We start from the raw sequence: 346,429 nt of genomic DNA, 5'->3' as shown, positions 1-346,429 counted from the left end.
ACGCGCTCTGCGGCGACGGCGACCTGATGGAAGGCGTCTCGTCCGAGGCGGCGTCGCTGGCCGGCCGGCTGAAGCTCGGCCGCCTGATCGTCCTCTATGACTCGAACCAGATATCGCTGGACGGGAAGCTGGCTATGTCGTTTACGGAGCACGTCCGTCCGCGCTTTGATGCCTACGGCTGGCAGACGCTGCTCGTCGGGGACGGCAATGAGGTGGAGGCGGTGAAACAGGCGCTCGATGCGGCGGTCGTCGAGGAGAACCGGCCGACGCTGATCGAAGTGCGGACGACGATCGGCTACGGGGCGCCGCACGTTGCCGGCACGAACCAGGTGCACGGCAGTCCGCTCGGAGNCGAGGAGAACCGGCCGACGCTGATCGAGGTGCGGACGACGATCGGCTACGGGGCGCCGCACGTTGCCGGCACGAACCAGGTGCACGGCAGTCCGCTCGGAGCCGAAGAGGCGCAGGCGGCCAAAGAGGCGTACGGCTGGCACCATGAGCCGTTCTTTGTCCCGGAGGCCGTCCGGACCCACTTCCAGACGCTGGCGGCCGCGGGGCAGCAGGAAGAGGCGGCCTGGAATGCCCGGCTGGCGGCGTATGCCCAGGCGTATCCGGCGCTCGCGGCGCAGCTGAAAGCGGCCATTGAAGGCCAGCTGGCCGCGGATTATGCCGAAAAGCTGCCGGTCTATGCGCCGGGAACGAAGCAGGCGACGCGGGCGTCCTCGGGCGAGGTAATCAACGGGCTCGCCCGGACGGTGCCGGCGCTGTTCGGCGGCGCAGCCGATCTGGCGTCGTCGACGAAAACCGCGATCCGGGCCGGGGGCGATTTTCTGCCGGGTACGTATGCCGGGCGGAACATCTGGTTCGGCGTCCGGGAATTTGCGATGGCGGCGGCGGTCAACGGGCTGGCGCTGCACGGCGGGGTGATTCCGTTCGGGGCGACGTTCTTTGTCTTCTCGGATTATGCGAAGCCGGCGATCCGGCTGGCTGCGCTGATGGGGATTCCGTCGATCTTCGTCTTCACGCATGACTCGATCGCCGTCGGCGAGGACGGGCCGACGCATGAACCGGTCGAGCAGCTGGCCGGGCTGCGGGCGATTCCGAACCTGACGGTGCTGCGTCCGGCGGACGGCAACGAAGTGCGCGAGGCGTGGAAGCTGGCGGTGGAAAGCCGGAACCGTCCGACCCTGATCGTACTGACCCGCCAGGGCGTCGAAACACTGCCGGGCGAGGCGGAGCATGCCGCTGAAGGGGTGCGCCGGGGCGGCTATGTGGTCTCGGAAGCGGCCGGCGGCCGACCGGAAGGGATTCTGATCGCGACCGGGTCGGAGGTGGCGCTGGCCGCCGAAGCGCAGGCGCTTCTGGAGCGGGACGGCCATCCGGTGCGGGTGGTCAGCCTGCCGTCGTGGGAGCTGTTCCGGCGGCAGCCGCAGGCGTACCGGGACCGGGTGCTGCCGCCGGACGTCCGGGCGCGGGTCGGCATCGAGATGGCGTCGCCGCTCGGCTGGCGCGAGTTTGTCGGGACGTCCGGGGCGCTGGTGACGATCGGCCGCTTCGGCGCGTCGGCGCCGGGCAGCCGTGTGACGGCGGAGTACGGCTTCACGCCGGAACATGTCGCGGAAACTTATCTGGCATTAGGCAAGCGGCCGTCGACTAAAGGACTGAATTGAGAAAAAAGCGGCCGGTAGAACGGTGGATTTGGCCGGAAGGAAGCCCAAATCGGCCGATAGAGCAGCAAATTTGGCCGGAAGAGGGCCTGAATCGGCCGGTAGAACCGCGAATCTGGCCGGAAGGAGGCTCAAACTGGCCGATAGAACGGTGAGTTTGGCCGGAAGGGGGTCTGAATTGGCCGATAGAACGGCGAATTTGGCCGGAAGAGGGCCTGAATCGGCCGATAGAGCCGCAAATTTGGCCGGAAGGGAGCCTGAATTGGCCGATAGAACGGTGAATCTGGCCGGAAGAGGGCCTGAATTGGCTGATAAAACACTGAATCCGCGTGAGCGGGAGAATATCTGGCCGGGATAAGACCGTTCGTATTTTTGGAAACTTAATGGGCCGGAAGGATGATTCCTTTGCTGGGGGAATCATCTTTTTTAGTGCCTAGCAACATGTTTTAAAGGCCGATTGTCGCAAAATGTATACATATTATCTACTAATCTCAGTTGACATATTGGAATTATATATATAGAATTTAGATTAATTTATTAGAAAAGAAGGAACAGAATTAAAAACACTCAACCGTTTATTTGCAGTAAAATAGGCTTGTCTATACATATAAGAAAGTAAAAGTGCGTTTTTTACTAAAGACTGCGTGAGGCAGTGCCGATTTTTAATTTATCGAAAAAGTGAACGGTGAGCGAGTTTTTGATCATTTGAGAATTCGATTCCAAGGCTGCCTGAAGAACTCCTGCTTTATTTTCCGTATGCACGAGATAAAGTTGTGGATACAGCGATTGCAGCAATCACTGAAAAAGATGGCGGATGTTATTTTTCACAATTGTAGAATCAGTAACAAAAACGGGATGGCAGGAATGGACATGGGGAAAAAAGAAATATATGTTGACTTGATTAAGTACATTCAGGCTTTGTTTTACCACGAATTTGACCTAGTCGCTAACATGAGCAATATGGTGTCTCTTATTTATGAAAAGGTGCCTAACTTAAATGGCACAACGTTTTATCGCTGGAAGAATGATGAATTAATATTGGGCCCGTTTCAGGGAAGGGTGGCCTGCATGCACATTCCTCTCAAAAAAGGCGTTTGCGGCAAGGTTGCATTTACGAAGAAAACGGAAATTGTTGCGGATGTTCATAAATTTTCCGGGCATATTGCCTGTGATTCACGCTCAAACTCAGAAATTGTCGTACCTGTGTTTTGGCCTGGCCATCATCGCTTTTTTGGCGTTTTGGATTTGGACAGTCCGTTATTTAATAATTTTGATTCAACGGATGCGGTTTACTTGGAACAGCTGGCACCGTTGGTATTCGGTATAAGTAAGAATTAGAGCCCCGTTCGTTTTGTATGGAAGAAAAGAAGGAGGAAGTACTATTGGTTTATTTTCAGCCTTCTGAACGTGTAAAGCAACTTCCTGTTAACTTTTTCGATCAGTTGGACAACAAATTAGCCGAATCGGAGGATGCAGGCAAGCCGTTTATCAATCTTTCGAAGGGAAATCCGGATCTTCCGACTCCCTCCCACATTGTTGAATCATTGAAGACAGCAGTTGACAAACCGGAAAATCAAGCCTATCCTCCCTTTCTTGGAAAGGAAAACGTTCGATTGGCGATTGCCGATTTCTATAAAAAAGAGTACGGGGTGACGCTGGATCCGTTAAACGAGGTCGCCGTCTTCCATGGGGCTCATATCGGCATCACGGGAATTCCCCAGGTTCTGCTGAATCCCGGAGACTATATGCTCATTACGGATCCTTGCTACCCCATCTATTATTCTTCAGCCATTCTATCGCAAGCCAGGACTTACTCAATGCCGCTGACCGAGTCGAATCAATTTCTCCCGGATTACAGCCGCATTTCTGCTGACGTTTTAAAAAAGGTGCGATTGCTGCTGCTGAATTATCCAAATAATCCGACCGGAGCACTGGCCACAGAAGCATTCTATCAGGAAACCATTGAGTTTGCAAAAGCGCACAATATTCCCGTGCTCAATGATTTTGCTTATGCTTCGCTTGGTTTTGATCACAATAAACCGCTGAGCCTGTTGCAGACTAAGGATGCCAAGAGCGTCGGTGTCGAAGTCTATACAATGTCGAAGACTTATGATATGGCAGGCTGGCGATTTGGATTTGCTGTGGGCAATGCTTCAATTATTCAGGCCCTGAACCATTTTCATATGCACGCTTACAGCACAGTATTCGGTGCGGTTCAGGATGCTGCAGCCTGTGCGTTGCAGTCGTCTCAAAAATGCGCAGCCGACATTGTTGCCGTCTATCAGCGCAGGCGTCATGTATTGATCGACGGCCTGCGGCGTATCGGCTGGAATGTTGTGCCGCCATCGGGTACATTCTTTGCCTGGTTAAAGGTACCCGATGGCTATGATAGCCAGTCCCTTTCTGACCTGCTGTTTGACCGGGCCCATATTGTCGTTGCCCCCGGGATAGGCTTTGGGAAGAACGGCCGCCGTTTTGTCAGAATCAGTCTGGTGAGCAGTGAAGAAGTCTTAGCAGAGGCAGTTGATAGAATCGAAGAGCTCCACTTATTTGAGTGATAGCCCTTCTAAGTCAGGAGATTGAAATTGACAAATGATAACAATTGATTTGACAGGCAAAAATGTTCTTATCACAGGCGGAAATTCCGGAATCGGAAAGGGAATCGCCGATTTATTTCTTGAAGCGGGTGCTGGGGTGGCCATTGCTGATATAGCATTTGAGAGGAAATATACGAGGATATCGGAACGGCTTATTCATCTCAAACTGGATGTAACGGATAGAACAAGCGTTAGTGAAGCGGTAAGGACAGCGGCTGAATCCTTGGGACCGATCACTATTCTGGTAAACAGCGCGGGTATTTCGACAATGGACTATGCCGTTGATATCAAAGAAGAAGATTGGGACCGAGTGATGGCTGTCAATGCCAAGGGAACTTATCTTGTTTCGCAGGCAGTTGCCCATCAAATGATTGACGGTAAAATTGAAGGCAGGATCATTAACATTGCGTCGCAGGCGGGGAAAAATGGATACCGCTGTATGGGCAATTATTGTTCTTCAAAACACGCCGTTCTTGGATTTACTAAGGTCATGGCGATAGAATTGGCCGCCAAACGCATTCTGGTTAATGCGATCTGTCCCGGCATCGTTGAAACGGGCATGAAGCACCGCGAACGCATCGACGGAGCAAAATTGAGGAAAATGACACCGGAACAAATTTATGAGGAGGACTGTTCACAAGTACCGCTCGGCCGGACGGCTAACCCATCCGATGTCGCCAATGTCGCACTTTTTTTGGCCAGTCCGTTGTCTTCCTACATGACGGGCCAGGCGATCAATGTAACGGGAGGAATGACGATGAATTAATTAACTGGCCGCCGTTCTTTGATTGCGTGTTCTTAACATTTTGCACAGTAAAGGAGTTCCTTGTTTATGTCTTTTCACTTGGTTTCCAGGATTGCACCGCAACAATATATATCGGAAAAGGGTGCATACGATTATCTGGCGGGAATTCTTAAGAAACTTTCTGTCAGGCGTGTTCTTTTTCTGCACGGTATAAAATCACTACATAAAGCCGCTCCCTATCTTCCCGATCTGGCCCAGGCCGGGATTGAAACTTTTGGCATGAGCTTTGGGGGCGAATGTTCTCCGCAAGAAATCGACAGGGTGATTCAGGCCATAAAAACCCACGATGCTGATCTGATCATCGGGCTGGGCGGGGGAAAGGTTATGGATACGGCAAAAGCCGCGGCGTATAAAGCAGGCAGGCTTCCGCTCGTTCTGATGCCGACCATGGCAAGTAACTGTGCGGCGTGGTCCGCACTCAGTGTGTTTTATAAAGATAACGGCGAATCGATCGGATTTCAGACTTTTCCCAATCAGTCGGCCCTTGTTCTTGTAGAGCCCCGAGTGATTCTCGATTCTCCGATTGAGTATTTTATTGCCGGCATCGCCGATACGCTGGCTAAGTGGTATGAGTCGAACGGTTTATTGGCAAAGGTTGATCAGAATCATCTTGCTATTCTGTATGCCCGTGAATCTGCTAAACTATGCCACGATATACCGCTCGAATATGCCGTTCAGGCCGTAGATGACATGAGGCAGGGAATTTTATCCAATGCCTGGAATACCGTGATGGAAACGAATATCATGGCCAGCGGTCTGGTCGGCGGTTTTGCAGACCAATATGGAAGTGCTACAGCGGCGCATTCTGTACATGATGCACTGACTTTTTTCCCTGAGACAAAGCCTATCCTGCATGGCGTCAAAGTCGCATACGGCATCATGGTTCAGCTGGCCCTTGAGGGAAAATGGGATGAAATTCGGCGCCTTCAGCCATTTTATCAAAAATTGAATCTGCCGATGAATCTGACCGATCTGCATCTTGGCACACGCCCTGAAAGCGACATTCGCCAGCTCGCTGCACGGGCAGTGAGCCCGGACAAAACGATCCATTTATTGCCGTATGAAGTGACTGCGGAGTCCGTCTTTTCTGCGATCAATCAGCTGGAAACGTTATCCGCACACAGGAAAGAGGGCAAAGCATAAGGGTTTCGTTAAAAAATTCACTGTAAATGCCGAAAACGAAATGAATGATTTCTTATCCAGAGTGGCGGAGGGACTGGCCCTGTGAAGCCCGACAACCAGCAAGTTTACTGTATGGTGTCAATTCCATGAACACGTAATGTGTCCAAAAGATAAGAAGAAGCAGGACAAGTCTTCTTTATCTTTAGACTTGTCCTTTTTATATCATTTCATGATGTCAGAAAGGCATAAAATGCCCTGCTCCGCAGCCATGAGAAGAAGGGGATGAATACAATGTCGGAAATAATACGTACGGAGAATATGGCCAAAGTCTTTACGGACGGTAAAAAGGCACACACGGTGTTAAGGGATGTCAATCTCTCGATAGAAAAAGGAGATATTTTTGGAATCATCGGGTACAGCGGGGCCGGGAAATCAACTCTTGTCAGGTGTTTCAATGGTATCGAAAAACCGACAAGGGGAAATGTATTTTTTGAGGACAGAAGCATCGTTGGGTTAAAAGCGAGTGAACTAAGAACGATTAGAAGAAAAATCGGCATGATCTTTCAGCAGTTCAATCTGATGCCGTCAAGAACTGTTTTCGATAATATAGCCCTCCCTTTGAAACACAGCGGCCTGACAAAGAAAGAGACGAGTAAGAGAATTAAAGAATTGCTGCAGCTTGTCTCATTGCCGGATAAAGAGGATTCCTATCCGGCTCAGCTGTCCGGCGGCCAAAAGCAGCGCGTCGCGATCGCCCGAGCGCTGGTTAATCAACCTAAAGTCCTTCTGTGCGACGAAGCAACCAGTGCATTAGATCCGAAAACAACAAAATCAATCCTTTATTTATTGAAGAAATTAAATGAAGAACTGGGATTGACTATCGTTGTCATTACTCATGAAATGTCGGTGGTTAGAGAAATATGCCATAAGGTCGCCGTTCTTGATAAGGGAAAGATATTGGAAGAAGGAGATGTATACACTGTCTTTTCGAACCCGCAGGAAAAGCTGACTCAGTCGTTTATTGAGACGACCTCGACTCTGGGAAACGTGAAGGAGTTAATTAAAGCGAATTCCCCCGTTGTAAAATTGCAGCCGGGACAGTTGCTGCTTAAAATCAGTTATTCTGCAGACAGTGTTTCTGAACCCTTAATTTCATATATTTCAAGGCAGTATAACGTTGATGCGGATATTATTGCCGGAGATGTCCAGATCCTGAGCGATCATCCATTGGGAGGATTGATCATCATCTTAAGCGGTCAAAAAACGGATATCGATCATGCTACTCACTATCTGGAGAAAAAGCATGTAGCGATTGAGGTGCTTAATCATGGATAAAATCGTGCAATTTCTATTGCCTAATGTATCTCAGGTGCTTGATGAATTTTATCTCTCGATCGTGCAAACGCTGCAGATGATTCTCCTATCGGGAGGAATATCCTTTGTGCTCAGTCTGTTCATAGGTATTGTTCTCGTATCCACAAAAAAAGACGGAATTTTGGAGAATACGTTTGTTTTTAACGTTTTTGATAAGTTGATTAATCTTTTTCGTTCCATTCCGTTTATTATTTTGATTGCTGCTTTAATACCGGTTACTCGATTGATTTCCGGGACCGCCGTTGGCGTGCAGGGCACTATTTTTCCGCTGATTGTCGGTATCACTCCCTTTTTCTCAAGGCAGATTGAATCGGCCTTAAGCGAAGTGGATGAGGGGCTGATTGAATCAGGTATAGCTATGGGATTATCGCCAGTTCAAATCATTTTTTCGATCTATTTAAAAGAAGGAATTTCGTCTATTGCCAGAGTAACGACGATTACAATCATTAGTCTGGTTGGATTAACGGCAATTGTCGGTGTTGTCGGAGGAGGCGGTATCGGTGATTTTGCCATTCGCTACGGATATCAGCAAAATCAATTAGATGCAACGTATGTATCCATCATTGTCCTGCTTATTATTGTGAGCATCATTCAAATCATAGGCACACTGATTGCTAAAAAAACATCGCATTAGGGGGAAACTTATCATGAAAAAAATTGCAAAAATCAGCGGCATTCTTCTATCATTGGTTCTTTTACTGGGCCTTGCGGCGTGCAGCGGAACCGCTTCGGGCAGCAGCTCCAAAATAAAAGAGGTTAAAGTCGGCGTAGTCGGCGACAGCGATGACCCGATCTGGAAACAAGTCAATAAAAACTTGAAAAAGGAAAATATCGAAGTAAAATTGGTCAAGTTCAGCGACGGAATCATTGCCAATCAGTCTCTGGCCAGCAAAGAATTAGACTTAACGGCCTTTCAGCACTATGCTTTTCTCCATCAAGAAGAAAAAGAAAAAGGCTATAAATTTACGGTTATCGGACAGTCCTATCTTGTTCCGCTGAATGTGTATTCGGCTAAGATCAAAAGCATTAAACAGATCAAAGCAGGGGATAAGATTGCCATTCCGAACAACGTTACAAATGCAGGGAGGGCGCTGAAAGTTTTGGAGAGTGCCGGGCTGATCAAAGTAAACCCAAGCAAAGGCTATTTACCGGATGTTAAGGATATTACTGAAAATAAACTGCATCTGAAAATTGTACAAGTTGATCCGGCTAAGATTCCCAGCCTGCTTCCGGACTTTGCTGCAGGCATCACCAATAGTAATTTCGCCATTGATAACAAGATCGATCCTATAAAGGATTCAATCTATAGTATTGAGCCGAATCTCAATGATCCGAACAACAAACCATGGATCAATGTCATTGTTTCGCGCACTGAAGATAAGAACAACAGTACCTACAAGAAAGTCGTAGAAGCCTATCAGACTCAATCCGTTGCCCAGACGATCAAGAAAATCTATAACGGCGTCTATGTACCCGCATTTAAATACTGAAAATGATAGGCACCGGTGCAGCTTATTTCTAATTCATTCTATACCGCTCCTTACTGTTTCGATATATTTCTAAAGAGATGATGCTTATGGATAATCTGGATATAGAACGAGAAATTGAACAAGTAAAGGATGAATTAATCAGCTGGCGAAGATATCTCCATCAAAATCCTGAGTTATCTTTTAAGGAATATAACACGACGCGTTTTATTTGCAATCTGCTAGAATCTTTTCATTGTGGCTTTATCTTGGAGAAACCGACAAAAACGGGAGTTGTTGCCCGTTTAAAAGGGGATGATCCTGGGAAAACAGTGCTTTATCGAGCGGATATTGATGCCCTGCCGATTCATGAGAAAAATCGTCTAAGTTATACATCACAAAATGACGGTGTCATGCATGCCTGCGGTCACGATGGACACACGGCGATCCTGCTCGCCGTTGCCAAGATTCTCGGCCGACATCGGGAGAGTCTTAAGGGTGAGGTAAGATTTGTTTTTCAACCGGCTGAAGAAGTCGGCGGCGCAAGAAGTATTCTGAATACAGGCATCCTTAGCGGAGTGGATCAGGCGTTCGCGCTTCATCTGTGGTCTCCTCTTGAAACAGGGAAATACGGGATTGTCTACGGACCTGCCATGGCGGCGGGGGAAGCTTTTGATATTGAAATTGACGGAAAGGGAGGTCATGCCGGAAAAGTCAATGAAACGATTGATCCTGTCAATATAGCTGTATCCGTTATCAGCACAGTCAATCAATTCATAAACAGGTGTGTCGACCCGATTGCACCGAGGGCTCTTTCTGTCACCTATTTCCATGGGGGATCCAGTCATAATGTTATTCCGGACTTCGTGAAATTTGGGGGGACGATCCGTGCTCTGGATAGGGATACACTGGAAAAAATAAAAAGCGGACTGGTTGAGGTGCTGGACAATATCGATCACTTGTATCATTCAACCTATACGCTCCATTTTGAGACGGACGGGCTGCCGGATGGGGAACTGCCATCGCTTCCGGTGGTTAATGACAGAAAGGCCACTGCCCTGGTTGAACAGGCGATCGAAAAGTATCTCGGAAGCGACAAAATTGTTCATTTAAAGCCGACGTTAGCCGGTGAGGATTTTGCTTTCTGTTCTCACTATGTACCGGCCGGTTTTATCTTTGTTGGTACAAAAAATGTCCGAAAAGGAACGGATTATCCGCATCACAGCCCGTTTTTTAACCTTGATGAAGACTCTTTGGCAGAAGGAGTTGCACTATTTCTAAGCATCAGCAAAGAAATCGTTTGAATGTCTGAAGGGTTTTCTGCAGAGAGGCAGAAACTTCAGGAGATAAGCTTTCTGTTGTATAATGAAACTCGGCAGGACCTTTTAGTTGAAGATCAGGAAAACAGTGCATTGAGGGCCGGAAAAGCACGCCCCGATTTTTCATCGCACTTCGCAAACAAAAATATAAACGATGTGAGGAGATCTTAATCATGGCGAAAGTTGAGAGTTTTACCCTTGATCATACGAAAGTCAAAGCCCCTTATGTTCGATTAATTGCCACGCAGAACGGGCCCAAGGGCGATATCATCCAGAATTATGATTTGCGTTTGGTTCAGCCCAATGAAAATGCGATCCCGACAGCCGGACTGCACACGATCGAACACATGCTGGCCAGTCTGCTGCGGGACCGGCTTGACGGTGTCATCGACTGCTCACCGTTTGGCTGCCGGACCGGTTTTCATTTAATTCTATGGGGCGAACACGATCCGGTGAATGTTGCCAAAGCGCTGAAGGGTTCCCTGGAATTTATCGCCGGACCGGCGACATGGAATGATGTTCAGGGAACAACGATTGAAAGCTGCGGTAATTATCGCGACCATTCACTCTTTTCCGCGAAAGAATGGGCAAAGAAAATTGTGGCGGAAGGGATCAGCTCGGATCCTTTTGAACGGAAAGTCGTGACGGAATCCCTGTGATTTTGAAATTTGTCCAGTGCAGGGTGGGATTATGTTCAGATCCTGTCGATGACCGGATCGCTTCCGTGCGACCGGACGGGTGCTTTATCTCTTTCCGGAGGGCCTTGTCTTTCTCTTTCACCCGGACGGATTGAATCCGCTGTGAATGACCTTATAGCGGAGATGGATAAACGAATCCGAATGCTCATCGGTAATCTCCGTGTTGAGATCATCCAGCGGCACTGTTTCGGACCAAACGCATTCTCGGACAATCCGGGGATGCGTTTTTTGAGCAGATGATTTGAAAATTATTTTCTCTATGTTTATGATAAAAGGCGATATTATTTTTAGATGGAGTGATTCTTATGTTAAGTTTCGGATTATTGATTATTCGCCTGATTCTGGGCCTATCCTTTATCGGCCACGGTGCCCAGAAATTATTCGGCTGGTTCGGCGGTCCCGGGCTGAAACAAACGTCCGGATTTTTTCAGTCGATTGGCGTTAAGCCCGGCTTCCCGATGGCAGTGCTTTCCGGCTTAGCCGAACTCCTCGGCGGTGCACTACTGACCGTTGGATTGCTGACGCCGCTGGCCGGACTGATCATCGCAGTTACGATGGTGGTTGCGGTCGTGACGGTCCACGGAAAGAACGGTTATTGGGCCACTAAAAACGGCTACGAATATAACCTGCTGATTATAGCAGCGGCCGTCGGACTCGCTTTGACCGGTGCCGGATCGTATTCCGTCGACGCACTCCTTTTCGGTTAACACCCTGTTCCCCGGCACATAAGGCCGGGGATTTTTTATCATTTGAAAAAAGCCATCGGGACGGTTTATCCGGTTATTAACCTGAAGGAAGAATTTAGAAAAAATAATCGGCTATGACAAGACGGCACACAGATTTTGAATAAACAGGCCTGAATGCTTTTTCTAAAATGCGCAGCCAGAACGGGCTGTCTCTGAGACAGATTTTTCATAGCGGTGATTCTAATGAGAAATGCAGAATCGACGAATATAAGACGCATATAAAATGAAATACGATGAAGATGAAACAGAAACAGTTCAAAAAAGGACTACCCGTGAAGGATAGCCCAATGACGCCTGTTTATATAAAATTGTGTTACTTTTCTCCTGCTTTAACATTCTTTTCGAAATCTATTGCATCATTATTTTCAATATCGCTTATTTCATCGATGCGGCGCTGATGGCGGCCGCCTTCAAACTTTGCATCTAACCACGATTTTACAATCATTTTTGCCAATTCGCTGCCCACAACTCGTGATCCGAAAGCCAAAATATTTGTGTTGTTATGCCGCCTGGACAACTCTGCGGAGTATGGATCGCTGCATGCGACGGCCCTGATGCCCTTAACTTTATTAGCAGAGATTGAAATACCGATTCCGGTGCCGCAAATTAAGATACCAAGATCATAATTTCCAGAGGCGACTTCTTCGGCAACTTTTTTCCCATAAATCGGATAATCTGTTCTTTTTTGATCATAAGCACCGAAATCATGGACGTCATAGCCCAGTTCTTTTAAATAATCAACAATGGCCGGTTTTAAAATATAGCCGACATGATCCGATCCAATCGCGATTTTAGTCATGGGTCATTGCTCCTTTTTGTGTAAGCTATTTAATATGGACCGATATGAATCCGGTTTATTAAATAGTGCTGAAGTACCAAGCACAAAGCCGTCAACACCGAGTCCATGTAAATATGTCATTTTATCAGGCGTAATTGCTCCATCAACAACAATTTGATAATGATATGAGTTTCTTAGTTCAATTAAACGGATGATCTTCTTATCGACATAATTTAAATATTTTTGACCGGAAAATCCGGGATTAACCGTCATGACCAAAACGTAGTCGGTTAGATCCAGCAGAGACTTAATAACTTCAATTGAAATATCAGGGTTTATTGCTATTCCGGCTTTAATATCAAGATTGTGTATTGAATCTATTGTCCGTGCGGGATGCTTATCACTGTCAGGATGAATATAAATAATATTGGCCCCTAATTCATGAAAATAATTGATGTAATTTGAAGGCTCTTGGATCATTAAGTGAGCATCCATTGTCTTTTTGGTAGCGCTTCTGATGACAGCATAATCTTCCGGACTAATGCCGAAATTCGGAACATAATGGCCGTCCATTATATCCATGTGAAATCCATCTGCTCCTGCAGCGTCCAGTTCTTTAACTTCTCTATTTAATGATGAAAAATCGGCACACATCATAGAAGGCAGGAGTATTTTTTTCATAATAATAGCCTCCCTTTGAGTAATTGTTTACCCATGCGAATAAATGATCATAATTGTATTGTCAGCCATAAGCAGATAAATCTAAAATTAAATTGAGAAAACGATTACCCTTTACGAAATATATTATAACTATGGCCGATCACAAATGTCAACACCTGGTTTAGTTAAATACCTGTTGTTGATCCTCTCTTAATTAATGTCACTGGAATTTCTTGTCTTACCGGAGTAATAGTGTCAGGGCTTTTAATGCTATTGATCAAAGTCTCACATGCCTTTTTAGCTATTTGTTTGTAGTCTTGTTTAATGGTGCTTAACCCGGGTGTAATGATACTTGCTTCCGGTATATTATCGAAACCAATAACCTTTAAATCAAGGGGAACATTTATTCCGAGTGTCTTTGCTTCTTTTAAGATTGTAATGCCTATGGAATCATTAATAGCAAATATCCCATTAATACTCTTGCTGAGAACACAATTATTTTGTAAAAAATTTCTTATATAAATAACTTCTTCTTCTTTGTTCATTTTAGGAATTTTGACGATGTTATTATCGCTTATGGGGATGCGCCGCTGTTTAAAAACGCTTACAAAGCCATTTAAACGAGCCTCTTGTGACGAAGACGTTAAGGCGTGCATCATGATAATTATTTTTGTTGCTCCGGCGTTAATGAGTTCTGTGGTAGCCAGCTTGGCGCCTTCCAAATGGTCGGATTCGATAAAAGCTGTATTATCAGTATCTTTAGGCTTTCTATCGATACAAACGAGAGGAATCTGTTTTGACATATTTTCGATCCCGAATTCTCTTAATCCCGAAATAACGATAAGGCCGTCGATCATTTTACTTTCCAGCATTCTTAAATAAGCCGTTTCTTTGTCTATATTTCTGGCCGTGTTGCAAATAATTGTCGAATATCCCTGCTCGAACATGATTCTTTCGATTTCCTGAACAATGCTGGAAAAGAAGAAATTACTAATATCCGGCACCATGATGCCGATCGTATTAGATTTTTTCATGCGTAAACTTTTAGCTATAACGTTGGTGCTGTAATTATTTTCTTCAATTATTTTGAGGATTTTCTTGCGTGTTTCTTCGGAAAATCTCCCGTTATTGTTAATCACACGAGACACTGTAGCGACTGAAACTCCGCTCAGCTTGGCAATTTCTTTAATTGAAATGTTTTTCTTATTCATAGCGCTCACCTAATCTATTTTAGACAGTATTTGTTAATATGATAATATAAGTCATAAATATGTACAAATATTTGTTTGTTAAAACTATCTGCTTCTTCTGAGATCCTGTTTTTTTAAGCATAGCGATGAGGAAATAATTTACAACTGTATGTAAATAGATGAAACCGCTTTACAACAAAAAAATCTTATGTTATATTAAGGCTGTGCCATGAGAAAACGATTACCCTATATATTATTTTTTTGCCGTTTATGAGAAAACGTTTTCCTAGCTTACGCCTGAAAACTTAATGATCCATAAGGAGAGGGGCAGCAGACTAATCAAGAAAACTTGCTCTATTGATGTGCATTTCTATACGGATTCTTATAAAATCGTACACATCGTCTATCAAATGAATTTGTCAGCTTCTGTACAGAAATAATTTTTATAGAAAGAGATGATAAAAATGTCGGAAAGTTTGGGAAAGAAAATACTAGGTTTAGTCGGCGGTGAGAACAATATCAACACAATCACACATTGTGCGACACGCCTTAGAATGACCCTGAAAGACAACAACAAAGTTAAAAGGAACGTTTTGGAAAATACGTCCGGCATTCTAAGTATCGTTGAAAAAGGCGGTCAGTTTCAGGTTGTCATTGGTCCCAGTGTACCTAGTGTTTATGATGATTTAATCTCAGAAACACATCTTGGCGAAGGGTCAAACAGTACCTCCTATAAAAGCAACGGGAATATTTTAACTAAAGTTTTCGACACAATAGCAGGGATTTTCACACCTTTGCTTCCATTGCTTGCCGGTTCAGGTGTTCTGCGCGGTTTAGTCCTGTTATTTACACAAATTGGCTGGCTGTCAGATACGTCCGGAACCTATCACATTCTGACAGCGGCTTCGACTTCTGTTTTCTATTTTCTTCCGATTTTGCTTGCGTTTACAACGGCGAAAAAATTTGGTGCGAACTTATACGTTTCTGCAGCCATTATGGGCGCACTGATTATGCCTGAGTTTACAAACATTATGGGGTCTCACGGGAATGGTGTGATCACGCATTTCTTTGGTCTTCCCATTGTTACTATGACCTACACATCAACTGTCATTCCCGCGATTCTAGCTATCTGGTGTCAGTCATATCTTGAAAAGTTTCTTAAGAAACATATTTATGAGAACCTACAGCTTTTATTTGTTCCTTTAATCTCGCTGTTTCTTATGGTCCCTGTAACTGCAGGATTATTCGGCCCGTTTGGCGTCTATACGGGCGAAGGAATCGCTAATGTCATCAACTGGCTCATTCAATCGAACGGGTGGATTGCCGGTATGTTAATCGGCGGAATCTGGAATGTATTTGTAATCTTCGGTCTCCAATGGGCAGTCAATCCAATAATGATTACTGATATTAGCACACTCGGGTTTGATAAAATTGTTCCGTTAACAGCAGCAGCCAATTTCGGAATGGCCGGTGCGACGCTCGGTACTTTCCTTAAGACCAAAAATAAAAAGACGAAATCATATACAATGTCCGCTTTGCTGTCTATTTTCTTTGCGGGGATTACAGAACCGGCAATTTATGGAGTAGCCGTGAGATATAAACGGCCTTTGATCGGTGCCATCATTGGCGGTGCGGCAGGCGGTGCCTTTATAGGCGGTATGCAGACCAAGGCATTTGCCTTTGTCTTTGGGGGCTTAACGACATTACCCGCTTTTGTCGGATCCACGTTTGTTTACTATGTCATTGGTTTGGCCATTTGTTTTGTCGTGGGGGCTATTGCCACAATGATACTTGGCTTTGACGAAAATTCCGGCGAGACTGCCGATAAAAATGCGAAAATGGTAGAGAGTACCCCATTAGCTATTAAACAGCAATTCATTGAAGCGCCTGTTTCCGGAAAAATATCGAAACTATCGGCGAGTCCCGATCCTGCCTTTGCGGATGGAAGTATGGGCTCAGGATTCGTGATTAACCCTTCTGATGGAAATGTGTATGCACCCGTCAGCGGCGTTGTCAAGATGTTATTTCCGACGCGTCATGCGATTGGTATACAATCCGACAACGGCACCGAAATTATGATTCACATAGGAATTAATACAATGGAATTAAACGGAAAATATTTTGAGAGTCATGTGACACAAGGTGCCAGGGTTCAAAAAGGGCAGTTATTGATAACGTTTGATTTAGATTCAATTAAAAAAGCAGGATACGATATAAGTACCCCGGTGATTGTGACCAACACGCAAGATTATAAAGACGTCCAACTGCTTAAGACAGGTATCCAATCACATGGAACCACTGTCATGGAAGCATTAGTGGAATGAGTTGTCCTTTCGGAATACGTTTTCAGCAGGCATTATTGAAAGAAGGGACTATTTTTGGGAACAGCATTTAAAAGGAATTTTCTCTGGGGCAGTTCGACAAACGCACAGCAATTTGAAGGAGGGTGGGACAAAGGAGGAAAAGGATTATCAATTGCCGATGTTCGAAAAGTTTCCGGTATGTCCGCTAACTCCGATTTTCCCGGATTTAAAAGGGCATCCGATCACTATACACATTATCAGCAAGATATAGCTCTTTATGGTGAAATCGGATTTCAAATTTATCGATTTTCCATGGCATGGACACGTATTTTCCCGAATGGCGATGATCCGGAAGCGAGCAAAGAAGGATTGGCTTTCTATGATCGTATACTAAGCGAACTGGAAAAATATAAAATTCAACCGGTTGTTACGTTATATGCGTATGATCTCCCGCTTGCTTTATTAAAAAAATATAACGGATGGATGAATCGTGAATGCATCAAGGCCTATACGCGCTATGTTGAAACAGTTGTCCATTATTATAAAGGCAGAGTGAAGTACTGGATCCCTTTTAACGAACAGAACTTCTTGTCATTGGACTCAGAATATATGACGGGCTACAGAGCAAAAAGCAGGGAAGAGGTCTTTCGACTGGAGCATCATTTTAATTTAGCCTATGCCGCGGCAACAAAGATTGTCCATCAAGTGGATCCGGAAGCAAAAGCCGGAGGAAATATCGGTAATATTTGTGTATACCCTAAGACCTGCAATCCAAAAGATGTCGAGGCCTGCGACGAATTTATGAAACGAATCGGCTATGCGCCCGGGGATGTGTATTTCAGGGGAAAATATCCAGCCTATCTGCTGAAACAATATGAAGGCATTAATTTTGATCAAATCATACACGATGGCGATTTGGAACAGATTAAGTCCGTTGAACCTGATTTTATGTCTTTAACTTACTATATGTCTTCAGCGGTCGGTGCGGAAGATCTGATCGAAAAGGATTCCCAGCAGATGAACGGTATTAAAATAACAAATCCGTTTGTCAAACAAACGGAGTGGGGATGGAATATTGATCCGTATGGTTTTAAACATTACCTGGAAGATTTCTACCATCGTTATCAATTGCCCATTCTTATTTTAGAGAACGGACTGGGTCATCGTGACAAAATCGAGAACGATGCCGTCCACGATGATTATCGTATTCAATATTTAGCTGCCCATATTGAACGAATGAAGGAGGCTGAAGCAGACGGTGTGGATCTGATAGGCTATCTCACATGGTCGGCAACCGATCTTTATTCAACAAGAGAAGGGTTTGAGAAAAGATATGGTTTCGTCTATGTGGATAAGGCCACTTTAAAACGAACAAAGAAAGACAGTCTTTACTGGTATAAAAAGGTCATTGAGACCAATGGAGCCGACCTCAGCAACAAATAAGGAATATCGGCGGATTGAATGGATGATCAGGCGTTCAGGGGAATAATTGATTTCTCCAAGCGCTGACCAGAGAGGCAGAAACGTCAGGGATAAAGACATAAACATCATAAATATAAGAAGTACGCCTCAAAGGGGGCGTACTTCTTTAATAAAATGATTTGTTTTCATATTTTCTGATGAAGCTAAATTAACTAATGTAATGTCTTATATCGCGTTGTTTGTGTACATATGCTCTATCCGGATGCCATTAATTAGGAAGCTTTTTTAATGTAAATCGTTTTATCTTTTATTTTAGATGTGAATGCTGATACAATTGCTGAGGAGCGGCTCTCGGGCTTTTGCCATTTAATGAGCTGCAAGCCCTTTGGATACTGTGGGAGCAATAATAGTAAATAATACTGCCCGTGTTGCGGAATGGCAGCTTTTTCTTCATACTGCATCTTTCTTTGATTATGTTTAATGGAATGAAACATCTTGTCTTAAAAAAACGATAAACGGGGGAATGCTTGTGTATAAAAGATTTATAGAAGCCTATGACAATATCCATTGGCCGCTGCTATTTTTGATGATTTTCCTCGCAGTTGTCGTTATATTTAAACTTGATGTTAGGATCGCTCTGTTGTTATACATGCTAATTTCCTTAGTCGATTTTTTGTGCTGCTTTCCAAAAAAGAGAAGGACAAAAAAGGGATGGTGATTGACCTTTTAGCTATCCCTGTTTTACTATTATTGGTGTGAATGGTTGTCTTTTTTTTATATTAGTTGTCTTTTTTTGCAAAGTCTGTCGGAGTATGTTAATTAATTAAAAAATTAAACATTCAGAAAAGAAGCCGTCCTTCTGATCTGAACCCCAAAAGTTGGACATAGTTTTTGCTACTTGCTCGGTAGTCGAAATCCGGTAGTCAATCGGACTTAGGCCACCGAGCTTTTCTTTGATCCTGGATTTATTATAGTACTTAATCCATTCACGCATGGCCCTTTCCAGTTCTTCCTGAGTCTGATAATCATGAGCACTTACTGTCTCAGCCTTCATGATGTGAAAGAAACTTTCCATCTGGGCATTGTCTAAACAGGTGGCCTTACGGGACATACTCTGACAGACCCGATGCGATTTAAGTTCCTTACGCCAGGCATAACTCTGATATTGGAACCCTTGATCTGTATGGACATAGGTACGATAGTGATGCTCGGGAAGACCCTCCAGTGCCTCATGAAGAGGCTTGAGCGCAAAAGCTACAGTTGAAATGGCCACTGATCGCAAAGGATAGAATTTCATCGGAATAAAGATCCATCACAGGTTCCGGCCGATTGCGCTGAAAGCGCCGGCGGCCTTGAAAGCGGGGATCACGTCCAGCACGCCGAAGACGCCCTCTGTGACCCGCTCTTCCGTGCTCAGCTTCCGCCCGGAGATCAGGTTCGTCCCGGTGGCCGCATCGGTCAGCTGCATCGCCCCGTAGGCGGCACCCGCCGTAATCCCGGCCGGGCAGGCAATCGTCAGAATGACAATCGCCGCTCCGATGCCGAGGTTCACCCAGAACTCCTGGTCCATCTGCTTGTCTTTGATCGACCGGTAGTCGAAGCCGCGGCTGTACTGGATGCCCTCTTTGTACTGATCGAAAGTCACGCCGCCGGCCTGTTTCCCGGCCGCGGCCCGGTAGGCTTCGTATTCCTTTTTCAGCGAGGCAGCCATCAGGCTGCTGCTGTTAAAGAGATCGTCGAATGTGATCGACTGTTTGGTCACTGGCTCATAGGCGGCGACGGAGGCGAGCGGGCTGGCTGCTTGGTATTCCTTGACGTTCAGCGTGTTTGGGGTGTGGTACTGGCTGATTGAAACCTGCGCCATTTCCGCGGCAAAGGCATCCATCTGTTTGTAAAAGGGATCGTCGATGTGGCGGCTGACCGCATTGCCGGCCTCACCCGTAAAGGTGCCCAGTTTCCGGTAGTCCTGGCCCAGTTTGTCGAGCGCCCCGGCCTGGCTTTTGTACGAAAACCAGAGGCGCCGGTCCTCGTCCAGATCGTCAATCGCCTTCTGGATCTGCTGAAGGGTCCGGTCCATCCGCTGCATGCGCTCCAGCGCGCCGCCCCAGGATGAAATTTGAGCGATCGCCCGGCCCATGTCGTCCCATGAACCGCTCCGGTAAGAAACATCCTCTCCCATGCTTCCGTTACCGCCTTTCATTGATTGAGGCGGCAAGCGTCAACCGTTGATTATTCATCGCCCCTTTATTTTGGGTACTTCGTTCGTTCCGGGAAAATGGTTCTATCATTTCGCAGAGACGATTTCATTTCACCTGAAAAAAAAAACCGAAACTCTGCCGAGAGCTTCGATTTCTGATTTCTCCTCATGCATTCCTTTGTATTATAGAAAAGTGTGACAAAATATTGAACAGGGAAAAGTTCCTGGATTTTCATCTCTTTTCACGCTATTCAAACCTGATTCGACAGGTTCCGACAGAAAACTATAGGCCTTTTGAACCCTTGCTTTTTAAATGATCTGCCGGCATTTCCTGTCGATTGGGCAGCGGTCCGCCGCCGCTGACGGTCAGATGAATTTCCGCGTACATTCCTCGGGGGCAGCGAATCTATGGAACAGGAACGGCATCAAAACAGAATCAGAAAATGATAACAGGGCCTTAGTCCATTTACAGCAGAATGGGATCAGCTGGAACGATACCCTTCCGGTGATTTTTATCCGCTCTTTTTTGGCCGGAATAGGGGATATCACAAAATCCCATGTCAGGGGTATCCTTTTGTTGAATTTTTCATTCTCCGGTTATTTAGAAGCGACCTCAACACAGTACCCGGTATGCCCGCATTTGGGGCACTTTAACTTTCGTGTCCTGGGTGTGTGCTTGGAAAATAGAAATTGACCCAGTGTCGGCTTAAACTGTGTGTTGCATGCCACGCAGATATAATCTGTGTTTTTGCTGTACATCCAGGTCATCCAGACTCCCAGCAAAATGACGAGCGGCATTCCGATTGCAAAAGGCTGCCAGATGCCCCTTATGATCCAAAGAATCAGTGCCACGATTTGAATAGCATCCATGATAAGGCCGAGGATAAGCATGATCGCGTGCGTTTTTTTCAGTTTCTTTTGGCTATTCATCATACGCTCTACGTCGCTTATGGAATTCACCGGAATTCTGTTTGTATTGCGGATGCTTTCCTTGATCATCTTAATCGAATCCAACTGTTTCTGTTTGTCTTTAATGTCGCCGCCGATCTGTTTCGCCTGCTCATCAAGCAGTAATAGCAAGAATTTGGCGGGGCTGTCGCTGTCCAATATGCCTTTAATCGATCCGAGCGTCAGTCCCAGAGCTTTCAGCATACAAATCAAGCGCAGTTTGCTCATGTCATTGTCCGAATACAGACGTCGGCCGCCTTCCGTACGCTCCGATGGTTTCAGCAGGTCTTTAGCATCATAAAACTGTACCGTTCGAACAGAAACGTTGCACAGTTTAGCCAGTTCTCCGGTTGTGTACTGCGACATAGAACTCACCTCCTTGCCCTTAGCCTATCTTATCACGCAGCGTCACGAGCAAGAGATGACGTAAGATGATTTTTTATCAAATAGATTTCTGCTGATGCTATGTTAAAAGTATATCCGTTAATCGATGGTTGGCATAAGCATAAAATGAAATCTAAAAAATGATGCAGGTAAAATAAGCCAGATTCAGGTGTGATGTCCGGATTGCTCTGTCGTTATAAATGTTGATTTTTTTGAATCGCTTTTTAAAAAAGAAAAGAAAAAAAGGAATGATGATTGGCCTTTTAGCGATCATGATTTTGATGCTTTTAGATGACGGATTCGCACTTCCGCCCGTCCGGATATGTGAGCCGAGGGGATTTTGGTAATTATAGTGTGAGTAATCGTCTTTCTTCACGGCGGGAGTCCGGACAATCGGTATTTAAAGGATGCCTTTATTGACAAAATTGCTTTTTCAATATAATGTTAACCGTAAGCACATTAAACATATTTAATTACTTGGAATTAAAGGAGCGAGCATGAGAAAACGAAAATTGTCACTTAATGAGCTGGTCCAAAAAAACATATCGAACATTTGGCAGGATGAAGACGCATTGAGTAATATTGATTCCGTGCTTGATCGAAAGCTGACTCAAAATACCGGTCAGGGAAAAAATAAAACCAGACGCAGGGGTTTCAAGGAGATCTGAACCAGGGAAGAACGGGATTTAGTCTGTGTTATTATAGCTGAGAGACGCGGTTGGAGAAGGCTCTGTAAAAAGCAAGCCGTCGCTTGATTGGAGGTATTAGAGATATCGCATGAAGAAAGCGGGAATAGTCGGCGGATTAGGCGCCGAATCGACATTGGAATATTACAGACAGATTGTTTACAGATATCACGAAGAAGCAGGCTGTTTTCCTCAGATCGTGATCGACAGTGTAGATCTTGACCGTTCAACGGCATTATTAACGCGCCGGGCCTTCGACGAGTATGTCGGATTCTTGCTGAGAGCTGTCCGCAACGTGGCAAAGGCGGGTGCCGATTTTGGGGTCATTGCTTCGAATACGCCGCATATTGTTTTTGAACCTTTAAAAGATCAATCGCCGATTCCCCTTATCAGCATCGTTGAGGAAACATTAAAGGCCGTCCGCTTATCCGGGCAAAGGAAAGTCGGATTGCTTGGGACAAAGTTTACGATGGATGCCGATTTTTATAAAAATCTCTTTAAAAAAGATCAGATCGAAATTATAGTACCGGATGAAGTCGACCGGCAGTTTATTCAGAAAAAAATATTTGAAGAGCTGGAGTATGGAATTGTCAGGGCCGAAACCAAAGAACGCTTCCTGGCCATCATCAATAAAATGGAAGAAAACGATCACGTTCAGGCAGTTATCCTCGGGTGTACGGAGCTGCCCTTGATTATTAAAAAAGACGATACCGAGCTCCCATTATTCGATACGGCAAAAATCCATATTGACAGCATTTTGAAAAAAATGGAATCCTAACCGGCTCATCCGTTCAAAAAAGATAATAGGGTGACCGGCGGCTCAAGGCGCTGGTCAACACTTTGTCCAGGCCTTGCCTCTTTTGCTTCCCCATATCATTCCGGAGTTTTCATATAGCCATGTCTCCCATTTTTCGATCAGGTTCAGATCGAGTGGCGGCTCACCCTTGCTTGCGCATCCTTTAACGGGCCCACGAAACGAGAGGACAGAAAGGCAATCATCTAAAATGGACCGAAGCCTCCAATCTATCAGGCCTTTCCTCGCTGGCGGAATTTTAATTCCTGACTTCAGCCAATGCCATATGATGCGGCAATTCTGCATCTCTGAATGGGGGCATCAATCCATTGAAAACCGCCTGCAGAATTCCGGCAATATCATCCGGATTTACTTTAACGCCTCCCGGTATAACATTGACCCAATGAAAAAAGCAAAATCCGGTTTTAAAAGTCGACCAACCCCAGAAGCCTATTTTTGCCCGCCCGCCGGTTTCATACAGGCAATGCAAGCTCTCCATGGGCTATTGTCTCCCGGATGTATGATCGGAATGCCGGCAAAAGTGAACGGACGGCAGGAAAATTTAATCGCTGCGGAAAGCTGCCCGCACAGGAGTACCGGCGGAACGGCGGCCGACCGCAGCCGGGCTGGCGGCTATATCTAACGTTATACGTGCTCAGCCGGCTAAAATCATAAATTAAAACTGCCGGTTCTGACCGGCAGCGGGTTATTTCATTTGTTTCAGCCTTTTGATCTCGTCTTTCATTTCAGGAATCTTGTTCTTTTCCAATGATCCGCAATGAGTACTCCTCTGTATTTCAGTTAGTGAGGCCGGCTGTTCCGTTGTTCAGCAGGTTCAAAATGTCGCCGGGTGCATTGAAATAGTATGTCGCCCGGATAGGGCGCACGGAATGGCGGCCCCACAGAACCAGTCCGCAATTAACGCCCGCGTCCGAAGCACACTGCATGTCATAGACACTGTCGCCGATAAACAGAACCTCTTTTTCCGATGCGCCTGTTGCCTGCAGATATTTTTTCATCGGTTCGGGATCGGGTTTGTGGCGGACCGTGTCTTCAGCGCAGATGACCGTCTCAAAGAATCCCTCCAGGCCGAAATGCAGAAAGCCCTGCTTGTATTCCTGTCTCCCCTCCGACGTTATGATACCTAGTTTATACCGTCTCTTTCTTAATTCTTCCAGCAGCTCGCGAATTCCTTTAAAGACGCTGACCGTGGATAAATGCAATTTGAAATGATCCTGCCATACCTGCATGCCGTGCCCGATGTCCGAAACGCCCAGCTGCTTCAGTGCCTCTTTGTCCGGGATAAACATCGCAAACCCTAATTCGGATAATGCGAGGGTCCGATGCTGCAATTCCCGAATTGTATCCTGCAGCGAATGAAGGGTAGCATGTTCCGTGTCAAGTAGTGTGCCGTCGATATCAAAGATGATATGTTTGTAATTCATGCCGGCCTCCCAATGTGCTTGCGAGTCTTTTCATTACATGTGCAGCATTATTCTATCATTTTTTTCATGCACCGTCTCCATACACTATAAAAATGAGCAGCCTTTTGACTCATCTGCGCCCGGTTCGCGGCGCGGTCGCTTTATCCGTTCTTCTGAAAAGCGGCCTAACCGGCGGAGGGGCGTTAAATCCCGGAAATGTCCGCTATTTCTCTTCGTTTTGCCGCATACAAACCACGTTTATCCTGACAGCGGTAAAATAAAAAAAACGGGACCCCGGCATTTGCCGAGATCGCGGGCCTTTTGCGAAAGAAGTCCTGAATAGGCTGGATCCGATCCGGCTTCTTGCTAAATAATCGTCATCAAAATGGGGATTTCAATCAGACTGAAGAGTGTCGTTTCTGTAACCATGACGGCCGCATAATCGGAGTCGGCATGATAAAGTTCGGAAACGACGGGCGTATTGGTCATAACCGGCATGGCCGACTGCAGAATAAAAACCTCTTTCATGAGAGCAGGCATCGGCGCCGGCAAGACAAGCAGCGTCATGAGAGCGGGCGCCGCAATGAATCGGCCGATCAAAATACCGAGATTATCTCTATTCAGGCGAATCTTGCCCAGTCCCGCCTGATGAATCGCAATGCCGATAAAGAGCATCGACAGAGGAATGGTCAGATCGCCGATGTAGTTGAAATCGGACATCAGGAACGTCGGCAGCTTTATGTGCAGAAGGACCAGAATAACGCCGACGATAAATCCTAACAGCGGTGCGGAAAAGATTTTTTCCAGCATTGATTTCAGGCTGATCTTTGTATGGGTATCGCCGTCTGTTTGAATCAGATAAACTCCCAATGTCCAGAAAAAGGTCGTATTGGCCATATAATAGACGAGTACGTACGGCAGGCTTTGACTGCCGAACAGCGCCATATTTACCGGCAGACCGATAAATATCGTGTTTGAATTGCAGAACATCGATTTAAACAGTCCGCTGTGGTTGCGCGGAACGGCGAATATTTTAACAGCCAGGAATGAAATGCCGAACAGAATAATCATTGAGAGAACCGGAAAACGGAGATTAGGCAGGAGATCAATCAATTCTTTGCCGTTAAAATCAGACGTGATGGTGCTGATCATATACGCCGGCAGTCCGATTTGTGTGACCAGTTTTGCAATTAACTTGCTGGTTCTTTTATCAAACCAGCCGCGGAGAGCCAGTACATAGCCTACGCCTATCATAATGAGGATCACTAAAACACCCTCTGTGCCCTGAATAAACGTTCCCAATATAAATGCCTCCATGATTGATCGGGCTCAGCGGAATTGACGAGCGATCTTCAGATAAAGCTGAGCGGCTAACGGATTATTTTGCAATGCCATTAATAATACTTATTTCCGGATACCAACGAGCATACATCTATGCTAGAATCATAGTCAAATATTCAAAGGGTCATAAAAAATATTTATAACGGGGACGGGCGGAAATGAACATCCAGGACTTAAAATATTTTTATCGATTAGTAGAGGATCAGAATTTCACAAAAGTTGCCGGATATTTTAAAGTCAGCCAGCCGACGATTACGCTGGCGGTGAAGAGGATGGAGAACGAATTTCAAACAAAGCTGGTTGAGCGCAATCATGCTCATAATGAGCTGCGGATTACCGACAGCGGCAAACAGCTGTATCATCATGTCGGCCCCATTTTGAATGAATGGCGGCTGGCGCATCAGGAAATCAATGCCATGAATCAGCAGAAAATCCGCTTCGGCATGTCGCCGACAATCAGCAGCTATTTTTTCCCCAGTGTCGCAAACCAGCTGTTAAAAACAGGTTTATTGAATCACTTATATACCTATGAAGCCGGCTCGCGTGAAGTGCTGCGATCCATCGTGGGCGGCGATGTTGATATTGGGCTGGTCGGAAGCGTGGTGCCGCTGATTCATGACCAATTAGTGACGGAACGTCTTAAGATCGTCCGTTTTAAGATTGTCGTCAGCCCGTCCAGCCCGCTGGCAAAGCGGAAGTCCGTCAGTTTTCAGGAGGTAAGCGCCTTTCCGTTCGTCGTGCTGAATCGTCATTTCGCCAATCCGGTCGCTTTTGAACAGATTGCCCGCCATGCCGGAGTCGCCCCGAACATTATCTATCGCAGCAGCAATATCGATACACTGAAAAGGATTGTATCCCGCGGAACGGCGATCAGTTTCATTGCCGATTTATCGATCCTGCCCGGCGATCCGATTGTCGCCATTCCGCTGTCGGATCGGGAACAGCCGCTTTTAACGGTGATGCTCGTCTACCGGAAGACGCTGGAATTGTCGGAGCGTATCCGTCAATTTATCGAAATCGTCCGTGAGTATAAACAGACCGGCAGAACGGAGTAACAACCGTCTGTAACTGAAGTGAATCATATGAGCCAAAACGGTCGTTGAGCTCTCACCGAGACTGTAAAGCGGATCTGCAGGGAGCCATGAACAAATGTCGAAAAAGCGATTGTGAAGCCCGGACCGGCAATCCTCCCGTCGGTTTCAGGCGGCCGGGAATCCTCGCTTCGGCATGGCCTATCCGCTTCGGCACGAAAGCGGAACCTTAAAAGAATGATAAAAATCAGATCCCGGATGCACGTCAAGGATCTGATTGATTATAAAATAGTTGGACTTTTTAAAGCTTCTTTCTCGGCATCGGCTCGAAACCCGGATTCCTTCTGTCGGCTTAAGGCCGGTAAGAAAAAGCGGTTCATTAAACGATCAAATTACCAGTGAAACCCGCGTGCGGGCGGACACGGACACCCGGGATCAACAACAACGTTTTGAAAAGATTGCGGGAAAAAATGTCTGGGTACATTAACTATGTTTTGTCTGTTGATGTGAACGATCGGGTGGACGACAGGCACTGTCCTCGGGAAAAAGGTATCGCGTACGACATATTGAGGATCGCAATATATGGGCCGGCAGGATCCGAACATCGTGATCACCTCCATTCCCTGTATAAAATGCCGTTAAATAGACAATGGGAACGGCGTACGCATATGACCCGGCCGTTTAAGAAAAATAATTAACCGGAATCTTATCCGACTATGAATTTTTAAGTACAGCCGGCGGAAAACCTTTTTATATTCAAAAAATGGAAACAGAACGCCGGCCATGGCCCTTGCGGCGATTGATGTTTTTGCGCCGCCCTGCCTGTAAGCCGTTCACAGGATCGACCGGCGGCATTCATTTCGTCAATCCGTCTGAAAAGATGCTGATCATGAGAAAAGGCTGAACACGCTCATATAGAGCCCGAAAGCCATCACAATTCCCGACAGGCTCCAGACCAGGTATTTATGAAACCCCTTCATACGCTGTTCCTTTGGCAGCGCTTTTGCCTCAAGTGCGAGCAGAAAGCCAAGGACAATCGGAAGCAGCATCGCATTCATGACTTCGACATCCAGTGTAATTTTAACCAGATTGACGCTGCAAATGACTAAGACGGCCCCGCCTACGTGCGCCAGAGTATAGATGAAGTAAAACGCCTTTGCATCTTTTACCTTATGGTTCAGGCTTTTGTTAAAACCGAATACCTCTCCGATGCCCCAGGCACCGGCAACGGAGACGACTAATGAAGCAATAATGGCGGCTCCGACAATGCCGAGGCTGAACGCCAGTTTCGCCCCGAAAAATCCCAGAAACGGCTCCAGTGCATCGGATATTTGCTTCACATCGTTTAATGTGCGGCCGGGGCTTGCTTTACCGATGGTTGCCGCACAGGTTACGAGCACGGCAATCATAATCAATTGGGTAATGACTGAACCGCTCAATGTATCCCAGCGGGTGGCCTTCAGATCGCGTACCGTCAGCTTTTTATCGAGGACCGCCCCCTGCTGATAGAAGATCATCCAGGGCATGATGACGGCTCCGACGTTTGCTGCCAGTAAGTACACGTAGTTTTTGGAAGCGAGCGGAACAGATGTCAGACCCTGTACTATGTCTGCCGGATTAGGGTGAGACAGATAGGCGGCGACTAAGAAGAAGACTTCAAATAATCCGACAGCGATCCCAATCCGTTCAAATCGTTTATAGCTTCCCGTCAGTCCGATTGCGACGAGGATGATCGTGGCGATGCTGACGCTGAGCCAGGAAGGGATGCCGAATAACTCGCCGGCACCCGCAATGCCGGCAAATTCAGTGACCAGTGCCCCGACAGATGCCAAAAACAAAGTGCCGACAGATAGTAAAGCCCATTTCATTCCGAATCTTTCGCGAATCAGTTCGCCGTGTCCCTTGCCTGTTATAATGCCCAAACGAACGGTGACTTCCTGAATCAGATAGAGGATGGGGATTAATAGGAGCTGCGGCAGGATCATTCTATAGCCCCATTGAGCACCCGATTGAGCGGCTGTGACGATACTCCCGGCATCCGTATCGGCCAGCATAACCATCAATCCGGGTCCGAATGTTGCTGTAATCAAAGCTATGCGCCGTTTCCAATTATAGGATTGCGAAACGGTCAGAGTCGGTTTATCCATCTGAAATACCTCTTTCATTGCTCTTACGGAAATGATAATCATTATCACAACATGAATATCTTATTTGATTAATAATCGCAGGTCAATGCTTATTATGAAGGTTATTATTACAAATTGACAAAAATCTCTCTTTTCATACAGCCCCGGCCGGAGTGATGGCAGCGGGACAATCATTTGCCTCATTTCACAGCCAAATACAATCATTCGGGGAAAATTGTCTGATTGTGATCGGCCATTCATACAGCGGCGCGGGCTTTTAAATAGTGATTTAGATTAACGGCGGCATGCAGGGCGTCCTTATCGGCTAAAACTTCGCCTTTCTTATCGCCCTTGCCGATAATATAACTGCCGAATTTCATTTGTAAAAAGTCGCAGATGAATTGTGTCTGCTGGATCATCGGCAGGGCTTTGATGTAAGGTTGATCGCCGCCGACGGTGATTAAATGAACTTCCTTTGCTTTCATTTTTTCCCTGAAATCCGGCAGTGACGGATCTCTCAATGATTCAGACCAGCGATCAATGTACAGTTTTAACAGACTGGACATGCCGTACCAGTAGACCGGTGTGACCAGTAACAGGATATCCGCAGGAATCTGTTTTTGAATCAGTGTCCGGTAATCGTCATCCGCTGAATGGAACGGATCTTTTTTTGCTGAACGGCTCAGATCGGATATCGGATCAATATGATAATCTTTCAAAAAAATTTTTGTAGCATCCAAATCTTGAAGGGCGATATCGGCGAGCTGTTCCGAGTTTCCTTTATCTCTGATGGAGCCGTAAATAGCCATGATCTTCATGGGCATGCTCTCCTTTTTTTGATTACTCTTATCATACAATGTATGTACCGATCGGTTAAAGACGAATATAGCGATTCTATCCATCGGTTTCTTCAATGCCTGGCAGTAGCCGTTTCTCTCGTAATCCTTATCAAAATAGCGGGGAGAGAAAGAGCGATGAAAAAATTCGCAAGTATCATACGCCGGAAACAGAAGGAGCCAGAGCGGTGTATGCATTGGCTCTAAACACATGAAGCAGGCCATGAAGTTAAATTGATTTTTGATGGAGCGAGGACAGCCTGGATCAGAAAATTTGAAGATGAAAAGCATCCGCATCATCCGCTCTATAAAGCCGTTAAAAAACTGGGTGTGATTGCCGGGGCTTGCCGGTTTTTTGCCGGTACATTCATAAAAAAATCCTCTATTATGGAGGATAGATGTTTCCTATCCAAATCCAAATAAAGGATTCAGCTATGGGTAAGAATACATGATTTTCATCATTGGTTAAACTCAATTAATGTCAGGCACCATAAACAGAAACCGAAAGAGACACAGGCGGATAAATACATGAAAAAGCAGCTCTTTATTAAGAACAATGTAAAAGCTAAATCTTTTGAAGCGCTGCGAATCTCAGTCAAATTGAAATCCACAACTTTTTAACAAATCGTTGAATTGAGAAGCATTCCAACCCTTCTTCTTGAATATACAAAATTAATTGTTCAGTTTATTCCTTGCAAGTAATAAGCTTCCGATAATTCCGGAATCATCACCGAGTTTAGTAGGAACAATATAATCATTCAGTTCAGGGAATTGAACATAGTTATTTACCAACTTTTTTAAATTGCTACGGATTAAAGGAAACAGTTGCCTTTGTTTCATAACCCCTCCACCTAAGATTATTAAATCTGGAGAAAATGTCAATGAATAATCCATACACGTTTGGGCTAGATAATAGGCTTCTATGTTCCATACTGGATCATCTTGTTTTAAAAGCCGCCCTTCCTTGCCAGTACGTTTTTCTAATGCCGGACCCGAAACCAATCCTTCAATGCAATCATTGTGGTAAGGACAAACCCCTTCAAAATCATCATTTTTTCTCTTATGAAGGAACAAGTGTCCTGCTTCTGGATGGTTATATCCCTTATATAAGATATCGTGATGTACATATCCTACCCCTACACCTGTACCTATCGTCACATATAAAACGTTTCGATAACCTTTTCCTGCACCTAAAGAATATTCCCCATAGGCAGCAATATTAACATCTGTTGTCCAAACAAACGGGACCTTATAGCGTTGTTTCATAGCCCCTAAAAAATTAAATCTTTTCCAGGAAAGTTTAGGTGTATTAGTAACATATCCATAAGTAGAAGAAGCCTTATCAATATCAATTGGTCCAAATGAACCTATACACATTGAACTTATTTGATATGTGTCAAAAAAATCAAATATCTTAGGAAGTGTTTCCTCAGGTGATAAAGTAAGAAACTTTGTACGAGCAATTATATTTTTCTCATTGTCGCCTACTGCACAGACAAATTTTGTGCCTCCGCCTTCGATGCCCCCGACTAAAGTAGACATTTAATTCACCTTACTTTTATGAAAATAGAGTTTATGATAATTACATTAAATGGTCCAAAGTCATAGGACTATGGACCATTTAATGATCAATGCATTATAAACATTATAGATACTGTGCTCTCCATGGTTCAATGTCTTTATACAGCTCAGCTTTATTTACGGCATTAAACAATTCATTCTTGTGATGAACGATCTTTTTAGCTGCTTCGATGCATGAAGGGAACAGGTTATTTGGATCCCATCCATCATCTTCAGCCAATACCTTCCGTGCTTGCTTGAAGAATGCGAATTTATAGTCAGAAGAAATGTTTACTTTAGCTATTCCTGTTTTTACAGCTTCAGCAATCTGGTCATCGGGATTAGATGAGCCTCCATGTAATACCAATGGGATATGGACCACTTTCAAAATCTCTTCCAGAATATCAATTCTAATTTTAGGCTTAACGTCAGACGGATAAATACCATGAGCCGTGCCAATGCCAACAGCTAATGTATCTACACCTGTTTCTTCAACAAATTTTTTAGCGTCTTCAGGTCTAGCGTAGATTCCATTTTGCAAATGTTCTTTGATATGATTTCCTGTTTGACCAATGGTTCCAAGTTCTCCTTCAACAGTCACACCTACTAAATGGCACATATCTACTGTTTTTTTTGTAATGGCTATATTTTCTTTCCAAGGCTTCAATGATCCATCAATCATAACTGAACTAAATCCATCATGGATAGCCCGTGCTACATTAGTGATAGTATCGCCATGATCTAAATGTAAAGCAAATGGCACTTTGCTATTCTTAATCCTTTGCAGTACATATGCAAAGAAATCATCTTTTGCATATGCAAGTTCTGTCGGATGAACAGCAATGATTCCTGGAGCATTATCGGCCTCACATTGTTCTAACGATGCTTTTAGCAATTCTGAGTTTGAAACGTTATAAGCCCCTACTGCAAAATGGTTTTTCTTGGCTACTAGTAACAATTGGTTCATATTTACTAACATAAATTTTTCCTCCTTTTTTTCTACTTAAACCGTCTGACTGAGGATATCCTTATTTCTAGATCCAACAATGTTTATATAATATTTCACCATCTCCTTAGCTGGTTCTATCGTTCCCTCAACCATTTCTACAAAATCTTTATTGCGGTTTTCCTGTATCTGTTTATAAAGAGCATCTAATTGCGCTTTCATAACATCAGAGCCAACATTAACCTTATTGATTCCACATTCGACAGCCTTACGGATGTTATCCGCACCACAACCAGACCCACCGTGCAATACTAAAGGCTTGCTAGTTGCCTTTTTTATTTTTTTTACAATTTCAAAGTCGAATTTTGGAATATACCCTTTCGGCATGATTCCATGTGATGAACCGAAGGAGATAGCTAATGCTGTTACATCAGTTGCTTTAATAAACTCGATTGCTTCTTCTGGGTTTGTATACATATCAGTATTAGTAAAATTTTCATTGGCTACAGCCCCCATTCCACCCACTTCAGCCTCTACTGATACTTCCTTCCTTTTAGCAAATCTGATCATTTTCTGAGTTTCCTTGACATTCTCTTCAAAGCTTTTTTCAGAAGCATCTATCATGACACTCGAAAATCCAGCATTAATTGCTTCCTTCACATAATCTTCAGATTTTCCATGATCAAGATTGATTGCAACCTGTACTTTTGCCTCTCTTGCAAGGCCAATGACTGCAGGTAAAACTACTTTAAGTCCTAAATGTTTTTTCAAATGCTCCATTAAAAGATCAATAATGATTGGAGAATTCATTTCTTCAGCCGCATGGATGGTGGCAAAGGCACTTTCCAAATTAAAACAATTGATTGCCATTACCCCATAATTTTCACGATTGGCTTTATCCAACAATACTCCCATTGAAACATACATAGAAAGATCTCCTTTCAGCTTTCTTTGATACTTCCTAAATCCAATTCTTCTTCAGATTCGTTATCCTCATTCTCTTCTTCAGTTTTTTCAACAGGAGCTTTTTTCCAAACAAGTAACATTACTGCCGTAATTAAACTTCCTATTAAAAGATCTACAGTAAATATGAGAGGGTGATTCATAGCAGGTACAATAAACATTCCTCCCGAAGGCACGGGACTTGCTACTCCAAAAGTCATATTCAATGCACCACCTATGGCCGCCCCAACCGTGCAAGAAGCAATGACCCTTACAAGATCTTCCATGGCTATAGGAATGCAACCTTCTGTAATCATACAGATTCCCATTGGAAAAGCTATTTTAATATTGTCCTTTTCTTTTTGCGTATAAATAGGATGTCTAAATATTATTGAGAAAATATAGGATAGTGTAATTCCAAACGGAGGCACCATGGATGCTAAAATTTTAACAGCCTCAGGTTGTTTGATTCCTTGAATTAAAAGGCCATCGCAGAATAAGGACGCAACTTTATTAACCGGTCCTCCAAAATCAAAAGCAGCCATACCACCTAAAATCCCTCCAAATATGAATCTTGCTGATCCTCGCATACCTTGAAGAAAGTTTGTTAGCAAGTCTGTAAGCCATACTATAGGTTGTCCAAGAATATAGAACATCAGAAATAAGTCAATAGCACCAGCCAATAATGGAATAATTAACATAGGCCTTAAACCTTCAGCCCAATTAGGAACCTTGATGTATTTAACTAAACCTAAAACAATCCAACCTGTTACATATCCGCCAATCATACCACCCAAAAAACCGGCTCCAATATAATAGGCAATGAATCCGCTTAACAATCCTGGCGCAATTCCTGGTCTATCAGCAATGGAATAAGCAATAGATGCAGCAATTACTGGAGCAAGCAATTGAAATCCCCAAACACCTAACGTGGTAAAAGCATTGGGAATGGACATGCCTGCTTTTATTTGTGCCACATTAGTTATATCTGTACCTCCGAAAAGATTACCTATTGCCATAAGTAGTCCTGCCGAAACGACCAGAGGTAACATATATGAAATACCAGTCATTGCATGTTTCTTTAGCTGTAATTTTCTAAACATCAAGCATCACTTCCTTTCTTCTTCAACTTTTTGTACTAAAGTCTCAACCAACTTAGTGGATGCTTTTATAACGGTATTTGTTGGGACTTCAAATACTTTCTTTCCTTTAAATCTTTCTTTGCTAATTTTGATATCTACTGCCAGTAATACGAAATCAGCGTTTTTGATTTGCTGCGATGTTAATTCGTTTTCTGTACCTATGGTGCCTTGGGTTTCGATATGGACCTCATGGCCCAATTTAGTTGCCGCTTGAATAATCTTTTCACGCGCAATATACGTATGTGCAATACCAGAGGTACATGCTGCTACACCGACAATTTTCATTCTTTTCACCCTCCAGTTGTTGATTTAGTTGCTTATCAATTAGAACTAAGTAAACTTATAAGTTCTTCTTTTGAATCCACTTTATGAATAGCCTTCACGAAATCTTCGTTTGCAAGCAAAATAGCGATACCTTGCAATAATGTCAGATGAAGAGTATTCGCATCTTCATTACGGACAGCAAATAAAATTATTACATTGACCGGTCCTCCATCTAAACTTTCCCATTCAATATAATGTTTGCTTATTCCAATAGCGATAGATGTCGTGTTTACAAACCAAGATTTCCCATGTGGTATTGCAATTCCTTGTCCTAATCCTGTTACACCTTCTGATTCACGAAAAAGTACATCTTTGACAAAACCATCTTTGTCATTAACGTTTCCATTCTTTACTAGCAAATCTGTTAGTTCTTCTATTGCTTCTTTTTTGGTATTTGCTTTGAGATCTAACGTGACTAAATTTTCATTTACAACTTGAGAAAGCTTGACCATTTCCAATTTAACCATCTCCAAATGATGTTCTATTTTAAAAAATATGTTTAACTTTGTTCACGAACATATTGTAATCGCTTTATAAATATAAGTCAACATTATATCTAAAAAATAATAATATTGATTTATAAACATATTTATAGACAAATGCATATAAATAGAGTTAAAATATTAAAGAACATTGTCGAACATTTTTAAAATAGGATAATATGTGGAATAATTTTTATTACCTGAGGTGAAATATAATGAAAAGAACACGCCAAGATTGTATATTATCTTTACTTGCAGATTCAAAAAATAAATCAATGTCTACTATCGAACTTGCAAATAGGCTGAAGGTAGCTCCAATGACAATTCGTCGTGATCTTAATGAACTGGCAAAAAAGAAAATGTTGTCTAGAACCTATGGGGGAGCATCATTAATAGTTGAACGGTCAACTGAAGAAAAAAATAAAATACAGCACAAAGCAAAATTAGAAATTGGTCGAGAGATAGCTAATCTTATTCCCGAAAGATCTACAGTCTATTTAGGTGCCGGCACAACAATTTTTGCGGCAGCACAATTTTTGTCATTAAACAAAGGAATACAGTACGTTACAAATTCTGACTTAATATTTCGCTACCTAATTAAGAAAAACAATAATGTAATTCTCGCTGGTGGATATTACAATAAGTCATCAAATCAACTGTTAGGCACGCTAGCTGTCCAATGCCTTGAAAACTATTACTTTGATATCTCTTTTGTGGGGACAAATGGAATTTTTAAAGGGCAAGCGACGACTTCAAGCTTCGATGATGCAAATATCAAAAAGGTAGCATTACAGCATGCTAAGAAAAAATATATTGTAGTTGATTCATCAAAGATAGGAAAGGCAGATCCATATTTATTTTCTGATATTGAGAACGCTGACGGAGTTATAGTGGATTCTAAAATAAAAACAAGTAGCCAGGATCAAATCAAACGTTACACTGATTTAATCATTAGCAAGCCAATAGATTTTAAAAAATTAAATAGATCTTGAAAAACGGTGGAGAAAAAATATTTTTTTGGCATATGCAGCAAGTATGTCGGATCCATGGTTGCCGACCTATCTAATTAAGGTCACAAAGGCCTAAGAATGTTTTTATCAGTCGCAGTTCGCCTATTTCTGCCTCCGTGCAACAAAATGGTTGTTTGATCCGTCTCGAAATGAGTCTGTTTCTGTGGTATTGTGTGTCAATAGGGAGATAGGCATCAAGATGGATGTTTTGAAAGGTTTATGCCAACAATTTAATCTGAAATTCCGACATGCCGTACCAGTAAACCGGTATGACCAGTAACAGGATATCTGCAGGAATCTGTTTTTGAATCAGCGCCCGGTAATCGTCATCCGCTGAATGGATCAGATGCAGGCAATCACTTGAGGCGCTCTGCAAAACAATAATAGAGCCATTTGTATTGACTGTGTACCTAGGTACAGGGTTTATACTCTGAATGAGGTGAAAAAGATGCACTATCGCATGGGCGAACTCGCGAAAAAATGTAATCTGAGTAAAGAAACGATTCGTTATTATGAACGGATCGGCATCCTGCCGGCACCTCCCCGTTTAGACTCGGGATATCGTATTTACACGGAGCGGACTGTTGACCGGCTGAGCTTTATTATACGTATGCAGGGACTGGGATTCAAACTGAAAGAAATTGATCAATTACTGGGCGTTGTTGATCGCGACGAAGCAAAGTGCTGCGATATCTACAACTTTACCGTTGAAAAGTTAGCAGACATACGCCGCAAGATTAAAGATCTGAAAAAAGTGGAACAAATGCTGATTGATCTCAAAGAGCGCTGTCCGGAAGATAAAGATATTTATGGGTGCCCGATTATTGAAACATTGATGAAAAAATAAGAGAGGAACAGGGTGAGGCAATGCGTAAAAAAGCAGTGGTTTGTCTATTAGCCCGGGAGAGCAGGGGGCTCATAGCCGGCTCAAAGGCTGAAATGCGATCCAAAATTCCATATAGAATTTCGTAAAAATCAGGGAGGAATAAAATTGGAAACCTGCCGGATGACAATTCAGGGGATGACTTGCCCAGACTGTGAAGATCGCGTGATCCGCGCAATGAACAGCGTTGGCGCTGAAAATGTATCAGCAAGCTATCGAAAGGGGAAAGCCGTTTTCCAGGTTGCGAAAAAAGACGCTATTGAAAGCGTAAAAGCGGCTGTCGGGGATACCGGCTGCAAACCCGGAAATATCGAGATTATTTCCGGTGAAAGCCGGATAAAAATGGACCGGACCGGTGACTATGATTTACTGATTATCGGTTCCGGCGCTTCCGCTTTTTCAGCAGCAATTGAAGCTGTCGGACTGGGAGCTAAAGTAGCGATGGTTGAGCGCGGGACTGTCGGCGGAACGTGCGTCAATATTGGATGTGTCCCATCCAAAACATTGCTTCGTGCCGGAGAAATCAACCGTTTGGCCCGCATGAATCCCTTTGCCGGTCTTGACGTTTCGGCAGGACCCGCGGACTTAATGGCTTTAGTCGATCAAAAGAACGAGCTTGTCGGCAAAATGCGTCAGGATAAATATGTTCGTCTGATCGATGAATACGGCTTTGAGCTGATTCACGGGGAAGCGAAATTTCTCGATGGGAATAGTGTGGAAGTTGATGGCCGCAGGATGACGGCGAAAAACTTTTTAATTTCAACCGGTGCCGCGTCGGCGCTGCCGGACATTGAAGGTCTAAAAAAAGTCGATTATTTAACGAGTACGACGGCTCTTGAACTGAAAGAAATTCCGAAACGCCTCGCTGTTATCGGTTCCGGATATGTCGCGATGGAACTCGGCCAGTTATTCCACAACTTAGGGTCGGAAGTCACATTCATCCAGCGAAGTGCCCGAATTTTAAAAACATATGATCCTGAAATTTCTGAAGCCGCCGCTAAAGCGTTGACGGGACAGGGGATGAATCTAATCACGGGCGCGCTGGTTGAGCGGGTCGACCAAGTCGGCGCTATCAAACGTATTCACATAGCGGTGAATGGCGAGAAACGGATCATTGAAGCGGAGCAGCTCCTTGTTGCCGCCGGCCGAAAGCCGAACACGGCGGACCTTCATCCGGATGCTGCCGGCGTTAAACTCGGATCTCAGGAAGAAATCCTCGTTGATGATTTTCTCAGGACAAGCAATCCGGACATTTATGCCGCGGGGGATGTAACCATGGGGCCGCAATTTGTCTATGTAGCAGCCTATGAAGGCAGGGCAGCTGCAAGAGTTGCCTTGGGGTTTTCAAAACAAAAAATTGATTTGCGCTTTGTTCCCGGAGTCGTATTTACGAATCCTTCGATAGCGACTGTCGGGTTGACAGAAAAGGAGGCGAGGAAGGAGGGATATGAGGTCAGAACTTCCGTCTTGCCTTTAGATGCTGTTCCGCGCGCGATTGTGAACAGGGAAACGACGGGCGTTTTTAAGCTGGTCGCAGATGCGAAAACATGGAAAGTGCTCGGCGTTCATCTCGTTGCCGAAAATGGCGGAGATGTGATTTATGCAGGAACATTGGCGGTTAAGTACGGATTAACCGTCCGCGATCTTCAGGAAAGCCTGGCCCCCTATTTAACCATGGCCGAAGGGTTGAAGTTAGCAGCCCTTACATTTGATAAAAATGTTTCAAAATTATCCTGTTGTGCAGGATAACGGCATTGCCGGTCTCGAGTTGACAGATCATAGCGAAGAGAAGCAAAAACCGCAGAGCACAGGCTCCGCGGCTGTCGGCCTCATGTTGACAGATCATAGCCCGGATACGCGGAGACATAACCCGGATATGCGGAGATTGGCGGAAAACTTTTGACTTTGATACTTCGGAGCGGTCCCGGTATGACAGGGGCGCATTTTGGATTATAAAACAACTTTTGCCCCTGATATTTTGGGAGCGGCTCCCGGCATGGGCTCCCCTCATCCGGATGGCGGCGGTTCTCCGCTGAACGGATATTTTTCAATCAGAACGGAGCCCGTCTCTTGCTTTTTCAGTGAATTTTTTCTTAATCAGGTAAAGAAGCAAAATGAAACCGACGATCACGAGAGTAAAAATGAGACTGATCCGCTGCTGCCTGTCGAAAACGGAGCCGGTGATACCCAAAACGATGATACAGATACCCAATAGCCCCGAATAGGGCTGGAAGGGGATCGTTCTGTGCCTGCCGGAGTATATTCGCCGGTTTTTCATATCAGAAAGGATGATATTCAGCCAGTTTAAAAGAAGCATCGTACCGGAGGCGGTTGCCAGATATTCATAAACGGATTTAGGAAGAAAATAGGAAAGAACATCGACGAGAATCAGCAGCGCCAGGGTCAGAAACAGTCCGTAGAGCGGGACATCCTTTTGGGTGCGTCTGTTAAACAGCCGCGGTGCATCATGATCTGCGGCGAGGGCGGCCAATATGGTTGTCATCGAGTACAGGGCGCCGATCATTGTTGAAAACGCTGCGGACAAAATCACAAGGTTGAAAATTCCGCCGATGAAAGAGATGCGGGCCGCGGCGAGAGCGGTTACGAACGGACTCTCTGCTGTGCCGATCGTTTTCCAATCCGCAATCATTAAAACAGATACGACCGAGAAAAAATAGATCATCGTCAATGTAATAACGAGGGCGTAGCCCGCTTTGGAAACATCATCTTTGCTCCGGCAGCGATCCGCCGTCAGGCCGACGATTTCGATGCCGCCGAACGAAAGCAGCACAAAAATCATGCTTCCCCAGAAACCGAGAAATCCGTTTGGAAACAGGCCCTCTTGAAAAGGACTATGGACGGATAATGGAAAAGAGCCGAATCGGCCGCCTATAAAAAGCAGAAATGCGAACACGATAAAAGCGAGCAGCGCCGAGAGTTTAAGCACGGCGAGGTAGGATTCGATCGTTCCGAAATCTTTGATGCCCAGCATGATCACACCGATGCCCAGACAGGCGTATCCGCTAAAGAAAATCCATAACGGGATCTCCGGCAGCCAGTAACGGGTAAATGTAGACAAGGCTGTAATTTCACTGGAGACAATCATGAGTCCGGCGAACCAATAGATCCACCCGAAGACAAACGCATAGGCATCGCCGTAGGCCTTTTTGGCGTAGGTCCGAAAAGAACCGCTTTCCGGGTCGTTGACTGTCATTTCCGCCAATGCCGAAAATACGATCAGGGCCGACACGCCGGCAATCAGATAGCTGATTAATACAGAGGCACCGGCAGCACGGATCGATAACCCCGATCCGAGAAAAAAACCGGCACCGATGACCGAGCTGATACCGATCAGGCTGAGCTGCCACCACGAGAGGTACGCTCCCTTTCCGGACCGGATATTCTTCTTTTCCTGACGTGCGGCCATGGTTTGAATAGGGTGATCGAACTTTTTCACGGTTTTTGTGGATTCCTCCGTTCAGATATTTTTTATTCTGAACAACTCGGCAAAATTCATACACCGCGCCGCATTGTTTGAAACGGGTGGGGGCAAGCAATTTAACATCTAATTCACTGATTGCAGGCCGGCCACGTGAGATTTCTATGGGAGACGGGCCGGCCTGGTGAAAAAAGGCGGCTTCTTCTTCGCCCGGCGGTTTTTGAATCCGTTTCGCGGACCTATCAGCAGTCTTTTTTTCTCCAAATTTTAAAAAGCAGGTATCCTCTCAACTCATGTATCCAGCCGGTCTGCGGTGCGAAGGCGCCGGCGGTTCTTTCGAAAGCGATCGGTTGGCACAAGCGGCGGTCTATGGCTTTGAATTTTCACGCAAACGTTTTGGAGCGATAAACTCCTGACGGGGCGATACTCCGCCGGAATAGGGCGAATGGCGATCCTTTTCGGGCGATAGTCCGCTGCTTTAGGGCGATTCATTCTTTTTTCGGGGCGATAAACTCCTGACGGGGCGATACTCTGCCGGAATAGGGCGAATGGCGATCCTTTTCGGGCGATAGTCCGCTGCTTTAGGGCGATTCATTCTCTTTCCGGGGCGATAAACTCCTGACGGGGCGATACTCCGCCGGAATAGGGCGAATGGCGATCCTTTTCGGGCGATCGGTTCGCTCCTACCGGCCGAATTTAAGGTTCTATCGGCCGAATCGAGCCTTCTACCGGCCGAATTTAAGGTTCCACTGGCCGATTTCGGACCTCTTCCGGCCAAATCCAGGGTTCTATCGGCCGAATCGAGCCTCCTACCGGCCTAATTTAAGGTTCTATCGGCCGATTTCGGACCTCTTCCGGCCAAATCCAGGGTTCTATCGGCCGAATCATGCCTTCTACCGGCCAAATCCAGGGGTCTATCGGCCGATTTCGGGCTTCTTCCGGCAGAAGTTTATTGATCGTGGAAACGCTCTGCCTTTCAAGAGACGTTTTCAGGAAGAGTCGATCATTGATTGACGGCAGGCGCGGCAGGACAATGAACTAAAGACTCATATAATAGAAAAAAAGAGGGAAAAGAGCAGTGCACCGCCGGATCAACATCGGTAAGGCGCACAGAATCGACAGTAATCGTCCGATAATCATCAGTAATCGCAGTTATGCGTAAGGAATCATCAGCAACAGCTGAGGAATCAACCGACCTGAAATATCTAAGCGCGAATAATCGGCACTTAATACGGATCTCTTACTTAACAAGGACGGCTCAATTGTAGCGGGAGCGGATAATCTGTGCCTGGGCCGCTGAGACGTTATCGAATTCTTCAGGACAGAGCCCTGTATTGCATGCTATTGGATGCCGCCCGGATTGTATTGCGGTTTTAACGGGGCCTGGTATTGACTGAGCATATTTACCATCTGTACAAGCCTGTTGCCCGCGCCGCATTCATGAAATAAAGAACCTCTCAGCGACGGAGGGAACATTGCCGCGCCGGGAGGCAGATACACTTCAGAATTGTTTTTGGATGGGCTTACGCTGCGAAGGTCTGATAGAGAAGAAACACGTTCAGACAGATTACCACTCCGGCTACGGCCCATGCCATAAGTGTCGTTATCCTGTGATTGACAAGCTGTCCCATAATTCTTTTGCTGCTTGTAAAGATGACAAGCGGAATGATTGCGAGCGCAATGCCGAAGGAGAGGACAACCTGGCTCATCACCAGTGCGCCGGTCGCATTCGCACCTGTGATGATAATGACCAGCGGCGGAATCATCGAGCAGATACGTCTGATGAAAACAGGGATCCGTTTGTGAATGAAACCTTGCATCATAATATCTCCGGCCAATGTCCCGACACATGAACTGGACAGCCCCGCAGCCAGCAGGCCGATACCGAACAGAAGCGAGGCACTCGGGGCGATAAAGGCACCGAATTGTTTAAAAGCCACGTTCAGGTCTGAAATCACGATGTGCCCGTGGAAGGTCGAGGCCGAGACAGCCAGCATCACCGTGTTGACGATCCCGGCAAGGCTCATGGCAATCAGAATGTCGATGAACTCGAAACGGAAAATCTTTTTCCTTTCTTCCGGCGTTTGGCCAATAACTCTTCTGCACGTCAGACCTGAGTGCATGTAAATGGCGTGGGGCATGACGGTTGCCCCCAAAATGCCGGCAGCAAGCAAAATACTGTCCGCTCCCTGGAAGTGCGGTACGAATCCGGCCATGAACGGTCCGAACTGAGGCAGTGAAAAAGCGATTTCGCAGCTAAACGCGATCACAACAATGAAAACCATGGTCGCGATTGCCATCTCAAGCGGGCGGAAACCCCTGATCTGGAAAAAGAGGATGATCAGCACACTGATCGCCGTTAAAATAGCCGCCGGGATCATCGGCAGGCCGAAGACAAGATGAAAGCCGAGCGCGGCACCGATAAATTCGGCCAGGTCGGTCGCCATGACCATGACCTCACCCTGGATCCAGTAGAAAAATGCCACACCCGGCTTCCATTCATCACGCAGGATCTCCGGCAGATTACGCGAGGTGGCAATGCCGAGCTTCGACGATAAAGTCTGAATCAGAATTGCCATCAGGTTCGAAACAATGACGACCCAGAGCAGCAAATAGCCGTATTGGGAACCGCTTTGGATGTTGGTTGCATAGTTGCCGGGGTCAATATAAGCTACGCATGCGATAAAAGCCGGCCCGAGAAACGGCAGGGCCTGTTTCCAGCCTTTTTTCTTTCCGACGGCTGTCTGAAACGATTCGGGGTGCTCTCTTCTGTTAAGGCCCGGAAGCGTGCTCACTGCAGCTCCGCTGCTAGCTGCCGACAGAATCGGCTGTCCGTCTTCTTTGTAAGCCATTGAAAGCGCCTCCTTTGTTGATTCGATGAATAAAAGTTTCTTTAAAGAAACTTTTATTCTCAACTACAATTTACGTCAATTATAGCAAAATTGCAACCCCTGAATGAAAATTATTTTTAAAACGTTTTCACGATATTGTGCAGTTTTTCCTTCCATTTGCAACAACGTTGCTGCAAACTGAAAATCAAACGGCAGGCATCCGACCTGTTGAGTCAGAAATGCCTGCCGTTTGGACTATTCCGTTCATGATACCCGGCAAAAACTGTTTCGCCGGGCGCTCCGTTCAGAATCGGTTATCCGATCGATGCCGAGCCGGATACCGTGAAGAAAATGGATTTGCTTCTGTGATAGACGCTCAATGCCAAACCGACCGCAATATAGTTGGCGATCAGCGAGCTGCCGCCGTAACTGATAAAAGGAAGCGTGATTCCCGTTGCCGGACTCAGATAAATATCCATGCCGACGTTCTCAAAAATCTGGAAAGCGAACATGCCGATAATCCCGGTAACCAGATAGGTGCCGAATGGATCGAGAGACATGGCGGCGATTTGCATGAGCCGTTGAATAAGGATTAGGAACACAAGAACGAGCAATGCCGATCCGATAAAGCCGAATTGTTCCGCGATCGCCGTAAAAATAAAATCCGTCGTCTGATTAGGGATCATGCCCGCACGTGTTTCCACCCCTTTAAGGAATCCGTCTCCGAAGACTTCGCTTGAGCCTACGGCTATCTGAGCCTGCTGGACGTTATAGCCGGCCCCTGAAGGATCGTAGCTCGGATTCAGCCAGGTCACAACCCGGTCTGCCTGAAATGATTGCAGCAGATTATGCTTGACCAGCACATTTTCAATAAAATTGGTCGACTGCTGCGGGAAGTCGAGAGCCAGAACCGTAAATCCGAAAACAACGAGAAGAAACCCCAATGTGAGCAGGGTAAAATGTGAACGCCGGGCGAAAATGATAGACATCGCATATACGATGGCGAACAGGACAAGCGCCTGGCCTAAAGCCGGTTCCTTCAGTGTCAGCAGAAACGGGACGATGAACAGGGCGGAAATGGCGGCCATCTGTTTGAAACCGCGGCTTCGGATTTCCGATTCATCTATATTGGCCATGTAACCTGCGACAGCAATAATCAGTGTCAGTTTGGCAAACTCCGACGGCTGAAACGCAAAGATTCCAAGCGGAATCCAGCTGTGCGCGCCGAACTGCCTCGGCATGACAAATACGACGAGAAGCAGGAAAATCGAGATGCCGTACAGCCACTTGCTGTTCTTGCGGAGCGCGCCGTAATCGAATTTTGCCGTCACGATCATTGCAATAAAGCCCAGTATCTCGAATAAAATCTGTTTCGGAATAATCTGGGCCGGAACAGTCGGATTGAACTTGCCGTACGTAGAGGAGAACAATGCCACTGTACTGAAGACGGCCAATAAGAGCAATGAAATGATAATCGCCCAATCCAAATGCTTTAACCACTGTTTAATATAATAATCCACTGTAAGCCTCCATAAAGAATCTGCAGCCGGATTGCAGAACATGTCTCATGACGGGATAGATTGCACGGCTGTTTCCGAAGTCATGAAAAACGCTAAAGATGCATCACGTACAATAATTCGCAGGGTCGCACGGCCGTTTTGTCGATGTTCATGCAAAAATTCAAAAGAACGGTCCGAATTTATGTAATGAACCGGGCAGATTTCCATCTACTGATTATACAGCAAGTTGATGCCGGCATCAGCCCAAACTGACAAATCGGGTAAAAAAGCGCGGCGCCGCTTTTTCGACGGCGGGAAACGGTCCCCGACGATTGCCTGCCTGCAGTCCTCTAAAGAAGCGGCAGCGGTTCATGCTCTGTAAAAAAGGGCTGTCCCATAGTCGAAAAGCCGATTATGGGACAGCCCTGGGCTCCCCGATTCATATGCTCGGTTCAGGAGCTTTTGAGACACCTTTTTTCTAAGGAAAATGCGATCTCCCTTAGCGGATGATTGTGTTTTCGGTTTCCGGTTTTCTTAATCTGCGTTCGTTCTCGAAATACCGGACAGTGCCTTTTCCGCCTCGTCCTTAAGCTGGTTTTCTGTCGCCAGATCGCCCAGCGAGACAATGCCGACCACACGATCGTTTTCGACGACCGGCAGCCGGCGGATCTGTTTTTCAGACATCAGCCGGGCAGCTTCGTGGACATCCATGTCGGGCCTCCCGGAAATCAAATTATTGCTGGTCATACAGTCGGCAACGGCCACCTTGTCGTCGTCTTTTCCGCGGGCCGCCGAGCGCAGTGTGATGTCCCGGTCTGTAATAATCCCCTCAAGTTTTCCGTTATTTATGACCGGAATCGAACCGATGTTATGGCGGCTCATCAGTTCGGCCGCTTCTTTCAGCGTCTGATTCGGCGAACAGCAGACAATGTCGCTTGTCATGACCTGCCTCAGTGTTTGAACCATGATTGAAATCCCCCTTTCGCTTTTAAGTTGCCCCAATCCATGCCGTTCATAAAAACAAATTTAAGGAAAAATATTTGATCCGAAAAAATGGATCGGTTTTCCACAGCGGTAGTGAAAAAATCCGGCGTTGAGCAGATAAAATGACAGGTCTCTCGCGGCTTGTTACAATAGGTTCGGTTGTTAAGAAGCAGGAGGAGGCATAACGGATGACGGATGATAAAAAGGTGCTTATGATTACCAAAATCGGCTGCCCTTACTGTGAACGGGCCAAAGTCGTTCTGAACGAAGCGCTGGGCGGGAAGTACAATGATCAGATTGAACTTTTCGTCAGAGAAAGCGATGAGCAGCGTTTTGCGGAACTTAAAGAAAAATATCGTTTCCTGACCGTCCCGACATTCATTGATAAAAAAACCGGCGCCGTTTTGAGCGATTCACAAAAAGAAACCATCACTGAATTCATGAAAGAAGCGACGGGTTTCTAAGCAGAAGGCGGGTCCTCGAGGAAAATGATCCATCATTTGTACGGTTTTCTGAAAAGCAAAAGCGCGGACAGCTGAAATAATATTTTCAGCTGCCCGGCGCTTTTTTGTGCTATAAAAAGAGCATAAATTTCTTAAGGACGGCAGGATAAGCGGCCGGACATCAGCGCTTGCCGCGGCCTGTTCGCATGAATCGTTCCGGTTCCCGCAGCAAAGGCTCCATGCGCCAAAGACGTTTTCTACTGAGGACGGGCGATGAAGAAACGGAGGGATCGCCCGCCTTTTCAGTTTTCTTTCAGAAAAAGAAGATAAACTGAACCAAGACTGGGATCATGATTGGGGTTTATTATTGATCCGATTTCCGGTAGGATAAAACACGAAGAATGCTCATAAATAAGACAGTCGGGGGAGACGTAGACATGAATGCTTTATCATGGATCATCAATGTTTTTTTACATATTGACCGGTTGCTTCTGACCATCGTCAATCAATACGGAGGATGGACGTACGGAATTATTTTTGTGATCATATTCATTGAGACGGGCCTGGTGATCTGTCCCTTTCTTCCCGGGGATTCTCTGCTGTTCGCTGCGGGTGCGATTGCCGCGCACAGCAGTTCAGGACTCAATCTTTTGCTGCTGATTCTTTTGATTATTTTCGCCGCCGTGCTTGGCGACACCGTCAATTATTGGATCGGACGCGAACTCGGTCTGACGCTGGAGAAACACCATCTTTTCCGTAAATTGATTAATCAGGACAAAATGGATAAAGCCGAGCGTTTTTTTAATAAATACGGCGGCTTTGCCGTATTCCTCGGCCGGTTTATCCCTTTCATCCGTACATTCATTCCCTTTATCGCCGGAGGCAGCAGAATGAATTATCCGTTCTTCTTCTTTTATAATGTGCTGGGCGGCGCTGCCTGGACGCTGCTGGGGCTGCTGGCGGGCTTCTTTTTCGGGCAGATCCCGTTTATCAAGGCTCATTTTTCGATCATTGTGCTGCTGATTGTCTTCGTCTCTTTAATCCCGATTATACTGGTCTGGCTTAAAAGCTTTTTCAGCAGAAAGAGTGAAATTTAAGAAAGTACCTCAGCCGAAAGGAAAAGAAGCTGTCCGGAATGTTTTGAATGATCCATACTGCAGAGCGGGGCGCCCGTGTCATCGAAAACATCGATTGACGGGGCTGCCCCGCTTTTGTTTCTGTCCGGTCCCGCGAAAGGAGCGCCTGCGATGGCGCCCTTGTCCGGATCAGGCCTTTCCGGGGACCGGAGCCGGCTGCTGCAGACGTGATTAAACAGTCTTCTCCTGCGCATCCTGCGTTCGCGGACGGCCTATGGACAGGAAGAAGGCGGACAGCCGTGTATCTTCGGCTGCCCGCCTTGGTCTTGAGTCCGGAAAAAGCAGTATTTTGCCGCTCCCGGTTTAGGGGGAGCGCAGCGTTTATTTGCAGGAAGGTCCGGATTTACAGACCCAGGAACCCTTTTGCGAAGAGAGCGGCACAGGCCGCCCCCAGAAACGGGGCAAGGCCCGGAACAAGGATGCCGTACTGCCAGTCGTTGTCCGCTTTGCCTCCGGGGATCGGAAGGATCGCGTGAGCAATGCGGGGTCCCATATCCCTGGCAAGATTCATTGCAAATCCTGTCGGTCCGCCCATACCCATGCCGATTGCCCAAACGAGCAGGCCGACGGCGATCGGGACGATACCCGGTGTCTGCACTTTGGCGATGGCCAGAATAGCAGTAATAAAAATAAACGTGTCGATAAATTCAACGAAAAAATTGCGCGGCAGATTGCGCACGTTCGGATTGGTGGAGAATATGTTGCGGATTTTAACTCTGTCTATGTCGACGGATGCCTTGAACTGATCGGCATAGGCAATATACACGGCAATTGATCCGGCGACTCCGCCGAGCACTTCCGCAACGCTGTATGGAATGACATTGCTCCAGGATATATTTCCCAGGATGGCCTGTGCGAGGACCATGGCCGGATTAATGCTGACATTGCCGAAGATAAACAGGGAAATGGTGATGCCGAAGCCCCATGTAGTGATGGCGAAAATATGGCCCGATCCCTGGTATTTGGAAGTGTTCAGCACTTCACAGCAGTGGACGCCGACCCCGAAAATAATCATTAGGGCCGTCCCCAGAAATTCCGCGACGAGTTGATGCATTTTTAATGTTTCCCCCTGAAGATTTTATAAATAGTGCGATAACAGGAAGAGTATAATGGCAACATTTTTCGATTTCTTTTCCATTTTTTTGATTGATTTTGTTCGTATTTATGAGAATGCGGTTGCAAAGTGCATATTTATTGACGTCTGTTCCTTTAAATCATGATTTTGGAAACCGGCCGCCCGCCGGACCGCCGCACATTAACAGCATCGTCACAACCCCGTCATATTTTTTTTGATATACTCCTCATATGCGGGGAAGCCGGAAAGGCCGCTTTCTGCACGGGCAGATAAAGCCCGCCGCAAACGAAACCTGTCCCCGTCATACTCGGCCGGGCGCGGGGCCTGAGAAACACTGTAAAAAGGAGCAGACCGATCTCAATGGAAAAGTTATATTACTACTTTACGTCGCTTGCTGCAGAACGCCGCTACCGCTGCACCACGCATTTCAAGCTGATGATGCCGATCCACGGAACGGTCACGCTGATAACGGCGGGCGGCCGCAGGACGGTTTCCGACTCCGAGATGTGCTTACTGCCTTTCCGGGAGATGTACGCGGCCTCTTCACAGGTGTCTAATGAAAGCCTGGTGATTGCAATACCGGAAGAAGATGCCGCCTTTTATTTCAAAGATGTCCCGGACAAACGGGAAAGCCTGCACTGGCCGATCGATGCCGCCTGGCGGCCGATTAAAGAACTGGTGCTCGCCGAAGCGGCGAACGGCAATAAAGAGGACGTCGCTCTTTTATTAAATTACGTGCTGCGGAAAATTGCCGATCAGCCTGTCAGCGCGTCGATCCGCTTCATCAACAAACATTACACGGAAAGAATCGGGATTCAGTCACTGGCGGCGATGGAGCACTATACGCCTTCCTATTATTGCGGCTGGTTCAAGAAAAAAATGAATATGACGCCGATAGAATATATCCATTTCCTGCGCATTCGCCGTGCAAAAGAACTTCTGCGCGATTCAGAACTAAGCGTTTTAGCGATCTCATACCAGGTTGGCTATGAATACAACGCTTCCTTCACAAAAATGTTTAAAAAATATGAACAGCTGTCCCCCTATGAGTATAGGGCGGAATCGGGCCGCTGAGGCTGTCCGGCATAACGCCATGCCCCGCAGGACCGATCGGTCTGTTTTTTATAAAATAAGGAATACCTTTCGCCCCATCAGACGGGTTTTCTTTAGAATGATGGAGTCATGACTGCCAGGTCGGCCGGCATTGCCGGTTATGCTGTGAGCGGCACGGATCGCGGCCGACTATAAAAAAGGCGCCTCAAAGTCGAAAAATCGACGGATGAGACGCTCTTTGTGTTTGCGGGTTTGCATCAAAGTACCGGAGAGAGAAGCCGTGAGATCGATTCTTTAAACCGGATGATAGGAGGCCGCTTCTTATAACCCTCCATCGTCAGTTCTTTGGACTGCTTCATATCTTTCTTGAATATTTCGGCGAGCTGCCGGGCCGTTTTCTGGTGATAAATAAAGGCATTGACTTCGAAATTGAGCATAAAACTGCGAAAGTCGAGATTGGATGTGCCTACGGTCGCCAGCCGGTCATCAACGACGATCGTCTTTGCGTGCAGAAACCCGTTCTGATAAAGAAAGACGCGGACGCCGGCCTCAAGCAGGATGCCGACATTCGAATACGTCGCCCAATAAACAAACGGATGGTCCGGTTTATTCGGGATCATGATCCGCACATCGACGTGGGAGAGGGAGGCGATGCATATGGCGTTCATCAGGCTTTCATCAGGGATCAGGTAAGGTGTCTGTATGTAGACGCTTTTTCTGGCTGATAAAATCATCTTGATAAATGCGTTTTTAATTTGTTCCCATTTTTTATCCGGACCGCTGGAAACGATCTGGATACCGACCTCCCCGTATTTTGTAGTCTGGTCGGTATTGTAGTAGGACTGAAAGGGAACCATTTCCCTGGACGCCTGATTCCAGTCAAGCAGAAAGCGGGACTGGATGCTGTTGACCGCTTCGCCTTTGATGCGCAGGTGCGTATCGCGCCAGAAGCCGAATCTGCTGCTGAGCCCGAGATATTCATCGCCGACGTTAAATCCGCCGATATAGCCGATCTGGCCGTCGACAATTACCAGTTTGCGGTGATTCCGGTAATTGATCCGCATATTAAGAATCGGCAGATGGCCCGGGAAAAAGGTCTGGAATTTCCCGCCGGCCTGTGTCAGCCGGCGCACCAGTTTCTTCGAAAGCTTCCGCGATCCCTCATCGTCGACAAGCAGACGGACAACGACCCCCTCCCTGACCTTCTGGATTAAAGCATCAATCACTTCGTTGCCGAGAAAATCGCTCCGGAAAATATAATATTCAATGTGGATGTGATGCTTCGCCGAACGAATATCCTGAAGCAGCTGCCGGAATTTGCTCTCTCCGTCCGTATAAACGGTCAGGCTGTTATTTAGTGTAAGCGGCGCCTCATCATTATTGAGATTCATATAAATCAGTTCGTGATAATCTTTAAGAAGAGGCTGGGTAAACGGGTATTCCCGGTCGACGATCGCTTTCATCTGCCGCCGGACCATTTCCTTTGTGCGTTTGTGAACCGTGTGGTCCCATTTAAATATCTTGCGGCGGCTGAGATTCTGGCCGAAAATAAGATACAAAATAAAACCGAGGACCGGAATAAAGTTGAGAATCATCAGCCATGCCCAGGTTGAGCTGACACTCTTTCGTTCAAGAAAAATAACCGCAGCCCCGAGAAAAAAATTTAAAATGAGAATAATTGCCAATAGAATTGAGAGAATAGTCATCCGTCCACGTCCTTTTTCTCAAGTCCGCATTCTCATTATTATAACCCTAAAATACGGCTGCCCGCCAGCCTCAGCTACTTCATTCTGCGCGGCCGGAACCGTCCGGGGCTGTTTTGCCGGGTTTTTCCGCATGTGTTACGAGAGACGGCTATTCATTGATTCTGAGGACGGTTGACCGCTATAATAAAAAAAGAGGGCGAATCTGAAGAGCAGAGTTTTCCCCCATCCGCTCCTGAAGGTGTGATGATCCGACGTGATGAAAAAACATTCAAAGCTGATTTTCTGGACGCTGGAACTCCTGGCCCTGGCCCTGTTCATTTTTATCCTCACCAAAATTTCGTTCATCTTTGTCCCGCTCGCAGCATTGATTTCGACACTTTTTTTCCCGATCGTTGTAGCCGGATTTTTGTTTTTCCTGCTCAGCCCGTTTGTTAAACTGCTTCAGCGCATCAAGGTCCCGAAGACGCTGGGCATCCTGATTATCTATGTCGTGCTGACCGGCCTGATCGTTCTGCTTGTCGTCAATGTCGGGCCGCCTCTCGGCAATCAGGTCAGCGCTTTGTTCAGCCAGCTGCCGGATTACATCGGCAGCTGGAGTCGCAGTTTTGACCGGCTTGCCGGGACGCGGGGATTTCAGTGGCTGATTAATCAAAACTATTATTCGATTGATAAGCTTCAGAGGGATGTGCTGAACGGGGTAAATAATTTTATGAATCAGGCAAGTTCGGGGCTGTCGCTGTTTTTCAATGTGGTTACTAATGTGGCGCTGACGGTCGTCACGGTCCCTTTTATCCTCTTTTATATGCTGAAAGACGGGAACAAACTGCCGGGAGCCGTTTCCCGCTTTTTTCCCAAGCAGTATCATCGGGAAGTGGACCAGATTCTGAATGACCTGAGTACCACACTGTCTTCCTATATACACGGCCTGATTATTGTCGCTTCGTTTGTCGGCGTCAATTCCAGTATTGGATTCGCACTGATCGGACTGCCGTACAGTCTTCTTCTCGGCCTGATTGTCGGGGTTACCAATATTATCCCGTATCTCGGACCGATTCTCGGCGCCGTCCCGGCCGTCGTTGTCGCACTGATGGATTCGCCGACAAAGGCGCTGCTTGTCCTTGCGGTGATAATCGTCGTTCAGCAGCTCGACGGGCACCTGATTTCACCGCTCGTCATGGGCAGACGGCTGAACACGCATCCGCTGACCATCATCGTTCTTCTCCTCGTTTCCGGAAAATGGATCGGGCCGATCGGCATGATTCTTGCCGTTCCGGCCTATGCGATGGCGAAAACCTGTATTCTCCACATCATCCGGCTGATCCGGCTGAGGCGCAAGAGCAAGGACGACGGCCTGATCGAGTAGCCGTTCAGTCGCCGGCGCTGCGCACCCGCCGGGTTACGGTGACAAACTGTTTCAAAGCCGGATTTGTGTTCTTTTTCAGATACGCCATGGAGAGTATCGCCTTGAGCGGGAATCCGTCGATTTCCCGGTAAACCACCTCCAGATTAAAAAGCTTTTCTGCGGTGGCCGGGACGACGCCGATGCCGATGCCGGCGGAAACAAGTCCGACGACCATTTGATATTCGGTGGCTTCCTGAACAATTTTCGGGGTAAAATCAACATTCTGAAACAATGAGAGAAATTCATCATAAAGGCCCGGCCAGATATCGCGCGAGACGACGATAAAAGGCATATCGCGAAGATCCTCAATTCGGATCTTCGCTTTTTTGGCAAGAGGGTGGTTTTTCGGGAGAGAAAGGGCGCAAAAACCGCTTTTGACCGGTTCTGCTTCAATGAGCGAACCGTTGACGGGGGGATGCAGCAGTCCGACATCGATCCGTCCTCCGATCAGCGCATTCAATTGATCGGGCGTTGATAATTCGTGGAGAACGACAGCGACCTGAGGAAATTTCCGGCGGTACTCTCTGATAATCTCGGGAAGAATATCATAGGTCGCCGATCCGACAAACCCGATCACAAGCCTTCCGAATTCGCCGCGCTGCGCTCTCTGAACCGTATCGACAGCCTGTCTCATCTGGACAAGAATCCGTCTGGCCTCCGGCAGAAAGATGGCGCCTGCCGTCGTCAGTTCAACGTGCCTTTTCGTCCGCTTGAACAGCGTAACGCCTATTTCTTCTTCGAGCTGCCGGATCTGTTTGCTCAGCGGCGGCTGGGTCATTTGCAGACGCGCAGCCGCCCGGCCGAAATGAAGCTCTTCTGCAACCGTAATAAAGTACAGTAAATGTCGGAATTCCATCCTGCGTCTATCTCCTCTTCGATTGAAACTAGCTTCATTATAAATGTCTGCGCTTTCAAAATCAATTGATTCTTTTTGTGTATTATATACTAGAGAATAATATATTTCACATACGTAAAGACGCGATGTAAAATATTTGTTGAGAAAAAACACAGCTATGTCAATACTTTTTACGCGAATAAATTCGCTGTTTTGATAAAAAATTTAATTGAAGCAAACGGTTCGGAGAAAGGAAATCCGATTGGGTACACGGATACAAATACGTGAAGGAGTGAAAAAAAGTGAGCCGAATTGAGAAAGAAAATGAAACGCTGCTTGCTACCGGATCGGAACTGGTTGTCGATTGTCTGATAAAACAGGGAGTGAAGTATATTTTCGGCATCCCGGGCGCAAAAATCGATACGATTTACGATGTGCTTAAGGATCGGGGGCCTGAGCTGATCGTCTGCCGTCATGAACAGAATGCGGCTTTTATGGCGGCTGCCGTCGGAAGGATCACCTGCAAGCCCGGCGTCTGCCTCGTCACGTCGGGGCCGGGTGCTTCGAATCTGGCGACAGGGATCGCTACTGCCAATGTGGAAAATGACCCGGTTGTCGCGCTGGTCGGTGCCGTCCCCCGTGCTGACCGGCTGAAGCGGACGCATCAGTCGATGGATAATGCCGCTTTGTTCCAGCCGATTACAAAGTTCAGCGCAGAAGTTGTCGATCCGAAAAATGTTCCCGAAGTGGTGACCAACGCCTTCAGGGCCGCCGAATCGACGCCGGCGGGGGCAAGTGTTGTCAGCTTTCCCCAGGATGTGATGAGCGCAAGAACAACGGTCGCTGCGCTCGGACCGCTGGAAAGCCCTAAACTGGGCACGGCGGCCGAAGAATCGATCGACGCGGCTGTCGAAGCGCTGAAAAATGCGAAAATGCCCGTCATTCTGGCCGGCATGCGGGCCAACCGCTTTTCGGTGGTTTCCGCCGTCCGGTCGCTGCTCAGAAAAATCTCTTTCCCGGTAGTAGAAACCTTTCAGGCGGCAGGGCTGATCCCGCGTGACATGGAGGAACATTTTTTCGGCCGTATCGGTCTTTTCCGCAATCAGCCGGGAGATCTTGTGCTTGAGAAAGCAGATGTCGTGCTGACGATCGGTTATGATGCGGTGGAGTATGATCCGAAGTTCTGGAACAACTCAGGCAAGCGGAAAATTATTCATTTGGATGAAGTCCGAGCCGATATCGATCACTTTTATCAGCCGTCCATTGAACTGGTCGGCGATATTCCGGGCACGGTCAATCGGATCAAAGAAAAAATGACGCATCTGCATATCACGGAAGCGAACATGAATGTCCTTGATGAAATGCGCACCAGGCTGAACGCGCGCGATGAGCCGCCGAAACGGGCCGACAGCCGTCTTGTCCACCCGCTCAGTCTGATTCACACGCTTCGCCAGCTGATCAGCGACGACACGACCGTCACCTGCGACGTCGGGTCCCATTACATCTGGATGGCGCGCCATTTCCGTTCGTATGAACCGAAGACGCTCCTGTTCAGCAACGGGATGCAGACGCTCGGCGTCGCACTTCCGTGGGCGATGGCGGCCTCCCTGATTCACGGCCGCGCCAAAACCGTATCGCTCTCCGGAGACGGCGGTTTTCTATTCTCGGCCATGGAACTGGAAACGGCAGTCCGACTGAAACTGCCGATTGTTCATATCGTCTGGCGCGACGGGACGTACGACATGGTCGCCTTCCAGCAGCAGATCAAGTACCATCGTACGTCCGGCGTCGACTTCGGCAATATTGATATTGTCAAATATGCCGAATCATTCGGAGCGAAAGGCCTGCGCGTGAACGCACCGGAAGAACTGGAAACCGTCCTCCGGGAAGGGCTGGCCGTTCAGGACGGCCCCGTTGTCATTGATGTTCCGGTCGATTATCGTGACAATATCGCGCTCGGCAAGAGCCTGATTCCGAACCAGCTGAACTGATTTCCGGATCAGGGATCCTTTTAAATAATAAGAAAGGGGCAATATCATGGCAATGGCTGCAGAAATAAGCGGAAAGGATTTTGGCGCCATTTTTCAGCTTTCAACGATGACCTCATTGCTGGACGGTGTTTTTGAAGGAGCGATGACTTATGAACAGATCAAGGAACACGGCGATTTCGGCATCGGTACCTTCGCTCACCTGGACGGCGAGATGATCGGTTTCGACGATCAATTTTACCGCCTGCGCGGCGACGGTACAGCAACACCGCTGAAGAGCGGGGATATGACGCCTTTTTGCTCGCTCACCTATTTTCGTCCGCAGATAACAAAAGAAATCGTTTCTCCTCTTGATAAAGCTGCTTTTGAAGAAGAGATACATCGGCTCATTCCGAGCGACAATCTGTTCTATGCATTGCGGATCGACGGTGTGTTCAGGGAGGTTCATACACGCACGGTTGCATATCAGGAAAAACCGGTGCCGATGACTGAGGCTGTAAAGTCGCAGCCGGTCTTTCATTTTGGAAATACGAAGGGGACGATTGTCGGTTTCTGGACGCCGGCGTATGCGCAGGGCATTGCTGTATCCGGGTTTCATTTCCACTTCATCGATCAGGAAAGAAGAGGCGGCGGTCATGTTCTCGATTACGTCCTTGACCGCGGGACGGTACAGATTGACAAGAAAACGCATCAGACTCTGTATACTCCGGAAACCGACTCGTTCCTGAAGGCCAATCTTTCAAGAAGCAATCTTGAAAGCGAGATTAAAGTGACCGAAGGCTGAGAAAACGAAGAAAAGAATTGGCTTTTGTATTGCTGTGAATTTTCTCTGCATAAAATATAATCCTAAGGCACTGCAGCGCGGTTCTGCAGCGCCTTTTTTGTCGAAAAGAAACGATTGGAAGCGGGACCAGTTTATGAAAATATTTACTGGACAGAGAGAAATAGTTATTTCCCGGCTTTTATTCCCCGACAAGTTACTCTAAAATAAAAATGTGAAAATGAAAGCGGTTGCCTGTTCTTTCGCTGATGGATACGATTACATATGAGACGGGAAATGTTCTATTGACAATCAATCAAGAAATGTAGGTGGTCGAACAAATGAAGAACTGGAATTTCGGTCTGGCCAAGAAGATCGTGTTGGGAATGGTGGCTGTTGCCATTGTCACTTATGGAACGAGCGCTTTTTTTATCTTCATATTAGGTCCTCTTTTTTTCGGGTTCATACCTGCCTGGCTTTTTGACTTGCTGACACTGCTGCTCGGTGTAATCTGGTCGGGGATCCTCGGTTATTTTGCGGCACGCTGGCTGACCGGGACCCTTGAGGAAATCGGAGAAAAAATTCAGGAAGCCGCCGGAGGGCGCCTGGATATTGAAATTCCGACAAAACGGTCGCACGACGAGATTGAAACGCTCAGCGAAGGTCTGGGCAGAATGATCGGCTATCTGAAAAAAATTGTGAAACGCATTCAGTCGCACACGTACAGCACTTTTCAACGGATCGACAAACTGAATCAATCTTCCGCGGAGATTTCCGGCGCGGCAAAGAATGTCACCGTGCGTATGAACAAGATTAAGAAAGGAGCAGCAGATGAGGCTTCCGCATCGGACAATGTGCTGAATCTGGTGCAGGAGAGCCTTCGACTGTCCGGTTCAATCAGGGAGAGCGCCCATCATTCCCAGAGCCTGGCCAATCAGATGATCACCCGGCTGGATACCAGCTCGAAGTCGGTCCGCGATCTGATCGACGGCATCCATCGCGTCAATCATTCAAATGAAACGATGTCCGAGCAGACGGACGAGCTTGAAAAACATGCTCAGAGCATCGGAAAAATTGTCGGGAAAGTTTCCGATATTGCCGAACAGACGCAGATGCTTGCGTTGAATGCCAATATTGAAGCGGCCCGGGCCGGGGACGCAGGGCGCAGCTTTGCCGTTGTTGCGGCCCGGGTTCAGAAGCTTGCCTCGGAAAGTGCCCGGTCGGCTGCTGCCATTCAAAATGATATTCTGTCGATGCAGAAGGAAGTCAAAGAGACCCTGAACAAGAGCCGAAAACAATCGGAACTCGGCAGGGAGCAGGCCAAAAGAGCGGAGCAAACCGAGCAGCAGCTGACAGATATGAAGGCAGCGATCGACCGCGTTGTAGAAAGTATCTCATCGATTTTGCAGCTTGCGGAAAAGCAGCAGGCGGGCATGCACGCCATTTCGCAACAGGCGGAAAAGACTGCGGATATCTCGAAAGAGACTTTTGGTACGGTCAGAGAAGTGACCGACGGCGCCCATCTTCAGGAGGAACAGCTGACCCGTATCCTCGGATATATTCAGGAATTGCTGGATGACGCGGAGACACTGAGCGCTGAAGTCAGCGAATTGAAAGTGTAAACCCCGGCCGATAAGCGTCCGCCGTTTCCTACAGAATTGTCTGCTTGAAAGACGGTCCATCGTGATGGGCATTGCTGCGGCCGTCCGCCGTTTATTCGGCACGGGAGGAAAGCTTTTTTCATCAGAGAGAAATCCTGTCTAAAACTTCACATATTGTTCAAAATTAAAAAGCCGCATTCTAAAATAGAAGACAGCAACCCCTATTCATGAACGTCCGAAAAACGGACGTTTTTTTTTAGGACAAGGGTTGAGATCGGAGCAGGCATCGTTGCCTTTCTTTATCTGCTCCAGTATCCTTATAATTATGAAGGACGGGCTGTTTTTCTCAGACTGAGCAGGATTATTGTGCATCGGTATCGAAAACGAATAAAATAATCAGAGATGTTCGTCGTTCGCTGATCCTGCGGCGAATATCGGATTCGGAACGAAGCGGAGTTGTTTCAGAAATGGAAGATAAGGGAAGCCAGTCTATCAAAGATAAAGATCATACTCAGACCGGGAGATCGGGAAAGAAGAGTTATCAGCTTGTTTTCTGGCTTCTGGTTGCCAAAATCATTCTGATCCTGCTGCTGGTCGGACTTTCTGTATGGCTTATTTATTCTGTACGCTCTGCAGGAAGCGGCAACCGGCCGGCCGTATCTTTCGCCGGAGTATCGGGAAGCGGGTATACGGAAGACGGGAAGAAGTTATGGATCGCCTCATCTTCCGGAATCGTTTCTTATGAAAACGGGATCTGGAAAAAAGAATCATCGTCGCGGAATCCTGCCGGCAGCCGTTTTCTGCCCGTGAAAAATGGATACATACAGATTTCCCCGGACGGAACGGAAGGGCAGCAGAAGACGCTTGCCGGTCAAAAGGAAACGGCGTTTCGTATTTCCGGCGCAGGAAACGGGGGTGCCTGGGCGGCGGGCTATGCCACTTCCGCGCTTTACCGGCTGAAAGAGAATGGAAACCGGGTGATCCTGTCCTTTTCGGATGATGGCGGGAAAACCTGGATTCAGAGACGGCTGAACGGAATCCGGGGAAGTATTAATGCCGTCGCGGCGCACCCCCGCAACACGGCTGCGTTTGCCGTCGCAACGACCCGCGGGCTGTTCCTTACGGCAAACGGCGGGCGCAGTTTCCAGACCATTCTGGGAGGGCAGAACGTGAGCTGCGTCGCCTACGGATTTGGCGCAAAGGTTTCGCTTCTTGCCGGGACAATCGGACAGCAGACGGGATTATACAGCATTATTCCGAGTGCGGGCAAAGCCATTAATCTGGACATGGGGAGCGTAGAGAGCGACCGGCTCGTGTTAATTGTCGCGAGTCCTGTGCATGATCAGGAATCGGTTGTTCTGACGAACGGCGGGGATGCCTACTCAACGACAAACGGCGGACAAAACTGGGTCGTTATGGCTCAGAAAGGCCGTACGCTGTCGGGGAAATAGGCCCTGCCGCATATAAAAATAGCGAAGTTTGGTCGGATTGCCGCATGAATCCGTGCACGCTTTTGCGGCGATCGTTCAGAAAGCCTTAAGCATCAATCAAGCGGAGCAGGGCCATTACGGCGAAAAGGGAGCAGTGCCTTACGTGAAAAAAGTGAACAGAATTAACCAATAAACCGTGCAATGAAATGTTTAACATTTTCAAAAAAGCTTTAAAATGTTTTTTTGTTCAATCGCTGCGGGGACTCTCTTCCGATTCGTGCGCAGCGGACGGCGAACAGGCCGCCTGCCAGCAGGTTCCGAAGTAAAGGGCATTTAAAAGCCTGAAAAAGGCGGACACACAAAGTGCGTCTTTTATGATACACTGAAAAAAATGACGAGGGGATCGGTGGAGTCATGATTAAGACGGTTTTGTTCGATGTGGACGGTGTTTTCCTTAGCGAGGAACGCTATTTTGATGCATCGGCCCTGACTGTATGGGAAGTACTGATGAGCGCAAACTATCTCGGCCTGAGCGGGGAAAAAACGTTCAGAACGGCATACGGCGATCAGGAAATCGCGGAAATCCGCGGCAAAGTTTTTGAAAACGACGCCGTGCTGACTTTTATGAAATCGCGCGGCATGAATGCAAACTGGGATATGATTTATATGACCCTGTCGGAACAGCTGATTCATCTGGCGGGACAACTGCCGGATGCGGTCCGCCGGGAAGCGGGGGCATTGCTGCAGAAACCGATCGGCCGGGAGACGCTCGCTATATTCAGGGAATGGTTCAAAGTTTATCCGGTCAGGCCGGATTTCGGGCGTTTCTTAGTTGATTTTTCCGAAACAGAGGCGACGAAACAGGGGCTGATCCTTTATCTTAATGAGATCGCCGAAAAAAGGCTGGGCATCCAAACAAATGCGTTCAGGCCGAAGAGCACCTTCTGGCATATCGGCGAGCATGCATCGCAGGAATGGTATGTCGGTGACGAGAACATTCTGACATCCACCGGAGCACCGTCTGTCCAGCCCGGGAAGAAAGGTTTTCTGAATGAAGAAGTGACCCTTGCGGAACCGGTTTTTGTCCGCGATATGTTCCTGAAGTTTAAAAGCAGCGGCCTTAAGGTCGGAATCGCAACCGGCCGTCCGCGCCTTGAGACCTATAAGCCGTTCGGCTATCTGCACTGGCTGGAAACGCTCGACGATAACCATATCGTGACGGCAGACGATGTACTCGCCGCCGAAAAAAAGTATGATGCCGCCCCTCTTGCCAAACCTCATCCGTTCACCTATCTGCTGTCGTATCATGGAAAAGACAGCAATGTCAAACGATGGACGGCGCGCGAGCCGGAAAAATTGCCGGGCGGCAGCGAAACATTGATCGTCGGCGACTCGATTGCCGATCTGCTTGCGGCTAAGCAGATCGGCTGCCGGTTTGCCGGCGTCCTGACAGGGCTCTCGGGAGAAAAGGCCCGCGGCGAACTGGAGGCTCACGGTGCGGATTTCATTCTCAGTTCTGTTGCAGAAGTCAGGGATCTGGTGCTGGGGCTGAAAGAAATGTGAACTGTCAGGCAAACGGATCGGCCGCGATCGGGCTGATCTTTTTTATATGGAAAGCAGAAACACCCGTCCTCTTCGTTTTTGTGAATAAGAGGACGGGTGTTCACTCGCCATTCAGTTCAGGCAGATCCCGGCAGCACGTTTCTGCCGTTCTTTAAGATCATTTGTCTTCGGGGACATTTAACTCGGCAAATTGTACATCGTGGAGAGCCGGCAGTGCAAGAATCTCTTTTCGCACTGGATCGGGCACGGGTTTGTCGACGGTCAGAATCATGATCGCGTCTCCGCCGATTGCCTGGCGGCCGACGTACATGCTGCCGATGTTGATATGATTTTTTCCAAGCAGAGAACCGACATTGCCGATCATGCCCGGCACGTCGATATGCCTGATATAGAGCAGATATTTTTCCGGTTCCATATCAAGCCTGTAGCCGTTGATTGACACGATCCGTCCGCCGAATCCCGGAAGATAGGTGCAGCCGATCGTCGCTTTTTCATCTCCATGGCCGACTTCCAGCTCGATAAAGTTGGTGAACCCTTTATGCGCCGCGTTTTTCTGGACACTGTATGAAAGGCTGTGTGCCTTCAATACCTGCATCACGTTGACGATGTTGATGGACGTGTCGAGGTAATAGGAGAGAAGCGCCTTGATTATCTGTCGTGTTAAAAGTCCGGTATCTTCGAGAAAGAGTTCGCCGAAATAGTTGATTTTGATCTTTTTGGGAGCCTTTTGGAAAATCTGCATCAAAAGTTCTGACATTTGTTCGCTTAAGACAAGGTACGGCTTGATCTTTTGCTGAACGGTTGCCGAAATATGCGGAAGATTAAGGGCATGCTGCACGGCACCCGTTGTAAGGATGCCCACAATTTCTTCGCTGACGGACTGAGCCACCTTTTCCTGTGCTTCTTCCGTCGAAGCGCCGAGATGGGGCGTGACAATAATATTCGGATGATGGGTCAGTTCCGTGTTTTCCGGCGGTTCATGTTCAAAAACGTCAATGGCCGCTCCGGCAACATGGCCGCTGTTTACTGCATCGACAAGCGCCTGTTCATCAATGATACCGCCGCGCGCACAGTTGATCAGCCGCACGCCTTTTTTTGTCTTCGCCAAATATTCGGCATTAATCAGTCCGCGCGTTTCAGCGGTTAAGGGCGTGTGCACGGTAATGAAGTCCGCCTTTTCGGCAATTTCGCCGAGTCCGGCTTTCATAATGCCGAGCTTCTTCGCACGATCTTCAGTTAGAAACGGATCGTAGCCGAGAATATTCATTTGAAAGCTCTTTGCCCGTTTGGCTACTTCGGTGCCGATGCGGCCCATGCCGACGATGCCCAGTGTCTTCTGGTAGAGTTCGACGCCCTTGAAACGCTTGCGCTCCCATTGTCCGGATGTGAGCGAGTCATAGGCCTGCGGGATGTTGCGGGCAAGCGCCAGCATCATCGCCAGTGTGTGCTCTGTCGCGGCGATCGTGTTTCCGGCCGGGGCGTTAATCACAATGATTCCTTTTTCCGTAGCGGCATCAATATTGATGTTATCGACGCCGACACCGGCGCGCGCGATGACTTTCAGGCGGTCGGCGGCCTGAATCAGCTCTGCGGTCACCTTTGTCCGGCTGCGGACGATTAATGCATCGTAGTCTTTTATCTGGTCGGTCAGTTCCTCCGCTGTCAGATCCGTCCGCTGTTTCACATCGAAATCCGGGTGGGCATGGAGCGCCCGAAGCCCCGTTTCACTGATCGGATCGCTGACAATGACTTTATACATGCTGTCTCCAGACCTCCTCGGCTTTTTTCACGGCGGCGCCAAGCCGCGGTTCTTGTCCGAATTTTGCGAGCGTTAATTCAAGGGCGGTCAGCACTTTGATGATATCAAACGGCGTGCAATAACCCATATGACCGATTCGGAGAATTTTCCCTTTCAGATCTTTTTGTCCGCCCGCGACGGTGATCGAAAAATCTTTCTTTAAAGCTTTCTGAATATCGGGAGCGGATAAGGTGTCGGGCTTAACGGCCGTTACGGTCGGGGAGGCATCCGCTTCGCTGGCTAAGAGCGGAAGGCCGAGCTCTCTGATTCCTGCCCGTATCATGTCTTTCAGCAGGCGATGGCGCTCAATCACGTTTTCCCAGCCTTCTTCTTCGATCATGGCGCACACTTCGCGGGCGCCGGCGATCAGAGAAATGGCTGGGGTGAACGGTGTTGATTTCTGCGCGTCATAGGCCTTGACATAGCGGTTCAGATCGAGATAAAAACGTTTGGCCGGACATTTTTTTATCGCCTGAAGGCCTTTATCACTGAAAGCAACGAAAGCGAGGCCGGGCGGAAGCATCAGGGCTTTCTGCGAACTGGTGACCAGAATATCGATGCGGTCGGCTTCCATGTCGACCGGGACGCCGCCGATGCAGCTGACCCCGTCGACAATGAAGAGTGCGTCCGTCAGGCGTCCGACCACCTCACCCAGCGCGCCGATCGGATTCAGAACGCCCGTGGACGTTTCATTAAAGGTCGCGAAAACCGCTTTGATCGGTGCGCCGGACAATCCGTTCAGAAATGTTTCCAGCTGCTCCGGCGAGCAGGACTTGCCCCATTCGATATTCAGACGTTCGACATCCACACCGTAGTTTTCGGCAATGGACGCCAGACGGTCGCCGAAGGATCCGGCGACGATGACGACGGCATGATCGCCTTCGGACACCGTATTAACGACTGCGGCTTCAAGAGCGGAAGTACCGCTGCTTGTCAGCACATAAACGGGATGTTTCGTCCCGAACACGGGTTTGAGCCGGGTTGCGACCTCTTCAATCAGCGCGGAAAAATCCGGGCTGCGATGTCCGATCATCGGCTGTGCCATCGCAGCGTTGACGCGATTCGGAATCGGTGTCGGCCCCGGAGTAAACAAATAAGTCTGATCCAGAAACAAATTGCTCATCCTCTCTGTTACTCTATATTTTAATAAAAAATAAAAACGTCCCCCGCAGTATGGTTCCATACTGCGAGGGACGTTGATATCCGCGGTGCCACCCTCATTCACTACCGGAGCGATTCTCCTGCTGCCGGCAGTCTCATCGTTTGATAACGGTTTATAAACCGGAAGGGCCTACTCTTATTCAGCCGCTCTGTTCCGAAGGGCTAAAACGGTGGAAACAGCACCGGCTCACAGCAACCGCCGGCTCTCTGCCTGTCTGTTTCCGTCGTCTCTTGTCTTCATCATGCCATTTTAAAAATAATGAAAAAGTAATTGTGAACAAATTGTAGCAGTTAAATGTTATTTTGTAAAGAAAAATATTTATTATTTTCTGAATGGTAAAAGAAGTACTGCCTGCGAGGTGCCGAGAACAGAATCAGATGCTCGGTTCGGTCGTTGTCCCGGACAATGCTGTCTCCAGAACGGCGAGCAATTCTTTCATATCTTCCATTTTGCCGATCGTGATCCGGACGCCGTCCTGAAACGGGTTAATCAGGAACCCTTTTTTCCTGCACTGTTCGGCAACGCTTTTAGGATCGTCCGCTTTAACATAAATAAAATTTGTCTGAGTCGGATAATAAGGGATTTTCCGCTGACCAAGAAAAGCGGCTGTCATCGCCAGCACTTCCCGGTTCTTGCGTACGCAGTCCTCCATGAAATCAATATCCTGCAAGGCGGCAAAAGCGGCAATCTGGCTGAGCCGCGGATTATTAAACGGCGGCCGGACTTTGTCGATTTCGTTAATCAGCTGCGTTTGGCCGATCGCATAACCGATCCGGAAAGAAGCGAGGCCGTATGATTTTGAGAAAGTTCTGAGCACAACGATATTCGGGTGCTTCTTGAGCAAATCAAGGGAACGGGGAAAGTCTTCGGCCGCAACAAAATCAATATAAGCTTCGTCAAGGACGATGACGGCATCATCCGCTGCCTTTTCGACAAAATCGGTCAGCTCGCGTTCATTGATATAAGTGCCCGTCGGATTGTTCGGATTGCAGATCCAGACAATCCTTGTCGCTTCGTCAGTGGCGGCCAGCATGGCGCCGAGGTCGTGCTTCCCGTTTGCGTCGCACGGAATTTTTCTTGTTTCTGCCCCTTCAATCTGCGCATGACAGTAATATTCATAAAAAGTCGGCCATGCCATGACGATATTATCGCCGGGAGCGAGAAAAGCCCGGCTGATCAGGACGATGATTTCGTCGAGCCCGCAGCCGAAAAGAAATTGTTCTTCCGGCACGCCCAGTTTCTGTGACAGTTCGCTGCGGACGTCCTGATCTTTGCAGTCCGGATAGAGGGCGGGAAGCAGCGCGGCCCGGGCAATGGCTTCGCCGACTTTCGGCGAAGCGCCGTATACGTTTTCATTGGAATCCAGCTTGACAAGACGTTTCAGTCCGTACGTGCGTTTTATCTCCTCAATGGAGGGGCCGGGGTTATAAGCTTTCAAATCCGCCAGATTTTCTTTAAACATCTAAAATTCTCCTTCCCTGAAAATAAATAATGATTATCAACGGCTGAAAAGCGGGCGGATTTCCGGCTATAAAAATAGCCCTGCCGAAGCAGGGACGTCTATGCGCGGTACCACCCAATTTGCGAAAACAGTCATTCGCCACTTTGCCGGGATAACGGCCGAACCCGTCTTTTTTTACTTGCGGCAAGTACCCGCGTTGGAAAAAGAAGCGTGAGAACGTATCAAAAATCATCGTACGGATTACCCGGCTCTGCCCGGATGATCCAGAAAGACAGCCGCTGCCGGCCGGATCTTCTTTTGAACCGTCTCAAAAAAGGAATGAAATTCAAGCGGTGCCCGCTGCCGGCTTCCACCATGCGCCGGCTCTCTTTGCGAAGCGGACAGAGCCCTACTGACAACCTTTTATCGCTTAACAGCACATCATTTTTATTATCTAAGTTTTATCACGTAATTTTATAAAAGTAAAGCCCAAATCAGCCGAAGATCAATTCTCCGATTTTTTGTCATGCAAAATTGTCTGAAGAAAAGCCGGCGGCTCCGGGGCGCGAGCAGGGAGCCGGCTGCGTATAGTAATAGAAAAACAAATACTTTCTGGATTAGAAAGCGCCGCTTTAGCGATTTCAAGCATAAATCCGTTGAATGGCTAAAATATAATCGTTGACTTTTTTCGTGAAATCGACTATCTTTTGTTATTAATCACTATTTTTAAGACCTTGATAAAAGAGAAAAGGATAACAGAAACCGGGAGGAGAAGAAATGACAAATTATCGTCTCGAAGAACTGCGCACGCAGATTGACAGGATCGACATGCAGCTGCTGGATCTGCTCAATCGCCGCGCTGCCATTGTCGAAGAAATCGGGAAAGAAAAGGATAAGCAGGGAACGATCAAATATGATCCCGTTCGTGAAAGGGAACTGCTGAACCGCGTTGCGGCCAATAATCAGGGACCCTTCTCGACCGAAACACTGCAGCATCTGTTTAAACAGATCTTCAAGATCAGTCTGAAGCTTCAGGAAAGCGACAACAGCGAAATGCTGCTCGTTTCGCGAAAGCGCCATCCGCAGGACACAATTGTCGATATTCGCGGACAGAAAATCGGCGATGGAAATAAATATTTTGTCGCAGGCCCGTGTTCTGTCGAAAGTGAGGAACAGGTGCGGGCGACAGCAGCAGAGATCAAAAAACACGGCCTGACGCTTTTGCGCGGAGGTGCGTTTAAACCGCGCACGTCGCCGTATGATTTCCAGGGCCTCGGGGAAGAGGGCCTGGAAATTCTGAGGAAAGTAGCCGACGAGTTCGGTTTATCCGTCATCAGCGAGATAATGGCACCCGAGGATGTCGAGATGAGTCTGAAATACGTCGACGTGATTCAGGTCGGCGCCCGCAACATGCAGAACTTTAATCTGCTGAAGGCGGTCGGACGGATCAAGAAACCGGTGCTCTTAAAGCGCGGGCTCTCGGCAACGATTGAGGAATTCAAATATGCCGCAGAATATATTCTGTCGCAGGGAAACGATCAGGTCATCCTGTGTGAGCGCGGCATCCGCACCTATGAACGGGCGACGCGCAACACGCTCGATATCACCGCCGTTCCGATTCTGAAGCAGGAAACCCATTTGCCCGTTGCTGTCGACGTGACGCATTCGACCGGCCGCCGCGACATCATGATTCCCGCGGCCAAAGCAGCCATCGCGATCGGCGCGGATATGGTTATGGCAGAGGTACACCCGGATCCGTCCGTCGCGCTTTCCGATTCACAGCAGCAGATGGATTTCCGCCAGTTCGATACCTTCATGGACGCCCTGAAACCGGTTGTCTTTTCCTGACTTCCGCGAAACGAAAAAAATAAAAAACGACGGAACGGCCTCAATGCTGTCCGCAGTTTAGACCATGTCGTGCGGCGCCGCCATCGCACGGCATTGTTTATTAAAAATATCATGCCATGAAAAGGGCGATTTGACGCCGTCTGCAGGATTGTTTTTGATCGCACGGCATTGTTGAATATCATGCTGTGAAAAAAGCCTATTGAATCCTGGATTCCCGGAAAATTATAACCAGACGGCCGAAAGTCCGTATCAGCAGGATTTTTAGCCTAGCACCCCTTTCTCATGGGTATAATTATACAAGTTAGATCCGGAAATATTTTAGAATTTTTATGCCCGGGCATAAAAATTCGAGAAGGCAGGTTGGATGTGCGAAGGGCAGGGTCTTGCCGGGTATCGTTGTCGGATTCGGCTTTTAGAAGTCGTCTTACGGGCCGTTGCCTGTCGGGCGGCTTTTATCCCGTTAGTCGAAATAATTCGCCGTTCCCGGAGAATATGGGGGGTTCATATCGTCCGACGGAATCTACTGACGGTCGCGCCGGAACCTCTCAACTGCCGCAGGAGTTTGCTGCATTTCGGCAAAGAGGCGCCATGGGTCTGAGGGATTTTTCAAAAATAACCCGGCTGATTTTTCTTCAAACCAAGGAAACGTTTACAGAAAATTATTTTCAAATGAAAACGTTTGATGTACAATAAAAACATAAGAAAGGGAGGGAACGAAAGTGACGGAACACCAATGCACGATACGTATTCAGTCGGCCTACCCGCATTTGAGCGAGAAGGAGAGAATTATTGCAGATTATATTTTAAATCATCCCGAGGAAACGATTCACAGCAGCATCAATCAGGTTTCGGCCAGGCTCAAGGTAGCCGATGCAACCGTTTTCCGTTTTTGCAAACGTTTGGAATTCAAGGGATTTCAGGAAATGAAAATCGTGCTGGCAGCGGATATCGCGCAGAATCAGCATCTTGAGCAAACGGCCAAAAAATATGCCGAAGACGAGACGATGAGCCTGGCGGAAAGTGTTTTTCAGGCTAATGTGCGCACCTTGCAGAATACGTTCCAGATATTGAACAGTGCCTCCTTCAAAAAGGCTGTCGATCTGATGAGCCGATCGGAAAAAATCGCTTTCTTCGGGAGCAGCGGTTCATCGATGATTGCCCAGGATGCCCATCATAAATTTGTACGGGCGGGCGTTCTGACATATGCGCCGAGCGACGGAGAGTTTCAGCTGCTGTCGGCTTCCCAGCTGACAGAGCGAGACGCAGCCGTATTCATTTCTTATTCGGCCGCCGACAAGCATCTTCTCCAGGTCGTCCGGGCGGTCAAGGCAAGGCGGTGCCCGACCATCGGACTAACCGGTTTTATGAAGTCCGCTCTTGCCGATAGTGTCGATGTGTCGCTCCATACGGTTTCGGTGGCGACCGACTTCAGATCGGAATCATTTGTCGCACGCGCGGCCCAGATGACGCTGATCGACGCTTTGTTCGTTAATGTGATGCATGAAAAGCAGCAAAAAAATACGGAATCGGACCGTCCAAGGGAAGATGCGCTCGTACAGGGCTGATTAATTAAGAGACACATTTTTTGTAATCGCTTGCAATAAACGGCCCGGCTTTTAAAACGTCTCAATGCAGGCGGGAGAGCCGGAAAAGCGATTACTGGGAGCGGATAAAAAGAAAGATCACATACAAAGCACCAAGAAGCACTGCGAAAAAGAAAATGAAACCCCAACCAATTTTTACTTTCACAAAAAAAGCCTCCTTTTTGCATTAGTTTAGGCAAAAAGCGAGGCTTTTATTGATATTTACGAATAAAAATGTTTGCCCGGAACGGCAGCCTTCCGTTAAAAAATAAGCGGTCATTCAAAAAAATGCTGGTTCATGATCCCATTCCATGATTGACGCACAGATTGCTGAAAAAATCTCTTATAATTGAAAACGAACGGCTGCGCGTTAAAAGGAACTTGTGCAACAGTCCGATCAAATGGAGAGAGCTCGCCGGGGAGCCGCCGCGAACCAGGCTGGAGGCGCACCGAATCGAGGGGAGGCCGCACCGAATCAGAGCGGTCGCAGCCAATTGGGCATGAGTCGCACCGAATGGGGCTGAAGTCGCACCAAATCGAGGGGAAGCCGCACCGAATCAGAGCGGTCGCACCCAATTGGGCATGAGTCGCACCGAATGGGGCTGAAGTCGCACCGAATCGAGGGGAAGCCGCACCGAATCAGAGCGGTCGCACCAAACCGGGCTGAACCCGCACCAAATCGAGGGGAACTCGCACCGAATGGGGCTGAACTCGCACCGAATCAAGGGGAAGCCGCACCGAACCAGAGGGGTCGCACCCAATTGGGCTAGAGTCGCACCAAATGGGGCTGAACTCGCACCGAATCGAGGGGAGGTCGCACCGAACCAGAGGGGTCGCACCCAATTGGTCATGAGTCGCACCGAACCAGGCTGAAGTCGCACCGAATCGAGGGGAAGCCGCACCGAATGGGGCTGAACTCGCACCGAATCAAGGGGAAGTCGCACCGAACCAGAGGGGTCGCACCCAATTGGGCATGAGTCGCACCGAATGGGGCTGAACCCGCACCCAATTGGTCATGAGTCGCACCGAATGGGGCTGAAGTCGCACCGAATCAGAGCGGTCGCACCCAATTGGGCATGAGTCGCACCGAATGGGGCTGAACCCGCACCCAATCGAGGGGAACTCGCACCGAATCAGAGCGGTCGCACCCAATTGGTCATGAGTCGCACCGAACCAGGCTGAAGTCGCACCGAATCGAGGGGAAGCCGCACCGAATGGGGCTGAACTCGCACCGAATCAAGGGGAAGTCGCACCGAACCAGAGGGGTCGCACCCAATTGGGCATGAGTCGCACCGAATGGGGCTGAAGCCGCACCCAATTGGTCATGAGTCGCACCGAACCAGGCTGAAGTCGCACCGAATCGAGGGGAAGCCGCACCGAATGGGGCTGAACTCGCACCGAATCAAGGGGAAGTCGCACCGAACCAGAGGGGTCGCACCCAATTGTAGATCCTCGTAACTAAGTTCGATCGGTCAAATGGGAAGTCGCACCGAACCAGAGGGGTCGCACCCAATTGGGCATGAGTCGCACCGAATGGGGCTGAACCCGCACCCAATCGAGGGGAACTCGCACCGAATCAGAGCGGTTCGCACCCAATTGGTTTGGAGCCGCACCGAACCGGGCTGAAGTCGCACCGAATCGAGGGGAAGCCGCACCGAATCACGAAAAAAATCAGCCGAAATTCAAATCGAATCCGGCTGAGTCGGCATGACAAAAAAATTCATCCATTTCATACTTTTCTAGATCTTTTTTTCCTATTGATTTTATACACTGGCCGACGCTGCCGTAGCATCATTCGCTCTCAGTAAGGGATTCTTTGCCTGGTAATCAACTTTTTTATAGATACAAGGAGCGGGATTCCTTCACTCGTGTAAAATACGGCGGGTTTCGGCGCCAGGTCAGCTCAGGGAGGAAACACGGACTTGTACGCCTTCTCTGACCGGGCTGAGAATCGTGCACTTGTCTTCCGGGAAAGCAGAGGACAGGCTGGCCCGAACGGCTGCGCTCTTTGTTTTAGGCGTGAGAGACATGAGCGCTGGGCCGGCTCCGCTGAGAAAGGTTCCGTAGGCGCCCGCTTCACGCGCCAGACACGAAATCTTCTCCAGATTGGGAATCAGGGGGGCTCTGTACGGCTGATGAAAGCGGTCTCTTTCCATCATTTTTCCGGCAAGCTCTCCGTTACCGGTAAGCAGAGCACAAATCAGCACGTTGGCAATGCTGCTGCCTTCTATGGCATCTCTGAAGGCGAGCGAGGACGGGAGCACGTTGCGGGCATCGCTTGTTTTCAGTTCATAGCTCGGTATGAGCGCTACGAAGTCGAACTCGGGGACAGAGAGTCTTGCACTGTGCACGCCGGTTTCCGATTGGGTCGATACGACCAGTCCGCCGAACAGAGAAGCTGTGACGTTATCGGGATGACCTTCGATCTTACAGGCAATCCAGGCCTTTTCTTCGATCGAAAGGCGGAGATCAAGAAGAAAATCGGCAAGCTCGATACCCGCTATAATGGCCGCGCCGCTGCTGCCCAGACCCCGCGCGATCGGAATGTCGCTGCGGACGTCGACCGAGTAGGGCGGCAATATGCCGCGGCGGCTTTCCGCAACCCGCTTCGCTGTCAGATAAATAAGGTTGTCGCTGAGCCGGGGCTGAAACTCCGGCTGAGCCAGGTAGTGAAACTGCCATTCGTCTGCCTGCCTTGCGTTCAGGACCAGAAATCTATTTAATGCGAGACCGATTGAATCGAAACCGGGGCCGAGATTGGCCGTGCTGCCGGGTACCCTGATCTGAAATGCAGAAGTATTCATTTGACCACCTGCTGAAGATGTGCAACAACTGCATTTTTTTCCGCACCGATCACTGTCGGTTCAATGGACAGCGTGTCCATTGCCGTTGATGGGTCTTTCAGGCCGTTTCCGGTCAGAATACAGACAATTTTCGATCCCCTTCGTATTTTCCCGGCCTTGATGTGTTTAATCAGGCCTGCGATCGAAGCACACGATGCAGGCTCGGCGAAGACTCCTTCTGTGCGCGCGATCAATTTATAAGCATCGAGAATCTGTTCGTCGGTTACATAATCGATTTCGCCGTGCGATTCTTTTTCCGCGGCAACAGCCAGTTTCCAGCTGGCCGGGTTGCCGATCCGGATGGCGGTAGCGATCGTTTCCGGATGCTCGATCACTTTGTTTTTAACAATTGCAGCCGCTCCCTCGGCTTCAAAGCCGTGAATTTCGGGCGGCGCAATCTGCCTGTTATCTCTCAGTTCCTTAAACCCTTTCCAGTAAGCAGAAATATTGCCGGCGTTTCCGACAGGGATGCAAAGCACGTCCGGAGCGGATCCGAGCTGTTCGACGATTTCGTAAGCACCTGTTTTCTGGCCTTCAAGCCGGTAAGGATTGATTGAATTGACAATGGTAAGGCCGGAATGGGCGCCTGTGTAGCGGACAATGTCCAGTGCCTGATCAAAGTTGCCGTTGACTTCAAAAATTTTTGCGCCGTACATAACGGACTGCGCCAGCTTTCCAAGCGCAATCTTTCCCTTCGGAATAACGATGATGCAGTCCATACCGGCCCGTGCGCTGTATGCAGCCGCCGATGCCGATGTATTGCCGGTCGACGCACAGATGACCCCCGTGCTGCCGTCTTCCTTTGCTTTGGCGACGGCAAGAAACATTCCTCGGTCTTTGAAGCTTCCGGTCGGATTCAATCCTTCAAATTTGACGCGGATGTCGCAGTCCAGCTGTCCGGAAAGCCGGTCCAGCGGAATCAGCGGAGTGTTCCCTTCGAGCAGAGTCAGATGCGGCGTTTGATCTGTGACAGGCAGTATGTCCCGATATTTTTCCATGAGTCCTTTCCAAACCATACGTTCAGCCCCTTTCAACACGAAAATATTTGGCATTCAGAACAACTTCAAATCTTTTAAGCATCTCAAACGACTTTTCAAAGAGAACTTTTTTAGTTCTGTGGGTGACGATTGAGATTTCAGCGATATCCTGTCCGAGCACCGGCTCCTGATAAAGTTTTTCAAGGTTAATATCCTGTTCTTTGAACAGGTCGGTCAGTTTGGAGAACGAGCCGGGCTTGTCCTTCATATGCAGCCGGACGAAAAACTGGCTCTCAATCAGGCTGTCTTTTCTGGGATGCATTTCTTTTTTCGGCACGAAAATGTGATGCCCTGTGACGCCGAGCGCCATATTCCGGATCACCGAAAGCAGGTCGGACACGACGGAGACCGCCGTCGGTCCTTCGCCTGCGCCAGGGCCGTAAAACATCGTTTCACCGACCGCCGATCCGTACACATAAATGGCGTTGTTTTCATTCTCAACAGCTGCCAGAGGATGCGCCGCCGGCAGCAGGGTCGGCTCCACCCGGACATCGATATCGCCGTTGCTGACCTCGGCAATGCCGACAAGCTTAATTGTGTAGCCAAGTTTCTGGGCATAAACGATGTCCTCACGGGTTACATTGGTGATGCCCTTGATTTTCACATCTTCCAGCCTGACGGGAATGGAGTAGGCAAGGCGGCTGAGAATCACCATTTTTCTTGCGGCGTCCAGTCCTTCGACATCCGAGGTGGGGTCGGCTTCCGCGAAGCCGAGCCTTTGGGCGGAGGCCAGGGATTTTTCGTATGACAGTCCCTCATGGCTCATTTTACTTAAAATATAGTTTGTTGTCCCATTGACGATCCCGATCATTTTCTGAATGCGGTCCGCCGCAAAGCTGTCCGTCAGAGCACGCAAAATCGGAATACCGCCGGCAACGCTTGCTTCGTAATAAAGATCGCAGCGGTTTTTCTTTGCTTCAAGCAAAAGTTCTTCGCCGTACTCCGCCATCAGATCCTTGTTTGCCGTAACCACATTTTTTTTATTTTTCAGTGCGCGAAGGATGTAACGATATGCCTGATCGATGCCTCCGATCAGTTCAATGACGATGTCGATTTCGGGATTGTCGAGGATCTCATAGACATCGGTTGTCAGTTTTCGGCTGTCGATCAGAACTTTTCTCGGCCGATTCTTGTTTCGGACGAGTATTTTTTCCAAATGAATGGTACAGCCGATCCGTTCTTCAAGCCTTTTTCTTTCTTTGGTCAGCAGGCGGACCACCCCTGTGCCGACCGTTCCGAAACCAAGCAAGCCGATGGACACCTTATCCAACGCGATCACTCTCCCGTCACTTTCCCAATGTGTTTATTGAATTTGCGGATCCCGCAGTTCCGGTAATACGGACAAAACGATCCGAAAATAAAAACCGTCCGCGGCATTTTCTTTTCATCCGTGCAAAAAATTCAAATATCTTTATGTAACTGACATTATAACCCGAAGAATAGGCGACAACAAGCAGATTTTTGTTTAAAGAACGGCCGGACCGGATCAAAGGGAGAGGACAGGCCGGTCCGGCCGGCCGTTCAAAATTTAAAAAGTCAAAAATATTGGGTAAAAGTCTTGACCACTGCCGGAAAATGCGTTACGATAACTTCCAACCTCTTCAAAAGGTGGAACAATGACACACTGAAAAAGTGATGACGGGGAATTGTAATGGCAGCGTTGGCTTGAAGAGAGCCGGGAATGATGGGAACCTGGCAGTCCGCACATTAACGAACCACCCCTGAGTGCCTGTCTGAATAAAGTAGGGCCGGCCAAGTGCCTGTCACTTGTTACAAAAAAGACTGTTCATCCCGTGATACAGCCGCAGAGCCGATGTTTGCGAGGACATCGGGAAGCCGGGTGGAACGTGAAAAGAGAACCTTTTCGCCCCTGCATGATTGCTGCTTTTTTTCAGCAGCGTGCAGGACGAAAAGGTTTTTTTGATGTGCCTGTGAAAATAACAGACAGCGAGGTGGAAATCGATGAGAAGCAGAATCCGTGCTCATTTTTCCAATTTGGCGACTTTATATGAGCGGCTGGCGTTGCTGCTTTCCGATCGGAAAATCAACGTGGAGAATGTGACGGTGACAGCTGCGGAAAAACACGGCGGTGCCGTTGCCGTCATTGAGGCGGATGCTGACCGATGCGGATCGGAACTTGCCCGGATCCGTTCCGGATATTTTGAGGGGGCCGCGGTTGAAGAGGAAAGGCCGGCCGCCGCTGAAAAGGAACTGGCCGTGATCAGGATCGCGGCAAGGCCGCTTTGGCTCTATGAAAGAAAAGCACCGGACGAAACGCTCCGCCTTTCACTGAGGGATGATGGATCAGGCGGGACGCTCATTACAGCCGAAGGCCGGCCGGACCGCATTGACGTTCTGATTGAGAAATTGTTCCAATACGGGATCAGGAGCATGTCGCGGACAAGGATCGACGGAGAAGAGAACGGGGAGCGGCGGATCGGGCCTTTTGCTCTTGCCGGCGGCGGAAACGGTGCTGCAGGCGGCAGACCGGCCGGCGGCTGACGGATGTCTCATGTCGTCCGGCCGCGCATCTCCCGCATTACCCGGGTGGCTATCCGGCTGACTTCTTTCTGCAGATCCGGACGCAGCTGAAGGCTGTCAACGTTAAATTCGGCAAAAGACGCAGCCTTCTCTTTTGAAAGTTTGCGGAAGAGCGCCAGCTTTCTGCCGTAATCCCGCTCGGCTTTCTCGGCGAGAAGCGACGGGGACTCCAGGTTCTTTTTATCAAGTTCGCTGATCCAGTAAACGATCGCAGCCGCGACATGGGCACAGGGCATCTTATCGGATCCACAGGTACAGCGCATGGCCAGGTTACCCGGGGGATCCGGGAGAAAGCATTCCGGGCCGACGGACTGATTCAATGCGTTGATCCAGGTGACGCCCACTTGAAAAAAGGCGAGCTGCCGGTCTTCAACGCTTGCATGAATACCTGTCGGTGTAGCGCGGTAATCCCAGACATGGCTGTTCCGGAAAAGTTCGATTCCGCGTTCGATTTCGTTCGGCCGGCCGTTCCCGGCAAAACGGCCGAACCATTCGGAGAGTGCCGAACTGTGCAGAGTCAATGATTGGGCCATGTTTAAACGACTCCCTCCCTCAATTTGATTAAGTCGAAAATCTCTTTGTCCGTCATTTCGGTCAGCCAGGCATCGCTTTGTCCGAGAATTTGTCTCTGCAGCTCTTTTTTACGTTCAATCAGCTGATCGATCCTTTCTTCGAGGGTGCCTTCGCAGATCAGCTTATAAACATGGACGTTTCTGTTTTGTCCGATTCTGTATGCCCGGTCTGTTGCCTGCTCCTCGACCGCCGGGTTCCACCAGCGGTCATAGTGGATGACATAGCCGGCTTCCGTCAGATTAATACCGACTCCGCCTGCTTTGAGCGACAGAATAAACAATGTTTTTTCACGCCTGCCTGACTGAAAACGCCGGATCATGTTTTCGCGCTGCTCGGCGCTCAGGCTGCCGTTAAGGAAGAGAACTGTGGCATCCGGATAACGGTTTTTGACCTTTTCAAGAAGCAATTTTCCCATCTGAACATACTGGGTGAATACGAGCACCTTTTCGTTGCTGCTGAAAAGCGGATCAAGCAAGTCGAAAAAGAGCTGCAGCTTGCCCGATTTTTTGCCGCCTGATTCCTGGTCAAGTACAAGCGCCGGATGGTCGCAAATCTGTTTGAGCTTTGTCAGTGTCGAAAGGATCAGCCCTTTTCGCCGGATGCCTTCCGCCGTTCCGACATTTCTGGCCAGACGGTTGACGAATGACTGATAAAGCGAAGCCTGATCTTTGCTTAAAAAACACGTTTTTTTAGTTTCGATTTTATCAGGAAGGTCACGGATGATTCTTTTATCGGTTTTCTCGCGCCGCAGCAGAAACGGCTGAATAATTTTGGTCAGCTGCCCGGCCTTCGAACCGTTGTTTTTTTTCTCAACGGGCCGGATAAACTGTCTGCGAAAATGCTCAAGTGAGCCGAGGTAGCCCGGATTAAGAAAATCCATGATTGACCAAAGTTCTTCGAGCCGGTTTTCAATCGGTGTACCGGTAAGGACAAGACGGTGGGCGGTCTGAATCGGCCGCAGCGCCTGTGTTTTCTGGGCGTGCGGATTCTTGATTGCCTGCGCTTCGTCGAGAATCACGCTCTTCCAGTAAACCTGTCTGAGTTGAGGGGCTTCCCTTGTAAAAATGGCATAACTCGTAATCATGACATCTGCCTGCTTCAACCGGCCGATAAGCGCGTCGCCGTGCAGCCGCGATCCGCCGTGATGAGCGTAAATGTTCAGAAGCGGGGCGAAAATACGGAATTCATGCTTCCAGTTGGAAACAAGCGATGTCGGGCAGACAATCAGCGAGGGCCCTTCAAAAGCGATATCGCCGGGAAGCGGATCGGCCGGCTGTGCTCTGCAGTAATCCAGGTAGGCGATCGCCTGAACGGTTTTGCCAAGTCCCATGTCGTCGGCCAGGCACCCGCCGACATGGCGGTGGCGCAGGCTGACGAGCCAGGCGTAGCCTTTTTCCTGATAGGGGCGCAGCCGTCCCCGGAATCCTTCGGGCAGCGCAATATTTTTGACCGGTTTCTTCAGAAGCCGGCTTAGATAATCATCCAATGAGGAGTCCAGATGAACGGTTATCTTTCTGTTCCGTTTCCGGAGGCGTGCGGCCTGGAGACGAAGAGCGCCGGCCACGCTTGGCTTCTTGTCGAAAAGATCGATCGTTTCGCCCATTTCTTCATAGGCTTTCATCATCTGTTTCATCGGCAGATGGATCCATTCGCTTCCGTGGCGGATAAAAGACTGGTTTTCTTTGACGAGGCGCATGAAATCGCCGGCACTGAGCCTGATATCCCCGATTGCGATCCTCCAGTCGTAATTAATCAGCGAAGCAAGGCTGAACAGGGAATCCTGATGACCGCTGTCCTGTCCGATCATCAGATCGACAGCAACGGACCGGGAGGCAGAACGGATATTCAGACCGTCCGGAAAAACCAGATCGATGGAAGCAGAAGCAAGCGCGTCTTTACACTGAAAGAGATCGGAAACTTCGGCCGAAGTCAAATATCCGCGGGCACCGAGGAGCTGAAGCACATCGGCCGGAATCCGCCCTTTTAAAGATTTCAGCTGATTGTCGAACCAGCTGCTGTTCTGCAAGGGCTGAATCGACTGTTCCAGGCTTCTGAGCGGCCGTTCGAGCTGCCGGCCGTTTTGCCAGCCCCGGATGGCGGGCTCGCAGTCCCATAGGGAGTCCGGTGAAAATAGCTGATCGGAATCGACGGGTTCGAGAAGAATCAGTGTCCTTTCAGGTGCAAAATATGTTTCCTGCTGCTTTTTCCTGTAGTCGAGAAGTGCCCTGTTCCATGCCTGTTCTGTTGCGGCGGGGCGTACCCAGCCGGCTGTCTCTTTCTCCAAAAGATCGAGTTCCTTTATTTGATCCGGATCGTCTGAAACAATCCACGGTTTTCCGAAATGGCTGAACGGAAACTCCGTCGCCAGCCGCTTTTCGAATGAAGAAGATTTCAGTGCGCCGGCGGCATTCGGAAAAAGGACGCCCGACGGCACAAGATCCGCAGATGCGTCGCGGATCAGCGTGTTTGTCCAGAAGATGACAATCAGGTACAGCCACTGCCGGACTTTCTCGTCCTGAAGATCGGCCAGTGACAGTGCAAGGCGGGGCAGGCGGCTGAGCCAGTCGGTGAACAGCCCGCTCTGAACGATCAGCTTCGCGTCCGGCATCCACTCACAGAAATAACATCGTTCGTGATTTCCTCGTTCGAGATGATAGAAATAGGGATAGAAGTGCCCCCTGTCTAATAAAATTTGAACGGCGTCGGAAATCTGGCTGAACCACTGGAACGTTTTTCCGGGAAGAATCTCTCCGGATCGGTCCTCAAGCCTGCCGTCCCTCATGATCTGAAACGCACTGCTCATCGTCATGATTATACCGGAGACGGCCGCCTTCTCGCTTCCTGTGATGAATCCGGCCTGAGAGGGGAAGAAGCGGTAAGGCGAACGGTCGCCCAGCCATGACGGTGCGTGGGATGCAAAGGGCAGAGGTTCTCCGTTTTTATCGGTCAGCCATAGATAGAAATTCCAGCCGTTTTCGATGTGCGGCACAAAAGTCATCTGAAGATAGCCATTCATCATACAGATCTCCTTTTTCAGAGAAAGGTAAAGATAAAAGATGGAATTCCGAACGGTTGGTGCAGGAGGACGGCTGCCCGTATCAGCAGCGGATAAGACAATTTAAGTCAGTATGAACCCCGTATCCATTAAAATTACCTATCTTATTAGTGTATCACAGCAGAAGCCCCGAAGAAAAGCATGCGGCGGTTATCAAAAATTTAATTATTGGCCCCGTCGGCCTGCTGAATTTTAATTAGAACGGACAAAACGATTGTGCCGGCCCGGCAGAACCGGATGGATAATCGAAAAGATTTTCCGAAGCGTCGAATCGGAAGTTTTTCTTAAGGAGGCTTCATGGTTACTTTTATTCGTAATTCTTGATATGATAAAGGTCGATATTAAATTAAATGAGTATCCCACAACTCATGATCCGGCCGTACCCGGGTCATCAACCGCGCCGTTTATCGGCCATCACAGGGAGTCTATCGGTCGTTGCGCGCCGTTTATCGGTCACCGCAGGGGAGTTATCGGTCGTTGCGCGCCGTTTATCGGTCATCGCAGGGAGTTATCGGTCGCTGCGTGCCGTTTATCGGTCACCGCAGGGGAGTTATCGGTCGTTGCGCGCCGTTTATCGGCCATCACAGGGAGTCTATCGGTCGTTGCGCGCCGTTTATCGGTCACCGCAGGGGAGTTATCGGTCGTTGCGCGCTGTTTATCGGCCATTACGCCCGGTTCCGCTGCACCTGATCTATCAAATTGTTAGAAAGTTTATTCATTGCAGAAAGGCTCATCTTCTTTCGAGTGAGTGACGGCCTCAGGAAAAGTTGATCATCATCTGACAGCACAGCAGGAAAATGAGCTAAGGGATACTCATATTAAATTATTCATAAAGCATGCCGGACTGGAAATGATTCCTCAGCAGGACCGGCGATAATATGAAAACGTTGCCATAATTACGGGTACAGGGAAGTGAGTTTTGGTGGTTAAGCAGTGGCTTTTTCTGGATTCAGGGCAGCATACGCCGGCATACAATATGGCCCTCGATGAGTATCTGCTTCAGCGGGAAGCAGAAGGACGGAAACAGCCGATTCTTCGTTTTTACGGGTGGGATCCTCCGGGCCTTTCGATCGGTTATTTTCAGAAAACAGCGGGGCGCATCGACCGAAACGCGATCCGCGCCCGCGGTTTCCGGCTGGTGCGGCGGCTGACGGGAGGATTGGCGGTTCTGCATCATGATGAGCTGACGTACAGCGTGATTTTACCGGAGGATTATCCGGGGATGCCCGGATCCGTCGTCGGCGCTTATCGTGTGCTCTCTGCAGGATTGCTTGAAGGATTCCGGGCGCTCGGCCTGACGGCTGAACTGGCCATTCCGAAACAAAGTCATAGAACGTCTCATTCGCCTGTCTGTTTTGAGGAGGCTTCCTGGTATGAATTGGTCGTTGAGGGCCGCAAAGCCGCCGGAAGCGCTCAGACGAGACAGAAAGGCATGATTCTCCAGCACGGTTCGATCCCGCTTACGGTGGACGAAGATGAATTATTCGACTGTTTTCAATATGAGAACGAACGGATAAAAGAACGCGCGAAACGGGCCTTCGGCGGCAAGGCTGTTACGCTGGAACGCCTGGCAGGCCGCAAGGTGACGCTTGAGGAGGCCAAGCAGGCTTTTTACCGTGGATTTGAGCAGGGGCTGGGTGTGGAGCTTATCCGGACGGAACTTGATAAGGATGAGGAAGGCAAAGTCCTGGCGCTGGCTCAGTCAAAGTATGAATCGGACGAATGGAATTATTCGCGCTGACAGGCGATCCGGCACAAAAAGGGAGGACCAGATATGGGAAAACAGGGAGAATATTTAAGGAAACCGGACTGGCTTAAGATCAGAATTAACACCAACCAGGATTTCCGCGGAATCAAGCACCTCATACGCGATGAAAGGCTGCATACGGTCTGCGAGGAGGCAAAATGTCCGAACATTCACGAATGCTGGGCGGCGAGGCGGACGGCCACGTTTATGATTCTCGGCAACATCTGCACGCGCGGCTGCCGGTTCTGCGCAGTCCAGACCGGCCGGCCGACGGAACTTGATCTCAGAGAACCTGAACGGGTCGCCGATTCGGTCAAAAAAATGCAGCTGCGGCATGTGGTCGTGACCGCGGTCGCCCGCGATGATCTGAAGGACGGCGGCGCTTATGTATTTGCCGAAACAATCCGGGCGATTCGCCGGAAAGCTCCGTACTGCACGATCGAAGTGCTTCCTTCCGATATGAAAGGGGACGACAGCAGCATCCTCACATTAATGGACGCAAAACCCGATATTTTCGATCATAATATTGAAACGGTGCGCAGGCTGACCAAAAGGGTCCGCGCAATCGCGACTTATGACCGTTCCCTCGGCGTTCTGCGGCGTGTGAAGGAACTGAGCCCGAATACGCCGACTAAGTCCAGCATTATGGTCGGCCTTGGCGAAACAAAAGAAGAAATTCTTCAGGTAATGGATGACCTTCTCGCAAGTCATGTCGACATTATGACGATCGGCCAGTATCTTCAGCCGACCCGCAAGCATCTTGACGTTGTCCGTTATTACCGGCCCGAAGAGTTCGCTGAACTTCGGGAAATCGCTTTAGCGAAAGGGTTCAGGCATTGCGAAGCGGGTCCGCTTGTCCGGTCGTCTTATCACGCGGATGAACAGGTCGGGCCCGATTCACGCCGGCGTCACGACGAACTGATCAGAATGGAAACCCGTGCCGATACGAATCAATAATCGGAATCAAACCGAAAAAGCCGCTTCGCTTCCTGCTTAAGGAAACGGTCGGCTTTTTTTAACGGTATCGGGATATATGAAGCGCCTCCTGAGGCCTGTCCGGATAAGGCCGTCCCGCCCCCGCAGCGAAGGTCCGGCCTGCGCCGCGGCCAGGTTTTTTCGGCCGGCATAGCATGGGCGGCAGAGAAAGTGACGCCGCGCGCCTTTATTGGCCGAATCGGTAGAGCCGGTCGTAGAATTTGTCAACGTATCCTGAAAAAAGCTGCTCGGAAGGAGCGAGATCCCGCTCCCGGGGCCTGAGAATGCCGACAGCGCGCGATACTTTCGGAGAATCGAGAGGAACGGTGACTACTTCCGCGGGCAGGTTGTACGCGGCTGCATTCTCCGGCAGCAGCGCGATGCCGAAATCCGAAGCAACAAGCTCTTTGATCGTGTCCATGTCTTCGCCTTCGAAAACAATATTCGGTTCAAATCCGGCCTGACGGCACGCATTGCGGAAGAGCTCCTGAAGAGACAGTTTGCTGCGGAATGTGATAAAACGTTCTCTTTTCAGTTTACTCAGCGATACCGGTTCTCTGCCTGCCAGACGATGGTTTTTGGGAAGCAGCAGCACCATTTCCTCAGTATAAAGAATGGTGCTGCCGACGATCTCATGCTGTTTAGGCACCGGAGAAGCAAAAGCAAGATCGATATTTCCCTGTTCAATTAAATGAATGAGATAAGGAACCGTCCCCTGATGCAGCTGAAAATCAATGCCCGGATGCAGCCGGTGGAAATTCTGGAGGATGATCGGCAGCGTGTGAACGGATAGGCTCGTCGAAATGCCCAGCCGGATCAGCCCGACTTCCGGATTCAGATGTTCCTTGATTTTCTGCTGGGCTTTTTCGAATTCCAGGAGTCCGCGTTCCGCATGTTCCTGAAAGATCTTCCCCATCGCCGTCAGTTTGATGTTCCGGCCCTTGCGCGAAAATAAAGAAACACCCAGTTCGTCTTCCAGAAGCGCAATCTGGCGGCTGATTGCCGACTGGGCCACATGCAAAGCTTCCGCCGCCTGCGTAATATGTTCTCTTTTTGCTGCTTCAATAAAATACTCTATTTGCCGCAATTCCATCTTTTCAGGCTCCATTCATCTCAAAACGAGATGTATATGTTCTTAATTATATATTGTAAAGATTGATAAAGAAAGTGTAAAATATAATTACCATACTTTTCGGAAAAAAGAAGAGAGACACATAAAAAATATTTTCTGAAAAGTTGAACAGTTGTGATGCGTGATTGCGAACAGAAGGAAGGATGAGGTTTATGATTAAGAATAGTCAAAAAAAAGATGAGGAGGCCGAGGGCCTTTACCGTCCGGAATTCGAACACGATTCATGCGGAATCGGCCTTTATGCGGATATTAAAGGCCGTGCATCGAACGAGATTGTCAGAACAGCTCTTGAAATGCTGGCGAGGCTGGATCACCGGGCCGGTAAGGCGGCGGACGGGAAAACCGGTGACGGCGCAGGGATACTGATGCAAGTACCGGATCGTTTTTTCCACTCGGTTTGTCCGTTTCCTCTGCCGCCTGCCGGCCACTACGGCGTCGGCATGTTTTTTCTCCCGCAGGACCGTTCCCGCAGGCTGGTTGCGATCGGTAAAATTAAAGCGTGTATTGCCGCCCGGAATCTGCGCCTTTACGGCGAACGCGATGTGCCGGTTGCCGAAAATGAAATCAGCCCGCTGGCACGCAGCAAGGCACCGTTCATGTATCAGATGTTTATCGGCACAGCCAATCAGGATTCGGACCGCAAACTGGATCTGAAACTTTATATGCTCAGGAAAGCGATTGAGGCAAAACTCAAGGATGAAATTTATGTTGCCAGCCTTTCGAGCCAGACTCTTGTATATAAAGGCATGCTCCGTGCAAAAGAGGTTTCTGCATTTTATACAGACCTTCAAGATGAGCGTTTTATTTCATCCGTCGCTTTAGTGCATTCCCGCTACAGTACAAATACGTTTCCCAGCTGGGAACGGGCGCATCCTAACCGTATGATTGTTCATAACGGTGAAATTAATACAATCCGCGGGAACATGAGCTGGTTTGATGCAAAAGCAAAGCGCCTCTCGGGCGGACGTCTGCCCCGCATTATCGATCCTGAAGGAAGCGATTCCGCTATTTTCGATAATGTTCTCGAATTCCTGACCTACCGCGGTTTCTCTTTGCCTCATGCCGTGATGATGATGGTTCCGGAGCCATGGGAAGACAATCCGGAAATGCCGGAATATCTGAAAGATTTTTATGAATTTCACAGCAGGCTGATGGAACCGTGGGACGGCCCGATGGCACTCGGTTTCTGCAACGGAAAACAGATCGGAGCGATTCTCGATCGAAACGGGCTGCGTCCGGCCCGCTACTATATTACGAATGACGATAAGGTCGTTTTTTCTTCGGAAGTCGGCGTTACCGATCTGGCCGCCGGGAACATCCGGGAAAGATGCCACCTTAAGCCCGGACAGTTGCTGTTGATCGATACGGAAAAAGGGAGAATCATTCCCAGTGATGAATTAAAGGAAGAAATTTGTCATTCCGTCGATTATCATGAGCTGCTGCGGAAAACCGTTATTGAACTGAAAGGGGGCGGGCCGGAAACAGGAAAAGTTCCGGATTCCGTCCGCCTTTATCAGCAAAAGGTGCACGGCTACACTTACGAAGATGTGACCAAAACGATTCAGCCGATGGCGGAGGCCGGGAAAGAGCCGACCGGGTCGATGGGGAACGACACGCCGCTGGCCGTGCTCTCCAATAAACCGCAGCTGCTGTTTGATTATTTCAAACAATGGTTTTCCCAGGTTACGAATCCGCCGATTGACGCCATTCGCGAGGCCTGGGTCATGTCAAAGGTGACCTGGCTCGGGCCGCAGGTCAGCCTGCTCGATCCGACGAAGCATGTTTCGCCGCAGATTCGGCTGAATCATCCGATCCTTGACGGAAGAACCTTTCATGAACTTCAGCACCAGGGGCTGAAAGCCGAAACGGTCGATATTCTGTTCCCGGCCGCAAAAGGTAAAAAAGGTCTTGCGGAGGCCGTTAATCAGCTGATTCTTCAAGTTGACCAGCTGATTTATGACGGCACTTTGCTGATCGTGCTTTCGGATCGGTCTATGGATGAAAACAGACTGCCGATTCCTTCGCTCCTTGCCGTGAGTGCGCTGCACCACCACCTGATCGATCAGGGGACGCGAACCCGTGTCAGTCTCATTGTGGATTCCGGCGAACCGCGGGACAGCCACCAGGTCGCCATGCTTCTCGGCTATGGAGCGGATGCCATTCACCCTTACCTGGCTCTGGAAACGGTCCGCGCGCTGAAGGCCGCCGGACACCTGAAGATTTCTGCGGAAAAAGCAGAAGAAAATTATATTAAAGCGCTTGTCGGAGGAATTGTTAAAGTGATGTCCAAAGTCGGCATTTCTTCTGTTCAGAGCTATCGCGGAGCCCAGACATTTGAAGCGCTCGGTATTTCCAATGAAGTGATCGACAAGTATTTTAAGGGGACGGTCTCGCAGATCGGCGGGATCGGGCTGGACGAGATTGCGGTCGAGACGATGGCGCGCCACGGCCGGGCGACAGAAGAGCTGCGGCAGGGGCATATGAAGCCGCTCGATGCCGGCAGTACGCTCCAGTGGCGCCAGGGGGGCGAGCAGCACAGGATTGAACCGCTGATCGTTCATATGCTTCAGCAGGCGACAAGACGGAATGATTACGGACTTTATAAGGAATATGCGGAGATGGCCGACAACGCCCCCTTTTCGACCATTCGCAGCCTGCTGACTTTTGAGCGGGACCGCGAGCCGATTCCGATTGAAGAAGTTGAGCCGGTGGAGAGCCTGTTCAAACGTTTTAAAACCGGGGCGATGTCATACGGCTCCATCAGCAAAGAAGCACATGAGGCGCTGGCAATCGCCATGAACCGGATCGGCGGCAAGAGCAACAGCGGAGAAGGCGGCGAAGATCCGGAACGATTTATCCGCGACGAGAACGGCGACTGGCGCAGAAGTGCGATCAAGCAGGTGGCATCGGCCAGATTCGGCGTCACAAGCTACTATCTTTCGGAAGCGGCCGAGCTGCAGATCAAGATGGCTCAGGGGGCTAAGCCCGGAGAAGGCGGGCAGCTCCCGGCCGGAAAAGTCTACCCGTGGATCGCTCATACGCGCCGTGCGACTACGGGTGTCGGCCTGATTTCACCGCCGCCGCATCACGATATTTATTCCATTGAGGATCTTGCCCAGCTGATCTATGATCTGAAGTCGAGCAATCCGAAGGCAAGAATCAGTGTAAAACTGGTGGCCAAGGGCGGCGTCGGTACGATCGCTGCAGGCGTTGCCAAGGGGAGAGCCGACGTTATTCTGATCAGCGGCCATGACGGCGGCACCGGGGCAGCCTCAAAGACGAGCATCAAGCATGCCGGACTGCCATGGGAAATCGGCCTGGCGGAGGCCCATCAGACGTTAATGAAAAACGGGCTTCGCGATCGTGTGAGGCTGGAAACAGACGGTAAGCTGATGACGGGCCGCGATGTGCTGATTGCTGCCTGTCTCGGCGCCGAAGAGTTCGGATTCGCAACCGCACCGCTTGTTGCGCTCGGCTGTCTGATGATGCGCGCCTGCCATCTCGATTCCTGTCCGGTCGGCATCGCGACGCAGAATCCGCAGCTTCGCAAGAATTTTTCGGGAAGTCCGGATTACATTGTTCATTTTATGACATTCATTGCCCAGGATATTCGGGAACATTTGGCCGATCTGGGGTATCGCTCACTCGATGAGGTGATCGGCGAAGCCCATCTTCTCCGGATTAAGAAGGGGGTGCACGGCCATTGGAAAGCGCGCCGCCTGGATCTGTCGGATTTGCTTTACCAGGCTGAAAGCGATGTATCGAAACGGCATTTTGCCCGCGCCCAGGCTCACCATATGGAGAAACGGTTCGATGAGCGGAAGCTGATCTCCGCCTGCCTGCCGACGATTGAAAACAAGCAGCCGGTTCACCTGTCTTATAAACTGAAAAACTCCGACCGCACCGTAGGGACAACGCTCGGATACGTGATTTCAAAATCGACGGGCGGACGCGGCCTGCCGGAGGACACGATCAATCTTTCATTCACGGGCAGCGCGGGGCAGAGCTTTGCCTCATTCGTTCCAAGGGGCGTGACCATGGTGCTCACCGGTGATGCAAACGACTATGTCGGCAAGGGCCTGTCCGGAGGCAAAGTCATTATTAAGTCGGAAGAAGTTGTCGGCGTATCGACTGACTCTCAGGCAATGATCGGTAATGTTGCTTTCTTCGGCGCGACGGAAGGCGAAGCCTATATCCGCGGTACGGCCGGCGGGCGTTTCGCCGTTCGCAACAGCGGCGCAAATGCCGTGGTGGAGGGAGTCGGAGAAAACGGCTGTGAATATATGACGGGAGGCAAAGTCGTTATTCTCGGCCCGGTCGGCAGAAATTTTGCGGCCGGTATGTCCGGGGGAATCGCCTATATCCTGCCCGATCAACAGCCGGACCGGATTTTGGCGCACATTAATAAAGAACTGGTCAACATTGAACAAGTGACCGACCGCCAGGAGCAGGACGAAGTCTATACATTGGTTCATCATCATCTGGATTATACGGGCAGTCCGAAAGCCAAGCAGGTACTCCTGAACTGGGAAGAGGCGCTTAAACGGCTGATCAAGATCATCCCTCGCGACTATGAAGCGATTATCGCGCAGATCGGACAGTCGGAAGCGGACGGTCTGACCGAAGAACAGGCTGAGGAACAGGCTTTTAATTTGAAGAAGCAGGGCAAACTGGTTGTTTCCAAATCGGTCTATCAGCCAGTATAATGTTTGGATCGGTCACAGGCCCGGATAAATGATGAAAGGATGAAATGAAGACAATGGGACAATTCATGGGTTTCCTGAATATAGAGAGAAAAAATCAGAAAGAACGCAGCCCTTTAGAACGGACAGACGACTGGAACGAATACAAAGAAGCCATGACGGAAAAAGAGATCGGCGAACAGGCGGCCCGCTGCATGGACTGCGGCACTCCTTATTGCCAGATCGGGATGATAGTGAATCGGGGGACGAGCGGCTGTCCGATCCATAACCTGATTCCCGAATGGAACGATCTGGTCTATCGCGGCCTGTGGAAAGAAGCGTACGAGCGGCTGTCGAAAACCAATAATTTTCCCGAATTCACGTCTAAGGCCTGCCCCGCACCGTGCGAAGGCTCCTGCACGGCCGGTTTCGTCAGCGATCCTGTTTCAATCAAGTCGATAGAACGAGCGATCATTGACCGCGCGTTTGAAGAAGGATGGGTCGTTCCCAGGCCGCCGCTGCGCCGCACGGGAAAAAAGGTAGCGGTGGTCGGTTCGGGCCCCGCCGGTCTTGCCTGTGCCGATCAGCTGAATAAGATCGGACACGAGGTGGCGGTGTTTGAACGTTCGGACCGCCCCGGCGGCCTTTTGATGTACGGCATTCCAAGCATGAAAATTGAAAAGGATGTGGTGGACCGCCGCGTTCATCTGCTCGAAGAAGAAGGTGTCGTGTTCAAAACGGGTGTGAATGTCGGAAGGGACGTGACAGCCGCCGAGCTGAAAAACGATTTTGACGCCGTCGTTCTCTGCACGGGTTCGGGAAAACGCCGGGAGCTTCCGATTGAAGGCCGGGATTTGAAAGGAATCGCCCCGGCGATGAACTACCTGACTGTGAGCAATCGTCATCTTCTGTACGGCGAACCGCTGCCGCCGGATCTCAATGCCCGCGGGAAACGTGTCATCGTTATCGGCGGCGGCGATACCGGAGAGGACTGCGTGGCCACGGCGATCCGTCAAGGGTGCAGAAGCGTCGTCCAGTTCGGAAAACACGGCCGCCTGCCCGACCGGCGCACGGCGGGCAATCCGTGGCCGGAGCATCCGAATGTTTTCTCCGTTGATTATGCATATGAAGAAGCGGAAGAACTCTTCGGCAGGGATCCGCGTGAATATTATGTAGAAACGGAACGATTTACGGGCAATGAAGCCGGTCATGTAACGGGACTCACGACAGGTTCGTTTAAAAAGAACAGAGACGGCAGGGAGCAGAAGAAGTGGGACGCGGATCTTGTCCTGATCGCAATCGGTTTTCGCGGAGCCGAAGATCGGCTCTTTGATGATTTTGAGATTCAACGGGACCCGTCCGGACGCGTCATTCTCGCCGACGAACACAACTATCAGACAAGCCGGGAAGGAATTTTTGCGGCAGGGGATGCGCGCAGGGGCGCGACATTGATTGTCTGGGCGATAGAAGAAGGAAGAAAAGCCGCGGCTGCCGTCGATCTTTATCTGGACGATAAACAATCTCTGCTTAAAAGCCTGTTTAAATAACATGAAGCACTTTGCAAAAACGAGCTGGGGAGGCGTGCGGCCGAATCTGTGAAGATGCACCGGCAAGAGTCTTGATCCCTGCGGCCCGGAGCGATAAACTTTGAGCGGAGGATGCTTTCTATGCCCGGAATATATATCTAGCGGACGGCAATAGGATTCGGCTGAGCGTTCATATAGTTTGCGGACAGTGATCAATCCGGCTGAGCAGAGAGATTTTTCAGAAGGACGATATTTTCTGCCGGCGCCGATATATTTCTATGAAATGAAATAATCTTCAGGTGAGGGGCATGATTGCTCCTTTTTTATTTTTAATATTATTTCCTGCACGATCGGCAGCCGGCGTTGTTCATCGGGGGTGAGGCCCTGCAGCAAAGGCCGCGGGCTGATGTCCGGCCTCTGCCGTGACCTGAATAATCCGGAAAACAAAACGCTCATCCGCGCCGGAACTCGAAAATGGGCCCGCCGCATCTGAGCGTGTACATACCGGTTATAAGACTTCCGTCTGAATGATTTAACGGCGCGTGATTGGTTCCCTTTCTCTGATTTTCAGATCATCTGTTATCGGATGGATTGACATTGACGAATGAAAATGTGTACGCGTAAAGGCACGAATCAGCAGTCTTTCATTAAAATAAGCAGTCATTCCATGACCGGTGCACAGATTTGATGAAAAAAGTCTCCTGTCATAAAAATGAGCTGCCACGCGATAAAAAGAATCTGCGCACCCATGCCGAAACGCCGGGCAGTCGCACCGAATCAGGCCAGAGTCGCACCGAATCACTGGAATGTCGCACCAAATCTTCAGTAAGTCGCACCGAATCAGGCCAGAGTTGCGCCGAATTTGGGCAGTCGCACCGAAATTCAAATTGAACCCGGCTGAAGTCAACACGACTAGAAATTCCTCCATTTTATATTCTTCCATCTCTTTATTTTATTCCTATCATTTTATTTTGATCGATTTGATGCACAGTCCGGTACTGTTGCGCATCAACATTCGCTCTCGGTAAAGGACTTGTTTGTTCAGTGATCAATTTTTTTGCAAACAAAAATTTATGTTGAAAAATGCTGTTTCTATAAACGAAAAGGGTTCGATCAGGCTTTTGTTAGTGACGGCAAATGAGTCAATCTGCTTCCGCCCAGACGTTCTTTGCGGTATCGACGACCAGCTTTAACTTGGCCCACTGCTGTGCTTCGGTTAATTGATTTCCCTCTTCAGTCGAGGCAAAACCGCATTGTGTCGACAGACAGAGATTGTCCAGCGGGACATATTTTGTTGCTTCCTTAATACGCTTTTTCAGCAGCGCCTCAGATTCAAGTTCCGGAAATTTTGAAGTGACGAGGCCCAGCACTATTTTCTTGCCCGATTTCCCGGCAAAAATTTCCCTGAGCGGTGAAAAGTCTCCGGAACGTTCATTATCGTATTCCAGAAAGTAACCGTCGACATGAAGCCGGGACAGATATTCTGCCACAGGACCGTAACCGCCCGAGAACAAGAAGGTCGAGCGGAAGTTGCCGCGGCAGATATGGGTGGTAATCGTCAGATCTTCCGGCCGGCCTTTCAGCGCCTCGTTGATCACGGTCACGGCGTCCTCTGACAATTGTTCATATTTCGCTTTCTCACCAGCATCTTTCGCACGGATGATCTGGTTGATCAGAAAAGCCCAGGTTGTGTCGTCAAGCTGTAAATAACGACAGCCCAAATCGTAAAAATGGCGGATTGTCTCCCGGTATGCGGCTGCCAGATCGTTCAGAAAGTCTGCGCGGGAATGATAAAAATTGACTGCCTCATCATCGCGATGATCGCGGAAATAGAGCGTCGGGCTGGGGATTGTCTGCTTTGCGAGGATTCCTTCCGGAACGATGCTTTTCAGAAAGCTGAAGGCGGCAAAAAACGGGTGATCGGGATTATATGAAACTTTGTCGATAAAACGGACATTGGTGTCGCGTGTTTTAGCGCCTTTAAACTTGTAGCTTTTGTTCTGTGAGTACGTCTCGACGCCGTTCAGTCCGGCAAGAAAATCCAGATGCCACCAGCTGCGGCGAAATTCGCCGTCCGTAACGGCTTTCAGTCCCAGATCGATTTGCCTGTTCACGATGTTTCTAATCTCTTCATTTTCTGTTTCGGTCAATGCTGCCCGATCAATCTCTCCTGACGCAAATTTTTCCCGTGCGGATTTTAATGCCGCCGGTCTTAGCAGGCTTCCTACCTGGTCGAATCTGAAAGGTGCTTTTTTGGCTGTGATAACGGTCATTTCTTTTCCCCCTAAAAGTGTTTTTCTATGAATGAAACATAGTTGCCAAGTTGATGATTTTTTCCACTGGCCGCTGCGGATCGGCGCCCGTGGCTCCGGATCCGAAAAAAAGCGGTTCGCTGCCGATTACCGGCTTTTCGGCGGATTTGGCAGGAAGCGATCAGGCGCGTCGGGGCCGTTGCGAAGGATCGCAGCGGCATCCGGCCGTCCCTACGCGCGGCTGCCCGCTTCTCCTGCTGTCCTGAAGGACCCGCGTCAGGTTTCGAAAAAACCGGCGCAGGCTCTGTACAAGCAGCACCCGCCTGAAAGTCCGCTGCCTGTACTACTGAATAAGCGCCATTTTGCCTGATTGCAAAATAAAAAGCCTTCTCCGGGAAGAAGAAGGCTGTATGCTCAGGTCTCTTCTTATCCCTCAGCCGCTTGGCTGCAGCTGCTGGGATTAGCACCTTGTCGCTTATATTACGACGGTTGCTGAAGTGTCATCGGGCCAGTCCCTCGACTTCTCTTGATAAGAAAATAAATGATCCATTTATTCGGTTGTTTATGAGTGTACGACAAACGGACGTTTTTTTCAAGCTTTTTTTTGAAGATTTAAAACATCCGATCTTACTTAATCGAGAAGCGCTGCAATTAAATGGCGTGGAGCCTTCCTCATTTCTCCTGCAGCCTGATATTTTTTCGGATGTTTATCAGAATATAGAATTAATCCGGCTTTCTATTTTGAAACGGATCGGCCCATGGCGATCCGTTTTTGGGATGACGGCAAATCTATATTATTACGATTATCGGCAAGGTTGGATCATCCGGGCAGGGGACTGGTCTTGGCCGGCGGTGAATCTTCAGGACCCCGATCGCGAAAGAAAATGGGTTTTTCAGAATCGTATTTTATCTCCTCGGCTGACTTTCTCAAAAATTTTAAATATGGCCTTCTGGCTTTGCTTTTTTATAGATTGCCGACTTTTTTCAGCATGGAAACGGCAAGATTAGCAAAAAATTTTGCGCTCGGGAGAATGGCTTTTTCATCAATGATCAGATCCGGATGATGGAGTCCGGAATTTCCGGACACGCCCATAAAGAAGAAGACGCCGGGGATTTTCCGGCGGTATTCGGCAAAGTCTTCACCGGCAAACGACGGGTCCGGTGTAATCACCTTCAATCCGGAAGCTTCTGCGATCGGGCGCGACCAGCCGGCGAGCTTCTCGTCGTTGACTGTAGCCGGTTCGATTCGTCTGTAATGGAGCGTGCCTTTCGCACCGAGACCGGAAGCGATGTTCTTAATTATATGTTCCATTTTCAGCGGAATCCGATCGCGGACAGGATCTTCGAATGTGCGGACGGTACCTTCAAACTGAGCGGCCGGCGGAACGACATTCCATGTTTTCCCCGCTTCAAGCCGGGTCACACTGATTACAACGCTGCTGAGCGGCGAGAGATTGCGGGAGACAATCGTCTGCAGTGCCGTGATGATGTGCGAAGCAACGACAATCGGGTCAATGCCATTCTGCGGTGCCGCAGCATGTGTGCCGACGCCTTCAATATCGACAGTGAAGCGGTCGACGGCTGCCATCAATGGACCGCCCTTTATACCGATTGTTCCGGTCGGCAGATCGGGCATGTCATGCATGCCAAAGACCGCCCGGGCGTCGTCCAGTACACCGGAGTCGACCACCTGCCGGCCGCCGCCGCCGTTTTCTTCCGCCGGCTGGAAAATGATCTTCACCGTACCTTCAAGATCCGCTTTATGTTCATTCAGCAGCAGTGCCGCACCAAGAATGGAGGCGGTGTGGAAATCGTGGCCGCATGCATGCATCTTGCCAGGAACCTTCGATGCAAACGGAAGACCGGTTGTCTCCTGAACCGGCAGAGCATCAATATCGGCACGCAGGCCGATGACCGGTCCCGGCTTATTGCCGCGGATGACGGCCAATACGCCGGTTTTCAGCGGGAGATCAAGCAGTTCAATCCCGGCATCGGTGAGCCATCTTTTCAGCTTTTTCGTTGTTTCATATTCCTCAAAAGAAAGTTCCGGATACTCGTGCAGTTCGCGCCGGTATGCAATAAGTTTTTGTCCGAGATCGGTATTTGAATAAGTTTGTGGCAAAACATACTCTCCTCCTGTGCGATATTAGTTGTTTCAGTCGGCTCTAAAAGGTATCCTTACATTAAATTGCCGTTCAAGAGTCAGCGGAAAACGGGACATATCAACTTAATGTCACGTCCGCCGATACGACATTTACTACTGATTCTGTTGTTCTTTTTTAAAGGCTGCCTTGACATCCGCTATAGAACGTGTGACGGGTACAAAGTTACCCTTATAACGTTTGGCGATATAGTCGGCGACGGCTTTGGAGTGATAGACCTCGTTCAATATTTGCAGCGCTTTTTTCTTTGATTTTGCTTTAGTTTCAGTCGTGGCGATCACATTGACATATTTGGTCTCTTGCTGATTTTCATGATAAAGAGATTGTTTCAGCGTGTAGCCCGCATTCAGGGCCGTCTGATTGATAATAGCAGCTATAGTCACGTCATCCAGCGATCTTGGCAGCATGGCACTTTCGGCTGTAATAATTTGATAGTGATGGGGGTTCGATGTGATATCCTGTACCAGAGGCGGGCGCTTTAAGTTGGTTTTAAGTTTGATTAAACCCGCATTTCCCAGCAAAATCAGAGAACGCGATAAGTTGGTACTGTCATTTGGAATCGCAATTTTATCCCCGTTTTTAAGTTCCTTTAAACTTTTAACTTTTTTTGAATAAAGACCAAGCGGAGCAATGATTGTTGTTCCTACCGGAATGATATTGGCATGATGGATCTGATTCCAGCTTGTTAAAAAAGCGATGTGCTGAAAAGAGTTGGCATCCACGTCGCCGTTTAAAAGCATGGAATTTAAATCGGCCTGGCCTGTAAGCAATTTGATCTGAAGTGTCACGCCTTTATGAGCGGCTTGTTTCTTGATGAATTGCCAGAGATCGGCCTGTGCCGGAGTCGTTCCGATGACTAAGGTCTGATTTGCCGCGCCGATGCTGTTACTTGAAGAACCTGAGGCTCTGCCGCATGCGGCCAGCAGTAAGAGTGACAATACGGTGATTATGATCGTCGCTTTTTTTAACATTTTTAGACTCCTATCATGACGGTTGATTTTATTTTTATGGCGACTTCTTGCTGTCGCCGGCAGCATCGGATTTTTGGCTGTCAGGAGAGTTTGGATGTCGATCCTTTTTTGGCAGCATTACCCGACCGGTACAAGCGATCAGAATGAGCACAAAAAGTCGGGCTTTGAATCCGGACAAGACACCGCAGCCCGGATTCGATCAGGCATTAAGATTATTGGACCTTCTGCTGCCTTCTCAATGTATAGCGGTTTTCTGCAAAGGGAAGTCCAAGATTTTCCCGTAATGTAGTCCCTTCGTACTCCGTCCGGAACAGTCCCCGCTTCTGAAGAATCGGTATGACTTGTTCAATAAAATCGTTTAGATCGTCCGGTAATACAGGGGGAATCAGGACGAATCCGTCAGCCGCTCTTTCTGTAAACCACTTTTCAATCGTATCGGCGATTTTCCCGGCGGTTCCCACAAAACTTTGGTCACTGGCTACATTGCTGACCCGTTCGTACAGTTCACCGACGGTCGGATCTTCTTCCCTGATGATCCTTTGGATCGTCTCAAAATCGCTTTGAATACTGTCGACGGTTTTCCAGGCAACTTCAGATGCCTTTGTCTCCAGCGAGTACTGCGTTAAATCAACATTGCCGACGTAGCCCGACAAAAATTTAAGTGCCTGTTTCTGAATCGTGTAGCGGTTGAGCTTCTTTATTTTTTCGTCCGCCTCTTCCTGAGTGCGTCCGATAATCGGCGAGATGCCCTCCAGTATCAGCAGATCACTTTCTTTTCTCCCAAAATCAGCAAGCTGTGACTTTAATGAATGATAGAATTTCTGTGCTTCTTCGAAGGACTTTTTGTGAGAGAATACAGCTTCTGCCACGCGTGCAGCAAGTTTCTGACCGGGTTTTGATGAACCTGCCTGGAAAATAACCGGATGGCCCTGCGGCGATCTGGCGATATTAAGCGGACCCTTGACTTGAAAATATTTTCCCCGGTAGTTGAGATCATGCACTTTCGATTGATCATAAAACTTGCCCGTCTCTTTATTGCGAATAAACGCATCGTCCTCCCATGAATCCCAGAGTCCCTCTGCAACATCGATAAATTCCTCGGCTATTTTATAGCGATCGTCGTGTCTGACATTGTGCTCACGGCTGAAATTGAGTGCCGTTTTCCCGGTCGCATCGGCGGTTGTTACCAAATTCCATCCGGCCCGCCCGCCGCTGATAATATCCACGGAGGCGAACTGACGGGCTAAATTGAAAGGTTGATTGTAAGTAGTTGAGGCCGTGGCGACGACTCCGATTTTTTTCGTTGCCTGAGCAATTGCCGTAATCAGTACAACCGGGTCGAAGCGGTTGAGAATCTGTGAATGAGATGTGTCGTCGATAGCAAGGCTGTCAGCGATAAATACTGTATCGATTTTTGCCCGTTCAGCAAGCTGAGCGATTTTCTGATAAAAGCCGATATCGATACTTGCGTTGGCCTGAGCCTGAGGCAAACGCCAGGAGCTAAGATGCATCCCTGTACCGACGACATAAAGTGCGAATTTAATCTTTCGCTGCTGTTCACCCATTTCATTCAGCCTCCTTGATTTCCGTTTTCAGCTTTCCCCGTATGTGCGCCAATTCCCTGATCATGTCAAGACGGCGCTGATGGTCCGCGACCGGCAGATGAAAGACGAAACCGTTGATCGGCAGGTCGCGGCAAATCTGAGCCAACCGTTCGGCTACCTGAATGCCTGTGCCGTAAATGATATTTTGATTGGCTGCGATATCCAGTCTCACAGGTTCATCCAGTTCCTGAATATAAGCTCTTGCATCGTCTTCATGAGAAATGACTAATTGTTTGCCGCCTTTAAAGTGAAGAGTCATAATTTTCACTTTTTCCGCTAATTCTTTTGCTCTTTGTTCCGTTTCAGCGATAATCACAGCCGGTGAATAGAGTACCTGATGTGCCGGATCGCAGCCTTTTTTATAGGCACGAATGACTTTTGCCGCCAGTTCTTTCTGATTATCGAAAAAGCTGGCAAATGCGTAATTAAGACGCTGCCGAACGGCTGTTCCGACGCTGGTTTCACTTGATCCGAGCAGGAACACCGGCAGTCGATTATCTGCCTGAGGGCAGGTGTGGATCTGCGGACCCGGCCGGCTGCTGCGCAGGTAGTGCAGCAGCTCGGCCAGCTGTCTTTCAAACGGCATCTGCTCCGCCTTGAATTTTTGCTGTAAAGCCTGTGTGAAAGGCGGAAGTCCGCCGGGGGACCTTCCAATTCCCAGTTCAATCCGGCCCGGCCCAAGCCCCGCAAGAACATGAAATACTTCGGCGATCTTATAAGGACTGTAGTGCTGCAGGAGAATGCCTCCTGAACCTACTTTGATTTTCTGCGTGCTCGCCAGCAGATAAGCAATCAATACTTCCGGTGCTTTCCCGGCCGTATAACGCGAGCCGTGGTGCTCAGAGACCCAGATGCGGTCAAAACCAAGCTTATCGGCCAGCTGTGCCAGCTCGACCGTGTGCTTTAATGCTTTCTCACTGCCGCCGGCTGTAATCGGGCTCTGGTCGAGCAGCCCGAATGATAACGCCATGTTTCCTTCACCTTCTTTGAAATTGAGCTGCAAGGAATTCTTGCAATCGCACCGGATCTGCTCAGTATGTGCCGGGTATTGGTCGTGATGATTTCCAGTGCCCTTTATGATTTTTCAATGCCTTCTGACGCGGCGGGCACAGAAATTACCGATGGATTGAATAAGCTGAACGAAGATAATGAGAATCACAACCGTTACAACCATGACAAATGTGTCAAATTGCTGATAACCGAACGTGATTGCTAAATCGCCGATTCCGCCGCCGCCGACAGCTCCTGCCATGGCCGTAGCCCCGATCAATCCGATCGTCGCTGTCGTAAAAGAGAGGATCAGCGAACCGAAAGCCTCCGGCAGAAGAAAATGCCGGATAACCTGAAAGGGGGCGGCCCCCATAGCATTTGCTGCTTCCAGAATTCCTTCATTCACCTCTAATAAAGAATTTTCAACTAATCGGGCGATATAAGGAGAAATAAATACGATCAAAGGGACGATGGCTGCCGGCGTTCCGATTGATGTATGTACAATAAAACGCGTAAACGGAATAATGGCAACAAGCAAAATAATAAAAGGCAGGGAACGAATGACGTTAATGACCGGATTCAGTATGCCGAATATCCATTTATTCTCTATGACGCCGCCCGGCCGGGTAATGACCAACAGGATACCAAGCGGCAGGCCGATCAATATGCCTAAGAGCAGTGAGACTGAAACCATGGTCAGCGTTTCTTCCAGTGCCTGGACAAATTGGCTGAAAGTAACCGTTGTTTGAATCATTGGCTGACCTCCTTTACTGTGGTTCCTTGTTCTGCTAAGAATGCGGCGGCTGCATCAACTTCTGAATCATTGCCATTGACCATGATGATCATGTGCCCTATTGTTTTTCCTTGGACTTCAGACATATTTGCAGACACAATGTTGACAGTTATGTCAAATTGCCGGATCAGATCGTTAATCAGAGGCCGGGTTGCAGAATCACTGATAAATTCAATTTTAAATGTCCGTACATGACTGCCCGATATGAGCTGCCGGCGGATCGAATCAGACAGATCACTGTGAATAATGGAACCGACAAAATCACGGGTTGTTTTCTGCCTTGGATGCCTGAACAGTTCAAACACGGATCCTTGTTCAATAATCTGTCCCTTCTCCATGACCGCGACATGATTGCATATTTTTTGGATGACACCCATTTCATGAGTAATCAGTAAAATAGTGATCTGATATTTTGTATTGATATTTTTCAGCAATTCAAGGATTTGTTCCGTCGTTTTCGGATCAAGTGCGCTTGTCGCTTCGTCACAGAGCAGAATTGAGGGATTAAGGGCTAACGCCCGGGCAATGCCGACCCGCTGTTTCTGCCCTCCGGAAAGCTCATCCGGATAGCTTCCGGCTTTATCGGCCAGTCCGACGAAATCAAGCAGTTTTACAACTCTTTCACGGATTTCTTTTCTGCTTCTTCGTTCAAGGACAAGCGGAATGCCGACATTGTTAAAAACGGTTTTGGATTCCAGCAGATTGAAGTGCTGAAAAATCATGCCGATCTTTCTTTTGAATTTTCTCAAGTCGCGGTGATTGAAGGCAGATACATCCGTTCCGTCAACGATGACTTTTCCGGATGTCGGGCGTTCGAGTGCGTTCACCATGCGGATCAGAGTGCTTTTCCCCGCACCGCTGTAGCCGATGACGCCGAAGATATCACCGTCGCTGACCTCAAGACTGATATCTTTCAATGCCTGGTTTTTGACACCGCTTCTTTCGAAGATTTTCGAAACATGCTGAATTTGGATCATCGTATTATCCTCCGGATCGATCGTATGGGTGGGTCATACGAATGCTGCTTTTTTAGCTAAACATACTGATTTTTTTTCAATGCTTTTTCTAAATCATCCACTTCAATACTTATAACCGCTTCGTACGCATGCGGCCGATCTATGCCGATTTCGGTCACGGGGACATGCCTTATTCCGTATTTGGTCTCCAGTACGTCACGCAGCTCGTCGTGGTCCGTGACGTCGACAGTCGAATAATTTAAATGATGTTCCTTTAAATATTTTTTTACCCTTTGACAATACGGACAGGCTTGTTTACTCCAGACAACAATAGATTTCTGATAAGTCATTTCACCGCTCCTTATGTTTTTATTGCATGACCCTCAATTTATATAAAACATATCGTATTACTGTGATATAAATCATAGCTCATTCAGGCCCGAATAGCTAATTAAAAAAATTATCGATTCAATTTAATAAATTTATATAAGCTGCAGCAATCAGTTTCATAATCAATCGAAAACATCGTATGATGAAGAAAAAGAAAATAGAGGGGTGGGGCAGATATGGAGATCAGGTGGATACGAACCTTTCATTTAGTAGCTAAATACGGAAGCTTTCAAAGTGCGGCAGCATTATTAAACTACTCGCAGCCTACGATTACCTTTCGAATAAAGCAGCTGGAAAAAGAACTGGGTACCCGGTTACTAAAACGTGATAAAAGCAGCAAATCAATTGAATTGACAAAAGCAGGAGCATTATTCTTCGAATACTCTGAAAAGCTTCTTCGTGATTATCAGGCATTTAGTGATGAAGTAGAACTGATAAAGTCGGGACAGGCACCGAAGATTCGGATAGGGATTTCCGAGCCGACGGCCAGTTTGAAGTTCCCCCGAATATTGGCTGGATTCTTAAATCAATATCCGGATGAAGAAGTAGAAATTTATGTTGAGGATGCCAATGTTTGCAGTGAATTGATCGAAAAGAACAGTATTGATTTTGCCGTATGCGGGGAACCGGAGATTAAACTGGAAAACGATTATCGCCCTTTTTATTATGATCGGCTCGTTTTGCTTGTCAGCGAGAAAAACCCGCTCTCCGAAAAGTCTGAAGTGTCATTATCCGATTTAAAAGATCAGCGTTTTATTTTTACACCTGCGAATTGTCCGATCCGCATTCAAGTGGAGCAGCAATTGCAGAGAAAAATCGGCAATACTTATCGCCAAATCATGCTGAGCAGCAGTTCGGCACATAAATATTATGTGCAGCAGAACCTCGGCATCTCGATCTTCACCCAAACTGCTAATCTTTCTCCGATTAAAAAAACAAAAGTGATTCCAATCACTGATATGAACATTCATCCGGCCATCGGAATACTGACCAGCCGAAAACAGTCTGAGCTTTCGATTCACGCAAAAGCACTGATTAAAGAGATAAAGGACGGGTTTTTGCAGTCCGCTGCTGCCGATCGTAGAGAGAATGTCTTCAAGCAGGCCGGCAGATCCATCCTTTAGGATACCCGGCCGGCTGCCGTTATCGGACGCGGAGCGCCTTGAGCAGCGTGTGCTGAAAGAAAAGAATCAATCGATGAAAGCCGAAACGGGTAACCCTTATGACCGGCTGCGCCGGTTTATTCAATAGCGGACTTCGGCAAAAAACTCCTGAACCCGGAAGGACTATGACCCCGGGTTCAGGAGTTTTTTGAATGGGCCGATCATGAATTTGTCAGAATCCATCACTTTGTGAAGGGTTCAATTTTTAATTGTCAGCGTGTGAAGCGGGTTCTGTTCCAGAGCTGCTGCAAATTGCTGCAGTGCCGGATCGAGGCGGCCGGCAGCCTCACGGTCGAGTGAAAATGAAGTTTCGTTTTTTGAAATCTGGCGATCCAGCACGTATACGCCGTGAATGATCCGCTGAGCACCCAGCTCGGACAGAACCGGCTGCAGTGCATAGTTCAGGACGAGCACATGTGCCGGAGATCCGCCGATGGCCAGCGGCAGTACAACTTTGTCAGCCAGTGCATGCTGTGGCAGCAGATCCAGATAAGTTTTTAAAATTCCCGAGTAGGCGGCTTTGAACGTTGGTGTCACGACAATGACACCGTCGCTTTCGGCTACCAGACAATTAGCCGCGGTAATTTCCGGATCATGGCTGTTTGCCGCGATCAGTGCTGCGGGCGGCAGTTGGTGCACATGAATGACAGAGACATGAAACGCCGGTTTCAGCGTGTGCACGGCATAGTCGACAAGTCCGTTCAATCGTGACAATAAACCATAGGATCCGGAGATAACCGTTATCATTTTCATCCGGAAAGCCCTCCTTTCTTAATAAACGATTCATCTTCCTGTCACGCCGTTTCGGCGGGCGATCAAAACCCGTCTGTGCGGCATGCTTGTTTTGCCGCTTATGAATTCACAGCTGTCCCGTTTCCGGCCTGTTCCCTTTCCAGAGCGTTTCCCAGAAATTTTGCGACTTCCAGCATCCCGTACTTGCCGGCCTCGGCTTCGGCCTCGGAATTGTAATTCGTATTGGTGTTAATGTCGTACGTGTAGAGCGTGCCGTCTGAGTCGCGGATGAACTCGATGCCGGCGACGGCGATTTGCTGATCTTTTAGAAAGGCCTCATAACGTGCAATGATCGGCTCGTCAAAGTTTTCAATAATCCGGAACTTCGGCTTTACCTCAGCTTCGGTGCCGACCGGGCAGAAAGCGTCGTTAATCTGGCAGCTGTCCGCAGGGCACAGTTCGAAACCTTCCGATGTGTCGACACGTACCGCATAGATGAATTTTCCGCCGACGAACTCGGCCCGTGTGATAAAGGATTCAGGGGGGCGGATGTACTCCTGAATCAGTGTTATGCCGTCTATCGGTTCTTCGTATCGCTCGCTGTACAGATAGTCTTTCAGCGAATTGATCGATTTGAACAGCTGCACGCCGAGCCCTTTGCCCGCGCGGTTATGCTTCGTAATAAAGGGAACGGGGCCGAGACGATGAGCGGCTGCGAGGATGTTCTGTTTCCCGACCGCACCGATCGTTTTCGGCGTCAGGAAACCGTGCGCCTGCAGGGCAGTATACTGATTGATCTTGCTTACTTCCAGCCGCAGCGCGCGGCTCCCGTTGAAAACCGTGCGTCCGTGATGCTCCAGCCAGGCAAATACACCTTCGGCAAGTTCCGGAGCAAAGCGGTGCCCCCGGGTATGCGATGAAGCGCTCATCCGGCTGTAAAAGATACCTTCCGGCGGTTCGGCTGTCAGATCGACGAGACCTTCCGACAGGAACCAGGATTCATAGGGCAGATGCAGTTCGTCAAGCCGTGCGGTCAAATGTCTCGTCCAGTCGTCATTTTCATGAATAAGATAAATCTTTCCCATAGGTGGACCCTCCTGTTTGGCCGTTCTTTTTAATTTATCCGGATACAAAGCGGCACGCTGCGATTATGCCTGCGGCGACACACGATTTTCAGCCCTTTTCTTTTCGACAAGCGGTATCACTTGTTCGGAAAAACGCTGCATTTCTTCCAGCTGCGGAGAAAACTGGAGCAGCAGCAGTTCGATGCCGATCCGTTCATAAGCCAGAATACGGTCGGCGATCTGTTCCGCTGTTCCGATAAAATTCGGCCTCAGGCCGCGGTTGGACACCGAATAATCTTGCAGCTGGATTTTTCGTTCAAGCTGCGATTCGGTGACGAAATCTTTGAAACCGGCATAACCGGCCGCCTCCCTGACGTCGGTTATGCGGGCCAGTTCCGCCTCTGCCTCGGCTTCCGTATCCCGGCAGATGACGAAAGCCGCCATCCCGAAAGAAGAGAAGGGTTTTTGGTTCAGCTTGCGGCGGCGCTCTTTCATCTCGCTGATTTTTCCGGCAATTTCATCGACTGATCCGCCGTGCATCACATATGCATCGCAGCTCTCTGCAATCGTCTGCCTCCCTTTTTCACTTTCTCCGCCGGCATATAACGGGATGCCTGGCTGTTGAACCGGTTTCGGACTGAGATACGTATCCTTCATATGGTAATATTTTCCTGAAAAACTGAAGGGCGTGTCGCGCCACAGGCCTTTGATGATAGTGACGAATTCTTTTGTCCGGTCGTACCGTTCATCATGGGCCGTGAATTCAGCTCCGTATTGTCTGGCTTCTTCTTTCCACCAGGCGGAGACGACATTAAGCAAAAAACGTCCGTGGCTGAGCCGGTCAATAGTTGCCGCAGTTTTTGCGGTGAGTGCCGGATTGTGGAAAACCGGCCTGACGGCCACCATAATCTCCAGCTTGCTGGTAACGGCGGCCAGTGCCGCCGCTGTCGACCAGGCTTCCAATGACGGAGATGCAATACCCTTTATGTCGTTGAGATTCAGTTCCGGAATCAGAGTCGTACTGAATCCATTTTGCTCCGCCGTCTGTGCCACCTTTTTAACGTAGTCGAATGTGGCGGGCATCTGTTCGTCTTTGACATTCCGCAGCCATCCGCCGAAAACCGGTGCCCAAAAACCGTATTTAATCATGTTTACCCCTCCAGTCAATAGACAATGACTTTAATCACGCATACGTCCAAGCAATCCAGGCATGAAAGAGACGTAATATGTGACGAAACATACATCATTTCACTAAAATCCTAGCACTTTACTAGACTATTAGCAATCAGAAAAATCTGAGTTTGTATATATACAAAAAAATATTGGTCAATTGCGTTCAGACCGCATGATAAAAGGGCCGGAGCCATTTGTACTGCAGCGGAATCCGATCGATTTTGAAGCTTGCAGGCCGGCAAGTGCCTGATAAATGGGTTCATAGAAAAACTAAATAATAGTTGACAGATGTGAATTGTCATGATTATACTGAATTCACTCTTCAATTTCGACAATTTTGTTTCAATTTAGCGTTTGGAAGATGAACGATGAAACGGAGAGACAGCTCGGCGGGCAACAAAAATTAAAAAAATATTGGGGGTTATGATGAAGATGGCTGGCAGGTCGGTTTCCTCGGTTTTTAAATGGCCGTTGATTTTGTCACTGTGCATTCTTCTGATCGCTATTTCAGGATGTTCGGTTCAAAAGCCGGGAACATCCGGTTCATCGGAGAAAGGAAATGTGGTTTATTTTAAATATCCGGATAATCCGACGTTCGATCTCGTTTACTTGGCACAAGACCTCGGTTATTTTAAAAATGCTCATATTCAGCCGAAGTATGTCGGCAAAATTGACGCGAACCAGGTCATTCCGCTGGTCGGCACGGGGGATATTGATTTTGGTACACGGATGGCCTCACTGACGGTATCGGCGGTCGCCGGAGGAGCGGATGTCAAAATCATTTCAGCCGGCAATGAAACCTTGCAGAATGCACCGCACATGAAATATTTTGTCCGCAAAGATTCGGGCATCAAAAATCTGAAAGATCTTGAAGGAAAGACGATCGCCATGAATGGGTTCGGTGCCTGTGCTGAATATGTAACCAAAAAATATTTGCGTGAAAATCATGTCGATCCCGCTAAAATTAAATGGGTCGCAATGCCGAACGAGCAGCTGGAACAGGCGCTGGATCAAAAAAGAATCGATCTGGCAATCATTCATCCGCCGCAGTCGGGTATTGCGCAGCAGAACAAGAATCTTAAGGATCTGTTCAGCGACTGGGACATTGATCACGGCTTAAGCGGCATGCAGCCGTACACAGTAAACGGCAAATTTCTGCGGGCGCATCCGGCGGAAGTTAAGGAATTCGTCGGCATCATTGCGAAAACGGCCAACTGGGTCGATGCTCATCCGACACAGGCACGGGAATATATCGCTAAACGGCTGCACATGAACGTCAGTCAGGTCGAGCGCTACGCTTACGTCAAGAACTTAGTGATTCAGCAGCAGCCGCTGCAGTACTGGATTAATACGCTGGAAAATGCCAACCAGATCCCTAAAGGCAAGATCAAAGCCTCTGCGATTGCTACCAATGGATATAATCCGTATGCCAAGAGCAGTTCCATTGCCTACGCGGGCAAGTAGGGGGGGAAATATGAATCAGGTCATTGTAGCCAAACATTTAAAACGGCAATTTGCAGTGAAAAATGAAGAAGGCAGGAACGAAACCCTGACCGTTCTTAATGATTTTAATCTGTCGGTCAATGAGGGCGAATTTCTGACCGTTTTAGGACCCAGCGGTTGCGGGAAGTCAACATTTCTGAATATACTGGCCGGCCTGGATAAACAAACCAGCGGGCAGATCAAAGTGGAGGGGGCACTCCTCAATGGCGTCAATAGAAATATCGGCGTTGTTTTTCAGGGCTATGCCCTTTTTCCCTGGCGGTCGGTTTTAGACAATGTCGCGGCCGGACTGGAAATACGCGGCGTAAAAAAGAAAAAGAGAAAGGAAATCGCAGAAAATTATTTAGACAGAGTCGGTCTAAAAAAATTCGCACTCCGTTATCCGCACGAACTCTCGGGAGGGATGAGGCAAAGGGTGGCGATTGCCCGGGCGCTGGCTTATAATCCGGCGATTCTGCTGATGGACGAGCCCTTTGCGGCACTGGATGCGCAAACGAGGGAAATGCTGCAGCTGGAATTATTGAGAATCTGGGAAGTGGAAAAGAAAACGGTTCTGTTTGTGACCCATTCGATCGACGAAGCGATCTTTCTCGGCGATCGTGTTGCGGTGATGACCAGCCGGCCGGCAAAGGTGAAGGAAATTGTCCCGATCACACTGCCCAGAAACCGTACGGTCGACATGCGAAATGCAAATGAATTCTCCGAGATAAGAAAATATCTGTGGAGCTTGATTAAGGATGAAGTGGTGAATTCCTTACAATGATCCGAAGAGGGAATGGTGGTTTTGAGAAGAAAATTCATGGTCATTTTTGATAAATCAATCGGCTGGATCTTACTTCTGCTGATCTGGCAAGCTGTGGTTTCTTTCGGTATCGTCGATAGAGCCTATTTGAGCTCACCTGTGCAGGTCGCAGCGGCCATTTACCAATTTTTCGCGTCGGGGGAGATATGGGGCAACCTGATCAGCAGCCTCCAGCGTTCACTGACCGGATTTCTTCTGGCCATTGTGATCGGGATAGCCCTGGGGGTCACGCTCGGATGGTTCAGACGGCTTGAAGCAATCGTCGATCCCGTGCTGCAGTTTTTCAGACAGATGTCGTCTTTCGCCCTGTTTCCCGTCTTTATCCTTTTCCTTGGAATCGGCGAATTGTCGAAGGACGCGATTATCTTCTGGTCGGCGTTTTGGCCGATTCTGCTGAATACGATCAACGGTGTGGAAAATGTCGAAAAGCTGCTGATTAACTCGGCAATTTCAATGGGCGCTTCTCAGTTTTATATCTTCAGAAAGGTCGTTGTTCCGGCATCGATACCGAGAATTCTGACAGGCATCCGGCTGGGAGGCGCCTATTCGATCACGGCGCTTGTCGCCGCCGAGATGATCGGAGCGCCTTCCGGACTCGGCATCTTTGTACTCACGGCTCAGCAGACTTTTCATATTCCCAGTATGTACGGAGGAATTGTCATTCTGGCACTATTAGGGCTGGCCATTAATTTTATTATTACTATAATTGAAAAGAGACTGACCGGATGGAAAAAAGGACTGTCCCATTAATAAAACACCCTGCGATGATCGCTGTGAGCAAGAGAATGCTCCGGTTCCTTTCACTTTTCTGCATCTGTTTCGGCCTTTTGCTCGCCGGCTGTTCCGGAGCCGGGGCCGAGCGTACAAAAATCATCAGGATCGGTTATATAAAAGACAGCACGCTGAACCTTGTTAAGGCAAATCAGAATTTGACGAAGCGCTTAAAGAAGGCAAAAACCGTCATCCAGTGGATTCAATACCCGGATGACAGCGCGATTTTTGCGGCAATGAATAAAGGCCGGGTCGATTTTGCCGCTGTCGGCGATGCGGTACCTGTTTTCCAGCACGCGGACAAGCCGAAAATAGACTATCTGGCTGCAGAGCCGCCCAATCCGAACGCTCAGGGAATCTTTGTCCGCAAGAATTCGCCGATTCATTCCCTGAAAGATTTACGGAAGAAAAAGATCGGCTATGAACGGTTTTCCAACCAGCATTTCTTTCTGGCCCAGATGCTGAAAACGGCTCATCTGTCCTTAACGGATATCCATTCTGTCTACATAACCCCTGAACAGGGACTGTATCAATTGAAAAGCGGTTCAATCGATGCACTGGCCGTAGGAGAGCCGTACCAGAGCAAAGCACTGAGTTCCGGATTCATGAAACTGGCTGCACAGTCGTCGTTTCAAAGCAATCGTGATGTTTATGTAGTGAATGATTCTATATATAGGAAAGATAAAACAGCGGTCGACAGAATCATGGCGGCGATTCAACAGGCGGACGGTACGATCCAGACGAATCCGCATACTGCGGCAGCATTGCTGAAGGAAAAAACAGATGTGTCACATCTGCAATGGCTGTCCGTTTTCGATGATAAGCTGTTCGGCACCTCATCCTTCTTCCCGGGAATGGTCCGCGAGCAGCAGCAGCGGGTGGACGATCTGGTCAGCCTTAAACTTATAAAAAAACGCTATAATATAGGAAACTATATCCTATCGTCTGCGCGGCAGCAATGATGCAGGCAATGATTGGGGCTTCATGGCAGCTGTAATCATTGCAGAGCGAGCAAGTGGGTGAGTGATGATGAAACAAAAGATCTGCGCGTGGATTGTTTTTTCTTTGTTTTTTTTATTGTCTGCCAATACTGCTTCGGCACATGCTTACATTATCCGCTCTGATCCTGCTGCGCAGCAGCAAGTCAGCGGCAACCTGAAACAAGTCAAAATACAGTTTGACGAGAAAATTCAGCCGACCTTCTTCTCTCTCGACGTGCTCGATCAATTCGGGCACCGCGTCGACACAAATCAGGTCCGTACCGATCCGCACAATCCGGCGATACTGGAAAACTATTTAAACAGGCGCCTGCCGACGGGTTACTACTGGATCAAGTGGAAAGTGATTTCAGCGGACGGCCATCCCGTTAACGGGATCATTGCCTTTCAGGTCGGCCATCCCGGCAGGATCCAATCCCCGCCGCCGGATACAGCGGCAGCCGGCAATCTTCCCCGTGCGGATAATCTGGCGATCAGGTGGATACTGTACAGCGGTTTATCATTTTATCTTGGATTGCTGTTCTTTTTAAAGTTCATTTATACGGCACATGATCTATTCCTGTTTAAACGAAGAACAATGAAAATTGCGCTCAATGCGGCGGCAGGGATCCTGCTCTTTGGGGTCATGCTTTCGCTGCCGCTGCAAGTGACACTGAATGCCGGCGTGAGCTGGCTTCAGTCGCTCAATGTTCAGTCACTGAAGGCGACGCTCTTTTCCACATCATTCGGAACCCTATGGTTTGTGCAGCTTGCCATTCTGATTCTATGCTTTCTGAGTCATTATTGGCTGTTCAGGTCACGATCAGACAGAACCGCTCATGTTCTCTGGACGGGCCTGATCTTCCTGATGCTGGTATTTGCCTTATCAAAGGCGTGGATCGGACATGCCGCCAGTGTCAACAGTATTCCAATCCGTATCCTGGCGGTGTCTGCCGATTTTCTGCATCTGTCGTCCGCGTCGGTCTGGCTCGGCTCGCTGATTTGCATCTTGTTCCTGCCGGGCTTAATAAAACAGGATCATCCGGCAGAACGGCAGAAAATGATTTACCGGCAGACGATCAACCGGTTTTCGCCTTTTGCTCTGACGTTTGTTGCGTTGATCTTACTGTCGGGGGTCATCGGCAGTGTGATTCATCTGCCGACGTTGCGCTCGCTATACACATCCTTATACGGATGGCTGCTGCTGATCAAGGCGGCCCTTCTCGGAGTGATGCTGCTGTTTGCCCTTTATTCCTTTCTGCGTGTCCGCCGCCGGCCTGCTCAGTTTCTAAAGAGGAGTGTGATCGGCGAACTGGCGGTCGGACTGGCCGTGCTGCTGGCGGCAGCGGCGCTGTCGAATAGCCCCCCTCCGATACCCGACCGGATTCTGAAATCGTCACAGGGAACGGCGGCGCTGCAGGCGTCGAATCAGTCCTCAGCCGAAGCCGGCGGTTATGATTTTAAGGTAAAAGTCACGCCCGGAAAAGTCGGCGGGAATACGATTTCACTGGCAGTGACCCGGAAAGGGAAACCGGCGGCGGATTTGCAGCAGGCGGTTCTGACAATCAAATCGCTGGAGATGGATATGGGCTCGACTAAGGTTCAGTATCCGTTAAAAGAACTGGGCAAGGGGAGCGTGCCCGTTAATGACACGTTTATTATGAGCGGCCGTTATTTGATCCGGATCCACGCTTTAACGAATTCGTTTCAGGATCTTGATAAGGACATCATTGTTAAAATTAATAATTAAGCAGGAGGAAGAGGGTACCTGAAAATGAGAAGCTTTTTTCAAACAATCATCGCTGCTTTTCTTGGCCTTGCTCTATTCTTTATTGTTCAAACCAGTGCTTCCGCACACGTGGCGGTGAAACCGGTCCAGTCTCAGGCGGGGGCTTATGAGACGTATACGGTTCAGGTACCGACGGAAAAGAACGTGCCGACAATTAAAGTAGCTTTGCGCGTCCCCGGTCAGGTTGAGTTTGTCGACTATCAGGCAGTGCCCGGCTGGTCCGTAACAACGGCGAAGGGAGCCGACGGCAATATTCAGACCGTCACCTGGTCGGCGAAGGGTCAGGGCATTGCTCCTGGCCAGTTTCAGCAATTCCAGTTTACGGCACTGAATCCTAAGAAAAATACCCAGTTAGCGTGGAATGCGTATCAGTACTATCAGGATGGAAGTATTGTTGAGTGGACACAAAAGGCGGGTGCTGAAACGCCTCATGCAATCACTCAGATCGTCAGCGGTCCAGCTGACGGTGCGAGTGCCGGTCAGCCGGCCGGCCGGAGCGCTTTCGTTCTTTCGATTATCGCCCTCCTTCTGTCCGTCATCTCAGCTGTTCTGGCAGTCGTCACTTTGGTTATTATTGCTAAAAAGCGCGGCAGCGGCGCAAAGTAATCGGCTGCATTCAGGCCGCACAGACTCCGGATCCTGATTAGCTGACAGCGGGTGCCCGGCAGAGGTATTTAAAATGGCCGCGGCTCCGGCCGCCCTTTACAGGGCAGGTTGCATAGCCCGTTGTTTCCTGGCTGGACCGGATGCGGATACTGCTTGCCGATGCAAAAGACACTTTATAGAGGGCCGTAATTAATCCTGTTGACATACGGACAGTATGAATTATAATTCAGCTGATGAGCGCCGTGCCAGCCTTGCGGAAGGCACCCGGATTGCCCGGACGACAACGTTTTGCAAGTTTTCTTATACTGAATAGCAAACCTTCTTATCAAGAGCGGCGGAGGGACTGGCCTAATGAAGCCCGACAACCAGCACAGAGTGTAATGGTGTCAATTCCAGCAGAAAGATCTGAGAGATAAGCGGGACGAAGCCGGTGTTTTTTTAAATCTTTTAAGAAAACATTTTTTATTATCCGCGTTTACCATTTCCCGTCTGCTAAGCGGTGCCCGCTTAAGTCTGTATCAAAGTTTCCTTCCGAAGCATGCAGAGAAACCTTGCCTGTCTCACCCGGATAATTCCGGGACTTTTATAAAAGAGCTGATCATATATGAACGCAATGGCAAGACATTTGTTCCAACTGATTCAGTTGCTGATCTGGGATCCTCTTTATCTGCCCTGGGATTCGGCAGCCTTTTGCGATGCGATTCTGCAGATGGAAGATCGGGAGTCATATTTCAATTAAATGAGATCATGTCAAATAAGAGATTTGCACGGGATCGTGTCGCTCTCTTTTTGAAAAAGCTGCGGATATCTGACTGACCGTTCGGCCGGGATATTTCCTGTGTGGGTTTGTGAATATTGTGTTAAAATGTAATAAACAGATAAAAATACTAAGAATTAAGATTGACTTGCAGCTGAATCAATTTTACAGTAAGAATATATCAATAATTTGGAAAAAATGGTGGGCAGGGATATGGATCGTCAATTTTTCGAAATAGAGAGATGAAAAGAGGAGCTGACAAAAATGGCGGATTACGGCGACACGGACTTCAGTACACGGTGTATTCACGTCGGCAACGATGTAGATAAAGAAACGGGTGCCATCCGGCGGCCGATTACAATGGCTAACTGTTACCGGCTGCCCGACGATGCCTCAGCGTTGAACTGGAGCGACCCGAACAATCTGTTTTACACGCGGACGACGTCGGCGAATCAGATCTACCTTCAGGAACGGCTCGCTTCGCTTGAAGGCGGTGAGGACTGTGTCGTCCTGGCAAGCGGCGTTGCGGCGTTGTCGGGTATCTTTTTCAGTTTTCTGGACAAGGATTCGCATGTGATTTGCTCCAAGGTTTCCTATATAGCTGTCTATCGGCTTCTGGGCCAGTATCTTCCGGAAAAGTACGGGATCAGTGTTTCGCTGGTAGACACTTCCAATCTGGATGAGGTGCGAAAAGCAGTTCGTCCGAATACGAAACTGATTCATGTGGAAACGCCCGGAAATCCGACGACCCGGGTCAGCGATATTCAGGAAATCGCGAAAATCGCGCATGATGCCGGCGCACTTCTCTCCGTCGACAGCACATTTGCTTCGCCTTATCTCCAGCGCCCGCTGGCGCTCGGCGCCGATCTCGTCGTCCAGAGCCTGACGAAGTACATCAACGGCCACGGCGACGCCATGGGCGGAGCAGTCATCGGGAAAACGGATCTGATTAATAAAATCAAAGCAGAAGCAATGGTCAATCTCGGCGGATGCATCAGTCCTTTTAATGCCTGGCTGATCATGAGAGGTGTCGTGACTCTTCCTCTGCGAATGGAGCGGCACAGCGAGAGTGCCCAGAAAATTGCCGAGTTTCTGGAATCTTATCCTGCCGTGACCTTTGCCCGCTATCCCGGACTTAAGAGCCATCCGCAGCACGAAATCGCCCGGAAACAGATGAGCCTGTATTCCGGGATGATCGCGTTCGGTATTGACGCCGATCCAGACACGATCAATCAATTTGTGAATTCACTGAAGATTATCATCTCGGCTGTATCGTTGGGCCATGATGAAAGCCTGATCGTGTTTATCGGCCCGGATGACGAACGCATTGATTTTTATCCCCCGGAGTTCAGGACGCATGGTTTTCTCAGATTCAGTGTCGGGCTTGAGAATGCGGACGATCTGATCGCCGATCTGAAACAGGCTTTCCGCACGGCGGGGCTGTGATCCGACAGCCGGCCGCGGATCGGGAAATAGGTTAAGGGGGTTCGAAATCCTGAAAGCTTCCGGGATTCCGGACCTTTTTTGTACCGTCGTGTCGTCGATGTACCTGTGTCGCCATTCTATTTTTTCTGTTAAGTATCCGGAGAAGATTTTTTCTGTCCGGAATATGCTTTATAATAAAATAGAGATATTGTTTATATGCACAGGAAACAGATAGATTCAGGCAGTGGGGTGAGCAATACGGGTAAACACAGACTCTTTGCTTCCATAACGATTGGTTTGCAAATGATTGTATTAAAGATTGCCGATATGATGAAATTGACTGTCGTAGAACATGTAAAAGCCGATGTGACGATAGGAGCCGACATTTATAATCAGCAGATGATTGCTTTTCAGACCGTCGAACAGGCGTGCCGGGCGCTTGCCGGATTTGTTCAGATTATGGACGATTACGGAGTAGAGGACTACCGGGCGGTTGCCGCCAGTTCGGTTCAGGAAGCGGCGAACGCGGAGTACGTAAAAGAACAGATCCGACTGAGGACGGGGCTTAATCTGGAGTGGCTGGCAAACGCGGAGGAACGTTACCTGCACAACCAGGCTGTTGCCTATAAAACGAAAGAATTCAACAAATTAATCCAAGAAGGCACGATGCTGATCGATATCGGTTCAGGGAGCATCCAGCTGACCGTTTATAATAACGGCCACTTTATTTTTTCGAGGAATATTAAGCTCGGCCCGCTCCGGATCCGTGAAATGCTGGGCGACCTGGAAGATCAGACGGGCGATGTCGTGGATATTATGGAAGATTATATCGTGAGCAAAATTTCGGGATATCAGCAGTTTGCGCCGGAAAACGTCCAGTACAAACATTTTGTCCTTGTCGGAACGGATCTGCTTGCCTTTAAACGGGCATTTATGAAGACAAGCAGCGATACAATCGACCGGGAACGATTTAATGAACTGTATCGCCACATTCTCGATCTTCCGGCTCAGGTACTGGCCAAAAAATACAGGGTGCCTTACGATTCGGCAACCCAGATTCTTCCTTCGGCGATGATTTTGAAAAAAATGCTTGAAATGACGGATGCGAAAAGCATTCTGCTTTCTGAGGCCGATCTTGCGGACGGAATACTGATACACGATGAGCTGGATAATCAGAGGCGTCCCGTTGAGCATTCTTTTGCCGAGGACATTATCGTGTCCGCCCGGAATATCGCCAAACGTTACAAGTGCGATCCGCGCCACATTGAAGTTGTCGAAAAATTTTCTTTGCATCTGTTTGACCGACTTAAGACGCTGCACGGCCTCGGAAAAAGAGAAAGGCTGCTTCTTCAGCTTGCTGCCATCCTGCAGGATTCAGGAAGCTACATTGATATGAATGCGCACTATATTCATTCTTATTACATCATTCAGTCGTCGGAAATTATCGGAATCTCGGATAACGAAAGGGACATCATTGCCAATGTCGCACGTTATCATAGTACGGGAACCCCGTCGAACGATTCGGCTTCGTTTCGCCGTCTTCCTTCCCGCAGCAGGCTGATCACGGCCAAGCTTGCCGCCATCCTGCGTGTGGCGGATGCTTTAGATGACAGCCACCAGCAGAAGGTAAAAAAAATCACCGTTTCTTTGAAACACGATCAAGTCGTGATTACAGCCCGTTCGGATGATGATTTGTCGCTTGAAAGGCTGACGTTTGAAGAAAAAGCGGCCTATTTTGAAGAGGTTTTCGGGTTGAAACCGATATTGAGAGGATGAGGGACCATGGGGGATTTTGATAAAAAAGAGTATTTCAGCAATCGCGAATTGAGCTGGCTGCTCTTTAACGAACGCGTCCTGGAAGAGGCGCGCGATAAAGATAATCCGCTGCTCGAAAGGGTCAAATTTCTGTCGATTACGGCCAGTAATCTTGATGAGTTTTTCATGGTGCGTGTAGCTTCTCTGATCGACATGGTCAATGTCAATTATGAAAAAACGGATCCCGCCGGTCTGAAACCGAGCCAGCAATTAACAAAGATCAGCGAAGCAGCGCATCGGATGATCGGCCAGCAGTATATGACGTACAATCGCATGCTGAGCCGGCTGATGAAGGAGCATGGCATTTATATTCTGGAAATTGCCGAGCTGACTTCAAAGCAGCTGGATTTTATCGATCATTACTTCAGCCGGGAAGTCTATCCTGTGCTGACACCGATGGCGGTTGACTCTTCGCGCCCGTTTCCTCTCATTCTTAACAAGAGCATTAATATTGCCGCACTGATTCATAAAAGGGGCTGCCGTTCAGATCAGAAAGAATTTGTCACGGTTCAGGTGCCGAACGTGCTTCCGCGGGTTGTGAAACTGCCTGATGAGTCGGGACATTACAGTTTTGTTCTGCTCGAAAATATTATCCGCCGCCATCTGAGGGAACTGTTTGTCGGCTATGAACTTGACGAGGCTTCCTGCTATCGGGTCATGCGCGACATGGATCTTGAAGTCGATGAGGAAGAGACGGCGGATCTGCTCAAAGAGATTGAGAAACAGCTGCGCCTGCGCGAGCGTGGGAATGTGATTCATCTTGATGTCGAGGCGGGAATCGGCGACCGGCTGATCCATAAGCTGATCAAAAGGCTGGATGTCGGTTCGGAAAATGTTTACCGTGTAAACGGTCCGATCGACCTGACCTTCCTGTCCAAGCTTGTAGGGGAACTGGACGGTTTCGGAGAATTGCTTTATTCGCCGCACCGCCCGTTCGTGCATTACGAACTGATGGAGCACTCCATTTTCGATACGCTGCGCGAACAGGATGTCTTCCTTCATCACCCGTACGACTCGTTTGATGCCGTCATTGAGCTGATCCGCCAGGCCTCGATCGATCAGAATGTGCTGGCAATCAAGATGACGCTTTATCGTGTGTCCGGCAATTCGCCGATTATCCGTTATCTTGAAAAAGCGGCGGAGAACGGGAAGCAGGTGACGGTGCTCGTAGAATTGAAGGCACGGTTTGATGAGGAGAATAACATTAACTGGGCGCAAAAACTGGAGAAAACGGGCTGCCATGTCATTTACGGCTTGGTCGGACTGAAAACTCACTGCAAAATGGCTTTGGTTGTCCGCAGGGAACAGACGGGAATCAAGCGCTATATGCACTTCGGTACCGGGAACTATAACGATATTACGGCCAAGTTTTACACCGATATGGGGCTGCTGACGAGCAATGAACAGATGGGCGTGGATGCGTCCAACGTTTTCAATATGCTGTCCGGTTATTCGGAACCGCCTTATTTTCATAAACTGGTTATGGCGCCGCTGTGGCTGCGCAATACGATGCTCGATCTTATTCAAGCGGAAATTGAAAATGCCCGCGCCGGGAAGCCCGCGTATATTCACGCTAAAATGAATTCTTTATCTGACGAGGACATGATTAAGGCATTATACCGGGCATCTGCGGCCGGAGTCACGATCAGGCTGCTTGTCCGGGGCATCTGCTGTCTGCGCACGGGAATTCCCGGAGTCAGCGATCACATCGAGGTGCACTCTATTGTCGGACGCTATCTTGAGCACAGCAGAATCTATATTTTCGGGAACGGCGGGGAGCCTAAGGCGTTCCTTTCCAGCGCCGATCTGATGACCCGCAATCTGAACAGGCGCGTTGAGCTGATGTTTCCGATTGATGATGATGAAATCCGGGAGACCATTATTCGATTATTCGATACGATGATGGCGGATAATGTCAAGACAAGGATCCTGGGCAACGACGGGCTGTACCGCAAACGGGACCGGCGCGGCAAGGAGTCCGTGAATGCACAGGAGTATTTTGCCTGCCTAGCCGAACAGCAGGCAATCAAGCGCCGTAAATCTTTAGATGAGAGGCGTACGTTCACACCGATCCGGGGCAGAGGGGAAGAGACCGGCCTGCAATGACAGTCCGACGGCGGGGTTGCCAGCGGCGCATCAAATAATTGAAACACAGCAAAAGATGAGAAAACCGGATCTTTGGACAGAAGAAGCCTTCGGTGCGGCGGTCAGGACGGCCCGTCTGAACCGGCCGCAGGGACGCTGTGCTAATGTCCGGCCGCCGATCCCGGTCCTATAATCCTTGAAAATTTGATATCTGTAATGTAAAAAGAAGCATTTTCCCGCGGTTCCGTCTGTTCCGGCCGGAGATCGGGAATTGCCTCTTTTTTTCGCAGGAATCTGCCTGTTGAATCATGTCGCCCGATGGCTTATGATAAACAGTGTTTTCATTTTGTCCGGGAAAAGTTCCTTGTGAAAAACAATATATTGTGGTAAATTAATAAACATAAACTATATATAGTATGTACAACCTGTTGTCAGACACTAAGACATGCAGCTTTTCTGATAAGAAAGGAGGACCGCTGATGCTGATTCTTTATGAGACAATGACCGGAAACGTCAGACGATTTCTGGCAAAGACGGGACTTCCGCATGAGCCGATCAGCAATCGTCCGGCAGTTGAGCAACCCTTTATACTGGTGACGAATACGATCGGGTTCGGCGACGCGCCGGAAAGCGTCAAGGCTTTTCTTGCAAAAAACGGACGGTTCCTGCGAGCGGTGGCAGCAAGCGGGAACCGCAACTGGGGCCGGAACTTTGCCCGTGCGGCCGATGTAATTTCCTCTGTGTACAGGGTGCCGGTTCTTTATAAGTTTGAATTAGGCGGGACGGCAGACGACGTGATTCAATTTCGGGAAAGGGTGAAGACATTTGCTGAACGAAGCGACCAAAACAAAGTCTTATATTGAACTGAATAATGAAGTACTGACGCGCGGGGAGGACGGTTTTTACCAGCTAGGGAAAGATCGGGAAGCGATCCGAGTCTACATAACCGAAGTCGAGCAGAAGATGCTTCATTTCCCCACCGTGCTGGACAGACTCCACTACCTGGTCGGCCATCATTATTATTATGATGTTTTCGCCGAATACGAAGAAGGAAATATCGAACAGCTTCATCAAATAGCCGGCAACTATGGGTTCGAATTCCAGTCTTACATGGCAGCAAGTAAATTCTATCGTGATTATGCGATGAAGACCAATGACAAATCTCACTACCTGGAGCATTATTTCGAACGCGTCTCCATCGTAGCCCTGTATTTAGCACACGGGAATTATGATAAAGCCGTCAGCTTCATGCGTGCGTTGATGGAACAGCGCTATCAGCCGGCGACGCCGACATTTCTCAATGCCGGAAAGGCCCGGCGCGGCGAAATGGTCTCCTGCTTCCTGATTGAAGCGGACGATTCGCTGAATTCGATCAATTATATTGAAAGCACGTCGCAGCAGCTGTCGAAAATCGGCGGCGGTGTGGCGCTTAACTTATCGAAGATCCGCGGCCGCGGCGAAGCGATCAAGGGCGTTGAGGGTGTGGCAAAGGGTGTCGTGCCGGTCGCCCGGAAGCTTCAGCTTGGATTTGTTTATGCCGATCAGCTGGGGCAGCGTCCCGGCGCGGGTGCTGCTTATCTGAATATTTTCCATTGGGACGCTCCTGAATTTCTGGATACAAAAAAGGAAAACGCCGATGAGGATATTCGCCTGTCGACGCTGTCCATCGGGCTGATCGTCCCCGGCAAGTTTTTCGAACTGGCCGAACAGGGCAGGCCGTTCTGCATGTTTGCACCGTACACGGTTTATAAGGCATACGGGCAGCACCTGGATGATATGGACATGGACAAGATGTACGATCAACTGGTTGCCAATCCGGCAGTCAAAAAGAAGAGCGCGGATGCCCGCGAGTTTCTCAATCGGATTGCCCAGATGCAGATGCAGTCCGGTTATCCTTACATTTTTTACAAGGATAATGCCAATAGAAACCATCCGCTGCACCGGCTCGGCAGCATCAAGATGTCGAACCTGTGCACGGAAATTTTTCAGATGCAGGAAACGTCAACGATTAACGATTATGATGTTCCCGATCAGATCCGCCGCGATGTCTCTTGCATTCTCGGATCGCTGAACATCGTTAATGTAATGGAAAGCGGCAAGATCCGGGACTCCGTTCACTGCGGTATTGAGGCACTGACACAGGTGAGCGACATGACGCATATCACGAACGCTCCGGGTGTCCGTCTGGCCAACCGCGAACTGCATTCGGTCGGCCTCGGCGCTATGAATCTGAACGGATATCTGGCGAAAAACCGTCTGTCTTATGAGTCGGCGGAAGCCAGGGACTTTGCGCGGACATTCTTCTCAATGGTCAATTATTATTCGATTGAGAAGTCGATGATGATTGCCAGAGAGCGCGGAACGACCTTTAAGGGGTTCGAGCTGACCGATTATGCCGACGGTTCTTATTTCAAAAAATATGAACAGGAATACTTCGGCCCGAAAACAGCCGGGGCGGCTGAACTGTTTAAGGGCATCCATATTCCGACAACCGCGGAATGGACAGAGCTTAAGAAACAGGTTGCAAAATACGGTCTGTACAATGCCTACCGTCTGGCCGTCGCGCCGACGCAATCGATCAGCTATGTGCAGAATGCGACGAGTTCGGTGATGCCGGTCGTGAATATTATCGAACGGAGAAAGTACGGCAACAGCGAAACGATTTATCCGATGCCGTTCCTCTCGCCTCAGACAATGTGGTATTACAAGTCGGCCTATCAGACGAATCAGTACCGCGTCATCGACATGATTGCGGAGATTCAGCAGCATGTCGATCAAGGCATCTCAACCATCCTTTATGTCGACAGCATGACGAGTACACGCCAGCTCGCGCGTCTCTATGTCTACGCACATAAAAAGGGACTGAAGTCGCTTTACTACACGAGAACGCAGCTTCTCTCCCCGGAGGAATGCACGGCCTGCTCCGTGTGACAGCAGGCGGCAGGAATCGCGCTGTCCCGCTGCGGCAGCCGCCGGAGCCGGGCAGCCCGTTGCTTCGCAGATTTTCGGAAAGAGGTCGGAAAATGAAAGCTATCAATTGGAACAACAGCGATAACCAGATCGCAAAAGTATACTGGAAACAGAACATCAATCAATTCTGGACAGAAGAGGCGTTCAAAGTTTCGCGGGACCTCTCGGACTGGGGCTCGATGTCTCAGGATGAGCAGGATACTTATGTAGAAGTTCTGTCCGGGCTGACGGGCCTGGACCGCGAGCAGGGCGACGTGGGCATGCCTCTCATCGCCATCCACCATGACAATATGCATGAACAGGCTGTATTCGCCTGGATGGGGATGATGGAGCACATCCACGCGAAATCCTATTCCCATATTTTTTCAACGCTGATTCCGTCGCCGAAAACGGATTTTTATCTGGGCAAATGGGTAAACGATCAATCCGAACTTCAGGAAAAATACAGGCTGATTGCCCGCTGGTATAACAATCTTTACGATAAAAGGGAAAATGTGACGCCGTTCAAGCGCTACATGGCGATGACCGCCTCGGTTTTTCTGGAAAGCTTCTCTTTCTACAGCGGATTTTTCTATCCTGTTTTCCTATCCGGACAGGGGCGGATGATTGCGAGCGGTGAGATTATCCGCAAAATTATACAGGATGAATCCATCCACGGCAGTTTTACGGGCATGGTCGCACAGCGCCTGTACCGTGAGAACCTGAACGAAGCAGAAAAAAAGACGGCAGACCGGGAGCTTTATCAGTTGCTGGACCGGCTGGTCGAAATCGAAAAAAAGTATACAGTGAAAATATATTCAAAGATAAGCCTCGTTAAAGAAGTCAACGACTACGTCCTGTACAATGCCAACCGGGCGCTGCAGAACCTGGGGCGTGAAGACCGCTACACGCATGATCCGGTCAGCCAGATTGTTTTGAACGGCATCGACACCGGTACAATCAATCATGATTTCTTTTCTACGAAGGGCGATTATGTGGTTCCGCTCAATATCGAGCCGCTCACGGATGAGGATTTTAAGTTCGACAATGTCTGAGCGATCCAACCTCCGTGCGATGCCGTCTGTTCCGGCCGTTTTTTCGTAAAATAAAACTGAAGAGGCCGTCATACTGCCCGAAAAATCAACGGGCAACGAATAGTCTGGTATAGATGTGCCCGTTTGATAAGCGGCCGGCCGGGCTGCCGTTGTGCCGATTTTCATTGATCGGCGCGGAAGCGGGGATGGAAGCGGATGATTCTCTTTTGGATAACCGATTCATAAGGAAACCGGGACGATCGCCGCTGATGCGAATGAAAGCGCGGACGGAGGAGATCGGAACGTGATTCCTGTTTTGCTGAAAAAATTTCTTGTTGCACTGGTTGCGGTATTAACGCTCGGGACCGTTGTCCCCAATCTGCCGGCCAGTCATGTCGATAAACAGCTTGATAAAGGCAGCCTTCAGGAAACAGAGACCCGGACACCGGCAATCGGTCCCTATTATAAGGAAGAAGACCAGGATGATCCGAAGGCAGAGGAAAGCCCCTGGAAAAAAGCGATCAGAGAAAATGGTTCAAAGGACCGGCTGATCGATGCTTTTTCCGTCTATGCCGCAAGCGAGGCAAAAGATCAGGGACTGTACAAATTCGGCAGCCGCGTGTCGGCACAGATCGGCGACCAGTACGTCAGGGAAATCGCACCTGCTTTTGCTGCTGCAATCAGGGACGTCAGCTGGCAGCACGATAAGAATTGGGTCAGGAGTCTTGCAGTGACCCATTCGCCGTCCGCGGGCAGGGGGGAGCGGATCCTGCATGTCTACCAGACAGATACCGGGCAGGATGTACTGAAGTTGCATGTGCGCCGGGATCATCCGCCGCTCGACGGTTATTGGTTCGACTTTCATTATCATACGGCGCTGGACGGATTTGAGAAACACCACGAATTGAAAAAAATATATTGGGGCAAGAACATACCGCCCAGGTGGCGCGCCTGAGTCCGGCCGGCAATAAAAACGTACGAACATGCGAAGGCAACCAACGGTCTGCGGGACAAGCAGGCAATCTGGGAAACCGGTGCAGAGAAATGATTTTATTTCTTGCGCCGGTTTTTAGTATGCCGCAATTGGCCGCAGGATGAAAACCGCATGTATTTATAAAAGGGGGCCCGGCGCTCTCTGGAAAGACGAAATCGCCGGGAAAATGATTCCGGATCAGGATTCCCGCGGGCGGCGGAATTCTTTCAGGCTCCCCGGCGGGCGACGGGGTCAAAACCGAGGCGGGCCGTTGTATCGGCCATTATTTTATAACCGAGGGGGTTGGGATGGGTATGGTCCATGGCCAGCAGAGAGGATTCACGGCCGTAGAAGGCATGATAAATATCGGCTACCCTGACCTCGGCAAAACGTTCCAGCGAAAGAAGCCTCTCATTGAAGGCTTCCAGCCATAGACGGGATTCAGGAATGTGGGGCATTGGGTTATATAGATTCAGGATCCGGATCATAAAGGATTCCGAATGGCCGGCATGCAAATGAATCATTGCGGCGATGATCCGTTCAATGTTTGTATGGCTTTCGCCCAGCGCACGGGAAAGCAAAGTCCGGTCTCTCATTCTGATCCATATTTTTCCTGCGCGGAGCAGATCGTTCCCGCCTCCCGTTAATGTAATGAATCTTGCAGAAGCAACGGTGCGAGCGACATCGGGACGATAAAGCGTTGCCAGAATGTCGCCTGTTGTTGCCCCGTTCTTGGCAAATTTTCGGCAAGCAACCGGCATCTGAAAATACGATTTAAGGTCGCGGTGAAAGCATTTGACAAAATTCGGCATGAACAGGGTCGATCCGACACCGACTGTCAAAGAGTCGCCAAGTGCCGTGTAAAGCGGATAATTGTTCAGAAAGCTCACCCCCGGAGTGTGCCGTGATCGTGTACTACTCTAGTTTATTCAGCGGCAGGCCGGCCTGCGACTCGGAAGAAACGAAAATAAAGGCGGCAAAACGGCGCCCCGTTGCTGAAGCATAATGGGACGCCGTTCTATTAGACTATTTAAATGAGATGACAGAATTTTATGAACCGATAAATTCCTGAGTCCAGTAACTGCCGTAGGATCCGCCCTGTACATAGCCGACGCCGATCGTGGTATAGTTGGCATTCAGAATGTTTGCACGGTGTCCCGGGCTGTTCATCCAGCCATTGACGACTTCTTCCGGTGTTTTTTGTCCGGCGGCGATATTTTCGCCGGCGGTTGAGAACTTGATGCCGTATTTTTGCATCATGTTAAACGGAGAGCCGTAGGTCGGCGACTGATGATCAAAGTAATTGTTGTTGCGCATGTCCGCCGCTTTGTCGCGCGCCATTTTCGAAAGGGCGCTGTTGTCGGTTTTCAGTGCTTTCAGCCCGGCCTTTGCCCTTTCCTGATTGGTCAGATCGACAACTTTCTTTTCGAAAGCATTCATCTGGCTGCTGGAATTATTCGACGCGGACGGCTTTGACGTGTTTGCGGCGGCAGGTTTCTGAGCCTGAGCGGTATTTGCCGACTGCCCCGTTTTTCCGGTTATATTCGAGCCGGACGGCTGAGCAGTCCGAGTGGCCGGGTTTGCTGCCGCAGGCTTGTTCTTTGCAGGGAAAAAGTTCAAAGGAATGCCGGATTTTTTGATCAGGGCGTTTAATTCTGAGATCTGATTGCTATTCAGATTCCAGGAATAAAGCGTGCCGGAAACAGTGACCGGGGTCGCGCCGGCTTGCGGCAGTGACGCCGCCTCGGCATGTCCCGTCGTCATGAACGGCAGAGTGAAAAAACCTGCAAGTGCAACTGCGAGAATCTTTTTCAACATGTTTGTAACTCCCTCCTTAGTCCATAGGTTTCGAGACTATGAGAATTGTGGAGGGGTTAAACAGGAATTACATGATGTTACCAATATAATGGAAGAAATTAACCGGGAAGCGGATTTTTCAATGAATATCAGGCTAAATGGCAAATCGATTCTCAAATTGATCGCGGGCCGCTTCTTCTTCCGATGATTCTGCTGGTTCATGAGCGGGCAGATGATCTGCACTGCTGTAGAACAGATAATGGGAGAAATTTTCCCGACTGTCTGAAGTACACGGAAGCAATCGCTCCACGGTGCGGACACCGTTCCGGAGCCGAAAATCCGGCTTCAATCAATAGTGCCCGGAGAATTGATGGGCAGATACAAGACTTTTATTTTTGGGGCAGAACGGCTTGCCTTGTTTCCCGGGAAATAAGGACTTTTTGAACAGGCAAGGAACCCCGCCCGGATCAATACCGGACGGGGTTCCTTACAGGCAGAATATCGGATTTATTTGGGGAACTGCTGCTGTGCATACTGGGTGAATTGTTGATACGTCTGCTGTATTTTCTGCGGTGCCTGAGACTCAACCTTGTACCATCCTTTATTAAACATCAGGTTGTACAGGTCGCGCTGGTGGTCGCACGTCTGATCGAAAACATTTTTGATGTCCTGAAAAAGCGACTGGTGACTGGCTTCCTGGAGCGCATGGACGTAAGAAACCGTCAGATACTTTTCTGTAAGAAGCAGGTCGTTCAAATAATCGCGATCGTTCATCTGCGGCGTTTTCGGAACCTGAGTCTCCGTATTCTGGATCGTTGTTGACTGAACCGGTTGCTTTTCCATCATTACAGAATCCCCCCGCTCGTATTCGCTGCTGCCTGGACGTGTTTGCCAAGATGATTAAGAATAGCCTGATACTGGCGGATGTGAAGCTGGTACGTACGGTTCATCGCCTGAGTCACATCCTGATCCTGGCACAACGACGAATAGGCATGCGCCTTCTTGATGACATCCAGATTCCAGGACAGCATGTCTTCAATATAGAGACAATCCTTTGTGGAAAGGATTGCCGGCGGCTGAGCAAAATTTATGGGTGCCTGCCCGCCCTGCTGCTGCATGTTCATGTTGATTCACACTCCTATGGATTGAATTGGTGACAGTACTCAGTTGTATTATGTCCCCCGCTGCTGAAAAAATCGGCCGGAGAAAGAAATTATAAGCAATTTTGAACCGTTTGCAGGATACGGACGGAGCCCGTCGGCGATGGAGAAAAATAAACCGCTTATTTTCCCGTTTTACGGTATAATTACGATATAATGGGTATGGCGTTCAATCCAATGGAATGATTTTTGTCTGGAATGATCGGGAAACTGAAACGGAGGCAGAAAAATGAATGTACCGAAAGATTTGCTTTATTCGAAAGATCATGAATGGGTAAAGAAGGAAGCAGACGGAAAAGTTCGTGTAGGGATTACGGAATTTGCCCAGAAAGAACTGGGCGATATCGTCTTTGTCGAACTGCCGGAGTCCGGCGAACAGTTGAAAAGCGGCGATTCCTTCGGCAGCGTCGAATCTGTAAAAACTGTTTCCGAACTCTATGCCCCGGTCAGCGGCCGGGTAGCGGAAACCAATGATTCGCTTGAAGATGCTCCCGAACTTGTCAATGAATCCCCTTATGAAAAAGCGTGGATGGTGGAACTGGAATCCGTGGAAGCCGCTGAATTTGACCGGCTGCTCGATGCCGATGCTTATGAAAAGTTAATCGGCGAAGACGCCTGATACTTAAAAACAAACAAATTAAATAAACGAAGAAAGCAGGGCATGCCGTGCGCAGAACGCAGACGGCCCGCTCATCACACTTAAGTAACAACCCTTGTCATCTTTTTGTTACCGGATTGTCGCTTTCATTATGACATGAAAGCATGGTATAAATGAGACAGGGGTTTTTCGATCCCTTCCGACAAAAAAAAGCAGAAGATCCTTACATTAACAAAAATTTTTGACAATACTCTTCTGAATGATTCGGACATGATATGCTTTGTTCAAGGTGAGGTTCACCAGATTAAAGCGAGAGGTGAGGCAGTGTGATGAGCACGAACCAGCTTGCAATGGGCGGAACATACAATTTTCCGCTTGAAAAGAACATCTTTAAGGTTCAGCAGGGCGACGAGCCTTTGCGCAATTTTATTATTGAATCCTACCAGCCTTTCATTAAAAAGGTTGTTTCAAAAGTGTGCAATCGATTTATCGACCAGTCAATGGACGAGTTCAGTGTCGGCATGGTCGCATTTAATGAAGCAATTAATCAGTATCAGAAAGGTCAGGGCAGCAAATTTCTGACTTTTGCCGACATGGTGATCCGCCGCCGCATCATCGATTTTATTCGCAAGGAATCCAGGCAGATGCGGAATATTTATCTTGATCAGACGGAGCCCGGCGATGAAAACGGGATGGAGGAAAGTTTTGTTGAGCAGCGGGCGGCCATTGATTACTATGAGGAAAAATGTCAGATCAATGAGCGGATGGAACAGATTGACAGTTATCAGCAGCTGCTGCTGAAATACGGAATCACGTTTGATGTGCTAAGCAAACATTGCCCGAAACACGCCGATGCACGTGAAAATGCGAAAATTGCCGCAAAGAAATTGGTAGAACACAAAGCACTCGTCCAATTTCTGAAGAAAAAGAAACAGCTGCCGATAAAAGATTTACTGCAATTTGTCTCTTGCAGCCGCAAAACCATAGAAAGAAATCGAAAGTATATAATAGCGTTGGCGCTGATTTATATCGGCGGTTTCAGCGCACTGAAATCGTACATTGAACCGGAGAAGGAAACGGTTTAGCGGCGAGCTGAAAGGTGGCGAGGGGACTGAAAAATCAGGGAATCCTTGTGTCCAGAAAGGGACGCCACGCCATTTTACTGACCAATGAAGGGGACTTCAGGCCGGTAAAACTTCGGCGGTCGGCTGATATTTCAATCGGACAGACGGTTTTATCCAAACATCTCTCCCACACTTTTAAGTTCTGCAGGTTTCTTTTGAAATCGGTAATTACGGTGTCCGTGTCGTTTCTATGTCTTTTGCCTTTTTCACAAAATACGCATGTCGCGGACCGGCCGGTTGCCGCATACCTTGATTTTGATCTGGTGCCGAGTATTGAAGCGGCCGTCGATCAGAGCCTTCATGTAATATCGGTTCAGCCGTTAAATGAGGATGCCAAAAAAGTTATTCCCGATCCGGATTTTTTCAGCGACATGTCGCTGAAAGAGTTCAGTTCAGTCTTGGCCGCACGGTTGGACGAAAAGGGCTATCTGAATAATGGATCGCTTTATCTGGTTACAACGGTCTTTACCGGCAGGGTCCCGCGCGCTCATCGGGATGCGTTTGACGCGGATCTGGTCCAGGAAGTGAAAAGCGCCTCGTCCCAGTCTATTCAGTCGAGCGGCGCGACATTCAAATGGATGCATGCAACCCCTGAAGGCCGTTCGGAAGCGATAAAAAATGGAATCCCTGTCGGAGAATATCTGCTTGGCAGGCAGACACGCTCTCAGGATGTCAATTGGCAGACAGGCGGGACCGTTCCCGATTCGACCCGTCTCTTGTTTACCAATCCTTGGAGCGGACTGATGAAGATGAATAAAAGTGATCATACTCAGGGTCCTGAAATCGGAAAGATTTTTTTCAGCCTGCCGGGGAGCGTGTCGCTTGATCCGGATTCATTTATAAACGGAACCGGAGCGGACAGCGGCGGCGTCATCTGTCTGCCGGGGAATCCGGCTGTACAGGCCCTGAAAGTGCCGATGATTATGCAGGCCTGACGCAGCCGTTTGTTTTTTCGATCAGTACAAGTGCGGCCGCTCAAACCTGTTTTCTTTTGCTGTACATAAAAAAATCCGCATCCGGTCTCAAGAAACCGGGTGTGTTTTTTTTGACCGCCGCCGAGAGATACTATAAAAACAAGCTGTCCGCAAAGAAGGACCGGGGACGGGAGATTAGGGACTGTCCGTGAAATTTGAATGAAAACAGCTTTCGCTTTTTATCTTTATCGAAAACAGCAGTATAATGATAATCAGACGGAGATAAAGATTCTCAGTCCTCTCTGAGATTTGTCGTGAGTAACTCTGGAATCATGGGTTGATATCTGTTTAGATCTGATATAAGATAATAATGATAATAGATTGAGAATTGATTTCCATGGTTTCGGCTGTATAGATATTCTGTATTGGAGGTCGTGAAATGACTGTATCGGAGTTGAAGATAAAGGATCTTCACGTATCCGTTGAAGGAAAGTCGATTGTCAAAGGGTTCGATCTGAACATTAAAGGCGGTGAAATCCATGCCCTGATGGGACCGAACGGTACGGGAAAATCGACGGTTGCCTCGGCGATCATGGGACATCCGAAGTATGAAGTAACACAGGGGACCGTGCAGCTTGACGGCAAGAATCTGCTGGATATGGCGGTTGACGAACGGGCACGCGCCGGAATCTTTCTGGCAATGCAGTATCCAAGCGAAGTCAGCGGAGTAACCAACGCCGATTTTCTGAGAACGGCGATCAACGGCCGGCGCGGTGAGGGCAATGAAATCCCGCTGATGAAATTTATTAAAACACTGGATAAAAAAATGCAGATGCTTGAGATGGATCAGGCGTTTGCAGAGCGTTATGTTAATGAAGGTTTTTCAGGCGGCGAGAAGAAACGCAATGAAATTCTGCAGCTGATGATGCTGGAACCGAAATTCGCCATTCTTGACGAGATTGATTCAGGGCTTGATATTGATGCCCTGAAGTGGGTGGCCAAAGGCGTCAATTCAATGCGCTCTGAAGAATTCGGCTGTCTGATTATTACGCATTATCAGCGGCTCCTCAATTACATTAAGCCGGATCAGGTGCATGTCATGATGAACGGCCGCATTGTTAAAACCGGGGGCCCGGAACTGGCGCTCCGGCTTGAAGAGGAAGGCTACGATGGCATGAAGGCGGAGCTCGGGATCAAGGACGACGAGACAGTAGAAGCTTAATGGAATGAAGTCGGGGACAGGAGGGACACTATGTCGACACAATTGCAGACTCTGCCGTTCGGTACGGATGACATCGCCCGTTTTTCTGCGGAACGAAACGAACCGGAATGGTTTGCAGCTATCAGATTGAAAGGGTTGGAGCTGGCGGAAAAATTACCGCTTCCCAAACCGGAAAAAACAAGAATTGACGATTGGAACTTTACGGATTTCAATTATCATTGCGGGCCTGAAGAGAATCAGACAGCATTGGTCCATGATCTTCCTGCTTCTGTCCGGCGCCTGATCGGCGAGGACGGGAAGGCGGAAAATATTCTTGTCCATAAGAACGGCCGGTCTGTGTACAGCAGTCTGGCGCAGAATCTTAAAGATAAGGGCGTCATTTTTACAGATCTGGCGACAGCGATTAAAGAACACGGAGAACTGGTTAAACGCTATTATTTTAAAACAGCTGAAATCAACAAGCATAAATTGACCGCACTGCATGCTGCACTGGTTAACGGCGGGGCTTTTCTTTATATCCCGAAAAATGTCGTTGTCGAAAAACCGGTGCAGGCCGTCTATTTTCAGGATATCCCTTCGTCCGGTCTCGTGGCTCATACAATCGTCGCTGCGGAAGCGGGAAGCGCGGTGACCTATGTTGAGAATTATCTTTCCGATGATTCCGTAGGTAACGGTGCTGCCAATTTGATCGGCGAAGTGACCGTCGGCGATAATGCACACGTCAGCTTCGGTGCCGTCGATCATTTTTCGGCGGGAGTCGTCACCTATGTCGGCAGGCGGGCCGAGGTTAAGAAGGACGGCAGCCTGCAGTGGGCGCTCGGCCAGATTAATGACGGAAATACAGTCTCGGAAAATTCAACGAATCTGGAAGGCGACGGTGCTTCTGCGGATACGAAGGCGGTCAGCATCGGGAGCGGGACGCAAAAACAGAATTTTGACAACTACATCCGGCACGTCGGAAAAGCAACGGTCAGCCGTCTGCTTGTCCGCGGCGTACAAAAGGATGCGTCCAATTCGATATTCAATGCCCGGACTAAAATCGAACACGGGGCGTCCCAGGCCGACGGCGAACAGACGCAGCGTGTGCTGATGCTCAGCGATCAGGCACGCGGCGATGCCAATCCGATTCTGCTGATTGACGAATACGATGTCATTGCCGGGCATGCGGCTTCGGTCGGACGAGTCGATCCGGAGCAGCTCTATTATCTGATGAGCCGCGGCATTAGCAAAGAAGCCGCTGAAAAGCTGATTGTTGAAGGCTTTCTTGAGCCTGTAGTCAATTTACTGCCCGTTGAAGGTGTCAAACGGCAACTGGCAGAATTAATCGAAAGGAAAGTCGGCTAATGGATACAACATCGATTCGAACGGATTTTCCGATTCTGGGTCAGAAAGTCAACGGGCACCCCTTGGTCTATCTGGACAATGCCGCGACTTCTCAGAAACCACAATCGGTGATTGATACACTTGTCACTTATTACGAAAACTATAATTCGAATGTTCACCGCGGTGTGCACACGCTGGGAACGATTGCGACGGAACGTTATGAAGAAGCGCGGGAAAAAATCCGAAAATTTATCAATGCGCGCAGCACGAAAGAAATTATCTATACGAAAGGAACCACCAATTCCCTGAACATGATTGCCACCGGTTATGGCAGGGCAAACTTAACGCAAGGGGATGAAATTGTCATATCGCCGATGGAGCACCATGCCAATCTGATTCCGTGGCAGCAGGCGGCTCAGGCGACAGGCGCATCATTGAAGTATTTTCCGATGAAAGCGGACGGCACGCTCGATCTGGAAGACGTGCGCCGGACGATCACGGATCATACAAAAATCGTGGCCTGCACGCAAGTTTCCAACGTGCTCGGGACGATCAATCCGGTGAAGGAAATCGCCGAAATCGCCCATGAAAAAGGAGCGGTCATGGTGGTGGACGGAGCCCAGAGTACGCCGCATATGGCGATCGACGTTCAGGATCTTGATGCCGACTTCTTCGCGTTTTCCGGCCACAAAATGCTTGGACCGACGGGAATCGGCATTTTATACGGAAAACAGGCGCTGCTCGATGCTATGGAACCGGTTGAAACAGGCGGGGAAATGATCGACGAGGTCGACTACTACCGTGCAACCTGGGCCGATCTTCCATGGAAAATGGAGGCCGGCACCCCGAATATTGCTGGAGCGATCGGGCTTGGTTCGGCGGTTGACTATCTGAATCAGATCGGCATGGATGCGATCAGCGAATATGAAACGGAGCTCGGCAGGGCCGCCTATGAGGCTGTTTCTGCAATCAGCGGGGTAACCGTTTACGGCCCGGAACAGCGGGCGGGAATGGTATCCTTTAATATTGAGGGCATCCATCCGCACGATGTCTCGACGGCGCTTGACGCCGAGGGAATTGCCGTGCGTGCCGGCCACCACTGCGCTCAGCCGCTGCATCGCCGGCTTGAATGCGCATCGACGGTCCGGGCCAGTTTTTATTTTTATAACACACAGGAAGAAATCGAAAAGCTGACCAGGGGAATCAAGGATGCAAAGGAGTATTTCGGACATGTCCTTTAATAATCTCGACCAATTATACCGTTCTGTCATTATGGATCATTATAAGCGTCCGCATAATCACGGAACACTGACCGATGAAGACAGTATTACTGTATCGATGAACAATCCGTCCTGCGGCGATAAGATTCAGGTTTCGCTTATTGTAAAGGACGGGAAAATCGCCGATATTAAATACAGCGGCAGCGGCTGTGCGATCAGCCAGTCGTCGGCTTCGATGATGACCGATGCCATTAAGGGACTGTCGATAAAAGAGGCCCATGAACTGGCCTTCGACTTTTCGGAATTGGTCCAGGGACGGGAACACGACGACGATCTCGAGCTGGGCGATGCAGAGGCGCTTCAGGGCGTTTCACAATATCCGGCCCGGATCAAATGTGCAACGCTTCCCTGGAAGGCGATGGAAAAAGGACTCCGTGAGGCGGCTGAAAAGCGGGCTCTAAAATAGTTTAACAATTTTGTGAATCATGATAAGATGAACTTATATCCGGCAAAAGATATGATTTTTAACGTTTGTCAATACGGTTTTTAGAAAAATCCTGTGTCAGGAGTGCCCTTCGGCACGGTCCTGTCATTTTCAAACCTTATACAAGGGGGGATCCTGTCATGGCCACACAGCAGCAAGTGCCTGAAATTGATGAATATAAATACGGGTTCAGGGAAAAAGACGTTTCAGTGTTCCGTACCAAACGGGGACTGACTGAAGAGATCGTCAAGGAAATTTCCAGGAAGAAGCATGAACCGCAGTGGATGCTCGACTATCGGCTGAAAGGGCTGCATCATTTTTACAAACGGCCGATGCCGCAGTGGGGTGCGGATCTCAGCGGTTTGAATTTTGACGATCTGACTTATTATGTCAAACCTGTACAGAACCAGGGACGATCATGGGATGAGGTTCCAAAAGAGATCAAGGATACGTTCGACAAGCTCGGGATTCCGGAAGCCGAACGAAAATATCTGGCCGGAGTATCGGCGCAATATGAATCTGAAGTTGTCTACCACAGCATGAAGAAAGATCTTGAAAAAGAAGGAATTATCTTCATGGATACGGATTCAGCGCTGCAGAAGCATGAAAAATTGTTTCGGGAATACTTCGGCAAGGTCATTTCTTTTGCCGACAATAAGTTTTCCGCATTAAATGCGGCCTGCTGGTCGGGCGGATCCTTTGTCTACGTGCCCAAAGGCGTCAAATGCAAAACGCCTCTCCAGGCATATTTCCGCATTAACTCGGAAAGCATGGGACAATTTGAGCGTACGCTGATCGTTGTCGATGAGGGTGCGTCCGTTCACTATGTCGAAGGCTGCACCGCTCCCGTCTATTCCAGCAGTTCGCTGCACAGCGGGATTGTTGAAATTTATGTACGGAAAAATGCATACTGCCGCTATACGACTATTCAGAACTGGGCGAACAACGTTTATAATCTTGTGACCCAACGTGCGATCTGTGAAGCGCATGCGACGATGGAATGGGTCGACGGCAATATCGGTTCCTGCGTCACAATGAAATATCCCTCTGTTATTCTGAAGGGCGAAGGGGCGCGCGGAAATACATTATCGATCGCGATCGGCGGCAGAGGGCAGAACCAGGATACAGGTTCGAAAATGATCCATCTCGCTCCGAATACGTCGTCGACGATCATTTCCAAATCGATTGCCAAAAACGGGGGAAATGTGACATATCGCGGAAAGGTCCACTTCAGCCCGAATGCGACCAATTCCCGGTCGCACGTTGAATGCGACACGCTGATCATGGACGACAAGTCGACATCCGATACGGTCCCCTATAATGAAGTGCTGAACAAGGATATTTCCCTGGAACACGAGGCAAAAGTGTCGAAAGTGTCCGAAGAACAGCTTTTCTATTTAATGAGCCGCGGACTTACGGAACAGGAAGCAACGGAAATGATTGTGATGGGCTTTATTGAGCCGTTCACCAAGGAGCTGCCGATGGAATACGCAGTTGAGATGAACCGGCTGATCAAGTACAACATGGAGGGTTCGATCGGCTGATCGATTGTCCTGCTTTAAGACAGATCAAGTCCCGTCAATCTTTCAGGAGGATTGATGGGGCTTTTTTCTGTCTGTTCAACCGGGAAAATATAATAGTACATGCAGGCCTAACAGATTGAAGGAAGTTCGGAAGAAGCGCTACAATAGAAAATGGGTCTGCGATTTTCCTGCTCCGCCCGGGGCGGAGACCTGCGGGTAATCCATTAATATTCTTACGGCTGAAGCCGACTGTCTGTTTTTTACAGAGAAGGAATACATTTGATCAGGGAGCAGCTTAATGGTGAATGATCGGGAGGTTTTGGATTGATATCGCTCCATTTTTTTCATACAAACGACTTGCACAGCCACTTTGGCCACTGGGGAAGTCTTGTCAGTTATCTGGATATTGAACGGCATCGGCTGAGGAAGGAGGGCGAGCCTTATCTGACACTGGATCTCGGGGATCACATGGACCGTGTAAATCCGATGACAGAGGGACTTCTCGGCAGAGGAAATGTCCGGCTGCTCAACGATGCGCATTACGATGCTGTGACGATCGGCAATAATGAGGGCATTACATTTACAAAAGATACATTGAATACGGTCTATGACGACCGGACTTTCGACATTGTGCTGGCCAACCTGTTCGAAGAAACAGGTGAGCGCCCGAACTGGTGCAGGCCGTACACGATCAAAAATATGGCGGGCGTGAAAGTGGGCCTGATCGGGCTGACGGCGGCTTTTTCCAAATTTTATCGGCAGCTCGGCTGGGACATCCGCGATCCCTTTTCCATCCTCAAACCGCTTCTTGAAAAAGTGCGCACGGAGGCCGATGTGGTCGTTCTGCTGTCGCATGTCGGCCTTCCTTTTGATGAACGGATTGCCGAAGAACTGGACGGAATTGACGTGATTATCGGTGCGCACACACATCATACGCTTGAACAGGGCCTGACGGTCGGCTCGACGCTGATCGCCCAGGCAGGCAAATTCGGCCGCTACGTGGGGCACATTGTGCTGGAATATGATGAAAAAATGCACCGGGTGACGCACATAGGAGCCGATCTGGTGACCTTAAGAGAGAAACCGGATCAAACGGCCGAAGCTGAAGTGAAGAGACTGACAGCGGAAGGCATGGCCCATATGCAGCAGGAAGTGACGCGGCTGGATCATGCACTGCCGATCAGCTGGTTTGAGGATACGGAACTGAGCCGGATTATGGCCGATGCCTTGCAAAAGTGGTGCCGCGCAGATATCGGACTTGTCAATGCCGGCGTCATTCTTGACGGACTCAAAGCCGGACCGGTCACAAGATTCGACGTTCATCATATCTGCCCTCATCCGATTAACCCGTGTAAAGTGCAGGTTACGGGCAGCGAGATTGTCCAGATGATACGAATCGGACTGAAAAAGAGATTCCAGACATATGAACTTAAAGGGTTCGGGTTTCGCGGCAAGGTGCTCGGCAAGCTTGTTTTCAGCAATCTGACGTACAGGACAAAGCCGGACGGCGATCTGCAGGAACCCTTTGATGTACGGATCGGCGGCCTTCCGATTCAGCCGGATGACCGGTACCGTGTCGGCACCATCGATGTTTTCACCTTCGGCACGCTCCTTCCCCCGATTGTCCGGGCCGATCAATCCTTTTTCCTTCCTGAGACGCTCCGCGACCTGCTGGCCTGGAGGCTGCATCAGCTGGGCTGAAAAGCCGGATAGTTGTCACTTTCCGCCCTTTTTTCCATAGAATGAAAAAGGAGAGGGGGCGGTAGATAAATGATTGAACTGGAACCGGTGATGATTGACGGCCTGCCTTTTCAGGGAATTACGGTCAAATTGCCGAAAACGACGCTGCTTGCGGTTGCCGGTCAGTCGGGTTACATTATGTGCGGCGCGCTCGATGTGCGGCTGCTTAATGATCAGCTCGCCGACCGGGGAATCATTGCCGGAAAAGCTGTCGGTGTACGGACGCTTGCAGAACTGCTGAACGCGCCGCTCGCCGAAGTGACGGCGGAAGCCGAAAATCGCGGCGTCAAAGCGGGAATGCCCGGGCGCGAGGCGCTGCTGAAAATGGGATGAGCAGCGCAAAGGCCTGGACATTCCGAAAACTGCATGAAAGGGTCCGCTTTTGAGTGTGTGAAAAGATCGCTTCTTCAGTCTGCATAAAAAAGACTTTTATCCCCCTTCCGCTCGGCATATAGATGAGGAGAAGGGGGTTTGTCATGTTTAAGCCCAGCAGACGGTACAGAAGAAGGACGATGCCGCTCAGACGAGTTTTTTTCCTCTCCCTGTTTATTTTTATTATGTGTACGTGGGCAGGAATCTGGATTGTGAACGATCAAATGAAACCGGCAGTGATGAACATTGCCGTTTCCCAGGCCGAACAACTGGGCAATTACGCGGTGAACTACGGTGTCGGAGAGAACGTGCTGGCCAATATCCGCAAAAATAACGATCCGAATCCGCTCCCGAATATGGATACGGATAAGTTAATTGTCACGCACCGGAATGCTCAGAACGAGATCAGCGACTATGAGCTCAATTCCGCAGAAGCGAGCCGGATCAAGGGCGTCATCTCCGACCGGATTTTATGGTTTCTCAGAATGGCCGAAAAAGGAAAAATTACCATGACCAACGGGCCGGCTCAGGATCTTCGGTACGTCCAGGACGGCGAAGGTACGGGCCTGATCGCCAATATTCCGCTTGGTCAGGTCTTAAACAACGCTCTGATCAGCAATTACGGACCGCGCATACCCGTTGAGATGGACATCGTCAGCAATGTGACGGCCGATCTTCAGTGGGATTACCGAAATGTCGGTATAAATAATATTATTTTCGTTATTTATCTGAATGTCAGTGTCAAAGTCAATGTCATTGTCCCGTTTGCGCTACAGGCGGCAACCATCAATCAGCACATTCCGATCGGCTCGAAAGTGCTCCCTCAGGGCGTCCCCTATTATTACAGTTCGGGAGGAAGCGGGTCGTCGCCGTCTTTATCGGTCAATCCGGTACCGGGTTCGGCGACGAAGGATCAGGCGACGAAAAATTGATCCGGCAAACGGGCCGCCGAAATCAGTGCATTCAATGTTTGCCTGCTCTGGCCTGCCTTTCCCATACGCGGAGGACCGGGTAAGGATCGAAGGAAAATTCCGTGCGTCCGTTATCGCGGTAGATGCCGTAGTGAAGGTGGGGAGGAAATTTGCCCTGCGTTCCCGGCGGGCCGTAGCCGGAACTGCCGACATAGCCGATCTCCTGTCCCGGCTTTGTAATCGTTCCCTTGTGAATATGCGGCGCGTAGCTGCTCAGGTGGGCAAAATAATGATAATTTCCCCGGATATCCCGGATGCCGAGGCGCCAGCCGCCGTACTTGTTCCAGCCGGTCATTTCGACAATCCCGTAAGCCGTCGCCCGGACGGGCGTTCCGTAATCGGCAAACAGATCCGTGCCTTCATGATGACGCAATCCGCCCCAGCCGCGCCGTTCGCCCCAAGTCGATTTATAATCGTAATTGGACCGGAGCGGAAGCGGGAAGGCATGGCCGTACAAATCCGTGGAATTGAAGGCCTCAAACAGGCGGGCGTAATCCTCGATCAGATCCACGGCTTTGCCCCTCCGGTAAATATTCCAGATGGCGATTCTGTAATTCTGTTCACCCGGTCCGAATTCGGCTATCCGCTCCGCAAAAGCAAACAGGCGGTCTTCCGGATCGTGCAGGCGGGCCCGGCCGTCGCCGTTCCCATCTTTTCCCGCGCCGCCGAACAGAGCAATCGTCTTCGGATCCTCATCGTTTTCGTCCGGATTGAGCAGGCCGACCCATGTTTTTTGACCGAAGTTCAGACCGACCAGCGGGCTGTCCGCCTTGCCGGATCGTGCAGACGGCACTGTATTGCGTGCGTACTGATCGCATCCGGCAATCACGCTCCAGGGGACTCCGGTCAGCGCAGATGTTTTAAGATAGAGGGATTTCCGTTCTGCCGAAACGGCCTTCTCACCGAGTGTTTTTGCCGATGCAAAGTCCGACGACAGAATAAAAAGCAGAACGACACAGCTTGCAATCCGTGAAAAATAAATCATGGTCGATGACTGTCCTTTCTTAATTAAATATGAGTAAAGCGGTTTTCCGGACGGCTGGGAGCTGTCATCTCCGGAATTTGCCGGATCTGTTATAATAAATCTGTGCAGATTGTTTTTTAGATCTCTGCCTGCGTTTGCCCTGAATGCGTCCGGACAGGGTACGTCCGAAAAAGATCGGAAAGGATCCGCACAGCTTCGTCGAGAGTAAGGAGGGTTATCCGTTGAGCAATGTGACTGTCGCCGTCGATCACCACCGTTACGAAGTCATTGAAAATGTACGCAATGGCTGGAATGAGGAGGCGTTCTGCAAGCGATACAGCGACATATTGAATAAATTCGACTATATCGTCGGAGACTGGGGCTACCAGCAGCTTCGGCTCAGAGGATTCTATGAAGATCAGAATCAAAAGTCGACATTTGACACGAAAATCAGTACGCTCGTCGATTATCTGGTTGAGTACTGCAGTTTCGGCTGCGCTTATTTTGTACTTAAAAAAAAGACAAACAGCCGGAACTGACTGGATGACTGCCGGGGCTGTTCCCCGTTATGCCGGCCGCGGCTATCCGAACGACCGTCGGCGCTGCCGGCTTTTCCGATACCGTAAGCGCCCTCGGGGAATTCTTCGGGTACGGATGGATTTCGTTTTCGTCCCGGACTGTGAACATCTGAACGCAGCGATTCTTGTGGACGGTCCATCACCCCCTTTCCCGGTATTCTGTGCAGAAAACGGTTAATTGATGAGCGGGTCCGAAAAGATCTGTAAAGTCCTGACATGCGGCGCTGTCCATAAGCTTTCGGTCTGGCCCGGGTAATTTTACTATGGATTAAAGAGGGGAATGTCATGTATTTTGTAGATCGGCGAAAAATCGGCGGAACATTGAACTATATGAACTCGCTTTTGGATCTTTTCGAGAGCGAAAATTGGGATTCTCCGGTCGGCCGCCTCGCACTGGAGCGGCTGGCGCAGATTTTGATCGAATCGATGATCGATGTCGGAAATCAAATGATTGACGGTTTTATCATGCGCGATCCGGGCGGATATGAAGATGTTATCGATATTCTGGAAGACGAATCGGTGCTGCCTGCGGACGACGCGTCAGCTGTCAAGGCGGTCGTGCATCTGCGCAAAATGCTTGTCCAGGAATACACGGCGGTCGATCATGAGCAAGTGCGCGGTGTGATAAAAGATCATCTGACTCCTCTGAAACAGTTTTCAACCCATATCACGGAATATCTGGAAAACGAGCTTGGGCCGGTGTCGGCTTTTTCGCCCGATACCGGACAGTAAAAGAGAATAGACAGGCTGGGGGTTTATTGATGGGTAGAAAGTCATACGATGGGTTTTTGCTTGATCTTGACGGTACGGTTTACCGTGGAAAAGAGAAAATTCCCGAAGCGGTGGAATTTGTCAAGGAACTTAAAAAAAGAGAGCATCCTTATTTATTTGTAACCAATAATTCGACGCGGACAAAAGAAACGGTAGCGGGGCAGCTTAACAGTTTCGGTATTCCGTGCACACCTGACAATGTACTGACGACGAGCATGGCAACGGCTCGCTACATAAAGAATGAGAAAGAGGACGCGACTGTTTACTATATCGGCGAGCGCGGACTGAAACAGGCGATGGAAGCAGAGGGCCTGCAATATGAGGAAAATGATCCCGATTACGTTGCATTCGGCATGGACCGGCAGATCACCTATGAAAAATATGCGAAGGCCTGCCTGGCCGTGCGCAAGGGAGCCAAATTTGTTTCAACGAATCCCGATGCCGCTCTGCCGACAGAATACGGCCTGTTTCCGGGCAATGGTTCCCTGACATCGGTGATCAGTGTCTCGACCGGCGTTCAGCCGGTTTTTATCGGCAAACCGGAACCGATCATTATCGATCAGGCACTTAAAAAACTGGGAACGGCGAAGGAGCGGGCCCTGATCATCGGCGATAACTACGATACCGACATCATGGCAGGAATCCGCGCTGACATGGATACGCTGATTGTACTGACCGGAGTGACGTCGCAGCAGAACCTGCAAACGCGGACCGTTCAGCCGACGTATGCACTTCGATCATTGAGCGAGTGGGTATTTTGAAGCTTCGCCGGTTTTCATTGCGCGGTCTGATGGTTCCTGTTCCTCCGTATCGTTGCCGGAAAAATGCTGCACGGCCCTGACCGGAGGAGATGAGCGCCGCGAAACGCGCAATATTCCGCCGGACTTGAGATACGGAATCATGCCCGCTTGGGTGAACAGATTGTTCTATTCGCATAAAAATTATAGAAAAATTTTGACGTTAAAAATTCCTTCTCGAGCAGAAGGCTTTTTTTATGCGGTCAGGCATCGGCACCGAGGGCTGCCTCCGCTGCAGACGGAACCGCGTTTTCCTGATACATTTTTTTATTTTGCGCAACCTAAGCGACGAGGTGATTTTATGCGCACAATGTGGAGAGGCAGCATTCAGTTCGGACTGGTCTACATCCCGATCAAACTCTACACGGCGACAGAAGACAAAGATATCAAACTGCGTATGCTCCATAAAGACTGTATGGCTCCAATCAATTATACACGGACTTGTTCGAAATGCGGCAAAAAAGTCGGATATGAAGAGATTGTCAAAGGGTATGAATATTCTCCCGAGCAGTTTGTAGCCGTCAGTGAGGAAGAACTGAACGATCTGCAGGGAGACATCGATAAAAGCATCGAAATCGTCAATTTTGTCAATCTCAGCGAAATCGATCCGATATTTTATGAAAAATCTTATTATATCGGTCCGGACGGCGGGAACGGCCTTAAAGCTTATTCGCTGCTCCGCCAGGCGATCGGCGACTCGGCCAAAATCGGGATTGCCAATATCATCATCCGGGCGAAGCAGCATCTCGCCGCGATCCGCAGCCACGGAAAAGGAATGATTCTTGAAACTTTATACTATCCCGATGAGGTCCGGAGTATGGACGAAGTTCCGGGAATGGCGAATGTTGCCGGAGAAAATGTGCAGAAAGAACTCGACATAGCCTCGCAGCTGATTAATCAGCTTGCAGCCGAATTCCAGCCGGAGAACTACAAGGATGAATACCGGCTGAAACTGGAAAACCTGATCCAGAGTAAAATCGCCGGGATCGAGCCCCGCAAGAAGGCAGGGGCTCCCCAGCCGAAAAACGTCGTTGATCTGCTCTCAGCCCTGGAGGCAAGCGTCAAAGAAACCCGCCCGAAAAAGAGAACGGCAAGACGGAAAAAGACGGTCTGACAGATGCGCAAACTGAATCCTGTCATTCCTTTTGAACCTGTTCCTGCCAAAACGATTCCGGACCGAGCGGAGTGGATCCATCAGATCAAGTGGGACGGCGTCCGGGTGCTCTGCTATTTCGGCGGAAGGGAAATCCGTCTTTTTAACAGAAAAAAGAACGAGCGGACAGCAGTTTTTCCGGAGCTTCAGGCCGTCACCAAGTGCACGGCTGCCGAATCGTTCATATTGGACGGCGAAGTCATCGCTCTGGATCAAAACGGCAGGCCCTCCTTTCACGATGTCATGAGGCGGGACGGAATCAGGCAGCCGGATCGGATCAAAGCGGCCATGAAAAATATTCCGATCTATTACATGATCTTTGATCTCATTTATTGCAACGGCCAGTGGCTGAACGATCGGCCGCTTCAGGAAAGGCTTGATCGGCTCGCCGCCATTGTTACGCCGTCCGAAAGGATTCAGCTGACACCGGTTCATCGCGACGGGCCGGCATTATTTCATACGGTGAAGAAAATGGGCCTGGAAGGAATCGTTTCCAAAGATAGCGGGAGCCGGTATATGATCGGCGGACAAAACGCGGACTGGAGAAAAATCAAAAATTACAAAGACCTGATCGCCGTGATCGGAGGTGTTGCTTACCACTCGGATATCGTTCGTTCCGTACTGCTGGGGCTCTATGATGAACAAGGCCGGCTGATTTATATCGGCCGTTGCGGAACGGGAAATCTGACGATGGCGGAGTGGCAGGCCTTCACGCAATTTATCGTTCCGCTGATCACGGACACCATGCCTTTTGCCGGCCGGCCGCCGGGCTCAAAGGGCGTCCGCTGGCTGGAACCGCGGATCACGGTAAGAGTGAAATATATCAACTGGGCCGGCCATGCTCTGAGACAGCCGAGCATCCAGGCCTTTGTCGGTCGGGATCCGGAAAAATGCAGGATAAAGGATGATCATCATGAAAATTTTAGATAAGCCTTTACAGGATGCCGAAATCACGCATCCGGATAAAATTGTCTGGAAACAGCCCCCAATTGACAAAGCACTGTTCATTTCTTATCTGGCCGAGGTTTCCCGCTTCATGCTTCCTTTTTTAGAAAACAGGGCTCTGACAGCGATCCGTTTTCCGCACGGCGTCCCCGGGGAATCGTTCTTTCAGAAGAACTGTCCGGACTATGCGCCCGAGTTCATTCAGACGGCGACCGTCGGCGATCATCGTTATATTATTTGCAACGATCTTGCAACACTGATCTGGCTCGGCAACCAAATGACCGTCGAATATCACGTCCCATTTCAAACCATTGGTTCAGACCGGCCGCTGGAAATCGTTTTTGATCTGGATCCGGCCGACCGCTCGGATTTTCCGCTGGCAGTCAAAGCCGCGCTGCAGATAAAGAAGATTCTCGACCGTCTGGAAATTACAGGTTATCCGAAACTTTCCGGGAGCAGGGGCCTTCAGATTCATATTCCAACGGCCGGAAGCGGGCTGACTTATCCGGACTCGCGAATCTTTACTTCATTCATTGCCCGCCTTCTCGTCGAAAATTTTCCGGCTGATTTTACGACTGAAAGGCTGAAGAAGAAGCGCGGAAACCGGCTTTATATCGATTACGTCCAGCATGCTCCGGGAAAAACGATCATTTGCCCCTATTCTCCGCGCGGAAAAGAGGGCGCGACGGTTGCCGTACCGCTTCGCTGGGAGGAAGTGAATGAAAGCCTCAGAATGGAACACTATACTATACCTTCTGTGCTCGGGCGGATTGCAAGGGGACCCTGTCCGATGCAGGACTTTTTTAGGCAGGAAAACCGATCCCTATCGACCGTTGTCGCTTCTCTTAAAAAACAGGTTCCCGTATTATCTTCTGCCGGCCGGCATTGAATCGGCGCCCGCCGCATAAATTGTAAGGAAATCGTGCGGGGAGGTGCTTGCATTTGGCGGGGGCAGACTGGCCGGCTGTTGCCGGCAGGAAGTACCGGCTGCAGAAGGAAGATACGGCTCATGCCCGCTTTTTTTTTCAGCCGCTGCACCATTTTTATCATCGCAATCTGGAAGTGCTGGCCGATATAGCGGACAATCTGGCGCTCGGGACGATTCCGGTCTGCAGAATGTTCAGAAACCGGGAAAACCAGTACGTCACGGAAGTGGACGGCGTTCCCTCAGTTCTGATGTCGCTGCCCGATGAAAACAGACATCCGTCTTTGCCCCTCGGGACTGCGCTCGCGGACTTTCATCGCCGCACCGCTCTGCAGGATACCCAGCGTTTTCCGGAATCGCCGGTCGCCGGCCGGACATCGGAGTGGGTCGGCCGGATCGATGCACTGGCGAAAAAATATACCGAGATTCAGACGAAGAAGCAGACCGATTTTTTTGAACAGCGCCTTCTGGCAAATTTTCCTTACTTCTCGGGGTGCGCGGAAAATGCGATCCAGCTCGGCGTTGATACCTTCATCGATCATTCATACGGGGAAACGGCGGTGATCGGACATTTTCGCTTTTCAGGCTCCGAATCGCTGTATCCGGAAAATCCGGCATTCTGGGTTGCCGACGACCGCTCGCGTGATCTGGCCGAATGGCTCCGTATGCTGGCGTGGACGAGGAGCGGGCCGGACCAGGAAGCGGCGGCCGAGAGTTTCCTGAACGATTATGAAGCCCGTTTCCCGCTGACGGATCCGCTGGCCGCCCATCTGTTCAGCAGACTGCTCTTCCCGCTTTCTTTCCTGGAATGCTGTGAACGGTATTTTTCCGGATCGGATCGGGAGGACCGGCAGCTGCTGGAGGAAACGATCCGGGCCAACGAGGAAAAGGCCGGGAACATCGAATCGATGCTTGCCTTTTTAACCAAACGATATGCGAATCGTTTTGAAGCGCCGGAATGGCTGGCTTCCGGCGGAACACGGTAAGTTCGATTCTGAGCGGACGGCGTTTTCATCAGCGGCGGGCGGGGGAAAAAATCGAACCATCTGCAATTCAACACCGATTTCACCATACAAAGCAGTCTATCGCCGCCCGCATTCCCCAAAATTAGCCGGAAGAGCGGCGGCGTCTTTGCGTGGTGTTCCGGCCAGAGGCAGGAGCCGGGGGAATATTCAGTGAGCAACAAAAAACCGCTTGCCGTCAAGGCAAAGCGGTGCGTCATTTTCTCAGTTGATTAAAAAACCTGTTCGAGTTCCCGCACTCCGGGGACGTTTTCAACCAGGGCACGTTCAATTCCGGCTTTCAACGTCAGCGTCGAACTTGGGCAATTGCCGCATGCCCCCATCAGCCGGACACGGACGATGCCGTCTTCCACTTCAAGCAATTCGACATCCCCGCCGTCACGCAGCAAAAAAGGACGAAGCTTCTCGAGAACCTCTTCGACTTGGTCGTACAAACGAAACACTCCTTCCTATTGCTCTATAGAGTCATTATATCTGTTTTATTAAAAAAAATCTATGATGAATGTCCGAAGCGTTCCTTACCGCGGAACGTAATTTTTATCTGCCTTCCCAATGAGAAAGCGTCGTTGTCTCCCGATCGATGACAGGAAGACGGACCCGTGTTATAGTATGGATAAAGCTTTGAACGACGGGGTGAAAATAAATTGGAGCTGACTGTTTATGGAACGGAGGCTCTCTGTGCGAGCTGCATTCAGGCCCCGTCCTCCAGGTCAACGGCCGAGTGGCTCGAAGCGGCGGTGACCCGCAAGTATGGAAATCCGGTGACCGTCCGTTATGTCGATCTGGAGCATCCGATAACTGAAAGTGACCGACTGTACTGTGAAAAGATTGTGGCGGATGAATATTTTTACCCGCTTGTAGTTTCGGATCATGTGGTGCTTGGCGACGGCTTTATATCGCTTAAACCGATTTTCCGTTTTCTTGATAATCACGGATTCAAGGACATAAACGAAAGCCGCAGGTACGACAGCCGGGGAGAATAAAATTGAGAAGGAAGGGAGCCTGATGCTTGATTTTCACCATAGCTGGCCGTACGAACGCGTCATGAGCGATATTTATTTTGAGGAATGCCCGTTCTGCCATCGGTCGCCGGTGATGATTCCGATCAGGAAAAAGGCGATCGAAGAGGCATTCGAGGGAATTAAAACACATATTATTATGCCGTGCTGTCATGAAAAAATTGTGATTGAAAGTATGGACGGCGATTATATCTGGACGACTCAGGCGCTCAGATAAAAGGAAGCGGAGAGTGAACGATGCGGGATAGAACTTTTGCTTTTACAAAAATGCACGGACTCGGCAATTGCTATATATATCTGGACGGGATCAGCCGCGAACTCGACATCCCTTCGCCTGCCGACCTTTCTATCCGGGTCTCGGATCCATATAAGGGGATCGGATCGGACGGCCTGATCCTGATTCTTCCCTCGAATCAGGCCGATGTCCGGATGAGAATATTCAATAAGGACGGATCGGAAGCGAAAAACTGCGGAAACGGGCTGCGATGCGTTGCAAAGTACGCTTATGAGCACGGTTTGGTGAATCGAAAACACTTTACGATCGAGACGCTGTCCGGAAATAAAGAGGCAGAAGTACACCTCCGCTTCGGACATGCGGACGAAGTAACGATCGACATGGGGGAGCCGATACTTGAGCGCGGCAGAATACCGCTGCAGGGCGGCGACCCCGGCAGCAAAGTCATCCGCGAACCTTTGACTGTCGATGGTGTGGATTACCGTTTTACCGCGGTGTCGATGGGCAATCCTCATGCCCTTTTCTTTGTGGAAGATGTTGATCGGGCCCCGATCCGTCGGCTTGGCTCGCTGCTTGCCGATACGTATCCCCTTTTTCCCGCAGGTGTCAATGTCGGCTTTGTTCATCCGCGCTCCGACCACGAGGCGGATTATCGGGTTTGGGAACGCGGTTCGGGTATCACTCAGGCCTGCGGAACGGGCGCCTGCGCTTCAGTCGTTGCCTCGGTCCTCGAATCGAGAATGGCCGGCGACCGGCCGGTGACGGTTCATCTTGCCGGCGGAGACCTGACGATTGAATGGCAGTCCCGCTCCAATCATGTATTCATGACCGGAGATGCCGAAACAATCTGCGAAGGCACTTTGTTTGTTCATGATGCGAATAAGGAACGATCATCGACTGTTTGATTGTGATCATAATCACGGCACGATATAATATACTTAAAATGCAAAGGAGTTGAAAAAGATGAAAATCACTCTGACAGAGGCAGCAAATCATCATGTGAAAGAAATGATGAATGAAGAACCCGGAGAAAACCTGTTTCTCCGCGTCGGCGTCGGCGGAGGCGGTTGCTCCGGCCTGTCGTACGGCATGGGTTTTGACGATAAGATGATCGATGGCGATCTGGCGTTTGAAAATGACGGATTAAAAGTCGTTGTCGACAGGAACAGCGCTCCGCTGCTTGACGGTGTGACCATTGACTTCAGACAGAATCTGTCAGGCGGCGGATTCACGATCGACAATCCGAACGCCATCTCAACATGCGGCTGCGGACACTCGTTTAAAACAGCCGACGATCAGGGCGAACCCGTTAAAGACTGCGGCTGCTGATGATTGCTTTATAGAAGGATCGACAATGGGATTAACAATTGAGGGTTGTAAATTTCAGATGAAAAATTAGAGATTTTTCATTGCTGATTATTCATGATTCAATCGGCAATGTCTCTAAAATAACTTGTTTTTTGAACCATCTTCTAGTGATGAATCAGAATTAGGAGGTGGTTTTTGTTTTGCCTAAAAATATCCGTCACAGTCGAATTACATCACGGAGCAACGCTAAGAACTATTCTAGACTAACTTTTGATCAGGCTTGCGACATGGTCATCAGTGGCAAAAAAATAGAAGGGTGTCGAGAGCGAACAATTCAAGATTATGTGAAAGATTGGGGCTATTTTAAAAAGTGGGTTAATGAAAATTATCCCAATGTTCAATATGTCGATGAAATTACTACTGAAATGATTCGCAATTACATTTCTTATTTGAAATACGATGCTAGACGTTATGCAGGCCATAAATACATCAATGATAAAAATCAGCGAATTGGATTAAAAGATACGACGATTAACATTCGTTTACGGACATACCGAGCGTTTTTTAATTATCTCGAACGTGAGGATTTACTGGAAGTTGCTCCAAGAATTCAACTTTTGAGGACTGACATTGATTTAACCAATTTCTTATCTGATGACGAAATTAAAGAGATTCTAAGGCAAATTGATCAACGTGACTATGTGGGATTTCGTGATTATGTCGGAATATTAACACTTCTAGATACGGGCATGAGGGGATCGGAGCTGTTGGGACTCCGTATTACCGATGTTGATTTTAAAACTCGTTTTATTACGTTGAATGGAGCCCAAACTAAGAACAGGCGACCTAGATTGATCCCTTTTTCAACATCAACATCAAAATTGTTGCTTGATTTGCACAACGAAAACCAACAGCACTTTAAGACAGACAGGCTCTTTCTTTCATGGAACGGTGATCCAATTGGATTAAATCATTTCGACAAGAGATTAAAATTCTACGCAGAGAAAGCAGGAATCAAAGATAAGAAAGTTACAAGTCATGTATACCGCCATACTTGGGCTAGGAATATGGTTCTTGATGGAGCAGATCCATTTACTATTTGCAAGATGGGCGGATGGTCAGATATTCGAACCATGCGAAGATACGTTCAGATTGATATAAAAGCCATGAGAGAAGTTCATGATTCAGCTTCGCCAATTAATAAATTTAGAAGTCCAAAAAATTCAAGGATAATTTAATCCAACAAATCAAAGGGGTCTTTCAAATGTCAGCAGCAAATGTAATCAAACCACTAACCGAAACACAGGAACAATGTTATCGCCTTTTTGTCGAAGCAAAACTTTACGGATATGTTGATACAAAATCATTGGACAGGGACTCCGCTATTGCTGATGTAACGGCTTTGAGAGATGTCTATACCAATTTGATTAGCACTGAAGGAAAGTCATTGAAAATGGATGTCGCTGATTGGGATATCGACGTAACAGGTACTGCCAGTCCTAAAAATGGAGAAATGGAGGAGGAACGCCTGATGACCTATCAAAAGGTTCAGGCAGCAGGTCTGCCTTTCAGAGCCAATCTCCCTCAATATATCATGGACGAACTGCAATCAGAACAGGACAAATTGTATTTTGCCGCTGAAGCACATCCAGACACACATTTTTATGAGACACGTCTTAACGGATTTGAGAGGGCACTTTTAATCTTGGGTATCCATCTTCCTTATCCAGAAAATAAGGACAAAGCCGTAGCCAGCAACCCGCTGATGAATTTAAAAAGAAAGGACTGACATTTCCTATGTCAAAAAAATTGAAACACGTTGAAAAGTATATGGAGTCCGGAGAACAGATTAAATTCTTGCTACGCGGCGTCTTCAAAGAATGGCTGATTGTGACGGACAAAAAGGTTTATATCGTTAAAAAAGGATTTTGGACAGGGAATATTTTTCAGACAAGCCTATTCAAAATTCAATTTAACCGACTGGATGCGGTTAACGCAACCACCGGAATCTTTTGGGGACACATTGAACTCGTAACGGCTGGCGTGCATGAAAAAGCAAACTGGCCTAACGCTGCTAAAAATTGCCTTGTTTTTCACAAGGGAAAAATGAAAATAAATATTAACCAGGCGATTCAATATATCAACAGTAAAATTTCAAAGCCTGAAGCACCTAGTTTTTCAATGAGTCCTGCTGATGAAATTCTCAAATTTAAGAAGCTGTTGGATGCAGGGGCTGTAACTCAAGAAGAATTTGAGAAACAGAAGGCAAAGCTATTGAAATAAATTTTGAAAGGAAAAGTCATGAACGCTGAACTAGATTCTTTGGAAAAATCTTATTCGTTTGACGACCGATCCATTTCAATTAATGAACTGGAAGACATGATTGAAAGGGTAGAAATGTTGCATCAAATTCTGTCTATTGCCCATTCTCTTGCAGCGGACGAGCATTACAGCAAGGATGACGCCGTAAACGATCTATTGAAACCGTTTAAGGAGCATACATTTTAAAATTTTATGCAGTGTTAAAGACAAAATGAAACTCATCTGCTCCAACAGATGAGTTTCGCGTACTTAAATATACGATTTATTAGATAAATCAAGTATACATTGTTCGGCTTTAAAAAACAAGCCTCAATGTGTCTGTTTAAGTGCGCCAAAATTTGATGAAGATGAGGCGTACCATCATGAAAACACGAACGAAACGGAGAACGATTATAGAACATAGTCAATTTAGACAAATGCTGTCATATAAACCATTTGTAACACTTCAATCAGATAAACAGACCGTCAAAAATGATTTAAAGCAAGATATCGTCAACTTATATCAAGATAAATGGTACAGACTCAAGGAAGGCACAAGGGCTGCTATAGACTTTCTCTGCTATTCTGCATGTGAGTTAGGATTTTCATATGCATCACAAGAATATCTTTCAAAATGGGGCGTTTCAGAGCGTACAATTAGACGAATCATGAATGATTTGCAAAAGACGGGTATTATCTTTATCGCTTTCCGGCGTAAAGGTGCATTTAATTGTTGTGGTAAACCCGTTTATTTCTTCACAAAACACCAATATTTCGCTTATTGGCGCTCTTTTTTAGGTATTGATGCCCAATCTAGTAACCTATTAGATAGCCAAGTTGAGACGCCAGAGATCCCTATTACTAAGCCAATTCTAACGGCTGATCCGTTTTCTAACTCTATCTTAACTTCTAATCTATCAAAAGAATCTGTAAAAGATCGTAGCAAAGATGAAGAAAGTCCCATAGGTTCAGATATTGATTATCTTCCGCACTATATTGATCGGACATTTGGAATCATTTACAAAGTACATTTCGGATTAAACATTGAACGTATAAACTCATTATGGTCGATTCTTAAACAACAGGCATATAAAGCCAATATTGAGCTGGAAAACGTATCACAAGCCGGAATCTGGAGCCTCAAGCAGCTAATAGGGCAGATGAAGATCAAGAAAATCAAGAATATCAACGCATATTTTACGCAGATCGTGAAAGAGAAATGCCATGAAATTTTCCTGAATGAGTGTGAAGATGAATATGGTGCTGACTTCAGCAAATTGGAGTTTGTAATACCCCATTGATTAATTTTGAATGCTCAGGATTAGCCACATTTAACGCAAATTGATTTTAGGTACAATCTATCGAAAATGAATTGGGATGCTTACAGAGACTCACAGAGGCTTATATAATGAAACTGTGAAATATCTGGCTAGATTTAATCTAGGTAGTCTATCTTAAATGTGCTTTTTTGAACATTTAACTTGTACCAACTTTACTTTTAGTAAGGATGAAGTTAAGGTCGCCCTCACCGACTTATTCACTGCCCAACTTTGGCGAGTCAGATTATATTGATCATACAAGATCGTTGTTATATCTCCAACGAGCGAGGGAATTACACATCAAAATAAGAATGATTTATAATAATCCCCTAATAAATTAATATAATATTGATAATGACATCATATTTGACTTAAATTAAACCAAAGATTATAATGGTATTTGTTGAGGGAGGAATACCTTTTGCAACATCCTATTGATTATCTTTGCAGTCAATATAAATTAAGCCTAAATGATCTCGCTGATTATCTAAAAATTAAACCACAGCAGATTTCAACGTGGAAAAACGGAAGGAGACCAATTCCTAAGAAGCATCTTAAAAAATTGTGCTATGTGTTTAATATTCCTGAAGATGAATCACAAATTTTCACTGAATCATTAGGTGTGGAAAATATTGTGAAAATTGATGTATATGCCGAGTATTCAGTTTGGAAAAGGCGGAAAATTAACGATGATATTAAGTTTCAAGCATACTTTCGGTATAAATTGGCGCAAATGAACCTTGAATATATCAATGCAAAAAAAGAACTTAACATATCTATGAATCATTTTATGGTTCATAACTCTAAAGAATCGATTTTAAAAGAAGTAGATAAAATCAAAAAACTGGCACAAGAAATAGAGAAGGACGCAAAAGAAAATCATGGATTATTAATTGAATATGAAAGTGATGAATGGAAGGAATAAATTATAAGGAGGCGATGTCTGGTATTTAGTGAAAGTTAATCTGTTGCAATGGCCGGTGAAAACAATGAAGAATATGAGGAGTGAAGATAGATGTTCGAAGTCAGGAAATGCGATATTTTATTTAATGATATTTATGATGCTCTGGTTGTCAATAATCATAAGAATGATGAATATGTTATTGATTTGAGAAAAAATGGGAAGAAGACAATTAAGAAATTAAAAGTAATTTTAAGAGAAGAAAATATAGAATATAGGGAAAATGGCTCGAAACTTATTTGCTTTCTTGATGAGCATAGTAAGCGGACTGCCCAAAATGTATATACGGCAGAAGTGAGAAAGCAGCTAGTCGAAGAACAACGAGAATTGGATAAGGAATTTATGAGAGATTTTATTTATGTTGTTAAATGATATTTAAAAAAAGAGGAGTGGTTCAAAATGACAGAATACGATGTTTTTGCTAACTTTAGCGGAATAGCACACATGAAAGTAAATGCGAGAAGTTATAAAGAGGCTGCTGAAAAAGCGGAAATGGAAGTAAACGGATATTTCGTTAATCCGAATGTAAACATACAGACAATGGACGGGAAAAATCACGGGCTGTATGTTGATGATGTTAATATTGAATATAGTAAAGATAATCCTAACGAATTTAATGAAGATTAGGAGGCATCCGCTCAATGAAACAATCACTCAAACAGCAATTTGAAATAGCACATGAACTTGAACACAACGATAACTATGTTGACTATCTCTATTCTTCTAAATCTGACAAGCTGATAGCAGCAATGGATAAAAAATACGGAAGGGTGATAGGCGAATGAGTAAGTCATTATATAAATTTTTAGAGGAGAAATCTAATCCAGTAATTAAATTCCCTAAAATTGGTGACAATGTAGAATCGTTTATAAGTTATTTTGGTAAACCAATTAAAGACAATAATGAAACATTAATTAGTTTTGACTTCGATGTAAAAGATTCAAGCTATTTTATTATAAAAAATCTTCATAGAATTGTTAATAATATTTCTTTCAGTCTGAATAAAAGCAATGATGAACTAAATGAAGAATTTGAGGTTTTTGGAAGAAATTTTTTACCTGATGATTGTAATTTTATTAAGAGGGTAGATGAGAAAGTTATTCCTATTGTAAATGGTGATGAACCGATTTCAATTTTTGAATACTATTCAAATCAACTAAAAGAAAGTAGCAGATATTTTAAACAATTTAATGACAATGGTTATGTGACCTTTTATTTATCAAAAGGAATAGGAATTCGTTTTGTAGTGGCACTTGGTAAGGAAGATGCGATTTAAAATAGTTATACTGAACGAAACTAGCCCCTTGATCGCAGATACGTGGGTTAATTGGAGTAAGATAAAACTTAGGATCTATTCCCCAAACAGAGCCATGATACGGAAGAAACTAGCATGAATCATAACACAAAATATGTCGGATTGGATGTTTCCAAAGAAAAAATCGCGGTCGCCAACTTATTTTTAATCCGCTATCGGCGAGGACGAAAGCGAAAGGCACTATGATGAATCTGAGGTTCTTTTAAAAAACAGCAGGGGAACGAAATTTAGTTCTTGTTATTCGTATAAATGAACCAGATGAGCGGTCTAAGTTCAACTTAGGCGTATTGAATAGTGTCAATTAAACTGACGTTGGTTTATTGTTCAATTTTGAACGGTGAAAATAAATACCCTCGATTTAATCTAGGGTAATGTCATATAACATGTCCTTAAAGTGAGGGTAGCTGATGCTGTCAGTGTCAATATCGATAAGGGGGGCCGAAAAATGAATGAACCAACGCTTAAAGAAGAATTGATAAAGAAAATTCTGGATATGAAAGACGATGAAGTGAAACGCTGGTTAGATGCAATCCAGGAAGCACAAATACCATATGAGGATGAACCATTGACTGCTGAAGAAAAACAGGCGTTAGAGGAATATAAGGCCGGAAAAATGGAATTTGAAGACTTCGATAAAATCAGGAGGGAGGAATGATACTGCTTCCTACGTATGAAATAATCGTTTTATATGAAAAAAAAATCTAAAGTAAGGATGAAGGGAAGAATTTGGGATTGGCAGATAAACATGTGTGTAAGTGCATATTTTGTAAAGAACTAAAAAAGCCAAGTGATGAACATGTGTTTCCTAAAGCTCTCGGAGGCCAGTTGCACATCTGTTCTGTATGTAAGGAATGTAATAATTATTTGGGAAAACAGGTTGACGCTCCGCTAATAGATAATTTATTAATGCAATTTATTAGAGTCAAATATAGGCTGAAAGGAAATTCTAGATCATTGCCAAATCCGTTTAAGCAAGGCATTTTGGAAGATAATCCCAAAATAAATGTTAATGTACTCACTGATAAAAATGGCAATGTTATTGGAATACACATGGTTCCTTTTAAAGAAACATCTGATGATGAAGACAGTGTATTATTCCAAGTGGACATGAAAGATAAAAAGATACTCCCAGTAATGGTTAATAAATTCCTAAAAAGAAGAAAAATACCTATAATGAGGTCAGAAGAGATATTAGAACAAGCTTTAACTAAAAAAGTTGAACCAAGGCTTAAATTTAAGAAAGAATTCCATTGGGACTTTGATAGGGAATTTCTAAAAATTGCTTATGAGATAGCATATTTGGTTTTAGGTACTCCGTATCTCAGTGATCCAATAGGAGATAAAATAAGGAAATGGGTTAGATATAATAAAGAATCAAAAATAGCTGGCAGTATTAATATTGTTGATAAGAGAAAAATTCGATCAAATAGGCTTGGCCAATTATATGGTAAAGATAATTGCATAATTTCAATGTTGGTACAATGTGGGAATAGATTGTGCTGTTATATTAACTTTTTTAATTCTCTTGAAGGCTTAATTGAAGTTAGTGAAAAAAATAGAATAAAAAACCATTTATATTTTGAAAATAACGTAGAGCAGAAAAGCATTGAGAAAGAAATATTAACCGATAAGATTGAAGAGTTGGTAAATTTATAAATCGCTCTACCGATTAGTTAGAAGAAACATCTGAGCCTTATGATCATTTTCGATCATTTAATTTTCCAACATAAAAAGAGACCGGCTATCCTGCCGATCTCTTAAACTATTGACTTATTCTTTCAAGTGAATAATAATAATTATGAGCTTAATTTCTCTAAATTAAGCAAACTCAAAACTAAGCAGTGTTTTCTTCTGCAAGTTCATAATATCATCTGGGAGGTGATGCGTCAACGCATATTTAGAAATTTTTTATATTAATTTATTTGTAACTGCTCTTGTCGGTGAAATAAATATTAAGAGGGATGATGCTTATAATGCCAGCAGCAGTAACAGAACTGAATAGAAAAAGGATTGAGAACAACGACCCACAGAATTATTTTAAGGGAAACCGCTACATACCCAAGCGTTTAGGTAAAGAGATCGTTAATACATATGAACATATATTCTTTGATGGCAAAAAATTATACATATATCGAAACGGAAAATATCTTAGCAAAGGTGAACTTGTACTCAAAAAGTTAATTCAGGATTTATTAGATGAAGAATCAAATACCAATCGCATTAAACAAACAATGGATTGGATTAAGAATGAGACACAGATTTTGGAAGATACCAAAATTAATCCTGATGATGGAATTATCAATGTAAACAATGGATTATTAAATTATCAAACCGGAGAATTAAAACCTCACTCACCTAAACGGTTATCAACGATTCAATTGCCAGTTAATTATGATCCCAATGCGGATGATCCTAAAATGATGGCTTTTATAAAATCAATTGTTCCAGATGATGCTGTGCCGGTATTGTTAGAGTTTTTGGGCTATTGTTTGATGCCAAATTGTCGTTATCAGAAGGCCTTACTCTGTACGGGTTCAGGGGCAAATGGAAAATCTACTTTCTTTAATCTTATTGAGAAAATAATTGGAAGAGAAAATATTTCATCAGTAAGCCTTCAGGACTTAGATAACAACCGTTTTAAAGTGGCTCAATTGTATGGTAAACTGATTAATATTTTTGCTGATATTCCAAAAACACCAATTAAAGAAGCCAGCAATTTCAAGACAATTGTAACTGGGGATTCTATTAATGCAGAGTTTAAGGGGATCGATTCATTTGACTTTAAGCCATTTACAAAATTAATCTTCTCAGCAAATGAGATTCCTGAAACGAGTGAGAAGAATGAAGGATTTTATAGGAGATGGATCATCATTCCATTTCCAAATCAATTTAAGGACAAGAATTGTGATCCATTAATCGAACAAAAGCTTTCAACTAATGAAGCATTGTCAACATTGTTCAATCTTGCAATTGCTGGATTAAACAGGCTTGAACATAACGAAGCTTTTTCACCATCTGATTCCATAGAAGATGCAATTAATGCATACAGGGGCATTAGAAATTCGATTGATGATTTTATTGAAGAAAAATGCTTACTTAGTGAAATACATACATATAGCACAGCTGATTTACATAATGAATACATAACATATTGCAACAACTTACAAATTAAACCGATCGGCACAAAAAAATTTAATGAGCGTTTAAAAAGTAAATATTCACTGTCAAAGGGTCGGAAACATGGACAGTCAGAACATTGGCAAGGAATCAAACTAAAATGATTTTTGTACAAATGGGAGTTTCTTGTACCATTCTTGTACGCCAAAATGCTTATGTATCAATGGTTTTTAGCGCCTTGTACAAGAATCTCTTAAAAAACTCCAACTCTTTATAGTAAGAGAATATATAAAAGTATTATAAGGAGTTAGCTGTTTTCTTAAGTTTCTTGTACGAACAGCCAATATATGGCTAGAAACATAGTGGTTTGAGCGTACAAGAATTGAAAAATTTGTACGAGAAACTATTGAGCGTCAATGATCGACATGCTAAAAAAGTCAGGTTTAAAGGCATTTGTTAAATATCGGTACCGTTTCTCTCTATATATTAGGGGAAAACTGCACCGATAAAAGATAATAATTACACAGACTTGGCTTTTGCGTAGCAAAAACAAGGATGTCAGCAAGCATTCTTTCGAGAACGTAGTGAACGAAAAATGCGCGGTAGGCATTTACATAATCAAAAAATAAAGGATGGAACATACATACATATGGAGAAAACAAAGAATAAGAATGAGAGTCTGTCGAAGCAGATCTATTTGTTGAGCGTCGATAGTGGGGCATTCTTCACAGATGAGGAAAAGAAGATTTTTAATGAGATGACAAAGGCCAATAGGATGATTGACAAAATCAACAACAAAAAAGATGCGTTTAAAAATAAAACAGAATTATTCAATAATAATACGGAAACATTTGAAAAACAAAAAGTAAATTTCCAAAAGATCAAGAAAGTGAACCAAAGAAATATTAAGAAAATGAATAGAATTAATGATGACTATGATAATTTGAAAAAGGAATACGATGTACTGAAAATTAACTATAAAAGATTTAAAGACATGATTAGTAAACCACTTATCTACATTGATGAAACGGCAAAGGAAAAATGGAAATTAAAAAATAATAAGATTACCATTAAGAAATTTCTCAGCAAAAAATCATCTGAATTTGATAAACAACTTAAATCAAAATTAGATAAATTTGAAGGTGTCCGCAAGATCAGGAAGGATAACATCTGTTACTTCAATAAAACGGATGGGACGAAAGGACATTATCATTTGCGCCAAAGTAAAGTTATCTCGATGTTTGACAGCATTTTAACTAGACTTATTGGATGCCGAGGAAAAGAAATCACAAAAGAATTAATCATCATCAAGAATTATTATTATCCAGTCATGCGAAATCTGATTGAAAATGGTTTCTGTTTTGGTAATATCCATTATATTTATTTATCAAGTTCCTCTGGACAAATCAAAGACCATAAAATGGTTTTCATTCGAGAGCGGACTTACAACAAAATTCAAAATACACTTATGTGTGGATTGACTAAAAAAAACATCAATTCTTATGCTGATAAAGATGGAAATCAAGGAGTCAATCCGAACAAATTTAATAGTTATCTTAGTTTGGTTTCCAGTGCGTCTGTTGAGTGGTCAGATTTTCCGATTGATAAGATTTTGATTGTCCCTGATCTAAAAACTCAAGTGACAGATAAATTTGATGTCCTAACAAGAGGAAAAGATGATAAGTATAAAATTACTGATCGAGGAGAAAAAGTCACTGTCCCTGTTGAGAGTTTCGATGGATTCGGCGTGATTGATAAAAGTTTAGCAAAGTCACCTTTTATTTTCCGTGCGCCGTGGTGCAAAGGGCTGCTCTGTCCTGTTCCGTTAAAAGAATTTATCAATGACAATAAGAATGACAGCGAATTGTGGATCAAGGACGCATGGAATAAACCTCATAATGTGGTTGAGGAACATACGAGAATAATTATGACAGCAAGCCAGATGAAAATGAACAAATATTACACAAGCCAGCAGGACTTTATAGATAAGTTTAAAGGTAACATCTGCAAAGCGGCTATTGTTACAAAAGATGATGTTCGTGAAAATGTTAATCTAAACTATCAATTTCTTCAGACACTTGATTTAAATGATGATGAAATTGCGGATCTCACTGATGAATGCATAAGTGAATTTAAGAAACTTGGTACCGATAAGGAAACAATGCTGAAATACATGGGAGCTGATGATAAGACACCAAGCAAGAATTATTTTTCTAAGGCATTATCCATGTATAACGAACTCTTAAACGATACATACAGTAGAGAATGCATTAAAGATAAGAAAGCATCCATGATTAAGGAATTTAAGAGCGGTAGATTTCCAATTGAAGGTTATCATAATATCTTTATTCTGCCTGATGTCTATAATTTCCTGAGTCGTCTGATCGGTGAAGATGAACATTTGCTGGATCAGAATGAAGTAAGTTGCAAACTGTTTGAAGATAACACTGAGTTAGACATTCTGAGAAGTCCACATCTTTACGTGGAACATGCTATTCAGACGAATAAGATTAATCAGAGTGAGAGGATGAAGGATTATTTTTGCACAGACGGACTTTACATCAGTAACAAGTCATCAATTACGTTGCTGATTATGGCAGATTTTGATGGGGATCATATTTCAGTGACAATGAATAAAACGCTCATCCAGGCAGCCAAGAGACAGAGAAAAAATTATGAAATTTATCCGCTTTATTATGAGATGTTCAGCAGTGAGCCAAAGGAACTGACAAGCACAGTGATTTATGAAAATCTCGTGAGTGCTTACACTCAGAATATCGGGATCATTAGCAATAATATCAGTAAGATTCTAAATAGCGGAAAACCGGATATGGATGCCGTGCGCTATCTCTGCTGCAAAAATAATTTTACGATTGATTATGCCAAGACTCTAAAACAAGTTGAATTTACAAAGGATGTTAATGAAAAATTAACACCATACACAAGTAATAAAACAAAAGTTCCGCATTTTTTTAAGTGGGCTAAAGATAAAAAAGAAAATCAGGTCGCTGATTGGTCTGACAGTACAGTCAATCGATTAGGAAAACTGATGGATGAGAATAAGTACAATTTGAATTTTAAAAAAGTCGCTGGACGGTTTGATTATACGATGCTTAGGAGTAAGAAAATCAATTATGGAAAAATAGCAAAACAGATTGTGGCACGATACAATGAACTTGCCGGAAAACTAAAAACTCTTATACCTGATGACAAAGATATTGATCAAAAAAGGAATCCTCAAACTTACGCTTATTATTATATCAGGAAGGAATTAAAGAAGATAAAGAAGGATGAACAGTACATTACTGATGTTCTTGTCGATTATTTATACGAAAACGAAAACAAATATAAGACAACATTGTGGCGCTGCTATGGTCGATATATCGTTAAGAACCTTGAAAATAATTTAAAGACATATGGTCATTGTGAAAAATGCGGTGCAAAGTTTAAGCGAGCAAAGGCAAAAAGATTCTGTGATGAATGTAAAGAAGCAAATAAAAAAGTGAGTAAACGGAAGAGCAGACAGAAAAAACAACTTGCGCTAGAAGCCTGAGAGGGCTTCTTTTTTTATGCGAAAAAATAAAAAATCAAAGATAGTCATTATTAATTGATAATAAGGATTTTTTCAACCATGTATAGTTTTTCGATTTTCGGAAGTTGAATAATCACTGATATAACAGTATTTACAGGACATTTGGAGAAAGGTTATAAGGGAAAGAAACAATTTATTTTAAATTAAACTTTTCAATTAACCGATTAATGAAGTCAATTAACTATATTGTAAATATAAAATTTTTAGGAAAGGACGGAGTGATGATGACTTATGATGAGATCGAAGAGTTAGCCAATACAAAGCGCCGGAAGAAGATAACGGGACGAAAATGTGCTAAATCAATTGGCATTTCCGAAGCTATGATTAGTTATTTTTTTAGCCATAAGGAAAGCATGACCATTGATAATCAGGAAAAATTGAAAAATTATATTGAAGACTATCCAGAATATATCTTATTTAAAGTGCCTGTTAAACGCTAATTTAACTTGTCAACTTGTACGTTAAATAATTATTCGTCCTGCGATTTTGAACTCCTCCAAGTTCAATTTTGTTTGGTCGGCAGACGGCTTAACTAACCTCGCTTGCGATCCTCCGACTGTAAATAAAAGGATTGCACTTCAACAATTCGAGAATTCTGTGTAATTCCCGTATGATAAACCTCCTTTATTTTTAGGCATGGGCTTCGGCCTGTGCTTATTATTTTAAATATTAATGTAAATGTTTATATAGATATATATGTAATTTGATAATGGATGAAAGGATGTGTGGAAGCACGAAAAAGATATTGAATATTAAGGATTTTAAAGAAAAGAAGCTAAATGATGCGATTGTAAATGTCATTGATAAAGAACCCGTTGTTGCTTTAGAAAGTGATGATGGAACTTGGATACACAGATTTTTGCCAATGAAGGAAGTTCTTTACTGTAAAAACGAGATTGAAGAAAATGGTGCCGTGGGATACACAGATAAAGAGGGCAACACCATTTCGCTGATCGATATTTATGTTGCTGTTGCTAATAGATTTATTAGTGTTATTAAAACAGGAAAGGACTGATTGATATATGTTTGAGGAAAGAGATAAAGATATCAGAAATTATCGTAAAGCCATTTATTATGATGGCATCCATAGATATGAAAATGGTGTGAAAAGGGATAAATCAGTTGGCGAATTAACTCCTAGAGAGATGGATCACGTTTGCTATGAAGCTAGCTTTTCAGCAAATAAACAATTATTGAATGTGATCATGCCCTATTTCAAAGAAATTAGTAATCAGAATAAAGGTCTGTTTAGCGTGGTGGACAATCTGCTGGAAGACAACAGAGACATTTATAAGCAACTTGAAAGCATTAAAACAAGGCTTACTGGTGAAATGGAGACGAGATAAGCATTAAAACAGAACTCACCACAGAAAAAATTAATGAATTGATAGGCGTAGATGATAGTTGGAAAGCTCCGGAAGCCCTCATGAAAATCCTCTTTAATCCACAAGAAAGAATCGAGCTATTTAAGAATTTCCTACATTGTGAAACTGATGTTTCTTACGATTGGTTTACTACATATTTCCAAGATGAAGCAGCGGACAGAAAGAAAAAGAAGCAAGATTTTACACCTCATTCTGTCGGAAAACTTTTATCAAAATTGGTTGACACCGAATACCTGGACGGAATCACATATGACTGCTGTGCCGGAACAGGAAGCCTACTAATTAGTAGATGGAATCAGGACAGATTAAACAGCAACATTTTTATTTATCATCCATCAGATTACTTTTACCAGGCTGAGGAAATTAGTGATCGGGCTATTCCTTTCTTACTATTCAATTTAATGATACGTGGAATAAATGCTGCGGTCGTTCATTGTGATGTGTTAAGCAGGAAATGCAAAGGTGTTTTCTTCATCCAAAATGAAAAGGATGACTTTTTGCGCTTTAGTAGCTTAAATGTGATGCCATATTCTGATGTAGTCTCTAGAGAATTTAACGTAAAATGGACGGACTTTAGGTATCCTGATCACATCGAGAATAAGGATTGGCCGGAATATTTGATTAATCCTCAGAAGCGAATTGATGAAGAAAAGAAATTGAAAGATAAGATTGAAGGATTTATGAAAGTTGTAAAAATTAAAGAAAAGGTGATTAATCATGGATGATGAAAAAGCAAAGTTGAAAGGTACAAATTCTAATGAACTGCATAATCCAGCAAAAGTTACGGATTTTCGGCTAAGATACTTGGATTCATTATTGGCATGTCAGGCAGAAAATATTGACGGTGTTTCTGTCGGGGACTCTATCGACAAATTAATCAAAAAGTTGAATAGTACTCTAATCAATGAAAAATGAGCTGCGGGGTTGTTGTCTCGCTGGAATTTAGAATTCATAAGGATGGCTATATTTTACCTGTCAAGATTGTTGATGATTTGGATAGGGTTATTCCAAATAAGATATCAATCCAAATGCTGGATATTTACAATATAAAGATAAAATTCAGAATTTATAAGGGCCAAAGTTTGGATGCAGTTTATCGAAGGATAGCAAAATGCTTGAAGCGACAAGGTATTGTGATTATTAATTAATCGAAAAGGATGATCAATGAATGAAAACATACACGTTAGAAAAACTCAGAAGAGACGGCTGGTTTCCGGTTTATTTAAATATATTTTCGAAAAATGGCCGGGAAATAATTAAGGCGTATTGGAAAGAAGAGCATGTCATAAAATATATTGAAAAATTATGCGATGATCTGGTTGTATATACAAAAATTGGCGATGAAATTAAAGAGTTATTTGATATTGCCGTAAAAACCGGAAAAAACGAAATTGTGAGCCTAAGAACTGTTGCTGAGCAATGCGAAGACGGACAATTTGAAAATACATTAGAAATTTTGTTGGATAACAGTTTGGAGTAAATATGGAGCAGATAATTCTATCCGAAGAGCAGCTTCAAAAAAAGTTGTCGTATTGGCAGAATCGGCTAAGGTTGAAAGATTGGGATATTACGGTGTCCATTAAAAGAATGAGTCAGTTTAGCAGCGATAACCTCCAAGGTGAGTGTGAATGGGTGTTGCAGTCAAAAGTTGCACGAATAAGGATTCTCGATCCAGATGATTTTACACACTCCATCCTGACAAATGACATGGAAGAATGTCTAGTCCATGAGTTATTGCATTTGCATTTTGCGCCATTTGACAACGAGAAAAATTACATGGTGCAGGAGCAGGCAATAGAAGCAATTGCTAAAGCTTTAGTCGAAACTGACAGATTAAATAGCAAAATCAAATGAATATGAAGCAAGACGGAATGAAAGGGGATCAAGCGGAAGCAATACATAATAGATGAAAAATAAGAATGAGGAGAATGGTAAATTTGATTTATAGAATAGATGAAAATGGATTTGTCTTTTCGCGGATAAGAAATGGATTTGGAATGGTTGGCATGTATAAAAGACGTAGTAAGGGATTATACGATTGGCAAAGGAAAATACAATTCAACTAAATACAGTAAAGCCTATTTCACATGGAACAATATGAATCGACGAACAAGTATAAATTCCGATTATAAAAACTGGCGAAGATATAAAGATTGTTCTGTTGTCGATGAATGGCACAACTTTCAGAACTTTGCTGAATGGTACAATAAAAATTATTATGAAATACCTGGACATAAAATGGAATTAGACAAAGATATCCTCGTTAAAGGCAACAAGATTTATTCCCCGCAAACATGCTGCTTTGTTACTCACGAATTAAATTCACTTTTTACAAGCAATTCGATTAACAGAGGATCATTACCAATTGGTGTTCAAAGATGCCATGATAAATTTAAGGCATATTGTAATGGAAACCTAGGTACATTCGATACACCCGAAGAAGCATTTCAGGCTTATAAAGAGGCAAAGGAAAAGCGGATTAGGAAAGTTGCTGAGGAATATAAGGGACTGATTGATGAGCGCGTTTATCAAGCTATGATTTGCTGGACAGTAGAAATTGGAGATTAAAAGAAAGAGGGATATATTCATGAAAAAGTAATTGTCGAAAATGGTAATATTATAGAATAATTATCCATGTTTTGTCATATAATATTAATAGTATGACAGACTTGGAGCTGATATGGTGGCAACTTCATCTAGAAAATTCGATTCAATAGATTTGAATCATCTCAAGATTTCTCCTTATTATATTGGCAAACTAACCGTAAATATAATTGATTTACTTCATCTAAAAACAAATGAGAAAGATATATTATTGTGGAAAGATCGAATTAGATATATTGATAAGCATAAGTCCGATTTTACATCTGATGAAGAATTTAAAAAGCATGTTGAAGCAATTCCCGATATTGTGCAGAACCCTGATTATGTAGGTATTCATCCAAAAGGAGAAAGTATTGAATTCATTAAAAAAATTGATAGATTAATGTTAGTTGCAGTTAGATTAAATCTTAAATCAGATGTCCTAAAATTTCGTTCAGCTTATCCCATTAAACAAAGCCAGCTTGAGAGTTATTTGAAAAATGGAAGAACGAAAAAAGTACAGTAAAATTTTTTACATGAAGACATAAAAGTGATATTATATGTATAGGATATAAAGGCAAGTTATTTAAGGATAGAACAGGCAGCTATCACGCCTCATGATGAGGTCTTACAAGAGATGCAGGATTGCCAACCTGCTAAATAACTTGTGTTGGGACTCCACATCAATTTGTGGGGTCTTTAATTATGAAAATTAGGCATCCTCTAATCAGGGTGCTTTTATTATGCCCTAAATTAAAGAAGGTGAATAAAATAACTAATGCTAGAATATGTAACCTTAAATTTTGACGGAAAGTCTTCTTCAAAATTTGGTATAGTCTGTGCCAATGGAACAGGCAACGGCCAATTTCAAGATGTATTCGCCGCGAATAAAACGATTAATGAAGATACCATAGATCGACAACCTATCCCCTATTTTAAATATGTATCAAAAGCTCCTTTAGAATTGCCACCCATTAATCTGTATTGGACAAATGGATTTAATGAAAAGGGATTACAGTTAGTCAAACAGTGGATCAATAAAGATAAATATAGTGAATTTTTCTTTGAAGAGTACCCTATTCGCCATTATTTCGGCATGATGTATTCGGATGGCACATTAACACACAATGGCTCTGGTGAAGGCTTTGCAACGGTCAAGATCCGTTGTAATGGCCCATATGCTTATTCACCCGCAATTGTCAGTCCCATGTACACTGTTTCATCTGAAGGAAAATATATAGATATAGAAAATAAAGGCGATTTTAACCTTCTTCCATACATGGCATTTACCAAAATTGGTGATGGTGATTTGTCTATTTTAAATCTTAACGATGGTGGGAATCAATGTATCTTCGTAGATTTGAAAGATGGAGAAACGATTACCATTGATGGAGACAACGAAATCATTGAAACGGATTTGCCTAATACCTATCGTTATGATAATCACAATGATGTGTTCGTGAAATTATCTGTTGGCAAGAACAGATTGTTCGTGAATGGAACATGCAAGATCAAATTCTATTATCGGTATATTTACATGTGATATTAATGTTAACAATCATATGAATAATAATGAAAACGAGGATATGAAATGGATAAGAATAAAGTGCGTTTAGGAGATTTGATAGTGCACATAGGACTGAATGACAGGGAAAGAGAAGAAACTAAAGAATGGGATTTTAAAATCGACTCAGCAACGAGTGTACCAAGAATATTTCATTTTGGTAAAGAATTGACATCAGAAAATGGGTATGAAATTGTTGATTTTAAAGTTTATTGGAAGATTGATAGTTATGTAAAATATCCTACTGGATGGGACGCAATTATCATGAACAAGAATGATGGAAAAGAGAAACATATTTATGTCTCTGGAAATAAATGTATTAAGGAAGACTATGTCAATGGGAGATTTTATTAAATCGTTAAAGCCGCTCAAGCGTGATGATGCAAAATGAAATTACTTCATCAATGCAATTATTCCAGTTGTCACAAATTAATTCCTCAAGATCAGCGATATTGTCCGATACATAAGAGGTTTGAGATTAAACAAAAGCAGAAATGGACTAAAACATATAACAAAACGAGATATGAGAGAAATCCACTGACGGAGAATTATCATACTTCTCAATGGCGGAAATTGCGTGAAGCAGTATTGGCAAGAGACTTCCACTTGTGTCAGGAATGTTTAAGACATGGACATATTAAGTCAGCATCTCATGTTGATCACATTAAGGCAGCGGTTGATCATCCTAAATTATTTTGGGACATGGATAATTTACAAAGCCTCTGTGTATCTTGCCACTCACACAAGACGATTGAAGAACAAAGGATAAAAAATATGAGGTCAAAAAATAAGGGTCGATAAAAATTAAGGCCGGAAAAATTGAAGGGTATAAAAATATGGCAGAAGAGAAATTGAATGTCCTGTATTATTTCACGGACAAAACAGTACAAAGACATAAATATACATTGAATGAATTAATCGACGAGAATAATAGAAAGAATAACTATCGTTTGTATATCATCTTGTACGGTCAGATCAAGAAGGTTGATGACATCCTAGTTCAGACAAAAGATAATAAGATCCTGTCCGCAGATGAGTATATCGCTAGTCATCAGGCAGTGAGTAAGACAGTGCAGAGGATAACGACAAAGAAGTCAACAACTAAGGCAACAGGTAAGACAAGTAAGTAACGATGATGAAATAGGCAACACATATATATAGTAGATGAATAGGTAACACATACATAGATATTGATTGTAGGATTAAATAAAATAATAAAATAAATAAAACTAAAATTGAAAATCACAATTTCAAAATCTGAAAATTATTTCGTATTTTTGAATTCTGGATTCTGAAAATGGTGAAACATAATAATAGAAATATTTCTTAGAAAATAATTTTGAAGATAATGAAAGACAAATAAAAAAGTAAAACACGAACATTAAATTTGAAGGATTAAATGAATGTTCGAAGAAACATTGATGTTAAAGCAAATTTTTTGATCCCCCGCCTTACATTCCGAACGTTGGGAACGAGCAGGGGGGCTTTCGTGTGTAAGTTTTCCTTTTTGTAATTGTTTTTTTATCTATTTATGAAGGACGTGATTAAATTGAGTGCAAGCGTTGGCTCCAACAACGGAGGAGGGAGAAAACTTAAAGCGATTGACGGGTTAAATTCGCATATCTCAAAAGATGAGAAGGCGATGCGGGAAAGGGCTGAAAAGGAAATGAACAAGTTTCCTGAACTCAGCGATAAGCCGCCTGCCTATCTGGACAGTTTAGCAAAAAAAGTGTGGAAAGAGTTAGCTCCGCAGATTAAAAAGCTACCCATTAAAGATTTAGACAGCGGTATTTTTGAACAATACTGCAATTTTTATCAACATTATGTTGATGCGGAAAAAGATATTAAGAAAAATGGCTTTAAAACAGAAGACGGAAACAGAATGTCACCTAGTTTTCGTGTCATGAAAGACTCAGCGGACGGCATGCGAAAATGCGCTTCTCAACTAGGGCTCACTGTTGACTCCCGATTAAGATTACTTATTCCAAATAATGATAATGAGAAAAAAGAAAGCTTATCTGATATTCTTGAAGGTGATAATTAATGGATGTTGGAAATAAATATTGCCATGATGTGCTTTCAGAAAAAATTATCGCATGTGAAAAAATTAAAAAAGCCTGTCAGCGACATTTGAACGATTTAAAAAAGGTCGGTGATAAAGATTTTCCGTACTATTATGATGAAAAAATTGTTAAAAAGGTCATTCGTTTTGTAAATATTGTTCCAGATGTTGACAAGGGCGTACCGATTGATTTAATGCCATTTCAAAAATGGATTCTCGCCATGTTATTCGGTTGGCGAAGGACAGACGGCGGGAAACGTTGGCGCAACGGATTGATCTCAATGGCTCGCACCAATTCCAAAACTCAAATTGCCTCATGGTTATGCCTCTATGACTTCCTGTTTGGGACTCCTGCAAATAATCGACAGATCATCTGTGCGTCAAACTCAATGGATCAAGCAGACAGACTCTTTTCTTACTGTTGGAATTCGCTGGATCGTCTGAGTAATAAATTTGATGAGATTAAAAAGAATGTTCAGCTAAAATATAACGAAATTCTGATTAAGTCACAGGGATCTTCTATCAAAAAAGTGTCAGAAGACACAAAAGGTGTAGACTCCATACACAGTACATTTTGCGACTTTGATGAAGGACACCAGGCAAAGACACGATCTTTAATTTCTCGACTTCAATCCGGCATGGTAGGGAATGATAAATCCCTTTTGCTGCAAACTTCAACGGCTGGTGTTGATCCCAAGGTTCCGCTCTATGATGATTATCTTATGCTTAGTAAAGTTCTCGATGGAAAGATTAAGATGGATGATTATTTTGTTGCTATATGGGAACAAGATTCCGAAACAGAAATGAACGATCCCGATACTTGGGAAAAATCTAATCCTCTGATGGCCTATCCTCCAAAGAAAAAAGCTCTTACAATAGGCATTATCTCCGAACGTGACAAAGCAATCGCTCAAAAAAATGTAAATGCCTTCCTTGTTAAAAATCTCAACTTATGGCGACAGGCTTCTGAAGACTCGATGATTAATGTGAACGATTGGAATGAAACGGTGATTGATAGGCCGTTTGATATTGATGGGCAAGATGTGTTTATCGGAATCGACTTGTCCAAGAGTAACGATACAACAGCCATTGGTTTTGTCTATCCCTTTGTCGATCATGAAGACGGTAAAAATAAATTCTATATTGATGCTCATTCGTTTATTGCAACTCGATATGGCGGCATTGAAGAGGTTGAAAAGACACATCAGTTACCATATCGCCGACTGGAACCAGAAGGCTATTGCGATATTACACAACTCGAAACCGGCATCATAGATATTGATTTTGTCTATGAATGGCTCTGTAATTTTATTGAAGACCATGATTTAAACGTAAAGGCGATTTGCTACGATGACTGGAATTTCAATCCGCTGATAGCCAAGATTGAGCGAGATCATCAGGATTGGCTACTGGTGGGTGTCAGGCAGGGTACAAAGACGCTGAATACACCGACACGAGAAATGCGGATGCAGATTTACGATAAGAAAATTCTACATGGCGAAAATCCTATTCTGCGTGCAAGTTTCCTCAACGCAATTTTACTTGAGGACAACAACGGACTAAAAATTGATAAGAAGAAAAATGCGAACAAAATTGACTGTGTAGATGCCGTGATCGATGCATTTACTCAAGGTTATTTATATTTTGATGGTTCAGATGAGAATGATGATGGTCTTCCTAACTGGACGGACGATCAGTGGAATGATTACTTCCGCAATAATATTTCTTTCTAAATTAAGTAGGTGAATAGGTTTGAATCTTAAAAATTTCATAGATGTCATTTTGGCGAATATCCACACACTTCTTTTCATCTTGGGATTCGCTCTTTTAGTGTTTACCGTTTTTGTGGTGAACACGATTGCTGGACTCTTTACCCTGGCTGGTGTGCTAATCCTGTTTGGATTAATTATTAATTATTCCGATTCAGGAGGGAGGTAAAATTGTAATTGTTATTTCACAAACTTGAAAAGCGATCCTATGCGCTCGGCAATGGTGCGAATCAAATGGGCTTTGCCATGCAAAACGGACAGCTTGTCCCTGTCGGTTCTGGCGTGTCTGCTGCTGAAGGGTTAAGGGATTCTGATATAATGTCTGGCGTTAATTTAATCGCGTCCGATGTTGCGTCAGCCAGTTTTAAAACAAATGTTGATGATCCTGATTTAATAAATCTCCTCGAACATCCTTCAAACATTTTCTCCGCTTATAATTTCTGGCTTACTGTTATAACAAATCTATTGTTGCAGGGAAACACCTTTGCGGTTATTCATCGTAATCCAGCCACAGGAAAGCCAACATATCTTGAAATTCTGCTTAATGCTGAGATCATGGTTTACTTGACAGATGATTGGCAGCATATTTTTTATCAAATAAACTTTTGGGATAACCGGCCAGTTAAATATGTGCAAAGCACTGAAATGTTACATTTCAGGTTATTGCCGCATGACGTTGATACAAACTTGATTGTCCTCGGTCAGTCTCCGCTCAACTCTCTTTATGAAGAACTTTCTATCAAAAAGCAATCCAATAAATTAACGCTGACTCAGCTTGCTAAGTCTATCAATCCATCAGGAATATTGACCATCAATAAGGGTTTACCTGGCAAAAAAGAAAAAGAGAATACACGGAATGAATTTATGGATGCAAACATGGGAACCAATGCAGGAAAACCGCTTGTTCTCGATTCGATCACGACTTACAAGCCCACTGCGCTTGACCCTAACGTTTTAGAGATGCTTAAAGGTACAGATTGGGTTCGTAGCCAAGTAGCTAAAGTTCTTGGTATCCCGCTTGATCTTCTTCAGACAAACTCCTCGGAACATAGCAACTTACAGCAGATCATGACGGTATATGCTGCTTGCCTTAACCGTTATATCAATCCACTTTGTAGTGAACTCACAACAAAACTTTGTACGCTGCTTCCATCAGAAAAAGTTTCTATGGATTCTAGTTCCGTCACTGATCCTGACAACTCGAATATTGAAACTCGTATGGGTAACTTGGTTAAAAATCAAGTACTTTCATCTGATGAAGCGAAAGCCATTCTTGCTAAGAAAGGAGGGTGGTAAAAGATGGTGGAATACGAAAAACGAACGTTCGAACAATCGTTTGAGATTCGGGACGGAGAGCAAGGCGGGCATATCATCTCCGGTTATGCTGTCGTTTTTGATAGTAAAAGCCGGAACATGGGATTCATAGAGACTATTGATCCTCACGCCTTTGAAAGCGTGGATATGTCGGAAGTCCTTTGTCTCTACAATCATGAGTTTTCAAACATCCTGTCTCGAACAGACGCACAGACATTAAAACTTAATGTCGATAAACGAGGACTGGCATTTACAAGTGAGCTTCCTCAAACAACACTTGGCAATGACGTTTACATAAACATCAGCAATGGAAATGTCAGAGGATGTTCATTCGGTTTTGATGTTGATTCCGATGAGTGGGACGAAAACGATCAAGGAATTTCAACGAGACGAATTTTAAAATTCGGTCATCTGTTTGAAGTTTCTTTGTGTCCTGTTCCGGCATATCCAGAAACTTCCGTTCAAGCACAACGATCATTTGAGCAATATAGACGCTCTCGTCAAGTCAAAGAGCGCCTTAATTTATGGCTAGATTTAACAGAAAAATTAGAAAAGGAATGATTTTTTAACATGACTATTGCAGAAAGAATTACAAGCAAGAAAAAGGAACTCGCTGAAAAGAGAGCTGCTCTTAACAAAAAAGTAAAAGAAACTCGTGCTGCGGTCGCCGCGGATGATTCTACGCTGTCGGCAGATGACATCAAAAAGTTGCAGGCTCAGATTACTATACTTGAACAGGATTGCCAAAAGTGCTGTGATGATCTGGATGCACTCGAAAACATCAACCCACTTCTTCAGGATCCGAATGAAAAGGGAGGAACCGACAGTGACATGGATGATTCTTCCGCATCTGACATTAATGGATCAGACGAAGAGCAGAACTCCGCACAGGCTAATCAGTCTGCTCAGAACACGCAGGCAGCCCAGGCCGCTCAGAAAAATGCTAGATCATTTAGAGTAAAGGATGAAATTAGAGGTATGGATCCGAATAAAATCAACGGCCAGCCTGTAGGCTCTCATGTAAATACTAACAAAACGCCGCTTTCTGACATTCGTTCTTATGAAACTTGGCTTCGAAGCTATGGTGAACGCCGTGACGCTGGCTTAATCTCAACCGGTAATGAAGCCGTTACTCCAGTTGCTTTCCTGAAACCTTCTTTTCAGCCTCAGCCGGAACATACGCTCGCAAGCATCGTTAACCGTCAGAGCGTATCTACTCGAACCGGTCACTTCCCTGTATTCAAACGCCAGGTCAACCCGCTTGTTACTGCCGCTGAACTGGCTGCGAATCCGGCTGTTGCAAACCCTGCACTCATTGATATTCTTTACGATGTCCAGACTTACCGCGGGGAACTCGACATCAGCCAGGAAATGGTAGACGACAGCTCTTTTGACATTACAGGATATGTTAATCAGTATATTACATTCGCTCGTGATCTAACAGAACAGTATGCACTTGGTAAATTGTTCTTTATTGGTGACGCGACCCATGTACTTACGCCGACTGCCGCAAACTCGCTCGCAGACATTAAAACGGCTTATGATGCAACGCTTAACATCGCTTATGCACCGTTCCGTCAATTTGTTGTCACTCAGTCTGGTTTTGCCCTTCTCGACAGCATGACTGATGCAATCGGTCGTCCACTGCTTCAGCCGGTCATATCTGACGCTTCTCAGAAAACGCTGTTCGGTTCTCCGATTACAGTCATCCAAGATGTAGCGGCAAATGGCACGAATGGTAGCAAACTACTATGGATTGGTGATCCAAAGTCGTATGCCTTTGAAGCCTTTCGCAATCAGATGACTTCTGCTTTCTTTTGGTCGCCTAATTTTGAACAGAGATTGGCTATTTTCTATCGTTTTGATGCTAAGATCGCGGATAACGAAGCGGGTATCACACTTGATTTGACGAACTTTAAAACTCAGTCTACTGTTACGACAGTAACAGGGGCTTAATAAGTGGGGTGACAATGCATGTCACTTACAGTTGATACTTTAAAGTCTCAACTTCGCATAGATGGAACAGCAGACGATACATTTATTCAAGAACTCCTGACCGAATCCCAAGACTACATAATCCACTCCGTTGATTCTTCGCAAACTATTGATGTTTATGAAACCCATCCGATGTTTGATAGGGCCTGTGCGCTGCTCGTTGGACATTGGTATTTTAACCGTCAGCAAAGTTATACAGCTTCACGGATGCTTCCGCTTGATATTCCGTTTGGTGTGACTGAAATTATTTCTCAACTCAGAGGGATCATGATTGTTACTCCAGATCCTACCACTTCGACAGGAGTTGGTGCTTAATGGCACTGGCAAATGACCCCTCCCGGTTAAATCAGCGCGTCACGTTCGGTGTAACGCAATCTGTTGAGAACGATAACGGGATTGCTGAAGATCAATTTGTCCCATCATTTACAGTCTGGTGCGGGATTTATAACCGCACTCTTGCTGAGAAATTTCAGGTTATCGGCACTGAACATTCTGACGATACTCAATTGATTATCCGTCACAACAAGGATGTCGATGACCAGATGTTTGCTCAACTTAATGGTGACAAATCAGTAACGTACCAGGTGATAGATGTTCAGCCCGACGAATCACCGAATCCGGTTACTTTCGATTTGGTGACACTAAAGAAGGTGAAAGTATAATGGCTGATAATTTTAGCATTACAGGACTAGATGAACTTCTCAATCAAATCGGTAAAATTGCGATTCCTGATGAAGTAAAGAAAGAAGCTATTGATGCTGCCGCCGACATTTATGCGACAAATTTGATCCAGAATACGAGAGATGCTGTCGTCACGCCTTCGCCAAACAAAAAGACTCATGTTTGGGAGGATATATCTTACAAAAAGGATGAATACCCTGATCACTCGGTTGACGTGGGCTTTAATAAATATGGTTACTACTACCGTTTTATTAACAATGGTACGAAGACAATTGCGGGGAAACACTTTGTCGAACACACCTATGATCAATCTTCCGAAGACATGAAGAATGCAATAGCAGACAAAATCAAAAAAGGGATGAATTTGTAATGTTGCAATCACAAGAGGTTCAACAAGCATTACGGTCACTTCCCCAACTCACAGCAATTGTTCCGGCAGATCATATCTGTGCGTATGTGATTAAAAAAGAGTTCCAGAAGCAAATGGATCAACCTGTGATTCTAGTTACGGATGTTCGCGGACTTTACAATAAGTTTGCAAGTAACCACGCATATGGCGCTTATCGAACCGTACAAATTCAAGGCTGGTTTGATCCATCAGACGCAAGGGCAGACAGAGTGCGTCGATTGGTGAACTATGGCGCTGAGACGGTTGGCTACTACAATACATACGATGGTGGATTTGTCGCCGATCCAGTCACAAATGAACTCTTCTTCACTTGCCAATACACGAAGTCTTCTGCTAAAGAGGACAACGGACTCGAAGGTTAATAACTTAATAAATGAAAGATTTTATTTCGAGAGACTAAAGCATCTTTAGTCTCTTTTATTTATACATAAGAAAGGACTTGAAAATATGCTCGTAGGTTTTGATTCTGCCCGTATTGGAGTGATGACTCAGGGGAGTGAACACTTCACGGCAGAAAATATTTTTACCATAGATTCATCTCATTCCGGAGGTACGATCAGCGGTAATATCACTGGTTTAGGCACTCAAGCACAAACCATTTACGCGTCAAATGTGCCCAAAATGATCCGTTCCAATGGGACTGGAACTCCAACTTTGACACTTGCAACGCAAGATATGAGTGCGGATGTTCTTCAGACAATCACAGGAATGATGAAGGATGCGTCAGGTGTCTATAGTTTGGGTCGAGGAATGCAGGCTCCTTATTGTGCGGTCGAGTTAACATCATCTGATTCTAACGGAGATCCTATCTATTTGGCTTTATTGAAGGGAACTTTTAGTTTTCCTGACTTCGCGCCCCAGACCAACCAAGCCAATTCCACCATTCAGACAGACAGTATTCAATTTACTGGTTGCGCGAGGAATGCAGATAATCTTGTATTTAAAATGGCTCATGCTTCTGATACAGCATTTAGTAAGACGGCGTGGGATTCTCAAATCTTCCCTTTTGATTATGCGGTTGTTGATACCCTTACGGTCGCACCAACTACCGCTAATCTTGCTGTTGGAGATACTCAGCAGCTAACAGCGACCCTCTCGCCAGCCGGTGCAAATCAGGCCGTGTCGTTTGCATCAAGCGATCCGACTGTTGCCATTGTAACCGGCAATGGTCTGATAACTGGTGTATCTGCTGGCACAGCAACAATCACAGTTACATCACTTCAGGACATTTCGAAAACGGCAACTGTTTCAGTGACGGTTGCTTAATATATTCAGAAAGGGGGGTTAACTGGCCGTTGTGCTGGTTAGCCCCTTTTTTTATTTAACAAAAAAATAAAAGAGGCTAAAAAATATGACAGTACGCGTAAAAATTCCAAATGGCTTTAAGACGGTTAAAAAGAATGGTAAAGACACTGAAGTAAAACAGTTTAAGGAATACGCCATTCGAGAAAATATCCATAACGTTAAGCGAGCTTATTTAATACAAAAAGATTTTTTTGATTTGAGTAAGAAAATCGACTTTGACGGTGAAGAAGCAAACACTGATCAGATTCAGTCGGGTATCACGGCAAACGTTGAGGCACTCGATAAAGTTGAAAATTTCATCGCTGATGTCGTTAATAATGAAAATTTAACCGTTGATTTTATAGAAGAAAACTTTTCTGAGAATGATCTGACGAAAGCAAGTCAAGACTTAATCAACAAACTTTTGCATGTTGACGAGAAAGTAGCGGGTGTTTCAAACCCAAAAAAGTCAGTATCGGCGAAGCCATCCGAGGATTAAATGATCTTCGTCTCAAACTTGTTAAAGAGAATAATTGGACGCTGGATCAAGTGGATAATCAGGATTATTACGAATTATTGGAGCTGTTTGATCCAAACAGCAAGGAAAAGGAATACTCACTCGATGATTTCACAAAAACACTTGAATAGAAAGGAGGTCATTAAATGGCTCAAATTAACGATCAAAAAGCGTTAGCATCAATGGTCGTCCATGTTGGCTTAGACGACGTACAGATGACGCAGGGGTTAAATAATCTGAAAAGTACTGTACGTGCGGCTACGGCTGAATGGCGGACGCAGTTTGCTATCTTAAATAGTAGCGGTGATAAACTAGGCGCATTAAAAGCCAAATACGACGGGCTTAATGTAACCATTGCCGCGCAGGAAAAGGAACTGAAGCAGTATCAATCGGAACTGTCTAATCTCGGCGGACGCACGCAGCAGAACTCAGCACAATATGACAAGTTATCAGCTTCGATCAATAAGACAACTCAGCAGATTTCCGCCCGTAACGCTGAAATGACGAAGACAAAGCAGGCTTATGATTATGAAGAAACTGGCATTTCGAAGAACCGAAGTGAATTATCCCTTCTTCAGCGTGAGATTGCGGCTACAGTCAAGATGTATCAAGCCCAAGGCAAAGAGCAACAGGCGAATACTGCACAGGCAAAGGGATTAGCGGATCAAATCACCAAACTTACTGACATTCAAAATAAAGAGCAGGGATTACTCAGTAAGCTGGCATCTGAGCAGGGGAAAGATTCGGCAGCGTATAAGGAACAATCTGTCAGGGTAAAAGAAGCAGCGGCAGCAGTTGCTAATGCTCAATCCGAGTATAAAAAATTAGGTGATTCCGCCGGACAGTCTATTAGTAAAATCAAGCAGTTTGGCGACGCGGCACAAAAGACGCATGATGTTTTTAAAGGCAGTTTTCTTGGATCACTTTCAGCCAATATGGTTTCTTCAGTTTTTAGTAAAATTTCATCGGCGATTAATACCACTGCTCACGATGTTGTATCCGCTGGCGTTGCTGAAAATAAAACCCTTGACGGTATCCGCAATGTCTGGACGAATCTAACGAAGTCTGCCAAAGATGGCGAAGCAATGACGAAAGTCATTGAAGACATCCATTTGCAGAGTTCTTATTCAATCGGGACAATTGATAGTCTGTCCAAGTCGATGTACGGGCTGACCAAGAATAAAACGGATATGCAGCAGCTTGTGACTTCGATTGCTGAAGTGGGACGGGCTAAAGGATTAGATGATTCAAAACTGGTTCAAATTGCCACACGGATGAGACTTGTGGGTGCAGCCGGAAAAGCAACATCAAGCGACATTACGAGGATGAACCGAACTTTGCCCGGATTCGCTGACGCGATGGCAAAGAACATGGATGTCAGCACAACTAAACTTTTTGAAATGGGTAAGAAAGGCCAGCTTACAGCCAAAGATTTTGAAAATGCCATGAATGCGATGGGGAAATCCAACTCAAACGCCTTCCAAAATTATGATCATACATGGGCTGGCTTTTCAAAATCTATGAAGGATAACTTTGATAAGTTGGCTGGTACGATGATGAAGCCGCTGTTTAATACGGATAAATCTGGACTTGGTGCTTTACAAAAGATGATGTCATCGAAAGTGATGCAGCAGGGCGCAACAGCATTAGGAGAAGCTTTTGCACAGCTTGCAGGCCAGATCTCGAAACAGCTTCCGACAGCGGTTAACTATCTAACGGCTCATTCGAAGGACATTTCAAGTTTCCTTAAAACGATTGAAGGAACCATAAAAAATGTTTGGGATGCAGCTTCTCCCATTCTCCAATTTTTGTTGAAAAATCCTCGTGTTTTTGTAACCGCAGCAGTCGGGATCGGTGCAATTTCAGGAGCGATTAAAGGGATTGGCCTTGCGGCTAAAATAGCTTCGATTGATTTTAAAACCATGCGTACAGCTCTCATTTCTACGGGTATTGGTGCAATTGCGGTAGGAATTGGCATAGCGGCTGACCTTATCATCACACATTGGAGTCAGATTAAAAAGTTCTTTGCGCCACTCGGTAAATGGTTTGCCGGAATTTGGAACGGAATTTCTTCCGGCGTTTCAGGTTTTGTTTCTGGACTTGGCAAATGGTGGAACAAAATGACATCCGATGCCGGAAGCAGAGTGAATGCTTTGGCAAGCGGTATTAAAAATGGTTTCACAAATGCCAAAAATTGGGCAACAAGCACAACAGATGCTATGGTTAATCAAGTTGCTAATTCTCATTCCTGGCTGAACAAGCAGACAAATGGCGCTGCGAAAACGATGTATGACGGATTGAAGAAAACCTATCGGGACGGCGGCACGGCATTACAGGATCGGACAAACACTTTCTCAGATTTGGTGAATGGCCGATGGGGAAAACTTGGCGGAGATATCAAGAAGACTTCTCAAGATACGATGAAAACAGCCGGAGACTTTTTCAAAGCCGGATACGATACGTTAAATAAGCTCACGGGTGGACGGCTTGGCGACCTGTTTAATACCATGAAATCATGGGGCAAGAATGTTGTTAATTTCTTTAAAAATTTACCCAACGATATGGCAAATGGGATTAAATCAGGCGCTAGAGCGTTAGGCAACGCCGGTATTTTCATCGGCAACAAATTGATTGAGGGTATTCAAAACGTGATTAATGGCGTTGTTGGCGGCATCGACTGGGTGCTTGGCAAGATCAGTATGCCGACAATACCGAACGCTAAACTGCCAAGTATTCCGTATTTTGCGAGTGGTACAGTTGATTCAATGGGGCGTTTTCTCAAAGACATGCTCGTGCATGTTGGCGATGGAAACAAGCCGGAGCTAATCAAGCGGGCGAATGGAAAGGTTGAATTGTCACCTTCAAAAGATACCCTAATGCTCATGCATAAGGGTGATGCAATTCTCGGCGGAGATAAGACAGCACAACTTCTCAAACTTTTAAATATCCTCCCACATTTTGCTTCTGGATCTTGGCTTGGCTCCATTGGCTCATTCGTCAGCGATGCATGGAATAAAATCTCCAGCACGGCATCGGACATTTGGAGTTACATGAGTGATCCGTCTAAACTTCTCAATTCAGTTATGGGACATTTTACGGATTCATCCATTGGTAAACTCGGGGGCGTTGTGCAGGAAGTGGGACAAGGCATCGTGAAAACGATAGCCAATGATGCCGGAAAATGGCTGTCTAAATTGAGCAGCAGTATGGCTAATCCATCGGGATCAAATATTAATCGATGGAAACCGGCTGTAACCCGTGCGCTCTCAATGAATAGTGTGCCGACATCAGCGAACTATATCGATGCCTGGATGAAGCAAATACAGACCGAATCAGGCGGCAATCCGAACGCTGTTCAACACGGCTACACCGACATTAACACGTTGACGGGAAACCTCGCTCGTGGACTTGTTCAGGTGACACCTTCGACTTTTGCGGCTTATCATCTCAAAGGTATGGATGATATCATGAACGGTCTAGACAACCTGGCTGCTGGCATCAATTATGCCAAACATAATTATGGGATATCCGGTATGCTAGATGTCATCGGTCATGGTCATGGTTATGCAAATGGTGGACTGGTGACGACGGCTCAGGTGGCGAATATCGCTGAAGGTAACAATCCTGAAATGATTATTCCGTTAACGAATCAGAACCGAGCAATACAATTGATGTATCAGGCACTCGATTTTTTAACATCTAAGAATGGTTCCAGTTCATCGGGTTCTAATAACCAGCCTGTAACGGTTAACAACACTATCAGTTTGCCTGCGATTAATATTAACGTCAGTGGTACGATGGATAAAAATTCAGCGAAAGATGCGGCAACTCAATTCTCTAACATAATAATAAATAAATTAAGACAAGTGGGAGTCAACCTTAGTTAAAAAACGGCATCATCCATTTATTTGGGTGGTGCCTTTTTTCGTTACATTAATCCATTCTCTTTTAGAGCTGCTTTCACGACATTATTAACAAATACAGATTTACTGACATTCAACTTGCCACTTACTTTTAACCTGTCCAAAGCAGCAGATACATCTTGATCAAAATAAATGCCTGTTAATTTTTTTTCATTTTTCTTCTTTGGTCGATCAGATACCATAGATTTTACAATATTATTGCTATCGTTCTCATTATTATCTACATTAATTCCTTCATTAACATTTTCACTTTCATCTGCATTAGCAACATTACCGAAATTTGCCAAAGTTGTTTTTTTTCGTTGTGTCATACGTTAACAGCCTCCTTAACCTCATTATATAGATTAATATAAGCATTAACAATATCATTATTTTTATTCTCTTTGATTAAGGTTGCGGGTAAGCCCTCAAATGCTACGGCAGATGCAAATCGGATAGACCTGGGGATTATAGTATCAAACATTTTGACATGCTTATGATCGCAATATTTTCTGCATTGATTCAAGACATTGGCATGAAGGATTGTCCGATCATTTACCAGGGTTCCGACAACGCCTAAAATGTCCAAGCGTGGATTATGTGCCTGTTTAAAATCATCAATAGCACTCAACATTTTAATGAGGGAGCGCATAGAGAATGACTCGGGCTGAAAAGGAATTAAGACTTCATCAGCGAACGAGAGAATATTTCCTGAAACCAAACCAAGGTTTGGAGGGCTATCCAGAAAAATCACATCGTAATCATTTACAATATTTTTGAGCATATCCCTTAGCAAATAAAATGGTTTTGAAAACTTATTTAGATTGGTCAATATTTGAAATTCAAGCATAGACAAGGAATCGTTAGAAGGCAAAATATCAATGTTATCTGTGACATGTTCGATGACATAACGAGGATCGATGGAATCAACAAGCACATCAAAGAGGGTAGTTTCAAATTGATCAGGATTTAAATTGAACGATAGAGAAACATTGGCTTGATTGTCACAGTCTATAATAAGTACACGTTGTCCATTTTGGGAAGCAACACCTGCGAGATTTGTAACCGTGGTTGTTTTTAAAACGCCACCTTTGTTATTAGCCACAGCAATAACAACACCCATAATATCATCTCCATTCATATTAGCTCTTATATTAATATAATAGATCAGAATGGTTTATATATCAATATAAATGTTAATATTAATATATAAAAATAGTAGTGATATTTCTTCCTATATAATGTAGGGGAAAACTGCATGTAGGTTCTATATCCAAGGTGAAAAAATAATCATTCAGACTGTTAAAAATTCATTTGGTAAAACATTGCAATTATTATTCACTGGAGTTATATTTATCTCATAAGATTTATCACCATAGTGATGTGTTGAAAACAAGTCATTTGGTAATTTATAATTCTCAATTTGAATATAAATCCTATTATATAGCGGATTATTAGATATGGGTTATTATTTTTAATTCACGATTGACAATCCGAACGCCATCTCAACATGCGGCTGCGGACACTCGTTTAAAACAGCCGACGATCAGGGCGAACCCGTTAAAGACTGCGGCTGCTGATGATTGCTTTATAGAAGGATCGACGATTGAGTGCTGTCAATAACGATAAGAAAATGACACTTTACAATCATGATTGAAGAATAAAATCAATCATGAAACTAAGGTGAACAATTGTTGTTTAAGCATCTTCTAGCAGCAGACTAGGAGGTGTTTTTTTATTGTTGAAAAAAATCCGTCATCAACGAGTGCATTAGAAATTTTGCTCGGAAAAGTGCGAATCAGCAGTCTCTCGTTAAAATAAGCAATCATTTCAAAAAAGGCTGTTGATTCAGGCAGCTATCCCATGGCTGGATACATAGATTTGATATACGACTCTATATTAAAAAAATAGACGACCACGCAGTAAACGGACCTACACAATCGTCCGATCAAATTCAGAAAACCGAAACGCCAATAAGTTATGCTGAACCTAATCAGACGCACCGAAATGCCGAAATGTCGCACCAAATCAGAGCGGTCGCACCGAATGTGGTCAGAGCCGCACCAAAATGCTGAAATGTCGCACCGAATCAGGCCAAACGCGCACCGAATCAGAGCGGTCGCACCGAATGCGGCCGGAGCCGCACCCAAATGCCGAAATGTCGCACCGAATCGTCGGGAAGTTGCACCAAATCAGAGCGGTCGCACCGAATGCGGCCGGAGCCGCACCAAAATGCTGAAATGTCGCACCGAATCGTCAGGAAGTCGCACCAAATCAGAGCGGTCGCACCGAATGCAGCCAGAGCCGCACCCAAATGCCGAAATGTCGCACCGAATCAGGCCAAACGCGCACCGAATCAGAGCGGTTGCACCGAATGCGGCCGGAGTTGCACCGAAACGCCGAAATGTCGCACCGAATCGTCAGGCAGTCGCACCGGAATCCAAAGTGTCAGCACAACTAAAAGTTCCTCCATTCTTTATTTTCCATCTTTTTATTTTATGCCTATCGATTTGATACGCAGCCCGATATTCGCTCTTGGTAAAGAACTTTGTCCAGTGATCAACTTAAATGATGATATGGAGCAATACTAAAAGGACCTTTGCTGGCTTGAGATCCAGAAGTCCCGAAAATTCAAGATTGCTGCGGGTTGACGAGCGGTTCACCATAAAATACTGTTTCACAAACTTTGGATTTGATGCTAAAATAATTTTTCACTCATATTGAAACGCGAAACAATGGCCGGCAGAAAAATAAGGGAGTGTTTTTCAATTTCAATTTTTAAAAACGTTGTTCTACCTTGGCTTTAAACCAGTCAGGACTTTTAAGAGAAGAGAGAATGGAAGCGGAAATCATGTACAAAAGTGTGCAATTTTCAATTGATCTCTGCATCTGAGATTTCAATGACATTCATCCAGATCCTTGCATTATGGTTGAAATGTTAACAAAAAAGACATATTATTGGTGTTGAGAAATGAATTGTGTTGTAGCTTGTGATTTAAATCTCAAACGATTTCGACTTAATTTACTACAGAAAAGGTGGCTGTGAATCATGGGTAAGCCTAAAATTTTAATCATTGGCGCGGGTTACGGAGGTATGATGACAACGGTTCGTCTGACTAAGGAGCTTGAAGCGGACGATGCCGATATAACGCTTGTCAATAAGCACAATTATCATTATCAGACGACGTGGCTGCATGAAGCGGCGGCTGGGACCATTCATCATGACCGGACGAGAATGCTGATCAAGAACGTGATCAATACGAATCGCGTCAACTTCGTTCAGGATTCAGTTCGATCGATTGACAAAGAGAACAAAAAGGTCGTTCTGAAAAACAGTGAGATTGACTATGACTATCTGGTGATTGGGTTGGGCTTTGAATCCAATACATTTGGAATCAAGGGCCTTGACGAAAATGCATTTGCCATTCGCAGTGTCAATACGGCGCGCAAAATCCGCGAGCATATTGAGTATAAATTTGCCAGCTATAACAATGATCCGGATGCGAAGGACAGCGATCTGACCATTGTCGTCGGGGGTGCGGGCCTGAGCGGTGTCGAATTTCTCGGCGAGCTTGTGAACAGAATCCCGAAGCTGTGCAAAGAGTATGATGTCGATCCGTCCAAAGTCAGGATCATTGACGTCGAAGGAACACCGCTTGTCCTTCCTCCGTTTGAACGTGATCTTGCCGAATATGCGCAGAAGTATCTGGAAGGAAAGGGTGTTGAATTCAGACTCAGTACCTTCATTAAAGAAGCGATGCCCGGCGGAGTCAAGGTTCAGAAACAGGGGAGCGATCAGCTGGAAGAAATTGAGGCAGGCACTGTCGTCTGGACAGGCGGTGTGAAGGCGAGTCATATTCCTGCTGATTCCGGCTTCGAAACGAACCGCGGAAAGATCCAGGTTACGGACGATCTTCGCGCGCCGGATGACGATCATGTTTTTGCAGTCGGGGACGTTGCAATTGTTTTTCCGGCGGAAGGCGAACGTCCTTACCCGCCGAGCGCCCAGATTGCGGTCCAGCAGGCTGAAACGGTTGCAAAAAACCTGAAACACCTGATTAAGGAGGAGCCGACTGAGAAGTTTGTATACGAGCCCAAGGGCACCGTTGCTTCTCTCGGAGAAAAAGAAGCAATCGGAGTTGTGTTCGACAAGAAGCTGACCGGAAAAACCGCGGCCGCTCTGAAAAAGGTGATCGACGACCGTTATCTGCTGATGCTTGGCGGTATTGGCCTCCTGCTCAAGAAAGGCAAACTGAATCTGCTGTAATCTGGCCCGGGAGGATTCGGCAGCTGCCGGTGTTCCCTAAAGAAGAGAAAAAGATCCGAGGTTGTTTTTCACCACTTCGGATCTTTTTTATTCACCCTAAGAAAAGGGCCTGGCTCTATTTCTTAAATTAATTGAAAATAAATTCATTATTTTAAACGGAAAGGAAAACTTAATAAAGTGTTCACCGTTCCCGAAGGATTTCCCAAATTTTCATCAGCTGAATCGTCTCATCGGGATGATCCGGAAGTTCCTCAATGAAGGAAAAAAGCCCGGGCATTTGCTTGATCCGCTCAAGCAGCCGGACATCTTCACGGCTGACATACACCGACTGGGGCTCGTGAACCAAAGGCGTCCGCCCGAGAAGAAAGTCCGTCGAGACATTCAGATAATCGGCAATTTGAACAAGCATTTCCGGATCGGGCTTGCGGGCCCCAGATTCATAGCGGCTCAGCTGGACATTTGAAATTTTCAGTTGATCGGCCATTTCCACTTGCGATAGATTTTTTTCATCGCGTAGAAAACGGATCCTGCTGCCCAGCGTGTTTCGCATTGAGGAACGCCCTCCCATTTAAAAACTTCGTTATGGATTTGGTAAACATTAAAAATTTTAACATGTTCTCTTTTTGGCGGGAGATATATTACCAAATAGGATAATATTTATGTACCTTATTCGGCTTGAATGTTATAATTTGGTTAATGATTTCCAATAAGGTAATCGGAGGATGAATGATCATGCTCACAGTTGATCTGCAGAAACTAAAAGCGTTGCGCAAATCCAAGATGTCGCTGGATCAGATGTCTTCACACCTCGGCTATCAAAGTCCGAACGGCTATTATTATCTGGAAACCGGAAGGAGCAGGATAACGGCGGAGACACTCGCTAAGGTCGCGACAATTCTTGGGGTGCCGATTGAGGAGTTTTTCGTTGAGAAAGATGAGAAGGACGAATGATTTCCTGATCCGAATGGTTCGGGCACATGATCGTTAAACGATCCCGTTCATCTATGATCAGTCGCTGTCCATGCGGAAGCCGGCCGCAGGCAAAGTACGCACCCGCTTCAGACCAGAAAAAGTCTGCCCTGAGACGGAAAAGAAGCGCTTTTTAGACATGAAAACGTTCTTCGGCTTGATGGTTCGGCCATGAGATTTTTCCGGGTTAAATAGAGCAGATTTATCAGCCGCCGAGGGTCTCTACCGGCTGCGTTCACGGTTTATCTGCTGCATTGGGCTTTTTCCGGGTTAAATAGAGCAGATTTATCAGCCGCCGAGGGTCTCTACCGGCTGCGTTCACGGTTTATCTGCTGCATTGGGCTTTTCCCGGGTAAATAGAGCAGGTCTATCAGCCGCAAGGGTCTTCTGCCGGCCGCCTCCGCAAGCCTATTGGGCCGCATGAGGTTCCCTTTCAGCCGATTTCGTCATTTATAAATGTTCATCCCGGTGGGTCCGCATAAAAAATTTTATGGCAGGGGCATGAATTCGCTGCCGGTGCTATGAATTTTTCCGGGTGAATGATAAACTAGGTATCGTACTACTTGGCTGATCAGGGCGGCGGATATCGGTCCGCCTTCTTCATGACCGGCTTATCACTGAAGGGAGGTATTATGATGTGCGGATTTTGCGGCTATATGGCGAATAGCAGTGTGCTTGAGCCCGGGCGGCACGAACAGAATGCAATGACCGAACGTGCGGAAGTGATCGAGCACCGCGGACCCGATGATGCCGGATATTATACCGATGATCAGATGCAGCTCGCATTTCGGAGATTGAGCATCATTGATCTGGCCGGGGGACACCAGCCGCTGCCTTACGATAATGATCGCTACTACATCATTTATAATGGTGAAGTTTATAACTATGTTGAATTAAGGAACGAGCTGATACGGAAGGGCTACACATTCAAGACGACCTCGGATACGGAAGTCATCGTTGCTCTGTATGCCGATTGCGGGACGGATTCTGTCAAATATTTGCGCGGCATGTTTGCTTTCCTGATCTGGGACAGGCAGGAGAAGGTATTGTTCGGAGCGCGGGATAGGTTCGGCATCAAGCCGTTTTATTATATGGAGAAAAAAGACGGGGTGTTCTTCGCCTCCGAGAAAAAGAGCCTGCTTGTCGGTGAAGAACCTCACCCCGTTTCGGAAAAGGCGCTTCAGTATTATATGACCTTCCAGTTTGTTCCGGAGCCCTATACGCTTTCCGACCGGATCCGGCGGCTTGAGCCGGGGCACTATCTTCTTAAAAAAGCCGACGGGCCGCTGCAGATCAAGCCATACTGGAAGCCGTCTTTCTCACCCGTCAGCCAGACAGTGGATGAAGCGCGGAAAAAAATCCAGAATGTGCTGGTCGACTCGGTCAAGATGCATATGAGAAGCGATGTCCCTGTCGGCGCATTCCTGTCGAGCGGCATTGATTCCACTTGTATCGTTGCCCTGGCCAAACGTTTCAATCGCAACATCAAGACGTTTACCGTCGGTTTTAAGAGCAAGGGCTACAACGAAATAGATATCGCAAGGGATTCGGCGGAGAAACTGGGTGTCGAAAATCACGCAATTGAAGTGACTCCGGAGATGTTCATGGAGGAGCTGCCGCGCATTGTCTGGCATATGGACGATCCGGTTGCCGATCCGGCCGCGATCCCGCTTTATTTCGTTGCCGGAGAGGCCAGAAAACATGTCAAGGTTGTCCTGTCGGGAGAGGGCTCGGACGAACTGTTCGGAGGCTACACCATCTACCGCGAACCGCTTGCACTCAACTGGTTTGATGCCGTGCCCGCTTCCGTAAAAAAAGGGCTTCGTGCTTTTGCAGGCAGGCTTCCCTACGGAATGAAGGGACGCAGTTATCTGCTGCGCGGCACGACGCCGCTGCTTGACCGTTATGTCGGCAATGCGTTTATGTTCAATGAAAATGAGAAAAAATATGTGCTGAAAACTTTTTCACCGGACTCGCCGTTCACGGATATTACGGGTCCCATCTATGAGCGGGCGGCCGATTATGACAAAGAAGAGCAGATGCAGCTGATTGACATTGAGACCTGGCTTCGCGGCGATATTCTTGTCAAGGCCGATCGGATGACGATGGCCCACTCTCTGGAGCTTCGTGTTCCGTTCCTGGATAAAGAAGTCTTTGAGGTGGCCCGCTCTCTGCCCGTTTCACTGAAAACGGGGAACAGGACGACCAAGTATGCCTTCCGCGAAGCGATGCGCGGCATTGTACCCGACTCGATCCTTTTCCGCAAAAAGCTCGGATTTCCCGTACCGACCCGTGTCTGGCTGAAAAATGAACTCTATGACTGGGCCAGAAAGATCATTCATGACAGCGGTACGGACCGCTACATCAATAAATTCTACGCTCTGAAGCTGCTTGACGACCACTGCAGCGGAAAACGGGATAACAGCAGAAAAATATGGACGATTTTGATGTTCATGCTCTGGCATCAGATCTATATTGAAAAAACAATCACTATTAACAAACAGCCGGTTTATCAGGCGTAAGAGAGCTGAAAACAAAAAGCCGCGGAAAATCAATTATTGATTTTCCGCGGCTTTTTCAGCTGAAAGATCTCTTTGAGGAAGGATCTCTTTGGCCGGTATCCGTTGCTTTTCAGTGAGTCTCCGGTTCCCGGCCGTGTTCCAGCTCTTCGCTCGGCTTGAATAAGATGGTCAGGCAGTACAACGCACATAGACCGACAATACCAAAAATAATACGGGAAAGCGCGGTATATGCGCCGCCGAAAATCACCGAAATCAGATCGAATCGAAAAAAGCCGATCAGTCCCCAGTTGATGCCTCCGATAATCAGAATCGTGAGGCATGTTCTCTGCAAACCGCTCATGATTTTTCCTCCTTTTTTGTCCATGCAAAGTTAGCCTGTCATGATTTTGAAAAAATATTCATGAAAATAATCGAAGACGGGTTCAAAATGATTCATAATTTTTGACCGGGGCGGAAGAAAAACGAAGTAAAAAAGTGACATTCATGTGAATCGGCCGTTTGCCTGTTTCCCTGACTTGAATTTATGGAGTGGGTCTTGTACAGTGAATAGAGAAAATAACTTTCATTTTACATTGGAGGCAAAGAGCATATGGCTAAGAAAGTTGCTTTTGACTACAGCAGCGCGCTTCCGTTCTTTTCGGAACATGAACTGGATTATTTATCGGCGGCCGTATCGGCAGCTCACAAGAAGATTCATGAAAAGGCAGGGGCAGGCAACGATTTTATCGGCTGGCTGGATCTTCCGACTGCATATGACAAAGAAGAATTTGCCCGCATTCAAAGGGCTGCCGAAAAGATAAAGAACGATTCAGATGTACTGGTTGTGATCGGCATCGGCGGGTCTTACCTCGGCGCGCGCGCAGCCATCCAGACATTGAATCATTCATTTTACAACGAACTTCCTGCAGGCGATCGCAAAACGCCGCAGATTTTCTTTGCGGGCAACAGTATCAGCCCGACTTATCTGAGTGAACTTTTTGATTTGCTGAAAGATAAAGATGTGTCGGTTAATGTGATCTCTAAATCGGGGACAACGACCGAACCGGCCATCGCATTCCGGATTTTCCGTGAATTTCTTGAGAAGAAGTATGGCAAAGAGGCGGCCAAAGGGCGGATTTTCGCAACGACGGATAAAGCCAAAGGCGCGCTGAAGACGCTGGCCGACAAGGAAGGATATGAATCCTTTGTGATTCCGGACGACGTAGGCGGCCGTTTCTCGGTTCTGACGGCTGTCGGCCTTTTACCGATCGCGGTTTCGGGCGTCGATATCGAGCAGCTGATGGCGGGGGCCCGCGATGCGCAGAACGACTTCAGCGAGCCGGATCTTGCCAAAAATCAGGCTTACCAATATGCGGCGGTCCGCAATATTCTTTACAGCAAGGGCAAAACGGTCGAAATGCTTGTTAATTTTGAACCGCATCTTCATTATTTTGCCGAATGGTGGAAGCAGCTGTTCGGCGAAAGCGAAGGCAAGGATTTCAAGGGATTGTATCCGTCGTCAGCCGATTTCAGCACGGATCTTCATTCACTCGGACAGTTCGTCCAAGAAGGCCGCCGGGTGATGTTTGAAACGGCCGTGCTTGTCGGCGAGCCGCGCAGAAACATGACGATTAAGGCGGAGGAAAGCAATCTCGACAATCTGAATTACCTGGCGGACAAAACGATGGATTTCGTCAATAAAAAGGCCGCCGAAGGTGTGCGCCTTGCCCATACGGACGGACAAGTACCGCAGCTTGTCGTCACGATTCCGGAGCTGACGGCTTATCATTTCGGCTATCTGATTTATTTCTTCGAGAAAGCCGTTGCAGTCAGCGGCTATCTGCTCGGCGTCAATCCGTTCAACCAGCCGGGTGTTGAGGCCTATAAGAAAAATATGTTCGCACTGCTCGGCAAACCGGGTTTTGAAAAAGAAAAAGAAGTGCTCGAAAAACGGCTGAATCATTGAAAAACGGGTCTGACGGCGTGACGATCGCCCGCGGGAAGACAGCCGGTTTATTAAATTAAGATAAAGTGACAAAGATGTCAGAAGAGGCCCTGCCGGCGGCGGCAGGGCCTTTTTCCGTTTGACGGACGGACGCTAATCCCTTAACATGAATATCAGCGGATCATTGAGACATGCGTTCAAACGGAAGGGAAGAATTAAAGGGTGAAAGGGAAAAATGCGGGAATGCTGCCGAAACTGATCAGCATTCTTCTGACTTTTATTCAAGTCATCATCGCTTTGGAAATACTGCTTCATTTTTTCGAAGCTAATGAAACGCCGTTTGTCAAATTGCTGAACGGCCTGAGCCAGCCGATTCTTCAGCCTTTTCAGGGAATTTTCCACCCGGTCATTCTCAGCGGGCACACGCTGGACCTCTCCGCGGTATTCGCCCTGATTGTCTACAGCGTCGTCGGATTCGGCATTCAGAAGCTGCTCGGTATTTTAAAAATGAAGTAAGGCCGGGGAATCGGCGCTGGAATTTGAAACAATGAGGATCGGCCTTTTTTTCGCAGCGGAGGACTTTTCACTTGGCGATCCGGATTGACAGCAATGACTTCAGACAAACTGATTTATCGGGTCCTGAATAATTGATTCTGAATATTTATTTCCTGACTGCGGCAAATGCGGAGACAGATTTGGAAATACGAGGGCAAAACCGCAGAAATGTTCAGCCCCTCGTATTTTTTTCTGTATTTCCGGATGCTGTGTCATTAAGGATTCCGTGGAATGAATATTTGAGAAACCAGAAATTGTTCAGCAGAAAAAATCGGGACAAGCCGGCCGGCCGCGTTCGTTCCAATTTTTCCGTGGGATCGTTTAAAAAGCCGGACTGAAAAATGGCATCGTTGACCTCATTATGGAAAATGTAAATTAATTGAATGAAATATGGATTTTGTACAGCAAATCCCTTCTAACCTTTAATCCGTTCTGCACCATTTAATTCTCTTAATATATATTTTTCCTTCAAGGCTTTAGAGGCAATCCCTGCGCCTATGATTAACATTAAAGAAGCCAAATTCGCAAAAAATGCTCCACCGTACAAAGTAAAATCCAAAGCAGTCAATTTGTTCAGAATTACGGTACCGACTTTAAGTATCCCGTTCGCTCATTGTCCGGCTATGCTTGCCGTCAATTCATGATCGACTCTTCCTGAAACCGTTTCTCGAAAGGCGACGAGCGGTTCCAAGATCAATAAACTTCTGCGATGGCCGATAAATCTCTGTCCCGGTTGATGAATCGGCTGGACTTGCTGAAGACCGATTAAACACCGTCGACGACCGATAAACGGCTACTAATGGTCGATAAGGAACTGAAATCCAATCCATACAGCCGGGCCGCAGGTTGTGATTCTTTTTCTTTGCACTTGGAGAAGTTATCCATTACTTTTCGGAGAACTTACTGGCTTCCGGAGTCATTTGAATGATACGCGCAACGCGGTGAGGCAACATAGATAAATCATGATGACTTTTTCGTGACGGCGAAATGATTATCTGCCGATTACCAAATTTTCTGCTTTCAGATTGTTATGACGATAAGAGTTTCACAGTGCATCATCCGGAATGAGTCCGGTTTGTTTTTATTATAGTAAAATAAAGAAGCCGATTGCTGCTGCAATCGGCTTCTTTCAATAAATAGATGGAGCATAGGGGGATCGAACCCCTGACCTCTGCCATGCGAAGGCAACGCTCTCCCAGCTGAGCTAATGCCCCAGATCATTGCTTTATTTACGTCAACTCAAATAGTTTAACAAAATATTGTGTGACCGTCAATAAGTGAGACCGAATATTTATGATAAATGCTCGGGAGCTTTAATAAAGATGTTGTCCGTTCAATTTTGTCTCTTTATCTGACATTATTATGTTATAAGATGAAACATTTTTTCGTTTAAAAATAAACAAAATTTATTTATTTTTGAATACGCTATCATTCGCAGCCTGACAGAAATTATTGAGATGAGTGAATGAACAAATTAGTCGGAGTGTATTGAATATTTATGAATAATGAGTATAATGAAAATTATTAATTGTAATTTTTTATTACATCTATTTTTCTCGCAATTTACATTATTTAAAAAGTAGGAGGAATTTTGTATGAGCAATATTTTTAAAACGAAGCCGATCGCAAGCCTGATTGCCGAAACAAAGGGCAAGCAGGGCCTGAAAAAGGCGTTGAGCGCATTTGACCTGACCTTGCTCGGCATCGGAGCCGTAATCGGAACCGGTATTTTTGTTTTAACCGGGGTTGCGGCGGCCAATTATTCAGGCCCCGCACTTGTCATTTCATTTATTTTATCCGGATTGGCCTGCTTCTTCGCCGCTTTGTGCTATGCCGAATTTTCTTCGACAGTTCCGGTTGCGGGCAGCGCTTATACTTACAGCTACGCTGCTCTCGGCGAAATCTGGGCGTGGATCATCGGCTGGGATCTGATTCTTGAATATGCCGTGGCAATCAGCGCGGTTGCCATCGGCTGGTCGGGCTACGCCGTCTCTTTGCTGCAGAGCATCGGACTGACGCTGCCGAAAGCCTTCACGCTGGCGCCGCTTGACGGAGGCATCGTCAATCTTCCGGCCATGCTCATTATTGCTCTTATTGCCTGGCTTCTGATTACCGGCGTCCGGCAGACATCGAATTTGAACAGTGCAATCGTGATTATCAAATTAGTTGTGATCGCTCTGTTCATTGTTCTGGCTGTTTGGCATGTCAAGCCGTCCAACTGGGTTCCGTTCATGCCTTTCGGTTTTAATGGCGTCGTTTCCGGCGCGGCCGTCATCTTCTTTGCCTATATCGGCTTTGATGCCGTGTCGACGGCGGCTGAGGAAACAAAGAATCCGCAGAGAGACCTTCCCCGCGGCATTCTTTATTCGCTCCTGATCTGCACAGCGTTGTATATTGTCGTTTCAGCCATTCTTACCGGTGTTGTCAAATATACCGCATTTGCCCACACATCCGCTCCCGTTGCTTATGCCCTTCAGCAGATCGGCATTAACTGGGGTTCCGCGCTTGTTTCCGTCGGCGCAATCTGCGGGATTACTTCGGTGCTGCTCGTCATCACTTACGGCCAGACGCGTATTTTCTTCGCGATGGCCCGGGACGGCCTCATTCCCCAGGTATTCGGCAAAGTCAGCGAAGAGCACCAGACACCGGTGATGTCGACCGTGCTTGTTGCTATTGTAACCATGGTTACCGCAGGCTTCCTTCCGATCGGCATCGTTGCCGAACTGGCGAATATCGGAACACTGTTTGCATTTATCATCGTTTCGATCGGGGTCTGGGTCCTTCGTGTAAGGAGACCGGATCTGAAAAGAGCGTTCAGGACACCTTGGGTACCCGTTGTCGTTCCGCTGGCTGTCCTGTCCTGCGGCTATCTGGTCATTCATCTTCAACCGGCGACCCTGCTTCGCTTTGTCGTCTGGTTTGCAATCGGTATGGTCGTCTACTTTGCATACAGCAGGAATCACAGCCTGCTCAGCCAGGCGCTCGAATCGGAAAAATCTTCTTCTTCCGTGTCCTGACGGAGGCAGATTTGTACTGAAATATAGATAATTTTCGGCGGCATTTTTCGCAGCAATGTGAAAAATGCTGTTTTTTTAATAAGATAAGTATAGAATTTGAAGGTGTCACAAGGCTGAACTGGTGGTACCTTTTTTTATGCGAAAAGAAAGTTAAGAAGAATGAATCTCGGCTGCGTCCGGGAACGCTGCCGGGTTTCTCTTTATTCCGTTCCATCCTGTCAAAAATTTTTGTAATCCGCTTGAGCTCTTTATTTTTTTGGTAAGGTAAAAGAGATAGTTCAGCACGTAAAGGCGAATAATATAATTGGCATGATGCACACAAGACGTTGCGAAGGAGAAATGATTCGAATGGATAAGGCCGGGTTATATAAACGTTTGTTTATGGTCGCCTACTTTATCTTGGGTGCGGTGATTGTCGGGCTGCTTGTCTTTTTTATACTTCTTCTTATTGGCAACTATCTGACCGATGATCAAAGCCTGGTGATGAGCCGGACGTCGGTCATCGTTGATCAGCAGGGACATGAGATTTCAAAACTCTATGAAGAGAACCGGGACCCCGTTTCTTTAAAAAAGGTGCCGAAGTATGTCCAGAACGCCTTTATTGCGACGGAGGATTCGCGCTTTTATCAAAATTCCGGAATTGATCTTCGCGGAACGCTGCGCGCCGCCGTGACGGATATTCTGTCGGGCCAGAAGGCGGAAGGCGGCAGCACGATTACGCAGCAGCTTGCCAGAAATGCCTATCTTTCGAACGACAAGACGTGGCTTCGGAAACTGAAAGAAGCGGCGATCGCCATCAGCCTGGAACGAAAATACAGCAAGAATCAGATTCTCGAGATGTATCTGAATCAGCTCTATTTCGGCAATGGCATTTACGGGATTGAGATGGCTTCAAAATTTTTCTTCAACAAGGATGTCAGCCAGCTGACCGAAGATGAGGGCGCGCTGCTTGCCGCGCTTCCAAAGGGCCCGAACGGCTATTCGCCGATCTCCCATCCGACCCTTGCGCTTCAAAGGCGCAATCTCGTTCTGGACCTCATGCAGAAAAACGGCTATCTTTCGGCGGAGCAGTGCGTCCGGCTGAAGGGCAAGACATTGGGGCTTAATGTAACGAAGATCCAGAGCCATCCGGAGTATGATACGTATATCGACATGATCAAGGATGAAGCTCAGCAGCGCTACCATATCGGGAATGATGAACTGATGCGCGGCGGCTATAAAATTGTCGTTCCGATCAACATTCAGGCACAGAAGGCGGCCTACACGGCGTTTAATAACAGCAGTTATTTTCGCGGCACGAATCCGAATGTTTCGCCCCAGGGCGCGTTTGTGCTGATGAGCAAGGACGGTGCGGTTCTCGCCGTTCAGGGCGGAAGGGATTACGTGAGCGGCGGTTATAACCGGGTGAATGTTTTACGGCAGCCGGGATCGTCATTTAAACCGCTCGCCGTGTACGGCCCGGCGCTTGATTCGGGAAATTATCAGCCTTTTTCCATGCTTCAGGATAAACAGGTCGTCTATAAAAATTACGGCAACTATGCGCCTAAAAATTATAATGGCGTTTATAACGGACAAATGTCGATGTATGACGCCGTCACGGTCTCGCAGAATGCTCCGGCGGTCTGGCTGCTCGATCAGATCGGGATCAGCCGCAGCAAGACGTATCTGTCTAAACTGGGATTCAATCTGCCGGATAACGGTCTGGCCATCGCTCTCGGCGGTTTGCAGCAGGGCGTTTCTCCGCTGCAAATGGCAACGGCCTATACGGCATTCGACAATCAGGGAGTGAAAACGACGCCGTACTTCATTCAGTCTATTTACGATTCCAATGGCCGCCGGATCGGCGGGGCGCAGACGAAGAAAACGAAAGTTTTTTCAGCTCAGACCGCCTGGTACATGACGCGGATGCTCCAGTCCGTCGTGAAAAACGGAACGGCGCAGGCCGGCTATACCGATGCGGCACTTGCCGGGAAGACCGGTTCGACAGCCTATACGAAATACGGACTGAGAGACGCCTGGTTTGTCGGCTATACGCCGGATGTTGTCGGGTCCGTCTGGATCGGATACGATCAGACAAGCGCAAATCAGTTCCTTTCGGGATCCAGCGACGACGCCGTTCGTTTGTTTAAATCGGTGCTTAATAATGTTCCGGGCGAGTCGCGCCTTGCATTTGTTAAACCGGCAAACGTGTCCGACCTTGATCAGCCGATCCGGCTGGCGCAGGTGACTCATTTAAATATAGAGGGAACACTTGGAAAATTCGCCATGCCGGCATTGAAACTGACCTGGGACGCTTCGTCCGACAAACGGATTGTTTACCGGATTTTCGAGGAACAGAACGGAGTCAGCACGCTTAAAGGGGAAGTCACCGGAGAAAGCCAGTATCAGATCAATTTTATCAATCCGATGACCACGGCTACCTATTTCGTGGTGCCTTATAATCCGCAGACCAATCAGCAGGGAACGTCTTCACCTAAAGTCGACGTGAACTGGTTCTCCCGCCTGCAGGGGACGGCTTTGGGAAATTCAGGGTGAAATTTGTCGTTTTATCTCGTAAAATAGAATTATGTCCGAAGAAACGCTGCGGGGCCCGGCGGCTTGCGAAGAACAGGGCTTATAAATTGTCAGACGGAGAATGCCGTTTGTCTTATTTTGCTGCTGCCCTAAGAAAGGCTGTCCGCAAAGGGGGAGCGGCGATGAGATTGAGGTTCGGAAAATGAGTCTGTGATGTTTTAAAAAATTGGAGAGACTGCTTCAAAATCGAAAAATCAATTGATGAGACAGCCTCGGCATCCTTTGAAAGGGATTGGATAAATTGCTGAATGATATATTTCTGAGAGCATGCAGACATGAAGAGGTCCCCTACATACCGGTCTGGTATATGCGTCAGGTGGGACGCTACCAGAAGGAGTACCGGGAGATTCGCAGGAACTATTCGTTTTTCGACATCAGCCGCAATCCGGAAATCTGTGCGCAGGTTACCTGTTCCCCGGTCGAAAAGCTGGGGGTGGACGCGGCCATCCTGTTTGCAGACATCATGACGCCTCTGAAAGCACGGGGACTCGATGTGAAAATCGTTGAAGGGGTCGGGCCGGTCATTGAGCATCCGGTAAAATCGGGGAAAGATCTGACCCGCCTCGGCGGGCTGGATCCCCGCGCTGACGTACCTTACGTACTTGAGACGATCAAAATACTCCGCCGCCGGCTTCAGGTTCCGCTGATCGGTTTTGCGGGTGCTCCTTTTACACTGGCAAGCTATCTGGTGGAAGGCGGCCCGTCAAAAGATTATCATCGGACAAAGGCGTTTATGTATACACAGCCCGGCGACTGGAAGGTGCTGATGGATTATCTTTCCGAGCTGACCATTGCTTATCTGCAGGCGCAGATTGAGGCGGGCGCTCAGGCAGTTCAAGTGTTTGATTCGTGGGTCGGCGCCCTGGGAGAGGAAGATTATCGGACTTATATAGCTCCGTCCATGGAAAAAATTTTTACAGAACTTAAGCAGACCGGAGCGGTAAGTATCTATTTCGGGGCGGGAGCGGGCCATCTGCTGAAGGAATGGGCCAAACTTCCGGCCGATGTGCTTTCCGTCGACTGGCGCACATCGCTTGCCGAGGCGCGCAGACAGGCGGGCGGCAAGGCTCTTCAGGGCAATCTCGATCCCTCGCTGCTGCTTGCTCCCCCGGAACTGTTAAAAGAACGCGCCGGAGAAATCCTTGATGCATCAGGCGGGAAAACAGGGTTCATTTTTAATCTGGGCCATGGCGTTTTTCCGGAAGTCAAAGAACAGGCATTGAAAACATTGACGGATTTTGTTCATGATTATTCCAAAAATATGAAAAAGCTGGTGCAAACAAATGGAAAATGAGACAGTCGGCCTGCTTGTCATGGCCTACGGCACGCCCTATCAAAAGGAGGATATCGTGCCTTATTATACGGCGATCCGTCACGGCAGGCGGCCGAGCGATGAGCAGATTGCCGATCTGACCCGCCGCTATGAGCGGATCGGCGGGGTATCTCCGCTCGCGGAACTGACGCGCCGGCAGGCTCTGACTCTGGAGAGCAGGCTGAACGAGCGCCAGCAGGCTCTGACTTTTAAAGCGTATCTCGGACTTAAATATATCCACCCGTTTATTGAAGACGCGGTCAGGCGGATTCATGAGGACGGCATCAGCCGTGCCGTTGCACTTGTGCTGGCGCCCCACTATTCGCGATTCAGTGTTCAGTCCTATACCGACAGGGCGCGTGCGGCTGCAGAAAAATCAGACGGTCCGCAGATTGTGCCCATTGAGAGCTGGTACAGGGAGACAAATTTCATTCGTTTCTGGGCGGGACAGATTCGGCAGACCCTGGCATCGATTCCGGAATCTGAACAGGATCGGAGTGTCGTTATTTTCTCGGCCCACAGCCTGCCGGAGAAAATTCTGAAAAACGGTGATCCGTATCCCGACCAGGTTGCGGAAACGGCGGAAGCGATTGCCGGGGAAGCGGGAATCAGCCACTATGTCCGGGCATGGCAGAGTGCAGGAAAAACGCGCAACCCGTGGCTCGGGCCGGATGTGCTTGATATCGTCCGGACATTGAGAGAAACAGAGGGCTATCGACATTTTATATTCTGCCCGATCGGTTTCGTGTCCGAGCATCTGGAGGTGCTTTATGATAATGATCAGCAGTGCCGGCGGCTCGTCGAATCGCTCGGCGGCATCTATCACCGTCCGCAGATGCCTGATACCGATCCGCTTTTTATCGACGCCCTCTCCTCAGCGGTGCTCAAGGTGCTGGATCAGTAGAGGGTGCGCCCCCTCTTTCTGAAGCGGACAGCAAACCGGATGGGGCGGCAGTCCGCCTCACAGGATGAATCGTTTCCCTTTTGGATCGGCTTACTTGAGCGGTCTGTTTTTTTTCAGGCGGCAGCAGGAGTTTTTTTCTTTGTTTGCGTTCCTGCCGAACCTGTCCGGGAAGATGCAGCGGTTTCTGAAAAAAACCGCGATCGGGACCGACGCATTCGCACGCTTATAAGCGCATGTTTTAGATGATGAGATGCTTTTGCAATACTAAATGACCGATTTGCTTATTCGGTCAGAAATCGGTGATAAAAATGGTTGTCGATCGTAAAGAGAGCATTGCCAAAGCGGCTGAAAGAACTTTTGCATCTTTCGGCTACAAGGCTACGACAATGGATCTTGTGGCACGCGTGGCCAATGTCGGCAAAGGGACAATTTATACTTTTTATAAGAATAAGGAGGAATTGTTCTATGCGATTATGAATCAGTTTATCCAAAAGCTTAAAAAAGTGGCGCTGAATGCGATCCATCCGGAGGACAGCTTTTTCGTCAATCTGCACCGGGCGCTGTACAATGTGCTGGAACTGCGCAAGGAGCATCAGCTGACGATCAAACTGACGCAGGAAATCAAAGAAATCGGCACGATACAGGCAAAACAGGCGCTGGCCAATATAGAAGACGCGATTCTTCTCTTCCTTGAGGGTTACGTGAAGGATGCGATCGCTAAGGGAGAAATTCAGCCGTGTGACACCAGGATCACGTCGTTTGTTATTCTGAAGCTGTATATCGCCCTTGTTTTTGACTGGGAAGAACGGCACGCTCCCCTGAGCAGCGAAGAGATTGCCAATCTATTTGATCTGTATCTGGTAAGGGGATTAAAGAAATAATGATCCGATGCTTTTTTTATCGTACAAAATGACCAAATGACCGGTATGGTCATAATGATTGCCGCAGATATATAAAATGAATGTGCCGGTTAAAAAATTTTAAGGTGCAAGGAAAAGGGTGTTTTGCTTCATGAATGTTTTTCAATTATTCGGGGAAGAAGTGAAGGCCATTGTCGGCAAACCGAAAAATATTATTTTTATGCTTGCCGTGATGTGCATCCCGCTCCTTTATGCGGGTATGTTTCTCTACGCCTTCTGGAATGCCTATGGAATGAGCGGACATCTGCCGGTTGCCGTCGTCAATCAGGATCAGGGCACAATGCTTGACGGAAAGCATCTGAATGCAGGCAGCGATCTGGTTTCGAAACTTAAAAAAGATAATCATTTCGACTGGCAGTTTGTCAGCAATCAGAAGGCGAATGACGGGTTTAAAAATAATCGTTACTTTATGGTTGTCCGGATACCGGCAAGCTTTTCGAAAAATGCTACAACTTTAGTCGATAAAACAGTCAGACCGGCCAATCTGTACTACCAGATCAACTCCGATTATAATTTCGTTGCCGCTAAAATGGCAGGAACCGGGCTGAATACACTGAAAGCGGACGTATCGTCTCAAGTTACAAAATTATACGCTCAGTCGATGTATGCCCAGCTGGATAAACTTTCGCGCGGCCTGAACACTGCTGCTCAGGGATCGAAGGATCTTGCGAAAGGCGGCGGCCAGGAAGTTGCCGGCCTGAATCAATTGAAAAGCGGTTTTAAAAGTCTGATGAACGGCACGAATCAGCTCGCCGATGGCTCCGGGCAGCTCGCCGGCGGCACGGCGAAGCTGAATACGGGATTAAAAACAGCCGCGAACGGTACGAACCAGCTCTACAGTCAGACCCGTTCAAATAGTGACAATATAGCAAAGCTGGCGGACGGCGCCAATTCGCTTGCGAATAATCTTAACCGGCTGAACAAAGGTGCGGTGCAGCTTGCCAATGGCTCCGGACAGCTGGCTGGCGGATCAAAGTCCCTGACAAGCGGAGTGGATCAGTATCTTGCCGGACTGAATCAATTCCAGCAAGGGATGCAGCAGGAAAAAGACGGACTGGACCGGCTGAACAGCCGGCTCGCCGCTTCAAAACCGCAGATTGACAGTCTTACCAGCCAAATGAATCAGCTGAGCGGCGGAATTAATCAGGTCAACAGCGGCACCAATCAATTGGCCAATGGGGTAAACCAGCTCGCTGATCAGAAAACAGGGGTTCCGCAGCTTTATTCCGGAATGATTCGTTTGCAGGAGGAAGTAAATGGCCTGGCCGATCAGCTGAGCGGTACGAAGCCTGAAAATCTTGATCAATTAGTCAGCGGGCTTAAGAATTTGACAGCGGGCATTAAAAATATGCAAAGTCAGGTGAATGATCCGACGACCGCTGCTGCGCTTGGGCAGCTGCAGCAAAAAATCAGTGATGATCTGACGAAAATCGTTCAAAACGAAGCGAGCAGCAATGGGGAAATGATCAGTACGATCAACTCCGATGCCAGCTTAACTCAAACTCAAAAAGACAATTTATCCGCTCAGATTGGCAAGATACAGACAACGGAACAGCAGGCAACAGTATCTCTGGTTAAAGAGATAGGCAGCAATTTAACGGCTATAAGCAGCAGCCTGTCCACGCAGACGAAAAATTTAAATAGCGGTCTGAACAGCTTTTCAGCAGGCTTAAACGGTGTTAGCGGCCAACCGGGATTGACCGCAGGCGTCACCGAATTAGTCAATGGGCAGAAACAACTGACCGCAGGAATAGTAGCAAACGGGACCAGCGTGACACTTCAGTCCGGGGTAAACCAACTGGCCGCAGGGATAACGGATTTGAGAAACAATGTTGTCGGCGTACCCGGACAAAATGGAATGAACAACGGGAGCCCGAGCCTGTCTCTTGGCATGCAGACACTGCAAAAGGGTACGAATACATTGGCTGATCAAGTCAATTCAAGCCGCTCGATAGAACAAATGACCGATCAGTTAAATGAGCTCTCTTCCGCCGTAACCCAGCTCGACAGCGGAGTGACACAGCTTAGCAGCGGTTCTCAATCGTTGCAATCTAATTTTGCTAAATTAAGCGATGGAACGCATCGGCTGATTGCCGGAATGAACACCCTACAGACCAATCTGTCCAAAGTTCCGGGTGCGACTCAGGCACTGGAAAAAGGTGCCGGCCAGCTTGCGGCAGGCAACAGCGAACTGAATCAAACCTGGCCTCAGCTGGTTGGCGGCATGAAGTCGCTGCAGACCGGAACGAATCAGCTTGTTTCCGGGAGTAATCAACTAGCGACGAATATGAATACTTTAAACAGCGGCGTCTCCAGCCTTTCAAATGGTCAGGACCAGCTTGCCGGCGGAACAAATCAACTGGCTTCCGGTGCGCAGAAAATTTATAACGGCAACAAGACACTGGGCAGCAATCTATCCGGTGCGCACAGCCAGCTTGCCGCTACGCCGACAGACAATGCCCATGCTGCTAAATTTTCGCAGCCGGTGACGGCGATCGACGGGACGCATCAGTCGGTCGACACATTCGGATCGGGCTTTGCTCCTTATTTTATCTCGCTCGCGTTTTTTATCGGGGCATTGATACTGACAATCATCTATAATCTCGGGCGTCCGGCGGGCCTTTCTCAAAATGGCGCAGCCATAGCATTGAGCAAGTTTTTGGTCACGATACTGATGAGTATCGGCAGCTCGTTTCTGATCGATTTCACGGTTCTTAAAGGACTCGGGCTCAATGTGTCGCATCCGTGGACGTTTGTCGGCTTCAGCGTGCTGACCAGTGCGACCTTCATGGCGATTATCCTCTTTCTTGCCGGGACGTTCGGTAATGTCGGTCAATTCATCGCTCTGGTTATCTTGATTCTGCAGCTCGTTACCAGCAGCGGAGCCTATGCTGTTCAGCTGATTCCGAGCCTGATTCAGCCTGTCGCCCGCATCCTCCCGATGACATACAGCGTCGCCGGATTCAGAAATATTATCGACGGCCGTCAGCAGGCGATGCTTGCCCAGAATGCGCTTATTCTGGCCGGATTTCTCGTCTCTGCACTCGTGCTGAGCATGATCGGCTTTACGGTGAAATTCCATCTGAATAACAGACCGCCGAGAACGAGCGCTTCGTATCGGGAGACGACGGCCGAATCCTAAAAAATGAAAAACAACGGCTGGGGAAAAAACCGCCGTCGGGCTGTGATCGGCCCGTTCGGCGGTTTTTTCCTTGTCTGATGATTCTATTCAGCCTGATTCATTAAAGATTTTCAATCCGTCCGATATAATGGACGGTAAAAGTGCCGTTATCATACACAAGTTTGGTCACGCTCGTATTCGGAATCGACGAAACCCGCTTGTCCCGGTCCAGGAGAGAAAAGAGCAGACAGTTGATGAACAGTCCGTGGCTGACGGCGAGAACGGCGGACTGTTTGGAAGCGGCAAGCAGATTCAGGACCTCGGCAACCCGTTTTCTGACGTCGCCATAACTCTCCGCAAGTCCGGCGCTGTCCAGCTTCTTCAATATATCCAGCCCGCGGACTTTTAATTCATCCGGCGAATCTCCGCTGATCACAAGATCGCCCGTTTCTTCGCTTACCCGCTGCCACATCAGGTTGTTCGGGCCTCCTTCGAACATGCCGAAGCCGACCTCGCGCAGATCGGCGGTTTCAACGAGGGGCACATCGGGGCTTGCCGAATGTGACAGAATAAGCTTTGCGGTCTGCCTGGCTCTCCCGAGATCGCTCGTGAAGGCGGCATCAAACACGATGCCCTCTTTCTTAAAGCGTGCGCCTAATTCGGCGGCCCGGCGCGCCCCGGTTTCAGTCAGCGGCGAGTCGGAGCATCCCTGCACCTTATTCAGTTTGTTAAAAAGCGTTTGTCCATGCCTGACGAGATAAATTGTTTTCATTCCACATCCTCCAGACAATAATCGTGGGTAACATTTTTCTTCTCTCTGAGATAAAACGGTTTTAAAAAACAATGGACGTGTTAAGCTTAGCGTAAAAGGGGTTTTCTTGTAAAGAGGCCGATCCTCATTTCACCTGCAGGAGGCCCGGCGCCGGGCGAAAAAGAAACTTCGCTTCGTTTGGTGCCGCTGGCCGGGCTTTGTTCTGGACGAATGCATGGAACCGTTTTAAGATATGAAAAAGAGATCGGTATTTAACCGGCGAAAAGGGGACGGATGATGAAATACATCAATAACCGCGATATTCTTGATCAGACGCTGAATTTTGCACTGGAAGAATTCGCACTGACACATTTGGACAGAGACGAGACTTATCTGATGTTCTACCGGATGACGCCGACCGTGATCGTCGGGCGCAACCAAAATACGATAGAAGAAGTCAACATGGATTACATTCGTTCTCACGACATCACTGTGACCCGGCGCCTGTCCGGCGGCGGAGCCGTTTATAATGATCCCGGCAATCTCAGTTTCAGCTTCATCACCCGCGACGACGGCGACAGTTTCAATAACTACCGCAGGTTCACCGAACCGGTCATCCGGGCGCTGAAACATCTCGGAGTCGATGCACGGCTCGAGGGGCGCAACGACCTGACCGTGGACGGGAAAAAAATATCCGGAAATGCACAATTTGTGACGAAAGGGCGCATTTTCAGCCATGGGACTCTGCTCTTTGACGTGAATCTCGAAAATGTTTCGCTTGCGCTGAATCCGGATGCCGAGAAGTATGAATCCAAAGGGATCAAATCAGTACGCAGCCGGGTAACCAATATTCGCGAGCATCTGAGCGAAGATATGGATATCCGCCAATTCAGGGAAACGCTTCTGCACTATCTTTTTGAAGGCGAAAATAAAATACCGGAATACGCGATCACCGACGAGGACTGGATCCATATTGTCTCGCTTGCGAAAAAGCGCTACCGCAACTGGGAGTGGGTATTCGGGAAGTCGCCGGAATTCAATGTCAAAAAGAGCAGACGTTTTTCCGGAGGGCGGGTGGACGTCCGTCTCGCTGTAAAAAAAGGCTATATTGAACATCTTTCGATTTTCGGGGATTTCTTCGGCACGGAAGATGTAAGCGAGGTCGAACGCCTCCTGACCGGCATTCAGTATAAAAAGGACACCGTTGCCGATCGCCTGAAGACACTCGATGTCCATCAGTATTTCGGTCAGATCGGTTTTGATGACATCATTTCTCTCATGTTCTGACAGTCAGGGGCGGCATCTTTAAAGCCGTGCAGCGTCTTAGAGGACAGCGGAAAAGAGACGGACACCGTCGATTTTAAGCAGCCTCAGAAAGGCAGGCTTGTTCTAAAATCCGGGGCGGAAAACTAAGCTAAGAATGGCCGGTCTGTCAGCGCCCTGAGGAGCGGCTCAGTCTTTGCTAAGCTGAAGGGGAGGATCTTTTTGAGGAAAGCTGCCTTTACAGGCTTTATTGTTTTTTATTTCATTTATATAATGCTGATGGCCGGTTATTTTTTCGTCTGGTCGAAATCCGGCCTTCCGCCCGGCATCAAAGGAACCCCGGCCGATCCGTCACAGTTTATGAACGGGCGTCAGCTTGCCGAAAGTACAACCTATAATGCCTGGCGCCACTTTTTGTCCTTTGCGTCTATTCCGCTTGAATGGGCCGTCTATCTGTTTGTGCTGATTTCGGGTTTCTCGCAATGGCTGAGACGGCGCGCCGAAGGACTGTCCTCCCTTTTCCTTGTCCGGATCTTTATTTGTTTTGCGATACTGTCGCTGATTTCCGCTGCCGTTTTTTTCCCGGTTAATTTTGCCCAATATCAACTGTCCGTCCACTACGGAATATCCGTTCAGCATTTTTCGGACTGGATCCGGGATCAGGGCATTTCTTTCGCGGTCGACGGCCTGATTTCGTTGATTACACTCACCGTTATTTTCTTTTTTATCCGCAGAAATCCGCGGAACTGGTGGCTGCCGGTCTGGCTGCTGTCCGTACCGTTTATTGTGTTTATCCTCTATCTGCAGCCGGTTGTGATCGATCCGCTTTATAATCACTTTCAAAGCCTGCCGAACGGTGAACTGAAAAGCGAGATTCTTAATCTGGCGTCCCATGCGGGCATTCCGGCGAACAATGTCTATGAAGTCGATATGTCGAATCAGACGAATGCTATGAACGCCTATGTGAATGGAATCGGCTCGCATCTGCGCATTGTTCTCTGGGATACGACCGTTCAGAAGCTCAGCCGTCCCGAAGTCCTGTTTATCATGGCTCATGAAATGGGGCATTACGTGATGCACCATATTCTCTGGGGTACGGTTGCCACACTGGCCGGGCTGTTCATCGGACTTTTTCTTGCCGCCAAAGGGCTGCTTTGGACGGTTCAGCACTGGGGTCCGCGATTGAATCTGGCGCATCCCGGCGATCTGGCGGCTCTGCCCCTTGTCCTGCTGCTGTTTTCACTTCTTTCTTTTGCCGGAGAGCCTGTTCAGAACGCCGTTTCGCGTCAGTTTGAGCATGCGGCCGACGTTTATGCCATTCAGATGACACAGAATCGGCAGGCGGCCATTTCTTCATTTCAAAAGCTCTCGGCAGCCAGCCTCGGCGAAATGAATCCCCCGGCATTGGTAAAATTCATGCAGTACGATCACCCGACCATGCTTGACCGGATAAATTATCTGGAACATGCAAACTTAAAAAAGTGAGTGGAGCGGCATTTGCAATTAAAAATTTTTGCCTGTTTTTTCTTCTTCGGGAAGTCTTCCCACTCCGTCTGTTTGTGCTAAACTAAAAAAGACGACGGATACGGGCCGGAATTTAAACACGGTCACGGCCGGACTCTTTGCCCGAAGTTATTCAAACGAAAAGAAAAATAGAAAGAGAATTGAGGAAATCAGGATGACAAGTGAAAAAAAAACGGTTGCTGTGCTTTACGGCGGCAGATCGACGGAATATGAGATTTCACTCTTAACCGCTTATTCGGTCATAAACGCCATGGATCTGGAAAAATACAGAGTGCTTCCTGTCTATATTCAGCAGGACGGGCGGTGGATTGCGGGATCCGAGATAAAAAAGAAACTGGAATATAAGGATCAGCTGCTTCTTAAAGAAGATCAGACGCTTGAAACAAATGCGGAGCACTGGCTCGCCCCATCTGCATCAGCTGCGGCCATTAATAAGCGGCCCGATGTTGTCTTCCCGCTGCTGCACGGACCTAACGGTGAAGACGGAACCGTGCAGGGACTGTTTGAGCTGCTGAATATCGCTTATGTCGGTTCCGGAGTTTCGGGATCAAGTGTCGGGATGGATAAAGTGCTGATGAAGGACGTCTTTTCAGCACATGGGATCCAGGGCCCCAAATATTTGTCCGTTCCTCGTTTTGACTGGGAAAGCGATGCCCCGTCTGTCATTCTTGAAGTTAAAAATTCGATTGGCTACCCGTGTTTTGTGAAACCCGCCAATTGCGGATCGAGTGTCGGGATCAGCCAATGTCTCAGCGAAACCGACCTTTCTGCCGCGGTGGAAGAAGCTTTCCGATTCGACACAAAGGTGATCATCGAAGAAAAAATTGACGGGCGCGAAGTGGAAATCGGCGTGATCGGCAATCACAGCCTTTCTGTCTCCGTTCCGGGAGAAATAAAAACCGGAGAGGCGGATTTCTATGACTATCAGTCGAAGTATCAGGAAGGAAAGAGCACGCTGATCATTCCGGCCGATCTGCCGGGCAAGGTCAGGGCGGAGCTGGAAGACGTCGCAAAAAGGGCTTTTGTCGCTTTGAATCTGTCCGGTTTGGCCAGAGTCGATGTTTTTATACGGGAAGGGGATCATCGTGTCATCCTGAACGAGGTGAACACGATGCCGGGTTTCACTCAATTCAGCATGTTTCCGCTGCTGTGGCAGCATACGGGGATATCTTACCGGGATCTGATTGAAAAACTGATCGATCTCGGCATTGAGAAATTCAGGGAGAAACAGAAAATCCACTATCGGATTGATGAGTAAACATGAGGATGGAGGAAAAAGACAGGAGCGGCTTGTTTTTGAGAGCCGGAAAAATCCGGGAAAGCTTCTGCAAATGAAGCTGACGCGCATATGTTAAAAGCGCGGGGATCATGCAGGGCCTGTTCCTGACGCGTGTTCATGAAACGGAAGAGGGTGTCTCGATTTTCCGATATCGAGACACCCTCTTTAAAATGCACCTTGAATTGCTGCTCAATGAAGCCTGAATGCAAAAACCATCGATGAACAGATGCTGTTCATCGATGGCCCGGCGGTGAATTAATGAATAACGGTAATTGTCAGTGTCCTTTGCCCAAAAGCCAGTGCGGCAGCTTTCGTCGGGAAATGGACGTCGATCCGGTTGCCTCTGATGCTTCCGCCGGTGTCTGCCGCGATATATGTGCCGTAGCCCGGTATGACAACTCTCGAACCGAGAGGGATAACGGAAGGATCAACGGCAATGACTTTCGCACCTGAATTGCCGCCCACATTCGTTCCGGTTGCCGTCAGACCTTTGAGCGCATAGCCCGTAGCGAGAACAGTCAAAGTATTGCCTGCCGGTTTCGGAGCCTGCCGTGCTGCAGCTCCGGGTGTGTATGACACACTTTGGACGGCTGCCTTTTGAGGCTGGGGAGCTGCCTGTGCAACAGGAGCCGCCGCCTGCTTCGACTGAGCCTGCTGCTGAGCCGCCACCTGCCGAGCCTTGGCTTCGGCCGCCGCTTTTTCCTGCTGTGTTATTTCTGCGGCTTTAGCCTGAGCGGCTTTCAGCTGGGACTGATGGTAATAAATATTATAGAGCAAAGCCGTCGTTTCGGTATTCGCTTCGCCGCTGCCGGATAGTTTCTGATCTGCCTGAAAGCTGTCTATCGCTTTAAGCGTCAGATCTCCGAATACTCCGTTTATTTCGCCGTGATAATAACCGAGTTGTTTCAATTCCTCCTGAAGTTTGGCAATGGATGGACCTTTGTCTCCTTTGCGGAGCGTGTTCAAGGTATTATTAATGTCCTTTCCGCCTGATTGTTTCTGAGGAACCTTTACGGCAAATCCTACAGCTGCTGATTCAGTACTTTCGGTTTTCATCGTGTGACTATCATTTGTACTGCTCGTCTTGGCCAATGCGATGGTTGTCGGTGTCAGGACACCGATACACACCGCGAGACCGGTCACCGCCGTCAGCCTTTCAATGATATTCATAAATGTAACCCTCCTTATTGTGCAAACCACGCCTGAAAGGCAATGATTTACATCCATTGGTAATTGTAAGCGTTGAATATCTCATCCGTGTTTTAGCGAGATTACAGTTTTGTAACAATGGAATACGGTTTTGTGAATTTGTCAAGATTGTTTTGACCTTTTTTTCGTCTTTTTTTTATGTAAAGATTTCCAAAGATGTGCCGGCGTGTCTCATGCAAACTGCTTTTTTTGGGCCTAGCAAAATGGATTATTTTTTGAAATCTGTTGAATATTTTTCGACTTTGGGTTAACATCGACTTGTTTTATTATTTATCATGAAATTTGTTGACAGCCGGCACAGGATTAGACCGGCGATCAGGGGGAGAAAGGAAATGGAGGAAAAAAAGGTCAATGAGTCGCGTTCGGTTACGTCTGTGCACGTTATGCCGAGCGACACGAATAACCATGGGACGTTTTTCGGCGGCAAGCTGATGATGTACGTAGATAACATCGGGGCAGTCGCAGCGATGCGCCATGCCCGCCAAATGGTTGTTACGGCTTCGATCGATTCAGTAGATTTTCTGTGCCCAATCAGAGCAGGATCTTCAGTTTGCCTGGAGGCTATTGTCACTTGGACACACCATACGTCCATGGAAGTCTTCGTAAAGATTATTACAGAGGAACTGAAGACAGCGAAACGCACATTGTGTACGACTTGTTTTCTGACCTTTGTTGCGGTCGATGAAAATGGAAAGGCCATCCTGGTTCCCGGAGTGGTTCCTGAAAGCGACGAAGAGAAGATGCTGTACAAAAGTGCGGAGAAACGCTATCTTCATCGCCAGAACAGGAGAAGCGAGACAAGAAATTTTGTGTCGAGACTGACATTGAAAAAACCGTGGGATCGTTGAGTCCCGATTGATCGGTATTTATGAAACGAAAAAAAAAGGCATCTCAAAGTCGAAAAGCCGACTGAAGAGATGCCCTCTCTTTTAACCTGGATTCCCGGGAAATGATAACAAGGTATCTGTAAGCAGCACCGATAAAGGATTGTCAGATAAATGCTTCTGTTTAATCAGTATAATTATACAAGTTGATATAGCTCCAAAAACACGTTAATATCAGGCTTTTTCATGACCTTGGTATAAAAACACGGGAATGCAGGTTTTATATAATAATGCCGATCGGACGAGCCTTCCGGTCAGACGATACTGCGTTTCTGCAGAAAGTTTCTGAGGCGCGTGTAGACCGGAATCATCAGAACGGTCAAGGCGGCACCCTTAATGATATTGAACGGCATAACACTGTAGACGATCAGCGTCAGCAGGCTGTCAATGCCGTGATTGACGGCCTGAGCCTGGGATACGGCCATATTCACACTGAATCCGAGGAAAAGGGCGTATCCCGGGAAAATGACAAAATAATTGGCAACCGACATGATCGCCGTCATGATCACAGTTCCGAGAACCATTCCGATTGCGAGCGAAGCAATCGACGGTCTTTTATGGTAAAAATACCAGGAAACGAGGATCAGTATCGATCCTGCCGAAAAGTTGGCGAATTCCCCGACCGGAACGACGGTCAGCGAACCTGTGAGCAGAACATGAAGAATGTTTTTAATGGCCTCAATAGCGACTCCGGCCCCCGGACCAAGCAGAAGTGTACCGATCAGTGCCGGAAGATCGCTGAAGTCCAGCGTCAGAAATCCCGGCATCATCGGAATCGGAAAAGCAATTAACATGATCAGGAAACCGATGGTAGCCAGCAGTGCAACCAATACCAATTTTTTTAATGATGCTTGTTTCAAGATAATCACCCCATATTTTTTTATAATTGGGGGACGATGTGAAGCGCACTCCGTTCTTGATCCTGATTCACGGACATTTCCCATTGCCGGTTTTAAGAAACCGGATGCCGTTTTTCTGCGGCTGGTCCGGCTGCAGGGTCCCGGTTGAGACAAAAAAGCCCAAAGGATTTTTCCTTTGGGCTTTTTTAAAACGAAGGGCCGCCGCTCCACTGCGGAAAAGCAGCCTTTCTCAAGAAAATGCACGTTAAAACGCAAAAATGCGTCGGCACATCATCCTTCTCCCATCCAGACTGTACTGTCGGTTCCGGATTTTCACCGGATCAACCTTTCGGCTCGCGGACTCTGGAACACATTCCATTACCGCCGGTCGGGAATTTCACCCTGCCCTGAAGGAATCTCATATTCAGCTAACAGCTTCATTATACTTTTTTTTGTAAAATCCGGCAATACTTTCATTCAGAAAAACCGGCAGGATCGGTTGAATAAAGGCCGGTGAAAATAAAAAAAGCGTCTCCGTTCAGAGACGCACCGCTACTCAGATAAAATGATCAAGCACTAATCCAAGAGAGAGAAGGAACCCGAACAAAGTCTGCATTTGTGCGGTTGCTTTCATTGCCGGCATCAGCTGGATGGACTTCGTTTTGCCGTGAAAAAGCCTCGTTGCCTGAATGGCCTTGGGAAGGCTCGCAAACACGATCAGAATCCAAGCGGATTCCACGCGGAAGGCCATGAGACCGATCATCCAGAGGTAAGAAAAAGCAAAGAGGGAAGCCAGCAGATGAATCGCTTTCGGGCGCCCGAGCAGGACGGGCAGTGTCCGCCGCCCTTTTTTCTTATCGCCGGTCAGGTCGCGGATATTGTTCGCCATATTAATCCCGCCGACCAGAATGCCGATTGGAATCGAAATAAGAATACAGCTCAGCGTCAGCGTTTCCGTCTGAATAAAGAATGAAATCCAGATAATAAAGACACCCATGAACAGACCGGAAACCAGTTCCCCAAACGGGGTATAAGCGATCGGATAGGGGCCGCCCGAATACAGATACCCGGTCAGGATGCAGACCGATCCGACGGCAGCGATCCACCAGCTGCTTTCAATGCAGATATACACACCGATCAGCATGGCGGCAAAGCAGAGGCTGAGAGCCAGATCCAGAATCATTTTCGGGCGGAACCCGTCCCGGACGATGCTTCCCCCGATTCCCACGGATTCTGCCGTATCCAGCCCCCTTTTAAAGTCGAAATACTCATTAAACAGATTGGTCGCAATCTGTATCAGCATCGATGCAATAAGCATGGCAATAAAGAGCGGGATATTCAGTTTCCCTGAAGGCAGTGCCAGAGCGGTTCCGAGTGTAACGGGAACAAATGAAGCCGTAAGTGTGTGCGGACGCATCATGCTCCACCATCTTCTGAAACCTGTGTTTTTTTCCGGAATTTGTTCGCCCATGTGCAATCTCTCCCAGTAAAAGTTATCCGGCAGGCCGACGGCATAGATCAAGCGGTTTATGGAAAACCACCTGCCGCAAAAATCCGATTTTCGACAAAATCGACAAGATTCCTCTTTTCAGTTTATGGAAATCGGCCCGATGTGTCAATATTCAAAACGGCGGCTGCCGGGCGAACTTGCAGAAAAAGCAGCGGAAAAGTCTCATAAAAGCCGTCTGGGAAAAATTGTAGATGTTAAGAGAGAAATTACCGGGAGTATTTAAGGCAGGGTACAGATTCCGTGTTTAACGAATGGAAAGGATGAAGAAGCGCTTTTACGGATTGACGGAGGGAGGGATGCTTGCTTCGGAGGTGCGGGAAGGCTGAGGAAAGCGCGTGTTCAGCAAGGTCCGGAGCTCATTGCATTCGACTCCGGTCAGGGTAATGCCCCGCCCCATCTTTTTCTTGCCGGGAGCCCAGCTTCTGATGTCGTATTTTGCATCCCGGTCGTTCCAGCTGACCAGGTTCAGTTCCTTTGTCCAGCCTCCGGATTCCGTAGCCAGTACGCCGAAATGCCGGATAATGCTGAAATGGAGTTCTGAATTTTTTTCTGCCATAACAATCACCTCTATCAATTTTTTTGAACAAATGTTCTGATATCAGTTTAAACACAAACAGATGTTCTGTCAATGCGGATACACAGAAATAGGACGGAAAAGACCTTTCATGTCATAATTTTGCTATAATGGCACTAAAAGCGTACCGGCCGTCCGGCATGAGAAAGCCCGGGCAGAGAGGTGGGGGAGAAACATGCTTCGTTATACACTGGCCTTTATCAGATATCGGGATGAAATCTTAATGATTAATCGGGAAAAATCGCCCTGGCAGGGAGCGTGGAACGGAGTCGGCGGCAAGCTGGAGCCGGGGGAGACGCCCTCTGAATGCGTGATCCGGGAAGTCCGGGAAGAGACCGGTTTAAAAATCGGCCGCCCCGTCTATCGGGGAACAGTGACCTGGAACCCTGATGAAGAAGAGGCACAGGGAATGTATGTCTTTGTGGCCGATATCGGCGATAAAGATGAACTAGAGACTCCGGAAAGGACAAGAGAAGGAATTCTTGAATGGAAAAAAGAAAAATGGCTGCTCTCGGCAGCAAACTTCGGAACCGTTCCGACCCTGCGCTATTTTATGAAGGATGTCCTTGACATTGCGCGCCGGGGCCCGGCGGACTATCATTGTACGTTTCACGGCGACACAGTGGTCCATTCTGAAATCCGGCCTCTTCCCGGGCATGCTGTACATTCCGGGAGGCCTTCATAATTGCCTTGATCGTTTTTATAAGGGCCCGGTTAAACTTTTGTTTAGGGGGGATCCCGGAACTGCCGGGTTTTTCTCCATTCCTGTTGATCCGTTTAATGAAAAAAGGGCGCTAAAATTAACATGGCTATTGAACAAAAAATCAGAGAATGACTAACTTTTTTCGGTAATTTTTCTTTGCCGGCTCCTTTGTAAAATCCGGAAAATTGCAGTTTATTTCTATACAATACAAAAAGCAAAGTAAGAATTGATAACCCTGCTAACCAGGCACCGCCGGTATGATCTACGTTTATTCCAAAACCCGCGTATATTAATTTCACAGAAGTTCCCATTAAGCTGCCGAGGATGGAAAGTATTGCTATAATACGGATTAATTCCAAGATGGCTCTCATACCATTCATTCCCTTCCCGGATTCTAAAAACTGAGTACCGCCTCAACTCATGTATCCCGCCGGGCCGCGGCGCGAAGACCATCGATTCTTCTGAAGAGCGGTCGCTCTGCATGTGGCAATATATTCCTCTCAATGTTCATGCGGGCGGCGGTTTATTCTTTCGAAAAAGGGGAAGTCATGCACGGGCGGCAGTAAATGGCGGAAACGGCCGATCTTTTTCTCCGGCCCGCCGTATTTCTACGAATCATGGCAAAAATCGCCGGGAAAATGCCGGCTAGCGACAATAGGGCGCCGCTTATCATTAGTAGAGTGCAAAATAAGCGCGGCAGATCGACAGTAACGGCCAAAAATCGACAGTAAACGGACTGGAATCAATAAGTGCGAATAATCAGATCTGGATGAGCCAAAGGATACTCGAATCCTAAAATAAACTTGCAAAATTCATATACTCCTAAAATAAACTTGCAAAATTCATATACTAATTTTATTATACTCATCGGTTCAGTTATTAAATAGAGACTGTACCTTAAACTTTGACAGCCGTAAACTGTCACGGGCCGCCGGGGTGAAGAAATAGGCTCCGGCCGATGAAGCCTTCGCATCCGCCGAGTAAAAAGGCCGAAACTGCGCATGATAAGCGCAGGAGGTTGATCAAGGTGAATATCGGCAAGATTTTCTATTTGTTTTGTGCGCTGCTCGCCCTTGCCGTTGTCGTCTATGAAAATCACTGGGGACACGAGGTCAATGCGAAGAGCAGTCAGAGTCAGAAGCTGATTGTGCCGCTTATTGACGGAAAGGGCGAAGAACTGGGCGAAGCCGTCCTTACCGAAACAGAAAAAGGAGTCAGCGTTGCACTTCAGGCCGAAGGGCTCAGGCCGGGGCTTCATGCGATCCATTTTCACGAGGTCGGGAGCTGTACGCCGCCCGACTTTATGTCGGCGGGCGGCCATTTCAATCCGGAGCACAAACAGCACGGATTGAAAAATCCTCTCGGCCCGCATGCCGGCGATATGCCGAACATTTTTGCCGACAGTCACGGAAAAGTGAAGACGGTCATTTTCAATCCGCGTGTGACGCTTGAAGAGGGTAAAGAAAATTCTCTGAGAGACGCGGACGGTTCTGCTTTGATCATCCATGAAGCCGGCGACGATCAGCAGACGGATCCGTCGGGCAATGCCGGGAGCCGCGTTCTTTGCGGCGTCATAAAATGAGGGGCTGTCTCAAAAGCCTCCTAAAAACAAAGAACCGAGTGGAATTCGCACAAAAATTCCGCCCGGTTCTTTTTATGATGTTGCCCGGCTTTCCTTTCCTCCTGGCGTGGGCCTCTTTCGGACTTTCTTCAGAAAGTTGTCAGCCAGCGCCGGCGAGCCGGGTTCAACCGCGACTTTTTCCAACCCTCTTAAATGAAATCGGCGATTTTTTCTGCAGTTTTTTTCAGGATAGGAAATGAAAAGACGAGAGGGGAAATGCTCCTCCCTCTCGCCCTTCATTTGCGGCTATCTTTTGAAAAAGTCCGTTTCAAACGGCTTCAAATCAAAAAAATAAAAGAGCGTCCGTTCCTTTTACAGAATGGTGCGGTTTACTGCGCAAGCAGCGAGAGGCCGCCGTCGACTGTAATCGTTTGCCCGCGGATCATGAATGCCTGAGGCGTGCAGAGAAAATAAACGGCCTCTGCCAGATCTTCCGGTTCGACGATTCGTCCGGCAGGATTGCGTCTTGCGGCCTGTTCAAGCAATTCCGTGCGGTTCGGGAAATGTTTCAGGGCGTCGGTATCGACGGCACCTCCCGAAACCGTATTCACCGTGATGTTCATGGGCGCCAGTTCAACGGCAAGATAGCGTGTGATTGCTTCGACAGCCGCTTTAGATACGCCGACCACGGCGTAATTAGGAAGGGCCCGGACCGCTCCGAGGCTTGAGAGCGCGACGATATGCCCCCCGCCCGTCTTGTTCATTAGCCTGGCTGCTCTTTGTGCCGCGAATAAATAGGCTTTTGCATTAATGTCCTGTGTCCAGTCCCAGTGTTTCTCTTCAATCTCCATGACCGGGCGCTGTACGCCGGATGCCGCATTGTTTATAAAAGCATCCAGCCTTCCGAACGCCGCTTCGGCGCTGTCGAACAGATGATTGATCTGCTCCAGTTCGCCGATATTGGCTTTTACAATCTTGACGGTGACGCCATAGCGCCCTTCAATTGCGCGTTTTGTCTCTTCGGCGTTCGAACTTTTGCGCGCGTAATTCAGAATGAGGTCGTATCCGTTCTGCGCAAATTTTTCCGCAACGGCTTTCCCGATGCCGCGTGTTCCGCCGGTAACCAAAACAACTTTATGATTCATTTCCTGGCCCCCTGTACCCTTTTCAGCTCACTTTAGTATAACAGAGTCTGCAAAAGTGCAGCAAGAACCCCCCTGTCAAATTCCGATTCAATCGTCTATATCATCTATTAAAACATACTAACCTTAATGGTGTAGAGAAGTACGACGGTACTCTCTGCACCACTTTTATTTTATAGTAGGAGTGAAGCATAAGGCCGCTGTTCTTCATGCATTCATTTGAGGCAGCCTGCATTTGGAATAAGAAGCCTTCTTTCTTTCGCCCGGCCGAGGGGGAAAGACCGGGCCGTACCAGCGCCGCCCGGCCGGATTCATTCACAGGAAAACATTTTAAGCGTTTCACCTTGCGGAGGCCGTCAATGATTTCGGAAGAGAAACGGAAAATTCGGGCTAGAAAGCAAAAATACCGTCGGAAATCGTTCGTGTATGATAAAATAAAGCATGCGCCCCCGGTCAGTCAGTTAAGGTGCAGTTAATAAATGAATCGGGCGGCGCACTGACATTTCGGCTGTTCAATCAAATGTTTGGCGTATGAGTGGTAATCCTAGATCAGATCATTGAGAGGAAGCGTTTATCGATGTCGTCTTTTGAGTGGAAGACCATTAAGCCTTATGACGAAATCATTTTTGAAGCCTATGAAGGGATTGCTAAAATAACAATCAACCGGCCTCAGGTCCGCAATGCATTTACACCGAAAACAGTCATAGAAATGATTGACGCGTTTTCGAGAGCGCGCGACGATGCCAGTATCGGCGTTATCATTCTGACGGGAGCCGGGACAAAGGCATTCTGTTCGGGCGGCGACCAGAAAGTCCGCGGGAACGGCGGTTATGTCGGAAGCGATCATATTCCGCGCCTGAATGTGCTTGATCTGCAGCATTTGATCCGTGTGATGCCCAAGCCGGTTATCGCGATGGTAGCGGGTTATGCGATCGGCGGCGGCAATGTCCTGCAGGTTGTCTGCGATCTGACCATTGCTGCCGACAATGCTGTTTTCGGACAAACCGGACCGAAAGTCGGAAGTTTCGATGCCGGATACGGTGCCGGCTATCTGGCACGGATTGTCGGCCATAAGAAGGCCCGTGAAATCTGGTATCTCTGCCGGCAGTACAATGCACAGCAGGCTCTTGAGATGGGACTCGTCAATACGGTTGTCCCGCTTGAAAATCTGGAGGAGGAAACAGTCCAGTGGGCGAAAGAAATGCTTTCAAAGAGTGCAACGGCACTCCGTTTCCTCAAAGCCTCTTTCAATGCCGATACGGACGGGCTTGCCGGCCTGCAGCAGCTGGGCGGCGACGCGACGCTGCTTTATTATACGACGGATGAAGCGAAGGAAGGGCGGGACGCCTTCAAAGAGAAACGCGATCCCGACTTCAGCAAATTCCCGAAGTTTCCGTAAATCTGCCGATTTCCGATCTTCAAATGAATTCGCTTCCGCTGAAAGGCAGCCGCTGAAGAAGTAGAACGTTCTAAAGATCATAGAGGTTTCCATCAATATAATGTGGATAAAAAGGTAAAGCGGGCCGCCTGTATCCGGGCGCCCCGCTTCTTTCCCTTTTCGGCCCGAATTTTTCGGTACCTTCACCTGAAAAGGGAGCCGCTTTTCCGTCCGGCTGAAAGAGACGGACGGTTTTTGCGGAGTTTTGAAGCACACGGAAAGGAGGAGATATCGATGACGAAAACGATCATGCCGAACTGGCTGAGGCGCCGTGCCGAACTGACTCCGGACCGCACGGCGCTTGAAACGGACCGGGAGACGGTCAGTTTCCGTACACTTTTTCAATTAACGGCGGATATTGCCCGGCAGCTGCGGACGGCCGGCATTGGGCAAAATGACAAAGTTGCTTTGTTAAGTGAAAGCAGCGTGGAACTGGTCGGCTTCTACCATGCGATCAGTGCCGCCGGGGCGATCAGTGTCCCGCTGAATAACCGGCTGAATCCGGAAGAGGCAGCCTGGCAGCTGCGCGACTGCGGAGCAAAGTGGCTGATTTCGGACCGGGCTTTTCTTTCTCTCGCGGAAAAGATTGCGGACAAAGCGCCTTGTACGCTGCTGACGATGGCGGACGTGCAAAGCCGGCCGAAAATGTCGTGCGAGATAAACGGGACATTTGATCTGGACAGGCCCTGTACGATCGTTTACACTTCCGGAACGACAGGCCATCCGAAAGGCGTGGTGCTGACTTACGGAAATCACTGGTGGAGCGCGGCCGGTTCGCTGCTCAATCTCGGACTCAACGAAAATGATAAATGGCTCTGCTGTGTTCCGCTTTTTCATGTAAGCGGGCTCTCCATCTTAATGAAAAATGTGATTTACGGCATGACGGTGGTGCTGTCCGCCAAATTTAATGCTCATGAAGCCAATCGGCAGATCTGTTCAAACGGCGTGACCATGATGTCGGTTGTAGCCAATATGCTGCGGCGCATGCTGGACGATGCGGGGGAGGCCCGCTATCCGGAAACATTTCGCTGCATGCTGCTCGGCGGCGGCCCGGCCCCGCTTCCGCTTCTGGACCGCTGCAAAGAAAAACAGATTCCGGTTTTTCAGACATACGGATTAACGGAAACGGCTTCGCAGATCGTTACCCTGCCGCCGGAATACATGTTTACGAAAATCGGTTCCGCCGGTAAACCGCTGTTTCCGTCGGAAATCCGGATCGTTGCCGACGGAAAGGACAGAGATCCGAATCAGCCGGGCGAAATTGTCGCGCGGGGTCCGAATGTGACACCCGGTTACTGGGGCCTTCCCGATGCGACGGAACAGGCGATCAGAGACGGATGGCTGTATACGGGGGATATCGGTTATCTGGATCAGGACGGCTTTTTGTATGTTCTCGACAGGCGCCGGGATTTAATTATTTCGGGCGGCGAGAATGTCTACCCGGCTGAAATCGAATCGGTGCTGCTCGGCCATCCGGCCGTTGAGGAGGCCGGAGTCGTCGGCATTACCGATAAGAAATGGGGAGCGGTTCCCTATGCCTTTGTCGTGATCAAAAAAGGATTTATATTTTCAGAGAAAGAGATTCTCGATTACTGCGGCACAAAGCTGGCCAGATATAAGCTTCCTGTCCGGATTCAGCCTCTGGACCGGCTGCCGAGGAACGCATCCCGGAAACTTATGAGGAGAAAGCTTATCGATTTTCTCCCGAAAACTTTCATTCCTGGCAATGATTTTTGAGCGATATTGGGGTATGATAAGCCAGAACGGTTTCCTGTGCCCGGAAGAAAAGATGAAAGAGGCGAAGAGGATGATGATGGTTTATTTTAGTCTGGCGCTTTTTATCATAACGATTGTGCTGTTCATTATATCATTGGCTAAAACAGCGAAACTGATGAACGGTTCGATGGGAAAGATTGCAAAAACGGCCGAAAAGATACGTGAGCAGTCGGAGAAAATCGCTGAGGAAAAGCATCAGCTGACTCAGAACCTCTCCGCCGTTCAACTCGACTTTTTTAAAAAACGGGAAAGGGCACGGGAGGCAGCGGACAATATAAAAAAGTCCGTGACGCTGACACAGGAAAATTATTATAAAATAAAAATGGCGGTAAAAAACGAAAAAGCGTGAATCAAGCGGCCAACATTGACCGACGCTTTTGCGGGCGCGGACAGAGGCTCCGATTCTCAGTCCTGAACTGCCTCGCGACACTATCGCGACGGCGTTAAAAAATTAAAAATTGCTGAGGGAGGCGGAAAACTCTTGAAAAGCAGGCGGCAATCCGTGTCCGGATGGCTTTTTGTGCTGGCGCTGTCCGTGACCTTGTTTCTGTTGCTCGTTCCGGCGGTCCGTACCTCCGCCATTCGTCAGGCAGACAATGCACTGCTCCAGTCTCTCAATCCGCTTCGATCGGCTCCGATGGTTGCTTTTTTTGCGGAACTGACCCGGTTCGGAGCCGGCCGGCTGTTGTTTTTTATCGTGGCAATCGGTACAGCCTTTCTGCTGTATAAGAGACGCTACTCGTCCGCTGTGATCTTGCCGGCTGCTTATCTTGCGGAACGGGTCCTGAATACTCTTCTCAAAAACTGGATCATGAGAAGCCGGCCGCCTCTGCCGCATCTGGTTGCTGAATCCGGATACAGTTTTCCGAGCGGCCATGCGATGAATGCGCTTACCGTATACGGTCTCCTGATTCTGCTGCTGGTTCCGCTGATCCGGTCCGTCCGGCTGAAGATTGTCTGGACTGCGCTTTGTCTGATCATGATCCTTCTGATCGGTTTCAGCAGGCCCTTGCTGCGCGTTCATTATTTCAGCGATGTTTTTGCCGGTTATTGTGCGGGGGGTGCCGTGGTTGCCGCCTGCGCGCTGATCCAGCTTGCGATTCATGCTCCGGCAAGGCGAGACGGGGGATGAATCATCCGCCGCCGGTTTCAGCCTCGGATCTCTAGTGGCCAAAAATCCGCAGCAGTAAAAGATTTCTGACTTAACACCTCTTCCTCATTGGTATAAAATTATACTAGTTATAATGATCCGGAAATAGCTTAACATCAGGATTTCTCATGGCGTTATAAAAACACGGAAATGCGGGTTCAGTTCCGGCAAAAAAGCAGGCAGTCGATTTTCGGCCGCCGCGGGGGCCTGAATTTATTTCCGCGCTGATCAGTGATTTCAGAACCAGAGAAAGCGTCGCCGTTTCGGAAAAATGCTGCTGTCCGCCGAACGATGATATTGTTGCCCGTCAGTTTTATCGCCGCTTACAAAAAAAATTTCCATCCAAAGGAAGTGCAATCATGCCGCAGACAAATGTCGGACTGCAAATTCTGCCTTTTTCAAAGGAAAAGGACACGTATGCATTGGTGGATAAGGCGATCGAAGCCATTCAGCAATCAGGTGTCCGCTATGAAGTTGACGCCCTGGAGACCGTCATGGAAGGGGAGCTCGACGATCTGCTGGAGGTCGTCAAGAAGACCATCTATGCGACGATCGCCGCAGGAGCCGATGAAGTGGGCGCCGAGGTAAAGATCCATTTCCGCCCCCAGGGGACATCGATCGAAGAAAAAGTCGGCAAGTACCGGAACTAAACGGACCGGAGAAATAAGAAAAACTTCGGCAGCTCTCAGGCCGCTGAAAAGTATAAAAGAGCGGGCCGCCGTACTGAACAGATACAGCGGCCCGCTTCGTCTGTCTTCTTTTTTTGTATTATAGTTTTTTTATCACAAGAGTAAAAATCTTCGCAGATCCCGGAATATAGGCTTTAATAGGTATCTCCTCTACCCATGTATCATCCAGCCGGACCGCGGCGCGGAAATGGCGGCGGTTCTTCCGGAAAGCGATCGCCTGGCACGGGCGGCGGTCTATTCTTTTGAATGTTTCTGCGAATGACGATTTTATTTCACTGAAAAAAAGGGCTATCCTGCGCGGACAGGCGTTGCATAGCGGAAACGTCCGATCTTTTTTTTCGGCCCGCCGCGAATGCCTGTGAATTGTGGTGAAATGCATTCGCAAACGTTAGATATCAACAGTAAAACATTATTTATCATCGATAAAAAGCTCATATCATCAGTAAATGGAAGAAAATCGACAGAAACGTTCGGAAAATCGACAGACTGGAATCAATAAGTGCGAATAATCAGAACAGCAAGCTCGACCCTGATTGATCGATCAACCGCGGTAAAAGGTTGATCGGCTGTTAGTAGCAGGCGGTCGCACCGAATCAGGCTACAGTCGCACCAAATCGTCGGAAAGCCGCACCGAATCCTGCAATAGTCGCACCGAAATGCAGAACAGTTGCACCGAATCGGGCCGAAGTCGCACCGAATCGCCGGGAAGTCGCACCGAACCAGGCCGAAGTCGCACCGAATCAGGCTACAGTCGCACCGAAATGCAGAACAATCGCACCAAATCGGGCCGAAGTCGCACCGAACCAGGCTACAGCCGCACCGAAATGCAGAATAGTTGCACCGAATCGGGCCGAAGTCGCACCGAATCGCCGGGAAGTCGCACCGAACAGGAGCGGTCGCACCGAATCAGGCTACAGTCGCACCGAATCGCCGGGGAGTCGCACCGAATCGGGCCGAAGTCGCACCGAATCACCGGGGAGTCGCACCGAACAGGAGCGGTCGCACCGAATCAGGCTACAGCCGCACCGAAATGCAGAACAGTTGCACCGAATCGGGCCGAAGTCGCACCGAACAGGAGGGGTCGCACCGAATCAGGCTACAGCCGCACCGAAATGCAGAATAGTTGCACCGAATCGGGCCGAAGTCGCACCGAACAGGAGGGGACGCACCGAATCAGGCTACAGCCGCACCGAAATGCAGAATAGTAGCACCGAATCGGGCCGAAGTCGCACCGAACAGGAGCGGTCGCACCGAATTCTGCAATAGTCGCACCGAAATGCAGAACAGTTGCACCGAATCGGGCCGAAGTCGCACCAAATCGCCGGGGAGTCGCACCGAACAGGAGCGGTCGCACCGAATCAGGCTACAGCCGCACCGAAATGCAGAATAGTTGCACCGAATCGGGCCGAAGTCGCACCGAATCGCCGGGAAGTCGCACCGAACAGGAGCGGTCGCACCGAATCAGGCCGAAGTCGCACCAAATCGCCGGGAAGTCGCACCGAACAGGAGCGGTCGCACCGAATCGGGCTGAAGTCACACCGAATCGCCGGGAAGTCGCACCGAACAGGAGCGGTCGCACCGAATCAGGCTACAGTTGCACCGAACCAGGCCGAAGTCGCACCGAATCCAACCGTGGCAGGGAGTTTAGCAGTTTATCGGTCGTCCCCGGGAGTTTATCGGTCGTTTCCGGAAGTCTATCGGTCGTTGTCGGCGCTTAATCGGTCTTCAGCAGGTATACCCGGTTTATCGACCGTTCAACTCAATTTATCGATCATGGCGCCGGATTTATCGGTCGCCGCTGTGAGTTATCGGTCGATATGCCCGGTTTATCGATCACGGCACCTGATCTATCAAATTGTTATGGAAGTTTGTTGATCGCGGAAACGTTCTCCGTCTTTCAAGAGATTGCGGTTTTAGGAGAAGTCGATCATCATCTGACAGCACGACAGGAGAATGAGCACCCATATTTGTTTTTTTTCAGCGCCCGGCGGCCTTTGCCGGCTTTTTTGATTGATAAAACGGGATAGCGCTTCCGACAGCAGCAAAGACTGGCCGGAGAGAATAGAACGGATGTTCTTGATGTGATATAATGAAGTCAGCTTTTTCCTTTAGAGTTTTTTGATCTGAGACGGCGGGAGGAGGAAAGATAAATGTCTGTACGCTTTATTCTGGGACGTCCGGGAACCGGAAAAACCGCGTCCTGTATGGAAGAAGTCAGAACGCTGATCCGGGAAAATCCGTCGGGCTCTCCGCTGATTTATCTCGTTCCCGACCACATGACTTTCAATACGGAATATGATTTCGCCAGAACGGATGGCTTCGGGGGTATGACACGATTGAATGTTTTCAGCATTCCCCGCCTTGCGCTCCGCGTCCTCCAGCAATCCGGGGGCATCACCCGCTATCACTTAAATGAGACGGGGATTGCCATGCTGCTGCGGAAAATTGTTGAACAGAACAAAGATCAGCTTCATCTTTTTAAAAAGGCGGCGGAACAGAGCGGTTTCTACCGTCTGCTCGGCGATACGCTGGCCGAATTCAAACGCTATCGTCTGAGACCCGAACAGATCGCCGGACAAGCGGCGGCGCTTGGCGGGGAAAGCGCAGGACATCTGCTCCTGAAAGATAAACTTCACGATTTATCGATTGTTTATCAATCCTTTGAAAAGGCGCTTGCCGGCAAATATATTGACAGCGATGATTATCTGAGGCTGGCGGCTGAGAAAATTGCCGAGACGGATTTTTTGAAGAACGCCGAAATCTGGGTCGACGGTTTCCAGACGATGACCCCCGAGGAACAGCGGGTTGTCGGAGAACTGATGGAAACGTCCAGACGGATGACGGTCATACTTGGTATTGACAGAGCGTACGATCGTCCGCCGGAAGAATTCTCGGTTTACCGCCATCCCGCCCGCCTCTTTCTCCAGCTGAAGGAGTATGCGGAAGAACAAAATCTGGAACTCGAACCCTTAGTGATCAAAACTGAACCGCTGCGTGCGCAGACGCCTGCACTGCAGCATCTGACACGCTGCCTCGATCAGCCGCACATTCGCGAATCGCCCAGTACGGAAGGGCTCGTACTGACCGAGGCCGTCAACCGTCGCGAAGAAGTTGAACAGACGGCCCGGGATATTCTGGGACTCGCCCGCGACCGGGGCTTCCGGTTTCGCGATATGACCGTGCTTGTCCGTAATCTGGAAGACTACCGCAACCTGATTGCAACGGTTTTTGCCGACTACGGCATCCCCGCTTTTATTGATCATAAAAGGCCGATGCGTCATCATCCGCTCATTGAGCTGATTCGTTCCGCACTCGAGGCGATTCAGCAGAACTGGCGCTATGAACCGGTTTTCCGCTGCGTTAAAACCAATCTTCTGATTCCCCCCGGCAGCAGCCTTCCGGCAATGCGCGAGGCGATGGACGAGCTGGAAAACTATGTCATGGCCTACGGCATTTACGGGGAAAAGAAATGGACGGGCGCCGATCCGTGGAGTTACAGAGTTTATCGCGGGCTGGAAGAAGATCAGCACGAGCAGACCGAAAAAGAGCGGCAGGCCGAAGCACGGATAAATCGTCTGCGCTTTCTTGTTGCGGGACCGATCGCATCATTTGAAGAAAAACTTAAATCCGCATCGACCGTACGGGAAAAGTGTACGGTCCTCTATGATTTTATGATCGGGCTTGCGATACCCGACAAATTGGAAAGAATGGCGCGGGCGGCCGAAAGTTCGGGAAGACTGTCGGATGCGAAAGAGCACGGACAGGTCTGGAAGGCGGTCGCAGACATGCTGGACCAGTGTGTCGAAGGCGCAGGCGAGGAGAATATTTCTCTTGAACTTTTTTCAAAAATTATCGATACCGGCCTCGATGCGCTGGAATTTGCCCTTGTTCCGCCGGCACTCGATCAAGTACTGGTCGGAAGTATGGACAGGATGCGGTCGTCGGAACTGAAAGCTGTTTTTCTATTGGGCGTTAATGAAGGCGTGATTCCGGCAAAACCTTCGGAACAGGGGCTGTTCTCCGACGAGGACCGGGACAGCCTCGAAGCGTCTGGAATGCATGTCGCGGACGGGGAAACGGGCCGGATGGCTGCGGAAAATGAATTAATTTTCCGTGCGCTGTCTCTTCCGAAAGAAAGGCTGTTTTTATCCTTTCCTCTTGCTTCGGAAGACGGCGAATCGCTCAAACCGTCCCCGCTGATCGGCCGGCTGAAACGGCTGTTCCCCGGCCTTTCCGCCAGACTGTCGCCGGCGGAGCCGCGCCTGCTTTCCGCTGAGCAGCAGCTCGGTTTTGTCAATACTCCCCGGAAAACGATCGGCTTTCTGTCCTCGCAGATCCGTGAATGGCAGAACGGATACCGGATCGCCGGTCTTTGGTGGGACGTTTATGACTGGTTTATAGATCAGGAGAAATGGGGAGCCGCGGCGCGACGCATTCTGTCCGCCCTTTTTTCGCAAAACGGCGAACGGCTCGGCCAGGAAACCGCGCGCGCGCTCTATGGAGAAACAATTCAGGCGAGTGTGTCGCGGATGGAACAGTTCAATTCCTGCCCGTTTTCCCAGTTTGCCTCTTACGGGCTGAAACTGCGCGAGAGGGAAGTGTTCCGGCTGGCAGCGCCGGATATCGGCCAGCTTTTTCATATGGCAATCAAACGAATGACCGAACAGATTCAGCAGGCTCGCCGGCAATGGAGCGATCTGTCGCCGGAAGACTGCGACCGGCTTGCCGCGGAAACCGTGTCATTTCTGGCCCCGAAACTGCAGCGCCGCATTCTGGTCCGTTCGAGCCGCAATCACTATATGCAGCACAAACTGACCCAGGTTGTCGCCCGGGTTGCCCGGGTTATGCGCCGCCATGCACAGGCCAGCGGCTTTTCTCCGCTCAGTCTTGAATTGCCCTTCGGCCCCGGCCGGCCGCTTCCGCCGCTGCAATTTTCTCTTCGAAACGGATGCAGGATGGAGATCGTCGGGAGGATTGACCGGGTCGATAAGGCGGAAGATGCGGATCACCGCCTGCTGCTGCGGGTCATCGATTACAAGTCGGGCAGCACGGATTTAAGCCTGACCGATGTTTATTACGGACTGGCGCTGCAAATGCTGACTTATCTTGACGTCGTTCTTACTTATTCGAAGCAATGGCTTGGCGTTCAGGCCGAGCCCGCAGGCGTCCTTTATTTTCATGTACACAATCCCTTCCTGCGTCTTACGGACAAGCTTGCGGCGGACGCGCTGGAGGAGGAGATCTACAAAAGTTTCAGGATGAAGGGGCTGCTTCCGCAGGATGAGGCCGTGCTTCGCCTCACCGACCGTGCGGCGGCGGGCGGCCAGTCCGCAATCGCTCCGTTCGGCATCAAGAAAAACGGAGAATTCTATAAAGGCTCTTCTGTCGCCGGAGCTGAAGAGTTCGATGCTTTGAGACATCACGCCAAAAATATGATGAAGCAGGTTGGAAACAGGATTACGGACGGCGATGTCCAGATCGCTCCTTACAGATTGAGGGAGCGTGTCCCCTGCACTTATTGTCCGTATCGCCCTGTCTGCCAATTCGACCGGTCGCAGCCCGGAAATGCGTTCCGCCAGCTGCAGAGACTGCCCGATGACCAGGTCCTTTTTATGTTAAATAAAGAAAAGAGTGATCCCAATGATCATGAAGCCTGAAAACAGCCGCTGGACAGACCGGCAGTGGCAGGCCATTAATGAATGCGGGCACGATGTTTTAGTGGCGGCGGCGGCCGGATCGGGAAAAACGGCGGTGCTTGTTGAGCGCATTATCCGTAAGATCACCGACCGCAGGCGGCGGGTGAATATTGACGATCTGCTCGTTGTCACGTTTACAAAAGCGGCGGCGGCGGAAATGAGGGAAAGAATCGGACGTGCCTTGGAGAAGGAGCTTGCCGAACATCCTGAAGATCTGTTCCTGCGCAGGCAGCGGACGCTGCTCAGCAAGGCGTCGATCATGACGCTGCATGCTTTCTGTATGTCCGTGGTTAAAAAATATTATTATTTCCTCGATCTTGATCCCGGGTTCCGGCTGCTTGACGAGACGGAAGCCGCCCTGTTAAGAGAAGAAGTGCTGGACGACGTCCTTGAGAAACGGTATGCCTCGGATGATCCCGCGTTTTACAGACTGGCGGATCAATATTCGGGCGACCGAAGCGACGACGCCCTCCGCCGGCTGATTGTCAGATTATACGATTTTTCGCGCAGCAATCCTTGGCCGGATCAATGGCTGGACCGGATGGTGAAAGCCTACCGGCTTGGCAGCGATGTGTCAATTGATGATTTTGAATGGATCGGGGATCTGAAGAAAGCGCTGAATCGATATGTTTTATCCGGCATTGCGGCGCTGGAAGAAGCAAGACATCTCTGTGATGAAACGGGCGGCCCGGCGGTCTATGCGGGAGCACTTGACAAAGATATTGCCGCACTTCGCGCTTTGGCCGCGCAAACCGGCGCAAGCTGGGAAACACTCCGATTTTCCTTTCTGAATATCGTTTTTGGGAAAATGCCTGCCTGCAAAGGCCGGGATGTTGATGCCGGGCTTAGGGACCAGGTAAAAAAAATACGCGACAAAGTGAAGAAAAGAATCGCCGATCTTCAGCAGCAATGGTTTGCCCGATCGCCGCAGGAGAGCATTCAGGACATGAGGGACATGGCTCCGTCCGTCGCGCTTCTGAGGGCGCTCGTCCAGGATTTTTCGGCGCTTTTCAAAAAAGAAAAACGAAGGAGAGGACTGCTGGACTTTTCGGATCTGGAGCATGAATGCCTGGCCGTTCTGCGCCGGGAAGGCTCGTCTCCCGACAATGAGCAGCCTTCCCTTGTTGCGGAACAATATCGCGCCCGCTTTGAAGAAGTTCTGGTGGACGAATATCAGGATACGAACCGGGTTCAGGAGTCGATTATCCAGTTGATCACAAAAGACGGCGGGCAGGGAGGCAATCTGTTCATGGTCGGCGATGTGAAGCAGAGTATTTACGGCTTCCGACTGGCGGAACCCGGACTCTTTACTGAAAAGTACAGGCAGTTTTCAGACCCTGCTGCAGACGGCATAAAAATTGATCTGTCCAGCAATTTTCGCAGCCGTCCGGAAGTGATTGACGGAACGAACTTTCTGTTCCGGCAGGTGATGGATGAAGCGACGGGCGGAACGGACTATGACGCCAATGCCGAACTGCGCTGCGGAGCAAGTTATCCTTCCGGGGAGAGGCCCGTCGATCTTGAACTCATTGACCGTGCGGACCGCGGAGAAAACGACGGAACGGATCAGGACGATCCTGACGCGACCGAGTTGGAGGCGGCGGCAATCGCCGATCGGATCCGGGCAATGATCGGAGACGGTTCCGGACCCGCTTTTCAGGTCTACGACCGTTCCGCTGGGCAAATGCGGGCCGTACGCTATCGCGATATCGCTATCCTGATGCGGTCGGCGAACACATCGGCCGCTGTCATGAAAGATGTGCTCGGGCAATACGGCGTTCCGTCTTATGCCGAGCTGTCGAAGGGGTATTTTGACACGGTTGAAGTGTCCGTGATGCTTTCCGTTCTTCAGATCATCGACAATCCCTATCAGGATATTCCGCTTGCCTCCGTGCTCCGCTCCCCGATCGTCGGTCTGGACGGCGACGCGCTTGCCCGGATCCGCATGGCAGATCGGGCAGGCGCCTATTATACAGCCGTCAAACGCTATATCAGAGAAAACGGCGATTCACTTGCAGATACTCTGGCCGGTTTTCTGAAAAAGCTGTCGGCGTGGAAAAGCAGATCGGTCAGCCGTCCGGTTTCCGAGCTGATCTGGCAAATCTATCGGGACACCGGCTATTACGATTATGTCGGGGGCCTGACGGGAGGAACACAGCGTCAGGCAAACCTCAAGGCCTTTTATGACCGGGCGGAGCAATATGAAAAAACGTCTTTCCGCGGATTATTCCGTTTTCTGAGGTTCATTGCCCGCATGAGGGAGAACGGCGGCGATTTAGGTGAGGCGCGTGCGCTGAGCGAGCAGGAAGATGTGGTCAGAATTATGACCATCCATAAGAGCAAAGGCCTTGAATTTCCCATTGTCTTCGTGGCCGGGCTTAATAAAAAATTCAATTTAAAAGATACGGCGGCTCCGGCGCTGCTGCATAAAACGCTCGGCTTCGGATCGCTCTGGATCGACCCCGATCAACGTCAAAGCGTGCCGACACTGCTTTTCCTCGCGATCAGGGAACGGATGAAAGCGGATGCCGTCGCCGAAGAAATGCGGATCCTCTACGTCGCGGTCACAAGAGCCAGAGAAAAGTTGATTCTTGTCAGCTCTGTCCCCGATGCGAAAAAAAAGGTGCATCAGTGGGCCGCAGCGTTGCACTGCCGCGACTGGCTGCTTCCGGAATACATCCGCGGCGCTGTTTCCTCATTTCTTGATTGGATCGGCCCGTGCGTGATCCGCCACCAATCGGCGGAGGCGCTCCATGAATTGGCGGGCGGAATCCCCGACCGGACGGCTGTTTCCCGCGACCGGTCTTCATGGACAGTCAGTATGATCGCAGGCGTCCGCATGGCCGCCGATCAGGCGGCAGAACGGAGGGAGGACCGCGACCGGCTGGAGCACCTGAGACAGTGGCAGAAAGTGGAGCCGCATTCGGATAAGGATGAGGAAATCGGCCGCCGGCTCGGCTGGACCTATCCGCAGCGCCAGGCAACGATTTATATGGCCAAACAGACGGTCACCGAGATCAGGTCGCAGCAAGAGTATTTCAGCGAAGGCCAGGACGACCGGCTGCTTGCCGATCGGTTTCGGGAAATCGGAGGCGAGCGCCCGCATTTCCTGCAGAAAGGCGATCTGTCGCCCGCAGAACGCGGAACGGCACTGCATATCCTGATGCAGCACTTCGATCTGAAGAGATCGGCCGACGAGCAAGGAATCCGAATACAGGAACTTGAGCTTGTTGAAAAAGAAATATTAACCCCCGAGCAGGCGGATAGTCTGGACAACGCCGCGGTTGCACGGTTTTTTCTGTCTCCGATCGGCAGCAAAATGAAAAATGCGGATCAGGTGATACGGGAATGTCCTTTCAGTCTGGTCCTTGATGCGGATCAGGTTTATCCGTCCTGGGGGCCGGACCGGAAAGGAGAAGAACAGGTGCTGGTCCAGGGCGTCATTGATTGTATTATTGAAGAAGAGGGAGAATTGACACTTCTTGATTATAAAACCGACCGTTTATCCCCTCGCTTTCCTGAAGAAAAACTGGCGAGAGAAGAACTGAAAAGGCGCTATCATGTACAACTGGATCTTTACCGCCGGGCGATCGAAAAAATCTGGAGGCGGCCGGTTGCACGGGTGGGACTTTATGCTTTTGACGGCGGATATTTTGTCGATCTATCAGGGGAACGGGGGGAGAGTGTATGAGACTGCCGCACACAGCTGACTGGCATCTCGGCCGCATGCTTGAAGGCCGCTCGCGTGAAGACGAACAGGAAGCGGTCATGGATGAAATATGCCGGATTGCGGACGAGGAACAGATTGATGCCGTTCTGATGGCCGGAGACGTGTTCGATACGGTGAACCCGCCGGCCGTTTCCGAAGCGCTTTTCTATGAAACTGCGGAACGGCTGGCAAAAGGCGGAGAAAGGCCGCTCATTGTGATTGCCGGCAATCATGACAGCCCCGACCGGCTGGAAGCTTCACGCCCGCTCGCCGGCAAGAGGGGGATTAAGATTATCGGCCGCCCCGTTGCCGCCCCGCTTTCCATACCGATTGCCCGGACCGGCGAACGGCTGGTGGTCGGAGCGATTCCCTATCCCTCCGAATCGAGGCTGAATGAATGCCTGAGCGCAATGAACGAGGAAAAAGCCATTCAGCAGGCTTATAACGATCGGCTGGCCGTGCTGTTTCATGAACATGCGCGTTCTTTTTCCAAGAATACGGTCAATGTGCTGATGACGCATGTTTTTGTGGCGGGCGGACGGGAATCCGATTCCGAACGGCCGGTACAGGTCGGCGGCGCTTATACGGTTGACCCCGCCTCATTTCCCGGTGCGGCCCAGTATGTAGCACTGGGGCATCTGCACCGGCCGCAGACGATGGAAAAATCACCCGTATTGACGCGTTACGCCGGGTCGCCGCTCGCCTACAGCTTCTCCGAATCGGATCAGCCCAAATCGGTGACCGTGCTCGATGCGGAGCCGGGGAAGGCGGTGTCTGTCGAAACCGTCCGGCTGACATCCGGCCGGCCGCTCATCCGCTGGCGTGCGGAAAACGGGCTTGACGAGGTTCTGCGCTGGCTCGGGGAAGGGCGTGACGAAGGAGCCTGGATTGATCTTGAAATCCGTCTGGATGAAGCATTGGACATGCATCAGATTCAGGCACTGCGCAGGAGAAACGGCCATTTTGTCGGCATCCGGCCGATTTACGGCAGCCTTCCCGAGGAGGACGGCGGCATCCGCCGGTCGAATCTGCCGATCGATCAGCTGTTCATTCGTTTTTACAAAGATCATACGGACGGAGCCGAACCGGGTCCGGAGCTGGTTCAGCTTTTTCTGAAGATGATTGCAAAAGATGAGGCGGAGAAGGAAGCCGCAGCGGGGAGCGATGATCATGAAACCGGTTGAACTGACGATTCAAGGGTTAAACAGTTTCCGCGACGTTCAGCACGTCGATTTCGAATCTTTGTGCGCGGACGGCATCTTCGGCATTTTCGGTCCGACCGGGAGCGGAAAATCGACGATTCTGGACGCCGTCACTCTGGCGTTGTACGGTACTGTGGAGCGCGCCGCCAACAATACGCAGGGCATACTCAACCAATTGGAAGATCAGCTTTCTGTCGGTTTCACGTTTGAACTGGCCGGGCAGAAGAAAGTACGCTACCGCGCCGAGAGGAGCTATAAACGGAAAAAAGACGGCGGAATGAGGGCGGGCAGCTGCCGGCTGATGAGACTGGGCGAGAAAACGGAGGTCCTGGCCGATAAAGAACGCGACCTCACGGCGAAGGTTCAGGAGATTCTCGGACTGACGCATGATGATTTTACCCGTGCCGTGGTACTGCCTCAGGGCAAATTTTCGGAATTTCTGTCACTGAAAGGAAACGAGAGACGGCAGATGCTGCAGCGGCTTTTCCATCTGGAAAAGTACGGGGACGAACTGACGGCAAGGCTGAAAAGACATGCCGATGCGGCGAAACAGCGGCTGACTCTGATTTCGGAGAAAGAAACCGTGCTTGGCGATGCCTCGAAAGAAGCGGTGGAAAAGCTGCGCGAGCGATTGCACCAAGTGAGCGGAGAGCTTGCCGGGAAAAAGGCCGTACTTGAAAAACAGCGGTTTGAGCGGGATGAAATGAAGCAAATATGGGATTATCAGGAAGAAAAAAAGGCAAAAGCAGCAGCCCTGCAGCTCCGTCTTGATGAGCAGCCCGCCGTTGAGAAAAAAAGACGGCTGCTCGAACGGAACGACGCCGCGGAAAAGATACTGCCCTATCTTGAGGCGCTGACAGCTGCGGAAAAAGAATATCAGGAAGCTGATGAAGTATCCGTTCAGGCAGAAAAATGTTTTGCGGCTTCCGAATCGGACGAGCAGTCAAAGAGAAAGGTCTACGAAAAAGCAAAGAAAGATGAGGAAGAGCGCGGTCCGCTTCTTTCCGGGCAAAAGCAGCAGCTTGTTCAGGGACTCGAGATCAAGCGGCGGCTGACTCGGGTCCGGAGTGAAATAAGCGCCGATGCGGCTGCGCTGGCAAAGCTTGAGCAGGACATAAACGGCTGCCGGCAATCGACCGGCAGAGAGCAGCAGCATAAAGAGGAACTTTCAAATAAACTGGAACAGCTGGAGCAGTCTCTTCAAAAGCTGGAAATATCAGGCGAGCGCCGAACTGCCGTTCATAAAGCCCTGGATGAAAAAAACGCGATCGAGCAGATCGATTCCTATTTGAAGGAAAAAAGAAAAGAATGGGCGGAGAATCAGAAGGTTTGGCTGGAATGCAGCAACGAGCGCGAGCGGCTCGGCGGAAACAGGAAGCTGCTCAATGAAAAGGGCGGACAGCTGTTTAAACGCTATCAGACCGTCTATAATCGGGCTACCGTGATCGGAGGGCAGATCAGGCTGGCCCGCACCTATCTGAAAACAAAGAGAGAAGAGACGGAAAAGGAACGGGAGGCGGCGATCAGACATCGGCTGTCACTGGATCTGGCTGCAGGGCTGAGGGACGGAGAGCCGTGCCCGGTCTGCGGAGCGGTGCACCATCCGCATCCGGCGGCGGCCGGAAAGTATCCGGATGAGGGATCCATCACTCGGTTGATTCGTTTCTATCAGAAAGCCGACGAATCTTTAGGCCTGCAGCAGCAGGAGACCGGGATATGCCTTAATCGGCTGGAGCAGCAATCTGCGGCATTTAAAACGCTGTCTCCCGAAGCTTTGCACACAGGATCCTCTGACGGGGCTGAGGCAGGTGCCGATTTTATCGACTGGGAAAAGACCGGGTTGAAACCGGTCCTGAAAGAAACGGAGCTGGCGGTCAGGGAAATGAAGCAAGATGTGCTGGACGTCGGCGAAACGCTTGACCGTTTGTCCAATGAAGCACGGCAGGCGGAGACGGCGCGCCTTTCCCTGGAAGCACAGCTTAACTTTTATGAAAAAGAAAAGAAAAAGATACAAGATGCGGCGCTGGTGCGCAAAAAGGAAATGGAAGAGCGGCTAAACCGCTGGCCTGATCAATTCCCGCCGATAGATCGAATTCAGGATGTGTACAGAAAAATGCTGGATTCGGACAGTAAGGTCGGAAAGATCCGGACGGAGATGACTCAGGCAAGGCAGGAGCGCGGCGTGATTGAACAGAAACTGACCGCGAATGAGGATAAAATTCACCGGCTTGAAGCGAAGTGGAATGAAATAAAGGGAAGAATGGATGGATCCGAAAAATCCTCTGCCCGCGATGCAGCTGCTTTAAAGGCCCTCAATCTGGCGGAGGACGACCCGATCGAAGATAAATTATCCCGACTGAACCGGCTGCTCGAACAAATGAAAGAAAATCGTGAGAACAGCTACCGGGAATGGCAGCAGTCTCTCACTGTCCGCATTGAGGCGGATAAACAGTTTAACAATGCTTCGGATAGAAAAGAAAGAGCGGGAAGGTCCCAGCGGTCTGCTGAAGAAAGGTGGAACGAACGGATCGCGTATTCGAGTTTTGAAAAAAGAGAAGACGTGCTGGCCGCCCATCTCCCCGAAGAGACGCGGATCGCGTTTAACGGAGAGATTGCCGCATTTGAAAAAGAGAAAGCAAGACTTGTTTCAGACCTGCAGTCGCTTTCAGAAAAGCTGAAAGGCAGATCGGCGGACAGAGGGAAACTGGCTGAAGCGGAGGAGAGCTGCAGCCGTCTGACAAAGGAAGTCGAGACGCTGAGCGAACAGTACGGAGCGGATGCCAGGGGGCTGGAAGACCTGGAAAAAAGACACAGCCTCTTTAAACAGCTTGAATCGGAACGCAGACGGACGCAGAAAGAGGCCGATCAATTTGAAAAATTGCAGCGTGTCTTTCGCGGCAATGCATTCGTCGAATTCGTGGCAGAAGAGCAGCTGCAGCAGGTCTGCCTGGCTGCTTCAAAACGGCTGGCCGATCTGACGCGCGGCCGCTACGCACTTGAAGTTGACGAATCGGGAGGATTCCGCATCCGGGATGACGGTAATGGCGGCATCCGGCGGCCGGTCTCCTCGCTTTCGGGAGGCGAGACGTTTCTGACATCGCTCGCTCTTGCCTTATCGCTGTCGGAACAGATTCAGCTGCGCGGCAATGTGCCCCTGCAATTCTTCTTCCTTGACGAAGGCTTCGGAACGCTCGACCCTGATCTTCTGGATACAGTCGTAACGGCGCTCGAAAAACTGCACATGCGGCGGCTTTCGATCGGCGTAATCAGCCACGTACCCGAAATGAGGGAACGGCTGCCGAGAAGGCTGATTGTCGAACCGGCACAGCCTTCGGGACGCGGAAGCCGTGTCAGAATGGAGGTTCTGTGACAGAAAGCCCGGTAAATCCAGGTCCCTCCGCATGAATCCATGCGGCGGTCCCTTTTGCCGGATTTTTTTATGTGAGAATTCTTTCTTTAAGCTCGGATATGAATATCTGAAAAAGGCAGGCCCCTCTCTTGCTTACGGCATAGGAGCAATCATGATCAAGCGATGCCATAATCGCGTAAGACGGACTGGAACTTCTTGCTTACAGCATAGGAGCGATCATTCGATCACATCGGGCGATCCGTGTTTCTTTCAGAGTGATCGGCACCGGACAGACGATATCGGAGTTTTGAAACGGTTATTGTTAAGAAGCGATCTTTGCTGGAGAATCTGGAGAAGACGATACGCTGAGGGGTTTCGTCTTTTTTGTTTGCTTTCAGCAATAGCCGCTGTATATTTCCAGAGCCAAGCCTCCTCTCTGAAACGAGGATCGTTGCGCCTAAATAGGATATGTCGACCGAAAAGAAAGCCGCTGCGACCGATAACTGGTGCATGTCGACCGAAAAGAGAGCCGCCGCGACCGATACCCCGTGCATGTCGACCGAAAAGAGAGCCGCCGCGACCGATACCCCGTGCATGTTGACCGAAAAAAAGGCTGCTGCGACCGATACCCCGTGCGTCGACCGAAAAGAGAGCCGCCGCGACCGATACCCTGTGCACACCGACCGAAAAGAGAGCCGCCGCGACCGATAATCTGTGCACGCCGACCGAAAAAGAGAGCCGCGACCGATAACCGGTGCACATCGACCGAAAAGAGAGCCGCCGCGACCGATAACCGGTGCATGTCGACCGAAAAGAGAGCCGCCGCGACCGATATCCCGTGCATCCCGACCGAAAAAAAGGCTGCTGCGACCGATACCCCGTGCGTCGACCGAAAAAAGAGCCGTTCCGACCGATAACTGGTGCATGTCGACCGAAAAGAAAGCCGCTGCGACCGATAACTGGTGCATGTCGACCGAAAAGAGAGCCGCCGCGACCGATACCCCGTGCGTCGACCGAAAAGAGAGCCGTTCCGACCGATAACCGGTGCATGTCGACCGAAAAGAGAGCCGTTCCGACCGATAACCGGTGCATCCCGACCGATAAATCTCCTGGAACAGGATCATTTTGCATTTCGGCTTGCCCTCGGTCTGGTTCGACGTGGTTTCACGGTGTTTCGGCGCGACTGCTCAACTTCGGATCGACTTTCTGACGATTTGGCGCGACTTTTTCATGATTGAGTGCGGCTCTCCTTGTTCGGATCGACTTTCTGGCATTTCGGTGCGCTCTAGGTCCTCGATTGGCGCGGCTTCGAAATTCAGCGTTGATTCATTTTTCAGAGAAGCCTGTCGGGGCCCGCATCGCAGTTATTCGTCTTCCAGAGGAGCAGAGACGCATTCATGCTTCGTTTCGGCTAGACGAGGTGGGAGATACTTAGTTTTATAAATTTTTACTCTTTGTTTGTCTTTTATTTACATATTTATGGTATGATTAGTTATACAAATTATACTAAACATACAAAGAGGAGTAAAAGATGGCAAATCCGAAGGGCAAGTATATTTGGACGGCAAAAGTTGGAGAAAAAGGACAGATTGTGATTCCAAAAGAAGCTCGCGATATTTTCCAGATTAAACCTGGAGATACGCTGCTTTTATTGGGCGATGAGGCGCGAGGCATTGCGATTGTAAAAAATGACGACTACATGAATTTTGCAAGGGCGATATTTGATGCACAGAAGCGAGGGGAGGATGATAGAAAATGATCGCTATCCAAACGATCAATTTGACTAAAAAATATAAAGGAAAAAAGGCGGTTGATCGTCTGAATCTGTCGATCGGGCAGGGCGAACTGTTTTCCCTGCTCGGCGTGAACGGCGCAGGGAAAACAACGACGATCAAAATGCTTTCCTGCCTTTGCAGGCCGACGGACGGCGACGCTGTGCTGCTCGGCAACAGCATCCTCACGAATCCGGCTGCGATCAAGCAGAAAATAAATATTTCACCGCAGGAAACAGCGGTCGCGCCGAATTTAACCGTGAAAGAAAATCTGGAGACGATCGCGGGACTTTACGGCAGCGGCGGAAAGAGAGCGGCGGAAACGGCGAAGAAAATGATTGAATATTTCGGACTTTCCGAGATTGCGAAGAGCAAGGCAAAAACTTTATCGGGCGGCTGGCAGAGGAGGCTCAGTATTGCCATGGCACTCATTTCAAATCCGCAGATTCTTTTCCTCGACGAGCCGACGCTCGGACTGGATGTTCTTGCCAGGCGCAGTCTCTGGAGCATCATCGAAAAAATGAAAGGCAAGGTTACCGTTATTCTGACGACCCATTATCTTGAAGAGGCGGAGGCACTTTCCGACAGAATCGCCATCATGGCAAAGGGCCGGTTAAAAGCAGTCGGAACGGCAAAGGAGCTGATGTCGAAGACAAAAAAGGAAAACTTTGAAGATGCGTTTATTGCACTGGCATCGGAAAACGAGGTTTCATGATGAAAATGCTGGCCTTTACTTCGCGCAATCGCAAAGAAATTCTCAGAGACCCGTTAAATCTGGCTTTCGGCATCGGTTTTCCGCTGGTCCTGCTCGTTCTGTTGTCCGCCATCCAGGCTAACGTTCCGGTCGATTTGTTTAAAATTGAAAAGCTGGCTCCGGGTATCGCCGTTTTCGGGCTTTCCTTTATTTCACTCTTTTCCGGAATGTTGATCGCCAAGGATCGAAGCACCTCATTTCTGATCAGGCTGTTCGCTTCGCCGCTTTCCGCATCCGATTTTATACTCGGTTATACCATACCGCTTTTACCCATGGCGATCGTGCAAATCATCATCTGTTTTATTGCTTCCCTTTTCCTTGGATTGTCCGCAACTCTTAATCTATTGCTTGCACTCATTGTACTTATTCCTGCCGCCGTCTTTTTTATCGCGGTCGGACTGCTGGCCGGAAGCCTGCTTACGGACAAACAGGTCGGCGGCGTCTGCGGCGCATTGCTGACCAATCTGGTCGCGTGGCTGAGTGGAACATGGTTTGACCTGAATCTGGTCGGCGGCACATTCAAAACCGTTGCGGATCTATTGCCGTTTGTCCACGCGGTAGACGCTGCACGGTCGGCAGTTGCCGGAAACTACGCGTCGATTTTTCCCGACCTCTGGTGGGTCATTGCTTACGCAGCGGCTCTTCTTTCTCTCGCAATAGTTGTTTTTAATAAAAAGATGCACAGCGACACGCAATAAAATAAATGTGCTCAATGATCGCGTTTTTGGCTGTATTGTGCCGGCCGATAACGCGATTTTCACGCATCCGCCTGCAGAATGTTTTTTGAAAAATCTGAGCTGTTTGATTCGCAATCTTCTATTTGCTTATAGTAGCGTTTAAGAGTTACGTTAACCCGGTATGGATTTACAATCTTTTACATTTTATTTACAGTCGCTTTACTGAGAATCTTTATCCTATAAATATCCGTGATTTTAACGGATCGCTTTATAAACTACGCCGAAAGTCTTACAGGCCGGTACACCTGCAGATTGTTCCGTAACCATACGGCCTGAGGCTAGTATAGAAACAGAAAGGGGAGTAACGGAAGAAAGGATCGATTACATAATATAGGGTCCTGAAAAATGTATGCAGATTGAATCAAAAAATTTAGTGGAGTGGATTCAGTGAAAAAAATAATTTCTTTTTCAATGCACAACAAACTGGCCGTCTGGCTGCTCACACTGATGGTGATTATCGGCGGAATCTATGCCGGCATGAATATGAAAATGGAGACGATGCCGAATTTCAATATTCCGGTCGTCAGCGTCTCGACGATCTACTCGGGAGCGACGCCTGACGAAGTCGACAGCAGCATTACCCAGCCGATTGAGCAGAAGCTTCAAACGCTTCCGGGCGTCCAGAATGTCAGCTCCACATCGGCGACAGGCATGTCCTCCATTACTGTCGAATATGACTACAACCAGGATATGAATCAGGCCGTCAATGATATTAAAGGAGTTGTCGATCAGCTCTCGCTGCCCGCTCAGGCACAGAAACCCGATGTCATGAAAATCAGCATGAACGCGATGCCGGTATACAGCCTGAGCATTACCGGGAAAGGGCAGTCGCTGGGCCAGCTGACCGATAAAGTGCAAAATGATCTGCTCCCCGCTGTTGAGAGCGTGAGCGGCGTTTCCTCCGTCACACTTTCCGGACAGCAGACTGAAGACGTTCAGATCTCTTTCAATGCGGCCCAGTTGAAAAAATACGGACTCAATCAAAGTACGGTCGTCAGCCTGATTCAGGGGGACAACCTGTCAACACCGCTCGGGCTGTATACGATCGGCAAAAGCCAGAAATCGGTCGTTGTCAGCGGCAATATTCAGTCGGTGAATGATTTGAAAAATATTAGGATCCCGGTCGTTTCCCAGGGTGCAGCCTCTTCTCAGGGGATGACGGGAAGTTCCGGGCAGACCGGTACGGGAGCCGCTGCAGGATCTGCAGCGATGCAGGGAACCGGGACCCAGTCGGGAGCAGCGGGCTCACAGAGCGGCAGCCGTTCACTTGCTGCAGCCGCGGGACAAGGTGCGGCGGTTCAAATGAGCCAGCTGCCGACCGTCCGCCTTTCGGACGTAGCCGATGTCACCTACGAGCAGAAAGCGGAATCCATCTCGCGGACGAACGGAAAACAGTCAATCGGTTTGTCGGTCGTCAAAGGACAGGATGCAAATACGGTGGATGTCGTCAACGGCGTCAAGGCGCAGATCGCCAAGTTTGAAAAGAATAATTCCGGCGTTCAGGCCGTCTCTATGTATGATCAGGGGCAGCCGATCCAGCAATCGGTCAGCACAATGCTTGAGAAAGCGATTTTCGGTGCCATCTTTGCGATGCTTGTCATTCTGCTCTTTCTGAGAAATATAAGGACAACCTTGATTTCCGTTGTCTCGATTCCCCTTTCGCTGCTCATCGCTCTGCTTGTGCTCAAGCAGCTGAACGTGACACTTAATGTCATGACACTCGGAGCGATGACGATTGCCATCGGGCGTGTCGTCGATGATTCCATTGTCGTGATTGAAAATATTTATCGACGAATGTCGCTGTCGACAGAAAAACTGAGAGGCAGGGAACTGATCAGAGAAGCGGCATACGAAATGTTCATCCCGATTATGTCGTCGACAATCGTGACCATTGCCGTTTTCCTGCCGATGGCCATGGTCAGCGGGGTGATCGGGCAGATCTTTCTGCCTTTTGCCCTGACTATCGTTTTTTCCCTGCTTGCTTCGCTGCTTGTCGCGATCACCGTGGTGCCGATGCTGTCGGACAGTATGTTTCACAAAGGCCTGAAAAAGAAGACGCACAGCGAAGACAATCCGGGCAGGCTGGCATCCTTTTACCGCCGGCTCCTGAACGGTGCGCTCAATCATAAAATCATCGTCTTTGGTTCGGCGATTGTCATTTTTGTTGCCAGCCTGTTTCTCATTCCGCATATCGGTTCCAGCTTCCTGCCGAACGATACACAGAAACAGATGATCATCACTTATAATCCCGATCCGGGCCAGACCGCTGCCGATACGGAAAAAGTGGCCCGTCAGGCCGAAAAATATTTGCAGTCCGACAAGAACATGACAAAAATGCAGTACTCGATCGGCGGTTCCAGTTCGACTGCCATGTTCCAGTCTTCGGCTAATCAGGCCCTCTTCTTTGTCTCTTACAAAGACAGCACACCTGATTTTACAAAGCTTCAGGACAAAACAATCAAGAACCTGAAAAAGGTCTCGAACCGGGGAGACTGGCAGCTGCAGGACTTCGGTTCCGGCAGTTCCAGTTCGAACACACTGACCCTGTATGTGTACGGAAACTCGATGAGCGATCTTCGCCCCGTAGTCAATCATCTGGTCGATCTTGTTGCCGGAGACGGCAATTTTTCTCAGGCCGGATCGAGCCTTTCCAAATCCTATGATCAATACACGATTGCCGCGGACCAGGGAAAACTGGGACAGTACGGCGTTTCCGCGGGCCAGATTGCCCAGGCGCTGATGCAGTCGAGCAGCATGTCGAATAATCAGTCGCTGACAACGATCAAACGGCCGTCCGGCAGCGACCTGAATGTTTATCTGAAAACCGACAGCGATTCCGGCATCGGCAACATCGGCGATCTGACCCGTCAGACAGTTGCATCCGCCACCGGCAGCCAAGTGAAGATAAGCGATATTGCCGGGGTTCAGAAAGGATCGTCGCCGCAGTCGATCACAAAACGCAACGGCAAATTTTATGCCCAGGTTACGGCGAACGTCACGGCGAAGAATGTATCGGGGGTAACGGCGGATCTGAAAAAGAAGATTGATAAAATAAAGCTTCCGAGCGGGACGAGTGTTTCATTCTCCGGTGTCACACAACAAATGAGTGATTCGTTCAGCCAGCTCGGTATGGCGATGCTCGCTGCGATCGTCATCGTTTATTTTGTCCTTGTCGTGACCTTTGGCGGCGGCCTGGCGCCGCTTGCCATCCTGTTTTCACTTCCGTTTGCCATTATCGGCAGCCTGGTTGCCCTGCTGATCAGCGGTGACACGATCAATGTGTCGGCGATGATCGGCGCGCTGATGCTGATCGGCATCGTCATCACAAATGCGGTCGTGCTGATCCATCGGGTCATCCATAAAGAAAAAGAAGGGCTTGGAACGAGGGAGGCCCTTCTCGAGGCTGCCGGAACGAGAATCCGGCCGATTCTGATGACGGCGATCGCGACGATCTGCGCACTTCTCCCGCTGGCATTCGGCATGGAAGGCAGCGGCGGCCTGATTTCGAAAGACCTGGCTGTCACGGTCATCGGCGGGATAACCAGTTCGACGATTCTGACGCTGGTCATCGTCCCGATTGTCTATGAAACCTTGATGAAATTGCGCGGCGGGAGGAAAAGCAGAAGAGAGGAAAGCGCCGAATAGTCGAGGATAAACCGAAGCCGTTTGAAAGGCCCCGGTCTGCCGAAAGATCCATTTTTATAAAATTAAAAAGGAGCGTCTCATCGGTCGATCTTTCGACTCTGAGACGCTCCTTGCCGTTTTTATGATGACGCTCCGCTTTGATCGGAAATTTTGCGCTGCAGCCGCTGATTAGATCCTTTCAGCTTCTGATCCAGCTTTTCAAGGGCAGCCTGAACGGCGGTCCGGTCCTTATTCTGTACAGCGGATTTCAGCTCTCTGAAAACGCCGTGCCTTCCGGCCCGTTTTCCGTGGAGCGCGGCCAGTTCTTTTTGAGCCTGCTTTTTGGAAATTTTTCCTTCTTCAAACCGTTTCTGAATGCTCTCGATCTTCTGCTTATCTGCCTGATCGAAGCTTTTTCTCTTCTTTTGGCATTCATTTTTTTGTTTCTGATAGGCGGGCGTTTTTTTCCATTCATTTAATAGCTGTTCGTGGACGGCCAGATCTTTCTTCAGCCTCGTCTTCAGATCGGGGGAAGCGTACTCGTCAATGACCTGATTCAGCCATTTTTGCCGATCTGATTTAAGGTGGGCAGCGTTGCCGTGCGGCACCGGCGGCGGATATTCGGCCGCGTGGGCTGCCGAAGGGATCAAAATGGAGGCGGCCAGGCACGGTGCAATGAAAAATAAAGAGAGACGTTTCATTCAAAGACCTCCTGCTTGCATTCTGAATTTGTGAAACAGCATCACTCTATTTACAGCTTTGACGGAAACGCGATAAAATATCCCTTTAAGGGAAGTATTCCTTATTGAAGCAGCCCGGAATTTCGTTTGAGCATTTTCCGGCAATGTGGTAATTTTGTAAGTGATAAAAATGGAAATTTAATTGTTTTTAAATACCGATTGTGGAAAACGGACGATGACTGATCAATCTGATTTTCGTCAAAAATAATTCGAAAAGGTAATCGAGAAGGGAGGTTGGCATGGCTGTCTATCATGAAATCAAGGTGCTCGCTATTGTTACGATCGGTGCGTTTCTCAACGCCGCTTCGCTGAACCTGTTTTTGATTCCGGCTAAAGTCCTCTCGGGAGGCGTAACGGGTATTGCCCAGTTGATTTCCGCGCTGCTTCAGCCGACAGCGGTCCATATCAGTACCGGGCTTTTGCTTCTGCTGCTGAATATTCCAGTTGCCTGGGTCGGGTGGATTAAGGTTGGGCATCGCTTTACACTGTACAGTATAGTCAGCGTTGCGCTGACGACTTTTTTCATGGCTCTGATTCCGCTGTATCCGCTGACCGGCGATATTCTGCTGAATGCGGTCTTCGGGGGCGTGGTTCAGGCAACCGGTGTCGGCCTGACACTCAAATTCGGCGCTTCAACCGGCGGAATGGATATCATCGCGATGATTCTGTCGCGTGCGAAGGACCGTCCGATCGGGGTGTATATGTTTGCGCTCAACGCGTTGATTATTCTGTCGGCGGGTTTCTTTTTCGGCTGGCGCAGAGCACTCTATACCCTCCTCCAGTTATATGTGAGCAGCCGAGTGGTCGACGCGATCCATACGAGATATGTCAAGCTGACCGCATGGATTGTGACAAATAAAGGCAAAGAAGTACAGAAGGCGATTTATTCCGCGCTTGAGCGCGGCATCACACGCATTCCGGCGAAAGGGGGCTTCACTAATCAGGATAAAGAAGTCCTGATGATTGTGATCACGCGTTATGAGCTTTATGATTTGAAGCGTGTCGTCCGCTTTGCCGATCCGCTTGCTTTTACCAATGTCGTTGAAACGACGGCGGTATTCGGCCTGTTCAGGAAAGATAAATAGACGGGGCTGCTTTTAGAAAATCTGCGAAGGCGCGGGCCGCTTAGGAGACCGCCGGGATGGATTGCTATGATTCACTGTACCGGAAGAATTGAAAACATGACTGTCTTTAACAGAAAAAGAAGTCAATTTAATTGCTCCGGAATGCAGTGTGCCGGATAATGAAAGGGGATTCATGATTTTATAAGCTATTTTCAGGGGAGGACTATAAATTGTCAGACAATGATTTTAACATGTTGAACTACATTGACGGTGAATGGGCCGGCAGGGATCTGTCGAAAATTGAGGTAACGAATCCGGCGACCGGCGAAGTGATCGGCACGGTTCCTTCTGCCGGCAGGGAAGAAGCAGAGCGGGCCATCGATGCGGCAAGCGCGGCTTTTCCCGGATGGTCGCACCTGACGGCAAGCAGCCGAGGCGATCTGCTGATGAAGGTGTACAATCTCATCATTGAGCACAAAGAAGAGCTGGCGCGGCTGATGACGATTGAAAACGGAAAGCCGCTCAGAGAATCAAGAGGAGAGGCTGTCTATGCCGCATCATTTCTGAAGTGGTTCGCGGAAGAAGGAAGGCGTGTCTATGGCCGGACTGTTCCCGGTGCGGCTGCGAATCAGCGGATTAAAGTGATCAAGCAGCCGGTCGGCGTCGTTGCGGCGATTACTCCCTGGAACTTTCCGGCGGCTATGATCACGCGCAAGATGGCTCCTGCGCTGGCAGCGGGCTGTACTTTTATTGTCAGGCCGCCGCGCCAGACACCGCTGACAGCCCTGAAAATAGCGGAATACTGCGAGCAGGCAGGCATCCCGAAGGGCGTATTCAATGTCATTTGCGGCGCGCCCGGCCCGATCACCGAGGCGTTCATGGCCCGCCATGAAGTGCGCAAAATCACCTTTACCGGTTCAACGGAGGTCGGGCGCCGTCTGCTGAAGGCATCGGCCGAGCAGATTAAGAAAGTCTCCATGGAACTGGGCGGGCACGCACCGCTGATTGTCTGTGACGATGCCGATCTGGATGTCGCCGTTGCACAGGCGATCGCGAGCAAGTTTCGCAACAGCGGCCAGACATGTGTATGTGCCAACAGGATTTTTGTCCAGTCGGCAGTTTATGACGCCTTTGCAGAGAAATATGTCGCTGCCGTCCGGTCGACGCTGAAAGTCGGCAACGGTTTGAATGAAGACGTCAATTTTGGTCCGCTGATTGACGGCAAGGCCTATGAAAAAGTAACGGGACAGGTAAAGGATGCACTGGAAAAAGGTGCCGAACTGCTGACCGGCGGCAGGGGAACTGCGGAGCACGGCGCCTATTTCTATCAGCCGACCGTTCTGAAAAATGCGAATCAGGACATGGAGATCATGCATACAGAAACATTCGGTCCGGTTGCCCCGATCCAGAAGTTCGAAACGATCGACGAGGCGATCAGACTGGCCAATGACACGCCTTACGGACTTGCCGCCTATTTCTTTACGAAAGATGTCGGACGGGGCACCCGGCTTTCCGAGGAACTGGAATACGGCATCGTCGGCTGGAACGACGGCCTGCCGTCGACAGCCGAGGCGCCGTTCGGCGGCGTCAAACAAAGCGGGCTTGGCCGCGAGGGCGGATCCGAGGGTATTGAAGAGTATCTGGAGCATAAATATATTTCGCTGAGAATTTGAGGCGGAACCGTTCCGGATTGACAGAAGAGCCGCCCGGAAACCGGAGAGGGATCGCCCGGCAAACAATCTTTTCGCTGAAAAATTCGGATCAAATAGACGGGAAATCGGCAGTTTCACAGCCGGTTTCCCGTTTTTGATCTCGGCGCACCGTTAATTTTTCTTTGTCAGCGCCTGTTTTAATTTTTCATTGTTGTAATAGCGCATGACATGGTCGACGTAGTAGGGGTCCCCGTAGCTTCCCCAGCCCAGCTCCTTTGCTTTCCGCTCGGAAAATTTCACGGCAAGCGCAGCAGTGAATCTGCCGCCGTGCTGCCTGACATAGTCGGTAAATCCGATCCCGAAGTTGTAACTCTGCAGGGCCAGGCGGACATTGCCTCCGGATCGTTCCATCACTTTTTTAAAATAGCTTGTTCCCGCTTTGATGCTTGCCTCCGGACTGTTAATCGTGTTTCTCGGAAGGCCCAGGCTTTCCGAGGCCTGCATGATGTCGGGCGATTTTCCTTTTGATTCCTGCATCGCCAAAGCCATCAACAAGTCTGTGTACTGTCCGATTCCGTTTGCTTCAGCATATTTCTGAAAAAGCGGCCGGTAGCTTTCAATCGTGGGGCTGATAACCCGGTTATCATTCAAGAAAGGAACGTGATCGGCCTGGGGACTGTATATACTGGAAATAATAAAAAGCAGCAAATAAGAAACGCCGATCACGGAAAGCAGGGAGAACAGCAGGATTATAAATTTTTTCATGCCAACATCCCTCTGCGCAAAAGTGAAGATTCTTGCTTATTACATTATAGCATTCATCGGCCGGTCGCTTTTTCAGTCCGTTATGACTATTAAACTTTGTTGACAAAAAGTTCCTGACCGGTCCCGGGCGGACTGCCGTTCTGCCATCGGCCGATTTTTCCGATTTTCCGGGCATCATCAGCAGAGTCCCCGCTCGTTTAACAAAATAAAGAACATCTCTTCGGCTCATTGTCATACTGTGCCGCCAATGAATGATTCGCCGCTTCCCGAGGCTGTCTGTCTCTTGAAAAACGGATAGCATTTCGTTTCCGTGATGATAAACTTCAGCCACGACCGATAAATGTGCTGCACCGGCCGATAAATCAGGAACACCGGCCGATAAACTTCCGGTTAACTCTATGAATCTATGGTTAAGAGGCTAGTTCATTATAACTGATGCTGCGCCCGGTTTTCCGGAGATTTTTTGCATGGTTTCGAGCCAGCTCCTGGCCCGAAACCATCGGCGTTGCAGCGCCGTGCTTGCCTCACTCGAGCTGCTGCCGATTGTACGAATACACGGCGGGCAGAGAAAAATATCAGATATTTCTGCCGCTTAATGTCTGACCGCGCAGGATGTTTCCCCTTTTCAGCAGAGTCAATCACCGTTCGCATGAACATTCGGGGACTATATCGCGGCTTGCACAAGCATATCGCCTTCGGAATAATTGAAGACATATTCATTCCGCGGCCAGACCAGATACATGAGTGCAGGGAACGCACAAGCAACAAAATAAAGAGCCGGCTCGTACCCGCAAGGCTTTTTCACGCGCCCAGCTTTTTTGCATACGATGTTAAGCAGGCGGTGGTCAATGATGATAAGAAAGGATGACCGGAATGTGCGGAATAACTGGCTGGATTGACTGGCGGAAAGATTTGAGAAACGAAGGAAAAACGATTGAGAACATGGCGAGGACAATGGAGCATCGCGGACCGGACGATCTCAATATCTGGCTGTCGCCGAAAGCGGCATTCGGGCATGCGCGGCTGGTCGTCGTTGATCCCGCAGGCGGCCGGCAGCCGATGCGGAAAACGGTGGACGGACACGATTTTATCCTCGTTTATAACGGCGAGCTTTACAATACGGAAGAGATACGTGCGGATTTGTTAAAAGAGGGCTACCGGTTCAAAGGACATTCGGATACCGAAGTGCTGCTGACTGCCTACATGGCCTGGCATGAGAGCTGTCTGGATCATTTTAACGGCATATTTGCGTTTGCTGTCTGGGATGAACATGAGGAGAAACTGTTCGCCGCGCGCGACCGACTGGGAGTCAAACCGTTCTTTTACAGTGAAAGGGGCGGCCGGCTGCTGTTCGGCTCGGAGCTGAAGGCGCTGCTTGCCCATCCCGATATGAAAGCGTCCATTGACCGTGAAGGGCTGTGCGAAGTATTCGGCCTGGGTCCGTCAAAGACGCCGGGGCACGGGATCTACAGCGGAATCGACGAATTGAGGCCGGCCCACGCGCTCACTTTTACCAAAGACGGTCTGAACGTCCGCCGCTACTGGAATGTAGCAAGCGAGCCGCACACGGATAATCTGGAAGATACGGTCGCCCATATTCGTTATCTTCTTAAAGACGCGGTAGAAAGGCAATTGTACGCTGACGTTCCAGTGACGACGTTCTTGTCCGGCGGCCTGGATTCGAGCGGGATATCCGCGCTTGCCGCAGCGTATTTCAAAAAAGAGGGCCGGGCGCCGCTCCATACGTATTCGATCGACTATAAAGAAAATGCTCGTTATTTCCATACGAGCAAGTTTCAGCCGAACAGCGATGCTCCGTTTATCAGTGAAGTGTCGGAATATCTCGGAACGGTACATCATGATCTCGTTATCGATAATGAACATCTTGTCGCCTACCTGAAAAAAGCGATCGTCGTTCGCGATATGCCGGGTTATGCCGATGTTGATTCGTCGCTGCTCTGGTTCTGCGAAGGGATCAAGAAAGAGTTCACGGTGGCTCTGTCCGGTGAATGCGCCGATGAAATTTTTGGCGGTTATCCATGGTTCCACAGTCCGGAAACCTCGGCAAAGGAAGGATTTCCGTGGATGCGTTCGATCGATGAACGCCAGGCTCTGCTGAACGGCAAGTGGGGCGGACGGCTGAGCCTGAAGGACTATGCGCTGACCCGTTTCAACGAGACAATTGCCGAAACGCCGCAGCTCGATCAGGAGTCCGCAGTCGATGCCAGGCGGCGGGAACTGTTCTATCTGAACATGAACTGGTTTATGACGGCGCTGCTTGACCGCAAGGACCGGATGAGCATGGGCGCAAGCCTCGAGGTGCGTGTGCCGTTTGCCGATCACAGAATCGTGCAGTACCTGTGGAACGTTCCGTGGAAGATGAAGATGCTGGATGGGCGCGAAAAGGGCATTCTGAGAGCGGCATTGAAGGGGATGCTGCCCGATGATGTTCTGTACCGGAAAAAGAGCCCCTATCCGAAAACGTATCATCCTCAATACACCGAAGCCGTTTCGGCATGGCTGCAGCAGGTGGTCGACAATCCGGGCGCGCCGCTGCTCGAATTCGCAGACAAAAATAAACTGCAGTCGATTATCGATACAAAAGGCGCGTCGTTTAAAGTTCCGTGGTTCGGTCAGCTTATGAGCGGGCCGCAGCTGATTGCGCACCTTGCCCAGATGAACGAGTGGCTGGAAACCTATAACGTTGACATCATTGACGGCTGAGGTCCCCTTTTTCACCGGCATACCGAAGCACCTGCCTCAAGATCTTCCGCACCGGACAAGGGGCTGTCCGGACTGCAGCAACATCGCGGACAGGGGAGCTCTGCCCGGATAACGGATCTCCCTGTTTTTTCAGAAAACGGTTTTAAAACCGATAATCTTCGAGAGCCTGACGGATCGAGGGCAGAAGGTCGTCCCACTGCGACGACGGTGCCTTATTGACCGTTATAAAATCATTCACCGCGAACAGGCCGTCTACGCCTTCAATGGCAAACAGCTGCGCGAGCAGTCCGTTGTCCGGGGCGCTTCCCTTTTTGACCTCGATCCTTTGTTTAAAAAGCGGCACTGTAAAGGTGAATTTTATCGCATTCGGATTCGGTGTTGCACTGGCTTTGAACTGCATGGTCCTGCATCCCTTCTAATGGTCATGATCATCGGCATCCTCTTTAATAAGGATGCCGTATTATTATAACACGGCCGTCTGCGGCGGGACATGAGAAAGAGCCGTTTATCGGGAGACGGTTCCGCCTGATGTCCTAAATCCATAATGCTGCATGAAAGATGAAATGCGGCGAACAATCGGTTATACTGTAAAGGATCAGGATCAAGAAAGGAGGGAATCCCGTTGCCTGAGAATGAGCAGGATGAGCTGAAAGATCGGGTGCTTGAAGCACTGGAAGATGTCATTGATCCGGAACTCGGCGTCGATATTGTCAATCTGGGCCTTGTGTATGGCGTCGATATAGATGACGACAATAACGTTCTTGTCACGATGACTTTGACCTTTATGGGCTGTCCGCTTTCTGCGTCGCTTTCCTACGACGTCAAGCGTACGCTTGCAGAGATTGAAGGAATAAAAGAAGTCGAAGTGAATTTTGTCTGGGATCCGCCGTGGACGAAGGAGCGGATGTCCCGATATGCACGCATAGCATTAGGACTTTCCGAATGAAGCATCCCGCGAATGGGGTGCTTTTTTCCGTCATCAATCATGATCCCGGCGCATCACGCATAATCTTTCTTAGCGCTATTTGAAGGGCGGGAGAAGGGCATATGGAACGGGCGCTGATTTTCGGCGGACTATCGCCGCAAGGATTTCCCCTTTCGGAAATTCTGCTGGAAAAAGGCCTGCAGGTGGTGTCGCTGAGTACCGCTTTAAATGAAGATGAAAGGCAATCCGAGGATGAGAGAGAACTTTTTCTTGGCAGAAATGCACTTTTCCAAATCGAAAAGGCGGCTCCGGAAGCGTTTGATTATCTGTTCCTGACGGATATGATCCGGCCCTCTCCTAAGAGTAATGCCCGCCTGAAAGAAAAGTGGATTAAAATGTTTTTGCCGCACCCGCCGGCTGTTCCGAAATCGTCCGTGCTTTTGTCGTCTCTTGAAATCTGCGGCGGCAATGAGGGGAGACGGTCGGAAAGCATGCCCGTCCATCCCCGGACAGCTCTCGGCAAAGCCGCAGATGAGATGGAGTCGTACTTTGCCGGCAGGCTCGGCAAAGCCGGCGATGTCCAAACGGTCATTTTCCGGACCGATCTTGGCAATTTTACGGATCGGCGAAAGGGGCGGAGAACGGCCGAACTGATGGCGGAACTGGCTTTCGCCGATTTTCCGGAATCGCGATTAGAAGTGATTCATTTTACAGACGATCCGCAGGGAGACCCGGCGTCGAACCGGAAAATAAAAACAATTTTGCGGGGAAAAATCGACTGGCTCTGATCCGCGAATCAATTGACTCAAGGGGAAGACCCGCCGGATCATAAAATGAGCCCAAAGGACACTCATTAAAAAGTTAGCAGGAGTATCTCTTCAGCTCATTCTCCTGCTGTGCCGTCAAATGATGATCGACTTATCCTGAGACTGTCAATCCGTCAATCTTTCGAAAGACGGAGAGCGTGTCCGCGATCCATAAACTTCTGCCACGGTTTAATGGGTCAGGCGCAACGGAATCGGGCGTGGCCACCGAAAACCTGTGCCAGCCGGCCGATAAACTACGCCTGCCGACCGAAAACGTGGGAGTGCTGACCGATAAAACTGCTATAATGACCGAAAACCTGGGCACGCCGACCGATAAACCCGCTGCGTTAACCGAAAGCCTGGATACGGCGACCGATAAATCCACAGCGCCGACCGAAAACCTGGATACGGCGACCGATAAACTCGCTACAATGACCGAAAACGTAGGAGCGCTGACCGATAACCCCGCTATAATGACCGAAAGCCCTGGTACGTCGACCGATAAACCCGCTGCGCTGACCGATAACCCCGCTATAATGACCGAAAGCCCGGGAGCCGACCGTTAAATCCATTGTGCCGACCGAAAACCTGGGCACGCCGACCGATAACCCCGCTGCGTTGACCGAAAACCCGGGAGCCGATCGTTAAATCCACAGCGCCGACCGAAAACCTGGATACATCGACCGATAAAACTGCTATAATGACCGAAAACGTAGGAGCGCTGACCGATAAACCCGCTGCGTTGACCGAAAGCCCGGGAGCCGACCGTTAAATCCATTGTGCCGACCGAAAACCTGGATCTGTCGACCGATAACCCCGCTATAATGACCGAAAACCTGGATTCGCTGACCGAAAAACCCGCTGCAATGACCGAAAACCTGCGTCTGGCGATCGATAAGCCGTCAGCCACGGCTGATCCATCAATCAGGAATGGGTTCATTATTCCGGTTATTCACACTTATTTGTTTCAAGCGTTTACTGCCGATTTTTCACACATTTCTGTTGATATTTTGCACTTCATTGGTGATGATCGGCGATTTACTGTGATATCCAACGCTTTTCGACGATTTTGACCGCGATTCACAGGAATACGCGGCAGTCTGAAGAAAAAGATCGGGTGTTTCCGCTGTGTAACATCTGTCTGCGCATGATAGCCATCTTTCTCAGAGAAATAAAATCGCCGTTCGCATAACATTCAGAGAATAGACCGGTGCCTGTGCCGGGCCGATCGCTTTTCGGAAGAAACGATGATGCTTTTCCGCCGCGGCCCAGCCGGATACATGAGTTGAGGGGATATCCATTAAAGTAAAAAATCAAGACGATCGGATCGCCTTGATTTTTTGCCATTAAAATCATTTCGGACCGGGAAGGTCATGGCCGTTTAAAAAGTTTCAGCAGCGGGGACAGCTGTTTCACGGCAGGAGCGGTCTGCTTGAAGACGGTAACGAGCTGCGTCGCTCCGTTCATCATTTTTCCGGTGTCAAAATGCCCGTTCTGATCGAGAAACGGCTTCAGAAAACCGGGATGCTGCGACGACTTGGGGGCGCTTGCCTGCCAGCCGTTGTTCTGATAAAATGCTTGTGGCGGCTGAACCGGCGGCCGTCCGGCGCCGAACATGAAGTGCGTAAAGGGATCATACTCGCCATCTCTTCTGTTCTGTCCGTATTGTACCAAGAATCTCACTCCTTTGTGCATGGATCATTTCGCGGTAATCAGAACTTTTGACACTGCATTTTATGCTGCGGCAAGGCGACAGGTGATGTTCATCAGCCCGGACCGCAAATTCTCTGCGTTTGTACCGGAAAAGGATCCGGAAGCGGCGGATCCCCGAACTGTTGGACAAAAAGAATTTGTAGTATTATATTGTTACCAAGTCATTATATATACTGTTAAGATCTGAGAGGAGAATTGCGGATGTCCGCAGGAATACTGGGAATTGGAAAGTACGTTCCCGAACGCGTGCTCACAAATTTTGATCTGGAAGAAATGATGGATACTTCCGATGAATGGATTCGGACAAGAACAGGAATTAAGGAGAGAAGGATTGCCGACGACAAGACGGACACTTCCGACATGGCTTTCGGGGCCGCCGAAAAAGCGATCGAAAATGCCGGGCTGAAAGCAGCGGACATTGACATGATTCTGGTCGCCACGGTGACGCCGGATCAGCCGTTTCCTTCTGTCGCCTGCATGCTTCAGAACCGGCTGGGAACAAGGACTATACCTGCGATGGACATCAGTGCCGCCTGCTCGGGATTCATCTACGGCATGGTAACGGCAAAACAATTTATTGATTCAGGCACTTATAAGCATATTCTGGTTGTCGGTGTGGAGAAATTGTCCAAAATCACAAACTGGAAAGACAGAACGACGGCCGTGCTCTTTGGAGATGCGGCGGCGGCGGCCGTGCTCGGCCCTGTCTCCGCAGGAAAAGGAATTCTATCTTTCGAACTCGGATCCGACGGGAGCGGCGGGAAAAATTTGTATCAGGACGGAAACATCATTAAGATGAACGGCAGGGAAGTGTTTAAATTTGCCGTACGGCAGATGGGCGAGTCGGCCGTTCATGTCGTCGAAAAAGCAGGCCTGAAAAAGGAGGACATCGATTTTCTGATTCCTCATCAGGCGAATATCAGGATTATGGAGGCTTCGCGAGAGAGGCTGGGCATACCTGAAGAAAAAGTGATTAAAACGATTCAGAAATACGGAAACACATCAAGCTCCACTATTCCGCTTGCTTTGACAGACGCTCTGGAGAACGGGATCGTGAAAGACGGCGATCTTATTGTCATGGTCGGTTTCGGCGGCGGTCTGACCTGGGGCGCTCTGACCTTGCGGTGGGGAAAATGACGGTACCGCAATCGCAATCCACAAAATTTTTTAAACCGTTAAATAATCGACTAAGTCCGGTTGCGGTTTATGATTTTACAGGCTAAAGGAGAGAATATAATGATAAGAAGAGTCGTCGTTACCGGGCTGGGCGCTGTGACACCTCTTGGCAATGATGTCGCAACTTCATGGGAGAATGCGGTGGCCGGGAAGTCCGGCATCGGCATTGTGACCCGTGTCAACCCGGATGATTTTCGTGCTAAAGTGGCGGGCGAAGTGAAAGACTTCGATCCTGAAATGTTTATTGATCGGAAAAATGTTCTGCGGATGGACCGCTTTGCCCAATTTGCCGTTGCCGCAGCGAAAATGGCAGTTGAAGATTCCAAGTATACGATAGACGATACGAATGCTTACCGCAGCGGAGTCTGGATCGGTTCCGGTATTGGCGGGATGGAGACCTATGAAAAAGAATTGCGTACGGCCCTGACAAAGGGCTATCGGCGCGTCAGTCCTTTCTTTGTTCCGATGATGATTCCGGATATGGCTTCCGGACAGGTTTCCATCCTGTTAGGGACGAAGGGCGTCAATTTGTGCACGGTTACGGCCTGTGCGACCGGGACCGATTCGATCGGCAATGCGTTCAGAGTGATTCAGCGCGGCGACAATGACATGATCATTTGCGGGGGGACGGAGGCGCCGCTGACCAATATGGCGTTCGCCGGATTTTGCTCCGCGCGTGCGCTCTCGACAAACCCGGATCCGAAAACGGCCTGCCGCCCTTTTGATAAGAACCGCGACGGTTTCGTCATGGGCGAGGGAGCGGGCATTCTTGTTCTGGAGTCTCTTGACTCCGCTCTGAAAAGGGGCGCACATATCTATGCCGAAGTCGCCGGATACGGTGCGACAAGCGACGCTTTCCATGTCACACGTCCGGATCCCGAGGGAGCGGGCGCTATCCACTCGATGCAAACGGCGCTGGAGGATGCCGGCCTTTCTACCGAACAGGTCGACTATATTAATGCTCACGGAACGAGCACGGAAGTTAACGATTCTACCGAAACGAAGGCTGTGAAAGAGGTGTTCGGGCAGCGCGCCTATAAACTCGCGATCAGTTCGACCAAATCGATGACCGGCCATTTACTCGGAGCCTCCGGCGGTGTCGAAGCGATTTTTGCAATCAAAGCGATAACTGAAGGGATTGTTCCGCCGACGATTAATTATGAAACGCCCGATGAGGCGTGCGATCTTGATTATGTAACAAACGGCGCGATCAGTAAACAGGTAGATGTAGCGATGAGCAATTCTTTCGGATTCGGCGGTCATAACGCGACGCTTGTTTTTAAAAAATACGAAGCCTGAATTCGCTGATCGCTGATTCGAAAAAAAGAAGCAGTCTTATTTTTTCCCGGAGCGGGCTCCGGGTTTTTTAATACACTAAATAAGAAAGATAAAATTTCAGCGGATTCATCTGAGCGGCCCGGCATAACCGTGCCCTGCAGCTTGCCGGTCACAGCACAGCCCTTGTTGCCGGCCGGCAAGTTTTTTTATGTCCGAAAAGCAGAAGCAATAGAAGATAAAGGGAATAGGAGCGGGAGGACGGGCATAAAAATGATCAAAAAACAAACTTTGGATGTTTGAAAAATAGCGCTGAGTCGGAATAAATTCTTTTATCGATGACCATAATGTTTTCAAATCAAAAAAGAGGAGACGAAGCGTTCATGGAGATCATCAGTGATGTTTGGGTCAATTGGTTTGAAGGCGAAGAAAACGGATACAATGTCTGCGAATTTTACGAATGGCGCAAGCACGACTTTATCGAATTGCTTGATCAGGCCCCGCTCGTCAAAATAGAAAAACCTTTGTTCGACTACATTGAAAACGACTTGCAGGATTTGCCGGCGAATCTGCTGCAGACTGTGCGGAACAAGAGCGTTATCTGCAAGAATAATCAGCGCGAGATGATTGAATACTGTTTCATAGCAACCGACGGAGAACGCTGCCTGGCCGCGGACACGCTCGGTTATGCGATACCTGTCAGAAAGAGCAGGCTGATCCCCCGTCAGGAGAACATGATCCTGGAAAAAGCAGAACAAATGCCGGCCGTTCAGTATCCGCTGCCGCAAGCGGGAAGAGAGAAGGCTTATCACCTGCTTTCTCTTAATCCCGACCTGATGATCGGGCTGACCAGAAAAGAACGCCAGGTGAAGCAGCTCCTGTTTATGGCACTTGATCAGCTGCATTCGACAGGCAGTGTCGAAGAGATGCGCTATTGGTACACGGAATGGTTTCCGACACAATATGCCGAAAGCCGGCGGATGAGTTTTGAAGAGGCATGGAACGGACTCGTCGAAGGGATGAAGCAGGGGTGGTCGGAAAAACACAGCGACATTTGCGAACGCTTGATTAAAGGGCAGTCCTATTTTGAAAAGCTTTGGGAACTGGAACACGGCCCGAAAGTTCAGTAATCGCCGGAGCGGGACAAAAAGCAGAATGGGGCGCTTCGCATGCTGAAAAGCTGGAATGAACGGTGCAAACAGAATATCGGTTTTGATACCGATCCGCATGAAGCATCGGTTGTTCCCGGATCAGATAAAGGGCACCCGCCGCGTCACGGAGAAGAACAGGATGACGGGAAGCCGCTATGAATGTTTTTCTCAATAAGACGGGGGAAAAAAGATCCGCGGCTTGATCACGGCAGCCGGCAACGGCCGGCAGATGATGTTTTATTTATGAAAGGAAGAAAAAAAGGACGTCTCACCAGTCGATGTTCCGACTCTGAGACGCCCCTGTTTCATTTTGTAAAGAGTGGCCGGTCATCGATCAGCCCTTCAATCCGCTCCCGCCCTTTTTAGGGCGGCTTTTTTCAGCAGTCCGCTCAGTGTCTGCCGATGCGCCCGATGCCGAGCGCCTTTTCCGCTTTTTTCAGTGTTTTCTGCGCGATCGCATAGGCTTTCTCGGCGCCTTCATCAAGAACTTTGTCCAGTTCGGATGATTCGATCAGATTATTGTAACGCTCACGGATCGGCTTCAGCGTATTGGCAACCGTCTCGGCCACGTCGGTTTTAAATTCACCATAGCCTTTCCCTTGATAGACATTCACTAGTTCGTCGACGGAACGGCCGGAACAAAGGGAGAAGATGTCGAGCAGATTGGAGACACCGGGTTTCTGTTCCCGGTCGTAACGGATTTCGGCCTCGTCATCGGTAGTGGCAGCCTTGATCTTTTTGATGATTTCCTTTTCACTGTCCAGTATGAAAAGGGTCGCTTTGCGGTTTGTGTCCGATTTGCTCATTTTCTTAACCGGTTCTGCCAGAGACATGATTCGTGCACCGACCGCAGGAATATAAGGCTCCGGAATCACAAAAACATTGCCGTATTTGTGGTTGAAACGTTCCGCCAGATTCCGTGTCAGTTCAAGATGCTGTTTCTGATCGGCGCCGACCGGAACAAGTTCCGTGTTGTAAAGCAGAATATCCGCGGCCATCAGCGGCGGGTAAGTGAGCAGTCCGGCGGGGACCGATGTTTTGCCTTTGGATTTATCCTTGAACTGCGTCATGCGCTCAAGCTCGCCCATGTAGCTGATACATTGCATGATCCAGCCGAGCTGGGCGTGGCACGGTACTTCCGATTGAATGAAAAGAATGGAACGCTCCGGATCGATGCCCATAGCCAGATAAAGAGCTGCCAGATTGCGGATATTCCGCTGAATTTCGCTGGGATCCTGCGGCAGGGTTATGGCATGTTCGTCCACGATACAGTAGATACATTCATTGCCGTCCTGAAGTGCGACAAAATTGCGCATGGCGCCCAGATAGTTGCCGAGATGAGGAATCGAAGTCGGCTGAACGCCGGAAAAAATTTTTGCCAAAATGTTCACCTTCCTGTAGTTGCCGGATATATGTTTATTACCGGAAAAGTATTAAAAAAATGTATAAAAAAAAGCCTTTCATCCTTAAGGGACGAAAAGACCGCGGTGCCACCCTTTTTGTTCCCGGAAAAAGAATTCGGAAACATCTCTGCCCGATGATGCGGCTTTACCGCTCATCAGCTTCGCTTTAACGCGCGAACCGCGTCAATGCCTACTTTTCATCAAATCCGATGAAGTTTCGGATTGCACTCGAAAGCCCATTCGGCAACCGTCCGCCGCCCGGCTCGCAGCACTTCCGGGCTCTCTTCGGACATCCGGCTGTCTACTCTTCTTTCTCATTGCTTTTTTCCCTATTTTCCGGTACCGCAACTTTTATGAAGCAGTACGCGTTTCAGTGCCCTTCATTATACCCAATCCACGGAGCAAAAGCAAACGGGAGCGGGCATTTCGGGAGCGGGGGGCCGGATTGCGCTTAAATCAAAACGGACACAGCCAGCGACAGACAGAACAGCGACAGGCTGACCCAGATCAGCGGCCATGTGAACGGCGACCGTCGGCCGCTCCGTTTTCTGTATTCGGCAAGCGGCGCCTCGGCGTCCGCGTCGCCGAGCCGGTTTTTGCGGACGGTCCTCGAAAACCGTTTGAAGCTGTATATGATACCGTCAAAAAATCCTCCCTGAATAATAAAAATAATCAGTCCGGCGCTCAAAAACAGCAGACACACAATTGACAAACTATTTAGGAGAGAAATGAGAGAAAAGGCATGCGGCGAGAAATATTGGGCAAACAACGCAAGCAGAAGCTCCGCCGAAAGGACAGAAAAATAAGAGATCAGCGGTTTATGTAGTAAAAATTTCAAGAGAATCCCCCCCTGCTTATCATAGCGGAGCTCTGCCAATACGGCAACGGCGATGTGAGCAACCATCACATTGCCCGGAAAATATTTTAAATAAAAAAAGCTTTATAACAAGAAAATTGATTAAGTATCGACTGCAAAGTATCTTTTACATAAAAAAAAAGAATGCAAATTGTGAGAATAACTTGTATAATAGCCCTTGTAGGTTGATTCTGTCTTCGGAAAAGATCGAAGAATTTTCCGAAAACGAAAAAAGATAATAAAAATTGGGGAGGTCATTGCTTTATGAGGAGTAAGGTAAGATGGTCGCTGGCGCTGTCGTTCATCCTGGCGCTGAGCCTCGTGCTCTCGGCGTGCGGAAGTTCAGGCAGCGGCAGCAGCGGTACTAGCAGCAGCAAGCTGGCCAAGAGTCAAGTGCTGAATCTGGCAATTTCCCAGGATATCCCGACGCTTGATCCGACTCAGGCAACGGATACCACGTCGACCAACGCCATCGAAGAAACGATGTCCGGGCTGACGAGAATGCATAACAATAAATATGAATGGGATCTCGCTGCGGGCGCACCGAAAGTCAGCGCGGACAAAAAGACAATTACATTTACGCTCCGCGACGCCAAGTGGTCCGACGGCAAGCCGGTAACGGCACAGGATTTTGTTTACGGCTGGCAGCATCAGAACGATCCGGCCGCGAAACCGCAGTATAATTATCTGTTCGCGTCGGCGGGCATTAAAAATGCGGCAGCCATTGAAGATCCGACAAACAAGGCGCTGTACGGCAAATATCAGCAGCTGGGCGTCAAGGCGCTGAACAGCAAAACACTTCAAGTGACGCTGGAACAACCGCTTCCTTCGTTCTTCTACAGCCTTCTGTCCCAGCCGCAGTTCCTGCCTCAGCGTGAGGACTTTGTCAAAGCACAGGGCAAGAATTACGCGGCCGGGCCTCAAAATCTTCTCTACGACGGACCTTTTAAACTGACATCCTGGAATAAGGGCGTCGGCTGGACCTATAAGAAAAATACGGATTACTGGAACGCAAAGTCAATCAAACTTGACACCGTTAATGTCCAGGTTCAGAAAGACATCGCTACCGAAGTAAACCTTTACAAAACGAACAAAATAGACGCAGCCTTCACTTTAACCGGCGATTATGTCACTTCGCTGAAAACAAGCAATCCGAGCGAAGTTAAAAGCAATCTGACTTCAGGCACATTCTTCCTGTATATCAATCAGAAGACAAACAAAAATCTGGCAAATCTGAATCTGCGTAAAGCGCTCAACGCAGCCATTGACCGCAACAGTTTTGTCAAGGTGCTCTTTAACAACGGATCAATCGGCTCGAACTTCGTTGTTCCGAAGGGCTTCACGGTCGGCCCCGACGGCAAGGATTTCCGCGGCGACAATCCGGTCAACGGCTACTCGGCAGGCAATGCTTCCGCCGCGAAATCGTATTGGAACAAAGCAAAACAGGAACTGGGCATCAAGACTCTGAACCTGACTTTTCTGAGCCCGGATACTGCTCAATATAAACAATGGGATCAATACCTGGCAAATCAGATCTCTAAGAATCTGCCGGGCATTAAAGTGACGATCAACCAGCAGCCATGGTCGAATTATCTGTCGCTGAATCAGTCGTTTAAATTCGATCTTGCATTCAGCGGCTGGTTCCCGGATTACCAGGATCCGATGACCTATCTTGATATGTTCTCAACCGGCAACCCGCAGAACACAACCGGCTGGTCGAATAAAACATTTGATAATCTGATCACTTCAGCTAAGGCTGAAACGGGCCAGCCTCAGAAACGCTGGAACGATATGCTTCAGGCAGAAAAAGTCATGATGGCAGACTATCCGATCGTTCCGATTTATCAGGAAGGTACTGCCTGGGCACAGAAGTCGTATGTAAAGGGATTGGAACTGCCTTCATACGGCCCGCAATATGATTTTTCACAAGCATATATACTGCAGCATTAAAAAGAGCATGAGCAGCTCTGAAAATGCCAGTAGAATTGTGGAAGGAGAGTATATGTCGGTTCCGGCATATGCTCTCTTTTCAATTAATCTGTTTATGTAGAAAATTATATGATTTATGATAATTGTTGTGCTGATCATTCAGGAAGAAAACATAGATAGCATAAAAATAGGAGGTAGGAATCAATGGGACGATATGTCCTGAAACGGATCGGATACATGTTTGTCACATTGTATGTGGTCATTACACTGACTTTTCTGGCGATGAAGCTGCTGCCCGGAACGCCGTTCAAAAATGCCAATCGGCTTTCCCCCGTTCAGCTTAATCAATTGAAACACTTTTACGGACTGGATCAATCGGTCCCCATTCAATATCTTAAATATATGTGGAATCTGATTCACGGCGATCTGGGCGGCTCTTTTCAATTCGGCATGCAGCCCGTATCGCAGCTGATGATTGCCAAATTCCCCGTCTCGCTCGATCTTGGGATGGAAGCGATCGTGGTGGGCGCTATCTTAGGAATCCTGCTGGGCATTGTCGCAGGCCTGCACCGCGGCAAGGCGCTTGACTGGGGAACGATGGCGGTTTCGATTTTCGGCATCTCCATTCCTTCGTTTATTTTTGCAGGCATCCTGCAATACCTGTTCGGTGTTCGGATCGGCTGGTTCCCGGTTGCCGGGTGGAGCGGACCTGCTTCGCATGTCCTGCCGGTGATCTCGCTTGCGGTTTATGTGCTCGCTCTTGTGGCACGATTCATGCGCTCGGAAATGGTCGACGTTTTGAATCAGGATTATATCGTAACAGCGGAGGCGAAGGGGCTGTCCACTTCTGCCGTCGTCTTCAAGCATGCCGTACGCAACGCGCTCATACCCGTTATTACCATTCTTGGTCCGCTGACGGCGATGATCATTACCGGCTCTCTCGTGATCGAAGAAATCTTCGGCATACCCGGCATCGGCGCTCAGTTTGTGGATTCAATCGTTACCAATGATTATCCGATGATCATGGGGACGACGGAACTGTATGCCGCTCTCTTTATCATCACGATGCTTATTGTTGATATCCTTTATGGAATTATTGATCCGAGAATTCGTATGTCTGAAGGAGGAAAATCCTGATGGCGATGTCAGATGAAGAACTATCGAGAGATTCGTTTACACCGGCCGATATCAGCCATGAAGCGAGCGAGAAACTGTCCGGCGAAGTAGTCAGTGCCTGGAAGGATGCCTTTCGCCGCCTGTTTCAGAATAAGGGCGCCATGGTATCCGCTGCCATATTGATTATTTTGATCGCTCTGGCAATCGTTGCTCCGCAGGCGAGCAAGTACAGTATTGACAACCAAAGTCTGATCCGTTCCAATCTTCCTCCGAAAGTCAGCGCTTTGTCCTGGCTTCCGTTTTTCAGCGGCAAAGAGAACGGTGTCGATGTTTACCAGGAAAGAGGAGTCAAGCAGGACTTCTGGTTCGGGACGGATACGCTCGGTAGAGATCAATGGACAAGGACGTGGGCCGGCACACGAATATCTCTGATTATTGCACTGATCGCCGCGCTGGCCGATATGTTTATCGGAGTGGTTTATGGCGGTATTTCCGGATATTTCGGCGGCATGACCGATAACATTATGCAGCGTATTGTGGAAATTATTTCCGGCATTCCTTATCTCGTCTGGGTTATTTTACTTATTCTCATTCTTCAGCCCGGATTGCTGACCATTGCCATTGCCATTCTGGCGACCAACTGGGTTGCCATGTCGCGTATTGTCCGCGGCGAGATGCTTAAATTCAAAAATCAGGAGTTTGTGCTTGCTTCGCGAACGCTCGGTGCCGGACACGGACGGATCATTTTCCGCCATCTGATTCCTAATTCACTGGGCATGATTATCGTTAATACGATGTTCTCGATTCCGAATGCTATTTTCTTTGAGGCTTTTCTCAGCTTCATCGGGCTCGGAATCCGCGATCCTCAGGCTTCGCTCGGTTCCCTGCTGAGCAGCGGCTATACGGAACTGCAGCTTCATCCGTATCAAACGTTGTATCCCGGACTGGTGATCAGCCTGCTGCTGATCTGCTTCAATATTCTCGGAGACGGTTTACGGGATGCATTTGATCCTAAATTACGGCGTTAATCAGGGGGTGATAAAATGGCAAACTTGCTTGAAGTTAAAAATCTGAACGTTCAATTTGATATTTTCGGCGCCGTTGTACAAGCTGTCCGCGGTGTCAGCTTTGGACTTAATGTGGGAGAGACCCTGGCCATAGTCGGTGAATCGGGTTCGGGGAAATCGGTCACATCTAAAGCAGTCATGGGATTGATCCCCAGTCCGCCGGGGAAGATTACGTCCGGAGAAATTTTTTTCGACGGGCATGATCTCGTAAAATATACACAGAAACAGATGCAGAAAGTCAGAGGGAAAGATATCTCGATGATTTTTCAGGATCCGATGACTGCCCTGAATCCGACTATGAAGATCGGAAAGCAGATTATGGAAGGCCTGATCAAGCATCAGCATCTCGCCAAGAGCGAGGCAAGAACCAAAGCGGCGGAACTTCTGAAACTGGTCGGCATTCCGAATCCGGACAAACGTTTGGATGAGTATCCGCATCAGTTTTCCGGCGGCATGCGGCAGCGTGTCGTCATCGCCATTGCCCTGGCCTGCAACCCGAAAATTCTGATCGCCGACGAGCCGACCACAGCGCTGGATGTGACGATCCAGGCCCAGATTCTCGACCTGATGCGCGACATTCAGAAAAAGACAGGCACCGCGATTATTCTGATTACTCATGATCTGGGGGTTGTTGCCAATCTCGCACAGCGCGTCGCCGTTATGTACGGCGGAAAGATCGTTGAAACCGGTACGCTTGAAGAAATCTTCTATAATCCGAAACATCCGTATACATGGGGGCTGCTGTCTTCCATGCCGAAGCTGCATGCCAAGACGGACAAACTGCTGGCCATTCCGGGAACGCCTCCCGATCTAAGCGATCCGCCGAAAGGATGTCCGTTTGCCCCGAGATGCCCTCATGCAATGAAGGTATGCGTGGATCATATGCCGGATTACACCAAGCTTTCGGCGACACAGAAAACGGCCTGCTGGCTGCTTGACGAACGGGCGCCGAAAGTCGATCCGCCGGCAACGATAGGAGTAGGGGGGGAATAAAACACATGGCTGAAACGAGAGAAAAACTGCTTCAGGTTAAAAATCTGAAAAAATATTTTAAGGTATCGAGAAAAGAGACCCTGAAGGCAGTCGATAATATCACATTCGATGTCTATAAAGGTGAGACATTCGGCCTTGTGGGGGAATCAGGCTGCGGGAAATCAACCACGGGCCGAACGATCATCCGCCTTTATGAGCCGACAGAAGGAAAAGTTCTTTTTGACGGTGAAGAAATCGGAGGAAAACTTTCCGCTAAAGCGAGGAAAAATCTGAGCAGACACATGCAAATGATTTTCCAGGATCCATATGCGTCCCTGAACCCAAGAATGATGGTTAAAGACATCATCGCAGAGGGACTGGATATACATCATCTCGTGACGTCGAACGAGGAACGGATGGATCACGTCTATCATCTGCTGGAGACGGTCGGGCTGAACCGTGAGCATGCCAATCGTTATCCGCACGAATTCAGCGGCGGGCAGAGGCAAAGAATCGGTATTGCCCGGGCACTCGCCGTTGATCCGGATTTTATCATCGCCGACGAGCCGATCTCGGCGCTTGACGTTTCAATTCAGGCGCAGGTCGTCAACCTGCTTCAGGAATTGCAGGAAAAACGCGGTCTGACTTTCTTGTTTATTGCCCATGATCTTTCGATGGTCAAGCATATCAGCAACCGTGTAGGCGTTATGTACCTGGGCAATATGGCGGAGCTCGCTTCTAGCGATGAGCTCTATGATCATCCGCTTCATCCGTATACACAGGCTCTGCTTTCGGCAATTCCCGTGGCCGATCCGAAAATCGAGCGTACGCGCGAACGGATCATTCTTCAGGGGGACGTTCCGAGTCCGATTGATCCTCCGAGCGGCTGCCGCTTTCGGACACGCTGCCCTTTCGCAATGGATATCTGCGCCCAGGTCAGGCCGAAATGGCATGAAGTTAAAGAGGGGCATTGGGTAGCCTGCCACCTTCATGATGAGGGATTGAACAAGTAAACAGTGCATGCAAATGTTAAAAAAGGACAAGCGGCCGGCAGGCATATCAGCCCAACGGCCGCCTGTCCTTTTTTATTTCCGGTACTTGCGGGTCAGGTGGGCCAGGTAGAGCAAAATGGTCAGAATCAGAAGGATATTGATCAGCAGACTGCTGAACAGATGGAAAAAATAGTGCAGAATAATGGCTCCGGCAAGGATGCCCGCGGCCAACATCGTTAGTCTGCGCATCATTTATAAAATCATCCTCTCCGCTAAATAATTCATTTTTTGCAAACAGGGCCTGCAGAAGCTGCATACTTTCTTGCCCGGTTACGTACATTATATAAGAAAGATCCTCTCATCGGACATGCTGCAGGAAGAGAGAGGGAAAAAAGAAAGTATGTCCAAAATAGGGACTTCGAAAAACAGTCTCAAGTGGAGAAAAGCCAATCGACAGCATTCGACGCTTATTGAGAAAAGATGACCGTCTTTGAGAGAAGACCTTTAAGAGGCTCTTGACAAGTGAGGCCAGCGGGGTTGACAATAGGGAGAGAAAGAAAAAAACAAACAGGGTGTAGTGGGGCGGCCGATAGCATTTAACACGGTTAAAGGAGGCGAAAACCTGTGAAACCTAAGGAAGTCAGGCGCAGGCGCAAACATTCCATCCGCAGATGGCTCAAGGAAACGCTCGGCCAATTGCAGCCGAAATCGAAGGATGCGCCGACAGCAAATCTTAAATTGCCTGCGTAATGTAAAATATGAAGGGTTTCGCTCATTATGTCAGAGAGAATGGGTTAGAGGAGCTTCTTTCGGATCGGGAAGTTCCTTTTTGCTATATAAATTTCTTATTAACAGATAACGCCCAGATCGGGGCCCTAATTGTCGAAAAAGAAAGGTAAGAGGAGAAGAGAGGACGGAATGGGTCATAAAATGAAGAAAAATGAAAAATTATTTTACAGAAAAAGGGGTATGAAAATTAGAAGTATTATTATATAATAAAAAAAGCAACAGATAATGAGAAGTTGTTATTATCCAAAGGAGGGTGAAAAATGGTCACATTATATACATCTCCAAGCTGTACGTCATGCAGAAAGGCTAAAGCTTGGCTTAAAGCTCATGACATACCTTTCAAAGAACGAAATATCTTCTCAGAACCACTGTCCATTGAAGAAATAAAAGATATTCTTCGTATGACCGAAGACGGTACGGACGAAATTATCTCAACGCGTTCAAAAGCATTTCAGGAATTGAATATACAATTGGAAACGATGTCGATTCAGGATCTGTTTAAATTGATCAGAGAGAATCCCGGCTTGCTTCGCCGACCGATTATGTTGGACGATAAACGTCTTCAGGTGGGTTATAATGATGACGAAATCCGTCGTTTTCTGCCTAGAAAAGTCCGCACTTTTCAATTGCAGGAGGCTCAGCGGCTGGTAAACTGAGATCCGTTCTATGCGAATCATTGAAAAACAGCAGGGCATTCTCATGAAAGGAGAATGCCCTGCTGTTCTTTCCTGTCTGGAATCGGCTGAGGTCGGTGCCGAAGAATATTGCCTTTTCCGAAGAGCATGCTGTCTGACAAAATTTGTCGCCGCTGCAAAGAATATCGTCTTCATCTTCATCGCAGGATGTTGTTTGCCGGGAGATGCCGTCCGGCAATCTATAAAACTAGCCAATCAGGATTTTCCAGCCATGCGGCTGGAAGAAAGCAGGTTGGCGAGCCAGCCCAAAGCGATCACGGAAATGATCAACAGAGGCGGAAAATAAAATGCCAGCTTTTGATAATTCATAAAAAAGGACTGAAGCATCGGTTCGTCCAGGATCATTTCCGATGCTGTGTAGACGAGAACGCCTCCTCCTGCATAAATAAGAAACGGAAGATGCTCCATAGCAATGAGGATCAGCTGACTGCCCCAGACAATAATCGGGACAGAGAAGAGCAGACCGACGGCGATAAAACCGATATGTCCCTTGGACGCTCCGGCGACTGCCAGCATGTTGTCCAGTCCCATGACGACATCCGCAAAGACGATGGTGCGCACGGCAAAAAAAAGCGAGGTTCCTGCCTTGACATCATGTTTTTCTTCCTTGTTTACGAGCAGGCGAAAGGCAATAAAGATCAGAAAAATACCGCCGGCCAGCAAGAGATAGGGAATATTCAGAAGAGAAACAACCATGGCCGTTAATCCGATCCGGAGTATAACAGCTAAACCGGTCCCGATAAAAATGGCTTTGTTTCTCTTTTTCTCATGAAGTTTCCGGCAGGCAAGCGCAATGACAACTGCATTATCACCGCCAAGGATAATGTCAATGATAATAATCTTCAGGATGGAGATCAGGATGCCGAAGTCAAAGGACATACATGAAAACCCCTTTCGTCTGTTCCGTTTCAGCTTATGCGGACTTGTCCCGAATCATTCCGCTGCTTCATTTGCAGGATCGATCGGGTCGTTTCCCCCAAAAAAGTCTGTTACAAAAATCCTGCTGACTGCCCGAAACAATAGGCATAATTAAGCGCAGCAGTCAGTAGGATGATAGAGATCGATCCGAAATGCGGGCAAGTGTGGAATATTGGAAAGACTGTGTTTTTTTTATTTCATTCGCTAATGATTTGTCATACAATAAAAGTACGAGAACAAGTTGTCTTACTTTATAGACGGTCACTCCCCATGCCATGGATGAAGAAGGGAGAGATAGCGATGAAAATAGAACGGATCAATGAGAATACTCTTAAGTTTTATATCAGCTACATCGACATTGAAGACCGCGGATTTGACCGGGAGGAAATCTGGTACAATCGTGACAGGAGCGAGGAACTCTTCTGGCAGATGATGGATGAAGCTCACAGTCAGGAATCCTTTTCACTCGAAGGGCCGCTCTGGATACAGGTTCAGGCACTTGAAAAGGGCATGGAAATCATTGTCACACGGGCACAGATTTCAAAAGACGGCTCCAATCTTCAGTTCCCTGTATCTGCGGAAAAGCAGCCGGACGGACCGGCGAATGAAAGCGGCGGGACAGATCCTGAAGACCGTCTGCCTGAGGAGGGCAGACAGGAGAAAGGGGAAGCATACGTAAAGCCAAGATATAATCATACAACTGTTCACAAAAAACGGGGAGCCAACCGTTCTTTTGTTCTTGAGTTTGAAGATATAGAAGACCTGATTTCACTCAGTCATGCTTTTGAAAACGATCCATCCGTCGATACGGCCCTGTTCGTTTACAATGAAAAGTATTATCTCAGTTTGCAGTTTCCCGAAGAATTTGCGGACGACCGCCGGGCTGACGACCTGAGTACCATGCTGGAGTTCGGCGCTGAAACAAACGTGACTCGTTCCATGCTTCAGGAGTACGGCAAAGAACTGATCGCTGCACGGGCACTTGAGACAATCCAATCCCATTTTCCTTTGATTCCATGAGTTCTGCCGGGATGGTATTCGTAATGGATGATAAAGAGGGTTGTCGGCGGCCGGCCTGTTTGTATTTTTAGAGGCTGTTCCTTAAGTCGCTTTTCTTCGACAAGGGAACAGCCTTTTCTCTGCCTGAAGGCGCCGATGCGCGATCTCCGTCATTGTGATAAAGCGATCTGACAGGCAGGAGAAAAAATTTATTTGTCGAATTTGGTTATCGTTGACTATTAAAGGCGAAGGTCGTGATGGAATGCTCATTGCAACTTTGGATGACGGACGCCGGATATCTCTTGTTTCCACAAAATTTACCCGGGATCAGCTGAACCGGCTGAGAAGCAGGGAACGGTTCTATTGTCCGGTCTGCCGCTCGCCGGTTCGGCTGCGGCTTGGAAATAAGAAAAAGTGGCACTTTTCCCACCATCCGAAAGATCCCTGCATCGTGGAAACAGAACCCGAATCGCCGATTCATCTAAGCGGAAAAGAAGATTTATTCCAATGGACGAAAGTAAACGGCCGCATGCCCGAACTGGAGCGTTACCTCCCGGAGATTCGCCAGAGGCCCGATATTTATTTGCCGGGCATTCGGCCGATTGCTCTGGAATATCAGTGCAGTACCCTTTCAGAAGAGAAATTCCGCGAGCGAACAGACGGATACACAAGCCTCGGTATCCGCCCAATCTGGATATTGGGAGGCGCGCGCCAGAAGAAAAGCCGATTTCTTGCCAGACTGTCGGGTTTTGAGTCTCAGACAATCCAATTTTCAAAACGATCGCCCTCCTGCCATCCCTTCTTCTCTCCATATTATGTTTGCTACTATTATCCCGCAGAAAAAAGAATCTGTTTTGCAGCCCAGCTTCATCCCGTCTCGAAAACCGTCTATATTGCCCGGGAAATAAATCAAGTCCTTTCGGCAGCCAGGCCTTATCAGTTAATGATGCCCTCCTTTCCTTTTTCATCTGAAACTTTCAAACAGGATTGGAACGACTGCAAAAGGCGCCGCCGCCTGAACCCCCCGTCTCATCTCGCGCGCGAGGAATACTGGCTGCGCATGCAGGCCTATCGATTGAGAATCAACTATTCATCTTTTCCCTCTTTTGTCGGACTCCCGCATCGCGACTATATCCATTTTTCCCTTTCGCCCTGTCTGTGGCAGATGTGGATTTACATCATCATGACCCATGGTCCGGCCGATGGATGGTTCACAGCGGACATGCTGATGCAAACCGGGAAAATAGGGGAGAATGAGACTGTTTTTGTCAGAAGGCCCCTTCCGCTCTGCCCGAGACGTTCAGGGGCAGAGGTGATCAGAACTTATCTTGGACAGCTGGTTAAACTGGGAGCAGCGGACAGAAGGGGAGACACCTATCGCCTGCGTTCTGCCCGCAGAACGGGAGAATCGGCCGTCGATCAGCTTCTGAAACAGGACCGGCTTGTGCTCGATTTGCTGGAGCATGAACCGGATCAATAAAGACCGAGCGGCTGCTTTTTGCGCAAACGGGTAAAAAGAAGTACGATGAAATTGGTTATTTATTCCTCAGTGAAGAACAACTATATGGAGGTGGCGTCATGGCCGGTGAACAGACAGCGGCCCTTCCGAAAAGGGAGGATGTTCCAAAAGAAGAAACATGGGATCTTGAAGCAATTTTTCCCGATATCCAATCATGGGAAGCAGCTTTTCGGAAAGTCAAAGATCTTGTGCCTGAGGTAGAGGCGTATAAAGGGAAACTGCACGAATCTTCAGAGACGCTGCATGCGATGCTGCAGAAGGAGGATCAACTGACCGAAATTTTGAACAGAGTCTATGTATACGCCCATATGAAGTCGGACGAAGACACGGCCGATGCAACTTATCAGGCGCTCCATGACCGGGCGGGAAGTCTGGCTGCGGCGATTGCCGGCAGGCTGGCTTTCATAGTGCCCGAAATACTGGCCATCGCTCCGGAAAAGCTGAACGGTTTTCTGAACGAGAACAAAGAGCTTCAGCTTTACCGGCATGCCATCGATGAAATTACGAGAACAAGGCCGCACGTGCTTGATGCGGAAAAAGAAGCACTTCTGGCTGCCGCAAGTGACGTGACGGATGCTTCTTCCGTTACGTTCGGAATGCTGAATAATGCCGATCTCAGATTTCCGAAGATCAAGGATGAAAACGGCCATGACGTGGAGATCACGCACGGACGCTACGGAAAGCTGATGGAAAGCGAAGACAGGCGGGTCCGCAGGGAAACGTTTGAAGGCATTTATGCCACTTACGGCTCATTTAAAAATACACTGGCTTCGACACTCGGCGGCCAGATTAAACGCGATAATTTTTACGCGGCGGCGAGGCACTATAAATCGGCGCGCGAGGCGGCTCTTTTTGGCAATGCGATCCCCGAATCGGTTTATGACAATCTGATCAAAACCGTTCATGAGCATCTTCCTTTAATGTATCGTTATGTAGCTCTCCGCAAGAAAGCCTTGAAAATTGATGAACTGCATATGTACGATCTTTACGCGCCGCTTGTTGCCAATGCAAAAATCAAAGTAACCTATGAAGAAGCGAAGGATCTTGTTTTGAAGGGACTTGCCCCTCTCGGCGAAGATTATCTGGATGTGATCCGCGAAGGTTTCAGGAAGCGCTGGATTGATGTCAGGGAAACGCAGAACAAGAGAAGCGGCGGCTATTCAGGCGGGGCATTCGGCACGATGCCGTATATCCTGCTGAACTGGCAGGACAACGTCAACAGTGTGTTTACGCTGGCCCATGAACTCGGGCACTCGATGCACAGCTACTATTCGCGCACCTGCCAGCCCTATCCTTATTCGGATTATTCGATCTTTGTCGCGGAAGTGGCTTCGACATGCAACGAAGCCCTGCTTAACCATTATCTGCTTGAAAATACCGATGACAGGAAGGAAAAATTATATCTGCTGAATAATCGGCTTGAGGGCTTCAAGGCAACAGTCTTCCGGCAGACGATGTTCGCGGAATTCGAACAGATCATCCATGAGAAGGCGCGTGCCGGTGCGGCGCTCACGGCCGATCTGCTGACCGGCCTTTATTATGATCTGAACAAAAAGTACTTCGGCGACGGGATTGTCGTCGATAAACAGATCGGTCTTGAATGGGCCAGAATTCCCCATTTTTATTATAACTACTACGTTTATCAATACGCGACCGGATACAGCGCGGCCTCCGCTCTTTCAAAGCAGATCCTTGAAGAAGGGGCACCCGCGGTGGATCGCTACAAAAACTATCTGAAGTCGGGCAGTTCGGCCGATCCGATTGACGTCCTGAAGAAGGCAGGCGTCGATATGGCCGAACCGAAACCGGTTCAGCAGGCGATGGAAGTGTTCGAACAGGTGCTGGATGAAACGGAACAGCTGATGTTTGAATAAAAAAAGCAATAAAAAAGGCTCGAGAAAAGCGGCCGATCCGGCTCCGCTTTTTTTGAGCCGTCATTTTTTTTTCGGGTGAACGGTAAGAACCCTGATCAGCAGAAAAATGATCAGAAATAAAAATCCTCCGGACAACAGCAGCGAATGAAGATGCATCAGGCCCAGCAGGTAGTAGAGAAAACAAAGAGCGGCCATGACAGCCAGAAGCAGTGCGGTCAGCGGCTTCATATCCATCCATCCTTTAAAAAATGATGTGTTACAAGCCTATGAGCGCTTAATCCGCAATATACTTCCAATAAGTGCCGCTTCTTAGCACGATCGGTTCAATCAGCTGCTGCAGCTGCAGCTTGCGCAGTTCCTTCAGAGCATCTTCTTCCGACAGATCATAGACAACCGAGACCTCTTTGGTGGCGAGAAAACTCTGCTGCCTGAAATATTCTTTCAAAGACGGGGGAGGGCTGGCGACAGGCGTGTCGCCGAGCAGTTCCGTCAGTATCTGAACGTAAACATCGTAAGCATAGCGTCCGTTGACCTTTACGGCTTCTGAATCGCCGTCCGCCGTAGAGAAGACAAGCGACGGCAGTTCTGTGATCGCCATCTCGTTCGCCAGCCTGCGGTCGCACTGGAGTGATTTAATCGATCGGCAGGAATGAAAGTCGCTGTTGAATTCGTCAATATCCAGTTTAGCAAGACGTGCGACTTCAAGCAGTTCGCGAAGTTGATTCATTCCCTTTTTTCGAAAAAAAATCTGCTCCCTGATCCGTCTGAGAAAACGATTGCCGGCGGCCTTCCCCTGGAATTCGGCAGCCTTAATGGAAAGGGCGACAGCATACGGGGAAGGAGGATTTTCAAACCAGACATCGCTGTCGCAGCACATACCCGTCAGATGGGCATACTTATCCCATTCTTCGGCTATTTTTCTGGCCTGGTTAAACTGGCAGCAATTTTCCGTATCATGTTTCGTCGTCAGTATAAATCGAAAGGTGAAGTAATCGTGATATTCCAGGAAAAATTTTTTCATTAACGGCTCGAGACCCCAGCATTCCGCACAGAGGGGATCGATAAAGGCTAAAATCTCCACACGGTGGAAATTTCTGGGACGCTTATACCTCGAACAGATGATGTGGCCCGGTGTTCCTTCACATGTCGATCGATCATCGTAAAAGATCATGGGAAATCACCCCTCCGGTATAATGAAATGCAGGCTGATTAATCATATGATGTGCCGTTTTCGACAATCTGTCGAAGATGATTTCCCGATATCCGGCTTCCAGACCGATATCATTCATTGCCTTGCTCATGCAGGCAAGCCAGGCATCGGCCTCCTCCGCACCGATCTTGAAACGCAGGTGGCGCCTGCGCAGCATCGGATGGCCGTGTTCCGCTGAGTACAGCTGAGGCCCCCCCAGCAGCTGCGTTAGAAACTGTTTTTGTTTCCGAATCGTCTCGCTCATGTCGTCGGGGAAAAGAGAAGAAATGACCGGATGAAGCTTTACATGGCGATAAAAGGTTTCAACGAGACTGCTCACGGTTTTTTCTCCGCCGATCGCTTCAAACAATGGCAGCCCACTCCTATTCATGATGATAAAATTCAACCTTTCTTTTGTTAATATTTTATCTGTAATCTATCCGGAAACGTGTTGAAGAAAGATGTCGATCCTATTTACTATGACGGTCCATGCGCCATTGCCGCAGACCGGATTCGTTTCAAAGCGGAAAGCCCCTGAAACTTTCTATATTGTAACAAGACTAAGCGGCATCGGGCAACTAATCCATACTTTCGGCTGCTTCTTCAGGACTTTTCAGAAACATCTTCAAAAGGTAGAAAAGTCTGTTTCGTCTTATGAATGAAAAAAATAAGACATTTTCTCAGATGGTTGCATCCGATTCGGAAAGTGCTATAATTTGAGGCCCATGGAGGAAAATCGGCTGTTTACGGGACCTGAAGCCGGTTATATTAAGTATTGATTCTGACATTACGACAAGGGAAGACGGAAGCTATGCACCGGACGGTTTTAAGAGAACTGATGAAGAAGTTGTTGATTGCCGTTTGCTCGGCTTTTCTATGTGCGCTGAGCATGAATTTCTTTCTAATTCCGGCTAAAGTCTATGCGTCGGGAATTAATGGTGCTGCTCAGCTGATGACGGACGTGCTGCGTGATTATTTTCATCTGAGCCTGTCGATCGGAGCTCTTGTTCTCTTATTGAATCTGCCTATTGCTCTGCTTGGATGGTTTAGAGTCGGAAAAAGCTTCACCTTTTTCAGTTTTGTCACCGTGCTGTTTACTTCCTTATTTTTATCCGCTATTCCGGTTTATCCGCTGTCGCATGATCTCTTGCTGAATGCGATTTTCGGCGGCATCATCTCGGCAGTCGGCGTCGGTATAGCGCTCAAATACGGGATTTCAACGGGAGGGCTCGATATCATTGCCATTTATCTGACAAGAAAGAACCGCAATGCATCGTCGGGCAAATATTTCCTGATTCTTAACGGGATCATTATTGTCGTTGCCGGAGCGGTGTATGAATGGCAGTACGCCCTCTATACGCTGATATCGAGGTTTGTCAACAGCTATGTCATTGACATGATTCATACCAAATACCAGAAGCTGACTGTCATTACGGTGACTGAACAGGCGGATAAGCTGGTCAGTGCCATCCAGGATCAGTTTGATCGCGGAGCGACGGTCATTCCGTCTTATGGGGGCTTTACGAAGAAAAAGCACTATTCGGTGATGATTGTGATCAGCCATTATGAGCTTTACCAGATGGAACAGCTGATCAAAAGAGTCGATCCGAATTCTTTTACAGATATTCTGGAAACGAATAAGATCATCGGCGTTTTTCACACGGAGGAACAGCAGCGTGCGGTTCAGGCGATGAAACACGGAGAGACCTCCGAAAAGGCCAAACACGCGCTTGGAGACGAGGATTACCATCACTTTGAGCAGCTGTTCCATGCGAAGGCAAAGAACGGCGGCCTGTCCGGCCGTTTTCCGTTTCAGGGTGAATAAAAAAGGCGGTGCTCCCGATTGGGCACCGTCCTTTTTTCATTCGGCAACTTTGTAGTGGGAGAAGACAAAATCCTTGAATCGCGTGGCGGCCGGAGAAAGGTAGCGGTCCTCATACCAGGACAGCCCGATCTGGCGCTCGCAGCTGGGCCAGCTCACGTGCAGCTTGGCGACCTTGCTGCTGTCGATTTCCTCCTGATCGGGCAGCAGTGCGACGCCGAGGCCGGCGGCAACGAGGCCGGCAAGCGTCGTCACTTCTTCGCCTTCAAATGTGATGTTCGGGGTAAAATTGGCCTTTCTGCAGAGCTTGTCGGCTATTTTGCGCAGCTCGAATCCCGGCTTATATGAGATGAGCGGTTCGGACTGTATCTCGTCCAGGGTAATGGACTTCCTTTTTGCCAGAGGATGCGATGCCGGAACCATGATGAACAGCTCTTCAGTCCAAAGTTTTTCCCATTGAATGTGCGGAAAATCGAAGGCATGATGCACCAGGCAGAGATCGATTTCACCCACCTGCAATTGCCTGAGCAGGGAAATGTTATTGTTTTGATAAAGTTTAATCTTTGTATGCGGATGGTTGCACTGGAACGTCCTTAAAATATCAGGAACCATATTCACCCCTAATGTATGGAGAAAGCCGAGCGAAACTTCGCCGTATTCCGGATCAAGGAGCGCCTGGATCTCCCTCTTCGTCTCCTCAATCTCCTTCAGAATGCGATTCACATGCTTCAGAAAAAGTTTGCCGTACTGATTGAGGATTATATTCCGCCCCTGCCTTTCGAAAAGGCTGACGCCGAGTTCTTCTTCCAGGCGGGCAATAGACCTGCTGAGCGCGGGCTGCGAAATGGACAGAGCTTCAGCCGCCTGGGTCATATGCTGAAGCCGGGCGACTACCTGGAAATATTCGATTTGTTGCCACTCCATATCAATCACTCCTTGGATGGATGAGGGCAGACGTGATTTTGCAGGGGAACTTTTTTTGAGCAATGAACCGGCCTGTCCCCCCTATATAAGATACCACAATATGACCGCTGTGCATGGATGGCATGCACAATATCAATTAGACATTATTAATAATCTGTCATAGTATGAGAAATACCGACAAAAGGGAAGGGATGGACATTTCATGGATTATCTTTCACCAGAGAACAGGGATTTTAGAAAAACATTGATTGCCCTTTTTCTGGGAAGCTTCATCATGTATGCGGATTTATACAGCACACAGCCGGTGATCGCCGTCATTGCCGCGCAGTTTCACGTTTCTCCTGCGGCAGCGAGCCTGACGCTTTCGGCGGCTACCGGCGCTCTCGCTATTTTCCTGTTTTTTGTATCCTTTACTTCAGGCATGTTCGATCGGAAAAAAATCATGACGCTCGCGCTCGGTTCATCGGCCGTCCTTTGTTTTGCCGTCGGTTTTATTCACTATCTTCCGCTTTTGGTCGCCGTCCGCTTCATCCAGGGAGCGATGCTGGCCGGATATCCGTCCATTGCTATGGCTTACATCAATGAAGAGTTCGATAAGCGCTGTCTCGGCTATGTCATCGGGATTTACGTCAGCGGCAACAGCCTCGGCGGACTGGCCGGACGCCTGATCGTCGGCACTGTCAGCGATGCCTATTCGTGGAACGCGGCTATCGGATTTCTCGGCTTGCTGAATATGGTCATGTGTGCCCTGTTTATTCTATTCCTGCCAAGATCAAGGCATTTTGATGCCAATAAAATTTCATTGAAGCGAACGACGGCAGGCTTTATTGAGAATATTGAGTCGCCTGCACTTGTCCTGATTTATTGCCTCGGTTTTATTCTGATGGGCGGTTTTGTCACGGCTTATAATTATATAGGTATCCCGTTGATGCAGCCGCCATACAATCTGAGCCAGACTTTTGTCGGTTTTATCTTCCTCATCTTTCTGGTCGGCACATTCAGTTCCGCCTGGATGGGCAGACTGTCCGATCGTGTGAGCCGGGCGGGAGTGGTTGCCTTCTGTCTGTCGCTGATGGTGGCCGGCCTTCTGATCACGATGAGTGCGCCGCTGATTGTGAAAATCATCGGCCTCGCTGTCTTTACTTTCGGCTTTTTCGGCGGCCATTCCGTCGCCAGCAGCTGGGTCGGCATTCTCGCAAACCGCCGCGAAAAGGCACAGTCCGCGTCTCTTTATCTGTTGTTCTACTATGTGGGATCCAGTGTTGAGGGTTCCGTCGGGGGAATTTTTCTCGCGCGTTTCGGCTGGGCGGGCGTTGTTTCCATGGTTGCATTGATCTGTTCGGCCGGCGTTCTGCTTTCCTTTGCCGTCGGCAGGTTGATAACAGACAAAAATCATCACCCCCGCCGCCACAGCCATCATCAGCATAGAATCGTCGGCCAGCATATTTAAAAACCCGGAACTTTGAATGGTCCGGCCGGACGTTCGCTGCTGATTTTTTGTGCAATATTTGTATAATATAAGATAAGGTGACGGATACGTGTCTGAAGAACGAAGGATAACGGCTGCCGGGATCATTCTCATGGGATGTATGCAAACCGTCTGTACGTGATTATGGACAAAGAGGGTGTTTTTGTTGACGACATTTGAAGAGTACAAATATGAACGGCCGGATGTCGGATCCTGCGAAAAGGCATTCGAGGCGGCTTTCGCTGCGTTCGGCACCGCCGGTTCGGCGGCCGAAGCCGAAAGCGCGGCAGAAAAGATCAACGCACTGCGCAAGCATCTGGATACGATGTATAACCTTGTCGAAATCAAGCATACCGTCAATACGGACGATCCCTTCTATAAGGCGGAAAATGACTTTATGGATGAGACTCTGCCGATTTTCGAAGGGAAGACAACGCAATACTACCGGCTGCTTCTGGATTCCCCGTTCAGGGGCGATCTCGAAAAAAAATGGGGGCATCAACTGTTTGCCCTGGCAGAGGCCCAGCTCAAATCCTTCTCTCCGGCAGTCATTCCCCTGATGCAGCAGGAGAATAAATGGGCTTCCAAATACACGGAACTGATTGCCGCCGCAAAAATTTCTTTTGAAGGTGAAGAGCGCACGCTCGCTCAGCTCGGCCCGTTTACGGAGGTTCCGGATCGGGCGAGGCGGAAGGCTGCAGCAGAGGCCCGTTTTGGTTATTTTGCCGAACATGAGGCGGAATTTGATGACATTTACGATCATTTAGTGAAGATCCGCACGGAAATTGCCCGCAAACTCGGATTTGAAAACTATGCCGATCTCAGCTATTACCGGATGGCGCGGATCGGATATGATAAAAAGATGGTCGCGGCGTATCGGGAGCAGATCCGTAAAAATGTCGTTCCGGTTGCAAACCGGCTGTATGAACGCCAGCAGAAGAGAATCGGAGTCGGCACGCTGAAATATTATGATGAAGCGTTTAACTTCAGATCCGGAAATGCCGTTCCGAAAGGTGATTCGCAATGGATCATTAGGAACGGAAAGAAGATGTATGAAGAACTGTCTCCGGAAACAGGCGAATTTTTTCATTTCATGATCGACCGCCATCTGATGGACCTTCTGGCAAAAAAAGGAAAGGCAGGAGGCGGTTACTGTACCTATCTTTTCGATTATGAGTCTCCGTTTATTTTTTCTAACTTCAATGGAACATCCGGCGATGTCGATGTTCTGACTCATGAGGCGGGCCATGCGTTTCAGGTTTACTCGACACATTTCGCCAGCCCTGAATATTGCTGGCCGACTTATGAAGGAGCCGAGATCCATTCGATGAGTATGGAGTTTTTCACGTGGCCGTGGATGAATCTGTTTTTTCAGGAGGATACCGAGAAACGTAAATTTTCTCATTTGAGCGGTACACTCTTATTTCTGCCTTACGGCGTCGCTGTCGATGAATTCCAGCATGTCGTCTATGAACATCCTGAACTGACGCCGGCCGCAAGGAAACAGGCATGGAAGAAGATAGAGGAAAAATATTTGCCGCAACGGGACTACGACGGTTTTGATTTTCTTGAGCGCGGCGGCTTCTGGCAGAAGCAGGGACATATTTATGAATCTCCGTTCTATTATATTGATTATACATTGGCGCAGGTGTGCGCCCTGGAGTTCTGGATGAAACTGCAGAAAGATTACAAGGGAGCCTGGAAGGATTATCTTCATCTTTGCAAGCTGGGGGGAAGCCGCCCGTTTTTAGAGCTCGTGAAGGAGGCGGGGCTGGTCTCTCCTTTTGAAAAGGGCTGTGTGGAATCCGTGATCGATGCCGCCGCCTCATGGCTGGAGCGGATTGACGACCGTGCCTTTTAAGGTCCTCAGTCAACCGGTTTTTCAATGGCATACAGTAAAACGACCGGTATCGGGAGCGTGTCTGCAGCTTCCCGTACCGGCTGTATTTGTGTGCGATCAGTATAAAATTAAAACGGCCGGACAGAATTGATGCGTTCCGCACCTGCAAAGGAAGCTTCGTCTGTGCAGCCCGGCGCAGCTTTTTCCTGTCTGCCGGATCATACGGACGCCTGCCGGCTTTCCGAGTTAAATCCGTTCAGCACGCGTTTGACATAGGCCTGTGTTTCGGCGAAAGGGGGAATCCCGCCGTACTTCGATACATTGCCGGCGCCGGCGTTGTATGCGGCGACGGCCAGGCTCGTGTTCCCGCCGAACTGATTCAGCAGTTTTCTTAAATATTTTGTGCCGCCTTCAACATTCTGAACAGGATCATAGGCGTTGGAAACACCGAGAGATCGGGCGGTTCCCGGCATTAACTGCATCAGGCCCTGTGCCCCGGCGGCGCTCGTTGCATTCGGATTGCCGCCGGACTCCGCCGCGATTACGGATGAAATCAGCCGTGCGTCCACCGAATATTTTTTGCTCATCGCGTCGATGATTCCGCTGTAGGAAGGCGACCCCGCCTTCGCCGTGTTTTCCGTTCCGGCGGCAGCAAGCGTCGCTGCATTCACCGTGCCGTTCTGCTGTGTCCGGCTTGCCGCAGCAGCGGCTGCCGTGCGGCCGGAAAGAGGAACGGAAGCAGCGAGCTGCCGCCACAGCTCGTCTGCCGTACCGGCGGCACTGCTGCCGGAGGAGGCCGTTGCTTCCGTCGTACCGCTCTGCCCCGTCACAGGCATTTCCATAAGAAACATCAGTTCATTCAGAATAGCCGAGAAATCATTGTTTCCTGTCTGAGACGAAAAAGTATCCGGTGCAGCGGCATTTCCGGATATCTCCAGGGACAAAAGCTGTGATAAAGTGCCTGGATCGATCGCCATCAAAGATCAGCTCCCTTTTCCCGAAGTGCCTGATAAAGACGCATCATTTTGTTCTTTGACGGCCTGCGCGGAATCGAGCATTGCGACAGCAGTTCCTCGAAAAGAAGACAGCCTGTCCGGCGATCTTCTGCCTCAAATTCCAATTCATAATCATTGTGCTCAAAATAATAACTGTGATCGATAAATAATTGGCCGTTTTTGTAAGGAAACTGTGTGCGCAACGTCGTCAGTTCGCCGATATGGATCAGATGATCCACATTAATATCCATATCGGTGATCGCCTGTTCGACATTTCCGGCCGGTATGACGCCGAAATGAATCAGATTAAGGCTTTCTTCGTCAGAGAGCCACTGATGTGTCTCCAGAATAGCGCTCTCATGAGGCTGTTTCAGGGTCAGATCGTGCCGGCCGTCGATATGCCGGATGCGCAGCGCCGATTTTTTCTCGCGAAGTGCAAAGGTCGGCGTATCGAAATAGTCATTGACCTGTTTGAAAAAAGAAGAAGCGTCCAAACTGAACTTCCGGCAAAGAGATGAGAACTCTTCCGGAGTCAGCATGTTTTTAAATTCTATTTCCAATTCCTGAGCCATGCGTGATTACTCCTTGACGGCTGCGTTCCGTACGTTCAATTTGATAAACTCGTAAGTTCTCTTAAATTATGACATAATGGTGATGAAGAAACAACCGTTCTTAAAGTTAATTTTCGACCGGGGAGGATGCATGCCTGCCTTTTAACATAAGATGATTGTTGCGTAATTTACAGCTGGAGTGATCAGGAATGGAATGGGACGTTTTTCTTGCACCGTACAGACAGGCGGTTGATGAACTTAAGGTCAAACTGGGCGGGTATCGTGATTTTTACAGGATCGCGCTGCGGGATTCACCGATTGAAAGCGTTACCGGACGGGTGAAACCGGTAGCAAGTATTCTTGAAAAAGCCGGACGCAGAGGCATTCCGCTGAGCCAGCTGAGCACTCGGATGCAGGATCTGGCCGGCCTTCGCGTAACCTGCCAGTTTGTCGACGATATCATGAAAGTGGTCGAGATGATTCGCAGCCGAACGGATATGCATGTCGTTGAGGAAAAAGACTACATCAAAGAAAAAAAGGAGAGCGGTTACCGCTCTTATCACGTCGTTGTTCAATATCCGCTTCAGACCATCACCGGCGAGAAAAAAATTCTTGCGGAGATTCAGGTCCGGACACTGGCCATGAATTTTTGGGCGACAATCGAGCACTCATTGAACTATAAATATCAGGGCAATATTCCGGCCGATGTAAAGACCCGCCTGCTGAGGGCCGCGGAGGCGGCCTTTCGGCTCGACGAAGAAATGTCGCAGATCCGTGAGGAGATTTTGACCGCTCAGCAGCATTTTTCACAGAAAAAGACAGATGAAGAATAGAAATAAAGAAAAGAGCAAAAGCCCGGCATGAGGCATTCACGCTGCGTGCGGAAGGAGTTCGGAGAGGAATGGACGAAAAAGAAGAGACAACACTGGCGGTCGGCATCCCCGCGGGCCGGCTTAAATCATTTGCCGTGGAGACAAGAGACGACTCGTTTTCAAATGAACTCAGGAAACGGATCTGCGACTATCTGACCGATTTTCAATTAAGATATGACGAGAAAGAGCCGGACATCGTGATTTCGGTGGGCGGCGACGGGACGATGCTGCAGGCTTTTCACCGGTATGTCCACCGGCTGAACGACACCTCCTTCGTCGGCGTACATACCGGCCATCTGGGCTTCTATGCCGACTGGACGGCGGCGGAGGTCGAAAAGCTGGTCATTTCGATTGCCAGAAACAGTTTTAAAATTGTGGAATATCCGCTGCTTCAGGTCGCGGTCAGCTACACGGACGGCAATAAGGAAGCGAGCTATCTTGCCTTGAATGAATGCACAGTCAGGAGTGCCGAAGGGCTGCTCGCTGCCGAAGTGCTGATCCGGGAGGAGAAATTTGAGACTTTTAGGGGAGACGGACTCTGTTTTTCGACGCCGACCGGGTCGACTGCTTATAATAAAGGCCTTGCAGGGGCGATTATCCATCCGTCGCTTGCATCGATACAGCTTGCGGAAATTGCTTCGATCAATAACCGTGTATACCGGACGCTTGGCTCTCCGGTTATTCTGCCGAAACATCATCATTGTCAGGTCAGGCCGGTTACGGACGAGCGTTTTAATGTGACGATTGACCATTTATCGACGCTGCATCATCATGTCAGGCAGATTGAATTTGTCGTCGCAAGAGAAAAAATCCGTTTTGCCAGATTCCGTCCGTTCCCGTTCTGGCGCCGTGTCAGAGATTCATTCATCGGATGAACCCGGGGAAGCGTCCGCGATCATGACCGGCAAAAACAAAGGAAAGGCGAGTGAATCAGGATCGGACCGCCCGACGGTCCCAGAATCGTATGGAAGAACCTAGCTATCGCATTGAAAAGAGAATCGATGCATCGTATCACGGTGTGCCGATGCTGGACTTTTTAAGAAAAGAAATGAAAATATCGCACCGGACACTTTCCGCCATTAAATACAAGGGCGGCCATCTGCTGATTGACGGCGAAGACCGGACCGTTCGCCATGTGTTGAAGGAAGGGGAGGTGCTGACGATCCTGTTTCCTCCCGAAACGCCGAGCCATTTTCTGGTTGCCAGCAGCATGCCTCTGAAGATCGTGTACGAAGACGACTGCCTGCTGGTGATCGATAAGCCGGCGGGAATACCTGTGATCCCGTCACACCAATATCCATCGAAGACACTGGCCAATGGACTACTTGCCCATTTTCAAAAAGAAAATCTGCCGTCGACCGTTCACATTATTAACAGACTGGACCGCAATACATCGGGGCTGATGCTGGTCGCGAAACACCGATTCAGTCATGAACGATTCTTCAGGATGCAGAAACGGAAGGAAATTCAGCGCCGCTATCTGGCGTTTGCCGACGGGGTGCTGGAAGAGTCCGAAGGGACAATTGACGCGCCGATCGGGCGTAAAGACGGAAGTGCGATTGAACGGGCAATCGACTGGCAGTCGGGCAAGCGTTCAATCACGCACTACAAAGTACTGAAACGCTATGCCGACAGAACACTGGTTGCCGTCCGTCTGCAGACGGGGCGGACGCATCAGATCCGCGTTCACTTTTCATCGATCGGCCATCCGCTGCTTGGAGACGATTTGTACGGGGGACCGGCCGATAAAATCGGCCGACAGGCACTCCACAGTTTTGAACTGGTTTTTGTCCATCCATTAACCGGCCGGCCCTTTCATCTGCACGCACTGTATCCCGAGGATATGGCGCGTCTCGCCGGCGGGACGATTAATCTGGAAAAGATATAAACGGGCCGGCTGCAGCCGGCCCGGAAGAGGGGACAAAAATAAATCCGCTGTTCGGAAAACAGATCGCGAGCCGGGTCCGATGTTCTTTCAACCGGGTTTTTTGACCAGCCCGCCGCGGCCGCCTCAAAATGCTTTTCGGCTGCGGCAATCGAAAAGTCCGCATTCCTCGGTCCGCTCCGCCGTACAGGATCAAAAAAACACCCGGTGCTTTTTTATCATGCACCCGGTGTTTTTCATGTGAACATATAAGTCTGTGTCCGCATTCGCACGCTTTGCACAAGCCCGACGGCGATCATGCTGGAAAGCAGCGAACTGCCTCCGTAACTCAGAAAGGGGAGAGTGATTCCCGTAACCGGCATGAGCTGGATGGTCATGCCGATGTTTTCGAAAACCTGAAACATGATCATGCCGACAATGCCTGTGCAGATATAGCTTCCGAACGGATCATGCGTCCGGATCGCCGTCTGAATCATCTGGTAGATCATAATGAAGTAAAGCAGAATGACGACCACGCTGCCGATGAATCCGAAACTGCCGCCGATAATTGCGAAGATGAAGTCATTATAAGCTTCCGGCAAAGTAATGGATGTGTTAAAACTGTGATTGAAAAATTCGCCGGAACCGATCGAATTCAGAGACTGGATCAGCTGGTATCCTTCCTGGTTCTGATATTGGTAAGGATTGGTCCAGGCAAGAAAACGGTCTTTCTGGTGCGCCTTTAAAATCAGATCGATAACGGCCGGGAACTTGATCCAGCAAACGACAAAAAAAGCCAGCCCGCTTCCGATCGCGGCCACGATGCCGGCAATCCACTTCCAGCCGATTCCGCTCACTATAATCATGGAAAGGATAATGCTGAACATGACCAGCGCGGTCCCCAGATCAGGCTGGATAAAAACGAGCAGGAGCGGCGGAAAAGAAACGAGCGCCATCTTTCCGAGCAGGAGCAGGTCTTCATACCGGCCTCTGATCGGGTACAGCTCATGATGCCTGTCAATAGTTGAACCGAGAGACACGATTAAAAAAAGTTTCATAAATTCCGATGGCTGAATGGCGCCGACAGCGGGAATGTTGTACCAGCTCCATGCGCCGTTCGTCGTATTGGCAAGGGGAACCGGCACGCCGAGCTGTGCAAACGTCAGACCGAGCAGCAATATCAGCCCCAAAGCATAAAAAATCCAATGCATCTGTTTGAATTGATCGTAGTCCGCCAGCATGACAAGGAATGCGGCAACGGCGCTGAACGCATACCAGCCGATCTGCTTATAAGCGAGTTCCGTCGCGCGTCCGCCCGATTCGAGCGGAGCATTGGCAATCGAGATAAAGCTGATGCAGGCCAGTATGAAAATGATCAACACAAGCGTATAGTCCACTTTTGAGAGAAGATTTTTGTTCATGGTGTTAACCTCTTGTTCGTATATTGCGATAAAAATAAGGAGGAGAGGACGCTATATATATAATAATATAGATTAGCGCTCTGCGGGGAAAAAGAATTCGGCGCCGCCGTGCAATGGCATGTGCGGGCCTCAGGCCGGCGGACGGCTGCGGCCCGAGTGAGGCTGGCTGTGGCGGCCCGGCCTGGCAGCAACCCGGATGAAGCTAGGCCCGGCAGCGCGCCTGCTGCTTCGGGCCAGGCGCGGACCTGAAACCGAGCCGGAAATCCGGATCTGCTGCATGAGCGGCACATCCCCGGAAAGAACGGAGACTCGTCCGACTATTCATGCTATAATATTAACAGCAGCTGAACGATAAGAATTTGCAGGAGGTCTGACAATGGATTTAACTCTTGAGGGACGTACATACGTGGTCATGGGTGTGGCCAACAAGCGGAGCATTGCCTGGGGGATAGCCCGGGCTCTTGATAAAGCGGGAGCGCGCCTGATCTTCACTTATAACAATGAGCGCTTTCGCGAGAGTGTGGAAAAACTGGCCGCCACGCTCGACGGAAAGGACAGCCTCTTTTTCCCCTGTGATGTTACCAGCGACGAGGAAATTGAAGCGACTTTTTCTAAAATTAAAGAGGAAACCGGTGTGATTCACGGCATTGCGCACTGTATTGCCTTTGCCAGGAAAGAGGAACTTGAAGGCGACTATTTGAATACGACAAGAGAAGGCTTTCTTCTGGCTCAGAACGTCAGCTCTTACTCCCTCACGGCCGTGCTGAAAGCGGCCGAGGGCCTTATGACCGAGGGCGGCAGCGTTGTGACGATGACTTACCTGGGCGGTGAGCGGGTCGTAAAAAATTACAATGTCATGGGGGTCGCGAAAGCGAGCCTCGACGCCAGTGTGAAATACCTGGCCAATGATCTCGGCAAAAAAAATATTCGGGTCAACGCCATTTCTGCTGGACCGATACGGACTTTATCGGCCAAGGGAATTTCTGATTTCAATAGCGCTCTTAAAATCATTGAAGAAAAAGCGCCTCTCCGCCGCTCGATTACTCCGGAAGACGTCGGCGATACGGCGCTGTTTCTGTTCAGCGATCTATCGAGAAATATTACCGGCGAAACGATTCATGTCGATGCCGGGTTCAACATCGTCAGCATTTGATGAAGAAAGGATCGGATCCGTTCTGAGACGGCTCCGATTTTTTTTATTATCAGTATCTCTTTAGCTTATTTTCCTGCTGTACCCCTCAGATGATGATCGACTTTTCCTGAGTCCGTCAATCTCTTGAAAGACAGAGAGTGTTTCCGCGATTGATAAACTTCCGCACGACCGAAAAACGGCTTCTAATGACCGATAAAACGGCCGTAACGACCGATAAGCTCCCTTCGTCGACCGAAAGATCTGGCGTAACGACCGAAAAACGGCTTCTAACGACCGATAGGCTTCCGGCCACTCCGTGCCGGCCGATAAACTTCCGGCCATGGTCGATAACTCGGGCGGCCGGAAAACAGCTGCTATACCGGTCGATAAATCCAGCATCGACCGAAAAGCTGCCTCTAACGGTCGAAAACCTGGGCGCACCGACCGAAAAACTCGCTGCACCGACCGATAAATCCCCTGCGCCGGCCGAAAAACGGCTTCTAACGATCGAAAACCCGGGTACCGCGGCCCGACTGGATACATGAGCTGGGGGATACCCATTTTTTATTCATTTACCCCTGATCCGGCCGCCAGGCTGTTTTCCCGCAGGTGCCGCATTTCCCGGCTTTCCCGGCCGTGGATTCCCCGCTGTTTTGTTCGGAACCGGCCTTTCGCTGCTTTATCTGCCGATAGAGCGCCTGAAGATCCTGTTTATTCATAATTTGACTCCTTCCGATCCGGCGTCGTTCAGTTTATTCCGATTTTGTCGAAAAGGTGCACGGACCTTCCTTTTTTTGCTTTCTCCGGGACGTACGGGACGTCTGAAACTGATCCGCCGATCGTCCCCTTTACGAGTTTCCGGCTGCTGCCGTTTAAAAAAATGGGCGCGGGAGATGTGCCAATCCCTATGTCCGATCCATACAATGTAGGGAAACAACTAACCATGCTCTGATAATGGCAGGAAAGGAAGGATTTTATGGGAAATAAATCGATCTCCAAGCCGATCGGTGAGCTGCAGGACGAGTGCATCCGCGTTCCCAAAGTTTATGATTGGGTCACGGATGCGCTGAAAAAGGAAGTCGAAGTCCGCTTTACCGATGAGCAGCTTGAAAAGATTGAAGAAGCGCTCGAGGATCCTCACCGCAGGCCGCTGCGCATTACCGTAAAGACGCCGAAAATACCGCCTTTATTCCCGCTCGGCGGCGATTCGGAAGGAACTGCAGGCGAAGGATTCTATTGTGAACAAATTGGTGAAAAGCGCCAGGTGACGGTATCGGTTTCAGGAAAACTTGTCGAAGCTGAACTTGTCGATCTCCTGTTTACTTCTGATATCAGCGTTCTCGTTCTTGACCGGCAGGGAAAGACGATCGTCCAGCAGCAGACAAACGTCAGTATCCTGGAATCTTTTGTTCTCTGCTATCCGGACGGCACCGATCTGCTGTGCCGGGTCTCGAAAATCTGGTCGCGTGTTTCCGGCGGTTCGCTTATTTTGAACGGGCCTTTTAAACCGACCGTAAAACTGGAAGTCATTCTGTGCGTTGACGTTCAGGTCGAAGCTGAAGTCAAGCTGGAAGTACTGGCGAAATACAGCGACCCGAGAGGCAATGATATCAAGCCCCCCAAAGAAGAAGAACACTGCCCGCCGCCGTCTTTCCCGGGACAGCGTCCGGCGATCTATCCGGGATACCTGAAAACGGATGAGGATGAGACAGAAGAAAGCGAAAGCTGAAGCGCGCCGGAGCTCTCCCCCGTTTTTCCCGGATGGGCTTCCCGAGTAAAAACGCAAAGTGAAAGCATCAAGAGCGGAAGATGATCCTGCCTTGATGTTTTTTACTTGAGCGGCGCGTTCCGCTGCCGGCCGGCGACTGGTGTCCTTCTGAAAGGCCGCAAGCGGCGGCAGGCCGGAAAAAAATGGGCAGGCAATGATAGGAGACAGCTTTCATATAATGAATTCAGAAGAAGACACTTTAAGGGGGGCGCCGTTTTGGCTGATCATGGGAACACGCTGAGCATGGCTTCGCTGGCCGACAGACAGAAATTTTACCGGGATAAGGCGCTGAGGCTTGAACAGGAAATCATTTTTACCAGGGAAGAGGCGCTTCAGCTCCAACAGGAACTGAAGGAGCTGAAACTGAAAGAAAAGCAGTCCGGCAGCGCGCTTCAGGAAGCCGAAGGCCGCCTCGCCTCACTGAAAAACGATTACCGCGATCTTCTGCAAAAGCATCAGGAAGCACAAAAACAGCACGACGAATCGGAAAAACGGATCGCCGATCTGGAAAAAAATCAACGGTCGGACTCCGATATGTCGATCGAAACTTACCGCTATCGGGTGAAAGGATACGAACAGCTCCTTTCAGAAGTTCAAGAGCAGCTTAATGATAAAGAAAAACGGATTGCCCTGTATGAAAGACGGCTCGCCATCCTTGAAAAGCGGCTGAAAAGCGAAAGGGAGAAGCCGAAGGAACCGGAGGGGCAGGACGCAGAAAGAGCAGAGGGACGGTTTGAACATCGGGCGACCGCACTTTTGGATTATACGTGGGTTCTTGATGAAAGAAAAAGTCTCGTCCGGGGGCAGGTCCTGATTGAAAATACAGGAACAGCCTCCCTGGAATCGCCGGTGCTCTGCTTTTCTTTTCAGCCGGAAGACGCCGCTGATCTGAAAGGACGCGTTTATCGGGAAGAGGATCCGCTGACGGATGACGATGCGGGAGGCCGGATCAGATGGCTGATTATGGACGGCGACGGAACGGGCGGGGGGGAAAGAGAAGGCGAAATCTGGATCCGCCCGTCCGATCATCTTACGATCGCTCCGGGCGAGACGATCGCGTTTAACGACTTCCAGATCCCGTTTGATTATCAATATTCTGAGACACTTCACGTCGATTGTTTCGTTTTTTTCAGCGGGGGTGCCTATAAGATTAAAAGCGCTAATCAGATTCTGATTAACGCCTCATTTCATCACGGTTTGGGCGGCTGACCGCACGGTTTAAAGGGCATCAGCATATAGTGTCACGAGAAACCATCCCAGGAGGAGATAACAGTGTCAGAAGATAAGAAGAAGGAACCAAAGACCATTCACGTGGATAAATTGGTGATCAAAGCGGATGAAGTGATTTTCCAGCCGGAAAGGGAAAACCGGCCGTTTTTCGGAAGGCCCGGTTTTCAGGGCCCTGACAATGAAAGAGGCCGGGTCGCCCGCGATTTCTGGGGATTCCCGCTTCCAAGAACGGCAGAAGAAACCGAGGAGCCCAAGGAAGAAAAGCACGAAACGGAAGAATAATTGCAAAGATTGAATAAAGGGCGGGCCGGAGACTTTGGCTGCGTCCTCTTTCTTTGGGCCTTTCAGGATGGGTGCACGGTCTGGACAAAAAGCCCGTCTTCCTGCCGCCATTCGGCAATCATCACTCGTTTCGGGTCCTCTATTCCTCTGTTTTTTAATTCATCGCGCAGCCACTGTTCGGTTTTTCCCGCTTTTTTAAGATTCCTTTGAATGATGACGCCGTCGCTGATCAAGGTGGAGGGCAGAGATACCGCGCGGCCGTGAAGATGAAAATCGGCTCTTATCGTCGTCTCGAATTCCGGCTTCCTGATGACGGATATCTTTCCGTTCGGCTCAAGAACGGCATATTCAATTTCACGAAATGAAAAAATACTCCGGTCGCGAAGCAGCATCTGAAGGTGATTCATGTCCACTTTATTCTTTTTCAGGACATTCCGGTCAACAATCCCTTCGCTGATCACAATTTCCGGCCGGCTCTCAAAAAAGCCGCGTGAGCGATCGAATTTCAAAGTAATAAAATCGATCAGAAAAATCAGAATGCCCCAGAACAGGATTGCAAACAGTACTTTAAAAATGTTGGCTTTCGGATCGTAAATTGCATCGCTTACAAAATCGCCGACAACGATCATGGCGATAAAATCGAAGGGCGTGGCTTCGGACATCGATGCCCTTCCCATCACTTTTGTGAGCAGCAGCAAGCCGAATAAACCGACCGTCAGCTCGACAATGATCGATAAAAACGATTCCATTTTCCTGTTCCCTTCTTTTTCAGGCATGCCGCAAGGATCGGCTGCGCGGTTTTCAATCGTCGAATTTAGGATGAACCGCGTCATTTTTTTTATTCAGAGCGGCGTCCTTGCGTGGCAGCGCTGCTGTCGGAAAGGGCAGTCATTGATTATGGACAGAGTTTCTTTGCAATGATCGATTCTCTTTCTTGATTCATGAGAGGCTTTTGCGCTATGATAGCGATGCAATTACGCATCGGCATAAAACCTTTCAAGCAGAGCGCTGCGGACATCAGGCTTCCATGAACGCCATGTATGGCCGCCGTCCAGTTCATGAAAGGTATAGTGGTTCGGCCCGGACCGGCTCAGGGCACGATGAAGCATCCGGTTCGGGAGAAGAAAATCCTCCACCGTTCCCCGCGTGGTTTTGACAGCCGTTTCTTCTCTGCCGATGGAGTGGTAAATAGACAAAGCGCGGATGGCTTCTGTGGATCCGATTTGTTCAATGATCCGCTCATTGACGTAGGGAGATTGCATGATGACGCCGCGGAACAGATCGGGCCGTTCCAGTGCCGCCGCCAGCGAGACTGTTCCGCCGAGCGAGTCGCCGATCAATGTGCGGCTCTCGGGATCGGGGTCGATCGAAATCCGCCCGGCGATCTGCGGCACGATTTCTTCGGAAAGCGCACGTAGATAGGAGCGGTTCTTCGGGCCGTCGGGATGGTATAATTGCCGCCGTGATTCCAGATTTTCATAAGGAATGGCGATGACAACGATCGCCCGGATGATGTTCTTGCCGATCCAGTCATCCGCCGTGCTGAAAAGCCGGCCGATCTGCAGATAGTCGCGCCCGTCCTGTGCAATAAGTAAAGGATATCTGCGATCCGGATCGTAGTCCGGAGGGAGATAGCTGATTACGGGGAGTGTTTGCATCAATAACTTGCTTTCGACCGCTATGTCCGACATTTTTCCCTGAAGCTTCATCTTTTTACCCCTCCAACATTCATTTTTTCTTCCATATTAGCATAAAATGGACAACGGGGAGCCGCGCGTTGTTTTGATCATTTTGATGCGATGCGAAGGAATAAAAAACCGGACCGCATTCGAAGAATAATAATATGAGCGACACGTAACGAAAGGAGAAATCTTTTTTTATGAACAAACAAGAATTTACGAAAAGCCTGACGTATGCTCCCGGATTGCCGAAAGATGCCACCTTCTATTCGGGCGATAAAAAGCGGGTTACCTCCCGCGCTGTGGCTGAAGCAGCGGAAAATACGCTGAAGGAACGCGGTGTAACTGTTGAGGATATAGCCGAAATTGTTTTTGATCTGCAGACGCCGTTTATGGCGGGGCTGACGATGGAAGCCTGCATAGAAAATGTGAAAGGGGCCCTTGCCAAACGCGAACTTCAGCATGCCGTTCTTGTCGGTGCCGAACTCGATAAGCTGGCCGAGAAAAAAATGCTGTCCGAGCCCCTGCAGTCTCTGATCGATCAGGATGAAGGCCTGTTCGGCGTCGATGAAACGATTGCGCTGGGAGCCGTTTCCAGTTTCGGCAGTATCGCAGCAACAACGTTCGGTTATCTGGATAAAGTCAAGCCGAAAATTATCGGGCGGCTTGATCAGGCAAAGAAAGGAAAAGTGAACACATTCCTGGATGATATTGTCTGCAGCATTGCCGCCGATGCGTCGAGCAGGCTGGCTCATCGCGTCCGGGATCAAGAGGAGCGGCGCCTTCCGCGGGGAAAATAGAAATAAAAAAACGTGATCCGGAATATCGGGATCCGTTTTTTTTATGTTATAATAATTTTAAATTTATTGTAAACAGACTTGCTGAAATTTTAAAAAATGAGGTGCTGGTGATGACGAATTTCCTGATCCTGCACGGTCTGGGCGGAAGTCGGGGCGGCCACTGGCAGGAATGGCTGTTTCACGAATTGAAGGCAAGGGGGGAGCGTGTCTGTTTTCCCCAGTTTCCCGACTGGGACTGTCCCCGGAAAGCGGTCTGGCTCGCCCGGCTGAATAATATCATGGCGTCCGTCCCCGAAAATGAAAAAACGGTTGTTATCGCACACAGTCTCGGGTGCGTCCTCTGGTTTCACTATGCGGCACAGCCTCTCAGAAGAAAAGTGAGGAAAGCCATTCTTGTCTGCCCTCCCTCGCAGTTCCTGAACGAAAAAGCTATTGAGGATTTTTTCCCGCTTCCCGACAATACGGCATCTCTGGCGGAAGCCGCGGACAGAACGCTTATTGTGACCTCTTCAACTGATCCCTTTTTTCCGCAGAGCACTGTTTCCCAGTATTATAAGTACGGGGTTCCCTGCCTGACGTTTCCCGGTATGGGGCACATCAACGTTAAATCCGGATACGGACCGTGGCCATGGATCATGGATGCCTGCCTTGACGGTTCGCTGCCCTTTCCGGACGGTCCGGCCCGGATAGCGGTGCAGGAAACGCCGGCGGGAAGGACGGGCATCTGAATGAACGGACGGCTGCTTCAGGAGGAGGACCGGTTAAATGAGCAGACTTTATATTTTTGCCTATCAAACGCCCGTAGCGCCTATGGATGCCTATGCGGGGTATTTTGACGGCGTTTTTCATCCGAAACTGGGTGTACTGAATTCTTTTGAAGAACTGACGGATCAGGATTACGTTGAGTTTTTCGGCGGGGGCGGTTTTCTGGAACACATTCCCCGGCGCTTTTTCGGGGATCTCTATGAGAAAATGACGGCCGCCTATGCAAAGCTGAACGGAGGGGAAAAGCAGCTGAGTCTTTTTGAAAAATAATCCGTGCTCATGATATGAAACAAAGCGCCTCATCGTAAAATCGATCGATGAGACGTCTTTTCTGTCTGCTTAATGGGTTAATTTGTCTTGGACAGCTGCCGGTAGGCACGTTCCAGTTCACTTAAAGATAATTCATACAGCTGATGATTTTTGGTTTTATATATGCCTCTGTCCAGTAATTTTACGATTAGATCATCTTTTTTCTGCTCAAGTGCATTCTGAAAATGATTTGGCATCGCATGATCTCTCCTCTTAAATTCCTCTTGACCGGTTCGGGGACGGCAGGACGCGGAAGTGGCCCGTTTTCCGGGCGCGGTCAGTGATTTTGCACCGACCTGAGGATTTCCGCCGCGCGTTCGCCGCTGATGGCAATCAGTTCTTCATATAATTCGTCACGTTTGATATCAAGCTGAATAATTTTTTCAGCTAAACGCCGGACTTTTTCCTGATTCATGATTCTGCCTCCCGAAAAAACTGAACCGCAGTTTTTTGATTTTCCTCTTTCCCCTTTTTATTTTAATAAGAATTTCCGGAGAAGTCTAATAATGTGTCAGAATATATGACAATGTGATTGCGAAGCAGTTTTTGTAGATGTAATATTATCTTACAATGAATGATGCGATGCTTTAAAGCGGAAGCGGAATGGAAAGGGGGGGGCCGTTGAATGGCCGCGCATTCTCAAAAAGACGCTTATCTGTTTAAAAAGGTGATTTCAATCGGGACAGTCTGTGAACTGACCGGTCTGAGCGAACGTCAGATCCGCTATTATGAGAAGAGGAAGCTGATATTTCCTGAACGTTCTGATCGGGGCAACCGCAAGTATTCTTTTACGGATGTTGAGACATTAATGGAAATCGCCGATAAAATGGAGGACGGCATGCAGACGTCCGAACTGCGGAGAGAAATGCTGAAGAAACAAAACAAACGGTATGACAATAAATTCAGGGAACGGATGATCCGCGGGCAGCTGAATGCCTATTTCAATAAAAGGGATTAAGCAGCTGCCGCTGTTTGCAACGCCGGGAATCCTCGATGAATGACAGACTTGTTTCCTGCCGGCCGCCGTGCCGGCTTTTTTGTACTGTTGGAAGCATAGATTATTAAGGTGTAGAACCGGCGGCCTGTCCGGCATGAAGGCGTCCCGGTCCTCCGCAACCCGGCCTCGCCGAGCCTTTGGCAGATGAGGCCGGGTTTTTTCCGGCGGGAATTCTATGGCTTTCGCCGCTTCTTGCAGTGTGACATCATTCATTTACAGTTGAGAAAAAATTATTTCTTTTGCGCAGCCGGCAGCGCATATTTTGTTTTGTTCATTGGATTTTTAATAGCGGATACCGTCCCGGTCCGGCCGCTTTATTCTCATTTACCGAATGCTCCGGATTTATTTTTCTTTGCAGCCGAAATATACAAAATGGCTTAATGAAAGGGCTTAAGAAGCGATTAAATAAGCGGAGCCGGGGCGGTGCCGCATAACAGATACGCAGATTAGAAAAAGCCGGATCATGTCCGCGGGCTTTTTTCATCATTCATACTTACGGGACCTGTTTGAATCGGCCGGTATTCATAAATCAATGAAATGGCTGCGGCGTCACAGAATAGATAGATTATAGGCACAAATCGTTCACTGAATTGCCATGATGTGGTCATAACAGATGGCTGAAGAAGTTGTAAAGTAATAAGTGGATGTGTGACATCTGTTACACCTGTAGAGGACTTTGTTATTTTAACCGCTTACAAAAATTCCGGAATCCATTTCCCGGAGAAGAAAAGAGGAAAGAGTATGGATGTATTGAGCCTGGCAAGATTTCAGTACGCGGCAACAACTATTTTCCACTTTTTATTCGTGCCCTTATCGATCGGCCTCGTACTCATCGTGTCAATCATGGAAACGCTGTATGTTGTCAAAAAGAATGAGATCTACAAAGAGATGACTCAGTTCTGGGGTAAACTGTTTCTGATCAACTTCGCCATCGGTATCGTAACAGGAATTTTGCAAGAGTTTCAGTTCGGTATGAACTGGTCGGAGTATTCACGGTTCATGGGGGACGTATTCGGCGCTCCTCTGGCCATTGAGGCGCTTCTTGCCTTCTTTATGGAATCGACGTTCATCGGCATCTGGCTCTTTGGATGGGACCGGTTGTCAAAAGGCGCTCATCTCGCCTGTATCTGGCTGGTCACTGCAGGAACCACGCTTTCGGCTCTCTGGATTCTGACGGCCAATTCCTTTATGCAGCATCCGGTCGGATTTGCTGTTCAGAACGGCCGGGCAGTGATGAATAACTTTTTCGCGCTGATTTCCAATCCGCAGCTCTGGGTAGAATATCCGCATACGGTTTTCGGTTCATTCGCAACGGGTGCGTTTGTTGTGGCCGGGATCAGTGCCATTTGTCTTCTGAGAAAGCGAAATATTGACTTTTTCAAAAGATCGTTCAAAATAGGGATCATTGTCGGCCTTATTGCCGGTCTGGCGCTTGCCTTTTTCGGCCATTTCCAGGCGCAGTACCTTGTCCGGACTCAGCCGATGAAGATGGCGGCAAGCGAGGCGCTGTGGAAGGACAGCGGCAGCCCGGCGGGATGGACGGTCGTTGCCTCGATCAACGCGCAGAAGCATCAGAATTCGGGAGAAATCCAGATCCCTTATTTACTGGACTTTCTTTCCTACGGGACTTTCAACGGCAATGTCCAGGGGATAGATACGCTGCAAAAGCAATATACGGCGAAATACGGAGCCGGTAATTATATTCCTCCTGTTGCAACTACATTCTGGAGCTTTCGCATCATGGCTCTGATGGGCATAGTGCTCTGCGTTTTTGGAATCATCGGCGCTATTCTTGCATGGAGAGACAAGTTGCTGAAAAACAGATGGTTCCTGCATGCGATGGTCGCTTCAATTTTTATTCCATACATCGGCAGCATCACCGGATGGCTGATGACCGAAATCGGACGTCAGCCGTGGACCGTCTTTGGCTTCATGCAGACGGCGGCCAGTGTTTCGCCGAACGTATCGGCAGGGGAACTGCTGTTTTCAATCATCGCTTTTCTGACAATCTATACCGCTCTTGGAGTCGTCATGGTCTATCTTTTTGCCAGGGTCATCAAACAGGGACCGGCGATCGGCAATAAGGACATAGTTGAATCAAACGATCCGTTCGATGGGGAGGGATTTCATCATGTTGCTGAGTGAATTATGGTTTCTGCTGATTGCCGTGCTGTTTATCGGATTCTTCTTTTTGGAGGGGTATGATTTCGGCGTGGGCATGGCTACCCGCTTTGTCGCTCACGGCGAGCCGGAGCGGCGCGTGATGATCAATACGATCGGACCTTTCTGGGATGCTAACGAAGTATGGCTGATTACGGCAGGAGGAGCGATGTTTGCGGCATTCCCGAACTGGTATGCCACTCTGTTCAGCGGTTTTTATGTCCCGCTTGTTGTCATGCTGCTTCTTTTAATTGCCCGCGGAACGGCCTTTGAATTCAGAGCGAAGGTCGGCAGCGTGAAATGGGTGGAGACGTGGGACTGGGCTATATTCATTCCGAGCCTGCTCGTTCCGTTTCTCTGGGGCGTCGTCTTTTCCTCTCTTGTTTACGGGCTGCCGATCGACAAAAGCATGAACATGCACGGCGTGTTCACCAGCTTTGTCAATCCTTATACAGTGCTCGGAGGGATAACGATTACACTGCTGTGTTTCTATCACGGCCTCGTCTATCTCTGCCTGAGAACGACGGCCGATCTGCAGCAGCGCGCACGTGCGCTTGCGTCTAAGGTTTTCTGGCTGCTTGCCGCCGCTTTGCTCGCCTTTGTCATTGTGACCTTCTTTGTCACCGATATCTTTACCGTTCGGGGCGCATGGCTCTATCCGATTTATATATTGGCTGTTCTGGCTCTTGTGCTTTCGCAGATTCTTCTGGTCAGGAAGCATGACGGATGGGCGTTCGGTATGAATGCGGGGCTGATTGCGCTGACCATCGCATCGCTGTTCATCGGACTGTTCCCAAGGGTTATGGTCAGCAATATCAAATCTGCCTACGACCTGACCGTGTATAATGCGTCTTCAGGCTCCTACTCGCTCGGTGTGATGACGATTGTCGCCGTGGTTTTGCTGCCGTTCGTTATCGGCTATTCCATCTGGAGCTACTATGTTTTTAGAAAAAGAGTAACGAGCAAGGAAAAACTGCAATACTAAAGAGAGGATGTGAACGCTTGGCCCTCCTGACAAAGGTCGCGAGTTTTTGCCAAGCCTGTTTATGGATCGCGAAATATTCACATACAAAGGTGCCAAGCGTCTCATTGCTTTAACGGCCTTGCTGACGATCGGGCAGGGGATCTGCACCATTTTTCAGGCGATTTTGCTTGCCGATCTTGTCTCCGGCCTGTTTGCAGGCCGGCCCGTATCGGCGATCGGCAGCGAGGCTCTTCTTTTTTTGGGCGTGCTTGTCTGCCGCTATTTCTTTGTTTTTTTGATCAAACACTTTTCTTACCGTTTCGCCGAACGCACCAGTTCGGATATGAGAAAGAAATTTCTGGCCAAGCTTTTTGAGCTTGGCCATGGATTTATCAGGGGGCAGGGAACGGGCAATCTCGTGACGCTGACGCTGGAAGGGGCGGCCCAGGTCAGACAGTATCTGGAGCTCTTTATTCCTAAGATGGCGGCCAACGGCATTCTTCCGCTGATGATTCTTATTTATGTTTTTACAGAGGACCGGATGTCGGCCCTGATTCTTTTGCTGACCATGCCGGTTTTGATTATTTTTCTGATTCTGCTCGGGCTTGCGGCGCAGAAAAAGATGGACGATCGCTGGGCATCGTACCGCGTGCTGTCGAATCACTTTATTGATTCCTTGCGCGGACTTTCAACATTATGTTATCTCGGGCTCGGCAAACGCCATCAGCAATCGATCGAACGAGTGAGCGACAAGTACCGCGTGATGACGATGAAAACGCTCCGTCTGGCGTTTCTCTCCTCATTTGCCCTCGATTTCTTTACCATGCTGTCGATCGCTTTTGTTGCGGTGTCGCTCGGTCTCAGGCTGATTGACGGTCATATTCTGCTCGACCCGGCCCTGATCGTTCTGATTCTGGCGCCCGAGTATTTTCTGCCTATCAGGGAGCTGGGCCAGGATTATCATGCGACCCTTGACGGCAAGGAAGCGGCGCACAAGCTGAACGCCCTCGCCTCCCGCCCGGAAAAGGAACGTCCGCAGACGGATTTAATCCCGGAAACCTGGTCCGATCATTCCGTACTGGCCCTTGAAGAGAGTTCCGTTTGTTATCGGGAAGGGAAAAAAGAAAAGGCGCTGGATGCCATAACGTTCACTACAGTCGGGTTTGAAAAATTCGGCATCATTGGGACGAGCGGGGCGGGGAAATCAACGCTGATCGATTTAATCGGCGGATTTCTGGCGCCGGCATCGGGTTTGATAAAAATAAACGGGCGGACAGCCGATCTGACTGATCCGAGGTGGCGGAAGCTGATTACCTACATTCCTCAGCATCCGTATCTTTTCAGTGCGTCTCTCAAGGAAAACATTGCTTTTTATGCGCCTGAAGCTACGGACCGGCAGATCGTCGGAGCCGTCCTCTCTGCCGGCCTGGAAACGCTGATCAGTCAGTTCCCGCAAGGACTGGACGAGAAGATCGGCGCCGGAGGAAGACAGCTGAGCGGCGGACAGGAGCAGCGGGTCGCTCTGGCACGCGCCTTTCTTTGCAATCGGCCGATTTTGCTGCTCGATGAACCGACGGCCCATCTCGATATCGAAACGGAGTATGATCTGAAGGAAGCGATGATTCGTCTGTTTAAGGGAAAACTGGTCTTTCTGGCAACGCACCGCCTTCACTGGATGGATCAGATGGATCGGATTGCCGTCATTCAGCAGGGAAGGCTCGCGGAGGTCGGAACACAGGAAGAACTTCTGAAGAAGAACGGTTCATACTGCAGCCTCGTCCGGTCACAATTGGAGGGGATCCAATGAAAACATGGTTTGTTCCGTACATGAAGAAACATTGGCGCGGTCTGTTCCTTGCCGCTTGTTTCAGTGTTGCCGCGCTCCTTTGTGCGGCCGGGCTGCTTTTTACATCCGGATATCTGATCTCAAGGGCGGCTCTCAGGCCGGAAAATATATTGATGATTTATGTACCGATTGTCGGCGTGAGGACCTTTGGCATATTCAGGGCCGTTTTTCAGTATGCAAGCAGGCTGTCCGGGCACGACACGATTCTCAGAATTCTGTCTGAGATGCGGACACGTCTGTATAAGATGCTTGAACCGACGGCCTTTTTTTTCCGTTCCAAGTACAGAACCGGCGATGTTCTCGGTATTCTTTCCGACGACATCGAACATCTGCAGGACATTTATCTGAGAACGGTGATTCCGGGCGTATCGGCGCTGATGATTTATGTCCTTTGGATCGGTCTGCTTGGTTACGTGGATGTTTCCTTTGCTTTTTTAACAGCTTTATACCTTCTTATTCTGCTGGTTGTCTTTCCGGCGCTGTCTCTTCTGTGGAGCGGGCGCAGCCATGAACGCCTTTCACGGACCCGGCATCTTCTTTACGAAAAACTGACGGATGCCGTTCTCGGTGCCGAGGACTGGATGATGTCGGGCCGCCAGAAATCGTTCCTCAGCAGCCACGAAGTTCTTGAAAGTCAGGTCATGGTTCTGGAGCGCCGCCTCCATGCGATGAGAAGATGGCGTGATTTGATCAGCCAGGTCGTCATCGGCGTCTGCGTGATTTCAATGGTCTATTGGACCGGCAGCATGGCTGCGGACCATCGCATGGACCGGACGCTGATCGCCGCCTTCGTCCTGGCAGTCTTCACCATAACAGAATCGCTGGTGCCCGTGTCTGAAGCGGTGGAAAGATATCCTCAATACAAAGATGCGTTCAAGAGGCTGCGGACCATCGAGACGGGCCGGCCCGCCGATCTTCAGGAAGAACCGCCGCAGGCCTGGAAGAAAACAGCGGAACGCATTGATATCCGCGCGGATCATCTCTTCTATCGGTATGGAGAAGACGGCCGCTGGGCGATCCATGACGTCTCGCTGAATATTGCCCAGGGACAGAGGGTTGCCCTGATCGGAAGAAGCGGTGCGGGCAAATCGACCTTGACTCACCTCATCTACGGCTCTCTCGTGCCGGAGCGCGGCCGCGTGACGCTGAACGGAACGCCGGCCCACCGGATCGGCAGCCTGATGCCGAAACAGATATCCGTTCTAAACCAGAATCCGCATCTCTTCGATACGTCGGTGATCAATAATCTGGCGCTCGGCAGCGAGAATGCGAGCGAGAAAGAGATTATGAATGCCGCCAGGCTGGTCGGACTGCACGACTTGATTCTCAGTCTTCCGGACGGCTACGAAACGCAGATGCATGAAACCGGCGATATATTCTCGGGCGGCGAGCAGGAACGGCTGGCCCTTGCCCGGATTCTTTTAAGGAAGGCTCCGGTGGTGGTTCTTGATGAACCGACAGTCGGCCTGGACCCGACTACGGAAAAAGAACTTCTGTCGACTATTTTCCGAACGCTGGCGGGGAAAACGTTGATCTGGATTACGCACCATCTGGTCGGGGCGGAGAAGATGGATCAGGTCGTTTTTATGGAAGACGGAGAGATCGTGATGGAAGGGACTCACGACCGTCTGCTGCAAACGAACAGCCGCTACCGCCGTCTCTATCAGCTCGATGTCCCCGAACACCTGAAACAGATGCTCTAGGGACCGGCCGGATAAAGAAGGCCGCTTTATATAAACTCCTTGCAGGAGCGAAACACCGGAGGATACAGACACCCCGGTGTTTTTTTCATCCTTGTTTCCGCAGCTCTTTTTTTTTCGGCAAAGCTGTCCGGATTTTCTTCAAAAGGCGGTCAGCCGCCGGCCGGAACGTTTTCAGACATGTCCGATTCGTTTCCATAACCCGGCGGATTCCGGCGGGAAGGCCGCCCATCCCGGGTGAATATTCAGGATGGTTTTTGCTCATGCAGAGCGATCAATTTCTTAACAACGATTTTTTTTATCTGATGAGCGTCCATTTCTGCGACTTTGAAGGTGACATGGTCGTATTGGAGCGTCGATCCGACTTTGATATTGGGATCTTCCGCAAGCATCCATCCGCCGATCGTATCCAGCCCCTCTTCCTCGATATCAATCTGAAACTGCCTGTTGACGTGGGAAATCAGCAATTTTCCGTCGACCAGAGCCTGGTTTGCGTCGATACGCTTGATTAACGGTTCTTCACCTTCGTCGAATTCGTCGCGAATTTCCCCGACGATCTCTTCAAGAATGTCTTCAACCGTCACCAGTCCGGATGTTCCCCCGTATTCATCGGTCAGGATGGCCATGTGAATGCTTTCCTTCTGCATCTTTTCCAGCAGGCTCCGGATGGGCGTCGTTTCGAGAACGGAAAGGATCGGGCGGACATAGTCATCCAGAGAATGGATTTCCTTCGTTAAAATGTCTGTAAAAATATCCTTGATATTGATCATGCCGATCACGTGATCTTTGTCTTCTTCCACGACAGGAAAGCGTGTGAATTTCTCATTGTGAAGAATCTTAAGGCTTTCTTCAAACGGGTCCTCTTTATAGACGCAGACAATTTCGGTTCTCGGAACCATGACTTCTCTGGCCGTCCGTTCGTCAAAATCAAAAATACGGTCCATATAGCGCAGCTCGCCCTGGCTGATTTGACCGCTTTTATAGCTGTCGGAGAGAGTCAGTCTCAGTTCTCCTTCAGTCAGCGCCCGATCATGTCCCGAATCCGGACGGATTCCAAAAAGGCGGATAACGCCCGAAGAAAGTGTATTAAGAAGCCAGACAAACGGGAAAAGGATTCTGTGAAACCAGATCAGCGGAAAAGCAAGGGCGAGAACAATCTGTTCCGCTTTTTGAATGGCAATACCTTTTGGGGCCAATTCGCCGAGGACGACGCTAAGAAGCGTCACGATAAAAAAACCGGAAAGCGTGGAACAGGTCGCCGACAGAGTCCCGCTCAGGCCGATCCATGTGTAAAACGGCTGAAGCAGATGGGAAACGGCAGGTTCTCCGATCCATCCTAAAATAAGCGCGGTAACTGAGATGCCAAGCTGAGTCGTCGACAGATAAGCGTTCAGGTCGTCGACGATTTTCTTTGCGGCCCGGGCACGTCTGTTTCCCCGTTTGATCAGTTCATCAAGCCGGGTGGAACGAATTTTCACAATGGCAAATTCGGCAGCGACAAAAAAAGCGGTCAGTAAGATTAAAAAAATGACGATCAGTATCCCCAGGGTATCGTCCAAATGATTCCCGCGCACCGCAATCAGTGTGCGGGTGTCACCTCCACACGTATTAGGATAATTTTATTATACATAAACGGGGACCTGTTTTGAATTGAAAACGAAAACAAGATATCGGCGGAATCGGGCTCTTCCGGGACCTGTCACTGATTTCTCCGCTGGGCATAAGGTGTAGATGGAAGGCGGAAATGCTGCAGAGAGAACGAAAGCGGATGAAACGAAAAATGCTCGGACGGAATAGTACCGCCGGGCATTTTTAAATTTTTTTAGCAAACGAAAGCAGCGCCAACGATTATTAAAAGAATGAACAGCACGACAATCAGTGCAAACCCGCTGCCGTATGAGTAGCCTCCGACCGGATAATGAGGTTGGCATCCGTACCCATATCCGTATCCTCCGTAAGCCGCATTGGACGGGTTTCCGCCCAGACCGTAATAGCCCATTCAAGTCACTCCTTTATCACGAGATATGATATTCTATGTTATCCCGGGGCAATTGGCGATGAATAAATGTCCCGGCCGGCGGAGATGTGCGATAGCCCAGATTCAGCAATCAGCTTATTTTCTTTGTTAAAGAATGATTTTTCGGGAAATGAATAAGATGCAGAGGAATGTCCGTTTGAAAGGACACGCTGAGACAACGACTGCAATTTGGAGAAAGGAATGAGTGACATGTATCCCTATTATCCGTTATTCGGGAAAAGAATGGTTTCCAAAGAACAGATTCTGACCTGTCCGCCGCAGCACCAGGACCGTCAGCCCGGGTTTGAATATATGATGAATCCGCTGCCGATTTCGGAAAATCCGGACTATAAGGGAAGCGGGAAACTCGCCGGGAAAGTCGCGATCATATCGGGAGGCGACAGTGGAATCGGCCGTGCCGCGGCTCTCGCTTTTGCCAAGGAGGGTGCCAGACTGTCGATTGTTTATTTGAATGAAGACCGCGATGCCGAATGGACGAAACGGCGTATTGAAGCACTTGGCGGTGAAAGCATTCTGATAAGAGCGGATTTGAAAAATCCTCAGTCTTCAAAGTCGGCGGTTGCCCGGACCGTCAAAAAATTCGGAAGGCTGGATATCGTGGTGAACAATTGTGCGGTCCAATATGTCAGAAACAGTCTGCTGGATATCAGCGACGAACAGCTGATGACGACGTTTCAGACCAATATTTTTTCTTATTTCTACCTGACAAGGGAGGCTCTCCCCCATCTGAAACCGGGAAGCTCGATCATTAACACGGCTTCCGTCACGGCATACCGCGGCTCAAAAAATCTGATCGATTATTCCGCGACCAAAGGGGCGGTCGTTTCATTCACCCGCGCCTTATCGCAGAATCTCATTGATCGGGGCATCCGGGTTAATGCCGTCGCGCCCGGCCCGATATGGACACCGCTGATTCCGGCAACATTCACGGAGGAGAATGTCGGAATTTTCGGTTCGGATATGCCGATAAAGCGGCCCGGGCAGCCGTTTGAACTGGCGCCTGCCTATGTCTATCTTGCTTCGGATGATTCGGGCTATGTTTCCGGCCAGACCCTCCATGTCGGCGGGGGGGAAATGGTTGAATCGTGAACGATAAATAACCGTTTTTTTTTCAAAACAGGTCTGTTCATCTCTTCAAACATCTTGACAACGGCCTGAACTTCAATCACTCTTACTAGAGAACGGTTTATTTGGGGGATTGAAATGGGGAAAATGGATGAACAAATTATCGTTGTTAAGCGGGACCTGCTCTTCGGCGCAGGGACAAGTCATGATCTGACATTTCAAGGAACGGAGAAGGCTCCGGAGAAAGTTGAAGCGCTTGAAAAACGAATGGCTGCCCGCTACGAAGTCATGCGCCGCGGCGACGCAGAGGAGAATCCGGCCTATAAGCAGCCGATTCCGTATGCCGTTCTGCGCCGCGGCACTCGCTTTTTTACCTATAAGCGGCTCGGCGGAGGCGGCGAATCCCGCTTACACGGCAGGATTTCTCTCGGAGTCGGCGGCCACATGAACCGTGTGGATAAAGCGGCGACTTTTAAAGAGGTGCTCTCGGATAATCTGAGACGTGAACTGGGTGAAGAACTGGAAATCCGCAATGCCGGGCAGCCGGGATTGCGGATGATCGGTCTGATCAATGACGATGCCGCCGCGGTCGGCCGCGTACATGTCGGCGTTTTGATTGTCATCGACCTGCCCGCATCGGCAGAGATTACCGTCCGCGAGCGGGAGAAACTGGAAGGAAAATGGATGAATCAGGACGAGCTTGCCGCTCCGGAAGTCTATGAACGGCTCGAAAGCTGGTCGGTATACGCACTTGACGCACTTGAGCGGCGGAACCTGTAACCGGGACTGACTATACAATCGGTAAAAAGCGGGTGCAGAAGGCAGAACAACGGTTCTGTCTTTTTTTTGCAAAAACAGTAATGCCGCTCACTCCATATGAAAACTTTCCCATTATTCGTAAGATACGTCGGGATTAAGGTATACTACTATTGCCGGACGGGACTGCGTACAGACAAAAAAAGCGCGGCGATCTTTTTCTCTTTCCCGTACGGGAGACAGAAGGTGTTTCAGCCGGGCATTCGCACGGCCGGCACGAAGAAGCACCTGTGCCAAACATAATCAGAGGTGGAATGGGACATGCAGAGAGTACGAAAGGCAATTATACCGGCTGCGGGGCTCGGAACCCGTTTCCTGCCGGCCACTAAGGCGATGCCTAAGGAAATGCTGCCGATCGTCGATAAACCGACGATCCAGTATATTGTTGAAGAGGCGATCCATTCAGGCATCGAAGACATCATTATTGTTACAGGCAAAGGAAAACGTGCGATTGAAGATCATTTCGATAACGCTTTCGAACTGGAAGAAAATCTGATCAGCAAACAAAAATACAACTTGCTGGAAAAAGTCCGCCAGCCGGCTAAAGTGGATATTTATTATATCCGGCAGAAAGAGCCGCGCGGGTTGGGCCATACGGTCTGGTGCGCCAGAAAATTTATCGGAAATGAACCGTTTGCCGTTTTACTCGGCGACGACATTATTCAGAACGATCCACCCTGTCTGAAACAGATGATGGATCAGTTTGACCAGGTGCAGTCCAGCATTGTCGCGGTGAAAAAAGTCCCGAAAGATGAAACGAATCGCTACGGCATCATCGATCCGTCCGCACAAAAGGGCAGACTGTACGACATCCGCGGATTTGTTGAGAAGCCGGCTGTCGAAGAAGCTCCTTCCGACGTGGCGATCATCGGCCGATATATTCTGACTCCGGCCATCTTCGGCTTTCTCGATAAACAGCAGATTGGATCGGGAGGAGAAATCCAGCTGACCGATGCAATTGCCCGGCTGAATGAAATCGAAAAAGTATACGGCTATGCTTATGAGGGCAAACGTTATGATGTCGGCGAGACACTGGGATTCATTAAGTCTAATATTGAAATGGCGCTCTCGCGGGAGGACCTGAGGAATGCTATGCTTCATTACCTGGAAGACCTCCACCAAAGGCTGGTTAACAAGCAGCTGTGAACGTTCCGCAAAAATAGTGGGGCGGCTCATCGGTCCGGCTCCGATCTAGTGTCTGCCGGCTGCAGCAGGCCTCGGACCCGATAAATTTAAGAGAGTGGTACAGGATTCATGTTCCTTAAATTTAACAGAAAGACATTTATGGATCTGGATGTGCAGGAAGGGCTTACGATCGGTTTTTTGTTTTTGTACGCCTTTTTCATCATGCTTTTTTTTACACAATCTTCTCCTTTTTTTGTTTTGAATAATTGGGACGACGCGAATGCCTTTTTTACGGTGGGGAAGGGAATGGCCCACGGGCTTGTGCCGTACAAAGATCTTTTCGAGCAGAAAGGGCCGCTGCTTTATGCGCTGTACGAACTGGCTTATTTCGTATCGCATACGAACTTTTTCGGTGTCTATCTGCTGGAAAGCCTGGCCATGTTTTTCGACCTTCTTCTGGCGTTCAAGACGGCCTGCCTCTATCTGCAGAGGATGCCGTCTGCGTTCATTTCACTTTTGTTTCCGACTTTTATTCTCGATCAGTCCGTGTTTTATTTAGGCGGCAGCGCCGAAGAGTTCGCGATCCCGTTTGTCATGCTCTTTCTTTATTTAATGCTGAAGCACTTTAAATTATCTCACGGAGAGCCGTTCGGCAAAACCTTTTATTTGATCGGCGGCCTGACATCCGGCTGTGTCCTTTGGATCAAGTTCACGCTTCTCGGCGGCTGGATCGGATTTTATTTGGTTGTTCTGCTGATCAGTCTGCAGAAAAGGAAATGGCGCGAGCCGGTGCGGGCGCTGCTGTATACTTCTGCAGGGCTTGTTCTGGCCAGCGCGCCCTGGATTGTCTATTTCGGGATTCATCACGGAATTCGGGCGCTGATTGACGTTTATTTCAAATTTAATCTGTCTGCTTATTCCTCGCAGGACAGTATGGCGGAGAAACTGATCAATTGCGCGCTGACGGTCGGAACAGTACTTGATCACAATCCGGTCAGCGGAGCCGTCATGCTGACAGGGATGATTTTTTTTCTGTTTACTTGGAAATATTTGCGGTCTATGGAGGAAAAATGGGCCTTTTTCTGCTATGCGGCCGGTCTTGTGCTGGGTGTTTATATTGGCGGAAGACACTATGTTTATTATTTTCTGATCGTTCTGCCGCTGACGTTGTTCGGCCTTATTGCAATCGGAGGGCTGCTGCAGAAGTCCGGGAATAAGCCGGCCGCTTATAGAGGCAAAAGGAATGAATGGCCGGCGCTGATCATTTTTGCGATGGCTGCCTTTTTCCTCTGCTTTGGTTACAACACGAACATTCTGTCGTCAAAGTTTTTCGTCAGAAAGCCGCCGGTCCAGGAAAATTTTGCAGCGATCATCGATCGGGAACGGCATCCGACGCTGCTGAATTACGGCTTTCTGGACGGAGGATTCTATCTTGCTTCCAATATTGTTCCGAACACCCGCTACTTTGAAAAACAAAATGTTAAGTATAAAGTGTATCCGGAAAATATGAATGAACAAAATCGCTATGTCAGAGCAGGCTTGACCCAATTCGTTGTCGTCAGAGCTCAGAAACGCATGGCACCGTGGCAATTGAGGATCCCGGCGATTTTTAAAAAATATCATATAGCCGCTCAGCAGTTTCAAAGGGCCGTCGGCAGGACTTATCGCTATATTCTGTTCAAAAAAAATTGACACCCGGGCGGATGGCGGGTAGTATCTTATAAAGACTGTCAGACCGGCCTGAAATTTTTTTAGAATCATGATTATTTCTCTATTTGTAACAAAACAGCGGCTATAATTAAAGCAGGAGTGTTTAATCGTGAGAAAAGAATTACCACTTTTGTCCATTGTCGTTCCGTGCTGCAATGAAGAGGCAGTTCTCGATGAAACAACCAAAGAACTCACGGAAATCATGAGCAACCTGGTCCGGGGCGAAAGAATCAGACCGGACAGCGTCATTTTTTTTATCGACGACGGAAGCAAAGACAGGACATGGGCAATCATCGAACAAAAGGCTAAGATCAATCCGTTCGTGCAGGGGCTGAAACTGAGCAGGAACTTCGGCCACCAGGGGGCGCTTGTCGCCGGAATCGAAACAGCGGGCCGGTTTTCCGATTGCGTCATTTCGATTGATGCCGATCTTCAGGATGATGTTCACGCAATCTATGAATTCATCGATAAATATCACGAGGGCTGTGACATCGTTTACGGAGTCCGCGACAAACGGGAAACAGACACTTTCTTTAAGCGGAACACAGCGCTGGCCTTTTACAGCCTGATGAACAGAATGGGCGTGAAACTGGTCCCCAATCATGCGGACTATCGGCTGATGAGCAGGAAGGCAATCATCGAATTTGGGAAATATAAGGAAGAAAATATTTTTCTTCGCGGCATCATTCCGCTTCTCGGTTTCAAAACAGCGAAAGTTTATTATGATCGCAAAGAGCGGTTTGCAGGCCAGTCAAAATATCCGCTGAAGAAAATGATTGCTTTCGCCGTCGACGGCGTCACTTCATTCAGTATCGCTCCGATAAAGATGGTGACATGGCTTGGTTTTTTCATCGTCCTGATCGGCGCCGTCATTGCCGTCTATTCGATTGTCGTCTGGCTGCTCGACCACACGATCAGCGGCTGGACATCCCTGATTCTGTCCATCTGGATCGTCGGAGGCATGCAGCTGATTGCCATCGGCGTCATTGGCGAATATATCGGGAAGATATTTAAAGAAACGAAGCGGCGTCCGAGGTATTCGGTGGAAATCAACACGATGGAAGAGCTGAAGGTAAAGGAAACGATCAGCCATGAGTGAAACCCGGTCGCAGTCTTCACAAGAACGCTCAGGCCTGCAGTTCCGGCTTCGCCTGATCAAGCAGGCGGCTGCGTTCGGGACGGTAGGCGTATTGAATACGGCGGTTGATTTTATTGTTTTCGTACTGCTCACGCACTTTTTCTCACTGTTTTATGCGCTTGCACAGATACTCTCGTACGGCGCCGGCATGCTCAACAGTTATTTCCTCAATTCCCGGTTTACATTCTCGAACTCGGCGAAAAGCAAGTCGCGTTTCATCAGGTTCACGATCCTCAATCTGGCGGTCCTGCTGATGACGCTGCTTGTGATGCACGGCCTGCTTTTCCTGCCGCTTTATGCCGATAAACTGATCAGCACGCTTGTCGGCCTTATATTTAACTTTGTTCTTAGCAAATTCTGGGTATTTAAAGCATAAGCAGGCACAACCCGGCCGTATGTGATCACGGTTTCCGAGCTGTGCCTGTTTTTTATTGCCCGCAGTCAGTTGCCGCCCGTCTGATCCTGCTCGAAGATAATCCTGTCGAGTTCGCGAACCAGTTTCCGATAATAATCGGGTTCATAGTGATTGGTCGATTGCCCATCGGGATGGTCGAAGCGGCCGATATACCCGTAGCGGTTCAGGTCGATGGTATGAATGTGCGGCAGCCGGTGCAGGAGGTAGGATTCCATAAATTGAAAATACATATTGCTTCTTTTCACCAGATTCAGCTGATCGCTAAAAAATTTGATCTGATAATTCGGATCGTAGTAACGATTGATCATCCGCGCTTTTTGCAGGATGATCCGTTCTTGCGGAAAGAAGCGGACGATCGCGTCGGCAAACGCATCGGCAGCCGGGCACCAATAGTTTAAAAACGCCTGTTCGTCATCATGGGAAATGAAGCGGGCTTTCCCGGTCAGGGACTGCAGAAACGGGCGATTTCTTAAATAAAAGTTGCCGGTGACGATGTGCTGATCGTCATAAACGACGAGGTCGCGGACCGCGTCCGGATAAAGATCGAAAAGAAAATACTCGGCTTTTGCTTCGGACAGCTTCTCAAAGAAAAGTTTTTCAAAATCACTTTTCAGATAGTCTTTCTCAATAGCTTTTTTGTCCCTGAAAAAGTCGTCCGGAAAAGAAACAGGCCGGCTCATCAGGCTGGGAATGCTGGAGTGAAACTGTGTAAACGTGATCGTGTATTTATCCTTATAACCGGGATTGAAATAGGGACTTGAGTTAAAAGCCCCGCGTGTATAGCAAGATCCGAGAATGGCCAGGTTCACAGGCCCTTTGTGATAAGAGGCCGGTGAGACATAGTTCATGATCATCACTTCGATTTCATGCCGGGCATTCACCTGGAGGACGGCCGCCAATTCCGAAGTCAGCCTCAGCCGGCCGGTTCCGACGGCAGGGCCGCCGTTGATTAACAAAGGCATCCATGTCTGCACGCCCGTCGCTGCATCTTCAATCCGGATCATCACGATAAACCGGTCGTTTTTTTCAATCTTGTAAAGATCGTTCAGATGTCCGGCCGGAAACGTGAGACGAACGGACGTCATTTCTTCTTCGACAGAACCGTTCAAGGAGAAGCCGTTGAAGGATTCCGACCATTTTTCAGTATCAATCTCCAGCCTCGCTCCGACGACTTTTTCATGCTGCGGCTTTTTGCATACGATGTTCAGTTGCCCGCTGCCGCTGAATGTTATATTTTTTGCTTCAAAATAACGGGGAATCCTTTTCACCCACAGGCCGACGCAGCCCTTTTTATTGATATAAAATTTTGCCTGATAGAAAATATTCCGTTCGATGACCGTATAATCATCCGCGAACGCTGCCTTATTTCTAAGCGGGAGATAGAGCGGACGATCATCCGGACCGTTTTCAAGCTTGACAGATAAATCCCATACTTCTTCATGGGCAATTGCGGCATCCGGGAAAATGGACTGCTTGCTGATGCCGGCGCTCCAGCGGCTGTCGGATTGAAAATCAAGCGGGAAGACGGTCTCGTGTTTATACAGGACCGAATTTTTATTATCCCTTTTTCTGACAGCCAGGCTGGCGTGCCGGAATGATCGGCGGTTCACTCCGGTCAGTTCCCCGCTCAGCCTGTAGTGACCCGAATCGTCCGTCGCCGCATGAAGGATCGCTTCGCCGGCCTCGCTTTCTCTGACGGAGACCGACAGGTTTCTGTTTGCGTTTTTGTAAAAAACGATCGACAGAGCATCGGCTGAAAACGGATACTTTTCCTCACCCTTTGTGAAAAAAGAGACGGCCTGTTTTCTGTCTCTGCCGACAAAATAGCAGTCCCAAAAATCGATAGTACTTTTCAGATCGGACAGAAGCGACAGGTCCAGATCGGCTCTGAACGCGCCGCGCTTTACCCTGCAAGGGATCCGCACGTCCCTCGGAATAAACAGATCATTTCCTTTGATGCGTTCTTCAAGAAGCAGTGTACCTGCCTGTATATCCTTGTCGCACGTGCCTTCGATGAGAACGGCCTGATTTTTGGAAAAAATTTTCAAACGAGACAGGGAGGCATTCAAAATACAATCACTCTTTTCATCAATTTATTGACTTTTGCCATTTATGTTTCTTCTATTTTACTACAAGCAGACAGGCTCCGAAAATAATCAGCAGGACACCGAACATTTTGCGCCGGCTGATTTTCTCCGACAGAAAGAAATAGGAAAAGACAAGGGTCCAGATGTAGGTAACGGCGGTCAGCGGGTAAACGATCGTGTACGGCAGCAATTTCAGCAGCCAAATGTTGAGCAAAGCGCCGGTCACGTAAAAAATGCCGCCGATACCGAGATTGACGATAAAGTAAAGCGAAAGCCTGAGTCCCCGTGCCGTGCAGCGTTTAAAGAAAAAACCTCCCAGAGAGCCGAGCAGGGTCATAAAGATCAGCAGGGACACTTCTTCAGCCATTGTCGCCGCCCCCGATCAGAGACGCGCCGGCCAAAATAATCAGAATGCCTGCTATCTGCACGATTGACAATTTCTCCCCGAGAAAAAGACCGCCGAGGACGATGGAAAAGATATAGCCGACACTGAGCAAGGGATGGAGAACGGACAGATCGCCGAATCGAAAAGCGACAATCATCAGAACGGCTCCGCAGAAATAAAGGAGGAAGCCGATGATCAAAAAAGCGTCGGGAAAGTGCTGCGACAGCTTCCAGAGCATTTGTCCGACAGCCGTCGACAGCGCCGCCGTCAGGATAAGAATAATCCCCGTGCGGTTTTTAGCAAAGGAATGGATCATTTCTTTAAACATGTGTTTCCCCCTTTTTCCCGATCAGAGAAATCAGAAAGAAAAACGGCACGATCAGCAGATAGTTGCTGAACAGATAGCGCGGGTCCTGAGCCGGAATGGCCGCGAAAATGGTTCCCAGATTGAGTGCGGCCGGCAGAGCGGCAAGAAGCAGTTTCCACTGACCCTTCAGCACGACGACGAACAGCAGCACGATCGTCAGGTAGAGGTAGAGCGCCGGAAGCACGAGTATCCTTGCCATCCCATGAAGGAAGACAGAATCATAATCCTCAATGATCGAGGCAAGTCCCGTGTTGGCGTATTGCGTGCCGTATTTCGAATAGTAAAAGGTTTGATAATGAATATGATAACGTTTGACCGTTTTTGGCGACAGGAAATAGACTGGCCGGTAGCTGTTGAATGCTTTGTAACGGAAAATCGGACGCATTTCGCTTTGCGGGATATTCAGTTTGTAAACAAGCTGCTCCATGCTCAGAAATGATTTAGCGGCGATGACCGGGTTCTGCCGGACAATTGCCGACCAGTTCAGGGCGAATGCTGCCGGATTCTGCCTGATATAGTTTTTGTTGAATCCGGTCGAAAATTTAACCGAGTCGACCTGCGTCGGCTGATACTTTTGTTTCCAGCGGCTCAATGGAAAAATATGATTGAAGTACTGTTTCTGCGCCGCAGTCATTTCGCCGTTGCCTTTAATAATGCCGCCTGCCTGCTGAACGGGTATGGCGAGCGATTCAAGTTTGTCCGCCGGGAATACCTTAAAATAACTGAATACGGGAACGGTCACGATCAGGAAAGAAACGACCGCCGCCAGAAAGACCGCATACATCCGCAAATAATTTTTCCGGAAAAAAAACGGGAAAATGACAAACAGGGCCAGAAGCACCGGCCAGCCGTTGTGCCGGAAAAAGATCAGGCCCGCAATCGAAAGATACAGAATCAAAAGATGGATAGACGATTTCAACCATTTTCCTTCCGAGCGGATGATCTGTATCAGCACGGTCGTCAGCAGGAGCAGAAAATAGCAGTACAGCGTATCTTTCCAAATCGTTACCGAATAAAGCGCGCTGAGCGGAAAGAAGGTGAGAAAGAGCCAGCCGGCCGTAATCATCCATTTGTTCGTGCCCATTTTTCTGAAGGCATAAATGACGTATCCGCTGATCAGGTCCGCGCATACGAGCTGCAGAATGACAAAGGCCGCGGGATTATCCCATAGTTTAGTTGTCAGCACGATGATCCAGGTCATCACGACAGGATGCCAGTCGTTGAAGAAAATCGAATGAGCCTGCTGCCACTGATTGACGGAATCAATGACGAGAATACCCGGAAAGAACGCCCAAAGATAAAGCAGGGACAGCAGCATCGGCGGAGCGGAATAGAGAAGCACGGTCCGCTTCGGCGGGCCGGCGGCTTCATCCGGCCCGGGCAGCAGTGTACTTAACCAGACAATCGCCAGCAGCGAGAATAGAAGAAACAGAAAAGCCGCCGCGTAAACAGCTGCCGCCGCGAAGAAACCGGCATCGGATAAATAGAAGCGGGGCACTTTTAAAGCGACGGTCAGCACGGCGGCAAACAAAAAAAGAAAAAGAAAAGCAAATTCCTTCATTTTTTTGTTTAATGAACGGTAGGGCCCGAAAAAAGCCTGGCCGGCCACGCCGAAACAGAGGAAGCCGCCGATGATCGCAAAAAAGAGCACGAAAACGGGAGAAAGCCGCCCTGCCTGATGCGAAAGCAAAGAAAATCCTGTTCCGACAATCGGGCCGCCGATCAGGCTGGCGGCGATGCAGTGTAACGTTTGCTTATTCATCGGTCATGACCTGCTCTTTTCCAATTCATGTCTGCTTCCCAGCGAATCGTAAATACGGTGCAGTTCCATTTCGTACTGTTTCCTGGCATTATTGACGACGGTATCGAGAACGAGTCCGCAGACAAGCGAAAGCATGGCCATCATCATCAGTCCGACGGCCAGCACAGCGGACGGGACTTTATAAATATAGTGAAATTTGATAAATTCGACGATGACGGGAATTCCGGCAACAAAACTGAGAACGGCCAGCAGAGCGGCCCAAAGGGAGAAAAATTCCAGAGGTTTATAATCCTTAAAAAGAGCGAAAATAGTTTTGATCACTTTGATGCCGTCACGGACCGTATTCAATTTCGATTCGCTTCCGTTCGGCCGGTCGCGGTAGTCAATCGGAATTTCTTTAATTTTGAAACGCTTGTCCAGTGAATGGATGCTCAATTCCGTCTCAATCTCAAATCCGGTGCTTGTGACCGGAAATGAGCGGACAAACAGCCGGTTGAACCCGCGGTAACCGGTCATGATGTCGTTGATACTGCTTTTGTAGAGCCGGTTGATCAGGTTTTTAACGAGCGTGTTGCCGAAATTGTGAAAAGCCCTTTTATTTTCATTTTCATAGGTGCCGTTAGACAACCGGTCGCCGATCGTCATATCGGCTTCACCGCTGATCAGCGGCTGAATCAGTTCGTGCACGGCCTCGGCCGGGTAAGTGTCGTCGCCGTCCACCATGACGTAATAATCCGCATCGATATCGAAAAACATCGACCGGACGACATTGCCTTTTCCCTGACGGTATTCCTCGACAACAATGGCTCCTTTCTCTCTGGCGATTTTATTTGTCTGATCTGTTGAGTTATTATCGTAAACGTAGAGATCCGCTTCCGGGAGCTCCCGTTTAAAGTCGTCAATGACCTTGCTAATTGTCAATTCTTCATTATAGCAAGGGATCAGTACAGCAATTTTCATCGTTTACACTCCTTGTCCATACGACTATTCAGTCAATCATTATAGATTATATCATTAATAGGCGTGCAGAATATGTATATTTTTAATTCTGTTTGTGGGCGGCGGGATGTTGATTTATAATACCATTAGCAATCATAAAATCGGTGCCGGCTTGCTGCTTTTTAATCCGGTACACGGATTTAAGTGTGGAGAAATTATTTTGAGAGAGAAAGAGGTTTTTGCCGACATGAAAGTCCCGAAAATCAGCGTTATCGTTCCGATATATAACGTGCAGCGCTATCTGGAGGACTGCCTGGATTCTTTAAACAAACAGACTTTCAAGGATTTCGAGGTCATTATGGTGAATGACGGTTCCACCGACAGGAGCGGCAGGATCATGCACCGCTATGCGGATGAGCACGCCAATTTTTTTGCCCATGACAAAACGAACGGGGGTCTTGGACAGGCAAGAAATTTCGGATTGCAGTTTGCAAGGGGCGAATATATTGCTTTTATGGATTCGGACGATCTTCTCGATTCGGAAGCCTATGAAAAAATGATCGCTCTTGTCGAAGAAACACATTCGGATATGGTGATCGGAAACGTCGTCCGTTTCAATTCATTCAAAGAATTTCCTTCGGTCCTTCATCAGAAGGTCTTTACGAAGAAGAAGCTGAAAGCGCATATTACAAGAGATTATGAACTGGTTTACGATACGACCGCGTGGAACAAGCTGTATCGGCGCTCGTTTTGGGAGGAGCACCGTCTGTCGTTTCCGGAGCACATGCTTTATGAAGATATTCCGGTGACTTTTCCCGCTCATTATCTGGCAAATTCCGTGGACGTTCTTGACGATGTCGTTTATTATTGGCGCTCCCGCGATTTCGGCGACCAGTCGATCACGCAGAATCGAACGGATATCAAAAATCTGACAGACCGGCTGAAAGCCGTCGACCTGCTGAACGCTTTTTTCGAGAAACATCATATTGAAGGCGGGCTGAAAGCTGCAAAGGACTATAAAATCCTAAATACCGATCTGCTATTATATCTGAACAAACTGGATGAAGCCGACGATCCCTATGTCGACATGTATCTGGAGCGGGTGTCCCGTTATCTGCAGACCGTTCCGGATGAAAGCCTGCTTCAGCTCTGGCCGATCGACCGGATCAAGTATTTTTTTGTAAAAAAGAGGGACAAACAGCGAGTGCTTCGTCTGCTCGGCTATCAGCACAGCGGCGAAATGAGCCGGCTGAAAATTGCGCGGCGCGACGGCCATTATTATGCCGACTATTTGTATCATGAACAGGTGCCGCAGCCGCTGCTGCTGATCGACGACAATCTGCAGATAAAGCGGAAGACGCGCAAAGTGTCCTGGCAAGGGCGGCGGCTGACCGTCGAAGGATACGGATACATTGAAAAAATCGATGTTCCGCACCGGTCGGCTGTCGCAGTGCAATTTTCCCTGCTGAACGAAGAGAGCGGACTGAGGCTGCCGATTGAAAAGGCCGAAGTGAAGCGATACCTGCCGAACACGATCATGCACGGGATTCTGGCGAAAAAAAAATACATGCCCTTTAAGTTTGTCTATAATTATAATTGGTCCGGTTTTGCACTCTCCATTCCGTTCGACCGGGCACCGTTCGATCAGATTCCCTACGGCAGTTATGTGATTGAAGGGAAGATCATCGCGGGCGGACTGACACGCACCTTCTTTGTCGGGTCTCCCGTGAGAGGGAGCAGAACGCGGCCGGATTTTATCAATGATCAAAAACAGACGATCCATATTGCTTACAGCGGCAACTGGGATCTGCATATTATCAAGGAAAAAATAGACAACGTCATTAAAAGCGTGGAAATCGGCTCATCTGAAATCCGTCTGGCCGGCCGCGTGTCCGATCCTGATCAGGCAGACACTCTGAACATCAAGAATAAAGAGAGCGGTGTACGCCTCAGTTTCCAGCCGGCATCCGGGCAGTCTCCGTTTGAGATCGGCATTCCGGCCCGGACGTTTGCCGCAGAAGAGCATCTCGGCGAGTGGGATGTCTCCCTATCGATGATTGACGGGACAAAAAGCCCGGTCGTCTTCGGGAAGGGCAATGAAACCATCGGCGACATCGGTTTTGCCGAAGCGGCGGTCCGGGTGCGGCCGAGCGGGCATATGTACCTTCTTATTCAGAAATACGGAGCTGAGCTGCTCGACGTGGCCGCTATTAATAGAAAAACGATCAGGCTGTCTGTGGCGGCTCCCTTTCCGTTTGCCGAACGGGATGGGGTGGCGGACAATCTGATGCTGACGCTGCAATCACACGATCAAAATGAAGTGCGCAGCTTTTCCCTGAGCCGGACCGGCCGGACGGATCCGGTCGGCCGGCCGATTCTTGAAGGGCGGATCGATCTGAGTCAGGAAATGAATCCGGAAAACCTGAAATATCGGGATTTCAGCCTTTTTCTGACCGATCGCCGCAACGATGGAAATCCTTCCTGCAGTTATGAGATCTATTCGGATCAATTGCTCAAAGAACCGGTATCCATCGTGTTCAACAAGGTTATCTATGCATTCAGGCACACAAACGATCGTACGCTTTCGCTCAGCCTTGCGGCGAAATGGGGCTGGATCGAGCGGGGAAGATTACGGCGCGCGGTTCTGAGAAAGCTGTTCTACCCTGCGGCGCGGCGGCTGTTTCCCATGAAGCAAAAAACGGTCATTTTTGAAAGCTACTGGGGCAAAAATTTTGAATGCAATCCGAGAGCGCTGTATGAATACATCGATGCCCATTACCCGCAATATAAAACGGTGTGGAGCCTGCGCGACCCATTGACGCATATTGAAGGGCACGCCGTCAAAGTCAGAATGCATTCATTAAAATATTATTATTACATGGCGACTGCCAAATACTTTGTCAATAATGTCAATTTCCCGGATTTTTATCGGAAAAGAAAACAGGCGGTTGAGCTTCAGACGATGCACGGGACACCCCTGAAAACGCTCGGACTTGACGTTCCCGGAGAAATCAAACCGGGGAAACAGATGGAGATCTATCTGGCGAAAAACAGGCGCTGGGATTATTTATGCGTCCCGAGCGACTATGTCGGGAAAATCGCCGAGCGGGCTTTTGCGCACAGGGCTGAAGTGATTGAGACAGGCTATCCGAGAAATGACAAGTTATTTTACGATAATTCCGCGGAGAAAATCCGTGAAATTAAAGTCCGGCTCGGCATACCGACGGATAAAAAAGTGATTTTCTATGCACCGACGTGGCGCATAAAGAACCAGTTTAAAATGGAAATGGATCTTTCGAGATTAAAAGATTGCTTCAGCGGCGAATATGTTCTGCTCGTCAAGTTTCATCATTACGTGGCCGATGCCGTGCAAATCGACGAAAGGCAGACGGCCGGTTTCGTTTACAATGAAACGTCCTATGACGATATCAGGGATCTTTATCTGATTGCCGATGTCTTAATCACAGATTATTCGTCGGTGATGTTCGACTATGCCATTCTTGCACGGCCGATTATTCTGTTCACGTATGATCTGGAGCAATATCGTGATAACCTGCGCGGTATGTATTTCGACATCATTGAGAAAGCACCCGGTCCGGTCTGCCTGACCAATGACGAATTGATCCGCGAACTTCGGAACATCGGCCGTTTCAGAGAGAATTACGGCGACAGGCTGGATGCGTTCAGAGCGATGTTTACTTCCTATGATCACGGAAACGCCAGCGAAAAATGTTTTAATATCGTCTTCCAAAAGTGATCCGCTTTGCCGGCGGTTTTCCCGCGGCGGATTGAATTTTTTCAGAGAGGGAACTATAATGGCTTAACGGCCGGAAGGATTTATTTGCAGGACAGGCTGCCTTGAAAGGCAGCCGGAGAGGGGGAGCGGTATCATTGAAAAGGGTACTGACCTACGGAACGTTCGATTTGCTGCATTACGGGCACATAAATCTGCTGAAGCGTGCCCGGGCGCTCGGAGATTATCTGATTGTCGGCCTTTCAACGGATGAATTTAATGCTTTGAAACATAAGGAGGCTTACCACAGCTTTGAACATCGCAAATTGATTCTGGAAGCGATCCGCTATGTGGATCTCGTCATCCCCGAGAAAAACTGGGAGCAGAAAATTGATGACGTACAAAACTATCATGTCGATGTTTTTGTCATGGGCGATGACTGGAAAGGAAAATTTGATTTTCTCAAGGAGTACTGCCAGGTCGTTTATCTCCCGAGGACTGTCGGCATTTCGACTACAAAAATAAAACAGGATCTCTATTCGTTAAAAAATGATTAGAGAATGGTTGGTTGAAATTTATCTGTTTCTTTTTAAGATTTTTTTTGCTTTTTTTAAACTTTTTCCAAAAAGGGACAAAGTCGTTTTTGTCGCATCTTTCAGCGGAAATACAAGATATGTGGCCGAGGAATTCAGACGGGAACGCGTTCCCTGCAATCTCGTGTTCCTTTGCAGGAAAAACTGCCTTGCTGATTTTCGTGCGTGCGGCGGACGCGTGCTTCCTTTTGAAACAGCCGGTTTTCTTTCCCTGCTGCGTTCAGCCTTTCATCTGGCTACGGCCAAAACGGTTTTTGTCGATAATTATTTCGGCTTTCTTTCCGTCGTCCGCTTCAGAAAGGGCGTCTGCTGCATTCAATTGTGGCACGCATCCGGAGCACTGAAAACCTTTGGTCTGGAAGATCGGTCGGCCGCTCTCAGAACGAAGCGTGCGAAACGGCGTTTCAGACGTGTCTATCGCCGTTTCGACAAAGTGATCGTCGGATCCGATAGGATGGCCGGCATATTCATGCGCTCTTTCGGCATCGGAGAGGAGCGGATGCTGCGTACCGGAATACCGCAGACTGATTTCTTCTACACTTTTCACGACCGCCGCCGGCTATTTTCGGAAGACAGAGCCTGCATGGCACGGCTGCAGCCCAACGCCGTTTCAGCGGACGGCGCGGACGGATCGCTCCGGCCGGGGGAAAAAGCAGCTGAATGGGTAAGGGCAGCCAGCCTGAAAAAGAAAATCTTATATGCCCCGACTTTCCGGGAAGATGAACGGGATCATTTTCAGCTCCGGCTTGATCTCGAGCTGATGAAACGTGCGCTCGGCGAGGATTATATGCTTCTGATCCGCCTGCACCCGGCCGTCCGTGCTTCCCTTCGGATACCGGAACGCTGCAGCAGCTTCGCCTTTGATTGCTCAAACAGCGGGGATGTGAATGAATGGCTGCTGGCAAGCGATCTTCTGATTACCGATTATTCTTCGCTGCCCGTTGATTTTGCTTTACTCGGCCGCCCGATGATTTTCTATCCCTATGATCTGGAAGATTATGAAAAAGAGAGAGGTTTTCAGGGAAACTATCTGGACTGGGTTCCCGGTCCGGTCGCCTTCTCAACCGGCGATATCGTTTCTTTTATTAAAAAAGGGAGCTGGAATCTTGATAGGGTGGCCGCTTTTTCGGATCAGTGGAATACCTATTCGAAAGGGCATTCAAGCCGCAACGTGGTTCATTATGTAAGGAGGATAACGGACTTCGGCCAGTGACCGGGCGGAAACTATTCAGCGGGCAAAGGGTCCGGAGTTCTTATCAGGTTTCCGGAAAACGGGAGAACCGATTGTCGTGCGGAAGGTGAAAAATGGATGAAAACGGAAGGATCAATAAGGCTTCGTTTAAAGACGCACGCTGCCTTTCTTTTTAAAAAATGGGGACGTTTTGTCTTCCGCTGTGTCTACAGAGAATGTTTCAGGCTGTTGGGGCATCTTCCCGCGGACAGAAATCTGGTCATATTTGAAAGCTTTTTCGGAAGACAATACAGCTGCAACCCGCGGGCGATCTACGAGTACATGAGGGAGAACTGCCGGGATTACCGGCTGATCTGGAGCGCAGACCGGCGGCACGGGAGACTGTTTGAGCAGCACGGCGTGCCCTATGTCCGGCGCTACTCATTGAGATGGCTGCTGATGATGAGCCGTGCCCGCTACTGGGTGACAAACATCCGCTTCCCGTCGTGGTTCTGCAAATCGAAGCACACGATTTATCTGCAGACATGGCACGGAACACCGCTCAAGCGGCTCGGGACGGATATTGAGCACGATCCGGCACCGGGTAAGGATGCGGAAAAATATAAACGTGATTTTGTGAAAGATTCCGGAATGTGGGATATTCTGATCTCTCCGAATCGTTATTCTTCCGATATTTTTACGCGTGCATTTGCCTTCGGGAAAACGCTGCTTGAAACGGGTTATCCGCGGAACGACTGCCTTTATCGAATGAATCGGAGCGATACCGTCCGGGCCGTCAAAGATAAGTGCGGACTGCCGCGGGATAAGAAAGTGATTCTTTATGCGCCGACATGGCGCGACGATCAGTTTGACGGCGCGGAACGCTACCGCTTTGACCTTCATCTCGATCTGGAGCGGATGCGCGGCCAGCTGGCGGATAATTATGTAATTATCCTGCGGATGCATTATCTGATCGCGGGCCGGCTTGACCTTGGGGCGTATGCCGGTTTTGCCTTTGATTTTTCGCACTATGACGATATACGCGATCTTTATCTGATATCCGATCTCCTGATCACCGACTATTCGTCCGTGTTTTTTGATTATGCGAATCTGAGGCGGCCAATGATTTTCTTTGCCTATGATATAGACAGATACCGTGACTTTCTGCGCGGATTTTACTTTGATTTCGAAAAGACGGCTCCGGGTCCGATCGTCAGAACGACTGACGAAGTGATTCAGGCCGTCAGAGAAACGGAACGTCCGGGCTTCCGGTTATCGGAAAATTTTGAACCTTTCTTTCAAAAGTTTTGTTCCCTTGAAGACGGCCGGGCAACGGAGCGGGTCGTCAGACGCGTGTTTGGCAGCGGCCCGGCCCAAACTGATTTTTGACGTTGTGAAGGCTGCCCATTTGTAAAAGTAAAATTAAATTAGAATTATTAAATAATATTCATTTTGAAATAAGACTTATCATGCCGGAAACGTGGTATAGTATAGATGTAAGAGGAATTAATATTAATTATTAAAGAGTATGGGAAGGTTGGTGGTGAGGATGTACAGAATACTGGTACCAGTCGATGGTTCCGAGCCTGCTTCACGCGCTTTACGGGAAGCGGTTACAATTGCGGAAGGCAAGCAAGAAGCAGAGATCACGTTGATTTATGTCAGCCCTTCTCCTGTGTATTTTCCGTTTTATTCGATGGTCGGGCCGTCATTGGATGCAGATGTGAAGGAAGTTGAAGAAAAAGAAGGCAACCAAATGCTGGATGAACTGATTGAAAAAGAATCGGCAAACACGAATATTAAATTTCACAAGAAACATTTATACGGAATTGCCGCGCAGGAAATCTGCGATTATGCGAATGATACGAAAATAGACATGATTGTCATGGGGAATCGCGGAATGGGAGCCTTCGGGCAAGTGATTCTGGGAAGCGTCAGCAATAAAGTGCTTCATCTGGCGGATTGCCCGGTCATGATTGTGAAGTAAGGCCTGCAAAGGGCGGCATGTACTCCTGCAAGCGAACATTGCTGGCAGGGGTTTTTCTATTGAAGCTTCGATTAAATGGGTGGGCTTGTGCAGGGAACCTTGAAATCGAAGTTATTTTTTTTGCCTAAACACTTGAAAGTCAAAAAAGGTCAGACTATAATAAAAGCATAAGGTCAAAGATGGTCAAACAAAGAGATGATCACACTGACCGTTGGAAAAGTGGAGGAGGCATAGCAAGTATGGTGCTTTGTGATGAATGCAAAATCAATCCGGCAGTTATAGAAATGAATGTCATTATTAATGGACAGCAGAAACATCTGCACTTTTGCGAGGAATGCTATATGAAAATGAGAAACAATATGAGTATGCCTTCGTTCTTTCAGGGCGGGGGAGCTTCACCGTTTGACGATCTTTTCAAAAGTTTTATGCAGCCGTCTTTTGCGGACCGGGAAAATAAGGCCCAGGAAAACGGAATGGCCTTTGACGGCGGACAGGCGCGGCCGTCGGGAGGCGGGCGCCGGGGCGGTTTCCTTGATCAGATCGGCCGCAATCTGACGGAAGCGGCCCGCAGGGGGAAAATCGATCCTGTCATCGGCCGCAACCGCGAGGTCCAGCTGGTTATTGAGACGCTGAACCGCAGAAATAAAAACAACCCGGTACTGATCGGCGAACCAGGTGTCGGCAAAACAGCGATCGCGGAAGGGCTTGCCCTTAAGATCGTCGAAGGGAAAGTGCCGGCCAAACTGGCGAATAAGGAACTTTATCTGATCGACGTTTCTTCTCTGGTAGCCGGCACCGGCATCCGCGGCCAGTTCGAACAGCGAATGAAACAGTTATTGTCCGAACTGGAAAAACGTAAAAATGTCATCGTCTTTATCGATGAAGTGCATCTGCTCGTCGGCGCCGGTTCCGCAGAGGGCGGCTCGATGGACGCAGGCAATATCCTGAAGCCGGCCCTTGCCCGCGGCGAACTTCAGATCATGGGTGCAACGACCTTGAAGGAATACAGAAAGATCGAGAAGGATGCCGCTCTTGAACGGCGTTTCCAGCCGATTATTGTGAATGAGCCGACGCAGGAAGAGGCTGTTCAGATTTTAAAGGGTCTTCAGTCAAGATATGAAAACTATCATCACGTCCGTTATAGCGATGAAGCGATCCGGGCCTGTGTCGCTCTGTCCTCACGTTATATCCAGGATCGTTTCCTGCCCGACAAGGCGATCGACCTGATGGATGAGGCCGGTTCTAAAATGAACCTCAATCTGACGCCGGTCGATACGGAAAGTGTTAAAAAGAAAATCGAGGAGATCTCTGCAGCTAAAACGCAGGCGACGAAGAATGAACGGTTTGAACAGGCGGCAAGGCTTCGCGATCAGGAACATGCCTATCAAAAGCAGCTCGAACAACTGGAAAAAATCAAGGCGAACGGCGCCGAGCCTCCGGTAACGGGCAATGAAGCGGTCGTCAATGAAGAACTGATTCAGCAGATTGTGGAGACGCGTACGGGCATTCCGGTCCGTAAACTGCAGAGCGATGAACAGAACAAGATGAGAAACCTGGCTGAGCATCTGAACGAAAAGGTGATCGGCCAGAAGGAAGCCGTTGAGAAAGTGGCCAGGGCCATCCGCAGAAACCGCACAGGCTTCCGCAAAACGACCCGTCCGATCGGTTCATTCCTGTTTGTCGGCCCGACCGGCGTCGGCAAGACGGAACTTGCCAAGACGCTCGCTTATGAAATGTTCGGCGAACGCGATGCGATGATTCGTCTCGACATGAGTGAATACATGGAGAAACATTCGGTCTCGAAACTGATCGGTGCCCCTCCCGGCTATGTCGGTCATGATGAGGCGGGTCAGCTGACGGAAAAGGTACGCCGCAAACCGTACAGTATTATCCTGCTTGACGAGATTGAGAAGGCGCATCCGGATGTAATGCATATGTTCCTTCAGATTCTGGATGACGGCCGCCTGACGGACAGCCAGGGGAGAACGGTCAGCTTCAAAGATACGGTCATTATCATGACCAGCAACGCCGGAATCAACAACAAATCGGCGACGGTGGGATTCGGTGCGACGGACAGCCGCGAGGATATGATCAAGCAGCTGGAAAACTACTTCCAGCCGGAATTTCTGAACAGGTTTGACGCGATCGTCAAGTTCAATTCTCTGACAAAAGACGATCTGCTGGCGATCGTCGACCTGATGCTGAAGGATATTGAAAGTGCGGCACAGACACAGGGCCTGACGCTGACCGTGACAGATGCCGCGAAGAAGAAGCTTGCCGAACTCGGTTATAATCCGGAATTCGGGGCACGGCCGCTGCGCCGCGTTCTTGAGGAAAAAGTCGAAGACAGCATCTCCGATTTGCTGCTGGAAAACAGCGGGGCCAAATCGATAACTGTAGATGAAGCCGGCGGCGAAATCAAAGTCGCAGCAAATCGTTAATATAAAGAAGGATTCTCCGCAAGGAGGGTCCTTTTTTGGAGAAAAAACGGCCGCGTGCCCTTCTGCGGCAATTTCCGTTTGACATTGTACAGAAAACGTGGCAGAATGGCTTTACAATTACGAAAAAGCGATGAAGGGAATCAGTAGCGGCTGTTTCTGTTTTCAGAGAGCGGGCGGTTGGTGCGAGCCGGCGGCAGACAGTGCGGCGAATTACCTCCCTGAGCATCTTCCGCGAACGAAGAGTAGCGGGAGACGGCCTTGACCGTTATGGCAATTGAGAGGCGGCACTTTGCCGCCAGAAGGATGGTACCGTGCATAAAAGCGCTCCTTAAGGGAGGGCTTTTTTATTTTGCCGATATCGGACAGATTAAAACGAAAGGTGTGGCAAGGATGGACATTATTGATGATTTGAAATACCGCGGCCTGATTAACCAGGTGACGGATGAAGAGGGGCTGCGCGAGGCGCTGAAAAAGCCGATATCGTTTTACTGCGGCTTCGACCCGACGGCCGACAGCCTGCATGCCGGCAACCTGCTGATCATCATCACGATGATGCGTTTCCAGCGGGCGGGGCACCGTCCGGTCGTCGTCGCCGGCGGCGGGACGGGCATGATCGGCGACCCGAGCGGCCGTTCCAGCGAACGCCGGCTAAACACGAAAGCAGTTGTCGACGGCTATGTCCGTCATTTTAAAAAGCAGTTTTCCTGTTTTTTCGACTTCGACGGCGCCAAGGCCGTTTACGTCAATAATGGCGATTGGCTGGGCAGCCTGTCGGCGATTTCATTTTTGCGCGATGTCGGCAAACATTTTTCGCTCAATTACATGCTCTCCAAAGATTCCGTTCAGTCGCGGATGGATGCCGGTATATCGTTTACGGAGTTCTCCTATATGCTCCTGCAGGCGTTCGATTATTTGAATCTTTATGAGAAATTCGGCTGCCGGCTGGAGATCGGCGGCAGCGACCAGTGGGGAAATATAACGGCAGGCCTGGAGCTGATTCGAAGAAAGGGACATGAGGAACCGGCGTTCGGGCTGACGTTTCCGCTGATCACCAAGAGCGACGGAACAAAGTTCGGCAAATCAATGGGCGGCGCCATCTGGCTGGATCCGGACAAGACGACTCCTTATGAATGGTATCAGTTCTGGATGAACACTTCGGATGACGATGTCGTCAATTACCTGAAATACTTTACTTTTCTTTCGAAAGATCAGATAGAAAGCCTGGCTGCGGAGACGGCGCGGCACCCCGAAGAAAGGAAAGCGCAGAAGACGCTTGCACAGGAGCTGACAAAACTGGTCCACGGCGAGAAAGCGCTGCGGGAATCGGAACATATTTCCGAGGCACTCTTCAGCGGCGACATTTCGCGGCTGACCGCCGAAGAAATCAGTCAGGGATTCAAGGATGTTCCGACTTATGAGGCGGCTTCGGACGCACCGGAAGGTCTGATTGATCTGATTGTCGCCGCGGGCGTCACAACTTCCAAACGTCAGGCGAGAGAAGACGTTAAGAATGGGGCGATCTATGTTAACGGCATCCGCCGGACGGAGCTGTCCTATGTGCTCTCGGAAAATGACCGGATTGACGGCATGTACACGATCATACGACGCGGAAAAAAGAAATATACGCTGATCAGGTACTGAGCACACGTGAAGGCCGGCATAAAAATGCGGTGAATCGGTATGTCCCTGCGGCAATTGATGCACACTAGTGTCGAATAAACGACCGAATATTAGACGACGTATGGCGAAATTGGTATACTGATAATAGTGGTTTTAATCTGCAGAAAGTTGAGAAATAGAAACGCTTCATACTGTGAATTCGTCACCGTAAGAGATCAGCAATCGAAGGAGGAATAGATCATGGCTACGGAAAACGAAAAAAAATCATGCAGCGGTCTTGGTGCAAAAGAACTTTTTATCGGGGGCGTTATCGGAGGAATGATCGGAGCCGCCGCGGCGCTGTTTCTTGCGCCCAGGTCCGGAGAAGAGCTGCGCCGCGATCTGTGTGCCAATAATGCGATCGGGAGCGGCATCGAAAAGATTAAACAGGCGGCGTCGAATCTGATCAAAAAAGACAGCGAACCGTACAGCTGACCCTGTCTGGGCCGTTCATCAGCTCTTTTGGCGTCAGGGATGCGAAATAGAAATAATCCGCATCCCGGCGCTGAAGGGGCTTTTTATGTTCCCGGACGGAGAGAAGGCCGTGCGGGCGGCCCGCCAGCGGAAAGACCTGTTTCCAATCCGGATTTTCTTAAACGTGATAGGTATTTCCGGACGGCAGTTCCAGACAGTTGAGCTGGCCGCCGAAGACGCAGCCGCCGTCAATGCCGATAATATTATTCTGACCGAAAAAAACGCCGCTGGAAGACTGAAGGGTCATAGTTGGCGTATGGCCGAAAACGACCGTTTTTTCTCCGTGATAATGGGTCAGAAATGGTGCGCGTGTCCACAAAAAGGTTTGATCGTCCGTTTCATCCGGGGATTTTTCCGGATCGACCCCTGCATGGACAAAGAAATAGTGTTCTGTCTGCGTATAAAAGGCAAGATGCTGAATCCATTCCAGATCGTCGCGCAGTTCTTTCGGCAGATCCGCCGAACCATTCTGGAGACCATGATAAAAGGTTTTGAACGTTAAGCCGTAGCTTGCAAGTGTTCGGGCCCCGCCGTTCGCCGCCCAGTTAGCGAGCGTATCCGGGCCGGGGCTGGCCAGCGCTTTTTCCATCATGTCTTCGTGATTGCCTTTCAATGCAATGGCTCCTCCGCTTTCCAGCTCCCGCGCCTTTTTAATGACGGCTTTCGGATCCTGTCCGCGGTCGACATAATCGCCCAGCAGAATCAGGAGATCCTCGTCCGGGTTATAGTGCGTTAAGTCGAGGAGGGCGTTAAATGGATCAATTTCGCCGTGCATGTCGCTGATCGCGAGCAGGCGTCTGATTGTTTGCAATAAAATCCCCCCGCTTTCCTGTCTCTATCATAGACAAATCGGCAACGGTTATGCAACCGTGAAACGGCGGTTTCCGAGAGTGATCATCGTCACTTTATTACTATTCACGGCCCAAATCGTTATAATGATAGTGTAAGCGAATTCATCGGCAAAATCATTGAATCGATTCAGTTTACAAAAAAGAAGGGATGAGACGGATGGAATATCGGACAGAACACGATACGCTCGGTGAGGTCAAGGTGCCGGCCGACCGGCTGTGGGCGGCACAAACGGAGAGAAGCAGGCATAATTTTCATATCGGGTGGGAAAAAATGCCGCTCGATATTATCAGGGCTTTTGCCGTGCTCAAAAAAGGAGCGGCACTGGCCAACCGCGATCTCGGAACGTTGGATGCTGAAAAGGCCGCAGCTATCGTTACGGCTGCCGATGAAATCATCGCCGGAAAATGGGATGACGAGTTTCCGCTGATGGTCTGGCAGACCGGGAGCGGGACACAGTCAAATATGAACGTGAACGAAGTGATTGCGAACCGCTCCAATCAGCTTCTAAAGGAAAAAGGATCGAAAACGCGTGTTCATCCCAATGACGACGTCAATAAGTCGCAAAGTTCGAACGACACGTACCCGACGGCGCTGCATATTGCCGCGCTTCTTGCTGTCGAAAATGAGGTGCTGCCGGCTCTTGACGAACTGAAGGAAACGCTTGACAGAAAGGCCGCGGCTTTTCAGGACATTATTAAGATCGGGAGAACCCATCTGCAGGATGCGACGCCGCTCACTCTCGGCCAGGAAATCAGCGGCTGGGCCTACATGCTGGATCGTTCAAAAGCGCTGCTGCTTGCCGACAGCGATTATTTGCGGGATCTGGCGATCGGCGGAACGGCGGTCGGAACCGGGCTCAATGCACACCCTGAATTCGGGGAGCGCGCCGCACGGGAAATTGGAAAGATCACGGGAAAAACGTTCCGGTCGTCTAAAAATAAATTTCATGCGCTGACCAGCCATGATCAGATTGTTGCCGTTCACGGCGTTCTGAAAGGGCTGGCCGCCGATCTGATGAAAATCGCCAATGATGTCAGATGGCTGGCGAGCGGACCGCGCTGCGGAATCGGCGAGCTTTCCATCCCGGCAAACGAGCCGGGCAGCTCGATCATGCCCGGGAAGGTGAATCCGACACAATGCGAAGCGGTGACCATGGTCGCCGTCCAGGTTATGGGGAATGACGCGGCTATCGGCGTTGCCGCCAGCCAGGGAAATTTTGAACTGAATGTATTTAAACCGGTAATCGGCTATAATTTTCTGCAATCGACCAGACTGCTGGCCGATGTGATGCACTCGTTCAATGAACGCTGCGTTGCCGGCATCGAACCGAATCGTGCAAAAATCAAGGAAAATCTCAATCGTTCGCTGATGCTTGTGACGGCGCTCAATCCCTACATCGGTTATGAGCAGGCTGCCAAAATATCGAAGCTGGCATTCAAAGAAGGGCTGAGCCTGAAGGAGGCTGCCGTTAAGCTCGGCATTCTGACCGCCGGACAGTTTGACGACTATGTCAAACCTGAAACGATGATCCATCCGCACGCTTAATAGAAAGCAGGGGCGGTCCCGAAAAGGTGGCCGCCGCTGAGGACCGGATTCAAAAAGTCGGCCTGTCAACATTTTAATCAATTCAAGAGACTGCCTCATAAACGGGTGATCAACCTTATGATGCAGTCTCTTTTCGGCTTTAATTCTCCTTATATGCCGGCGGCCCTTTGGCTCAGGCTGTTTCTTTTGTCTGCCGTCCCCTGCTTTTTCAGCAGACAAACGGCTCAGCGGGCCTCCTCCATTTTTTTGATCCGCTGTTCATTCTGCCCCGCCTTTTTAACAAGAGCGGGATATCTGAAAAGAAGCATCGTGTAACGTCCCAATAAAAAACCGGCCATGAAAATGAAGTAAATCACAAAACTCGACGATCCGTTTAATGAGGGCGCCAGCGACAGGAAATGAACGGATGCGTATTTCAATGCGTAGCGTATCGGAATGGAAAGAAACCAGACCAGGACAGCCATGACGGAACCTGACAAGTACCAGGCGCCGTTATGATTCACGAGCGGCGTGTAACGCCCCTGTATCAGGCCGAGTCCGAATGACAGAAGGAAGCTCGCCGCAATGATGCACCAGTCCGCCGGCGGCAGAGCGGGCAGGATTGAGAGCGAATAGCCTGAGAACAGCAAGAGGGCGAGCGGCTGCCGGTACAGTCTGCCCGTCAGCGGTATTTCGCGGAGCTGGTTGATCAGCACGGCAGCCAGAAAAAGTGAACCGATAACAAGGATCAATGAATTCCACCTCCATCTTGCTTATGCGCATTTTCAGTTTATGAAGGGCCTGATTTGTCCTACAACGCCGATCTTCTGACTTCAGCAAACAATTTTCTTAGAAGTTTATTAAATTACAATGGTGTTACAAATAAAAAGCGACAAAATATACCATTTTTCTGCCTTATGTTACATTTATGTTTCATCAAGAAATAAAAGCTTAATATCAGCCGTTAAATTGTTAATGTTATAATGAAAAAGTCGATGAAATGTGTAAAAAAAACGATAAGTTACTGAAATAAAATAAATAGAAAAACAGAAAATTGACGCATTGGGGAGGACATTAGCTAATCATGGCAATGAGCAAAAAGAAAGTGGCAGTGACAGTCGCACTGACGGTCGGACTTACATACACGGCAACAGCCCCATCGGTTACATACGCAACGTCCTTACAATCGCTTCAGAATCAGACGGCTTCGCAGCAGTCGCTCAGCGGGCAGGTGAGCGCGCAGAAAAAAGCACTTCAGGCGCAGCTCGATCAGATGATTCAGCAGCAGCTGAAGCTGACCGGGCAGATCAGCGATGCCCAGGCACAAATTAACACGACAAACGACCAGATCTCGACACTGAAGAATGATATCCAGGTCCTTCAGAAGAGGATCGATGCCCGCAAGAAACTCCTCGATACCCGCTTGGTTTCGATCTATAAGAACGGCGGATCGGTGGATGTGATCGACTTTCTGCTCGGTTCCAAATCGTTCGGCGATTTCATCGACCGGGCGACGACTTTGAACATGATCACGACGCAGGATCAGAAAATCATCAACGATCAGAAAAATGATCAAAATGCGGTCGCGGTAAAGAAACAGAGCGTCGAAAAGAAACAGGCGGCCAATGTAGCTAAACTGGCCGATCTGCAGAAAAACCTCGGCAAGGTGAATGCACTTCAGGCTCAGAAAAAAATTGCGGTCAGCGCGCTGAATGACAAGCAGGCCAATATCTCGCAAACACTGACTGAGCTTGCGGGCGCCGCCTCAAACCTTAAAAATGCGAAGCCGGTTGCGGCGGCTGCTTCGTCTTCGCCTGCTGCCACTCCGGTATCGCATCAAAGCAGCACGTCGAATGCCAATTCAGGAAACTCGGGAAGCTCTTCTTCGTTTACATTATCGTCTTCGGTGTCCTCGGGCGGTATTGCCGGTATTTTGAACTACGGAAATCAGTTTATCGGCCGTTCTTCGTACGCCTGGGGTGTTGAGAGTCCGTCGACCGGCCGCTTTGACTGCTCCGGATTCGTTCAGGCCGCGTTTGCCGCGAACGGCATCAGTCTTGGAAGAACGACGGGGGCTCAGGTGAATGAAGGCACGCGGGTCAGCTACAGCAGCGCCCGGCCCGGCGATCTTGTCTTCTTCGATACGGACGGCGTCAACGGCCATGTCGGCATTTACCTCGGCGGCGGCCGTTTTATCGGTTCGCAGTCGAGCACGGGCGTAGCCGTTGTCAGCATGAGCAATCCATATTGGAGTGCGCACTTCAGCGGCGTCGTCGTCAGAATCCTGAACTGATCGAACAGAGACTATTTTATACTAAAGAAAAAAGCCGCAGGGACCGATTTCCCTGCGGCTTTTTTCGTTCATATATCATGTGCGGCTGAAAGCGGCGCAGCAGCTGTCAAAAGTCCCTTTTATGATCCTGATTATTCGCACTTATTGATTCTTTAGCCGTTACTGCGGATATTCTGCACTTTATTGATGATCCTCGGCCTGCAGCTGTTGATATGGGTCCGCTTACGGTTGATAAAACGGCGGTTGCCGTTGAGGGGAGGCCGCTTATCGGTGATTTTCATCAGGAGGCGCTGAATAGCGGCAGGCGAAGAAAAAAACGGGCATGTCTGCCATTCCATGCCGAGCCGCGCAGAAGGTCGCCTGCAGAGAAGTCGATCGCCGCCTGCATCGCTCAAAAGGCGTGCCGGCGTTAGCTAACGGAAGCTCCCGTCATTCTCGGCTTTGCGCGGATCGCGGGGCGAACGCGGTCATCTCTTAAAGTCAGAATAATCAATTAATGATTGTGATAAAAAGGAGCCGCCTTAAGAACCGGGCGGCGTTCTTCTTTTGGAAAGCGTGCAGTCAGTTTTTTTTAATCTCGCGAATGGCGCTCATTAAACGGCCGATATAACGGATTTCGGATAAAGATAAAACCTGATGATTGGGGCCGTACTTATTTTCTATAAGCAGTTCACTGCCGAGATATTTTGCCTCTCCGAGATAAATAGCCCCATTGACTGTCTGGACGATGATGCTGTCGCCGTCCATGAATAGGTCCCGGTTCTCGATAATAAGAATTGTCGCATGAGAAGTCCCGAAGAAGTCATGAATCGGCGGCAGCCCGCTAATATCGAACACAAAAGTCTTTGGGTAAATGGGCCGGCAATCGGTTATGGGGTAATTGAAATAATCCAGGATATTCTCAGGTGCCAGAACATGTCTCTGCTTCAGTCGCCGGACAATCGGCAATTTAATATAATGTATCGGTTTAAGATTCATATTTTTTTAAATCATCCTCCAAAAATCACAGCACGTTTTCCCGGCTGAATCTTATGAATCAGTCAGCCGATTATTATTGCCTTCCTCTCTTTTTCGGCCGGACCGGGCATGGCCGCTGTTCAGAGGAGCACTTTGATCGATTCCGATCCATGCACTTGGCCGGTCTGTCCGCTTACAGCGTATGATTTTATCAGTCTATTAACGTGCTGTCAATATTTTTGCAGAACGTGTGTCCCGGTCCGGCTGATTTCCGAACGCAGCCGTCTCAGATGCGGGCATGGGCATGGCATAGGCACACCGGAAAAAAATCATCATACGGAAGCATGCCTTTTTTTGCTGAATGATGCGGATGCCGGGCCAGGCGTAAGAAAGACGGCATATGCTATAGAAAACAAAGAGGAGGATGTGGAGATGTTTATTCTCATCGTCGTCATGTTTATTCTCCTTGTCATTGTCGGTTTGTTCTTCTGAAGGGAAATATAAGAAGAACGGTCTGACCCTGAAATTCCATGTGTGCCAAGAGCCGTGAAACCGGAAGTGCTTGGCATTTTTAATTCGTCCGTTCAACAATTTTTTACGGGAAACTTCTTCCAAACTAGTGGAACATCGACAAAAAAACCCGGTTCAGTATTTGGCGAAAATATGTGACAATAGAGATACACAATAATACGAAAGGAAGTGCAGCGGTTGTGAGAAACATCATCTCGTTCAAATTCAATCCTTCGAAACTCAGACTGAATAAGTTCATTGACTTTTACGGGTATTGCTCGCACTTAGAGCAGAACATCTATGTCTATGGGAAAAAAGAGGCGCATAAAATCCACCGTCTGTCCGAACTTCTTTCGTTCATTTTATTTACTCATGATGAAGAGTGCCTGATTGTTATTGAAGGACAAGGGATCAGCCAGACGAAAGAGTATATTTCAAAGAATATGGCAGAAGTATTGTCCGCATAAGTAAGCGTTTACATCAGCGATACGATGCCGGAATTCTTGCCGCTTCATTCGCAGCCGTCTTTCTACTATAATGAATAGAGTCATCGCAAAATGAATACTTATTGGAGGACGGCAGGAAATGAACACGAAAATGACTGAATTGACGGCGCCGATCAACCCGTCGAATGACCCGTGGGAAGCCTATCGCGACATGGAGACGTACGGCCGTCTTGAACTGACAAATGTGGAACTGACAACGACGACGCTCTGCAATATGAGATGTGAGCATTGTGCGGTCGGCTACACATTGCGGAAACGCGACCCGCAGCCTTTGCCGCTGGATCGGATCATTAAAAGACTGGACGAGGCATCCCATCTGCACGCGCTGAGTATCACCGGCGGAGAGCCGATGCTTTCAATGAAGGCAGTCAGGGAATATGTCGTTCCCATCTTAAAGTATGCCCGCGAGCGGGGCCTCAGAACACAGATCAATTCAAATTTGACACTGGATCTCGCCCGATACGAATTAATCATTCCTTATCTGGATGTACTCCATATTTCTTTTAACTATGGAAGTTTTGAAGACTACTCGACGATCGGTTTTGCAGTTATGGAGAAGAAGCCGAAACGGGATCAGCAGAAACTCTTTTTCGACAGGATGGTTGAAAACGCCCGGGAATTATCGGCAAGAGGCGTTCTTGTTTCGGCGGAGACAATGATTAACAAGCGTACTCTGCCGCATCTCGAACGCATTCATGAACAGGTCGTCGCGATGGGATGCAGGCGGCATGAGATTCATCCGATGTACCCGAGCGACTTTGCCGGAGCGCTTCAGGTGGCGACACTCGACGAAATACGTTCGGGGATCAGCAGGCTGCTCGATGCCCGTGATGAGAATGTCTGGATGCTTTTCGGTACGCTGCCCTTTTATCCGTGCAGTTCGGACGATCGGGATCTGGCTCTTTTAAAAAGGCTCTATGAAGCGAAAAATGTAACGATACGAAATGATCCGGACGGCCGTTCGCGCCTGAACGTCAACATTTTCAGCGGCGATATCATCGTTACGGATTTCGGCGATACGCCGCCGCTCGGCAACATTCGGACGACCGCTCTTGAAGAGGCCTACCGGCAGTGGATGAAAACGCCGCTGGCCGAATCTTTGAACTGCCACTGCCCGGTCGTAAAATGTCTGGGTCCGAATGTGCTTGTCAAGAATACTTATTATCGGGATATCGATTTTACGACCCGGACTGCCCGGATCGCCCGGGAATAAATAAAATGAATTGCTTTTTCCGGGCGGAACGAAAAAATCTGCAGAGAGGAGCGGAAATCCTGCCGAGCTTCCGTCTTAAACATTCGGCACGTTTTCCGTCTTTGCCTGCTCCCGATGCCTCAGAGCTTTAGACAGTGACATTTGTCATCTCAGAGTTGACAAAAGGTCACTATTTTTTTGCCTTCCCGCTTGGTAGACTATGGGTAGACCGGAAGGGGGATGCTGAAATGATTATTGAGGTTTCCGATCTTGTGAAACGTTATAAAGACAATCTGGCGATTGATCACCTGAGCCTGCAGGTGAAAGAGGGCGAGATCTTCGGACTGCTCGGTCCGAACGGCGCAGGAAAGACAACCTTAACCAATACGATGCTCGGTCTGACGACAGTTGATCAGGGAACGATTAAGATCTTCGGGGAGGAACTTCGGAAAAACGAACGGGAAATAAAGAGGCACATCGGGCTCGTGCCTCAGGATATTGCCGTTTATGAGGAGCTGTCGGCGCTGGAAAATGTCCGGCTTTTCGGCAGGCTCTACGGTCTGAGCGGGAATGCGCTGAAAGAGGGGACGGCCGATGCCCTTGAATTCACGGGACTGACCCACTTGCAAAACAAAAGGCCTGCACAGTTTTCCGGAGGCATGAAGCGGCGGCTGAACATTGCCTGCGCGCTTGTCCATAAACCGAAATTGATCATCATGGATGAACCGACCGTCGGCATCGATCCGCAATCGCGCAATTATATTCTGGAATCGGTCAAAAAGTTAAATGCAACGGGCTGTACAGTCATTTATATTTCTCATTACATGGAAGAAGTGGAAGCAATCTGTTCGCAAATTGCCATTGTCGATAAAGGAAGGATCATTGCCAAGGGCACTAAAGAAGAATTAGCCAGACTGATTATCGACGACCATGCCCTGTTCGTCGACATTGAATCGCCCGGATTTTCTATCGTCGACGCATTAAAAAAGCTGCCTTCCGTTAAAGATGCGGTGATCGATGACCATACGGTGCGCATTATCTCTGCTGCTAAAAATATCAATGAGGTTCTGTCGGTGTTCCTTGATGAGGGTGTCATTGTGACCAAAGTGTCGACGAATACCCCGACGCTGGAAGATGTGTTTCTGACGCTGACCGGCCGTGCGCTTCGGGAGGGATCCATTTGAAAACGATTATCACCGTCTGCTTCAGCACGATCAAACAAAACTTCCGCGATCGGCGAGGCCTCCTGCTGATGCTGCTCCTGCCGGTGGTTTTAACGCTGATTCTGGGAACGGCGCTCAGCAACGCCGATTCAACAACGGCGTCCCTGGATATCCGCGCCGGAATTGTCAATCAGGACCGGGGATCCCTGGCGATGTCAATGGTTGACTTTTTTCAGGAAAAACAAATCCGCACGGTTATGAAAACACGCATTTATAAAACGGAAGCCGAAGCCAACAAGGATTTAAAGAAGCAGAACCTCGATGCGGTGATCGTCATCACAAAAGGATTTTCCGCGGCCGCCGTGCGCGGCCAAAGCCATCATCTCGACTTCATTACAAGCGGAGATCTGGAGAGTTCGGCCGTCCGAAGCATTGCCGACAGTTTTCTGAAGCGGATGAATGCTGTACAGGCACTGGCCGCGGCCGGTGTTTCTCCCCAGAAAGCCGCCGGTGCGCAGCTGGTTCCGCTTTTGTCGAACCATGCTTTGAGCGTTAAAGGAAAGGTGCCGGATGCGAGCAGTTATTATGCGGTGACCATGCTGATCATGATCATTTTATATGCTTACGCATACGGTGTGGATGCAGTCAAGGAATCGCTGGATTCGCCGATCGGCTATCGCATTCAATCGTTGCCCGTCCGTCCGATGAGCTTCTTTACCGGTAAAGTGTTCGGCCATGTTGCAACCATCTTTTTACAGATTCTCATCCTGATCGTTTTCTTTAAATTCATCTATAAAGCCGATTTCGGCAGTCATCTCTGGTTTGTTTTCGGTTTGTGCTTTCTTCTGGCCGCGATCGTCACGCTGACGGGTATCGCTCTCACGCTGCTGTCAACGGAAAAAACGGCCGATGCTCTGATGACGTTCATTGCCCCCCTGGCCACTTTTCTGGCCGGCGGCTATGTGAAACTCAGTTTTCTGGAGACCAATCCGATTACGTCGGCGATCCGCGGCTTCATGCCCAACTCTCTCGTTCAGACACTGATTTTCCAGGATATCTACGGCGGTTCCAGCCTGTCTCCGTTGGTTGCCGTCTTTAAATTGGTCATCATTCTGGCGGCGGTTCTGCTGCTCACGGCGGCCGGACTAAGGAGGAGAAGCTATGGCTATCTTTCAAAATAATCTGAAAAGGTTTATGAAGAATAAGCTGACTCTGGGAATCAGTCTGATTATACCAATCTTATTTATTATTGTGGCGTTTTCCGGTTCAGGGGATCAGAGGGCGACAGTCGGCGTCATCGATCATGACGGGACGCAGCTGACAAAGCAGATGATTCAGACGATGAAGGGCCAGGCGGATGTGGTCCGGGTGACGGATAATAACCAGCGCGATCAGCTGATTAACGGAAAGGCCGACATGGTCCTGATCATTGACAAAGGATTTACATCGTCGCTGATCGCCGGACAGTCGAAGCCGCTAAACAGCTACCATGTTTCGGAAAGCAATATCTCGTCCGGAGTGAGCGCCTTTATAAGCGGTTATCTGCAGGATATTGAATTAATGGCGAAGCAGTCGCAGGGGCGGCAGCAAGTGTTTTATCAGGCGCTGAACCGCTACAATCAGAATCATCTGGCATTGCGCGTTCGAAGTGCGGACGGTCAGGCTGCACAAAAAGAAAAAACGCTGAGTTCGCTCGGATTCGTGATCTACGGCTGTCTGATCATGATGATTGCTCTTCCGTCCAAACTGATCGTTGAAGATAAGGAGAAAAAGATTTTTGATCGCTTTTTCACGACGCCGCTCTCGCTGAGAAGCTACAATGCCCAGCATATCCTGAGCTACCTGCTGCTGGCCAATGTCATGATTTTTACGATGCTGGCGATCCTCGCGGCCGGGTTTCATGCGACGTTCGGACCGTCGATCTTTAATGTGTACGTCGTCCTACTTATTTTTTCGGTCGTTGCGATATCGATCGGCGTTGCCCTGAGCGTGGCTGTCAACAGCACGCGGCAGGCCAATGCGCTGACCTGGCTGATCACGACGCCGCTGGCGATGCTCGGCGGCTGCTTCTGGCCCGCGAAAATCATGCCTTCCTTTATGCAGAAACTCGCGGATTTCACGCCGACAGCATGGGGGGTTAAGGCATTGACCAAGCTGGTCTACGGAAACGGCTTAAACGATGTTATAATTGAATTAACTATTTTAGCCGCTTTTGCCGTTATCTTTTTCCTTCTTGCTTCGTGGCGGACAAGAGATATTGCACATTAATGGCCCCCGGAGGCTGCCTATGATCTATTTCTATCAGCTTATCCTGTTCTGCCTGCTGGGCTACGGACTTGTGACCGGCAAAAACGCACCGACTCCTGTTGAAGTGGTGTGCTTTTTGCTGCTTATCGTGGTCAATCTGCTGAAAACGAGATATCTGCCGAGAAAATGGCTGACTCAGAGTGAATGGCTGCTTATTCTTCTCTTCGGGATCAATCAGCCGATTTTTGTCATCGGTTTTGCGCTCCTGCTTCCGGAGACGCTGAAGGCAAGAAATCGTCTTTTAGCCGGCCTGGCTTTTCTGATTCTGCCCATTCTTTTTATGCTTGATTTTCCGCATATCCTGCTCTTTTTAATTTTTTTCGGTGTCTGTTGCTTTTTTGTCAGCCTGATCGATCGGCTGCAGGAAAGCGAACGGCGCTTCAGAAAGATTGCAGATGATGAACGCTATTACATCTATGAGCTGGAAAAATCGAAGCGGCAGATTCTGCAGCAAGCAGAAAGGCGCACCCGTCTTGCCGAACTGAAAGAAAGGAACCGGATTGCCAGAAACCTGCACGACACGATCGGACATACGATTGCGGGTTTGTATATGCAGCTTCAGGCGGCCTATAAAGTCAGAGAAAAAAATTTGCAGAAATCCGATGAGCTGATTGAAAAAACGGTTGCCGGATTATCCGATGCATTGCGGATGGTGCACGATACGGCACATGACCTGATACCTGCAAAAACGTCCGGGCTCGAGAGGGTCAGACAATTGATTCAATCGTTCCATTACTGCGAGCTGTCCTTCGCCTGTTCCGGAGATATGAAGGACATTCCGGAGCGGCACTGGGAAATCATTGAGGCGAATGTCCGGGAAGCACTGACGAATATATTCAAGCATTCCGAGGCGACAAAAGCCGGCATAGAGCTGAACGGGAACAGGCATTTTGTCAGGCTGTTCATTCATGACAACGGGAAAGGGGCCCCCGTCGTCCAGGATCATCTCGGTTTGAACGGCATGAAAGAAAGAGTGAGTAAAATGGGGGGCAGCCTCTCGGTCGACGGACAATCCGGTTTCAAGATTGTCTGCATACTGCCGCTGACGAAAAAGGAGAGTGGATTATTTGCGGATTCTCATCGTTGATGACGATGCGCTGATTTGCGACAGTCTGAAACTGCTGATTGATCTGGAAAGCGACATGACGGTTACAGGCACATGCAAAAACGGCAGGGAAGCGATTCGCTTCTTTGAGACGGAAAAAGCGCCCGATCTCGTGCTGCTCGATATCCGCATGCCGGTCATGGACGGCGTGCAGTGTTCGGCTGAACTGAGGCACAGATGGCCGGAGACGAAGATCATCATGCTGACTACTTTTCGTGACGACGACTATATCAGACAGGCGATTAAAAACGGGGCGTCGGGCTATCTGCTCAAAAGCCAGTCGGGGGATGCGATCATCGATACTCTGCGGGCGGCCTTTCACGGCAGCATGGTGATGAGCAGTGAAGTGGCCGAAAAGCTTTCCGATATGCTGCACTCTTCGGCCCGTAAGCTGACTGGAAGGCCGGCCGTGGACGATTCACTGACCGAACGGGAAAAAGAAGTGCTTGCACTGATTGCGGCCGGCCGTTCCAATAAGGAAATTGCCGAAAGGCTGTACTTGAGCGACGGAACCGTCAGAAATTATATCACGCGCATGCTCGAGAAGCTGCAGCTGCGTACGCGTACGCAGCTCGCGGTCTATTATATAGAATGCAAATATGGAAGGAACAGCTGACCGGGAAGACTGCAGCTGTCTTTTGAATCTTCGCCGGCGTCGATACATAACCGTCACCCGTTCCCGAATTCAGCCGGTATCGATATCGATACATAACCGCCACATCCGCTGCCCGAAGCAGGGAACCCTTCGCGTGAAAGGACGGTTTCTGTGGAAAAATGTCGATGAAAAACAGGTCGAACGTGTCGAACGTTGTGTTAAACTTTTTAAAGAAGTTGAAAAGAGATTGTAAATACGGCCTGTTCTGTTAAAATGGAATTTGGGCCTGTTTCGCGGCGGCATTTTTGCTGTGCGCGGAAGATCGGCTGTTTAGAGAGGGCAGAGAGGTGGAGTGGGTGCATCTTTTTTCAAAAAATGATAAATTTTTTAATATGCTTTCGATTATCTCACTGAATCTGGAGGAATCAGCGCGTTTTTTTATGGAGTCGAAAATCAAAAACGAGTCGGATCTTCGCGATTTTTCGCAGAAAATGAAAGACTTCGAACGCAAGGGCGACTCCTATGTGCACGAACTGATCATTGCACTTAATAAGACATTCGTGACGCCTCTGCAGCGTGAGGATATTCTTGAGCTTGCCATGAAAATGGACGATGTGCTTGATGGCTTTGAAGAATGGTCGATGCGGCTCGAAATCTACAGACTGACGCACACCGATGAGTATATGGCCAAGTTTGTCGGCTACCTTTTTGAAGCATCCAGGGAAATTGCACAGGCCGTCGATCTTCTGGCGAAAAAAAATTTGTCGGGGATAAGGAATAATGTCATTAAGATAAACGATTACGAAACCGAATGTGACGATCTGCTGGCAAAATGCATTACAAATCTGTTCCGGTATGAGCAAGATGCGGTTAAAATCATTCAGTACAAGGAACTTTATGAAATGCTGGAAAGTGTGGCCGACAGTTGTGAGGATGTCGCGGATACACTCGAGACGATTATCATGAGGAATGCATGATGCTCATGCGGAAAAAAGGCAGCAGCCGGACATTGTCGGCCGTTTCTGAAAATCGGCCGTGCAGCTTCGAAAAAGAAAGGATTTTTTAAATCATGCAAAGTTTGTTCGCCTTGACACTGATAATCGTGCTGCTCGCTTTTGCGTTCGACTTCCTTAACGGTTTCCACGACACGGCCAACACGATTGCCACGTCGGTTTCCACGCGCGCTCTGCGGCCGCTGGCAGCCATTATTCTTGCGGGAACGATGAATTTCCTCGGCGCAATCACATTTACCGGAGTTGCCCAGACGATAAGCAAGGGTGTCATTGATCCGTTTACGATTCATGATGAAACGAGGGGCATGATTATCGTGATGGCCGCGCTGATTACCGCAATCATTTGGAATCTGGTAACCTGGCTCTTCGGCATACCGAGCAGCTCGTCGCATGCGATCATCGGATCACTGGCCGGCGCGGGCATATCGGCATTCGGTTTTCATGCGCTTAATTTATCCGGATTTATAGAAATTTTTGAAGCCCTGATTTTTTCACCGATTGTAGCGATAACGGTCGGATTCATCATCATGAGCCTATTCAATTTTTTCTTCCATAATTTCCCATTAAAGAAAACGAATCAGCGGTTCCGCACTTTTCAAATCTTCACCGCAGCGCTGCAGGCATTTGCTCACGGAACGAACGATGCTCAGAAAACAATGGGAATCATCACGATGGCGCTCGTTGCATCAAAATATCTTTCAGTAGTGGAAATTCCGATGTGGGTCCGCGTGACTTCCGGGATTGCGATGGCCATGGGCACGGCCTTCGGCGGCTGGCGGATTATTAAAACAATCGGGACCAAGATTATGAAAATAGAGCCGATCAACGGAGCGGCCGCGGATTTATCTTCGGCGGCGATTATTTTTAGCTTTACGGCCCTGCATTTTCCCGTAAGCACGACCCATGTGATTACCTCCTCGATTCTTGGAGTCGGTGCCGCTGACCGGGTCCGGGGTGTTAACTGGGGCATGGCGATTAATATTGTCATAACGTGGATTATTACGCTGCCGACAACGGCAGCGTGCGCGGTCGTCGTCTTTAAAGTTTTAGCATGGCTTTTATAATCTGTAATCGGAACGGCGCTTGAGAAACGGATGTTTCCGCGGCGCCGTTTTTCGGCAGCAATCTGTACCGGCTGTACAAAAATCAGTTTTCGTGGCAGCGCTTACAATTTACAACAAAAATATAGCTTCAAAAGACTGAATAAAATAAAGAGAGAAGGACCTTCCACGCCGCCGGAGACGAACCGGCCTTTTGTTTCAGCTTCCGCTTTCAGGTTTTTACGGAAGTTGCTTTTCTCCAAAAGGCGTTCTGTTCAAATCTGCCGGGGACGGCACCGGCTTGCAGGTCAGGAGTCAATCCGAGCAGGCAGACACTGCTGCTGAAACTCGACAATCATCTCGTCCAGTTCCCGGCTGCATCGCAAGGTTTCGGCAGCGTACATTCCATAGATCTTAGCGATATGAAAAAGTTGTTTTCTTTTTTTCTCGATTTTTTCTAAACTTGAAGGATATATTTCCTGTGTCTTATTGACTACTGAAAGGCTGCACATGAGACCTTCGTCACCTCCCTGCGATCATATGTATACCGGACTAACGATTCTAATTATAGCATGCAATAATATTTTGTCCATGTCTCCATTGGCTCAATGCTCTTTTTTTCACAAAGAATCAGATTTTGATTCTTTTCATTCAGGGCCGTATGATAGATTCAGCAGAAGCTTATGTTAGGCTTATGAAACTTTGGAGGGCAAAGGTCATGCAGCTATCCGATTTTGAACTGATTACGGTGCTTTCCGATGAAGGAAATATGAGAAAAGCAGCCGAAAAGCTCTTTGTATCCCAACCGGCTCTGAGCCAGCGGCTGCAGCACATTGAACGTGAATGGGGCACTCGGATTTTTTCGCGCTCAAAACGCGGAGTCAGCCTGACGCCGGAGGGCGAAGCCATTGTCCGCTTTGCCAGGGAAACGCTGGAGAGGGCTGCGGAAGTCAGAGCCGAAGTCGGCGCGCACGGTTCGGATATCTACGGGACACTGAAACTGGCCGTTTCATCGGTCAACGGGCAGTACTGGCTTCCGGAGGTTCTGAAAGATTTTGTGGAGAGTTATCCGCTTGTGGAAATTTCGCTGGTGACAGGCTGGTCGAGTGAAATCCTGGAACGGATGTACCATGCCCAGTGCCATGTGGCCATTGTCCGCGGAAATCCGCTTTGGAGGGGAGAAAAACTGCATCTATTTTCCGATCCTCTGAATCTGGTCGATACAAAGATTGAGACGCTGAACGATTTGACCAGAGATCAGCGGCCTTATATTCAATTCAGAAGTGATTCTTCCTATGATCAGATCATAAGGGAATGGTGGCATGATCAAAAGTTCCGATCTCCCGTCAGAACCATTCTGGTCGATCAGATCGAAACATGCAAACAAATGGCGACTCACGGCATCGGCTACGCGGTTCTTCCGTCGATCAGCCTGACTGAAAAGGACCGGGTGCATCGGATTCCGCTGACGGACAGGCAGGGAGCCGCCTTGAAGAGGGACAACTGGCTGCTGTACGATAAGGAATCTCTGCGGCTGAAACAGGTGCATGCATTTATTGAGCTTGTCCGCCATAGACTTTTAACCTGAAATTCGATAAGATATCTGTGAATGTTCATTCATTTTGGGAGGCTGAAAAATGGATCAGATGGATGCTTTTGAAATTATTTCGTTTCTGCAGAACAGCGTAAAAAAAACGCCGGTTAAAGTATACATAAAAGGAAATCTTGACTCGATCGATTTCGGTGCAGATGTCCGGACGTTTATCAGCGGTTCCGCCGGTACTGTTTTCGGCGATTGGCAGGTGATTCGGCCGATACTGGAAGCAAACAAAAATCTAATAGAGGATTATGTTGTTGAGAATAACGGCCGGAATTCGGCCGTCCCGCTGCTGGACCTGAAAGGGATCGAAGCACGCATCGAACCCGGCGCCCTGATCCGCGAGAAGGTTGAGATCGGCAAAAATGCCGTCATCATGATGGGTGCCGTGATTAATATCGGTGCCGTGATCGGGGAAGGCACGATGATCGACATGAATGCCGTGCTCGGCGGCCGGGCGACAGTCGGGAAGAACTGTCATATCGGGGCGGGTGCCGTGCTTGCCGGAGTCGTCGAGCCTCCGTCGGCCAAGCCGGTTGTTATCGAGGATGATGTGCTTGTCGGGGCCAACGCGGTTGTCCTGGAAGGCGTGCATGTCGGCCGGGGTGCCGTCGTTGCCGCGGGTGCCGTTGTCACCCGGGACGTTCCTGAGAATACGGTCGTTGTCGGCGCCCCGGCCCGGGTGATTAAGACAATTGATGACAAGACGCGTTCGAAAACAGAGATCATGAAGGAGCTTCGCCAGCTGTAAAATTGTCAAGGAAAAATCGGTTTGTTCGGACGAAAGAAAGGATCTTAGCGATGGATTATAGAGCGGTCAGACGGGCGCTGCACCAGATTCCTGAAATCGGATTTGAAGAGGTGGAGACCCAGGCTTTTCTTCTGGATCAGATTCGAAGAATGCCCCAGGAGCGCATTCAGATTAAGAAATGGAAAACGGGCCTCCTGGTCAGGGTAGAGGGGACAAACCCGTCACGGACGATCGGGTTCCGGACGGATATCGATGCATTGCCTGTCCGCGAAAATACCGGCTATCCGTTCCAGTCGCAGCATGAGGGGAAGATGCATGCCTGCGGTCATGATTTTCACATGACGATTGCGCTCGGTGCATTGGAACAGATCGCACAAAACCCGATAAAAGATCATGTACTTTTCATTTTTCAACCTGCGGAAGAAGGACCCGGCGGCGCCGTTCCGATGATGGCAAGCGGCGCATTTCAGGAATGGAAGCCGGACTTTATCTTTGCTCTGCACGTTTCGCCGGAATTTCCGGCAGGCACGGTTGCCGTAAGGGAAGGCATCCTTTTTGCCAATACGTCGGAACTTTTTATCGACTTTTACGGGAAGGGCGGCCATGCGGCCTATCCTCATCTGACCTATGACACCCTTGTTGCGGCCTGCCATTTTGTTGTCGGTATTCAGAGCATCGTTGCCCGCCGTGTCAGCCCGCTCAACTCGGCTGTTCTGACAATCGGCAAAATGAGCGGCGGGACGAAACAGAACATTATTGCCGAGCACGCCCGGGTCGAGGGGACGATACGCACCCTGGATCAAGAGACAATGGCCCTGATCAAGGACGACATCGAGCGCCAGGTTAAAGCCACTGAAATTGCCTATCACTGCCGAAGCCGGATTGATTACGGTGCCAACTATTATCAAGTCTACAATCACAAAAAGTATGAGCAGCCGTTTGTCGATTTCTGTGCCAGAAAAGCCTTTCCCTATATCATCTGCGATGCAGCGATGACCGGGGAGGATTTTGGCTACTTTTTGAAAGAAATACCGGGATTCATGTTCTGGCTCGGGGTCGGCAAAACGGCGGGGCTGCATTCATCCGATTTTAAGCCCGATGAATCGGCGCTCGAACAAGGCGTGCGCGTCGTCAGCAGCTTTATTGAGGAGGGCATCTGAACCGCCGGCAGACGGGCCATCGTATCATTTTAAAGAGGATGACAGAAATCGCTTTCTTATAATGAAAGTCCGTCATTTTCATTATAAAAAGGAGCCGGTTGTTCCTATAGTGAAAATCAAGATAAAAACCGGGAGGGATCACATATGAACCTCCCGGTTTTTATTTTTAAGGACTGGCGCCCATCTTTTTATATAGAAAGAAAATTGCCGCCTGAAAAAAGGGATGGCGGCAGCCGGTTCCGTCTATTGAGAGTGCCTTCATTGGCTTTCGGTTCCGGAGTGAGCCTTTCTTTAGAAACCCGCAGGCGGGCATGCTATGATAGAGAAAGAGCGACGTGGCCTCTCCGAAAAAACGGGCGGGCTGGTTGCTATTTCTGATAAAAATAATTTTAAATGATAATGGTTTGGATGATTATGGATAATCAGGCTGATCAATCCCTTATTTGCAGAGCTTTTATTTAAATTAAATTAATTATTAACTGATATTGACTTAAATTTAAAGGGATATTATAATGAAAATGTTCTCTCATGTTGAGTGTGACATTCCAATAATTCAGGAGGTTTTTGAAATGGCAGAAAGACTTGTTAGCGCTAAGGCGCCGCTCTTTGAACTTGATTGTGTGAATCCCGATGGTTCGTTTGCAAAAGCCAGCCTGGAAGAAAATATTAAAGCCGGAAAATGGACAGTCTTTTTCTTTTATCCGATGGACTTTACATTTGTCTGCCCAACAGAAATTACGGCTTTCAGCGACCGCTACTCAGAATTCGCCGATCTGGGCGCCGATATCATCGGCTGTTCCTGCGATACGATTTACACACATCAGGCCTGGATGAAGACTTCGCGTAAAGAAGGCGGCATCGGAAAAATCAATTTCCGGCTGGCGGCCGATCATACACATGAAGCTGCGGAAAAATACGGCGTTCTGATTGAAGATGAAGGCGTTGCGCTGCGCGGCCTGTTTATTATCAGCCCTGAAGGCGACCTTCGTTATTCCGTAGTCAATGACAATAACATCGGACGCGATGTAGATGAAACGCTGCGTGTTCTTCAGGCGCTTCAGACAGGCGGCCTTTGCCCGGCAAACTGGCATCCGGGTGATGAAACCCTGCACGTTTGATTTTAGTAGGGAAAGGCGTTTGATAAATAACATAATCAAAGAGCCGGCACCGTTTTTTTTGCAGGTGCCGGCTCTTTGACTGCCGTCTGCCTGCACAGAATGTTCAATTTATCAATTTGTTTACGTTCTCCATGCTTTGCTATAATGGGAGTAGCGTATCATCGGAACGGGAGGATCCGGATTTGCGGGCATGATCGCAGAACCGGCGATTTTGAGAGGAAGTGCATGTGTTGGCTGAGCTGCTGGTATTCATTGCCCTTTGGATTCTGATTTACAGTTATTTAATTCTTGCTTCCGTAGATTTTGGAGCAAGTTTTTATCTTTTCTATGGCCAGGTGATTCAGAAAAGGGAGCGGATCTATAATGCGCTGGATAATTACCTCTCTCCGATATCGGAACTGGCCAATATTTGCTTTGTCTTATTGTTTGCGGCCGTTCTGACGTTTTCGCCGGACATTTCTCTGTTTTATCAGATACCGTTTTTATTCACAGGAATAACAGCCGTTCTGCTGACCTTGGTGAAGGGCACTTTTTATGCCCTGGCGGAGCTGCTTCCAAGAAGTTCCGGACTCAGGACTTTCTGCGTTGCCGGAAACGGCTTGACCGGGGTGCTCATTCCTCCCGCACTCAGCATTGCCATGGTCATCAGCGAGGGGGGATTTTCCGGATCCCGGAGCATCGCTTTTTTTATAAAGCAAGTTGGCAATAGTCTCTATTTTTGGTCCGTCATCACCGTTGCGATCGTCAGTGTGTTCTACATAAGCGCCATGTACCTGGTCCATTTTGCCCGTTCATGCGGCAATGAAACGCTCAGTGACAGTATGAGGAACATCGCTCTATTCTGGTGTATGCCTACCGTTGCGGCAAGCGGATTTGTCTTTCTCGGACTCGAAAAGCAGAACCCGGATCATTTCATGAAAGTGCTGAACTTTTCATGGATGTTTCTGCTTTCGCTCCTTTTTTGTCTGCTTGCCGTTACCCTGGTTTTTATAAAACGGTACTATCGCTTATCTTTCCTGTTTGTTATGCTGCAGTACTTCTTTGCATTGATCGGCTACAGCCTGTCGCATCTGCCTTATGTTATTTATCCTGAAATACAGCTTGCTTCCAATATCGTCGCCCTGTCGACATCCCCGTGGCTCATTCTGCTGACCATGGTTCTGGCCGTTGCCGCTGCCGGTTCTGTTCTTGCCTTCAAGCGTTTCATGTTCGTCGGGAAGACCGCTTTTCAGCAATCCAACAGCAAATAGTTCAAGTATGAACAGATCTTTTGATGAACATCCGGAGAAAAAAACAGGTTTGTGTTTTCCCTCGGCGGATGCGATTTTACCTGAAAAAACGATACAGCTAAAGAAGCTCACGGCGTCAATGTTAAAAATTCTACGGGAACGGCCGGAAGGGCCCGCTGCTACAGTGAGGGGCGGTGCCGCAGGCGTGCATGACGCATCAATGGTCCGGGCTGCAGGAAGAGCGGGATGAATCGGAGACTGTCCGTTTTATGGATACGTTGTGGTCCGGCAGCCTTCCCGGGGGACAGCCATGAGCGTTTAATCCGCCGACGGAGGGCAGAAAGAGCCGCCTGCTAAGTTATATCCTGCCTCGTTTTTCCTGCTGATTCTTTCATTTTTTTATAAGAAAAAAACCGGGCAAAGCGCCCGGTTTTCCTTATCTTTCTTATCGGCTGTTTTCTACTTGTTTGTTTCCTTTTTCGTTGACCTCCATGATAATTGGAAGGATCATCGGCTTGCGCTTCGTTTTTTCATAGAGGAAAGGAGCAAGAATCTCATTCACTTCACTCTTGATGTCGGACCACTGCAGCGCGCTGCGAAGCATGGTTTCTTGCAGATGCGCTGTCAGCAGCTCCTGAGCCTCGTTGATCAGGTCTCCGGACTCGCGCATGTAAACAAATCCTCTTGAGATGATGTCGGGTCCCGCCAGAATTTTGTGGGCTTCCATGTCGACACTGACGACGACAATGACCAGTCCTTCCTCTGAAAGAATGCGGCGGTCGCGCAGCACAATATTGCCGATATCGCCGATGCCGCTTCCGTCGATGTACACGGAGCCCGAAGCAATCTTTCCGGTTACGCTGGCCTGATTCTGATCCAGTGCCAGTACATCGCCGATATTCATGATAAATGAATGGTCGTATGGAATTCCGCAAGCATGTGCCGTTTCCACATGCTTTTTCAGCATTCGGTATTCCCCGTGAATCGGCATGAAGAATTTCGGCTTGAGCAGCCGGAGCATCAGTTTTTCTTCCTCCTGGCCGCCGTGGCCGGAAGTATGGATGTTGTTCAGCTTGCCTTGGATCACGTCGGCTCCCGCCCGGTAAAGCTGATTGATCGTCCGATTGATGCTTACCTTGTTGCCCGGAATGGGGGACGCTGAAAAGATAACCGTGTCGCCCGGCTGCACCTGAATCTGGCGATGGGTTCCTCCGGCGATTCGGGACAATGCGGCCATCGGTTCCCCCTGGCTGCCTGTGCACAGGATGGTTACCTGATTGTCGGCAAGATGATTAATCTGCTGATGGTCGACAAACGTATCCTTCGGTGCCTGGATATAGCCCAGATCTTCGCCGATGGCCAGCGAAGCCTCCATACTGCGGCCGAACACGGCGATTTTTCTCCCCGTGTCGACGGCAGCATCGACAACCTGCTGAAGCCTGTGGATATTTGAGGCGAAGGTCGCAAATATGATCCGCCCGTCCACCTTCCTGAAAATGTCCTTAATATTTTCTCCCACTTCCCGTTCCGTCATCGTAAATCCGGGAATTTCGGCGTTTGTACTGTCGGACATCAGGCAGAGCACGCCTTCTTTTCCAATTTCCGCCATCTTTGTCAGATTGGCAATCTGGCCGCCGACCGGCGTGAAATCAAATTTGAAATCGCCTGTTTCGACAATGTTGCCCGGCGGTGTCTTGACGACAATTCCGTATGAGTCGGGAATGCTGTGCGTCGTTCTGAAGAAGCTGACGGAAGTTTTCTGAAACTTGATCACGTCGTCTTCTGTGATTTCATGAATGACGGTCTGGCGCAGGAGATTGTGTTCCTCCAGTTTATTGCGGATTAAACCCGCGGCGAGTTTGCCCGCATAGATCGGAACGTTGAGCTCGCGAAGCAGATAGGGCACACCGCCGATATGATCTTCATGCCCGTGCGTAATAAAAAGGCCTTTTACTTTGTCGGCGTTTTTGACCAGATAACTGTAGTCGGGGATTACGTAATCGATGCCGAGCAGATCATCTTCGGGAAATTTTATTCCTGCATCGATCACAATGATCTCGTCCTGAAACTGCACTGCGTAGGTATTTTTCCCGATCTCACCCAGTCCGCCCAGTGAGAATACCGCAGTCTGATGGTTTTTAACAAATTTCATAAGATTATATCTTCTCCAATTTAAAGTCGGCAGACTGCTTTTCGTATTCGAGAAATTTACCGCTCAGCGGCTGAATAAATTCAACGTTATACGGCCTGTCTGCCAGTTTTTTCCGAACGTCGCGGACATCGTCGGCTTCAAGATAGAGCGTCTCCGTGTTTTCCCGCACGGGGACCTCCTCCTTCGATTTCTGATACAGTACTTTGAAAACCATATTGCCTGCTCCTTTCTGAGTATAATGATTCTAAGACTCATTATATATGAAAAGCAAAGGTTTTTCATCGTTGACGATATCTGACCGCAGGACGGCTATGCGCCGCGGCCCGACTTTATCAAACGGTCCGCCCTTCCGTCTCATTAGTTTTTACAAATTATTAAGGAAAAAATACCTCAGTCCTCCTTGACGACCTGCTATAATTAAAAAGTGCGTGCTTGACCGGCTTAAATCCCGGCTGATCCGCGGAGAAAGAGGGAAGGCTGTCTGTTAAAGCATTCCGCCCGCTCTTCCGCCGGCCGCCGGAAAACCGGATGACGCCGTCTATTCAACATCATGAAAAAATACTGAGGGGGATTGACGATGTCCGAAATAAAAATAGTCTTTTTCGACATCGACGATACACTGTATGACCAGGACAAAAAGATACCTGAGTCGACGGCGGAGGCTATCGAAAAGTTACAGAGGAAAGGCATTATTACAGCGGTTGCGACCGGCAGGGGTCCTTTCATGTTCGCTGATTTGAGAAGGCAGCTGAATATCCATACGTTTGTCAGCTATAATGGATCTTATGTCGTGCATGAGAATGAACCGGCGTTAAGGAACCCGCTTTCAAGACCGATACTTCAGGAGCTGGAGAAAGAATCATCGGAAATTGGAAACCGGCTTGTTTTTCTTAATGAACAAACGATGAGAATTGACGGCAAAAAAAACGATCGGGTTGAGAAGGGGATTGCCAGTTTAAAATTAAATTTCCCTTTTCCTGAAGAAGATCCCGGTTTTTATAAGCAGCATGACATCTATCAGGCACTGCTTTTCTATTCGGAACGGGATGATTCGAGCTACTTAAGGAAAGAGCCGCTGAACACATTCCGCTATGTCCGCTGGCATCCCTATGGAGTTGACGTCATACCGAACGGCGGATCCAAGGCTTCGGGAATCGGAAGCATACTTGAAAAAATGAATCTGTCCGCCGATGAGGCCTGCGCATTCGGAGACGGCAACAATGATGTCGAGATGCTGTCGTTTGTCGGGACGGGCGTCGCCATGGGCAATGCGGTCGCCGGCGTAAAAAAAGCCGCGGATTTCGTGACCCGTCCCGTAAACAAGGACGGCGTCTATTACGGCCTTAAGAATATCGGACTTTTATAAAAGGCAGCGCCGGAAAAAAGGATTCCGGAAAACAGCGGAAGGCTGTGCCGGCAAAAGGGCGCTCTGAATTGTATAGGCATGAAAAAACCCGGGCCTGCTTAATGCTGCCCGGGCTTTTTCATTAAAGTTCATGATCGGCAACGTGGTCGGGTATTTTGAACGGATCGGATTTATCAATCCGGTCGAAGAAAAGGATACCGTTCAAATGGTCGATTTCATGCTGAATTGCAATCGCGGGATAGCCCTTCAGCCGCAGCGTCAGCGGTTTCCCGTCGATGTCAAATGCTTTGACCTTCACGCGCGCGTGGCGGGGCA

Annotated in this window: 310 protein-coding genes, 1 tRNA gene, 1 pseudogene, 4 riboswitches and 2 other annotated features (1 of these 318 cut by a window edge); of the genes and pseudogenes, 212 read left to right on the top strand and 100 right to left on the bottom strand. The window is 48.5% G+C overall.

Annotated features, from left to right (window positions below):
* The 11 genes from OYT88_RS02920 to OYT88_RS02870 form a co-directional block, all read left to right on the top strand.
* On the top strand, nucleotides 1–1,670 hold a 1,670-nt coding region (locus OYT88_RS02920), incomplete at its 5' end, for a transketolase family protein (RefSeq protein WP_274397857.1).
* An 867-nt stretch (nucleotides 1,671–2,537) separates the two neighbouring features.
* A complete protein-coding gene (gene msrC, locus OYT88_RS02915) occupies nucleotides 2,538–3,005 on the top strand; it encodes a free L-methionine (R)-S-oxide reductase MsrC (RefSeq protein WP_274397856.1) in 468 nt (155 codons plus the stop codon).
* Between the two features lie 44 nt (nucleotides 3,006–3,049).
* Nucleotides 3,050–4,225, top strand: coding sequence for an aminotransferase class I/II-fold pyridoxal phosphate-dependent enzyme (locus tag OYT88_RS02910; protein WP_274397855.1), 1,176 nt, complete (start codon nucleotides 3,050–3,052; stop codon nucleotides 4,223–4,225).
* Between the two features lie 34 nt (nucleotides 4,226–4,259).
* Nucleotides 4,260–5,030 (top strand): SDR family NAD(P)-dependent oxidoreductase, encoded by a 771-nt coding sequence (locus OYT88_RS02905; protein WP_274397854.1) that lies wholly within the window; start codon nucleotides 4,260–4,262, stop codon nucleotides 5,028–5,030.
* A 66-nt stretch (nucleotides 5,031–5,096) separates the two neighbouring features.
* On the top strand, nucleotides 5,097–6,212 hold the full coding sequence (locus OYT88_RS02900; protein ID WP_274397853.1) for an iron-containing alcohol dehydrogenase family protein: 1,116 nt from the start codon (nucleotides 5,097–5,099) through the stop codon (nucleotides 6,210–6,212).
* Between the two features lie 49 nt (nucleotides 6,213–6,261).
* Nucleotides 6,262–6,368: riboswitch (SAM riboswitch) on the top strand.
* A 114-nt stretch (nucleotides 6,369–6,482) separates the two neighbouring features.
* Nucleotides 6,483–7,526, top strand: a complete 1,044-nt coding sequence (locus OYT88_RS02895; RefSeq protein WP_274397852.1) for a methionine ABC transporter ATP-binding protein — start codon at nucleotides 6,483–6,485, stop codon at nucleotides 7,524–7,526.
* Nucleotides 7,519–8,199, top strand: coding sequence for a methionine ABC transporter permease (locus tag OYT88_RS02890; protein WP_274397851.1), 681 nt, complete (start codon nucleotides 7,519–7,521; stop codon nucleotides 8,197–8,199). Before OYT88_RS02895 ends, OYT88_RS02890 begins: the two co-directional genes overlap by 8 nt.
* Before the next feature lie 13 nt (nucleotides 8,200–8,212).
* Nucleotides 8,213–9,055, top strand: a complete 843-nt coding sequence (locus tag OYT88_RS02885; RefSeq protein ID WP_274397850.1) for a MetQ/NlpA family ABC transporter substrate-binding protein — start codon at nucleotides 8,213–8,215, stop codon at nucleotides 9,053–9,055.
* An 86-nt stretch (nucleotides 9,056–9,141) separates the two neighbouring features.
* Nucleotides 9,142–10,335, top strand: coding sequence for a M20 metallopeptidase family protein (locus OYT88_RS02880; RefSeq protein ID WP_274397849.1), 1,194 nt, complete (start codon nucleotides 9,142–9,144; stop codon nucleotides 10,333–10,335).
* Between the two features lie 188 nt (nucleotides 10,336–10,523).
* Nucleotides 10,524–11,009, top strand: coding sequence for an S-ribosylhomocysteine lyase (locus OYT88_RS02875; RefSeq protein ID WP_274397848.1), 486 nt, complete (start codon nucleotides 10,524–10,526; stop codon nucleotides 11,007–11,009).
* 344 nt (nucleotides 11,010–11,353) lie between these two features.
* Entirely contained in the window at nucleotides 11,354–11,755 is a 402-nt protein-coding gene (locus OYT88_RS02870; protein WP_274397847.1) for a DoxX family protein, read from the top strand.
* Between the two features lie 352 nt (nucleotides 11,756–12,107).
* On the opposite strand, the gene rpiB is transcribed toward OYT88_RS02870, so the two are convergent.
* The 3 genes from rpiB to OYT88_RS02855 all read right to left on the bottom strand — a co-directional run bounded on the left by rpiB (nucleotide 12,108) and on the right by OYT88_RS02855 (nucleotide 14,443).
* The gene (gene rpiB, locus OYT88_RS02865; protein ID WP_274397846.1) at nucleotides 12,108–12,593 is read right to left on the bottom strand and encodes a ribose 5-phosphate isomerase B; all 486 of its coding nucleotides are present in this window, start codon (nucleotides 12,591–12,593) and stop codon (nucleotides 12,108–12,110) included.
* A gap of 3 nt (nucleotides 12,594–12,596) precedes the next feature.
* Nucleotides 12,597–13,256: a ribulose-phosphate 3-epimerase gene (locus tag OYT88_RS02860; protein WP_274397889.1), complete on the bottom strand. Its 660-nt coding sequence runs from the start codon at nucleotides 13,254–13,256 to the stop codon at nucleotides 12,597–12,599.
* A 161-nt stretch (nucleotides 13,257–13,417) separates the two neighbouring features.
* The gene (locus OYT88_RS02855) at nucleotides 13,418–14,443 is read right to left on the bottom strand and encodes a LacI family DNA-binding transcriptional regulator (protein WP_274397845.1); all 1,026 of its coding nucleotides are present in this window, start codon (nucleotides 14,441–14,443) and stop codon (nucleotides 13,418–13,420) included.
* 443 nt (nucleotides 14,444–14,886) lie between these two features.
* Between OYT88_RS02855 and OYT88_RS02850 the strand changes: the two genes are divergently transcribed.
* Nucleotides 14,887–16,746, top strand: a complete 1,860-nt coding sequence (locus OYT88_RS02850) for a beta-glucoside-specific PTS transporter subunit IIABC (protein WP_274397843.1) — start codon at nucleotides 14,887–14,889, stop codon at nucleotides 16,744–16,746.
* A 54-nt stretch (nucleotides 16,747–16,800) separates the two neighbouring features.
* Nucleotides 16,801–18,168: a glycoside hydrolase family 1 protein gene (locus tag OYT88_RS02845; protein WP_274397842.1), complete on the top strand. Its 1,368-nt coding sequence runs from the start codon at nucleotides 16,801–16,803 to the stop codon at nucleotides 18,166–18,168.
* 802 nt (nucleotides 18,169–18,970) lie between these two features.
* Here OYT88_RS02845 and OYT88_RS02840 read toward each other — a convergent pair.
* The 3 genes from OYT88_RS02840 to OYT88_RS02830 all read right to left on the bottom strand — a co-directional run bounded on the left by OYT88_RS02840 (nucleotide 18,971) and on the right by OYT88_RS02830 (nucleotide 21,658).
* On the bottom strand, nucleotides 18,971–19,444 hold the full coding sequence (locus OYT88_RS02840; RefSeq protein ID WP_274397841.1) for an IS3 family transposase: 474 nt from the start codon (nucleotides 19,442–19,444) through the stop codon (nucleotides 18,971–18,973).
* A gap of 15 nt (nucleotides 19,445–19,459) precedes the next feature.
* On the bottom strand, nucleotides 19,460–20,347 hold the full coding sequence (locus tag OYT88_RS02835) for a hypothetical protein (protein WP_274397840.1): 888 nt from the start codon (nucleotides 20,345–20,347) through the stop codon (nucleotides 19,460–19,462).
* 594 nt (nucleotides 20,348–20,941) lie between these two features.
* Nucleotides 20,942–21,658 (bottom strand): MerR family transcriptional regulator, encoded by a 717-nt coding sequence (locus OYT88_RS02830; protein ID WP_274397839.1) that lies wholly within the window; start codon nucleotides 21,656–21,658, stop codon nucleotides 20,942–20,944.
* 515 nt (nucleotides 21,659–22,173) lie between these two features.
* On the opposite strand from OYT88_RS02830, the gene OYT88_RS02825 reads away from it, so the two are divergent.
* Both OYT88_RS02825 and OYT88_RS02820 read left to right on the top strand, forming a co-directional pair.
* A complete protein-coding gene (locus tag OYT88_RS02825) occupies nucleotides 22,174–22,344 on the top strand; it encodes an FbpB family small basic protein (RefSeq protein WP_274397838.1) in 171 nt (56 codons plus the stop codon).
* 109 nt (nucleotides 22,345–22,453) lie between these two features.
* Nucleotides 22,454–23,140, top strand: coding sequence for an aspartate/glutamate racemase family protein (locus OYT88_RS02820; protein WP_274397837.1), 687 nt, complete (start codon nucleotides 22,454–22,456; stop codon nucleotides 23,138–23,140).
* A 274-nt stretch (nucleotides 23,141–23,414) separates the two neighbouring features.
* On the opposite strand, the gene OYT88_RS02815 is transcribed toward OYT88_RS02820, so the two are convergent.
* From OYT88_RS02815 to OYT88_RS02805, 3 genes are all read right to left on the bottom strand, one after another.
* Nucleotides 23,415–23,654, bottom strand: a complete 240-nt coding sequence (locus OYT88_RS02815; protein WP_274397836.1) for a hypothetical protein — start codon at nucleotides 23,652–23,654, stop codon at nucleotides 23,415–23,417.
* A 298-nt stretch (nucleotides 23,655–23,952) separates the two neighbouring features.
* Nucleotides 23,953–24,600: an HAD family hydrolase gene (locus OYT88_RS02810; protein ID WP_274397835.1), complete on the bottom strand. Its 648-nt coding sequence runs from the start codon at nucleotides 24,598–24,600 to the stop codon at nucleotides 23,953–23,955.
* Between the two features lie 345 nt (nucleotides 24,601–24,945).
* Nucleotides 24,946–25,881, bottom strand: coding sequence for an AEC family transporter (locus OYT88_RS02805; protein WP_274397834.1), 936 nt, complete (start codon nucleotides 25,879–25,881; stop codon nucleotides 24,946–24,948).
* 197 nt (nucleotides 25,882–26,078) lie between these two features.
* On the opposite strand from OYT88_RS02805, the gene OYT88_RS02800 reads away from it, so the two are divergent.
* Nucleotides 26,079–26,975, top strand: coding sequence for a LysR family transcriptional regulator (locus OYT88_RS02800; protein ID WP_274397833.1), 897 nt, complete (start codon nucleotides 26,079–26,081; stop codon nucleotides 26,973–26,975).
* 863 nt (nucleotides 26,976–27,838) lie between these two features.
* Here the strand turns inward: OYT88_RS02800 and OYT88_RS02795 are convergent.
* The 8 genes from OYT88_RS02795 to OYT88_RS02760 form a co-directional block, all read right to left on the bottom strand.
* Nucleotides 27,839–29,098: an NRAMP family divalent metal transporter gene (locus tag OYT88_RS02795; protein ID WP_274397832.1), complete on the bottom strand. Its 1,260-nt coding sequence runs from the start codon at nucleotides 29,096–29,098 to the stop codon at nucleotides 27,839–27,841.
* 236 nt (nucleotides 29,099–29,334) lie between these two features.
* A complete protein-coding gene (locus tag OYT88_RS02790) occupies nucleotides 29,335–29,895 on the bottom strand; it encodes a flavodoxin family protein (RefSeq protein ID WP_274397831.1) in 561 nt (186 codons plus the stop codon).
* A gap of 690 nt (nucleotides 29,896–30,585) precedes the next feature.
* Entirely contained in the window at nucleotides 30,586–31,455 is an 870-nt protein-coding gene (locus OYT88_RS02785) for an ROK family protein (RefSeq protein ID WP_274397830.1), read from the bottom strand.
* A gap of 103 nt (nucleotides 31,456–31,558) precedes the next feature.
* Nucleotides 31,559–32,452 (bottom strand): ketose-bisphosphate aldolase, encoded by an 894-nt coding sequence (locus tag OYT88_RS02780; RefSeq protein ID WP_274397829.1) that lies wholly within the window; start codon nucleotides 32,450–32,452, stop codon nucleotides 31,559–31,561.
* A 24-nt stretch (nucleotides 32,453–32,476) separates the two neighbouring features.
* Nucleotides 32,477–33,346, bottom strand: coding sequence for a class II fructose-bisphosphate aldolase (locus OYT88_RS02775; RefSeq protein ID WP_274397828.1), 870 nt, complete (start codon nucleotides 33,344–33,346; stop codon nucleotides 32,477–32,479).
* A gap of 14 nt (nucleotides 33,347–33,360) precedes the next feature.
* A complete protein-coding gene (locus OYT88_RS02770) occupies nucleotides 33,361–34,464 on the bottom strand; it encodes a PTS fructose transporter subunit IIC (protein WP_274397827.1) in 1,104 nt (367 codons plus the stop codon).
* A gap of 6 nt (nucleotides 34,465–34,470) precedes the next feature.
* A complete protein-coding gene (locus OYT88_RS02765) occupies nucleotides 34,471–34,788 on the bottom strand; it encodes a PTS fructose transporter subunit IIB (RefSeq protein ID WP_274397826.1) in 318 nt (105 codons plus the stop codon).
* A 35-nt stretch (nucleotides 34,789–34,823) separates the two neighbouring features.
* Entirely contained in the window at nucleotides 34,824–35,294 is a 471-nt protein-coding gene (locus tag OYT88_RS02760; protein WP_274397825.1) for a PTS sugar transporter subunit IIA, read from the bottom strand.
* Between the two features lie 230 nt (nucleotides 35,295–35,524).
* Here OYT88_RS02760 and OYT88_RS02755 point away from each other — a divergent pair, with 230 nt between their 5' ends.
* The 3 genes from OYT88_RS02755 (at nucleotide 35,525) to merA (ending at nucleotide 38,951) form a co-directional block, all read left to right on the top strand.
* Nucleotides 35,525–36,301 (top strand): DeoR/GlpR family DNA-binding transcription regulator, encoded by a 777-nt coding sequence (locus OYT88_RS02755; protein ID WP_274397824.1) that lies wholly within the window; start codon nucleotides 35,525–35,527, stop codon nucleotides 36,299–36,301.
* 466 nt (nucleotides 36,302–36,767) lie between these two features.
* The gene (gene merR, locus OYT88_RS02750; RefSeq protein WP_274397823.1) at nucleotides 36,768–37,166 is read left to right on the top strand and encodes a mercury resistance transcriptional regulator MerR; all 399 of its coding nucleotides are present in this window, start codon (nucleotides 36,768–36,770) and stop codon (nucleotides 37,164–37,166) included.
* A gap of 138 nt (nucleotides 37,167–37,304) precedes the next feature.
* On the top strand, nucleotides 37,305–38,951 hold the full coding sequence (merA, locus tag OYT88_RS02745; RefSeq protein WP_274397888.1) for a mercury(II) reductase: 1,647 nt from the start codon (nucleotides 37,305–37,307) through the stop codon (nucleotides 38,949–38,951).
* A 298-nt stretch (nucleotides 38,952–39,249) separates the two neighbouring features.
* On the opposite strand, the gene OYT88_RS02740 is transcribed toward merA, so the two are convergent.
* The 4 genes from OYT88_RS02740 to OYT88_RS02725 all read right to left on the bottom strand — a co-directional run bounded on the left by OYT88_RS02740 (nucleotide 39,250) and on the right by OYT88_RS02725 (nucleotide 45,937).
* On the bottom strand, nucleotides 39,250–40,659 hold the full coding sequence (locus tag OYT88_RS02740; RefSeq protein ID WP_274397822.1) for an amino acid permease: 1,410 nt from the start codon (nucleotides 40,657–40,659) through the stop codon (nucleotides 39,250–39,252).
* Nucleotides 40,660–42,164: 1,505 nt separating this feature from the next.
* Nucleotides 42,165–43,436, bottom strand: a complete 1,272-nt coding sequence (locus tag OYT88_RS02735) for an Nramp family divalent metal transporter (protein WP_332236991.1) — start codon at nucleotides 43,434–43,436, stop codon at nucleotides 42,165–42,167.
* A gap of 350 nt (nucleotides 43,437–43,786) precedes the next feature.
* On the bottom strand, nucleotides 43,787–44,992 hold the full coding sequence (locus tag OYT88_RS02730) for an FtsW/RodA/SpoVE family cell cycle protein (RefSeq protein WP_274397820.1): 1,206 nt from the start codon (nucleotides 44,990–44,992) through the stop codon (nucleotides 43,787–43,789).
* A gap of 513 nt (nucleotides 44,993–45,505) precedes the next feature.
* Nucleotides 45,506–45,937: a CBS domain-containing protein gene (locus OYT88_RS02725; RefSeq protein ID WP_274397819.1), complete on the bottom strand. Its 432-nt coding sequence runs from the start codon at nucleotides 45,935–45,937 to the stop codon at nucleotides 45,506–45,508.
* A 206-nt stretch (nucleotides 45,938–46,143) separates the two neighbouring features.
* On the opposite strand from OYT88_RS02725, the gene OYT88_RS02720 reads away from it, so the two are divergent.
* Together OYT88_RS02720 and OYT88_RS02715 are read left to right on the top strand one after the other, a co-directional pair.
* Nucleotides 46,144–46,419 carry a glutaredoxin family protein gene (locus OYT88_RS02720; protein WP_274397818.1) on the top strand — a complete coding sequence of 92 codons (276 nt, stop codon included), beginning with the start codon at nucleotides 46,144–46,146 and terminating at the stop codon, nucleotides 46,417–46,419.
* Between the two features lie 416 nt (nucleotides 46,420–46,835).
* Entirely contained in the window at nucleotides 46,836–47,495 is a 660-nt protein-coding gene (locus tag OYT88_RS02715; protein WP_274397817.1) for a VTT domain-containing protein, read from the top strand.
* A gap of 382 nt (nucleotides 47,496–47,877) precedes the next feature.
* Here the strand turns inward: OYT88_RS02715 and larD are convergent, their stop codons facing one another.
* Entirely contained in the window at nucleotides 47,878–48,588 is a 711-nt protein-coding gene (larD, locus tag OYT88_RS02710) for a D/L-lactic acid transporter LarD (RefSeq protein WP_274397816.1), read from the bottom strand.
* Between the two features lie 381 nt (nucleotides 48,589–48,969).
* Between larD and OYT88_RS02705 the strand changes: the two genes are divergently transcribed.
* A complete protein-coding gene (locus OYT88_RS02705; RefSeq protein ID WP_274397815.1) occupies nucleotides 48,970–49,683 on the top strand; it encodes a helix-turn-helix transcriptional regulator in 714 nt (237 codons plus the stop codon).
* A 236-nt stretch (nucleotides 49,684–49,919) separates the two neighbouring features.
* Here OYT88_RS02705 and cls read toward each other — a convergent pair whose 3' ends face one another.
* Complete coding sequence (gene cls / locus OYT88_RS02700; protein ID WP_274397814.1) at nucleotides 49,920–51,368, bottom strand: cardiolipin synthase; 1,449 nt, start codon at nucleotides 51,366–51,368, stop codon at nucleotides 49,920–49,922.
* 256 nt (nucleotides 51,369–51,624) lie between these two features.
* Here cls and OYT88_RS02695 point away from each other — a divergent pair, with 256 nt between their 5' ends.
* The gene (locus tag OYT88_RS02695) at nucleotides 51,625–52,731 is read left to right on the top strand and encodes an AI-2E family transporter (RefSeq protein WP_274397813.1); all 1,107 of its coding nucleotides are present in this window, start codon (nucleotides 51,625–51,627) and stop codon (nucleotides 52,729–52,731) included.
* A gap of 4 nt (nucleotides 52,732–52,735) precedes the next feature.
* Here OYT88_RS02695 and alsR read toward each other — a convergent pair whose 3' ends face one another.
* Complete coding sequence (gene alsR, locus OYT88_RS02690) at nucleotides 52,736–53,626, bottom strand: acetoin biosynthesis transcriptional regulator AlsR (protein WP_274397812.1); 891 nt, start codon at nucleotides 53,624–53,626, stop codon at nucleotides 52,736–52,738.
* Between the two features lie 281 nt (nucleotides 53,627–53,907).
* Here alsR and alsS point away from each other — a divergent pair, with 281 nt between their 5' ends.
* The 5 genes from alsS (at nucleotide 53,908) to OYT88_RS02665 (ending at nucleotide 60,947) form a co-directional block, all read left to right on the top strand.
* Nucleotides 53,908–55,596, top strand: coding sequence for an acetolactate synthase AlsS (gene alsS / locus OYT88_RS02685; RefSeq protein ID WP_274397811.1), 1,689 nt, complete (start codon nucleotides 53,908–53,910; stop codon nucleotides 55,594–55,596).
* Nucleotides 55,597–55,648: 52 nt separating this feature from the next.
* Nucleotides 55,649–56,377, top strand: a complete 729-nt coding sequence (budA, locus tag OYT88_RS02680; RefSeq protein ID WP_274397887.1) for an acetolactate decarboxylase — start codon at nucleotides 55,649–55,651, stop codon at nucleotides 56,375–56,377.
* 317 nt (nucleotides 56,378–56,694) lie between these two features.
* Complete coding sequence (locus OYT88_RS02675; protein ID WP_274397810.1) at nucleotides 56,695–57,975, top strand: methyl-accepting chemotaxis protein; 1,281 nt, start codon at nucleotides 56,695–56,697, stop codon at nucleotides 57,973–57,975.
* A gap of 446 nt (nucleotides 57,976–58,421) precedes the next feature.
* Nucleotides 58,422–59,405: a beta propeller repeat protein gene (locus OYT88_RS02670; protein ID WP_274397809.1), complete on the top strand. Its 984-nt coding sequence runs from the start codon at nucleotides 58,422–58,424 to the stop codon at nucleotides 59,403–59,405.
* Between the two features lie 393 nt (nucleotides 59,406–59,798).
* A complete protein-coding gene (locus tag OYT88_RS02665; RefSeq protein WP_274397808.1) occupies nucleotides 59,799–60,947 on the top strand; it encodes an HAD family hydrolase in 1,149 nt (382 codons plus the stop codon).
* Nucleotides 60,948–61,104: 157 nt separating this feature from the next.
* Here OYT88_RS02665 and serA read toward each other — a convergent pair whose 3' ends face one another.
* From serA to hisC, 3 genes are all read right to left on the bottom strand, one after another.
* Complete coding sequence (serA, locus tag OYT88_RS02660; RefSeq protein WP_274397807.1) at nucleotides 61,105–62,706, bottom strand: phosphoglycerate dehydrogenase; 1,602 nt, start codon at nucleotides 62,704–62,706, stop codon at nucleotides 61,105–61,107.
* The gene (locus OYT88_RS02655; RefSeq protein WP_274397806.1) at nucleotides 62,699–63,868 is read right to left on the bottom strand and encodes a pyridoxal-phosphate-dependent aminotransferase family protein; all 1,170 of its coding nucleotides are present in this window, start codon (nucleotides 63,866–63,868) and stop codon (nucleotides 62,699–62,701) included. The genes serA and OYT88_RS02655 overlap by 8 nt, the downstream gene beginning before the upstream one ends.
* Before the next feature lie 412 nt (nucleotides 63,869–64,280).
* Nucleotides 64,281–65,369 (bottom strand): histidinol-phosphate transaminase, encoded by a 1,089-nt coding sequence (gene hisC / locus OYT88_RS02650; RefSeq protein ID WP_274397805.1) that lies wholly within the window; start codon nucleotides 65,367–65,369, stop codon nucleotides 64,281–64,283.
* 756 nt (nucleotides 65,370–66,125) lie between these two features.
* Between hisC and OYT88_RS02645 the strand changes: the two genes are divergently transcribed.
* Nucleotides 66,126–67,196 carry a bifunctional 3-deoxy-7-phosphoheptulonate synthase/chorismate mutase gene (locus tag OYT88_RS02645; protein ID WP_274397804.1) on the top strand — a complete coding sequence of 357 codons (1,071 nt, stop codon included), beginning with the start codon at nucleotides 66,126–66,128 and terminating at the stop codon, nucleotides 67,194–67,196.
* 719 nt (nucleotides 67,197–67,915) lie between these two features.
* Complete coding sequence (locus OYT88_RS02640; protein ID WP_274397803.1) at nucleotides 67,916–68,761, top strand: MurR/RpiR family transcriptional regulator; 846 nt, start codon at nucleotides 67,916–67,918, stop codon at nucleotides 68,759–68,761.
* Between the two features lie 1,916 nt (nucleotides 68,762–70,677).
* Here OYT88_RS02640 and thrB read toward each other — a convergent pair.
* Genes thrB through OYT88_RS02625 form a run of 3 tightly spaced genes read right to left on the bottom strand, consistent with a single transcriptional unit; the run spans nucleotide 70,678 to nucleotide 73,929 of the window.
* On the bottom strand, nucleotides 70,678–71,583 hold the full coding sequence (gene thrB / locus OYT88_RS02635; RefSeq protein ID WP_274397802.1) for a homoserine kinase: 906 nt from the start codon (nucleotides 71,581–71,583) through the stop codon (nucleotides 70,678–70,680).
* Complete coding sequence (thrC, locus tag OYT88_RS02630; protein WP_274397801.1) at nucleotides 71,580–72,638, bottom strand: threonine synthase; 1,059 nt, start codon at nucleotides 72,636–72,638, stop codon at nucleotides 71,580–71,582. Before thrC ends, thrB begins: the two co-directional genes overlap by 4 nt.
* Nucleotides 72,639–72,642: 4 nt before the next feature.
* Nucleotides 72,643–73,929 carry a homoserine dehydrogenase gene (locus OYT88_RS02625; protein WP_443217488.1) on the bottom strand — a complete coding sequence of 429 codons (1,287 nt, stop codon included), beginning with the start codon at nucleotides 73,927–73,929 and terminating at the stop codon, nucleotides 72,643–72,645.
* Nucleotides 73,930–74,621: 692 nt separating this feature from the next.
* Between OYT88_RS02625 and OYT88_RS02620 the strand changes: the two genes are divergently transcribed.
* Nucleotides 74,622–75,161, top strand: coding sequence for an acetolactate synthase small subunit (locus OYT88_RS02620; protein WP_274397800.1), 540 nt, complete (start codon nucleotides 74,622–74,624; stop codon nucleotides 75,159–75,161).
* Between the two features lie 8 nt (nucleotides 75,162–75,169).
* On the opposite strand, the gene OYT88_RS02615 is transcribed toward OYT88_RS02620, so the two are convergent.
* Nucleotides 75,170–75,733, bottom strand: coding sequence for a hypothetical protein (locus OYT88_RS02615; protein WP_274397799.1), 564 nt, complete (start codon nucleotides 75,731–75,733; stop codon nucleotides 75,170–75,172).
* A gap of 2 nt (nucleotides 75,734–75,735) precedes the next feature.
* Nucleotides 75,736–78,789: a DEAD/DEAH box helicase gene (locus tag OYT88_RS02610; protein WP_274397798.1), complete on the bottom strand. Its 3,054-nt coding sequence runs from the start codon at nucleotides 78,787–78,789 to the stop codon at nucleotides 75,736–75,738.
* Between the two features lie 389 nt (nucleotides 78,790–79,178).
* Here OYT88_RS02610 and OYT88_RS02605 point away from each other — a divergent pair, with 389 nt between their 5' ends.
* From OYT88_RS02605 to lipA, 3 genes are all read left to right on the top strand, one after another.
* A complete protein-coding gene (locus OYT88_RS02605; protein WP_274397797.1) occupies nucleotides 79,179–79,580 on the top strand; it encodes a hypothetical protein in 402 nt (133 codons plus the stop codon).
* A 167-nt stretch (nucleotides 79,581–79,747) separates the two neighbouring features.
* Nucleotides 79,748–80,569, top strand: a complete 822-nt coding sequence (lipM, locus tag OYT88_RS02600) for an octanoyltransferase LipM (protein ID WP_274397796.1) — start codon at nucleotides 79,748–79,750, stop codon at nucleotides 80,567–80,569.
* Between the two features lie 33 nt (nucleotides 80,570–80,602).
* On the top strand, nucleotides 80,603–81,532 hold the full coding sequence (gene lipA / locus OYT88_RS02595; RefSeq protein WP_274397795.1) for a lipoyl synthase: 930 nt from the start codon (nucleotides 80,603–80,605) through the stop codon (nucleotides 81,530–81,532).
* Nucleotides 81,533–81,737: 205 nt separating this feature from the next.
* Here the strand turns inward: lipA and gltC are convergent, their stop codons facing one another.
* Nucleotides 81,738–82,643, bottom strand: coding sequence for a glutamate biosynthesis transcriptional regulator GltC (gene gltC, locus OYT88_RS02590; RefSeq protein WP_274397794.1), 906 nt, complete (start codon nucleotides 82,641–82,643; stop codon nucleotides 81,738–81,740).
* A gap of 191 nt (nucleotides 82,644–82,834) precedes the next feature.
* Here gltC and gltB point away from each other — a divergent pair, with 191 nt between their 5' ends.
* Nucleotides 82,835–87,388, top strand: a complete 4,554-nt coding sequence (gene gltB, locus OYT88_RS02585; protein WP_274397793.1) for a glutamate synthase large subunit — start codon at nucleotides 82,835–82,837, stop codon at nucleotides 87,386–87,388.
* Between the two features lie 53 nt (nucleotides 87,389–87,441).
* Nucleotides 87,442–88,911, top strand: coding sequence for a glutamate synthase subunit beta (gltD, locus tag OYT88_RS02580; RefSeq protein WP_274397792.1), 1,470 nt, complete (start codon nucleotides 87,442–87,444; stop codon nucleotides 88,909–88,911).
* A gap of 1,121 nt (nucleotides 88,912–90,032) precedes the next feature.
* Here the strand turns inward: gltD and OYT88_RS02575 are convergent.
* The 8 genes from OYT88_RS02575 to OYT88_RS02540 form a co-directional block, all read right to left on the bottom strand.
* On the bottom strand, nucleotides 90,033–91,163 hold the full coding sequence (locus OYT88_RS02575; protein WP_274397791.1) for a vitamin B12 independent methionine synthase: 1,131 nt from the start codon (nucleotides 91,161–91,163) through the stop codon (nucleotides 90,033–90,035).
* 402 nt (nucleotides 91,164–91,565) lie between these two features.
* Nucleotides 91,566–91,678, bottom strand: a riboswitch (SAM riboswitch).
* 428 nt (nucleotides 91,679–92,106) lie between these two features.
* On the bottom strand, nucleotides 92,107–93,264 hold the full coding sequence (locus OYT88_RS02570) for an amidohydrolase (protein WP_274397790.1): 1,158 nt from the start codon (nucleotides 93,262–93,264) through the stop codon (nucleotides 92,107–92,109).
* A gap of 135 nt (nucleotides 93,265–93,399) precedes the next feature.
* Nucleotides 93,400–94,275 carry a MetQ/NlpA family ABC transporter substrate-binding protein gene (locus tag OYT88_RS02565; protein WP_274397789.1) on the bottom strand — a complete coding sequence of 292 codons (876 nt, stop codon included), beginning with the start codon at nucleotides 94,273–94,275 and terminating at the stop codon, nucleotides 93,400–93,402.
* A 212-nt stretch (nucleotides 94,276–94,487) separates the two neighbouring features.
* Nucleotides 94,488–95,840, bottom strand: coding sequence for an LLM class flavin-dependent oxidoreductase (locus OYT88_RS02560; protein WP_274397788.1), 1,353 nt, complete (start codon nucleotides 95,838–95,840; stop codon nucleotides 94,488–94,490).
* Nucleotide 95,841: 1 nt separating this feature from the next.
* Nucleotides 95,842–96,849, bottom strand: a complete 1,008-nt coding sequence (locus OYT88_RS02555) for an MsnO8 family LLM class oxidoreductase (RefSeq protein ID WP_274397787.1) — start codon at nucleotides 96,847–96,849, stop codon at nucleotides 95,842–95,844.
* Nucleotides 96,850–96,963: 114 nt separating this feature from the next.
* On the bottom strand, nucleotides 96,964–97,623 hold the full coding sequence (locus tag OYT88_RS02550; RefSeq protein WP_274397786.1) for a methionine ABC transporter permease: 660 nt from the start codon (nucleotides 97,621–97,623) through the stop codon (nucleotides 96,964–96,966).
* Nucleotides 97,620–98,639: a methionine ABC transporter ATP-binding protein gene (locus OYT88_RS02545; RefSeq protein ID WP_274397785.1), complete on the bottom strand. Its 1,020-nt coding sequence runs from the start codon at nucleotides 98,637–98,639 to the stop codon at nucleotides 97,620–97,622. Before OYT88_RS02545 ends, OYT88_RS02550 begins: the two co-directional genes overlap by 4 nt.
* Nucleotides 98,640–98,695: 56 nt before the next feature.
* Nucleotides 98,696–98,968, bottom strand: coding sequence for a glutaredoxin family protein (locus OYT88_RS02540; protein ID WP_274397784.1), 273 nt, complete (start codon nucleotides 98,966–98,968; stop codon nucleotides 98,696–98,698).
* Between the two features lie 216 nt (nucleotides 98,969–99,184).
* Here OYT88_RS02540 and OYT88_RS02535 point away from each other — a divergent pair, with 216 nt between their 5' ends.
* Nucleotides 99,185–100,132: a LysR family transcriptional regulator gene (locus OYT88_RS02535; RefSeq protein WP_274397783.1), complete on the top strand. Its 948-nt coding sequence runs from the start codon at nucleotides 99,185–99,187 to the stop codon at nucleotides 100,130–100,132.
* 237 nt (nucleotides 100,133–100,369) lie between these two features.
* Here OYT88_RS02535 and ssuE read toward each other — a convergent pair whose 3' ends face one another.
* The 3 genes from ssuE to OYT88_RS02520 all read right to left on the bottom strand — a co-directional run bounded on the left by ssuE (nucleotide 100,370) and on the right by OYT88_RS02520 (nucleotide 103,113).
* Nucleotides 100,370–100,924: an NADPH-dependent FMN reductase gene (gene ssuE / locus OYT88_RS02530; RefSeq protein ID WP_274397782.1), complete on the bottom strand. Its 555-nt coding sequence runs from the start codon at nucleotides 100,922–100,924 to the stop codon at nucleotides 100,370–100,372.
* Between the two features lie 98 nt (nucleotides 100,925–101,022).
* Complete coding sequence (locus tag OYT88_RS02525) at nucleotides 101,023–101,988, bottom strand: ATP-grasp domain-containing protein (protein WP_274397781.1); 966 nt, start codon at nucleotides 101,986–101,988, stop codon at nucleotides 101,023–101,025.
* Nucleotides 101,989–102,051: 63 nt separating this feature from the next.
* A complete protein-coding gene (locus OYT88_RS02520; RefSeq protein ID WP_274397885.1) occupies nucleotides 102,052–103,113 on the bottom strand; it encodes an LLM class flavin-dependent oxidoreductase in 1,062 nt (353 codons plus the stop codon).
* Between the two features lie 588 nt (nucleotides 103,114–103,701).
* Between OYT88_RS02520 and OYT88_RS02515 the strand changes: the two genes are divergently transcribed.
* The 13 genes from OYT88_RS02515 to OYT88_RS02455 all read left to right on the top strand — a co-directional run bounded on the left by OYT88_RS02515 (nucleotide 103,702) and on the right by OYT88_RS02455 (nucleotide 120,608).
* Nucleotides 103,702–104,604 carry an ABC transporter substrate-binding protein gene (locus OYT88_RS02515; RefSeq protein ID WP_274397780.1) on the top strand — a complete coding sequence of 301 codons (903 nt, stop codon included), beginning with the start codon at nucleotides 103,702–103,704 and terminating at the stop codon, nucleotides 104,602–104,604.
* A gap of 10 nt (nucleotides 104,605–104,614) precedes the next feature.
* A complete protein-coding gene (locus tag OYT88_RS02510; protein WP_274397779.1) occupies nucleotides 104,615–105,406 on the top strand; it encodes an ABC transporter ATP-binding protein in 792 nt (263 codons plus the stop codon).
* 36 nt (nucleotides 105,407–105,442) lie between these two features.
* On the top strand, nucleotides 105,443–106,195 hold the full coding sequence (locus tag OYT88_RS02505) for an ABC transporter permease (RefSeq protein WP_274397778.1): 753 nt from the start codon (nucleotides 105,443–105,445) through the stop codon (nucleotides 106,193–106,195).
* Nucleotides 106,171–107,178, top strand: a complete 1,008-nt coding sequence (locus OYT88_RS02500) for an ABC transporter substrate-binding protein (protein ID WP_274397777.1) — start codon at nucleotides 106,171–106,173, stop codon at nucleotides 107,176–107,178. Before OYT88_RS02505 ends, OYT88_RS02500 begins: the two co-directional genes overlap by 25 nt.
* A 64-nt stretch (nucleotides 107,179–107,242) precedes the next feature.
* Entirely contained in the window at nucleotides 107,243–108,943 is a 1,701-nt protein-coding gene (locus tag OYT88_RS02495) for a copper resistance protein CopC (RefSeq protein WP_274397776.1), read from the top strand.
* A 24-nt stretch (nucleotides 108,944–108,967) separates the two neighbouring features.
* Nucleotides 108,968–109,588, top strand: a complete 621-nt coding sequence (locus tag OYT88_RS02490) for a YcnI family copper-binding membrane protein (RefSeq protein ID WP_274397775.1) — start codon at nucleotides 108,968–108,970, stop codon at nucleotides 109,586–109,588.
* A gap of 319 nt (nucleotides 109,589–109,907) precedes the next feature.
* A riboswitch (SAM riboswitch) is annotated at nucleotides 109,908–110,007 on the top strand.
* A gap of 602 nt (nucleotides 110,008–110,609) precedes the next feature.
* Complete coding sequence (locus OYT88_RS02485; RefSeq protein ID WP_274397774.1) at nucleotides 110,610–111,791, top strand: trans-sulfuration enzyme family protein; 1,182 nt, start codon at nucleotides 110,610–110,612, stop codon at nucleotides 111,789–111,791.
* A 195-nt stretch (nucleotides 111,792–111,986) separates the two neighbouring features.
* On the top strand, nucleotides 111,987–113,546 hold the full coding sequence (locus tag OYT88_RS02480; RefSeq protein ID WP_274397773.1) for a Ppx/GppA phosphatase family protein: 1,560 nt from the start codon (nucleotides 111,987–111,989) through the stop codon (nucleotides 113,544–113,546).
* A 6-nt stretch (nucleotides 113,547–113,552) separates the two neighbouring features.
* A complete protein-coding gene (locus OYT88_RS02475; protein WP_274397772.1) occupies nucleotides 113,553–115,691 on the top strand; it encodes an RNA degradosome polyphosphate kinase in 2,139 nt (712 codons plus the stop codon).
* 458 nt (nucleotides 115,692–116,149) lie between these two features.
* The gene (nrdI, locus tag OYT88_RS02470; RefSeq protein WP_274397771.1) at nucleotides 116,150–116,533 is read left to right on the top strand and encodes a class Ib ribonucleoside-diphosphate reductase assembly flavoprotein NrdI; all 384 of its coding nucleotides are present in this window, start codon (nucleotides 116,150–116,152) and stop codon (nucleotides 116,531–116,533) included.
* Nucleotides 116,496–118,601 (top strand): class 1b ribonucleoside-diphosphate reductase subunit alpha, encoded by a 2,106-nt coding sequence (gene nrdE, locus OYT88_RS02465; RefSeq protein ID WP_274397770.1) that lies wholly within the window; start codon nucleotides 116,496–116,498, stop codon nucleotides 118,599–118,601. Before nrdI ends, nrdE begins: the two co-directional genes overlap by 38 nt.
* A gap of 92 nt (nucleotides 118,602–118,693) precedes the next feature.
* Nucleotides 118,694–119,674, top strand: a complete 981-nt coding sequence (gene nrdF, locus OYT88_RS02460; protein ID WP_274397769.1) for a class 1b ribonucleoside-diphosphate reductase subunit beta — start codon at nucleotides 118,694–118,696, stop codon at nucleotides 119,672–119,674.
* A gap of 283 nt (nucleotides 119,675–119,957) precedes the next feature.
* Nucleotides 119,958–120,608, top strand: coding sequence for a YpjP family protein (locus OYT88_RS02455; RefSeq protein ID WP_274397768.1), 651 nt, complete (start codon nucleotides 119,958–119,960; stop codon nucleotides 120,606–120,608).
* A gap of 245 nt (nucleotides 120,609–120,853) precedes the next feature.
* Here OYT88_RS02455 and OYT88_RS02450 read toward each other — a convergent pair whose 3' ends face one another.
* From OYT88_RS02450 to OYT88_RS02435, 4 genes are all read right to left on the bottom strand, one after another.
* Nucleotides 120,854–121,516: a GDSL-type esterase/lipase family protein gene (locus OYT88_RS02450; protein ID WP_274397767.1), complete on the bottom strand. Its 663-nt coding sequence runs from the start codon at nucleotides 121,514–121,516 to the stop codon at nucleotides 120,854–120,856.
* 160 nt (nucleotides 121,517–121,676) lie between these two features.
* The gene (locus OYT88_RS02445) at nucleotides 121,677–122,444 is read right to left on the bottom strand and encodes a YkwD family sporulation-associated protein (protein ID WP_274397766.1); all 768 of its coding nucleotides are present in this window, start codon (nucleotides 122,442–122,444) and stop codon (nucleotides 121,677–121,679) included.
* A gap of 486 nt (nucleotides 122,445–122,930) precedes the next feature.
* The gene (locus OYT88_RS02440) at nucleotides 122,931–123,266 is read right to left on the bottom strand and encodes a spore coat protein (RefSeq protein ID WP_274397884.1); all 336 of its coding nucleotides are present in this window, start codon (nucleotides 123,264–123,266) and stop codon (nucleotides 122,931–122,933) included.
* A 2-nt stretch (nucleotides 123,267–123,268) separates the two neighbouring features.
* Nucleotides 123,269–123,547, bottom strand: a complete 279-nt coding sequence (locus OYT88_RS02435; RefSeq protein ID WP_274397765.1) for a hypothetical protein — start codon at nucleotides 123,545–123,547, stop codon at nucleotides 123,269–123,271.
* A 265-nt stretch (nucleotides 123,548–123,812) separates the two neighbouring features.
* On the opposite strand from OYT88_RS02435, the gene gcvH reads away from it, so the two are divergent.
* From gcvH to yunB, 11 genes are all read left to right on the top strand, one after another.
* A complete protein-coding gene (gene gcvH, locus OYT88_RS02430) occupies nucleotides 123,813–124,202 on the top strand; it encodes a glycine cleavage system protein GcvH (protein WP_274397764.1) in 390 nt (129 codons plus the stop codon).
* Nucleotides 124,203–124,510: 308 nt separating this feature from the next.
* Nucleotides 124,511–125,266, top strand: a complete 756-nt coding sequence (gene sigI, locus OYT88_RS02425) for an RNA polymerase sigma-I factor (RefSeq protein ID WP_274397763.1) — start codon at nucleotides 124,511–124,513, stop codon at nucleotides 125,264–125,266.
* 14 nt (nucleotides 125,267–125,280) lie between these two features.
* Nucleotides 125,281–126,240 carry an anti-sigma factor domain-containing protein gene (locus OYT88_RS02420; RefSeq protein WP_274397762.1) on the top strand — a complete coding sequence of 320 codons (960 nt, stop codon included), beginning with the start codon at nucleotides 125,281–125,283 and terminating at the stop codon, nucleotides 126,238–126,240.
* A gap of 418 nt (nucleotides 126,241–126,658) precedes the next feature.
* Nucleotides 126,659–127,441, top strand: coding sequence for a Fe-S cluster assembly ATPase SufC (gene sufC / locus OYT88_RS02415; protein WP_274397761.1), 783 nt, complete (start codon nucleotides 126,659–126,661; stop codon nucleotides 127,439–127,441).
* Nucleotides 127,442–127,471: 30 nt separating this feature from the next.
* Entirely contained in the window at nucleotides 127,472–128,785 is a 1,314-nt protein-coding gene (sufD, locus tag OYT88_RS02410; RefSeq protein WP_274397760.1) for a Fe-S cluster assembly protein SufD, read from the top strand.
* The gene (locus OYT88_RS02405) at nucleotides 128,785–130,005 is read left to right on the top strand and encodes a cysteine desulfurase (protein ID WP_274397759.1); all 1,221 of its coding nucleotides are present in this window, start codon (nucleotides 128,785–128,787) and stop codon (nucleotides 130,003–130,005) included. The genes sufD and OYT88_RS02405 overlap by 1 nt, the downstream gene beginning before the upstream one ends.
* Nucleotides 129,995–130,450, top strand: a complete 456-nt coding sequence (gene sufU, locus OYT88_RS02400; RefSeq protein WP_274397758.1) for a Fe-S cluster assembly sulfur transfer protein SufU — start codon at nucleotides 129,995–129,997, stop codon at nucleotides 130,448–130,450. Before OYT88_RS02405 ends, sufU begins: the two co-directional genes overlap by 11 nt.
* Nucleotides 130,451–130,608: 158 nt before the next feature.
* Complete coding sequence (gene sufB / locus OYT88_RS02395) at nucleotides 130,609–132,012, top strand: Fe-S cluster assembly protein SufB (RefSeq protein ID WP_274397757.1); 1,404 nt, start codon at nucleotides 130,609–130,611, stop codon at nucleotides 132,010–132,012.
* Between the two features lie 303 nt (nucleotides 132,013–132,315).
* On the top strand, nucleotides 132,316–133,692 hold the full coding sequence (locus OYT88_RS02390; protein ID WP_274397756.1) for a bifunctional metallophosphatase/5'-nucleotidase: 1,377 nt from the start codon (nucleotides 132,316–132,318) through the stop codon (nucleotides 133,690–133,692).
* Between the two features lie 69 nt (nucleotides 133,693–133,761).
* On the top strand, nucleotides 133,762–134,064 hold the full coding sequence (locus OYT88_RS02385) for a YunC family protein (protein WP_274397755.1): 303 nt from the start codon (nucleotides 133,762–133,764) through the stop codon (nucleotides 134,062–134,064).
* Between the two features lie 143 nt (nucleotides 134,065–134,207).
* Nucleotides 134,208–135,035, top strand: a complete 828-nt coding sequence (gene yunB, locus OYT88_RS02380; protein WP_274397754.1) for a sporulation protein YunB — start codon at nucleotides 134,208–134,210, stop codon at nucleotides 135,033–135,035.
* Nucleotides 135,036–135,066: 31 nt separating this feature from the next.
* On the opposite strand, the gene OYT88_RS02375 is transcribed toward yunB, so the two are convergent.
* Nucleotides 135,067–136,059 (bottom strand): M23 family metallopeptidase, encoded by a 993-nt coding sequence (locus OYT88_RS02375; RefSeq protein WP_274397753.1) that lies wholly within the window; start codon nucleotides 136,057–136,059, stop codon nucleotides 135,067–135,069.
* 221 nt (nucleotides 136,060–136,280) lie between these two features.
* Here OYT88_RS02375 and OYT88_RS02370 point away from each other — a divergent pair, with 221 nt between their 5' ends.
* The 7 genes from OYT88_RS02370 (at nucleotide 136,281) to OYT88_RS02340 (ending at nucleotide 142,193) form a co-directional block, all read left to right on the top strand.
* Nucleotides 136,281–136,577 carry a YutD family protein gene (locus OYT88_RS02370; RefSeq protein ID WP_274397752.1) on the top strand — a complete coding sequence of 99 codons (297 nt, stop codon included), beginning with the start codon at nucleotides 136,281–136,283 and terminating at the stop codon, nucleotides 136,575–136,577.
* 324 nt (nucleotides 136,578–136,901) lie between these two features.
* Nucleotides 136,902–137,348, top strand: a complete 447-nt coding sequence (hepT, locus tag OYT88_RS02365; RefSeq protein WP_274397751.1) for a type VII toxin-antitoxin system HepT family RNase toxin — start codon at nucleotides 136,902–136,904, stop codon at nucleotides 137,346–137,348.
* A 29-nt stretch (nucleotides 137,349–137,377) separates the two neighbouring features.
* Entirely contained in the window at nucleotides 137,378–138,148 is a 771-nt protein-coding gene (locus OYT88_RS02360; protein WP_274397750.1) for a TIGR01457 family HAD-type hydrolase, read from the top strand.
* Nucleotides 138,149–138,485: 337 nt separating this feature from the next.
* Nucleotides 138,486–139,298, top strand: coding sequence for a non-homologous end joining protein Ku (gene ku, locus OYT88_RS02355; protein WP_274397749.1), 813 nt, complete (start codon nucleotides 138,486–138,488; stop codon nucleotides 139,296–139,298).
* Between the two features lie 3 nt (nucleotides 139,299–139,301).
* Entirely contained in the window at nucleotides 139,302–140,267 is a 966-nt protein-coding gene (locus OYT88_RS02350) for an ATP-dependent DNA ligase (RefSeq protein WP_332236952.1), read from the top strand.
* Nucleotides 140,251–141,171, top strand: coding sequence for a non-homologous end-joining DNA ligase (gene ligD / locus OYT88_RS02345; protein WP_274397748.1), 921 nt, complete (start codon nucleotides 140,251–140,253; stop codon nucleotides 141,169–141,171). The genes OYT88_RS02350 and ligD overlap by 17 nt, the downstream gene beginning before the upstream one ends.
* A gap of 53 nt (nucleotides 141,172–141,224) precedes the next feature.
* Nucleotides 141,225–142,193: a YutH/CotS family kinase-like spore coat protein gene (locus OYT88_RS02340; RefSeq protein ID WP_274397747.1), complete on the top strand. Its 969-nt coding sequence runs from the start codon at nucleotides 141,225–141,227 to the stop codon at nucleotides 142,191–142,193.
* A gap of 248 nt (nucleotides 142,194–142,441) precedes the next feature.
* Here OYT88_RS02340 and OYT88_RS02335 read toward each other — a convergent pair whose 3' ends face one another.
* Nucleotides 142,442–142,663, bottom strand: coding sequence for a NifU family protein (locus OYT88_RS02335; RefSeq protein WP_274397746.1), 222 nt, complete (start codon nucleotides 142,661–142,663; stop codon nucleotides 142,442–142,444).
* Nucleotides 142,664–142,873: 210 nt separating this feature from the next.
* Between OYT88_RS02335 and OYT88_RS02330 the strand changes: the two genes are divergently transcribed.
* The 42 genes from OYT88_RS02330 to OYT88_RS02130 all read left to right on the top strand — a co-directional run bounded on the left by OYT88_RS02330 (nucleotide 142,874) and on the right by OYT88_RS02130 (nucleotide 176,846).
* Nucleotides 142,874–143,212: a DUF1462 family protein gene (locus tag OYT88_RS02330; protein ID WP_274397745.1), complete on the top strand. Its 339-nt coding sequence runs from the start codon at nucleotides 142,874–142,876 to the stop codon at nucleotides 143,210–143,212.
* Between the two features lie 22 nt (nucleotides 143,213–143,234).
* Nucleotides 143,235–143,465: a hypothetical protein gene (locus OYT88_RS02325; protein ID WP_274397744.1), complete on the top strand. Its 231-nt coding sequence runs from the start codon at nucleotides 143,235–143,237 to the stop codon at nucleotides 143,463–143,465.
* Between the two features lie 20 nt (nucleotides 143,466–143,485).
* Entirely contained in the window at nucleotides 143,486–144,388 is a 903-nt protein-coding gene (gene dapF / locus OYT88_RS02320) for a diaminopimelate epimerase (RefSeq protein WP_274397743.1), read from the top strand.
* A 58-nt stretch (nucleotides 144,389–144,446) separates the two neighbouring features.
* Entirely contained in the window at nucleotides 144,447–144,812 is a 366-nt protein-coding gene (locus OYT88_RS02315) for a HesB/IscA family protein (protein ID WP_274397742.1), read from the top strand.
* 179 nt (nucleotides 144,813–144,991) lie between these two features.
* Nucleotides 144,992–146,029, top strand: coding sequence for a tyrosine-type recombinase/integrase (locus OYT88_RS02310; protein ID WP_274397741.1), 1,038 nt, complete (start codon nucleotides 144,992–144,994; stop codon nucleotides 146,027–146,029).
* A 26-nt stretch (nucleotides 146,030–146,055) separates the two neighbouring features.
* A complete protein-coding gene (locus OYT88_RS02305) occupies nucleotides 146,056–146,580 on the top strand; it encodes a hypothetical protein (RefSeq protein WP_274397740.1) in 525 nt (174 codons plus the stop codon).
* An 8-nt stretch (nucleotides 146,581–146,588) separates the two neighbouring features.
* A complete protein-coding gene (locus tag OYT88_RS02300; RefSeq protein ID WP_274397739.1) occupies nucleotides 146,589–147,074 on the top strand; it encodes an SHOCT domain-containing protein in 486 nt (161 codons plus the stop codon).
* Nucleotides 147,075–147,092: 18 nt separating this feature from the next.
* Nucleotides 147,093–147,299, top strand: a complete 207-nt coding sequence (locus OYT88_RS02295) for a hypothetical protein (protein WP_274397738.1) — start codon at nucleotides 147,093–147,095, stop codon at nucleotides 147,297–147,299.
* 176 nt (nucleotides 147,300–147,475) lie between these two features.
* A complete protein-coding gene (locus OYT88_RS02290; protein ID WP_274397737.1) occupies nucleotides 147,476–148,393 on the top strand; it encodes a helix-turn-helix domain-containing protein in 918 nt (305 codons plus the stop codon).
* A gap of 439 nt (nucleotides 148,394–148,832) precedes the next feature.
* Entirely contained in the window at nucleotides 148,833–149,336 is a 504-nt protein-coding gene (locus tag OYT88_RS02285) for a helix-turn-helix domain-containing protein (protein WP_274397736.1), read from the top strand.
* A 90-nt stretch (nucleotides 149,337–149,426) separates the two neighbouring features.
* Nucleotides 149,427–149,744, top strand: a complete 318-nt coding sequence (locus OYT88_RS02280; RefSeq protein ID WP_274397735.1) for a hypothetical protein — start codon at nucleotides 149,427–149,429, stop codon at nucleotides 149,742–149,744.
* Nucleotides 149,745–149,771: 27 nt separating this feature from the next.
* Nucleotides 149,772–149,999, top strand: coding sequence for a hypothetical protein (locus tag OYT88_RS02275; RefSeq protein ID WP_274397734.1), 228 nt, complete (start codon nucleotides 149,772–149,774; stop codon nucleotides 149,997–149,999).
* Between the two features lie 14 nt (nucleotides 150,000–150,013).
* Nucleotides 150,014–150,157: a hypothetical protein gene (locus OYT88_RS02270; protein ID WP_274397733.1), complete on the top strand. Its 144-nt coding sequence runs from the start codon at nucleotides 150,014–150,016 to the stop codon at nucleotides 150,155–150,157.
* Nucleotides 150,154–150,648 carry a hypothetical protein gene (locus tag OYT88_RS02265; RefSeq protein WP_274397732.1) on the top strand — a complete coding sequence of 165 codons (495 nt, stop codon included), beginning with the start codon at nucleotides 150,154–150,156 and terminating at the stop codon, nucleotides 150,646–150,648. Before OYT88_RS02270 ends, OYT88_RS02265 begins: the two co-directional genes overlap by 4 nt.
* Nucleotides 150,649–151,132: 484 nt before the next feature.
* Nucleotides 151,133–151,342, top strand: a complete 210-nt coding sequence (locus tag OYT88_RS02260; RefSeq protein WP_274397731.1) for a hypothetical protein — start codon at nucleotides 151,133–151,135, stop codon at nucleotides 151,340–151,342.
* 77 nt (nucleotides 151,343–151,419) lie between these two features.
* The gene (locus OYT88_RS02255; protein WP_274397730.1) at nucleotides 151,420–152,343 is read left to right on the top strand and encodes an HNH endonuclease; all 924 of its coding nucleotides are present in this window, start codon (nucleotides 151,420–151,422) and stop codon (nucleotides 152,341–152,343) included.
* Nucleotides 152,344–152,660: 317 nt separating this feature from the next.
* Complete coding sequence (locus OYT88_RS02250; RefSeq protein WP_274397729.1) at nucleotides 152,661–153,968, top strand: DNA primase family protein; 1,308 nt, start codon at nucleotides 152,661–152,663, stop codon at nucleotides 153,966–153,968.
* A gap of 536 nt (nucleotides 153,969–154,504) precedes the next feature.
* Entirely contained in the window at nucleotides 154,505–157,357 is a 2,853-nt protein-coding gene (locus OYT88_RS02245) for a hypothetical protein (RefSeq protein ID WP_274397728.1), read from the top strand.
* 263 nt (nucleotides 157,358–157,620) lie between these two features.
* Nucleotides 157,621–157,836, top strand: coding sequence for a hypothetical protein (locus OYT88_RS02240; protein ID WP_274397727.1), 216 nt, complete (start codon nucleotides 157,621–157,623; stop codon nucleotides 157,834–157,836).
* A 305-nt stretch (nucleotides 157,837–158,141) separates the two neighbouring features.
* The gene (locus OYT88_RS02235; RefSeq protein WP_274397726.1) at nucleotides 158,142–158,411 is read left to right on the top strand and encodes a hypothetical protein; all 270 of its coding nucleotides are present in this window, start codon (nucleotides 158,142–158,144) and stop codon (nucleotides 158,409–158,411) included.
* 7 nt (nucleotides 158,412–158,418) lie between these two features.
* Nucleotides 158,419–158,742 (top strand): hypothetical protein, encoded by a 324-nt coding sequence (locus tag OYT88_RS02230; RefSeq protein ID WP_274397725.1) that lies wholly within the window; start codon nucleotides 158,419–158,421, stop codon nucleotides 158,740–158,742.
* Between the two features lie 38 nt (nucleotides 158,743–158,780).
* Nucleotides 158,781–159,506: an N-6 DNA methylase gene (locus OYT88_RS02225; protein ID WP_274397724.1), complete on the top strand. Its 726-nt coding sequence runs from the start codon at nucleotides 158,781–158,783 to the stop codon at nucleotides 159,504–159,506.
* The gene (locus OYT88_RS02220; RefSeq protein WP_274397723.1) at nucleotides 159,499–159,696 is read left to right on the top strand and encodes a hypothetical protein; all 198 of its coding nucleotides are present in this window, start codon (nucleotides 159,499–159,501) and stop codon (nucleotides 159,694–159,696) included. The genes OYT88_RS02225 and OYT88_RS02220 overlap by 8 nt, the downstream gene beginning before the upstream one ends.
* 253 nt (nucleotides 159,697–159,949) lie before the next feature.
* A complete protein-coding gene (locus OYT88_RS02215; RefSeq protein WP_274397722.1) occupies nucleotides 159,950–160,261 on the top strand; it encodes a hypothetical protein in 312 nt (103 codons plus the stop codon).
* A 2-nt stretch (nucleotides 160,262–160,263) separates the two neighbouring features.
* The gene (locus tag OYT88_RS02210; RefSeq protein WP_274397721.1) at nucleotides 160,264–160,635 is read left to right on the top strand and encodes a hypothetical protein; all 372 of its coding nucleotides are present in this window, start codon (nucleotides 160,264–160,266) and stop codon (nucleotides 160,633–160,635) included.
* 132 nt (nucleotides 160,636–160,767) lie between these two features.
* Nucleotides 160,768–161,349, top strand: a complete 582-nt coding sequence (locus OYT88_RS02205; protein WP_274397720.1) for a hypothetical protein — start codon at nucleotides 160,768–160,770, stop codon at nucleotides 161,347–161,349.
* 115 nt (nucleotides 161,350–161,464) lie between these two features.
* Entirely contained in the window at nucleotides 161,465–161,890 is a 426-nt protein-coding gene (locus OYT88_RS02200; protein WP_274397719.1) for a PBECR3 domain-containing polyvalent protein, read from the top strand.
* Nucleotides 161,891–162,142: 252 nt separating this feature from the next.
* Nucleotides 162,143–162,907: a phage tail domain-containing protein gene (locus OYT88_RS02195; RefSeq protein ID WP_274397718.1), complete on the top strand. Its 765-nt coding sequence runs from the start codon at nucleotides 162,143–162,145 to the stop codon at nucleotides 162,905–162,907.
* 48 nt (nucleotides 162,908–162,955) lie between these two features.
* On the top strand, nucleotides 162,956–163,282 hold the full coding sequence (locus OYT88_RS02190) for a hypothetical protein (protein WP_274397717.1): 327 nt from the start codon (nucleotides 162,956–162,958) through the stop codon (nucleotides 163,280–163,282).
* Nucleotides 163,283–163,315: 33 nt separating this feature from the next.
* Nucleotides 163,316–163,729, top strand: coding sequence for an HNH endonuclease (locus tag OYT88_RS20870; protein WP_443217487.1), 414 nt, complete (start codon nucleotides 163,316–163,318; stop codon nucleotides 163,727–163,729).
* Between the two features lie 748 nt (nucleotides 163,730–164,477).
* Complete coding sequence (locus OYT88_RS02185) at nucleotides 164,478–164,972, top strand: phage terminase small subunit P27 family (RefSeq protein WP_274397716.1); 495 nt, start codon at nucleotides 164,478–164,480, stop codon at nucleotides 164,970–164,972.
* Complete coding sequence (locus tag OYT88_RS02180) at nucleotides 164,972–166,723, top strand: terminase large subunit (RefSeq protein WP_274397715.1); 1,752 nt, start codon at nucleotides 164,972–164,974, stop codon at nucleotides 166,721–166,723. Before OYT88_RS02185 ends, OYT88_RS02180 begins: the two co-directional genes overlap by 1 nt.
* 213 nt (nucleotides 166,724–166,936) lie before the next feature.
* Entirely contained in the window at nucleotides 166,937–168,055 is a 1,119-nt protein-coding gene (locus OYT88_RS02175) for a phage portal protein (RefSeq protein ID WP_274397714.1), read from the top strand.
* 3 nt (nucleotides 168,056–168,058) lie between these two features.
* Complete coding sequence (locus OYT88_RS02170; protein ID WP_274397713.1) at nucleotides 168,059–168,634, top strand: HK97 family phage prohead protease; 576 nt, start codon at nucleotides 168,059–168,061, stop codon at nucleotides 168,632–168,634.
* Between the two features lie 9 nt (nucleotides 168,635–168,643).
* Nucleotides 168,644–170,029 (top strand): phage major capsid protein, encoded by a 1,386-nt coding sequence (locus OYT88_RS02165; protein ID WP_274397712.1) that lies wholly within the window; start codon nucleotides 168,644–168,646, stop codon nucleotides 170,027–170,029.
* A gap of 18 nt (nucleotides 170,030–170,047) precedes the next feature.
* Nucleotides 170,048–170,383, top strand: coding sequence for a head-tail connector protein (locus OYT88_RS02160; RefSeq protein WP_274397711.1), 336 nt, complete (start codon nucleotides 170,048–170,050; stop codon nucleotides 170,381–170,383).
* Entirely contained in the window at nucleotides 170,383–170,730 is a 348-nt protein-coding gene (locus OYT88_RS02155; protein ID WP_274397710.1) for a phage head closure protein, read from the top strand. The genes OYT88_RS02160 and OYT88_RS02155 overlap by 1 nt, the downstream gene beginning before the upstream one ends.
* On the top strand, nucleotides 170,730–171,119 hold the full coding sequence (locus tag OYT88_RS02150) for an HK97-gp10 family putative phage morphogenesis protein (protein WP_274397709.1): 390 nt from the start codon (nucleotides 170,730–170,732) through the stop codon (nucleotides 171,117–171,119). The genes OYT88_RS02155 and OYT88_RS02150 overlap by 1 nt, the downstream gene beginning before the upstream one ends.
* Nucleotides 171,119–171,520 (top strand): hypothetical protein, encoded by a 402-nt coding sequence (locus OYT88_RS02145; protein ID WP_274397708.1) that lies wholly within the window; start codon nucleotides 171,119–171,121, stop codon nucleotides 171,518–171,520. Before OYT88_RS02150 ends, OYT88_RS02145 begins: the two co-directional genes overlap by 1 nt.
* 61 nt (nucleotides 171,521–171,581) lie before the next feature.
* Nucleotides 171,582–172,424 (top strand): major tail protein, encoded by an 843-nt coding sequence (locus OYT88_RS02140; RefSeq protein ID WP_338000535.1) that lies wholly within the window; start codon nucleotides 171,582–171,584, stop codon nucleotides 172,422–172,424.
* Between the two features lie 85 nt (nucleotides 172,425–172,509).
* Complete coding sequence (locus OYT88_RS02135; RefSeq protein WP_274397706.1) at nucleotides 172,510–172,941, top strand: hypothetical protein; 432 nt, start codon at nucleotides 172,510–172,512, stop codon at nucleotides 172,939–172,941.
* A 164-nt stretch (nucleotides 172,942–173,105) separates the two neighbouring features.
* Nucleotides 173,106–176,846 (top strand): tape measure protein, encoded by a 3,741-nt coding sequence (locus OYT88_RS02130; RefSeq protein WP_274397705.1) that lies wholly within the window; start codon nucleotides 173,106–173,108, stop codon nucleotides 176,844–176,846.
* 41 nt (nucleotides 176,847–176,887) lie between these two features.
* On the opposite strand, the gene OYT88_RS02125 is transcribed toward OYT88_RS02130, so the two are convergent.
* Together OYT88_RS02125 and OYT88_RS02120 are read right to left on the bottom strand one after the other, a co-directional pair.
* Nucleotides 176,888–177,193, bottom strand: a complete 306-nt coding sequence (locus tag OYT88_RS02125; RefSeq protein WP_274397704.1) for a hypothetical protein — start codon at nucleotides 177,191–177,193, stop codon at nucleotides 176,888–176,890.
* Nucleotides 177,190–177,984, bottom strand: coding sequence for a ParA family protein (locus OYT88_RS02120; protein WP_274397703.1), 795 nt, complete (start codon nucleotides 177,982–177,984; stop codon nucleotides 177,190–177,192). The genes OYT88_RS02125 and OYT88_RS02120 overlap by 4 nt, the downstream gene beginning before the upstream one ends.
* Nucleotides 177,985–178,339: 355 nt before the next feature.
* Between OYT88_RS02120 and OYT88_RS02115 the strand changes: the two are divergent.
* Both OYT88_RS02115 and OYT88_RS02110 read left to right on the top strand, forming a co-directional pair.
* A pseudogene (locus tag OYT88_RS02115) lies at nucleotides 178,340–178,441 on the top strand (iron-sulfur cluster assembly accessory protein); the annotation flags it as partial.
* Between the two features lie 1,469 nt (nucleotides 178,442–179,910).
* Nucleotides 179,911–181,128: an NAD(P)/FAD-dependent oxidoreductase gene (locus tag OYT88_RS02110; protein ID WP_274397702.1), complete on the top strand. Its 1,218-nt coding sequence runs from the start codon at nucleotides 179,911–179,913 to the stop codon at nucleotides 181,126–181,128.
* Between the two features lie 181 nt (nucleotides 181,129–181,309).
* On the opposite strand, the gene OYT88_RS02105 is transcribed toward OYT88_RS02110, so the two are convergent.
* Entirely contained in the window at nucleotides 181,310–181,678 is a 369-nt protein-coding gene (locus OYT88_RS02105; RefSeq protein ID WP_274397701.1) for a helix-turn-helix domain-containing protein, read from the bottom strand.
* Nucleotides 181,679–181,860: 182 nt separating this feature from the next.
* On the opposite strand from OYT88_RS02105, the gene OYT88_RS02100 reads away from it, so the two are divergent.
* Together OYT88_RS02100 and asnB (OYT88_RS02095) are read left to right on the top strand one after the other, a co-directional pair.
* The gene (locus tag OYT88_RS02100) at nucleotides 181,861–182,079 is read left to right on the top strand and encodes a helix-turn-helix domain-containing protein (RefSeq protein WP_274397700.1); all 219 of its coding nucleotides are present in this window, start codon (nucleotides 181,861–181,863) and stop codon (nucleotides 182,077–182,079) included.
* Nucleotides 182,080–182,732: 653 nt separating this feature from the next.
* Nucleotides 182,733–184,619, top strand: coding sequence for an asparagine synthase (glutamine-hydrolyzing) (asnB, locus tag OYT88_RS02095; RefSeq protein WP_274397699.1), 1,887 nt, complete (start codon nucleotides 182,733–182,735; stop codon nucleotides 184,617–184,619).
* Nucleotides 184,620–184,728: 109 nt separating this feature from the next.
* Here asnB (OYT88_RS02095) and OYT88_RS02090 read toward each other — a convergent pair whose 3' ends face one another.
* On the bottom strand, nucleotides 184,729–184,959 hold the full coding sequence (locus OYT88_RS02090) for a DUF378 domain-containing protein (RefSeq protein ID WP_274397698.1): 231 nt from the start codon (nucleotides 184,957–184,959) through the stop codon (nucleotides 184,729–184,731).
* A 249-nt stretch (nucleotides 184,960–185,208) separates the two neighbouring features.
* On the opposite strand from OYT88_RS02090, the gene OYT88_RS02085 reads away from it, so the two are divergent.
* Both OYT88_RS02085 and OYT88_RS02080 read left to right on the top strand, forming a co-directional pair.
* Complete coding sequence (locus tag OYT88_RS02085; protein ID WP_274397697.1) at nucleotides 185,209–186,564, top strand: glucose-6-phosphate isomerase; 1,356 nt, start codon at nucleotides 185,209–185,211, stop codon at nucleotides 186,562–186,564.
* 201 nt (nucleotides 186,565–186,765) lie between these two features.
* A complete protein-coding gene (locus OYT88_RS02080) occupies nucleotides 186,766–187,059 on the top strand; it encodes a YggT family protein (RefSeq protein WP_274397696.1) in 294 nt (97 codons plus the stop codon).
* 1,180 nt (nucleotides 187,060–188,239) lie between these two features.
* On the opposite strand, the gene OYT88_RS02075 is transcribed toward OYT88_RS02080, so the two are convergent.
* A tRNA-Ala gene (locus OYT88_RS02075) sits at nucleotides 188,240–188,312 on the bottom strand.
* Nucleotides 188,313–188,693: 381 nt separating this feature from the next.
* On the opposite strand from OYT88_RS02075, the gene bcaP reads away from it, so the two are divergent.
* The 6 genes from bcaP (at nucleotide 188,694) to OYT88_RS02045 (ending at nucleotide 198,967) form a co-directional block, all read left to right on the top strand.
* Complete coding sequence (gene bcaP, locus OYT88_RS02070) at nucleotides 188,694–190,115, top strand: branched-chain amino acid transporter BcaP (protein WP_274397695.1); 1,422 nt, start codon at nucleotides 188,694–188,696, stop codon at nucleotides 190,113–190,115.
* A gap of 348 nt (nucleotides 190,116–190,463) precedes the next feature.
* Entirely contained in the window at nucleotides 190,464–192,650 is a 2,187-nt protein-coding gene (locus OYT88_RS02065) for a transglycosylase domain-containing protein (RefSeq protein ID WP_274397694.1), read from the top strand.
* Nucleotides 192,651–192,921: 271 nt separating this feature from the next.
* Nucleotides 192,922–193,983 (top strand): uroporphyrinogen decarboxylase, encoded by a 1,062-nt coding sequence (gene hemE / locus OYT88_RS02060; RefSeq protein WP_274397693.1) that lies wholly within the window; start codon nucleotides 192,922–192,924, stop codon nucleotides 193,981–193,983.
* Nucleotides 193,973–194,905 carry a ferrochelatase gene (hemH, locus tag OYT88_RS02055; protein ID WP_274397692.1) on the top strand — a complete coding sequence of 311 codons (933 nt, stop codon included), beginning with the start codon at nucleotides 193,973–193,975 and terminating at the stop codon, nucleotides 194,903–194,905. Before hemE ends, hemH begins: the two co-directional genes overlap by 11 nt.
* A 308-nt stretch (nucleotides 194,906–195,213) precedes the next feature.
* Entirely contained in the window at nucleotides 195,214–195,786 is a 573-nt protein-coding gene (locus OYT88_RS02050) for a TetR/AcrR family transcriptional regulator (RefSeq protein ID WP_274397691.1), read from the top strand.
* 130 nt (nucleotides 195,787–195,916) lie between these two features.
* A complete protein-coding gene (locus tag OYT88_RS02045; protein ID WP_274397690.1) occupies nucleotides 195,917–198,967 on the top strand; it encodes a YhgE/Pip domain-containing protein in 3,051 nt (1,016 codons plus the stop codon).
* 100 nt (nucleotides 198,968–199,067) lie between these two features.
* Here OYT88_RS02045 and OYT88_RS02040 read toward each other — a convergent pair whose 3' ends face one another.
* Nucleotides 199,068–199,718, bottom strand: coding sequence for a histidine phosphatase family protein (locus OYT88_RS02040; protein WP_274397689.1), 651 nt, complete (start codon nucleotides 199,716–199,718; stop codon nucleotides 199,068–199,070).
* Between the two features lie 276 nt (nucleotides 199,719–199,994).
* Between OYT88_RS02040 and lplA the strand changes: the two genes are divergently transcribed.
* The 3 genes from lplA to OYT88_RS02025 all read left to right on the top strand — a co-directional run bounded on the left by lplA (nucleotide 199,995) and on the right by OYT88_RS02025 (nucleotide 203,742).
* Complete coding sequence (gene lplA, locus OYT88_RS02035; RefSeq protein WP_274397688.1) at nucleotides 199,995–200,984, top strand: lipoate--protein ligase; 990 nt, start codon at nucleotides 199,995–199,997, stop codon at nucleotides 200,982–200,984.
* Between the two features lie 198 nt (nucleotides 200,985–201,182).
* Entirely contained in the window at nucleotides 201,183–202,445 is a 1,263-nt protein-coding gene (locus OYT88_RS02030) for a M48 family metallopeptidase (protein ID WP_274397687.1), read from the top strand.
* Between the two features lie 193 nt (nucleotides 202,446–202,638).
* Complete coding sequence (locus OYT88_RS02025) at nucleotides 202,639–203,742, top strand: D-alanine--D-alanine ligase (RefSeq protein ID WP_274397686.1); 1,104 nt, start codon at nucleotides 202,639–202,641, stop codon at nucleotides 203,740–203,742.
* 276 nt (nucleotides 203,743–204,018) lie between these two features.
* On the opposite strand, the gene OYT88_RS02020 is transcribed toward OYT88_RS02025, so the two are convergent.
* On the bottom strand, nucleotides 204,019–204,933 hold the full coding sequence (locus OYT88_RS02020; protein ID WP_274397685.1) for a 3D domain-containing protein: 915 nt from the start codon (nucleotides 204,931–204,933) through the stop codon (nucleotides 204,019–204,021).
* 371 nt (nucleotides 204,934–205,304) lie between these two features.
* On the opposite strand from OYT88_RS02020, the gene OYT88_RS02015 reads away from it, so the two are divergent.
* Nucleotides 205,305–205,820: an acyl-CoA thioesterase gene (locus tag OYT88_RS02015; RefSeq protein ID WP_274397684.1), complete on the top strand. Its 516-nt coding sequence runs from the start codon at nucleotides 205,305–205,307 to the stop codon at nucleotides 205,818–205,820.
* 290 nt (nucleotides 205,821–206,110) lie between these two features.
* On the opposite strand, the gene OYT88_RS02010 is transcribed toward OYT88_RS02015, so the two are convergent.
* The 3 genes from OYT88_RS02010 to OYT88_RS02000 all read right to left on the bottom strand — a co-directional run bounded on the left by OYT88_RS02010 (nucleotide 206,111) and on the right by OYT88_RS02000 (nucleotide 208,761).
* On the bottom strand, nucleotides 206,111–206,716 hold the full coding sequence (locus OYT88_RS02010) for an ECF transporter S component (RefSeq protein ID WP_443029718.1): 606 nt from the start codon (nucleotides 206,714–206,716) through the stop codon (nucleotides 206,111–206,113).
* A 269-nt stretch (nucleotides 206,717–206,985) separates the two neighbouring features.
* A riboswitch (FMN riboswitch) is annotated at nucleotides 206,986–207,114 on the bottom strand.
* 137 nt (nucleotides 207,115–207,251) lie between these two features.
* Nucleotides 207,252–208,166: a 1,4-dihydroxy-2-naphthoate polyprenyltransferase gene (locus OYT88_RS02005; RefSeq protein ID WP_274397682.1), complete on the bottom strand. Its 915-nt coding sequence runs from the start codon at nucleotides 208,164–208,166 to the stop codon at nucleotides 207,252–207,254.
* 313 nt (nucleotides 208,167–208,479) lie between these two features.
* Nucleotides 208,480–208,761, bottom strand: a complete 282-nt coding sequence (locus OYT88_RS02000; RefSeq protein ID WP_274397681.1) for a YdbC family protein — start codon at nucleotides 208,759–208,761, stop codon at nucleotides 208,480–208,482.
* 193 nt (nucleotides 208,762–208,954) lie between these two features.
* Between OYT88_RS02000 and OYT88_RS01995 the strand changes: the two genes are divergently transcribed.
* Nucleotides 208,955–209,464: an NUDIX hydrolase gene (locus OYT88_RS01995; protein ID WP_274397680.1), complete on the top strand. Its 510-nt coding sequence runs from the start codon at nucleotides 208,955–208,957 to the stop codon at nucleotides 209,462–209,464.
* A gap of 92 nt (nucleotides 209,465–209,556) precedes the next feature.
* On the opposite strand, the gene OYT88_RS01990 is transcribed toward OYT88_RS01995, so the two are convergent.
* On the bottom strand, nucleotides 209,557–209,853 hold the full coding sequence (locus OYT88_RS01990; RefSeq protein ID WP_274397679.1) for a hypothetical protein: 297 nt from the start codon (nucleotides 209,851–209,853) through the stop codon (nucleotides 209,557–209,559).
* A gap of 656 nt (nucleotides 209,854–210,509) precedes the next feature.
* Between OYT88_RS01990 and OYT88_RS01985 the strand changes: the two genes are divergently transcribed.
* Nucleotides 210,510–211,064 carry a superoxide dismutase family protein gene (locus OYT88_RS01985; protein ID WP_274397678.1) on the top strand — a complete coding sequence of 185 codons (555 nt, stop codon included), beginning with the start codon at nucleotides 210,510–210,512 and terminating at the stop codon, nucleotides 211,062–211,064.
* 368 nt (nucleotides 211,065–211,432) lie between these two features.
* Here OYT88_RS01985 and fabL read toward each other — a convergent pair whose 3' ends face one another.
* A complete protein-coding gene (gene fabL, locus OYT88_RS01980) occupies nucleotides 211,433–212,188 on the bottom strand; it encodes an enoyl-[acyl-carrier-protein] reductase FabL (protein ID WP_274397677.1) in 756 nt (251 codons plus the stop codon).
* Between the two features lie 574 nt (nucleotides 212,189–212,762).
* Between fabL and menB the strand changes: the two genes are divergently transcribed.
* From menB to OYT88_RS01955, 5 genes are all read left to right on the top strand, one after another.
* Nucleotides 212,763–213,584 carry a 1,4-dihydroxy-2-naphthoyl-CoA synthase gene (menB, locus tag OYT88_RS01975; protein ID WP_274397676.1) on the top strand — a complete coding sequence of 274 codons (822 nt, stop codon included), beginning with the start codon at nucleotides 212,763–212,765 and terminating at the stop codon, nucleotides 213,582–213,584.
* A gap of 273 nt (nucleotides 213,585–213,857) precedes the next feature.
* Nucleotides 213,858–215,360, top strand: coding sequence for an o-succinylbenzoate--CoA ligase (locus OYT88_RS01970; RefSeq protein WP_274397675.1), 1,503 nt, complete (start codon nucleotides 213,858–213,860; stop codon nucleotides 215,358–215,360).
* 70 nt (nucleotides 215,361–215,430) lie between these two features.
* Nucleotides 215,431–215,748 carry a hypothetical protein gene (locus OYT88_RS01965; protein ID WP_274397674.1) on the top strand — a complete coding sequence of 106 codons (318 nt, stop codon included), beginning with the start codon at nucleotides 215,431–215,433 and terminating at the stop codon, nucleotides 215,746–215,748.
* Nucleotides 215,749–215,880: 132 nt separating this feature from the next.
* Entirely contained in the window at nucleotides 215,881–216,531 is a 651-nt protein-coding gene (locus OYT88_RS01960; RefSeq protein WP_274397673.1) for a phosphatase PAP2 family protein, read from the top strand.
* Nucleotides 216,532–216,908: 377 nt separating this feature from the next.
* Nucleotides 216,909–217,199, top strand: coding sequence for a thiamine-binding protein (locus OYT88_RS01955; protein ID WP_274397672.1), 291 nt, complete (start codon nucleotides 216,909–216,911; stop codon nucleotides 217,197–217,199).
* 779 nt (nucleotides 217,200–217,978) lie between these two features.
* Here the strand turns inward: OYT88_RS01955 and OYT88_RS01950 are convergent.
* Nucleotides 217,979–218,140, bottom strand: coding sequence for a hypothetical protein (locus OYT88_RS01950; RefSeq protein ID WP_274397671.1), 162 nt, complete (start codon nucleotides 218,138–218,140; stop codon nucleotides 217,979–217,981).
* A gap of 385 nt (nucleotides 218,141–218,525) precedes the next feature.
* On the opposite strand from OYT88_RS01950, the gene OYT88_RS01945 reads away from it, so the two are divergent.
* The 5 genes from OYT88_RS01945 (at nucleotide 218,526) to OYT88_RS01925 (ending at nucleotide 231,215) form a co-directional block, all read left to right on the top strand.
* Complete coding sequence (locus tag OYT88_RS01945) at nucleotides 218,526–219,113, top strand: hypothetical protein (protein ID WP_274397670.1); 588 nt, start codon at nucleotides 218,526–218,528, stop codon at nucleotides 219,111–219,113.
* A 275-nt stretch (nucleotides 219,114–219,388) separates the two neighbouring features.
* Nucleotides 219,389–222,895 carry a helicase-exonuclease AddAB subunit AddB gene (gene addB / locus OYT88_RS01940; protein WP_274397669.1) on the top strand — a complete coding sequence of 1,169 codons (3,507 nt, stop codon included), beginning with the start codon at nucleotides 219,389–219,391 and terminating at the stop codon, nucleotides 222,893–222,895.
* Nucleotides 222,879–226,625, top strand: a complete 3,747-nt coding sequence (addA, locus tag OYT88_RS01935; protein WP_274397668.1) for a helicase-exonuclease AddAB subunit AddA — start codon at nucleotides 222,879–222,881, stop codon at nucleotides 226,623–226,625. The genes addB and addA overlap by 17 nt, the downstream gene beginning before the upstream one ends.
* The gene (locus tag OYT88_RS01930; protein ID WP_274397667.1) at nucleotides 226,622–227,827 is read left to right on the top strand and encodes an exonuclease SbcCD subunit D; all 1,206 of its coding nucleotides are present in this window, start codon (nucleotides 226,622–226,624) and stop codon (nucleotides 227,825–227,827) included. Before addA ends, OYT88_RS01930 begins: the two co-directional genes overlap by 4 nt.
* Complete coding sequence (locus OYT88_RS01925; protein WP_274397666.1) at nucleotides 227,814–231,215, top strand: AAA family ATPase; 3,402 nt, start codon at nucleotides 227,814–227,816, stop codon at nucleotides 231,213–231,215. The genes OYT88_RS01930 and OYT88_RS01925 overlap by 14 nt, the downstream gene beginning before the upstream one ends.
* 224 nt (nucleotides 231,216–231,439) lie before the next feature.
* Here OYT88_RS01925 and OYT88_RS01920 read toward each other — a convergent pair whose 3' ends face one another.
* A complete protein-coding gene (locus OYT88_RS01920) occupies nucleotides 231,440–232,318 on the bottom strand; it encodes a hypothetical protein (protein WP_274397665.1) in 879 nt (292 codons plus the stop codon).
* Nucleotides 232,319–232,725: 407 nt separating this feature from the next.
* On the opposite strand from OYT88_RS01920, the gene OYT88_RS01915 reads away from it, so the two are divergent.
* The 4 genes from OYT88_RS01915 to OYT88_RS01900 all read left to right on the top strand — a co-directional run bounded on the left by OYT88_RS01915 (nucleotide 232,726) and on the right by OYT88_RS01900 (nucleotide 238,102).
* Entirely contained in the window at nucleotides 232,726–232,953 is a 228-nt protein-coding gene (locus tag OYT88_RS01915) for an AbrB/MazE/SpoVT family DNA-binding domain-containing protein (protein ID WP_274397664.1), read from the top strand.
* Nucleotides 232,950–233,681: an ABC transporter ATP-binding protein gene (locus tag OYT88_RS01910; protein WP_274397663.1), complete on the top strand. Its 732-nt coding sequence runs from the start codon at nucleotides 232,950–232,952 to the stop codon at nucleotides 233,679–233,681. The genes OYT88_RS01915 and OYT88_RS01910 overlap by 4 nt, the downstream gene beginning before the upstream one ends.
* Nucleotides 233,681–234,418 (top strand): ABC transporter permease, encoded by a 738-nt coding sequence (locus OYT88_RS01905; RefSeq protein WP_274397662.1) that lies wholly within the window; start codon nucleotides 233,681–233,683, stop codon nucleotides 234,416–234,418. Before OYT88_RS01910 ends, OYT88_RS01905 begins: the two co-directional genes overlap by 1 nt.
* 426 nt (nucleotides 234,419–234,844) lie before the next feature.
* Nucleotides 234,845–238,102, top strand: coding sequence for an efflux RND transporter permease subunit (locus OYT88_RS01900; protein WP_274397661.1), 3,258 nt, complete (start codon nucleotides 234,845–234,847; stop codon nucleotides 238,100–238,102).
* Between the two features lie 119 nt (nucleotides 238,103–238,221).
* Here OYT88_RS01900 and OYT88_RS01895 read toward each other — a convergent pair whose 3' ends face one another.
* Nucleotides 238,222–238,782 carry a hypothetical protein gene (locus OYT88_RS01895; RefSeq protein ID WP_274397660.1) on the bottom strand — a complete coding sequence of 187 codons (561 nt, stop codon included), beginning with the start codon at nucleotides 238,780–238,782 and terminating at the stop codon, nucleotides 238,222–238,224.
* A 278-nt stretch (nucleotides 238,783–239,060) separates the two neighbouring features.
* Here OYT88_RS01895 and OYT88_RS01890 point away from each other — a divergent pair, with 278 nt between their 5' ends.
* A complete protein-coding gene (locus tag OYT88_RS01890; protein WP_274397659.1) occupies nucleotides 239,061–239,906 on the top strand; it encodes a YitT family protein in 846 nt (281 codons plus the stop codon).
* A gap of 230 nt (nucleotides 239,907–240,136) precedes the next feature.
* Nucleotides 240,137–241,558 (top strand): NAD-dependent succinate-semialdehyde dehydrogenase, encoded by a 1,422-nt coding sequence (locus OYT88_RS01885; RefSeq protein ID WP_274397882.1) that lies wholly within the window; start codon nucleotides 240,137–240,139, stop codon nucleotides 241,556–241,558.
* Nucleotides 241,559–241,708: 150 nt separating this feature from the next.
* Here the strand turns inward: OYT88_RS01885 and OYT88_RS01880 are convergent, their stop codons facing one another.
* Nucleotides 241,709–242,302, bottom strand: a complete 594-nt coding sequence (locus OYT88_RS01880; protein WP_274397658.1) for a lysozyme family protein — start codon at nucleotides 242,300–242,302, stop codon at nucleotides 241,709–241,711.
* An 873-nt stretch (nucleotides 242,303–243,175) separates the two neighbouring features.
* Here OYT88_RS01880 and asnB (OYT88_RS01875) point away from each other — a divergent pair.
* Nucleotides 243,176–245,026, top strand: coding sequence for an asparagine synthase (glutamine-hydrolyzing) (asnB, locus tag OYT88_RS01875; protein ID WP_274397657.1), 1,851 nt, complete (start codon nucleotides 243,176–243,178; stop codon nucleotides 245,024–245,026).
* Between the two features lie 142 nt (nucleotides 245,027–245,168).
* Here asnB (OYT88_RS01875) and OYT88_RS01870 read toward each other — a convergent pair whose 3' ends face one another.
* Nucleotides 245,169–245,426 (bottom strand): NifU N-terminal domain-containing protein, encoded by a 258-nt coding sequence (locus tag OYT88_RS01870; protein ID WP_274397656.1) that lies wholly within the window; start codon nucleotides 245,424–245,426, stop codon nucleotides 245,169–245,171.
* 222 nt (nucleotides 245,427–245,648) lie between these two features.
* Between OYT88_RS01870 and OYT88_RS01865 the strand changes: the two genes are divergently transcribed.
* The 4 genes from OYT88_RS01865 (at nucleotide 245,649) to OYT88_RS01850 (ending at nucleotide 247,830) form a co-directional block, all read left to right on the top strand.
* Nucleotides 245,649–245,972, top strand: coding sequence for a metal-sulfur cluster assembly factor (locus tag OYT88_RS01865; protein ID WP_274397655.1), 324 nt, complete (start codon nucleotides 245,649–245,651; stop codon nucleotides 245,970–245,972).
* Between the two features lie 101 nt (nucleotides 245,973–246,073).
* Nucleotides 246,074–246,739 carry an NAD-dependent epimerase/dehydratase family protein gene (locus tag OYT88_RS01860; RefSeq protein ID WP_274397654.1) on the top strand — a complete coding sequence of 222 codons (666 nt, stop codon included), beginning with the start codon at nucleotides 246,074–246,076 and terminating at the stop codon, nucleotides 246,737–246,739.
* Between the two features lie 236 nt (nucleotides 246,740–246,975).
* Nucleotides 246,976–247,323 (top strand): hypothetical protein, encoded by a 348-nt coding sequence (locus OYT88_RS01855; protein WP_274397653.1) that lies wholly within the window; start codon nucleotides 246,976–246,978, stop codon nucleotides 247,321–247,323.
* A gap of 258 nt (nucleotides 247,324–247,581) precedes the next feature.
* Nucleotides 247,582–247,830, top strand: a complete 249-nt coding sequence (locus tag OYT88_RS01850; protein WP_274397652.1) for a hypothetical protein — start codon at nucleotides 247,582–247,584, stop codon at nucleotides 247,828–247,830.
* Between the two features lie 298 nt (nucleotides 247,831–248,128).
* On the opposite strand, the gene OYT88_RS01845 is transcribed toward OYT88_RS01850, so the two are convergent.
* Nucleotides 248,129–248,431, bottom strand: coding sequence for a YppG family protein (locus tag OYT88_RS01845; RefSeq protein ID WP_443029699.1), 303 nt, complete (start codon nucleotides 248,429–248,431; stop codon nucleotides 248,129–248,131).
* Nucleotides 248,432–248,671: 240 nt separating this feature from the next.
* Between OYT88_RS01845 and OYT88_RS01840 the strand changes: the two genes are divergently transcribed.
* The 4 genes from OYT88_RS01840 to OYT88_RS01825 all read left to right on the top strand — a co-directional run bounded on the left by OYT88_RS01840 (nucleotide 248,672) and on the right by OYT88_RS01825 (nucleotide 252,231).
* The gene (locus tag OYT88_RS01840) at nucleotides 248,672–249,607 is read left to right on the top strand and encodes a beta-ketoacyl-ACP synthase III (RefSeq protein WP_274397650.1); all 936 of its coding nucleotides are present in this window, start codon (nucleotides 248,672–248,674) and stop codon (nucleotides 249,605–249,607) included.
* A gap of 99 nt (nucleotides 249,608–249,706) precedes the next feature.
* Nucleotides 249,707–250,945, top strand: coding sequence for a beta-ketoacyl-ACP synthase II (fabF, locus tag OYT88_RS01835; RefSeq protein ID WP_443029698.1), 1,239 nt, complete (start codon nucleotides 249,707–249,709; stop codon nucleotides 250,943–250,945).
* Nucleotides 250,946–251,304: 359 nt separating this feature from the next.
* Nucleotides 251,305–252,051, top strand: coding sequence for a DUF3603 family protein (locus OYT88_RS01830; protein WP_274397649.1), 747 nt, complete (start codon nucleotides 251,305–251,307; stop codon nucleotides 252,049–252,051).
* A gap of 39 nt (nucleotides 252,052–252,090) precedes the next feature.
* On the top strand, nucleotides 252,091–252,231 hold the full coding sequence (locus OYT88_RS01825; protein WP_274397648.1) for a hypothetical protein: 141 nt from the start codon (nucleotides 252,091–252,093) through the stop codon (nucleotides 252,229–252,231).
* 230 nt (nucleotides 252,232–252,461) lie between these two features.
* Here the strand turns inward: OYT88_RS01825 and trpS are convergent, their stop codons facing one another.
* Complete coding sequence (trpS, locus tag OYT88_RS01820) at nucleotides 252,462–253,454, bottom strand: tryptophan--tRNA ligase (protein ID WP_274397647.1); 993 nt, start codon at nucleotides 253,452–253,454, stop codon at nucleotides 252,462–252,464.
* Between the two features lie 84 nt (nucleotides 253,455–253,538).
* Nucleotides 253,539–253,802: a binding site (T-box leader), on the bottom strand.
* Nucleotides 253,803–253,926: 124 nt separating this feature from the next.
* Nucleotides 253,927–254,313 carry a DUF3899 domain-containing protein gene (locus OYT88_RS01815; protein WP_274397646.1) on the bottom strand — a complete coding sequence of 129 codons (387 nt, stop codon included), beginning with the start codon at nucleotides 254,311–254,313 and terminating at the stop codon, nucleotides 253,927–253,929.
* A 282-nt stretch (nucleotides 254,314–254,595) separates the two neighbouring features.
* On the opposite strand from OYT88_RS01815, the gene OYT88_RS01810 reads away from it, so the two are divergent.
* The 5 genes from OYT88_RS01810 to OYT88_RS01790 all read left to right on the top strand — a co-directional run bounded on the left by OYT88_RS01810 (nucleotide 254,596) and on the right by OYT88_RS01790 (nucleotide 260,428).
* The gene (locus OYT88_RS01810) at nucleotides 254,596–256,281 is read left to right on the top strand and encodes a peptide ABC transporter substrate-binding protein (protein WP_274397645.1); all 1,686 of its coding nucleotides are present in this window, start codon (nucleotides 254,596–254,598) and stop codon (nucleotides 256,279–256,281) included.
* A 183-nt stretch (nucleotides 256,282–256,464) separates the two neighbouring features.
* Entirely contained in the window at nucleotides 256,465–257,397 is a 933-nt protein-coding gene (locus OYT88_RS01805; protein WP_274397644.1) for an ABC transporter permease, read from the top strand.
* Nucleotides 257,397–258,404 (top strand): oligopeptide ABC transporter permease, encoded by a 1,008-nt coding sequence (gene opp3C / locus OYT88_RS01800; protein ID WP_274397643.1) that lies wholly within the window; start codon nucleotides 257,397–257,399, stop codon nucleotides 258,402–258,404. Before OYT88_RS01805 ends, opp3C begins: the two co-directional genes overlap by 1 nt.
* A 15-nt stretch (nucleotides 258,405–258,419) precedes the next feature.
* Complete coding sequence (locus OYT88_RS01795) at nucleotides 258,420–259,436, top strand: ABC transporter ATP-binding protein (protein WP_274397642.1); 1,017 nt, start codon at nucleotides 258,420–258,422, stop codon at nucleotides 259,434–259,436.
* Nucleotides 259,437–259,441: 5 nt separating this feature from the next.
* A complete protein-coding gene (locus tag OYT88_RS01790) occupies nucleotides 259,442–260,428 on the top strand; it encodes an ABC transporter ATP-binding protein (protein WP_274397641.1) in 987 nt (328 codons plus the stop codon).
* Nucleotides 260,429–260,500: 72 nt separating this feature from the next.
* Here the strand turns inward: OYT88_RS01790 and OYT88_RS01785 are convergent, their stop codons facing one another.
* Entirely contained in the window at nucleotides 260,501–260,659 is a 159-nt protein-coding gene (locus tag OYT88_RS01785) for a hypothetical protein (RefSeq protein WP_274397640.1), read from the bottom strand.
* A gap of 372 nt (nucleotides 260,660–261,031) precedes the next feature.
* On the opposite strand from OYT88_RS01785, the gene OYT88_RS01780 reads away from it, so the two are divergent.
* Together OYT88_RS01780 and spxA are read left to right on the top strand one after the other, a co-directional pair.
* Nucleotides 261,032–261,157, top strand: a complete 126-nt coding sequence (locus OYT88_RS01780; RefSeq protein ID WP_274397639.1) for a hypothetical protein — start codon at nucleotides 261,032–261,034, stop codon at nucleotides 261,155–261,157.
* A gap of 299 nt (nucleotides 261,158–261,456) precedes the next feature.
* A complete protein-coding gene (gene spxA, locus OYT88_RS01775; RefSeq protein WP_274397638.1) occupies nucleotides 261,457–261,852 on the top strand; it encodes a transcriptional regulator SpxA in 396 nt (131 codons plus the stop codon).
* Between the two features lie 234 nt (nucleotides 261,853–262,086).
* Here spxA and OYT88_RS01770 read toward each other — a convergent pair whose 3' ends face one another.
* Nucleotides 262,087–262,770 (bottom strand): TerC family protein, encoded by a 684-nt coding sequence (locus OYT88_RS01770; protein ID WP_274397637.1) that lies wholly within the window; start codon nucleotides 262,768–262,770, stop codon nucleotides 262,087–262,089.
* A gap of 339 nt (nucleotides 262,771–263,109) precedes the next feature.
* On the opposite strand from OYT88_RS01770, the gene mecA reads away from it, so the two are divergent.
* The 3 genes from mecA (at nucleotide 263,110) to pepF (ending at nucleotide 267,201) form a co-directional block, all read left to right on the top strand.
* Nucleotides 263,110–263,829, top strand: coding sequence for an adaptor protein MecA (mecA, locus tag OYT88_RS01765; RefSeq protein ID WP_274397636.1), 720 nt, complete (start codon nucleotides 263,110–263,112; stop codon nucleotides 263,827–263,829).
* A 241-nt stretch (nucleotides 263,830–264,070) separates the two neighbouring features.
* Complete coding sequence (locus tag OYT88_RS01760) at nucleotides 264,071–265,288, top strand: competence protein CoiA (RefSeq protein ID WP_274397635.1); 1,218 nt, start codon at nucleotides 264,071–264,073, stop codon at nucleotides 265,286–265,288.
* A gap of 98 nt (nucleotides 265,289–265,386) precedes the next feature.
* A complete protein-coding gene (gene pepF / locus OYT88_RS01755; protein ID WP_274397634.1) occupies nucleotides 265,387–267,201 on the top strand; it encodes an oligoendopeptidase F in 1,815 nt (604 codons plus the stop codon).
* Nucleotides 267,202–267,261: 60 nt separating this feature from the next.
* Here the strand turns inward: pepF and OYT88_RS01750 are convergent, their stop codons facing one another.
* Genes OYT88_RS01750 through OYT88_RS01740 form a run of 3 tightly spaced genes read right to left on the bottom strand, consistent with a single transcriptional unit; the run spans nucleotide 267,262 to nucleotide 268,781 of the window.
* Nucleotides 267,262–267,429: a hypothetical protein gene (locus OYT88_RS01750; RefSeq protein ID WP_274397633.1), complete on the bottom strand. Its 168-nt coding sequence runs from the start codon at nucleotides 267,427–267,429 to the stop codon at nucleotides 267,262–267,264.
* Between the two features lie 46 nt (nucleotides 267,430–267,475).
* Nucleotides 267,476–268,372, bottom strand: coding sequence for a DsbA family protein (locus OYT88_RS01745; protein ID WP_274397632.1), 897 nt, complete (start codon nucleotides 268,370–268,372; stop codon nucleotides 267,476–267,478).
* The gene (locus OYT88_RS01740) at nucleotides 268,356–268,781 is read right to left on the bottom strand and encodes a globin domain-containing protein (RefSeq protein ID WP_274397631.1); all 426 of its coding nucleotides are present in this window, start codon (nucleotides 268,779–268,781) and stop codon (nucleotides 268,356–268,358) included. The genes OYT88_RS01745 and OYT88_RS01740 overlap by 17 nt, the downstream gene beginning before the upstream one ends.
* A gap of 420 nt (nucleotides 268,782–269,201) precedes the next feature.
* Here OYT88_RS01740 and OYT88_RS01735 point away from each other — a divergent pair, with 420 nt between their 5' ends.
* Nucleotides 269,202–270,215 (top strand): YitT family protein, encoded by a 1,014-nt coding sequence (locus OYT88_RS01735; protein ID WP_274397630.1) that lies wholly within the window; start codon nucleotides 269,202–269,204, stop codon nucleotides 270,213–270,215.
* Between the two features lie 36 nt (nucleotides 270,216–270,251).
* Here the strand turns inward: OYT88_RS01735 and OYT88_RS01730 are convergent, their stop codons facing one another.
* Nucleotides 270,252–271,136, bottom strand: a complete 885-nt coding sequence (locus tag OYT88_RS01730) for a LysR family transcriptional regulator (protein ID WP_274397629.1) — start codon at nucleotides 271,134–271,136, stop codon at nucleotides 270,252–270,254.
* Nucleotides 271,137–271,338: 202 nt separating this feature from the next.
* Here OYT88_RS01730 and OYT88_RS01725 point away from each other — a divergent pair, with 202 nt between their 5' ends.
* Entirely contained in the window at nucleotides 271,339–272,586 is a 1,248-nt protein-coding gene (locus OYT88_RS01725) for an MFS transporter (protein ID WP_274397628.1), read from the top strand.
* 184 nt (nucleotides 272,587–272,770) lie between these two features.
* Nucleotides 272,771–274,465: a M3 family oligoendopeptidase gene (locus tag OYT88_RS01720; protein WP_274397627.1), complete on the top strand. Its 1,695-nt coding sequence runs from the start codon at nucleotides 272,771–272,773 to the stop codon at nucleotides 274,463–274,465.
* A 197-nt stretch (nucleotides 274,466–274,662) separates the two neighbouring features.
* On the opposite strand, the gene OYT88_RS01715 is transcribed toward OYT88_RS01720, so the two are convergent.
* Both OYT88_RS01715 and OYT88_RS01710 read right to left on the bottom strand, forming a co-directional pair.
* Entirely contained in the window at nucleotides 274,663–275,421 is a 759-nt protein-coding gene (locus tag OYT88_RS01715) for a lytic transglycosylase domain-containing protein (RefSeq protein ID WP_274397626.1), read from the bottom strand.
* Nucleotides 275,421–276,011: a CYTH domain-containing protein gene (locus OYT88_RS01710; protein WP_274397625.1), complete on the bottom strand. Its 591-nt coding sequence runs from the start codon at nucleotides 276,009–276,011 to the stop codon at nucleotides 275,421–275,423. Before OYT88_RS01710 ends, OYT88_RS01715 begins: the two co-directional genes overlap by 1 nt.
* A gap of 188 nt (nucleotides 276,012–276,199) precedes the next feature.
* Here OYT88_RS01710 and yjbM point away from each other — a divergent pair, with 188 nt between their 5' ends.
* The 3 genes from yjbM to OYT88_RS01695 all read left to right on the top strand — a co-directional run bounded on the left by yjbM (nucleotide 276,200) and on the right by OYT88_RS01695 (nucleotide 278,750).
* Entirely contained in the window at nucleotides 276,200–276,823 is a 624-nt protein-coding gene (gene yjbM / locus OYT88_RS01705) for a GTP diphosphokinase (protein ID WP_274397624.1), read from the top strand.
* Between the two features lie 68 nt (nucleotides 276,824–276,891).
* The gene (locus tag OYT88_RS01700) at nucleotides 276,892–277,737 is read left to right on the top strand and encodes an NAD kinase (protein ID WP_274397623.1); all 846 of its coding nucleotides are present in this window, start codon (nucleotides 276,892–276,894) and stop codon (nucleotides 277,735–277,737) included.
* Between the two features lie 89 nt (nucleotides 277,738–277,826).
* Nucleotides 277,827–278,750 (top strand): RluA family pseudouridine synthase, encoded by a 924-nt coding sequence (locus tag OYT88_RS01695; protein WP_443029702.1) that lies wholly within the window; start codon nucleotides 277,827–277,829, stop codon nucleotides 278,748–278,750.
* 233 nt (nucleotides 278,751–278,983) lie between these two features.
* Here the strand turns inward: OYT88_RS01695 and OYT88_RS01690 are convergent, their stop codons facing one another.
* Entirely contained in the window at nucleotides 278,984–280,147 is a 1,164-nt protein-coding gene (locus tag OYT88_RS01690; protein WP_274397621.1) for an FtsW/RodA/SpoVE family cell cycle protein, read from the bottom strand.
* 376 nt (nucleotides 280,148–280,523) lie between these two features.
* Between OYT88_RS01690 and fabI the strand changes: the two genes are divergently transcribed.
* On the top strand, nucleotides 280,524–281,300 hold the full coding sequence (gene fabI / locus OYT88_RS01685) for an enoyl-ACP reductase FabI (protein ID WP_274397620.1): 777 nt from the start codon (nucleotides 280,524–280,526) through the stop codon (nucleotides 281,298–281,300).
* Between the two features lie 60 nt (nucleotides 281,301–281,360).
* Here the strand turns inward: fabI and OYT88_RS01680 are convergent, their stop codons facing one another.
* Both OYT88_RS01680 and OYT88_RS01675 read right to left on the bottom strand, forming a co-directional pair.
* Nucleotides 281,361–281,741, bottom strand: coding sequence for a hypothetical protein (locus tag OYT88_RS01680; RefSeq protein WP_274397619.1), 381 nt, complete (start codon nucleotides 281,739–281,741; stop codon nucleotides 281,361–281,363).
* A 110-nt stretch (nucleotides 281,742–281,851) separates the two neighbouring features.
* On the bottom strand, nucleotides 281,852–281,998 hold the full coding sequence (locus OYT88_RS01675; RefSeq protein ID WP_274397618.1) for a hypothetical protein: 147 nt from the start codon (nucleotides 281,996–281,998) through the stop codon (nucleotides 281,852–281,854).
* A 257-nt stretch (nucleotides 281,999–282,255) separates the two neighbouring features.
* Here OYT88_RS01675 and OYT88_RS01670 point away from each other — a divergent pair, with 257 nt between their 5' ends.
* From OYT88_RS01670 to OYT88_RS01660, 3 genes are all read left to right on the top strand, one after another.
* Nucleotides 282,256–283,008 carry a BMQ_0737 family morphogenetic spore coat protein gene (locus OYT88_RS01670; protein WP_274397617.1) on the top strand — a complete coding sequence of 251 codons (753 nt, stop codon included), beginning with the start codon at nucleotides 282,256–282,258 and terminating at the stop codon, nucleotides 283,006–283,008.
* Nucleotides 283,009–283,263: 255 nt separating this feature from the next.
* Nucleotides 283,264–284,256 (top strand): hypothetical protein, encoded by a 993-nt coding sequence (locus OYT88_RS01665; protein ID WP_274397616.1) that lies wholly within the window; start codon nucleotides 283,264–283,266, stop codon nucleotides 284,254–284,256.
* A 63-nt stretch (nucleotides 284,257–284,319) separates the two neighbouring features.
* The gene (locus tag OYT88_RS01660; protein ID WP_274397615.1) at nucleotides 284,320–284,559 is read left to right on the top strand and encodes a hypothetical protein; all 240 of its coding nucleotides are present in this window, start codon (nucleotides 284,320–284,322) and stop codon (nucleotides 284,557–284,559) included.
* 62 nt (nucleotides 284,560–284,621) lie between these two features.
* Here the strand turns inward: OYT88_RS01660 and OYT88_RS01655 are convergent, their stop codons facing one another.
* Both OYT88_RS01655 and OYT88_RS01650 read right to left on the bottom strand, forming a co-directional pair.
* Nucleotides 284,622–285,308 (bottom strand): DUF421 domain-containing protein, encoded by a 687-nt coding sequence (locus OYT88_RS01655; protein WP_274397614.1) that lies wholly within the window; start codon nucleotides 285,306–285,308, stop codon nucleotides 284,622–284,624.
* A 225-nt stretch (nucleotides 285,309–285,533) separates the two neighbouring features.
* Complete coding sequence (locus OYT88_RS01650; RefSeq protein ID WP_274397613.1) at nucleotides 285,534–286,268, bottom strand: alpha/beta hydrolase; 735 nt, start codon at nucleotides 286,266–286,268, stop codon at nucleotides 285,534–285,536.
* A gap of 170 nt (nucleotides 286,269–286,438) precedes the next feature.
* Between OYT88_RS01650 and OYT88_RS01645 the strand changes: the two genes are divergently transcribed.
* The 3 genes from OYT88_RS01645 (at nucleotide 286,439) to OYT88_RS01635 (ending at nucleotide 288,073) form a co-directional block, all read left to right on the top strand.
* Entirely contained in the window at nucleotides 286,439–287,038 is a 600-nt protein-coding gene (locus OYT88_RS01645; protein ID WP_274397612.1) for a phosphatidylglycerophosphatase A family protein, read from the top strand.
* Nucleotides 287,039–287,148: 110 nt separating this feature from the next.
* A complete protein-coding gene (locus tag OYT88_RS01640; RefSeq protein ID WP_274397611.1) occupies nucleotides 287,149–287,766 on the top strand; it encodes an RBBP9/YdeN family alpha/beta hydrolase in 618 nt (205 codons plus the stop codon).
* A gap of 37 nt (nucleotides 287,767–287,803) precedes the next feature.
* Nucleotides 287,804–288,073 carry a hypothetical protein gene (locus OYT88_RS01635; protein WP_274397610.1) on the top strand — a complete coding sequence of 90 codons (270 nt, stop codon included), beginning with the start codon at nucleotides 287,804–287,806 and terminating at the stop codon, nucleotides 288,071–288,073.
* Between the two features lie 77 nt (nucleotides 288,074–288,150).
* On the opposite strand, the gene fbpA is transcribed toward OYT88_RS01635, so the two are convergent.
* Nucleotides 288,151–288,309 (bottom strand): Fur-regulated basic protein FbpA, encoded by a 159-nt coding sequence (fbpA, locus tag OYT88_RS01630; protein WP_274397609.1) that lies wholly within the window; start codon nucleotides 288,307–288,309, stop codon nucleotides 288,151–288,153.
* 80 nt (nucleotides 288,310–288,389) lie between these two features.
* A complete protein-coding gene (gene ykzB, locus OYT88_RS01625; RefSeq protein ID WP_274397608.1) occupies nucleotides 288,390–288,527 on the bottom strand; it encodes a protein YkzB in 138 nt (45 codons plus the stop codon).
* Nucleotides 288,528–288,737: 210 nt separating this feature from the next.
* On the opposite strand from ykzB, the gene OYT88_RS01620 reads away from it, so the two are divergent.
* From OYT88_RS01620 to cydC, 5 genes are all read left to right on the top strand, one after another.
* Nucleotides 288,738–289,070: a MerR family transcriptional regulator gene (locus tag OYT88_RS01620; RefSeq protein ID WP_274397607.1), complete on the top strand. Its 333-nt coding sequence runs from the start codon at nucleotides 288,738–288,740 to the stop codon at nucleotides 289,068–289,070.
* A 780-nt stretch (nucleotides 289,071–289,850) separates the two neighbouring features.
* Entirely contained in the window at nucleotides 289,851–291,254 is a 1,404-nt protein-coding gene (locus tag OYT88_RS01615) for a cytochrome ubiquinol oxidase subunit I (protein ID WP_274397606.1), read from the top strand.
* Nucleotides 291,238–292,254, top strand: coding sequence for a cytochrome d ubiquinol oxidase subunit II (cydB, locus tag OYT88_RS01610; protein ID WP_274397880.1), 1,017 nt, complete (start codon nucleotides 291,238–291,240; stop codon nucleotides 292,252–292,254). Before OYT88_RS01615 ends, cydB begins: the two co-directional genes overlap by 17 nt.
* A gap of 61 nt (nucleotides 292,255–292,315) precedes the next feature.
* Nucleotides 292,316–294,040 carry a thiol reductant ABC exporter subunit CydD gene (cydD, locus tag OYT88_RS01605; protein WP_274397879.1) on the top strand — a complete coding sequence of 575 codons (1,725 nt, stop codon included), beginning with the start codon at nucleotides 292,316–292,318 and terminating at the stop codon, nucleotides 294,038–294,040.
* Complete coding sequence (cydC, locus tag OYT88_RS01600; RefSeq protein WP_274397605.1) at nucleotides 294,037–295,782, top strand: thiol reductant ABC exporter subunit CydC; 1,746 nt, start codon at nucleotides 294,037–294,039, stop codon at nucleotides 295,780–295,782. The genes cydD and cydC overlap by 4 nt, the downstream gene beginning before the upstream one ends.
* 242 nt (nucleotides 295,783–296,024) lie before the next feature.
* On the opposite strand, the gene OYT88_RS01595 is transcribed toward cydC, so the two are convergent.
* Nucleotides 296,025–297,338 carry a hemolysin family protein gene (locus OYT88_RS01595; RefSeq protein WP_274397604.1) on the bottom strand — a complete coding sequence of 438 codons (1,314 nt, stop codon included), beginning with the start codon at nucleotides 297,336–297,338 and terminating at the stop codon, nucleotides 296,025–296,027.
* 263 nt (nucleotides 297,339–297,601) lie between these two features.
* The gene (locus tag OYT88_RS01590) at nucleotides 297,602–297,778 is read right to left on the bottom strand and encodes a YjcZ family sporulation protein (RefSeq protein WP_274397603.1); all 177 of its coding nucleotides are present in this window, start codon (nucleotides 297,776–297,778) and stop codon (nucleotides 297,602–297,604) included.
* Between the two features lie 228 nt (nucleotides 297,779–298,006).
* On the opposite strand from OYT88_RS01590, the gene OYT88_RS01585 reads away from it, so the two are divergent.
* From OYT88_RS01585 to OYT88_RS01560, 6 genes are all read left to right on the top strand, one after another.
* Nucleotides 298,007–298,906: an SDR family oxidoreductase gene (locus OYT88_RS01585; RefSeq protein WP_274397878.1), complete on the top strand. Its 900-nt coding sequence runs from the start codon at nucleotides 298,007–298,009 to the stop codon at nucleotides 298,904–298,906.
* A gap of 114 nt (nucleotides 298,907–299,020) precedes the next feature.
* Complete coding sequence (locus OYT88_RS01580) at nucleotides 299,021–299,662, top strand: hypothetical protein (protein ID WP_274397602.1); 642 nt, start codon at nucleotides 299,021–299,023, stop codon at nucleotides 299,660–299,662.
* Nucleotides 299,663–299,959: 297 nt separating this feature from the next.
* Nucleotides 299,960–300,844, top strand: a complete 885-nt coding sequence (gene galU, locus OYT88_RS01575; RefSeq protein ID WP_274397601.1) for a UTP--glucose-1-phosphate uridylyltransferase GalU — start codon at nucleotides 299,960–299,962, stop codon at nucleotides 300,842–300,844.
* A gap of 108 nt (nucleotides 300,845–300,952) precedes the next feature.
* Nucleotides 300,953–302,515 carry a hypothetical protein gene (locus OYT88_RS01570; protein ID WP_274397600.1) on the top strand — a complete coding sequence of 521 codons (1,563 nt, stop codon included), beginning with the start codon at nucleotides 300,953–300,955 and terminating at the stop codon, nucleotides 302,513–302,515.
* 127 nt (nucleotides 302,516–302,642) lie between these two features.
* Entirely contained in the window at nucleotides 302,643–303,632 is a 990-nt protein-coding gene (locus OYT88_RS01565) for a glycosyltransferase family 2 protein (RefSeq protein WP_274397599.1), read from the top strand.
* Nucleotides 303,625–304,047 (top strand): GtrA family protein, encoded by a 423-nt coding sequence (locus OYT88_RS01560; protein ID WP_274397598.1) that lies wholly within the window; start codon nucleotides 303,625–303,627, stop codon nucleotides 304,045–304,047. Before OYT88_RS01565 ends, OYT88_RS01560 begins: the two co-directional genes overlap by 8 nt.
* Nucleotides 304,048–304,112: 65 nt before the next feature.
* On the opposite strand, the gene OYT88_RS01555 is transcribed toward OYT88_RS01560, so the two are convergent.
* From OYT88_RS01555 to OYT88_RS01535, 5 genes are read right to left on the bottom strand one after another with little or no spacing between them, the layout of a single operon-like run.
* Nucleotides 304,113–306,155 (bottom strand): DUF6270 domain-containing protein, encoded by a 2,043-nt coding sequence (locus OYT88_RS01555; RefSeq protein ID WP_274397597.1) that lies wholly within the window; start codon nucleotides 306,153–306,155, stop codon nucleotides 304,113–304,115.
* A gap of 52 nt (nucleotides 306,156–306,207) precedes the next feature.
* Nucleotides 306,208–306,540, bottom strand: a complete 333-nt coding sequence (locus OYT88_RS01550) for an EamA family transporter (RefSeq protein ID WP_274397596.1) — start codon at nucleotides 306,538–306,540, stop codon at nucleotides 306,208–306,210.
* Nucleotides 306,533–306,886: an EamA family transporter gene (locus tag OYT88_RS01545; RefSeq protein WP_274397595.1), complete on the bottom strand. Its 354-nt coding sequence runs from the start codon at nucleotides 306,884–306,886 to the stop codon at nucleotides 306,533–306,535. Before OYT88_RS01545 ends, OYT88_RS01550 begins: the two co-directional genes overlap by 8 nt.
* Nucleotides 306,879–308,687: a DUF6020 family protein gene (locus tag OYT88_RS01540; protein WP_274397594.1), complete on the bottom strand. Its 1,809-nt coding sequence runs from the start codon at nucleotides 308,685–308,687 to the stop codon at nucleotides 306,879–306,881. The genes OYT88_RS01545 and OYT88_RS01540 overlap by 8 nt, the downstream gene beginning before the upstream one ends.
* 3 nt (nucleotides 308,688–308,690) lie before the next feature.
* Nucleotides 308,691–309,647 carry a glycosyltransferase family 2 protein gene (locus OYT88_RS01535; protein WP_274397593.1) on the bottom strand — a complete coding sequence of 319 codons (957 nt, stop codon included), beginning with the start codon at nucleotides 309,645–309,647 and terminating at the stop codon, nucleotides 308,691–308,693.
* 199 nt (nucleotides 309,648–309,846) lie between these two features.
* Here OYT88_RS01535 and OYT88_RS01530 point away from each other — a divergent pair, with 199 nt between their 5' ends.
* The 8 genes from OYT88_RS01530 to OYT88_RS01495 all read left to right on the top strand — a co-directional run bounded on the left by OYT88_RS01530 (nucleotide 309,847) and on the right by OYT88_RS01495 (nucleotide 321,645).
* Nucleotides 309,847–313,383 carry a bifunctional glycosyltransferase/CDP-glycerol:glycerophosphate glycerophosphotransferase gene (locus OYT88_RS01530; protein ID WP_274397592.1) on the top strand — a complete coding sequence of 1,179 codons (3,537 nt, stop codon included), beginning with the start codon at nucleotides 309,847–309,849 and terminating at the stop codon, nucleotides 313,381–313,383.
* 134 nt (nucleotides 313,384–313,517) lie between these two features.
* Entirely contained in the window at nucleotides 313,518–313,916 is a 399-nt protein-coding gene (gene tagD, locus OYT88_RS01525; RefSeq protein WP_274397591.1) for a glycerol-3-phosphate cytidylyltransferase, read from the top strand.
* 7 nt (nucleotides 313,917–313,923) lie between these two features.
* Nucleotides 313,924–315,165, top strand: a complete 1,242-nt coding sequence (locus tag OYT88_RS01520) for a CDP-glycerol glycerophosphotransferase family protein (RefSeq protein ID WP_274397590.1) — start codon at nucleotides 313,924–313,926, stop codon at nucleotides 315,163–315,165.
* A gap of 96 nt (nucleotides 315,166–315,261) precedes the next feature.
* Nucleotides 315,262–316,512, top strand: a complete 1,251-nt coding sequence (locus tag OYT88_RS01515; protein WP_443217486.1) for a CDP-glycerol glycerophosphotransferase family protein — start codon at nucleotides 315,262–315,264, stop codon at nucleotides 316,510–316,512.
* A gap of 160 nt (nucleotides 316,513–316,672) precedes the next feature.
* On the top strand, nucleotides 316,673–317,110 hold the full coding sequence (locus tag OYT88_RS01510; RefSeq protein WP_274397589.1) for a universal stress protein: 438 nt from the start codon (nucleotides 316,673–316,675) through the stop codon (nucleotides 317,108–317,110).
* Nucleotides 317,111–317,352: 242 nt separating this feature from the next.
* Nucleotides 317,353–319,551, top strand: coding sequence for an ATP-dependent Clp protease ATP-binding subunit (locus OYT88_RS01505; RefSeq protein WP_274397877.1), 2,199 nt, complete (start codon nucleotides 317,353–317,355; stop codon nucleotides 319,549–319,551).
* Between the two features lie 121 nt (nucleotides 319,552–319,672).
* Nucleotides 319,673–319,883 (top strand) — a binding site (T-box leader).
* A gap of 58 nt (nucleotides 319,884–319,941) precedes the next feature.
* Nucleotides 319,942–321,192: a tyrosine--tRNA ligase gene (gene tyrS, locus OYT88_RS01500; RefSeq protein WP_274397588.1), complete on the top strand. Its 1,251-nt coding sequence runs from the start codon at nucleotides 319,942–319,944 to the stop codon at nucleotides 321,190–321,192.
* 219 nt (nucleotides 321,193–321,411) lie between these two features.
* Nucleotides 321,412–321,645 carry a YtxH domain-containing protein gene (locus OYT88_RS01495; protein ID WP_274397587.1) on the top strand — a complete coding sequence of 78 codons (234 nt, stop codon included), beginning with the start codon at nucleotides 321,412–321,414 and terminating at the stop codon, nucleotides 321,643–321,645.
* Between the two features lie 157 nt (nucleotides 321,646–321,802).
* On the opposite strand, the gene OYT88_RS01490 is transcribed toward OYT88_RS01495, so the two are convergent.
* Nucleotides 321,803–322,486, bottom strand: coding sequence for a metallophosphoesterase family protein (locus OYT88_RS01490; protein WP_274397876.1), 684 nt, complete (start codon nucleotides 322,484–322,486; stop codon nucleotides 321,803–321,805).
* Between the two features lie 206 nt (nucleotides 322,487–322,692).
* Here OYT88_RS01490 and fumC point away from each other — a divergent pair, with 206 nt between their 5' ends.
* Nucleotides 322,693–324,081 carry a class II fumarate hydratase gene (gene fumC / locus OYT88_RS01485; RefSeq protein ID WP_274397586.1) on the top strand — a complete coding sequence of 463 codons (1,389 nt, stop codon included), beginning with the start codon at nucleotides 322,693–322,695 and terminating at the stop codon, nucleotides 324,079–324,081.
* A 224-nt stretch (nucleotides 324,082–324,305) separates the two neighbouring features.
* On the opposite strand, the gene OYT88_RS01480 is transcribed toward fumC, so the two are convergent.
* A complete protein-coding gene (locus OYT88_RS01480) occupies nucleotides 324,306–324,812 on the bottom strand; it encodes a hypothetical protein (protein WP_274397585.1) in 507 nt (168 codons plus the stop codon).
* Nucleotides 324,813–325,144: 332 nt separating this feature from the next.
* Between OYT88_RS01480 and OYT88_RS01475 the strand changes: the two genes are divergently transcribed.
* Complete coding sequence (locus tag OYT88_RS01475) at nucleotides 325,145–326,353, top strand: C40 family peptidase (protein ID WP_274397584.1); 1,209 nt, start codon at nucleotides 325,145–325,147, stop codon at nucleotides 326,351–326,353.
* 561 nt (nucleotides 326,354–326,914) lie between these two features.
* Here OYT88_RS01475 and OYT88_RS01470 read toward each other — a convergent pair.
* Nucleotides 326,915–327,331 carry a hypothetical protein gene (locus OYT88_RS01470; protein WP_274397583.1) on the bottom strand — a complete coding sequence of 139 codons (417 nt, stop codon included), beginning with the start codon at nucleotides 327,329–327,331 and terminating at the stop codon, nucleotides 326,915–326,917.
* Nucleotides 327,332–327,529: 198 nt separating this feature from the next.
* Complete coding sequence (locus OYT88_RS01465) at nucleotides 327,530–327,925, bottom strand: hypothetical protein (RefSeq protein WP_274397582.1); 396 nt, start codon at nucleotides 327,923–327,925, stop codon at nucleotides 327,530–327,532.
* A 95-nt stretch (nucleotides 327,926–328,020) separates the two neighbouring features.
* Between OYT88_RS01465 and OYT88_RS01460 the strand changes: the two genes are divergently transcribed.
* The 9 genes from OYT88_RS01460 (at nucleotide 328,021) to OYT88_RS01420 (ending at nucleotide 336,765) form a co-directional block, all read left to right on the top strand.
* Nucleotides 328,021–328,287 carry a hypothetical protein gene (locus OYT88_RS01460; RefSeq protein WP_274397581.1) on the top strand — a complete coding sequence of 89 codons (267 nt, stop codon included), beginning with the start codon at nucleotides 328,021–328,023 and terminating at the stop codon, nucleotides 328,285–328,287.
* A 130-nt stretch (nucleotides 328,288–328,417) separates the two neighbouring features.
* A complete protein-coding gene (gene yfkAB, locus OYT88_RS01455; RefSeq protein ID WP_274397875.1) occupies nucleotides 328,418–329,539 on the top strand; it encodes a radical SAM/CxCxxxxC motif protein YfkAB in 1,122 nt (373 codons plus the stop codon).
* A gap of 227 nt (nucleotides 329,540–329,766) precedes the next feature.
* Nucleotides 329,767–330,702 (top strand): ABC transporter ATP-binding protein, encoded by a 936-nt coding sequence (locus OYT88_RS01450; protein WP_274397580.1) that lies wholly within the window; start codon nucleotides 329,767–329,769, stop codon nucleotides 330,700–330,702.
* Nucleotides 330,699–331,862 (top strand): ABC transporter permease, encoded by a 1,164-nt coding sequence (locus OYT88_RS01445; protein WP_274397579.1) that lies wholly within the window; start codon nucleotides 330,699–330,701, stop codon nucleotides 331,860–331,862. The genes OYT88_RS01450 and OYT88_RS01445 overlap by 4 nt, the downstream gene beginning before the upstream one ends.
* Nucleotides 331,843–332,949, top strand: a complete 1,107-nt coding sequence (locus tag OYT88_RS01440) for an ABC transporter permease (RefSeq protein ID WP_274397578.1) — start codon at nucleotides 331,843–331,845, stop codon at nucleotides 332,947–332,949. The genes OYT88_RS01445 and OYT88_RS01440 overlap by 20 nt, the downstream gene beginning before the upstream one ends.
* Before the next feature lie 19 nt (nucleotides 332,950–332,968).
* Complete coding sequence (locus OYT88_RS01435) at nucleotides 332,969–334,075, top strand: sensor histidine kinase (protein ID WP_274397577.1); 1,107 nt, start codon at nucleotides 332,969–332,971, stop codon at nucleotides 334,073–334,075.
* Nucleotides 334,056–334,709 carry a response regulator gene (locus tag OYT88_RS01430; RefSeq protein WP_274397576.1) on the top strand — a complete coding sequence of 218 codons (654 nt, stop codon included), beginning with the start codon at nucleotides 334,056–334,058 and terminating at the stop codon, nucleotides 334,707–334,709. Before OYT88_RS01435 ends, OYT88_RS01430 begins: the two co-directional genes overlap by 20 nt.
* A 371-nt stretch (nucleotides 334,710–335,080) precedes the next feature.
* On the top strand, nucleotides 335,081–335,665 hold the full coding sequence (locus OYT88_RS01425; protein ID WP_443029701.1) for a DUF47 domain-containing protein: 585 nt from the start codon (nucleotides 335,081–335,083) through the stop codon (nucleotides 335,663–335,665).
* 92 nt (nucleotides 335,666–335,757) lie between these two features.
* The gene (locus OYT88_RS01420) at nucleotides 335,758–336,765 is read left to right on the top strand and encodes an inorganic phosphate transporter (protein WP_274397575.1); all 1,008 of its coding nucleotides are present in this window, start codon (nucleotides 335,758–335,760) and stop codon (nucleotides 336,763–336,765) included.
* 284 nt (nucleotides 336,766–337,049) lie between these two features.
* Here OYT88_RS01420 and OYT88_RS01415 read toward each other — a convergent pair whose 3' ends face one another.
* Nucleotides 337,050–337,253, bottom strand: coding sequence for an aspartyl-phosphate phosphatase Spo0E family protein (locus OYT88_RS01415; RefSeq protein ID WP_274397574.1), 204 nt, complete (start codon nucleotides 337,251–337,253; stop codon nucleotides 337,050–337,052).
* A gap of 206 nt (nucleotides 337,254–337,459) precedes the next feature.
* On the opposite strand from OYT88_RS01415, the gene ccpC reads away from it, so the two are divergent.
* The 5 genes from ccpC to OYT88_RS01390 all read left to right on the top strand — a co-directional run bounded on the left by ccpC (nucleotide 337,460) and on the right by OYT88_RS01390 (nucleotide 342,617).
* Nucleotides 337,460–338,329, top strand: a complete 870-nt coding sequence (ccpC, locus tag OYT88_RS01410) for a transcriptional regulator CcpC (RefSeq protein ID WP_274397573.1) — start codon at nucleotides 337,460–337,462, stop codon at nucleotides 338,327–338,329.
* A gap of 49 nt (nucleotides 338,330–338,378) precedes the next feature.
* Nucleotides 338,379–339,089, top strand: coding sequence for a 2,3,4,5-tetrahydropyridine-2,6-dicarboxylate N-acetyltransferase (gene dapD, locus OYT88_RS01405; protein WP_274397572.1), 711 nt, complete (start codon nucleotides 338,379–338,381; stop codon nucleotides 339,087–339,089).
* A 41-nt stretch (nucleotides 339,090–339,130) separates the two neighbouring features.
* Nucleotides 339,131–340,249, top strand: coding sequence for an N-acetyldiaminopimelate deacetylase (locus OYT88_RS01400; protein WP_274397872.1), 1,119 nt, complete (start codon nucleotides 339,131–339,133; stop codon nucleotides 340,247–340,249).
* A 569-nt stretch (nucleotides 340,250–340,818) separates the two neighbouring features.
* Nucleotides 340,819–341,367 (top strand): peroxiredoxin, encoded by a 549-nt coding sequence (locus OYT88_RS01395; RefSeq protein WP_274397571.1) that lies wholly within the window; start codon nucleotides 340,819–340,821, stop codon nucleotides 341,365–341,367.
* Nucleotides 341,368–341,594: 227 nt separating this feature from the next.
* On the top strand, nucleotides 341,595–342,617 hold the full coding sequence (locus OYT88_RS01390; protein WP_443029696.1) for a cytochrome d ubiquinol oxidase subunit II: 1,023 nt from the start codon (nucleotides 341,595–341,597) through the stop codon (nucleotides 342,615–342,617).
* Between the two features lie 424 nt (nucleotides 342,618–343,041).
* Here OYT88_RS01390 and rnjA read toward each other — a convergent pair whose 3' ends face one another.
* Nucleotides 343,042–344,748 (bottom strand): ribonuclease J1, encoded by a 1,707-nt coding sequence (gene rnjA / locus OYT88_RS01385; RefSeq protein WP_274397569.1) that lies wholly within the window; start codon nucleotides 344,746–344,748, stop codon nucleotides 343,042–343,044.
* Nucleotides 344,749–344,752: 4 nt separating this feature from the next.
* The gene (gene rpoY / locus OYT88_RS01380) at nucleotides 344,753–344,962 is read right to left on the bottom strand and encodes a DNA-directed RNA polymerase subunit epsilon (protein WP_274397568.1); all 210 of its coding nucleotides are present in this window, start codon (nucleotides 344,960–344,962) and stop codon (nucleotides 344,753–344,755) included.
* A gap of 363 nt (nucleotides 344,963–345,325) precedes the next feature.
* On the opposite strand from rpoY, the gene OYT88_RS01375 reads away from it, so the two are divergent.
* Nucleotides 345,326–346,114, top strand: a complete 789-nt coding sequence (locus OYT88_RS01375) for a Cof-type HAD-IIB family hydrolase (protein ID WP_274397567.1) — start codon at nucleotides 345,326–345,328, stop codon at nucleotides 346,112–346,114.
* 121 nt (nucleotides 346,115–346,235) lie between these two features.
* Here the strand turns inward: OYT88_RS01375 and def are convergent, their stop codons facing one another.
* Nucleotides 346,236–346,429 carry the 3' end of a peptide deformylase gene (gene def, locus OYT88_RS01370; RefSeq protein ID WP_274397566.1) on the bottom strand. It continues 361 nt past the right edge of the window, so only the last 194 of its 555 coding nucleotides appear in the window; the start codon falls outside the window, past its right edge — the gene reads right to left on this strand; the stop codon is at nucleotides 346,236–346,238.

The sequence above is a fragment of the Sporolactobacillus sp. CQH2019 genome, assembly GCF_028765345.1.
Taxonomy (GTDB): Bacteria; Bacillota; Bacilli; order Bacillales; family Sporolactobacillaceae; genus Sporolactobacillus.
The sequence above is the reverse complement of the archived record's forward strand: the minus strand, read 5'-3'. Positions and strand labels throughout refer to the sequence as shown.

Bases quoted from the DNA above. Each gene is read 5' to 3' on its own strand.
- menB (WP_274397676.1), top strand. From the start codon at position 212,763: ATGTCGTCTTTTGAGTGGAAGACCATTAAGCCTTATGACGAAATCATT.
- fabI (WP_274397620.1), top strand. From the start codon at position 280,524: ATGGATTTAACTCTTGAGGGACGTACATACGTGGTCATGGGTGTGGCC.
- OYT88_RS01715 (WP_274397626.1), bottom strand. From the start codon at position 275,421: ATGGCGATCGATCCAGGCACTTTATCACAGCTTTTGTCCCTGGAGATA.
- OYT88_RS01725 (WP_274397628.1), top strand. From the start codon at position 271,339: ATGGATTATCTTTCACCAGAGAACAGGGATTTTAGAAAAACATTGATT.
- OYT88_RS01425 (WP_443029701.1), top strand. From the start codon at position 335,081: ATGCTTTCGATTATCTCACTGAATCTGGAGGAATCAGCGCGTTTTTTT.
- opp3C (WP_274397643.1), top strand. From the start codon at position 257,397: ATGGCGATGTCAGATGAAGAACTATCGAGAGATTCGTTTACACCGGCC.
- fabF (WP_443029698.1), top strand. From the start codon at position 249,707: ATGATAAGAAGAGTCGTCGTTACCGGGCTGGGCGCTGTGACACCTCTT.
- OYT88_RS01580 (WP_274397602.1), top strand. From the start codon at position 299,021: ATGGGGAAAATGGATGAACAAATTATCGTTGTTAAGCGGGACCTGCTC.
- OYT88_RS01615 (WP_274397606.1), top strand. From the start codon at position 289,851: ATGGATGTATTGAGCCTGGCAAGATTTCAGTACGCGGCAACAACTATT.
- OYT88_RS01770 (WP_274397637.1), bottom strand. From the start codon at position 262,770: ATGTCCTTTGACTTCGGCATCCTGATCTCCATCCTGAAGATTATTATC.
- OYT88_RS02125 (WP_274397704.1), bottom strand. From the start codon at position 177,193: ATGACACAACGAAAAAAAACAACTTTGGCAAATTTCGGTAATGTTGCT.
- merR (WP_274397823.1), top strand. From the start codon at position 36,768: ATGCACTATCGCATGGGCGAACTCGCGAAAAAATGTAATCTGAGTAAA.
- OYT88_RS02195 (WP_274397718.1), top strand. From the start codon at position 162,143: ATGCTAGAATATGTAACCTTAAATTTTGACGGAAAGTCTTCTTCAAAA.
- OYT88_RS02875 (WP_274397848.1), top strand. From the start codon at position 10,524: ATGGCGAAAGTTGAGAGTTTTACCCTTGATCATACGAAAGTCAAAGCC.
- OYT88_RS02815 (WP_274397836.1), bottom strand. From the start codon at position 23,654: ATGGAGAGCTTGCATTGCCTGTATGAAACCGGCGGGCGGGCAAAAATA.
- OYT88_RS01810 (WP_274397645.1), top strand. From the start codon at position 254,596: ATGAGGAGTAAGGTAAGATGGTCGCTGGCGCTGTCGTTCATCCTGGCG.
- ligD (WP_274397748.1), top strand. From the start codon at position 140,251: ATGAAAATTTTAGATAAGCCTTTACAGGATGCCGAAATCACGCATCCG.
- hepT (WP_274397751.1), top strand. From the start codon at position 136,902: ATGTATTTTGTAGATCGGCGAAAAATCGGCGGAACATTGAACTATATG.
- OYT88_RS02020 (WP_274397685.1), bottom strand. From the start codon at position 204,933: ATGAATATCATTGAAAGGCTGACGGCGGTGACCGGTCTCGCGGTGTGT.
- OYT88_RS01860 (WP_274397654.1), top strand. From the start codon at position 246,074: ATGGAACGGGCGCTGATTTTCGGCGGACTATCGCCGCAAGGATTTCCC.
- OYT88_RS01415 (WP_274397574.1), bottom strand. From the start codon at position 337,253: ATGTGCAGCCTTTCAGTAGTCAATAAGACACAGGAAATATATCCTTCA.
- addB (WP_274397669.1), top strand. From the start codon at position 219,389: ATGTCTGTACGCTTTATTCTGGGACGTCCGGGAACCGGAAAAACCGCG.
- OYT88_RS02675 (WP_274397810.1), top strand. From the start codon at position 56,695: ATGAAGAACTGGAATTTCGGTCTGGCCAAGAAGATCGTGTTGGGAATG.
- OYT88_RS01795 (WP_274397642.1), top strand. From the start codon at position 258,420: ATGGCAAACTTGCTTGAAGTTAAAAATCTGAACGTTCAATTTGATATT.
- OYT88_RS02085 (WP_274397697.1), top strand. From the start codon at position 185,209: ATGGCTAAGAAAGTTGCTTTTGACTACAGCAGCGCGCTTCCGTTCTTT.
- OYT88_RS02220 (WP_274397723.1), top strand. From the start codon at position 159,499: ATGGATGATGAAAAAGCAAAGTTGAAAGGTACAAATTCTAATGAACTG.
- OYT88_RS02475 (WP_274397772.1), top strand. From the start codon at position 113,553: ATGGGGGATTTTGATAAAAAAGAGTATTTCAGCAATCGCGAATTGAGC.
- nrdF (WP_274397769.1), top strand. From the start codon at position 118,694: ATGAAAGCTATCAATTGGAACAACAGCGATAACCAGATCGCAAAAGTA.
- OYT88_RS02495 (WP_274397776.1), top strand. From the start codon at position 107,243: ATGATGAAACAAAAGATCTGCGCGTGGATTGTTTTTTCTTTGTTTTTT.
- OYT88_RS02695 (WP_274397813.1), top strand. From the start codon at position 51,625: ATGAAAAAACATTCAAAGCTGATTTTCTGGACGCTGGAACTCCTGGCC.
- sufB (WP_274397757.1), top strand. From the start codon at position 130,609: ATGGCCACACAGCAGCAAGTGCCTGAAATTGATGAATATAAATACGGG.
- OYT88_RS02100 (WP_274397700.1), top strand. From the start codon at position 181,861: ATGCTCACAGTTGATCTGCAGAAACTAAAAGCGTTGCGCAAATCCAAG.
- OYT88_RS02120 (WP_274397703.1), bottom strand. From the start codon at position 177,984: ATGGGTGTTGTTATTGCTGTGGCTAATAACAAAGGTGGCGTTTTAAAA.
- OYT88_RS01745 (WP_274397632.1), bottom strand. From the start codon at position 268,372: ATGATCTTTTACGATGATCGATCGACATGTGAAGGAACACCGGGCCAC.
- OYT88_RS01790 (WP_274397641.1), top strand. From the start codon at position 259,442: ATGGCTGAAACGAGAGAAAAACTGCTTCAGGTTAAAAATCTGAAAAAA.
- nrdI (WP_274397771.1), top strand. From the start codon at position 116,150: ATGCTGATTCTTTATGAGACAATGACCGGAAACGTCAGACGATTTCTG.
- dapF (WP_274397743.1), top strand. From the start codon at position 143,486: ATGCGGGATAGAACTTTTGCTTTTACAAAAATGCACGGACTCGGCAAT.
- OYT88_RS01570 (WP_274397600.1), top strand. From the start codon at position 300,953: ATGTTCCTTAAATTTAACAGAAAGACATTTATGGATCTGGATGTGCAG.
- OYT88_RS02290 (WP_274397737.1), top strand. From the start codon at position 147,476: ATGAAAACACGAACGAAACGGAGAACGATTATAGAACATAGTCAATTT.
- OYT88_RS01930 (WP_274397667.1), top strand. From the start codon at position 226,622: ATGAGACTGCCGCACACAGCTGACTGGCATCTCGGCCGCATGCTTGAA.
- OYT88_RS02190 (WP_274397717.1), top strand. From the start codon at position 162,956: ATGGATAAGAATAAAGTGCGTTTAGGAGATTTGATAGTGCACATAGGA.
- ykzB (WP_274397608.1), bottom strand. From the start codon at position 288,527: ATGAATCAGGAAAAAGTCCGGCGTTTAGCTGAAAAAATTATTCAGCTT.
- asnB (WP_274397699.1), top strand. From the start codon at position 182,733: ATGTGCGGATTTTGCGGCTATATGGCGAATAGCAGTGTGCTTGAGCCC.
- OYT88_RS02105 (WP_274397701.1), bottom strand. From the start codon at position 181,678: ATGCGAAACACGCTGGGCAGCAGGATCCGTTTTCTACGCGATGAAAAA.
- sigI (WP_274397763.1), top strand. From the start codon at position 124,511: ATGAGCACGAACCAGCTTGCAATGGGCGGAACATACAATTTTCCGCTT.
- OYT88_RS02820 (WP_274397837.1), top strand. From the start codon at position 22,454: ATGAAGAAAGCGGGAATAGTCGGCGGATTAGGCGCCGAATCGACATTG.
- OYT88_RS02130 (WP_274397705.1), top strand. From the start codon at position 173,106: ATGGCTCAAATTAACGATCAAAAAGCGTTAGCATCAATGGTCGTCCAT.
- OYT88_RS01650 (WP_274397613.1), bottom strand. From the start codon at position 286,268: ATGAAGCTTCAGGGAAAAATGTCGGACATAGCGGTCGAAAGCAAGTTA.
- OYT88_RS02350 (WP_332236952.1), top strand. From the start codon at position 139,302: ATGCGCAAACTGAATCCTGTCATTCCTTTTGAACCTGTTCCTGCCAAA.
- OYT88_RS01850 (WP_274397652.1), top strand. From the start codon at position 247,582: ATGACCGAAAACCTGGATTCGCTGACCGAAAAACCCGCTGCAATGACC.
- gltC (WP_274397794.1), bottom strand. From the start codon at position 82,643: ATGGAATTGCGGCAAATAGAGTATTTTATTGAAGCAGCAAAAAGAGAA.
- OYT88_RS02215 (WP_274397722.1), top strand. From the start codon at position 159,950: ATGAAAACATACACGTTAGAAAAACTCAGAAGAGACGGCTGGTTTCCG.
- rnjA (WP_274397569.1), bottom strand. From the start codon at position 344,748: ATGAAATTTGTTAAAAACCATCAGACTGCGGTATTCTCACTGGGCGGA.
- OYT88_RS02145 (WP_274397708.1), top strand. From the start codon at position 171,119: ATGTTGCAATCACAAGAGGTTCAACAAGCATTACGGTCACTTCCCCAA.
- OYT88_RS02655 (WP_274397806.1), bottom strand. From the start codon at position 63,868: ATGAGCAATTTGTTTCTGGATCAGACTTATTTGTTTACTCCGGGGCCG.
- fabL (WP_274397677.1), bottom strand. From the start codon at position 212,188: ATGAATCATAAAGTTGTTTTGGTTACCGGCGGAACACGCGGCATCGGG.
- OYT88_RS02715 (WP_274397817.1), top strand. From the start codon at position 46,836: ATGAATGCTTTATCATGGATCATCAATGTTTTTTTACATATTGACCGG.
- sufC (WP_274397761.1), top strand. From the start codon at position 126,659: ATGACTGTATCGGAGTTGAAGATAAAGGATCTTCACGTATCCGTTGAA.
- OYT88_RS02110 (WP_274397702.1), top strand. From the start codon at position 179,911: ATGGGTAAGCCTAAAATTTTAATCATTGGCGCGGGTTACGGAGGTATG.
- OYT88_RS01420 (WP_274397575.1), top strand. From the start codon at position 335,758: ATGCAAAGTTTGTTCGCCTTGACACTGATAATCGTGCTGCTCGCTTTT.
- gltB (WP_274397793.1), top strand. From the start codon at position 82,835: ATGATTAAGAATAGTCAAAAAAAAGATGAGGAGGCCGAGGGCCTTTAC.
- OYT88_RS02180 (WP_274397715.1), top strand. From the start codon at position 164,972: ATGGATGTTGGAAATAAATATTGCCATGATGTGCTTTCAGAAAAAATT.
- ccpC (WP_274397573.1), top strand. From the start codon at position 337,460: ATGCAGCTATCCGATTTTGAACTGATTACGGTGCTTTCCGATGAAGGA.
- hemH (WP_274397692.1), top strand. From the start codon at position 193,973: ATGGAAAATGAGACAGTCGGCCTGCTTGTCATGGCCTACGGCACGCCC.
- OYT88_RS01955 (WP_274397672.1), top strand. From the start codon at position 216,909: ATGCCGCAGACAAATGTCGGACTGCAAATTCTGCCTTTTTCAAAGGAA.
- OYT88_RS02275 (WP_274397734.1), top strand. From the start codon at position 149,772: ATGACAGAATACGATGTTTTTGCTAACTTTAGCGGAATAGCACACATG.
- OYT88_RS01880 (WP_274397658.1), bottom strand. From the start codon at position 242,302: ATGAAAAAATTTATAATCCTGCTGTTCTCCCTGCTTTCCGTGATCGGC.
- galU (WP_274397601.1), top strand. From the start codon at position 299,960: ATGCAGAGAGTACGAAAGGCAATTATACCGGCTGCGGGGCTCGGAACC.
- OYT88_RS02545 (WP_274397785.1), bottom strand. From the start codon at position 98,639: ATGATCCAAATTCAGCATGTTTCGAAAATCTTCGAAAGAAGCGGTGTC.
- OYT88_RS02305 (WP_274397740.1), top strand. From the start codon at position 146,056: ATGTCAGCAGCAAATGTAATCAAACCACTAACCGAAACACAGGAACAA.
- OYT88_RS02440 (WP_274397884.1), bottom strand. From the start codon at position 123,266: ATGGAAAAGCAACCGGTTCAGTCAACAACGATCCAGAATACGGAGACT.
- OYT88_RS02045 (WP_274397690.1), top strand. From the start codon at position 195,917: ATGAATGTTTTTCAATTATTCGGGGAAGAAGTGAAGGCCATTGTCGGC.
- OYT88_RS02150 (WP_274397709.1), top strand. From the start codon at position 170,730: ATGGCTGATAATTTTAGCATTACAGGACTAGATGAACTTCTCAATCAA.
- OYT88_RS01440 (WP_274397578.1), top strand. From the start codon at position 331,843: ATGGCTATCTTTCAAAATAATCTGAAAAGGTTTATGAAGAATAAGCTG.
- OYT88_RS02790 (WP_274397831.1), bottom strand. From the start codon at position 29,895: ATGAAGATCATGGCTATTTACGGCTCCATCAGAGATAAAGGAAACTCG.
- fumC (WP_274397586.1), top strand. From the start codon at position 322,693: ATGGAATATCGGACAGAACACGATACGCTCGGTGAGGTCAAGGTGCCG.
- OYT88_RS01925 (WP_274397666.1), top strand. From the start codon at position 227,814: ATGAAACCGGTTGAACTGACGATTCAAGGGTTAAACAGTTTCCGCGAC.
- lipA (WP_274397795.1), top strand. From the start codon at position 80,603: ATGGGAAAACAGGGAGAATATTTAAGGAAACCGGACTGGCTTAAGATC.
- OYT88_RS02605 (WP_274397797.1), top strand. From the start codon at position 79,179: ATGAGTATCCCACAACTCATGATCCGGCCGTACCCGGGTCATCAACCG.
- OYT88_RS02880 (WP_274397849.1), top strand. From the start codon at position 9,142: ATGGATAATCTGGATATAGAACGAGAAATTGAACAAGTAAAGGATGAA.
- OYT88_RS02895 (WP_274397852.1), top strand. From the start codon at position 6,483: ATGTCGGAAATAATACGTACGGAGAATATGGCCAAAGTCTTTACGGAC.
- sufU (WP_274397758.1), top strand. From the start codon at position 129,995: ATGTCCTTTAATAATCTCGACCAATTATACCGTTCTGTCATTATGGAT.
- OYT88_RS01910 (WP_274397663.1), top strand. From the start codon at position 232,950: ATGATCGCTATCCAAACGATCAATTTGACTAAAAAATATAAAGGAAAA.
- OYT88_RS01885 (WP_274397882.1), top strand. From the start codon at position 240,137: ATGTTGAACTACATTGACGGTGAATGGGCCGGCAGGGATCTGTCGAAA.
- dapD (WP_274397572.1), top strand. From the start codon at position 338,379: ATGGATCAGATGGATGCTTTTGAAATTATTTCGTTTCTGCAGAACAGC.
- OYT88_RS02905 (WP_274397854.1), top strand. From the start codon at position 4,260: ATGATAACAATTGATTTGACAGGCAAAAATGTTCTTATCACAGGCGGA.
- OYT88_RS01840 (WP_274397650.1), top strand. From the start codon at position 248,672: ATGTCCGCAGGAATACTGGGAATTGGAAAGTACGTTCCCGAACGCGTG.
- OYT88_RS02645 (WP_274397804.1), top strand. From the start codon at position 66,126: ATGACAAATTATCGTCTCGAAGAACTGCGCACGCAGATTGACAGGATC.
- OYT88_RS01740 (WP_274397631.1), bottom strand. From the start codon at position 268,781: ATGAATAGGAGTGGGCTGCCATTGTTTGAAGCGATCGGCGGAGAAAAA.
- OYT88_RS02025 (WP_274397686.1), top strand. From the start codon at position 202,639: ATGACAAGTGAAAAAAAAACGGTTGCTGTGCTTTACGGCGGCAGATCG.
- OYT88_RS02760 (WP_274397825.1), bottom strand. From the start codon at position 35,294: ATGGTTAAATTGGAAATGGTCAAGCTTTCTCAAGTTGTAAATGAAAAT.
- OYT88_RS02500 (WP_274397777.1), top strand. From the start codon at position 106,171: ATGGAAAAAAGGACTGTCCCATTAATAAAACACCCTGCGATGATCGCT.
- OYT88_RS01965 (WP_274397674.1), top strand. From the start codon at position 215,431: ATGATGATGGTTTATTTTAGTCTGGCGCTTTTTATCATAACGATTGTG.
- thrB (WP_274397802.1), bottom strand. From the start codon at position 71,583: ATGAATACTTCTGCATTTCAGATCAGGGTACCCGGCAGCACGGCCAAT.
- cls (WP_274397814.1), bottom strand. From the start codon at position 51,368: ATGACTATTCTCTCAATTCTATTGGCAATTATTCTCATTTTAAATTTT.
- OYT88_RS02525 (WP_274397781.1), bottom strand. From the start codon at position 101,988: ATGGGAAAGATTTATCTTATTCATGAAAATGACGACTGGACGAGACAT.
- ku (WP_274397749.1), top strand. From the start codon at position 138,486: ATGCGCACAATGTGGAGAGGCAGCATTCAGTTCGGACTGGTCTACATC.
- OYT88_RS02005 (WP_274397682.1), bottom strand. From the start codon at position 208,166: ATGGGCGAACAAATTCCGGAAAAAAACACAGGTTTCAGAAGATGGTGG.
- msrC (WP_274397856.1), top strand. From the start codon at position 2,538: ATGGGGAAAAAAGAAATATATGTTGACTTGATTAAGTACATTCAGGCT.
- OYT88_RS02505 (WP_274397778.1), top strand. From the start codon at position 105,443: ATGGTCATTTTTGATAAATCAATCGGCTGGATCTTACTTCTGCTGATC.
- larD (WP_274397816.1), bottom strand. From the start codon at position 48,588: ATGCATCAACTCGTCGCGGAATTTCTGGGGACGGCCCTAATGATTATT.
- OYT88_RS02170 (WP_274397713.1), top strand. From the start codon at position 168,059: ATGGTGGAATACGAAAAACGAACGTTCGAACAATCGTTTGAGATTCGG.
- mecA (WP_274397636.1), top strand. From the start codon at position 263,110: ATGAAAATAGAACGGATCAATGAGAATACTCTTAAGTTTTATATCAGC.
- OYT88_RS02240 (WP_274397727.1), top strand. From the start codon at position 157,621: ATGACTTATGATGAGATCGAAGAGTTAGCCAATACAAAGCGCCGGAAG.
- OYT88_RS02065 (WP_274397694.1), top strand. From the start codon at position 190,464: ATGGATAAGGCCGGGTTATATAAACGTTTGTTTATGGTCGCCTACTTT.
- OYT88_RS02445 (WP_274397766.1), bottom strand. From the start codon at position 122,444: ATGTTGAAAAAGATTCTCGCAGTTGCACTTGCAGGTTTTTTCACTCTG.
- OYT88_RS02315 (WP_274397742.1), top strand. From the start codon at position 144,447: ATGAAAATCACTCTGACAGAGGCAGCAAATCATCATGTGAAAGAAATG.
- addA (WP_274397668.1), top strand. From the start codon at position 222,879: ATGATCATGAAGCCTGAAAACAGCCGCTGGACAGACCGGCAGTGGCAG.
- OYT88_RS02765 (WP_274397826.1), bottom strand. From the start codon at position 34,788: ATGAAAATTGTCGGTGTAGCAGCATGTACCTCTGGTATTGCACATACG.
- alsR (WP_274397812.1), bottom strand. From the start codon at position 53,626: ATGGAATTCCGACATTTACTGTACTTTATTACGGTTGCAGAAGAGCTT.
- OYT88_RS01535 (WP_274397593.1), bottom strand. From the start codon at position 309,647: ATGAAAATTGCTGTACTGATCCCTTGCTATAATGAAGAATTGACAATT.
- cydD (WP_274397879.1), top strand. From the start codon at position 292,316: ATGGATCGCGAAATATTCACATACAAAGGTGCCAAGCGTCTCATTGCT.
- OYT88_RS01435 (WP_274397577.1), top strand. From the start codon at position 332,969: ATGATCTATTTCTATCAGCTTATCCTGTTCTGCCTGCTGGGCTACGGA.
- OYT88_RS02885 (WP_274397850.1), top strand. From the start codon at position 8,213: ATGAAAAAAATTGCAAAAATCAGCGGCATTCTTCTATCATTGGTTCTT.
- cydC (WP_274397605.1), top strand. From the start codon at position 294,037: ATGAAAACATGGTTTGTTCCGTACATGAAGAAACATTGGCGCGGTCTG.
- OYT88_RS02780 (WP_274397829.1), bottom strand. From the start codon at position 32,452: ATGTTAGTAAATATGAACCAATTGTTACTAGTAGCCAAGAAAAACCAT.
- OYT88_RS01545 (WP_274397595.1), bottom strand. From the start codon at position 306,886: ATGTTTAAAGAAATGATCCATTCCTTTGCTAAAAACCGCACGGGGATT.
- OYT88_RS01375 (WP_274397567.1), top strand. From the start codon at position 345,326: ATGTCCGAAATAAAAATAGTCTTTTTCGACATCGACGATACACTGTAT.
- OYT88_RS02755 (WP_274397824.1), top strand. From the start codon at position 35,525: ATGAAAAGAACACGCCAAGATTGTATATTATCTTTACTTGCAGATTCA.
- OYT88_RS02890 (WP_274397851.1), top strand. From the start codon at position 7,519: ATGGATAAAATCGTGCAATTTCTATTGCCTAATGTATCTCAGGTGCTT.
- OYT88_RS02670 (WP_274397809.1), top strand. From the start codon at position 58,422: ATGGAAGATAAGGGAAGCCAGTCTATCAAAGATAAAGATCATACTCAG.
- ssuE (WP_274397782.1), bottom strand. From the start codon at position 100,924: ATGAAAATGATAACGGTTATCTCCGGATCCTATGGTTTATTGTCACGA.
- pepF (WP_274397634.1), top strand. From the start codon at position 265,387: ATGGCCGGTGAACAGACAGCGGCCCTTCCGAAAAGGGAGGATGTTCCA.
- OYT88_RS02280 (WP_274397735.1), top strand. From the start codon at position 149,427: ATGTTCGAAGTCAGGAAATGCGATATTTTATTTAATGATATTTATGAT.
- OYT88_RS02485 (WP_274397774.1), top strand. From the start codon at position 110,610: ATGGCGGATTACGGCGACACGGACTTCAGTACACGGTGTATTCACGTC.
- yfkAB (WP_274397875.1), top strand. From the start codon at position 328,418: ATGACTGAATTGACGGCGCCGATCAACCCGTCGAATGACCCGTGGGAA.
- OYT88_RS01590 (WP_274397603.1), bottom strand. From the start codon at position 297,778: ATGGGCTATTACGGTCTGGGCGGAAACCCGTCCAATGCGGCTTACGGA.
- OYT88_RS01905 (WP_274397662.1), top strand. From the start codon at position 233,681: ATGAAAATGCTGGCCTTTACTTCGCGCAATCGCAAAGAAATTCTCAGA.
- OYT88_RS02825 (WP_274397838.1), top strand. From the start codon at position 22,174: ATGAGAAAACGAAAATTGTCACTTAATGAGCTGGTCCAAAAAAACATA.
- OYT88_RS02665 (WP_274397808.1), top strand. From the start codon at position 59,799: ATGATTAAGACGGTTTTGTTCGATGTGGACGGTGTTTTCCTTAGCGAG.
- OYT88_RS02360 (WP_274397750.1), top strand. From the start codon at position 137,378: ATGGGTAGAAAGTCATACGATGGGTTTTTGCTTGATCTTGACGGTACG.
- OYT88_RS01915 (WP_274397664.1), top strand. From the start codon at position 232,726: ATGGCAAATCCGAAGGGCAAGTATATTTGGACGGCAAAAGTTGGAGAA.
- OYT88_RS02720 (WP_274397818.1), top strand. From the start codon at position 46,144: ATGACGGATGATAAAAAGGTGCTTATGATTACCAAAATCGGCTGCCCT.
- OYT88_RS02540 (WP_274397784.1), bottom strand. From the start codon at position 98,968: ATGACTTATCAGAAATCTATTGTTGTCTGGAGTAAACAAGCCTGTCCG.
- OYT88_RS02230 (WP_274397725.1), top strand. From the start codon at position 158,419: ATGTTTGAGGAAAGAGATAAAGATATCAGAAATTATCGTAAAGCCATT.
- OYT88_RS01670 (WP_274397617.1), top strand. From the start codon at position 282,256: ATGGGAAATAAATCGATCTCCAAGCCGATCGGTGAGCTGCAGGACGAG.
- OYT88_RS02830 (WP_274397839.1), bottom strand. From the start codon at position 21,658: ATGTCGCAGTACACAACCGGAGAACTGGCTAAACTGTGCAACGTTTCT.
- OYT88_RS02385 (WP_274397755.1), top strand. From the start codon at position 133,762: ATGATTGAACTGGAACCGGTGATGATTGACGGCCTGCCTTTTCAGGGA.
- OYT88_RS01675 (WP_274397618.1), bottom strand. From the start codon at position 281,998: ATGAATAAACAGGATCTTCAGGCGCTCTATCGGCAGATAAAGCAGCGA.
- OYT88_RS02900 (WP_274397853.1), top strand. From the start codon at position 5,097: ATGTCTTTTCACTTGGTTTCCAGGATTGCACCGCAACAATATATATCG.
- OYT88_RS01495 (WP_274397587.1), top strand. From the start codon at position 321,412: ATGGCTACGGAAAACGAAAAAAAATCATGCAGCGGTCTTGGTGCAAAA.
- OYT88_RS01890 (WP_274397659.1), top strand. From the start codon at position 239,061: ATGGCTGTCTATCATGAAATCAAGGTGCTCGCTATTGTTACGATCGGT.
- OYT88_RS02405 (WP_274397759.1), top strand. From the start codon at position 128,785: ATGGATACAACATCGATTCGAACGGATTTTCCGATTCTGGGTCAGAAA.
- OYT88_RS02325 (WP_274397744.1), top strand. From the start codon at position 143,235: ATGCTTGATTTTCACCATAGCTGGCCGTACGAACGCGTCATGAGCGAT.
- OYT88_RS02835 (WP_274397840.1), bottom strand. From the start codon at position 20,347: ATGAAAGGCGGTAACGGAAGCATGGGAGAGGATGTTTCTTACCGGAGC.
- OYT88_RS02770 (WP_274397827.1), bottom strand. From the start codon at position 34,464: ATGTTTAGAAAATTACAGCTAAAGAAACATGCAATGACTGGTATTTCA.
- OYT88_RS02855 (WP_274397845.1), bottom strand. From the start codon at position 14,443: ATGAATAAGAAAAACATTTCAATTAAAGAAATTGCCAAGCTGAGCGGA.
- OYT88_RS01920 (WP_274397665.1), bottom strand. From the start codon at position 232,318: ATGATCCTGTTCCAGGAGATTTATCGGTCGGGATGCACCGGTTATCGG.
- OYT88_RS02840 (WP_274397841.1), bottom strand. From the start codon at position 19,444: ATGAAATTCTATCCTTTGCGATCAGTGGCCATTTCAACTGTAGCTTTT.
- OYT88_RS02510 (WP_274397779.1), top strand. From the start codon at position 104,615: ATGAATCAGGTCATTGTAGCCAAACATTTAAAACGGCAATTTGCAGTG.
- OYT88_RS01515 (WP_443217486.1), top strand. From the start codon at position 315,262: ATGAAAACGGAAGGATCAATAAGGCTTCGTTTAAAGACGCACGCTGCC.
- OYT88_RS02810 (WP_274397835.1), bottom strand. From the start codon at position 24,600: ATGAATTACAAACATATCATCTTTGATATCGACGGCACACTACTTGAC.
- OYT88_RS01585 (WP_274397878.1), top strand. From the start codon at position 298,007: ATGTATCCCTATTATCCGTTATTCGGGAAAAGAATGGTTTCCAAAGAA.
- serA (WP_274397807.1), bottom strand. From the start codon at position 62,706: ATGTATAAAGTCATTGTCAGCGATCCGATCAGTGAAACGGGGCTTCGG.
- OYT88_RS02705 (WP_274397815.1), top strand. From the start codon at position 48,970: ATGGAAAAGTTATATTACTACTTTACGTCGCTTGCTGCAGAACGCCGC.
- OYT88_RS02155 (WP_274397710.1), top strand. From the start codon at position 170,383: ATGGCACTGGCAAATGACCCCTCCCGGTTAAATCAGCGCGTCACGTTC.
- OYT88_RS01635 (WP_274397610.1), top strand. From the start codon at position 287,804: ATGAGCAGACTTTATATTTTTGCCTATCAAACGCCCGTAGCGCCTATG.
- OYT88_RS01895 (WP_274397660.1), bottom strand. From the start codon at position 238,782: ATGAAACGTCTCTCTTTATTTTTCATTGCACCGTGCCTGGCCGCCTCC.
- hisC (WP_274397805.1), bottom strand. From the start codon at position 65,369: ATGTTTAAAGAAAATCTGGCGGATTTGAAAGCTTATAACCCCGGCCCC.
- rpoY (WP_274397568.1), bottom strand. From the start codon at position 344,962: ATGGTTTTCAAAGTACTGTATCAGAAATCGAAGGAGGAGGTCCCCGTG.
- OYT88_RS01560 (WP_274397598.1), top strand. From the start codon at position 303,625: ATGAGTGAAACCCGGTCGCAGTCTTCACAAGAACGCTCAGGCCTGCAG.
- OYT88_RS01475 (WP_274397584.1), top strand. From the start codon at position 325,145: ATGGCAATGAGCAAAAAGAAAGTGGCAGTGACAGTCGCACTGACGGTC.
- OYT88_RS02375 (WP_274397753.1), bottom strand. From the start codon at position 136,059: ATGATTTATTTTTCACGGATTGCAAGCTGTGTCGTTCTGCTTTTTATT.
- OYT88_RS01750 (WP_274397633.1), bottom strand. From the start codon at position 267,429: ATGAAGCCGCTGACCGCACTGCTTCTGGCTGTCATGGCCGCTCTTTGT.
- OYT88_RS01645 (WP_274397612.1), top strand. From the start codon at position 286,439: ATGAACAAACAAGAATTTACGAAAAGCCTGACGTATGCTCCCGGATTG.
- thrC (WP_274397801.1), bottom strand. From the start codon at position 72,638: ATGGTTTGGAAAGGACTCATGGAAAAATATCGGGACATACTGCCTGTC.
- OYT88_RS01710 (WP_274397625.1), bottom strand. From the start codon at position 276,011: ATGGCTCAGGAATTGGAAATAGAATTTAAAAACATGCTGACTCCGGAA.
- OYT88_RS02560 (WP_274397788.1), bottom strand. From the start codon at position 95,840: ATGGGTGAACAGCAGCGAAAGATTAAATTCGCACTTTATGTCGTCGGT.
- OYT88_RS02620 (WP_274397800.1), top strand. From the start codon at position 74,622: ATGAGAAGCAGAATCCGTGCTCATTTTTCCAATTTGGCGACTTTATAT.
- OYT88_RS01760 (WP_274397635.1), top strand. From the start codon at position 264,071: ATGCTCATTGCAACTTTGGATGACGGACGCCGGATATCTCTTGTTTCC.
- OYT88_RS01540 (WP_274397594.1), bottom strand. From the start codon at position 308,687: ATGAATAAGCAAACGTTACACTGCATCGCCGCCAGCCTGATCGGCGGC.
- OYT88_RS01640 (WP_274397611.1), top strand. From the start codon at position 287,149: ATGACGAATTTCCTGATCCTGCACGGTCTGGGCGGAAGTCGGGGCGGC.
- OYT88_RS01690 (WP_274397621.1), bottom strand. From the start codon at position 280,147: ATGAACAAAAATCTTCTCTCAAAAGTGGACTATACGCTTGTGTTGATC.
- OYT88_RS02210 (WP_274397721.1), top strand. From the start codon at position 160,264: ATGGAGCAGATAATTCTATCCGAAGAGCAGCTTCAAAAAAAGTTGTCG.
- OYT88_RS02610 (WP_274397798.1), bottom strand. From the start codon at position 78,789: ATGAATGGCTATCTTCAGATGACTTTTGTGCCGCACATCGAAAACGGC.
- asnB (WP_274397657.1), top strand. From the start codon at position 243,176: ATGTGCGGAATAACTGGCTGGATTGACTGGCGGAAAGATTTGAGAAAC.
- OYT88_RS02265 (WP_274397732.1), top strand. From the start codon at position 150,154: ATGAGTAAGTCATTATATAAATTTTTAGAGGAGAAATCTAATCCAGTA.
- OYT88_RS02270 (WP_274397733.1), top strand. From the start codon at position 150,014: ATGAAACAATCACTCAAACAGCAATTTGAAATAGCACATGAACTTGAA.
- OYT88_RS02775 (WP_274397828.1), bottom strand. From the start codon at position 33,346: ATGTATGTTTCAATGGGAGTATTGTTGGATAAAGCCAATCGTGAAAAT.
- lplA (WP_274397688.1), top strand. From the start codon at position 199,995: ATGAAATACATCAATAACCGCGATATTCTTGATCAGACGCTGAATTTT.
- OYT88_RS02260 (WP_274397731.1), top strand. From the start codon at position 151,133: ATGAATGAACCAACGCTTAAAGAAGAATTGATAAAGAAAATTCTGGAT.
- OYT88_RS02300 (WP_274397739.1), top strand. From the start codon at position 146,589: ATGTCAAAAAAATTGAAACACGTTGAAAAGTATATGGAGTCCGGAGAA.
- OYT88_RS01655 (WP_274397614.1), bottom strand. From the start codon at position 285,308: ATGGAATCGTTTTTATCGATCATTGTCGAGCTGACGGTCGGTTTATTC.
- OYT88_RS02040 (WP_274397689.1), bottom strand. From the start codon at position 199,718: ATGAAAACAATTTATCTCGTCAGGCATGGACAAACGCTTTTTAACAAA.
- OYT88_RS02135 (WP_274397706.1), top strand. From the start codon at position 172,510: ATGACAGTACGCGTAAAAATTCCAAATGGCTTTAAGACGGTTAAAAAG.
- OYT88_RS02160 (WP_274397711.1), top strand. From the start codon at position 170,048: ATGTCACTTACAGTTGATACTTTAAAGTCTCAACTTCGCATAGATGGA.
- sufD (WP_274397760.1), top strand. From the start codon at position 127,472: ATGTCGACACAATTGCAGACTCTGCCGTTCGGTACGGATGACATCGCC.
- yjbM (WP_274397624.1), top strand. From the start codon at position 276,200: ATGGAATGGGACGTTTTTCTTGCACCGTACAGACAGGCGGTTGATGAA.
- OYT88_RS01550 (WP_274397596.1), bottom strand. From the start codon at position 306,540: ATGGCTGAAGAAGTGTCCCTGCTGATCTTTATGACCCTGCTCGGCTCT.
- OYT88_RS02575 (WP_274397791.1), bottom strand. From the start codon at position 91,163: ATGACCGTTATCACAGCCAAAAAAGCACCTTTCAGATTCGACCAGGTA.
- OYT88_RS02565 (WP_274397789.1), bottom strand. From the start codon at position 94,275: ATGTTAAAAAAAGCGACGATCATAATCACCGTATTGTCACTCTTACTG.
- spxA (WP_274397638.1), top strand. From the start codon at position 261,457: ATGGTCACATTATATACATCTCCAAGCTGTACGTCATGCAGAAAGGCT.
- OYT88_RS02725 (WP_274397819.1), bottom strand. From the start codon at position 45,937: ATGGTTCAAACACTGAGGCAGGTCATGACAAGCGACATTGTCTGCTGT.
- OYT88_RS02795 (WP_274397832.1), bottom strand. From the start codon at position 29,098: ATGGATAAACCGACTCTGACCGTTTCGCAATCCTATAATTGGAAACGG.
- fbpA (WP_274397609.1), bottom strand. From the start codon at position 288,309: ATGCCAAATCATTTTCAGAATGCACTTGAGCAGAAAAAAGATGATCTA.
- OYT88_RS01830 (WP_274397649.1), top strand. From the start codon at position 251,305: ATGGAGATCATCAGTGATGTTTGGGTCAATTGGTTTGAAGGCGAAGAA.
- OYT88_RS01995 (WP_274397680.1), top strand. From the start codon at position 208,955: ATGCTTCGTTATACACTGGCCTTTATCAGATATCGGGATGAAATCTTA.
- rpiB (WP_274397846.1), bottom strand. From the start codon at position 12,593: ATGACTAAAATCGCGATTGGATCGGATCATGTCGGCTATATTTTAAAA.
- OYT88_RS20870 (WP_443217487.1), top strand. From the start codon at position 163,316: ATGAAATTACTTCATCAATGCAATTATTCCAGTTGTCACAAATTAATT.
- OYT88_RS01510 (WP_274397589.1), top strand. From the start codon at position 316,673: ATGTACAGAATACTGGTACCAGTCGATGGTTCCGAGCCTGCTTCACGC.
- bcaP (WP_274397695.1), top strand. From the start codon at position 188,694: ATGAGCAATATTTTTAAAACGAAGCCGATCGCAAGCCTGATTGCCGAA.
- OYT88_RS01970 (WP_274397675.1), top strand. From the start codon at position 213,858: ATGACGAAAACGATCATGCCGAACTGGCTGAGGCGCCGTGCCGAACTG.
- OYT88_RS02015 (WP_274397684.1), top strand. From the start codon at position 205,305: ATGGAGGAAAAAAAGGTCAATGAGTCGCGTTCGGTTACGTCTGTGCAC.
- OYT88_RS01620 (WP_274397607.1), top strand. From the start codon at position 288,738: ATGGCCGCGCATTCTCAAAAAGACGCTTATCTGTTTAAAAAGGTGATT.
- OYT88_RS01825 (WP_274397648.1), top strand. From the start codon at position 252,091: ATGCTGAAAAGCTGGAATGAACGGTGCAAACAGAATATCGGTTTTGAT.
- OYT88_RS01805 (WP_274397644.1), top strand. From the start codon at position 256,465: ATGGGACGATATGTCCTGAAACGGATCGGATACATGTTTGTCACATTG.
- budA (WP_274397887.1), top strand. From the start codon at position 55,649: ATGGCTGCAGAAATAAGCGGAAAGGATTTTGGCGCCATTTTTCAGCTT.
- OYT88_RS02090 (WP_274397698.1), bottom strand. From the start codon at position 184,959: ATGAGCGGTTTGCAGAGAACATGCCTCACGATTCTGATTATCGGAGGC.
- OYT88_RS02555 (WP_274397787.1), bottom strand. From the start codon at position 96,849: ATGGCGTTATCATTCGGGCTGCTCGACCAGAGCCCGATTACAGCCGGC.
- OYT88_RS02550 (WP_274397786.1), bottom strand. From the start codon at position 97,623: ATGATTCAAACAACGGTTACTTTCAGCCAATTTGTCCAGGCACTGGAA.
- OYT88_RS02870 (WP_274397847.1), top strand. From the start codon at position 11,354: ATGTTAAGTTTCGGATTATTGATTATTCGCCTGATTCTGGGCCTATCC.
- OYT88_RS01395 (WP_274397571.1), top strand. From the start codon at position 340,819: ATGGCAGAAAGACTTGTTAGCGCTAAGGCGCCGCTCTTTGAACTTGAT.
- OYT88_RS02250 (WP_274397729.1), top strand. From the start codon at position 152,661: ATGCCAGCAGCAGTAACAGAACTGAATAGAAAAAGGATTGAGAACAAC.
- OYT88_RS02850 (WP_274397843.1), top strand. From the start codon at position 14,887: ATGTCGGAAAGTTTGGGAAAGAAAATACTAGGTTTAGTCGGCGGTGAG.
- OYT88_RS02205 (WP_274397720.1), top strand. From the start codon at position 160,768: ATGGATTTGGAATGGTTGGCATGTATAAAAGACGTAGTAAGGGATTAT.
- OYT88_RS01870 (WP_274397656.1), bottom strand. From the start codon at position 245,426: ATGCAGTTCAAAGCCAGTGCAACACCGAATCCGAATGCGATAAAATTC.
- OYT88_RS02785 (WP_274397830.1), bottom strand. From the start codon at position 31,455: ATGTCTACTTTAGTCGGGGGCATCGAAGGCGGAGGCACAAAATTTGTC.
- OYT88_RS02000 (WP_274397681.1), bottom strand. From the start codon at position 208,761: ATGGCAGAAAAAAATTCAGAACTCCATTTCAGCATTATCCGGCATTTC.
- OYT88_RS02480 (WP_274397773.1), top strand. From the start codon at position 111,987: ATGCACAGGAAACAGATAGATTCAGGCAGTGGGGTGAGCAATACGGGT.
- OYT88_RS02490 (WP_274397775.1), top strand. From the start codon at position 108,968: ATGAGAAGCTTTTTTCAAACAATCATCGCTGCTTTTCTTGGCCTTGCT.
- tyrS (WP_274397588.1), top strand. From the start codon at position 319,942: ATGGACATTATTGATGATTTGAAATACCGCGGCCTGATTAACCAGGTG.
- OYT88_RS02295 (WP_274397738.1), top strand. From the start codon at position 147,093: ATGAACGCTGAACTAGATTCTTTGGAAAAATCTTATTCGTTTGACGAC.
- OYT88_RS01700 (WP_274397623.1), top strand. From the start codon at position 276,892: ATGGACGAAAAAGAAGAGACAACACTGGCGGTCGGCATCCCCGCGGGC.
- OYT88_RS01990 (WP_274397679.1), bottom strand. From the start codon at position 209,853: ATGAGAGCCATCTTGGAATTAATCCGTATTATAGCAATACTTTCCATC.
- OYT88_RS01695 (WP_443029702.1), top strand. From the start codon at position 277,827: ATGGAAGAACCTAGCTATCGCATTGAAAAGAGAATCGATGCATCGTAT.
- OYT88_RS02535 (WP_274397783.1), top strand. From the start codon at position 99,185: ATGGAGATCAGGTGGATACGAACCTTTCATTTAGTAGCTAAATACGGA.
- OYT88_RS02050 (WP_274397691.1), top strand. From the start codon at position 195,214: ATGGTTGTCGATCGTAAAGAGAGCATTGCCAAAGCGGCTGAAAGAACT.
- OYT88_RS01450 (WP_274397580.1), top strand. From the start codon at position 329,767: ATGATTATTGAGGTTTCCGATCTTGTGAAACGTTATAAAGACAATCTG.
- gltD (WP_274397792.1), top strand. From the start codon at position 87,442: ATGGGACAATTCATGGGTTTCCTGAATATAGAGAGAAAAAATCAGAAA.
- OYT88_RS02800 (WP_274397833.1), top strand. From the start codon at position 26,079: ATGAACATCCAGGACTTAAAATATTTTTATCGATTAGTAGAGGATCAG.
- OYT88_RS02615 (WP_274397799.1), bottom strand. From the start codon at position 75,733: ATGGCCCAATCATTGACTCTGCACAGTTCGGCACTCTCCGAATGGTTC.
- OYT88_RS01785 (WP_274397640.1), bottom strand. From the start codon at position 260,659: ATGATGCGCAGACTAACGATGTTGGCCGCGGGCATCCTTGCCGGAGCC.
- gcvH (WP_274397764.1), top strand. From the start codon at position 123,813: ATGAATGTACCGAAAGATTTGCTTTATTCGAAAGATCATGAATGGGTA.
- yunB (WP_274397754.1), top strand. From the start codon at position 134,208: ATGTTTAAGCCCAGCAGACGGTACAGAAGAAGGACGATGCCGCTCAGA.
- OYT88_RS01730 (WP_274397629.1), bottom strand. From the start codon at position 271,136: ATGGAGTGGCAACAAATCGAATATTTCCAGGTAGTCGCCCGGCTTCAG.
- OYT88_RS02165 (WP_274397712.1), top strand. From the start codon at position 168,644: ATGACTATTGCAGAAAGAATTACAAGCAAGAAAAAGGAACTCGCTGAA.
- OYT88_RS02435 (WP_274397765.1), bottom strand. From the start codon at position 123,547: ATGAACATGCAGCAGCAGGGCGGGCAGGCACCCATAAATTTTGCTCAG.
- OYT88_RS01735 (WP_274397630.1), top strand. From the start codon at position 269,202: ATGCACCGGACGGTTTTAAGAGAACTGATGAAGAAGTTGTTGATTGCC.
- OYT88_RS01470 (WP_274397583.1), bottom strand. From the start codon at position 327,331: ATGAATCTTAAACCGATACATTATATTAAATTGCCGATTGTCCGGCGA.